Here is a 461,373-nt window from a genome sequence, read left to right on the forward strand (position 1 = left end):
TTCGGAGAGTGGAGCGGGGCGGTCGGTGGATCGGCGCGCAGGCTTTGCCGAAACGCCGATCGAGCGGATCCCGGCGAGACGCCAGCCAGGTGTCGCCGTCGCCGCCGAAAGGCCGGTGCATCCCGGGCGTCCCGGCATGGTACTTGCCGCCTGGCGAGAAGACGTGACGGGCCCGTTCCTCTTCGGCCGCCCGCCGGCCGGCACGGGCCACCGGGGCGCAACGTAGAGCGGGGCAGGCGCAGGGCCGGCGGGGCGTTACTTCGCGTAACCCTGCAACAGCTTGAGCAGGACCCCGGCTTCCTGCCGTCGCGCGTCCTGGTCCTGTTCGGCGACCACGTGTTCCTCCAGGTGCCCCCGCAGCACCTCCATCATCAGGCTGTGCATCGCGCCCTTGGCCGCGGCGATCTGTACGAGGACGTCGCCGCAGTCGGCCTCGCCTTCCAGGGCCTTCTCGAGGGCCGCCACTTGCCCGGCGATGCGCCGGACGCGGCTCAGCAGGGCTTTCCGGTTTCGGGTCACGTGCGCCATGGCCGCGGATTATATACCCTAGGGGGGTATATTCCCACGCAGGTTTTCCTATGTCCCTGGATGCCCTCGCCGAACAGCGGCGCCATACCCACGCGTTCGATTCCGGCAACGCCCTGGCCGAGCGGGGAGCCAGGCGCGCGATGTGGCTGACCATCGCGATGATGGTGGTGGAGATCGCCGGCGGCTGGTGGTTCAACTCGATGGCGGTATTGGCCGACGGCTGGCACATGAGCTCGCATGCGCTGGCGCTGGGCCTTTCCGCGTTCGCCTATGCCTGCGCCCGGCGCTACGCCCACGACCGCCGCTTTGCGTTCGGAACCTGGAAGATCGAGATCCTGGGCGGATACACCAGCGCGGTGCTGTTGCTGGTGGTGGCCGCGCTGATGGCGTTCCAGTCGATCGAGCGGCTCATGCTGCCCAGCCGCATCCACTATCCGGAGGCGATCGCCATCGCGGTGGTGGGGCTGGCGGTGAACCTGGTCTGCGCCTGGTGGCTGCGCGACCACCACGACCATGGCCATGAGCATGCCCATGAGCACGATCACCACCACGACCATCACCACGATCATCGCGGGCACGGCCACGACTTGAACCAGCGTTCGGCCTACCTGCACGTGATCGCCGATGCGGCCACGTCGGTGCTGGCCATCGTCGCGCTGCTCGGCGGCATGGTGTTCGGCGCGGCCTGGCTGGACCCGGTGATGGGATTGGTCGGAGCCGCGCTGGTGACCGTCTGGGCGTGGGGACTGCTGCGCAAGAGCGGGCGCATCCTGCTGGATGCGCAGATGGACGCGCCGGTGGTCGAGGAAATCCGCGAGGTGATCGAACAGGGCGACGTGCCCGCGCGCATCTGCGACCTGCACGTCTGGCAGGTCGGCAAGGGCAAGTACGCCTGCGTCGTCGGAATCGTCACCGACTCGGACCGCGACGCGGACGCGTTCCGCCGCGCACTGGCCATCCACGAGGAACTCGTGCACGTGACCGTCGAGATCCATCGGGTGCACCACGATGCCGCTGCCGGGGGCAGCCGGCAGGCGCCCGGTTGAACGGGAGCGGGTTACCGGCGGAGCCCGGCGAGGTGGGCCGCCGTGGCGGGATCAGGCGAACCGGGCGATGAAACCGGCCATCACGGCGGCGTAGACCAGCACCAGGCCGGTCTTGACCGGCAATTCGTACTTGCGCAGCAACTGTTGCATGTGCCTTCCCCCAAGGCATGGTCGCTGGGGAGGAGCATATCGCGGGATGTGACTTCCGTCACGTAGGAATTGTCCTACCCGGATATGGGGACGGGACTGACGGCGCGGCGGGGGGCGGAGGAGGATGCTGGCGGCGCCGGACGCGGGGCCGATGGCTACTCAACCCGCGGCCCCTTGAGTAAGGGCGCGCCGGTTCGAGTGCTGGAACACCCCCTGCACATTCCCCGAGTGCCGGAACACGGTGTTTGGCGCCCTGCCGGCTCGCCGTGACCAGTGGCTCGATGGTTGGTGCTTTCCCGTTCGGGGCCCCCCATGGGGGCGCGTTATGGATTCCGAGACGAGTGCGGAGCGGCCTTGGGCGCGTCGAGCAAAGGCATGCGCTGCGGCCGGGAGCTGGCCGCCAGGGCAATGCGTGCAGCGCAGCATCGGCCGCAAGATCGGCCGCCAGCCACATGGAACCGCGGCTGGCGATCGGCGCATCTCGTCCCGGCGTCCATGGCCGTTCCCGATACCGTCGCAGCCGAGGAAGTCATGGAATCGAAGGATCGCTACGTCGTCAGCATCGAGCCGGAGAAGGGCGCCTGGCTGGTGTGCCGGCCCCACTGGTCGCCGCTGCGCTACCTGCGCGAGCAGGGCGCGCTGGAGAACGCCGAACTGATGGCGAAGCTGCACCGGCTCACCACCGGCCAGCCCGCGGACGTGGTCCTGCGAGCGCCCGACGGCGAGCGGGTGGTGCGCCGCTACGAATGAGCCCGTCGCCGGCGCCCGCGCCGGGTGGGCGGGTGCGTCCCGGATTGGCCCCGGGAGCCAGGCTCGGCTAGATTCGGCGTTTCCCCGTTCCCGGCCAGGTCGTCAGTGAACCCAGATTCCCATGCATTGATCGACAACGACATCGTCGTCTTCGGCCTGATCGCGGCCACGCTCGGAGCGGTGTTCTGGACCGCCTCGCGCGAGCAGGGCTTCTGGAAACGCTTCTACGCATTCGTGCCGGCGTTGCTGCTGTGCTACCTGCTGCCGGGCATCTACAACACCATCGGCCTGATCGACGGGCAGACCACCCGGCTCTACAACCCGGTGGCGCGCGACGTGCTGCTGCCGGCGGCGCTGGTGCTGCTGACGCTCGCGGTCGACATCAAGGGCATCCTGCGGTTGGGGCCCAAGCTGGTGGCGATGTACCTGGGCGCCTCGCTGAGCATCATGCTCGGGGCCGTGGTGGCGTTCCAGCTGATGAAATGGCTGCACCCGTCCACGGTCGCCGGCGATACCTGGGCGGGCATGGCGGCGCTGGCCGGCAGCTGGATCGGCGGCGGCGCCAACATGCTGGCGATGCGCGAGGTGTTCAACGTGGACGCGACCACGTTCGGGCAGTTCGCGGTAGTCGATGTCGGCGTGGGCTACGTCTGGATGGCGACGTTGATCTTCCTGGCCGGGCGGGCGCAGCGTATCGATGCTCGCAGCGGCGCCGATACCCGCGCGATCGACGAGCTGAAGGCGCGCATCGCGAAGTTCCAGGCCGAGCACGAGCGCATCCCGAGCCTCACCGACCTGATGATGATCGTCGGCGTGGCATTCGGCGCGGTGGGACTGTCGCACGCGATCGCCGCACCGCTCGCCGGATGGTTCGGGCGCAACGTGGCGTGGGCGGCGCAGTTCAGCCTGGACTCGACGTTCGTCTGGGTCGTGGTATTGGCCACCAGCTGCGGCCTGGCGCTGAGCTTCACGCGGGCACGCACGCTGGAAGGCGCCGGCGCGTCGAGGATCGGCTCGCTGCTGCTGTACTTCCTGATCGCCTGCATCGGCATGCAGATGGACCTGCTGTCGCTGCTGGACCGGCCATGGCTGTTCCTGCTCGGGCTGATCTGGATCGCGGTGCACATCGTGCTGTTGTGGGGCCTGGGCCGGCTGCTGCACGTGCCGTTCTTCTATTTCGCGATCGGGTCGCAGTCGAACATCGGCGGTCCCGCCTCGGCCCCGGTGGTGGCGGCCGCATTCCATCCCGCGTTGGCACCGGTCGGGGTGCTGCTCGGTACGATGGGCTACGCGACCGGCACCTATCTGGCGTACCTGGTGGGCGTCATGCTGCGTTCCATGGCAGGGGCATGAGGGCCGGTCGAGCCGGCGGCGCGCATGTTGCTGCGCGCAAAGGCCCGGCGACGCGGCCATGCCAGAATCCGCCCATGCTCCGCCTTGCCATCGCCCTGCTGCTTGCCGCCCTGCTGCCGTGTTCGTCCGCGGCCGCAGCGCCCGTTCCCGAGACCGCCATGCGCGTGCTGATCTTCAGCAAGACCGCCACGTTCCGCCACGACTCCATTCCCACCGCGATCGCGACGGTACGGCGGCTGGCGGAGGAGCAGGGCATGCAGGCCGATGCCAGCGAGGATCCGGCGGCGTTCACCGATGCGGCCTTGGCGCGCTATCGCGTGGTGGTATTCGCCAACACCACCGGCGAGGTGCTGGATGCGGCGCAGCAGGCCGCGTTCGAGCGCTTCATCCGCGCCGGCGGCGGTTTCGTCGGCATCCACTCCGCGGCGGACACCGGCTACGAATGGCCCTGGTACGGGAAACTGGTGGCCGCCTACTTCGGCGGGCATCCGCCCGGATTGCAGGGCAGCCGGGTACAGCCCGAGCGCTATGGCCGGCCGGACGGCGAAGCCTGGCCGGTCCGCGACGAGCTGTACAACTACCGCAGCAATCCGCGCGGGCAGGTGCAGGTGCTCGCCACGATCGACGAGAAGCTGTACGAAGGCGGGACCATGGGCGCCGACCATCCCATTGCCTGGTGCCATGCCTTCGACGGTGGCCGTGCGTGGTACACGGGACTGGGGCACGATGCGGCGATCTATGCCGATCCGCATTTCCTGGCGCAGTTGCGTGGCGGATTGCGGTACGCGGCGGGCATCGCGCCGGGCTGTTGAGCGTCTGAAGGCGCCCGTTGGGAGGCTGCAGTCCTGGCAGCTCTATCGCTGTTGCCTTGCAAGAGCGGTTTCCTTCCTCGGATAGAGACATGCGCGAGTCATCGGCTCGCGCATGTCTGGACGGACCGGCCGATCGGCCGATAGGGCGCGCCCAGGTTTCCGTGCTTCGTGCTCGCATTCCGTCGTTGTCGAACACGACATGCTCAGCCATCGGCGACGACGGAGTCCGGCACGCCGCCGGAACGCGCTGCGGCGCGCATTGTTCAAGAGCCGTGTTGGCCGGGAGCAAGGGAGCCTGCGGGAATGAAAACAGGCGGCCCGGAGGCCGCCTGCCGGTGTCGTCGCCCGGGGAAGGTTCAACAGCAGCGGAAGCCGCTCTTGCCGCCGTAGCGGGCTTCCTGGCGCTCGCGGAAGAAGGTCGGGTAGTCCATGACCGGACGGTCCGGGTGCTTCTCCAGCATGTGCCGTACGTAGTTGTCGTAGTCGGGTATGCCGCAGCACAGCCGCGCGGTCTGCACCAGGCGCCGCCAGAAGCGGCGGTGCGCCTGGTACTGCCCGACCGGGACCAGGTCCGTACTCATCACAGGTCCGCCATCTGGGCCGGGGTGAGCGCGACGTACGGCGTTTCCTTGTCGGTGCGCTGCGCATTGCGCCGGGCGGCCACGATCGTCTTGATCGAGTAGATCAGCGTCGCGAACACCACGAACAGGAACAGCACGGTCAAGCCGGTATTGACGTAGGCGTTGGTGACGATCTGCTGCATCTGCGCCACGCTCTTGGCCGGGGCGGTGACCGTGCCGCTGGCGATGGCGGCCTGGAACTTGTGCGCCTGCGCCAAGAAGCCCTGTGCCGGGTTGCTGTCGAAGATCTTGATCAGCCCGGCATAGCTGGTGCAGATCAGCAGCCATACCGCCGGTACCGCGGTGACCCAGGCGTAGCGGTCGCGCTTCATCTTGAACAGTACCACCGTGCCCAGCATCAGCGCGATGCCGGCCAGCATCTGGTTGGAGATGCCGAACAGCGGCCACAGCGTCTGGATGCCGCCGAACGGATCGACCACGCCGGTGTAGAGCAGGTAGCCCCACAGCGCCACGCAGCCGGCGGTGGCGATGATGTTGGCGGTCCACGACTCGGTGCGGCGCATCGCCGGGACGAAGTTGCCGATCAGGTCCTGCAGCATGAAGCGGCCGGCGCGGGTGCCGGCATCCACCGCGGTCAGGATGAAAAGCGCCTCGAACAGGATCGCGAAGTGGTACCAGAACGCCATCATCGCGTCGCTGCCGCTGGGGATGGCCTCGTGCAGGATCTGCGCGATGCCCACCGCCAGCGTCGGCGCGCCGCCGGCGCGGTGCAGGATGGTTGGCTCGCCGATCGCCGCGGCCGTGGCTTCCAGCTGCTCGGGACTGATGGTGAAGCCCCAGGTGTTGGTGATGTAGTGCGCGGCCGAGACCGCATCGGCGCCGATCACCGCCGCCGGGCTGTTCATCGCGAAGTAGATGCCCGGCTCGATGATCGCGGCGGCCACCAGCGCCATCACCGCGACGAACGACTCCATCAGCATGCCGCCGTAGCCGATGTAGCGCATGTGGCCTTCGTTGGCGAGCAGCTTCGGCGTCGTGCCCGAGGAGATCAGCGCGTGGAAGCCGGAGACCGCGCCGCAGGCGATGGTGATGAACAGGAACGGGAAGATGCCGCCCTTCCAGACCGGGCCGTCGCCGCTGGCGGCGAACTGGGTGAGCGCCGGCATCTTCAGGTCGGGCATCACGATCAGGATGCCGATCGCCAGCGCGATGATGGTGCCGATCTTGAGGAAGGTGGACAGGTAGTCGCGCGGCGCCAGCAGCAGCCACACCGGCAGCACCGAGGCGACGAAGCCGTAGCCGATCAGCATCCAGGTGATCTGGGTGCCGGTGAAGGTGAAGGCCGGGCCCCAGGTCGGGTCGGCCGCGACCTTGCCGCCGAACCAGATCGCCGCCAGCAGCAGGATCAGGCCGACCACGGAGATCTCGCCGATCTTGCCGGGCCGGATGTAGCGCATGTAGATGCCCATCAGGATCGCGATCGGCATCGTCGCGATCACGGTGAACATGCCCCAGGGGCTTTCCGCCAGCGCCTTCACCACCACCATCGCCAGCACCGCCAGGATGATGATCATGATCAGGAAGGCGCCGAACAGCGCGATGGTGCCGGGCACCTGGCCCATTTCCTCGCGCACCAGGTCGCCGAGCGAGCGGCCGTTGCGGCGGCTGGACAGGAACAGGACCATGAAGTCCTGCACCGCGCCGGCGAAGACCACGCCGACCACCAGCCACAGCAGGCCCGGCAGGTAGCCCATCTGCGCGGCCAGCACCGGGCCGACCAGCGGGCCGGCGCCGGCGATCGCGGCGAAGTGGTGGCCGAACAGGACGTGCTTGTTGGTCGGCACGTAGTCCAGACCGTCGTTGTTGAGTACCGCGGGCGTGGCCCGGGTCGTATCGAGCTGCATCACCTTGTTGGCGACGAACAGCGCGTAGAAGCGATAGGCGATGAGATAGATCGAGACGGCGGCGACCACGATCCACAGCGCGTTGATGTGCTCGCCGCGCCGCAATGCCACCGTCCCTAGACAGAACGCGCCCACGACCGCGAGCGCGGCCCAGGCCAGCTTCGAGAAACCTTTCATGCACGTCCCTCCGGAAAGACCGGTTAAGGTTCCCCCCCTGCCGCGGGCCGGTCAATCCCGCCGGCGTGGCGGCCGCTACCACTTTGGTCGTAGGCGGCGGCGCCGGCCGCGGGCGGGAGCCTGCCTGCGCCAGCCCGGCGCTTCTGGAACAATGGGTTGCGTCGTTCGCCATTGGCGCCCGCGGCCCGGGCGCCCATATCCGCGGTTTCCAACAGGAGCGCTTCCATGAGCGACACTTCCCGCATCCCCTCCGCGAGGATCCTGCGGACCCTGCATGGCCAGCCGACCTCCGATGGCGCCGGCGTCAAGCTGACGCGCGTCATCGGCACGCCCGAGCTGCCGGACCTGGATCCGTTCCTGATGCTGGACGAGTTCGGCACCGACAGGGCCGAGGACTACATCGCCGGCTTTCCCGAGCACCCGCATCGCGGCTTCGAGACCGTGACCTACATGCTGGACGGGCGCATGCGCCACCGCGACAACCACGGCAACGAAGGCCTGCTGACGCCGGGCAGCGTGCAGTGGATGACCGCCGGGCGCGGCCTGGTGCATTCGGAAATGCCCGAGCAGGAGTCCGGGCGGATGCGCGGCTTCCAGTTGTGGGTGAACCTGCCCGCCAAGGACAAGATGACCGAGCCGAAGTACCAGGAGTTCGCCCCGGACCGCATCCCGGTGGCGACGCCGGCGGACGGCGTCGCGGTAAAGGTGATCGCCGGCCGGGTCGGGGAGGTCGCCGGCCCGATCGTGCAGCCGGCGACCGATCCGCTTTACCTGGATATCGAGCTGGCGCCCGGCGCGAGTTGGGACTACCTGCTGCCGGCCGGGCACAACGCGTTCGCCTATGCCTTCGAAGGAGGGCTGGCAGTGGGCGAGGGCGACGACGCGCGGCCGTTGGAGACGCGGCAGCTGGCCGTGCTCGGCGGCGGCGAACGCCTGCAGCTGCGCGCCGGCCAGCAGGGCGCACGCCTGATCCTGGTCGCCGGCCGGCCGCTGCGCGAGCCGGTGATGCGCTACGGGCCGTTCGTGATGAACACCCGGCAGGAATTGATGCAGGCCTTCGTGGACTTCCAGGAAGGACGCTTCTGAGACCCGCGGCCGGCACCAGCCGGTCGCCTTGCAGCGGAGAACGCATGAGCGAGACCACGATCGTCACCGCGCGCAGCGAGGCTGCGCCGTACCACGTCGTCATCGACGACGGCCGCCATTCGTGGAGCGCCGACACGGTGCCCGCCAATGGCGGCGCCGATGCCGCGCCCGATCCCGAGGCGCTGGTGCTGGGCGCGCTGGGCGCCTGCACCGCGATCACGCTGCGGATGTTCGCCGCGCGCAAGCAGTGGCCGTTGCAGGGCATCACGGTGCACCTGCGGTACGGCAAGCGCGATGCCACCGGGACCGCGATCGAGCGCAACGTCGTACTGCAGGGGGCGCTCGACGACGCGCAGCGCCAGAAGCTGCTGGAGATCGCCGAGAAATGCCCGATCCACCGGCTGCTCACCGGTGAGGTCGGCATCGCCACCACGCTGGCGCCCGCCTGACGCCGCCATCGCGGGGATCCGGTCGAACGGAGGTGGAGATGCCTGGCAGGATCAGGCCGGTCGCGCGCCGCAGGCGTTGCGGCATGCACCGGGAATAGTTCCCGGCGCATCAGCCAATCCGTGCCGGGAAGATGGCGGAGCCGATCGAGATGGACCGGCTCCAGGCCACGCTTGCGCGCGATGCGGCTCGACCCGCCGGCGGGATCTCCGCCGGCGGGTCGAGCGGGTTTCAATGTTTCCCCAGCGCCTTGTAGATCACGCCGCCGAGCGCACCGCCGATCAGCGGCGCCACCCAGAACAGCCACAGCTGGCCGATCGCGCCGCTGCCGGCGAACAGCGCCACGCCGGTGGAGCGTGCCGGGTTCACCGAGGTGTTGGTCACCGGGATGCTGATCAGGTGGATCAGCGTGAGCGCCAGGCCGATCGCGATCGGCGCGAAGCCGGTCGGCGCGTTGGCATGGGTCGAGCCCATGATCACCAGCAGGAACACCGCGGTCAGCACCACCTCGCACAGGAACGCCGCCGCCAGCGAATAGCCGCCCGGCGACAATGCGCCGTAGCCGTTGCTGGCGAATGCGCCGGCCTGGCTGCCGTCGATCGCGAAGCCGGCGCTGCCCTGCGCGATCTGCAACAGGATGAAGCCGGCGAAGATCGCACCCGCGACCTGCGCGACCACGTAGGGCACCAGGTCGGCGAGCGGGAAGCGCCCGCCGGCCCACAGCCCGAAGCTCACCGCCGGGTTGAAGTGCCCCCCCGAGATGTGGCCGAACGCATAGGCGCCGGTGAGCACGGTGAGGCCGAACGCCAGGGCCACGCCGAGGAAACCGATGCCGAGGGGATTGCCGTCGCCGCCGAACTTCGCGGCGAGTACCGCGCTGCCGCAACCGCCGAGGACCAGCCAGAACGTACCGAGGAACTCCGCCGTCAATCGTTTAGCCAGTGACATGGTCGACTCCTGAGCAAGCCCGCCCGGACTGGGCGGGATGCGCCATTCAATACTCGCGCCGCGCCAGGTTCAACAGAGGGGGCTCAGCGGCCGAGCGCCAGGCTGGCCGGTTCCAGGTCCAGGCTCTGCACCAGCGACTGCACCGAGGCCAGCTCGTCGCCGCTCGCGGCATCGATCCAGATCTGGGCATAGCGATGCTTGCCGAGCTCGGCCACGGTGATGCGGCGCGATTCCATTTCAGGCAACTGGCGCCCGCCCAGGTCGAGCCTGTACCAGTACATCGATTCGCCGCCGATCTCGCCCTTCTCGGCGCGGCGATCGCGCGACAGCACGATGCCGGGATCGCGGGTGGTGAACATCAGGCCCACCACTTGCCTGCCTTCGGCATTGGAGGCCTTGCAGGCGAGGTAGTCGCTGCCGGCCTGCTGGTTCCATTGCAGGCCCGAGGACGGTGGCAGGGTGGGACAGGCGGTTTGTTGCTGGGCCCACGCGGACGCGGACAGCAACGACAGGCCGACGAGGCGGAAAGCGGATTTCATTCAAGGTTCCCCGGACAGAAAAGGACCCCGCACATGGAGCGTGCGGCGCTCTCGTGAAGGACCCACGATGGAGGCCATCCGGCGATGCACCGTGTTGCGTCAAGCGTTGCCCGGGCCACCCTCCCCGATCGCCCGTACAGCGCCCCCCCTGGCGCACCCCCGACGTGCCCGGCCAGGCGACCAGGCCGGGCCACGATAACCAAGCCCGGCGGCCGTGACAAATCCCGCCGCGACGGTCTTGCCGCCGGCTCAGGGATAGTTCGGCGGCTTGGGGGCGGGCTGCTCGGGCAGGGGGATGAACTCCTGGTCGTCGCCCGGGATGGTACCGAAGCGGCCGTTGCGCCAGTCCTCCTTGGCCTGTTCGATGCGCTCCCTGGAGCTGGACACGAAGTTCCACCACAGGTGCCGGTGGGCATCGAGGGGCTCGCCGCCCATCAGCATGGCCTTCAGCGGGGTCTTGGCGCGCAGGCGCGCACGGCTGCCGGGTTCGGGGACCACCAGGTGGCGCGCGGGGATGTCCACGCCGTCCAGTTGCGCCTCGCCTTCGAGGATGTAGAGCGAGCGTTCGCGATGGCCGGCGTCGAGATCGACCTCCGCGTCCGGCTCCAGGTCGATCGCGACGTTGAGCGTGTCGGCGAAGACCTTCACCGGCGACTCCTCGCCATAGGCGCGGCCCGCGATCACGCGCAGCCAGGCGCCGCCGCGGCGCTGCTGCGGCAGGGTCGCGGCGGCGTGGTGATAGAACGCGGGCTCGACCTCCTCATGCTCCTTCGGCAGCGCGACCCAGGTCTGCATGCCATGCAGGCGCTGCTCGTTCCGGCGCGCCTGCTGGGGCGAGCGCTCGGAGTGGGCGATGCCGCGGCCGGCGGTCATCCAGTTCACGTCGCCGGGCTGGATCACCTGGTCGGAACCGAGCGTGTCGCGGTGCTGGATCGCGCCGGCCCACAGGAACGTCACCGTGGCCAGGCCGATGTGCGGATGCGGGCGCACGTCGATGCCGCGGCCGGGCTCGAACACCGCCGGCCCCATGTGGTCCACGAACACGAACGGGCCGACGCTGCGCATCTGCAGGGTCGGCACCGCACGGCGCACGGTGAGGCCGTCGCCCAGGTCGTGGGTGCGGGGATCGATGATCGTGGTCATGCGCGGGCTCCGGCGTGGATCGAGGCGGCAGGATGGCACGGGCAGTGGCGAGGAGGGGTCACGGCGGGGAAATGGGGTGTTCCAGCGGCGGCATGTCGCCGCGGCGCGAGGCCAGGCGGTCCGCCAGCCGGGTCGGTTCGGGCAGCCGGTAGCCGCGCAGCGTGCGCTGCGTCCAGGCCAGGGCCGAATCGAGGCCGATGCCGTGCCCGGGCGAGACGATCAGCGGATTGCAGCGCGCCTTGCTGCGCAACGCCCAGCCGACCTGCTCGCCGTGCAGCTCGATCGGGGTGTGGTCGCCGGCGGCTTCGCCCGGCGGTTCGAACCGGCCGGCGAGCGGCTTCTTGGCCACGCCCAGCGTCGGCAGCCCGGTCGCCACGCCGAAGTGCGCGGCGATGCCGAGCCGGCGCGGATGGGCGATGCCCTGGCCGTCGATGAACACCAGCTCCGGCCGCCGCGACAGTTGCGCCAGCGCCTGCAACAGCGCCGGCAGCTCGCGGAAGCTGAGCAGGCCGGGCACGTAGGGCGTCGAGGTCGGCACGCGCGCGACCTGCAGCTCGAGCGGCCGCAGCGTGCGCGCGTCCAGCAGCACCGCCGCGGCGCGGGTGGTGGCGCCGGCGTCCTCGAAGCCGACGTCGAAGCCCGCCAGCAGCAACGGGGAGGACGGGAACAGGTCGCGCAGCAGCACCTGCCGCGCCAGTTCCTTCTGCAGCGCGCGTGCGCGCTGGACGCTGCCGTCCCAGCCCGGGAACACGGATGAAGTCTCGGTCATCATGGGCCAAGCATGCACGGGACGGGGCATGCTTGGCGTGACCGGGCTCGGAACGCGTGACGCCGCTACAATCGGCGTCCTCACCCGCGTCCCGGAGATCCGTAGTGACCCGCAAACTCGTATTGCTGCGCCATGGCCAGAGCCAATGGAACCTGGAAAACCGCTTCACCGGCTGGGTGGACGTGGACCTGACCGAGCAGGGCCGCGCCGAGGCCGCCGCCGCCGGCCGCCTGATGAAGGAAGAAGGGCTGCAGTTCGACGTCGCCCACACCTCGGTGCTCAAGCGCGCGATCCATACGCTGCAGGCCGCGCTGGCCGAGCTGGACCAGGACTGGCTGCCGGTGCACAAGAGCTGGCGGCTCAACGAGCGCCACTACGGCGGCCTGCAGGGCCTGGACAAGGCCGAGACCGCCGCCAAGCACGGCGAGGAACAGGTCAAGATCTGGCGCCGTTCCTACGACATCCCGCCGCCGCCGATGGACCTGGAGGACCCGGGCCATCCCTCGCACGACCGCCGCTACGCCGGGCTGGACCGCAAGGCGCTGCCGGCCACCGAGTCGCTGGCGACCACGCTCGAGCGCGTGCTGCCGTACTGGCACGATGCGATCGCCCCGCAGCTGAAGGAAGGCAAGACGGTGCTGGTGACCGCGCACGGCAACTCGCTGCGCGCGCTTTACAAGTACCTCAACGACGTCAGCCGCGAAGAGATCCTGGAACTCAACATCCCGACCGGCATCCCGCTGCTGTTCGAACTGGACGACCAGCTGAACGTGCAGTCCTACCGTTACCTGGGCGATCCCGAGGCCGCCAAGCGCGCCGCCGAGGCCGTGGCCAACCAGGGCAAGGCGAAGTAGGCCCGCCCCGTCGCGACGCAGCAAGCCCGGCCCCGGCCGGGCCTTCCTGCGGCTACGCCGCGGCGGGCATGGGGTCGCCCGCGACGGTTCCGGGCAGTTTCGCGACCACCTTGATCTCGAACTCGAAACCGTACAGCCAGGTCACGCCGATGCCGGTCAGCGTCGGGTGCGGCGCCTCGCCCCAGTATTCGGAGGCGATCTTCCAGATCGCGTCGAACTTCGACGCCGGATCGACGATGAACACGGTCGCGTCGATCACGTCGTCGAAGCTGCAGCCGGCCGCCGCCAGGACCGCGTTGAGATTGTCGAACGCCCGCCGCACCTGCGCTTCCAGGCCCGGCTCGGGCGAACCGTCCTCGCGGCTGCCGACCTGCCCGGAGACGAACAGGAACCCGTTGGAGCGGATCGCCGGCGAATAGCGGTTGCGCTGGTAGAGCGCCTGGCGCCCGGCGGGAAAGACGACATCGCGTGTTGCCATGAAAACCTCCGATGGGGACCGTGGCGGTCCGGTGTCTCGACGATGGCGGTAGCGTAGGCGGCGGGTCCGGCCGGATAAACGCGTCGATCCGGGTATCACCGTTTGTAGAATCCAAACAGTTCCCGGGCGCCGGAGTCGTAAATGGACCGTTTCGATGCGATGCAGGCGTTCGCCCGCGTGGTGGAGACCGGCAGCTTCACCAAGGCCGCCGAGACCTTGCGCACGAGCAAGACCAGCGTGACGCAACTGGTCCAGCAGCTGGAGGCGCGGCTGCGGGTGAAACTGCTCAATCGCACCACCCGCAAGGTCAACGTCACCGCCGATGGCGCCGCCTACTACGAACGCGTGGTGCGCCTGCTTGCCGACCTGGACGATGCCGAGACCGGCCTGTCCGATGCCTCCGCCTCGCCGCGGGGCCGCTTGCGGGTGGACGTGCCCAGTCCGTTGGCCCGGATGATCCTGGTGCCGGCCTTGCCCGACTTCCATGCCCGCTATCCGGACATCCAGATCGACATGGGCGTGAGCGACCGCAGGGTGGACCTGATCGGGGAGGGCGTGGACTGCGTCGTGCGCGGCGGCGAGCTGACCGATCGATCGCTGGTGGCGCGGCGCGTGGGCGATCTGCGGCTCGGCGTCTACGCCGCGCCGGGCTACGTGGCGCGCGCGGGCCGGCCCGCGCATCCTCGCGAACTGGAGGATACCCATCATCGCATCGTGGGTTTCCTGTGGGCGCGCGCCGGCAAGGCGCTGCCGTACGCGATGCGCCGCGGCGGGGAGCGCGTCGAGGTGCGCGGGCGCTACGTGCTCGCCGTCGACGACGGCAATGCCTATCTCGAGGCCGGCCTGGCCGGCCTGGGCATCCTGTGGTTGCCGGATTACATGGCCAAGCCGCACCTGGCGCGCGCCGAGCTGGTGGCGCTGTTCGAGGACTGGCATCTGGAGCCGATGCCGCTGTACCTGGCATTCCCGCCTAACCGGCATGTCAGCGCCAAGCTGCGGGCGTTCATCGATTGGGTGGTCGAACTGATGGCACGGCATGCGCCCGTCGCCGGCCTCGAGAGCGTGCCGCGCGCCGACGATGCGCGCGGGCCGGCCTGGCGGTGCGCATCCGCCGATCCGTGCGCAGCGTGCCGTGCGCGACGTGGCGACGCGGGCTTGCCGGCTCGCACCATGACCAATGGCCGATCAGCGGGCGGCGGCGATCGCATAGGTTGGAGGGCTGCACCGGAAGCGGTGCGTTCCCGATGTCAGGCTGGAGAACCCGATGACCCTCAGCAAGCTCGCCCCACTGTCCCTGGCAGTGGCCATCGCCGTGTCGCTGTCCGCCTGCGGCAAGCCCGAGAATCCGGCAGGAAGCGCCGGCGCGGCCGGCCAGGCGCCGAAGCTCGATCTGTCCAGGATCGATGCGCCGTCCGTGGCGTTCGACGTCACCGACCTGGATCCGTCGGTATCGGCGTGCAGCGACCTCAATGGCTTCGTCAACAGCAAGTGGCTGAAGGCCAATCCGGTCCCGGCCGATCGCACCAGCTGGGGCAGCTTCGAGGTGCTGGGCGAGCGCTCGCTGGCGATCCAGCGCGCACTGGTCGAGCGGGCCGCGGCGGCCACGACGGCGGATCCGATCGAAGCCAAGCTCGGCGCGCTGTGGCGCAGCGGCATGGACGAGGCGGCGATCGACCAGGCCGGCCTGGCCCCGCTGCAACCGCAACTGCAGGCCATCGACGCGCTGGAGGACGGAGCAGCGATCGCCGCCTGGCTGCGCGACAGCTACGCGAAGGGGCAGGGCTTCCTGTTCTCGTTCGGCGGCAATGCCGACTACAAGGATTCCGGGCAGGTCATCGCCTACGCCGGCCAGGGTGGACTGGGGCTGCCCGAGAAGGGCTACTACCTCGACGCCGACAAGGCCGGCATCCGCGACGCCTACGCGGGCTACATCGCCAGGCTGCTGGAGCTGTCCGGCGCCACCACGGCGGATGCCGCGGCACAGGCCAAGGCTGTGCTCGAATTCGAGACCCGCCTGGCCAAGGCCTCGCTGTCGCGCATCGAACTGCGCGATCCGGCCAAACGCTACCATCCGGTCAGCGCGGCCGAGGCCAACCGGATCACCCCGCATTTCGACTGGAACGCCTTCTTCGACGCGCTGAAGGTGCCGGCCGCCGGCAAGTTCTCGCTGAGCCAGCCCGGTTTCTTCGCCGAGCTGGACAGGATGCTGGCCGACACGCCGGCCGATACCTGGAAGGCCTACCTGCGCTTCCACGCCCTGGACGAGGCCGCGCCGTACCTGGCCAAGCCGTTCGAGCAGGCCAACTTCGAGTTCTACGGCAAGGCGCTGCGCGGCCAGCAGGAGATGCTGCCGCGCTGGAAGCGCACTCTCCAGGCGGTCAACGACGCGATGGGCGAGGCGCTCGGCCAGCTGTACGTGCAGGCCGCGTTCCCGCCCGAGTCCAAGGTCGAGATGCAGCACCTGGTGCAGAACCTGTCCACCGCGTTGAAGGCGCGGCTGGAGAAGCTGGACTGGATGAGCGAGGCCACCCGGCAGCGCGCGCTGGAGAAGTGGGCCAGTTTCACGCCCAAGATCGGCTACCCGGACAAGTGGCGCGACTGGAGCGGACTGCAGGTCGGCGAGGGCTACCTGGCCAACATGCAGGCCGCCCGGGCGTTCAACTACCGCTGGCGCCTTGACAAGATCGGCAAGCCGGTCGACCGCACCGAGTGGGGCATGACGCCGCAGACGGTCAACGCCTACTACAACGCCACCAAGAACGAGATCGTGTTCCCGGCGGCGATCCTGCAGCCGCCGTTCTTCGACGCCAAGGCCGACCCCGCGCTGAACTACGGCGGCATCGGCGCGGTGATCGGCCACGAGATGATGCACGGCTACGACGACTCCGGCAGCCAGTTCGACGCCAAGGGCAATTTCGACAGCTGGTGGACGGACGAGGACCGCAAGCGCTTCGAGCAGCGTGCCGACCAACTGGTCGCGCAGTTCGACGGCTACGAGGCGATCCCCGGCGTGCACGTGAAGGGCAGGCTGACCCTCGGCGAGAACATCGGCGACCTGGGCGGCCTGACCGTGGCCTACGACGCGCTGCAGGTGGCGCTGAAGGAAAACCCGGAAGCCGACAAGCCCATCGACGGCTACAGCCAGGACCAGCGTTTCTTCATGAACTGGGCGACGGTGTGGCGCCGCAACTTCACCGACGGCGAGCTGCGGGTGCGCCTGAACACCGACCCGCATGCGCCGGCCAACTTCCGCGCCATCGCCGCGCCGTCGAACATGCCGGCCTACGCCGCGGCGTTCCAGTGCAAGGCGGGCGACCCGATGGTGCGCGCCGGCAAGGATCGCGTGGCGATCTGGTAAGCGCGAGGTCTCGCCGCGGGAGGGCCCGGCGCAATGCCGGGCCTCCTCTGCACACGCGGCCGTGGCGCCGGCCGTGCCTACAATCGGTCCCGTTCCTGGCATGGACCGGCGGATGAAGAAAAAACTGAAGTGGGCCGGCGCCGCGCTGCTGCTGTTCGCGCTGGCGTCGCTGGCCTCCCTGTACGGCTACGGGCGCTTCGCCGAACGCGCGCGCGGCCCCGCTTCGCAGGCGCTGCCGGTGGCGGACGATTCCCCGATCGACCGGGTGGTGGTCCCGCTCACCGCGGCGCATCCGGGGCAGGCGGGGTTCGCGCTGGTCTCGGACAACATCGAGGCCTTCGCGACCCGCGCGATGATGGCCCGCTCGGCCGGCCGTAGCCTGGACCTGCAGTACTACATCTGGCATCCGGATTTCACCGGCAACCTGCTGTACGCCGAGTTGCTGCGCGCCGCCGACCGCGGCGTGCGCGTGCGCCTGCTGCTGGACGACATGAACGTGCACGGCAGCGGCTCGGTGCTGGCCGCGCTCGACCGCCACCCGATGATCGAGGTGCGCCTGTTCAACCCGACCCGCGCGCGCGAGGGCACCCTCGTGCGCGGCGTCGAGCTGCTGCTGCGGTTCTTCAGCATCAACCGGCGCATGCACAACAAGGCCTGGATCGCCGACGGCCGCATCGCGGTGGTCGGCGGGCGCAACATCGGCGACGAATACTTCGACGCCGACAGCGAGATGAACTTCATGGATGCCGACGCCACGGTGATCGGCCCGCCGGTCGGGCAGGCGTCGGCGATCTTCGACGCCTACTGGAACAGCCGCAGCGCGATCCCGCTGGCGGCGCTGGCCGAGGCCAGCCCGGACGCGCTGGACCGCCTGCGCGCCGGGATCGACGCGGGCATGGCCTCGCCCAAGGCGCGGCCGTACCTGCAGCGGCTGCGGCAGTCGCCCAACGTGCGCGACCTGGTCCAGGGCCGCCGCGCCTTGCACTGGACGGCCCGGGCCAGCATCGTGTCGGACCCGCCGCAGAAGGCCGAGGGAGGACGGGCGCAGCCGGACTGGATGACGCCGGTGCTGGTCGACCGGATGGCCAGCGTACGACGCGAGCTGAAGCTGATCTCGCCGTACTTCGTGCCCGGCCGCGAAGGGCTGCGCTGGATCGCCGGCCTGCGCCGGCGCAATGTCGAGGTGGGCGTGCTGACCAACTCGCTCGCCGCCAACGACGTGCTCGCCGTGCACGGCGGTTACGCCGGTTACCGCGTGCCGCTGCTGCGGGAGGGCGTGGAGCTCCACGAACTCAAGCCGCGCGGCGAGCCCTCGGGAAGCCTGTTCGGTTCCAGCGGCGCCAGCCTGCATACCAAGGCCTTCGTGATCGACGGGCGCGAAGGCTTCGTCGGGTCGTTCAACCTCGACCCGCGCTCGATGAACCTCAATACCGAAATGGGGCTGCTGTTCGAGAGCCGCGAGGCCGCCGCCGAGCTGGAGGCGCTGTACCGGGCCAAGACCTCCGCTCGGCTCAGCTACCGGCTGGCGCTGGAGCATGGCGAGCTGCGCTGGCACGACGACGCGGCCTCGCCGCCGCGCACCTGGACGCGCGAGCCGGAGGCGGGCATCTGGCGAAGGATCGCGGCCCGCGCGGTCGGCTGGTTGCCGGTCGAATCGCAACTGTAGCAAGGGACGGGGATGGCTAGCATCCGCGTACACCCGGTAAGGTAGGCGGCAGCCAGGTTCCAGTCGACCTCCATGCTAATAGGCAGCAGGCGCGGTCTCCCGCCCATCAATCTCCGCCAACTGGTCCTGATCCTGTCGGGCGTGTCGGTGGTGCTGACGCTCGCCAGCGTGATGTGGGCGAGCTACAGGGTGCAAAAGGAGCTGTTGATCGACAGTACGCTGGAGGCCAACCGGGTCTATGCGCTCAAGCTGGCCGACACCACGGACTATTATCTCGACGGCGCCAAGCGCATGGTCCGGACCCATGCGCAGTCGCTGGCCGAGCACTGGGGATCGGTCGCCGAACTGAGCCGGGACATCCAGCGCATCCTGGCGGAGTACCAGGGGTTCAATTCCGTCCTGGTGGTCGATGCCGAAGGCCGGGTGGTGACGACCGCGCCGCAGGTGCTGGCACCGGGCACGCGGTTGAACTCGCTGGGCGCGCGGCTGGCGCTGCAGCATCGCGAGGTGCAGGTCAGCCCACCCTACGTGGGCGCGAGCGGGAGACTGGTGGTGGTCGTCTCCAGCCCGATCTTCGCGCAGGACGGACGCTATCTCGGCTACGTGGCGGGCTCGATCTACCTGCACGAGGACAATGCCTTGCACAGGCTGCTGGGCGAGCACTACTACAAGGACGGTTCGTACCTGTACGTGGTGGACGGCGACCGCCGGGTGATCTACCACCGCGATACCGAGCGCATCGGCGAGCGCATCGACGACAACGCGGTGGTCGACCGGGTATTGGCGGGCAAGGCCGGCAGCATGCAGGCGCCGAACAGCCGCCGCGTGCAGATGCTTGCCGGGTTCTCTCCGCTCAGGTCCGTGCATTGGGGGGTGGTGGCGCAGCGCCCGCTCGACACCACGCTGGCCCGGTTGGACGCGCTCTCGCGCCGGCTCGTGCTGTACACGCTGCCGCTGCTGCTGGTCACGCTGGGCCTGATCTGGTGGCTGTCGCGGTTGATCGCGCTGCCGCTGTGGAAGCTGGCGCGGCGCGCGCAGATCATGGAGGAAGCGGGAGCGGAGCAATCGATCCAGGGCGTGCGGGCCTGGTACTACGAGGTCGCACAGCTCAAGCGCGCGATCCTGGCCGGCCTGTCGGCGATGAGCAGCACGATCCGCCGGCTGAACACGGAATCGCTCACCGATCCGTTGACCGGCCTGCTCAATCGCCGCGGCTTGCAGGAGTTCCTGGAGCAATGGCGCGAGGCCGGGCGCGGTTTTTCGGTGATCGTGCTGGACATCGACCACTTCAAGGCGATCAACGACACCTGGGGCCACGACAGCGGCGACCGCGTGCTGTCCGCGCTCGGGGGCGTGATCGGCAAGGCGTTGCGTCCTGGCGACGTATCCTGCCGCAGCGGCGGCGAGGAGTTCACCATCCTGCTGCCGGACACGCCGCTGGAGCTGGGAACGCAGACTGCGGAGCGGCTGCGGCAACTGGTGGAAGAGACGCTGCTCGGCATGGACGTGGCGATCACCATCTCGCTCGGCGTGGCGCACTTCCCCGATACCGCGGACGAAGTGGCGGCGGTCCTCAAGCAGGCCGATCGCGCGCTCTACCAGGCCAAGGAGCAGGGACGCAATCGCACCGTGCAGGCCGGCTAGGGCCGTTGGCGCGACGGCCCTAGCCTCGCGAGGGCGAGGCCAGGGCGTCGGGAAGATGCCTCAGCCCGGCCGCAGCGTCGCCAGCAAGGCCTTGGCGGCGTTGAAGCGGTCGGCGGGCTCCGGGAGCGGGTGCTTGATGCGCAGCTTGTCCGGCCCATCCATCGCGTAGAGCCTGGGCTGTTTCTGGATCAGCTGGATCACCGCCATCGGGTCGATGTCCGGCTTGGCCTCGAACACGATGCGTCCGCCGTTCTCGCCCAGTTCCAGCTTGCGCACGCCGAGCGCGCTGGCCTGCAGCTTGAGTTCGGCGATGGCGAACAGGTGCTTGACCGGGTCGGGCAACAGCCCGAACCGATCGATCATCTCCACCTGCAGTTCGCGCAGCGCCTCGCCGTCGCGCGCGCTGGAGATGCGCTTGTACAGGGTGAGGCGGGTGTGCACGTCGGGCAGGTAGTCCTCGGGGATCAGCGCCGGCACGTGCAGCTCGACCTCGGCGCCGCGCGCTTCCTCGCCGGCGTCCAGGTCCGGCAGCTTGCCCTGCTTGATGCTGCGCACCGCGCGTTCGAGCAGCTCGGTATAGAGGCTGAAGCCGACCTCGGCCATCTGCCCGCTCTGGTCCTCGCCGAGCAGCTCGCCGGCGCCGCGGATCTCCAGGTCGTGGGTGGCCAGGGTGAAGCCCGCGCCCAGTTCGTCCATCGAGGCGATGGCTTCCAGGCGCTTCTCGGCATCGGGCGTCATCGAGCGCCGGTCGGGCACCACCAGGTAGGCGTAGGCGCGGTGGTGGGAACGACCGACACGGCCGCGCAGCTGGTGCAGCTGGGCCAGGCCGAAGCGGTCGGCGCGGTTGATGATGATGGTGTTGGCGTTGGGGATGTCGATGCCCGATTCGATGATCGTGGTCGACAACAGCACGTTGAAGCGCTGCTTCTGGAAATCCAGCATCACCTTCTCCAGCTCGCGCTCGGGCATCTGCCCGTGCGCGATGCCGATGCGGGCCTCCGGCACCAGCTCGGCCAGGTCGCGCTGCATGCGGCCGATGCTTTCCACGTCGTTGTGCAGGAAGTACAGCTGGCCGCCGCGCGAGAGCTCGCGCTGGAACGCCTCGCGCAGCAGCGCGTTGTCCCACTGGGTGATGAAGGTCTGCACCGCCAGCCGGTTCGGAGGCGGCGTGGCGATGATCGACAGGTCGCGCAGGCCGCTCATCGCCATGTTCAGCGTGCGCGGGATCGGCGTGGCGGTGAGCGTGAGCAGGTGCACGTTGGCGCGCATCGCCTTGAGCGCCTCCTTCTGGCGCACGCCGAAGCGCTGCTCCTCGTCGACGATGACCAGGCCCAGGTCCTTGAACTTCACGTCCGGCTGCAGCAGCCGGTGGGTGCCGACGATCACGTCGATGGTGCCGGCGGCCACCTTTTCCAGCTCGGCCTTGATCTCCTTGGTGCTCTTGAAGCGCGAGAGCACCTCGACCTTGAGCGGATAGTCGGCGAAGCGGTCGCGGAAATTGCGGTAGTGCTGCTCGGCCAGCAGCGTGGTCGGCACCAGCACCGCGACCTGCTTGCCGGCGCTGGCGGCGGCGAACGCGGCGCGCACCGCGACCTCGGTCTTGCCGAAGCCGACGTCGCCGCACACCACGCGGTCCATCGGCTGGCTGCTGGCGAGATCGCGCAAGGTGGCGTCGATGGCGGCGAGCTGGTCTGGGGTTTCCTCGAAGGGGAAGCCGGCCGCGAACGGCTCGTACATCGCGCGGTCCACCTGCAACGCCAGCCCGGCGCGGGCCTGGCGGCGCGCCTGGATCTCCAGCAGCTCGGCGGCCACGTCGCGGACCTTCTCGGCGGCCTTGCGCTTGGCCTTGGCCCATTGCTCGCCGCCCAGCGAGTGCAGCGGCGCGGTTTCCGGGGATGCGCCTGAGTAGCGGCTGATCAGGTGCAGCTGCGCGACCGGCACGTACAGCCGGTCGCCCTTGGCGTATTCGATCTCGAGGAATTCGCCGGGCATGCCGCCCACGTCCATCGCGATCAGTCCGCGATAGCGGCCGACGCCGTGATCCTCGTGCACGATCGGCGCGCCCTCGGTCAGCTCGCCGAGGTCGCGGATGATCGCTTCCGGCTCGCGCCCGGCGCGGCGGCTGCGGCGCGGCTGGGTGGCCCGCTCCGGGAACAGCTGGCGCTCGGTGAGCACCGCGACCTGGGGGTCGTCGAGCGCGAAGCCGTCTTCCAGCGGCGCGACGGCTATGGCGAAGCGCGGCAGCCCTTCCTGTCCTTCGGGTCGCCTTCCCCCGGGAAGAGAAGGGAGGAAGGCCGCGAAATCGGGGAGCACCGCAGGCCGCAGTTCCGCCGCCGCCAGCACTTCCAGCAAGGCCTCGCGTCGGCCGGGGGAATCGGCGGCGATCAGCACGCGCCCGGGATAGTGGGCGATGAAGGATTTCAGCGCCTGTCCGGCGGGCGCGTCCTTGGCCGCCACCGGCAGCGGCGGCAGCGGCTGGTCGCCGAGCGCGCTGGCCTTGTCGAGGTTGGCGTGCTCGGGCGGCCAGACCTCGATGCGCGGCAGCGCGTTCAGGCGCTCGCGCAGCGCGTCCGGCACCAGGTACAGCTCGGCCGGCGGCAGCAACGGGCGCTCCACGTCGTGGCGGCGCTGCTCGTAGCGGTTCTGCGCCTGGGTCCAGAACGCGTCGGCGGCGTTGGACACGCCCGGCGCCACCAGCGCCAGCACGCTCTTGTCGAGATAGTCGAACAGCGTCGCCGTGGCCGGTTCCTTCGCCGCGCGCGCCGGCTCGAAGAACAGCGGCAGGTAGTACTCGATACCGGACGGCGCCAGGCCTGCCTTGAGGTCCTGGTACAGCGCGCTGCGCCGGGTGTCGACGTCGAAGCGCTCGCGCAGGCGCGCCAGCACCCGCTCGACGCTGGCCTCGTCCATCGGCACCTCGCGGCCCGGCAGCATCTTCACCGCGTCCACCCGGTCGAGCGAACGCTGCGACTCCGGGTCGAACTCGCGGATCGAGTCGATGTCCTCGTCGAGCAGCTCGATCCGCAGCGGCGCGGTGGCGCCCATCGGGAACACGTCGAGCAGGCCGCCGCGCACGGCGAAGTCGCCCGGGTCCATCACCTGCGGCACGTTGCGGTAGCCGGCGCTTTCCAGCCGGCGCTTCTCCGCGTCCAGGTCCAGGCGCTGGCCGACCTTCAGGTCGAAGCTGCCGCCGACGATGTAGCTCAGCGGCGCCAACTGCTGCATCAGCGTCTGCACCGGCACGATCACGATGCCGCGCTTCAGCGACGGCAACCGGTGCAGCGCGCTCAGGCGCTGGCTGATGATGTCCGGGTGCGGGCTGAACTGGTCGTAGGGCAGCGTTTCCCAGTCGGGGAACGGCACGATCGGCAGCGCCCGACCGTCGCCGAGCAGCGCCTGCAGGTCCGATTCGAGCTGGTGCGCGCCCTGGTTGTCGCGCGCGACCACCAGCAGAGGACCGTCGTGCGACTCGGCGGCACGGGCGATGTACCAGGCCAGCGCGCTTGGAGAGGCAGGGGCGCGCCACCAGGCGCGGAGCTGCCCGGCACGGGGCAGCGGCGGAGCGGGGAGGGGGGAAGGAGACAGCATGACCCCCGATTTTAACGCGCTTGCCCGAGCGGAAGCCTATTCCGCGGCCCGCGCCGATCCAGGGCATGCATCGGGCCTGCTGGAGGAAAGTCCCTGCATGTCAAAAGGGACGCGGCAGCAGCCGCGGGAACAGGCAAGCGAAGCGGGCGCGAAGTTCCGCGCGGACTATGGGGGGCCAAGCCGGCCGGGCCGGGCTACGCTTCCAGCTCGAGCACCATCCGCACCAGCTCCGGCGAGTTCGGGTGCGGGTGCGGCTTGAAGCCGAGCGATTCGGCCAGCTGCAGCATCGGCACGTTGCTGCGCAGCACGTCGCCGAACACCCGGTCGAGGTACTTGCGGCGGGCCCACTTGACCAGCTTGCGCATCAATTGCCGGCCCAGTCCCTGGCCGGTGACGAAGCGGCTGACCAGGATCGTGTACTCGGCTTCGCGCGACCCGGGCAGCACGGCGGCGCGCGCGATCGCGCCGATCACGGCCTCGCCCGGCGGCAAGGTCTCGGCCGCCACCAGCACGATCTCGGTCTTGGGATTGGGATGGGTCAGGCGCTGCACCTGGTCGGAGGTGAGATCGCCCGCCGGGCGCAGCAGCCGGTCGCGGATCTCCGCCGGTTCGAGCAGGCTGAAGGCGCCCTGCAGCGGCGGGCCGTCTTCCGGGCGGATGGGGCGGAGCAGGAGCGTATGGCCATTGGGCAGGGTGAAGTTTTCATGCCATGGGGGCATGCGATTGCGGATGGCCATGTCCGGTATTCCTCAAATAAGGAAGATTCTGGCATTACCCACGGCGGCAGAATGAACGCTTCCGATGCACGCGGCGGAAGCCTGAACAGGGGCCGCGGCGCGACTGTACTCGGCCGGGGCGTGATCCGTTCGTGAACACCGGGTGAAACTCACGCCGGTTGCTTGAGCCACTCCAGGCGGGTGGAAGCGCCGGCCTCGCCGAGGTGCCGCTTGAGCACCGGCAGCGCCGGCGCGAGCACCTGGTCGAACTGCCAGGGCGGGTTGAGCAGCAGCAGGCCGCTGCCGTTGAGGCGCAGCGGCGAATCGTCCGGGCGCACCAGCAGCTCGGCCACCAGCAGCGACTTGGCGGGCAGGGCGGTGGCCTTGCGGAAGAACGGCAACAGGCTGCGGCGCTGCTTGACCGGATACCACACCGCGGCCATCGCCTGCGGCCAGCGCGCGAGGATTTCGCGCAGGCTCTCGACGATCTGGGGGTACTCGGCGTCCTGCGCTTCGTAGGGCGGGTCGATCAGCACCAGGCCGCGCCCGATCCTGGCCGCACCGGCCTTGGGCGGCAGGAAGGCGCGGACCGCGGCGTAGCCGTCGCCGGCATGCACGCGCACGCGCGGATCGTGGGCGAACAGCGCCTCCAGGGCGGCGGCTTCCTCCGGCTGCATCTCGCAGAAGGCGAACCGGTCCTGCCCGCGCGCCGCCTGTGCGGCAAGCAGCGGCGAGCCCGGATAGGCGACCAGGGCGCCCACCGGATTGTCGGCCTGCACGGCGCGCAGGTAGCGTTCCACCACCTCCGGCAGCCGGGGTTGCGCCATCAGCCGCATCACGCCGTCCTCGGCCTCGGCGGTCTTCTTGCTCTCCTCGCCGCCGAGCAGGTAGCGGCCGCGCCCGGCATGGGTGTCGAGGACGAAGAACGGGGTGTCCTTGCGCTTGAGCGCGTCGATCAGGGCGAGCAGGACAATGTGCTTGAGCACGTCGGCGTGGTTGCCGGCGTGGAAGGCGTGGCGGTAGTTCATGGGTGCCAGTGTAGAGGCTTGGGGCTTGGCTGGGTGTGGGTTTTATTGGTTGTTGGTTGGGTGAGAAGGCGGGGGCGAAGGGCCGCTGCTTGCTGGCCACTGGCTCGCGCGGCGCTGAGCGCCATCGGGCTATGCCTGACGGCCGGGGGCGAAGATCCAGGGACTTCCGCGCTATCTATCCGGTCCCTGTGGACCTACTACCGTCATTCCCGCGAAGGCGGGAGGCGCTTTCCAGCAGCCGAACGGCTGATCATCCAGGGACTTTGTTCTTGCTTTGGCTTTTCTCGCTTGAAGCAATAGCTTTCGCCTTCGGCGAGTCACTTTTCTTTGCTTGTGCACGCGCGCTGCAAGAGCAGCGCCGCACGGCGAAGCCGCCCGAAGGGCGCGGCACAGGGAATGTGCCGCGTAAAGAAAAGTAACCAAAAGAAGCGCTTCACAGCAGCCGAACGGCTGATCAAGCACACCCCGCCTGCGCGCCCGCAGCTGTGCTGCGGGTCCGCGGAGCCGGCGGGATTTTTCGACGGGGCTCGTCCGCTACGCGGCCGAGTCCGGGGCATCGCCGCGCGGTGAATGCCCGCCCGCCGGGGCGAAGCGGTGCTTCGCCTTTTTCCGGCGAGCCCTGCCCCGGCGAAAAACGGCGCACTCGTCCGCTACGCGGCCGAGTCCGGGGCATTCGCCGCGCGGCGAATGCCCGCCCGCCGGGGCGAAGCAGTGCTTCGCCTTTTTCCGGCGAGCCCATGTGCGTCGCCCTGCGGGTTTTTCCCGCCGTCTCCGCCGCTTCGGAGGGGCCCCGGTACGTCAACAGCGGAAAGCAACAGCAACGACAAAAATCATAGGCAACAGCAACAGCCTTGGCTCCGGAACTGTTCGGGCTGGTGGAGTGGTTCCGCTGTCTCCATCAAAACAATCCGGTTCCCGCCAGCAGCCACCTGGCCCCCGGTACCGCTATGCTGCGCGCCATGTCCGTTTCCGCCGCCCGTGTCCTCGTCGTGGAGGACGAGCCCGCCATCGCCGATCCGGTGCTGTATGCGCTGCGCAGCGAGGGTTACGCGGTGGAGCACGTGCCGCTGGGGCGGCAGGCGCTGGCGCGGTTGCGCGAGGCGCCCGCGGTCGATCTGGTGCTCCTGGACGTCGGCCTGCCCGACATCAGCGGTTTCGAGGTCTGCAGGGGGCTGCGCGGGTTCACCGCGGTGCCGGTGGTGTTCCTGACCGCGCGCAACGACGAGATCGACCGCGTGCTGGGGCTGGAACTGGGGGCGGACGATTACGTGGCCAAGCCGTTCTCGCCGCGCGAGCTGATGGCGCGGGTGCGTGCGCGGCTGCGCCGCCACGTGCCGGCGGCCGAGGCGGGATGGCAGCGGCACGGCGATTTCGCGATCGATCGCGAGGGATGCCGGGTCCGTTATCGCGACCGGCTGCTGCCGCTGACCCGCTACGAATACAGCCTGCTGGCGGCGCTGCTGGCGCGGCCGGGCGCCATCCTCAGCCGCGCGCAGTTGATGGACCGCGCCTGGGACAGCGACGCCGACAGCGCCGACCGCACCGTCGATACCCACGTCAAGACCCTGCGAGCCAAGCTGCGCGAGGCGGGGGCGACGGTGGACCCGATCCGCACCCATCGCGGGCTCGGCTACGCGATCGAGGCGTGACGTGCGCCTGGGCCTGAAGCTGTTCCTGGGCTTCTTCCTGATCGTCGGGGTCGCCGCGTTCTTCGTGATGCGGGTGTTCGTCAACGAGGTCAAGCCGGGCGTGCGCCAGGCGATCGAGTCCACGCTGGTCGATTCGGCCAACCTGCTGGCCGAGATGGCGGCGCCCGACCTGGCCGCCGGACGCATCCGCGACGGCGCGTTCGCACGCCAGGTGGCGCTCGCCCAGCAGCGCGATCCGCACGCGCTGGTCTGGCGCTTTCCCAAGCGAAGCATCGACTACCGGGTGACGGTGACCGACGCCCGCGGCGTGGTCGTGTTCGATTCCAGCGGCCGCGACCTCGGCCGCGACAATTCGCGCTGGAACGACGTCTACCGCACGCTGCGCGGCGAGTACGGCGCGCGTTCCAGCCCCGAGGACGCCGCGACGCGGGACAGCCCCAGCGTGATGCACGTCGCCGCGCCGATCTACGCGCCCGGCGACCGCCAGCGCCTGATCGGCGTGCTGACCGTGGCGCAGCCGAACCGCAGCATCGAGCCGTTCATCGTGGCCAGCCAGCGCAGCATCCTGCAGCGCGGCGCCTGGCTGGTCGGCATCGCCGCCTTGATCGGCGTGCTGGCGACCTGGTGGCTGTCGCGCGGCATCGGCCGGCTGCACCGGTATGCGCGGGCGGTCAGCGCCGGCGAACCGGTACCGCCGCCGCCGCCGCGCCGCGACGAGATCGGCGATCTCGGCCGGGCCCTGGAGCAGATGCGCCGCAAGCTCGAGGGCAAGGCCTACGTGGAGCAGTACGTGCAGTCGCTGACCCACGAGATGAAGAGCCCGCTGGCGGCGATCCGGGGGGCGGCCGAGCTGCTGCAGGAGCCGCTGCCCGAACCGGAGCGGCAGCGCTTCGTCGGCAACATCCGGTCGCAGGAGCGGCGGCTCACCGAGACCATCGACAAGCTGCTGGCCCTGGCCGAGGTCGAGCAGCACGGCTGGCTGCAGAAGCGTGCGCCGGTGGATGCGGGGGCGCTGCTGCGCCAGGCGGTAGAAGCCACCGCGGTGCAGGCGGCGGCACGCGCGGTGACGCTGCGGATCGACGCGGAGGAACCGTTGCCGGGCCTGGATGGCGATGCCTTCCTGCTGCGCCAGGCGCTGTGCAACCTGCTCGACAACGCGATCGCGTTCTCGCCCGCGGGCGGCGAGGTCGTCCTGGCCGCGCGGCGGGAGGCGGGCGGGCTGCGGCTGAGCGTCGAGGATGCCGGGCCGGGCGTGCCCGACTACGCGCGCGAGCGCGTGTTCGAGCGGTTCTACTCGCTGCCGCGCCCGGACGGGACGCCGCGCAGTTCCGGCCTGGGGCTGCCGTTCGTGCGCGAGGTGGCGCGGCTGCACGGCGGCGAAGCGCGGCTGGACGACCGCGCCGGCGGCGGCGCCCGGGCGGTGCTGTTCTTGCCCGTCGCGCGGACGGCCTGAACCGGCGGGACTTCACGCAGACTTCAAATTCGCCACAAACCGCGCTCACCGTGCGGCCGCAAGCTGCGGTCCTCTTCCAGGAGGATCGTCGATGAAGTCCCTCAAGTTGCTGTTGCGGTTCGCCATCGTGGGCGGACTGCTGCTGGTGTTGCTGGTCCCGTTGCTGCTGATCCGGAGCGTCATCAAGGACCGCGAGCGCTACCGCGACGAAGCCGTCCAGCGCGTGGCCCAGAGCAGCGCCGGCGAGCAGCGCTTCGTCGGACCGCTGCGCTACATCCCGTGGACGCGCGAGGTCGAGGTCAAGGTCCGCGACGACGCCGGCAATACCACCGTGCAGCGGCGCCGCGAGACCGGGCACCTGGTGCAGGCGCCGGCCCGCTTGCGGATCGAGGGCGTGCTGGTGCCTTCCGTGCGCCGCGTCGGCTTGTTCAAGGTGCCGGTGTACGTGTGGCAGGCGCAGGTGCGGGCGACGTTCGCGCCGATGCGCTACGAGCCGTCCCCCGGCCGCGTGTACGGCCAGCCCTACCTGGCGCTGGGCATCGCCGATGTGCGCGGGCTGGCCGGCGAGCCGAGCCTGGCCGTGGCCGGCCGCGCGCTGGAACTGGAGAACGGCAGCGGCGGGCTGGAGCCGACAACGCAGGGCATGCACGCGCCGCTGCCGATGCCGGGCGATGCGCGGGACGGCACGCTGCCGGCGCTGGAGGACGTCGTGCTTGACCTGCGCCTGTCCGGCACCCGCTCGCTGTCGGTAGTGCCGGCAGGCGACAGCAACCAGGTGACGTTGCGCTCGTCCTGGCCGCATCCCTCCTTCGGCGGCGAGTTCCTGCCGGTCGAGCGGCAGGTCGATGCGAACGGCTTCCGCGCGCAGTGGGCGCTGTCCTCGCTCGCCACGCGCGCGCAGGCGCAGTTGATCGAGGGCACGCGGCCGGATGCGTTGCGCGTGGACCTGTTCGATCCGGTCGATGCGTATACCCAGGCCGACCGCGCCAGCAAGTACGGCGTGCTGTTCGTGCTGCTCACCTTCGTCGGCTTCGTGCTGCTGGAATTGACCAGGCAGTTGCGCATCCATCCCGTGCAGTACCTGCTGGTCGGGCTGGCGCTGGCGATCTTCTTCCTGCTGCTGCTGAGCCTCTCCGAGGTCGTCCCGTTCTGGCAGGCCTATGGCATGTCGGCCGCGGCGTGCATCGGATTGCAGTTCTTCTACCTGGCCGGGGTGCTGCACAGCCGGTCGCTCGCGGCCGGGTTCGCGGCGCTGCTGACCGTGCTGTACGGGGTGCTGTACGGACTGCTGGTCTCCGAGGACAACGCGTTGCTGATGGGGTCGCTGCTGCTGTTCGGCATCCTGGCCGCGATCATGTGGCTGACGCGCCGGCTGGACTGGTACGAACTTGGAGCCCAGCTGCGATGAGCGCCCTGTCGGCGCACGTACGCCTGCTGCGGCGGGTCCGGCGCCTGTTGCCTACGGCGCTGGCGACGGTGGCGATGCTGGCCCCGGCCGATGCCGTGTGCTGGGAACGCTCGCCGCTGTCGCGATTGCGGTTGCGGAGCGGGGGACGCGGCGCCATCGGCCTGCGCCTGGAGCGCCGCGCCGCCGCGGCGCTTCGCGAGCGGGGCATGGGCTGGTTGCGCCGGGCTACGGCCCCTTCGCCTGGCGACACGTCGCCCTACAGCGATTGGCGCTGTTTGCGCGCGCATGGCCGGTGCGTGTTCTGGAGCGAGCGGGAGGACGCGCGCCTTGCGCTGTTGCTGGATCCCGCCGACGGATGCCTTTGGCTGTTCTGGCAGGAAGAGGGCGGGAAGGCGAGATGTCGGTGCTGCTCTTGATCGCGGTGCCAGCCTTGGCGCTCGTGGCGTTCCTGGCCTGGGTGGCGGCCCGCTCCTGGGCCGCCTTCGCCCTGCTCACGCTATTGCCGATCCTGCTGGCGTCGCTGGGTGTCGGCATGTCGTGGAGCATCGCGGACTGGCCGGCGCGACAGATCGTCCCGTCGCTCGGCCTGGAGGCCTTGCTGCTGGGGGCGGGAGCGGTGGCGATGGCCGTGCTTTCTGCGATCGCCTCGCTGCTCGGCCTGTGCATGCGCGGGCTCCGCCACTGGCGTTCGCGATCGGGATGGTTTCGCGCTCGCCCCAAGGGACGCGGCACGCCCTAGAATTCGTCGCATGTCCTCGCTGCCTGCCATCGACGTGTTGCGCGGTCCCCGGATCGCGCCTTTCCTCGACGACGTCGCGCGCCTGCGCATCGCGGTGTTCCGCGACTGGCCCTACCTGTACGAGGGCGACCTGGACTACGAGCGCGGCTACCTGGCCGCGTACGCGCGTTCCGCGGACAGCGTGTTCGTGCTGGCGCGGGACGGCGATGCGGTCGTCGGCGCCTCCACCGGCCTGCCGCTGCTCGACGACGCGCCCGCTTTCCGCCAGCCGTTCCTCGATGCCGGCCTGGATCCGGCGCAGGTGTTCTACTTCGGCGAATCCGTGCTGCTGCCCGCGTATCGCGGACGCGGGCTGGGGCATGCCTTCTTCGATGCGCGCGAGGCGCATGCGCGGCAGCTGGGGCGATTCACCGCCACCGCGTTCTGCGCCGTCGATCGCGATCCCGGCGATCCGCGCTGCCCTCCCGGGCATCGCGGCAACGAGGCGTTCTGGCACAAGCGCGGCTACGCGCGCCGGCCCGGATTGACGATGCGCCTGCACTGGGAGGAAATCGGTCGCGGCGAGGCCGAGCATGCGCTCACGTTCTGGACCCGCCCGCTGGAGCCATCCTCATGAAGGTCGCCGCCGCCAAGTATCCGGTCGGCCGTCCGGCCGCCTTCGCCGCCTTCGCCGACAAGCAGGCCGCGCTGCTGGCGCAGGCCGCGCAGGCCGGGGCACGCCTGGCCGTGCTGCCGGAGTACCTATCGCTGGAACTGGCCGCGACCTTCGGGCTGCCGGTGCTGGCCGACCTGCACGCATCGCTGGAGGCGACCCAGCGGCTGCATGCCGATTACCTCGCGCTGTTCGGGAACCTGGCAAGCCGGCTCGGTCTGCACGTGGTGGCCGGCAGCTTCCTGCTCGCGGTGGGCGAAGGGCGCTATCGCAACCGCAGCTACTGGTTCGCGCCGGACGGGCGCCACGGCTGGCAGGACAAGCTGCAGCTGACCGGTTTCGAGAAGAAGACCGGCGTGATCGAACCCGGCGATGCGCTGAAGGTGTTCGAGGCCGATGGCGTGCGCGCCGGCGTCTCGATCTGCTACGACAGCGAGTTCCCGTTGCCGGTGCGGGCGCAGGCCGAGGCCGGTGCCCGCCTGCTGGTGGTGCCCAGTTGCACCGATACCGCCGCGGGCGCGACCCGGGTGCAGGTCGGATGCCTGGCGCGCGCGCTGGAAAACCGCATGTTCGTGGCGCAGTCGGTCACGGCCGGGTTGGCCGAGTGGAGCCCCGCGCTGGACGTGAACACAGGCGAGGCCGCGCTGTATGCGCCGATGGACGTGGGCCTGCCGGCCGACGGGGTGCTGGCGCGCACCGCCGGCGAGGACGTCTGGGCGGTGGCGGAGCTCGATTTCGCCGCACTGGAGGCCAGCCGGGCGCGCGCCCAGGTGGCCAACGACCGCGACTGGCCCGGCCAGCTGCAGCCGGCGCTGCGGCATGCGCGGCTGGCCGCCTTCGGCGAATCCTAGAAACGCCGCGATACCTGCAGCGACAGCGTGCGCGGGTCGCCCAGCGCGACCGCACGTGCCAGGCCGCCGCTGAAGTAGTCGCGGTCGAACAGGTTGCGCACGTTCAGTGCGCAGCTCCATGGCCCCAGGCGATAGCCCGCGCCGGCATCGAACACGGTGTAGCCGGGGATCCGGTAGCCGTAGCTGATGCGCGCATCGGCGGCGCGCGCGCCTGCGCTGGCGTACCAGCCGTCGCCGCCGGCGTACGGGTCGTAGCGCAGCCACAGCGCCCCGCTGTGCCGCGGCACGTTGGGCAGGCGGGTGCCGACGGTGCTGGGCTGCTGGCCGCCGTCGTCGCTGATGCGCGCGTCGGTATAGGCATAGCTGGCATTGACGCTGATACCGCTGCCGAAGTCGGCGCTGAGTTCCACTTCGCCGCCGCGGCTGCGCTGCTCGCCGATCGCGATGCTGTAGCCGTCGTTGGCGGGATCGCTCTGCAGCACGTTGCGGCGGCGCAGGTCGTAGATCGCCGTGGTCAGCATGGCGCGTTCGCCCAGCGCGTACTTGACGCCCAGTTCCCATTGCTTGCCCCGTTCGGGTTCGAAGGCCGCGCCCTGGGCATCGGTGCCGGCGTTCGGCGTGAACGATGTCGCATAGCTCAGGTACGGGCGCACGCCCGGCGCGAGCTGGTACATCAACGCCGCCGAGCCGGTGGTGGCCTGGGCATCGACACTGCCGCGGCTGCCGATCAGGCGGTTCTCGGTCTCGACCCGGCTGCGGTCGTGGCGCAGGCCGAGCAGCAGCAACCAATCCTCGCCCCATTGCAGGCTGTCGCGCAGATACAGGCCGCCGGAGGTCACGATCGAAAGATTGTCGCGGCTGCGCGCGGAGGGACAGGCGATGCCGGTGTAGACCGGGTCGTACACGTCGATCGTTCCGACCTGGCAGGTTTGCTGGGAGGCCCACTCCCAAGTGCGGAAGGCGTTCAGGCCCACGATCAGTTCCTGGCGGAAAGCGGCATCGCCGAAATTGGCCGCCAGGTAGGTGTCCTGCGTCCAGGTCCTGCCGCCCCATTGCTGGCGGGTACCGGAGCGGCGCAGGGTGCGCTGGTCGGCGAGGAAGGTCTCGTTGGCGACCAGGTCGCCATCGACTTCCGATTGCTGCCAGCGCAGGCCATGATGGAGCCGCCAGTCGTTGCCGAAGCGGTGGTCGAGTTGCCAGCCGGCACGCCATTGCTCGGCGTCGTAGGGCGATTGGCCGGGCTCGCCGGTGAACAGCGTGCGCCGCAGCGGGCCATTGCGGTTGGGCAGCACCGCCCCCTGCAGCGGCAGGCCCTGCTGGCGGACGTAGCGGCGCTGCTGGTAGCTGGTCAGCAGCACGAAGTCGGTGTCTTCGCCCAGGTCCAGTGCCAGCGCCGGTGCGATGAAGCGCTCGCGCGACCAGACGTGGTCGGTCGCGTCATCACTGTTGCTTGCCAGCGCGTTGATGCGCAACGCGGTGCGCTGCTGTTCCAGGGGCAGGTTGAGATCGGCGCTGGCCTGGCGCAGGCCGTAGCTGCCGACGGTCAGCTCCGCGTGGCCGCGGGCGACCGCCAGCGGGCGCTTGCTGACCAGGTTGACCATGCCGCCGGGCTGCACCTGGCCGTACAGCAGGGACGCCGGGCCCTTGAGCACCTCGACCTGTTCCAGGCCGTACATCGGCTCGGCCACGCGGTTGCCTGCGGAGCTGCGCAGGCCATCGACGAAGACCGAGTCCGACGCGGTCTGGCCGCGGATGATGAAGTCGTCCCAGCCGCGCCGGCCGAAGGTGCCGCCGACCGCGCCGCCGGCGCTCTGCAGCGCGTCGTTGAGGCTGCGTACCTGCTGGCTGTCGAGCAGGGCGCGGCCGAGCACGTCCAGCGCCAGGGGCGTCTGCTCCAACGGCAGGTCGGACTTGGCGCTCGTCGCGGGCGCGGCGGGATGGAAGCCGTTGCCCTGGTTGCTGACCCGCACGGCCGACAGGGTGGTGGTCACTGCCTCTTCCGCCGGTGCCAGCGCCGGCACGGCAACCGAGGACAGCAGGGCACAGGCACCGAACAGGCGGCGCCGGGGCGATAGTCTGGACATGGGGGAGTGCCGGGAAACGGTGGGGGATGAGTATGATAGTGAGAATGAATCTCAATATCGACCATCCGGTGCGCCCGAGTGCGCCCGTCGACCGGGCCAGGACGGTTGCGAGGCCCCGGCAGCGCCGATGACGCTCCGGTAAAATCGAGGGATTTCCCGTCTCACGAGCGTTCCATGACCTGCCGCACCCGTTTCGCCCCCAGTCCCACCGGCTACCTGCACATCGGCGGGGCCCGCACCGCCCTGTACTGCTGGCTGGAGGCGCGCCATCGCGGCGGCGAGTTCGTGCTGCGCATCGAGGACACCGACCGCGAGCGCAGCACCCAGGCGGCGATCGACGCGATCCTGGAAGCGATGGAGTGGCTGGGCCTGGACTACGACGAGGGCCCGGTCTACCAGACCCAGCGCATCGATCGCTACAAGGAGGTGGCCGAGAAACTGCTCGCCGAGGGCAAGGCCTACTACGCCTACGAGACCCGCGAGGAACTCGATGCCATGCGCGAGGCGGCCATGGCCAGGCAGGAGAAGCCACGCTACAACGGCGCCGCGCGCGAGCTGGACCTGCCGTACCGCGACGATCCGAACCGGGTGATCCGTTTCAAGAACCCGCTCGACGGCGTGGTCGCCTTCGACGACCTGATCAAGGGCCGCATCGAGATCGCCAACAGCGAGCTGGACGACATGGTGATCTTCCGCCCGGACGGCTACCCCACCTACAACTTCGCGGTGGTGGTGGACGATTGGGACATGGGCATCACCGAGGTCATCCGCGGCGACGACCACATCAACAACACCCCGCGCCAGATCAACATCTACGAGGCGCTGGGCGCGCCGGTGCCGAAGTTCGCGCACATGCCGATGATCCTGGACGAGCAGGGCGCCAAGCTGTCCAAGCGCACCGGCGCGGCCGACGTGATGCAGTACAAGGACGCCGGCTACCTGCCGCACGCGCTGATCAACTATCTGGCCCGCCTGGGCTGGTCGCACGGCGACCAGGAACTGTTCTCGCGCCAGGAACTGATCGACCTGTTCAAGGTCGAGGACGTCAACTCCAAGGCCGCGCGCCTGGACATGGCCAAGCTGGGCTGGGTCAACCAGCACTACCTGAAGACCGACGACCCGGCGACGATCGCGCCGCAACTGGTCTACCAGTTGGAGAAGCTCGGGGTGGACGTGGCCGCCGGGCCGGCGCCGGCCGACGTGGTGGTCGCACTGCGCGAGCGCGTGCAGACGCTGAAGGAAATGGCCGAGAAGGCGGAAGTCTGGTACCGGCCGCTGCAGGCCTACGACGAGGCCGCCGTCGCCAAGCACCTCAAGGCCGGCGCGGAAGCCCCGCTGGCCAAGGCCCGCGAGCTGCTCGCCGCGCTGCCGGAATGGACCGTCGAGGCCGTGGCCGCCGCGCTGCACGACACCGCCGCCGCGCTGGAACTGGGCATGGGCAAGGTCGCCCAGCCGATGCGCGTGGCGATCACCGGTACCCAGGTCAGCCCCGACATTTCCCATACGGTCTACCTGGCCGGGCGCGAGGAGGCCTTGAAACGCATCGACGCCGCGCTTATGAAGATCGGGACGGCGGCCTGAGCCGTCCCGTTCGAGGTCACCATGCCCGCCAAGTCCGCCAAGCACAGCTGCACCGATCCCCATCACCACGTCGATAGCGCCGATGCGTTCGTCCGCGCCGTGGAGCGCGCCTGCGCCGAGCGCGGGCTGCGGCTGACCCCGATCCGCGCCAACGTGCTGCGGCTGATCGCCGATGCCGGCAAGCCGGTGAAGGCCTACGAACTGCTGGAGTGGGTGCGCGAAGGCAAGGGCGTCGGTGCCGACGCCCCGCCGACGGTGTACCGCGCGCTGGATTTCCTGATGGCCAACGGCTTCGTGCACAAGCTGGAATCGGTCAACGCCTTCGTGGCCTGCCACCACCCCAACAGCGTGCAGCATTCGGTGCCGTTCCTGATCTGCGACCGCTGCCACAGCGCGGTGGAGCTGGAGGACAAGGACGTGGTGGCCCAGCTCGACGCCCGCGCCAAGGCGCTGGGTTTCCAGCCGCAGGCGCAGACGCTGGAAGTGCACGGCCTGTGCGCGAAGTGCGCGCGGATCTGAGGGCATCTTCGCCCGCGCGGTAGCCGGGCGCCGCCGCGATCGCGGCGGCGGGAGTCAGGCGGCCGCCGCGGCCATCGCGGGGCGGCGTTCGCGGATCGGCAGGTTCGCCAGTGCCGCGCCCGCGGCCAGCGCCATGTCGGCGTACCACATCCAGGTGTAGTCGCCGAACTTCTCCAGCGCCACGCCGCCCAACCAGGCGCCGAAGAAGCCGCCGAGCTGGTGCGAGAGCAGGGTGAGGCCGAACAGCGTGCCGAGGTAGCGCGGGCCGAACAGCTTGCCGACCAGGCCCGCGGTCGGCGGGACCGTCGCCAGCCAGGTGAAGCCGAGCGCGGCGGCGAACACGTAGAAGGTCAGCGGCGTCGGCGGGGCCAGCAGGTACAGCGCGATCAGCGCGGCGCGGCCGGCGTAGATGGCGAACAGCAGCCACTTCATCCTGAAGCGCTCGCCGAGCTTGCCCGCGGCCAGGCTGCCGGCGACGTTGAACAGGCCGATCAGCGCGATGGAAGCGGCCGAGACGCTGGCCGGCAGCCCGCACAGCGCCACCTCGCCCGGCAAGTGGGTGACCAGGAAGGCGATGTGCACGCCGCAGGTGAAGAAGCCTAGGTGCAGGCACCAGTAGCTGCGGTCGCGCAGGGCCGCGCGCAGCTGCGAGCGCAGGTCGCCGCCGGGCGGCGCGGCATGCGGGGCGGCATGTGCTTGCGGCTTGCGGCGCAACGGCCATGCCAGCGGCAAGGTCAGCAGCGAAAGCGCCGCCAGGCCGATCATCGCCATCGCCCAGCCGGCGGCGCCGATCATCAGCTGCACCAGCGGCGCGAACAGGAACTGGCCGAGGGAGCCGCCGGCGTTGATGATGCCTGCGGCGAAGGAACGCTTCTCCGGCGCCAACCGGTGCGCGGTGGCGCCGATCAGTACCGAGAAGCTGCCGGCGCCGGCACCTGCCGCGGCGAGCAGCCCCAGGCTGAAGATCAGCCCCCATTCGCTCGGCATCAGCGGGGTCAGGCCGAGCCCCAGCGCCAACAGCAAGCCGCCGGCCGCCAGCACCGGCAGGGGGCCGCGCTGGTCGGCCAGCGCGCCGAACAGCGGCTGCACCGCGCCCCAGACGAACTGGCCGACCGCCAGCGCGAAGCTGATCGCGGCGATGCCGAGGCCGGTGTCGCGGTGGATCGGATCGACGAACAGGCCAGTGGTCTGGCGCGCGCCCATGGTCAGCATCAGCACCGCCGACGCCGCGGCGAGCAGGCCCCAGTGCGCGGCGCGCGCATCGCGCACGGAGGCGTTCATGGCGTTCCTCCGTCGCGCAGCGCGCGGTCGAGGCGCTTGAGCGCGTCGTGCAGGGCAGTGGTGTCCTCCCGGCCGTACAGCGCCTCGATGCGGTCCTGCGCGCGTTGCCAGTGCGGCAGCGCGCGCTTGAGCAGGCGCCGGCCGGCGGCGCTGGTGGCGATGAGCTTCTGCCGCGCGTCCTCGCCGCGGCGTTCCTCGATCCAGCCCGCGGCCAGCATTGGCCGGAGGTTGCGCGAGAGCGTGCTGCGATCCATGCCCAGGATCTCGGCCAGCGCGCCGAGCTGCCTGGGCTCGCCGGCGCGACGCAGGATGGAGTACTCGTTGAGGCTCAGGCCCGCTTCCGCCAGTTCGCGATCGTAGACCAGCGAGGTCCGGCGCGCGGCGCGGCGCAGGTAGAAGCAGGTGCAGCGGCAGGGAGCGTCGGGCATGGACGAAGGAGTCCTGGGCGGCGATGTCGCGATGATATGTGTATATGCACCTATTCGCCAGCTTCGATCCCGGACTGGCCGCCGGGCCATGGCAAGAGGCTGGCGCAGGTGGATCCGCCTCCGCGGCGTGGGACTTCGGTCCCGGCGGTTCCACCGGGACGCCGGGACCGAAGTGGCGCGGACGGGCCGCTACCAGCGGTACGCCACCGACACCTGGTATTGGCGGCCGGCGATCGGGCGGCCCATGAACACGCCGCCGGTGGCCGCGCCGGGCACGCGCACGTTGCCTTCGGTCAGGCCCAGCTCGTCGGTGACGTTGCTGCCGCTGGCGGTGAACTCCCAGTGGTCGCCCACGTGCATGCTCGCGCCGACGTCGAGCATGTGGTACGAGGGCAGGCGCTGGGTATTGGCCAGGTCGGCGAAGCGTTCGCCGATGTAGGAGTAGGTGGCGAACAGCTTGAGGTCGCCGAACGGCAGCATCCAGTAGTAGCTCGGGGTGAGCCGGAACTGGCGCTTGGGCTGGCGCATCACGCGGTTGTCGGTGTACTCGCGGTAATTGCGGTACTTGGCGTCCAGCCACACGCCGGTGCCGGCCAGCTCGAAGCCGCCGAACGGCCGGATCGCGCCCTCCACCTCCAGGCCGTAGGCGCGCGAGTCGCCGACCGTGGTGAAGTTGCTGCCGTCGGCCAGGAACGCCTGGAACGGCGAGTTCTTGAAGGTGTTGTAGAACGCGGTGAGGTACAGGTCGTAGCTGGACGCGCCCGACTTCAGGCCGAGCTCGTACTGGTCGACCTGCTGCACCTTGTCCTGACCGTCGCGCAGGTTGTCGAAGCCGGGGAACTTGACGCCGGAGTTGGCGCGGGCGAACAGGCTGTTGTGCTCGTCCAGCCGGAAGTTCAGGCCGGCCGTCCACGACAGCTCGTCGTCGTCCTGGTCGATGCGGCGCACGCCGGGCAGCGCGACCGAGGTCTCGTTGTCGTAGAGCGTGTCCGGGTTGCCGTCCAGGTCGACGGTCGCGGTGTCGTGCACGTCGCCGGTCACGCTCTGGCGCTCGTAGCGCACGCCCAGGTCCAGGCGCAGGCGCTCGTTGAGCTCCCACTCGTCGGCGACGAAGGCGGCGATGTTCTCGCCGTCGTACTTGGCGCGCAGGTTGAAGAACGAGGTGCTGGTGAAGCCCTGGCGGGTCACCTGGCGGCCGTCGTCGAGCGCCACGTCGATGCGGCGGGCATGGTTCTGCGCGGTCAGCAGCATCGTGTTGCCCAGGTACCACAGGTCGTCGGAGGAGTACTTGGCGTAATAGGCGCCCACCGTGAGGGTGTTGCCGGCGAACAGTTCGCGGCTCAGGCGCAGGTCGTTGGTGAAGGAGTTGATGCGCTTGTCCACCGACCACCAGCCGGCTTCGAGCACCTGCTGGTCCGGGCTCACCGCGCCGCCGCCGTTGGTATAGGTCGCGGTGCCGCCGGTGCCGTAGCGCGCGATGAAGTCGCCCAGGCGCAGCGGCGCATCGCCGGTGAACAGCGCGTAGGTCGGCGCGGTGCCGCTCATCACATTGAAGCGGTCGGCCACGGTCCAGCCGCCCACGTCCCAGTTCAACTCGCCGCCGAACAGGTCGATGTTGACGCCGCGGCCATCGGCCAGGTCGCGGCGCACCGTCTCCCCGCCGGGGCCCACCAGGAGGTCGACGTTGCGGAAGTCGTTGCTCAGCAGCGTGCCGGTCTGCGGGTCCAGCCCGGGGAAGCCGGACAGGTCGCGCCCGTCGTTGCGCGACAGCAGCGGGATGGCGGTGTAGAAGGCGTTGTTGTCGTCGGTGTGGCGCGCGTAGAAGGTCAGCTCGCCGGTGTCCCAGCGCTTGCTCAGCGTGGCGCTGAACTGGCCGCCCTTGTCGGCGGAGAACTGCGGGTCGCGCACGCCGTCGCTCTCGCGGAAGAAGCCGCCCACGCTGTAGTACCAGCCGTTGCCCATCGGCCCGCTGTTGAACAGGTCGATGCGGTGCAGGCCGTCGCTGCCGCCGGTGAGGCGCACGCTGCCTTCCGGTTCGTCCTGGCCCTTCTTCTGGATGAAGTTCACGGTGATGCCGGGCTGTCCGTTGGAGAAGATCGGGCTGGAACCGCCGCGCAGCACCTCCATGCGCTCGACGGTGTCGTCGGTGCGGAACAGCGTGGAGTTCTCCAGGAACGACAGCGTCGGCGGCGGGAACAGCGGCGAGCCGTCCAGTTGCATGGTCACGAACGGCGCGTCGCCCTCCGAGGGCATGCCGCGCACGAAGATGTTGGCGCCGGTACCGCCGCCGCTGGGCTCGGCCCAGACGCCGGGCACGATCTTGAGCAGGTCGGCGGTGCTCTGCGGCACCGCCTCGCGGATCTGCTCGGGCGAGGCGGTGGTGATCGAGAAGCTGGCATCGCGCTTGCGCACGCCCTGGAAGCGCGCGGTACCGCTGACCACGATCGCGTCCAGCGTGGTCGCTTCCTGGCGCGGGTCGGGCGCGGCGGCGTCCTGGGCGAGGACGGGCGGCGCGAACATGGTGGCGATCAGGACATAGGGACTTGCATGAAGTTTCATGAGGGCTCCCTGTTTTTCGGGTGGTGGCCGGCACCTGCGCGGGGGTCCGCATGGCAGGGCAGGCGGGCGTTGCCTTCAGGCACGGGGGCGTGCCGGTCGCAATTAACCACCAACCGGCGTGAAGACCGCCGTGAAATCCGCTGCGTGCCCGGCCGCGGCAAGGCGGCGGATGCAGGGGCGGGACCGGGATTCCCGCACAAAAAAGAGGCCGCCCAGGGGGCGGCCTCGTCTGCGGCGGGGAGAGGACGCCGTCAGAAGAACATGCGCACGCCGAAGGAGTAGTTGCGGCCCGGCAGCATCACGTCGTCCTTCAGGAACGAGGTGTGCACGCGCGCGTCCTGGTCGGTGAGGTTGTTGCCGTCCAGGAACACTTCCCAGGCGGTGTTCGCGCGGTCGATGTGGTAGGCCACGTGCGCATCGACCATCGTGTAGCCGGCGGTCGGGGTTTCGCCCACGGCGACCTTGTCCTGCTTGTTGACGCGGGTGGCGCCCAGCGAGGCGCGCCACGCGCTATCTTCCCAGCGCAGCTGCGCGCCGACGCGCGAGGGCGCGATGCGCGGCAGGTTGCCGCCGTCCTTCAACCGCGCGCGTACGGTGTCGCCGAACACGTGCAGGTCCCACGCGCCGCTGTCGTTGTTGGCCAGGTGGAACGTGACCTCGCCCTCGAAGCCGTGGAAGACCGCGTCGGCCTGGGTCCACTGGCGGATCGGCAGTTCCTCGCCTTCCTCGTCCCAGAACCAGGTGTCGCCGGTGTCGGCGAGGTAGATGAAGTCGTTGTAGCGGTTGTAGTAGGCCGAGACCTTCGCGTCGACCCAGTCGTTCTGGTAGCTCAGGCCCAGCTCGGCCTGGTTGGCGGCTTCCTTCTTGAGGTCCGCGTTGCCGATCTCGTAGGCGAGCGTGGCGATGTGCGGGCCGTCGGCGAACAGCTCCTCTTCGGCCGGCGCGCGCTCGGCGTGGTCGAGGTTGAGGGTCAGGCGCCAGTTGTCGTCGAAGCGGAAACCGCCGCTGAGCGACAGGCTGCCCGGCTTGAAGTCGCGCGAGATGCCGTTGTCGGCGTCGTACTTGACCCGGTCGATGCGCGCGCCGAGGTCGGCCTGGAGCGGGCCCCAGCTGTTGCGCGCCACGCCGAACACGCCGATCGAGGTGTTGTTGGTCTTCGGCACGAACGATTCCTCGCCCACCGCCTGGAAGGTGGAATCGCTGCCTTGCACGCCGACCGCGGTCTTCCAGCCGCTGGCGGCGGCGAACGACGCCTCGATGCGGCCTTCGTTGGCGCGCTTGCTGAAGACGGTGCCGACCTCGTCGCCCTCGAACTCGGTGTGCGCGTAGTCGGTATGGCCGAAGCTGTAGCGCAGGCCGCTGCCTTCGCCCCACGGGTCGTTCAGGCCGCCCTTCAGCTCGTAGCGGTCCTGCTGCAGGTGCAGCCACACGCCGCGCTCGCCCGCGGCCAGGTCGCCTGGCTCGCCGGGGTTGCCGTAGTTGTCGCGGAAGCGCGAGGCCGACACGCCGACGAAGCCCCAGTCGCCGGCCAGCGAGGCGCCGATCGAGCCGGACTTGGTATCGATGAACGAGTTGGCCTGCTTGCCTTCCGGCGTGTCGTAGTCGTTCTGGTTGCGGTAGACGCCGTCGGCGTGGATCGACAGGCCGCTGCCGTTGCCGGCGTCGATGCGGAACATGTCGGTGTTGCCGTCCTTGTCGCCGCCGTCGAAGCGCACCTCGGCGCGGCCGTTGAAGCCGTCCACCGGCGTCTCGGCGATGCGCCCGTCGACCACGTTGACCACGCCGCCGATCGCGCCGGAGCCGAACAGCAGGGTCGACGGGCCCTTCAGCACCTCGATCTGGTCGGCCAGGAACGGTTCGACCGCCGGCGAATGGTCCTGGCTGACGGTGGAGACGTCCTGCGAGGACAGCCCGTCGTTCAGCACCGCCACGCGCGGGCCGTCGAGGCCGCGCACGATCGGGCGGCCGACGCCCGGGCCGAAGTTCGAGCTCTGCACGCCGGGCAGGCCGGAAACCGTCTCGCCCAGGCTGGCGGCGCGGGCTTCGTCGAGTTTCTCGCCGGCCAGCACTTCGACCGGGCGACTCAGTTCGGCCGCGGTGTCGCGCAACGGGCTGGCGGTCACCACCACGCCGTCCAGGTCCTTCACGTGCCGGCCGGCGGCGGGCTGCGCCTCGTGCCTGGGATCGGAAGAAGGAGGCGTCTGCGGATCGTCGGCGGCGAACCCGAGGCCGGGCGCGATCAGCGCGGCGAGGGCAAGGCAGAGCGGGGTACGACGGAAGGTAGAAGGCATGGGAACATCCAGTCTGTTGTTACTGTGTATCACCGGCGGGGCAGGCCTGTATCGGCCGTGAAGCCGCGACGGTGTGCATGGGTCATGGGAAGTAGCTGGGTTAATGTTATATTATTCCAATCCATCGTTTCATCCCTGCAGGAAGTCATGCAACTGCCCGCGTCGCTCCGCCACCTGCTCGACCGCTTCGGCGCCACCGGTTCGCTGCTGTGCGCCGTGCACTGCGCGGTGCTGCCCCTGGCGCTGGCGGTGGCGCCGTCGCTGGGGCTGTCGTTCTGGCTGGGGGATACCGTGGAACGGACGATCGTGGTGTTCGTGACCCTGCTGGGGCTGTTCAGCCTGCTGCTGGGGTATCGCCGGCACCACGCCCTGCGGGCGCTGGGGTTGCTGCTGCCGGGGCTGGCGGCGCTATGGGCCGGCGTGCTGTACGACCCGCTGCACCACGCCGCCGTGCCGCACGCGGTGGTCATGACCCTGGGCGGCACTTTGGTGGCCGTGGCGCACCTGATGAACCTGCGCTTGAACCACGGCCATGTTCACGATGCCAGCTGCGCGCATTAGAACCGTCATGTTAGGCTTGCCGACCTTGCGCGAGGGGCCGGAACGGCCTGCCTCGCCGGACCCGTGTCCGCACGGGGTTTTCGTAAACACATTCAGGAGTCGATGACATGGGTAAGGGTGACCGCAAAACCGCCAAGGGCAAGCGCTACAACGCCAGCTACGGCAACGCACGCTCGCACAGCGTGAGCAAGGTGGCCGTGGGTGCCGGCGCGCCGGTCGCCAAGAAGACCGTGGTCAAGGCCGCCAAGAAGGCCGTCGCCAAGAAGACGGTCGCCAAGGCCGGCTGATCGGTCCCGCTCGAGGTACGAAAAACGCGGCGCATGCGCCGCGTTTTTTTATGCCTCGTCCGCGCCTGGCGGAGATCCCGGGGCGGGGGCCGACGCTCGCCGGCACCGCCCTCCGGGACTGGGGTCCTGAATCGCCCGGTGCCTCAACGTCCGGCCGGCGCGGCCGCGTCGCGCAGGGCCGGCAGCAGCGCCTGCGGGTCGCCGTCGTTCGGCGCGGGCCGGATGCCGACCAGGCGGGCCAGCAAGGGGTAGACGTCGACGTTGTCGAACGGCGGCAACTGCTTGCCGACGGCGAACGACGGGCCGCGCGCGATGAATACCGCCCGCATCGACGGCAGCGCCGGATCGTAGCCATGCGAGCCGCGCCCTTGCGCCTGGCCGCGGCGTTTCTCGGCCTGGGCGCGCGGCAGCGCATCCCAGCCTTCGTGCATCTGGCACACGATCGAGGGCACGCGCGGGTTGCTGCCGTAGTGCCAGCGTGCCGGCAGTTCCTGCTTGCGCCAGCAGTCGTAGCGTTCGTGGGCGCCGAGCAGACGCGCCTCGGCCTTGGCCTGCTGGCCCGGCAGCGGCTCGATGCCGACCGATTGCCCGACCGACACGACCCGGGCTTCCTCGACCGGCACCATGTCTTCCACCGCGACCACGTGGCCCGGTTCGACGCTGGCCATGCCGTGGTCGGAGACGACGATGACGTCGGTGGTGTCCAGCACGCGCTCGCGCGCCATGCCGTCGAGCAGGCGGCCGATCGCCTTGTCCACGACGGCGATGGCCTGCGCGTACTCGGGCGATTGCGGGCCGTGGTCGTGGCCGGCGTGATCGACCTGGTCGAAGTACAGGGTCATGAAGCGCGGGGCGTCCGCGCCGTCCTGGGCCAGCCAGCCGAGCACGGTATCCACGCGCGCCTCCGGCGGGACCTTTCCGTCGAAGGGCTGCCAGCGGCTCGGCTGGATGCCCTGGATCGGCGCTTCGCTGCCGGGCCAGGCCCAGGTCGCGGTACGGATGCCGGCCTTCTCCGCGCCGACCCAGATCGGCTCGCCGCCCCACCAGGCGCCATTGCCCACCGCATCGCGCTGGCTGAGCGCGAAGCGCCCCAGGGCGGCGTCGTCCATGCTGTTGTGGACGATGCCGTGATGGTCCGGCCGCAGGCCGGTGACGATGGTGTAGTGGTTGGGAAAGGTCAGCGAGGGATAGGACGGGCTCATCCAGCGCGCACGCACGCCTTCGGCGGCCATGCGCGAGAGGTTCGGCGACAGGCCGCGGTCGAGCGCGTCGGCGCGCAACCCGTCGATCGAGATCAGCAGCACCTTGCGCGGTGCCGGCGGCGCGGTGTCGGTGGAAGGAGAGCTTGCGCAGGCGGCGAGCAGCAGTGCGCAGGTCGCGGCGAGGAACGGATGCAGGGACTTCATCCCGCCAGTGTAGGCGGCCCAGGTGACTCGTCGAAGACAACCTATGGCACGGGCGTCATGCGAACAGATCGGCTTCGCGCGCGTCGGCCACGCATGCGGCGCCCTCCAGGCGCAACAGCGCCTGCTTGGTCGGGAGTCCGCCGCCGAAGCCGGTGAGCGCGCCGTCGGCGCCGATCACGCGATGGCACGGCAGCACGATCGGCAACGGATTGCGGCCGTTGGCCGCGCCCACCGCACGCGTCGCGGACGGGCGCCCGACCTGCTGCGCCAGCTGCGCGTAGCTCCAGGTTTCGCCGTACGGGATCCGCGCGAGCGTGTTCCACACCTGCAACTGGAACGGCGTGCCGACCGGCGCGAGCGGCAGTTCGAACGCGGTGCGTTCGCCGCGCAGGTAGTCGAGCAGCTGGCGCCGCGCTTCGGCGACCGGGCGGGGATCGTGCTGCCAGTGTTCGCGGTCGCGCGCTTCGTGGCGGTTGCGCGGGAACAGGATGTGATGCAGGCGGCCATCGGCATCGGCCGCCACGGTGAGCGTGCCGATCGGGCTTTCGAAGGCGTCGTAGTAGAAGGCGGTCATTGCGGTCTCCTTGGTCCTGGAGGCTATCGTCGGGTGGTCGTGCGGGAAATCCGCGGTCCGGGATCCGTCAGCGTTGCGTCGCTGCGGACCCGCTCGCGCTTTTCCCGCGCCGGGGGCGCCGCGACCCGGTGTCCGCGGGCGCGGCGGCGGAGGGTTTCGCAAGCGGCGCGAGGTGCCATAGATGCAGCACGGCATAGCTGCGCCACGGACGCCAGGCTTGCGAGCGCGCTTCGGTGGCGCGCTCGCTCAGGCGGCCGGGATGGCCGAGCACCTGCTGCAGGATCAGGTCGCCGGCCGGGAAGGCGTCGGGCTGGGCGAGCGCGCGCATGGCGATGTAGTGCGCGGTCCACGGGCCGATGCCGGGCAGGGCGGTGCAGCGCTCGACGAACTCGGCCAGGCGCTGGCCGGCGCCGAAGTGCAGCCGTCCATCGGCCACGGCCCGGGCCAGCGCGCGGATCGTCGCGGCGCGGGTGCGCGGCAGGCCGATCTGTTCCAGCGGCGCATCGGCCAACTGGTCCGGCGTGGGGAAGATCCGGTCCAGCCCGCCGGGCATGCCGCTGCGGCGGCCGCCATGCCGTTCCACCAGCCTGGCCGCCAGCGTCGCCGCGCCGGCCACGCTGACCTGCTGGCCGAGGATCGCGCGCACCGCGACCTCGAAGCCGTCCCAGCCCCCGGGCACGCGCAGGCCCGGGCGGAGGGCGATGCCCTGCGCCAGCAACGGCTCGCCGGCGAAGGTGGCGTGGACCGCCTGCAGGTCGGCGTCGAGGTCGAACATGCGGCGCACCCGGCGCACGATGTCCGGGATCGCGCGCGGATCGGTGGCGCCGATCCGCAGCAGCAATTCCGAACGCCTGGGAGCGGCGGCGACGTGGATCAGCGTCGAGGCATCGGCCGGCCCGATCACGCGCCGGTAGCCGTCCTCGTCGACCTGCTCGATGCCGGGGATGGCGCGGCGGCGCAGGAACGCCAGCATCGCGGGGAAGTCCAGCGGGGGACGATAGCCCAGCCGCAGCTCGAGCTCGCCGCCGGCGATCTCGCCGCGCTGCCGGCGCAGGGCGGAAGGCGGCATGCCGCAGCCTTCCAGGAACGCGGCGTTGAAGCGGCGCAGGCTGTTGAACCCGGCCGCGAGCGCGACCTGGGTGACCGGGAGCGCGGTCTCGGTGAGCAACTGCTTGGCCATCAACAGCCGGCGCGTGGCATGCACCTGCGCGGGCGTGGCGCCCAGTTGCTGCAGGAACTGCCGTTGCAGCTGGCGCGCGCTGAGGCCGAGCTGGCCGGCGAGGTCGTCCACCGTGCGCTCCTGCAGGTAGCCTTCGGCGATCAGCGCCAGCGCGCGCTGCACGGTTTCTTCGCCCAGGTGCTGCTGTGCCTGCGGCGACAGCTCGGGCCGGCAGCGCAGGCACGGCCGGTAGCCGGCCGCGCTGGCCGCGGCCGCGCTCGGGTAGTAGCTGACGTTGCCGGGCTTGGGCGGCGGCGCCGGGCAGACCGGCCGGCAGTAGATGCCGGTGCTCTTCACGGCGGTGAAGAACAGGCCGTCGAAGCGCGCGTCGCGCGCCAGCCTGGCGCGGTCGCATTGTCCGGGGTCGAGCGGGCGGTGCGTTTGCATGGGGCCAGTCTAGGGGCTGGCGGGGATGTCGGCTGGCCGTTTTCGGACATCGATGCCGCGGTTCAAGCCGGGTTGGTCCGGCGGGGGCCGACACGTCCTAGACTGTGGCGTTCTTCCCGCTCCCGCGCCGCACTTTCGATGCCGAAGTTCCGTTGGTCGTTCGCCCTCGTCCTGCCCGTGCTGGTGGCCTGCCGCCAGCCCGAGGCGGTGCAGGCCCCTGTCGTGGCGCAGACCACCCCGGCCGCCGATGGCGACCACATGGTGTCGGTGGACGCGCCGCCGTTGCCGGCACCCCCGCCGCGCAAGCCGGCGCGCCAGGACGACGCCTGGTCGGACGTGCAGCTCGAGGCCGGGCAGGCCTGGGTGAGCTGCGCGACCGACTACACGGCCGAGGCCGGCGACGGCCAACCGCTGGCGGCGCTGGACAAGGCCTCGATCGAGGCGGCGATGCGGCCGTGCAAGGACGCCGGGCTGGTGCGGGTGCGCTACTCCGGCAAGATCAATCCGGCCTTCGCCGAACTGATGTGGCGGCTGGCATCGGTGGCCGACGGGCTGCGCCTGCAGCGGCGCATCCTCGACCTGGACTCCAGCGGCGGGCAGGTCGAGGCGGCGATCCGCGCCGGCGACTCGATCGGCGCCTCGCACTGGACGGTCTGGGTGCGCGAAGGCTCGATCTGCCACAGCGCCTGCGTGTTCGTGCTGGCCGCCGGGGACAACCGCCTGATCGCCGGCAAGGTCGGCATCCACCGGATGATGCGGATCAGTTCCAAGGCGACCTCGCGCGCCGAGCTGCGCGACGAACTGCAGCAGGTCTACGGCAACGTCAAGGACTACCTGGAGCGCAACGGCGTGGCGGTCGCGGTGGCCGACCTGATGATGACCGTGCCCAACCGCAGCCTGCGCCTGCTCACGCCGGAGGAACTGCGCGAATACGGGCTGGACGGCACCAACGCCGTGCAGGACGACCTGGACCGCATCCGGCTGATGCGCGAGTGCGGCGACGACTTCGTCAAGCGCAAGGACGCGTTCCTGGTCGCGTTCGACCAGCAATGCAAGCGCGAGGGCGAGGAACTGGAATCGGTCAACGCCTGCGGCCAGGCGCTGAAGGAACAGTTCGGTTTCCCCGACCCGGCCTGCCCGGAGGAGAGCCCGTTGTCGGAAAACGACGCGGCGGCGCTGCTGCCGCGCCAGGCGACGGTCGAGGCGCCGAAATCCTGAAGCCGGCCGCGGCGCTTCCGAGCCGCCCTTGGGCATCGGCAGCGGGCCCAACGCGACTTGGCCGCGAGCCGGCGACATGCCCTAGACTCGCCCGGCAGATCCGGCTCCCAGGAAAGGAACGTCCCGCCATGCACCGCACCGCACTGCTGCTCGCTTCGCTCGCGTTGGCCAGCCCGCTCGCGCACGCCCAATCGGCACCGGCCGCTGCGCGTCCCGCGCCCGCGCCTCCTGCGGCGCCGGCCGCTCCCGCGCTGACGCCGGCCCAGCAGGCGCAGTTGGCCAAGCAGAACGCCGAGATGAGCCAGGCCGCGCTGAAGGCCGCGCAGATGGTGGACGCCAACCAGCTCGGCGAACTCTGGGACGGCGCCTCCGTGGTCGCCAAGAAAGCCGTGACCCGCGACGTGTTCGTGCGGCAGGTCGGCAGCGAGCGGGCCCGGCTGGGCGCGCTGGCCGGGCGTGGCGCCGCGACCGTGACGCGCGTGCAATACGGCCCGGGCGCGCAGGTCCCGGAAGGCCTGTACGTCAACGTCAGCTTCCCCACGCGCTTCGCCAATGCGCCGCAGCCGGTCCGCGAACTGGTGTCGTTCCGGCTCGACGAGGACCGGGTATGGCGCCTGTCCGGCTACAGCTTGCGCATGCCCAACTGAGGCTGGGGGCCGTCCGGCAAGGCGCCCTGGATCCGCGCTTCGCACCGCGCGGAGATCCGTGAGCGCCAAGGCCGCAGCGGCGTAGTCATGCGGACGGCGCCGGGCCTGCCGCGAGCGGGCCCGACAGGTGCTGGATCAGTTCGGTCACGCGGAAGGGCTTGGAGAAATACGTGACCGTCGCCGGGATGGGCGGCAGGTGATGCGGCGAGATCCCGGACACGAGCACGACCCTCGCCGCGGGATTGCGGTCCTTGGCCGCGTGGGCCACGTCGATCCCGCTGACCCCGTCGGGCATGGTGACGTCGGTTATCACCCAATCGAAATCCTCGGCCGCCAATTTGGACTGGGCGTCACGCCCGTTCAACGCCTGGACGACGGTATGTCCTTCTTCCTCGAGGGCTATCGACGTCACCAGGCGCACCAGGTCGTCGTCCTCAACGTACAGTATTTTCATCGGTGCCCTGCTGTCTGAGTTCGGGGATGAACATCGTCACGGTGGTCCCGGCGTCCGGGAGGCTGTCGATCTCGGCGAAGCCGCCGCTCTGGCTGGCGAAGCCGAAGACCTGGCTCAGCCCCAGTCCGCTGCCCTTGCCGACATCCTTGGTGGTGAAGAAGGGCTCCATCGCCCGCAGGCGGATCTCCTCGGGCATGCCGGGCCCGTCGTCGGCCACCGAGACGCAGACGTAGTCGCGGTCGGGGCATGCCTGCGAGTGGCGCAACCGGTCCGGGCGGGCGACGCGGGTCCTGACGACGACGTGGCCGGCCGGCGAGGCGTCGCGCGCGTTCGCGACCAGGTTCATCACTGCCGCTTCCAGTTGGGTCCGGTCGACCATGACGGGAGGCACGCGCTCGGCCAGTTCGAGGGTGCAGCGGACCGCGTCGCCGGCCGCGCGCCTGAAGAGTTCGAACGAGTTGCGGATGAGTTCGTTCACGTCGTACTGGGCCGGACGCAGGTGCTGCCCCCGCGTGAACGCGAGCAGTTGGTGGGACAGGTGGCTGCCGCGCTGGGCGGCCTCGGCCGCGGCATTGATCAGCAGCGACTTCCTCTCGTCGCGTTCCTTCTTCGCCAGCAGGTCGAGGCTGTTCACGATCACGGCCAGCACATTGTTGAAATCGTGGGCGACGCCCAGGGCGAGGCGGCCGAGAGCCTCCAGCTTCTGGGATTGCGCAAGCGCGCGCTCGGTTTCGCGGAGGCTCTTGATGGCCTCGTATTTCTCGGTGACGTCGCGGGTCACTTTCGCGAAGCCCACCAGCCTTCCGTCCTGCCATATCGGATCGATGATCACGTTCGCGCGGAACAGGCTGCCGTCCTTGCGTACCCGCCATCCCTCCGCCTTGTACCGGCCGGTCTGCCTGGCGGCCTCCAGTCCTTTCCACGGCAGCCGCCGGGCGATGTCGTCCGGCGTGTAGAAGATCGAGAAGTGCTGGCCGAGGATTTCCCTGTCGGTGTAGCCCTTGATGAGTTCGCCGCCGGGATTCCAGCTGCGGATGTAGCCCTCCGGATCCAGCATGTAGATCGCGTAGTCGGTCACCGCCTGCAACAGCAGGCGTTCGGCTTGCTCGCTGTCGCCATGCTGCTTCTGTTCGTGCATCGCGCACTCCCGTGGATCGCCGGCAAAGCCTATACGCCGCCCCGTGAGCGCGGAGTCTTGTCCCGCGGGGCCGCTCCAGGCGGAGCCATGCTTGTCGCGGCGGCGTGAACGGCCGGGTGCAGGCGGCGGGAGCGCGCCTTTTCCCGCGGGTTGATCTCGATCAAGCCCTCCTTGCGGCGCGGCGGCGTAGACTGCCCACGCGATTCGAGCGGGAGCGCGCATGAAGCATGTCGACGTGGCAGTGGTCGGGGCCGGGCCCATCGGGCTGAGCTTTGCGCGGTCGTTGGCCGGGAGTGGCCTTTCGGTGGCGCTGGTCGAACGGCAGGATCGTTCGCGCCTGGCCGATCCGGCGTTCGACGGCCGCGAGATCGCGCTCACGCATGCCTCGCGCCAGGTGATGGAGAGGCTGGGGCAATGGGCGCGCATTCCGGCCGGCGACATATCGCCGTTGCGCGATGCCCGGGTGATGAACGGTTCCTCGCCGTTCGCGCTGACGTTCGCCGCGCATGCGGGGGACGTCGGCGAGCTGGGGTGGCTGGTGCCCAACCACCTGGTCCGGCGTGCCGCCTGGGAAGCGGTGCAGGGCCAGCAAGGGCTGCATGTCCTGGACAACAGCGCGCTGGCGGCGGTGCAGGCCGCCGCAGGCGGCGTCGCGCTCGTGCTGGCCGATGGGGAGCGGCTCTCGGCGCGCCTGCTGGTCGCCTCCGACAGCCGTTTCTCCCAGGCCCGGCGCCTGCTCGGGATCGGGGCGCGCACGCGCGATTTCGGCAAGTCCATGCTGGTTTGCCGCATGCGGCACGAACGGCCCCACCACCACGCGGCCTGGGAATGGTTCGGCTACGGCCTGACCATGGCCCTGTTGCCGCTGCACGGCGACCGGGCCGGCGTGGTGCTGACGCTCCCGCCGCGGCGGGTGGAGGCGTTGATGGCGATGGACGAGGCCGCGTTCGGCGCCGCGATCACCGATTGCTTCGAGGGGCGGCTGGGCAGGATGGACCAGGAAGGCTCGCGCCATGTCTACCCGCTGGTCGCGACCTACGCGGAGCGCTTCGTCGGCGAACGTTGCGCGCTGGTCGGCGATGCGGCGGTCGGCATGCATCCGGTGACCGCGCATGGATTCAACCTGGGGCTGCAAGGCCAGGCGCGGCTGGCGAAGGCGATCGTCGAGGCGGCCGCGGCGGGGGACGACATCGCCGCGCCGGCGCTGCTGGCCGGCTACGAACGCGCGCACCGGCTGGCTACGCGCCCGCTGTACGAGGCGACCAATGCCATCGCCTCGCTGTACACCGACGATCGCCCGCCGATGCGACTGCTGCGCGACGGCGCGTTGCGCGCGGCCAGCGTGGTGGCGCCGTTCCGCAAGGCCATTGCCGCGCACCTGACCCAGCGCGCCGTCGCCTAGCAGGGGATCGCGAAGGCTTCTTGCGGGAGGGACTTCAGCCCCGAAGCCCTGCCGGCAAGGCCCTGCCGGGACTGAAGTCCCTCCCACAGGGGCCAACCATCGGCTAGGCGGCGACCACGCGGATTTCCACGTCGTCGATGCGCACGACCTGGCCGCCGCGGATCTTGGCGGTCTTGCGCAATTCCACCTCGCCGTCCACGCGCACCGCGCCGCTGGCGACGATCGCCTTGCCCTGGCCGCCGCTGTCGGCGATGCCGGCCAGCTTGAGCAACTGGTTGAGTTCGACGTATTCGCGGTCGAGTTCGAAATCGAGGGTTTGCATGGCGTCGTCGTTGGCAGCCGGGGGCGGCGATTATCCGTCTACTCGCGCTCGAATTCGCGCACTTCCTCCAGCAGCGCGCGCGCTCGGCGCAGGCTGAAGCCTGTGACGGCATCTTCCACGCGCTGGGCCAGCCGCGGCCGGCGAGGATTGCGCGACCAACGATGGAACCAGGCGGTGCCGATCCAGCCGAGCGCGCCGATCGCCAGGCTGCCCCAGATCCAGCCTGGTGCCCCGGCGGGTATCGGCATGCGCGCCAGGCCGGCCACGGCGACCACGACGATGACCCACATCACCCACCATGGCCAGCCGGCGAGCATGCCGTTGAGGGCGTAGAACCGCCGCAACCTGGCGAGCCGGTTCTCGATCTGCAGTACGGGGGCGCCGTAATCGATGCGGGACGCCAGCGCGAGGGTGATACCTGCAAAGACTGCAGTGACCACCCCGAAGGCGTGCAACGTCGCGCCCGCGACGAGGTAGCGCGGGGCGTCCGGATTGTGTCTCCAGCAGGCGATGCCGAGCAGCATCAGCGCCACGCCGAGCGCGACCTGCAGCCACTGGCCCCGGACCAGCGGGCGCAGGCTGCTGCGCAAGTGCTCGCGCTTGCGTTCGCCCAGCAATGCGTTCTGCAGCGTTTCCTGGCGTTCGAGACGCTGGCCCAGTTGCCGCCAGGTGGCCTTCAGTTCGTCCGGTTCCATGTCGGGATCCTCGGGTTCAGAGTTCGTGACGGATGCGCGCCTTCAAGCGGCCGATCTTGGTGGCGACGTTGGTTTCGCTCAGGCCGAGTACCCCGGCCATCTCCCGGTAGCTGCAGTCTTCGAGGTAGAGCAGCATCAGCGCGCGTTCCAACGGCGGCAGGGCATGGATGAAGCGATGCAGTCGCTCGACCTGCTGGGACATTTCCGGGTCGTGCGGGCGCGGATCCGGCAGATCGTGGTGCGCCTCGTTCCAGGAGTCGGCCTGGGTGCTCCGCGTGCGGCTGCGCACGTGCGAGATCGCCACGTTCAGCGCGATCCGGTACATCCAGGTCGAAAACGGCCTGGCCGCGTCGTAGGACGGCCAGGCCCGCCACAGCTGCGCCGCGATGTCCTGCATCAGGTCGTCGCGATCCTCGCGCTGCCAGGCGTAACTGCCGGCGACCTTGACCAATACGCCGCGGTGCCGCTCCAGCAGGGCGGCGAATGCCTGGCGGTGGTCGCAAGACGTCGTTGCGGGCTGTTCCATGGCGGGGGCTGGAAGGGGGGCTCGCGAGGTGATTCGCCGGCAGGGGCGGATCATCACACCTGAACGGAATCCCGGCCCCCTTTCGACAGCGGGGCCGCCAAGGCGCACAATATGCTGTCCTGCGCCCGCCCGTTCGCGGCCGGCGCCTCCCGGAGTTCCCCATGTCAGACCAATCCCCCGCGCCGCTGCGCTTCGCAGACCTCGGCCTGAGCGAGGCCGTGATGCGCGCTGTGGCCGATGTCGGCTACGAGTCGCCGTCGCCGATCCAGGCCGCCACCATCCCGGCCATGCTGGCCGGCCGGGACGTGCTCGGCCAGGCCCAGACCGGCACCGGCAAGACCGCCGCGTTCGCGCTGCCGGTGCTGTCCAACGCCGACCTGGCGCAGGCCAAGCCGCAGGCGCTGGTGCTGGCGCCCACCCGCGAGCTGGCGATCCAGGTCGCCGAGGCCTTCCAGCGCTACGCCACGGCGATCCCGGGCTTCCGCGTGCTGCCGGTCTACGGCGGCCAGCCCTATGGCCAGCAGCTGTCGGCGCTGCGCCGCGGCGTGCACGTGGTGGTCGGTACGCCGGGCCGGGTGATCGATCATCTCGAGCGCGGCACGCTGGACCTGTCCGAGCTGAAGACGCTGGTGCTCGACGAGGCCGACGAGATGCTGCGGATGGGCTTCATCGAGGACGTTGAGGCGGTGCTGAAGAAGCTGCCCGAGTCGCGCCAGGTGGCGCTGTTCTCGGCGACGATGCCGCCGCAGATCCGCCGCATCGCGCAGACCTACCTGCGCGACCCGGCGGAGGTCACCATCGCCGCCAAGACCACCACCTCGGCCAACATCCGCCAGCGCTACTGGTGGGTGAGCGGCCTGCACAAGCTCGATGCACTGACCCGCATCCTGGAGGTCGAGCCGTTCGACGCGATGATCATCTTCGCGCGCACCAAGGCCGCCACCGAGGAACTGGCCGAGAAGCTGCAGGCGCGCGGCCTGGCGGCCGCCGCCATCAACGGCGACATGCAGCAGGCCCAGCGCGAGCGCACCATCGGACAGCTCAAGGACGGCAAGCTCGACATCCTGGTCGCCACCGACGTGGCCGCGCGCGGACTGGACGTGGAGCGGATCAGCCACGTGCTGAACTACGACATCCCCTACGACACCGAGAGCTACGTGCACCGCATCGGCCGCACCGGCCGCGCCGGGCGCAGCGGCGAGGCGATCCTGTTCGTCACGCCGCGCGAGAAGGGCATGCTGCGCCAGATCGAGCGCGCCACCCGCCAGCCGATCGAGGAAATGCAGCTGCCGTCGGTGGACGCGGTCAACGACACCCGCGTGAGCAAGTTCATGGCCCGCATCAGCGATGCGCTGGCCGAAGGCGGCGACATCGAGTTCTATCGCGAGCTGCTGCAGCGCTTCGAAGGCGAGAGCAACGTGCCGGCGATCGACATCGCCGCGGCGCTCGCCAAGCTGCTGCAGGGCGATGCCCCGTTCCTGCTGGCGCCGCCGGTGCGCGGCCCGCGTCCGGAACGTAGCGACGAGCGCGCGCCACGCCGCAGCGAGCGTCCCGAGCGTAGCGAGCGCCCGGCCCGTTTCGAGCCGCGCGCCGAGCGCGCGCCGCGTACCACGGACGACCGTGCGCACGCGGCGGCCTCGCATCCGCGCGCCGAACGGCAAGGCGGCGACTTCGATTACGAGCGCGATGTCGGCAGCTTCGAGCGCCCGCGCCGCGACAAGGTGCCGCCGCGTGGCGAGCCCGAGTTCGGCATGGAGACCTATCGCATCGAGGTGGGCCATATGCACGGTGTGAAGCCGGCCAACATCGTCGGGGCCATCGCCAACGAGGCCGGGCTGGAGAGCCGCTACATCGGCCGCATCGACATCCACGACGATTATTCGATCCTGGACCTGCCGGCGGAGATGCCGCGCGAGATCCTGCAGCACCTCAAGAAGGTGTGGGTGTCCGGCCAGCAGCTGCAGATGCGGCGCGTGGACGGCGACGAGGCGCATGCGCCGTCGCGCGGGAAGCCGAAGTTCGCGCGGGCCGGCAAGCCGGGCGGCGCGGCCAAGCCGCATCGCAAGGGGCCGGGCAAGCCGAAGGGCGCGCGCCACGAATGATCGCCGCACCTTCCTCGCACGCGGGGAAGGTGCCCGGAGCGGCGCCTCCGGCACCGGGCGCCATCACGGCCTGCATCCTTGCCGCCCCGGCACGACGTCCGCGGCGCGGGCGCGGGCCGGTGGCGCGCCTGCGGGACGTCCTGGCCCGCGGGCATGGGAAGGGCCGCGTCCTGTCTTCCATGTCTTTCTTCGAGTGATCTCCATGACCACCCGCCTCAACAAGCACATCGCCGAGACCGGATTCTGCTCGCGCCGCGAGGCCGACCGCCTGATCGGCGAGCGGCGCGTCACCGTCAACGGCGTGGTGGCCGGCACGGGTGCGGTGGTGGGCGAGGGCGACGAAGTGCGGGTGGACGGCCAGCCGCTGCGCGCGCGCATGGCGAGCAAGCCCGGTGCCCGCCGCCATGTTTACATCGCGTTGAACAAGCCGGTCGGGATCACCTGCACCACCGAAAGCTCGGTGAAGGGCAACATCGTCGATTTCGTCGGGCACGAGCAGCGCATCTTCCCGATCGGGCGGCTGGACAAGGATTCGGAAGGCCTGATCCTGATGACCAGCAACGGCGACATCGTCAATGAGATCCTGAGGGCGGAGAACCGCCACCAGAAGGAATACCTGGTGGCGGTCAACAAGCCGGTCACCGACGAATTCCTGCGCGGGATGGCGCGCGGCGTGCGCATCCACGGGCAGATGACGTTGCCGTGCCGGACCGCGCGGATCGCCAAGTTCGGGTTCCGGATCGTGCTGGAGCAGGGCCTGAACCGGCAGATCCGCCTGATGTCGGCTGAGTTCGGCTATCGCGTCACGCAGTTGCGACGGACGCGTATCGACAACATCAAGCTGGGGACGTTGAAGCCGGGGCAGTGGCGGAATTTGACGGATCTGGAGTTGAGGGGCTTGTTGCCGCAGCGGCAGGATTTTTGATCGGTTGATCGGTTGATGGGGCTTTCGGGCGTTTGATCACGCTGTCCCTCCGGCCTGCGACATCTATCTACCGTCGTCCTCGAGAAGGCGACGGCCCAGCGACTTTCTCGCTATCTATCCAGTCCCCGTGATCTCACTATCGTCATCCCCGCGAAGGCGGGGATCCAGGGACTTTGCTTTTGCTTTGTTTCGAGTGGATGCAAAAACTTTCGCCTTTGGCGAGTCACTTTTCTTTGCTTGTGCACGCGCGCCGCAGGAGCGGCGCCGCACGGCGAAGCCGCCCGAAGGGCGCGGCACAAGGATGTGCCGCGTAAAGAAAAGTAACCAAAAGAAGCGCTTCACAGCAGCCGAAGCGCTTCACAACAGCCGAATGGCTGGTCATGGCTGATCAAGCACACCCCGCCTTCGCGCCCTCCGCTGGGCTACGGGTCCGCGGAGCCAATGGGATTTTCGGACGCGACCTCCTGTCGCGGCCGAAAACGGCGCACTCGTCCGCTACGCGGACGAGCCCGGGGCATTCGCCGCGCGGCGAATGCCCGCCCGCCGGGGCGAAGCAGTGCTTCGCCTTTTCCGGCGAGCCCCTGTGCGCCGCCCTTCGGGTGTTTCCCATTGTCTCCGCCGCTTCGGAGGGGCCCCGATAGATCAAAGGCGAAAAGCAAAAGCAACGGCAAAACACGAGCAACGGCAACAGCAACAGCGCTGCGTCTTCGGCCTTGGGCTGTAACGGCAGGCCATGCCATGTCTAATCGGCCAGGTTCTTCGACTCGGCCGTGCCCAGCAGTTCCGGATGCTCGATGCGGCGCCGGCGCTCCAGCAGCGGATGCAGGAACACGGCGCCGAGGATGATCGCCACGCCGAGGTAGAACAGCGGCGTCAGCTCCTTCTGCTCGCCGAGCAGCAGGGCGGCCAGCACGATCGCGTAGATCGGTTCCAGATTGGTGACCAGTTGCACCGAGTACGCGCTCAGGTGGCGCAAGGCTACCAACGCCAGCGCGAACGGCAGCAGCGTGCAGGCCAGGGCGAGCGCCAGCAGCAACGCGCCGTCGTGCAGGCCCGGCACCTCCAGCAGGTCGCCGCCGAAGGCCGGCAGCAGCAGCGGCATCAACGGGGCAAGCGCCGTCAGTACCAGCGTGCCCGCGCCGAGCTCCAGGCCGGTGACGGTCAGCGGATCGGCATGGCTGACCATGCGCTTGTTGAGCGAGCCGAACAGCGCCACCAGCAGCGCGGACACGGCTCCTACCGCGATGCCGGCGCGCATGCCGCCCGGCACGCCGCCGACCACCATCGCCACGCCCGGGAGCACCGCGATGCCGAACAGCAACTCGCTCGGCCGGAACGGTCGGTGCGCCACCCACGGCTCGATCACCGCGGTGAACACCGGCGCCAGTGCGATGCAGGTGGCGGCCACCGAGGCGTTGGCCAGCTTGATCGCGCCGTAGAAGGTCAGCCAGTGCAACGCCACCAGCGCGCCGATGCCGCAATAACCCCATGCCAGCCGCGGCGTCAGCGCGCGCAGGCCGCGCCATACCCGCGGCAACAGCGCCAGCGCGGCCACCACGATCAGCATGCGCCACCACACCAGCGGCAGCGCCGGCAGCGTGATCAGCTTGCCCAGGATGGCGGTCACGCCCCACAGCAGGACGCAAAAATGGATTTGCAGTTGCGCCTTGCGCAGGGGAGTCATCGGCATCCGGCTATTGTCGCCGAGGCGCCGGCGGCATGACCATCGCGCACGCCGCGCGGCGCGACGGCGCTCGCGTGCCGGATCAGGGAGCCAGCGCCTTCATCAGCGCCATGGCGGCCGCGGGATTGCGCTCCTTGGCGGCGCTGATGAAGTAGACGAACACCTCGCGCGGCTCGCCGGGCTCGAGCGGAGCGGCGACATGCGGCAGGTCCGGGTTGTCCTCGCCGTCGCGCCAGGCCCGGATGCGCCGTGCCCAGGCCCGCAGTTCGGCCGCGGGATAGCCGGTATCGACGTCGGACCGGCTGCGCATCAGCCGCGCATACACGAAGTCGCCGCCCAGGTCGGCGAAGGAGGGGTACTCGTCGCTGTCGGTGAACACCGTGGCCATGCCGCGCCGGCGTATCCGCTCGAGCAGCGCGGCATCCACGAAGGCCGGATCGCGGATCTCCAGGACGTGGCGCAGGCGGTGGCTGCCGGCATGGCTGGGCAGCAGGTCGAGGAACGCGTCGAAGTCGTCCTGCTGCAGCGTGCGGCCGTGCGCGAACTGCCATACCAGCGGCCCCAGCCTGTTGCCCAGTTCGGAGATGCCGCCGATGAAGTCGTCGACCTGCGCGCCCGTGCCGGCCAGCCGCCTGGCCTGGACGATGCGCTTGGGGGCCTTGGCCGAGAACACGAATCCCTCCGGCGTCTCGTCGCGCCACTTGGCGTAGGTGGCCGGCTTCTGCGTGCCGTAATAGGTGCCGTTGATCTCGATGCTGGTGAGGTGGCGGCTGGCGTATTCCAGTTCGCGCCGCTGCACGAGCCCGGGTGGATAGAACATGCCGCCACGCCAAGGTTCGTAGACCCAACCGCCGATGCCGATATGGATGCCCCCGCCGTTGGCCGGCGCTGTGTCGAAGAGTTCGTTCAACGGAATATCCCTGTCTACTGCCTGCACTTCTCGTTGCCGCGTGCCCGCGTGGCCTCCACGGGCGTGCGTCCCAATGTCGTTGCCCGGCATCCGTCCGGAGCGGTTCGGCGGCTACCTGCCACCGGTGGCGTCGCAATGCGGCGGTGGGCCGGGGACGGCGTGCCGTCATGCCTGAGCGGGGATGCTACGGCCAGCGGGGCCGGCGGTGCGTTACCGTTTTGCAAAGAGGGTCTGATTTCCGGCAAGCGGGCCGGCGGCCGCTGCCGTGCTGCACCATGATGGGGCGCGGGGCGGCCGCCCGGCTCTCGCCCCTGGCCCCACCCGGACTTTGGGCACTGCGCGCCCGGGAGGCGGGCGGCTACCATCCGGACATCCCCGCCCGAGGACGGCCTCCATGAACTGGACCACCCCCGACCTGTGCGACCGCTTCCCCGAGGTGGCCGTGGCCGAGCCGCTGTTCCGCAGCTTCGGCGGCCGGGCCGCGTTTTCGGGGCCGTTGGCGACGGTACGCTGCTTCGAGGACAACTCGCGCGTGCGCGAGCTGGCGATGACGCCGGGCGAGGGGCGGGTGCTGGTGGTGGACGGGCAGGGCTCGCTCCGGCACGCGCTGGTGGGCGACCAGATCGCGGCCAATGCCGCGGCGAACGGTTGGGCGGGCATGCTGATCCATGGCTGCGTGCGCGACGTCGAAATACTGGCCACGCTGCCGGTCGGGCTGCTCGCGCTGGCGGCCTGTCCGCGCAAGACCGACCGGCGCGGACTGGGGGATGTGGATGTACCGGTGAACTTCGCCGGGGTGGCGTTCGTGCCGGGCCATTGGCTCTATGCGGATGCCAGCGGCGTGTTGGTGTCATCGTCGCCGTTGGACCTGGCGGCGACCTGAGCGAACGAACGGGAGAATGCGGTTGAACAGAGGGTGGTGGGTGAGCGGAATGACCATGGCGCTAGCGGCGGCAGTGGCGGCACAGGCCGCGGAAACGCCGGCGGGACTGCAGGACTTCGATGCGCAGGTCGAGCGCGTGCGCCGGACCTTCGACGTACCCGGCATCGCGGTCGCGATCGTCGAGGACGGGCAGGTGGTGCTGGAGCGGGGCTACGGCGTGCGCGAGGCCGGCAAGCCCGGGGCGGTGGAGGCGACCACGCCGTTCGCGATCGCCTCCAATACCAAGGCGTTCACGGCGGCGTCGCTGTCGATCCTGGCCGACGAGGGCAAGCTCAAGCTCGACGACCGGGTGATCGACCACCTGCCGTGGTTCCGCATGTCCGATCCCTACGTCACCGGCGAGATGCGCATCCGCGACCTGCTCGCCCACCGCAGCGGGCTGAGCCTGGGCGCGGGCGACCTGCTGTTCTGGCCGACCACCGGCTACAGCACCGACGAAGTGGTGAAGCGCCTGGCGAAGGTGCCGTTGAAGGGCGGCTTCCGCGACCGGTACGCCTACGACAACATCCTCTACGCGGTGGCGCAGAAGGTGATCGAGCAGGTCTCCGGCATGTCCTATGCCGACTTCCTGCAGAAGCGCATCTTCGATCCGGTCGGCATGGGCGGCACCCGCTTCAACGCCGACCATCTCCGCCCCGGCGACGCGCCGGCGGTGGGCCATGCCAAGTACGACTTCCGCGAACTGCGCACGGTCGCGCCGCTGACCTGGTCGAACAACTCCGGTGCCGGCGGCATCTATTCCAGCGTGCACGACATGGCCAAGTGGATGAACGTGCAACTGGCCGGCGGCAAGCTGCCGGACGGCACGCCGCTGTTCAGCGCGCAGCGCCAGCGCGAGATGTGGTCGGTGATCACGCCCATCGCCATCCCGGAGCCGAGCGTGCCCGAGCTGGCGCCGGCAAGGCCGAATTTCGCCGGCTACGGCGAGGGCTGGAACCTGAGCGACTACCGCGGCCACAAGCTGGTCTGGCATACCGGCGGGTGGCCGGGCATGGTCTCGCGCCTGACCCTGGTGCCGGAGCGGAAGCTCGGCGTGATCGTGCTGACCAACCAGGAAGTCGGCGCCGCGTTCAATGCGGTGACGATGCAGGTCCTCGACGCCTATCTGGACGCGCCGAAGACCGACTGGACCGATGCCTATGCCAAGGCCGTGGCCAAGTCGCAGGAGAAGGCCGACGAGAGTTGGGACAGGCACATGGCGGCGCGCGATGCGAAGTCCAGGCCTTCGTTGCCGTTGTCCGGTTATGCCGGCACCTACCGCGACCCGTGGTACGGGGACGTGGTGGTGCGCCGGGAAGGGGAACGCCTGCGGCTGCAGTTCTCGAAGACGGCGCAGTTGCTCGGGACGCTGGAGCATTGGCAGCACGATACGTTCATCGTGCGCTGGGACGATCGCTCGCTCAATGCCGATGCGTTCGTCACCTTCGCGCTGACGCCGGATGGCAAGGTGCGCGAGGCGAGGATGGAGGCGGTGTCGCCGTTGACGGACTTCAGCTTCGATTTCCAGGATTTGGTCTTGGTGCCGGTGGAGTGACGGGGCTTAATCGATAGGGGGTGTCCTGTCATTGTTTTTGTGTAGAGGAAGCTCTTTGGCTTTGATGCCATTCCGCTGCCCCGCGGAATCTCTCTACCGTCATTCCCGCGAAGGCGGGAAGCGCTTTTCAGCAGCCGAATGGCTGATCATCCAGGGACTTTGCTTTTGGGCTCTTTGGGCCTTTGGCGATAAGGCCAAAGCTTTCGCCTTACGGCGAGTTACCTTTCTTTGCTTGTGCACGCGCGCCGCAGGAGCGGCGCCGCACGGCGGAGCCGGCCCGAAGGGCGCGGCACAAGGATGTGCCGCGTAAAGAAAGGTAACCCAAAGAAGCGCTTCACAGCAGCCGAACGGCTGATCAAACACACCCCGCTTGCGCGCCCGCAGCTGCGCTGCGGGTCCGCGGAGCCAATGGGATTTTCGGACGCGACCTCCTGTCGCGGCGAAAAACGACGCACATCCATGTGCGTCGCCCCTTCGGGGTTTTACCCGCCGTCTCCGCCGCTTCGGAGGGGCCCCGGTAAGTCAAGGTCAAAAGCGAAAAGCCAAAGCAACATCACGAGCAACAGCAACAGCAACAGCAACAGCAACAGCAACAGCAAAGGCAAAGATCGCCCGGGCCTGCATGCAAATCACACGGCCTCGCTCGCCACTTCCTCGCGTGCCAATTCAAAACCCTCGTCCAGCCAGCCTGTGATGCCGCCGATCATGAGCTTGACCGGGCGCCCCAGCATGGCCAGGCGTACCGCGGCCTTGTCCGCGCCGTTGCAGTGGGGTCCGGCGCAGTACACGACGAACAGGGTGCCGGCCGGATGATGGGCGAGCTTGCCCTGGACGATCTTGCCGTGGGGCAGGTTGATCGCCCCCGGTACGTGGCCCCGGGCATACAGCGCCGGGGCACGCACATCGAGGAGGACGAAGCCGGGGGCGCCGGATGCCATCGCTTCGTGCACGTCCCAGCAGTCCGTTTCCAGGTGCAGCTTGGCGGTGAAATGGCGCAGCGCTTCCGCGCTGGCGGCGGCGGGGACCTGCAGTACGGGGTTCGGCATGGATCGTCTCCTTGGCTGGGGCGGTGCCAGTGTGGTCCGGGCAGGGCGCCGGTTAAACTGGCAGGATTGACGGATACCGGTCATTTCCTGCCATGGCGAAGAAAACCCCGTACGTGGTCGCGCTGGCGTATCCGGACCTGTGCCTGTTCGAGTTCGGCATCGCCGCCGAGTTGTTCGGCCTGCCGCGGCCGGAGCTGGAGGTGGCCTGGTATCGCTTCGGCGTGGCCATGACCGCGGGACGGGTGCGCAGCGGGATCGGCGGCATGCGGATCGCGGCCGATGGCGGGCTGGAGCTGTTGCGCAGGGCGCATACGATCGTGGTGCCCGGCTGGAGCGGGCCGGAGGTGAAGCCTTCCGCAGCCTTGAAGTCCGCGCTGTGCCGGGCGCACGCGCGCGGCGCGAGGCTGATGTCGATCTGCTCCGGGGCGTTCCTGCTCGGCCACTGCGGTCTGCTGGACGGACGCCGGGCGACCACGCACTGGCGCTACGAGCAGCGTTTCCGCGAATGCTTCCCCGCCAGTACGCTGGTCCCCGATGCGCTCTATGTCGAGGACGGCCGGATCGTCACCTCGGCCGGCAGCGCGGCCGGGATCGACGCGGGCCTGCACCTCATCCGCAGCGACTTCGGTACCGCGATCGCCAACCGGGTGGCGCAGCGGTTGGTGATGCTGCCGCACCGCGAGGGCGGGCAGCGGCAGTTCGTGGCCAGTCCGGTGGCCAGGCGCCGCAACGATCCGTTCGATGGCGTCTTCGACTGGGCACGGCAGCGGCTGGCCGACGGCATCGCCGCCGCCGACCTGGCCCGGGCGGCGGCGATGAGCGAGCGCAATTTCTATCGCCGCTTCAAGCAGGCGATCGGCACGACGCCGGGGCAGTGGCTGCAGCAGGAACGCATACGGTCCGCGAAGGCGCTGCTGGAGGCCGGCCGGCTCGACCTGGAGCGGGTGGCGGAGGCCTGCGGCTTCGAAACGCTGGAGGCGTTCAGGGCGGCATTCAGGCGCAACGTGGGCGTGGCGCCGTCGGCGTACCGCAAGAGTTTCGGGCAGGGCGCCTGAAGCGGGTACGCGATCCGCCGTGAGGGAAAGCGTTCAGTTTGCGGGCCTCCCCGAAAGGCTGGCGGAAGGCCGGAATGGCCACACTGGAGACGTGCCGGGACCGCTTGTCCGGGCGAGCGTCTGTTTCCAGGGAGAGACTCGGGATGGTGGCTTTTGCTCGCGGCGCGCGGCGCCTGGCTTTGTTGGCCCGGGCCGGCATGCCCTTGACCTCGTGGGCCGCGCCTGCCGATCCGGATCCTGCGGCGTCGCCTGCCGCGCCCGGGAGCCTGTGGGGCGACAAGACCGAATTGACGGTCGGGATGGCGCCCGTCACCACGCCGAGCTACGACGGCGCTTTGCAGGACCGTTGGGAGCCGCTGCCGGTTGTCGGTACAACGCGGCATCCTGTTCGCCGACAGCACGCGCGGCGCGGGCCTGCAGTTCCAGACGGCTTCGGGCTTGTACCTGTCGCAGTCGATCTACTACGACTGGGACCACATGTTCACGCCGCACTGGAGCAGCGTGCTGCTTGAAGGCCGCCTGCTACCCCAGGCCGCGTCTCGCGACGATGCGCTCCGGACGTGTTGCGCACGCCGCCGTTCGCGCCGCCGGTGCGGGGCCGGGCTCGCCGCGATCGGTTCGATCCCGTTCGCTTGACCACCACATCCAATGAGCTACCCTCGGCGCCTTTGTCGATTGGGGTCTGGCGATGTTCCGGTGGTTCGAATCCTTGGTGGAGGTGTTTCCTTCGCCGGAAAACCGCACGCCACCCGGTGCGGTACGGCGTTTCTACCTGCATTACCTGCGCCCGCTGTGGCCGGTCCTGCTGGCGACGCTGGTCGCCGGCCTGCTGTTGGCGCTGGTCGAAGTGGCGATGTTCGATTTCCTCGGCCGCATCGTCGACATGGTGGCCGAGCGCCCGGGCCCGGATTTTTTCCGGCGCCATGCCGTCGAGCTGCTGTGGATGGGAGGCATCACCCTGATCGCGCGCCCGCTGCTGGTGGGCGTGCACAACCTGCTGGTCAACCAGGCGATCGTACCGGGGCTGAGCAACCGCGCGCGCTGGCTGATGCACAACTACGTGGTGCGGCAGAGCCTGTCGTTCTTCCAGAACGACTTCGCCGGCCGCATCGCCAACCGGGTGATGCAGACCGGCACCTCGCTGCGCGAGTCGGCGGTGCAGATGGTCGATGCGCTGTGGTACATCGTGGTCTACACCGGCAGCGCGCTGTACCTGTTCGCGCAGGCCGACCCGCTGCTGACCGCGCCGCTGCTGCTGTGGCTCGTCGCCTACGTGGCGCTGATGGTCCACTTCGTGCCGCGCATGAAGACCCGTGCCTGGATCGCCTCGGATGCGCGCTCCAAGGCGATGGGCCGGATCGTCGACGGCTACACCAACGTGGCGACGTTGAAGCTGTTCGCCCGGGCCGGGCGGGAGCAGGGCTACGTGCGCGAGGCGATCGACGAGCTGGCGGTCAAGCATCGCGCGCAGACCCGCGTGACCACCTCGATGGATACCTCGATCGCGATCATCAACGGCTTCCTGATCGTCGGCACCTGCGCGCTGGCGCTGTGGCTGTGGAGCCGCGGCCAGGTCAGCGTCGGCGCGATCACCGTGGCGACCGGCCTGGTGATCCGCATCCACAACATGTCCGGCTGGATCATGTGGACGATCAACGGCATCTTCGAGGACATCGGCACGGTGCAGGACGGCATGCAGACCATCTCGCGGCCGCTCACGGTGCAGGACGCGCCGGACGCGCGCGAACTGCAGGTGACGCGCGGCGAGGTGCGCTTCGAGGACATCCACTTCCATTACGGCAAGCAGGGCGGGGTGATCGCCGGGTTGGACCTGGAGGTGCGGCCGGGCGAGAAGATCGGCCTGGTCGGCCCGTCCGGCGCCGGCAAGTCGACGTTGGTCAACGTGCTGCTGCGCCTGTACGACCTGGAGAGCGGCCGCATCCTGATCGACGGGCAGGACGTGGCGCGGGTGACGCAGGAGAGCCTGCGCGCGCAGATCGGCGTGGTGACCCAGGACACCTCGCTGCTGCATCGCTCGATCCGCGACAACCTGCTGTACGGCCGGCCCGACGCCACCGAGGCGCAACTGCACGAAGCGGTGCGCAAGGCCCGCGCCGACAGCTTCATCGAGACGCTGGTGGACGGCGAGGGCCGGCGCGGCTACGAGGCGCACGTGGGCGAGCGCGGCGTGAAGTTGTCGGGCGGCCAGCGCCAGCGCATCGCGATCGCGCGGGTGCTGCTGAAGGACGCCCCGGTCCTGGTGCTGGACGAGGCCACCTCGGCGCTGGATTCGGAGGTCGAGGCCGCCATCCAGGACAGCCTCGACGAGCTGATGGCCGGCAAGACGGTGATCGCGATCGCGCACCGGCTCTCGACCATCGCGCGCATGGACAGGCTGGTGGTGATGGACCGCGGCGCGATCGTCGAGACCGGCACGCACGCCGAACTGGTCGCGCGCGGCGGGCTGTATGCGCGGCTGTGGGCGCGCCAGACCGGCGGGTTCGTGGCGGCGGAGGCCTGAGGCAACGCACCGCCGCGGTGCGCGTCGGCCCGCCCGGCAGGTTCCGTATCCGGGCGGCCCGCTACGGGGCCCGTCCCTTGGCGCTGGCTTCCGCCAGGCGTTCAAGGTAGGCGCAGAACATGTCCGCCATCGCGTCGGCGTAGGCGGCGATCTCCTCCGGCCGGCGCGGGCTTTCGGAGAACTGCTTGCCGGCGCCGCTGAGGGTATCGGTGATCAAGCCGCCGGCCCGCGCGCGGGTCGGCGCGTCGGCCCTGGGCAGCGCTTCGCGCATGAAATCGGCGAAGGCGCGTTCGCCCGCCTCGCGCGCCTGGCGCGCCTCGGGCGCGTGCCGGTAGAACGGCGCGGCATCGCCGAGCGCGACGCGCATGTCCGCTTCCTCGCACTCGGAGCGCACGAACGCATGCACCAGGGCGCGCAAGCGCCCGGCCGGCGGCTGCGCGCGATCGGCCATCAGGCGGGCCAGCAGGTTGCTGGTGTGGCGCCATTCGTCGCTCTGCAGGCGGAACAGGATCGCCGCCTTGTTGGGGAAGTACTGGTACAGCGAGCCGATGCTGACGCCGGCCTTCTCGGCGACCCGAGCGGTGGTGAAACGGGTGGCGCCTTCGGCGGCCAAAACCTGAGCGGCCGCCTGCAGGATCGCCGCCACCAGTTCGTTGGAACGCGCCTGTTTGGGCTGTTTGCGCTGGGAAATACGGGGCGCGTGCGGTGCGCTCATGGCCAGTCCCGGAATGCGATTAGAAAACGCGAATGATTGCTCGCATTCTAGTCCGGCGCGACGTGCACCTTCATTCCTTTCGGAGATTCACCAATGAACACCCCGGTTTTCCCCCTCCTGGCGCCGCTGCTGGACCGCCTGTTCGCCGAGGACGCCGCCGCCTCGCCCGTGGACAGCCCGGCCGTGGCCGCATTGTCCGCGGACGAGCAAGCGCGCCTGATGCGCAGCAAGACCGACTACCTGGATTTCTACGGCCGGTTGAAGGATCTGCCGCTGGCGGTCTCGCGGCGGACCGGCACGTTGCTGTACATGCTGGCCCGCAGTTGCCGGGCGCGCAGCATCGTCGAGTTCGGCACCTCCATCGGCATCTCCACGTTGCACCTGGCCGCCGCCTTGCGCGACAACGGAGGCGGCCGGCTGGTCACCAGCGAGTTCGAGCCGTCCAAGCTGGCGCGCGCACGCGCCAACCTCGAAGCGGGCGGCCTGCTGGACCTGGTGGAGATCCGTGCCGGCGACGCATTGCAGACCCTGGCTGCGGATCCGCCGGAGACGATCGACCTGTTGCTGCTGGATGGCGCCAAGGCCTTGTACCCGGAGGTGCTGGCGCTCCTGGAGCCGCGGTTGCGCCCGGGTGCGCTGGTGGTCGCCGACAACGCCGACTACAGCCCCGAGTACCTGGCGCGGGTGCGTTCGCCGGAAGCCGGCTACTTGTCGCTGGCGTTCGACGAGGACGTGGAACTGTCGATGCGGCTGGGCTGAGGCGGACTTCCATGCGCCGCATCGGAGAGCGATGGCGGCGCACGGAGGCGGTCAGTCCGAGCCGGGGCCGCCACCGCCCGGTGGCGGCCCGCCGCGGCCTCAGAAGCGGTAGGTCGCCGTGCCCACCATGTTGCGGGTGTTGCCGCTGAAGCAATCGCCGAAGTTGCGGCACGGCGCGAAGTATTCTCTATTCGCAGTGGCATGGCGGCCACGCAGGCGCGGAGCGGGCTGGCCGATCGCCGCCTCAAGCGGCGGTGCGGGCCTGCGGCCGCACCGCGCTCGGCGGCACGCCGATGATGCGCTTGAAGGCGCGGCTGAAGGACGCCTCGCTGTCGTAGCCCAGGCGCCCGGCGGCTACCGCCACGCGCATGCCTTCCTGCTCGATCCAGCGGCGTGCGCGGAACATCTTGACCTTGGCGACGTAGCGCGCCGGGCTCTCGCCGACGGTGCGCGTGAACGATTCGGCGAAGCGCGAGCGCGAGGCGCCCATCAGGTCGGCGAGCTCGGCGACGCTCCAATCGCGCTCCGGTTCGGCATGCACGGCCGCGATCACCTTGCCGATCTTGGGGCAGTGCACCGCCGCGATCCAGCCGCTGGCGTCGCTGCAGGCGCATTCCACCCAGGCGCGGATGATGCTGGCGGCGAGCACGTCGGCCATGCGCGCGAGGATGCCGCAGGCGCCGATGCGGTCCAGCGACGCCTCGCGCTCCATCGCTTCCAGCAGCACAGGCACGGCCGGGTCGCGCTTGAGCAGGTCGCCGGCCAGCATCTGCTCCGGCATCATCGCCAGCAGCGGGTGCAGCGGGTCCAGGTTGAAGCGCATCGCCCCGCAGAACAGTACGTCCGGCGGCGGAGGCTCGGCCTTGCCGTCGCCGCCGGTGCCGTCGCAACCGCGCTTGCAGACGAGGTAGACGTCGTCGCACACCGGCGTGCGCGCGCAACTGCCGATCTCCACCGTGGGCACGTCCGGCGCGCTGGCCAGCACGTGCGCGCTGCCGCGCGGCAGCAACACCGCGTCGCCGGCCTGCAGCCGCTTCCATTCCGCGCCCTCCACGCGCAACCATGCGCCGCCGCGTGCGACGAAATGGAAGCGCGCATCGCGCTGCGCCGGAAACGCCAGCGACCACGGCGCCTGCAATTCGCAGCGGCCGTACTCCACGCCGTCCAGGCGCAGGCCCAGCAACACCTGGGTCAGCATGTCCGGGGGCGTCTGGGCCGAGGCGATCGGGGAGGGTTGGGAGGATTGGACAAGCATTAGGGGTTTTCCGGCATGGAAACGCCAGAATCATACGCCTAATCTGCCGGTCCCTTCACTTCCCGGTCCCCCACCGTGATCCCCGACACCCGTTCCGACCCCGCCTCCGGCCCTGTTCAGCCCGACGCTCCCGCCGCCGCCAACTGGTGGGCGGTGGGCGCCATGACGTTGGGCGTGTTCGGCCTGGTCACCGCGGAATTCCTGCCGGCCAGCCTGTTGACCGCGATGGCGGCCGACCTGGCGGTCAGCGAAGGCGCGGCCGGGCAGAGCGTCACCGCGACCGCCCTGGTGGCCGCGGTGGCCGCCCCGGCATTGCCGCTGCTGACCCGGCGCCTGGACCGCCGCCAGGTGATGTTCGGCCTCACGCTGCTGTTGCTGTTGTCGAATGTCCTGGCGGTGATGGCGCACACCCTGTCCACGCTGCTGGTGGCGCGCGTCGTGCTGGGCGTGGCGCTGGGCGGCTTCTGGGCGATGGCCGCGCCGCTGGCGATGCGCCTGGTGCCGGAGTCGCTGTTCCCGCGCGCGATGTCGCTGATCCTCACCGGCGTCTCGGTCGCCACGGTCTGCGCGGCCCCGGTAGGCGCGTGGATGGGGGACACCTGGGGCTGGCGCAGCGCCTTCATGGCGGCCGGCGCGGTCTCGCTGCTGACCCTGCTGGCGCAACTGCTCAGCCTGCCGGCGCTCAAGCCGCGCGCGCAGTCGGACCTGCAGGTGCTCGGGCACCTGCTGGCGCGGCCCGGCATCCGCGTGGTGCTGCTGGCGGTGCTGCTGGTGATCTCGGGCCACTTCGCCGGCTTCACCTACGTGCGCCCGTTGATGGAGAACGTCAGCCACCTGTCGCTGAGCGCGATCTCGGCGGTGCTGCTGGCCTACGGCATCGGCGGCTTCTTCGGCAACCTGTTCGGCGGCTACCTGGCGGGGCGCAGCGAGCGCCTGGCGATCATGTTCGGCAGCGTGACCATCGCCTTGCTGGCCGCCAGCCTGCTGGTGCGCGGCGAGTCGGCGCTGGTGGCCGCGGTGGCGATCACCTTGTGGGGCTTCGCCTTCGCCGCATTCCCGGTCGGTTTCCAGATCTGGATCGTGCGCGCCGCGCCGGACCAGGCCGAAGGCGCCAGTGGCCTGCTGGTGGCGGCCTTCCAGGTGGCCATCGCCAGCGGTGCGGTGGGTGGCGGCGTCCTCGTGGACCACATGGGGGCGCTCGGGGCGCCGCTGTTCGCGCTGGTCACCATGGTGCTGGGCGCGATGCTGACCTGGCACCGCGGTCCGCGCATCGGCCAGGAACCGGCCGGCGAAGCGGCTTGAAGCACACGATGGAGAACCCGATGCAAAGCACGTCTCCCGTGGCGGGATCGCCGGTCAACCGCCGCATCGTCCTCGCCGCGCGGCCGCAGGGCCTGCCGAGCGCCCGGGATTTCCGCCTCGAGCAGGTGCCCGTGCCGTCGCCGGAGGAGGGCGAGGTGCTGCTGCGCACGCACTATCTCTCGCTCGATCCGTACATGCGCAACCTGATGGACGAGATCGGGCCCGGCTATGCGCCGCCGCTGGCGCTGGGCGAGGTGATGGTCGGCGGCACCGTCAGCCGCGTGGTCGAATCGCGCCATCCCGGCTTCGAGGCGGGCCAGCTCGTGCTGGCGCAGGCCGGCTGGCAGGACTATGCGCTGTCCGACGGAACCGGCCTGGAACGCCTGGGCGACATGGAGCGGCCGTCGCTGGCATTGGGCGCGCTTGGCATGCCCGGTTTCACCGCCTACGTCGGCCTGCTCGACATAGGGCAGCCGCGGCCGGGCGACACCGTGGTGGTGGCCGCGGCCACCGGCGCGGTCGGGGCGATGGTCGGGCAGATCGCCCGCCTGAAGGGCCTGCGCGTGGTCGGCATCGCCGGCGGTGCCGACAAATGCCGGCATGCGGTGGAGACGCTCGGCTTCGATGCCTGCGTGGACCGCTACGACGAGGACTTCGCGCAGCGGCTCGCCGCGGCCTGCCCGTCGGGGATCGACGTGTACTTCGAGAACGTCGGCGGCGCGGTGCTGGAGGCGGTGCTGCCGCTGCTGAACATCGGCGCGCGCGTGCCGGTGTGCGGTTTCATCGCCCACTACAACGCGGCCGGCGAGGCGCCGGGGCCGGACAGGTCGGCCAGGCTGCTGGCGACCGTGCTGAGCAAGCGCGTGCGCATGGAGGGTTTCATCATCCTCGACCACTACGCCACGCGCCACGCCGAGTTCCGCCGCGAGGCGGAAGCCTGGATCGCGGCCGGCCTCATCCATCCGACCGAGGACATCGTCGATGGCCTGGAGCAGGCGCCTGCGGCGTTCGCCGGGCTGCTCCAGGGGCGCAACTTCGGCAAGCTCGTCGTGCGGGTGGCCTAGAGCCTGGATTCCAGGAAGTGCCCGGCCCGGCCGGGCACTTCCGTTGCCGGTCACTCGATCGGCTGGTCCAGCATCAGCTCGCGCACGAAGCGCACCGGCGGCGCGCCGTACGACAGCACCTGGTCGTGGTAGGCCTTGAGGTCGAACTTGTCGCCCAGCTTCTCCTGCACCGCCTTGCGCATGTCCAGGTGTTCCTGCACGCCGACGAAGTAGGTCGGCAGCTGCGCCGAGGACAACTGCGCGCGCACCCATTTGCCGGCCGCCTCGCTCTCCTGCTGGAACGCGTCGTGGGTCATCAGGTGCATCGCCTGCTCGCGGCTCCAGCCGTCCACGTGCACGCCCTGGTCGAGGATCGCGTTGGCGATGGTGCGCAGGTAGAACTTCAGCTGCACCAGGTGGAACAGCGGGTCGTTGTCCAGGTAACCCTGCTCCTGCATCATCCGCTCGGTGTAGACCGCCCAGCCCTCGGCGAACATGCCCGAGCGCAGCACGCCGCGCAGCGTCGAGGGGAACTTGGCCGAGTGCCAGCCTTCCAGATAGTGGCCGGGGATACCTTCGTGGATCGACAGCAGGTGGATCATCCGCGAGTTGTACTCGCGCAGGAACGAATCGACCTGCGCCTGCGACCAGTCGTCCGGGATCGGCGAGATCGCGTAGAAGGTCTTCAGGTTCTTGTCGAGCGGGCCGGGCGAGTCGCAGTAGGCGACCGCGACGCCGCGCTGGAACTCCGGCATCAGGATCACGTCCACCGGCGCGTCCGGCAGCGTCACCAGGTCGTGCGCGCGCACGAAGTCGGTGGCCGACTTCAGCGAGGCCTTGGCGTCCTCGACCACCTTGTCGCGCGCCGGGCGCTCGGCGTAGGCCAGCTCCAGCGCGGCCTCGATGGCCTTCTGCTGCTGCTCGTCGCTGGGCGCGTCCGGCAGGGCCGGGGCGCCGGGCTTGTCCTTCAGCACGGTGCGGGCGATCCCGTACATCTCCTCGCGCACGCGCTTGAGTTCGGACTCGGCGCGCTGCTTGATGTCGGCGCGCGAGAGCGAGGACAGCAGCGCGAACTTCAGCTTCTGGTCGTACTTCTCCGCGCCGATGCGGAAATCGCCCTTGGCGTTCGGCACCAGGGTCTTGTCCAGCCATTCCTGCTGCTCGGCGACCGCCTTCTTCAGCGTCTCGATCGCGGCGCGGGTGCGTTCGGCATCGGCCGGCGCCAGTTCGCCCAGGTGCGGGGTGATGAAGGCGTCGACGATGGAGAGGATGCCCTTGTTCTGCTTGGCGACGGTCTCGGCGTGGATCTTCGGCACGCGCGCCGGGTCCAGGTTCTCGCGGGCCTGGGCGAAGACCTGCGGGATCTTCTCCATGCGCTCGGTGGCGGACTTGATGCGCTCGGGCAGCGGCGCGAACTCGCGCGCCATCAGGCCGTAGATCGCGCTGCCGGCCAGGCCGTTGTAGAGCTGCGGGTCCCAGGCCCAGCTCTGCAGCGTCTCGGTGCCCCAGATGTCCGACTGCAGCTGGTTGCGCAGGATCGCCGCATCGACCTGGTTCTCGCGCGAGAGCCTGGCGACGTCGATCGCGTCCAGCTCGGCCAGCAGGGCCTTGCCGGCGTCCAGGCTCTTCTGCCGGCCGGCCGCGCTGAGGTCGTCGATCTGCGTGTCGAAGCGATGGTCGCCGATCTGGGTGGCGTTGACCGGCGAGAGCTGCATCCAGGTGTCGAGCGCCTTCTTCGACAGCTCGGCGAAGCGGGCGTCCACGGCCGGGTCGGCGGCCGGGCTGGCCGTGGCGCTGGCGGCGGAGGACGAGGCGGACGACGGGGATTCGGCCTGCTGGCAGCCGGCGAGGGCGGCGAGCAGGGCGGCGGCGAGCAGATGCTTGCGCATGGGATGACCTTGGGTGGACGAAACCCCCAGCATACGGCGCCCGCCGCCCGGGCACCCCTGCCGTTGGATGGGGCCAGGTCCATCGGGCCGGCTCGTCGCGTCCCGTCCCACGGGCCGTCGCTCGCTCTAAACTGGCGCTTTCCAAGGGAGGGTACGCACATGAAGTACGCAGGCAGCTGTCATTGCGGGGCGGTCGCGTTCGACCTGGAGGCCGAGCCGGCCATCGCCGAGGTCTACGACTGCAATTGCTCCATGTGCAGGCGCCGCGGCGGCCTGCTGTGGTTCGGTCCGCACGCATCGTTGTCCCTGCACGGCGATCCGGCCGGGCTGGCCACCTACCGGTTCAACCACCATCACATCGATCACCACCATTGCACCGTATGCGGCATCGCGCCTTTCAGCGAGGGCACCGATCCCCGCACCGGCGAGCGGATGGTGGCGGTGAACGTGCGTTGCCTGCCGGAGGTGGACCTGTCCACGCTGAAGGTGGTGCCGATCGACGGAGCGCGCCTGTGACCCTGCGCATGCTCGGCCTCGCCGCCGCGGCGCTGGTCGCGGTGGGCTGCAGCCGCCAGGGCGGCGAAGGTGCCGCGGCGGAGAGCTTTGCCGCCATCGCGCCAGCGGCGCCGGCGGCCTCGGCCAAGATGCTGCAGGCGCCCGAAGGGACCTTCCTCGCCTACGAGACGGACGTGCAGGTGCGCGTGCCGGCGGCGGAGATCCCCAAGCGCATCGATGCGGTGCAGCAGGCCTGCCAGCAGGCGCGCTTCGGCGATTGCGCGGTGCTGTCGGTGTCGCAGCAGGGCGGGCCCTACGCGAGCGGCGACATCGAGCTGCGGATCGCGCCGGCGGGGGTCGAACCGATCCTGAAGCTGGCCGGAGAGGGCGGCGAACTGGCCTCGCGCAGCACCCGCGCGGAGGACCTGGCCCAGCAGGCCGCCGACAACCGGATGACGCAGGAGCGGTTGCAGAAGGAGCATGCGCGCCTGCTCGAATTCCAGCAGCGCAGCGACCTGAAGGTGGCCGACCTGCTCGCGATCTCGCAGCGGCTGGCCGAGATCGAGGCCTCCGCGGAAGCGGCGCAGCGCGAGGCGGCGCAGCAGCGCCGTCGTATCGATACGCAGAAGGTCACGATCGCTTATCGCGCCACCGGCGGGGAGCAGGGACGCAGCGAGATCGGCGAGGCGTTCGCGGAAAGCGGCCGGATCTTCGCGGGGAGCGTGGCGTTCCTGGTGCGTGCGGTGGCGGGATTGGCGCCGGTCGCGATCGTGGTGGTGGTGTTGTTGGCGGTGTTGCACGGGTGGTGGCGCAGGCGGCGCAAGCGCGGCGCGTGACAGATTGGCCATGTGGATGGGAGGTTTGCGCTTCCCGTGGAGCCCATCCCATCCACGTGGTTCTCGCTATTGCCGGCCGGTAAAGGGTGGCGTGAGGTCCTCTTCTCGGGGCGAAGACGTGTGGCCCGCGAGCCACTGGCTCGCACGCGCCTGAGCGTCCAGCGCGCGAAGCGAGGTACTCCGAAGGAGCGGATGAGGGTACGAGTGAGGCCTTGGGATCCTTGCCATCGCCATTCCCGCGAACGCAGGAGTGCTTTCAGCAGCCAAAGTGCTTCATGACAGCCGAATGTGGCTGGTCATGGCTGATCATCCCGGGATTTTCTCGCCATCCATCCGGCCCCCATTATCCATCTATCGTCATCCCCGCGAAGGCGGGGATCCAGGGACGTTGCTCTTGGCTTTGGGGCCTTCAATCAAGGCAAAAGCTTTCGCCTTCGGTCAGTCACTTTTCTTCGCTTGTGCACGCGCGCCGCAGGAGCGGCGCCGCCCGGCGAATGCCCGCCCGCTGGGGACGAAGCGGTGCTTCGCCTTTTCCGGCGAGCCCTGCCGCGGCGAAAAACGACGTGCAGCCATGCACGTCGCCCTTCGGGTTTTTCCGCCGGCTCCGCCGCTTCGGAGGGGCCGCGCCGCAGTGACGCTCGCAGTCCATACAAGGTTGGCGCACGCCGCGCGAGGAGGGGCTACCCCGATCCAATGCGAGATCACGGGCAACAGCAACAACTGCTATTGCCTCAGCCTTCGTCCTCTTCGAACTCCACGAACACGTCCAGTTCTCGCGCCAGCTCTTCAACCGCATCGCGCACTTTCTGCGCAGTGGCGTCGTTGCCGGCTTCCACTTCGATCTCGTGGGTGCCGGGGCCTTCGTCGTCGGGCAGTCCGGCCGAACTGGAGTCGTCGTCGTCCAGGTGGGACATCAGATCGTCCACTTCCTCGACGTGCTCGATGCCGTCCAGGCTCAGCAACAGGTTGCCGATGGCGCGGGCGTCGTCTTCGCTGCCGGTGATCCGAAGGCGTAGTGTCGGCATGGTCGTCACTCCGTGGTGAGGGACGACCAGCCTAGGCAGGCCGCGGGCAACGCGGGGTGATGGCGCGCGGATGCGGGGCATTCCGGCGTGTCGATGTCACGCGCCTGGGCCCGCGCGGGCCGGGCGCCTGCGTTCGCGCGTCCGTCCGCTGCCGGTGGCCGGCAATCCCGCCAGGTCGGCCGGCAAGGCCGGCATCGGCGTGCGTTCGTCGCCGGCCTCGCGCTTGAGCCAGTCGATGAACAGCGCCGCGGCCGGGCTCGGTGCGCGGTGCGTGGGGTAGACGATGTAATACGAGGGCCGGGCGCGCAGGACCGGTCCCGGCAGGCGTACCAGCTCATGGCGCTGCAGGTACGGCTGGGCGATGTGCTTGCGCGCCAGCGCCGCGCCGATGCCGTACACGGCCGCGCGCATCACGTCGGTGCTGTCGTTGAAGCTGTGCATCGGCGGCAGCTCCAGGCCGTGCACGCCCGCGGCGCGGAACCAGTCGCGCCAGCCCTGCGGCGACAGGTCGGTGAGCAGCGTCAGCGCCGCCACGTCGCGCGCGCCGCGCAGCCCGGCGACCTGGGGCAGGGCGGGCGAGGCCACCGGGAACAGTTCCTCGTCCATCAGGTGATGGGCGGTGAGTCCCGGCCAGGCGCCTTCGCCATAGCGGATGCCCAGGTCCGGGCCGCCTTCCTCGAAGCGCGAGAATGCGCTGTCGGTCTGCACCTCGAGGCGGATATGCGGGTGCGCCTGGCAGAAGCGCGGCAGCCGCGGCAGCAGCCAGCAGTACGACAGCGAGCGCAGCGTGGTGATGCGCAGCGGCGCGGCGTCCGGGCGCGGATGCAGGTTGCCGGCCACCGCGGCGATGTCGTTGAGCGCGGCGCTGGCGGCGTCGGCCAGTTGCCGGCCCTCGGGAGTGAGCTTGACGCCGCGCGCGTGGCGTTGGAACAGCGTCGTGCCGAGCAGCGTTTCCAGCTTACGCACGTGATGGCTGACCGCGCTGGCGGTGAGGTGCAGTTCTTCGGCGGCATGCGCGAAGTTCTGGTGGCGGGCCGCCGCGGCGAACACGCCGAGCGCAGGCAGCAGGGTCGGGCGGAGCTTCATCGAGACGTGAGTGAGATTTGTGGCTCGCCGCGATACTACTCGCTTGTGGCCGGCGGGTCCGAGGCGGATGCTCGCATCCTCTCCCACCGGGTTCCTGCCATGCGTGCCGTGTCGTCCGCCGTCGTGCCTTGTCCTTCCGCAGTGCCTGCCAAGGCGGTGTCGCCATGAGCGGCGCGCAGGGCGAGGCGGTGGCGGCGCCGCTGGCGGCGAGCCGCGATTGGCGGACGCCGGTCGAGCTGCTGTTCCTCGGCGTGGTCTGGGGCTGTTCGTTCCTGTTCATGCGTGTGGCGGCGCCGGCGTTCGGGCCGTTCGCGCTGGTCGAGCTGCGGTTGACGCTGGGCGCGCTGGTGCTGCTGCCGTTCCTGTGGCTGGCGCGCCAGCGCTTCCCGCTGCGGCGCTGGCCGGTGCTGGCCGGGATCGGCGTGCTCAACTCGGTGCTGCCGTTCCTGCTGTTCGCCTGGGGAGCCGAGCGCGCGCCGGCGGCGATCGGGGCGATCTGCAATGCGATGACGGTGCTGTTCACCGCCCTGGTGGCGTTCCTGTTCTTCGGCGAGAAGATCGGCGCGCGCCGCGCCGGCGCCTTGCTGGTCGGCTTCGCCGGGGTGGTCGTGCTGGCCACCGGCAAGGCGGGCGGCCTGAGCGTCGGCCCGGCCGCGCTGGCCGGTGCGACAGCGTCGCTGCTGTACGGGATCGGCTACAACCTGGTGAAGCGGCACATGGCGGACCTGCCGCCGGCCGCGTCGGCCGCGGCCACGCTGAGCGCGAGCGCGCTGTTGCTGTCGCCGCTGGCCTGGTCGCACTGGCCGGAAGCGGCGGTCCCGGCGCGCGCCTGGGCGTGCGCGGTGGCGCTCGGCGTGGTCTGCACCGGCCTGGCGTACCTGCTGTACTACCGCCTGATCCATCGCATCGGCCCGGCCCGCGCTTCGACCGTGACCTACCTGATCCCGGTGTTCGGCGCGCTGTTGGCCTGGTTGATCCTCGACGAGCCGCTGACCTGGACGATGCTGCTGGCCGGCGTGCTGATCCTGGGCAGCGTGGCGGTCAGCCAGCGCGCGCGTTGAGCCGGACGAGAGGCCGGGCAGTCGCATGGAAAGGCAGTTCGCATACAAGGCGTGGGCCAACGCGGAGATACTCGACGCGCTCGCGCGGATCGATGCCTCGAGATATCCGGAGCAACGCAAGCTCGCCATCCGCCTGGTCAACCATACCCATGTGGTGGACCGTATCTTCGCCGCGCACCTGAGCGGTGCACGGCATGGCTTCCAGGACACGAACACCCCGGAGACGCCCACGGTCGAACGACTGCGCGAGCAGGTCGCCGAGTCCGACGCCTGGTACCGGGATTACGTCGGCAGGCTCGACAGGCAGTCGCTGCACGAATCCATCGCCTTCATCTTCACCGACGGCGACAGCGGCACCATGACGCGCGAGGAGATCCTGTTCCATGTCCTGGCGCATGGGACCTACCACCGCGGCAATGTCGGCATGGTGCTGGCCGAATGCGGCATCGACCGCCCCCGCGACTCGTTCACCCGCTTCCTGCATGCGACCGAGCCGGGTCGCCGCCGCGCGAGGGATTAAGATCCGCGCTTGTTTCTCCAGCTCGTTTCTCCAACGGGCCGCTTGTCCTCGGGGCTGCAAGCGCATTTCTCCCGCTCGCGAGAGAAGGTGGCGCAAAGCGCCGGATGAGGGCCTTTGGCCGGTGCACATTCCCCCATCCGCCCTGCGGGCACCTTCCCCCGCAAGCGGGAGAAGGGAAAGCCGGTGTTTCTCCGGCTCGTTTCTCGATCTGGCCGCTTTGCCACCCGGCTGCAAGCGCACTTCCTTCTCCCGCTCGCGGGAGGAGGTGGCGCAAAGCGCCGGATGAGGGCCTTTGGCCGGTGCACATTCCCCCATCCGCCCTGCGGGCACCTTCCGCCGCAAGCGGGAGAAGGGAAAGCCGGTGTTTCTCCGGCTCGTTTCTCGAGCTGGCCGCTTTGCCACCCGGCTGCAAGCGCACTTCCTTCTCCCGCTCGCGGGAGGAGGTGGCGCAAAGCGCCGGATGAGGCCGCTTTGGCCGGTGCACATTCCCCCATCCGCCCTGCGGGCACCTTCCCCCGCAGGCGGGAGAAGGGAAAAGCCGGTGTTTCTCCGGCTCGTTTCTCCAACGGGCCGCTTGCCCTCGGGGCTGCAGGCGCATTTCCTTCTCCCGCTCGCGGGAGAAGGTGGCGCAAAGCGCCGGATGAGGGCCACTTTGGCCGGTGCACATTCCCCCATCCGCCCTGCGGGCACCTTCCCCCGCAAACGGGAGAAGGGAAAAGCCGGTGTTTCTCCGGCTCGTTTCTCCAACGGGCCGCTTGCCCTCGGGGCTGCAGGCGCATTTCCTTCTCCCGCTCGCGGGAGAAGGTGGCGCAAAGCGCCGCATGAGGGCCGCTTTGGCCGGTGCACATTCCCCCATCCACCCCCGGCACCTTCCCCCGCAAGCGGGAGAAGGGAAAAGCCGGGTTCCCGGTCGATCGGTATCTCTGCGCGATCAACCTTTCGTTGGCGCACGCACCGGGACCGGGACGTTGCACAGGTCGATGTGCCCGGCCGGACGCTTGTAGAAGTCGTCGACGCGGTTGCGGCGCGCCTCGGTCGCGTCGCGGAAGGTCTGGCTGTCGGTGCGCAGCACCTGCAGGGGCGTGCGCTCGGTTTCGGGCACCTCGCTGGCCAAGCGGATCGCGCGGATCGGCGTGCGCTGCGCGGGATCCTCGTAGAAGCCCATCGGCGGCGGGCCGCGCCGGATCGTGCTGAGCAGTTCCATGCCCTGGACCACGCGCCCGACCACGGTGATGTTGTCGTCGAGCTGGCGCGGCGACTGGCCGATCACCACGTAAAGTTCGGCGCCGATGCTGCTGTCGTCGGCGTTGTTGCGGCCGGCGCCCAGCATGCCGTAGCAGTGCGCCAGCCAGGCGGTGCCCTTCTTCGGGTCGCGCGCGGCGGGAAAGCCGGCGACGAAGCCCACCTCCGGCGCCCAGCCGTCGCTGTCGGGCAGGCGGTCGAAGGCCAGCCCGGCGGCGGGACGATGGAACTCGGCGGGCAGGTGGGTCCTGGCGCTGCCCAGCGACTTGGCCTTGCCGGGTTCTTCCCCGTCCGGATCGCCGAACTGCACGACGAAGTTGTCCTGCGCGCGATAGATGCTCAGCCCATCCCAGAAGCGCTCGTGCGCCAGCGTGCGGATGTTGGCGACATGCTCCGGCGCGAACTCCGGCGCCAGCTCGATGATCACCCGCCCGGCGTCCAGTTCCATGTACAGCGTGCGCGCCGGATCCAGCGTGCGCCAGGCCGAAGCGGGCGAGGCGTCGAGGATCTGCTGGGCGCTGCGATAGGGCGTGGCGGCATCGGCGCAGGTACAGGCGAGCAGGGCGGCGCAGGCCAGGGCAAGGCGGGTGGCGGGCATCGGCGTATCCAGGACGGGATCGGCCGATTGTGAGCGAGCCGCGGGCTGCGGTACAGCGAAGTCCGGCTTCCGGACCGGCTGGCACGCGCGGGATGGATCGCGCGGGATGGATTGCAGGAGTGGTTCCTGTGGGTGCGGCTTTTGTGGGAGCGGCTTCAGCCGCGATGGGGCTTTACCGGTAAAGCCCCATCGCGGCTGAAGCCGCTCCCACAAGAAGCAGGAGCCTGGCGCTCTAGGTTCGCGCAGGTTTGCGTTTGACGTACAACTGCTTGCGCACGCGCGCGACCACGTCGCCCTGGGCGTCGGTCACCTCGTTCTCGAACCAGCGCAGGTACTTCTCGCCGCCGGCGGTGGCGGCGCGGATCTCTTCCAGCAACGCATCGTCCAGCCGGAACTCGGCCAGGACCGTGCCGCGCCCGGGCTTGACGAACTCGATGGTCCCGGCCTTGTCCCAGACGTAGTAGTCGCGGCCGACGTTGTGCATCACCAGCAGCATCCAGAACGGGTCGGTCATCGCGAACAGGCTGCCGCCGAAGTGGGTACGCACGTAGTTGCGGTTCCACGGGCGCATGCGCAGCTCGACCCGGGCATGGCGATAGTCCTCGGCCAGGGTGGTCACGTGGATGCCGGTGAACAGGAACGGCGGCCACAGGTTGAGACCGAATCTGAGCAACCCTGCCTTCATGCGCAGCTCCATGGATCGCAAAAGACGGAGCTTACCATTCGCATGGGTATGGTGGTCAGGGGCGCGCGCTGGCGGCGTAGCCGTCGCGCCCCCCTTCCTTGGCCCGGTACAAGGCCGCGTCGGCCTGGGCGAAGAAGCCCTGGGTGCTCTGGTCGGGGTTCCCGGGGACCGCGCTGTGCACTCCGAGCGTCACGGTGATGGCGGGCGGATGCCGCGGATCGGCGGCGTGCAGTTCATGGACATGGGCGAGCAGGTGCTCGGCGCACTGGCAGGCCTTTTCCCGCGGCGTCTCCGGCAACAGCAGGGCGAACTCGTCGCCGCCCAGGCGTGCGGCCAGGTCGCGCGCGCGCCGGGCATGCGCGCGCGCGGCCCCGGCGATGCCGCGCAATACCAGGTCGCCGGTCGGGTGGCCGAGCCGGTCGTTGACCTGCTTGAAGTGATCGACGTCGATGAGGATCAGGGCCAGCGGTTTCCCGCTTCGACGGGCGGCCTCGAATTCGCGGGCGAACGCGGTTTCGAAGCCGCGGCGGTTGGCGAGCCCGGTCAGCGGGTCGCGTTCGGCCAGGGTCCGCCAGTGGTGCAGGTGGATGCCGAGCCATGCCGCGAAGACCGCGGCCGTGGTGATCATGGCCGGTGCGATCGCGGTCCCGCGTTCGGCGCCCAGCAGCAGGAGCAGGCCGGCCAGGGCGATGCCGCCGAGGGCGACGACCGGGGCAGCCACCCAGCCGCGCCGGCGTTGCGCAGGCAGGGTGGCGACCCAGGCGCCCGCGGCGGCCAGGAACGCCGCCAGCAGCATCCGCAGCGTGGGAGGCAGTGGAGTGACTGCCTTGGACTGCAGCAGCATCGAGGCGACATTGGCCTGGACTTCCGCCCCGCTCATCCAGGTCTGCTGCGACATGGGGGTCAGGAACCGCGGGCCGAGGCCGCTGGCGGTCACGCCGACGATGACGTTGCGGCCGCGCAACAGGTTCGAAGGCACCCGGCCTTCGATCACGTCGATGTAGGAAAACGTGGGAAAGGTGCCGGGAGGGCCGGCATAGCGGATGCCTGCATAGGCGTCGCGGTGCCAGCGATAGGCGGTGCCATCGCCCGGGATGTTCGAGCGCAGCCCGGGAGGCGGCGGCTCGACTCCGGCCAGGGCGGCGCCGAGCGCGGGCCAGTGGGCATCGCCGAGCCCCGCGCGCAGGTACACGCCCCGGGTCACGCCGTCGGCGTCGCGCTCCAGGTCGGTATGCCCGAAACAATGGGTGCCGGCCGCAACGGTGGGCGTGGGCAGCAGTTCCTGCGGCGGGAGGGCCGCGTCCATGCTAGGGATCACCGGCAGACAGATGCGCCCGTTGCGGGCGATCGCCGCGCCCAGCGTGCGGTCGTCGTCCGGGGCGCGGCTGTCGGGCTCGCTGAACACGAGATCCAGTGCCACCGCATTGGCGCCGGCCGCGCTCAGCTGGTCCACCAGGCGCGCGTGCACCGCGCGCGGCCAAGGCCAGCTTCCCAGCGCCTGCAGGCTGCGGTCGTCGATCGCGATGATCGCCAGTCTCGGATCGGGCGGCACCGGCCAGTTGCGCACCGCCATGTCCTGGATCTGCCTGTCCTGCCGCCACGACAACCCGGACCAGGACAGCGCGCCGGCGACCAGCGTGGCGGCGGCGACCAGCGTCCAGCGCAAGCGCGACATCGCTACAACGCCAAGAGCAACAGCAAGCTGCCGCCGGCGATGCCGTAGCAGGTGTAGCAGCGCAGCGCGATCTGCTGCGGCTCGGAGAACGGTGCGGCGTAGCCATCGTCGTCGAGGGTCTGCACGCGCACGTACCAGGTGCCACCCCATGGCCGCTTCAGGCTGACCTGCGGCTGGTCGACCACTTCGTCCAGCTTTGGCCGCGCGAAATCCGGCTTGCGGGCGAGCTGCACGCGATAGCGCTGGCCCGGGGCGCCGGCCTGCCAGCGCAAGGTCAGGCGTCCCTTTTCGTTCTCAGGCGCCAGCCCCGGGTCGACCGGGGCGTCGCTGACCTGCAAGGCCAAGGGCTGGCCGAACGGCCCCAGGTGGCCTTCCGCGGCGCGCGAGGCCACGCGCCAGTAATAGTTGCCGGGCGGCAACGGTTGCGGCGCGCGCGCGCGCACGCCCTTGACGTCCTGTTCGAACACCAGGTCGGCGAAGGCTTCATCGTGCGCGACCTGCAGCCGCGTCGCGGCGGCGTCCGGATGGCGGGTCCATTCGAAGCGCGGTTGCGGCTGGTGGACTTGCGCGTCGGCGAGCGGGGCGATGGTCAGGGGCGGCGTCGGGGTGGCCGCCACGTCGAGCGCGTGGACGGCGTCCTCGCCCTCGATGCCGTAATCGGTGATGGCGCGGACCAGCAACCGGTATTGGCCCGGTTCCAGCCCGTCGAGCTGCAACGAAGGCTGCGTGGTCTCGCGGGCATAGCGCAACACCTGCGGGCGCTCGGCTTCGACCGCCTCGATGCGGTATCCGCTGGCGCCCGGCACCGGTGCCCAGGCCAGCCGGAACGGCGGCGTGTCCAGCCGGCTCGCGGCGGCGTCGAAGACCGGGGCCGGCAGCAGCGGTTCCTGCTGCGGCGCGCTCGCAGCCCCCTGCCGCGCGGCCTGCCCGGGGCGCAGCAGGCGCTGGGCCTTGCCGCTCTCGACCTGCACCACGCCATGCAGCACCTCGGTCGCGCCACGCCCGTCGTCCGCACCCGCGGCGACGCGGAAACGGGTACCGCGCACGCTGCTGCTGCCATTGGGCGTATCGATGATGTATCGCGAGGCGGGGCCGCGGGCCGGGGCGACCTCGTTGAGGAGCCGCCCGGTCTCCAGGCGCACCTCGGTGTCGACCATGCCCGTGGCGCCGTACCGGCTCATCCGGTCGAACCGCACGCGAGTGCTCTCGCGCAGCTGCATCTGCGAACCGTCGGCGAACTCGACGGTGGCGCTGGCATCGGGGCCGGTTTGCAACTGCGCCCCGATCTGCAACGGCATGCCGGTCGTGGCCGGCAGCACGACGTGCCCGGTCAGCACCTGGACGCCGCCGCGTACCGCGATCAGCCGCGCCGGCGCCGGTTGCACCCGCAGCCATGGGATCGGGAAGCGCAGGGTACGGCCGGGCGGCAGCGCGTACGGGTCGGCGACCGCATTGAAGCTGCCCAGGCGCTGCCAGGGGACGTCCGGCTTGAGGTAGCGCGCGCTGAGGTCCCACAGCGTGTCTCCCGGGCGCACGCGGTAGTTCCAGTCCGCGGCCTGGACCGGCATCGACATCGCAAGAAGACAGAGCAAAAGGCAGCGGACCGCTTGGCTCCACGGGAAACGCGACTGGCGGCGGGAGAGCAAAGACAAAGGCGGCACAGTTTCCTCGAAGACGCAGGACCGCAGGCCGGTGGGAAGCGCGTCGGCTTCGTGCCGTCCTTTAGCCGTGGGGTGGAGCAACCGCGGTCGATTCCGCGTTCAATAATGTGACGCAGTGCGCCCAATTATGCGGCATATCCCGGTATCCCCGCATATCCCGCCCCCGGGACCCTCCCCGCCGGGGAGGGCTGGACGACGCCGGCTCAGAACAGCAGCGAGGACATCTTCCGCCGGTAACGGCCCACCAGGTCCTCGTCTTCGATCACCCGGAATGCGTCGATCAGCGCCTTGCGAGGCAGCCCGTCGTCGAAACCGCGGTCCTGGCGCAGCATTTCCAGGAACTGTTCCAGGGCCGCTTCGTCCTGGCCGTCCAGCAACAGGCGCACGCCGAGCAGGTGGCGCGCGCGCAGGTCGGCGCCGTTCGCCGAAATGGCGGCCTGCAGCGCATCGGCGGGCGGAGCGTCCTTCAGGACCCCGGCAAAGCCCAGGCGCGCCTTGGCGCGCAGGGCCCGGTCATCGGTGGCGAGATTGGCAGGCAACGCATCGATCAGCTGGCCGGCCTCGGCGGTGTCGCCGGTCTTCAGCAACGCGAGCGCCAGGTCGAGCTTGAGCTCCTCCTTGTCGGGGGCGGCGGCGATCGCCTCGCGCAGCCGCGCGACTTCGGCATGCGGATCGAGCGGAGCTTCCGGCACCGCCGCTTCGTCGCCAGCTTCGGCCGGGACGATCCCGTGCTGGGCGAGGAATTCGCGCAGCTGGCCTTCCGGCAGCGCGCCGGGGAAGCCATCGACCAACTGGCCGCCCTTGACCAGGAACACGGTCGGCACCGAACGGATCTGGAAGGCCGCGGCGATCTGCTGCTCCTTGTCCACGTCGACCTTGGCCAGTTCGAAAGCGCCGCGATACTCGGCCGCCAGCTTCTCCAGGATCGGCCCCAGCGTCTTGCACGGGCCGCACCAGGTGGCCCAGAAGTCCACCAGCACCGGCACCTGCAGCGATTTTTGCAGGACCTCGGTCTCGAAGGTCTCGGTCGTGGCGTCGAATACGTAGGGCGTGTCGGACATGGGGCTCGTTTCGGTAGCGGCGAAATCCGCTTTATGGTGGCGAAAGCCCCCCGACTCAAGCCATGGCCCGCTTACCCCTCGCCGTTGCCGGCCCGCGGGGCAGTGCGCGGAGGCGCGATGGATGCCAAAACATGGATTCCAGCGCGCCCGGCGCCACCTTCCCCTGGAGGTGGCAGGGCATGCGTGCACGGGGCGCGGCGGGCGCAGGGTAGGGCCGCTCCGCCCTGCGAAGCGGCCCCTGGATCCTATGGCGTGTCCGCCGCTGCCGGCGTCGGGCTCGGTGCCGGCGGCGTGTTGACCGGCGGCAACTCCAGGTCGGGCTTGACCTGCTGCGCCTGCAGCGCCTGGATGCGCTGGTTGATCGCCTCCAACTGCGAATTGCTGGCACGCAGCTCGCTGCTCAGCGATACCGCCTGCTGCTTGTTGGCCTCGATCGACGCGCTGACCTGCATCGCCTGCTGGCGCTGCTGTTCGATTTCCTGCTGCATGCCCTGCAGGCGCCGCTCGTTGAGCGAGACCATGCGCTCGGTATAGCGCTTGCCGGCTTCCAGGCGGATCGTGTCGATGTAGACCTGGGCCAGCTGCTGGGTCTGGTCGGCGAAGGTGCGATAGAGCTGCTCGGCGTTCTCGACCGAATCGGTGCGGATGACGCGCCAGAACTCCTTGTCGTGGAACAGCGCCACGTAGTAGTGCAGCGAATCGGCGTGGAACAGCAGGCTGGCGCCGTAGTTGCCGTTATAAGTGGTGCGCAACTCGGTCAGTTGCTGGGCGTCCATCAGCCGGCGCAGTTCGGCCGCGGTATTGCCGACGGTGCTCTCCGGGGGCGGGGCCGGAGCCGTCGTGGCCGGTGGCGGCGCTACGCTGCGCTGTTGCCCACGGGCGGCGGAGGCAATGGGCGTGCAAGCGGTGGTGACCAGCAAGGTGAGGGCAAGCCAGCCGGCCGCGATATAAGTACGATGCGTCATCCCCTTTGATTCCTGCATGTCGAGCCTGGACGGGTCCCCGTGTGCGACTGCACGTCGCCGGGCGAGTCTAGCATGGGCTGAATGCCGGCCGAGGGTGGCAGGAAGCCTGTCAGTGAACAAGTTGAGCGGAATGGCATTGGATGGATTGGACGTGGACGTCGGTACGGCCCAGTTCCAGGCCGAGGACGCTGGCGAGCACATTGCTGAGCAATCCACCGAGGGCATTCAACAGGGGGCGCAGGACACTGTCCACCACCGGCCGCAGCAGCAGGCAGACCACGCCGCCGCAGCTACCGGCGCCGCTGGACGGGTTGTAGCTGCCCAGGTTGTCGAGTCCATCGGGTTTGGTTTGCAGGTAATTGGCCAGATTGTTCCGGACGCAGTTGTTGTAGGCCAGCAGTTGGGTCAGCAAGCCGTCACAAGCGGTCAGGCCGAGCAGGTCGAGTACCGACCCCAGCAAGCTGCCGCCGATCTGGGTGGAATTCAGGAATCCCTGCCAGACGTCTCCCTTTGCTTTCCAGCAAATAAGCAGGTTGCAGGTGGGAATATCCGTCTCCCACGTGCCCAGCGCTCCCAGATCGTTGATCCCGTTCCTCAGCGCGGGAATGACGTTCGCTGCGTTGTAACGGCCGCTCGGATCCTTGGTCGCTTCGAGGTACTGCGTCGCGATCGTCGACGCGGTGCTGCTATCGCTCGAACTCGGGCTCAACAAGTCGCCCAGCAGGTTCAGGAGCGCGTTGACAAGATTCGCGACCGTATCGCCGATCAGTAATCTGTTGGGCTCGGTCGACCCCGTTTCGCCTTCGTCGACGGTCAGGCTCTGGCGATCGGCAAGCGCGGGGAGCTTGATCTGGCTGTTGAGAAGAGGGCGGGAGAACAGCGTGAGCAGTTGTTCGTTCTGCAAGCCGGTGGCGCACATGTCGCGGGTGGATGTCCAGTCCACCGTAGCCTTGCCAACGCAGACGTTGGCTATGGCGGAAACCACGTCGAAGGTGGCGTTCTTCGGTGTGCTGGTGCAGTCGATCGCCGAGGCCGTGGCGTAACCGTCGATCACGTCGATGTAGATAGGGAGCTTCAGTCGAGTGCCCAACAGCTTGAACACCGACGAAAGCAGGGCAGTCAGGTTGTTGGTGTCGATGTCGACGAACAGCCGCACTTGTGCGTTGTAGGCGGTTGTGCCGACAGGGCCTACGCCGATGGAGGGCGGTTCGACGATGCTGGATTTCACGGTGACGCCGGAACCGAGCACCTGCAGGTCGCCGATGGCGACGGCGTGTCCCGAGCCGGCGATGCTCACTGCGCCGCCGATCAGGTCCAGGGCGTTGAGCTGTATGTCCAGGCCGGCGGCCGGGTCGGTGATCGGCCCGATGATGCTGGCGAACAGGCCTGGCGTGGATTCACTGGAGCCGAGCTTGATCTCCACCTTGTCCAGCTCGGCGGACGCCAGCTTCTGCTGCAGCAGGCTCAGGTCAACGCCGAGCAGGCCTTGCTGGGACGCCAGTTGCGCCATGATCTCGAGCAGTTTCCCTACGCTGATGCTGGTGCCCCGAAGCAGTGCGTTATAACCGCCGACGGTAAGGTCGGTGCCGACGCCTATGCCCAGTGCTTCGAGTAGTCCGCGTGGCGTGATCTGAAGATTGGCCAATCCCTGGTAGCCAAGGACCGTGGTGTTGTCGATATCGACGCCGACCAGCTTGAGGACTTGCTGCAAGGGCGCCTGGCCGTTCACATTCAGGAGTTGCGATCCGACGGTGAAAGCCACTTGCGGAGACGATCGCCAAGCCACGGCGCTAGCCGAGATCGTTGGCAGCGACTCGATCTGGTGGAAGAACGGGACGGGGCTGCGCTGCGCAACGACCTTGACCGCGTTCACCGGGGTGGCGGACGTAGCGCTGACGAAGTGGTCGTCGCCAGGATTGCTCGGATTCCAGTAACCGCACTGGATAGCCAGTGTGCCGGCGAAACTGTTGTCGTTCACCGCGTTTCCGCGTGCGGCCGCGTTGTCGCTATTGGACGCGTTGCACTGGTCCAGCCGGCCAGCGCCCGCCAGCGCTGCAAGATCGGCGACCTTCTGCAGGTCGCGCTTGGTCCAATAGAGATAACCGACCTCCACCAGCCCCAGCATCGCGACCAGCGACAGCATCAGCAGCAGGATGGTGACCGCGGCGGCGCCTCGCTGCCCCTCGATCGCGCGCGGACCGCTTGGCGATGTGGACGACGATGGCCGGATCGAGGTGGACATGGCGGCTTACTGGGTTTGGTTGTTGTCGCGGACGGTCTGTTCGAAGCGCTCGGGGATCGGGTAGTCGAAGCTGTCCAGGTAGCGCTTGTAGCTGCGGCTGGCCTGGTCGCCGAGGATCGGGAGCGAGCGGCCGGCGTAGGTGCCTTCGGCCTGCAACCGCAGCAGGGCGCGGGTGGCATCGCCGATCTCGTGTCGCGCCGGATGCGTGGAGGCGGCCACCGGAGCCGGAGGCGCGGCATCGGCGAACGGCGAGGTTTGCGGCGGCAGTGGCGTGGCAGGGCCGGCATCGGGCGCCCGCAGCGGCTCCGTGGTCGTGGTGGCTGCCGCCGTCGCGGGCGTTTCGGGCAGGGTATCGGTCAGCCGGCGCTGTTGCTGCTGGGCCCCGGCACCGCAGGCGAACAGGGCCAGGATGACGGCGATCGGCAGGCGCCAGGAGTTCGGTGCGGTCACGGGGTGGTCTCCGAAGAGGGGGAATTGGGACTGCCGAAGCGTTCGAGCATCGAAGGCGGTGCGACGATGCCCGGGCGTGGCGGCGCGGCCGTGGCGGGTACGGAAGAGGGCGGGGTACTGGCGACACCGGGCGCCGCGCCGGGGGCCGGCCGTGGCCGGGCGTTGCGGAGGTTGCCGGCCAGGCGATAGACCTCGTTGCGGGTGGCATCCGGCAAGGTGGCCTGGCGCATGATCGCCTCGGCCTGGGATGCCTGCCCGTGCAGCAACATCCACAGCGCCAGGTTGGCTGCGGCGCGCGGATCGCCCGGGGCCAGTTCCGCGGCTTGCGCCAATGGTGCTCGGGCCTCCTCGGCCTGGCCGTTGCGCAGGCGGTTGAATCCCAGGTCGCCCAGGTAGTCGACGTTGAGCGGATCCAGTTCCACTGCCTTCGCCAAGGCGAACTCGGCATCGCCGCTGCGCTCCTGGGTCGCCGCGATCAGGCCCAGCCCATGCCAGGCGGCGGCGGCTTCCGGACCCTTGAGCAGGCCTCGGTAGATCTCGGCGGCTTCGTCGCCGCGGCCGGTGCGGCGCAGTGCCTCGGCTTGCAGCGAGCGCAGGACCGGCGTGTCGGGGAAACGCTTGCGGTAGGCGTCGATGTGCGCAAGCGATGCGTAGTAGGCACCCTCGCGCTGCATCCGCCGGATCAGCTCGAGATACATGCCGCGATCGTCCTGCGGCGATGGCTCGGACAAGGTCTCGGCAGCCACGGGCGGGCGCATGTAGCCGCCGTGCGCGCAGGCAGCCAGCAGGCAAGCCGTGGCAGGCAGGAGTATTTTCTTCATGTTCCCACCTTGCCGATGACGTTGGCCAGGACAAGCAGGGCAGGGCCGCCCAGCACGAGCATCAGGGCCGGCAGCAGGGTCAACATCATGACCATGGTCATCTTCACCGACAGCTTGCCTACCTTCTCCTTGAGTTGCATGCGGCGCTGCTCGCGCAGGCGCATGCCGAACTGGCGCAAGGGTTCCTGCATGGCGCCGCCATGCTGGTGCACTTGCACCAGCATCTGCACCAGGCTGTGCAGGTCCTCGTTGCCGAACGATTCGCCGATGCGGCGCAACGATTGCGCCCGGCTGCGGCCACGCGTGTAGGCGGTATTGGCCTCGTTCAATTCTCTGCCGAGCAATGGCAGCGCGCCGCGCAGCTTGTCGCCGAGCATCTGCAGGCTCTGGTCGACGCTGAAGCCCACGCCCTGCAGTAGCCGCAACAGGTCGATCAACAGCGGCAGTTCGTCGCTGGCGCGCTTGCGCAGGCGTGCAGCCCAGCTCCGTAGCACCAGCTTGGGCAACAGTACGCCGGCTGCGAGGGCGGCCAACGCCACGATGAATGCACGGATGCCGGAGGGTTGCAGGAAAAGCAGCGCCAACAGCAGGAACAGGAAGGCGAGCAGCAGGCGCAGCCCAAGGAAGGCCGCCATGCCGTTGCGGGTGTTCCAGCCGACCTGTTCCAGCAACAGGCGGTCTTCCGGCGCCAGCAACCACGCATGCAGTCGGCTGCCCTCCAGGCGCTGGCCGAGCAAGGTCACCTTGTCGAGCAGGCGCTGGACAGGAGTGCGCGACGCGCTATCTGCCTGCGCCTGCTCGCGCTGGCCTTGCAGCGCCTGCTGCAGGGCGCGTTCGGCCTGTTCCGCGCGGCGGCCGCGCAACAGCAGGTCGATGGCGAACAGCAGCAGCGCCAGGGCGAACAGGAACACGGCGGTGGCGAGCAGGTTCATGGACTCTCCGTGGCCATCGATGTCATAGCGACTTCGCCATGCGGTACAGCAGGAACGCCCCGAGCACCTCGAGCCCCAGCGCGCCGAGCAGCAGCTTGTGGCCGAAGGACTGCGCCAGCATGGGCTGGAAGAACGCAGGGCTGAACAAGGCCATCAACAGCGCGCAAATGGGCGGCAGCAAGCCGATCACCCAGGCCGACATGCGGGTTTCGGACGTGGTGGCGGTCAATTCCTGCTGCACCTGCTCGAGATCGCGCAGGAAGTCGCTCATGCGCTGCAGGATCTGGTCGCTGCGGCCGCCGATGCGCAGGCTGGTACCCAGTACCACGGCCAGCGTCTCGATCTCAGGCAGGCGATAGGGGCGTGCGGCGTGTTGCAGGGCGCGGTCGAGGTCCAGGCCGCCACGCGTGTAGACCAACGCGTTGTCCAGCAACGGGCGCAACGGGGGCACCACCTGCGCCGTGGCGGTCTGGAACGCCATGGACAGGCTGTTGCCCACGCCAGCCAGGCGCACCATGTTCTCGAGGAAGTCGGGCAACTGGCGCAGCAGTTGCTTGCGCTGGCGCTCGATGCGCCGCCGGATCCACAGGGCTGCCACCAGGGCGTACAGCACCAGCGCAAGCATGGCGAAGCCCAGCGAATGCAGGCGCAGCCAGGTCAGCAGGGCCAGGACCAGGCCGGGCACGGCCAACAATACGAGGGTGGAGATGCTGTCGCGCAAGTTGGCGCGCCGCAGGAGGGCGCGCCATGCCGGCAAGGCCTGTTGTGGTGCGAGCGCGCCGGGGCGTGGGGGCGCCGCCATGCCCGGAGCGGTGGCGGTGCCCTGCGGCTGGACGTTGCCGAGCCGGTTTTCCACGTGGCTGGCCGCCGCGCGCTGGCGCTGCCGGGCCGTGGTGTTCCACCACAGCTCGATACCGCCGGCGAGGCACAGCAGGGCGACGCTCAGCAGTACCAGGGCCGCGGTCACTGGAAGTCCTCCGTCGCGGCATTGCGCAGGAACTGGCGGAACGGCTCCAGCTTGTGGCAATGCGGATGGAAGCCGAGCCCGACCCAGCGGTCGCGCTCGACGTTGTTGGCGTCGTACCAGTTCTCGTGGCGGAACAGTTCCTGGGTGGTGATCAGGTTGTCGGTCACGCCGGTGACCTCGGTGATCGACACGATCACGCGCCGGCCACCGCCCAGGCGCGCGATCTGCACGATGAAGTCCACCGCGCTGGCGATCTGGCGGCGCAGGCTTTCCTCGCTGCCCTGGAAGCCGGCGAAACCCGCCAGCATTTCCATGCGGTAGAGGCAATCGCGCGGCGAGTTGGCATGGATGGTGGCCATCGAGCCGTCGTGGCCGGTGTTCATGGCCTGCAGCATTTCCAGCACCTCGGCGCCGCGTACCTCGCCGACCACGATGCGGTCCGGGCGCATGCGCAAGCTGTTGCGCACCAGGTCGCGGATGCTGACCGCGCCGCTGCCGTCAGGACCGCCGAGCCGGCTCTCCAGGCGCACCACGTGCGGATGGTTGAGCGACAGTTCGGCGGTGTCCTCGATGGTGACCACCCGCTCGTCGTGCGGGATGAAGCTGGCGAGCGCGTTGAGCAGCGAGGTCTTGCCGGAACTGGTGCCGCCGGAGATCAGGATGTTGCACCGGCCCAGGACCATGGCATTGAACAGCGCATGCATGGGCTTGTCGAAGGTGCCCTTGGCGAGCAGTTCGTCCGGCGTGAACGGATCCTTGCGGAACTTGCGGATCGACACCATCGGCCCGTCCACGGCCAAGGGCGGGATGATCGCGTTGAGGCGGCCGCCGTTGGGCAGGCGCGCGTCGACCATCGGATTGGATTCGTCCAGGCGCCGGCCCAGCGGGGCCAGGATGCGGCGCAGGATCCGCAACAGGTGGCGATCGTCGCTGAAGCGTTGCTGCGCGCGCCTCAGCACGCCGCCCTGGGAGATATGGACGTCCTTGTAGCTGTTGATGAGGATGTCCTCGATCGTCGGATCGAGCAGGAGATCCTCCAGGGGCCCGAAGCCGGTCAGCTCCTTGTGCAGGGCCGTGGCGACCTGCTCCATTTCCTGCTCGTTGACCGGGATGCGCCACTCCTGCACGAAGCTCGCGGTATGCGAGCGCACGTACTTGGCGATGGTGTCCGGCGCCCAGGCATCGATATCGATGCGTTCGTCCTCGATGCGATTGAGCAGGTGCTCGTGCGCGGCCGACAGCACGCCCTGGAACTGCTCGGACTGTTCGAACGGCTGCGGCTCGGCGGGAGCGGCGACCGCTACCGTCGCACCACCGGAATTGAGCACGGTTACTTTGTTTTCCATAGATTGCCACTCAGGCCGCGAACGAGGCGTTGATGAAGGCCGACCGGCTGTGCCGGCACTGCGGCGGGATCGAGCCGGCGCACCAACGGCGCGAGGGCCCGGATGTAAGGGTCGTTGGGCGCTTGTTCGGAGAGCAGTTTGCCTTCGGCCGCGCAGGCGTGCAGGGCGCGAGCACGATCCGGCAAGGTGGCCAGCAGCGACAGCCCGAAGCGCGCGGCGAGCTGGGGCGCGCTGATGCCGTGGCTGTCGTCGTAGCGATTGACCAGCAACTGCAGGCGCTCGTTGCGGAGCCCTCGCTGTTCCAGTTCCTTGAGGAGGTGGTCGAGCGAAACCAGGGCGCCGATGCTCTGGTCGGTGAGCAGCCAGGTCTCGGCGGCGGCGTGCAGCAGCCCGCTGGGCAGTTGCTGCGGTGCCAACCCGCCGAGGTCGCACAGCACCAGGCCAAACACGCTGCGCAGGCGGTCCAGCAGCATGCTGGGGTCATGGGCCGGCGGCTGGATGCCGGTGGGATGACCCAGCAGCGCCAGCCCGCTCGCGTGGTGGGCAAGCGCCGTGCGCGCCAGGGTGGCGTCGATCCTGCCGAGATTGCGCAGGGCGTCTTCGTAGTGGAAGGTGACGTCGGTATTGAGGTAAAGCGCGGCATCGCCGCTGGGAATGCCCAGGTCGAGCAGGAGGCGGCGCGCCTCCGCGCTTTCGTTGTCGCCGGGAGCATCCGCCGGTCGTTGCAGCAACACGCTCAGTTGGGTGGCAAGGGTGGTGGTGCCGACACCGGGCCGGCTGCCCAGCAGCACGACCAGCCGGCCCTTGGGCTGCGGTACCGGCGCCGGCTCGGCCGCGACCGGCACGCGTGCCGTGGCCGGTTGCGCCAGTACCCGTTTCAGGGTCGTCTGGATTTCCTCGGCGGGGCTCTCGATGTCGATGAAATCGCTCACGCCCGCGCGCAATGCGGCGAGGACGGTCGGCGCATGGTCGGCATTGGCGAGGCCGACCGCCACCACCGGCAGGGCTGGCATCAACGAGCGCAGTTGGACGGTGAGTTCCGACGAGTAGTTGGCGTTGGTATTGGAATAGTCCAGGAGCACCAGGCGCCAGCTTGCCTGCTGTGCCGCCAGCATCGCCGGGGCGATGTCGCGGCTGTCTTCCCACTGGAGGTCGCCGAAGCCGGCCAGCTTCGCGGCCAGGCGCGCGCTATAGCGATTGTCGGGGGCGTACAGCAGCACGCGCACCGCCTGACCGGCTGCGCTGCGGACCTGCTGCATGGCCGTTACCTTCGACATGGGCGGATGGGGTTCCTCGCTACTCAACGGGAAAAACCTGGCAATTGGTCGGACCCGGCCGGGTGCGTCAGCCACGCCCCCCAGACCGGCATGTTGGGTTTGGATTCGCGTTCGCCCGGCAGCGGCAGTTCGGCGCCGCGCGCGATCGGACGCACCAGCCGCGGCGTCACCACGATCACCAGTTCCTTGTCCTGCCGGCTGTAGTTCAGATTGCGGAAGAAGGAGCCGATGATCGGCAGGTCGCCCAACAGCGGAATCTTGTTGACCGTAGAAGTGAGATTGCTGCTGACCAGACCGCCGATCACGAAGCTCTCGCCATCGCCCAGCTCGACCGTGGTGTCCGCGCGGCGGGTGGTGATTGAAGGCACTTGGATGCCGTTGTAGGTGACGCCGTTGCTGTAGTTGAGGTCGCTGGCTTCCGGGGCGACCTTCAGGGCGATGCGGTCGGCCGAAAGTACGGTAGGCGTCACCGTGAGACCGATGCCGAACGGCTTGAAGGTCACCGTCGTGGTGCCAAGCCCCTGCGGCTCCAGGATCGGCAACTCGCCGCCGGCCAGGAAGCTGGCGCTCTGGCCCGATAGCGCGACCAGCGTCGGTTCCGCCAGCACCCGCGCCATGCCGTTGCTCTGCAACAGGTCGATATTGGCTTCCCAGCCATGCGTCAGCGAGCTGGCCACCAGGTTGAACGCCGACGACAGTGCATTGCCGCTGCCCCCGGTGCCGCCACTGCTGGAATTGCCGCTCGGCGAGGTGATGCCATAGCTGAAGCCGCCGTTGGTGTTCTTGAAGTTGATGCCGATCTGGCGCAGCACGCTCTTGTTGAACTCGACGACCTTCACCTCGACCTGGACGACGCCGCCGGTGGCGACGGTGGAGACGTCGCTGATCGCTCCCTTCTCGCCCGCCGAAGCCTGGGCGGCCTTGTAGGCCCGCTGGTGCGAGAGCACCGAGTCGGTATCGCCCTGGAGCAGGGAGCTATCGCCGGCCAGGGTAAGTCCCGGGCCGCGGCCATCGAGCAGCTCTTGCTGCACCGGGCTGCGCACGGCCACCTGGATGCGCTGAGGACTGCCGTTGCCGCGCTGCCAGAGCAGCAGGGTGGTCTGCCCCGGTTGCTTGCCCACCAGCAGCACCTGCTGCTTGTTCTTCAGGGTCACGAGGTCGGCCACGGCGGGATCGGCGATGGCGATGCGTTCCAGGTTGGCGGGCAGGTTCCAGGGACGCTGCTCATGCGTCTGCAGTACCAGTTCGGTGCCCGTGCCCTCGTTGCCGGCGGCACCGGTGCAGGCCAGCGCGAGCATGGCTGCCAAGGGCCAACGGCGGAGGATGGAACGCATGCGGCGGGATCGTTCGCTCATGTGGGCACCGGATCAGGGAGAAGAAAGCGTGCCGCTCTGGCCGCCACGGATGATTTCGAGAGAGGGGCCGGCGGGCCGGCGGATGCTGCGCTGCTGCGGAGCCGCCACGCGAGTCGGAGACGCGGTGTTGCGACCGGCCAGCGCCGCGCCGTCGATGCCCGCGAACGCAGTGTTCTCCGGCGTCGAGGCGGTCTCGCGCAGGCTCGGATCCAGGTCCAGGCGCGGCGTGAGCACGTTGCGCGGGCGTGGGAACAGGCTTTCGTCGGGCCGGCCGGGGTCGGAGGGATGGCGCAAGGCGAGGAACAGCTTGCCGCTTTGCGCACCGAGCAGCAGCCGGTTCGCCTCTTCGACCGGGACGGCCAGCACCGCGCTGCGCGGTTGTGCGGCCCGTGCCTGGCTTCCGGAGGTGCCGCCGCCGCTGCGGCTGGCGATGCTGGCCGCCCGGCTGCCTTCCGGGGGCTGGGAGGCGCCGGATCCCGCATCGTCCGTGGACGGTGGAATGGAATCGATGTCCTGGGTACCGTAGCCAAGTACCCGCAGGTGCGAAAGCAGCAGGCGCGACTGGCTCTCATCGCCTTCCTGTTGCTGCAGGCCACGCTGCTTGTCCTTGAGGCTGAGGAAGACGTCGACGTAGTCGCCCGGGACGATGCGATTGCCGACGCCGGCCAGTTCGTCCACGGGCACCGCCAGCGCGCGCTCGCCCGGCTGCAGGTTGAGGGCCAGGCCCTCCGCCAACTGGTTGCTCGTCAGCGGCGTGCCGCTGCCGATCGCCACGGCCGGCACCTTGCCGATCAGCGGCGCGGCATTGGCGAATCCGCCCGGCGGCAATGCCGCCAGCGGCGCCATGCGCAGGTCGCCCGTGGTGATCGGTACGCCGGCGGGAAGATCACGCGCCGCCACCACCACCGCGACCTCGCCGCGCAGCGTGGACGTCGTCGTGGCGACCGGCGCGGCCGGCTTCGGCTTGCGCAAGCCCATCGCGATCGCGACGACCAGCAACAGGCCGGCGAGGGTGACCTGAGTATGGAACTTGTAGCCAATCAGGCAGTGAGTCCGGGGTTGATGGTATCGGGTTTCGACCAGTTCCGGCGAACGCTCGCCGGGGGTTTGTAACCATGGGCGCTGTGCGGCCGCTGCTCGTTGTAGAACTGCCGCCAGCGTTCGATCAGTACCTTCGCCTCGGCGCGGCTGCGGAACCATTCGCGGTTCAGCAGCTCGTCCCGCAGCTTGCCGTTGAAGCTCTCGACGAAGCCGTTCTGCCACGGGCTGCCCGGCGCGATGAACGCCGGGCCGATCGCCGCGTCGCGCAGCCAGCGCATCACCTTGGCTGCGGTGAACTCGGCGCCGTTGTCGGAGCGGACAAAGGCCGGCTTGCCGTAGAGCCGCATCAACCGCGACAGGGTCAGGATCACGTCCTGCGCCCGCAGGCTGGCCCCGACCTCGATGGCCAGGCACTCCCGGGTGTATTCGTCGATCACGCACAGCATCTTCAAGGCGCGCCCGTCGACCATCTGGTCGTGGACGAAGTCGTAGCTCCAGACGGCATTCGGGCGAACCGCGCCCGGAAGGCGGATATCGTTGCCGGATCGGCGGCGACGCGGCCGGCGGCGGGGAATGTTCAAGCCCAGCCGACGCCACAGGCGCCGCACCCGGGCCTCGCCCAGGTCCAGCCAGGCCGCCATCCGGCGATACCCGAACCGCGGCACCTTCGGCGACGCGGCCAGCAAGCGCTCGGCCACCGCCTGGTCCTTGGCGGCCTGGCGCGGGGCGTAGCTGGCGATGCGGCGGCTCAAACCCAGGTAATGCAGGGCCTTCCGCTGCGAGATCCCCCGACGGACCAGCACCTGGACCGTGTCGCGTCGTTCCGACGGGGTCGTCATTTTTTTCGGACGATCTCCTTCATCCCGTCGATGACCAGCATCTGCTCGGCCACCAGCCGCTTGAGCCGGGCGTTCTCGGACTCCAGGTCTTTGAGCCGGCGGGCGTCGGGTACATCCAGGCCGCCGAACTTGTTGCGCCAGCGGAAAAAGGTCTGCTCGGTCAGGTTGTGTTTCTTGCACAGCGCCTTGATCGACATGGCGCCGACCTCGGCCTCACGCAGGATGCCGATGATCTGTTCGTCGGTGAATCGCTTCTTCATGGAGCTCTCCTTGCCTGTTAAGGGTAGAGAACTCACCAGCCAACTGGCTACACGATCCGTCTCAGGTCAAGGGCGACCAACAGCAAGGCAACGGTCCTGGTCACTTTCTGCATCGCCGGTTCTCCTTGTTGCGAATTTGAATAATCAGTTGCCCATGTCGAGCTGGGCCACGGCGGAGCTGGTCAAATCGCCTACCGTCCAGCCGTAGAGCGCCACGGTGCCGGGCAGGAAGGGATGGTTCTCGTAATCGTAGGAAACGGTGACCCGCATGCACTGAAGCCCGGCGGTTCCCGTGCACGCCACGGACTCGACGGCGATGGGGGCGGCACTGGCGCTGCTGCAGTTGGGGGTCTGCCGGGAGAAATCGAGCAGCCATTGCATGGACCGGCTCGCGGCCGTGCAAGCGGCCTGGCGGCGCTCGGGAAGCGTGCCATAGCGCAGCGAGGCTCGCGCGCCTTCGGCTGCGGCAAGCGACAGCGTCTGCTTGGCGGCGAAGATCATCACGCCGGTAAAGGTCAGCATGAGCAGCGGAACGATCCCTAGAATTAGCATCAACGAAAATTCAATAGTGACGACGCCTGCGGCGTTTCGTCGACGCTGCATTTCATGGGGCTTCGTTGATTTTTTATGGGTTAACCCAGGCATTTGTGAGTTTATCCATGGAAAAAATCATCGCGGAGAATGCGAGATAGGCGGCGTAGGGTATGCCCTTCCTGCCTTGGCGCGCCTCCATCATGCGGCGATGCAGCGGTGCCTCATCCAGCCTGCGCTGTGAATATTCAATGGTTGTGCGTAATGGTACCGGTAGAAATTCCACTAGACGTGGGACTGATAAAACTACAACTGCGTGTAATCCAGCCAAAAGACTCGCGCCGATCCAGATAGGTAGCATCGGCTGATAGCCCAGGAGAAAGCCCAGCGTGCCGAAGAACTTAACGTCACCGGCTCCCATCAATCCGAATGCGTAGAAAGGTAGCAGCACCAGCCCACATAACAGCCCGACAAGAGCTTGGAGAGGGCTGGGGCTGCCGTTTTGCAGGCCGATGGCGATCGCCCCGGTCAGTAATGCTGCAAGCAGCACACCATTCGATACGCGCCTTGAATACAAGTCGCTGAGGGCAACCTGCACGCAAAGTAGGCAGAGAATGGTGGTCGTCATCTGGAAAATTAGCCTGGTTAAGGCGTGGTGCCGGTGGTTCCGGAGGCGATGTCATTGAGCCTGGTGAAGAGGGTTTTGAAAAAATCAGCTAGCTCATCTCTTGCAACAGTGACGAGCACTCCTGCAACTACAGCAGCGAGAAGCCCATACTCCAAAGCCGTAACGCCATCTTCCTCACGCAGAAAACGCTTGATCGAGCTAACCATGGTGGATCTCCTTGTCAGTGGTCGGGTTCGCCTGCGTGACAGGCAACACCCGGGGGGAATCGGTATCGATTGATACCGAATGGTTGCTTGGCGAAATGAATGGGCGAGGTGAGGCGAGTGGCGAGGCCCGACCCACCTGCGCGGGACTAACTGTCTGGTCTCATGGCATTCCCCTGCTTATGCCGAAACGTAGGGCTTCGCCCCGTTAGCATCGATACTCAGGCAAAAATCCGCATGCAAATGCGCAAAAACGGCAAATCGACGCTTCCCAACGTGATTTTCATCGCAATGGACATCATCAGTGGACCGGTGTGAAGATTTCTTCACGCGGCGTTCGCACGCGAATTACATAGTAGCATCCGGGACAAGCCGGGCACGAATTCACGGAGATGATTCGGCCCCCGGCTTCGGCTGGAGCAAGACCGCGAGCGTGCCGCCCTCGATGGGGCGAGGGCGCGCTTCGGGCAACACAAAGAGGACCTGGGGATTGTTATGGAAGGTGCCGGCGACAGGCCAAGAGCGTTCGACCTCGTCGGATTGGGGGGATTGCTGCGGGTCTGCGAGATCGAACTGGTGCTCCTGGACGGGAACGGGCCGAATGCGACCGTGACCAGCCACGTCCACGACGAGGCGCTGTTCTGCACGATCAAGACGGAGTTCGCCGCGCGCGGACGTTTCATGCTGCCGTTGGATTGGTGCCTGCTCGGCTATATCCATCGCACCGACGATGCGATGAGCTGGTGCCATGGCGCGATGATGGCGACGGGCAGCGTGGTGACGCTGATGCCCGATGGCGTGAGCGAGTTCGCGCTCAGCGCCAACAGCTGGGTGACGCTGGTGATGGTGCCGGTCAAGCGGCTGCGCCAGAAGTTCAACGAGCTGCACCTGGGCGACCGCCCCGGCCATTCGCTGGCGCTGCTCAACCCGGGGCCGTCGAACCCGCTGCGGCGCTACTACGCGGAACTGCAGCAACGCCTGGTCGAGGGGCCTGCATCGATGGCCGACCTCCGGCTGGACGACGTGCTGGACCAGCACCTGCGCGGGATCCTGGCGACCAGTCCGCTCGATCGCGCGGTCAAGGGCAAGGGGCGGCGCGGGCATTACCTGATCCTGCGCAAGGCCGAGGACTTCATGCGCATGAACCTCCGCCAGAACATCTACATGAACGAGATCTGCGCGGCGGCCGGCGTCAGCGAGCGGGCCCTGCGCTACGCCTTCGACGACATGCTCGGCATCTCGCCCAACCGCTATCTGTCCATGCTCCGCCTCTGCACGGCCTGCCGCAGCCTTTCGTCGGCCGACGCGGGCAGGAAATCGGTGAAGGCCATCGCGCTGAGCTGCGGGCTCTGGGACCTCTCCCGCTTCGCCGAGAACTATCGCCGCGTGTTCGGGGAACTGCCGCGCGAGACGCTGATGCGGCAGTCGGGCAGTGCCGAGTACGCGTAATGCACGTATTCGGCATCTTCCGGTGCCGGGACCGACGGGGAAACCGGCCGCTGCCGTAAATGTGCATTGGCGTGCCGGATTTCGCCAACGACTTGCCGTATTGGCTTCTTTGCCTGCCGAAACGGAGTAAGAACGCGGCGCGCGAAAATCTGTAATGGCTCCTACAACGCCGGCATCGGGTGGATGCCGCGGAATACAGGGAGCAAGCATATGAATCGCATCTACCGGCTGGTGTGGAATCACCGCCTGAACGCTTTCGTCGTCGGCTCCGAGCTGGCGTCCGCAAGGGGCAAGAAGAGCAGCGCCGACCGGCAGCTGCAGACGCTGTTGGCCTCGCCGCTGGCTTTCGGCCTGGCCTTGTTCGCCGCGGGGTGGCATGGACAGGCCTTCGCTGCCGATCCGCGCATGGACGAACTGCTGGACCTCGCCGGCAAGTACGCCACCCCGGCGCCGGTGCTGACGCTGCCGGAGCCCGGGACCTCGTCCGCGGGCGCCGCCGTCGTCTCCGCCGCAAACACGCTTTCCACTTCAACGCGTTCCACGGCGCTGTCCGTGTCGTCGGCTGTCACGCCCCTGCGGTCGGCGGCACGGACAACGTCTCTTGCTTCCGCGCCTGTGCGCAGCGCTTCGAGCGCAGCGAAGGCGAGCATCCGGGCCGCCGTGCCCGCGACGCTGGGCCTGGTCGATGCCGCTGGCGGCCTCGTCGCGGGTTCCGCGCCGGCGAGCGGCGCCAGCCTGCAGGAGCCGATCGCACAGATCGTCGCGCATGTGCAGGACAGCATCGCGCTGAAGGATGGCAGCCAGCTCGTTGGCGCCCCCGGCGATGGCCCGCTGGTCGGCCGCGACAATCCGATCGGACCGGTGAAGGACGTGGTGGCGACCACCGCGAGCCTGGTCGAGAACGGCCATGGCGGCAAGTTGCCGACCTCGCTCGGTGGCGCGCTGACCGAGGTGGTCGGAAAGACCGGCAAGCTGGTCTCCGGCACCGGCCAGGTGCTCGACAAGACGCTGAAGGGCGTGACCGGTTCGACGTCTCTGGGTGGTGTCGTCAGTGGTGCCACCCAGAACGTCGAAACGGGCTTGAACGCGACGACTTCGTCGCTGGTGGCGGGCAACGTGCCGGGCGTGGTGGATCGCGTCAGCGACACCGCGCAGTCGCTGGTGACCACCACGACCAAGGGCCTGGATGCGGTGCTGACCGGCACGGCCGGCGGCACGGTGGGCCTGGGCAAGGTGGGCACGGCGGTGAACGGCGTGGTCAACGGCGTGACCGATGCCGCCAGCAGCGTGCTGGCGGGCACCGCCGGCGGCAACAATCCGGTCGGCCAGGTCGTGGACAAGGTGGTTGGCGGCGTCGTGGGCAAGGTCGGCGATACGGTCTCCGGCGTGCTTGCGGCGGGAAGCGCGCACGACGTGCTGACGACCGTGGCGGACCTGACCAAGGGTGGCGGCACGCTGCCGGTTTCGCTCGGCGAGGTAGTGACCGATGTGGCCGGGAAGACCGGCAAGCTGGTCTCCGGCACCGGCCAGGTGCTCGACAAGGCGCTGACAGGCGTGACCGGTTCGACGGCCCTGGGTGGTGTCGTCAGTGGTGCCACCCAGAACGTCGAAACGGGCTTGAACGCGACGACCTCGTCGCTGGTGGCGGGCAACGTGCCGGGCGTGGTGGATCGCGTGAGCGACACCGCGCAGTCGCTGGTGACCACCACGACCAAGGGCCTGGATGCGGTGCTGACCGGCACGACCGGCGGGACGGTGGGCCTGGGCAAGGTGGGCACGGCGGTGAACGGCGTGGTCAACGGCGTGACCGATGCCGCCAGCAGCGTGCTGGCGGGCACCGCCGGTGGCAACAATCCGGTCGGCCAGGTCGTGGACAAGGTGGTCGGCGGCACCGTGAGCACGGTGGGCAACACCGTCGCCGGCGTCCTGGGCGCGAAGAACGGGCAGGACGTGGCGAAGGTAGTGGCGGACACCGGCAGCGACGCGAAGTCGCTGGTGACGACGACGGCCGGCGCCACCAGCAGCTTGTTGTCGAGCATCGGCAGCGGCGGCCAGCCGGGCGGCAACGTCCTGGCCCAGACCCTCAGCGGCGTGCTGAAGGGCACCGTGGACGCGCTGGGCAAGACCACGGCGGGCCTGCTGGATGCGACCAAGCTGGGCGACACCACCGGGAAGGTGGTCGATGGCGTCGCCGCGGTGGTCGATGGCGCCGGCAAGGTGGTGGGCGCGACGGTCGAGAAGGTCACCGGCTCGGAAGCGCTGGCCGACACCGTCACCGGTACCACGTCGGCGCTGGGCAGCGGGCTGAAGGACACGGTGTCGAACCTGAAGGAAGGCGACCTGGTCGGTGTCGTCGATAGCGCCGGCAAGACCGTCGGCAATTCCGGCAGCACCCTCGTATCCGGCGTCACCAAGACGGTGGACCAGTTGACCGGCTCCAACTCCGGCATCGCCGGCGTCGGCAGCACGCTCGCCGGTGCGGTGAGCAGCGTCGGCAACGGGCTGGGCAGCACGGTGGGCAACCTGCTCGACCTGGGCACGTCGTCGCCTGGCGGCGGGACCATCAATGCGGCACCGCCGGTGCCGGCGCAGACCGGCAGCCCGGGCCTGATCATCGGCACCGGCGGCTTCACCGGCTCGTTGAACCAGCTGCTGAGCCCGACCCTGAGCAGCCTGCTCGGTGGCGATGGCTACGTGCGCAACGGCGATCTGGCCATCAACAGCGCCAACGTGGTGCAGACCTATTCCAGCGTGAGCGTGCTCGGTATCCCGGTGGTCAACCTGACCCCGGTCGGGCAGCTGCTGAACGGCCTGGGCGGCGCCACCACCGGCGGCAACTCGCACATGACGCTGATCGGCGGCGTCACCTCCGACAGCTACATCTACAACATCAACAACGGCGATCCGAACGGTCTGCTCGGGCTCATCCTGCCCGACCAGGCGCCGGCCTGGGCCAGCAAGTGCCTGAACGTGCTGGGCGTGGTGGAAGCCGATTGCTGGGCGATCAACGCCGCGCAGGACTACCAGGTGCTGATCGGCGACGGCGCCTATGCCAACGGTTCCAAGGAAGTGGTGATCGGCACCAATGCCCGCCACGAACTGGCCAAGCAGGATGCCAACGTGGCCTTCCCGGGTGCGGGCACCAACGACCCGAACAATCCCACCGGCGTGCCGACGGCCGACTACGATGCGCGGCAGGGCCACTCGGTGGTGATCGGCGACAGCGCCAAGGGCACCGCCAACGCGCAGACGCTGATCGGCGCCGGCGCGAAGTCGGACAAGGCCAATACCGTGGCGTTGGGCTACCAGTCCAACGCCGATCGCGGCGGCATGGACAACTACACCGCGGTCGGCCTGAGCACGCCGCAGACCTCGATCGGCGAAGTGGCGGTGGGCTCCGCCGGGCGCGAGCGGCAGATCACGCATGTCGCCGCCGGCAGCCAGGACACCGACGCGGTCAACGTCGCCCAGTTGAAGGGCGCGGTGATCCAGGCCAACGAACTCGCGGTGACCTACGACACCGATGCTTCGGGCAACCCGGACTACACCCGCGTGACGCTGGGCAAGGGAAGCGCCCCGAACGGGACGCTGCTCGACAACGTCGCCGCGGGCTCGGTCGCCGCCAACAGCCGCCAGGCGATCAACGGCAGCCAGCTGTACCAGACCAATGTGCAGCTGGCGGACTTCCTCGGTGCCGGTACGCAATACGATTCCGCCACCGGCACCTGGACCGCGCCGCAGTTCCAGATCACTTCGGTCGCCACGGACGGCACCACCAATGTTGCGACCTATGGCGACGTCGGCTCGGCGTTCGAAGCGGTGGATGGCTCGCTGACCAACGTCAACCAGCGCATCACCAATATCGACAACACCACCAAGTACCTGTCGGTGTCCTCGACGGCGGCCGCGGCCTCGGCCACGGGCGCGGAGGCCGTGGCGGTCGGCCCGCAGGCGGTCGCCAGCGCGGCCGGCAGCGTGGCGCTGGGTGCGGGCGCGGTGGCGGATCGTGCCAACGCGGTCTCGGTCGGGGCGGCGGGCGCCGAGCGCCAGATCGTCAACGTGGCCGATGCCACCGCGGACCACGACGCGGTCAACCTCAAGCAGCTGAACAGCGCGATCGACAATAGCAACGCGTTCGCGGTCACCTACGACAAGGATGCCGCGGGCAACCCGGACTACACCCGCGTCACGCTGGGTTCGGCCGGTTCCGGCAGCGCCACCGTGATCGGCAACCTGGCCGCCGGCGTGGTGTCGGCCGACAGCAAGGAGGCCATCAACGGCGCCCAGATGTTCGCGCTGGCGCAGGGCACCGCGCTGCACCTCGGCGGCGGTTCCACCGTGGGCCCCGACGGCGTGCCGACCGCGCCGCTGTACGTCATCAACAACATCGGCGCCGACGGCACGGTCACCACCGGCAACTACAACAACGTCGGCAGCGCGCTGGATGCGATCAGCCAGTCCCTGGCGAACGTGAGCTCCAACGACACCGATGCGCTGGCCGTGCACTACGATGCCGACGCCAACGGCGCCGCGACCAACAAGGTGACGCTGAAGGGCGACAACAGCGGTGCGGCGGTGACGATCGCCAACCTGGCGAACGGCGCGGTGGCCGCCGACAGCAAGGAAGCGATCAACGGCAGCCAGCTGTACCAGACCAATGCGCAGCTGGCCACCTTCCTGGGCGCCGGCACGCAGTACGATCCGGCCACCGGCACCTGGACGGCGCCGCAGTTCCAGATCACCTCGATCACCAGCACGGGCGGCACCAGCACTTCGAGCTACGGCAATGTCGGCGACGCGTTCGAAGCGGTGGACGGTTCGCTGAACAACCTCAACCAGCGCATCGACAACATCAATACGGGCGGCAGCAAGTTCGTGTCGGTGAACTCGACCAAGGATGCGGCCTCGGCGACCGGTACGGATGCGATCGCGATCGGCCCCGTGGCCGTCGCAAGCGGTGCCGGCAGCGTGGCGCTGGGCGATGCGGCCTCGGCCACGGCCGCGGGCAGCGTGGCGCTGGGTTCCGGGTCGGTGGCGAGCCGCGCCAATACGGTCTCGGTGGGCAGCGCCGGCGCCGAGCGCCAGATCACCAACGTCGCCGCCGGTACCGAAGACACCGATGCGGTCAACGTCGCCCAGCTGAAGGACTCGATCGGCAAGGCGCAGGCGGGCGTGGTCCGCTACGACACCAACAGCGACGGCAGCATCGACTACAGCCGCGTGACCCTGGGCGCCCCCGCCAATGCCTCCGGCGACGTGGCCGCCGCGGCGGCTGCTCCCGTGACCATCTCCAACGTGGCCGATGGCGCGGTGACCGCCGACAGCAGCGATGCGATCAACGGCAGCCAGCTGCACGAGACCAACACCAAGGTGGCGCAGTACCTCGGCGCGGGCGCGCAGTACAACAACGGCACCTGGACCGGACCGCAGTACCAGATCACCTCGGTGGGCAGCAACGGCAACACCACCCAGGCGAGCTATGGCGACGTGGGGTCGGCGTTCGCGGCCATGGACAGCTCGCTGGTGAACGTCAACCAGCGCATCAACAACATCCAGGTCTCCGGCAACGAATACGTGTCGATCAACTCGTCCAAGGCCGCGGCCGCGGCGACGGGCGCCGACTCGGTGGCGATCGGCGGCGCGTCCACCGCCAGCGGCACCGGCAGCGTCGCGTTGGGCGACGCGGCGGCGGCCAGCGCGGCCAACAGCGTGGCCCTGGGTGCCGGCTCGGTGGCCAACCGCGCCAATACGGTCTCGGTCGGCAGCGCGGGCGCGGAGCGCCAGATCGCCAACGTCGCCGCCGGTACCGCGGCCACCGACGCGGTCAACGTGGCCCAGTTGGAGGCGTCGCAAGCCGGCTCGGTGCGCTACGACACCAACAGCGACGGCAGCGTCAACTACAGCAGCGTGACGATGGGCCGGGGCACCAACACGGTGACCCTGCACAACATCGCCGCGGGTACTGCCGATACCGATGCGGTCAACGTCGGGCAGCTCAATGCCGGCCTCGTCAACGCGATGGACTGGTCGAAGGACTACACCGACCGGCAGATCAAGCGTCTCGACAACCGCGCATCGGCAGGCGTCGCTTCGGCGATGGCCATGGCCGGCCTGCCGCAGCCCACCGAGGCGGGCCGCAGCATGGCGTCGATCGGCGCCAGCTCCTTCGGCGGCGAATCGGGCATCGCGATCGGCCTGTCGGGCGTCTCCGAGGGCGGGCGCTGGGTCTACAAGGCCAGCGGCTCGACCAACAGCCGCGGACAGGGTGGTGTTTCGGTGAGTGCCGGCATCCAGTGGTGATGCCGGTTGACCAGGCGCAATACGCAGGAGGGGCGAAGTCATGCAGACGATGATGAAGATGGTGGTGTTGGGCCTGGCGTCGGCAGCGGCGCTGGGACTGGCGGGATGCAGGAGCGTGGCCGGCGATGGATTCCCGGATCCGGAGCGCGCCTATCCGCGCGGGGGCACGTTCGTCAACATCGACGACCTGCGCCAGTACGCACCGGGGATGAACAAGGACCAGGTCCAGGCCTTGCTGGGACCGCCGCAGTTCAACGAAGGAATGTGGGGCGTCCGCGAATGGAACTACCTGTTCAACCTGCGCCGCAGCGTGGGAGCCGAGCCGGTGCGTTGCCAGTTCCGGATCGAGTTCGACTCGAAGGGCGTGGCCCAGAACCAGCACTGGAAGCCGGAGGCGTGCAGCGCATTGCTTGAGCCTCCGGCGGTGGCGGCTCCGGCGGCACCGCCGCCGCCGCCTCCGGCACCGGTGCGATTACAGACCGATGCGCTGTTCGATTTCGACAGCGCCACGCTCAAGCCGGCTGGGCAGGAGCGGTTGCGGCAGCTGGTGCGGGAAGCCGGCGACCTGGAGGCGGTACGCGACGTCCTGGTGGTCGGCTATACCGATCGCATCGGCAGCGACGCGTACAACCTAAAGCTCTCGCAGCGCCGTGCGCAGGCCGTGCGCGACTTCCTGGTCGGGCAGGGACTGCCCGCCAGCGCGGTACGCGCCGAAGGTCGCGGCGAGGCCGATCCGGTGGCCGAATGCCCGCCCGGCAGCAGCCGGGCGGTGATCGAGTGCCTGGCGCCGAACCGCCGGGTGGAGATCACGGGCATCACCGTGCCGGCCAAGAGCGGCTGAGACACCCGGTCCGTAGGGCGGCGCCAGCCGCGATGGAGCTTGTCCTTTGGAAGGCCAGTATCCCAGTACTGGCCTTCCGCGTGAAAGTCCCATCGTGGCTGGCGCCGCTTCCACAGGGGTGGCCGAACTTGGGGTCCCGCCTGTGGAAGGGCGGATGACAGCCGCTGACATTCGCCTCTTCTGGCGGATTCACCTCGGTCGCCGCAGCGGCGAGAATGGTCGCCTGGGCCGACGCGACATGCACCGCATCGGGTGGTGCAAGTGGCGGCCCCGGGAGATGCCGAGTGTCGAATGTCGTGAAGTGGGGGCGCTGGGCCGCGGCCCTGGTGCCGGTGAGCCTGGTCGTGGCGGTCGCCGGATTCGGTGCCGCGTTGCCCGGCTATTCGCAATGGCGGCATCCGGTCGCGCTGCTGGGCGCCACCGGCATTCCCCATGCTTCGGCTTTCTGCGTGCTGGGCTTCGTGCTGCCCGGCCTGCTGGCGTTCGCGGCGGTGCCGGGCCTGTTGGCGGGCAGCCGCGACAAGCTGCAACGCATCGGCCTGCAACTGACGATGCTGTCGGGCATCGCCTTCTGCGGACTGGGCCTGTTCCCGCTGGATCCTACCGACCTGGACGGCCGCTCCAGCCAGTTCCATGCCACCGCCTGGCTGCTGTGGGCGCTGGCGTTCGTCCCGGGCGCCGGGATGCTGGGCCTGTGGCTGCGGCAGCAGCCCGGCGGCCGGCTGCCGGGCGCGCTCTGCCTGGCAGCGGCCGCGGCGTTGGCGCTGTTGTCGTTCCTGCCGCCCGGCCCCTGGCTGCCGGCCCCGCTGGCGCAGCGCCTGGCATTCCTGGCCTGGGCGCTGTGGTGGCCGCTGGCCAGCTGGACCTGGCCGCGGGCACGGGGCACCGCCCTGTAACAAGGGGAGCGGCGTTCCCCGGTGCCGCCGGGTGGAGCGGCCTGCTGCGCTGCGGTACCCTTTGCGGCTTTGCGCCGTCCCGCGTCCCGACCGCCTTCCATGTCCTCCGCCGAAACCACCGCCTACGACCCGCAGCAGGTCGAATCCTCCGCCCAGTCGTTCTGGGAGTCCACCAAGGCCTTCGAGGTCAAGGAGGATTCGGACAAGCCCAAGTACTACTGCCTGTCGATGCTGCCGTACCCGTCCGGCGCGCTGCACATGGGCCACGTGCGCAACTACACCATCGGCGACGTGATCAGCCGCTACAAGCGCATGACCGGGCACAACGTGCTGCAGCCGATGGGCTGGGACGCGTTCGGCCTGCCGGCCGAGAACGCCGCGATCAAGAACCGGACCGCGCCGGCGGCGTGGACCTACAAGAACATCGACCACATGCGCAGCCAGCTCAAGTCGCTGGGCTACGCCATCGACTGGTCGCGCGAGTTCGCCACCTGCCGCCCCGAGTACTACGTGCACGAACAGCGCATGTTCACCCGGTTGATGCGCAAGGGCCTGGCCTACCGGCGCAACGCGGTGGTGAACTGGGACCCGGTCGACCAGACCGTGCTGGCCAACGAGCAGGTCATCGACGGCCGCGGCTGGCGCTCGGGCGCGCTGGTGGAAAAGCGCGAGATCCCGCAGTGGTTCCTGCGCATCACCGACTATGCCCAGGAACTGCTGGACGGCCTGGACCAGCTGGAAGGCTGGCCGGAATCGGTCAAGACCATGCAGCGCAACTGGATCGGCCGCTCCGAGGGCCTGGAGATCCAGTTCGACGTGCTCGACGCCCGGGGCCAGCCGCTGGATCCGCTGCGCGTGTTCACCACGCGTCCGGACACGCTGATGGGCGTGACCTTCGTGTCCATCGCCGGCGAGCACCCGCTGGCGCTGAAGGCGGCCGCGGGCAATCCTGCGCTGGCCGCGTTCCTGGACGAGCTGAAGAAGGGCGGCGTCTCCGAGGCCGAGCTGGAAACCCAGGAAAAGCGCGGCATGGACACCGGCCTGAAGGCGGTGCACCCGGTCACCGGGGAGCAGGTGCCGATCTGGGTCGCCAATTTCGTGCTGATGGGCTACGGCACCGGTGCGGTCATGGCCGTGCCGGGCCATGACGAGCGCGACCACGCCTTCGCCAACAAGTACGCGCTGCCGATCCGCCAGGTCATCGCGCTCAAGGATGCCCGCAACGACGACGAGCGCACCTGGGAGCCGACCCGCTGGCGCGACTGGTACGGCGACAAGACCCGCGACATCGAACTGATCAATTCCGCCGAGTTCGACGGCCTGGACTACCAGGGCGCGTTCGAGGCCCTGGCCGAGCGCTTCGAGCGCCAGGGCCGCGGCCAGCGCCGGGTCAACTACCGCCTGCGCGACTGGGGCGTGAGCCGCCAGCGCTACTGGGGCTGCCCGATCCCGGTGATCTACTGCGATAGCTGCGGTGCCGTGCCGGTGCCGGAGGACCAGCTGCCGGTGGTGCTGCCGGAGAACGTGGAGTTCAGCGGCACCGGCTCGCCGATCAAGGCCGACCCGGAATGGCGCAAGACCACCTGCCCGGAATGCGGCAAGCCGGCCGAGCGCGAGACCGACACCTTCGACACCTTCATGGAGTCGAGCTGGTACTACGCGCGCTACACCTCGCCGGGCGCCAAGGACATGGTCGACAAGCGCGGCAACTACTGGCTGCCGGTGGACCAGTACATCGGCGGCATCGAGCACGCGATCCTGCACCTGATGTACTTCCGCTTCTACCACAAGCTGATGCGCGACGCGCGGCTGGTGGACAGCGACGAGCCGGCCACCAACCTGCTGACCCAGGGCATGGTGATCGCCGAGACCTTCTATCGCCAGAACGACGATGGGTCCAAGGACTGGATCAACCCGGCCGACGTGGAGGTGCAGCGCGACGACAAGGCGCGCGTGGTCGGCGCGATCCTCAAGTCCGATGGCCAGCCGGTGCTGATCGGCGGCACCGAGAAGATGTCCAAGTCGAAGAACAACGGCGTGGACCCGCAGGCGATGGTCGACAAGTACGGCGCCGACACGGTGCGCCTGTTCTCGATGTTCGCCGCGCCGCCGGAGCAGTCGCTGGAGTGGAATGAGGCCGGCGTGGACGGCATGGCGCGCTTCCTGCGCCGGTTGTGGGCGCAGGTGCACAGGCACGTCGCCGACGGCGCGGCCCCGGCGCTGGACGCCGCGGCGCTGGACGCCGGGCAGAAGGCGATGCGCCGCAAGACCCACGAGACCATCGGCAAGGTCGGCGACGACTATGGCCGCCGCTACAGCTTCAACACCGCGATCGCCGCGGTGATGGAGCTGTCCAATGCCCTGGCCAAGTTCGAGGACGCCAGCGCGCAGGGCCGCGCCGTGCGCCAGGAAGCGCTGGAAGCGATGGTGCTGCTGCTCAACCCGATCACCCCGCATGCCAGCCATGCCTTGTGGCAGGCCCTGGGCCATGCCGAAACGTTGCTGGAGGACGTGCCGTTCCCCGCGGTGGACGAGTCCGCCCTGGTGCGCGATGCGCTGACCCTGGCGGTGCAGGTCAACGGCAAGCTGCGCGGGACCATCGACGTGCCGGCCGATGCGCCGAAGGACCAGATCGAGGCGCTGGCGAAGGCCGAGCCGAACGCCGCCAAGTTCCTGGAAGGCCTGACGATCCGCAAGGTGATCATCGTGCCGGGCAAGATCGTCAACATCGTTGCGGCATAGCCGCAGCGATGTTCATGCCGTCGGATGGAGCCTGACGGCTGCGCCATGCACTTCCATCCCCATCCGTGCTACGCGCGGATAGCCCCAACTTGGAGGCGTACCGGCTTCGTCGCGCATTTCCTGGCCGTCGTCCCCGCGCGAGCGGGGGGGGGCAGCGGCTTCCGCATGCTGCCTATCCTAGGAGCGGCGTCAGCCGCGAAAGGGCTTCCATGCGGAGCCCCGGCGCAGATGCCTTGCCCGAATCCCGAATCCCGAATCCCGAATCCCGAATCCCGGCTTTTCGCGGCTCAAGCCCCACCTGCGCCCCGTCGCATGCGTTGCCGCGCGGGCGAAAACCTTGTCTCAAGCGGCGTTCACGCGGTTTCGGGCAGGCTGTGGCGCTGCTTCCAGTTGCCGCTTCCGGCCCGCTCATCCAGACTGTGCCCATGATCCGATCCTTCATCGTCCTCGTCCTGGTCGCCGGGCTGACCGCCTGCGGTTTCCATCTGCGCAGCAGGCTGGCCCTGCCGCCCGACGTGCCGGCGGTGAAGGTGACTTCGGTGGCGCCCTACAGCGAACTGGTCAAGCTGCTCAAGCGCAGCCTGACCGCCTCCGGCGCGACCATCGCCGACGAGGACGCCAAGACCGGCTTCGCCCAACTGAACGTGCTGTCCGAGCGCTGGGGCGACCTGCCGATCGCGATCGACGCCGAGGGCCGCGCCCAGGAGTACAGCCTGCGCTATGCCGCGATCTTCACCCTGCTGGCGCCGGACGGCTCGGTGATCGTGCCGCAGCAGGTGATCGAGATGTCGCGCGACTACGTGTCGCCGCCGACCGACGCCACCGGTACCGCGACCGAGCGCGAGATCCTGGCCGACGAGCTGCGCCGCGACATGTCCGCCTCGATCCTGCGCCGCATCGACAGCGTGGTGCGCGCCCGCACCAAGAACGGGTTGCCGCTGAGCTCCGGCGCCGTCCCAGCCGGCGGATCCGGCACGACCCCGGCCGAACCGGCCAAGTGAGCGCGCGCCAGCCGATGCTGGCGCATTCAGCCGAAACTCCATGGAACTGCGTCCGGAACAGCTAGCCAATCCGTCGGGCTCGCAGCCGTTGCAACCCGTCTATCTCGTGGCCGGGCCCGAGACCCTGCGCGTGCTCGAAGCGGCCGATGCGATCCGCGCGCGCGCGCGCGCCGAGGGGATCGGCGAACGCGAGGTGTTCGACGCCGAAGGCCGCGACTTCGACTGGAACCAGCTCGATTCCTGCTTCAACGCGCCCAGCCTGTTCAGTGCGCGCAGGCTGGTCGAACTGCGCCTGCCCAGCGGCAAGCCGGGCAAGGAGGGCGCCGAGGTCATCGCCAACTTCTGCGCCAATCCTCCGCCGGACGTGGTGCTGCTGATCACCGCCAACGAGTGGAGCAAGGCGCACCACGGCAAGTGGGCGGACGCCATCGCGCGCATCGGCACGATCGCGGTCGCGTGGGCGATCAAGCCGCACGAGCTTTCCGACTGGATCGAGCGCCGCCTGCGCAGCAAGGGCTTGCGCGCCGATGCCGAGGCCGTGCAACGGTTGGGCGAGCGCGTGGAAGGCAACCTGCTTGCCGCCGCGCAGGAGATCGACAAGCTGGCGTTGCTGGCGCAGGGCGAGACGCTCGACGCCGCGGCGATGGAGTCGCTGGTCGCCGACGCGGCGCGCTACGACGTGTTCCGGCTCGCCGAGACGATGTTGTCCGGCCAGCCGAACGCGGTGATCCGCATGCTGGCGGGCCTGCGTGCCGAGGGCGAGGCCGCCGCGGCGCTGATGCCGATCCTGATCAAGGAATTGATGCGCACGGCGGCCCTGGCCAAGGTGCAGGCGCGCGGCGGCAACCTGGCCGCCGAAATGAAGGGGCAGGGTATCTGGGAGTCGCGCCAGGCCCCGTTCAAGCGGGCGCTGCAGCGCCATGCCGATCCCCGGCGCTGGGAGCGCTTCGTCGCCGAGGCCGGCAAGGTGGACCGGATCGCCAAGGGACGCGGCGATGGCGACGTGTGGGTCGCGCTGGAACGCCTGCTGGTGGCCGTGGCCGAGGCGCGCGCGGTGCGGTTGCTGGCATGAAGGCCGGCCCCGAACTCCACCTCTACTACGGCGGCACGTTCGACCCGGTCCATCAAGGGCACCTGGCCATTGCGCGCGCCGCGCGCGACGAACTCGGCGTGCCCGTGAACGTGGTCCCCGCGGCCGACCCGCCGCATCGCGCGCCGCCCGGAGCCGATGCCGCGCAGCGCGCGCGCATGCTGGAACTCGCCCTGGCCGGCGAGCACGGGCTGATCCTCGACCGGCGCGAGCTCGAACGGGCGGCGCGGACGGATCGTCCCTCCTATACGGTGGACACGCTGGCGGAACTGCGGACGGAACTGGGCCCCCGGGTCCCGATCGCCTGGTTGCTCGGGGCCGACAGCCTGGTATCCCTGGCCGACTGGCACCGCTGGCAGGAGCTGTCGGGCCTGGCGCACCTGGTCGTGGCCGAGCGTCCAGGCGCCTCGCTGGAAACCCAGATGCCGGACGCCGTGCGCGCCCACCTGGATGGCTGCTGGGCCGAGGACGCGGCGGAACTGTCGAGCCTGCCTGCCGGCCGGGCCTGGCGACTGCGCCAGCCGCTGCACCCCGGATCGGCCAGCGAGGTCCGCGACCGCATCGCCTCCGGCGAGCCCTGGCGCGATCTGGTGCCGGCCCCGGTCGCACGCTACATCGACGACCACCGGCTGTACCGTGGCGCCGGTGCCTGAACGCGGCAGGGCGGCCAGTTGCCTATAATTCGCTCCATCCCATCGAGTCATTCGCCTTTGACCAGTCAAGCCCAAGTCATCAAGACCTCCCTTCCCAACCCGCCGCCGCCGCTGCCGGTGCTGCTGGCCACCGTCCGCGACGCCGTCGAGGAGCTCAAGGCCAAGGACGTGGTGGAGATCGACGTGCGCGGCAAGTCCAGCGTCGCCGACTACCTGGTGATCGCTTCGGGCACCTCCACCCGCCACGTCAAGGCGATCGCCGACGAGGTGGTGAAGTTCGCCAAGAAGCTCGACGTGATGCCGCTGGGCGTGGAAGGCGAGCGCGAGGCCGAATGGGTGCTGGTCGATCTGGGCGACGTGATCGTCCACGTGATGCTGCCGCGCGTGCGCGAGTTCTATGCGCTGGAACGGCTGTGGACGGTCGGCGACCAGCCGCCGTCGGACGAGGACGGCGCCGACGATTGATCGTCGCGTCGTTGTCCAGGCGTGGCGGAGTAGGAAATGACCGGAGCCACCCCAAAGAAATCATCGATCCAGGTACGGCTCGCCGAAGGGAGCGACAGCTACGCGGCCTCCGCGGTGCGCAGGCGCTTCGATGGATTGGTGAGCCGGCTGGAGAGCTGCCGGGCCTCGTTGCAGGCCTGGAACGAAGCGCTGCCGCGTTGGCGCGAGCGCTATCACGAGCAGCTCGAACCCTTGTTCCGGCAACGCGACGACCTCGATTGCGAAAAGCTGGATCTGCTCGATCGGGCCCACGCCACCTACAAGCTCGGCAAGACCGACCGTGGCTTCCTGTCCGAATTGATCTGCGCGCTGGCCGGCCCGTTGATCGAACAGGGGCACGTGCGCCTCAAGCCGTTGTACGATCGCCACAGCGCGGTCGGTTACGACGAGAGGGGCGAGGCATCCAGGCAACTGGCCAAGGAACTGCTGGGGGCGCATCTTGGCCTCGCTCCCGACGAACTGGATGAACTCGCTTCGGCCGAGGGGCTGTTCGAGAAGCTGCGCGAGCGCGAGCGGGCCCAGCAGGCGCACGCGCGGGAGCGCCAGGAGCGCGCCCGGGCGCGCAAGGCGCGGAGCAAGGGCAAGCCGGATCCGGCCGAGCCACCGAACCTGCCGCCGGCGCGGGAGCTTTATCGGAAGCTGGCGACGGCGCTGCACCCGGATCGCGAAGCCGATCCGTCCGAACGTGCGCGCAAGACCGAGCTGATGCAGCGCCTCAACCAGGCCTACAAGGCCGGAAACCTGCTGGCGCTGATCGAATTGCAACTGGAGATCGGCCAGTTGCTGCCGGAACAGTTGCGCCGGATGGACGATGCGCGGATATGCGACTACAACCGGGAACTGGATCGCCAGTTGAAGGAAATCGAATCCGAGTTGTTGCAGGTGGAGGAAGGATTCCGCGCCGAGTACGGCCTGACGGGCGGCCGCCGGCTGGACCCTGCCAAGCTCAATGCGTTGATGGCCGGGATCAAGCGCGACCTGGGCGAGGATATCCTCGACACCGAGGCCGAACTCCGGGCATTGCAGACGCAAGCCGAATTCAAGCGCTGGCTCAAAGGCCAGCGCGAGCGGGCCGAATGGGACGCGCAGGCCTTCGGCGGCCTGGGCTCGCCATCGTGATGGGCCGGGAGCATCCGCACGCATGAAAGCCCGGTTGATCGCCACCGGCGAACGCGCGCCCTCATGGGTGGCGCAGGGATTCTCCGAGTACCAGAAGCGGCTCTCGCACTGGCTGCCGCTGGAACTGGTCGAGATCGAACCGGGCCTGCGCGGCAAGGGCCGCGATCCGCAACGGGCGATCGAGGACGAGGGGCGCCGGGTACTGGCGGCGTTGCCGAAGAACCCGCACGTGGTCGCGCTGGATGTGCCGGGACGGCAGCTCAGCTCGGAGCAGCTGGCGCAGCGCCTGGAACATTGGCGCGGGCAGGGGCGCGACCTGGCGTTCCTGATCGGCGGTCCCGAAGGTCATGCCCCTGAAGTCAAGGCCGCCGCCGCCGAACTGTGGTCGCTGGGGCCATTGACCTTGCCGCACATGCTGGTGCGCCTGGTGGTCGCCGAGCAGTTGTACCGGGCCGCGGCGATGCTGGCCAACCACCCGTACCACCGGGGGTGAAGCCCCGATGGTACGGGTGGTGCTAGGGGCATCCTATCCCCGCGCCTTGGGCGCGCCCCCTTAGCAAAGGGGGATCCACACCATGAAGAGGGCCGGGGTTTTTGTAGGAGCGGCTTCAGCCGCGATGGGGCTTTCCCGGGAAAGCCCCATCGCGGCTGAAGCCGCTCCCACGGTTTGTGGATGTCTGAAGCAAGAACGTTCTAGTCCAGCGAGAACGCGATCGGCACCAGGCCGTAGGCCTGGATCGCCTGTCCATCCTGGATCGCCGGCTTGAAACGCCACTGCCGCAGCACCTGGGTACGCGCGGCCTGGTCGAGCACGCGGTGGCCGCTGCTGGATTCGATCGTCACTTGCAGCGGTTTGCCATCCACGTCCACGAGCACGCGCAGCATGACCGTGCCGGTCAACCGGTCCTGGAGCGCGACACGCGGATAGGGCGGTGGCGGAGCGGCCAGGTACTGCAATTGGATGCCCGGGACCGGCGGGGCGAGGGCGGTGGGCGCCGTTGTCTCGGCGATTGGCGCTGCATCGGCTTCCATGGCCGCCACGTCCGGGACGGGCGCATCCATCGTCGGTTGCACCGAGGGGATGTCGAGGGCAACCGGCTGCGTGCGGGGCGCGGGAGCGGTGCGGGGCTGCTCGGGTTGCACCTGCCGCGGCGGCGGAGGTGGGGTCGGAATGAGCTCGGGAAGCTGCCAGCGTACCTGGATGCGTTCCGGCGGCGCGGCGGCAGGGTGGTAGGACAGCGGGGCGAGGAGCAGCGCGAGCGCCAGCACGTGCAAGGCGATGGCGGCACTGAAGGCGAGGACGCGGGAGGGATCGATGCCGGGAAAGCGCGGCGCGGAGTGCGTGCGAACCATGATTCCACCTCCTGGAAGGACCTGCGGAAAGGAAGCAGCGGTAGCGCCCTGCGGATCCTGCAGGGCAATTCCATCATGGTGCGCGGCCAGGGCCGATGGGCAGGGGCGTGCCCATCGTCGTTTGGCTGGCGTTGGGGATCGATTGCCGGGATCGGGGGTGTACCAGCCGGTTCGAGAAAATCCGATTGCTTAGTAACTGTCCCTGCCCCAGGTCGTTCCGGCCGTACGCCGCTGAACAACGGGGCGCCCTGTCCCGGTAGGGCGCCCCCGGACGGATTACTTGCCCAGTTCGAACGTCACGTCCAGGTTGACCGACAGGCTGGTTTCGCCGGGGGACACCGGCGGGGTGGCGGCATCGGCCGCCATCGCCTGCATCCGCATCATCGGCATCGGGCGCACGCCGCCGCCGCGACCCTCGGAGATGCTGACGATGCGGCGCACTCGCAGGCCGAGCGACTTGGCATAGGTCTCGGCGCGCGCCTGGGCCTGTTTCAGGGCGGCGATGCGGGCTTCGTCGTAGACCGGCTCCGGCTTGTCGATCTCGAAGCTGGGGCCGTTGATCTGGTTGGCGCCCTGCGCGGCCAGCACTTCCAGCACCTTGCCCAGGCGGGTCAGGTCGCGGACCTTGAGGTTGACGGTGTTGCTGGCCTGGTAGCCGGTGATGCGCGGGTTCTCGCCTTCCTTGTAGGTGTACTGGGGATAGAGCGTGATGCCGCTGGTCTGCACGTCCTTCTCGGCGATGCCGGCGCCGCGGATCGCCTGCATGACCTTTTCCATCTGCTGGGCGTTCTGGCGCATCGCGGTGTCGCCGTCGGGCGCCTGGGTCACGACGCCGGCCGAAAGCGAGGCCACGTCCGGCACGCGCTTGGCCTCGGCCTCGGAGGCGATGTTCAGCAGGGTGCCATCGGCCGGGATGGCATAGGGGGCCACGGTCTGGGCATGGGCGGTCATGGCAACTCCGGTGGCGAGGCTCAGGGCGAGCAGGAGCGGGGTCGAACGAAGGGTGGTGCGCATAGACGTCTCCTTGGTTAGCGCGTGTCATGGATTCCGGGATGGGACGCGTGGGCCTTCAGCGGCGCCGGTTCCGTGCCGCAGACGGTCCACCCTGCGGGACATGCTTCCCCAGGCCGCTTCGCGTCCGCCCCAACTCCATGACGCTCATATGCGGGCAGTGAGCGTGGCGGCAAGCGGATGAACCGGCTGTGAGCCGCGCCGGGCCAAGCATGCGCCATCCGGCGCGCGACGGCTCCGGTTATGCTTGCCGGATGCTCTATCTCGCTTCGCGCTCTCCCCGACGAAAAGAACTGCTGGCGCGCCTGGGCGTCGCGTTCGAGACCCTGGACCTGGACGTGCCGGAGCTGCGCGGCGAGGGCGAGCCGCCGGCCGGCTACGTGCGCCGCGTGGCGCTGGAAAAGGCCCGGGCGGGATTGGCCCAGGTGGGCGGGCGCGACCCGCAGGCGGTGGTGCTCGGGTCGGATACCGAGGTGGTGCTGGGCGACAGGGTGTTCGGCAAGCCGGTGGACCGGGCCGACGCGATCGCCATGCTGCAGGCCCTGTCCGGCCGCACCCACGAGGTGATCACGGCGGTCGCGCTGGTCGCCGGGCAGCGCGAGCCTGCCCTGGCCGAGGTGGTCTCGCGGGTCACCTTCGCAGGGATGACGGCCCGGCAGATCGAGGCTTATGTCGATACCGGCGAGCCGATGGGCAAGGCCGGGGCCTATGCGATCCAGGGCGGCGGCGAGCGCTTCGTGGTCCGGCTCGAGGGCAGCTTTTCCGCGGTGATGGGCCTGCCGCTCCACCATACTTCGCAGCTGCTGGCTGCCTTCGGGGGGCATTGAGTGTCCGAGGAAATCCTGGTCAACGTCACCCCGCGCGAGACCCGCGTGGCGGTGATCGAGAACGGCATGCTGCAGGAGCTGCACATCGAGCGCGGCTGGCGCCGCGGGGTGGTCGGCAACATCTACAAGGGCAAGGTCCAGCGGGTGATGCCGGGCATGCAGGCCGCCTTCGTCGAGGTCGGGCTGGAGCGCGCCGCGTTCCTGCACGCCAACGACGTGGTGCGGCCCGCCCCGGCCGCGGCCAGCGTGGTCGACACGGAGGAAACCCCGATGCCGCCCCCGCCGCCGGCCTCCGTGCCGATCGTCGAGCTGCTGCGCGACGGCCAGGACGTGGTGGTGCAGGTGGTCAAGGACCCGATCGGCACCAAGGGCGCGCGCCTGACCACCCAGATCAGCATCCCTTCGCGCTACCTGGTGCTGCTGCCGCAATCCAAGGTGGTGGGCGTATCGGCGCGGATCGAGGACGAGGCCGAGCGCGCGCGCCTGAAGGCCATCGTCACCGAGCTGGCGGCCAGCCATGGCGGCTACGGCTACATCATCCGCACCAATGCCGAGGGCCAGCCGGCCGAGGCGCTGGCCGAGGACATCGCCTACCTGTCGCGGGTCTGGAACGTGGTCGAGCGGCGCGGCCGCGAAGCGCCGCCGTGCAGCATGATCTACGAGGACCTGAGCCTGCCGCTGCGCGCGGTGCGCGACCTGATCCGCAAGGACGTGGACAAGGTCAAGGTGGACTCGCAGGAGACCTTCGCCAAGCTGCAGGCGTTCGTCGCCAAGTACATGCCGGTGCTGGCCGAGCGGATCGAGCTGTACACCGGCGACCGGCCGATCTTCGACCTGTACGGGGTCGAGGACGAGATCGGCCGGGCCCTGGACAAGCAGGTGCCGCTCAAGTCCGGCGGCTACCTGGTGATCGACCAGACCGAGGCGATGACCACGGTGGACGTCAACACCGGCTCGTTCGTCGGCCAGCGCAACCTCGAGGAGACGGTGTTCCGCACCAACCTGGAGGCGGCGCAGGCAGTGGCGCGCCAGCTGCGGCTGCGCAACCTCGGCGGCATCATCATCATCGACTTCATCGACATGGACGATCCCGAGCACCGCCGCCAGGTGCTGCGCACGCTGGAGAAGTCGCTGGCGCGCGACCACGCCAAGACCACCGTCTACGACTTCTCGCCGCTGGGGCTGGTCGAGATGACCCGCAAGCGCACCGTCGAGAGCCTGGAGCGGCAGTTGTCCGAGCCGTGCCCGGAGTGCGCCGGGCGCGGTTCGATCAAGACCGCCGAGACGGTCACCTACGAGATCTTCCGCGAGATCACCCGCCAGGTGCGCCAGTTCGACGCGGCCCGGCTGCTGGTGATCGCCTCGCCCAAGGTGGTGGCGCGGATCACCGACGAGGAGTCGGCGGCCGTGGCCGAGCTGGAGGAGTTCCTCGGCAAGACGATCAGCTTCCAGGCCGACGAGCAGTACCTGCAGGAGCAGTACGACGTGGTGCTGTTGTGAGGCGGGGATCGGGGTTGGGAGATTCGGGATTCGCGACGGCGGTTTTCACGCGGCCCGGGCAAGCTGTGTTGCATCGCGATTCCGGTGCATGCAGGCATGCTTTCTCCCATCCCGGATCCCCCATCCCGAATCCCGGCTCCTAGATGCCCACTCCGCTGCGCCGCCGACTTCGCCTGACCCGCCGCTACGCGATCTACGCCTGTGCGATCGCGGTGGTGGCGATCGCGCTGGTGGTCGGCGCGGCCAGCCAGTTGCTGCCGCTGGCGGAGCAGCATCCGCAGCGGATTGCCGCCTGGCTGAGCGAACGCGTGGGCAAGCCGGTGCATTTCGACCGGCTCGATACCCGCTGGACCCGGCGCGGCCCGTTGCTGCAGCTGAAGGGGCTGCGGATGGGGGCGGGCGAGGGCGTACGCATCGGCGATGCCGATGTGCTGGTGGCGATGTACACGGGGCTGTTGCCGGGGCGCTCGTTGACCGAGCTGCGCCTGCGCGGCCCGGTGCTGACCCTGTTGCGCGCCGACGACGGCACCTGGTCGGTGCAGGGATTGCCGAGCGACGGGCGCGGCGATGCGCTGGATTCGCTGCGCCGGCTCGGCGAGCTGCAGATAATCGGGGCGCGGATGCAGGTGCATGCGCCGTCGCTGGGCCTCGACGTGGCGCTGCCGCGGATCGACCTGCGCCTGCGCGTCAACGGCTCGCGCCTGCAGGCCGGCAGCCGCGCCTGGATCGATCCGCAGCGGGCGCCGCTGCAGGCGGTGGTCGACTTCGACCGGAACCGCGGCGACGGCACCGCCTACCTGGAAGCCGAGCCGGCCGACCTCGGGGCGTGGGCGCCGCTGCTGCGCGTGGCCGGGGTGCAGGCGCGCGGGGGGCGCGGCGAACTGCACGTGTGGGCCCAACTGCGCGAGCACTGCATCGCCTCGGTCAGCGTCGATGCCGACCTGCGTTCGCTGTTGCTGGAAGGCGCTCCCCTGCCGGGGCAGCGCAAGCCGCCGGCGCTGGCATGGGAGCGCTTGCAGGCCCGGGCGCGCTGGACGTCCGGGACGGAGGGATGGCGGCTGGATGTGCCGATGCTGCGGGTCAGGAGCGGCGGCAAGGTACAGGCGATGGACGGGGTGGCGCTGGCCGGCGGCAAGCGGTTCGCGGCGGCGGCCGGGGCCGTGGATGCCTCTCCCGCGATCGCCGCGCTGGCCTTGAGCGATCGGCTCGGTCCCCGCCTGCGCCAGTGGCTGGCCGGCGCGCGCCCGCAGCTGCGCCTTTCCGAATTGACGCTATCGGGCACCCAGGGGGGGGCGCTGCGGGCCCAGGGACGGCTGGCCGAGCTGGCGTTCTCGCCGGTGGGCGACGCGCCCGGGTTGAGCGGGCTGCAAGGCCGTTTCGACGGCGACGCGCAGGGCGTGGTGTTGCAGTTCGAGCCGCAGGCGTTGCTGCGTTTCGATTGGCCGACCGGGTTCGGCGTGGTACACGAACTGCACCTGGCCGGGCGCGTGGTCGGCTGGCGCGAAGGCGAGGGCTGGAAGATCGAGACCCCGGCGCTGCGCGTGCAGGCGCCGGACTATGCGGCCGACGTGCGCGGCGGGATGTGGTTCCAGAACGACGGCAGCCGGCCGCGCATCGACCTGGCCGCCAAGCTGGACGATGCGCCGGTGCCGGTGGCGAAGAAGTTCTGGATCCATTCCAGGATGAGCAAGGCGGCGACCGGCTGGCTGGATGCCGCATTGGCCGGCGGCACGCTCAGCGGCGGCATCGGCCTGGCCAGCGGCGACCTGGACGATTGGCCGTTCGACCAGCACGACGGGCGTTTCGAGGCCACCGGCCACATCCGCGATGGCCAGATCCGGTTCCAGCACGACTGGCCGCCGATGGAGAAACTCGACGGCGACATCGCCTTCATCGCTAACGGTTTCTCCCTGCGCGGCACCGGCGAACTGGCCGGCGTGGCGGTCTCCGGGATCGAAGCGGGCATTCCTGACTTCAAGACCAACGAGCTGTACGTGCGCGCCAGCAGCCGCAGCGACGCGGCGACGATGCTGGAGATGCTGCGCCGCAGCCCGCTGCAGAAGAGCTACGGCGACACCTTGAAGAACCTCAGCGCGTCCGGTCCCGCCACCGCCACGTTCGACATGCTGCTGCCGCTGCGCAACGACAACGGCCAGGGGCACCTGCGCGGCAACGTCGGCCTGGAAGGCATCAAGCTGGGCGACAAGCGCTGGGACCTGGCGTTCGAGGGCGTGCGCGGCAGCGCCGGCTACAGCGACCGCGGCTTCGACGCCGAGAACCTGGCGGTGGTGCATCGCGGTCGCCCGGGCCAGCTCTCGCTGCGCGCGGGCGATGCGGTGAAGGATCCGCAGCAGGCGTTCCAGGCCGATTTCTCCGCCGCGCTCGATGCGAAGGAACTGTTCGATCGCGCGCCGCAGATGGAATGGCTGCACCCCTATGTGCACGGTACCTCGCAGTGGCGGATCGGCGTGGACCTGCCCAAGGTCGAGCCCGGCGCGCCCGAGGAACCGACCCACCTGACCCTGGACTCGGACCTGATCGGCACCACGCTCGACCTGCCCGCGCCCCTGGACAAGCGGCCGGACAAGCCGTTGGCGACCCACGTCGACGTGGCCTTGCCGTTCGGTACCGGCGACGTCGACGTAGCATTCGGCAAGCTCGTGGCATTGAAGGCGTCCAGCCGCGGCGACCAGACCGGCGTGCGGGTGGTGATGGGCAGCGACCGCGTGCAGGAGCGGCCGCCGGCGAAGGGCCTGGTGGTCAATGGGCGCACCCCGTCGCTGGATGCGATGGACTGGATCGCGCTGACCCGGTCGGGGGCTTCCGATCCCAAGCAGGCCGATGCGATGCCGCTGCAGCAGATCGACGTGCAGGCCGACCGGTTGCTGATGCTCGGCGGCGTGTTCCCGAATACGCGGCTGCAGTTGCGCCCGGTCCGCGATGCGGTCGCGGTGACCCTGGACGGACCGTCGCTGGCGGGCCAGATCAACGTGCCCAATGCCGACGGCGCGGTGGTGCGCGGCCAGCTGCAGGCCGTGCACTGGCAGCCGGCTGCGCCGGTCGAGCCGGCGCCGGCGCAGCCGCAGGCGGCGCCGACGGCGGTGCCCGCGCCGCTCGCCGACAACCTGCCGGAACCGGCGCGCAAGGCGGTCGCCGATTTCGACCCGGCCACGATCCCGCCGCTGGCGCTGGACATCGCCGATCTGCAGTTCGGCAAGCTGGCGCTGGGCAGCGCCACGCTGCGCACGCGCCGGCTCACCGACGGCATGCAGGTGGACCAGCTGCAGCTGCGTTCGGACAAGCAGAAGATCGCCGTCACCGGCGCCTGGCGCGGCAAGGGCGAGTCGGCGACGACCCGGGTGTCGGCGCGGGCCGACAGCGAGAACCTCGGCCAGCTCATGCAGGCGCTGACCTTCGGCGGCCAGCTGCGCGGAGGCGAGGGCCAGATCGAACTCAACGTGGGCTGGAACGGCGCGCCGACCGCGTTCCAGCTGGCCTCGCTGCAGGGCAACCTCAAGGTCGACGCGCGCAACGGCCAGTTGCTCGAAGTGGAGCCCGGCGCCGGGCGCGTGCTCGGCCTGCTCAGCCTGGCGAAGCTGCCGCGGCGCTTGATGCTCGATTTCCGCGACTTCTTCTCCAAGGGCCTGGCGTTCAACCGGGCCAGCGGCGAGGTGCTGTTCGGCGATGGCCTGGCCAAGGCCGACGGCATCCGCATCGAAGGGCCGGCGGTGGACATCGACATGCGCGGCCAGGCCGACCTGCGCCAGCAGACGTTCGACCAGACGGTCGATGTCTATCCCAAGTCCGGCAACCTGCTGGCGGTGGTCGGCGCGGTCGCCGGCGGACCGGTCGGCGCCGCGGTCGGCGCGGCCGCCAATGCGGTGCTCGGCAAGCCGCTGGGCGAGATCGGCGCGAAGACCTACCACGTGTCGGGGCCGTGGAAGGACCCGAAGGTCGAGGTCGTGGACCGCCAGGAAGCGCGCAAGGACCGCCAGGCCGACCGCGCGGAGAAGGCCCGCCTGGATTGAAGCGCGATGCGCCGGGCGCGCAGGCGCGGGACGCGTGCGCGTTCGGTCCTGGCCCGGTCCTTCGCCGGGGCGTTCTTCTTCATCCGGCTGCCCGCCTTCGCCCGATAGGCAGCCCATATCGGCAGCCGGCTTGTATGCGCCGGCCGCGGGCCCCATCCTGTCCGGATGACCGACAACGCACTCTCCCTGGCCGAATCGCGGCTACTGCTTCCCGCCGGGCTCGACGCCGGCCAACTCGACCGTGCCTTCGGCACCCTGCTCGGGCCGGGCATCGACTTCGGCGACCTGTATTTCCAGCACTCCCGGCGCGAGAGCTGGAGCGTGGAGGACGGCATCGTCAAGGACGGCGCCCATTCGATCGAGCAGGGCGTCGGCGTGCGCGCGATCGCCGGCGAGAAGACCGGCTTCGCCTATTCCGACGACATCCACCGCGATGCCCTGCTGGAGGCGGCGAACTCCGCGCGCGCGATCTCGCGCGAGGGCGGCGCGGCCAGTTCGCGTTCGCTGGTGCGCGGCGATGCGCGCGCGCTGTATCCGGCGGTAGACCCGGTCGATGCGATGGAGAACGCCGCCAAGATCGAGGTGCTGCGCCGGCTCGACAAGTTCCTGCGCGCGGCCGATCCGCGCGTGCAGCAGGTGATGGTGAGCCTGAGCGGCGGCGTGGACACCGTGCTGGTCGCGCGCAGCGACGGCGTGCTCGCCGCCGACGTGCGCCCGCTGGTACGGCTCAACGTGCAGGTGATCGTCGAGCAGGACGGCCGCCGGGAGTCCGGCTATGCCGGCGGCGGCGGTCGCTACGGCTACGAGGAACTGTTCGCCGAAGGCCGTCCGGAAGCGTTCGCGCGCGAGGCGCTGCGGCAGGCGCTGGTCAACCTGGAGGCGATTCCCGCGCCGGCCGGGGTGATGCCGGTGGTGCTGGGCGCGGGCTGGCCGGGCGTGCTGCTGCACGAGGCGGTCGGTCACGGCCTGGAAGGCGACTTCAACCGCAAGGGCACCAGCGTGTACGCCGGCCGCATCGGCCAGCGCGTGGCGTCGCCCGGCGTGACCATCGTCGACGACAGCACGCTCGACGGCCGCCGCGGTTCGCTCAACATCGACGACGAGGGCACGCCGACCCAGTGCACCACGCTGATCGAGGACGGCGTGCTGGTCGGCTACATGCAGGACACGCTCAACGCCCGCCTGATGGGCATGAAGCCCACGGGCAACGGCCGCCGCGAATCGTTCGCGCACCTGACCATGCCGCGCATGACCAATACCTACATGCTGGCCGGCCGGCATACCCAGGAAGAGATGATCCGCTCGGTGAAGAAAGGCCTGTACGCCGTCAACTTCGGCGGCGGGCAGGTCGACATCACCAGCGGCAAGTACGTGTTCTCGGCGACCGAGGCCTACCTGATCGAGGACGGCAGGGTCACCGCGCCGGTGAAGGGCGCCACGCTGATCGGCAACGGCCCGGAGACGATGCAGAAGGTGCGCATGGTCGGCAACGACCTGGCCCTGGACGAGGGCGTGGGCGTATGCGGCAAGGACGGCCAGAGCGTGCCGGTCGGCGTCGGCCAGCCCTCGCTGTTGATCGAGGGACTGACCGTGGGCGGTACGCAGGCGTGAGCGCGCCGGCCGGGACCGGGAGCCCGCGACCGGGGCCCCGGGAAAAGCGGGCGCCGGCCGGGCCTTTGCGCTTACTCGGCTTCCGGCTCCCGGCTCCCGGGGCCCGCCGCCACCAGCATCAGCTCGCGAAGGACCTGGTAGATCTCGCGGAACGCGCGCGGCGGCTTGTTGCGGGCGCGTTCTTCGGCGGCATTGCGCACCAGCTGGCGCAGGTGCTGGCGGTCGGCGGCCGGGTATTCGTCGAGCAGCGCGGCCAGGGCGGTGTCGCCTTCCTCGATGAGCCGTTCGCGCCAGGCCTCGATGCGATGCATCACCGCCACTTCGCGGCGCGAGGTCTCGCTGTTGGCATCGAGCGCGTCGCGGATGGCTTCCAGCACCTCGTCGTCCTCGCGGCGCATCTGCTTGGCCAGGTAGGCCAGCTGGCGCTTGTGCGCGATGTGCGAGGTGATCCGCTTGGCTTCGGCGATGTGCGGAAGCAAGTCCTCCGGGATCGGCAGGCGCGCCAGCTGGGCCGGCGTCAGCGCCACCAGCTTTTCGCCGAGCGCGAGCACCTCCAGCGCTTCGCGGCGCTTCTGCCCGCGGCTGGCGTCAAGGAATTCGCCGGTTTCTTCGTCGCGTCCGCGCATCGGTCTGCCACTCACTAGACTTCAAGAAATTAGACAGTCCGGCCGGATGGCCGGGTTTTTTCGCGAAGGATTCGCCCAGCAAGGATAAAGCATTGAACGCGATCACCCCTGAAACCCGCATCGACGACGACAGCACGGCGCGCCTGGACGCGCTGGCCGACATCTCGCAGCGCCTGCTCGCCCGCGCCCGCGAACTCGGCGCCAGCCAGGCCGAGGTGACCTGCAGCGAGGAACGCGGCCTGGACGTGAACGTGCGGATGGGCGAGGTCGAGACGGTCGAGTCCACCCGCGACCGCGGCGTCGCCATCACCGTGTATTTCGGCCAGCGCAAGGGCAGCGCCAGCACCGCCGACCTGCAGGCCGCCAGCCTGGAGGCCACGGTCGCCCAGGCCTGCGCGATCGCCCGCTATACCGAGGATGATCCGGCCGCCGGGCTGGCCGAGGCGGAGTCGATGGCCACCGAATTCCCGGACTTCGACGGCTGGCACCCGTGGGCGATCGACGCCCAGCAGGCGGTGGACATCGCCCTGGCCTGCGAGGCCGCCGGGCGCGATGCCGACGCCCGGATCAGCAATTCGGACGGGGCGTCGTTCGGCAGCAGCCGGAGCCTGTCGGTGTATGCCAACTCGCACGGCTTCATCGGCCGCGAACGCGATACCCATCACTCGATCGGCTGCGCGCTGATCGCCGGCGAGGGCGATGGCATGCAGCGCGACGGTTGGTATACCAGCGCACTGGCCCGCGAGGACCTGTGGAGCCCGGCCGAGGTCGGCCGGCGCGCGGCCGAGCGCACCGTGGCCCGCCTGCAGCCGCGTTCCGTGCCGACCGGCGAGTATCCGGTGCTGTTCGCGCCGGAGGTGGCCCGGTCGCTGGTCGGGCACCTGCTCGGGGCGATTTCCGGCGGCGCGCTGTACCGCAAGGCCAGCTTCCTGGTGGGCAGCGCCGGGACCCGGCTGTTCCCGGAGTGGCTGTCGATCGAGGAGCGCCCGCACCTGCGCCGCGGCCTGCGCTCGACCGCGTTCGACAGCGAAGGCGTGGCGACCCAGGCCGCCTCGCCGCTGGTGACCGACGGCATATTGCAGCGCTATGTGCTGGGCAGCTACTCGGCCCGCAAGCTGGGCCTGCGCAGCACCGCCAACGCCGGCGGCGTGCACAATCTGCTGGTTTCGGCGAATGCCGGCGACCTGGCCTCGATCATCGCCGATCTGCCGCGCGGCCTGCTGGTCACCGAGCTGATGGGGCAGGGCGTCAACAGCGTGACCGGCGACTATTCGCGCGGTGCCGGCGGCTTCTGGATCGAGAACGGCGCGATCGCCTACCCGGTGGACGGCATCACCATCGCCGGCAACCTGCGCGGCATGTTCCATGGCATCGAGGCGGTGGGCAGCGACATCGACGTGCGCTCGCACATCCATGTCGGTTCGGTGCTGGTCGGCAGGATGACCGTAGCCGGCGACCGGTGAGGTCCGCCGCTCGTCCGCATCTTCTTGACGGGGCTCGGGCGACTGCCGACAGTGGCGTTCCGGCAACCGCCGATCAACCCCATCGAGACTAGGGAAGGAAGCAGATGAGCGAGTTCGAGAACCTCACCACCCCGCCGCCGCCGGTATCCGGCGTGCCCTCGGCGGAAGAAAAGCAATGGGCGCTGTTCGCGCACATCTCCGCGTTGACCGGCCTGTTCACCGGCGGCATCGGCTCGATCGTCGGCCCGCTGGTGATCTGGCTGATCAAGAAGGACACCATGCCGTTCGTGGACGACCAGGGCAAGGAAGCGCTGAACTTCAACATCACCGTGCTGATCGCGGTGGTCGCGCTGACCATCGTCGGTACCGTGCTGATGGTGATCCTGATCGGTTTCCTGTTCTACCTCTTGGCGGGCGTGGTCGGCATCGCCTGGCTGGTGCTGACGATCGTGGCCACGATCAAGGCCAGCAACGGCGAGAGCTACCGCTATCCGCTGACGCTGCGCCTGGTCAAGTAACCGATCCGCGCATCGGCAGGCAGGAACCCGGCTGCGGCCGGGTTCCTGCGTTCCGGGCGGCGGCATGCCTCCCGCGAAAGGACGCCGGCAAAGGCATTCGAATCCGGCAGCGACAGCCCGGCGTCGCCGGCGAACGCCCGACCTAGTGATTGCGCTCGACCGCCATGCGCGCCAGCGCCAGCAGCGGGCCGGCGGAGTCCCCGTAGGCTGCGAGCTGCGCATGCATCTGCCCGGCCAGCATCGACAGGCGCTGCTTGGCGCCGTCCATGCCGAGCAGGGCCGGGAACGTGGACTTGTTCTGCGCGACATCCTTGCCGGCGGTCTTGCCGAGCTGCTCGGAGCTGGATTCGACGTCGAGGATGTCGTCGCGGACCTGGAAGGCCAGGCCGAGGCCGCTGGCGAACGCGTCCAGCCTCCCTAGATCGGTTGCGCTGGCGCCGGCGCCCAGGGCGCCCATCCGCACCGCGGCGCGGATCAGCGCGCCGGTCTTCAACGCGTGCATGCGCTCGAGCTGCGGCAGCGACTGCTGCTGCCCGGTGGCGTCGATGTCGAGCGCCTGTCCCCCGCACATGCCGGCCGCGCCGGATGCGTTCGCGAGGGTCTGCAGCCAGTCCACCCTGAGCCCCGCATCCACGGGCGCACGGGCCAGCACGTCGAAGGCGAGGGTCTGCAGGGCGTCGCCGGCGAGGATCGCGGTGGCCTCGTCGAAGGCCACGTGCACGGTGGGCCGGCCGCGGCGCAGATCGTCGTCGTCCATGGCCGGCAGGTCGTCGTGGACCAGCGAATAGGCATGCACCAGTTCGACGGCGCAGGCGGCGGCGTCGAGCCTGGACGATTCGGCCTGCAGCAGCGTGCCGGTCGCGTACACCAGCAACGGACGCATGCGCTTGCCGCCACCGAGCACGGCATGCCGCATCGCCTCGTGCAGGCGGTGCGGGGCGAGCGACGGATCGGGCAGGCAGGCTTCCAGGCAGGCCTCGATATGCGCCTGCCAGCGTGCGAACAGCTCGGCGGCCACGTCTAGGTGCCGTCGCCGGGCGGATCGAACGGTTCCGCGGCCTCGGGCCGGGCCGGATCGCTGAGCAGGCGCACGCGCAGTTCCGCCTGCTCCAGCGCCTGCTGGCACTGCCGGTACAGGCCGATGCCGCGTTCGTAGGCGCTCAGCGATTCTTCCAGGCTCAGGTCGCCGGCTTCCATCTTCTCGACCAGTTGCTCCAGTTCCTCGAGCGACTGCTCGAAGCGGGCCACCGGCGAGGTCTCGTTGGGGGACTTCTTGGGCATCCCGAAAGTGTGCGGGCCACGGCCGGGCGGGTCAATTCGGGAAGATAGGAGCGGGCGCGCGGGGATCCCGTGGGAGCGACTTCAGTCGCGATGGGGTTTTCTCATTTGAACCCTGCACAGGGATGTGCAGGCTGTTGCAGAGGGATCTGCACGTAAGCGCCATCGCGGCTGAAGCCGCTCCCACAAGGTGCGCTGCATGGATCATTCCGGCGGTTGCCACGCCAGCCGCGCCGCCCGAGCATCCAGCCAGGCGCGCAGACGCGCCGAGACGATGCCGTCGCCGGCGGCCAGCAAGGTATCGCCATCGAACAGCAAGGGCATCGCCAGGCGCTGCCATGGTGGCAGGTCCGCCTCCTGCAGCAGGTGCTTCAGCGCATGCGAATGCGCGCGGCCCGGCAGCAGGATGCGCTCGCCGCCGCGCCGGGCGCGGACCTGCAGCGGATGCTCGAAACGTGGCGACGCGGGGCCGAGCAGCGCAAGCGTCCCGCCGTCGGGCAGGGACAGCGGCAAGGCGCCGTCCCAGTCGGCTCGCCAATCCGGCGGCCATGCGCGTGCGGGGCGGAGCAGGTACAGGCGCTGGCGCCAGCGCCGGATCTCGACGTCGCGCCAGGCGAAGCGCATCTGGCGATCGGGACCGGCATGGGCGAGTTCGGCTTCCAGCGCCGCCACGCCCTGGGCCGGCAGTGCGGGGGCGTGCCGACCGGCCACCCAGCGCCGCAGCAGGCGGGCGCGCAGCGGGGAGGGCTGCGCGCGCAAGCCCTCGAGGTCGAGCGCGCCCTGCGCGTCGAGCAGGCCCGCCAGCGCCGCGGCCTCGCCAGCGGCGAGCAGGCCGGCGGCCTCGCCGCTCAGCATGGCGCTGCGCGCCAGCGCCGCCGACGCGTGCGGCCAGCGCTCGCGCAGCAACGGCAGGACGCGATGGCGCAGGAAATTGCGGTCGTGTTCCAGGCGCTCGTTGCCGGGATCGTCGATCCAGGCCAGCCGGCGTTCGCGCGCATAGGCGAGCAGGTCCTGGCGCGGCACCTCGAGCAGCGGCCGCCACAGCGTGCCGGCGGCGAACGGACGTTGCGCGGCCATCGCCGCCAGCCCGTCCGGCCCGGAGGCGCGCAGCGCGCGCAACAGGAAGGTCTCGGCCTGGTCGTCGAGGTGATGGGCCAAGGCAAGCCACTGGCCAGGCGCCAGGTGCTCGGCGAAGGCGGCATGGCGGGCATGCCGGGCCGCGGCTTCCAGCCCTTCGCTGGCGTCGCGCGGCACCTGCACGCGCGCGATCCGCAGCGGCACCCCGAGCGCGTCGCAGGCCGACTGGCAGTGCCGGCTCCAGGCATCGGCTTCCGGGTGCAGGCCGTGATGGACGTGCAGGGCCGCCAGGCCGCGCGCGCGCTGGACGGGCGAGGAGGCCAGCCAGTGCAGCAGCACGGTGGAATCCAGCCCGCCGCTGTAGCCGACCAGCAGCGGCGCGTCGATGTCGGCAGGGGCGGGGAAGGCGGCCAGGACGATGGGCGGCAAACGAAAACGGCGGCCAGTATGGCCGCCGTTCCGATCCGGTCCAAGGCCCGGCGCCGCCTAGCCGGCAGCCGGGCGCCGCAGCTTCATTGCGCGCCGGCCTGGCGCTCGAACTGCCTGGGCTGCGGCAGCTCCACCGGCACGCCGTTGCCGTCGCAGGTGCCGGCCGAGCACAGGCGCTGGCGCAGCCGGGGCGTGGCCTGCACGATCACGTGGTAGATCACGTTCTCTTCCAGCGTGCCGCGGAAGGCGCTGCTGCCCGGGCCGGTGGCCCAGATGCCGACGTCCTCGCCGCCATGGGTCTCGGCGCTGGTCGGCACCAGCGCTTCCTGCATGTAGTCGGGCGCTTCGGTGTCGACGTGGGTCAGGTCGGGGCGGCCCTGGACCGGCTCGACGCTGCTCGGCGAGTGCGGGAACTTCTTGGGGCCGGCGGGCTGGGCGTTGCTGGCGCCGGTATAGCCGGGGCCGTTGGCGTAGCTGAGCGTGGTGTAGGGCAGGCCCAGCTGGTCGCGCGCGTACTGGGTACGGTCGCCGTCCTCGCCGCCGGTGCCGCGCACCTTGCCGAGGATCGGGTTGCCGCGCACCGGGTAGCCGACGAAGTTCAGGGTGTGGGCGTGGTCGGCGGTGACGACGATCAACGTGTCCTCCGGCGCGGTCTCCACGGCGGTGCGGACCGCTTCGGACAGGGCGATGGTCTCGTCGAGCGCGCGGTAGGCGTTGCCGGCGTGGTTGGCATGGTCGATGCGCCCGCCTTCCACCATCAGCACGAAACCGTTGGGATCGTGCGCCAGCGACTGGATCGCGGTACGGGTCATTTCGGCCAGGCTCGGTTCGCCGTCGGGGCCGCGCTTGCGGTCGTGGTCGTACTGCATGTGGTCCGGCTCGAACAGGCCCAGCAGGGCCGGTGCGCCGGCCGCGGCCTGCAGCTGTTGCTCGTTCCAGACATAGGCGCCCTGCGGGTGCGCCTGCTTCCACTCGCCGACCAGGTCGCGGCCGTCCAGGCGCAGGCCGACGCGGTCGTCGTACTCGGGATCGCGCTGCTCGACCGTGGTGAACTGGCCGCGGCCGCCGCCGAGCACGACCAGCGGGCCGCGCCCGTAGCGGGAGGCCGACAGCAGCTGCTGGGCGATGTCGCGACAGCCGGCGGCGACGGCCTGCTCGGGCAGGTCGGTATCGCTTTCCCAGTTGCGCTCCGGCGAGTGCGCGTAGGTGGCCGCGGGCGTGGCATGGGTGATGCGGGTGGTGGTGACGATGCCGGTGGCCATGCCGGCGCTGTCCGCCAGCGCCAGCCAGCTCAGCAGGCCCTTGCCGAGGCTGTCCGTGCAGTCGCTGCGGTTGCCGGCGCTGACGCCGATCGCGCCCATGTGGGTCTTCACGCCGGTGGTGATCGCGGTCATCGTGCCGGCCGAGTCGGGCGTCTGCGAGTCGGTGTTGTAGGTCTTGCTCAGCGCGGTCGCCGGGAAGCGCTCCCACGACAGCAGGTTTTCCTCGCCGGGGCTGCCCTTGCGCTGGCCGTCCAGGATGCGCGCGGCGGCCACCGTGGTCAGGCTCATGCCGTCGCCGAGGAACAGGATCACGTTGCGGGCCTTGCCGGCCATGGCCCCGTTGGCGGCCGCCTTGGCCGCGCCGCTGCGGTACCACCAGGCCGGCGTCTCGCCCTGCGGGTGCGCCACGGCGGGGACATCGACGGCCAGGCCGGCCGGCGGCGCGCTCGGGGCGGAGGCGGGCTGCGTGGCGCAGGCCGCCAGCAGCAGGGTGTAGAGCGTGGCAAGGAGCGGGGTGCGGCGGGACATGAGGCGCGGTTTCTCGCGGCAGGGTGAAGCCTTCATTATGACCGGATGACAAAGTCATGCCGATGACATGCCGCTGTTCCAGCCGTGGCGTCGCGGCGGGCGGTGGCATGAGCTAATGTGCGTTTCTTCCTCCTCCCGCTTGGCGATCTGACGACATGAAACTGGTCTCGGCCTGGTTGCGCATCCCGTTCTGGCAGCGCGTGGTGGGCGGCTTCGTGCTCGGCGCCCTGGCCGGTTGGCTGATGGGGCCGGCGGCGGAGACCTGGTTCGGGCCGCTCGGCGACCTGTACGTCACCCTGATCAAGATGATCGCGGTGCCGCTGGTGTTCTTCGCGGTGATCAACGCGATCTCGGCGCTGCACGGGCAGAAGTCGGTGGCCGCGCTGGGCGGGCGCACGTTCCTGTGGTTCATCGTGACCGCGGCGCTGGCGGTCTGCGTGGGCCTGGCGGTGGGCACGATCATGCAACCGGGCGCCGGCCACTTCGGGCTGAGCGTGGACTCGGCCTGGAAGCCGCGCGACGTGCCCAGCCCGATCAAGGTGCTGCTGGACGTGGTGCCGGCCAACCCGTTCTACGCGCTGACCGGCATCGGCACCCGCACCAACGCCGCCGGCGAGACCGTGCTGGCGGCCGGGCGCGGTTCGATCCTGCCGGTGATCTTCTTCGCCGCGCTGCTGGGCTTCGCGATGGTCAAGCTCGGCGAGCGCGTGGCCGAGGCGCGCAAGCTGGCCGGGCAGATGAGCGAGATCATGATCCAGGTCACCCGGTTCGTGCTGGAGGTGACCCCGCTCGGCACGTTCGGCCTGATCGCCGGGCTGGTCGGCGCCTACGGCTTCGAGAAACTGCTGCCGCTTGGCAACTTCGTGATGGCGCTGTACATCGCCTGCGCCATCCACATCGTGGTGGTGTACGGCTCGCTGCTGCTGGTGCATGGGTTGAACCCGTGGAAGTTCTTTCGCGGCGCCGCGCCGGGCATGCAGGTGGCCTTCGTCAGTTCGTCGAGCTTCGCGGCGATGCCGGTGGCGATGCGCTCGATCACCCACAACCTGGGCGTCAACAAGGACTACGCCGCGTTCGCGGTGCCGCTCGGCGCCAGCATCAAGATGGACGGCTGCGGCGCGATCTACCCGGCGCTGTGCGCGGTGTTCATCGCGCAGTACACCGGCGTGCCGCTGACCGCCGACCAGTACTTCGTGGTGCTGATCGCCTCGGTGCTCGGCAGCTTCGGCACCGCCGGCGTGCCGGGCACGGCGGTGGTGATGGCGACCGTGGTACTGAGCGCGGCGAACCTGCCGCTGGAAGTGATCGGCTACCTGTACGCGATCGACCGCATCCTCGACATGATGCGCACGATGACCAACGTCACCGGCCAGATGCTGGTGCCGGTACTGGTGGCCAAGGAGACCGGCCTGCTCGACCGCCAAGCCTACGACGTGGCATCGACCAACGTCGGGGTCGAGGACGCGACCTGATTCCCGGCCGGAAACGGCGGGCTGGAAAGAAAACCCGCGCGGTCGCCCGCGCGGGTTTTCCATTGCCAGACATCACCAGCTGGCGCGCAGCACGGCCGAGTAGCGTCGGTCGTTCTCGAACCAGGCGCGCGTGTACAAGGTCTCGTCCACGTAGCCGTCGCGGTTGTACTTGCGGGGCCCCATCAGCAGCTTGGTGATGCTGTTGGTCAGGTTGTTGGCCTGCACGCCGATCTGGACGTGGTCGTTGATGCGGTAGAAGAACGAGCCGTCCAACTGGCCGTAGTCGTCGTTCCAGACCGGCAGGCGGATGATCGCGTCGCTGCTGGTCAGCAGGTAGCGCGAGCGCCAGTTGTAGGCCAGGCGCAGCGACACCGGGCCCTTCTCGTAGATGCCGACCAGGTTGTAGGAACGCTTGGAAAGCCCTTCCAGGGGCAAGTCCACCGGCGCGGTGCGCAGGTCGGTCTCGTACGGGTTCACGACCGCGTTGGTGCCGCCCTTGCTGTCCACGTAGGTGAAGTTGGCCTGCACGCCGAAACCGGGCAGGAAATCGTAGAACTGCGAGTAGCCGATCTCGAAGCCGCGGATCTTGCCCTTGTCCAGGTTGCGGGTGCGGGTGATCTGGTACTCGTTGCCGAACAGGACCTCGGTCCCGGTGCCGCTCGCGAAGTAACCTTTCACGTCCTTGTAGAAGAAGGTGGCGTACACGCTGTTGGCCGGGCCGAAATACCACTCCAGCGCGGTGTCGAACTGGTTGGCGCGCATCGGCTTGAGTTCCGGGTTGCCGCCGCTGCCGCTGTAGCTCAGGTCGGCTTCGCCGCACAGTTCGGTGCGCAGCCCGTCGCTGAGCGCGCGCTGGCACGCCGAGGCGCTGGCCTGCAGGGGCAGCCACGGCTGCATCAGGCGGAACTCCGGCCGGGCGATGGCCTTGGACGCGGCGAAGCGCCATTGCAGGCCATGGTCGAAGCGCGCGCGCAGGTTCAGGCTGGGCAGCACGTCGGTGTAGGAACTGCGGGCGTCGGTACTGAAGATCTGGCCGGCGAACTTCTGCAGCACCTCCGGCGTCACCACGTCGGCCCAGCTCTGCATGTCCGGCATTTGCCCGCCGCCGGTGGTGCTGACGCTGGTCTTGACCACGCGCACGCCGATGTTGCCGTCCACCGGCACGTCCAGCGCATCGTTGCCGAAGTAAAGCGCCAGGTAGCCGGCCTGGGTGCGTTCGTCCTGCTTGTTGACGTTGCCCGGCCCGTAGTCGAGCGGCCGCCATTTCGCGTTCGGGATCTGCGCCAGCGTCGCGGCGACCCGGTCGATGTCGACCATGCCGTTGGCGGCCGACCAGAACCGGGTCGGCACGTTGGCCTTGCCGCCGAAGAAGTCGCCCATCGAGTACAGCACCGAGTCGCTCGGGTAGAACAGGTCCAGCCAGGCCACGTCGGGGCGGGCGGGGTCGGGGCTTTCGGTCTTGTTCCAGTCGTCGCTGATCACGCCCCAGTTCCAGCCGGTGGCGTAGCTGGTGTAGCTGCGGTCGGCCACGCGCGCGCCGAAGCGGACGAAGCGCAGCCAGTCGCTGTCGCGGAAGTTGTACTCGAAATCGACGCGGCCGGCACGTTCGTCGCCCTCGTTGTCGGCGATGTGGTCCATCGCCGAACGCCAGAAGTAGCGGTTCTTGTCGAGCGCGGTGCTCGGGTCGCCGAGCGTCACCGAGGGGTATTTCCCGCTCAGGTCCAGGGTCAACTCCTCCAGCAGGGTGGTGGTGTGCAACGAGAAGTCGACCTGGTCGCTCTCGGCCTTGACGTACTGGAAATCGCCGCGGACCACGAAGTCGTCGGTGATGAAGTGCTGGAAGCCGGCCGACCAGTCGGTGGTCTTCGAGGTCTGCTGGTTCAGGCGATGGCCGCTGATGAACTGGATGCCGGGTCCCTGGTACAGGCCCGGCTCGGCATCGCCGGGCTGGCCGCGCCAGCCGCCCTGGCGCAGGGTGCCGCTGACGAAGCGGCCGTTGGCGTCGTAGACGAACTGCGTGCCCGGCATCGGGATCACGTTGTTGGTGCGGTCGGCCAAGCCGTCGGTGTACCACGGGTTGTAGTGGTCCGGGTCGCCGTTCCAGTTCAGTTCGTTCTTCTGCGAGGCGCCGCCGAATTCCATGAAGTGCTCGCGCCAGGTCAGGTCGTACTTGGAGGTGATGAACTGCGTGTAGACCTCGGTGTCCTGGTTCGGCCTCCACTGGAAGGCGAAGGCGCCGCCCTGGCGCTTGCGCTCGAAATCGGTGCGGCGCCAGTTGACGCCGCCGGGGACGAAGACCTGGTCGAAGTCGGTGCCGGCCAGCAGCGATTCGCGTTGGGACTCGGCCGATTGCCAGCTGCCCTGTTCCCAGTCGTAGACGTAGTCGCTGTCGCCTCCCTCGGGTTGTTCGGCCGGCTTGCGGCCGCGCCTATCGAAGGGCATGACCTGGATACCGTCGGACTGCGTGGCCATCTCCGAATACGAGGCGTTGGCGAGGAAGCCGATTTCGCCGATGCCGGTCTGCCAGCGGTCGCTGAACAGGAACGAGGCCGAGGGCTTGCCCTTGCGCGCCTTGTCGCCGCGGTTGTAGTCCACGCTGCCGGCGATCTTGCGCCCGGCTTCGTCGAACGGCTTGCGCGTGCGCAGGTTGATCGTGCCGCCCAGGCCGCCTTCGATGATCTCGGCCGAGGGATTCTTGTACACGTCCACGCCGGCCATCAGTTCGGCGGGCACTTCCTCGAAGCTGATGCCGCGACCGCCGTTGGCGCTGAACACGTCGCGGCCGTTGAGTTCGCCGCGCACGAAGGTCAGGCCGCGGATCATCACGCCGCTGCCCTCGGCCGAGAAGTGGTCGGTGTCGTCGCGCGCGGCGAAACCGGTTACGGTGACGCCGCTGATGCGCTTGAGCGACTCGGTGACGCTGCGGTCGGGCAGGGCGCCGATGTCCTCGGAAGTGACCGAGTCGATGATCTGCTCGGCGTCCTGCTTGATGTCCTGGGCACGGATCATGGCGCCGCGTACCCCTTTCACCACCACGGCGTCGAGTTCCTTCACTGCGGCCGGGGCGGCATTCCCGGATTCTGCGGCCTGTTGGGCATGCAGCATGCCGCTGGCCAGCGCGCACGCCACGCCGACGGCGAGCGTGCGATGGCCGGGGATGGAGCGGTTGGAAAAAAGAGTGGCGCGCGCGAGGACGCCACGGCCAGCGGTACGGACCGGTCGATTCAACTTCACGATTCCCCCTCCCAGAGATATCGATTCCATGTTGTCGGCAAGCGCTTCCCGGCCTCCCGGACCGAGGGCATGCCGAATTCAGGTTAGCGCTAACAACAAAGGCATTGCAAAGCCATGACAAGCCACTGATTCATAAGGGCAATATCATGCTGCGCTGCGGAAACCAGGGCGCCGCGAGGGATGCGCGGTAGCCGGCGGACCGGCAAAACGAGAAAGGCCGCGACGAGCGCGGCCTATCCGAGAACGCCAGCGGATCGGAAGGATCACATCGCGACGCGGCGCGCCTGCATGAACTTCTGGCTCCAGTAACCGCTGGCGAGCGAGTCGATCTGCACGTCCTTGCCGCGGCTGGGCGCGTGCAGGAAACGGCCTTCGCCGACGTAGATGCCGACGTGGTCGATGCGGCCGCGCTTGCCGAAGAACACCAGGTCGCCGGCATTGAGCGCGTTGCGGTCCTTGATGATCTCGCCGCTGCCGTCGTGGGCCATCTCGCGCGAGACGCGCGGCAGTTCGATGCCGAGGGCGGTCTTGAACACGTAGCCGACCAGGCCGCTGCAGTCGAAGCCGTCCGGCGAGGTGCCGCCCCAGCGGTACGGAGTGCCCAGCAGGGTCATGGCGCGCTTGAGGATGACCTGGACCTTGCTGTCGTTGACCGCGGCTTCGGCGGCGGCGACGGCGCTCTGCGAGACGTCGTAGTTGGCGAGCAGGCGGCTCAGATCGCCGGCGAACATCGCCGAGCGGTCCATCAGCGGAATGGTGTCGTTGCCGGCCAGATGCGGCAGCAGCGCGGCGAGGGTGGCAGTGGCGGCGGCATCGGCGCGGCTGCGGGCCGGTGCGGGGGTCTTGGCGGCGGAAGAGGGGGGAGCCGGTTCGGCGGCGGGGCCGGGGACATCGGCGATCTGCGGCGGGGTGGATTGCGCCAGGGCCGGAAGGGAGGCCATGCAAAGCGCGGCACTGCAAAGCAAGCGGAGCGGATGGGACAGGCGGCGAGGGGCGGCGAAGCCGGGTTTGAGCTGGTCGTCGGTCGTCACGCGTGGGTCACATTGCGGCAGGCGATGCGCGATGATGCCCCGGTGAAGGTGGCGTGATGTTCAAAAAAAGTTAAATTTCCGTTGGGTTAAATGTGACGCAGTTCGCTTTTCAGGGCAAAACCCGTTTTGCGCCCGTGTAGTGATCCCGCCAGTAATACCCGTCGAGGTAATCCAGCCGGACCGTGCCGCCGGTGCTCGGCGCATGCACGAACCGGCCCTCGCCGACGTAGATCCCGACGTGGGACACGTTGCCGCGCGTGCCGAAGAACACCAGGTCGCCGGCCGCCAGCCGGTCCTGCGCGATCTTCGGCCCCTGGACGGCGGCCAGTTCGCCGGAACTGCGCGGCAACCGCAGGTCCAGCACGTCGCGATATACGTAGGCGACCAGCCCGCTGCAGTCGAAGCCGGTTTCCGGCGTGTTGCCACCGTAGCGGTAAGGCGTGCCCACCAGGCCCAGGGCCCGCATCAGCACGTTGTTGGCGGCGGCCGGATTGGCGGGGGCCACTTGCGGCCAGCTGCGATGCGAGGGCGGTGGGCCGGCCTGCTTGACCGGGGCGCTGCCGCAACCGGCCAGCAGCAGGAGCGAGAGGCTGGCCAGCCATGGCAGGAGCCGTGGCGGACGCATCGGGACGGCTGGCTTGTTGTGCATCGAGCCGGGATAATGCGCGGTTTGAGATGCCGCCATGATGGCGGCGCCCCCGGCGGCCGACAAGCCGTCCCCCTCGTCTGCCACCGGGCAGCCCATTCCAGAGTCAGGCATGAAGATCGAAAAAGACCGCGTCGTGCGCTTCCATTACACCGTTTCCGAGGTCGGCCAGGAGCCGATCGAGAGCTCCAAGGATCGCGAGCCGCTGGCGATCCTGATCGGCCACGGCAACATCATCCCGGGCCTGGAGAACGCGATGATGGACAAGGAAGCCGGCGAGAGCTTCGGCGTCGACGTGCCGGCGGCCGATGCCTACGGCGAGCGCCGCGATGGCCTGACCCAGCGCATCCCCAAGAAGCATTTCGGCAACACCAAGCTGGCGCCGGGCCAGCAGGTGGTGCTGCAGACCAACTTCGGTCCGCGCGCGGTCACCGTGCAGAAGGTCGGCCTGAGCGTGGTCGACGTCGACCTGAACCACCCGATGGCGGGCAAGGACCTGCATTTCGACGTGGAGATCGTCGAGGTGCGCGAGGCCAGTGCCGAGGAAGTCGAGCACGGCCACGTGCACGGCGACGGTGGCCACCACCACTGAGTCATGTGTGAGTCCCTCTCCTGTTGGTTGAGAGAGGGGTTGGGGTGAGGGTACTGGGGCGAAGCTTCGTCCGTACCCTCATCCGGCGCTTCGCGCCCGGCCCGGCGTAGCGCGCCGGGCGTTCAGGCGTATGCGAGCCAGCGGCTCGCAAGCAATACGCCTTCATCCCGAAGGAAGAAGGGAATAACGGCCTATTCCAATGACGCCCACCTCCTTCCAGCCCGTCGCCCCCGGCGAACGCATCGCCCTGCTGGACGTGCTGCGCGGGTTCGCGCTGCTGGGCATCCTGCTGATGAACATCGAGGCGTTCGTCGGCCCGCTCAATGCGGCGCTGACCGGCGTCGATCCTGCGTTGGCCGGCGCCGATCGCTGGGCCGATGCGCTGGTCTACGTCCTGGTGCAGGGCAAGTTCTACACGCTGTTCTCGCTGCTGTTCGGCATGGGATTCGCGGTGATGGCGCAGCGCGCCGGGCAGGCTGGGCGCCCGTTCGCGGGGTTCTACGTGCGCCGCAGCCTGGGCCTGCTGGCGATCGGCCTGCTGCACGCGCTGCTGGTCTGGTCCGGCGACGTGCTGGTGAGCTATGCGCTGCTAGCGATGCTGTTGCTGGCGGTGCGGTCGATGCCGACGTCCTGGCTGCCGGTCGCCGCGATCGTCGTCTACCTGTGCGCCCCGGCCATGGTGATGGCCTATGGCGCGCTCGGCTCGCTGATGCAAGCGGATCCTTCCAGCGCGGCGGAATGGCAGCGCACGATGGCGCGGATCGGCCAGGACGCGGCGGCGGCGGTGGACGCGCAGCGGGCGGTGTACGGCGCGGGCCGCTATGCGCAGGCGGTGCTGCAACGCCTGCACGATCTCGGCGAAACGCTGCGCGGGTTGACGATCAACGGCCCGGCCATGTTCGGCATGTTCCTGCTGGGGGGCTGGTTCGTGCGCTCCGGCGCGATCCAGGCGCCGGAGCGGTTCGCGCGGTTGTTCGCGGCGCTGCGCTGGGGAGCGTGGCCGCTGGGGCTGGCGGCCATGCTGGCCAGTCTCGCATTGGAGCCGTACATGGACCCGGGCCGGCTCGACCTGCGCCTGTCGAGCGCGTTCGCGCTGTCCTCGGTGGCCGGTCTGCTGATGTGCCTGGGTTACCTCGCCTGGGTGGCGCGCTGGCGCGGCGCGCTGGCGTGGCTCGCTCCCGCCGGGCGCATGGCATTGAGCAACTACGTGCTGCAGTCGCTGCTGTGCACCTGGATCTTCTACGGCTACGGCCTGGGCTACTTCGAACGATTGCCGCGCGCCTGGCAGCTGCCGTTCGCGACCGGGCTGTTCCTGCTGCAGGTGGCGGCGAGCGCATGGTGGCTGCGCCGGTTCCGTTTCGGTCCGCTGGAATGGGCATGGCGCGCCTTCACCTACCTGCAGCGGCCACCGCTGCGGCGATAGGGCCGGCGCGCCGGCGGCGCCCCGGATGACGGGATGCGGAAGCCGGGAGCGCTACGATGTCCCGCAATCCGGAAACAGGAAGGAGCAGCCGATGTCGATCGGGGCGGGAGGCAAGTGATGGGGGCAGCATTCGATTACGACGTGATCGTGCTGGGCGGCGGTTCCGGCGGCCTGGCCGCGGCGTTCCGCGCCGCCCGCCATGGGGCGAGCGTGGCGATGCTCGAGCCCGGGCTGCTGGGAGGCACCTGCGTCAACGTCGGCTGCGTCCCGAAAAAGGCGATGTGGCTGGCCGCCGACCTGGCGAACCGGCTCGACCAGGCGCGTGCGCTCGGCTTCCGGATCGGGCCGAGGCCGGCGCTGGCGTGGGACACCCTGGTCGAGCACCGGCAGGCCTACATCGCCAACATCCATGCCAGCTACCGCAAGCGGCTCGACGAGAACCGCATCGCGGTGGTGCCGCGGCGCGGGCGGTTGCGCGATGCGCATACGGTGGTGTGCAGCGATGGCGTGGCGATCAGCGGACGGCACATCGTCATCGCCACCGGCGCGCATGCGGCCCGCCCGTCGTTCGAGGGTGCCGGGCTGGGCAGCATTTCCGACGACTTCTTCAAGCTGAGCGCGGCACCCGGACGGGTCGCCGTGGTCGGGGGCGGCTACATCGCGGTGGAACTGGCGGGCTTGCTGCAGGCGCTGGGCAGCCAGGTGGAAATGTTCGTCCAGGGGCGCCAGCTGCTGGCGCGTTTCGATGCCGAGCTGGCGGCGCAGCTGGCCGAGAGCCTGCGCCAGCAGGGCGTGCACGTGCACTTCGAGTATCGCGTCCGCCGGATCGAACAGGCCGGCGGCGGGTTGCGCGTGCTGGGGACCGGCGATACCCGGGATGCCGCGTTCGACCAGGTCTTCCTGGCCATCGGGCGCCGCCCCAATACCCAGGACATGGGCCTGGAGGACGTGGGCGTGCGGCTCGGGGAAAAAGGCGAGGTGGTGGTCGATGCCTGGCAGACCAGTTCGGTGCCCAACATCCATGCGGTGGGCGACGTCGCCGGCAAGGTCGGCTTGACCCCGGTCGCGATCGCCGCCGCGCGCAGGCTGATGGACCGGTTGTTCGGCGGCGATGCCGAGGCCCGGCTCGACTACGAGAACGTGCCGACCGTGGTGTTCTCGCATCCGCCGCTGGGCATGGTGGGCATGGGCGAGGAGGAGGCGCGCGAGCGCTACGGCGACGCGGTGAGCGTCTTCCGCAGCCGTTTCCGGCCGATGTTGAACGCCTTGTCGGATTCGCCGCACGGCAGCCTGTTCAAGGTGGTATGCCTCGGCGAGGAGCGGCGCGTGATCGGCGTCCACCTGCTCGGCGAGGCCGCCGACGAGATCCTGCAGGGCTTTGCGGTGGCGCTGAAGATGGGCGCGACGCTGCAGGACTTCGAGGACACGGTGGCGATCCACCCGACCTCGGCCGAAGAAGTGGTGTTGATCCGATGACGCGCGCGGCCGCACGCAAGCCCGCGCCCGGCGCGCGCAAGAAGGCGGTGGCGAAGGGCGCGGCGATGACGCCGGAGCAGGCGCGGGCCCGCATACTCGCGGCGATCCGGGCGATCCCGCGCGGCCAGGTGGCCGGCTACGGCGAGGTCGCCGCCCGCGCCGGCTTGCCCGGGCGCGCACGGCTGGTGGCGCGGGTGCTGGCCGGCAACGACGATCCGGACCTGCCGTGGCATCGCGTGCTGCGCTCGGACGGCCGCATCGCGATGCCGGAAGGCTCGCGCGGCTGGAGGGAGCAGAGCCAGCGCCTGCGCAGCGAGGGCGTGGCGGTCGAGCGCGGGCGCGTGAAGCGCGAGAGGACGCGCGACGACGACCTGGATGCGGCGCTGTGGGGACCGCCGTCATAGGGACTTCTTCGCAGGACCGCTCCGCCTGCCGCCATCCGGCAGCCTGGCCGGAGTTTCCCGTGGGAGCGACTTCAGTCGCGACAGGGCTTTACCGGTAAAGTCGCTGCCGCGACTGGAATCGCTCCCGCAACCCGCGCGCTATCGCAGCGGGATCTCTCTCATTCGCCGCCCATCCGTACTTCGACCCCGGGAACGCCTTCGTGCAATTCGCCGACCACCGCGGCCTGCGCGAACCCGGCATCGCGGAACACGTCGAGCACTTCGTCCGCCGCTTCCGGGGCGCAGGCCAGCAACAACCCGCCACTGGTCTGCGGATCGGTGAGCAGCGACTGCCACGGCGCGGGCAGGTCGGCCGCCAACGCGACTTCGGCGCCGTACGATTGCCAATTGCGGTTCGACGCCCCCGTCACGCAGCCTTGCGCCAGCAGTGCCCGTGCCTGGCGCAGCAAGGGCAGGCGGGTCGCGTCCACGCGCGCCTTGGTCCCGCTGGCGCGGCACATTTCCAGCAGGTGGCCGAGCAGGCCGAAGCCGGTCACGTCGGTCATCGCGTGCACGCCCTCCTGGCGGGCGAGGCGGGTACCGGGCCGGTTGAGGCGGGAGGCGGTGGCCAGCATCTCGCGGTAGCCGTCGGCGTCGAGCAGGTCTTTCTTCAATGCCGCGGAGTAGACGCCCACGCCGAGCGGCTTGCCGAGTACCAGCAGGTCGCCCGCGCGCGCGCCGCCGTTGCGCTTGAGGTGCGCGGGATCGATCATGCCGATCGCCGCCAGTCCGTAGATGGGTTCGACCGAATCGATGCTGTGGCCGCCCGCGACCACGATGCCGGCGTCGGCGCATGCGGCCTCGCCGCCGCGCAGGATCTCGCGGATCTGCGCGTGCGGCAGGGTGTTGATCGGCATGCCGACGATCGCCAGCGCGAACAGCGGCGTCGCGCCCATGGCGTACAGGTCGGACAGCGCGTTGGCGGCGGCGATCCGGCCGAAGTCGAACGGATCGTCCACGATCGGCATGAAGAAGTCGGTGGTCGCCACCACCGCCTGGCGGTCGTCGAGGCGATACACCGCCGCGTCGTCGGAGGTTTCGCGCCCCACCAGCAGGTCGGCCGGCGCGGGCAGCGCAGGCATGCCGCGCAGCAGCTCCGACAGCACGCCCGGTGCGATCTTGCATCCGCATCCGCCGCCATGGGCGAGCGAGGTCAGGCGCGGTTGCGCGTTCCCGGCAGGGGCTTGCGAAGCGGGCGGCGAAAGCGTGGCCATGCATTGCGTCCCTGGATCAGGAGCGGCCCCGGTGCGGGCTCGCATCCTGCGCGGAATGGCGGAAGGCAGCAGGAGTCGAACCTACCAGGAAGCGATCGACGCCCCCTACTGGGTTTGAAGCCCAGCCGCATGCCCGGATGCGCATGCCTCCCGAATCGAGCGGCGACCCGCGGCCTTCGCACTGGAGCGCCGACTGCATCATGGCGCGGCATTCCATTGCATGTCGTTGCGCAGGCGGTGGCTGTCGCCGACGCGGCGAGTGTAGCCGACGCGATCGAAGAACTCCAAAATCTGGATGCTGCGCTTGCGCCCGAGGCCGATGGCATCGCGGAAGAGCGCGGCTTCGACCGCGCCGTGGGTCCTGGCCAGTGCGCCCAGCGTGCCTGCCAGCTCGGCGATGCGCTGCGGGTGGTAGAACAGGTCGGACACCACCTGGAACACCTCGCCGCGCGCGGCCGCGTGCCTCAGCGTGGCGCGTACGAGTTCCTCGTCCGCGCCGGTCTGCGCGGCGAGCGTGCGCACCCAGGGCGGATCGAAGCCGCCGGCGGACAGCAGCGGCAGCAGCTCAGGCAACAGTGCCCGTTCGCGTTCCGGCAACGGCGTGTCGTGGCCGGGCAGGTGCCACCAGGCGCCGTTGCGCTGGATCCGCCCGTTCGCCTGCAATTCGTGCAGGAGCGCCTGCCACAGGGCCGGGGCCAGCCCGGGCAGGGTGCTGCGCTGCAGACGCCCGCTGTCGACGCCCGGTTCGTCCGGCCGCCGCTGGTGCCAGGTGCGCAGGGATTCCAGCACCTGGTCGCAGAGCGCCTGCCAATGCGTCAGGAGGATCGCGTGGCCATCGTCGCGGCCTTCGACATGCCGCGCATCGGCCGGCAGGACGATGCGCTGGGCCGGCAGGCGGCAATGGCGCGCGAGCGCGGCCATGGACAGGCCGAGCGGCGATTGCCGCAACAAGGCTTCGATGCCGTCGCCCGCCGCCAACCGTTCCAGCGCCGCCAGCCAGGCGAGCCGGGCCGGGCTACGGCGCCGGCGCTGCGGCGGATCGGTGTCGAGCACCACGCCGCCGCCGAGAGTGGCCGTCGCGCCGGCGTTGCGCACGATGAAGCGGTCGCCGGTCATCGCGCACACGGGCGCGTCGAACACCAGTTGCACGAGCATGCTGCGCGTTCCGCCGGGCGATGCCTGGCCGCCGTCGAGTACCACGGCATGCGCCAGCCGATGCATCGTGCCCCAGTGCACGTGCAGCGGGGTCCAGTCGCGCAGGGGCGGCGCATCGGCGTCCAGGTGCAGGCGCACGTCCACGCGCGGGCTGGGAAGGAAGGCGCGCGGATCGGCGATCCAGTCGCCGCGCGATATCGCATCGCGCCCGATCGATGCCAGGTTGAGCGCGCAACGTTGTCCGGCCTCGGCGGCGGCGGCGGCACGGTTCTGCGCATGGATGCTGCGGATGCGCACGGCGATGCCTTGCGGCATCAGGCGCAGGTTGGCGCCGACCTCGGCGCGGCCGCCATGCACGGGGCCGGCCACCATGGTGCCGTGTCCCGGCAGCGTGAACACGCGGTCGATCGGCAGCCGGAACAGTTCCTCGTGCGCGGAGGCGCCGTGCCTGCCGGCCGCGCCGGCGGCTTGCGCATGCAGGTACGCACGCAGCGCGGCGATGCCGGCGTCGGCCGGAGCGGTGCTGTCGCAGGCGAAGCTCGGCGCATCCCGCAACGGCGTGCCGGCCAGCAGGGCAGCGACCTGCGCCTGCACTTCGGCCAACCGCGCCGCGTCCACCCGGTCGATCTTGGTGAGCGCGATCGCGCCGCGTTCCACGCCCAGCCACGCGAGGATCGCGAGGTGCTCGCGGGTCTGCGGCATCACGCCATCGTCGGCGGCGATGACCAACAGCGCGAAATCGATGCCGGTGGCGCCGGCGACCATCGTGTGCACGAAACGCTCGTGGCCGGGCACGTCGACGAACCCGAGCATCTCGCCGGCGGCGGCGTCGCCCTCGAGCGGCACGTAGGCGTAGCCGAGTTCGATGGAGATGCCGCGCGCCTTCTCTTCCTTCAGGCGGTCGGTGTCGATGCCGGTGAGCGCGCGGACCAGGCGGGTCTTGCCGTGGTCGATATGGCCGGCCGTGCCGACGATCATCCGCGCAGCTCGTGGAGTTGCGCGAGGAACGCGGCTTCGTCCCCGGGTTCCAGGCAGCGCAGGTCCAGCCACAGCGCATCGTCGGCGACGCGGCCCAACACGGGGCGCGGCAATGCGCGCAGGCGCGTGGCCAGGCGGTCCAGGCCGCCGCGCTTCGCGCCGGCCGGCTGGATCCGGAAGCCGGCGCTGGGCAGGCGTGCTTCGGGCTGCGCGCCGCTGCCGACCTGGCTGTGCGGCGATGCCGGTTCGACGCTGTAGGCCGGCGCCAGCGCCTGCTGCAGCGGCGCGAGCAGGCGCTGCGCCTGCTCGCGCATCGCTTCGGGCGGGCGGGCGAGCGCGCGCAGGGTCGGCAGGCGCCGCGCCAGCAGTTCCGGCTCGCGGTACAGGGCGAGCACCGCTTCGAGCGCGGCCAGCCCCATCTTGTCCATGCGCAGGGCGCGCTTGAGCGGATTGCGGTTGATGCGCGCGATCAGGTCGGCGCGACCGGCCAGGATGCCGGCCTGAGGGCCGCCGAGCAGCTTGTCGCCGCTGAAGGCCACCAGGTCGGCGCCAGCGGCCAGGGTTTCCTGCACGGTGGGTTCGTGCGGCAGGTCCCATGCTTCCAGACCGCACAGGCTGCCGCTGCCCAGGTCGACGGCCAGCGGCAGCGCATGCCGGCGTGCCAGTTCCGCCAACTGCGGGACCTCGACCTTGGCGGTGAAACCGGTGATGGCGTAATTGCTCGCATGCACCTGCATCAGCAACGCGGTGCGCGGGCCGATCGCGTTGGCGTAGTCGCCCGGGTGCGTGCGGTTGGTGGTGCCGACTTCCACCAGCCGCGCGCCGGCGCTGCGCATCACGTCGGGGATGCGGAAGGCGCCGCCGATCTCGACCAGTTCGCCGCGCGAGACCACCACTTCGCGACGGTTGGCGAGCGTGTTGAGCATCAGCAGGACCGCCGCCGCATTGTTGTTGACCACGCAGGCGGCTTCCGCGCCGGTGAGTTCGCGTACCAGGGCCTGGACGTGCGCATCGCGTTCGCCGCGACGGCCGCGATCGAGGTCGAACTCCAGGTCGACCGGCGACGCCATCGCCCGCACCACCGCTTGCACTGCGGTTTCCGGCAGCAGGGCGCGGCCGAGATTGGTGTGCAGCACGGTGCCGGTCAGGTTGAATACCGGTTGCAGCCGCTGGCGGTCCTCCTGGCGGATCGCGTCTTCGAGCGCCATCGCCACGGCCGCGTCCTGCAAGGCGTCGTCCAGCGCATCGCGCGAAAGTCCGCCCAGCGCGATGCGCTCGCGCAGGGCTTGCAGGCGGATCCGCAGCAGCCGGGCGATGCGCGAGCGGCCATGCCGTTCCAGCAGGGGCGCGAGTTGCGCGCTGCGCAGCAAGCGGTCGAGCGAGGGCAGGGCGTCGGCCGATGCCGGTTCGGCACGCTGCATCGGCTCAATCCCCATCCGCCTGCCACAGCAAGGGGTTCTGGCTGGCGCGCTCGTAGCCCTGTTCGCCCAGCAGCAGGTCCAGCGCCAGCGTGCCGAGATCGTCGGCGACCGGCTCCACCTGCGGGTCCTTCTCCAGGTACAGGATCTTGCGATACCCGTGGCAGCGTTCGCAGGTCTCGGCGCGCACGGCGGCGTCCTTGGCCGTATCGGCAGGATCATCGATGCCGGCCAGCGAGGGGTAGGCGATGTCCTTGCCCGCGGCGCCGCAGCGGCTGCACTGCACGCGTACGTAGTGCCATTGGCAGGCGCACAGCGCACAGTACAGGTAACGGTAGGATGCATGGGGAGCCTGCGCATGCACGAGGCTGGCGACCGGCGCGGTGCCGCACAGCGGGCACAAGCCGGGGGCATCCGCCATCGGGGCAAGCTCGCCGGTCCCGTAGGCCAGGCCCAACGCGACCCAGTACACCTGCAGGGCCGCCATCACGAAGGGGGCAGTGCCGGCTTCTACCGGGGGAGCGCCCGGCACGTCGAGCAAGGCATCGGCCTGGGCCTCGATCCAGGCATCCTGGGCGGCGGCCAGCTGCTCCAGGATCGCCTTCGCCTGCGCCGGGAAGGCTTCATGCCCGGCGCAGTGGGCGCACAACTCGCGCAGGAGCGTGCGCCAATATCCGTCGCGCGCGAGGCTGGCGGCATGCAGCGGCGGCATGCCGGCACCGGCGGCGCCGTTGCGCCGCTGCGACGCGGCGGCGGCCTGCAGGCCGGCGAGCCGTTCGGGCGCGATCCGCGCAAGCGCGGCGTGCTGCGCATCGACCAGCGCGGCGAGCAGTTGCAGGTAGCCGGAGATCGGGCTGGCGGAGGCCAGGACGCGCAGTCGGTCGGCGCGCGCCGCGAACAGGCGATCGCGGTCGGCGAGGATGATGCGGGGAATATCGCGCTGCGCGAGCGTTTCGATCTGGCCGGGTTCGAGGATGCGTTGGGCCATGGCGATGCCGGTGGGCTAGCTGCCCGGTATCGTCGCCGTTGTCGGTGGTCGAGTCCAGTGTGGTGCGGCGACGGGTGCGTTCCGGAGCTGGGAACGCTGGAGTGCCTTTGTGGGAGGGACTTCAGTCCCGGCGGGCTTCATTGGCCCATTGTCGGGACTGAAGTCCCTCCCGCAGAAAAATGCCTGATCCAGGCCAGGATGCTTTGCCGAATCCCGAATCCCGAATCCGGCTACTCCTTCGGCCGCTGCCCGCTCAACACCTGGCGGAACCACGCTCGATGGTGCTTGTGGGCCCAGCCGTAGCTGACCTTGCCGCGGGTCATGGCCTTGACCGAACCCTTCACCCAGATCGCCGCGTAGATGTGCACCACGATCGCGCAGACCAGGACCAGGCCGAACAAGGCATGCACGACGACCGAGAAGCGGATCACGCCGATCGGGAAGTAATGGCTGAAGTAGGCGCGCCAGATCACCAGTCCCGACAGCAGCAGCGCCAGCAGGCAGCCGACGATGCTCCAGAACAGCAGCTTCTGGCCGGCATTGAAGCGGCCCACCGGCGGCAGCTTGTCGTCCTCGTTGCGCAGCACGTGGCGCATGCCGCGCAACCAGCTCCGGTCGTCGCGGTCGAGCAGGTTGTCGCGCCACATGCGCGCGGCCAGCAAGGCGAACGCGACCACCATGACCAGGCCGATGAAGGGATGCAGGATCCGCGTCCACGGGCCGCCGCCGAACAGCGCGCTCAGCGGGAACAGGGCCGGGTGGAACAGGGCCAGTCCGGACAGCGCGACCAGCACGAAGCTGATCGCGACGATCCAGTGGTTGATCCGGGTCGGGGCCCGGTAGCGGACGATCTCGTTGTCGCCAGGCGCATGGCTCATGGCCGTTCCTCCTCGTTGGCGGTCCCGGCGCGGATCTTCTCCGCCTCGCGCTCGGCGGCCTTCTCTTCGTCCTCGTCGACGGTGTTCGGGCCGACGCCGATGTAGTGCAGGAAGCCGGCGAACGCGGTGGCGGCGATCGCGAACAGGCCCAGCGGCTTGGCCGCGCCCTTCCACAGCGACACCATCGGGCTGATGTGCGGGTCCTTGGGCAGGTCGCTGTACAGCTGCGGCTGGTCGGCATGCTGCAGCACGTACATCACGTGGGTGCCGCCGACGCCGGCCGGATCGTACAGGCCGGCGTTCTGGTAGCCGCGCGACTTCAGGTCCTCGATGCGCTCGGCGGCGTGCTGGGTCATCGCCTCCTTGCTGCCGAAGGTGATCGCGCCGGTCGGGCAGGTCTTGACGCAGGCCGGTTCCATCCCGACCGCGACCCGGTCCGAGCACAGCGTGCACTTGTAGGCCTTCTTGTCCTTCTTCGAGATGCGCGGCACGTCGAACGGGCAGCCGGTGACGCAGTAGCCGCAGCCGATGCAGTTCTCCTCGTGGAAATCGACGATGCCGTTGGCGTACTGCACGATCGCGCCGGGCGAAGGGCAGGCCTTCAGGCAGCCGGGGTCGGAGCAGTGCATGCATCCGTCCTTGCGGATCAGCCATTCCAGGTTGCCGTTGGCGTCCTCGTACTCGTCGAACTTCATCACCGTCCACGACTGGTCGCTCAGGTCGGGCGGGTTGTCGTAGCTGCCGGTGCAGTTGCCCACCTCGTCGCGCAGGTCGTTCCACTCCATGCAGGCGACCTGGCAGGCCTTGCAGCCGATGCACTTGCTGACGTCGATCAGCTTGGCGACCTGGCCGGTGTGCGCGCCACGCGCCTCCGGCGAGGGCGTGGTGGTGGCCGAGCGGCGGATGATGTCCAGCGATTGCAGTGACATGGTTCGTCTCCTACGCCTTCTCGACCTTGACCAGGATGCACTTGGACTCGGGCGTCTGCGAGTTGCCGTCGCCGATCGCGTTGGTCAGCGCGTTGGCGATGTAGCCGGGCTTGGCCGCGCCGAGGAAGCCCCAGTGGATCGGCACGCCGACCTGGTGCACGGTCCTGCCGTCGATCTGCAGGGCCTTGATGCGCTTGGTCACCATCGCCACCGCCTCGATGTGCCCGCGCTTGGAACTGACGCGGACGCGGCTGCCGTTGGCGATGCCCAGTTCGTCGGCCAACGCCGTGCCGATCTCCACGAACTGCTCGGGCTGGATGATCGCGTTGAGCCTGCCGTGCTTGGTCCAGAAGTGGAAATGCTCGGTGAGGCGGTAGGTGGTCGCCACGTGCGGGAACTCGTCCGGCGAGCCGATCTGGGCGCGGTCGCTGGCGAACACGCGCGCGGCCGGGTTGTTCAGCGCCAGCGGCTGTGCCGGGCTCAGCGGGTTCTTCGCCAGCGGCGTGTCGAACGGTTCGTAGTGCTCGGGGAACGGACCTTCGGCCATGCCGCCCTTGGCGAAGAAGCGGGCGATGCCTTCCGGGTTCATGATGAACGGGCCCATGCCGTTGGCCGGGTCTTCGTCGGCCTTGTAGTCCGGCACGTCCACGCCGCTCCAGCTCTTGCCGTTCCAGGCGATCAGCGTGCGCTTCGGATTGAAGGGCTTGCCGGCCGGGTCGCAGGACGCGCGGTTGTACATCACGCGCCGGTTGGCCGGCCACGCCCAGGCCCAGCCGATGGTGTTGCCGATGCCGGAAGGATCGCTGTTGTCGCGCTGCGCCATCATGTTGCCGGTCGGACCCCAGGCGCCCACGTAGATCCAGCAGCCGCACGCGGTGCTGCCGTCGTCGCGCAGTTCGCCGAAGGCGGCCAGCTGCTCGCCGGCCTTGCGTACCAGCTTGGTCGGGTCCTTGGGGTCGTACACGTCCGCCAGCGCCTTGCCGTTGTACTCCATCGCCAGTTCCTCCGGCGTCGGCAGCTCCGGGTTGGCGTACTTCCAGGCCAGGTCGCGCACCGGGTCCCACCAGGCGCCGCCTTCCTTCTCGTACAGGGCCTTGATGCGGTGGAACAGCTCGGACATGATCTCGATGTCGCTGCGCGCCTCGCCCGGCGGCTTGGCGCCCTTCCAGTGCCACTGCAGCCAGCGCGAGGAGTTGACCACCGCGCCGTTCTCCTCGGCGAAGGACGTGGTGGGCAGGCGGAACACCTCGGTCTGGATCTTGCCCGGGTCCACGTCGTTCAGCGCGCCGTGGTTCTGCCAGAACGCGATGGTCTCGGTCTCCAGCGGGTCCATGCTGACCATGAACTTCAGCTTGGAGAACGCGCTGATCAGCTTGCCCTTGTTCGGCGCGGAGGCCAGCGGGTTGAAGCCCTGGCAGATGTAGCCGTTCATCTTGCCCTGGTCCATCAGCTCGTAGGCCTGCAGCATGTCGTACGGCTTGTCGAGCTTGGGCAGGTAGTCGAAGCACCAGTCGTTGTCGGCGGTGGCCGCGTCGCCCCACCACGACTTCATCAGGCTGACGTGGAACTTGGGATAGTTCTGCCAGAACGACATCTGGTTGGGTCGCAGCGGCTTCTGCGTGCGCTTGGCGATGTAGGCCTGGTAATCCTGCTCGTCCTGCTTCGGCAGGGTGAGATAGCCCGGCAGCAGGTCGGACATCAACCCGATGTCGGTCAGGCCCTGGATGTTGGAGTGCCCGCGCAGCGCGTTCATGCCGCCGCCGGCCACGCCGATGTTGCCCAGCAGCAGCTGCACCATGGTGCCGGCGCGGACGTTCTGCGCGCCGACCGAATGCTGCGTCCAGCCCAGCGCGTACAGGATCGTCATCGCCCGGTCCTTGCTGGCGGTGGAGGCGATCATGTCCCAGATTTGCCGGATCTTGTCGGCGGGCGTGCCGCAGATGCGCTCGACCATCTCCACGGTGTAGCGCGCGTAATGCTGCTTGAGCAGGTTGTAGACGCAACGCGGGTCCTTCAGCGTCGGGTCGGTGCGGACGTAGCCGTCGTCGCCGTACGCGTAGTCCCAGCTGGAACGGTCGTAGCTGCGGGTCTGCTCGTTGTAGCCCGAGTACAGGCCGTCCTTGAAGGCGAACTCGTCCTTCACCAGGAACGGCATGTCGGTGTAGTTCAGCACGTACTCGTGCTGGATCCGGTCCTCGGCGAGCAGGTAGTTGATCAATCCGCCCAGGAACACGATGTCGGTGCCGGTGCGGATCGGCGCGTACACGTCGGCTACCGCGGCCGAGCGGTTGAAGCGCGGGTCGACCACGATCAGGCGCGCCTTGTTGTGCGCCTTGGCCTCGGTCACCCATTTGAAGCCGCACGGGTGCGCCTCGGCGGCGTTGCCGCCCATGATCAGGATCAGGTCGGCATTCTTGATGTCGACCCAGTGATTCGTCATCGCACCTCGGCCAAGCGTCGGGGCAAGACCTGCCACCGTCGGGCCGTGTCAGACACGCGCCTGGTTGTCGAACGCGAGCATCCCGAGGGAACGGACGACCTTGTGGGTCAGCACGGCGGTTTCGTTGCTGGTCGCCGAGGCGGCCAGCATGCCGGTGGTCAGCCAGCGGTTGACCGTCTGGCCGGCCTCGTTCTTCTGCACGAAGTTGGCGTCGCGGTCGGCCTTCATCAGCCGCGCGATGCGGTCCAGCGCGTCGTCCCAGGACAGCCGCTGCCACTTGTCCGAACCCGGCGCGCGGTATTCGGGATAGAGCAGGCGCGACTTGCTGTGGATGATGTCGACCAGGCCGGCGCCCTTCGGGCACAGCGTGCCGCGGTTGACCGGGTGGTCGGGGTCGCCCTCGATGTGGAAGATGCTCGCTTCCGCGTTCTTGGCGCCGTCGCCCAGCCCGTACATCAGGATGCCGCAGGCGACCGAGCAATAGGTGCAGGTGTTGCGGGTCTCGGTCGCGCGGGCCAGCTTGTACTGGCGCACCTCCGCGAGCGCTACCCCGGGCGCGAAGCCCATCAGAGCCAGGCTGGAACCCACCAGGGTCGTCCCGGTGACTTTCAGGAACTGGCGGCGACTCAACGTGGTCATGCCGTTCTCCTCCCCGCCTTCATGAAGACGCCAGAAGGGCAGTGCCGCTTCGTGGCATCGCTGCTCGCCGAAGCCGTCCGCTCCCGTGGCTGTGGATGCCACGCGGACGGCCCCGGCCCACCGGCGCCTTATAGCACACCCATGTAAGCGCGGCGTTGCGCCGGCGCGGCCTGGGCCGGCCGCGCCGGGCCCCATGGCGGCCAAAGCGCTTGCCGCGGAGACAGGGGCAGGCGGTGGCAGCCGTTATGATGTGGCGCAGTTTCCACGGATGCCGCCATGTTCCCCCGACTGCCCACCGTCACCAAAGCGTTGCTGATCGCCAACGGCCTGCTGTTCCTGCTGCAATGGGCATTGGGGGACGGCACGTTCGCGCCGCTGATGCTGTGGCCGGTGGGCGAGGCCGGTTTCGACCCGTTCTCGCCCGGGCAGAACTTCCAGGTCTGGCAGCTGCTGACCTACGGCTTCCTGCACGGCAGCTTCTCGCACCTGTTCTTCAACATGCTGGCGCTTTTCATGTTCGGCGCCCCGTTGGAACAGACCTGGGGCGAGAAGCGCTTCCTGGCCTATTACCTGGTCTGCGTGGCCGGTGCCGGCCTGTGCCAGCTGCTGGTGGGCTGGCTGGCCGGCAGCGACATGCCGGTGCTGGGCGCGTCCGGCGGCGTGTTCGGCTTGCTGCTGGCCTACGGCATGCTGTTCCCGAACCAGCGGGTGATGCTGCTGTTCCCGCCGATCCCGATGAAGGCTCGTACTTTCGTGATCGTGTTCGGCGCGATCGAGTTGTTGTTGGGCTTCACCGGCTGGCAACCGGGCGTGGCGCACTTCGCGCACCTGGGCGGCATGCTGTTCGGCTGGCTGCTGATCCGCTACTGGCGGGGCCAGCCGCCCTTCGGCGGCAAGCGCAAGCCACCGATGCGGATCGTCCGCTAGACACCAATAAATAAAGAAGGGGCGCGATTCCGCGCCCCTTCTTGCTTGCCCGTCCCGGACCGGTCAGCGCCAGATCCGGACCTGGTCGGCCTCCGCGCGCTGCATCGGCTGGCCCGGCTTGCAGCCGAAGGCCGCGCCGAACTCCGGCAGGTTCGACAGCGGGCCGTTGGTGCGCCACTTGCCGGGCGCGCGCACTTCCGCGGTGGCGCGCTGCACCGCCTCGTTCGGGGACAGCTGCTGTGCCCAAAGCCCGGCCCAGGCATTGAAGAACGCCTGCTTGCTGGCCTGGGTGGCCTGCGGCTGGGCCTTGGCGAAGGCCTGCCAGGCCAGCTCGACGCCGGCCTGGTCGGCCAGGTTCTCCTCGGCGGTCAATGTGCCGTTGACCTTGGTATTGGGAACGCCCGGATAAGGGTAGGCGCCGTACTGCGCGGCGACCTTCTGCGTCAGCAGGGTCCAGGCGGTCTTCTCGGCCGGGCTCCACCAGCTGCGCAGCTGGCCCTGCGCATCGACCAACGCGCCCTTGGCATCGATCGCGCGGGTGATCTCGTGCGCGGCGAGCGCGCCGAACGCACCGTACTGGGCGGCCGGGTCGCCGCCCTGCGCGAACACCGGCGCCTGCAGCACCGCGGCGGTGACGATCAGGCGGTTCTGCGCGATGTCGTAGGCGATCGCCGGCTGCTGCGGCAGCACGTCCCAGCGACGGTCGGCGTTGCCCTTGCCGATCCGCTTCATTTCCTCGCGATGGCGCCAGGTGGAGGCGATCAGCATGTTGCCGCCGAAGCTGCCGCGGCCCATCGGCTGCACGCTGTAGTCGAGGTCGCGGCGGGGCGCGCCGATCTCGATCTTCATCGCGTCGAGCTTGGCCTTGGCCTCGGCCACGACTTCCGGATTGCCCCAGCCGGTGCGTTCGATCGCCGCGATCTGGGCCTCGCGGACCTGGTCGACGATGACGGCGGCCTGGCGGCGCGTGTCCGCGCCGAGGTAGCGGGCGACGTACTCGCGGCCGAGCATCGGGCCGGCCGCGACGTTGATCGCGTCCAGCACCTGCTGCCAGCGCGGCGGCGGCAGCACGTCGCCGCGCAGCAGGCGCCCGCGGAACTGGAACTCGGTGTCGCGGAAGCCCTTGGACAGGTACGGCGCCATCGCATCGCCCACGCGCCAGCGCAGGTAGGCCTTCCACTGGTCCGGCTTGAGGCTGGCGATCAGGCCGTCGAGCTGCTTGAAGTAGCCCGGGTCGGCCATCGACACCAGGTCGTCCTGCACGCCCTGGGCTTTCAGGAAATCGGCCAGCTGCAGGTTCTTGAACTGCTTGGCGACGTCCTTGGTCGCCAGCGGCGCGTAGTTGTTGAAGGGGTTGTTGATGTCGGCGACCGGCTTGCCGGCCTTGGCCAGCAGCGTCTCGATCTGGATCACCGCGGCCGAGTCGGCGTCGAGGCGGTTGGCGGCGGTGCCGGTCAGCGCCAGGATCTGCTTGACGTAGGCGCGGTAGCGGCCCATCAGCGCGGTGGTATCGGCATCGGTGCGGGTGTAGAACGCGGGATCGGGCAGGCCGGTGCCGCCCTGCATGAAGTAGCCGATGTGACGGTCCAGGGCCTTCAGGTCCACGTCGGGACCGAAGTTGAACGCCACCGGGATGCCGACCTGGTGCAGCGCGGCGATCGCCGCCGGTATTTCCTTGGCCTTCTTGATCGCGTCGATACGCGAGAGCAGCGGGGCGATCGGCCTGGAGCCATCGGCCTCGACCGCCGCTTCGTCCAGGCCGCTGGCCCAGAAGTCGCCGAGCAGCTTCTGCACGTCGTTCTGCGGCGCCTTCATCGCGGCGTCGAGCAGGTCGCGCTGCTGCTGCAGCGCATGCTCGGCGAGTTGGCCGAGCGCGGTGGTCGCGCCGGTCTGCGGCAGCGGGTTGGCCTTCAGCCAGGCGGCGTTGGCGGCGTCGTAGAAATCGGTGCAGGCCGGCGGCACGGCCGGGGCCTTGGGAGTCTTCTTGCGGGCGGCTTCGGCATGGGGCGCGGCCAGCAGGGCGGTCAGGCTGAAGCCGAGGGCGAGGGCAAGCGGACGAAGGGTGGGCATCGAAATGGATCCAGCCAGTTGGAAGTCGGCGGAGTTTAACAAGGCCGGCAAGCGTGCTGTCAGGGGATTGACGATCCGGCATGGGCCAAGCAAAAAAGAAGGCCCGGCAATGCCGGGCCTCCATGGATCGCACCTACGCGGGCGGTTTACCAGATGACCACCTGCTGGTCGCCCTGGCGCACCATCTTGTCGCCCGGCTTGCACGAGAACGCCGCCGCGAACGCCGGCATGTTCGACGGCGCGCCGATCGCGCGGAAGTTGGCCGGGGCGTGCGGGTCGGTCTTCAGGCGCACGGCCAGTTCGTCCGGGGTGAAGTTGCGACGCCATACCGTGGCCCAGTTCAGGAAGAAGCGCTGGTCGCGGGTGATGCCGTCGGTCTTCGGGTCTTCCTGGCCGGCGGTCGCCGCCTTCATCGCGTCGTAGGCGGTGTTCAGGCCGCCCAGGTCGGCGATGTTCTCGCCCAGCGTCAGCTTGCCGCTGACGTTGCCCTTGTCGGTCTTGTAGCCGTCGAACTGCTTGACCAGCCTGTCGGTCCGGGCCGCGAAGCCCTTGGCGTCGGCCGGCGTCCACCAGTTCTCGAAGTTGCCGGTCGGTCCGAAGCGGCTGCCCTGGTCGTCGTAGCCATGGGTCATCTCATGGCCGATCACCGCGCCGATGCCGCCGTAGTTCATCTCCACCGGGGCGTTCGGGTCGAAGAACGGCGGCTGCAGGATCGCGGCCGGGAACACGATCTCGTTCTGCAGCGGGTTGTAGTAGGCATTGATCGTCTGCGGCGTCATGCCCCATTCGGTCTTGTCGACCGGCTTGCCGATCTTGGACAGGTTCCACTTGTAGTTGAACTCCTGGGCCGCCTGGAGGTTGCCCAGGTAGCTGTCGCGGTTGGTCTGCAGGCCGTCCCACGAGCGCCACTTGTCCGGGTAGCCGATCTTCGGGGTGAAGCTGTTCCACTTGGCGATGGCCTTTTCCTTGGTCTCCGGGCTCATCCAGTCCAGCTTCTCGATGCGGGCCTTCAGCGCGGTGCGCAGGTTGCCGACCAGCTCCTCCATCTTGGCCTTGGAATCGGCCGGGAACGCGACCTGCACGTACAGCTGGCCCAGCGCCTCGCCGACCTGGCCGTTGACCGCGGCCAGCACGCGCTTCCAGCGCGGCTTGATCTCCTTCTGGCCGCGCATTTCCTTGTTGTAGAAGGCGAAGTTCTCCTCGACGAACGGCTGGCTCAGGTACGGCGACGCGCTGTCGACCGCATGGAAGCGCAAGTAGGCGCGCCACACCGCCGGATCGGTGTCGGCGATCATCTTGCTCACTTCCTCGTGGAAGGCCGGGATCGCCAGCGAGAACATCTGGGGCACTTCCACGCCCTGCGACTTGAAGAACTCGGTCCACGACCAGTTCGGGGTCAGCTTGTCGGCGTCGGCGGGGCTGACCGGGTTGTAGAACAGCGAAGCATCGCGCGAGAGCTCGGTGCTGGTCTTGGAGACCTTGGCCAGGCGGGTCTCGAACGCGACCACCTGCTTGGCCTGCTCGGCGGCATCGGCCGCCGGCGTGCCGGACAGCTCCAGCACCTTGGCGATGTGCGCCTGGTAGGCGTCCAGCTTCGGCTTGTTCTCGGCCTTGGTGTAGTACTCCGGATCCGGCAGGCCCAGGCCGCCCTGCGCGGCATAGGCGATGTTCATGCTGGAGTTCTTGAAGTCGGCCTCGGCGCCGAACGAGAACAGCCCGTTCCGTCCCTTGGCGGCGCTGGTGCGCAGGTAATCGACCAGCTTGGCCTGGTCGGTGACGCCGTCGATGGCGGCGAGTTCGGGCTTCAGCGGCTCGATGCCCTGGGCGTTGATCTTGGCCTCGTCCATGCCGGTGGCCCAGATGTCGCCGACCAGCTTCTCCACGCCGGTGGCGTTCTTGTCGGCGGCGGCCTGCTCGACCAGCTGGTGCTGGACCGCGTTGGAACGCTCGTCGAGCATCTCGAACGCGCCCCAGCTGGTGCGGTCGCCCGGCACCGGATTGGCGGCCAGGAACTTGGCGTTGGCGTAGGCGTTGAGGTCGGTGCAGGCGTTCGCGTTCGGGTCGATGTCGCTCGGCTTGAACTGGTTGAACGGCGGCAGCTTGGACTCGTCGAGGGTCAGTTTCTTCGGCGCGGCTTCGCTTTCGCTGGCCGGCGCGGCGGCGCTGGGGGCTTCCTCGGGCTTCTTGCAGCCGCTCAGCGCGGCGGCGACGGCGAGGGACAGCGTCAGCAGATGAGGTTTGCGGAAGGTCACGTAGGGCTCCGGAATCGGGCATGGACAAGGAAGCCCCGTCGCCGGGGCGTGGCCGGCATTCTGAACCTCTGCGCGACGGTAGTCAGTGTCGAAGGTCATGGCCGGCTGGGGCCGGACATCCGCCGTCTCCGGGGAAGAGCAGGACCGACGTGGCGACGCGCCGGCCAGGCATGCCTGGCCAATCCGGGGAATCGGACCCCGCCAGCGCATGCTATACAGGCCGGCATGGGCACCCGACGCGACCCGTACGACACGATCATCATCGGCGCCGGCCACAACGGGCTGGTGTGCGCCGCCTACCTCGCCAAGGCCGGCCGCAAGGTGCTGGTGCTCGAACGGCGCGACGTGGTGGGCGGGGCCGCGGTCACCGAGGAGTTCCATCCCGGCTTCCGCAACTCGGTCGCCTCCTACACCGTCTCGCTGTTGCAGCCGAAGGTGATCGAGGACCTGGAACTGCCGCGGCACGGCCTCAGGGTGGTGCCGCGCCGGATCAACAACTTCCTGCCGCTGCAGGACGGATATCTGTTGGCCGGGGCCGGACGGACCGCGGCCGAAGTCGCGAAGTTCTCCGCCCGCGATGCCGAACGGCTGCCGGCCTACGAGGCGCGCCTGGAACAACTGGCCGACGTGCTGCGCGCGCTGGCCTTGCAGCCGCCGCCCAACGTCACCGACGGCGGGTGGTGGCAGGCGCTGCCCCAGCTCTGGCGAGCCGGCCAGCTCGGGCGAAGGCTGCATGCGCTGTCGCCGGCCCTGCGCCAGGAACTGCTCGACCTGTTCACGATCTCGGCGGCCGAGTACCTGGACCGCTGGTTCGAAAGCGCACCGATCAAGGCGCTGTTCGGCTTCGACGGCATCGTCGGCAACTACGCCAGCCCGTACGCGCCGGGCACCGCCTACGTCTTGCTGCACCACGTGTTCGGCGAGAGCAACGGCGTCAAGGGGGCGTGGGGGCACGCGATCGGCGGCATGGGGGCGATCACCCGGGCGATGGCCGCCTGCTGTCGCGAACGCGGCGTGGACATCCGTACCGGACGTGGCGTCGCACGCGTGCTGGTCGAAGGGGGACGAGCGGTCGGCGTGACGACGCTCGACGGCGAATCGCTGCGCGCCGACTGCGTGGTTGCCAACGTCAACCCCAAGCTGCTGTACGAACGGTTGATCGATCCCGCGCACGTGCCGGCCGCGACGCGCGAGCGCATGGCGAACTGGCGCTGCGGCTCCGGCACCTTCCGGATGAACGTGGCATTGTCCCGGCTGCCGGACTTCCGCGTCCTGCCGGGCGAGGGCGACCACCTGACCGCCGGCATCATCATCGCCCCGAGCCTGGACTACATGGACAAGGCCTGGCGCGACGCGCGCGACCACGGCTGGTCGCGCGAGCCGATCGTCGAGATGCTGATCCCGAGCACGCTGGACGACTCGCTGGCACTCCCGGGGAAGCACGTGGCGAGCCTGTTCTGCCAGCATGCCGCGCCGGTACTGCCGGAAGGACGCAGCTGGGACGACCACCGCGAGGAAGTCGCCGACCTGATGATCGCGACGGTGGAGCGGCACGCCCCCGGCTTCGCCGCCTCGGTCCTGGGGCGCCAGGTCCTGAGCCCGCTCGACCTCGAGCGCGAGTTCGGCCTGGTCGGCGGCGACATCTTCCACGGCGCGCTGAGCCTGAACCAACTGTTCTCCGCAAGACCGATGCTGGGCCAGGCCGATTACCGCGGCGCGATCCCCGGGCTCTATCTATGCGGGTCGGGCACGCACCCGGGAGGCGGCGTCACCGGGGCGCCTGGGCACAATGCGGCGAGGGTCGTGCTACAGAGGCCTTGGTGAGGAAGACGGTTGTTTCCAGTTGAATACAAAAGGGGGCGGCCAGTGGCCGCCCCCCTTTGCTGTTCCAGAAGGAATCAGAACTTGTACTGCACTCGGGCAAAGATCGTTCGCCCATACCAATCGTACTGCGATGCATATAGCGGTGCATTGCCATAGCGGGTGCCAACGCCGGTCGAGATCAGATCCGGTTCCTTGTCGAACAGGTTGCGGACACCGACCATGATGCCCCAATCGCCTGGTTCGTAAGCGATGGATATGTTGTGCAGGAACTGCCAACCAGCCTTGATGTCCCGGGTCGCGCCTTGGTATCCCTGATAGGTGAAAGTACGATTCAGGTCGCGATTTTCAGTCGAACTGACATAGGTGGTCTGATAGCTGAAGGTCCAGTCGTTACGCTTCAGGTCCGCTGCCAACAGGCCAACAGTCTTGGGACGGCCGATGTAGCCAATCTGGTTGTCGGTGGCGAGCCCGCTTTCTGACGAACTGTCGAACAGGCGAGTGAGATCCTCGATGGTATAGGTGACCTGCGCCTCCAGCGACAGCTTGCCGAACGAGAAGTCGTTGTCGTAGTTCAACTGCAAGTCATAGCCACGAGTGCGCTCGCGATTGATGTTGATGTACTTGTTGTAGATGGTGGTAATCGCATTCGGCGCGCTCGGATCGTTCGGACTGTTGCGAACGAACTGATCACAGAATGCATTTGGGTAGACCGCCGAGCCATAGCAGCCGTTGATGATGTCGTACTCATCCAGTTGGCTGATCTCGCCACGGATGTCGTAGTCGAAATAATCCACGGCGACGCTCAAATTGGCGAATTCCGGGGTCCATACCAGGCCCAATGTTCTGGCCTTGGACGTTTCAGGCTTCAGATCGCCCTTGCCGCCGCGGGAATAAACCGTAGCGGTGGCGCCAGTGCCTGCATAATTTGCAGGAATGCCGGCTGCATTGCAGTTAGCCTGGAGGAATGTGTTGCTGCTTTCCCCCCACAATACGCAGGGATCGATTTCCGTCTGTTGGCGATAGCCAGTCTGGTCGCCCAAGTAAAGCTCATAAAGGCCTGGTGCACGATATGAAGTGCCAACGCTACCGCGCAGACGCAGGGACGGAATGATCTGCCAGTTCAGGCCGGCCTTCCAGACATTGTCGGAGTCTTCCACCGAGTTGTATTTGAAAGCACGGCCGGACAGGTTGACCGACAGCGATTCGAAGCCCGGCTTGCCCTTGATGAGCGGAATATCGAGTTCGGCGAAAGCCTCACGAACGTTGTCGGTTCCCTTCGTGGCTTGGGCGGAGCTATAGCCCCAGATATCGCCGATCTTGGTCAGTTCGTCGGGTTCATCATCGATCTTGGAATGCCGGTACTCCACGCCGAACGCCGCGCCGACATCGCCTGCAGGCAGGGTGAACAGGTTGCCGGTAATCAATCCGTTGACGATCGCCTGGTCGTAAACCGTATTGCCTTTGGTCATGACTCCAACGGCATTCACCAGCTCGTTCATGCGCTCGCCGCTGAGAAAGCCAGGATCGAAGTAGTTGAGTGGCGGATCGGTTTCGACATACGAAAGATCGCCCGTGCGCGAAGTCTGGATGTCGTTGTGTTCGTAGTCACCGTCGGATCGTGAGTAGCTGGCATTGACCTCCCAGCTCCAGCTATCGCTCCACTTGAATGCGCCATCGAACTTGGTGCTGCCATAGAAGTAGTCTACGGTGATCTTCTGATCATCCGGATACGGCATGATCGGTTCGTAGTAATTGTCGTCGGCTTCGTTGTACACGACGGGGAAGAACTGCCGATATCCGTGGGTCTTCGTCTCACGACGGTTGTACAGCCACTGGGTCTTCCAGTTGAAACTGTCGAAGCTGAAGTCGCTGGCGCCGTACAGGCTGATGCGTTCACGCTGGTCGATGACTTGAGCACTGTCCCAGAAGGGGAAGTTCAAGACGTCTTCGTAGTAGGCCTGTGGCGAATTCGCATAGGTTCTGCTGGGGTAAGGGCGTGGACGATAGCCGGGGAACGGTCCCACGGTGCTGCCGTCCGGAGAGGGCACGTAGCGAGTGCTGGGGTTGAAGTAGTCAATAATGGTATTGGCATAGAGGTTGCCCGATGAGCATCCTCCCAGCTTGGTATCGCCAATGATCGAACGATCCTCACGATCAATTCGCTGGCCGTCCTTGCCCCAGACCCTGTCTTCAGCGCATCGCAGGAAGTCGCGATCGCCAAACTTGAGGGCATTCAACCTATCCCACTGCACCGCTCCGACGATGCTGCCATTGTTGAAGTCCTTTCCGGCAGCGAACGATGCCGAGAACTGTTCGCCGCCACCATGCTGCGGGACGCTCATGGTGTAGTCCATGATCGGCTTGTCGATACTCTTGCGAGTGATCAGGTTGACTGCACCCGCGACCGCGTCGGAGCCGTAAATCGAGGATGATCCGTCCTTGACGATCTCGATGCGTTGCAAGATGACCTTGGGAATGACGTTGAGGTCGAATGCGCCAACCTGTCCGCGAGTACCGGCAGGGCCGGGCCTTTGGCCATCCAAGAGGATCAGGGTGCGATTCGCCCCCAAGCCGCGCAGCGAAACGGTTTGCACGCCGGTACCGCCTTCGACGACGAAACCGCCGAATTGGTTGTTGAGCTGGGTGGAGCCAGCGGCGACGGCAGAGGTCTGCAGGAAGTCAGCAACGTCGAACTTGCCTGCGGCGATGCTCTTGTCGACGGAAATCACTTGCACCGGCGACGTGGTCTCATACTCCGGACGCTTCAGGAGCGAGCCGGTGACGGTAACGGCATCAAGGTCCTTGGCCTGGCGTGACTCCGCTCCTTGGGCGGGCTTGGGAGTGGTGTTCTTTGCTTCATCCGTTTGATCCTGGGCCATGACCGGTGCTGCCTGTAAGGCTGCGACGACGGCGATGGCCAAAGGTAAGCGTTGCAATCCGTGTCGAACGGACATGGTGCCTCTCTCCTGAATAGGGCTAAACGAGAAACCGGCGTTATGCTCCGGTTAAGCGAATCTACTTCGGTGAGGTTGCTAATGCAACATTCATGTTGCATATGAACAAACCCGGCATCGGGCCCGATACCGGGTTCGGCCTACAAACCGCCAGGGCCGCAGTCGTTCTTGAGATAGCTCTCGATCAATCCCAGGGTTTCGCGCTGCTGCCGTGGGTACCACGGCATGCTATGGGGCATGTCGGAGATCAGGGTGAACTTGGCGGGAACAGTGTTCTTGACGGCCTCGTAGAAGTCCTTGGCATGGAACGATGGCGTGCGGACATCCCGGTCGCCCACGAACAGCAGGATCGGCAAGGTCGCATTGGCCGTATTCTGCATTGGGTCCATGCCCTTGACGGTCTGGCCTTGCAGGATGCGCTGGAGGCGGTTGTCGCTCCAGGCAGTTCCAAGCCGCCCAAGATTGGTCACCGGAGCGCCGGCAATCGCGCACTGGTAAGGGGATGGCTTGCGAACGGCTGCTGCAGCGGCGGCAAAACCGCCGTAGGAATAACCAAAGATGGCAATTCTGTCTTTTGCGGCGATCTTCTGTGAAACCAGCCATTCCGCGCCGTCATCATTGTCGTCGGACATCTTCTTGCCCCATTCCCGATCGCCAGCGATCCACAGGTCACGGCCCAGGTTCGTCGATCCACGATACTGGGGACGAAGCACTGCATAACCACGCGATGTGAGCAGGGGAACCCAGCCGCTAGCATCCCAGCCCATGTAGTCGCGCGCCCATGGGCCACCATGAGGATTGATGATGGCGGGGACAGGAGGATCACCTTGCTTCCAGCCTGCAGGAAGATCCAGGATGGCAGGTATCTTCCGGCCGTCTCGGGCCGTATAGGTGACCCAACGTTGCTCGCCGGTCTGGCCGTCCCTTAGCCACGGCCGTTCGCTGCCCAACTCGACGACATTCTTTTTTCCGACGAGAATGTGGTAGCTGGCCGGCTTCCCAGAGCTCATCGTGCTGAACAGGATTTTCGAAAAGTCATCCGTGTAGTTGACGATCGATACTTGCTGCCCTGGGTACGCTTGCTTGAGCCCGGCCTGAATCGAGTTAAGGGCGGGGTCGACATAGATGGTTTGACGACTGGGACCATCGATCACGAATCCGACGACTTTGTTGAAATTGCTGGGTTGGGAGCCGAACACCAGGCTGTCAATGGAGAAATCCGGGTTCGCTACCGCGGGCTCGGAGTCGAACTTGCGCAGCTTGGGGTCGTAAAGGTAGGCCTGCACCTTGTCGGAGAAAAGGTCGGTCAATACGTAGAGCTTGCCGGTTGCGTCGTCGATTCCTTCTATCTGGACCGTACGCCGATCGGCCAACTTGGTACTCAGCGCATCGTGCGCCTCGAACTGCCCGCTCTCGGAGTTGAGAATGAGCAGTTTCTGGAGATAGTTATCGGCTCCGATGGGCTCGATCTCCGTCTTGGCCAGTACCTTCCCCGTGCGCGGATCGAAAAGAGAGGGCGTGCTGCGTGCATTGCCCCGGAACAACAGCTCGGTTTGTTTGGTGCTCAGGTTGTAGAGATAGTAGTTGGCGCTGAAGGTCAGCTCATTGAGCTGCTGGATGATCACTCGCTCCGGGTCGAGCGGGAGGCGATGCACTAACGATGCGGTGCCGGCAATCTCTAGACAGCGTTGGGTCTGTTCACTCACCCCGATCTTCCGGGTGTTGTCGGCAAAGGCCTCTTCGAACTTCTTCTGATCATCGCCAGTGAGGTAGGCTTTGACCACGAACGTCTTGGTGGCGCCAGAGACACTGCCTTCGCCGCAGCCTCCCAATTGCCCGGTCCACTCCTGGCGCCCGAGAACAAGAATCTTATCGGCCTTGAGTGCTCCGGCGGCGATGAACTTCATCCGATCGCCGGAGGGCGTCACGACTTTGGGGCCATTAGAAAGCTTGTCCATGTCCCATGTAGCCAACGCCGTCTCGTCATTGTTGTTTGGAGACGGGATGACAGCTACGAGATGCTTGCCGTCCGGGCTCATCGAAACGGACTGGATGGCGGGCAGTCGTGCCAGGTCTTCTATCGCGATGGGTTCTGCGGCTTGCGCTCCGGCGGTCGCAAGCAGCGAGGACACGCCGATTACGATGATCCGAAGGCGAGCTGAAAACAGGTCATGCTTGATCACTCGAAACTCCCTTTAATTTAAGACGTACACACCTCCTTCGGGTCACCGGAGGCAATATGAATGATGCCTGAAAATTATCGAGTTGAAATCTATGCCAGAAGTTGGCCCAGAGCGCATTGCCGGCTGTTCGATATGCAGGTTTAATTCGATCGTGGCGAGATGTTGCGGGCCTGTGCCTCGGAGTGAGGAACTCAATAGCGTTTCGTGCTGAAGCGCCGTTCTGGCAGCATGTCGAGCGTCGGGGAAGGTTGGGAAAGTCGCGAGCTTGCTGGACAATGTCCGCATGAAGACATTCGCCCATCGGCCGCAAGGCGGCCTGTCCCCCCATCCCCGCATCCGCAATGTCATTGCCGTCGGTTCCGGCAAGGGCGGGGTGGGGAAATCCACCACGGCCGTCAATCTGGCGCTTGCCTTGCACCAACTTGGTGCAAAGGTCGGGGTGCTCGATGCGGACATCTACGGGCCCAGCGTGCCGGCGATGCTGGGGCTGAGCGGGCGTCCGGAAAGCCCCGACAACAAGTCGATCGAGCCGTTACGGGCGTTCGGGGTCGAGGCGATGTCGATCGGGCTGCTGATCGACCCGGACACGCCGATGATCTGGCGCGGGCCGATGGCGACCTCGGCGCTGACCCAGTTGTTCAACGACACGCTGTGGGGCGACCTGGACTACCTGCTGATCGACCTGCCGCCGGGCACCGGCGACATCCAGTTGACCCTGTCGCAGAAGATCCCGGTGGCCGGCGCGGTCATCGTCACCACGCCGCAGGACATCGCGACGCTGGATGCGCGCAAGGCGCTGAAGATGTTCGAGAAGGTCGAGGTCGCCGTGCTCGGCATCGTCGAGAACATGGCGGTGCACGTGTGCTCGAACTGCGGGCACGAGGAACACTTGTTCGGCGAGGGCGGCGGCCAGCGCATGGCCGGGCAGTACGGGGTGCCGCTGCTGGGTTCGTTGCCGCTTGACATCGGCATCCGCGAGCGCGGCGACGAAGGGCGGCCGATCGTGGTGGCCGACCCCGGGTCGGCGGCGGCCAAGGCGTACCTGGCGGCGGCGGAACGGTTGGCCGAGGAGCTGGGCAAGCGGCCCCGCGCGGCGATCCCGATCGTGTCCTCGCTGGCCTGAGCCCGTTCGCGGGAGGGCGGCCGAAGTCGCTCCCCCGGGGCACTCATGGGTAGAATTGCCGACCCCCACGGGCATCAGGATTCCGCATGAGCATCAAGAGCGACCGTTGGATCAGGCGCATGGCCGAACAGCACGGCATGATCGAGCCGTTCGAGCCGGGCCAGATCAAGCAGGACGCCGCCGGGCAGCGCATCGTCAGCTACGGCACGTCCAGCTACGGCTACGACGTGCGCTGCTCGCGCGAATTCAAGGTTTTCACCAACATCAACTCGACGATCGTCGACCCGAAGCAGTTCGACCCGAAGAGCTTCGTCGACGTGATCGGCGACGAGTGCATCATCCCGCCGAACAGCTTCGCGCTGGCGCGCACGGTGGAGTACTTCCGCATCCCGCGCGACGTGCTGGTGGTATGTCTCGGCAAGAGCACCTACGCGCGCTGCGGCATCATCGTCAACGTCACGCCACTGGAGCCGGAGTGGGAAGGCCACGTGACGCTGGAGTTCAGCAACACCACGCCGCTGCCGGCGCGCATCTACGCCAACGAGGGCGTGGCGCAGATGCTGTTCTTCCAGTCCGATGCCGACGACGTCTGCGAGACCTCGTACCGGGACCGCGGCGGCAAGTACCAGGGCCAGACCGGGGTCACGCTGCCGCGGACCTGAGTCGCGGCCGGCGGATCAGGCGCCGGCGCTCTTCCCTTCGAAGCGGCGCGTCAACTGGCCGATCCCGGCCAGGATCAGCAGGGCCGGCCACCAGGTGGCGACCAGGTGGCGGGCGTCGAGGTCGGCCAGGCCGAGATTGTCGAGCAGGAACAGGGTGCCCAGGCAGATCAGGACCAGGGCGGGGATCAGGCGGCGAGGCATGGCGGGCGTCCTTGTTGGCGTGGCGCCATGCTGCGTCCGGGCCGGCGCCGGATCAGGTGCCGGAAGTCAGCTCTTCCGGGTGCCGGTGGTCAGCCCCAGACACTGCGGGGCCGCCGGGGGGGCGCCGAGCTACTTGCCCTTGCCGAACAGCATGCCGATGCCGACCGCCACCAGGATCGCCGGCCACCAGGTGGTGATCAGCTTGCCGATGCTCAGGTTGGTCCAGCCGAGGTTGTTGGCCAGGAACAGCAGGCCGACCACGATCAGGATCAGGGCGGCGACGATGTTCGATCTCATGCAGGTGACGGTCCGGAAGGGCCGCCTATCGTAGCCGCTGTGCCCATGCGCTGGCACGCTCGGCCAGCGCCTCGGGAGCGAAGCGCTGGGCGGGGCCGCTGCCCCAGACCGGCCCCGGCCAGGCGGGGTCGCCTTCGCGGCGGCCCACCAGGTGCACGTGCAGTTGCCGCACGATGTTGCCGAGCGCGCCGATGTTGAGCTTGCCGACGCCTGGCTCCGCGCGCAGCAGGTGCGAGAGCTGGTTGATCTCGGCCAGCAACAGGCGCTGCTGGCCGCCGTCCAGGTCGATCCACTCGCTGGCGCCTGCGACGCGGGGCACCAGGACCAGCCAGGGGAAGCGCATGTCGTCCATCAGCCGGACCTGCGACAGCGGGCCGTCGGCGACGAACGCGCTGTCGGCGGCCAGGCGCGCATCGAGCTGGAAACCGCTCATGCCAGGTGCTCGGCGAAGAAGCGCAGTGTCCGTTCGCGTGCGAGGCGGGCACTCTCCGGCTCGTGGGCGTGGCCGCCGTCGCGGTTGAAGGCGTGGTCGGCCGGATAGGTGAAGACTTCCATCCGCGGCAGCTTGTCGCGATGCCGCTGCACCGCTTCCGGCGGAATGCTCTTGTCCTTCTCGCCGAAGTGGAACATCACCGGCGCCTTCGGGGTTTCGTCGAGGAACTGCGTGTTGCGGGCGCCGTAGTAGCTCACCGAGGGCAGGCCCAGGCGGATGGCCGCCAGCAGCGCGATGGTGCCGCCCCAGCAATAGCCCACCGTACCCACGGGACCGGCGGGAGCCAGCGCCATCGCCGCGGCCTTCACCACGTCGACCGCCTTGTCGAAGCCGATCTGGCCGACCAGTTCCAGCCCGCGCTTGACGCCTTCGTTGTCGTACGGCAGTTGCAGGTCCTTCTCGACCAGGTCGAAGAAGGACGGCGCCAGCACTTCGTAGCCTTGCGCGGCGAAGTCCTCGGCGACCCGGCGGATGTGATCGGTGGTGCCGAAGATCTCCTGGATCACGACCAGGCCGCCGCGCGGCGCTGCGGCGGGCGTGGCATGCCAGGCCGAGACCTGGCCATGGGGCGTGTCGAGGGTGGTCCAGTGGGCCATGAGCGTTCTCCTGACGGGGGAAGCGGGGATTATCGCGCCGTGGGATGTCGCGGGAGTGTTTCCGGCCGTCGTCCATCGTCCCGGCGACGGTTGCGTGCGAGCCCGGACTGCGCGGCATTCAGGCCGGCCTGCGGCGGCCGGCTATAATCCGCCGGCTCAGGCCCCAGGCCGCATCCCACCCAGGCCCCCCTCGTTTCCCATGTCCTTGTCGAACCCCAAAGTCGGCTTCGTCAGCCTTGGCTGCCCGAAGGCGCTAGTCGATTCCGAACGCATCCTCACCCAGCTGCGGGTCGAGGGCTACGACATCGTGCCGTCCTACGATGCCGCCGACGTGGTGGTGGTCAACACCTGCGGTTTCATCGACTCGGCCGTGGCCGAATCGCTCGACGCGATCGGCGAGGCGATGAACGAGAACGGCAAGGTGATCGTCACCGGCTGCCTGGGCAAGCGCAGCGAACTGATCCGGGAACAGTACCCGGACGTGCTGGCGGTATCCGGCCCGCAGGACTACGACAGCGTGATGCAGGCCGTGCATGCCGCGCTGCCGCCGCGGCACGATCCGTTCGTGGACCTGGTGCCGGACTACGGCGTCAAGCTGACCCCGCGCCACTACGCCTACCTGAAGATCTCCGAGGGCTGCAACCATCGCTGCAGCTTCTGCATCATCCCGTCGATGCGCGGCGACCTGGTGTCGCGGCCGGTCGACGAAGTGCTGCGCGAGGCCGAGCGGCTGGTGCGCGGCGGCGTGCGCGAGCTGCTGGTGGTGTCGCAGGACACCTCCGCCTATGGCGTGGACCGCAAGTACGCGCCGGGTACCTGGCAGGGCCGCGAGTACGCCACGCGGATGAAGGCGCTGTGCGAGGGCCTGTCCGAACTGGATGCCTGGACCCGCCTGCACTACGTGTACCCGTACCCGCACGTGGACGACGTGGTGCCGCTGATGGCCGAAGGAAAGATCCTGCCGTACCTGGACATCCCGTTCCAGCACGCCAGCCCGCGCATCCTCAAGCTGATGAAGCGCCCGGGCGCGGTCGACAAGACCCTGGAGCGCGTGCTGCGCTGGCGCGAGCTGTGCCCGGACATCACGGTGCGTTCGACCTTCATCGTCGGTTTCCCGGGCGAGACCGAGGCCGAGTTCGAGGCGCTGCTGGATTTCCTCGACGCGGCCCAGCTCGACCGCGTCGGCGCGTTCGCCTATTCGCCTGTGGAAGGCGCGGCGGCCAACGACCTGCCCGACCCGGTGCCGGAGCCGGTGAAGCAGGAACGCCTGGCGCGCTTCATGGAAAAGCAGGCGGCGATCTCCGCGGCCAAGCTGGAAGCCAAGATCGGCAGCGTGCAGCAGTGCCTGGTCGATGCGATCGAGGACGGCGTCGCGGTGGCGCGTTCGAAGGCGGACGCGCCGGAGATCGATGGCCTGGTGCACATCCAGAACGCCGGGGAGGCGAAGCTGCGGGTCGGCCAGTTCGTCCAGGTGGAGATCACCGACAGCGACGAGCATGATCTGTTCGGCGAAGCCTTGCCGGCGCAGAACGCGGGCTTGGGCGGGCCGCGCGCGCTGGACCTGCGGGTCGTCTGAACGCCGCTGTGGGAGGGGCTCCGGTCCCGGCGAGGCTCTACCGGTAGAGCCTCGCCGGGACCGGAGCCCCACAATCGTTCAATCCGCGTATTCCACCGCCAGCACCGCGAAGCGATGCCGGCCGCCCGGCAGCTGGACCTCGAACTCGTCGTCGATGCGCTTCTTCAGCAGCGCGCGCGCCAGCGGCGAGTCGATGCTGATCCAGCCGCGGGCCGCATCGGTCTCGTCCGGACCGACGATCCGGTAGCGCACGACCTCGCCGCTGTCGGCGTCCTCCAACTCCACCGTCGCGCCGAAGAATACCGCCTCCGGATCGGACGGCACGGTGTCCACCACGCGCAGGCTTTCCAGGCGTTTGCTCAGGTAGCGCACGCGCCGGTCGATCTCGCCGAGCTGCTTCTTGCGATAGGTGTACTCGGCATTCTCGGAGCGGTCGCCTTCGGCCGCCGCCGCGGCCAGGGCCTTGACCACCTCAGGCCGCCGCACCCGCCACAGCTCGTCCAGCTCCGCCTTCAGCCGCGCGTGGCCTCCGGGGGTGATCAGGGCGGTGCTTTTCTCTGCGGGGGGACGCCAGCGGCTCATGCTTTGCGGGAGGGGGCCAGGTACGGGCGCACGATGCTAGCGCCTGCCGGCTTGCGTGTCCCGCGGCGATCGCCGAAGCTGCGCGGCCATCGATACATGGAGTGTCGCGATGTTCATCCTGCCCCTGCACAAGCCGCTGGACCGGGAGACCTTCCCGTGGATCACGATGCTGCTGGTGCTGGCGAACGTGCTGGTGTTCTTCGGCCTGCAAGCCGGGGACGATGCGGCGTTCGCGCGGGCACGGGCGTACTACCTCGAATCCGGCCTGGGCCGCTACGAACTGCCGGCCTACGAGCGCTACCTGCAGCAGGCCGGGCGCGGCGACGCACTGGCGGAGTTGCGCCGGCAGCCGGAGCCGCTGCGGTTCGCCTACGTGGCGGCCGGCACGGTCAACGATCCGGCGTTCCAGCGCGCCCTGGCCGCGGGAGGCCTGTTCGAGGACGCGGGCCAGGAGTCGGCCTGGGAGCCGTTGCGCCGGCGCTACGACGCATTGCTCGGCGAGGTGTTCACGCTGCGCCACAACCTGCGCAGTTCGGAATGGTCGCCCTGGCGCATGCTGGCCGCGGCGTTCCTGCATGGCGGGGTGATGCACCTGGTCGGCAACATGTTGTTCCTGGTCGCGCTGGGCCTGCTGCTGGAAGGCGCGATCGGCCCGCTGCGGCTGCTGGCGGTGTACGTGCTGGGGGCGTTCGGCGCGAGTGCGGCGAGCCTGCTGTGGCGCTGGGGGCAGCCGGGCGGCGGGCTGGGCGCGTCGGGCGCGATCGCGGCCCTGATGGGAGCGTTCTGCGTGGTGTGGGGGCGGCGCCCGGTGCGCTTCTTCTACTGGTTCGGCGTGGTGTTCGACTACGCGCGCGCACCGGCGATCGTGCTGCTGCCGCTATGGTTGGGATGGGAGCTGTACAACCTGCTTTTCGGCGGCGAGAAGGGCATCGGCTTCGATGCACATGCCGGTGGCCTGGTGACCGGGGCGTTGCTGGGCGGCGTGCTGGTGCTGACGCGGCAGACCCGGCCGGACTTCATGCACGACGCCGGCGAAGCCGGAACCGGCGACGATCGCTGGGAACGCGCGCAGCGGCACCTGGGCAGGATGGAGAACCTCGAGGCCGAGCGCTTGCTGGCCGACCTGGCCGCCGAGCAGCCGCAGCGCTTCGACGTGGCGCTGGCGCGCTGCCGGGTGGCGCGCAATGCGGGCCAGCGCAGCGCATTGCGCGATCGCGCATTGGAACTGCTGGCATTGACGGCGACGGACGCGGAGCAGGCCCGGGCGCAGCGCGCCATCCTGCAGGAGCTGCCGCCGGGAGCGTTGCCCGCCCGGCAGTTGCTGTCGCTGGCGCGCCGCTGGAGCGAGCTGGGCTTGCTCGCCGAAGCGGAAGCGCTGCTGCAGTCCGCCGGCCAGGCGGATGCGTCGCGCGAATGGGTGGCGCAGGCGTGGCTGTCGCTGGCGATGCGCCATGCCGAGCAGAACGCGCCGGAGGGGCAGCGGCGCATCCTGGGCCTGGTGGCCGAACGCTATGCCGACCAGCCGCAGGCGGCGAAGGCGCGCTTCCTGCTCGACAACCTGTAACCGCCGCGCCGCGCCGGGGCGGCGGGGGCGTCATGGGCGTGCCGCCGCGATATCCGTCCCCGACAGCGCCTTCAGCGCCGCCTGCAGCTTGCGTCGCTGTTCCTCGTCCTCGCTGGCCGCCAGCCCTTGCTGCAGCAGCGCGCGGGCATCGTCGTCGCGGCCGAAGCGCTCGGCCAGCAGCATCGCGGCATCCAGCGACCATTGCGGCGCCTGCGGCGAGCGTGGCCAGGTCTTCAGCATCGCCGAGAGGATGTCGCTGGCGAGCTGGTACTGGCCGGCCAGGCGCGCGCGCTCGGCCAGCAGCGCCGCCTGGGCGTCCTGCGCCGGGACGAAATCCGGTTGTTGGTCGAGCATCTCCCGCATCAGCGCGAGCGCGCGCCGTTCCTGGCGCTCGTCGACCAGGCGCGAGACGTAATGGCGGGCGTGTTCGCGCAGTTCGTCCCGGCGCGCGCCCTGCCGGAGCAAGCGATGGTAGAGCTCGTGCACCGGCAGGCCCACGGCGCGGCTGCGCACGGCGGCGCGCAGCGTCTCCAGCGCGGCTTCGGGGTGGCCGTCGCGGACCTGCCCCTCGGCCTCGTCGAGCAGGGGCCGGTCCGGGTCATGCCGGTCCGGTGCGTCCAGCGCGTCGGGCTCGAAGCCCAGCACCTCGTGATACTGGTAGACCAGGTAGCCCATCAGGTGGAAGGTGGCGAACAGGCCCCAGATCGAGACCACGGTGATCGCCAGGTCGTCCAAGACCGGGGGCAGGTAGCGGTGCAGCCAGCGGTTGGCGGTGAAGGCGCTGCCCTGGATCACGAACAGCAGGCCGAATGCGGCCAGGTAGGGCCAGCCGATGCGCGTGGCCAGGCCCAGCGATACCGCCGGATTGAGCGCCCTGCGCAACGAGCCGTCCAGCGCCAGCGAGATCACGCATCCCGGCTGCAGCAGCGCGGCGAGCAGCAACGCCACCCCGGTCAGGGCAGGGCTGCGGGTGAGCAGCGCCACGGCCGCCACCGCGGCGACCATCAGGATCATCAGCAGGATCAGCCGCAGCACCGTTCCGTCGCCGACGTCGAAGCCGTGCTGGGGCGACTCCAGGTGCCCGTTGGCGGTGTGGCGCAGGATCTCGAAGGCGTACTTGTAGATCGCCAGCCAGGTGGCGATGGCGATGATCCAGCCCACGCCCGGCAATATCCCCAGCAGGCTGCACAGGGTCAACGCGACCAGCGTCCATAGCGCCGAGCCCTGCAGCGGATACAAGGCGATGGCGCGGGTGCGGGTCCAGAACGGTGCGGGTGCGGCGCTGTGGCCGGACCGTGCCCGCGTCCGGTAACGACGGTCTTCCATGACATTCCCCTGAGTGTCGATGGCGGATTTTGGTGGGAACGGCAGCGGCGGTGCAATCGGGTCGGTGGCATGGCCTGCCGTGGCGCCCGAGGCTCCCGCGGGCGCATTCGTGCGCTGCCCGCGCGGGGGGATTCCGCTCCCGCGCGATATGCCGATGTTCGAGTGGCCGTGCCCGGGTTCCTTTCCCCACCCGGCATGCAGGAGGGCCGGGTGGAGCGACGGCGCGCTAGCGCTTGCCCCCGAAAATGCCGCCGAGGATGCCGCGCACGATCTGCTGGCCGAGCTTGCTGCCGACCGTGCGGGTGGTCTGCTTGGCCATGGTTTCCAGCAGGCCCTGGCGGCGCTTGGTGCCGAACACCACGTCCTTGACCGCCTGGCCCCAGTCGTTGCCGGCTTGCGCCTCGTCCTGCTCGCGGGTGCGGGCGGGCGGGACGCCGGCCTTCGCGGATTGCTCGCCGGCGCGCTTGGCCAGCATCTCGGCGGCCGATTCGCGATTGACCGCGGTGTCGTACTTGCCGCCGACCGGGCTGGTGGCGCGGACCTGGGCGCGCTCGGCGTCGGTGATCGCGCCCATCCGGCAGCGCGGCGGGGCGACCAGGGTCTGCTGCACCGGCATCGGCACGCCCTTGTCCTGCAGCGTGGACACGAGCGCTTCGCCGGTGCCCAGGCTGGAGATGGTCGTGGCGACGTCCAGCTTGGGGTTGGCGACGAAGGTCTCCGCGGCGGTCTTCACCGCCTTCTGGTCGCGCGGCGTGTAGGCGCGCAGCGCGTGCTGCACGCGGTTGCCGAGCTGGCCGAGGATGTTGTCCGGCACGTCGTCGGGGAACTGCGAGCAGAAGTACACGCCCACGCCCTTGGAGCGGATCAGCCGCACCACCTGTTCGATGCGCTGCACCAGCGCCGGCGGCGCGTCGTCGAACAGCAGGTGGGCCTCGTCGAACACGAACACCAGCTTGGGCTTGTCCAGGTCGCCAACCTCTGGCAGCCGCTCGAACAGCTCCGACAGCAGCCACAGCAGGAAGGTCGAGTACAGGCGCGGCTTGAGGATCAGCTGCGCGGCGGCGAGGATGCCGATCACGCCGCGGCCGTCCGGGGCCGTGCGCATGATGTCGGCCAGGTCCAGCGCGGGTTCGCCGAAGAAGCCCTCGCCGCCGTCCTGCGACAGCCGCAACAGCGCGCGCTGGATCGCCGAGGCCGACTGCGCGCCGATCAGGCCGTACTCGGTGGAGACTTCCTTGCGTTCCTCGACCACCAGGTTGAGCAGGGCGCGCAGGTCGTCCAGGTCGAGCAGGAGCAGGCCGCGGTCGTCGGCGAGCTTGAACACGATGTCGAGCACGCCGGCCTGGGTGTCGTTGAGTTCCAGGATGCGCGCCAGCAGGGTCGGGCCCATCTCGCTGACGGTGGTGCGCACCGGATGGCCGAGCTGGCCGTACAGGTCCCAGAACACCACCGGGCTGGCGCCGGGCGCGTAGTCGGCCACGCCGATGTCCTTCGCGCGCTGCAGCAGCTTGTCGTTGCCATCGCCGGGCGTGGCCAGGCCGGCCACGTCGCCCTTCACGTCGGCCATGAACACCGGCACGCCGATCCGCGAGAAACCTTCGGCCAGGGTCATCAGGGTGACGGTCTTGCCGGTGCCGGTGGCGCCGGCCACCAGGCCATGGCGGTTGCCGAAGCGGGGATTCAGGACGACCTGGATGTCGTCGGTGATGCCTTTGCCGAGCAGGATCGGGTCCATGGCGGTCTGCGGATGGGAGGTGACCGGATTCTAACGGCGGACTGTCCTCCCGGCGCCAGTCGCCTTGCTCCGGCGCACGGCCGGCGGCTACCCTGCGGGCCTTTCCGTCGCGCCCGCCCACGATGCCGCTTTCCCGATTCGCGCCGCCCCTCCGGTCGACCCTGGCCGTCGCCCTCCTGATGTCGTTGTTGCCCGCCGCGCACGCGGCCTCGCGCGAGGAGAAGATCGCCGCGCTCGACCAGCGCATGGCCGCGGCCGAGAAGCGCTACCGCGACGGCATGGTGCTGGTGAACAACTCCGACCCGAGGGGGCAGGCGGAGACCGACGCCGCGCTGGAGGACATGGAGGACGTCATCGATGCCTGCCTCAAGCTGCGCGGTTGCCAGGTCAACACGATGCTGGCCGGCTACAAGCGCCTGCTGAAGGCCAACGTCGATGCCGAGGCGGCGGCCAGCGACGAGGAGGGCGACGAGTTGCTCGAGGCCGATCCGGACCACATCGGCCCGCTCGCCGCGGACGTGCCCGAGGCGGCGCGCGCCGCCGACCTGCTCAACGACCACCGCCATGCCTTCGACGACATGGTCCAGTACAACGCCGCGGTGCAGGCCGGCATCCGGCGCTGGCTGACCGACCTGCGGCCGGCGCTGCTGACCAGCTACGAGAACTACGAGAACCTGCGCGCGATCATGTGGCCGGAATGGCAGAAGCGCGGCCTGCCCGAAGCGCTGCTGTTCGGCATCATGGCCAAGGAGTCCAACGGCCGCGTGCACGCCAGCTCGCGCGCCGGCGCGGCCGGGTTGATGCAGTTCATGCCGGCGACCGCGGCGCGCTTCGGCCTGGGGCCGGACGGCACCGGCTTCGATACCCGCTTCGATGCGCGCAGCGCCGCCGAGGCCAGCGCGAGCTACATCAACGAGCGCCTGGCCGAACTCAACCGCAGCGTCGAGCTGGCGCTGGCCGCCTACAACGGCGGCGAGGGCCGCGCGGCGCGCGTGTTCGCCCAGACGGGCGGGCGCAACTTCTGGGACCAGTCGGTTTACGAGCAGTTCCCGGCCGAGACCAAGGACTACGTGCCGATGGTGATCGCCGCCGCATGGATCTTCCTGCATCCGCGCCAGTACGGGGTGGAATTCCCCAAGATCAACGCGCAGCCGGCCACGCTGCGGCTGGCCAAGTCGACCACGATCTACGAGTTGACCATCTGCCTGGGCAGCGCCGGTACCCGCGACGGCTACATGCGCGTGCTGCGCAACCTCAACCCGCGCTACGAGGCGGACGGCTGGATCCCGGCGGGCACGCTGATCAATGCCAACACGCGCATCGTCGGGCTGTACAACAGGTACTGCGTGAGCGGCCCGCGCGCCGACCTGGCGCGGACCCTGATCACCGCCGACCTGAACGCGGCGATCGTGCGCCCCGCGCCGAACAGCTATACCGGCAGCGTCGCGGTGGGCGATGCCTCCCCGATCGCCGCCGGCGTGCCGACCACGGTGGCCACCGGCCGGCCGGAGCCGGCCAAGCCGAAAGCGAAGCAGGCGCGCAGCTACAAGGTCGCCAAGGGCGACACGCTGGGCCGCATCGCGCAGAAGTACCAGTGCGAGCTGAAGGAGCTTGCCCGCGCCAACGGGCTCAAGGCGCCGGCCTATGCGATCAAGCCGGGGCAGACGATCAAGCTGCAGGGTTGCGACAAGTAGGCCGCGGGCAAGTAGTGCCCCTCTCTTCCGCGCCGCTGGCGTGGGTGGGAAATGGGGTGGGACGGGCCGAGGGTACGGGGGCGACGCCCCCAGCCTTGTTTAAATCCCATGAGGCTTCGCCCGAACCCCCATCCGCCCCCTGCGGGCCCTTCTCCCGAGGGGAGAAGGGGGCACCGGACAACACGCCTTCATCCCTGGAGGGATAAGGAAAAACTCAGTCCCGCCGCGCCAGCGCCTGCCCGAGCTTCACCGGACTCTCCGCTTGCAACCCCGGGGCGAACGCGGCCACCCCGGGCGGCAACAGCACGATCACCGTGGAGCCGTAGTTGAACCGCGCCATCTCGGCGAACCGCTCCAGCACGATGCCCTTGCCGCGCCAGTCCTTGCGGGTGATGCGGTCGCCATAGGCGGGGATTTCCACGCCGCTCCACACCGTTTCCACCCCGGACACCAGCAGCGCGCCGACCATTACCTGCACCATCGGCCCGAAGTCGGTGTCGAAGTGGCAGACCAGCCGCTCGTTGCGGGCGAACAGCCTCGGCACGTTGCGCACCGCGTCCGGGCCGACGCTGAACAGGCGGCCGGGCACATGCACGGTCTCGCGCAGCGTGCCGGTCCACGGCATGTGCACGCGGTGGTAGTCGCGCGGTGACAGGTAGACGGTGGCGAACAGGCCGTCGTTGAACGGCGTGGCGGCGGCCTCGTCGCCGAGCAGTTCGGCGGCGGTGAAGGATTGCCCCTTGGCCTGGAAGATGCGGCCGGCCTGGATCGGGCCGAGCTGGCTGATGCGGCCGTCGGCCGGCATCAGCAGGGTGCGCGGGTCCGGGTCGGCCTGGCGCGCGCCGGGTTTCAGCGGACGGGTGAAGAACGCATTGAAGCTGGGATAGGCGCGGGCATCGGGCTCGGCGGCCTCGGCGAGGTTGACACCGAACTTGGCCACTACGGTGTCGATCAGGCGCTGCTTGATCGCGGGATGGGTCGAATACGCCAGCCGGCGCGCCAGCGACGACAGCAGGCGGTGCGGCAGGGCGTAGGTCAGGGTGGTAATGGAGCGTGTCATGCACTTTTTCATGAGATGCGTTGGTCGTCAGCGGTGCGGAGCGTGTGTTGCGTGGGGCAGTCTCGGCTGGCGGCCAAGGCAAGCCGCGCGGCGCTGGCTCCGTGCCGCTGACGACCAACCCTCCGGGAAGTCCCTTGGGACGCGCCGATCCTGCGTTGCGCGCCTTGGCTCGCCGCGCCCCAAGGGACTTCGCACTCATGAAAGAGTGCATGACACGCTTTACAACTCAAGGGGCGGTTTCCTGGGTCAGCTTGGTGAAGTCGGCGGCGATCGCCTGCGGGTCGAGCGGGGGGCGGATCAGGCCGGCGAGGCGGCCTTCCGGGTCGAGCACGGCGATGCCGGCCGAATGGTCCATGCTGTAGTCGTTCGGGTTCTCGTCGAAGTGCTTGCCCGGCACCTTCTGGAACACGAAGCCGAGCGCGGTGGCGAAGCGCTCCAGCGAGGGCGTGTCGGCGGTGGCGGCGAGGGTGTCCTTGTGGAAGGCATGGGCGTACTCGCCCAGCCTCGCCGGCGGGTCGCGGTCGGGGTCGACCGAGACGAAGAGCACGCGCGGGCGCAGCGAGTCGGGGATCGATTCCCACTGCTTCTGCGCGATCGCCAGGTCGGCCAGCGTGGTCGGGCACACGTCCGGGCAGAACGTGAAGCCGAGGAACACCAGCGTCCAATGGCCCTTGAGCTCGCCCGGGACCAGCTGGGTGCCGTCGGACTGGCGCAGGCTGAAGTCGGGCAGGGTGCGCGGCTGCGGGTAGAAGGTCACGGTGCGGGTGTCCGGCCACGGCGCGGGCTTGCCGCCGCCCAGCAGCTTCTGCCCGAGCAGCAGGCCCAGCCCGGCGGCCAGCGCCACCACCAGCACGATCAAGGTATTCCGGTTGAACATGGACGTTTCCGATGCAACAGACGCTCAATCATACCGGCGGGAACCCTATAATCGGGGGCCGACCTGACCCAGCTGTTGCCATGACTGCCGCCGCGGCCGACGAACTGCACACGATCATCGACCTGATCCGCTACGGCGCCAGCCGTTTCAACGAAGCCGGCCTGACCTTCGGCCACAGCTACGACAACGCGCTGGACGAGGCCACCCAGCTGGTCCTGCACGCGCTGCACCTGCCGCACGACCTCGGCCCGGCCTACGGCCAGGCGCGCCTGCTGCGCGCCGAGAAGGACGCGGTGCTGGCGCTGTTCCAGCGCCGCATCGACGAGCGCGTGCCGGCCGCCTACCTGACCGGCGAGGCCTGGTTCGCCGGGTTGAGCTTCAAGAGCGACGCGCGCGCGCTGGTGCCGCGCTCGCCGATCGCCGAGCTGATCGAGGCCGGCTTCGAGCCCTGGCTGGCCGGGCGCGACGTGCACCGCGCGCTCGACCTGTGCACCGGCTCGGGCTGCATCGCCATCGCCATGGGCCACTACAACCCGAACTGGGACGTGGACGGCGTGGACATCAGCGACGACGCGCTGGCGCTGGCGGCCGAGAACAAGGAGCGCCTGCTCGCGCACAACGTCACGCTGCTCAAGTCCGACCTGTTCGACGGGCTGACCGGCCGCCACTACGACCTGATCGTCACCAACCCGCCCTACGTCACCAACGCCGAGACCGACGCCCTGCCGAAGGAGTATTCCTACGAGCCGGAGCTGGGCCTGCGCGCCGGCGAGGACGGCCTGGACCTGGTGCTGAAGATCCTGCGCGACGCCCCGCTGCACCTGAGCGAGGATGGCCTGCTGATCTGCGAGGTCGGCGATTCCGAGCAGCACCTGGTCAAGCTGCTGCCGGAGGTCGATTTCGCCTGGATCGAGTTCAAGGTCGGGCAGATGGGCATCTTCGCGGTGGAGTGCCGCGAGCTGATCCGCCACAACGCCCGCATCGCGGAGCTGGCCGCGCAGCGATGAGCTCCAATTCGTTCGGCAAGCTGTTCACCGTCACGACCTTCGGCGAATCGCACGGGCCGGCGATCGGCTGCGTCATCGACGGCTGCCCGCCGGGCCTGGCGATCGCCGCCGAGGAGTTCGCCCACGACCTGCAGCGGCGCGCCACCGGCAAGACCCGCCACACCTCGGCGCGGCGCGAGGCCGACGAGGTCGAGATCCTGTCCGGCGTTTACGAAGGCGTCACCACCGGCACGCCGATCGCGCTGTTGATCCGCAACACCGACCAGCGCAGCAAGGACTACGCCACCATCGCCGCGCAGTTCCGCCCCGGCCATGCCGACTACAGCTACTGGCAGAAGTACGGCATCCGCGATCCGCGCGGCGGCGGCCGCAGCTCCGCGCGCGAGACCACGATGCGGGTGGCCGCCGGCGTCGTCGCGAAGAAGTGGCTGAAGCAGCGCCACGGCGTGAGCGTGCGCGGCTACCTGTCGCAACTGGGCGAGATCAGGCCCGAGGGCTTCGACTGGAGCGCGGTCGAGGACAATCCGTTCTTCTGGCCGCACGCCGCGCAGGTGCCGGCGCTGGAGGCCTACATGGACGCGCTGCGCAAGTCCGGCGACTCGGTCGGCGCGCGCGTGGACGTGGTCGCCGATGGCGTGCCGCCCGGTTGGGGCGAGCCGATCTACGGCAAGCTCGACGGCGAACTGGCCGCGGCGCTGATGAGCATCAACGCGGTCAAGGGCGTGGAGATCGGCGACGGTTTCGCCAGCGCGGCGCAGAAGGGCACCGAGCATCGCGACCTGATCACGCCGCAGGGTTTTCTCAGCAACCATGCCGGCGGCATCCTCGGCGGCATCTCCACCGGCCAGCAGGTCGTCGCCTCGATAGCGCTCAAGCCCACCTCCAGCCTGCGCCTGCCGGGCCGGACCGTGGACGTGGACGGCAACCCGGTCGAGGTGGTCACCACCGGCCGCCACGATCCCTGCGTCGGCATCCGCGCCACCCCGATCGCCGAGGCGATGGTCGCGCTGGTGCTGATGGACCAGGCGCTGCGCCATCGCGCCCAATGCGGCGACGTCGGCGAGGTCGCGCCGCGCATCCCGGGGAGCGTCGATGGCTGAGTCGCGGCCACGCGTGTGGGTCAGCCAGCCGCTGTTCGACGACGTCGTCGCGCAGCTGGGCGAGCATTTCGATCTGGCCACCACCGCGGACGTGACCGCGTATTCGCCGCAGGAACTGGCGGCGAAGCTGGCGCCTTTGGACGGCGCGCTGGTGACGCTCAACGAGCGCATCGGCGAGGCCGAGATCGCCGGCGCGCCGAGGCTGCGCGCGATCGCCAACGTCGGCGTCGGCTACAACAACCTGGACATCGCCGCGCTCAGCGCGGCCGGCATCGTGGCGACCAACACGCCCGACGTGCTGACCGAGACCACCGCCGACCTGGGCTTCGCCCTGCTGATGGCGGCGGCGCGGCGCATCACCGAATCCGAGCGCTGGCTGCGCGACGGGCAGTGGGGGCAGTGGTCGTTCAAGACCATGCTCGGCGCCGACGTGCACGGCGCCACGCTGGGCATCCTCGGCATGGGCCGGATCGGCCAGGGCATCGCGCGCCGCGGCCACCACGGCTTCGGCATGAAGGTGCTGTACCACAACCGCTCGCGGCTGCCGGAAGGCGTCGAGCGCGAGGTCGGCGCGCGCTACGTCGGCTTCGACGCGCTGTTGGCGCAGGCCGACCACCTGGTGCTGGTGTTGCCGTACAGCGCCGCCTCGCACCACGTCATCGACGCGGCCGCGCTGGCGAAGATGAAGCCGACCGCGACGCTGGTCAACGTCGCCCGTGGCGGCCTGGTCGACGAGTTGGCACTGGCCGACGCGCTGGCCAACGGCCGCCTGGCGGCGGCCGGGCTCGACGTCTACGAGGGCGAACCGCAGGTGCGCCCGGAGTTGCTGGCGCTGCGCAACGTGGTGCTCACGCCGCACATCGGCAGCGCCTCGCTGGCCACGCGCCGGGCGATGGTGCAGCTGGCGGTGGACAACCTGGTCGCGGCGCTGGGCGTCGGTCCCGATGCCGGCCACCCGCCGTGCGCGATCAACCTCGACGCGGCCAAGGCGGCCGGCGGCACCGCGGGCGCGGGCAAAACCGGCGAGAAACGATAGGGAACCTCCGCGGCCGTATCCGGAGGTTCCCCGAACCCGTTGGTGCGATTCCCTCGCAAGAGCGCGGCACATCCATGTGCCGTTATCAAACTTCGTTTCCTATCCAAAGGTCCGCAATGAACAACCCTGCCCGTCGTTTCACCGTCGCGGTCGTGGGCGCCACCGGCGCCGTCGGCGAAACCATGCTGTCCATCCTGGCCGAGCGCGATTTCCCGGTCGGCAAGCTGATCCCGCTGGCCTCGGCCCGTTCGGCCGGCAGCCAGATCGAGTACAAGGGCGAGAAGGTCGACGTGCTCGACCTGGAGACCTTCGACCCGGCCGGCGTGGACATCGCGCTGTTCTCGGCCGGCGGCGGCGTCTCCAAGGAGTACGCGCCGAAGTTCGCCGCCGCTGGTGCGGTGGTGATCGACAATTCCTCCACCTTCCGCTACGACGACGACGTGCCGCTGGTGGTCTCCGAGGTCAACCCGCACGCGCTCAAGAACCGTCCGCGCGGCATCGTCGCCAATCCGAACTGCTCGACCATGCAGCTGATGCCGGTGCTGGGCCCGATCCACAAGGAATACGGCATCGAGCGCATCAACGTGGCCACCTACCAGTCGGTGTCCGGCGGCGGCCGCTCGGGCCTGGAGGAGCTGGGCAAGCAGACCGCGCAACTGCTCGCGTTCCAGGACATCGAGCCGAAGAAGTTCCAGGTGCAGATCGCCTTCAACCTGATCCCGCACATCGACGAGTTCCAGCCCAACGGCTACACCAAGGAAGAGATGAAGCTGGTCTGGGAGACGCAGAAGATCCTGGAGGACAAGAACATCCTGGTGAACCCGACCGCGGTGCGCGTGCCGGTGTTCTACGGCCACTCCGAGGCGGTGAACATCGAGACCAGGAAGAAGATCACCCCGGAACAGGCGCGCGAGCTGCTGCGCCGTTCGCCGGGCGTGGAGGTAGTGGACGAGCAGAAGGCCGGCGGCTATCCGACCCCGGTGACCCATGCCTCCGGCAAGGACCCGGTGTTCGTCGGCCGCATCCGCGAGGACTTCTCGCATCCGCGCGGCCTGAACCTGTGGGTGGTGGCCGACAACATCCGCAAGGGCGCCGCGCTCAACGCGGTGCAGCTCGCCGAACTGGTCGCGCAGGAAGGCTGAAGCCCGGCCGGCGATGCGGTGCCGGCCATCGACGCCCCTCTCCCGTCGGAGAGGGGTTGCGGCGAGAGAGCGGGCTAAAGCCGTGTCGAGGGAACTGGAAACCATCGCATCGAAGAAGGCATCGTGGCCCGCCCGGTCGGGAAACGATCCGGGCTCCGCGATGGATTCCCGGGCCGATGCGCGGCGACGCGTTCTTCCATGTCGCCATCGGGGGGCCTTGCGGCGCGGTTGCGCCCGACCCACGGCCTTGGGGGCGGTATCCAGGCGTGTGCGAGCCGAGAGGAAGAAGGAACGCGGCCACCCGATGCCGATCGGCACCGCGCGCGCCACGCGCAGTATTCGGATCAGGGGCTTGCGGCTATATTGGCGCCCATGAAACGTAGCGGCAGGGGCGCATTGCGCCCGTTACAAGGTCTGGGTGCATTGGTCCTGGCGCTTTGCAGCGGCGCGGCGGCGGCGCTGGGCCTGGGCGACATCCGGGTGCTGTCCGGGCCGGGGCAGCCGCTGGTCGCCGAGATCCCGGTGATCTCCAACGAGCCGGGCGAGCTGGAGAGCGCGCGCGTCGCGCTGGCCTCGCCGGAGACTTTCGAGCGGGTCGGGTTGGAACGCCCCACGGGATTGGTCAACGACCTGCAGTTCCAGTTCACGCAGGATGCGCGCGGTCGCGCGGTGATCCGGGTCACCAGCAGCGTGCCGGTCGAGCAGAAGGCGATCGGTTTCCTGATCGAGGTGGATTGGGGCAGCGGCCGGCTGGTGCGCGAGTATTCCGCGTTGGTCGACGCGCCCAATGCCGCCACCGCGATCGCCGAGCCGGCGATCGAGGCGCCCCAGGCGGGCAACAGCGACGCGATCGTGCGCGAGTCGGCGCCGGCTGCCGCGCCATCGGCGGATGCGGCAGCCGCCGCACCGGCCGCGGCGCCAGCCGCACCGGCAGCCAGGCCCCAGCGTCCGCCGCCGGCCGCACCGGTATCCCCCGTGGCGCCGGGCGAGAACCTGGCCCCGGTGCGGCGCGGCCAGACGTTGTCGCAGATCGCCATGCAGTTGAACCGCGGCGCCGGCTATTCGCTCGACCAGACCATGCTGGCGCTGCTGCGGGCCAATCCGGAGGCCTTCATCGGCGGCAACATCAACCGGCTCAAGCAGGGCGCGGTGCTGCGCACGCCGCGGCAGGACGAGCTGGCGCAGATCGGCGCCTCGGAGGCCCGGGCGATCGTGCGCGAACAGGCCGCGCAGTGGCGGCAGGCGCGCGCGCCGATTCCGCAGCCCGCGGAAGCGGGCGCGACGCCGCGGGCGGCGAGCGCCGCGCCGGCCGCGGCGACCGGCGCGCGGCTGGAGATCGCGCCGGCCGTCGCCAGCGACGGCAACAAGGCAGGTACGACCACCGGCACCGGAGCCGGCGGCGAAGGGGACAGGCTCGTGAACGAACAACTGCAGCAGGCGAGGGAAGACGTCGCCACCCGCGATGCCGAGATCCAGGAGCTGCGCACGCGCGTGGCGGAGCTGGAAAAGCTGCAACAGCAGCAGGCCAGGCTGATCGCGATGAAGGATACGGACCTGGCCGCGGCGCAGCAGCGCCTGGCCCAGCAACGGCCTGCGGACGGGTCCGGCGGTTTCCCGATGTGGTTGTGGGGCGGCGTGGTGCTGGTGCTCGCGGGCATCGCCGCATGGCTGGCTTCGCGGCGGCGCAAGCCGTCGCCGTTCGCCGCGCCGCCGCGCCGCTTCGACGGCGCGGCGTTCGGCGCGACGACGACCGCGCCGGCCGCCGTGCAGGACGAGCCGGTGATCGGCGAGCGCGAATTCGACCACGACGTGGAGATCGAGGAAGCGTCCCTGCGCGCGGACGAGCGCATCGCGAGGAGCGAAGAGCCCGAAGCGCCCGTCGCGGAGGCGCCGCAACCGCTCGAAGAGCGTCCGCTGCCGGCCGCGTGGGGGCCGACCTGGCATGCTCCGGAGGCGCCCTCGATCGCCCCGTTGAATCCGGCCCCGGCCGGCCGCGACAGGCTGGAGCTGGCGGTGGCCTATCTGGACCTGGGCGACAAGGAAACCGCGCGCAGCCTGCTGCTGGAGGTGGCGGCGAGCGGGGACCCGGACGCGCGTGCCGAGGCGTCCGCCTTGCTCAGCCGGATCGGCTGAAGCCACGTCCTCCGCGGGGCGGCGAAAGCCGCGCAGGGCTTCGACGAACGGCTCGCTCGGCAAGGCTCCGCCGCCTCGTGCGTGGCGGTTCGAACGCAAGGTTCCATCGTGTCCGTGTCGCTGCCGCGGCGGCAATCGTTCCGGCAAGTGCGGCCAAGATCCAATCAGTAGAGGTTCCGATGCGCTACGCCATGGGCGTGGAATACGACGGCAGCGAGTTCCTGGGCTGGCAACAGCTCGGCGAGCATGGCGGCCCCAGCGTGCAGGCGACCTTGCAGGAGGCGCTGTCGTCGGTCGCCGCCGCGCCGGTGCAGGTGGTCTGCGCGGGGCGTACCGACGCGGGCGTGCACGGCGAATGCCAGGTGGTGCACTTCGACAGCGAAGCGAAGCGCGAGCCGCGCGGCTGGATGCTGGGCACGACCGCGCGCCTGCCGGTTTCGGTGGCGGTGCGCTGGTGCGTGCCGGTGGCGGACGACTTCAACGCCCGCTTTTCGGCGCGGGCGCGCCGCTACCGCTATCGCCTGCTCAACCGCCAGGTGCGCCCGGCGCTGCACCGGCAGACCCTGAGCTGGGAACGCCGGCCGCTGGACGCGGCGGCGATGCACGATGCCGCGCAGGCATTGCTGGGCGAGAACGACTTCAGCGCGTTCCGCAGCGTGCAGTGCCAGGCGCTGCACGCGCGCCGCGAGTTGCAATGGATCGACGTGCGCCGCGATGGCGACCTGGTCGAGATCGGCGTGCAGGCCAATGCATTCCTTCATCACATGGTGCGCAATATCGTCGGTTCGCTGATTCTGGTCGGAGCCGGAGAAAGGCCGGTGGAGTGGATCGCGGAACTGCTCGCCGGGCGCGACCGCACCCTCGCGGGCCCGACCGCCCCCCCGCAGGGCCTGGTCTTCGTCGGGCCGCTGTATCCGGCAGAATGGCGCCTGCCACCCGAGGTCACCCTATGAGCCGAACCTTCTACCGTACCCGCATCAAGTTCTGTGGCATGACCCGGGCGGGCGACATCCGCCTGGCCGGCGAGCTGGGCGTGGATGCGGTGGGCTTCATCTTCGCGCACGGCAGCTCGCGCCGGGTCGCGCCGACCGAGGCGCGCGCGATGCGCCAGGCAATCGCGCCGATGGTCGACGTGGTGGCGCTGTTCCGCAACAACCCGAAGGAGGAAGTGCGCGAGGTGCTGCGCACGGTGCGGCCGACCCTGCTGCAGTTCCACGGCGAGGAAGACGACGCGTTCTGCCGCAGTTTCAACCTGCCGTACCTGAAGGCGGTGCCGATGGGCGGCAGCGAGGAGGTCAGCGCGCGCGGCCTGCAGTTGGCGCACCCGAACGCGTCCGGCTTCCTGTTCGACAGCCATGCGCCGGGCGCCAGCGGCGGCAGCGGCCTGACCTTCGACTGGGCGCGCCTGCCGACCGGGCTGCACCGGCCGTTCCTGCTCGCCGGCGGCATCACCCCGGACAACGTGTTCGACGCGATCGTCGCGACGCTGCCCTGGGGCGTGGACGTGTCCAGCGGCATCGAGCTGTCGCCGGGCATCAAGGACGGCGACAAGATGCGCCGCTTCGTCGAGGAAGTGCGGCGCGCGGACTGCCACGAACTGGGGTGATCCCTTTCGCGGCGGAGCGGCTCCGGAGCGGCGGCCGCTCCCGATGGCCGGAGGGCGCGGGTCAGCGCTCCAGTTCCTCGCGGAACCATTGGGCCAGCCGCTCCACGCGCGGGTCCGGGTTGCGACGCAGCCGACACAGCGCCCAGCGCGCCGGCGTCTCCACGAAGCCCCAGGGGGCGATCAGCCGGCCGGTCGCGAGGTCTTCGCTGACCAGCGGCTGCGGCGCGATCGCGATGCCAAGGCCGGCCACGGCCGCTTCCAGCAGATAAAGCAGGTGTTCGAACTCGCTGCCGTGGCGCAGCGCAGCGGCCTCCATTCCATGCGCGGCAGCCCAGTCGGGCCAGGCCTGCGGGCGCGACCGCGTATGCAGCAGCGGGTAGTCGAGCAGGCGCTGCGGCGCGCTGCCGACAAGCCGGGCGACGTCCGGATGGTGCGGGCTCAGGACCGGGCCGATCCGTTCCGGCCCAAGGTCGGATACCTGCCACTCGGATGGCCACGGGGGCGCCGCCAGCAACAGCATCGCGTCGAGCCCAGGCAGGTGCGGTTCGGGCGCCTGTTCGCGTGCCGACAGGTGCAACCGGACCGCCGGCAAGGCCTGCTCCAGCCGGCCCAGGCGCGGGATCAGCCAGCGTGCCAGCAGGCTGCCCGAGCACCCCAGGACCAAGGGCGTCTCGGCCGGCAGGCGGCGCAATTGGGTCCAGGCGTCGCCCAGCTGGGCGAAGGCTTCGCTGGCGGCTTCGCGCAGGCGCTCGCCCGCCGGGGTCAGGGCCAGGCCTCGCCCGGCCTTGGCGAACAGGGCGGTGCCCAGGGCCTGCTCCAGGGTGCGGACGTGCCGGCTGACCGCCCCGTGGGTGACGTGCAGTTCATCGGCGGCCCGGCTGACGCTGCCCAGCCGGGCCGCGGCCTCGAAGGCGCGAAGGGCGGCAAGCGGGGGCAGGGGAGAGGTCATGATGTGTGAGTATAGATCACGCATCGTGCGTAATCGTCGATTTTTCCGGGGTGCCCAGGCGCGCTAGAGTGGCGTCCAAACCACTGTTCCCGCGTTCCGCGGGATGGAATCTCCCCGATGTCAGCCTCTCCCATTCGTGATTTCCACGCCTTCCCCGACGCGGCCGGCCATTTCGGCCGCTACGGCGGCCGTTTCGTCGCCGAGACCCTGATCGGTCCGCTGGAAGAGTTGGCCGCCGCCTACGACGAGGCACGCCGGGATCCGGCCTTCATCGCCGCCTACGACAAGGACCTCAAGCACTACGTCGGCCGGCCCAGTCCGATCTATCACGCCGAGCGGCTGAGCCGCGAGGTCGGCGGGGCGCAGATCCTGCTCAAGCGCGAGGACCTGAACCACACCGGCGCGCACAAGATCAACAACACCATCGGCCAGGCGCTGCTGGCCGCGCGCATGGGCAAGAAGCGGATCATCGCCGAGACCGGCGCCGGCCAGCACGGCGTGGCCAGCGCCACGGTGGCGGCGCGGCTGGGCCTGGAGTGCGTGGTCTACATGGGCGCCACCGACATCGAGCGGCAGAAGATCAACGTCTTCCGGATGAAGCTGCTCGGCGCGACCGTGGTGCCGGTGAACTCCGGCTCGGCCACGCTCAAGGACGCGCTGAACGAGGCGATGCGCGACTGGGTGACCAACGTGCAGGACACCTTCTACATCATCGGCACCGTGGCCGGGCCCGATCCGTACCCGCGCATGGTGCGCGATTTCAACGCCATCGTCGGGCGCGAGGCGCGCGCGCAGATGCTGGAGGACTATGGCCGCCTGCCGGATGCGATCGCCGCTTGCGTCGGCGGCGGCAGCAATGCGATCGGGCTGTTCCACGCCTTCCTCAACGATGCCTCGGTGAAGATCTACGGCGCCGAGGCGGCCGGCGACGGCATCGGCACGGGCCGGCATGCGGCCTCGATCGCGGCCGGCCGGCCCGGCGTGCTGCACGGCAACCGCACCTACGTGATCTGCGACGACGATGGCCAGATCATCGAGACCCATTCGGTCTCGGCCGGCCTGGACTATCCCGGCGTCGGCCCCGAGCACGCGTTCCTGGCCGACAGCGGCCGCGCCAGCTACGTCGGCATCACCGACGACGAGGCGCTGGCCGCGTTCCACCTGCTGGCGCATACCGAGGGCATCCTGGCCGCGCTCGAATCGAGCCACGCCGTCGCGCAGGCGATCAAGCTCGCCCGCGACCTACCCAAGGACGCGCTGGTGCTGTGCAACCTGTCCGGCCGCGGCGACAAGGACGTGCACACCATCGCCGCGCGCGAAGGCATCGTGTTCTGAACCTTTCTCTCTTCTCCCGTTCGGGAGAAGAGCTTGCCCCGCGAAGGCGGGGATGGCGCGAAGCGGCGGACGAGGGCAGCAGGCGGAGCCTTGCATGCCCGAGTTCGCGAGGCTTCGCCCGTACCCTCACCCCGACCCCTCTCCCGATCGGAGAGGGGCTTACAGGCAGCCCGTCCATGAGCCGTATCGCAGAGAAGTTCTCCCAGCTTCAGTCCCAGGGCCGCAAGGCGCTGATCCCCTTCGTCACCGCCGGCGATCCCTCGCTGGAGGCGACTGTGCCGCTGATGCACGCGCTGGTGCGTGCCGGCGCCGACGTGCTCGAGCTCGGCGTGCCGTTCTCCGATCCGATGGCCGACGGCCCGACCATCCAGCGCAGCTCCGAGCGCGCGCTGGCGCGCGGCGCCGGCCTGGCCTACGTGCTGGAGGCGGTGCACGAGTTCCGCCGCGAGGACGCTTCCACCCCCGTGGTGCTGATGGGCTACCTCAACCCGATCGAGATCCACGGCACGGAGCGCTTCGCCGAGGAGGCGGTCAAGGCGGGCGTCGACGGCGTGCTGCTGGTCGACCTGCCGCCGGAAGAGGCCGCCGAGACCCGCGCGATCTTCACTGCCGCCGGGCTGGACCTGATCGTGCTGGCCGCACCGACCACGACCGACGCCCGCCTGGCGACCCTGTGCGATACCGCGCAGGGCTATCTCTACTACGTCAGCTTCGCCGGCGTGACCGGCGCGGACCGGCTCGATACGCGCTCGGCCGGCGATCGCCTGCGGCGGATCCGCGAGCGCGCGAAGGTGCCGGTGGTGGCCGGCTTCGGCATCAAGGACGCGGCCAGCGCCGCGGCGATGGCGGTCGACGCCGACGGCGTGGTGGTCGGCAGCGCGCTGGTGGCGGCGCTGGCCGAGGCCGGCGATACCGCGACGGCCCGCCAGCGCGCCGAGGCCTTCCTGGCGCCGTTGCGGGCCGCGCTGGACGCCGGCTGAGCGGTCCGCCGGCGCAGCGTCCGGCGAGACCCGCGGGCAAGCGGGCGCAACCCATCCTGCAGCGCAGGCCCGGCGGGGGCGGCGCTCCATTCGGTGCCGTCCTGCACCCCAATGGGGCGCCGAGTTAGACTGTCGCCCCTCTGCGGTCCCCCGGGGCCGCCCTGCATGGATTTTTCATACCGCATGAGCTGGCTCAGCAAATTGATGCCCTCCGGCATCCGCACCGACAACACCCAGAGCAAGAAGCGCAGCGTTCCCGAGGGCCTGTGGGAAAAGTGCAGCAACTGCGGCGCGGCACTGTACCGGCCCGAGCTGGAGGAGAACCTCGAGGTCTGCCCGAAGTGCGGCCACCACATGCCGATCCGCGCGCGCGCGCGCCTGGCGGCGCTGTTCGATCCGGACAGCACCACCGAGATCGCCGCCGGGCTCAGCCCGACCGACGTGCTCAAGTTCAAGGACCAGAAGAAGTACGTCGACCGCATCAAGGCCACCCAGAAGAGCACCGGCGAGTACGACGCGCTGGTGGCGATGCGCGGCCTGCTCAAGGGGCGCCCGCTGGTGGCCGCGTCGTTCGACTTCGCCTACATGGGCGGCTCGATGGGATCGGTGGTCGGCGAGCGCTTCGCGCGGGCGGCCGAGGTCGCGCTCGAAGCCGGCTGCCCGTACGTCTGCTTCTCCGCCAGCGGTGGCGCGCGCATGCAGGAAGGCCTGTTCTCGCTGATGCAGATGGCCAAGACCTCCGCCGCGCTGGGCCGCCTGCGCGAGGCCGGCCTGCCGTACATCTCGGTGCTGACCCATCCGACCACCGGCGGCGTGTCGGCCTCGTTCGCGATGCTGGGCGACATCAACATCGCCGAGCCGCAGGCCCTGATCGGCTTTGCCGGCCCGCGCGTGATCGAGCAGACCGTGCGCGAGAAGCTGCCGGAAGGCTTCCAGCGTTCCGAATTCCTGCTCGAGCACGGCGCCATCGACCAGATCTGCGACCGCCGCGAACTGCGCGACCGCCTCGCCGACCTGACCGCGCTGATGATGCGCCAGCCGATGCCGCAGGAGAGCGCGGCATGAGGCCGGGAAGCGCGGGGGCCGGAAGGGCCGATTGCCGTTCCGTTTCCCGCCTGCAGGGGCGGCGGGGCGGCTCCTGCCCTCAGCGGGTCCCGGCTTTCCCATGAGCGCCCGCAAGTACTTCGGCACCGACGGCATCCGCGGCCGGGTCGGGCAGGGGCCGATCTCGGCCGATTTCGTGCTGCGCCTGGGCAATGCGCTCGGCCGCGTGCTCGGGCAGAAGCGCGCCGGCGGCAAGCGGCCGATGGTGCTGATCGGCAAGGACACGCGCATTTCCGGCTACATGTTCGAGGCCGCGCTGGAGGCCGGGCTGGTCGCCGCCGGCGCCGACGTGCAGCTGATCGGGCCGATGCCGACCCCGGCGGTGGCGTTCCTGACGAACACCTTGCAGGCCGATGCCGGCATCGTCATCAGCGCCTCGCACAATCCGCACTACGACAACGGCATCAAGTTCTTCTCCGCCGACGGCGAGAAGCTCGACGACGCCACCGAGGCGGCGATCGAGGCCGCGCTGGACGAGCCGTTCTTCACCGTCGAGTCCGAAGGCCTCGGCAAGGCCGCGCGCGCGCGCGACGCGATCGGGCGCTACATCGAGTTCTGCAAGGCCAGCGTGCCGCGCGGCTTCGACTTGCGCGGCATCCGCATGGTGCTCGATTGCGCGCACGGGGCCACCTACCACATCGCGCCGATGCTGTTCCGCGAACTGGGCGCCGAGGTGACCGTGATCGGCGCCGCGCCCGATGGGCTGAACATCAACGCCGGCGTGGGCTCGACCCACATCGACAACCTCGCCCTCAAGGTGCGCGAGGTCGGCGCCGATCTCGGCATCGCCTTCGACGGCGACGGCGACCGCGTGCTGATGGCCGACGACCAGGGCAACCCGGTCGACGGCGACGACCTGCTGTACGTGCTGGCGCGCGCCTGGCAGGCCAGCGGCCGCCTGAAGGGCGCGGTGGTCGGCACGCTGATGACCAACTACGGCCTGGAGAAGGCCCTGGCCGGCCTGGACATCCCGTTCAAGCGGGTCAACGTCGGCGACCGCTACGTGCACCAGGCGCTGGTCGAAGGGCAGGGCGTGCTGGGCGGCGAGACCTCCGGCCACGTGCTGTGCCTGGACCGCGCCACCACCGGCGACGGCATCGTCAGCGCGCTGCAGGTGCTGGAGGTGCTGCGCCGCGACGGCGTCTCGCTGCGCCAGGCGTTGTCGGGCCTGCAGAAGGTGCCGCAGAAAACCGTCAACGTCCGCCTCGAGGGCGCCAATGCCGAGGCGGCCGTCGCCGATGCCGGCGTGCAGCACGCGCTGCAGCAGGCGCAGGCGGCGGTGCAGGGGCGTGGCCGCGCGTTCCTGCGCCCGTCCGGCACCGAGCCGGTGGTGCGGGTCACCGTCGAGGCCGGCGACGAAGCGTTGATGCAGTCCACGCTCGACCGCCTCTCGGCCGCGGTGCGCCAGGCCGCGGCGGCCTGAACCATTCCCCGCCAGGCCGCCCATGCGCGCCGGCCACCTTCCTGGAGTCAAGACGATGAGTTCCCGCATTCCCACCCTCGACATCACCCGCTTCGAAAGCGACCGCGACGCCTTCGTCGCGGAGTTGGGCGCCGCGTACCGCGAATGGGGCTTCGCCGGCATCCGCAACCACGGCATCCCGCAGGCCGAGATCGATCGCGCCTACGAGGCGTTCAAGGCGTTCTTCGCGCTGCCGGAGGACGTCAAGAAGAAGTACCACGTGCCGGGCGGCGGCGGCGCGCGCGGCTACACCGCGTTCGGCGTCGAAACGGCCAAGGACTCCAAGCACTTCGACCTGAAGGAGTTCTGGCACATCGGGCGCGAGATCCCGGACGACTCCAAGTACCGCGACGTGATGCCGCCGAACCTGTGGCCGGTCGAGGTCCCGGGCTTCCGCGAGGCCGGCTACGGCCTGTACCAGGCGCTGGACAAGCTCGGCTCCAAGGTGCTGTCGGCCCTGGCCCTGCACATCGGGCTGCCGGCGGACTACTTCGCCGACAAGACCGACAACGGCAATTCGATCCTGCGCCCGATCCACTACCCGCCGATCACCGCCGACGACATCCCGAACGTGCGCGCCGGCGCGCACGAGGACATCAACCTGATCACCCTGCTGGTCGGGGCCAGCGCCGCCGGCCTGGAAGTGAAGTCCAAGCAGGGCGAGTGGGTGCCGTTCACCTCGGACGCGGACACCATCGTGGTCAACATCGGCGACATGCTGCAGCGCCTGACCAACCACGTGTACCCGTCCACCACCCACCGCGTGGTGAACCCGCCGGGCGAGGAGGCGCGCAAGCCGCGCTATTCGGTGCCGTTCTTCCTGCACCCGAACCCGGATTTCCTGATCGACGTGCTGCCCTCGACGATCACCCCGGACAACCCCAAGCGCTACCCGGAGCCGATCACCGCGCAGGGGTACCTGGAGGAGCGCCTGCGCGAGATCAAGCTCAAGTAGCGCCGGGCGGCGCCCGGCGGGCTCGGGATCCACGTCGCACGGGGTTCCTCGGCGCCGGGAGGGCGGGTCCGGCGGCAGGCGACCAGGGACAAGGGCCGGTCAATCGACCGGCCCTTGTCGTGTCCGGCATGTCCCGTCGCTGTCCATCCATAACCTGACGGAAGCGGTCGATAGATTATCCTTATACCTTTGGCATGTTCCCGAGGAGTCTCGATGTCCAAGCGCCGCAAGATCGTCGCCGGTAACTGGAAGTTGCACGGCACGCGCACCTTCGCCCACGAGCTGGTCCGCGAAGTCGCCGCCGGCCTGCCGATCGAGGGCGTGGAGGTGATCATCCTGCCGCCGCTGCCTTACCTGGGCGACCTGATCGAGGACTTCGAGGGCCGCCCAATCGGCTTCGGCGCCCAGAACGTCAGCAGCAACGAGGTCGGCGCCTATACCGGCGAGGTCTCCGCGGCGATGCTGGTGGATGTCGGCGCGACCTACGGGCTGGTCGGGCATTCCGAGCGGCGCGAGCACTACCACGAGGACAGCGAGCTGGTCGCGCGCAAGTTCCGGGCCGCGCTCAACGCGGGGCTTGTGCCGATCGTCTGCGTCGGCGAATCGCTGCAGCAGCGCGAGGCCGGGCAGGCCGAGGCGGTGATCGCCGCGCAGCTGGGCCCGGTGCTGGAGCTGGTCGGGGCCGAGGGGATCGGCCGGGGCATGGTCGCCTACGAGCCGATCTGGGCCATCGGCACCGGCCGCAGCGCCAGCCCGGAGCAGGCGCAGGGGATGCACGCCTTCATTCGTGGCGAAGTGCGCCGGCACGATGCTAGAATCGCCGATTCGTTGCCGATCCTGTATGGCGGCAGCGTGAAGCCCGACAACGCCGCCGTGCTGTTCTCGCAGCCGGACATCGATGGCGGGCTGGTGGGCGGAGCATCGCTGGTCGCCGGGGATTTCCTGGCCATCGCGCGGGCGGCCGCGAACAGATAAGCCAATAGGTCTCGTCCGGGACGGATTCGAAATGTTGATGTTGATCCTCAATGTGGTCTACGTGCTGGTGGCGATCGCGATGATCGCGCTGATCCTGATGCAGCGCGGCGCGGGCGCGGCCGCCGGTTCGGGTTTCGGCGCCGGCGCTTCCGGTACCGTGTTCGGCGCGCGGGGTGCATCGAATTTCCTGTCCAAGTCCACCAAGTGGCTGGCCGTGGTGTTCTTCGGCATCAGCCTGTTCATGGCGTGGTACGCCAGCCATGGTTCGCGCCCGGCCGACCAGGGCCTGGGCGTGATGTCGCAGGCCGCGACGCCGGTCCCGGCCGCGCCCGCCGGCGAGATGACCCAGCCGCTGCCCCAGGCCCCGGCGGCCGCCGCTCCCGCCCAGCAGCCCCAGCAGGCGCCGGCGAAGAGTGAAGAAAACGCTTCAGAACCATCACAAAAACACTGAAGCCGGTTACAATACGCTGCGCACTTGAGTACGGGTGCGCAACGTAAGCCCAGGTGGCGGAATTGGTAGACGCACTACCTTGAGGTGGTAGCGACGCAAGTCGTAGGGGTTCGAGTCCCCTCTTGGGCACCATGTTTGGCTGCGAGTCCTGTGCGTGTCGGTGATGCCGGCACGCGGGGGTTCGTTTATCCCCCATGCCCGCATGCGGTTGGTGCGGGCAGAGGCAAGAGAGAAAAGCCGTGCTGGCCGAATATTTGCCGAGTCTGCTGTTCCTGGTCGTCGCCACCGGTATCGGCATCGCCCTGATGCTGATCGGTAGTTTCCTCGGCCCCCGCCGTCCCGACGCGCAGAAGCTTTCGCCGTACGAGTGCGGTTTCGAGGCCTTCGAAGACGCGCGCATGAAGTTCGACGTGCGCTACTACCTGATCGCGATCCAGTTCATCGTCTTCGACCTGGAAATCATCTTCATCGTGCCCTGGACCCAGGTGTTCATGGATATCGGCCCGCGTTCGCTGGTCACCATGGGCCTGTTCGTCGGCATGCTTTTCCTTGGCTTTATCTACGTGTGGAAGAAGGGAGCGCTGGAATGGGAGTGATTCAGACCCTCGATCGTCTGATGACCAATCCGATCCCCGAGGGTCGGGTCGACGACATCCTGCGCCCGGAAGGCGAGAACCCGCTGCTCGAGAAGGGCTACGTGACCACCAGCGTCGACGCGCTGCTGAACTGGGCGCGCACCGGCTCGATGTGGCCGATGACCTTCGGCCTGGCCTGCTGCGCGGTGGAGATGATGCACGCCGGCGCGGCGCGCCTGGACCTGGACCGCTACGGCGTGGTGTTCCGCCCGTCGCCGCGTCAGTCCGACGTGATGATCGTGGCCGGCACGCTGGTCAACAAGATGGCCCCGGCACTGCGCAAGGTGTACGACCAGATGCCCGATCCCAAGTGGGTGATCTCGATGGGCAGCTGCGCCAACGGCGGCGGCTACTACCACTACTCGTATTCCGTGGTGCGCGGCTGCGACCGCATCGTGCCGGTCGACGTCTACGTGCCGGGCTGCCCGCCGACGGCCGAGGCGCTGGTCTACGGCATCCTCCAGCTGCAGAAGAAGATCTGGCGAACCCAGACCATCGCGCGCTGACCCCTCTACCTTAAAGAGAGCAGCCAAGCCCCCATGGCAGAGCAAGCATCCTCCTTCACCGACCGACTCAGTGCGCGCTTCGCCGGCGCCCGGGTCACCGTGGTCGAACCGCGCGGCGAAGTGACGCTGGAAGTGCCTGCGGCCGACTGGCATGCCACCTGCCTGGCGCTGCGCGACGAGTTCGGTTTCGAGCAGCTGTCCGACCTGTGCGGCGTCGACTATCTCGGCTACGGCAGCGACGAGTGGGATACCAGCGACGTGTCGTCGCAGGGATTCAGCCGCGGCGTCGAGGGCAAGGCCGTCGGCCGCTTCGCCTGGGGCGAGTTCCCCTCGCGCGAGACGGCCGAGGGCGTGCAGCCCGACGTGCTGCCGGCGCAGCGTTTCGCCGTCGTCGCGCAGCTGCGCTCCTACCAGCACAACCTGATGCTGCGCGTGCGCTGCTACGCGCCGAACGACGAGTTGCCGGTGGTGGCCTCGGTCACCGACGTCTGGCCGGGCGTGAACTGGTTCGAGCGCGAGGCGTTCGACCTGTACGGCATCGTCTTCTCCGGCCATCCGGACCTGCGCCGCATCCTCACCGACTACGGCTTCGTCGGCCACCCGTTCCGCAAGGACTTCCCGCTGATCGGCAACGTCGAGGTGCGCTACGACGAAGAGAAGAAGCGCGTGATCTACGAGCCGGTGACCTCGGTCGAGCCGCGCGTGAACGTGCCGCGCGTGATCCGCGACGACGCGCGCTACCAGACCGCGGCCGGCGAGTCCGCACAGACGGAGGCCGCCAAGTGAGCGAGTTCCACCAGGCCCACCAGGGCTTCGCGACGCCTGCGCAGAGCAAGCAGGAAATCCGCAACTACACGATGAACTTCGGTCCGCAGCACCCCGCCGCGCACGGCGTGCTGCGCCTGATCCTGGAAATGGACGGCGAGACCGTGGTCCGCGCCGACCCGCACATCGGCCTGCTGCACCGCGGTACCGAGAAGCTGGCCGAGACCAAGCCGTTCAACCAGTCGATCGGCTACATGGACCGGCTGGACTACGTGTCGATGATGTGCAACGAGCACGCCTACGTGCGCGCGATCGAGACCCTGATGGGCATCGAGGCGCCGGAGCGCGCGCAGTACATCCGCACGATGTTCGACGAGATCACCCGCATCCTGAACCACCTGATGTGGGTCGGGTCGAACGCGCTCGACCTGGGCGCGATGGCGGTGATGCTCTACGCGTTCCGCGAGCGCGAGGAGCTGATGGACGTCTACGAGGCGGTCAGCGGCGCGCGCATGCACGCCACCTACTACCGTCCGGGCGGCGTCTACCGCGACCTGCCGGACCGCATGCCGAAGTACAAGGAGTCGCGCTGGCACAAGGGCAATGCGCTGAAGAAGCTCAATGCCGCCCGCGAAGGCTCGATGCTGGACTTCCTGGAGAACTTCACCAACGAGTTCCCCAAGCGCGTCGACGAGTACGAGACGCTGCTGACCGACAATCGCATCTGGAAGCAGCGCACCGTCGGCGTCGGCGTGGTCGAGCCCGAGCTGGCCAAGGCCTGGGGCATGACCGGCGTGATGCTGCGCGGCTCGGGCATCGCCTGGGACCTGCGCAAGAAGCAGCCGTACGCCAAGTACGACGCGGTCGATTTCGACATCCCGCTCGGCACCCAGGGCGATTGCTACGACCGCTACCTCTGCCGCGTGGCCGAGATGCGCGAGTCCAACCGCATCATCAAGCAGTGCGTCCAGTGGCTGAAGGCCAACCCAGGCCCGGTCATGGTCAAGAACTTCAAGGTCGCTCCGCCCGCGCGCGAGGACATGAAGGACGACATGGAAGCGCTGATCCACCACTTCAAGCTGTTCAGCGAAGGCTATTGCGTGCCGGCCGGCGAGACCTACTGCGCCGTGGAAGCCCCGAAGGGCGAGTTCGGCTGCTACCTGGTCTCCGACGGCGCCAACAAGCCGTTCCGCGTGCACCTGCGCGCGCCGGGCTTCGTGCACCTGTCGTCGATGGACGCGGTGGTGCGCGGCTACATGCTGGCCGATGTGGTGGCGATGATCGGTACTTACGATTTGGTTTTCGGTGAGGTCGACCGATGAAGGCGACGGGTAATTTCGAGGCGGCGCGCGACGTCGATCCGATGGTGGTGCTCAGCGACAAGACGCGGGCGCACATCGACCACTGGCTCGCCAAGTTCCCGCCGGACCGCAAGCGTTCGGCGGTGCTGCAGGGCCTGCATGCCGCGCAGGAGCAGAACCAGGGCTGGCTGACCGACGAGCTGATCGCCGGCGTCGCCAAGTACCTGGACATCCCGCCGGTGTGGGCCTACGAGGTCGCCAGCTTCTACTCGATGTTCGAGACCGAGAAGGTCGGCCGCAACAACGTCGCCTTCTGCACCAACATCAGCTGCTGGCTCAACGGCGCCGAGGAACTGGTCGCGCATGCCGAGAAGAAGCTCGGTTGCAAGCTGGGCCAGTCCACCGCCGACGGGCGCGTCTACCTCAAGCGCGAAGAAGAATGCCTGGCCGGCTGCGCCGGTGCGCCGATGATGGTCATCAACGGCCATTACCACGAGCGCCTGACCAAGCAGAAGGTCGACGAGCTGCTGGACGGGCTGGAGTAACGGCATGGCACATCACCACGAATCCCATGGGCCGGTCGGCCCGGCGCCGCAGCCGTACCAGGTGGTCTACACCACGCTGCACTACGACACCCCGTGGTCGTACGAGAACTACCTGAAGACCGGCGGCTACGCCGCGCTGCGCAAGATCCTCGAGGAGAAGATCCCGCCGGCCGACGTGATCGAGATGGTCAAGCAGTCCGGCCTGCGCGGCCGCGGCGGCGCGGGCTTCCCGACCGGGCTGAAGTGGTCCTTCATGCCCAAGGGCGACATGCAGAAGTACATCCTGTGCAACTCGGACGAGTCCGAGCCGGGTACCTGCAAGGACCGCGACATCCTGCGCTACAACCCGCACTCGGTGGTGGAGGGCATGGCGATCGCCTGCTACGCCACCGGTTCGACCGTGGGCTACAACTACCTGCGCGGCGAGTTCCACCACGAGCCGTTCGAGCACTTCGAGCAGGCCCTGGCCGATGCCTACAAGCACGGCTGGCTGGGCAAGAACGTGCTGGGCTCGGGCGTGGACATCGACATCTACGGCGCGCTCGGCGCCGGCGCCTACATCTGCGGCGAGGAAACCGCGCTGATGGAGTCACTGGAAGGCAAGAAGGGCCAGCCGCGCTACAAGCCGCCGTTCCCGGCCAACTTCGGCCTGTACGGCAAGCCCTCGACGATCAACAACACCGAGACCTACGCCTCTGTGCCGGCGATCATCCGCAACGGCCCGGAGTGGTTCAAGGGCCTGAGCAAGACCGCCAACGGCGGCCCCAAGATCTTCTCGGTCTCCGGCTGCGTGCAGAAGGGCGGCAACTTCGAGGTGCCGCTGGGCACGACCTTCGACGAGCTGCTGGAGATGGCCGGCGGCCTGCGTCCGGGCCGCAAGCTGAAGGGGGCGATCCCGGGCGGCGTGTCGATGCCGGTGCTGAAGGCCGAGCAGCTCAAGGGCCTGCAGATGGACTACGACACCCTGCGCGCGCTCGGCACCGGCCTGGGTTCCGGCGCGATCGTGGTGCTCGACGACAGCGTCTGCTGCGTCAAGTTCGCCTGCCGCATCAGCCAGTTCTTCCACAAGGAATCGTGCGGCCAGTGCACGCCGTGCCGCGAAGGCACCGGCTGGATGCACCGGGTGCTGGAGCGCATCGTCGCCGGCAAGGCCACGATGGAAGACCTGCACCAGCTGCGTGCCGTGGCCGGCCAGATCGAGGGCCACACGATCTGCGCCTTCGGCGAGGCCGCGGCCTGGCCGATCCAGGGTTTCCTGCGCCAGTTCTGGGACGAATTCGAGTACTACATCGTCAACGGTCATTCGATGGTTGACGGCAAGAAGGTGGAGGCTGCTGCCGCATGAGCGCGCAACCGGTAAATCCAAACGTGCCGCCGGATCACGTCACCATCGAGATCGATGGGCAGAGCCTGGTCGTGCCGAAGGGCTCGATGATCATCCAGGCCGCCGACAAGGCCGGGATCCCGATCCCGCGCTTCTGCTACCACGACAAGCTGGCGATCGCGGCCAACTGCCGCATGTGCCTGGTCGACGTGGAGAAGTCGCCGAAGCCGTCGCCGGCGTGCGCGACGCCGGTGATGGACGGCATGAAGGTCTTCACCCGCAGCGACAAGGCGCTGAAGTACCAGCGCTCGGTGATGGAGTTCCTGCTGATCAACCACCCGCTGGACTGCCCGATCTGCGACCAGGGCGGCGAGTGCGAGCTGCAGGACGTCTCGCTCGGCTACGGCCGCTCGGTCAGCCGCTTCAACGAGCGCAAGCGCGTGGTCCCCGACGAGGACCTGGGCCCGCTGGTCGCCACCGAGATGACCCGCTGCATCCAGTGCACGCGCTGCGTGCGCTTCACCGCGGAAGTGGCCGGCACCTACGAGCTGGGCGGCATGTACCGCGGCGAGAACCTGCAGATCGGCACCTACGACGGCAAGCCGCTGACCACCGAGCTGTCCGGCAACGTGATCGACGTCTGCCCGGTCGGCGCGCTGACCAACAAGGTGTTCCAGTTCCGCGCCCGTCCGTGGGAGCTGCAGGCGCGCGAATCCCTGGGCTACCACGACGCGATGGGCTCGAACCTGTTCCTGCACGTGCGCCGCGGCGAAGTGCTGCGCGCGGTGCCGCGCGACAACGAAGCCGTCAACGAGTGCTGGTTGTCCGACCGCGACCGCTATTCGCACCAGGGGCTGTACAGCGCCGACCGCGCGCTCAAGCCGCTGAAGAAGGTCAACGGCGAATGGCAGGAAGTGAGCTGGGCCGAAGGCCTGGCCGCGGCCACCGAGATCCTCAAGGCCCACCGCGGCGACGCGCTCGGCGTGCTGGCGCACCCGGCCACCTCCAACGAGGAGGGCGCGCTGCTGGCCCGCCTGGCCGAGGGCCTGGGCACCGGCAACCTGGACCATCGCATCTACAACCGCGACTTCTCCGACGCCGCCATCGCCCAGCCGTTCGCGATGCCGCTGGCCGAGATCGAGCAGGCCGACGTGATCGTCCTGGTCGGCAGCAACGTCCGCCACGAGCTGCCGCTGCTGCATGCCCGCCTGCGCAAGGCGCAGACCAAGCACGGCGCCAGGATCCACTCGGTCAATCCGGTCGACTTCGACTTCGCCTTCGCGCAGGCCGGCAAGAAGATCGTGGCCCCCTCGGGCTACGCCGCCGCGCTGGAAGACGGCGCGCTACGCGATGCGGTCAAGGCCGGCACGCGTGCGGTGGTGATCGTCGGCGGGCTGGTCGAGAACCATCCGCAGGCCGCCACGCTGCGCAAGGCCGTGGCCGACTTCGCCGCCGCGACCGGCGCCGCGCTGTGCCGCATCCCGCAAGGCCCGAACAGCCTCGGCCTGGGCGCCCAGGGCGTGCTGCCGACCGGCCTCGACGCCTCGGCCATGCTGGCCCAGCCGCGCCAGGCCTACGTGATCTACGGCATCGAGCCCGGCCTGGACTTCGCCGACACCGCGGCTGCGCGCAAGGCGCTGGCCGGTGCCAAGGTGGTGGCGTTCAGCCAGTTCGCCTGCGCCTCGACCCGCGACGTGGCCGACGTGATCCTGCCGATCGGCGCGTTGCCGGAAATCGAGGGCACCCTGGTCAACCTCGACGGCCGTGCGCAAACCACGCGTGCCGCCGGCAAGCTGCCGGGCGAGGCCCGCGAGGGCTGGCGCGTGCTGCGTGCGCTCGGCGGCGAGCTGGGCCTGGCCGGTTTCGATTTCACCGACCTGGCCGGCCTGCGTGCAGGCATGCAGCAGCGCGACGTGGCGCCGAAGGCCTCGGCCCAGCCGTCCGTGGCGGGCGAGGGCCTGGAAGTGGCGGCGACGGCGGCGATCTACCGCACCGATGCCGTGGTGCGCCGCGCCCAGGCGCTGCAGTCGCATCCGCTGAACGTGGCGCCGCATGTCGCCCTGCATCCCGACGAGGCCGCGCGGCTGCAGGTGCGGGAAGGGCAGGTGGTCAAGGTCGGCACCGCCACCGGGCATGCCACCTTGCCGGTCGTCGTCGACGCGCGCGTGGCGGCCGGGACGGTCTGGATTGAGTCGGGCCACGGCGCTACCGCGCCGATCGGCGCCGGTCGCGTAACGGTGGTGGCTGCATGAACGAGATGCTGTTGAACGCGGTGGACCCGCTGCACCAGTGGTTCCTGGGACTGGGCACCATCGGCGCGATCCTGTGGATCGTGCTGAAGATCCTGCTGATCGCCGTGCCGGTGATCATCGCGGTCGCCTTCTACGTGGTCTGGGAGCGCAAGCTGATCGGCTGGATGCACGTGCGCCACGGGCCGATGTACGTCGGCATGGGCATCTTCCAGGCCTTCGCGGACGTCTTCAAGCTGTTGTTCAAGGAAGTCATCCAGCCGAGCAGCGCGCACAAGGCGCTGTACGTGATCGCCCCGCTGATCGTGCTCGCGCCGGCGTTCGCGGCCTGGTCGGTGGTGCCGTTCGACGCGAAGGTGGTGCTGTCCAACGCCAACGTCGGCCTGCTGTACCTGCTGGCGATGACCTCGCTGGGCGTGTACGGCATCATCCTCGCCGGCTGGGCCTCGAACTCGAAGTACGCCTTCCTCGGCGCGATGCGCTCGGCCGCGCAGGTGGTCAGCTACGAGATCGCGATGGGCTTCGCCCTGGTCGGCGTGATGATCGCCGCGCAGAGCGCGAACCTGAGCGAGATCGTGATGGCGCAAGCCGGCAGTTCCGGCTTCCTCGACTGGTTCCTGATCCCGCTGCTGCCGCTGTTCGTTGTGTACTGGGTGTCCGGCGTGGCCGAGACCAATCGCGCGCCGTTCGACGTGGTGGAAGGCGAATCGGAAATCGTGGCCGGCCACATGGTCGAGTACTCCGGCGGCGCGTTCGCGCTGTTCTTCCTGGCCGAGTACGCCAACATGATCCTGGTCAGCTTCCTGATCTCGATCTTCTTCCTCGGCGGCTGGTTGAGCCCGATCCAGGGCTGGGTCGCGGCGGACGTGTCGCCGTGGGTCAACTGGATCTGGACCGGCGGCTGGCCGTGGCTGCTGCTGAAGGTGCTGTTCTTCGCCAGCGCGTACATCTGGTTCCGCGCCAGCTTCCCGCGCTACCGCTACGACCAGATCATGCGCCTGGGCTGGAAGGTGTTCATTCCGTTGACCATCGTGTGGATCGCGGTCACGGCGCTGATGGTGTTCTACGGCGTGATCCAGAAGGGCGTTTGATTTCGATGAACAAGATCACCCACTACTTCAAGAGCCTGCTGCTCCTCGAGCTGATCGGCGGCCTGTGGCTGACGCTGAAGTACACCTTCAAGCCGAAGTACACCGTGCTGTACCCGATGGAGAAGTTCCCGCAGTCGCCGCGCTTCCGCGGCCTGCACGCGCTGCGCCGCTATCCGAACGGCGAGGAGCGCTGCATCGCCTGCAAGCTGTGCGAGGCGGTGTGCCCGGCGCTGGCGATCACCATCGACTCGGCCAAGCGCGAGGACGGCACCCGCCGCACCACGCGCTACGACATCGACCTGTTCAAGTGCATCTTCTGCGGCTTCTGCGAGGAGAGCTGCCCGGTCGACTCGATCGTGGAGACCCACATTCTCGAGTACCACTTCGAGAAGCGTGGCGAGAACATCGTTTCCAAGCCGCAGCTGCTGGCGCTGGGTGATCGGCTCGAGGCCGAGATCGCCGAGCGCCGCGCCGCCGACGCCGCCTTCCGCTGAGGTCATGATGGACTGGGTCAATATCGCTTTCTGGGCCTTCTCCGCCATCGCGGTCGTCGCCGCGGGCGCGGTGATCAGCGTGCGCAACCCCGTGTACGCCGTGCTGTGCCTGATCCTGACGTTCTTCTCCATCGCCTGCGTGTGGCTGCTGGTCGGCGCCGAGTTCCTGGGCGTCACGCTGGTGCTGGTCTACGTCGGCGCGGTGATGGTGCTGTTCCTGTTCGTGGTGATGATGCTGGACATCGACACCAGCCGCCTGCGCGAGGGCTGGGTGAAGTACCTGCCGGTCGGCGCGGTCGTGGCGGTGGCGATGCTCGTGCAGATGATCACCCTGATCGGGGTCAAGGCGCGTTCGGCCACGCCGCTGCCGGCCGACAACGCCGCCGCCCAGGCCGCCGACGTGTCCAACCTGAAGTGGCTGGCGCACAGCCTGTTCACCGAGTTCCTGCTGCCGTTCGAGTTCGCCGCCGTCATCCTGACCGTGGCGGTGATCGCCGCGGTGATGCTGACCCTGCGCAAGCGCGAGGGCGTGAAGACCCAGGACGCCAGTGCGCAGACCCGGGTGAAGGCCGGCGACCGCCTGCGCATGGTCAAGATGCCCGTCGAGAAGAAGCCGGCCGCGTCGTCCGGTTCCAATGCCGAAGCACAGGAGGCTAAGTCGTGATCACCCTGGGCCACCTGCTCGCGCTGGGCGCGGTGCTGTTCTGCATCAGCCTGGCCGGCATCTTCCTGAACCGCAAGAACATCATCGTGCTGTTGATGTCGATCGAGCTGCTGCTGCTGTCGGTCAACATCAATTTCATCGCCTTCTCCCGCCAGATGGGCGATCCAGCCGGCCAGTTGTTCGTGTTCTTCATCCTGACCGTGGCGGCCGCCGAGGCCGCGATCGGTCTGGCGATCCTGACCACCCTGTTCCGTACCCGCCGCACGATCAATGTGGCCGAAGTCGATTCGCTGAAGGGCTGAGCCGTAGATGGAAATCACTCTCTCCAAGAATCTGCTGATCGCCGTGGTGCTTGCGCCGCTGCTGGGCAGCATCATCGCGGGCCTGCTGGGCCGGCAGGTGGGGCGCAAGGGCGCGCAGCTCGTCACCATCCTCGGCGTCGCCGTCAGCTGCGCGCTGTCGTGCTGGACGCTGTACCAGCTGGTCGGGCAGGGCGCGGTGCCGTTCAACCAGAACGTCTACACCTTCTTCGAGGTCGGCAACTACTCCGCCCACGTCGGCTTCATGGTCGACCGCCTGACCGCGATGATGATGGTCGTGGTGACCTTCGTGTCGCTGCTGGTGCACGTGTACACCATCGGCTACATGGCCGACGACCCGGGTTACCAGCGCTTCTTCAGCTACATCTCGCTGTTCACCTTCTCGATGCTCACCCTGGTGATGAGCAACAACTTCCTGCAGCTGTTCTTCGGCTGGGAAGCGGTGGGCCTGGTGTCGTACCTGCTGATCGGCTTCTGGTTCAAGCGCCCGACCGCGGTGTTCGCCAACATGAAGGCGTTCCTGGTCAACCGCGTCGGCGACTTCGGCTTCATCCTCGGCATCGCCGGCGTGCTGCTGTGGTTCGGCTCGCTGGACTACTCGGTGGTGTTCGCCAACGCGCCGCTGCTGGCCGGCGCCCAGGTGCAGCTGTTCGAGGGCCATACCTGGAGCGTGATGACCCTGATCTGCATCTGCCTGTTCATCGGCGCGATGGGCAAGTCGGCGCAGGTCCCGCTGCACGTGTGGCTGCCGGACTCGATGGAAGGCCCGACCCCGATCTCGGCGCTGATCCACGCCGCGACGATGGTGACCGCCGGCATCTTCATGGTCGCGCGCATGTCGCCGCTGTTCGAGCTATCGCAGGCCGCGCTGGACTTCGTGCTGTTCGTCGGCGCCACCACCGCGTTCTTCACCGGCCTGATCGGCATCGTGCAGAACGACATCAAGCGCGTGGTCGCGTACTCGACCCTGTCGCAGCTGGGCTACATGACCGTGGCGCTGGGCGTGTCGGCGTACTCGGCGGCGGTGTTCCACCTGATGACCCATGCCTTCTTCAAGGCGCTGCTGTTCCTCGCCGCCGGTTCGGTGATCATCGGCATGCACCACGAGCAGGACATGCGCAAGATGGGCGGCCTGCGCAAGTACATGCCCATCACCTACATCACCAGCGTGATCGGCACGCTGGCGCTGGTGGGCACGCCGTTCTTCTCGGGTTTCTACTCGAAGGACACCATCATCGAGGCGGCCGCCCATCACGCCCACGAGGCGCACAGCTGGGTGGCGAACTACGGCTACTGGGCGGTGCTCGGCGGCGTGCTGGTGACCAGCTTCTACAGCTTCCGCCTGCTGTTCCTGACCTTCCACGGCAAGGAGCGCTTCCGCGACGCGCATGACGACCATGCGCATGGCCATGGCGCCCACGCCCACGACGACCACCACGCCCACGACGATCATGGCCACCACGGCGCCCACGAGCCGCACGAGTCGCCCTGGGTGGTGACCCTGCCGCTGGTCCTGCTGGCGATCCCGTCGATCGCGGTCGGCTTCTTCTCGATCGGCCCGATGCTGTTCGGCACCGACTGGGCCGGCCACCACGCCGCCGAGGCGATCAAGGGCCAGGCCGTGTCGTTCTTCACCGGCATCGTCGACTTCTACGATCCGGCGCGCGACACGGTCGGCGCGCTGGCCGAGGAGTTCCACGGCCCGGTCGCCTTCGCCCTGCATGGCCTGACCGCGTGGCCGTTCTTCCTGACGGTGGCCGGCTTCCTGCTGGCGGCGCTGATGTACCTGTGGAAGCCGGAGCTGGCCGCCAGGGCGCGCGAGGCCTTCTCGCTGCCGGTGCGCATCCTCGAGAACAAGTACGGCTTCGACAAGCTCTGGATCGGCGGTTTCGCCGGCGGCGGCGTCAAGCTGGGCAAGGTCTCGCGCGCCATCGACACCTACGTCGTGGACGGCGCCGCGGTGAACGGCTCGGCGCGCCTGGTCGACCTGGCGGCGAACCTGCTGCGCCGCACGCAATCCGGTTTCCTCTACCACTACGCCTTCGCGATGATCATCGGTCTGATCGCTCTGCTGGCGGTACTGATGCATTACTGGCGTTGACCTGTACGGAATAAGAAGACGTGTCGAACTGGCCCTTACTGTCTGTCCTGATCTGGCTGCCGATCGTCGGCGGTGCCCTGATCCTCGCACTGCGCAATGCGCAGGCCGCCCGCTGGGCGTCGCTGCTGGTCGCCGTGGTGACGTTCCTGCTCAGCCTGCCGTTGCTGAGCGGATACGACACCGGCAACGACGCCCTGCAGTTCGTCGAGCAGCACGCGTGGATCCCGGCCTACGACATCGGCTACAACCTGGGCGTGGACGGGATCGCGGTGGCGCTGATCCTGCTGACCACGCTGGTGACGGTGCTGGCGCTGATCGGCGCGTGGAGCGCGATCGAGAAGCGGGTCAACCAGTACGTGGCCGCGTTCCTGATCCTGGAAGGCGTGACCGTGGGCATCTTCGCGGCGACCGACGCGATGCTGTTCTACGTGTTCTTCGAGGCGATGCTGATCCCGATGTTCCTGATCATCGGCGTCTGGGGCGGCCCGCGCCGCATCTACGCGGCGATCAAGTTCTTCCTGTACACCTTCCTCGGCTCGGTGCTGATGCTGGTGGCGCTGATCTACCTGTACCTGAAGGGCGGCAGCTTCCAGCTGCACGACCTCTACGCGCTGCAGCTGACCGCCAGGGAGCAGACCTGGATATTCTTCGCGTTCCTGATCGCCTTCGCGGTCAAGGTGCCGATGTTCCCGGTGCATACCTGGCTGCCCGACGCGCACGTGGAGGCGCCGACCGCCGGTTCGGTGATCCTGGCCGCGATCGCGCTGAAGATCGGCGGCTACGGCTTCCTGCGCTTCAACCTGCCGATCGTGCCGGACGCCAGCCACGAATGGGCCTGGCTGGTGATCGCGCTGTCGCTGGTCGCGGTGATCTACGTCGGCCTGGTCGCGCTGGTGCAGGACGACATGAAGAAGCTGGTGGCGTACTCGTCGGTCGCGCACATGGGCTTCGTCACCCTGGGCACGTTCATCGCCTTCACCCTGGTGCGCGACTACGGCAGCGTCGATGCCGCGCGCCTGGGCCTGCAGGGCGCGATGGTGCAGATGATCTCGCACGGCTTCGTGTCCGGCGCGATGTTCTCCTGCATCGGCGTGCTGTACGACCGCATGCATACCCGCCGCATCGCCGACTACGGCGGCGTGGTCAACGTGATGCCGTGGTTCGCCACCTTCGCCATGCTGTTCTTCATGGCCAACGCGGGCCTGCCGGGCACCAGCGGCTTCGTCGGCGAGTTCATGGTGATCCTGGCCAGCTTCCAGAAGCACCCGTTCGTCGCCTTCGGCGCGGCGACCACGCTGGTGATCACCGCCGCCTACACGCTGTGGCTGTACAAGCGCGTGTTCTTCGGCGAGGTGGCCAATGCCCACGTCGCCGAGTTGAAGGACATCAACGGCCGCGAGGCGTTCGTGCTCGGCGTGTTCGCCGCCGGCGTGCTGGCCCTGGGCCTGTATCCGAAGCCGCTGACCGATCTGATGGAGCCGTCGATCGCCAAGCTCGCCACGCAGATCGCCGCGAGCAAGCTCTGAACGGCCGTTGCAAGACTTGATTCCAGGATTTGATGATGACCACGCCAACGCCCTTGTCGTTGACCACCGCTGATCTGGCACCCCTGGCCCCCGAGCTGGTGCTCGTCGCCGGCGCCTTCGCGCTGCTGATGATCGACCTGTTCGTGAGCCAGCGGCACAAGGCGGTCACGCACGTGATCTCGGTGGCCATCCTGGCCATCGTGTTGGCCATGCTGGCCACCGGTACCGGGGGGCAGGGGGAGGTCTTCCACGGCATGTTCGTGCGCGATACCGCCGCGGACGTGATGAAGGCGGTGATCGTGCTGGTCAGCGGCCTGACCCTCGTCTACGGCTGGAGCTACCTGCGCGAGCGCAACCTGTTCCAGGGCGAGATACCGGTGCTGGTGCTGTTCGCCACCTCGGGCATGATGATCCTGGTCTCGGCCGGCAGCCTGCTGATGGTGTACCTGGGCCTGGAGCTGCTGGCGCTGTGCTCCTACGCGCTGGTCGCCTCCAACCGCGACAACGCGCTGGCGACCGAGGCGGCGATGAAGTACATCGTGCTGGGCTCGCTGGCCTCGGGCCTGCTGCTGTACGGCATGTCGCTGATCTACGGAGCCACCGGCACGCTGAGCCTGGCCGGCATCCACGAGGCGATCGACGGTTCGTCCGAGAAGACCCTGCTGCTGACCGGCACGATCTTCATGATCGCCGGCGTGGCCTTCAAGCTCGGCGCCGCGCCGTTCCACATGTGGCTGCCGGACGTCTACCAGGGCGCGCCGGCGCCGATCGCGCTGTTCATCAGCTCGGCGCCGAAGCTGGCGGCGTTCGGCATGGCCTACCGGCTGCTCGAGGTGGGCGTCGGCCCGCTGTCGCAGCAGTGGCACCTGCTGATCGGCGGCCTGGCGGCGGCGTCGCTGGTGATCGGCAACCTGATGGCGATCGCGCAGAGCAACCTCAAGCGCATGCTGGCGTACTCGACCGTTTCGCACATCGGCTTCCTGCTGATGGGCGTGGCCGGCGGGGACGAGCGCGGCTACGCGGCGGCGATGTTCTATGCGGTGAGCTACGCGATCATGTCCACCGCGTCCTTCGGCGCGATCATCGCGCTGTCGCGCAGCGGCTTCGAGGCCGAGAACATCGACGACTTCAAGGGGCTGAACGCGCGCAACCCGTGGATGGCCGGCCTGGTGCTCTGCATCATGGCGTCGCTGGCCGGCATCCCGCCGTTCCTGGGCTTCTGGACCAAGCTGGCGGTGCTCGGCGCGGCGGTGCACGGCGACATGCTGTGGCTGGCGATCCTGGGCGTGATCTGCGCCGTGATCGGTGCCTACTACTACCTGCGCGTGATCAAGGTCATGTACTTCGACGAGCCGGTCGGCGAGCCGCTCCCGGCCAACAACGACCGCGTGCTGGGAATCGTGCTGGGCGTCAATTCGCTGGCCCTGCTGGCGCTGGGCCTGGCCTGGAACCCCATCATGGTGTGGTGCCAGCGCGCCTTCGCCGGGCTGGCCTGATCGGCCGTTCTGCGCCCGCGGCCTCCGTTCGCATGGAGGCCGCGGCGACGGATTGGGTTGTTCGTATTCCTTAATCGGAATACAGCGGTTATCATTGACCGCCTCGATGGACGCGCTTCGGCCGATCATCGATCGAGTGAACAGGGCTTGCAATGTTTCCCCGGTTCCCTCATAATTCCGCTTCTGCTGCGGGGTGGAGCAGTCTGGCAGCTCGTCGGGCTCATAACCCGAAGGTCGCAGGTTCAAATCCTGCCCCCGCTACCAAGTTTCGGTTCGTTGCCTTTGCGGCGAATGTCCTTGGAATCGCAAAGACGCTTGTTCCCGTCTTTGCGCCAACCCTCCGAGGTTGGATTTTTTCGCGCAAGGGGCCCACTGGGCCCCTTGTTGTTTCCGGGGCTCATGTTTTTCCGGGGCCTCGCTAGTCAGACTGGATCAGGTGGCTGTGAGCGACAAGGCAACCGAAATCGCGAATATGCTGGCTCCCACGGTGCAGGCCCTGGGGCTCGAGCTGCTGGGCGCGGAATACCTCCCCGCGCCCGGCAGCGCGACCTTGCGCCTGTACATCGACGTTCCGTTGGCGGAGCAGCCCGAGCGGGTGGTGAACATCGACGACTGCGAGCGGGTGAGCCGCGAGGTTTCGGCGCAGTTGGACGTGGAAGACCCGATCAGCGGCAACTACACGCTGGAAGTGTCCTCGCCGGGCGTCGACCGCCCGCTGTTCACGCTGGACCAGTTCGCCCGCCATGTCGGCGAATCGGCGAAGGTCGGCCTGAAGCTGCCGCAGGACAACCGCAGGCGCCTGCAGGGGACGATCGTCCGCGTCGAGGCGGCGGCCGGCCAGGTCGTCTTCGACGTCGACGGTAGCGAGATGGCGGTCGCTTTCGACAACATCGACAAGGCGCGGATCGTCCCCGACTGGGTCGCTCTGGGGCTGGCGCCGCAGAAACCGAACAAGCCGGGCCCGAAGAAGGCGGGCCAGGCCAAGAAGAAACCATCCAACGAGTCGGCGGCCGGCAAGCCGCGCGCGGAGTGATCAGATGAGCAAGGAACTTTTGCTGGTAGTGGACGCGGTCGCCAACGAGAAGGGCGTCCCGCGTGAAGTCATCTTCGAGGCGATCGAGGCGGCGCTGGCGTCGGCGGCGAAGAAGCGCTACGTGGACCAGGACGTGCTCACGCGCGTGAGCATCGACCAGAAGGATGGCAGCTACGAGACCTTCCGCCGGTGGGAAGTGGTGGCCGACGACGTGGTGATGGAGTCGCCCGACCGGCAGATCCGCCTGATGGACGCGATCGATGAGGCCGATGGCGTCGAGGTCGGCGACTACATCGAGGAGCAGATCGAGAACCCGGACTTCGGGCGCATCGCCGCGCAGGCCGCCAAGCAGGTGATCGTGCAGCGCGTGCGCGAGGCCGAGCGCCAGCAGGTCGTAGACGCCTGGAAGGACCGCGTGGGCGAGCTGGTCACCGGCGTGGTCAAGCGCGTGGAGCGCGGCAACATCTACGTCGACCTGGGCGGCAACGCCGAAGCCTTCATCCCCAAGGACAAGGGCATCCCGCGCGACGTGCTGCGCGCCGGCGACCGCGTGCGCGGCTACCTGGCCGAGGTGCGCTCCGAGCCGCGCGGCCCGCAGCTGTTCATCAGCCGCGCCGCTCCCGAATTCATGATCGAGCTGTTCAAGCTCGAGGTGCCGGAAGTCGGCCAGGGGCTGGTCGAGATCAAGGCCTGCGCGCGCGATCCGGGCGACCGCGCCAAGATCGCCGTGATCGCGCACGACAACCGCACCGATCCGATCGGCGCCTGCATCGGCATGCGCGGCTCGCGCGTCCAGGCGGTCTCCAACGAGCTCAACGGCGAGCGCGTGGACATCGTGCTGTGGAACGAGAACCCGGCCAACTTCGTCATCAACGCGATGGCGCCGGCGGAGGTGCAGTCGATCATCGTCGACGAAGAGAAGCATTCGATGGACCTGGCCGTGGCCGAGGACCGGCTGGCCCAGGCGATCGGCAAGGGCGGCCAGAACGTGCGCCTCGCCAGCCGCCTGACCGGCTGGCAGCTCAACGTGATGACCGCCGACCAGGTCGCCGCCAAGTCGGAAGCCGAGCAGGCGGCCGCGCGCCAGCTGTTCATGGACAAGCTGGAGGTCGACGAGGAGATCGCCGGCATCCTGGTGTCCGAGGGCTTCAACACGGTCGAGGAAATCGCCTACGTCCCGGTCGGCGAGCTGCTGGCGGTGGAGGGCTTCGACGAGGACATCGTCGAGGAGCTGCGCGCCCGCGCCCGCGACGCGCTGCTCAATGCCGCGCTGGCCGAGGAGGAAGGGCTGGACGAGCAGCAGCCGGCCGACGACCTGCTGGCGCTGGAAGGCATGGACGAGGCCACCGCCTTCGCCCTGGCCGCGCACGGCGTGCGCACCAGCGAGGACCTGTCGGACCTGGCCGCCGACGAGATCGTCGAGTTCGGGATCGAGGGCATGACCGCCAAGCGCGCCGCCGCGCTGATCCTGGCCGCCCGTGCCGAGGAGATCGCCCGCCTGGAGCGCGGCGAATGAGCCGGCGATGAACCGCGCCCTGACCCCTTCAGGGCTTAGAATCTGCGTTTCCCTTGCGATGGGCGAGGGGGCGCCCACCAGAGCATAGGATCCGAATGTCGCAGCAAACCACCATCCGCAAGCTTGCCGAACTGGTCAACACGCCGGTCGAGAAGCTGCTGGAGCAACTGGCCGAGGCCGGCATGAAGTTCAGCGGTCCCGACCAGGTCGTGACCAGCACCGAGAAGATGAAGCTGTTGGGCTTCCTGCGTCGCATGCACGGCAAGTCCGAGGCTTCGGCCGAGGCCGTGGGCGAGGCGCCCAAGAAGATCACGCTCAACCGCCGCAAGCTGCAGGAGGTGACCGTCAACGCCGGTCGCAGCAAGACGACGGTGAACGTGGAAGTGCGCCAGAAGCGCACCTACGTCAAGGCCGCCGAGAACGAGGCGGCGCCGCGGGCCTCCGCCGGCCCGGTGGACGACGAGCGCGCCGAGATCCTGCGCAAGCTCGAGGAGTCCCGCCAGCGCAACCTGGCCGAGCAGCAGCGCCTGGCCGAGATCGACCGCCAGCGTGCCGAGGAACTCGAGCGCAAGCGCAAGGAAGAAGAAGCCGAGCGCGAGCGCCAGGAGGCCGAGCGGCGCGCCGTCGAGGCCGCGGCAGCGGCCGAAGCCGCGCCGGCCGGTGCCGACGGCACCGATGACGAGGCGCCTGCGCCGCGTGCCGCGCGCACCGCGCCGGCCGCGCGTCCGGCCGCGCCTGCGCCGCGTTCCGCGCCGCGCAGCGACGATCGCGGTGCCCCCCGGCACAAGAGCCGCGGTTCGCACGCGATGGTAGCCGGCGTGGACGACGACGATACGACCAAGCGTTTCGCCGGACAGTTGCACCTGTCGGCGGCCGACCGGGCGCGTCGTTCCAGCTCCAATACCCGCGGTCGTCCGGGCAAGGCGTCGCAGGGCTCGCGCCGCGGCAACGAGCCCTCGCGCAGCGGCGGCGGCAGCCATGGATTCGAGCGCCCGACCGCCCCGGTGGTGCGCGAGGTCGCCATCGGCGACACCATCACCGTGGCCGACCTGGCGCAGAAGCTGGCGCTGAAGGGCGGCGACGTGGTGAAGGCGCTGTTCAAGATGGGCGTGATGGCCACCATCACCCAGAGCATCGACCACGACACCGCGGTGCTGGTCACCGAGGAACTGGGCCACAAGGCCACGCGCGCCGACAGCGCCGACTTCGAGGACGCGCTGCTGGCGCATGCCGAGGAAGTGCAGGGCGAGACCTCGCCGCGTCCGCCGGTGGTCACCATCATGGGCCACGTCGACCACGGCAAGACCTCGCTGCTGGACTACATCCGCCGTACCAAGATCGCCTCGGGCGAGGCCGGCGGCATCACCCAGCACATCGGCGCCTATCACGTCGAGACCCCGAAGGGCGTCATCAGCTTCCTGGACACCCCCGGCCACGCCGCGTTCACCTCGATGCGTGCCCGCGGCGCCAAGATCACCGACATCGTGGTGCTGGTGGTCGCGGCCGACGACGGCGTGATGCCGCAGACCAAGGAAGCGGTGCAGCACGCGAAGGCGGCCGGCGTGCCGCTGATCGTGGCGGTGAACAAGATCGACAAGTCCGACGCCGACCCGCTGCGCGTGAAGAACGAGCTGCTGGCCGAGGACGTGGTGGCCGAGGAGTTCGGCGGCGACACCCAGTTCGTCGAGGTCTCGGCCAAGACCGGCCAGGGCATCGACAACCTGCTCGACGCCATCAGCCTGCAGGCCGAGGTGCTCGAACTGAAGGCCGTGGCCGAAGGCCGCGCCAGCGGCACGGTGATCGAATCCTCGCTGGACAAGGGACGCGGCCCGGTCGCGACGGTGCTGGTGCAGCAGGGCCGCCTGAAGAAGGGCGACTACCTGGTGTGCGGCATCCAGTACGGCCGCGTGCGTGCGCTGTTCGACGAGACCGGCAAGCAGCCCGAGTTCGCCGGGCCGTCGATCCCGGTGCAGGTGCTCGGCCTGTCCGGCGTGCCGGATGCCGGCGACGACTTCGTGGTCGTCGACGACGAGCGCCTGGCCAAGGACGTCGCGCAGCAGCGCGAGGCCAAGCGCCGCGAGTCGCGGCTGGTGGCCTCGGCGGGCAACCGCATGGAGGACATCCTGGCGCAGATGGGCAAGGGCGAGGGCCAGCAAGTCCTCAACCTGGTCATCAAGGCCGACGTGCAGGGCTCGGTGGAGGCGCTCAAGCAGGCGCTGGTGGCGCTGTCCAACGACGACATCCGCATCAACGTGATCCACGCGGGCGTCGGCGGCATCACCGAGTCGGACGCCAACTCGGCGGTCGCGGCCAAGGCCACGGTGATCGGCTTCAACGTCCGCGCCGACGCGTCGGCGCGCAAGATCATCGAGTCCAACGGCGTGGACCTGCGCTACTTCTCGATCATCTATGACGTGATCGACCAGGTGAAGCAGGTGGCTTCCGGCCTGTTGGGCGTGGAGATCCGCGAGGAGATCATCGGCATCGCCGAGGTCCGCGACGTGTTCCGCAGCTCCAAGTTCGGCGCGGTCGCCGGCTGCATGGTGGTCGAGGGCGTGGTCAAGCGGAGCAAGCCGATCCGCGTGCTGCGCGACAATACCGTGGTGTTCGAGGGCGAGCTGGAATCGCTGCGTCGCTTCAAGGACAACGTCGACGAGGTGCGCAACGGTACCGAGTGCGGCATCGGCGTGAAGGCCTACAACGACGTCAAGGTAGGCGACCAGATCGAGTGCTTCGAGCGCATCGAAGTGGCGCGGACGCTGTGAGGCCGTGATTCGGGATTCGGGATTCGTGATTCGCAAAGGCGGAACACGTTCCCCGATCCCGCCACTGCTTGGCGAATGACAAATCACGAATCACGAATCACATGCCCACCAAATCCTTCCACCGTACCGACCGGGTCTCTGCGCAGATGCGCCGGGACCTGGGCACGATCGTGCACGCCGCCGTGCGCGAGCACGGGTTGCCTTCGGTCAGCGTTTCCGACGTCGAGGTGAGCCGCGACCTGGCGCATGCCAAGGTGTTCGTCACCGCGCTGCAGCCGGAGCGCTCGGCCGAGGCGGTCAAGGGCCTGAAGGAACTGGCCCGCGAATTGCGGACCCAGTTGGCGCGCGCGATGAAGCTGCGCCACGTGCCGGAACTGCACTTCCAGTACGACGATTCGGTGGACCGCGGCGAGCGCATCGGCAACCTGCTGCGCGATCTGCCGAAGGCCGACGAAGAATAAGCCGTCCCGGCTGTGGCGCCCGGTTGCCAGCCGGGTAGGCCCGTCGGGACCGGGGCCCGCCCGCAACGGCAGGCCCGGCTTCGCACCGCACTCGATCCTGAATGACCTCGAAGAAGATTTCCTTCCGTCGCCTGGACGGCATCCTCTTGCTCGACAAGCCGGCAGGCATGAGCTCCAACGGGGCGTTGCAGGCCGCACGCCGGCTGTTGCGGGCCGAGAAGGGCGGGCACACTGGCAGCCTGGACCCGCTCGCGACCGGCCTGTTGCCGTTGTGCTTCGGCGAGGCGACCAAGATCGCCGGGTTGCTGCTCGGCTCGGCCAAGGCCTACGAGGCCGGGGTGGTCCTGGGCGCCACCACCGATACCGACGACGCCGACGGCGTGGTGCTGCGCGAGCGACCGGTGCCGGCCCTGGACATGGCTTCGGTGCGTGCGGCCCTGCAGCCGCTGACCGGACGCATCCGGCAGCGCGCGCCGATCTATTCCGCGCTCAAGCAGGGCGGCGAACCGCTGTACGCCCGGGCGCGACGCGGCGAGGCCATCCAGGCGCCGGTGCGCGAGGTCGAGGTGCAAGCGATCGAGGTCCTGGAGCTGGCCGCCGGGCGCCTGCGCCTGCGGGTGACCTGCGGCTCCGGGACGTACATCCGCAGTCTGGCCCGGGACCTGGGCGAGGCCCTGGGATGCGGGGCGCATATCGCCACGCTGCGGCGCCTGTGGGTGGAGCCGTTCCGGGAGCCCGGGATGGTCACGCTGGAAGCCCTGGAAGCGGCCCCGGAGGCCGGGCGCGAGGCGATGCTGTTGCCGCTGGCGGACGGACTGGCCGGGTTCCCGCGGCTGGAGCTCGACGGCGAGCAGGCGCGCCGCTTCCGCATGGGCCAGCGCCTGCGCGATGTGGCCTTTCCGCAGGGGCAGGTCGCGGTGTTCGGGCCCGACGGGGCGGCGAGCGGCCTCGGCCACGTGGACGGTTCAGGTTTGTTGTCGCCGCAGCGGCTGTTCAACCCCTGAATCCGGCCCGGATCCAGCCCGCGCCAAGCCCGCGCCAAGCCCGCGCCTTGTTCCGGGAAGTCGCCAACGTTACAATTTCGTGCGCCTTTCTGGCGCATTCCGGCGCCAAGGGCGCATATCACCAGCAAACGGCGAGTCGGGCGGTGCGCAATCGTGCGTTCCTGCCGGCCACGCATCTACGAGAAAACTACCATGTCGATCGACACCCAGAAGGTCATTGAAGACAACAAGCGCAGCGCGCAGGACACCGGTTCGCCGGAAGTGCAGGTCGCGCTGCTGACGGCCCGCATCGAGCTGCTGACCGAGCACTTCAAGACCCACAAGAAGGATCACCACAGCCGTCGCGGCCTGCTGCAGATGGTCAACCGCCGTCGCAGCCTGCTGGACTACCTGAAGAAGAAGGACGGCGAGCGCTACAAGGCCCTGATCGAGAAACTCGGCCTGCGCCGCTGATCACCCTAATCCGCCGCGGCGCAGCGATGCGCCGCGGCTTCGTTTTGGTTCTTCGCTGAACTTCCGGCCGGGATCGCCCGGCAGCCGTCCACGGCAAGGGCCGCGGCCGGTCCATCCGCAGAAAAGCATTCATTCCCCAAGGAAACCCTCGTGGCAAAAATCACCAAAACCTTCCAGTACGGTAAACATACCGTCACCCTGGAAACGGGCGAGATCGCCCGCCAAGCCAGCGGTGCCGTCATCGTCAACATGGACGAGACCGTGCTGCTGGTCACCGCCGTCGCCGCCAAGAGCGCGCGCGAAGGCCAGGACTTCTTCCCGCTGACCGTCGACTACGTGGAGAAGTTCTATGCCGGCGGCCGCATCCCCGGCGGCTTCTTCAAGCGCGAGGGACGCCCGACCGAGAAGGAGACCCTGGTTTCCCGCCTGATCGACCGCCCGATCCGCCCGCTGTTCCCGGAGGAGTACAAGAACGAAGTGCAGATCATCGCCCAGGTGATCTCGCTCAATCCGGAAGTGGACGGCGACATCCCGGCGATGATCGGCGCCTCGGCCGCGCTGGCGCTGGCCGGCACGCCGTTCAAGGGCCCGATCGGTGCCGCCAAGGTCGGCTACAAGGACGGCCAGTACATCCTCAACCCGACCACCACCGAGCTGCAGACCTCGCAGCTGGAGCTGGTCGTCGCCGGCACCTCCAACGCGGTGCTGATGGTCGAATCCGAAGCGCAGCTGCTGAGCGAGGAAGTGATGCTCGGCGCGGTGACGTTCGGCCACCGCGAGATGCAGAAGGTCATCAACGCGATCAACGAGCTGACCGTCGAGGCCGGCACCAAGCCGAGCGACTGGATCGCCCCGCCGAAGAACGAGGCGCTGATCTCGGCCCTGAAGGAAGCGGTCGGCACCAAGCTGGCCGAAGCCTTCCAGATCCGCGACAAGCTGCAGCGCCGCGACGCGATCGCCGCGATCAAGAAGGACGTGACCGAGCAGCTGGCCGGCCGCGTCGAGGCCGAGGGCTGGAGCCCGGCCGAGCTGTCGAAGGAATTCGGCGAGCTGGAATACCGCACCATGCGCGACGCGGTGCTGGACACCAAGATCCGCATCGACGGCCGCGACCTGACCACCGTCCGCCCGATCGCCGTCAAGGCCGGCGTGCTGCCGCGCACCCACGGCTCGGCGCTGTTCACCCGCGGCGAGACCCAGGCGATCGTGGTCACCACGCTGGGCACCGCGCGCGACGGCCAGATCATCGACGCGATCAGCGGCGAGTACAAAGAGAACTTCCTGTTCCACTACAACTTCCCGCCGTTCTCGGTGGGCGAGACCGGCCGTTTCGGCGCGCCGAAGCGCCGTGAGATCGGCCACGGCCGCCTGGCCAAGCGCGGCGTGCTGGCGGTGATGCCGAGCCTGGAGGACTTCCCGTACACGATCCGCGTGGTCTCGGAGATCACCGAGTCGAACGGCTCCTCGTCGATGGCCTCGGTGTGCGGCTCCTCGCTGGCGCTGATGGACGCCGGCGTGCCGGTGAAGGCGCCGGTCGCGGGCATCGCGATGGGCCTGGTGAAGGAAGGCGACCGCTACGTCGTGCTGAGCGACATCCTGGGCGACGAGGACCACCTCGGCGACATGGACTTCAAGGTCGCCGGCACTGCCGAGGGCGTGTCCGCGCTGCAGATGGACATCAAGATCGATGGCATCACCGAGGAGATCATGAAGGTGGCGCTGGCCCAGGCCAAGCAGGGCCGCCTGCACATCCTCGGCGAGATGAGCAAGGCGCTGACCGCGCCGCGCGCCGAGCTGTCGGACTACGCGCCGCGCCTGCTGACCATCAAGATCCACCCGGACAAGATCCGCGAGGTGATCGGCAAGGGCGGCTCGACGATCCAGGCGATCACCAAGGACACCGGCACCCAGATCGACATCCAGGACGACGGCACCATCGTCATCGCGTCGGTCAACAACGCCGCCGCGCAGGAAGCCAAGCGCCGCATCGAGCAGATCACCTCGGACGTCGAGCCGGGCCGCATCTACGAAGGCAAGGTCGCCAAGATCATGGACTTCGGTGCGTTCGTCACGATCCTGCCGGGCAAGGACGGCCTGGTGCACGTCTCGCAGATCTCCAGCGAGCGCGTCGAGAAGGTCAGCGACAAGCTGAAGGAAGGCGACGTGGTGAAGGTCAAGGTGCTGGAAGTCGACAAGCAGGGCCGTATCCGCCTGTCGATCAAGGCCGTCGAGGAAGAGGGCGCCGGCGAGTAATCGCGGCGATCCTGGCACTCGGGAAAAGCGGGCTCCGGCCCGCTTTTTCTTTGTCCCATGCAAGCCTTGAGTAGGAATGTCTTTCGTGGGAGCGGCTTCAGCCGCGCTGGTGCTTTCCCATTCAAACCCCTGCACAAGGATGTGCAGGCTTTTGCAGAGGGACCTGCATGAAAGCCCCATCGCGGCTGAAGCCGCTCCCACGAAAAGTCGCTGCTAGGGGTTTTCAGGGTTTTGCGGATTCGGGGGATTCTGCCGCTCCTGCCTGGTGGCCGGCCGTGGTGGCACCACGCGCGGGAATCCCGGTGGCATCGCGGTGGGGGCGGATGCGGGAATGGACTGCGACGGGACGACCGGCAGGCTGGCAGGCGCCGCCAGCGCGGCGTCCTCGCGCAGCTTCAGCAGCGCGGCCCAGTCCCGGCGGTTGAAGTCGCACAGTTCCTCGCGGGCGGGCGTGCATTCCAGGCCGGCGCCCTGGGTGTCCTCGTCGCTGCCGCCGTTGCCGTCGATGGGCGCGGGCAGGACCAGGTGGCCGGCGCGGTCCAGCGGCAGCTTGCGCATCATCACCGTGTTGAGCACGTTGCCGCCGATCAGGTACAGCGTGCGATCGCCGCCGACATTGGCGGCCACGACGATGTCGCAATGCGATTTCCAATGCACGGTGCCGCCGCGGGCGAGTTCCGCGTTCAGGCCGGCGAAGCCCAGCGAGCGGTCGCGTCCGCGCAGCAGGCACAGCAGGTCGCCGGGCGCGGGTTTCTCGATGCCGGGGTCGGTCAATCGATAGGGGCTGCCGCCGTCGTTGCGGTAGGCGGCGCGGATGTAGTCGATGTGGCGCGGGGAGCGCAGGAAACCCGCCACGCCGGCCTGCGTCATCACCCACGATACGAAGGCCGCCGACCACGGATTGTCGCTGATGAAGGCGCGGCAATCGCTGGCGGTGTAGCGCGAACCGTCCAGCGCCGCGCAGCCGGGGGCGCCTTCGATGCCGCCCATCGCCGCCAGCGTGCCGCTGTCGCGCCAGTAGCCGGCCACGCGCTGCCAGGCGACCACGCCGTGGTCGGCAAGGTAGCCGCTTTCCGCTTCGGTGATGGACAGGCTCGCCACGCGTCCGCGCAGGTCGATGAACGGACGCATCCACAGGCGATGCTCGTTGCATGCGGTGCGGACGATGGCGATGGCGGCCTGCCCGAGACCGTAGCGCGGCGGCAGGTCGCAGACTTCCGCGGCGGCGGCCGGAGCCGCCAGGCCGGCCAGCGACAGGCACAGCCAGGACAGGCGGGTACGAGCCATCGAGGATCCTTCCGGAGGGAGAGAGAGGATGCCGGGAGGCTGCCAAAGACCACCGCGAACGGGTCGTGAAAGCGCCTGTCGCCGTTCCGGCGAAGTCGTGGGCTCCTACGGTGCGGGCTTGCGGGATGCCCCGCCGCCGTCCGCGGTCGCTCCGGGCGGATGGCCGGTCAGCCCGGCGGCGGACCGAGCTTGAGCGAGAGGTCGACGGCCTGCACGTGCTTGGTCAGCCCGCCGATCGAGATGAAATCCACGCCGTCCTCGGCGATGGCGCGCACGCCGGCCAGGTCGACGCTGCCGGAGACTTCCAGCGGTATGCGGCGCCCGGACGGGGCCGAAGCGACGATGCGCACGGCCTCGCGCCGCATCGCGGCGTCGAAGTCGTCGATCAGGATCCTGTCGCAGCCGGCCTGCAGCGCTTCGCGCAACTCGTCCAGCGTCTCGACCTCGACGATCAGCGGCAACGCCGGCTGCTGCGCGCGCGCGGCCCGGATCGCCGCGCCGATCGAACCGGCGGCGCGGATGTGGTTTTCCTTCAGCATCACCGCATCGAACAGGCCGATCCGGTGGTTGAGGCCGCCGCCGCACCGCACCGCGTACTTCTGCGCCATGCGCAGGCCGGGCAGGGTCTTGCGGGTGTCGAGGATGCGCGCGCCGGTGCCGGACACCGCGGCGACATAGCGTGCGGTCGTGGTGGCGGTGGCCGACAGGGTCTGCAGGAAGTTCAGCGAGGTGCGCTCGGCGCTGACCAGGCTGCGGCTGCGGCCCTGCAGGGTCGCCAGCACGGTGCCGGCGGCGACCGGCTGGCCCTCCTCGACGCGCCAGTCGATGCGCACCTGCGGGTCCAGCGACCGGTGGCAGGCATCGAACCAGGGGCGCCCGGCGATCACCGCGTCCTGCTTGCACAACAGGTAGGCGCGATCCTCGGCATCCGGCAGCAACGCGGCGGTGACGTCGCCGCTGCCCATGTCCTCGGCCAACGCCCGGGCGACGTCGGATTGCACCGTCAACGGATCGGGGGCGATCACGGCCTGCATCGCGATGCGCCTTACTTTTCGGGAAAATCGGCCACCTGGGCGGTGGCGATGGCTTCCTCGGCCAGCAGCACCGGGATGCCGTCGTCGACCCGGAACACCTGCTTGCGGTCGCGGGTGACCAGCGCCTCGCGCAACGGCTGCTCCTGGCGGCTGCCGTCGGCGCGCTGGACGCCACCGGCGGCGATCGCGCGATTGAGTGCCTCCAGCCCTTTCGCGTCCAGCAGCGAAAGCGGCTGGCGGGTGTCGGGCGAGCACAGCAGGTCGAGCAGTTTGCGGTCCATGGGGCTTGTTCGGGTCTTCGTCTTGCGCGGAAGACGGCTAGAATACGTCTTTAAGGCAGGGCAGGGCCATGACCTCGAACCAAACCACGCCGCTGGTCGGCATCGTGATGGGGTCCCGATCCGACTGGGACACCATGCAACACGCGGCACAGAAGCTCGACATGCTCGGTGTGCCCTACGAAGTGAAAGTGGTTTCGGCGCATCGCACGCCGGACGTGCTGTTCTCCTACGCCGAACAGGCGGCCGGGCGCGGCCTGCGCGCGATCGTCGCCGGCGCCGGCGGCGCGGCGCACCTGCCGGGCATGCTGGCGGCCAAGACCGCGGTGCCGGTGCTGGGCGTGCCGGTCCAGTCCAAGGCGCTGAACGGGATGGACTCGCTGCTGTCGATCGTGCAGATGCCGGCCGGCATCCCGGTGGCGACGTTCGCGATCGGCAATGCCGGCGCGGCCAACGCGGGGCTGTTCGCCGCGGCGCTGCTGGCGCCGGAGCACCCGGCGATCGGCGCGGCGCTGGCGCAGTTCCGCCAGCGCCAGACCGACGACGTGATGGCGGCGGACGATCCCCGGCAATGACCACGGTCGGCATCCTGGGAGGCGGGCAGCTGGCCCGCATGATGGTCTTGGCGGGAGCGCCGTTGGGATTGCGGTTCGCGGTGTTCGACCCGGCGACCGACGCGTGCGCGGGCCAGGTCGCTCCGCTGCAGGTGGGAGGATTCGAGGACGAATCCGCGCTGGCCGAGTTCGCCGCGCAGGTCGACGTGGTGACCTTCGACTTCGAGAACGTGCCGGCGCGCAGCGCGCAGTGGCTGGCCGATCGCGTGCCGGTGTTCCCGAATCCCGGTGCGCTGGCGGTCGCCCAGGACCGGCTCAGCGAGAAGAGCCTGTTCCGCGAACTGGGCATCCCCGTCCCGGACTTCGCCGCGGTCGACGACCGGGCGGGCCTGGATGCGGCGCTGGCGCGCATCGGCACGCCGTGCATCCTCAAGACCCGGCGGCTCGGCTACGACGGCAAGGGCCAGTTCCGGATCAAGTCCCCGGCCGACGCCGATGCGGCCTGGGCCGCGCTGGGCGAGCAGGCGGGCAAGGTCGGCCTGATCGCCGAGGCGTTCGTGCCGTTCCAGCGCGAGGTCAGCGTGGTCGTGGTGCGCGGCCGCGACGGCGAGTTCCGCGCCTGGCCGCTGACCGAGAACTGGCATGTCGATGGCGTGCTGTCCGCGAGCCTGGCGCCGGCGCCGGTCGACGCGGGCATGCAGCAACGGGCCGAGGCGCATGCGCGCAAGTTGGCCGGGAAGCTGGATTACGTGGGCGTGTTCGCGCTGGAGCTGTTCGTGCGCGACGGCGAACTGCTGGCCAACGAGATGGCACCGCGCGTGCACAACTCCGGGCATTGGAGCATCGAGGGAGCGGAGACGTCGCAGTTCGAGAACCACGTGCGCGCGGTGCTCGGCCTGCCCTTGGGCAGCACCGCGATGCGCGGCCATGCCTGCATGCTCAACTGGCTGGGCGAGATGCCGCCGGCCGTGCCGTTCCTGGCCGTGCCCGGCGGGCACTGGCACGATTACGGCAAGCAGCCGCGCGCCGGGCGCAAGGTGGGACATGCGACCCTGCGCGCCGATGATGCCCGGGCGTTGCGGGCAGCGTTGGCGCAGGCGGGCGATGCGCTGGGGCGCCAGGCACAGGTGGCGCCGGTGCTGGAGCGATTGGCGCAGGAGTGATCCTGCGGCCCGGCGCGAGCCGCGCCGGGCTTGCCGCCCCAAGCCGCGCATGGGCGCGTGGGTTTTCGCAGGAGGTGCATCGGCGCCCCGCGGCGGCTTGCGTCGCGCCCGCGGGACGCGGGCTCATTGCAGCCGGCTGGCGACGAAGTCCCAGTTGACGACTTTCCAGAACGCTTTCAGGTAGGCGGCGCGCGCGTTCTGGTGGTCCAGGTAATAGGCGTGTTCCCAGACGTCGCAGGCAAGCAGCGGCGTATCGCTGCCGGTTAGCGGCGTGCCGGCATGGGGCGTGCTCGCCACGGCCAGGAGGCCGTCCGGGCGCTGCACCAGCCATACCCAGCCCGAACCGAACAGCGCCAGCGCGGCGCGATCGAATTCCTGGCGCAGTTGCGTGACGCCGCCGAAGGACTGGGCGATCTTCTCGGCGAGCGCGCCGGTGGGATCGCCGCCGCCGCGCGCGCGCATGCATTGCCAATAGAAGCCGTGGTTCCAGACCTGCGCGGCGGTGTCGAACAGGCTGCCCTGGGCGCGCCGGACGATTTCCTCCAGCGCAAGATCGGCGAACTCCGTGCCTTCGATCCGCGCGTTGAGCTCCTCCACGTAGTTCCGATGGTGCTGGCCGTGATGGCTGTCCAGCGTCGCGGCCGACAGGTGCGGCTCGAGGGCGGAGCGGGAATAGGGCAGGGGAGGCAGTTCGATCGGCATGAAGGCGTTTTTTCCTGGTCGGCCCGCGGTTGAACGCGTTGGGGCTTACAATGGGCGGCAATGCGGAAGTCTATCCGACCCGGATGGCCGGGCTTCCGCCCAGCAAGGAGAATCCCATGGCGGTGATCGAGCGGATCCAGGCCGAAGTCGAGCGGTATCCCATCGTGCTGTTCATGAAGGGCACGCCGCAGTATCCGATGTGCGGGTTCTCAAGCCGGGCCGTGCAGGCGCTGCTGGCCGCCGGCGCCGAGCAACTGCACACGGTCAACGTGCTCGAGGAGCCCGAGATTCGGGCCAACCTGCCGCGCTTCTCCAACTGGCCGACCTTCCCGCAGCTGTTCATCCACGGGGAACTGATCGGCGGTTGCGACATCACGCTGGAGCTGTTCGAGTCCGGCGAACTCAAGCGCATCGTCAGCGAGGCCTACCAGCCGTGAGCCAGGAGCAGGCAACCTCCCTGCCAGCGGCGGCGTTGGCGGGGCGCGTGGTGTTGGTCACGGGGGCCGCGGGCGGCCTCGGCGCGGCGGCGGCGCGCGCGTGCGCGGCGGCGGGCGCGACCGTGGTGCTGCTCGGACGGCAGGTGCGCAAGCTCGAGCGCGTCTACGATGCCGTGGCGGCGGCAGGGCCGGAGCCGCTGCTGTATCCGATGGACCTGGCCGGCGCCAGCCCGGACGACCATGCCGAGCTGGCCGCGCGGATCGGGGCCGAGCTCGGCCGCCTGGACGGCGTGCTGCATTGCGCGGCCGATTTCCCCGGCCTGACGCCGCTGGAGAACACGGATCCCGCGATGCTGGCGCGTTCGCTGCATGTCGGCCTGACCGCACGGCTGTGGTTGTCGCAGGCTTGCCTGCCGCTGCTGCGCCAGCGCCAGGACGCGGCGCTGGTGTTCGTGGTCGACGACCCGGCCCGGGTGGGCCAGGCGTACTGGGGGGCATACGGCGCCGCGCAGCATGCGCAGCGCGGCCTGGTATCGAGCCTGCACCAGGAGACCGCCGCCGGGCCCGTGCGGGTCTGCGGCCTGCAGCCGGGGCCGATGCGCACGCCGTTGCGCGCGCGCGCGTTCCAGCACCAGGACGACCATGCGGCCGTGGATCCAGGGCATTACGCGGATGCCTGCGTCGCCTTGCTCTCCGCGTCGGGCATCGCGCACCGCGGCACTGTCTGGAGTCCTTCGGCATGACCATTCTTTCCGCCGCACTGCTGTTGTTCCTGATCCTGGACCCGCTCGGCAACGTCCCGGTGTTCCTCAGCGTGCTCAAGCCGCTGCCGCCGCGGCGCCAGCGCATCGTGCTGGCGCGCGAGCTGCTGATCGCGCTGGTGGTGCTGATGGGGTTCCTGTGGGGCGGCAAGTACGCGCTGGAGCTGATGCACCTGCGCCAGGAGTCGGTGGCGATCGCCGGCGGCATCGTGCTGTTCCTGATCGGCATCCGGATGATCTTCCCGCGCCCGGAGGGGCTGATGGGCGAGATCCCCGACGGCGAGCCGTTCATCGTGCCGCTGGCGATCCCGCTGGTGGCCGGTCCTTCCGGCATGGCCGCCGTGATGCTGATGGGCAGCAACGAGCCGGCACGCCTGCCGGAGTTCAGCCTGTCGCTGCTGCTGGCATGGGGCGCGACCGCGGCGATCCTGTTCTGCTCGCCCTTGCTCTACAAGCTGCTGGGCCACCGCGCCCTGACCGCGCTGGAGCGCCTGATGGGCATGTTGCTGGTGGCGATCTCGGTGCAGATGTTCCTCGACGGCATCGGTACCTATCTCAAGTTGCCGGTGAACATCTGATCGCTACGCGATCTTTGTGACAACTTGATGGCGAGCGAGGACATTTTCCTTGCTCGTCCTTGCCGGCGTGTGTCTGGCTTGCAATACGCCCCGGCATATGGCGGCGACATGTGCTGCTTAACGTGATCGTCACGTTTCGAGCGCCCTCCCTCTTCGGTGGATCGACCGGACGCCGGCATGCCGGCGGCGGGAGGGGCGCGCTTGTCGCATTCCTTCAGCCCAGAGGTCCTCCATGAAATCACGCCAGCCGTCCTCCCTGTCGGTGCTCGCCGTCGCCCTGGCCAGTGCGCTCGCCAGCCACGCGCAAGCGCAGAGCAACGACACCGAGCAACAGCAGAGTTCCCGCGTCACTGCGTCCAGCACGTCCAACACCACCTCGGCGTACGACACCAAGCGCGTGCAGGAACTCGACAAGGTCAGCGTCACCGGCAACAAGAACGCCTACGTGCTAGGCGGCGGCAACATGACCGTGCAGACCGCCAGCAAGGCGATCTCCACCGTGACGCGCGAGTCGATCTCGCAGGCATCCGGCGGCAGCAACTTCACCCAGGTGATCGACGCCATCCCCGGCGTGGATGCTTCCACCAGCGACGTGACCGGCCTGAACAACGGCAACTACAGCCTGCGCGGCTTCGATTCCTCGGCGATCGGCATCACCGTCAACGGCGCGCCGGTCACCGACAGCGGCAGCTACTCGGTCTACGCCACCGAGTACGGCGATGCCGAGAACTACAACGACATCACGGTGATGCAGGGCACGCCGAACGTGGACCAGCCGGAGATGGGCGCCACCGGCGGCCAGATCGCCTGGTCGACGGTCGATCCGACCCACGATTTCGGCGTCGACTTCAACCAGGGCTTCGGCAGCAACGACTATCGCCGCAGCTTCATCCGGGTGAACACCGGCGATACCGGCCCGGTGCGCTCGTGGGTCTCCTTCTCCCGCAACACCGCGGACAAGTGGAAGGGCAAGGGCACGATGGACGTCAACAAGATCGACGGCAAGAGCCTGTGGGAGATCAGCCCCGGCAACTCGATCAGCGCCTCGTTCCAGTACAACCGCCAGTCCAACTACTCCTACCAGACCGGCAGCAAGGCCCAGCTCGCCAACGATTACGAGTACGACTACGCGGACGACTGGGGCACGGGATCGACCTCCTACTACAAACTGCGCCGCAACCCCTACAAGAGCCTGCTGGCCAGCCTCGATGGCGAGTTCACCCTGAGCGACAGCCTGCGCCTGTCGGTGGTGCCGTACGTGTGGTGGGGCCAGGGCGGCGGCTCCAGCGCCACCACGATCCGCCCTTCGACCAGCAGCGCCAACGTCTACGGTCGCTCCGGCAGCGTCGCCGACGCCAGCGATTACGCCTACACCTATTCGTACTCCAGCACGGTGCGCCCGGGCATCGTGGCCAAGTTCTTCCAGGACATCGGCCTGGACCACAATCTGGTATACGGGTTGTGGTTCGACCGCTCGCGCAAGAGCCAGAACAGCAGCAGCGTCGCCGTCGACCAGTCCACCGGCGAACCCTGCGACGTGTGGGCCGATACCGACAGTTGCTTCATCACCTATCCGGACGGTTCGGTGCAGCAGAGCTATCGCACCTACACCGTGACGAACGTGCAGAAGTACTTCGTCCAGGACAACTGGACGCCGACCGACGATTGGGCGCTCAACCTGGGCCTGTCGTGGATCCATGCCACCCGCAAGGGCCACAACTACCAGTGGCCGGGTTCCACCCAGGAGATCGGCGTGGAGTTCGACAACAGCTACAGCAAGCTGCTGCCGGCCTTCGGCGTGAAGTACTCGCCGGACAGCCGCAACCAGTTCTTCTACGGCGTGGCCAAGACCTTCCGCGTGCCGGCGACCAACTCGATCACCTTGAACATGTCCGCCGACCAGGCGATCCCGGAACCGGAGTCGGCCTGGACGAACGACATCGGCTGGCGCTTCTACGGCGACCGCCTCGCCGTCTCGTCGATGCTCTACCAGAGCAACTACGAGAACAAGCAGATGAGCAGCTACGACCAGAACACGGCGCTGACCACCTACGTATCGATCCCGAAGGTGCGCATGCGCGGCTTCAACACCGAAGCCAGCTACGCGTTCACCGACAGCCTGAAGCTGTATGGCTCCTACACCTATACCCAGGCCAAGATCCTGAGCGATACGCTGGCGGTGGGCACTTCCAGCGGCGTCTACGAGTACGCCGTCGGCGGCAAGCAGTTGGCCAACACCCCGAAGAACATCGCCAACCTGCGCCTGAGCTACAACTACGGCAACTTCTGGGCCACCTTGAAGGGACGCTATTCCGGCTCCCGCTACGGCGACTACATGAACACCGAACGGGTCGGCGGCTACACCACCTTCGGCATCGACACCGGCTATACGTTCAACGATTGGGCCTGGCTGAAGAAGCCCTCGATCAAGCTCAACCTGTACAACCTGACCGACAAGCGCGCGATCACCTGGGCCAATACCACACAGGTGCTCGCCGCCTCCGGCGCCAGCGAGTACCCGGACGTGGCGCCTACCGGCACCCCGTACTACTCGGTGCTGGAATCGCGCGCCTTCGCGGTGACCTTCGGCGCTTCGTTCTGACCTGATCCAGGCGTTCCACCGAAGCGAGTCCATGCAGGGAGGCCGGCGCCGAGCGCCGGCCTTTTTTTTGCGCCTGTGTTCCCGGCACCCCGGGCTCCCCAACGCCCGGGGTTGTCATTTTTCTTTCAAGTTCGCGGTTCCGGACGGCTTCCCCCGACGACGGACGAGCATGGGACTTTCTTTTTTCTGAATGAATTCAGGTTGATGTGCCATACGCTGGCGCCTGCGGACCGGACCCGCATCACGGCCGAGGTGGCGGATGCATCGCACTGCGAAGAGCGCTTGCCGGCGGGTGCGTTCCGGATGTTCTGTCCGCAACAAATGTCCTGATGCGCTAAAAATGTCATGGCACGGTCACAATCCGTGGATACCGTGTTAACCTGTTGTTAACCGTTGCGGCTGCAACCGGCCGCCCGGTCAGGGAACCCCAGAGCACAACACATTCAGGTCCATCCATCTCTTCCAGTGGATGGATCAGCACGTCTTTTTTCGTCCGCCAAATCCGCATCGAGGCTACCGACAATGACTGACCACCGCCGTCTCCGCATGTCCAAGCTCACGCTTGGTCTCGTGGCTGCGCTCGCCGCCGCTCCCGTCTTCGCGCAGAGCACCTCCGCCGGTGTCGGCGGCCAGGTGACCACCACCAGCGGCCAGCCGGTTGCCGGTGCCGAGGTGACGATCACCCACGTGGAGTCGGGCACGGTCAGCCGCGCGACGACGGATGCCGCCGGCCGCTACAACGCGCGCGGCCTGCGCGTCGGTGGCCCGTACACCATCACCATCACCAAGCCCGGCGAAGGCACCAAGACCGAGGATGGCGTTTATCTGGCCCTCAATCAGATTAGTACGGTCAATGCGCAGCTGACTGGCGACGTGACCACCTTGGGTACCGTGACCGCAACCGCGATCGCGGGTGGTTCGGAAGTGTTCAGTGCCAACAAGATGGGGGCGGGTACCTCGATAGACCAACAGAAGATCGAAGCGCTGCCTTCGATCAATGGCAATATCCAGGACTACATGCGCCTCGATCCGCGCGTGGCCTTCGTCGATCGCGCTTCGGGCACCATATCTGCCGGTGGCCAGAATCCACGCTACAACTCGATCAGCATCGATGGCGTCTCGGCCAGCGATACCTTCGGTCTGGAAGGCAACAACATGACCACCCGTCGCCAGCCGGTATCGATGGAGGCCATCGAGGCGATCGACATCAACCTGTCCAACTATGACGTCAGCATCGCCAGCGCCGTGGGTGCGACGGTCAATGCCGTAACCAAGTCGGGTACCAACGAGTTCCATGGATCTATCTATGGCAACTACCGGGACGGCGACTGGTTCGGCGACAACCCGGATGGCACGCCATTCAACGGCTTCACCAAGGAGAAGACGTACGGCGCGACCTTTGGCGGCCCGATCGTCAAGGACAAGCTGTTCTTCTTCGCCAACTACGAAAAGTTCGAGCAGAAGGCTCCGGGCGCCGACCTGAGCAGCACGGCTTATGGCAAGCCCAATGCGTTGATCACCGATTCGGTGATCCAGCAGGCTCAGGATATCGCCCGTAACACTTGGGGCATCGACGCTGGCGGCCTGTCCAGCGACGGCAATACCGACCTCGAAGAGTACGCGCTGAAGCTGGACTGGAACATCAACGACAATCATCGTGCCAGCCTCCGTTACAGCAAGTTGGAGCAGAACAAGCTCCGGATCAACGGCATGAGCACCAGCAGCCAGGTATCGCTGAGCTCTTACTGGTACGAACACGAGAAGACCGTCGAGAGTTACGTCGGCCAGCTTTTCAGCGACTGGACCGATAATTTCTCCACCGAGTTCAAGGTGTCCTATCGCGATTACTCGGCGATCCGCGTCGTGCCGACGACTGCCCCGAGCATTGCGATTTATATGGGAGGCGACGAAGCTACTCCGTCCGGAGACGTGCTGTACTTCGGTACCGAGACCAACTCCCAGAACAATATCCTCGAAACCAAGACTTGGAACTACTACGCCGCGGGTACTTGGACGCTGGGTGACCATGACCTGAAGTTCGGCGTCGATTACAGCGACAACGACGTCTACAACTACTATGGCGCCAATTCCTGGGGCGTTTACCGCTTCTATGGCCTGGAGAACTTCCGTCTTGGCAAGTGGAGCCAATACGACCTCAGCGCCGAAACTTCGCCGGGTTCGATCGCCGCAGACTACAAGAACAAGAACCTTGGCCTGTTTGTGCAGGATACCTGGTACGTCAACAGCAACCTGACGCTGACCCTTGGCCTGCGCGCCGATCGCCCCGATACCTCCCCGGCGCCGGCCTACAATGCTGCGGCCTCAGAAAAATTCGGTTACGACAATAGCAAGATCTTTGATGGCGACTTCCTGATCCAGCCGCGCTTCGGCTTCAATTACACCTTCGATACCGATCGCCCCACCCAGCTGCGCGGCGGCGTCGGCTTGTTCCAGGGCGATGCACCGCAGGTTTGGATCGGCAACAGCTACGCAACCACCGGCCTCAACTACACTTCGTACATCAACTACTTGGTATCCAGCAGCCCGTCGAACCAGACGTGGACCACGCTGCCGTTCAGTCCCGATGGTTTGGCCCAGAACGTGCCGACGGTCGCAGGTTCGGCGACCCAGAACGTCAACTTCGTGGCCAAGGATTTCAAGTTGCCGTCCGTATGGAAGGCCAACTTGGCATTCGATCACGAACTGCCGTGGTACGGCATCGTCGGTTCGGCCGAGTTCCTGATCACCAAGGTCAAGAACGGCTTGTTCTACAAGAGCTTGAACATCGGCAATGTGGCCGCCCCGGGTGAGGATCCGAGTCCGACCTTCTATGGTCCGGATGGCCGAGCCCTGTATTGGAACCCGAACAAGCGCAATACCGGCGTTTGGCAATCGGGTGATGCGCGTGCCGGGCGTGACCGCAACTACAACAACGTATTCCTGATCGACAACACCGATAAGGGCGAGAGCCGTCAATTCACGGTGTCGTTGACCAAGCCGTTCAGCGAGACGAGCGATTGGTCATGGACCTTGGGTTACACGTACACCGACGCGACCGAAGTGGGCCCGCTTACCAGCTCCACCGCCAGCTCGGGCTTCGGCTACCAGTATGGCTTCAATACCAACGACAATGTTGCCACGACCTCGCGCTACGAGATCAAGGATCGGGTCTCGGGCTCGCTGAACTGGAAGCACAAGTTCTTCGGCGATTACGAGACCCGCGTGGGCTTGGTATACGAAGGCCGCAGTGGCCGTCCGTTCAGCTACATCTTCAACGGCGATGCCAATGGCGACAGCCGTACCCTGAACGACCTGTTCTATGTCCCGTCGGGTCCTGGCGATGTGCTGTTCGGAACCATTGGCAACAACGGTTCGTTCACGCCGAATGCCGCGTTGGAGAAGCAGTTCTTCGACTGGCTTGCCCAGCATCCGCAACTGGCCAAGTATGCTGGCACCTACGCGCCGGCCAACGGCTTCCGTACCGGCTGGGTCAATACCTTCGACGTGCGTATCACTCAGCAATTGCCTGGTTTCGCCAAGGGGCACAAGTCGGAACTGTGGCTGGATATCCAGAACGTCGGCAACCTTCTGAACAAGAAATGGGGCCGCATCATGGATTACGGCTTCTATGCCGATGCCCGTGTTGCCAACCTGCAAGGTATCTACAACGGGAAGTACGTGTACAACACCCTGTACACCGATGCGCCGACCGCCGCCAACTCCGACGCGGACGGTTTCAACATCGGCGTCTCGCAGTGGTCCATGCAGTTGGGCTTCCGCTACGAGTTCTGATCCTTCGCGGTATATACTGCAGTCCATGGAACGGCCGGGGCGACCCGGCCGTTTCCTTTTGGATGGGGGAGTGCGTTACATTCCCGCGGCTGCAGACAGGAGCACACGATGGAAACAGGCAATACGGCACCGAGGGCGTTGCCGGTGGTGGACGCGCGGATCTATCCGCGGGGCGGTCTGGACGTGCTGTCGCGGGCGGAGGTCGCCCGGTTGCGCGACGCCTCCAGCGGCGGCATGCACGAGCTGCTGCGCCGCTGCGCGTTGGCGGTGCTGACCAGCGGCAGCGCCTCGGACGATCCGCGGGCGGCCCGCGACCTGTACCCGGACTTCGACATCCAGGTCGCGCAGCGCGACCGGGGCATCCGCCTGGAATTGACGAACGCCCCGGCCATGGCCTTCGTGGACGGCGAGATCATCAACGGCGTGGCCGAACTGCTGTTCGCCGTGGTGAGGGACCTGGCCTACATGGCGATCGAGCTGGGCCCGGAATCCACGGCCGACCTCGAATCCAGCGAGGGCATCACCAACGCGGTGTTCGGCCTGCTGCGCAACGCCCGCATGCTCCAGCCCTCCGATCCCAACCTGGTGGTCTGCTGGGGCGGACACTCGATCTCGCGCGACGAATACCTTTACACCAAGCAGGTGGGTTACGAGCTGGGCCTGCGCGGCCTGGACATCTGCACCGGCTGCGGCCCGGGCGCAATGAAGGGGCCGATGAAGGGCGCGACCATCGCCCATGCCAAGCAGCGCCGCACCAGCACGCGCTACATCGGCATCACCGAGCCCGGCATCATCGCCGCGGAGTCGCCGAACCCGATCGTCAACCACCTGGTGATCATGCCGGACATCGAGAAGCGGCTCGAAGCCTTCGTGCGCCTGGGGCACGGCATCATCGTGTTCCCGGGCGGCGTGGGGACGGCCGAGGAGATCCTGTACCTGCTCGGCATCCTGCTGCGCGAGGAGAACCGCGACCTGCCTTTCCCGCTGGTCTTGAGCGGGCCGACCATCGCCGCGCCGTACTTCGAGCAGATCGATCGATTCATCCGCCTCACGCTCGGCAACGAGGCCGCGTCGCGCTACGAGATCGTGATCGGCGATCCGGTGATGGTGGCCCGGAAGATGGCGGAGGGCATCCAGCGCGTGCGCGAGTATCGCAAGGACCAAAAGGACTCCTTCTACTTCAACTGGTCCGTCGACATCCCGCTGGAATACCAACGTCCGTTCGTGCCAAGCCACGAGGCGATGGCGGCACTGGACCTGCACCACGGGCGCCCGGCCCATGCGCTGGCCGCCGACCTGCGCCGCGCCTTCTCCGGCATCGTCGCCGGCAACGTCAAGGAAGACGGCATGCGCCGGATCGAGGCCTTCGGCCCGTTCGAGATCAACGGCGACCAAGACATCATGCAGGCGCTGGACGGCCTGCTGCGCGCCTTCGTCGAGCAGCGCCGGATGAAGATCTCGGGCGAGTACCACCCCTGCTACAGGGTGGTGACCTGAGTCGGTATCACTCGGCATGTGATGGGCGTCAAATCGTTGACGCCCATCCCGCCTGAACGACCGTTCGTCCCCGGGGATCTTGCCGCTTCGGCGGCGCTTTGTCAGGCTTTGCCCAACACGCTGGGGAGCGTTCTTCGATGTCACCTCGTCGGATTGGCGGCTTCACGCTGGTGGAGCTGATGGTCACCGTTGCCGTGCTGGCGATCCTGTCGGCGATCGCGTATCCGAGCTTCCAAGGGGTGATCCGTTCCAATCGCGTGGCCACCACGACCAACGAGTTGATCGCCTCGGTATCCCTGGCCAGAGCCGAGGCCGTGCGCAACAACCGCGGGAGCAGCATCTGCGCCAGCGCCTCCGGTCTGGGCTGCGACGGCAACTGGGCCGATGGATGGATCGTCTTCTCGGACAGGAATGGCAACGGCACAGTGGACGCGGACGAGGCCGTGCTGCGGTATTCGCAAGGACGCAGCGACATGCTGGTCAGCGGTCCGGCCAACTTCGTCCATTTTGATTCCCGCGGCCGCCGCACCAGTACCGAGGCCGATGCGGGCTCGCTGGCAGTGCAGCCTGCCGAATGCGGTGGAGGCGAGTATCGGCGGGAACTGGCGATCTCGCCGACGGGCCAGGTGCGAAAGGATGGGGGACTGGTTGCATGTCATTGAGTACCGGATCCATGAGAAGAAGCAGGGGCGGGCAAGAAGGCTTCACCCTGATCGAGGTGATGATCGCGGTACTGGTACTGGGAGTCGGCCTGCTGGGCTTTGCGCTGCTGCAAGTCAACAGCCTCAGGATGTCGCAGAGCGCGAACTATCGTACCCAGGCCACCAATCTTGCGACCGAACTGCTCGACCAGATGCGCAGCAATCGATTGAGTGCGGCCGCCTTCGCGGCCCAGGCAACGTTCGCCAAGGGGAGTCGCAGCGGCAACCCGTGTGCCCCTGCCACGGGAAGCCAGAATGTCTCGGCGATGGCGGAACTTTGGAAGTGCCAAGTGGTGCGAGCACTGGGAGACAATGCAGGCGCGACCGTGACCTACCAGGGAAATGTCGTCCAGGTGACATTGGTCTGGGGCGAGCGTACGCAGGCCGGCGACGATCCGGAGGAAACCAGCTTCGAAGTAAGGAGCAGGTTATGAGATTGGTGGCCTACAGGACGGTGAAGGGAATGTCACTGGTCGAGCTGATGGTGGCGCTGGTGATCGGCAGCATCCTGATGCTGGGGGTCGTGCAGATATTCGGCGCCTCCCGGACCGCATATCAGCTCAGCGAAGGCATGGCCAGGACGCAGGAGAACGCACGCTTCGCCATCGATTACCTGCAGCGGGACCTGCGCATGGCCGGGCACTGGGGGTGCGTCAACGACCAGTCCCACCTGCAAAGCGCAGGCGCGATGGCGTCGCATTTCCCCAGCGGCAACGATCCGCTGAACTTCGCCGTCTCGATCCAGGCCTATGAAGCGACCGGTACTGCGCCGGGAGACGCGGTGACCTTGGGCGCGGCTGCCTCCGGATGGTCGCCTGCCTTGCCGGGGACGATTTCCGGGCTCAATCCGTTGCCTGGCAGCGACATCCTCGTATTGCGCTATCTGTCGAACCAGGGAGCGCCGGTGAATGCCATCACTATGTCCGGCTCGAGCACCTCCTTCACCGTTCCGGTGGAGCGCTGGAGCGCCTTGACGGGCGACGGCGTGAGCGCGCCGCGCCTGTTTGGCATCGCGGATTGCAGCTTCGTCGACATTTTTCCGGCCAGTGCGGTGTCAGCCGGGGCAGGCATGGTCACGACCGGTTCGGCCATCGACCGCTACACCGCCCAGCCGTCTGGCCAAACCGTGCTTTACCGGGCCGACTCCGTGGTCTACTACATCGGCGCAGGGGCGAGCGGCGAGCCGGCATTGCGTCGTGCACGCCATGACGGTACCGCCTATGTCAGCGAGGAGCTGGTGGAAGGGGTGGAGAGCATGCAGTTGGTCTTCGGGCGCGACCGCGTGACCGACCTGACCACGAAGCCGCCCAGTGGCTACATCGACGACTATGGCACGGCGGAAGACATCGGCGCGAACGCCGATCAATGGCGCCGGGTGGGAAGCGTCCAGGTCGGCCTCGTCATGCGGAGCCCGGAGCCTGCGGCAGCCCCCCAGCCTACGGAGGAAGGTCTTCGTGTGCGCGCGCTTGGCGTGCGCTTCGATCCGTCGGCCAACGGCGATGGCCGGGTGCGCGCCAGCTACGAGACCACGGTCGCGCTGCGCAACCGCCTCTACGGCAACTGAGGTGTCCATGGACAGGCAAATCTCCCGTTCGCACGGGCCCAAGGCAGAGCGGCAATCGGGTGCGGTGCTCTACGTTGCCTTGATCATACTGATCCTGCTTGCGCTGCTTGGCGTTGTGGGCATGCAGGTCACGGGGTTGCAGGAGAAGATGGCTTCCAATTATCGCGCCGCCAATCTGGCGTTCCAGAATGCCGAGGCACAGGCGAGGAACGTCGAATGCGGCGTCGAAGATCTGGTGAACCGGACCAGCACCGTCGGTTGTCCTGCGGTTTCGAACGTAAAGGTCTGCGATGAACCGTTCGACGCAGTCGGCTGGGCAGCCTCGCTCACGTACAGCGATGGCGACCAGACCAATGTGCGCCTGATTGGCCCCTGCATTTCGGGCAATTCTAGCTTCGCCATGGGGAAGCCGATCAACGAGGACGCCAACCCGATCTACCAGATCACCGCCTACAGCACCAACGACGGTGCCAATGGCTCGGCCGATTCGGCCGTGGACACCATTTTCAGACCTTGAGGTCGACATGACGTTCCGCAGAAAGAGACTGGCCGCATTGGCGATCGTGTTGGCGGCGCTCGCCAGTTATGGCCTGTTCAACGCCTTTTCCATCCAGGGACAGGGAGAGTTGGCGCAGTCGCCGCTCAACATAGACGCACCGAAAACGCCTGCATTCATCATGGCGGTGGACGACTCGAACTCGATGACGTTCGAGCGCATCTTTCCTGGAGGCGATGGACGGCTACAGTGGAACTCGGGGAACGCGAGCTTCTTCCAGAGTGCCGGGGTTTTCTACAACGTAGGGGCGGGATGCTCGAACAACTCCCCCGACTGCTTGCTGTATCTGTTCCCCCATAGCGGCTACAACGCCTCCTACAGCCCCGGCAGGGCCATTCCTCCGTTGGATGCTTTCGGCTTTGCGCGTTCGCCGGCCTATAACAAGGGTTACTTCGATCCCAATGTCGTCTACCAGCCTTGGCTCAATCCGGACGGGAAAACGCGCTGGAGCAATGCCGATCCCGAGAATGCCAGGGCGGATCCGCGCGATCCTGCGGTCTACGGAAGCAGCTTTGCCCGGGCGTACAACGTCGTTTACAACCTCAAGGCCAATCGCGCCAACACAACGGAGACATTTTCCCTGCTCAATGGCATGAGCATTCCCGATCTGGCGGGGCGCGGAATGAAGTACTACTCGAACAGCCAGTGGCGAACGAGCGCGCGCAGCATCACCAGCAATACCTCGATCGCGTTCGATTACTTTCCCGCCACCTTCTATCTTCCGGAAAACCAGGCCGCGCCGGCGGGATACAAGACCGGTGACGAATATCGCCCGATCGTGAGGAATGCCTGCGGCCCGGGCTGCAACCTGCGCCGTTATGAGATCAAGCCGGACAACTACGACAGCGGCTACAACGATGCGATCCAGAACTTTGCGAATTGGTTCCAGTACCACCGCAACAGATTGCTGGCCATGGTCGGCTCGATGACGGAGTCGATGGCGGCGGTCGACAACATGAGGGTGGGCTACTTCACCATCAACAATCGGGTGAAGGTCGACATGCGCGACATCCGGGATCCCAGCGGCAAGTCGGCGCTGTACGACCAGATGCTGAGGCTGCAGGCCGGAGGATTGATCACTTCCGGGAGCGGCGGCACGCCCAACCGCAGTGCCGTGGCCCACCTGGGCAGCCAATTCAGCCGTGCGGAGGAGGACGGAAGCGCGCCGATATTGAATGCCTGCCAGAAGAATGCCGGCATGTTGTTCACCGACGGCATCACCAATGCCAGCGACAAGGTAAGCGGCTATGGCAATGCCGATGGAGGCCTGGGGTCACCGTTTGCCGACAACTACGGAGACACCATCGCGGACATCGCCGCCAGCTACTACAACGGAGCCAATGTGCCGCTGCGCACCGGCGATGCCTTCCCCCGCGGACTGGTGAAGGTGCCGAAACAATGCGCGGAACTGGATCGGGATTCCCCGGATTGGAAGCGCTTGGACTGCCAGGCAAACCTGCACATGAATTTCTACGGCATCGTGCTGGGGGCCGGGGGGCGCATCTACGGCGCCAACGAAGCCGCCACGAAAGATCCGTATGCCAATCCGCCGCTGTGGAATACCTTACCGAATCCTTCCAGCGTCGATGATGGAACGGCCGTGGACGAGATATGGCATGGCACGATCAATACACGTGGCGAATTCGTCAATGCGCAGACTCCGGCCGAAGTGACCGCCGCCATGCGCCGCATCCTTTCCCTGAGCGGAGAAGGGAACTCGCCGTCTGGGAGTTTGTCGCTGACCGGTTCGCGCATCGGAACGGGTTCCTTCTCGGTGACTCCTTCCTACGAAGCCACGAACAACGGTACCGACTGGTACAGCAAGCTGACCGCCCAGTCCATCGCCACCAACGTGATCACGGGCGAGGTCAAGTACACCACCTTGTGGGAGGCCAGTGCCAAGCTGCCGGACGCAGCCAACCGCAATATCTATTACGGCGGCGCCGACGGCACGGCGCGGGAATTCTCCTCCACTACGATCGGGCTTGCGGATCTTTGCAGCAACACGGCCAATGGCATGTCGCGCTGCAACGGCAGGATCAATGATCTCGGTATCGACGCGGCGCAGGCGATTGCCTACCTGCGCGGCGACCAGTCGTTGGAGAGTTCCGAGTCTACGCCACTGCGCAAGCGTACGACCCGCTTGGGCGACATCGTCAACTCCACCCCAGTCATCTCCGCACCTACCGACGACTTCGGGTATCGCTCGATCTACAACGCGGCCCTCAATCGCTACGATGCCTATGGCTACGCGGCCTACATGACGGCGAAGAAGGACCGCAAGCCGATAGTCTACGTGGGCGCCAACGATGGAATGCTGCACGCATTCGACGGCAAGACCGGGGCGGAGCTATTCGCCTATGTGCCCCAAGCAGTGCTAGGGCACATGGGCAACCTGTTGTTCCCCTACAAGGAGGAGGACAAGGACTACCAGGTGTTCCAGCACCGCTATTACGTTGATGGCCCAGTTGCGGTGGCGGATGTGGCAAGCAGTGCCGGTAACTGGAGGACAGTGCTGGTCGGCACTACCGGTGCGGGAGCCAAGGGGGCATTTGCGCTGGATGTCACGAGGCCTGACAGCTTCGATGCCGGCGACGTCTTGTGGGACATCAACGGCAACAGCAGCGATGCGATCGTCGCCAGCAACATCGGACATGTCCTCGGTCGCCCCGTCATCGTGCCGGTCAAGAACGCCAACGGCAGCGCCAGCTGGAAAGCGATCTTCGGCAACGGATACGGCAGCGCCAACGGCCGGGCGGCGTTGTTCGTGGTCGACATCAGGACCGGCAAGGCGACGGTGATCCAGGCGATCGAGTCGGGAGTGGCGGGTAGCAACGGACTGGGAAACATCGTCGTGGTGGATCGCTGGAGCGGCGATGGCCTCACCAGGCAAACGCGCGATGGCTTCGCCGACACGGTGTACGCGGCCGATCAGAACGGCGCCATCTGGAAGTTCGACCTGCGCCAGGTGCCGGCGAATCCGTCGAACAGCTCGACCCTTGCCGCGGTCACAGTGCCCCTGTTCGTGGCCAGGGATTCCCAGAACAACCGTCAACCCATCCTTGGAGGAATACAGGCAGCCGCTGGCCCAGCAGGCGGCGTCATGGTCTATTTCGGAACGGGTGCCTTTTCGTTCGTGAACGACGAGAACGATGTCTCGAAACAGACTCTGTATGCCGTGCTCGACCGCGGGGACGGCCGTACGCTTGGTCGCGCCGATCTGCAGGTCCAGACGGTCGTCGCAGCGGATGATGGTTCTCGCACGATGGTCGCCAACGCGATGGGAGTCGGCAAGCGCGGCTGGTACATCGACCTGCCGGGCCGAGGGGAGCGCTTCGTCGGTTATCCGGAGATCGCCAACGGCATCGTGTTCTTCCCGACCTACGAACTGGGAGTGGTTTCTTCCTGCGGTCCCAGTGGCACCAACTGGCTGTATGGGCTCAATGCTTTGACCGGCGCGCCCGCGCTGTCGGGATTGCGCATCGGATCGTTGAGCGGAGCCGCTTATGGGAGCGGTACTGCCGGGATAGGATTGCGAACGGATGGCTCGGCGCCGGTGAAGGATGTCGCGGTAATGAGCACATCGCGCTTGACGCCGCTGTCGGAAGGCGCAACGGAAAGCGAGCTCGCCAAGGCGCTCGAGATGCAGTGCTCCATGGTGGTCCAAGCTTCGGGGGCCGAAGCGGGCTATATGCCACGTGCGTGCGGCCGCCAGTCGTGGCGCCAAGTCAAATGAGGAACGGGACATGGATCTGAACGGAACCAGACAGAAGGCTGCGGGTTTTACGCTGATCGAGCTGATGATCGTGGTAGCCGTGGTGGCGATCCTGGCCGCGGTCGCCTACCCGTCATACCAGGAGTATGTGCGCAAGGCGCGGAGAGGGCAGGCCAAGGCGGACTTGGTGGAGTACGCACAGCGCGCCGAGCGGTACCATACCGTCAACAACACCTACGTGGGCTTCACGCTCCCTTCGCTGCAGTCGCCGCGCGAAGCGGGTGCCACAGCCCGGTACACGTTGGCCCTCAACCCGGCGCCGACCCAGTCCACGTTCACCATCGTCGCCACCGCGACCGGCGCCCAGGCGACGGACAAGTGCGGCAATCTGTCCTTGGACCAGGCGGGCAGGAAGGGCAACAGCCAGGGCAGCCTTGCCGACTGTTGGTAGCCTCGAAAAAATTTTTTGAGGAAAGGCTTGCTCCAGCCGGAATGATCTCGTTACAATGCGCGCCCCCGCCCGAATAGCTCAGCCGGTTAGAGCACTTGACTGTTAATCAGGGGGTCGTTGGTTCGAGTCCAACTTCGGGCGCCATATCCTGCAAAGGGCTGCGAGAGATCGCAGCCCTTTGTTTTTTTGGCTTCACCGGCCGCAGGGCAGGTTGCCTGTGGGGCGGGAGGTGCGGACGCGGCCGAGGTTGTTCACGACGATTTCGGCCATGAAGCGTTCATCCGAGCAGACCCGCACGCTCAGGTTTGTGCCCGCACTGCGGCCGTCCGGCAGGAAGCGGATGAGGCGGCGGCCCGGGCTCGAGAGCAGGCGCGTCGCGCCTGAGGCCGGCCGGTTCTCCCACCTGAGCACGGACGCGGCGTCGGCGGGCTGGGGTGTCCTGCCGGGATCGCGGTACATGATCCAGCCGCGGCTCCAGTCGGTGCCCTCCGTACAGCGGAGCCCGTCCGCGGAAGGACACACGGTGGTGGGGGTGCGATGGCTGATGGCCGCGCTGCGGGCGCTGGCGAACTGGGCGCTGAGCAGGTGCGTGGCGGTACGGGCCCGTTGCCGTTCGAGCGTGGCCTTGAAGGCGGGGATCCCGATGGCGACCAGGATGGCCAGCACGGCCATGGCCATCATGGATTCGATCAGCGTGAAGCCGGTGTCTCTGCCTGGCATTGCGACTGCTTCCCTGCGGTCCCGGTGCAGTGTCGGGGGCAGGGGCGCCGGCATGAATCGGTGAAGCAGTCCGGCGGGGGTAGGACTTCTGCCCACGAGGGCGTCGGCGAACGATGGCTATACTGGTCAATCGTCCAGAGCGGCACCCCCTTGCCATGAGCGACCGTTTCCAGTTGGTATCCCCCTATTCGCCCGCGGGCGACCAGCCCGCGGCGATCGAGAAGCTGGCCGCCAATTTCGAGGCCGGGCTGGCCAAGCAGGTACTGCTGGGCGTGACCGGCTCGGGCAAGACCTACACCATCGCCAACGTGGTGCAGCAGATCCAGAAGCCGACGCTGGTGATGGCGCCGAACAAGACGCTGGCGGCGCAGCTGTACGGCGAGTTCAAGGCGTTCTTCCCGCACAACGCGGTGGAGTATTTCGTCAGCTACTACGACTACTACCAGCCGGAGGCCTACGTGCCTTCGTCGGACACCTACATCGAGAAGGACAGCTCGATCAACGAGCACATCGAGCAGATGCGGCTGGCGGCGACCAAGACGCTGCTGTCGCGCCGCGACGCGCTGGTGGTGGCGACGGTGTCGGCGATCTACGGCCTGGGCGCGCCGGAGGATTACCTCTCGCTGCGGTTGATCCTGTCGGTCGGCGAGCACATCGACCAGCGCCAGCTGATCCGGCACCTGACCGACCTGCAGTACACGCGCAACGAGTTCGAACTGACCCGCGGCGCGTTCCGCGTGCGCGGGGAGGTGGTGGACGTGTTCCCGGCGGAGTCCGACACCGAGGCGCTGCGCATCGAGCTGTTCGACGGCGACATCGAGAACCTGACCCTGTTCGATCCGCTGACCGGCGAGACGCTGCGCAAGCTGCAGCGCTACACGGTGTATCCGAAGACCCACTACGCGACCACGCGCGAGCGCACGCTCAGCGCGATCGACACCATCAAGGCGGAACTGAAGGAGCGCCTGGAGCAGCTCTACGCGCAGAACAAGCTGGTCGAGGCGCAGCGGCTGGCCCAGCGCACCCAGTTCGACCTGGAGATGATGGCCGAGGTGGGGTACTGCAACGGCATCGAGAACTATTCCCGGCACCTCACCGGCAAGGCGCCGGGCGAGCCGCCGCCGACGCTGTTCGACTACCTGCCGCCGGACGCGCTGCTGGTGATCGACGAATCGCACGTGACCATCCCGCAGATCGGCGCGATGTACAAGGGCGACCGCTCGCGCAAGGAGACGCTGGTGGAGTTCGGCTTCCGGTTGCCCTCGGCGCTGGACAACCGGCCGCTGCGCTTCGAGGAATGGGAGGCGCGTTCGCCGCGCAGCATCTACGTCTCGGCGACGCCGGGGCCGTACGAGTTGCGCGAGGGCGGGGACGAGATCACCGAACTGGTGGTCCGCCCGACCGGCCTCGTCGATCCGGAAGTGGAGATCCGGCCGGTCGCGACCCAGGTCGACGACCTGATGAGCGAGTGCAACGAGCGGATCAAGCTGGGCGACCGCGTGCTGGTCACCACGCTGACCAAGCGCATGGCCGAGAACCTGACCGAGTACCTCGGCGAGCACGGTATCCGCGTGCGCTACCTGCACTCGGACATCGATACGGTCGAGCGCGTGGAGATCATCCGCGACCTGCGCCTGGGCAAGTTCGACGTGCTGGTGGGCATCAATCTGCTGCGCGAGGGCCTGGACATGCCGGAGGTGTCGCTGGTGGCGATCCTGGATGCCGACAAGGAGGGCTTCCTGCGCTCCACCGGGTCGCTGATCCAGACCATCGGCCGTGCCGCGCGCAACCTGCGCGGCAAGGCGATCCTGTACGCGGACAAGGTCACCCGGTCGATGCAGGCGGCGATCGACGAAACCGACCGCCGCCGGCAGAAGCAGATCGAGTACAACGCCGAGCACGGCATCGTGCCCAAGTCGGTGGCGCGGCCGATCGCGGACATCCTGGAAGGCGCCCGGGACGAGGGGGCGGCGACCGGCAAGGGCAAGTCCAAGACGCGCCGGGCCGCGGAGGAACCCGCGGATTACCGCGCCCTGGGGCCGGCCGAGGCCGCCGCCCGGATCAAGGCGCTGGAGCAGCAGATGTACCAGCATGCCCGCGACCTGGAGTTCGAGGAGGCGGCCCGGATCCGCGACCAGATCCATCGCCTGAAAGAAGCCAGCCTGGGCTGAGGCGCCACGATCGGCCGGAATTTTCGTGTGGCTATTGTGAAGTGCCCGGGAGCTGGGCTAGAATGCGCGCCCCTGCAGAGAGCAACTCACTGCAGATGACGGGCGGTTAGCTCAGCGGTAGAGCACTACCTTGACATGGTAGGGGTCACAGGTTCGAACCCTGTACCGCCCACCACTCCGGACCAGGCAATACAAGGTTCCGGGTGGCTTCACGATCATCGATGCGATCTCCGCTGACCCCAAGGTGACCCTAGTCGATCGGGGTAAGCGCGGTTGCGTATCGATCGTTTCCTGCCGATCCGCGCGTGGCGAACGCAGTCGCGCTCCCGTCGCCTGCCATCACGCGGGCTTGCCGGCACGTGGACGCGGAATTACGCCCACGGATGCTGCGATGGCCCTGTCGAGTTCCCGAGCAGAGGTCATCATGCCGCGCATTTCGATAGGCATCCCGTTCGGCCATGCGCTCCGTGCGTGCGGACATGGCGCCTGCCGGGCCGGCCGCGGGCGCCCGTCGCCGAGGGGCGGCGCATGAGCCGGCGCAATCCCGGTCCGGAGCCGACGCCGCCGGATACCGAGCCGGTGTCGGAGAACGTCGATTCGCGTGGCCGTCCGCGGGATCCGGAACGGGTCGATGTCAACGATGAGTGGGAGCTGCGCTACTGGGCCCGGGAGCTCGGCTTGACGGAAGACCAGTTGCGCACGGCGGTGCGCGAGCTCGGCGACCTGGTCACGCGCCTGCGCCAGTACACGCCGCCGCACTGAAAGGCAGGCTCCCGGCCCTATCCGATGCCGGTCCGCCGGCATGACCGAAGCGATGTCGGGGCGTTCATGGAGCTGCCCGCCTATCTTCTCTATCTCGCCTGGATCGCGGCCGGCCTGGGCGATTTCGCCCTGCATCGCCGCAGCGATCTGCCGCATACGTCCGGCCTGGCCGAATCCCGCCTGCACCTGGCGCAGCTTTGCGTGGTCGGGTCCGGCGTGCTTGCCTGGTGGGCACTGGAGGCCACGTCGACCGCCTGGGGCGTGCTGGCCCTGGCCGCGCTTGCGCATGCCGTGCTCGGCTATGCCGATACATGCACGGCGTACGGCAAGCGGGTTCTCTCGCCGTTGGAGCAGCACGTGCACAGCGTGCTCGATATCGCACCGTGGATCCTGTTGGGTTGGGCGGCGCTCGGCGTGGACTGGCACGATGGGTGGCTGCGCTTGGAGCCGCGTGCGCCTGGAGTCCTGCTGGCCCTGCTGGCCCCCGCGCTCCTGCCGGTGACGGCGGCATCCTGGGAGTTCGCCCAGGCCTGGCGCGTGGCGAAACGGTGAAAGCAGGCGCTGCGCCTCCGGGCTTCCTGGACGTCATATCGATGGGGTCCGGTGCAGGGTAAGGCTTCATTCCCAAGGGAAGACGCCCATGCCGCACCACAAAGACCCGGCCAGCCCGGCGCCGGACGAGCAAAAGCGCCGCGAGCAGCGGCTCCAGGACAAGCAACGCCAGCAACCGCAGGATCCACGCGAGCAACGCGAAGGAAATCCCGAGCAGCGGCAGATCCGTTGAGCTTCCGCCGGGCCGCGATGTCAGCCGTCGTCGCGGTCCGGCTCGGGCTTTTCCTCGGTGCTGGCATAGGTGCCGTGCTGGCCGAAGTTCGGTTGGGTGCGTCCATCGCGCTCGGGATGGCCTTCCGGTTCGCCTTCGCCCAGGCGGCCGCCGCGGCCGTGTCCGCGAGGGTGGAAGCCTTCCGGCGAGCGGCTTTCAGGGAGGGGCGCCGACGGCGGTTCGCGACGCGGATCGTTCGTTGCCGGAGAGCGTGGTTGGGGCTTGCGGGAAGACGTCATGGGGAACTCCAGTGATTCTTCATGTCGATCCGGTCGATCCGGACATGGGGACGTGGTTGCGCGGTGAATCCCGGCAAAGGCGTGCCGGGAATCTTGATCCGGGCATGGCGTGCGGTGCGATGTCATGCCGGCCAAGGAGGTGGTTATGGATCGAGCGACAGTGCAGGTGGTCGATGAGGAAATGGCGCATTGGCAACAGGAGCACCGGAAAGGCGAACTGGGGTATTGCGAATTCGACCGGGTGCCGGCGAGGGTGGTGCGTGCCGCCTGCACGCAGTACCTGAGCGACCCAGGCCGGGACGAGCGCGAAGCGCTGCATGCGGTGTACGCCATCCTGGCGTTGCCGGAGGGATCGATGGACGCGGCGCTGGCCGCCTGGCTGGCGCCGCGCTGCCTGCGGCGCCTGCGCAGCCGGCGGCCATGACGGACGATGCCCTGTCGCCGTCCGGCGGTCCTGGCCTTGGATCCACCGGTCAACGCTTGGCCGTCACGCCTTCCGCCGCCTCGCGTTGGAGGAAGCGCTTGACCAGGCCGGTGTGGTGCTCCAGCAGCCAGTCCGCCATGGCTTGCTCCTCGGCCAGGATGTTCTCGCAGACGGTGGCGATCTCGCCATGGCCGGCCTCGCGGGCGGCCACGATCAGCGCGCGATAGGAGGCGACCTCCATGTTCTCGAAGGCGTAGCTGATCCCGACGCCCTTGACCACTTCGTCGCTCATCATGGCGTTGCCGGTGGCGTGCACCTGCGCCATCAGGCTGGCGAACAGGCTTTTCGCGGTGGGCAGCGATCCGCCGAGGCGTTCGATGCAACCGCCGATGCGATCGGCCTGCAGGCGGGTTTCCTCGACGTGGCGTTCGACGCGTTGGCGCAAGTCGGGGTAGTTCTCGAGCCGGCCCGCAAACGCCTTCATCATCGTCTCGGCTTCCTGCTCCATCGCATAGGCGTCCTGCAGCCATTGCAGAAGGCGTTTCTCGTAATCGGTGCTCATCGCGTGGGTCCTCGGCTGGAAGTCCGGGATACCGTGGCGTGGCCGGGGTGGATGGAGCGTCGCCGGACGGCGGTCGTCGGCAGGCCTTTTCACGCCTCGGGCACGATGCCGCACGGCGAAGCGGGACGTTCCGGATCGACCATGGCGCGGCGCGTGGATCCCGGTCCGAGCGCTTCGCCGCGCCGCGCGGCGAAGGCATGAATACGTATGCGGACAGGCATCCTGAAACCGGCTCGACGCTAAGCTAGCGGGGTTTTCAAGGCGCCGTCCCGCGGGCGCCTCAGCCCGGAGGGGGGCGCTCGATGTCGCAGACTCCATGGTGGCGCGGAGCCGTCATCTACCAGATCTATCCACGCAGTTATCTCGATACCAACGGCGATGGCGTCGGCGATCTTCCCGGCATCATCGAGCGGCTGGACTATGTCGCTTCGCTGGGCGTGGACGCGATCTGGGTCTCGCCGTTCTTCAAGTCGCCGATGGCCGATTTCGGCTACGACATCGCCGATTACCGCGATGTCGATCCGCTGTTCGGCACGCTCGACGATTTCGACAGGCTGTTGGCCAAGGCGCACGCGCTCGGCCTGAAGGTGATGATCGACCAGGTGTTCAGCCATACCTCGGCCGACCATGCCTGGTTCCGCGAAAGCCGCGAGGACCGCAGCAATCCCAAGGCGGACTGGTACGTGTGGGCGGACGCGCGCGAGGACGGCATGCCTCCCAACAACTGGCTGTCGATCTTCGGCGGCGTGGCCTGGCAGTGGGAGCCGCGACGGCGCCAGTACTACCTGCACAACTTCCTGGCGTCGCAGCCGGACCTGAACTTCCATAATCCGGAAGTGCAGCAGGCCACGCTGGACTACGTGAAGTTCTGGCTGGACCGGGGCGTGGATGGGTTCCGGCTGGACTCGATCAACTTCTGCTTCCACGATCCCGCGCTGCGCGACAACCCGGCCAAGCCGATGGAGCTGCGGTTGGGGCGGGGCTTCAGCCCCGACAATCCGTACGCGTTCCAGTACCACTACTACAACAACACCCAGCCGGAGAACCTCGGGTTCCTCGAGCGCTTGCGCGGGTTGCTGGACCGGTACCCGGGTACGGTGACGCTCGGCGAGATTTCCTCGGAGGATTCGCTGGCGACCACCGCCGAGTACACCGCGCCGGGGCGCCTGCACATGGGCTACAGCTTCGAGCTGCTGGTGGACGATTTCAGCGTTTCCTACATCCGCGGGACGGTGGAGCGCCTGGAAGCGACGATGCGCGATGGCTGGCCGTGCTGGGCGATCTCCAACCACGACGTGCAGCGCGCGGTGACCCGTTGGGGCGGGAAGCCGGCGCGGCCCGAACTGGCGAAGATGCTGGTCGCGATGCTGTGCTCGCTGCGCGGCTCGGTCTGCGTGTACCAGGGCGAGGAACTCGGCCTGGGCGAGGCGGAAGTGCCGTTCGAGGCGCTGCAGGATCCCTACGGCATCACCTTCTGGCCCAACTTCAAGGGGCGCGACGGTTGCCGCACGCCGATGCCGTGGCGGGACGAGCCGCTCGCGGGCTTCACCACCGGCAAGCCGTGGCTGCCGATCGCGGCCGAGCACCGGACGCATGCGGTACAGGTGCAGGAGCCGGACCCGGGCTCGGTCCTGAACGCGTTCCGTGCGTTCCTGGCCTGGCGCAAGACCCAGCCTGCCTTGGTGGTCGGGGCAATCGAGTTCGTGGATGCGCCGGAACCGGTGCTGATGTTCCGGCGCGAGCTGCAGGACGAGACGCTCCTGGTGGCCTTCAATCTCTCGCCCGAGGCCGCAGTCGCGCCGCTGCCGGTGGGACGCTGGGAGCGGCTCGACGCGCCGGGGCCGGCGAGCGGAGAAGTGCGCGGCGAAGGATTGGCGTTACCCGGTTATTCGGCGTTCTTCGCCAGGCAGGCCTGAGGCCGGACGAACATCGCTGCACGAAGAAGGCCACGGATGTGCTCCGTGGCCTTTTGCTTTGACGCCGTTTGCGTTCGTTGTGGACGATTCCGCCGACACGGCAGCGGGGCTTGTCGCAGGAGGGACTTCAGTCCGACGCTTTGCGGTAGAGCCCGTCGGGACTGAAGTCCCTCCTGCGACAAGCAGGGGCCGTCGCGGTGGTGCTCGAAGCGGGGCGTCCAAAAAAAGCCCGCCGTGGTGAGCGGCGGGCCGTGCATGCATCCAGGCTGGAGGATCAGAAGCGGTAGTTCGCGCCCAGCAGGTAGGTGCGGCCGTACTCGTAGTACTTGTTGACGCGCTCGTTGAGCGAGTCGTTGTTGGAGCGGAACGGCTCGTTCTCCAGGTTGTTGACCTGCAGCAGCAGCGACAGGTTGGCCAGCCGGCCGCTCTGGAAGGTGTAGCCGAGCTGCAGATCGGTCACGGTTTCCTTGCCGAACATCACCTGCTCGCGGTCGCCGCCGTAGCCCTGCACCTCGCCCAGGAACTGCGAGCGGTGGCGGCTGCTGATGCGGGCCGAGAACCCGTGGCGCTCGTAGTAGGCGGTGATGCTGGAGACGTACTTGGAAAGGCCCGGCAGCGGCTGGGTGGTGCCCGGGCCGTCGGGGTGGATCTCGCTGGTGGTGTCGGAGTAGTTGGCGACGATGCCGAAGCCTTCCAGCGGCGACCACAGGATGTCCAGCGGCACCGACAATGCCAGCTCGTAGCCGCGGATCTTGCCGCCTTCGCCGTTGACCGGCTGGGTGTATTCGCCGATCGTGCTGGACGAGTACGAGGCCAGGGTCTCGGCCGAGATCGGCAGCTGGCTGAAGTCGTACTGGACGGTCTGGCTGTAGATGTAGGTCTTCAGGTCCTTGAAGAAGTACGCCGCGCTGAAATATCCCTTGTCGCCGGCGAAATACTTCTCGTAGGACAGGTCGTAGGCATCGGCGAGCCAGGGCTTGAGGTTCGGGTTGCCGCCGCTGCCGGTCCATTTCTGCTTGGTCTGGTCGTAGCTGAAGACCGCGTTGCCCGCCATCTGGTCCATGCGCGGGCGCGCCATCTGCCGCGAAGCGCCCAGCCGCAGCACCTGTTCGTGCGGGAAGCCGAACGACAGGTTCATGCTCGGCAGGTAGTTGGTGTAGGAGGTGCCCTGGGTATTGCTGTCCCCCAGCGCCACGCCGTCGAAGGTGGCGACGCCCTCCGATTCCTGGTCGACGTTGACCGCCTGGATGCCGACGTTGCCCTTGACCGACACCGGCCCGAGGTCTCCGTCGAGGTTGAGCTGCGCGTAGGCGGTGGCTACTTGCTCGTCGACCTGCCAGTTCTTGTTGCTGATGTCCGGGTCGTCCTTGCCGACCAGGTAGTAGACGCCGTCATTGAGCATCCCCAGCACGTCAAGGCGCAGCACCCGGCTGATGCCGGCGAAGTTGAAGTCGGTGCCCTTGACGTACGGGGTCGGCACGGCCATTTCGACGTTGTCGGTGCAGGCCGCGGTGGTGCACAGGGTGTACTCGGTGGAGGCGCGGCTCTTGCTCCGGTCGGTGAGGTTGGCGCCGAACTGCAGGTTGCTGATGAAGCCGCTGTCGAAGCTGCGCGACAGGTCCAGGCGCACGGCCGAGAGGGTGTCCTTGACCTGGAAATACTTCAGGTAGCCGGCCTGGGCGCGCGCGCCGCCCCAACTGCCCGGGTCGTAGAAGGTCAGGTTCGAGGCGTCGCCGTAGTCCGCGCCGAGGTAGCTGTCGTACCAGCCATTGCTGTTGTAGGTGAAGGTGCCGCTGTCGCTGGCATCGCCGGCCAGGCCGGCATAGCTTTCGAGCAGGGTCTCGTCGCGCTTGGCGCGCGAATAGCTGACGTCGGCGGTGGCGGTCCAGTGGTCGTTGATCGAGACCTTGTTGTTCCAGCCGACCGAGATCAGCTTGTCGTCGGTCTCGTTGTAGTCGTTGCGCACGACCACCGGAGAGATGTTGCTCCACTGCGAGGACACCGTGGTGCCGTTCTGGTACTCGGCGCTTTCCAGGGTGGAGCCGCTGCCGTAGGCCAGGCCGTACTGCAGGCCCCACTTGGATTCCTTGCGCTTGAACTCAGAATAGAACAGGTCGAGCGTGGACTCGAAGCGGTCGTTCGGCTTGAACTGCACGGTGGCCATCACGCCGTCGCGCTTGTTGTCGATCTCCGAGCGGTAGGCATTGCCGCCGCCGATGATGCCGTTGCTGTAGCCCCAGGACTCGTACTGCTTGCTCTGGCCGGGGCTGTCCATATGCGCCAGCCCGAGCACCACGCCCCAGGTGTCGTCGGCGAACTGGTCGATGTAGGAGGCGCTGAGGCGGTTGCCGTAGTCCTTCAGGTCGCCAAGGCGGTTCATGTCGCCGCGGACGTTGATCGCGACGGCGCGCTCGCCGTAGTCGAGCGGGCGCACCGTCTTCATGTTCACCGTGCCCGACAGGCCCTGGCCGACCAGCTCGGCGCTGGTGGTCTTGTGCACCACCACCTGGCTCATGAGCTCGGACGGATACTGGTCGAACTCCACGCCGCGGTTGTTGCCGAAGCTAACCTGCTCGCGGCCGTTGAGTAGCGCGGTCGAGAAGTCGCCGGCGAAGCCGCGGATGTTGATCTCCTGCGGGCGGCCGCCGTAGCGCTGCGCGGTCAGGCCGGGCAGGCGCGCGAGCGAGTCGGCGATGCTGGCGTCGGGCAGCTTGCCGATGTCCTCGGCCGAGATCGCCTCGACGATGGTGTTCTCGGCCTGCTTAGTGATGATCGAGGCCTCGATCGCACGGCGGATGCCGGTGACGGTGACCGAGTCGAGCTGCTTGATGGCGCCGTCGGCGGGCGGGTTGGCGGCTTCTTCGGCCTTGGCCTGCTGCTCGGACGCGGTGGTGTCGGCAGACGTGGTGGCGGACTGGGCCATGGCCAGCGTCGGCGTCAGGGCGACGGCCAGCGCGATGCTCAGCGCGCTGCGCTTGTGGTTCAACATTTTCCCCTCCCAGGCAATGTTGTGATGTCGAGTTGTGCGTCCGGGTGATTGTCTGGACGTGGGTTGCACGCAGCGGAATGGTCCGTTCGCGACTGGCACGTATGGTAGACAGCGGCATACCTCGCGCGTCCTTCTTGCATACGTATTCAATGGCCGCAGCCAGGGTGGAATCGATTTCACGAGGCACCATGGCGCCGCCGCGGGCGGAAGGGCATCGGTCCCGGGCGAGGCTGGATCGCAGGAAGGGAGGAAACATGCGGACCATGAACAAGCTGGCGTGCCTGGCCGGCATGTGGCTGTCCGGCGCGGCCGTGGCGGCCGCGCCCACGGAGCCGGCACGCGACTGGCGCGATCAGGTCATCTATTTCGCGATGATCGATCGCTTCGACAACGGCGATCCAGGCAACGACGACCAGGGCGGCGGCGAATACGATCCGGCTGATCTGCGCCGCTTCAGCGGCGGCGATCTCGCCGGGCTGGCGCGGCGGCTCGACTACATCCAGGACCTGGGCGCGACCGCGTTGTGGATCACCCCGCCGGTAGCCAACCAGTGGTGGAACGCGCGTGCGCAGTACGGCGGCTACCACGGCTACTGGGCGCAGGACTTCACCCGGGTCGATCCGCACTTCGGCGACCTCGCGGCCTATCGCGCGCTGGCCGACGGCCTGCACGCGCGCGGCATGCGGCTGGTGCAGGACATCGTGGTCAACCACACCGCCGACCATTTCTCGTGCACCGCCCCCGGCCGTTGCGTGCGCCACGACGCCACGCGGGTGCGGCCGGCACCGCTGCAGCACAACGATCCGCGCGATCCGCGCGACCGCGCCCGCGGCATCTACCACTGGACGCCGGACATCGCCGATTTCGGCGAGCGCCGCCAGGAGCTGGGCTACCAGCTGGCCGGCCTCGACGACCTCAATACCGAGAACCCCGAGGTGCGCCGCGCGCTGCGCCGCATCTACGGCGACTGGATCGGGCAGGTGGGGGTGGATGCGTTCCGCGTCGACACCGCGTTCTACGTGCCCGAGCGCTACTTCCGTGATTTCCTCTACAGCGACGACCCGCAGGCGCCGGGCATTCTGCGGCTGCGGCCGTTCGCAGGCGGCGCCGGCTTCCACGTGTTCGGCGAGGGCTTCGGCATCGACCGCGCGTTCGACGACACCCAGGCGCGGCGGATCGAGGCGTACACGCGCGACGCCGACGGCCCGTTGCTGCCGGGCATGCTCAACTTCCCGCTGTACGGCACGCTCGGCGAGGTATTTGCGCGCGGCCGGCCGGCCGCCGAGCTGGGCTGGCGCATCGAGGACATGCTGCGCGTGCATGCCGATCCGTGGCTGATGCCGACGTTCGTGGACAACCACGACGTCGAGCGGTTCCTGGCCGGAGGTAGCGAAGCGGCGTTGCGGCAGGCGCTGCTGGCAATCATGACGCTGCCCGGCATCCCGGTGATCTACTACGGCACCGAGCAGGGCTTCCGCGGCCAGCGCGACGCGATGTTCGCCGCCGGCTACGGCGCGGGCGGGCGCGACCACTTCGACCGCGACGCACCGCTCTACCGCTACCTGCAGCGCGCCATCGCGCTTCGCCGCGGGAACCGGGTGTTCTCGCGTGGGACGCCGCGCGTGCTGCGCGCCGAGGCGGCGGCGCCGGGCGCGCTGGTCTACCGGATGGACGCCGCGGACCAGAGCGCGCTGGTCGTGTTCAACACCGCGGACCGGCCGGTGCTACTGGACGGACTGCAGACCGGTCTGGCGGCGGGAACCCGGCTCGATGCGCTGTTCTCGATCGACGGCGAGGCGCCGGCGCAGCGCATTGGTGCGGGCGGGCGCCTGGACCTGGTGCTGCCGCCGCGTGCGGGCTGGGTGTGGCGTGCGACGCCGGCCAGCGGCGGCATCCCGCGCGCTCCGGATGCGATGACGATCACGATGCCTGGCGATCCGGACCAGGTGGGTGACTTCGAGGTGCGCGGCGTCGCGCCGGGCGCCGGTCCGGTGCGGCTGGTGATCGACGGCGACCTCGGCCGCGCCCAGGTCGCGCAGGCCGGCGACGACGGCTGCTGGTCGCTGCGGCTGCGCACCGACGCGCTGGTCGATCCGCAGGCAGGGCACCGGCTGGTCGCCTGGCAACCGGCGACCGGCGCGATGTCGGCGCCAGCGACGTTCCGGGTGGCGCGCGAGTGGCGGCTGCTGGCGCAGCAGGACGATCCCGAGGGCGACGACGCCGGGCCGGACGGGCGCTACCGCTATCCCGCCGATCCGGGCTGGAGCCGCGAGCGGCCCGGCGACCTGCGCCGCGTGCGGGCGCTGACCAGCGGCGGTTCGCTGCGGCTGGAACTGGAGACGCACAGCGTGGTCTCGGAATGGAACGCGCCGAACGGCTTCGACCACGTCGCCTTCACCGTCTACCTCGGCCTGCCGGGACGATCGGGCGCGACGCTGATGCCGCTGCAGAACGCGACGCTGCCCGACGGCCTGCACTGGAACTACCGGCTGCGCATCGGCGGCTGGGCCAACGCGCTGACCGGCGCCGACGGCGCCGCTGCCGATCATGAAGGCACGCCGGTGTCGCCCGGGGCGCAACTGGAGGTGGACAGGGCCGCGCGCCGCATCACGATCACGCTGCCGGCCGATGCGCTGGGCGATCCCGACGACCTGCGCGGCGCGACGGTGTACGTGACGACCTGGGACTACGACGGCGGATACCGCGAGCTCACCCCGGGAGGCGGCAGCGCGAGTTTCGGCGGTGCCGACGGCAGGGTGGCGCCGCGCGTGCTGGATGCGGCGTTGCTGAGGCTGCGGCCGGACTGAGAGAGGTCAACAAAACGCGTCATCTCCGCCGCAAGCGCACTGCTGTTCGGGGAAAATCTGCTCGTCGCCCCAGCGTGGGCGGGGGGCAGTGACTTTGCCGTGATCGGCACGAGAGTCCCTGGATCCCCGCCTGCGCGGGGATGACGAACTTGAAGCCCGCGCTAGCGCGCCGGCCCCAGCGGCACGAACCGGATCGCCTCGCCGCCGCCCGGCGCCAGTTTCAACTCCAACCGGTCCGCGCTGCCCACCTCGCGCGTTTCGCGCACGAATGCGAACGGGTTGCTGCGGTAGTCGGCGGTGTCGCCGTCGCGGTAGATCTCGGCGCGGTAGCGAACGCCCGGCTCGAGGAAGGAGAGATCGATCGGCAATACGCGGCCATGTTCGTCGGTGATGCTGCCGACGAACCAGTCGCGGCTATGGCGATCCTTGCGCGCGATCGTCACGTAGTCGCCGACCTCGCCGTTGAGCACGCGCGTATCGTCCCAGTCCACGGCGACGTCCTCGATGAAGCGGAACGCCTCGCGGTGCCGTTCGTAATGTTCCGGCAGGTCGGCGGCCATCTGGATCGGGCTGTAGATGGTCACGTACAGCGCCAGTTGGCGGGCGAGGGTGCTGGGGATCGGCTGGCCGCCGCGTCCCTTCAGGCTGAGGATGCCGGGGGTGTAGTCCATCGGCCCGGACAGCAGCCGCGTGAACACCAGGTCGACCTCGTGCGCGGGAGGATTGGGTGGTTGCCCCCAGGCGTTGTACTCCATGCCGCGCGCGCCCTCGCGCGAGAGCCAATTCGGATAGGTCCGGCGCAGGCCGGTGTCCTTGATCGGTTCGTGCGCATTGACCGACAGGTGCCGCCTGGCCGCTTCCTGCACCACCTTCAGGTGGTGGCGCGCCATGAACTGCCCGTCGTGCCACTCGCGCCACAGCGGGCCGCCGGCCGGGTTGCGCCGGTCGACCTGGCCGTCGTCGCAGACGTAGCCGGTCTTGAAGGTGTCCACGCCGAGCCGCGCGTACAGGTCGAGCGCGGCATCGAGCTGGTCCTCGTAGTGCTCGATGGCGCACCCGGTCTCGTGGTGGCCGATCAGGTGCACGCCTTTCTTCGCGGCGTAGGCGCTCAAGGCCTCGATGTCGAAATCCGGCGTGGGCCGGGTGAAGTCGAAGGCATAACCGTTGCCGACCCAGTCGCCATCCCAGCCCGGATTCCAGCCTTCCACCAGCACCCCGCGGAAACCATGGGCGGCCGCGAAGTCGATGTAGCGCTTGGTGTTGGCGGTGGTGGCGGCATGCCTGGGGCCGGTGGCCCAACTCTGCTGGTCGAGGTGCATCGACCACCACACGCCGACGTACTTGGCCGGATGCACCCAGCCCACGTCGCCCAGCACATTGGGTTCGTTGAGGTTGAGGATCAGGTCGGACTCGACCAGCCCGCCCGCGCGGTCGGCGATCTGCAGGGTGCGCCAGGGCGTATCGAACGGAAGGGCGCGCCGCACCTTCCAGCCTTCCGCGGACGGCGAGAGCTGCGCACGCAGGCGCTGGCCTTCGGTGCGGCGCAGCCACATGCCGGCGTAATCGACCAGCGCCGCCTCGTGGATGGCCACGTGCAGGCCGTTGCGGCTGCGCAGGGTGAGCGGCGTGTGCGCCAGCGGCACTTCGTCCAGCGGCGTGCGCCGGTACAGGTATTCGTAGTGGATGGGTTCGCCCGCCGGGATCCACCAGGCGGTGGATTCGGGGGCGATCGCGAATTCGGTCAGTTCGTCGTCGATGACCGCTTCGCGCATGGAGGCCTGCTCGGGGAAGCGGTAGCGGAAGCCAAGGCCGTCGTCGTAGACGCGGAATTCCACGTCCAGGCGCCTTTTCAGCCCGCCGCGCTCGGCCAGCCGCACCGTGAGCGCGTTGTAGCGGTTGCGCACGTAGCGGCGTTCGCCCCAGGGTTGCTCCCAGGTCTCGTCGTGGTTGGACGCGGACTGGTCCAGCAGCACGAAGTCGCGGTCCAGGCGGCCATTGCGCAGCTGGAAGCCGAGCTGCGAGGGCGCCACCACCGTTTCGCCGAAGCGCTCCACCGTATAGCTGGGGCGTCCGCCGTCCAGCTGCAGCGACACGCGCAGCACGTGCCCGGGGGATTCGACGCTGGCGACCGTGGCGGGCTCGGCCTGCGCCGCGAGGGCGAACACGGTCAGGAGGATTGCCGACAGCATTCTTGCCGTCATCCCCGCGAAAGCGCACTGCTGTCCGGGGAAAGTCCGCTCGTCGCCCCCGCGCAGGCGGGGGCCCAGTGACTTTGCCGTGATCGGCGCGGAAGTCACTGGATCCCCGCCTCCGCGGGGATGACGAGCGTTATCGGTTGTCCTACGGCAATGAAAAACGCGGCGATGCGGCGTCAGCGGCATGTCCCCTCCCAAGGCGGCCGGTGGCGTGGATGTGCCGGGAATATAGCGGCGCGACGCCGGTCTCCATCCGGGGATTCGATGAATACGTATGCAGCTGCGCATCGTCCCGCCGCCCGCGTCTACCATGTCGCACGGTGCCTCGGGAGGGGCCGTACGACCATCGCGCCGCGGTGCGGTGGAACACAACGGGCAAAGAGGGAGGGAGGCCAGCCGGCGCGTGCCGGTGCGCCGCTTCGATGCTGAAGATGACAGGTCTGGCCATCGCCCTGGCGATGATGGCAAGTGCATCCGTGCAGGCCGCGGATGTGGAATGGAACGGGCTCGGGGCCCAGGCCACCGCATTGCCGGACGGCGGCTTCGTGCTGGCCACGCCGCAAGGCGAGCGGCGCATCGCGGCGCAACCGATGCGCAGCGAGACCGGCAGTGCCATGTTCGACGCGCTGTTCGCGCTGGCCCAGCAGGAGCTCGAGGCGGATCGGGTCGATGCGATCCGCGATCCCGCGTTCGACGAGGGCAAGCCGGTGGCATGCCGCTGCTTCGAGACCGGCGAGCGCTGGCCCTACGTGTGGACGCGGGACGTCAGCTATGCCACCGACCTGGCGCTGGCGCGGCTCGATCCGGAACGCGCGCGCGCATCGCTGCGGTTCAAGCTGTCCAGGGCGCGCGGCGAGCATGCCCCGGCCGGATTGTTCGTGGCGCAGGACACCGGCTCCGGCGGCAGTTGGCCGGTCAGCACCGACCGGGTGGTGTGGTTCCTCGCCGCCGAGGACCTGCTCGACGATCCCGCCTTCGCCGGCGAGGTCTGGCAGGCGCTGCAGGGCACGCTGGCCCAGGACCGCGAGTACGCGTTCGATCAGCGCATCGGGCTGTACCGCGGCGAGACCTCGTTCCTGGATTGGCGCGAGCAGACCTATCCGGGCTGGACCGCCTCCGACGTGCGCTTCATCGGCGAATCCTTCGCGCTGTCCACCAACGTGCTGCACTATCGCGCGCTGCGGCTGGGCGAGCGGTTGGCGAAGGCGCATGGCGACGCCGCGGCCGCGGGGCGCTACGGGCAGTGGGCCGGGGCGCTGCGCCGCGCGATCGACGTGCGCTTCTGGCGCGAGGAGCGCGGCCAGTACATGAGCTACATCGGCACGGCCGCGCATCCGGTGCCGTTCGAGAAGTACGACCTGCTGGGCCTGTCGCTGGGCATCGTGTCGGATGCGTTGCCGCGCGAGCGCGCCGCCGCCGCGCTCGCGCGCTACCCGGCCACCGCGGTCGGCAGCCCGGTGGTGTGGCCGCAGGAGCGCGAGCAGCCGATCTACCACAATCGCGCGCTGTGGCCGTTCGTGAGCGCCTATTCGCTGCGCGCCGCGCGCCGGCTTGAGGATGCGCCGCGCATCGCGATGGAGATCGAATCGTTGCTGCGCGGCACGGCGCTGGCCGGCTCCAACATGGAGAACTACGAAATGCTCAGCCAGGCCGTCCACGTGGACGAAGGCCGGCTGAGCGGGCCGGTGGTGAACTCGCCGCGCCAGTTGTGGTCGGTGGCCGGCTACCTGTCGATGGTGATCGAAGGCGTGTTCGGCGTCGAAGCCGAGGGCAGCGTGGCGCCGAAGCTGCCGGCACGGCTGGTGCCGCTGCTGTTCGGCGAGCGCGACCGGATCGTGTTGCGGATGGACGGGCGGCGCTGGACGCTGCTGCGGCCGGCGCGGGACGCCGGCGACCTGCTGGTGGCCGGCCGGCTGGACCGGCGCGGCGACGAGACGATCGTGCACCTGGTCGGCGCACGGTCCCGGAATGCCGCGCCTCCCCCCCTGGCTGAGGCCCATTTCGCTCCCGAAACGCCGGCCGAGCCGCGGCTGCAGGCGGATGGCGCGGACTGGCGCGTGCAGGTCCCGGCCGACGCCACGCTGTACCTCGATGGCCGGCCATATCGCGGCGATGCCGCTGCCTTGCGCCTGCCGCGCGAGGGCATCGCGCACTGCCTGAGCCTGACCAGGCGCGATGCGCATTGGGAGTCGCTGCACGGTCCCACCGTCTGCACGGGCGCACAGGCCACGCTGGCGGGCGACCGGGCCTGGACCTGGCTGGCGCCCGCCGCCGGCCGCTACCGGGCATCGCTGCGCTATCGCAACGGCAACGGGCCGATCAACACCGGCGTGACCGCCGCGGTGAAACGGCTGGTCCTGCGCTGCGAAGGGCAGCCTCCGCAACGGCATGCCGTGGTGATGCCGCACAGCGTCGGCGAGCAGGATTCCACCCATGCCGTGTTCGATGTCCCCACCGCGGGACGTTGCGGGTTCGCGCTGGAGGAGGGCTTCAACATGAGCGGCCTGGAGCATTTCGCGCACTACACCGGAGGCGCGGGAGGGCGCTCGGGCGTGCTCAATGCCGCCGACGTCGTGGCGCTGCAACTGGTACGCGTCGGCGCGGACGGAGCGGCGGACCAATGAACCGCAAGCCGACCCTGTCGTTCTGGCAGATATGGAACATGTGCTTCGGCTTCCTGGGCATCCAGTTCGGCTTCGCGCTGCAGAACGCCAACGCCAGCCGCATCTTCCAGACCCTGGGCGCCAACATCGACGACGTGCCGGGATTGTGGATCGCCGCGCCGCTCACGGGCCTGCTGGTGCAGCCAATCATCGGCCACCTGTCCGACCGCACCTGGAACCGCTTCGGCCGGCGCCGGCCGTACTTCATGATCGGCGCGGTGTTCACCACGCTGGCGCTGCTGGTGATGCCCAACTCGCCGGCGCTGTGGATCGCGGCCGGCACGCTGTGGGTGCTCGACGCCTCGATCAACATCTCGATGGAGCCGTTCCGCGCCTTCGTCGGCGACCAGCTCGCGCCGGCGCAGCGCCCGACCGGTTATGCCATGCAGAGCTTCTTCATCGGCGTCGGCGCGGTCGTGGCGAGCTTCCTGCCCTGGCTGTTGGCCAAGTGGGGCGTCGCCAATACCGCGGCGCCGGGCGAGATGCCGGATACCGTGCGCTACGCCTTCTACCTCGGCGGCGCGGTGCTGTTCCTGTCGATCGCCTGGACGGTGCTCACCACCCGCGAGTATTCGCCGCAACAACTGGCTGCGTTCGACGACGCCGTGCCGCCGGAGGCGGCGGGAGAAGCGCGGCCTGCCGGCCTGCCGTCGTCCGCGGCGGGCGCCGGCTGGGTGGGCGCCGGCCTGGCGCTGGCGGCCGCGATCGCCTGGCGCGAGGGCGACCGCATGCTCTACGTGCTGGCCGGGCTGCTGGCCGGCTACGGCCTGCTGCTGCTGGCGGCGCGGTGGATCCGTCGCGACCGCATGCTGGTCTCGATCGTGCACGACCTGGGCCGGATGCCGCAGGCGATGCGACGGCTGGCCTGGGTGCAGTTCTTCTCCTGGTTCGCGCTGTTCGCGATGTGGATCTACACCACCGCCGCGGTGACCCAGGTGCACTTCGGCGCGACCGATCCCGGTTCGGCCGCCTACAACGACGGCGCCAACTGGGTCGGCGTGCTGTTCGGCGCCTACAACGGCTTTGCCGCGGTGGCCGCGCTGGTGATCCCGTGGATGGTCCGCGCGATGGGCCTGCGCTGGAGCCACCTGGTGAACCTCGCGCTCGGCGCGGCAGGCCTGTACTCGCTGCTGCTGATCCGCGATCCGCAATGGCTGCTGCTGTCGATGGTCGGCGTCGGCTTCGCCTGGGCCTCGATCCTGTCGCTGCCGTACGCGCTGCTGTCCGATTGCGTGCCCGCCGCCAAGATGGGCGTGTACATGGGCATCTTCAACTTCTTCATCGTGATCCCGCAGCTGGTCGCGGCCAGCGCGCTCGGCTTCGTGCTGAGGCATTGGCTGGGCGGCCAGCCGATCCAGGCCCTGGCGATCGGCGCGGCCAGCCTGGTGGTGGCGGGAATCTGCGTTCTGCGCGTGCCGGTCGTCGGGGAGAAAGCATGAGATCGAACAGGTGGGTGGCCATGGCGACGCTCGCCGCGCTGGCGGGGGCGGCCGGCGCGCAGCAGCGCGCGGTCTACTACGGCACCCTGGAGCCGTTCGCCGCCAACGCGGTGTACTTCGTGGTCACCGACCGCTTCGTCAACGGCGATCCGTCCAACGACCACCGCGACCAGGGCGGGCGCCACCGCACCTTCGACATCCCGGTGCGCTGCCCCGACGGCATCGACGGCAACATCGGCTACCTCGGCGGCGACTTCAAGGGCGTGGTCGACAACGCGCGCTACATCCGCGACCTCGGCTTCGGCGCGGTCTGGATCACCCCGATCGTCGACAACCCGGACGAACCGTTCAGCGGCGGCAAGCCGGTCGGCTGCAGCAGCACGCTCAGCGACCAGGGCAAGACCGGCTACCACGGCTACTGGGGCGTCAACTTCTACAAGCTGGACGAGCACCTGCCCAGCCCGGGGCTGGACTTCGCCGGCTTCACCCGCGCCATGCACGCGCAGGGATTGAAGGTGGTGCTCGACATCGTCGGCAACCACGGCTCGCCGGCGTTCACGATGACCCGCAAGCAGGCCGGCTACGGGCAGGTCTTCGACCGCGACGGCAAGCTGCTGGCCGACCACCAGAACCTGCCGCCGCGGCAGCTCGATCCCAAGCACAATCCGCTGCACGCGTTCTACAACGACATCGGCCCGGTCGATCCCAAGGACGGCTCGATCTTCGACGGCAACCTCGCCGAGCTGGCCGATTTCGACCAGGACAACCCGGCGGTGCTGGACTATCTCGCCGGCGCCTACCTGCAATGGCTGGGGCAGGGCGCCGACGCGTTCCGCATCGACACCATCGGCTGGATGCCCGATGCGTTCTGGCACCGGTTCAGCGCGCGCATCCGGGCCGAAAAGCCGGGCTTCTTCATGTTCGGCGAGGCCTTCGACTACGACCCCGCCTCGATCGCCCGCCACACCTGGACCCGCAATGCCGGGGTCAGCGTGCTGGACTTCCCGCTGCGCGGCGCGTTGTCGGACGTGTTCGGCCGCAAGCGGGCCGGCTTCGAACGGCTGGCCGACGCGCTGTTCCTGCAGGACGGCCCGTATCGCAATCCGTACGAACTGATGACCTTCTACGACAACCACGACATGGCGCGCCTGGATGCCGACGACCACGGCTTCATCGACGCGCACAACTGGCTGTTCACGGCGCGCGGCATCCCGGTGATCTACTACGGCTCGGAGACCGGCTTCATGCGCGGCCGCGCCGAGCATGCCGGCAACCGCGCCTACTTCGGCCAGGAGCACGTCGACATCGCCCCGCAGAGCCCGATCTTCGCGCCCTTGCGGCGGATCGCCCGCCTGCGCGAAACCACGCCCGCGCTGCAGCGCGGCCTGCAGGTCGACGTGGCGCTGCGGGGCGACCAGGCCGCCTTCTACCGGGTCTACCAGCACGGCGGCCAGGCCCAGACCGCGCTGGTGCTGCTCAACAAGGGCGATGCGCCGCACCGCTTCCGGGTCGACCGTTACCTGCAGGCGGGGCGTTGGCGCGACGCGCTGGACGGCAGCGCGGTCGAGGCCGGCCGGAGCTTGGAAGCCGAGGTGGCGCCGCACGACGTCAAGGTGTTCGTGCTGGATGCCGCGGTGACCGAGCCGGCACTGGTCCGGCAGCTGGACCTGCAGATGCAGGCCCAGGCCGAGCGCGACCGGCGCGATGCGCGGTAGCCGCCGCGAACCGGCGCGCGCGGGCTAGCTAGCCGGCCTGCGACGAATCGCGCAGCACCAGCCGGGTCGGAATGGTGCGATTCTCCGCGGGTTCGCCCCGGATCAGCGCGATCAGGCTCTCCACCAGCAGTGCGCCGGCCTGCTTGGTGTCCTGCTGCACGGTGGACAGGGCCGGCGCCATCGCGCCGGCGATCGGGATGTCGTCGAACCCGGTCACCGCGACGTCCTGCGGCACGCGCAGGCCCCGCTCGCGCAGCGCCCGCATCGCCCCGATCGCGATCAGGTCGCTGGCGGCGCAGATCGCATCGAACGGCACGCCCCGCGCCAGCAGCTCCGCGGCCGCCTCGTAGCCGGACTGCTCGGTGGTGATCGCATCGGCCTGCAGCGCGGCATCCGCCGACAGCCCGGCGCTTTCCAACGCCTCGCGATAGCCGCGCCAGCGCTCGAAGAATTCCGGGTAGTGGTTCGAGGCATGGCCGAGGAAGGCGATCCGGCGGCGGCCGCGCTCGATCAGGTGGCAGGTGATGTCCAGCCCGCCCTGGAAGTTGTCGCTGCCGATCGAGATGCCGGGCTGGTCGGGCAGGGCGGCGCCCCAGCGCACGAAGTGCGTGCCCTGTTCGACCAGTTGCTGCAGCCGGTGCCGGGCCTCCAGGTAGTCGCCGTAGCCGAGCAGGATCAGCCCGTCGGCCTTGTGGCTGTCCTCGTAATCGGCGTGCCAGTCGGTGGACAGCTGCTGGAACGACACCAGCAGGTCGTAGCCGCGCATCGCGCAGGCGCGGGTGATCGAGCCCAGCATCGAGTGGAAGAACGGGTTGATCAGCGAATCGTCCGGGGTCGGGTCCTCGAAGAACAGCAACGCCAGGGTCCCGGCATTGCGCAGGCGCAGGCTGGAGGCGTTCTTGTCGACCTTGTAGTTCAGCTGCCGGGCGATCTCCAGGATCCGCTTGCGGGTCTCCGGGTTGACCATCGGGCTGCCGCGCAGCGCCCGCGACACTGTCGGCTGGGAAACCCCGGCCAGGTAAGCGATGTCGAGCGAGGTGGGCTTGCCCTTGATGGTCATGGCGGCCGAAGGCACGGAACGGGTCAGGCATCATGCCACGTCGCGCACCGCCGCCGGGATTGGTTTACCATTGCCGGGATCACTCTCCTGTACGGACAAGGTGGCCCGCGGAAACGCCGGCCGAGCGTGCGACATGAGCACTACCACCGCCCACCGCTGACCCATGCCGCAGGCCCCGCACAGGCGCCTTCCGGCGCCTTTTTTTGTGGGTCCCTGAACAGAGCTGCGCCTTCGCGCGGCTTTCCGAACGCAACCCCGCCGGCCCCGGCCAGGCATCGAGTTCTTCCCCGCCATGATCACCATCACGCTCCCCGACGGCAGCCGCCGCGAATTCGAAGGTCCCGTTTCCGTCATGCAGGTCGCCCAGTCGATCGGCGCCGGCCTGGCCAAGGCCACCATCGCCGGCTCGGTGGACGGCGTGCTGGTCGATGCCAGCGACGTCATCGACCACGACGCCAGCCTGCGCATCATCACCGCCAAGGACGAGGAGGGCGTGGAGATCATCCGCCACTCCTGCGCGCACCTGGTCGGGCACGCGGTCAAGCAGCTGTACCCCGAGGTGAAGATGGTGATCGGCCCGGTCATCGCCGAGGGCTTCTACTACGACATCTACTCCGAGCGCCCGTTCACGCCGGAAGACCTGGCCGCGATCGAGAAGCGCATGGCCGAGCTGATCGCCCAGGACTACGACGTGGTCAAGAAGATGACCCCGCGCGCCGAGGTGGTCGAGATCTTCAAGGCGCGCGGCGAGGACTACAAGCTGCGCCTGATCGAGGACATGCCCGAGGACGTCAAGGCGATGGGCATGTACTACCACCAGGAATACGTGGACATGTGCCGCGGCCCACACGTGCCGAACACGCGCTTCCTGAAGGCGTTCAAGCTGACCCGCATCTCCGGCGCCTACTGGCGCGGCGACGCGCAGAACGAGCAACTGCAGCGCATCTACGGCACCGCCTGGGCCGACAAGAAGCAGCTCGACGCCTACATCCAGCGCATCGAGGAAGCCGAGAAGCGCGACCACCGCAAGATCGGCAAGGCCCAGGACCTGTTCCACCTGCAGGAGGAAGGCCCGGGCCTGGTGTTCTGGCATCCCAAGGGCTGGGCGATCTGGCAGGTGGTCGAGCAGTACATGCGCCGGGTCTACCGCGAGAGCGGCTACGGCGAGGTGCGTTGCCCGCAGATCCTGGACGTGTCGCTGTGGCAGAAGTCCGGCCACTGGGACAACTACCAGGAGAACATGTTCTTCACCGAGTCGGAGAAGCGCACCTACGCGGTCAAGCCGATGAACTGCCCGGGCCACGTCCAGGTGTTCAACCAGGGCCTGCACAGCTACCGCGACCTGCCGATCCGCTACGGCGAGTTCGGCGCCTGCCACCGCAACGAGCCGTCCGGCGCGCTGCACGGCATCCTGCGCGTGCGCGGCTTCACCCAGGACGACGGCCACATCTTCTGCACCGAGGAGCAGATCGAGGCCGAGGTCACCGCGTTCCACCAGCAGGCGCTGAAGGTCTATTCCGACTTCGGCTTCGACGACATCCAGATCAAGATCGCGCTGCGCCCGGAAAAGCGCCTGGGCGACGATGCGACCTGGGACAAGGCCGAGGCCGCGCTGCGCTCGGCGTTGAGCCGCAACGGCGTGAGCTGGCAGGAACTGCCGGGCGAGGGCGCCTTCTACGGCCCGAAGATCGAGTACCACCTGAAGGACGCGATCGGCCGGACCTGGCAGCTGGGCACGGTGCAGGTCGATTTCATGATGCCGCAGCGCCTCGGAGCTGAATACGTCGACGAAAACAGCCAGAAGAGGCATCCGGTGATGCTGCACCGGGCCATCGTCGGCTCGATGGAGCGGTTCATCGGCATCCTGATCGAGCACCATGCCGGTGCGTTCCCGGCCTGGCTGGCCCCGGTGCAGGCGGTGGTGGCCAATATCACCGACGCGCAGGCCGAATACGTCGAGTCGGTCCGGAAAACCCTTGCAAATCAAGGCTTCCGGGTCGAGGCCGATTTGCGGAACGAGAAGATCGGCTATAAGATTCGCGAGCATACGCTGCAACGCGTGCCATACCTGCTGGTGGTCGGCGACCGCGAGAAGGAAAATGGCGCGGTCGCTGTGCGGACGCGGTCGGGCGAGGACCTGGGGACGATGTCGGTCTCCGCCTTCATCGAGCGCCTACGGGCAGAGCAGGCAGCCTAAGCCAACCCCGGCCGGTCTGGATGATCCGGAAGTGCCGGTTCGATTCCCCTGGGAGATTGCAACAATCAGTACCCCTGACAACAAACAGAACCGCAGGAACCATGAAATCCGTGTGCCGCGCGTGCGCGTGATCGGCAGCAACGGCGAAATGGTCGGCGTGTTGTCGCGCGACGAAGCGCTGTCGATGGCCGAGGACGAAGGCCTCGACCTGGTCGAGATCCAGCCGCAGGCCGATCCGCCGGTCTGCAAGATCATGGATTTCGGCAAGTTCAAGTTCGAGCAGCAGAAAAAGGCCAACGAGGCCAAGAAGAAGACCAAGCAGGTCGAGATCAAGGAGCTCAAGTTCCGTCCGGTCACGGACGAGGGCGACTACCAGATCAAGCTGCGCAACATGCGCCGCTTCCTGGAGGAGGGCGACAAGGTCAAGGTCAACATCCGCTTCCGTGGCCGCGAGATGAGCCACCAGGAGCTGGGCCGCGAGATGGCGGCGCGGATCGAGGCCGACCTGGGCGACGAGATCGTCATCGAGTCGCGCCCGCGCCTGGAAGGGCGCCAGATGGTCATGATGATCGCCCCCAAGAAGAAGTCTTGAGGGCGCGCCCCCGGCCGGTGCCCGCACGTCCCGTGCGGGGATCCGGCGGGGCGGGACCCGCGCGGCCGCCCGTGCCCCCGCACCGGGGCGCCGGCGCCAATGCGCTGATTTGCAAGACATTCCGCAATCTGGCATGATAGGCGGCTCCGATTCGTCGGGGTGCCGCGCGAGCGGTACAGGACCGGCTCCGTTCCCTTGGGGAACAGGGGCTTACAAGCAGGCCGGGGCAAGGACGGAAAGCGTGGCAAGGCCACCGCCCTCGTCAGTGACATACACCATCAAGGACATAGCAATGCCCAAGATCAAGACCAACCGGGCGGCGGCCAAGCGTTTCCGCAAGACCGCCTCCGGCAAGTACAAGGCCGGCCACGCCAACCGTAGCCACATCCTCACCAAGAAGGCGACCAAGCGGAAGCGCAACCTGCGTCAGACGAACCACGTCCGCGCAGAAGACGCAGGCCGTCTGGACCGCATGCTTCCCTACCTCTGAGGACTGAACAATGGCACGAGTCAAGCGTGGCGTGCAGGCGCGCCGCCGTCACAAGAAGATCCTGACCCTGGCGAAGGGCTACTACAACGCCCGCCGCAAGGTCTTCCGCGTCGCCAAGCAGGCGGTCATCAAGGCGCAGCAGTACGCCTACATCGGCCGCAAGCAGAAGAAGCGCAATTTCCGCTCGCTGTGGATCACCCGCATCAACGCGGCCGCCCGCATCAACGGCCTGAGCTACAGCCGTTTCATGAACGGCCTGCAGAAGGCCGGCATCACCCTGGACCGCAAGGTGCTGGCGGACATCGCCGTGCACGACGCGGCCGGTTTTGCCGCGCTGGCTGAGAAGGCGAAGGGCGCGCTGGCGGCTTGAGTGCGAGTCCCCTCGCGGGAACCCGCGCCTCCGTGCGCGGGCTCTTGCTAGGGAAACATCGCCGAAATCCGGGGGAAGGGCGCGAGCCCTTCCCCTTTTTCTTTGAGGCAAACGGATGCCGGAATCCATGAGCGACATCGAGACCCTGGGCAGTCAGGCGCTGGCGGACATCGCCGCCGCGCAGAATCCCGAGCAGTTGGAGGCGCTGCGCGTCGCGCTGCTGGGCAAGAGCGGCAGCATCACCGCGCAGCTCAAGCAGCTGGGCGCGCTGCCGGCCGAGCAGCGCAAGGCCGCCGGCGAGGCGATCAACGTGGTCCGCGATGCCGTCTCGACCGCGCTCGGCGAGCGCCGCGCGGTGCTGGAGGACGCCGCGCTGGATGCGCGCCTGGCCGGCGAGCGGATCGACGTGACCCTGCCGGGCCGGCGCGGCGAGCGCGGCGGCCTGCACCCGGTCACCCGCACGCTGGAGCGCATCGCCGAGATCTTCGGGCGGCTCGGCTACGAGCTGGCCGACGGCCCAGAGATCGAGGACGACTGGCACAACTTCGAGGCGCTGAATTTCCCGCCGCACCATCCTGCGCGGGCGATGCACGACACCTTCTACTTCGGCGACGGCCGCCTGCTGCGCACCCACACCTCCGGCGTGCAGGTGCGCTACATGGACGCGCACCGGCCGCCGCTGCGGATGATCGCCGCCGGCAAGGTCTACCGCAGCGACAGCGACCAGACCCATTCGCCGATGTTCCACCAGATCGAAGGCCTGCTGGTCGACGAGCATTCGACCTTCGCGGACCTGAAGGGCACGCTGTCGGAGTTCGTGCGCGCGTTCTTCGAGCGCGACTTCGAGATGCGCTTCCGTCCCAGCTATTTCCCGTTCGTCGAGCCGGGCGCCGAGGTGGACATCGCCTGGCAGCAGCCGGACGGCAGCACGCGCTGGCTGGAGGTGCTCGGCTGCGGCATGGTGCACCCGAACGTGCTGAAGAACTGCGGCATAGACCCGGAGCGCTACACCGGCTTCGCGTTCGGCTTGGGCGTGGAGCGCTTCGCGATGCTGCGCTATGGCGTCAACGACCTGCGCGCGTTCTTCGAGAACGACGTGAGGTTCCTGCGCCAGTTCGCCTGAATCACGTCCGGGACTCGGGACGGGGCTCGGACTCGCAGAAGCGCTACTGCTGCTGCCGGTCCGCGAGCCAGCCCCTCCGAGTCCCGGGTCCCCAGTCCCGAGTCCCGGAAAGACCATGAAATTCTCCGAAAATTGGTTGCGCAGCCATGTCCCGACCAGCGCCTCGCGCGATGAACTGAGCGCGGTGTTGACCGCCATCGGCCTGGAGGTCGAAGAGGTCGCCGCGCTCGGCGAGGGCCTGCAGCAGGTGGTGGTGGCGCGCATCGTCGAGGCGGTCCGCCACCCGGAAGCCGACCGGCTTCAGGTCTGCAAGGTCGATGCTGGGCAGGGCGAGCCGTTGCAGATCGTCTGCGGTGCGCCGAACGCGCGCGCTGGGCTGGTCGCGCCGCTGGCGCTGGTGGGCGCCCAGGTCGGCGAGCTGAAGATCAAGCCGGCCAAGCTGCGCGGCGTGGAGTCCAACGGCATGCTGTGCTCGGCCAGGGAACTGGGCCTGGACAGCGACGGGTCGGGCCTGTTCGAGTTGCCGGACGACGCGCCGGTCGGCCAGCCGCTGGCCGAGTACCTGGGGCTGCCCGACGCCAGCATCGAGATCAAGCTCACCCCGAACCGCGCCGACTGCTTCAGCGTGCGCGGCATTGCCTACGACGTGGCGGCAGCCACCGGCAGCACCGTCAATCCCTTGCAGGCCGAACCGGTGCCCGCGCAGAGCGACAGCCGCCTGGAGGTCGAACTCCAGGCGGGCGCGCGCGTGCCGCGCTTCGTCGGCCGCGCCATCGATGGCGTCGATGCCGGCCGGCCGACGCCGCTGTGGATGGCCGAGCGCCTGCGTCGCGCGGGCCTGCGCCCGATCAGTTTCCTGGTCGACGTCACCCAGTACGTGATGCTGGAACTGGGCCAGCCGATGCATGCCTTCGACCGCGACACCTTGCAGGGTCCGGTGGTGGTGCGTCCCGCGCGCGCCGGGGAAACCGTCAAGCTGCTCGACGAGCGCACCGTCAGCCTGGACGAGGAGTTCCTCGTCGTGGCCGACAGCCAGGGCGGGGCCGGCGCACGCGCCGTCGCGCTGGGCGGCATCATGGGCGGCGCGGATACCCGCGTCACCACCGCCACCACCCGCGTTTTCCTGGAGGCGGCGCACTGGGTTCCCTCGGCGATCATCGGCCGCAGCCGCCGCCTGGGGCTGCATACCGACGCGGGGCACCGCTTCGAGCGCGGCGTGGACCCGCAGTTGCCGCGCATGGCGATCGAGTACGCCACCCGGCTGATCCTGGACGTGGCCGGCGGCGTGCCGGGGCCGGTGGTCGAGGCCGTGCGCGAGCAGGACCTGGCCAGGCCGCAGCCGATCGGCCTGCGCCGCGCGCGCATCGCGCGCGTGCTGGGGATCGCCATCGAGGACGCCGAGGTGGAGCGCATTCTGCGCGCCCTGGGCATGCAGGTGGCCGCCTCCGCCGATGGCTGGCAGGTGACTGCGCCGGGCCGCCGCTTCGACATCGCGATCGAGGAAGACCTGATCGAGGAACTGGCGCGCATCCACGGCTACGGCAATATCCCGACCACGCTGCCCGGGGGCGCCGCGCGCGTCGCGATGCCGACCGAGACGCGGGTGGACGAGTGGAACGCGCGCCGCCAGCTGGTCGCGCGCGATCTGCAGGAGACCATCAACTACGCCTTCGTCGATGCCGGCTTGCTCGGACACTGGCAGCTCGAGGCCGATACCGTCCCGCTCGCCAATCCGCTGTCGGCCGAGCTGGCGGTGATGCGGCCGCAGCTGCTGCCGGGCCTGGTGGCGGCGCTGGGCCGCAATGCCGCCCGCCAGCTGGGCCGGGTGCGCCTGTTCGAGCTGGGCAAGGTGTTCTCGCGCGCGGCCGAGGCCGGTGCCGCGCCGGTGGAGCGCCTGTGCGTGGCGGCAGCGGTCTGCGGCGATGCCCAGGCCCTGCAATGGGGCGAGCCGGCGCGCAAGGTAGATTTCCACGACCTGAAGGGCGACCTGGAATCGCTGGCCGCGGCGTCCGGCGCCCAGCTTGAGTACCGCCGCTCGGACCGCCCGTTCGGCCATCCGGGCCGTTCCGCCGACGTCTACCGCGACGGCGAGCGCATCGGCTGGATCGGCCAGTTGCATCCGCGCCTGGCGCGGGCGCTGGACCTGGACATGGACGTGTTCGGTTTCGAGCTGGAGTTCGAGGCCCTGGCGCGGCGCGCGCTGCCGCGGGCGGCCGAACTGTCGCGCTATCCCTCGGTGCGCCGCGACCTGGCCTTCCTGGTGCCGGAGGCGGTGGACTGGTCCGCCCTGGAGGCCACGGTGCGCGGGACGGTCGGGCCGCTGCTGCGCGAGGTCCAGCTGTTCGACCGCTACGTCGGCACGGGGGTCGAGCCGGGCTTCAAGAGTCTGGCTATGGGCTTGATTTTGCAGGATAACTCGCGCACTCTGACCGACCGAGACGTGGATGCCGTCGTGAACGAGGTGGTGACCGTCATCGAGCGCGAGCACCGCGCCCGGATCCGTGGTTGAGGCGGTAGGCTGGGGGATGTGATGGCATTGACGAAAGCGGAAATGGCAGAACGGTTGTTCGACGAGGTCGGTCTGAACAAGCGCGAAGCCAAGGAGTTCGTGGACGCGTTCTTCGACGTGTTGCGCGACGCGCTGGAGCAGGGGCGGCAGGTGAAGCTGTCCGGTTTCGGCAACTTCGACCTGCGTCGCAAGAACCAGAGGCCCGGTCGCAATCCCAAGACCGGCGAGGAGATTCCGATTTCCGCCCGCACGGTGGTCACCTTCCGTCCGGGCCAGAAGCTCAAGGAGCGGGTGGAGGCATATGCTGGATCCGGGCAGTAACCGCGAACTTCCGCCGATTCCGGCCAAGCGCTACTTCACCATCGGCGAGGTCAGCGAGCTGTGCGACGTCAAGCCGCACGTGCTGCGCTACTGGGAGACCGAGTTCCCGAGCCTGGAACCGGTCAAGCGTCGCGGAAACCGCCGCTACTACCAGCGCCACGACGTGCTGATGGTGCGCCAGATCCGCAGCCTGCTCTACGAACAGGGCTACACCATCGGCGGCGCGCGCCTGCGCCTGGAAGGCGAGGGCGCCCGCCAGGAATCCGCGCTGAGCAACCAGATCATCCGGCAGGTGCGGATGGAGCTCGAGGAAGTCCTGCAGCTGTTGCGGCGTTGAACGTGCCGGGCGAGCTAGGAAAAGCCTTCACAAAGCCGCTATAATCGCCAGCCCGCCGAGAAGCGGGACACCTTCCGGGGTATAGCGCAGCCTGGTAGCGCACCAGTCTGGGGGACTGGTGGTCGTCGGTTCGAATCCGGCTACCCCGACCAAACCATCGAAGCGGCGGCCTGCATCGTGCAGGCCGCCGTTTTCGTTTGGCGGTCGGGCGCGCAACCGCATGCGCAGTTCTCCCGCGCGGGGGCGTCGGCTCCGCACCGATGCGCGTTCCATCGGCCGAGTTGCGCAACGCGCCCTCGCCATCGGCATGGATTGAGACATGCCGCGCACATTGCCCATGACCGGATGCGCGGCCGTCCGCGACGCGCGGATCAATGCAGCGAAGTGCGCAAAACGTCGCAGCTTCATGTGGTGAATACGTGAATGTGTGATCGCGGTCGTTCGATGCGCACAGCTTTCGCCACGCTTTCTTCGCATGGATATTCATGCGGCGTGAAGGCCTTGGGAACGAACTTGAACCCTGCCTACAACGCGCGTCAAAAAATCGACGCGAGAGCATTGCAGGACATCTTTTCTGTGCCATAGTGCGGCGCAACACGTAGCTCCGTTGTTGGTTCCGGCCGGGAGTGCCGGAATCGGAAATCCTCCGTAGACACCCGTTTCGACTGGCGCACCGGCGTCGGCCGAAGGGTGCCGGAGTTCCCGAACCCCACCCAACAAAGGCGGATAGACGCGACGCATGAAGACACCGATCGGAAGACCCGGACAAGGCGCGTGCCTGGCCCTGATCTGCTCGATACTCCTGGGCGCATGCAGCACGACCTCGCACATGGCGAGCCAGCTGCCGGAGCCCGATCCGCTCGCGCTGTCGACGGTGCAGCCCGAGTACCGGTTGGCCCCTGGCGACCTGCTGCTGGTGAAGGTGTTCCAGGTCGACGACCTGGAGCGCACGGTGCGCGTGGACAACCAGGGCCACATCACGCTGCCGCTGATCGGCGAGGTGCAGGCGTCCGGCGTGGGCGTGGTGGAACTGGAGAAGCAGATCGCCGATCGCTATCGCACGGGCTACCTGCAGGACCCGCAGGTCTCGGTCTTCGTGCAGGAAGCCAACGGGCGCCGCGTCACCGTGACCGGCGCGGTGGACGAGCCGGGCATCTATCCCGTCGTCGGTTCCAACCTCACGCTGCAGCAGGCGCTGTCGCAGGCCAAGGGCGTGAGCAGCGTGGCGAGCCGGCGCAACATCATCGTGTTCCGCACCGTGCAGGGCCAGAAGATGGTCGCGCGGTTCGACCTGACCGACATCGAGGAGGGCAAGGCGCCCGATCCGGAGATCTACGGCGGCGACATCGTGGTCGTCTATCGCTCCGACGCGCGGCTGTTGTTGCGCACCGTGCTCGAGCTGACTCCCTTCGTCATGGTGTGGCGCGCCTACCGATGAGCATCCATCCCGAACATCGTTCCGTGCCGCATGGGCACCTGCAACCGGCTGACATGGGCCTGCGCGACTACTGGCAGGCGCTCTACGGCCAGCGCTGGCTGATCGTGCTGATCACCGTGGCGATCGTGGCGCTGGTGGCGCTGGCGACGTTCCTGCTGACCCCGAGCTATCGCGCGAGCAGCACGCTGCAGATCGAGCGCGACACGCTCAACGTGGTCAACGTCGAAAGCCTGATGCCGGTGGAGTCGCCGCAGGACAAGGACTTCTACCAGACCCAGTACCAGCTGCTGCAGAGCCGCTCGCTCGCGCGCGCGGTCATCCGCGAGGCGAAGCTCGATCAGGAGCCGGCCTTCAAGCCGCTGGTCGACGAGGCCGTGGACAAGGTGCAGTCGGCCAGGCGCGAACGCGGCGGGGAACTGGTGAGCCGGCAGAGCATCGCCGAGCGCGTGCTGACCCCGGTGCTGCTGGCCGGGCTGGACATCGAGCCGGTGCTGAACTCGCGGCTGGTCTACATCAACTTCGATTCGCCCGATCCGGCGCTGGCTGCCAAGATCGCCAACGCCTATGCGCGCGTGTTCATCGTCAGCAACCAGGAACGGCGGCTGCGCGCGTCCGCGTTCGCGACCAAGTACCTGTCCGAGCGGCTGGAGCAGTTGCGCGGCAAGGTCGAGGAGTCGGAGAAGAACCTGGTCGATTACTCGAGCCAGGAGAAGATCGTGTCCGTCGGCGAGGACAAGCCGTCGTTGCCGGCGCAGAACCTTACCGAGCTGAATGCGATGCTCGCTTCGGCGCAGGACGCGCGGATCAAGGCGGAAGCGGCCTGGCGGCAGGCCGCGGCCGGTGACGGCATGAGCCTGCCGCAGACGATCGCCAACCCGCTGATCCAGACCCTGCGCGCCGAACAGGCCAAGATCGACGCGGAGTACCAGCAGAAGCTGGCGACCTTCAAGCCGCAGTATCCGGAGATGCAGCGGCTGCAGTCGCAGCGCGACGAGCTGCAGCGCCAGATCAACCGCGAGGTGCTGAACATCCGCGGTTCGCTCAAGGCGGCCTACGACGCCGCGAGCCGGCAGGAGCAATTGCTCGAAAGCCGGATCGCCAGCCTCAAGGGCGACGAGCTGGACCTGCAGTCGCGCAGCATCCGCTACAACATGCTCAAGCGCGAGGCCGATACCAACCGGCAGCTCTACGATGCCTTGCTGCAGCGCTACAAGGAGATCGGCGTGGCCGGGAACATCGGCAGCAACAACGTCTCGATCGTCGACGTGGCCGACGTTCCCAGTAAGCCTTCCTCGCCGAAGTGGCCGCTGAACCTGGCGATCGGGTTCATCTTCGGCGCATTCATCGCGGTGGCTTTCGCGTTGCTCCGGTATTTCCTGCGCGAGGAACAGCGGTGACGTCGATGAACGCAGCGCCGCGAGGTACAGCTTCGGTAACAGGAACTGACGATGATGAAGTGCGATCCGGCGAGAAGAGGAGGCATTCCATTACCCTGCGAGTCCGCGTGTTGAACGTTTGATCTGTTGATTGTCGAAGGGCTGTCGCATGGCCTGGGGTCGGTGTTAGGGGCGCCGCAGCGGTGTGCGACAGACGAATCGAGACCCGGTAAACCGGCGTGTCCCCCTGCATGCCGGCCGACGGGTTTGGAGGACCACCCCATGCTCTTGGCAGACCTCAGTAGTGCGACCTACACGTCTTCGTCGCGACGTCTCCTCTCGAAATACTCGGCGGCGGCCGACCTGGCCTTGCGAGTGCTCGATCTCGCCGTCGTCGTCGCCTCCGGCCTGGCGGCGTACCGCGTGCTCTACGGTACCTGGGTGCCGGCGGCCGCCTATCGCGTGGCGATCGGCACCACCTTGCTGTACGCGGTGATCTGCTTCGCGATGTTCCCGTTGTACCGGAGCTGGCGCGGTCGCGGCCTGCGCAAGGAGCTGCTGGTGCTCGGCGCGGCGTTCGCCGGCATCTTCGCGCTGTTCTCCGTGCATGCGCTCATCGTCCAGTTCGGCCAGACCGTGTCGCGGCTCTGGATCGGACTGTGGTTCGCCGGCGGGCTGGCCGTGCTGGTGCTGGCGCGCACCGGCCTGCGCACGTTCCTGAACCACCTGCGCGCGCGCGGCATGGACGTGCAGCGCGTCGTCGTGGTCGGGTTGCGCCACCCGGTGCTGAAGATCCATCGCTACCTGGACCGCAACCCATGGGTCGGCATGAACGTGGTGGGCTATTTCACCAGCCGCTACGACCTGGCGCTGCCGGAAGATCGCTCCGCGATCCCGTGCCTCGGCGCGCCGGACGAACTGGTGGCCTATCTCGACCAGAACCGCGTGGAGCAGGTCTGGATCTCGCTGCCGCTGGGCGAGCGCGACAGGATCAAGCAGTTGCTCGAGAAGCTCGAGCGCTACCCGATCAACGTCAAGCTGGTGCCGGACCTGTTCGACTTCGGCATGCTCAACCAGTCGGCCGAGCAGATCGGCACGGTGCCGGTGATCAACCTGCGCCAGGGCGGCGTGGACCGCGACAACTACTTCGTGGTGGCCAAGGCCCTGCAGGACAAGATCGTGGCGGTGCTGGCGCTGATGCTGCTGTGGCCGCTGATGCTGGCGATCGCGGTCGGCGTGAAGCTGAGCTCGCCCGGCCCGGTGTTCTTCCGCCAGCGCCGCAACGGCCTGGGCGGGCGCGAGTTCCACATGATGAAGTTCCGCTCGATGCGCGTGCATGACGACAGCGGCCCGCAGATCGTGCAGGCCACGCGCAACGACCCGCGCATCACCCGCTTCGGCGCCTTCCTGCGCAGGACCAGCCTGGACGAGCTGCCGCAGATCTTCAACGTGCTGGGCGGCAGCATGTCGATCGTCGGGCCGCGCCCGCACGCGGCCCAGCACAATACCCATTACGAGAAGCTGATCCACCGCTACATGCAGCGCCACTACGTCAAGCCGGGCATCACCGGCTGGGCGCAGGTGAACGGCTTCCGCGGCGAGACCCCCGACCTGCGGACGATGAAGAAGCGCATCCAGTACGACCTGGACTACATCCGCCGTTGGTCGCTGTGGCTGGACATCCGCATCATCGTGCTGACCGCGGTACGCGTGCTCGGCCAGAAGAACGCCTACTGACGGCCATGGAGAAAGGGCACCCCGCCAGCGTCCCGCCAGGACCGCCGCGACCGCCGGAAACCCCGGTGGCCGCGGCGGAGACCGCGCGGCTGCGGCGCACGCGCTGGATGAACTTCGGCATCGAGGTGCTGATGTTGCTGGCCGTGGGCTACAACATCGTGCTGGCGGTGATCAACGCGAAGGTGTTCACGGTCCGGCCGGCGATGACGTATGCCGTCGAGTTCCTGATCTACGCGGCCTGCTTCGCGATCGGGATCTGGTCGCTGGAGCGCAGGCGGCTGGCGCTGGTGGTGAGCGGGCTCGGACTGGTGGTGGCGTTGATGCTGGTGCGGTTCCTGTTCTCCTGGCAGGTGGATCCCAAGTTCTTCCGCGACGCGCTGATCGCCTTCGCCTTCCTCGTCCTGGGCGCGTCGTACCGCGGCTCCCTGCCCAAGCTGTTCCTGCGCATGACCGTGGTGGTGGCGCTGGTGGCCCTGTTCGAGCTCGCCACGCCGGACGTGTACGGGGACGTCGTCAACCCGAAGAGCTACTTCGTCAACGCCCGCGGCGCCAGCGCCGAGGGTTTCTGGAACCAGGACAGCAATCTCTACGTCAGCGCCACGCGGCCGGGCGAGCGCAACTTCCTGCCGGGTTCCAACCTGCCGCGCGCCTCTTCGGTGTTCGTCGAGCCGGTGACGATGGGCAACTACATCATCTTCTTCGCGGCGATCGTGCTGGCGTTCGCGCGCTGGTTCAAGCCGCCGGCACTGCTGTTGTCGATCGGATTGATCGGCTTTCTGATCGTCGCCTCGGACGGACGGCTCGCCGCCGGCACCTGCGTGCTGATGCTGCTGCTGGCGCCGTTCCTGTTGCGGCTCGACCAGCGCCTGGCGTTCCTGCTGTTCTTCCTGGTGCTGGCCGGAGGATGGCTGCTGGTCTGGGTCTCGGGCATCACCGCGTACGAGGACACCACGCTCGGCCGGATCTTCTTCACCGTCGATTCCATCAACCATCTCCCGTTCGCGACGTGGATGGGATTGGATCCCGGGGCGGCGTACCGCTACTTCGACAGCGGCATCTCCTACTTCATCGCATCGCAGTCGGTGGTCGGCGTGCTGGCGTTCCTGCTGGCCTATTCCTTCCTGCTGACGCTGCCCACGCGCGAGGGGCAACTGTTCAAGAACCTGGCGATCTTCGCCTTCGCGCTGAGCCTGCTGGTGTCCAACGGCTATTTCTCGATCAAGACGTCGGCGCTGTGGTGGTTTGCCTGCGGCTGCCTGTGGCAGATGCAGGCCATGCCGGCGGCGAGCGCCATGCGGGCGGACAGGGCCGTACGCTCGCCCACGTCCATCGCCGGAGGGAAGGATCACGTTCCGGCGGGAGCGCTGCCATGAGCGGCGTGCTGCGGGTGGGGAACGCGGTCCTCCCGGCACACCGTGCGGCGACGCCCGTGCGCGTGCGCGACCTCAGGATGGACGCCGCCAAGGCCCTGGCCATCGTGCTGGTGGTGCTCGGCCACGCCAAGGGCATACCGCAGGCATTCACGATCCTGGTCTACAGCTTCCACGTGCCGCTGTTCTTCTTCGTCTCCGGCTGGGTGGGGGAGGGACATGGGTCGGCGCGCGCGGGCTGGAAGGCGTGGAAGAAGCTCGCCCGCACGCTGCTGGTGCCGTACGTGTGCTTCTTCGCGCTGGGCTACGCGTACTGGCTGCTGACCCGCAACATCGGCGAGAAGGCCGCACGCTGGGGCGACCGGCCTTGGTGGGAGCCGCTGCAGGGATTGGTGAGCGGCATCGGGCCCGAGTTGTACGTGCAGCCGGCGTTGTGGTTCCTGCCGGCCCTGTTCGTCACGACGCTGGCCTATCTTTACCTGCGGCGGCGCGTCCTGCCGGGGTGGATGGCGCTGGGCGCCGGCGTGGTGTCGTGGCTGTGGATCGGTTGGTTCCCGGGACTGGGGCTGCGGCTCCCGTTCGCGCTGGACGTGCTGCCGGTGGCGCTCTTCTTCTTCTCCGCGGGCGCCCTGTGCTCGTATGCGGGCTGGCTGCTGCCGCGCACTCCGGCCGGCAACCTGGTGGGCCTGGTGGTGCTGGGCCTGCCCTGGCTGGTATTGGCCTGGCGCAACGGGCGGGTGGACATCAACCAGTTGGAGTTCGGGTACTCCCGCATCGTGTTCCTGGTCGCGGCCCTGCTGGGCACGGCGATGACGCTGTGCGCCGCGCAGCTGCTGGCGCGGTGGCGCTGGGTGCAGTGGATCGGCCGCAACACGTTGCTGGTGCTGTGCACGCATCTGCTGGTGTTCTTCGTGCTTTCCGGGGTGGCTTCGCTGCTGGGTGGCTTCGGCCCCGGCGGTCCGGGGCCGGCCTGGGCATTGTTCGTGTCGGTCGTGGCATTGCTCGCCTGCGTGCCCATGCGCGCGGTGCTGATGCGGTGGGCGCCGTGGTCGCTGGGGGCCAGGCCGGCCGCCGCGGGTACGGCCGCCTGATCCGTTCGTTCTGGAGGAGAGAGAAGGCCTGATGAAAGTCGTGCACGTGGTCCGCCAGTTCCATCCTTCCATCGGTGGCATGGAAGAGGTGGTGCTCAACATCGCGCGCCAGCATCGCGCGGTGGCGGACGACGACGTGCGCGTGGTGACGCTGGACCGGCTGTTCACCGCGCCGGCGACGACGCTGGCGCGCGAGGCGCACTACGAGGACCTGCCGGTGACGAGGATCCCCTATCGCGGATCCACGCGTTACCCGCTGGCGCCCTCGGTGCTGGCGGCGCTGGGGGCCGCCGACCTGGTGCACGTGCATGGCATCGATTTCTTCTACGACTTCCTCGCCGTGTCGCGGCCACTGCACGGCAAGCCGATGGTGGTCTCGACCCATGGCGGCTTCTTCCATACCGGCTATGCGTCCAGGCTCAAGAAGGTGTGGTTCAACACGCTGACGCGCGCTTCCGCGCTGGCCTATCGCCGGGTGATCGCGACCAGCGAGAACGACGGCGACATGTTCTCGCGCGTGGTGGCCCCGGCGCGGCTGCGCGTGATCGAGAACGGCGTGGACGTGGGCAAGTACGCCGGGCAGGGGGCGCAGGTCCCCGGCCGCACCCTGATCTACTTCGGGCGCTGGTCGGTCAACAAGGGCCTGATGGAAACGCTGGACCTGCTGAAGGCGCTGATCGCGCTCGATCCGGCCTGGCGGCTGATCGTGGCCGGCCGCGAGTACGACTTCAGCGAGGCCGACATCCGCGCGGCCATCGCGACCCGCGGGTTGGCCGCGCATGTCGATCTGCACGTTTCGCCGAGCCAGGAGCAGTTGCGCCTGCTGATGCGCCAGGCGCAGCTGTTCGTCTGCCTGTCGCGGCACGAGGGATTCGGGATCGCGGCGGTCGAGGCGATGAGCGCGGGACTGATTCCCGTGCTGAGCGACATTCCCCCGTTCGCGCGGCTTTCGGGTGAGTCGGGGCAGGGCATCCTGGTCGATCGCGACGACCCGATCGGGGCGGCCGTGCGCGTGGAGCGGCTGGCGCTGGAGCTGGAGCTGGAGCGAGATTTCGGCCGGCGCCGCGAAGCCGCCATGGCCTACGTCGAGCGCTACGACTGGCGGCATGTCGTGGGGCGCTACCTCGACGAGTACCGGAGCGCGCTCGGCCAGCGGCACCCGCAGGAGGCGCTGCGATGAATGCCATGACGATGGCGCGCGAAGCGACGCTTCCCGAGATCACCGTGCTGTTCTCCACCGAGCAGCCGGGGGAGAAGACCAATCCGTACCTGACCCAGCTCTACGCTGCCCTGCCGGAGCGGGTGACGCCGCGGTTCTTCTCGATGCGCGACGCGCTGATGTCGCGCTACGACGTGTTGCACCTGCACTGGCCCGAGTACCTGCTGCGCCATCCGACCCGCCTGGGCACCCTGGCCAAGCAGTGCGCGGTCGCGCTGCTGCTGCTGCGCCTGAAGCTGGGCGGCACGCCGATCGTGCGTACCCTGCACAACGTCGCCCCGCACGAGGACCATGGCGCGATCGAGCGCGCGTTGCTCGGGTGGATGGACCGCATGACCCGGCGCTGGATCCGCATCAATGCCGCCACGCCGGTGCGGCCGCCTTTCACCGACACGATCCTGCACGGGCATTACCGCGACTGGTTCGCGCGCATGCCCCAGGCCGCGAGCGTGCCGGGCAGGCTGCTCCACTTCGGGCTGATCCGCCCCTACAAGGGCGTGGAGGCGCTGCTGGATGCGATGGGCGACGTCGGCCGGGCCGGGGTTTCGCTGCGCATCGTCGGCAACCCCGCCACGCCGCAGATGCGCGAGCGCGTGGAGCGGGCCTGCGCGGAGGACGATCGCATCAGCGCGCTGCTCGCCTACGTGGAGGAGCCGGTGCTGGCCAGGGAGGTCAGCCAGGCCGAGCTGGTGGTGCTGCCGTACCGCCAGATGCACAACAGCGGCACGTTGCTGCTGGCGCTGTCGCTGGCGCGGCCGGTCCTCGCGCCGTGGAGCGAATCCAACGCCGCGCTCGCCGAGGAGGTCGGCCCGGGCTGGGTATTCCTGTACGAGGGCGATTTCGAGCCCGCGTTGCTGGAATCCACGCTGGACAAGGTGCGCGGCACGCCACGCGGCAGCGCTCCCGATCTTTCGCAGCGGGACTGGCCGAGGATCGGCCGGCTGCATTACCGCACCTATCTGGAGGCGCTGGGCCTGGACGGGGACGCCGCGCAATGAGTACGGAGGCTTCGACGATGGCACCACCCACTCCGCCACGAAGCCTGGCCTCGCGTGCCGCCGGCGGCGCGGCCGTGACGATGGCCGGGCAGGCGGCCAAGATGGCGGTGCAGTTCGGCGGGATCGTGCTGTTGGCGCGATTGCTGACGCCGCACGACTACGGCCTGATGGCCATGGTCACCGCGATCGTCGGCGTGGCCGAGATCCTGCGCGACTTCGGCCTGTCCTCGGCCGCGATCCAGGCCCGCCACGTCAGCCGCGAGCAGCGCGACAACCTGTTCTGGATCAACAGCGGCATCGGCCTGGTGCTGTCGGTCGCGGTGTTCGCGTCGGCGCATGCGATCGCCTCCTTCTACGCCGAACCGGCGCTGGTGACGATCTCGCAGGCGCTGGCGGTGACCTTCCTGCTGAACGGCATGACCACGCAGTACCGCGCCCACCTCAGCCGCGGGCTCAGGTTCGGGCAAGTGGCGCTGAGCGACGTCGGGGCGCAGGTCGCGGGCCTGGCCGCCGGCGTCGCCGCCGCGCTGCTGGGCTGGGGCTATTGGGCGCTGGTGCTGCAGCAGGTCGTGCAGGCGTTCGTGAACCTGGCCATCGCCGCGGCCTGTTCGCGCTGGCTGCCGCGCGGCTACCGGCGCGATGCGGCGATGGGCGGCTTTCTCAGCTTCGGCTGGAACCTGATGGCCGCGCAGCTGCTCGGCTACGCCAGCCGCAACGTCGGCCAGGTGATCATCGGCGCCCGCACCGGGGCCGAGGCGCTCGGCCTGTACAACCGCGCGTTCCAGCTGCTGATGATGCCGCTCAACCAGATCAATGCGCCGGCCACGACGGTGGCGCTGCCGGTGCTGTCGCAGTTGCAGGACGAGCGCGAGCGCTTCGGTGCGTTCCTGGTGCGCGGGCAGACGGTGATGGTGCACCTGATCGTGGCGCTGTTCGCGTTCGCATGCGCCCAGGCGCTGCCGCTGATCGTGCTGGTGCTCGGCGAGCAGTGGCGCGACGCGGTGCCGTTGTTCCAGGTACTGACGCTGGGCGGCATCTTCCAGGCCGCGGCCTACGCGGCCTACTGGGTGTTCCTCGCCAAGGGCCTGATGCGGCAGCAACTGGTCTATTCGGTGGTGTCGAGGGTACTGCTGATCGCCTGCATCCTGGTCGGCTCCTGGTGGGGCGTGATGGGCGTGGCGGCAAGCTACTCGATCGGCCTGTTGCTGCTGTGGCCGCTGTCGCTGGTCTGGATCGGGCGGATATCCGACGCCCCCGCCGCGGCGCTGTTCAACAACGGCTTGCGCGCGTTGGCCGGCTACGGTGCGGCGGCCGCGCTCTCCTGGTACGTGTCGTGGAGGATCGGCGGGCCGCTCTGGCAGGTGCTGGGGATCGGCTGCGCGGCGATGGCGCTGGGATGCGTCGCCGTGTTCCTGGCCTGGCCGGCCTTCCGCCGCGACGTGATGGCCATCGTCGACATCCGCAAGCTGATGCGGGAAGGAGGAGCACGCCGATGAATGCCGCCGCTCGTCTCCAGCCCGTGGGAGTCCAACCATGAACGCGATCCGCACCGACGGCGTCCCGAGCCCGCGGCGCCCGCGCTATCTCGTGCTTTCCGCGCACGACTACCGCACGCCGCGCCGCGCCAACATCCACTTCATCGCCGACGAACTCGCGCGCCGTGGCAAGACCCGGTTCTTCTCGCTGCGCTACAGCCTGCTGTCGCGGATGAAGGGCGATGCGCGGCTGCCCCTGGACGACACCGCCAACCGCGTCGTCGAGCACAACGGGGTGGAGTGCTACCTGTGGCGCACCGCGGTCCATCCGTTCAACACGCGCCGGCCCTGGCTGCGCCCGGTCGAGGACGCCATGTTCCGTTGGTACGCCTCGCATCCGCCCCGCGCCTTGGTGGACTGGATCAGGGACTCGGACGTGATCGTGTTCGAGAGCGGCTATGCGATCGCCTTCATCGAGCTGGCCAAGCGGCTCAATCCGAACGCCCGCCTGGTGTATCGCGCTTCCGACGGGCTCAGCACGATCAACGTGGCGTCGTGGATCGAACGGACCTTCGACCGGGTCGCGCCGGCGATGGACGTGATCGCGCTGGTGTCGCCGGCGATGGCGGCGGAGATTTCCAGCCGCGACAACGTGTTCCACGTCGGGCACGGCGTCGACCACGACCTGGACAGCCTGGGCGACCCGTCGCCCTACGGAGAGGGCACGCATGCCGTGTCGGTGGGCTCGATGCTGTTCGATCCCGGCTTCTTCGTCGTGGCGGGCCGGGCTTTCCCGGAGGTCACCTTCCACGTGATCGGTTCCGGCATGGGGCGGCACCCGGACTACGGCGACAACATCGTGGTCTACGGCGAGATGAAGCACGCCGAGACGATCCGCTATATCAAGCACGCGCGCTTCGGCATCGCGCCCTATGCCTCCGAGCAGGTGCCGGACTACCTCGCCGACAGTTCGATGAAGCTGTTGCAGTACGACTTCTTCGGCCTGCCGGCGGTGTGCCCGCATCGCGTGGTCGGCGGCTACCGCGCGCGCTTCGGCTACACGCCCGGCGACGCGGACTCGGTGGTCGCCGCGATCGGCAAGGCGCTGGAGGCGCCGCGCGTGCGCTACCGGCAATGCCTGAGCTGGGCGGAGACGACCGATCGCGTGCTCGATCCTGCCGCCTATCCCGAAACCCGTCTCGTGCAGGCCGCTCCGACGGCCAGCGGCGATGGCCTGCGAACGGCGCCCGCCTGACCGGCGGCCTCCTCCTCCTCCCCCCCGTCAGAAAGAAACCCGATGCCGAACCCGTTGTTGCAGAAATGGCTGGACCGTGCCGAGCGCCAGGCGCTGTTCTGGTGGCAGCCCAAGAGCGGCCGCATCAACATGGGCGATTACCTGTCCAAGGTGATCGTGTCCAGCGTGCTGGCGCTGCAGGACAAGGTGCTGATCGAGAAGCGCCAGACCGGGAACAAGCTGGTCGCGATCGGCTCGGTGCTGCATTTCGCCAATACCGGCGACACCGTCTGGGGCAGCGGCATCAACGGCAAGATCCCGGCCGAGCGCAATGCCTTCGGCATGCTCGACGTGCGCGCGGTGCGCGGGCCGAAGACGCGCGAGTTCCTGCTGGCGCGCGGCATCCCGGTCCCCGAGGTCTACGGCGATCCGGGCCTGCTGATGCCGAAGTTCTTTCCCGCCGATGCGCTCGGCCCGCCCGAACCGCGCCGCTTCGTGGTCGTGCCGCATTTCAACGAGCCGCGCGAGAAGTACGCGGCCTGGTCCGAGCACCTGGTGTTCCCGGAAGGCAAGCCGGCCGCGTTCGCGGCGCGGCTGCAAGGCGCGGAGCTGGTCGTGAGCAGCTCGCTGCACGGGCTGATCCTGGCCGAGGCCTACGGCATCCCGGCGGTCTACCTGGACTGGGGCAACGGCGAGGACCGCTTCAAGTACGACGACTACTACCTCGGCACGGGAAGGCCGGGTTGGCACGCCGGCGCCAGCGTGGAGGAATGCCTCCAGCTCGGCGGCAATGGTGCATTCGACCTGTCGCGGCTGCAGGCGCAGCTGCTGGCGGCGTTCCCGTACGACCTGTGGTGACTCCATGAACATCGAAACGTCCACTGCAAAAAAGAACCGCCGTAGCCGCGGCTCCCGCGCGCCGGTCCAGGGCGGATGCCGCCCCGGTCCGGCGTGCTGCCAAGCCCGGACGACGGTACGCCTTCACCACAGCCAGGATGGCCCCCCCACGCCCGGAAGGATCGAGTGCCATGCCTAAGACCCTGCTCCATCGCATGCTCGAAAGTGCCGAGCGCCGTGCATTGTTCTGGTGGCAGCCGCGTAACGGGGAAGTCAACGTCGGCGCCCATCTGTCGAAGGTCATCGTCAGCTCCATGCTGGCGCTGCGGGGGAAAGAGCTGATCAACAAGCGCGACCCGACCCGCCGCCTGCTGGCGACGGGATCGATCCTGCATTTCGCGCGCCAGGGCGACACGATCTGGGGGAGCAGCGGCGACAGCCGGGTCGTTTCGGAAATCGACGGCATAACGTATCTGGACGTGCGCGCGGTGCTCGGCCCGCGCACGCGCGAGCTGCTGCTCAAGTGCGGCATCCGGGCGCCGGAGGTCTACGGCGATCCCGGCCTGCTGATGCCGCGCTTCTTCCCGGCCGACGCGCTCGGTCCGCGCCAGCGCCGGCCCTACGTGGTCGTGCCGCATTTCAACGAGCCGCCGGCGAAGTACAAGGCCTACGCGGAGCACCTGGTGTTCCCGAACGTCAAGACGATCACCTTCGTGCGCAAGCTGCTGGGCGCGGAACTGGTCATCAGCAGTTCGTTGCACGGCCTCGTGCTGGCCGAGGCCTACGGTATCCCCGCCGTGTACCTGGATTGGGGCAATGGCGACGACCGCCTGAAGTACGACGACTACTACCTGGGCACCGGGCGTCCGCAATGGCACCTGGGCCGCTCGGTGGAAGAGTGCCTGGCGTTGGGAGGGAACGCCTCGTTCGACCTGGCCGCCGCGCAGGAGCGGTTGCTGGATTCGTTTCCCTATGACCTATGGTGACCCCAATGACTGACAAGTACCGTGGAAATCGTGCATCGACGATGAGCGGCGACATGCCGGTCGCCCGTGGCCGGTTCGAGGTCGGCGAACTCGTGCCCCTGGGCGGCTTTCCCGTGTTGTCCACCACCCAGGAGGCGTTCGCGGAAGACCTGTTCCGCGCGATGGAACGGCGGCAGCGCCGCCGGATCTGCTTCGCCAACACCAACTTCGTGGTGAAGTGCCAATCGCTGCGCGGGCGGATGACCGGGCCTTCCTGGCGCATCGTCAACGATGGCATCGGCATGGACCTGGGGGCGCTGCTGATCCATGGCCGCCGCTTCGCCCAGAACCTCAACGGCACCGACCTGATCCCCTACCTGTGCAAGCGCTCGCCGCGTCCGCTCAGGTTCTTCCTGCTCGGTTCCGGCGCAGGCATCGCCTTCGAGGCCGCCGACCTGCTGCGGGGCATGGGCCAGGACGTGGTCGGCACCTGCGACGGCTATCGCGAGTTCCAGGCCGGCGAGGAGAGCCTGGTCGACCGCATCAACGCCAGCGATGCCGACGTGCTGCTGGTCGCGTTCGGCAACCCGCTCCAGGAACGCTGGATCGTCGAGCACGGCGCGCAGCTGCGCACGCCGCTGGTGTTCGGCGTGGGCGCGCTGCTGGACTTCCTGTCCGGCAACGCCCAGCGCGCCCCGGCCTGGGTGCGGCGCGTGCGCGGCGAGTGGCTGTTCCGCCTGTTCAACGAACCGAAGCGGCTGATCAAGCGCTACAGCTGGGACCTGCTGCTGTTCTTCGCCGTCTGCCTGCGCTCCGGCAAGCGGGTGTCGCGCAAGATGCAGACCAAAGCGTGATGCGGCTGCGGGAGCCGGAACGCCGGGGCCCGCCATGGGGCCTGGGGCGGGCTGCGCCGCCGCGCAGGCCCCCGAAGTCCACGGCACGCTCTAAGATCGGGCAATGGACGACATCGCCGCGGAACTCATCGAGCGCTTCGACCTGCAGCCGCATCCGGAAGGCGGGCACTACCGGCGCATCCACGAGTCGAGGGTGCGCAATGGAGCGCGTCCGGCCGTCACCGGCATCCGCTTCCTGCTGGCGCGTGGCGAGGCGAGCCGTTGGCATCGCGTCGACGGCGACGAGTGCTGGCACTGGCAGCAGGGCGGCGTGCTGGAGTTGCTGACGCTCGATGCGCACGGCGGTGCGGTGCGGCGGCAACGGCTGGGCCCCTACGGCGGCGGCGTCGAGCCGATGCGCGTGGTGCCGGCCGGCGTGTGGCAGGCGGCGCGTCCGTTGGGCGATTTCGCCTTGGTGGCGTGCACGGTGTCGCCGGGATTCGCCTGGGAAGGGTTCGCGTTGATGGCGCCGGACGATCCGCTCGCGACGCCATTGCGCCGGGCGGGCGTGTGGTTCGACTGAGCCGGGCAACGATTCGCTAACGCCGCCCGCCGGGGAATCGGCTAGCTTTCCCGGCCGGAATCGCCATGGATCGCGCCGGGGGAGGGCGCAAGCGGCATGAAGCAGGGACTGGGCATCGCGTTGTGGTTGGCGGCATTCGCCGCAGGGGCGCAGGCCGCGGAGCCGCCTCCCGTGCCGGCGCGCGAGGCCGCCATCGTCGACCTGGACGCGATGGTGGTGCGGGGCGTGCAGCCCGGTCCCGGCCTGTGGAAAGTCAGCAAGGGCGAGCACGTGCTGTGGATCCTGGGCACGGTGTCGCCGCTGCCGAGCGATATCGAATGGAAGCCGGACGAAGTCGAGTCCGCCATCGCGCAATCGCAGCAGGTGCTGCTTTCGCCCGCGTTGGCGTTCGACGCCGACGTCGGGTTCTTCGGCAGGCTGGCGCTGGCGCCTTCGGCGCTGAAGGCGATGAAGAACGAGGACGGCGCCGAGCTGCGCGACGTCCTGCCGCCGGATCTCTACGCGCGCTGGCAGGTGCAGAAGCAGCACTATCTCGGGCGCGACCGTGGCGTGGAGAGGAAGCGGCCGATGGTCGCGGCCGGGGAGCTGTACGAGGCGGCGGCGAAGAAATCGGGTCTCGGCCGCAAGCTGCTGGTCGGGCCGGTGGTGGAGCGGGCCGCCAAGGCGGCCGGCATCAAGCCTACCCCGACCCGGCTGGTGCTGAAGATCGAGGACCCCAGGGCGGCCATCAAGGAATTCCGCGCAGGCGGCATGGACGACGTGGAATGCTTCCGCAGCGTGCTGACGGCGGTCGAGCGCGACCTGCCGACCATGGTCGAACGCGCCAACGCATGGGCGATGGGCGACATCGAGGCCTTGCGCCGCCTGCCGCGCGAGGACCCGCGCGGCGTGTGCACGCGCGCCCTGTCGCAATCGGGCTTCGCCAGGGGCCGGGGATACGGCGATCTCAACGAGAAGCTGGCGCAGCACTGGCTGGCATTGGCCGAGGCCGCGCTGCAGAAGAACGGGAGCACCTTCGCCTTGCTGCCGATCAGCGAATTGCTCGCGCCGCAGGGCTACCTGGCCCGGCTGCAGGAGCGCGGCTACGTCGTGGAAGCGCCCTGACCAGTCGATGGCGGTCCGGGCTGGCCGCCGGGTCTGCCGGCTTTCCCGATGCGATCCCCGCTCGTCATTCCCGCTTTCGCGGGAACCACGGATAGAGCGCATGCGAGGTCATAACGGCCGGCCCAGCGTGCCGGCGCCATGCGACAGAAGCCGGCCCCTCGATCAACCTGCCGCGCTGAGCGGGCCGTTGGCCACCGCGAGCGCGGGCCAGCGCTTGAGCACCGAGGCGCGAATGCCGGCCGCATCGATGCCGGCCTCGGCCAGCAGGTCCTCGCGGCTGGCGTGGTGCTGGAAGGCGTCCGGCAGGCCCAGGTGCAGCACCGGCAGCAGCACGCCTTCGGCATTGAGCAGTTCGGACACGCCGGAACCCGCACCGCCGGCGACCACGTTGTCCTCGACGGTGACGAAGCCCTCGTGCGTCTTCGCCAGCTCCAGCACCAGCGCGCGGTCGAGCGGGCGGACGAAGCGCATGTTGACCACGGTGAGGCCGAGCTCGCGGCCCACCTGCTCGGCGGCGGCGACGGTCGCGCCGAACGCCAGCAGCGCCACGCGCGAACCGGATGCGCGCAGCTGCGCCTTGCCGATCGGCAGGGTCGAGAGATCGCTGCCGGGCGCGACGCCCGGACCGGTGCCGCGCGGGTAGCGCACCGCGGCCGGACCCTTGTATTCCAGGCCGGTGGTGAGCATCTGCCGGCACTCGGCCTCGTCGGCGGGCGCCATCACCACCATGTTCGGCACGCAGCGCAGGAAGCTCAGGTCGAGGTTGCCCGCGTGCGTGGCTCCGTCCGGGCCGACCACGCCGCCGCGGTCGATCGCGAACAGCACGTCCAGCTTCTGGATCGCCACGTCGTGCACCAGCTGGTCGTAGGCGCGCTGCAGGAAGGTCGAGTAGATCGCCACGACCGGCTTCGCGCCCTGGGTCGCCATGCCGGCCGCCAGCGTCACCGCGTGCTGCTCGGCGATCGCCACGTCGAAATAGCGCTCCGGGTATTCCTTGCTGAAGCGGACCAGGCCCGAGCCCTCGCGCATCGCCGGGGTGATGCCCAGCAAGCGCGGCTCGGCCTTGGCGGCATCGCACAGCCAGTCGCCGAACACGTCGGTATAGGTCGGCTTCTTCGCCCCGCCCTTGGCGACCAGGCCCTTCTCGGGATCGAACGGGCCGACCGCGTGGTAGCCGATCTGGTCGCCCTCGGCCAGCTCGTAGCCCTTGCCCTTGGTGGTGATCACGTGCAGCAGCTTGGGCCCCTTCAGGCCCTTGAGCGTCTTCAGCGTGGACAGCAGCGCCGGCAGGTCGTGGCCGTCGATCGGGCCGGTGTAGTGGAAGCCCATTTCCTCGAACAGCGTGGACGGCACGAACATGCCTTTCCAGTGTTCCTCCCAGCGCTTGACGAAGCGCGCGGTCGAGCTGTTCTTCTTGTCGCCGAGGATCTTCTTGCCGCCCTCGCGGATCGCGTTGAGGGTGCGGCTGCCGCTCATGCGGCCGAGCATCTTGGTCAACCCGCCGACCGCCTCGGAGATCGACATGCGGTTGTCGTTGAGGATCACCAGCAGGTTCGGCTCGGGGTCCATGCCGCCGGCGTGGTTGAGCGCCTCGTAGGCCATGCCGGCGGTCATCGCGCCGTCGCCGATCACCGCCACCACCTTGCGCTCGTCGCCGCGCTGCTGCGCCGCGATCGCCATGCCCAGGGCCGCCGAGATCGAGGTCGAGGAGTGGCCGACGCCGAAGGTGTCGTACTCGCTCTCCTCGCGCTTGGGGAACGGCGCCACGCCGTCCTTCTGCTTGACCGTGTGGATGCTGTCGCGGCGCCCGGTGAGGATCTTGTGCGGGTAGGTCTGGTGGCCCACGTCCCAGACCAACTGGTCCACCGGGGTCTGGTACAGGTAGTGCAGGGCGACGGTCAGCTCGATCACCCCCAGCCCGGCGGCGAAATGCCCGCCGCTGCGGCCGACCGACTCGATCAGGTAGGCCCGCAACTCGTCGGCCACGGCGGGGAGCTCGGCCTCCTCGAACCTGCGCAGGTCGTCGGGGGTCTGGATGCGCGCCAGGCGCGGATAGCGGGTGGAATCGATCATCGTCTTGGCTTTCAGCTGAAGCGGCATTTTCGCCCCCCGGGTCGGGGTGGGGCAAGCAAACCGGTTCAGGTGCCAGCGCGGGGTGACGCGCGGGAAAACGCCGCGTGAAGCGAGGCCCGTCCCGCCGGGATTCCGGCGCAACCTCAGCCGAGCCGGCGCAGCGCCTGGCGGGGCAGCTGCGCCTTCAGGAAGGCCATCTGGTCGGCCAGGATGTTGCGGTTGGAGAGGATCAGGTGCTCGATCCAGCTGGGCCGGTAAGGCACCGCGAGCAGCGGCATGTTGGCCTGCTGCGGGGTACGGTTGGCCTTGCGCGAATTGCAGTGGAAGCAGGCGGTGACCACGTTCTCCCAGGTGTCCTTGCCGCCCTTGGAGATCGGCATCACGTGGTCGCGAGTCAGGTGCGGGCGGCTGAAGTGCTGGCCGCAATACAGGCACAGCTGCGAATCGCGGGCGAACAGCGCGGTGTTGGTCAGCGACGGGGTCGGGTCGAGCGCGCGCGCATGGGCGTGGCCGCGGGCCGCGATGATCGGGTGGAGTTCGAGCACGCTGCGCTCGCCGGTCGCGCGCGAGATGCCGCCGTGGATCTGCAGGCAGGGCTCGCCGAGGGTCCAGGACACCGCGTCGCGGGCGTACAGGCAGGCGGCGTCCTGCCAGTTGATCCAGTCCAGCACCCGGCCATGCGCGTCGAGCGACAGGAATCGCATCGAGCCGACGGGGCGGGAAAGGGAAGGGAAGTCCGCCGGAGCGGAAAGGACCGGCGCTGCGCAGGCTCCGGTGTCGATCAGATCACGCGAGGTAGTGTCTGTCTCCATCGGGAAGACAGCTTATACCCCATTGTTGACAATTTGTGTATGGCTGTTCAGGGGGGAAGGTCGGGGCTCGGGTTTGGGACTCGGCAGAGCGACAGGCCTGCTTAGAGCCGGGTTTGTTGTGGGAGGGACTTCAGTCCCGACAGGGCCTTGCCGCCGACTGTCGGGACTGAAGTCCCTCCCACAGAAGAGGGGAGGCAGGAAATCCGCGCAAAGCATCAGGTCGCTTGACGACCGGACCCGGGCAAAGATGCTTTTCCCGAATCCCGAATCCCGAATCCCGAATCCCGAATCCCCGCTCAGCCGAACAGCGCCTCGTCCAGTGCCATCAGCGGCTTGGCCCCGGCGCGGATGTTGGCGGCATGGGTCAGGGTGCGTGGCAGGATGCGGGCGTAGTAGAAGCGCGCGGTTTCCAGCTTGGCGCGCTTGAAGCCCTCGTCGTGCGCCGAGGCGTTGGCGGCGGCGACGCTGCGCGCCCACCAATAGGCCAGCACCACGTAGCCGGAATAGAACAGGTAGTCGTAGCTGGCCGCACCGATCTCCTCCGGATCCTTCGCGGCGCGTTCCAGGACGTCGCGGGTCAGCATCGCCCATTCGCTGGCCTTGTCGCGCAGCGGCTTGATGAACTCCGTCAGGGCCGCGTCGCCTTCGCATGCGCGCGCGAACTCCTCGACCTCGGCCAGGAACAGCTTCAGCCCGGCGGCCTGGGTGGAGGCGGTCTTGCGACCCATCAGGTCCAGGGCCTGGATGCCGGTGGTGCCTTCGTACAGCGTGGTGATGCGCGCGTCGCGCGCCAACTGCTCCATGCCGTGTTCGCGGATGTAGCCGTGCCCGCCGAAGCACTGCAACGCGTGGTAGGTGTTCTCGATGGCCCATTCGGTCTGGCAGGCCTTCGAGATCGGGGTCAGGAAGCTCACCAGCGTGTCGGCGCGCTCGCGCTCGGCCGGATCCTGCGAGCGGTGGGCGACGTCGATCAGCGTGGCGGCGTGCAGCGCGAGCAGGCGGCTGCCCTCCGTCAGCGACTTGATCGTCAGCAGCATGCGGCGCACGTCCGGCTGCACGACGATCGGGTCGGCCGGCTTGTCCGGGAACCTGGCGCCGGCCAGCGAGCGCGACTGCAGGCGCTCGCGCGCGTAGCGCAGCGCGTTCTGGTAGGCGCGCTCGGACAGGCCGATGCCTTGCAGGCCCACCCCCAGGCGCGCGGTGTTCATCATGGTGAACATCGCCTGCAGGCCCTTGTGCGGCTGGCCGACCAGCCAACCCTGGGCACCGTCGAAGTTCATCACGCAGGTGACCGAACCCTTGATGCCCATCTTGTGCTCGATCGAGCCGCAGTGCAGCGCGTTGCGCTCGCCGACGGCACCGTCGCGGCCGACCTTGAACTTCGGGGTGACGAACAAGGAAATGCCCTTGGCGCCCGGGGGCGCGTCGGGCAGCTTGGCGAGCACCAGGTGGACGATGTTGTCGGTCAGGTCGTGCTCGCCGGCGGTGATGAAGATCTTGGTGCCGGTGATCGCGTAGCTGCCGTCGGCGTTCGGTTCGGCGCGCGTCTTCAGCAGGCCCAGGTCGGTGCCGCAGTGCGGCTCGGTCAGACACATCGTGCCGGTCCAGCGGCCCTCGATCAGTGGCTTGAGGAAGACTTCCTGCTGCCATGCCTCGCCGTGCTGCTTCAACGCCTCGACCGCGCCGTGCGAGAGCAGCGGGAAGTTGCCCCAGGCCAGGTTGGCGGCGTTGACCATCTCGTTGAGCGGGATGCCCAGCGTATGCGGCAGTCCTTGGCCCCCGAGTTCCGGCGCCGCGGTCAGGCCGGTCCAGCCGCCCTCGACGAACTGCTCGTAGGCCTGCTTGAACCCCGGCGGCGTGGTGACCTCGTGCGTGGCCTTGTCGAAGGCGCAGCCGATCTCGTCGCCCACGCCGTTGAGCGGCGCCAGCACGGTGCCGGCGAAGCGCGCGGCTTCCTCGAGCACGGCATCGACGATGTCGCGGCTGGCCTCGGCATGGCCCAGGCGGGAGAACAAGGCTTCGACGCCGAGCACGTCGTACAGGGCGAAGCGCAGGTCGGCAAGCGGTGCGGAATAGCTGCTCATGGTGTTCCCGGAGTTCGCGTGCCCGTGGCCCGGGCGTGGATGGTTCAGCGCAGGACGCCGTCCAGTCCCGGTGCGGGGCTGAGCGTGTTGCGCGCATCGACGTCGAATTCGCGCTGCTTCTTCTCCTCGGGCGTGGCCCAGACCTTGCCCTTCAGTTCGTAGGGCAGCGAGCGCCGCCCGGCGAGCACGTCGGCGACGGCGAGCTTGGCGAACGAGGAGGGTTGCAGGGCGACCTGCACGACATCAGCGGTTTCCGGGCCGATCGAAATGCCGATGGCCTGGTCGATCTTGCCCGCGCTCTGGTCGGAGAGCAGGACATCGAGGGAAACCCGCTCGAAGCGCATCGGGATGCTGCTGTAGTTCTGCAGGCGCAGGTCCAGCGACCAGCTGCCGTCGGCCCGGACGGTGAGCTGCTGGATACTGGCGGTGGGCTCGGACACCCGCCGCACCATGCCGCCGCCGCAGCCAGCCAATGCCAGCGCGACCACTACCAGGATCAAGCTTCGGTAAAAACGCATGCCGCATGCCCCTCGATGGCTGAGAAACGGCCTCAAGGATACTACGGCGTATGGGGCGGGCGCCGTGGCGGCGGTGCGCTCAGTCCAAGGGAGCGGCCACGACCAGGTCCGACAGGTCGTAGCCCATGCGGACGGCCTCGTCCTTGAGCTGCTCCAGCTGCACGCGCGACATCCGCGGCGAGCGCGAGAGGATCCACAGGTATTTGCGGTCCGGCTCGCCGACCACGGCCCACCGGTAGTCCGGATCCAACACCAGCACCCAATAGTCGGCCCACACGAACGGTACCCAACCCAGCCAGTCCGGGGCGAAGCGCACCTGGAGCCGAGCAGGGTGCCCAGGCACCCGGCGCGCCACGCCTTGCGCTTCGATCTGCGTTCCATCGTGCGTGACGCATGCGTTGCGCACGCCGATCAGGCCATCGTCGCGCAAGGTGTACTGTGCGGTGATATCGCGGCTGCACTTCTTCTGGAACGAGACCGGCAGGTGTGCGATCTCGTGCCATTGGCCTGCATAGCGCGAGATGTCGAGTCGCTCCACCGCGACGACCGGTTCGGCGGCGATGGCGGCAGGCGCGAAGGCGAGCAGGCTGGAGAGCAGCAGCGGACGAAGACGCATCGGCACACTCCGATCGGATGCCGCGACGCTAGGCGAAGCGATCTTCGTCTCGCGTGAACGAAAGGGCGGGCCGCCGGCTTGTCGATGGTGCCCGGATACGAAAAAAGCGCCTTCCGGCGCTTCTTCGATCATGGTGGCCGGGGAGGGAATCGAACCCCCGACACGGGGATTTTCAATCCCCTGCTCTACCAACTGAGCTACCCGGCCACTTCGCCGCAATGCAGTGCCTGCGTTGCGAGGACGCGCATCATAACGACCGTCCGCGGATAGGGCAAGCCTTTGTTGCGGATTTGCTTCGATGAAGGGGGGCGAGGGTTCTCGCGCCTGCTTGTTCCACGATCTCCCGGGTATCGACGCGTGGTGGAACGCAAGGCCCTGCGGGCCACCGATGGATCTGGCCTTGATTCCGCGATGAGGATGACGGGCCGTTGGCTTTCCTGGCCGCACCGATGCGGCGGTGCATACGCCGCTCGTCGTTCAGGTCGCGGGCGCGACCGTTTGCGGGCTCGGGTTGGCCTGGGGCAGAGGATGCCGGCTGCTCGGGCAGGCGCGGCCGAGGACCTGGGAGAACGTCGCCAGGGCCTCGACGATGGCGGGCTCTTCGTCCGGGTAGGTGGTCAACAGCAGCTCGTGCGCCCGCTGGTAGGCCATGTTGAACAGCCGCGGATCCCCGGCTGTGGCGGCCTGGAGCAGGGCATAGGCCTGCGAGTAGGCGTGTTGGCGGGCGGATTCCGGTTCCATGAGTCGGACTTTAAGGATGCTGGTCTCACCAGCTGAGACGGCAGTGGTTGGTAGGGGGCTAGAGCGTGTTATGAACTTTGATCCGGCTCGGCTATCGTAAGCGGATGAAGCCGCCACGCCCGTATCCGACCGACGTCACCGATGAAGAGTGGGCGTTCGCCGCGCCCTACCTGACGCTGATGGACCCGCAAGCACGGCAGCGCAAGTACGAGCTGCGCTTGATGTTCAACGCGTTGCGCTGGATGGCCCGGGCCGGCGCGCCCTGGCGCTTGATTCCCCATGAGTTTCCGCCGTGGGAAGCGGTCTACCAGCAGACCCAGCGCTGGCTGCAGGCGGGCTGCTTCGAGGCCATGGTCAACGACCTGCGTTCGGTCTTGCGGGTAGCGCAAGGCAAGCAAGGGCAGCCCAGCGCCGTGATCCTGGATGGCCGCACGCTGCAGTCCACGTGCGAGAGCGGTCCGCGGGCCGGCTACGATGGCTACAAGCGCAAGAAGGGCAGCAAGGTGCACATGGCGGTGGACACGCTCGGCCACCTGCTGGCGGTGCAGGTCACGCCGGCCAACGCGCAGGAGCGGGCCCAGGTGCGATCGCTGGCGCAGGAAATCCAGCATGTCACCGGCGAAACGGTGAAGCTCGCCTTCGTCGATCAGGGTTACACCGGCAAAGACCCGGCCGAAGCCGCGTAGGAGGAAGGCATCGAACTGCACGTGGTGAAGCTGCCGGAGGCCAAGAAGGGCTTTGTGCTGCTGCCACGCCGCTGGGTCGTGGAACGCAGCTTCGGCTGGATCAACCGCTTCCGCCGCTTGGCCCGTGACTACGAACGCCTGCCTGAAACCCTCGCAGGACTCCACTTCGTCGTCTTCACCATCCTCATGCTCAGTAATGCCGCTTCGATACTTCAAAGTTCATAACACGCTCTAGCCGCGCGGTAATTTGTTAAAAGATGCAATAGGGCATTCTGAAGGATCGCGCCATGAAAGGTCTGCTCAGTGCGGTGGTTGTGGCCACGTTGCTGGCGGGTTGCGCGACGGGGCGCCTCGGCGACGACGAGCGGTTGTCGCTGTACCGGGCGCATGCGGGCGCGCCGGTCAAGGACTTCCAGTACTTCGGCAGCCTCAACGGCTGGACCAACCTGGGCGATACCGCGTTGGCGGTATGGACCAGGCCCGGGACGGCGTACCTGCTGGAATTGGCGGGCCGCTGCAACGACCTGGACTTCGCGCCGGCGATCTCGATCACCAACATGATGGGGCGCGTATCGGCGCGCTTCGACGACGTGATCGTGTTGGGCGGGCCGCGCGGGATCCGCATTCCCTGCCGGATCCAGGCCATCCGCCCGTTGGACGTGAAGGCGCTGAAGACGTCCGAAAAGGAACTGCGCGAAGCCAAGGTCGAGGAACGCGCCCGGCCGCAGGACGGCGACGGCCGCTGAGGCCGCCGCCGGCGTGGGTCATTCCGCGCCGGGGGCCACGTAGCCTGCCGGCTTCTCGGCGTCGCGCGCGAACAGGAATTTCTGCAGCTGTTCTTCGAGGAAGGCGCGATGCTTGGGATCGCGCGGGGACAGCCGGTTCTCGTTGATCAGCATGGTCTGGTGGGCAAGCCATGCGGCCCAGCCGGCCTTGCCGATCTGCTCGAACACGCGCTTGCCCAGTTCGCCGGGATACGGGACGAAGTCCAGGCCTTCGGTTTCGCGTTGTTCGTAGTGGCAGAAGACGGTACGGGGCATCGGAGGTCCTCGCGGGCGGCCTAGAGGCCGTCGAGCAGTTTGCGGATCGGGGCGGGCAGGCCGAGCGCGACGAGGTCGGCGCGCGCCACCCAGCGCTGGTCGCCATTGTCGCGCACCCCGCCGCGCAGGGCGACCTTGCGCAGGCGCAGCGGTTGCAGGTGCAGGCGGTAGTGGCTGAAGGTGTGGACGATCGTGGGCAGCGCCTCGGCGGCGTCGTAGTCGCCCTCGATCTCGCGGGCGAACCAGTCGCGCAGTTCGGCGTCGGTATCGGCCTGCGGCAGCGTCCACAACGAAGCCCATATGCCGGTCGGCGGGCGGCGCTGCAGCAGCAGCTCGCCGGCGGCGTTTTCCAGCAGCAGGGCGGTCGCTTCGCGTTCCGGCAATGGCTTGCCCGGCTTGGGCGTGGGCAGCGCGTCCACCAGGCCTTCGCGGCGCGCGCTGCAGTCGTCCTGCAGCGGGCACACCACGCACGCCGGCTTGGCGCGGGTGCACAGGGTGGCGCCGAAATCCATCTGGGCCTGGGTGTAGTCGGCCATGCGGCCTTCCGGCACCTCGGCGACATGGTCGCCAGCGAACGACCACAGCGTTTTCTCCACCGCGGGCAGGCCCGGCCAGCCGGCGATGCCGTGGTAGCGGGCCAGCACGCGCTTGACGTTGCCGTCGAGGATCGGGAAACGGTCGTTCCAGGCCTGCGCGAGGATCGCGCCGGCGGTGCTGCGGCCGATGCCGGGCAGGGCGTGCAAGGCGTCGAAGTCGCGCGGCAGGTCGCCGCCGTGGTGCGCCACGCAGGCCTTGGCCGCCGCATGCAGGTTGCGGGCGCGGGCGTAGTAGCCCAGGCCGGCCCAGTGCGCCATCACCTCGTCGGTGGAGGCGGCGGCGAGGTCGGGCAGGGTCGGGAAGCGCTCGACGAAACGCAGGAAGTACGGGATCACCGTGGCGACCTGGGTCTGCTGCAGCATGATTTCCGACAGCCAGACCCGGTATGGCGTGCGCGGATGCTGCCAGGGCAGGTCGTGGCGGCCGTGCTGGTCGAACCAGGCGAGCAGGCGGGGGGCGTAGGGGATGGGCTGGCTCATGCTGTCGGTGGCTGGAGTTCCTTTTCCTTGCGGGAGAAGGTGCCTTGCGGGGAGATGAGGGTACGGGCGGAACCGCGCCGCAGGAATACGGCCGATGGATGATGGACGCGTCGCCGCGCGTCAGCCAAGGCGAACCATCGCGTCGCGGTAGCGCTGCCTTGGCTGCGGAGGTTTCGCCCGTAGCCTCAACCCAACCCCGCTCCTCACTCTGGTCTGCGCTTGCGGCGCGGGCGTTCCAGAGCACGCGCGCCAATGGCGCGCAAACCGTGCTCTGTCACCCCGGCGGGATAGGGGACTTGGATGCTTAGGTGCCCAGGGCTTCAGGGAGCAGGGCATCCACGAAGGCTTCCGGATCGAACACGCGCAGGTCCTCGGGGCGCTCGCCGATGCCGGCGAAACGGATCGGGATCCCGAACTCGCGGGCGAGCGCGAACACCACGCCGCCCTTGGCGGTGCCGTCGAGCTTGGTCACGACCAGGCCGGTGACGTTGACCGCGGCATGGAACTGGCGCAGCTGCGAGAGCGCGTTCTGGCCGGTGGTGCCGTCGATCACCATCAGCACCTCGTGCGGCGCTGCCGGATCCAGCTTGCCGAGCACGCGGCGGATCTTGCCCAGCTCGTTCATGAGGCCGGTCTGGGTGTGCAGGCGGCCGGCGGTGTCGGCGATCAGCACCTGGGTGCCGCGCGCCTTGGCGGCCTGCAGTGCGTCGTAGGCCACCGACGCGGCATCAGCGTTCTGGCCTTGCGCCACCACGGCCACGCCGTTGCGCTGGCCCCAGGCCTGCAGTTGGGCGACCGCGGCGGCGCGGAAGGTGTCGCCCGCGGCCAGCATCAGGCTGTGGCCTTCGTCCTTGAAGCGCTTGGCGAGCTTGCCGATGGTGGTGGTCTTGCCGACGCCGTTGACGCCGACGGTCAGCACCACGAAGGGCTTGGCGTCGCGGTCGATGACCAAGGGCCTGGCGACCGGTTGCAGCAGCGCGACCAGGTCCGCGCGCAGCGCCGCCAGCAAGGCGTTGGCGTCGGCGAATTCGCGCGCCTTCATGCGCTTGCGCAGGTCCTCGACCAACGCGGTGGTGGCGGGCACGCCGACGTCGGCGGTGATCAGCGCGGTCTCGATCTCGTCCAGGAGATCGTCGTCCAGGCGCGGGTTGCGCGAGAACAGGCCGCCGAAGCTGCGGGCGAAGGCGCTGTTGCGCAGGCGCTCGCGCCAGCCCGGCTTGCCGGCCGGGGCGGCGGGCGCGGCGTTGGCCGGCACCAGGGCGTCGTCGGCCTGCACCGGGGGCGCAGGCGTGGCCACCGGGTCGGGAATCGCGGCGATCGGGACCGGTACGGGCTGCGCGACGGGGGCCACAGGCTGCGGGGCGTCCTGCGGGGTTTCCAGCGGCAGTGCGGCGATCGGCGGGGCCTCGCCGGCGACCGCCGGAGGGGCGTCGGCACGGGCTTCGACCGGGGGCGTCGCCGGCGGCTCGGCGGCAGGCGGTTCAGGGGCGGGGGGCTCGGACGCGGACGGAGCCTGCGGGAACGCGGCAGCCAGGTCTTCGTTGCTGTAGTGCGCGGTCCGCGGTTGGTCGCCAGCGGCGTCCTGGGGCTTCTTGCGGCGGAAAAAGCTGAGCATCGGACAGGGGGACTTGAACAGGCCGACATGCTACCACCGGGGCCGGCACCGGCCGTGATCCGGCTCCGGCACGGCGTCCGGGGGCGGGCCCGCCGCCGGAGCCGGCAACTGCGAAGAAACCGGCGGATTCGGCGGTTTTGCGCATCCGGGCCGCGCGGCGCCCGGCTACAGCTGCCCCTTCAGGGTGCGGTAATCGCGCGGCGTCATGCCGACGGTGGCCTTGAACTGGCGGGCGAACGCGCTCTGGTCGGCGAACCCGCACTGCTGTCCGATCGCGGCGATGCTGTCGTCGCCGTGCAGCAGGCGCATCGCCGCCTCGATGCGCAGCTTGGTCAGCAGCTGCTGCGGGGTGACCTGGAACACGCGGCGGAAATGCCGCTCCAGCTGCGCCACCGACAGGCTGGCGAGGTCGGCCAGGGTCTGCACGCGCACGTTGTCGCCGAAGTTGGCCTGCATGTATTCCATCACCCGGTTGAGGCGCTCGTAGGCGCTGTGCTTGCTGTCGGGCTGGCCGAGGTCGCGCGAGACGCCGATGATGCCGACCACCTCGTCGCCTTCGATCAGCGGGCGCTTGAAGGTGAGCGCCCAGCCCGGCATGCGGTTGGGGTACAGGTGCATCTCCAGCTGGTTGTCGATCAGTTCGCCGCAGAGCACGCGGCGGTCCTGCATGATGTAGCTGCCGCCCAGCGCCACCGGGAACACTTCCAGCGGCAGGCGCCCGATGACTTCGCTGCGCTGCTTGCGCCCGAGCCGGCGCACCAGGGTGAGGTTGCAATGGGTGTAGCGGCCTTCCCGATCCTTGACGAAGAACACCACGTCCGGCAGCGCGTCGAACAACGTCTGCATTTCGAGGGCGGGCAGGTTGAGGTCCATCGTGTTCTCTGGCGTGATGCGGGTGCGAAGATGAGGCGCCGGTCACGGCCGGCCAACCGATGCTAGCGCAAACCACGGTTGCCGACGCATTGCCGCGTTGTGCGGATTTCCGCATTGCGGGCCGGCATTCTCCGCTAGTCGCCATCGCGCTCCGGATGTGAGCATGGCGGCATGCACACCATCGACGTGATCGACTCCCATACCGCCGGCGAACCGACCCGGGTCGTGCTCGCCGGATTCCCTGACCTGGGCGACGGCGACCTGGCCGGCTGCCGCGAGCGTTTCCGTGCCGAGTTCGACCATTGGCGCAGCGCGATCGCCTGCGAGCCGCGCGGCTCGGACACGATGGTCGGCGCGCTGCTGCTGCCGGCCCGCGACCCCCGCGCCTGCACCGGGGTGGTCTTCTTCAACAACGTCGGCTACCTGGGCATGTGCGGCCACGGCACGATCGGCGTGGTGCGCACGCTGCAGCACCTGGGCCGGCTCCAGCCGGGCCGGCATTTCGTCGAGACGCCGGTGGGCACGGTCGGCGTGGACCTGGACGCGGACGGACGGGTGTCCATCGACAACGTCGAGAGCTACCGGCACGCACAGGACGTGGCGGTGCAGGTGCCTGGCCATGGCGAGGTGCGCGGCGACATCGCCTGGGGCGGCAACTGGTTCTACATCACCGAGCAGTCGCCGTACGTGCTCGACCTGGCGCACCAGCGCGAACTGACCGCCTACACCGAGGCGATCCGGCAGGCGCTGGAGGCAGCCGGCATCACCGGCGCGGACGGCGGCGAGATCGACCACATCGAGGTCAACGGCCCCGCGCCCGACGGCAGCGGGGAGGCGCGCAACTTCGTACTGTGCCCGGGCCTGGCCTACGACCGCTCGCCGTGCGGTACCGGTACCAGCGCCAAGCTGGCCTGCCTGGCCGCCGACGGCAAGCTGGCCGAGGGCGAGGTCTGGATCCAGCAGGGCATCCTCGGCAGCGTGTTCGAGGGCAGCTATCGCCGCGGCGAGCGCGGCGTGCTGCCGCGCATCGCCGGGACCGCCCACGTCACCGCGCGTTCGCAGTTGCTGGTCGATCCGGCCGACCCGTTCGCCTGGGGCATCCGCGTCGGATGAGCCGCTACGACCTCATCGTCGTCGGCGCCGGCATCGTCGGCGCGGCCTGCGCCGAGGCGGCGGCGGGCGAGGGCCTGCGCGTGGCCATCGTCGAGCCGGGCCCGGTCGGTGGCGGCGCCACCGCGGCGGCGATGGGGCATCTGGTGGCGATGGACGACGATCCGGCCGAACTGGCGCTTTCGGCCTACTCGCTGCGGCTGTGGGAGCGTTACGCGGACCTGCCGGAGGCCGAGTTCAGCCGCTGCGGCACGCTGTGGGTGGCGCGCGACGAGCGCGAGCTGTCGGCGGTGCCGGCCAAGATCGCGCGGCTCGCCGCGGCGGGCCTGGAGGCCGAGCGGGTGGATGCGCGCCGGCTCTACGAACTGGAACCGTGGCTGGTACCCGGCCTGGCCGGCGGCATGCGCGTGCCCGGCGAGGCGGTGGTGTATCCGCCGCGGATGGCGCGGCACCTGGTCGCGGTGGCGCAACGCGCCGGTGCCGTGCTGTACCACGGCCTGCGCGTGGATGCGCTGCTCGACGACGGCGTGCGCCTGGACGATGGCACGCAGCTGTCCGGGCCGGTGCTGGTCGCGACCGGCACCGAGCTGCCGCGGCTGCTGCCGGAACTGCCGCTGCGCCCGCGCAAGGGCCAGCTCGCGATCACCGATCGCCATCCCGGCCTGGTCCGCCACCAACTGCTGGAACTGGGCTACGCCGATTCCGCGCATGGCGACGCCGACAGCAGCGTGGCCTTCAACGTGCAGCCGCGTCCGACCGGGCAGATCCTGATTGGTTCCTCGCGCGAGTTCGGCGCGACCGACCGCGAGGTCTCGCTGCCGCTGCTGCGGCAGATGCTGCAGCGCGCCTTCGCGTTCCTGCCGGTGCTGCGCGAACTGCAGGCGATCCGGATCTGGACCGGGCTGCGCCCGGCCACGCCGGATGGGCGGCCGTACCTGGGCAAAGTGCCGGATCGCCGCGATGTCTGGGTGGCCGCCGGCCACGAGGGACTCGGCGTGACCACCGCGCTGGGCAGTGCGCGCCTGATCGTGGACGCCCTGCTCGGGCGCGCGCCGGCGATCGATCCGGCGCCGTACCTGCCGTCGCGCGCGTTGCCAGGAGCCGCGGCATGAGCGGCACGTTGCGCCTGGAAGTCGACGGCCGGCCGGTGGACGTGCCGGCCGGCGCCAGCGTGGCCGCGGCGGTGGCGGCGCTCGGCGTGCCGTTCCGGCGCTCGCGCGAAGGCCAGCCGCGCGCACCGTTGTGCGGCATGGGCGTGTGCTTCGAATGCCGCGTGCGCATCGACGGCGTGGCGCAGCTGCGGGCGTGCATGACGCCGGCGCGGGAAGGCATGCAGGTGCGCACCGATGGCTGATCCGGTCCGCCATTACGACGTGCTGGTGGTCGGCGCAGGCCCGGCCGGGCTTGCGGCCGCGCGCGCCGCGGCCTCGCATGGCGCGCGCGTCGGGGTGGTCGATGCGCAGCCGCACGCGGGAGGGCAGGTGTGGCGGCACGACGTCGAGCGGGGCGTGCCGGCGATGGCGCGCCGCGCGCTGGAGGCGTTGTCCGGTCCCGGCATCGAATGGTTGCCGGGCACCCAGGTGGTGCTGGCGCAGCCGGGGTGGCTGCTGGCCGAGGGCGCGCATGGCGCGCTGCGATTGAACTACCGCGCGCTGGTGCTGGCGACCGGCGCGCGCGAACTGCTGCTGCCGTTCCCGGGCTGGACCTTGCCGGGCGTGACCGGCGCAGGCGGTGCGCAGGCGCTGGCCAAGCAGGGCTGGCAGTTGCGCCGCAAGCGCGTGCTGGTGGCCGGCAGCGGGCCGCTGCTGCTGGCGTCGGCGGCGACGCTGCAGGCGCATGGCGCGCGCGTGCTCGGCATCCACGAACAGGCGCCGGCGCATGCGTTGCGCGATTTCGCGCTGCGGCTGCCGCGCTGGCCCGGCAAGGCGCTGCAGGCGCTGGCATTGCGCGCGCGCCTGGCCGGCGTGCCTTACCGCAGCGGGAGCGTGGTGGTCGCCGCCCATGGCGACGACGCGCTGCGCGAGGTCGAGATCGAAGGTCCGCGCGGGCGCGAGCGCATCGCCTGCGACCAACTGGCGGTCGGCTATGGGCTGGTGCCCAACACCGAACTGGCGGCATTGCTGGGCTGCAGGCTCGAAACGGCCGGGAGGCATGCGCGCGTGGCGACCGACGAGGCGCTGCGCACCAGCGTGGACGGCGTGTTCGCCGCCGGCGAGGCGCTCGGCATCGGCGGCCGCGATTGCGCGCTGGTCGAGGGCGAGATCGCCGGGCACATGGCCGCGGGCGCGGAATCCGCCGCGCGGGCGCTCAAGCCGCGACGCGACCACGCGCGTGCCTTCGCCGCGTTGCTGGACGACGCCTTCGCGCTCGACCCGCGCGTGCATGCGCTGGCCGAGCCGGAGACCCTGGTGTGCCGCTGCGAGGACGTGCCGCTGGGCGCGGTGCGCGACATCGCCGACGCGCGCGACGCCAAGCTCGCATCGCGCTGCGGCATGGGCGCCTGCCAGGGCCGCATCTGCGGCACCGCGCTGGCGGAACTGGGCGTCAACCGGCCCGGCACCTCTTCCGATGGCGGCCGCCGGCCGCCGCTGTTCCCGGTCCGCCTCGCGGCGCTGGCCGATCCCTTCACCAACGATCCGCAAGAGACGACATCATGAGCAACGCTTCCTTCTGGAAGGGCGTCCTGCCCGCCATCACCACCCCGTTCAACGCCGACGGCAGCGTCGACCACGCATTCCTCGCCAAGCACGCCAACCAGCTGGTCGATGCCGGTTGCACCGCGATCGTGCCGCTGGGTTCGCTCGGCGAAGCGGCGACGCTGTCCTTCGACGAGAAGGTGGCGATCATCCAGACGCTGGTCAAGGCGGTCGGCGATCGCGTGCCGGTCGTGCCGGGCATCGCCTCGCTGTCCACCGCCGAGGCGGTCAGGCTGGCGCAGGCGGCCAAGGCGGCCGGCGCGCGCGGCCTGATGGTGCTGCCGGTGTACGTCTACTCGTCGGACTGGCACGAGGCCAAGGCGTACGCGCGCGCGGTGCTGGGCGCGACCGACCTGCCGTGCATCCTCTACAACAACCCGGTGGCCTACCGCACCGACATCCTGCCTTCGCAGATCGCCGAGCTGGCGGCCGAGTTCCCGAACCTGCAGGCGGTCAAGGAGTCCTCGGGCGAGGTGCGCCGCTTCGCCGCGATCAAGGAGCTGCTGGGCGACCGCCTGGTGCTGCTGGTCGGCATGGACGATGCGATCGTCGAAGGCCTGTCGATGGGCGCCGAAGGCTGGATCGCCGGCCTGGTCAACGCCTATCCGGTCGAGTCGGTGAAGTTGTTCGAGCTCGCCCGCGACGGCGGCTACAAGGCCGCGGCCGGGCTGTACAACTGGTTCCTGCCGCTGCTGCGCCTGGACACCGTGCCCAAGTTCGTGCAGCTGATCAAGCTGGTGCAGGCCAAGGTCGGCATGGGCAGCGAGACCGTGCGCGCGCCGCGCCTGGCGATCGAGGGCGCCGAGCGCGAAGCGGTGCTGAAGGTGATCGACCACGCGATCGCGACGGCTCCGAAGCCGTGAAGCCTGAAACCTCTCTCCCTCCGGGGTGACAGGGCGCGGTTTGCGCGCCACTGGCGCGCGCGCTCCGGAACGCCGCAAGCGCGGGCCGGGGCGCGGAGCGGGGGAGGGTACGAGGGCGAAGCCTCTGAGCATGTTCGACTACACGAGGCTTCGGCCGTACCCTCATCCGCCCCTTCGGGGCACCTTCTCCCGACGGGAGAAGGGAATGACGCAACGAGGTCCATAGCAATGAACGAAACGATCCAACCCATCCTGCTTGCCGGCCGCTGGCAACCCAGCCTCGAAGCGAAAGGCAGCTTCCGAGCCGCCGACCCGACCACGGGCGAGGCGATCGGCCCGGCCTTCCCAATCAGCGGCGCCGCCGACGTGGAAGCCGCCGTCGCCGCGGCCAGCGCCATCGCGGCCGAACTGGCCGCCGCACCGGTGGAGAAGATCGCCGCATTCCTCGAGGCCTACGCCGACGCGCTCGACGCCGATGCCGACGAACTGGTCGCATTGGCGCACGTCGAAACCGCATTGCCGGCGCCCACGCGCCTGCGCGGCAACGAACTGCCGCGCACCAGCGGGCAGCTGCGCCAGGCCGCCAAGGCGGTGCGCGAACACGCCTGGACGCAGCCGGTGATCGATACCGCCGCCGGCTTGCGCGCGCACCTGGCGCCGCTGGCCAAGCCGGTGGTGGTGTTCGGCCCCAACAACTTCCCGTTCGCCTTCAACGCGATCGCCGGCAGCGACTTCGCCTCGGCGATCGCCGCGCGCAACCCGGTGATCGCCAAGGCGCACCCGCTGCATCCGGCCACCAGCCAGCGCATGGCGCAGCTGGCGCACCGGGCCCTGCTCGCCAGCGGCTTGCCGGCCGCGGCGGTGCAGATGCTCCATCACCTCGACAACGCCGCCGGGCTGAAGCTGGCCGGCGACGCGCGGATCGGCGCGATCGGCTTCACCGGCAGCCGTGGCGGCGGGCTGGCGCTGAAGGCGGCCGCCGACGCCGCCGGCATCCCGTTCTACGCCGAGCTGTCCAGCGTCAATCCGGTGTTCATGCTGCCCGGTGCGCTGGCCGAACGGGGCGAGGCGCTGGCGATGGAGTTCTTCGCCTCGTGCACGCTCGGCAGCGGGCAGTTCTGCACCAATCCCGGCGTGGTGGTGGTGCCGCGCGGCAGCGAGGGCGATGCCTTCGTCGCCAAGGCCGCCGCGCATTTCGCCGGGGCGTCGCCGATGGTGCTGTTCTCGCGTTCCGGCGTGGAACACGTGGCGCAGGGCGTGGATACGCTGCGCAAGGCCGGTGCCGAGGTGCTGGCGGTGGCGCCGGACCGGGGCGAGGCCGGGTTCCGCTATCCGCCGACGCTGCTGTCGGTGGATGCGGCCGATTTCCTGGCGCGTCCGCGCGAGCTGCAGACCGAGGCGTTCGGCCCGGTCAGCCTGCTGGTGCGGGCGCGCGACACCGACGAGATGGTGGCGGTGGCGCGCGCGTTCGAAGGCAACCTGACCGGCACGCTGTACCGCGCGGCCGATGGCTCGGACGACGCGGCCTGGCGCGCGATCGCGCCGGTGCTGCGGGTCCGCGTGGGCCGCCTGATCAACAGCAAGATGCCCACCGGCGTGGCGGTCAGCGCGGCGCAGAACCACGGCGGGCCGTTCCCGAGCACGGGGCACCCGGGCTTCACCGCGGTCGGCATGCCCGGCGCGATCCGGCGTTTCGCCGCGCTGCACAGCTACGACGCGGTGCCCGATGCGCTGCTGCCGGTGGAACTGCGCGACGCCAACCCGGGCGGCGTGCAGCGTCTGGTCGACGGGCGGTGGACCACCGCCGACGTCGGGACGCCGGCATGAGCGCGCAGGTCGGCCACCTGACGCTCGCCGAGGCGCAGGCGCAACTGCAGCCGTGGGCGCAGCGGGCGCCTGCGATCTCCGGCGCGGAGTACCAGCAGCGGATCGAACGCGCGCGCATGCTGCTGCGCACGCTCGGCGCCGACGCGTTGCTGGTCGGTGCCGGCACCTCGCTGCGCTACTTCGCCGGCGTGCCGTGGGGCGCGAGCGAGCGCCTGGTCGCGCTGCTGGTCACGCTGGAGGGCGATCCGCTGCTGGTCTGCCCGGCGTTCGAGGAAGGCTCGCTCGATGCGGTGCTGAAGATTCCCGCGCGCAAGCGCCTGTGGGAAGAGCACGAGGACCCGCACGCGCTGGTGGCGCAGGCGATGGCCGAGCGCGGCGCGCGCACGCTGGCGCTGGATCCGGGCGCCGCGTTCGCGATCCATACCGGCCTGCGCGCGCACCTCGATCCGCGATCGATCGTCGATGCCGCGCCGGTGATCGACGGTTGCCGGCTGTGCAAGTCGCCGGCCGAGCTGGCATTGATGCAGCAGGCCTGCGACATGACCCTGCACGTGCAGCGGCTGGCGGCGGGCATCGCCCGCGAGGGCATCGGCACCGACGAACTGGTGCGCTTCATCGACACGGCGCATCGTGCGCTCGGCGCCGACAACGGCTCGACCTTCTGCATCGTCCAGTACGGCCACGCCACCGCGTTCCCGCACGGCATCCCCGGCGTGCAGCACCTGCGCGAGGGCGAACTGGTGCTGATCGACACCGGCTGCACCGTGCAGGGCTACCACTCCGACATCACCCGCACCTGGATCTTCGGCACGCCCGACGACGAGCAGCGCCGGATCTGGGAGCTGGAGAAGGCGGCGCAGGCCGCGGCGTTCGCCGCGATCCGGCCCGGCGTGGCCTGCGAGGACGTGGACAATGCCGCGCGCAAGGTATTGGAAGCGGCCGGGCTCGGCCCGGACTACCGCCTGCCGGGATTGCCGCATCGCACCGGGCACGGTTGCGGCCTGGCCATCCACGAGGCGCCGTACCTCGTGCGCGGCAACCGCACCGCGTTGCAACCGGGCATGTGCGCCAGCAACGAGCCGATGATCGTGGTGCCGGGGCGGTTCGGGGTACGGCTGGAGGACCATTTCCATGTCACCGGGGACGGCGCGCAGTGGTTCACCCCGCCGTCGGTGGCGATCGACCGGCCGTTCGCGTGATGGTGATGGAACAACGGCCCTCATCCGGCGCTCCGCGCCACCTTCTCCCGCAGGCGGGAGGAGGGATGGGAGGGCAGGGCTTCTCGGATGTCGCCCTCTCCCGCCTGCGGGAGAAGACGCCCGGAGGGCGGACGAGGGCACCTTCAAAAACGCTATCCCGACTTCCTGGAGAGACCGCATGCCACTGATTCGATCCGTCGCTGTTCCGCTGCTCGCCGCGGCCTTGCTCTCGGCCTGCGGCGCTTCCCAGCCCCCGGCCGCGCCGAAGGCGGATCCGGCCAGCGCCGGCACCGCTCCCGAACAGGCGGCCCAGGCTTTCGACAAGCTCCTCGACGAGCAATGGCAGTACCAGCTCGAACATAGCCCGGAGTTCGCCAGCATCATCGGCGACAAGCGCTACAACGACCGCTGGAGCGATTATTCGCTGGCCGCGGTGGCGGCCGACCGCAGGGCCACGGCCGACTTCCTGCGGCGCTTCAAGGCGGTGGACGCCGCCGGCCTGGACGAACAGCGCCGGCTGAGCCAGCAGATGATGCTGCGCCAGCTGCAGGACCGGCTCGATTCGATCGACCTGAAGAACCACGAGATGTTGCTGGAACCGGTCGGCGGCATCCAGCTGGCATTGGCCGGCTATGGCGATGCGTTCCCGTTCGAGGAGGCCAAGGACTACCAGGACTGGATCAAGCGCCTGCAGGCGGTGCCGGCGCTGGTCGACCAGGTGATCGAGGCCTCGCGCCAGGGCGCGAAGGACGGCCTGGTGCAACCGCGCTACCTGCTGGAGAAGTTGCCCGGGCAGATCCGCAAGATCGCCGCGGCCAAGGGCGCCGACAGCCCGTTCGCCTCGCCGCTGAAGAAGCTCGAAAAGGCCGTGCCCGATCCCGCGCATTGCGATGAACTGCGCAAGCAGGTGATCGCCGCGATCGACCAGCAGGTGCGTCCGGCCTACGAGAAGCTGGCCGCGTTCGTGCAGGACGAGTACGCGGCGCAGGGGCGCGAGCATGAAGGGCTGTGGTCGCTGCCGGACGGCGACAAGCGCTATGCGTTCGCGGTCCGCACCCAGACCACCAGCGACAAGACCCCCGAACAGATCCACCAGATCGGCCTGCAGGAAGTGGCGCGGATCGAGGGCGAGATGACCGCGATCGCGACCTCGCTGGGCTACGAGGACCTGGCGAGCTTCCGCAAGGCGGTGGCGAGCGACAGGAAGCACTTCGCCAAGAGCAGCGGGCAGATCCTCGATCTCTATCGCGGCTACATCGCCGGGATGGAACCCGAGCTGCCCAGGCTGTTCGGCCGCCTGCCGAAGACGCCGCTGGAAGTGCGCGCGATGCCGGCGTACCGGCGCGAGGCGCCGGGCGCCGAGTACTGGCAGAGCAATCCCGAGGGCACCAAGCCGGCGATCGTGATGGTCAACGCCAACGATGCCACCGAGCGCACCCTGATCAACATCGAGACCACCGCCTACCACGAAGGCGTGCCCGGCCACCACCTGCAGATCTCGCTGTCGCAGACCCTGCCGCTGCCGCCGTTCCGCCAGCAGGCCGGCTACAACGCCTTCATCGAGGGTTGGGCGCTGTATGCCGAGCGGCTGGGCAAGGAGGTCGGCTTCTTCAAGGACCCGTACAGCGACTATGGCCGGTTGTGCGGCGAATTGCTGCGCGCCAACCGGCTGGTGCTCGACACTGGCGTGCACTACAAGCGCTGGACGCGCCAGCAGATGGTGGATTTCTTCCACGCGCATCCGTCCGACGACGAGCCGAGCATCCAGGCCGAGACCGACCGCTACATCGTCTGGCCGGGCCAGGCACTGGGCTACAAGATCGGCCAGCTGGAGATCCTGGCGCTGCGCGCCAAGGCCGAGAAGGAACTGGGCGACAGGTTCGACATCCGCGCCTTCCACGACGCCATCCTCGGCGGCGGCGCGATGCCGCTGGACCTGCTGGATGCGCGCATCGACGCCTGGATCGAGCAGACCAAGCGCGCGCCGGCCGCATCGGCCGGCGGGTCCGGAAGCGAGGGGAAAGCATGAGCCGGCTGCACGCACTGCCTGCCGCCCTGTTCGTCGCGATCGCCGTGGCAGGGACTTCGGTCCCGGCCGCGGTCCGGGCAGAGCCGACCGGGGCCGAAGCCGCTGCCACGGAGGCCGCCACCCAGCGCTTCAAGGCCCTGTACCAGCGCGAGTGGGCGTGGCGGCAGCAGCAGTTCGCCGGTGCCGACGACGAGGACGGGCAGGGCGCGCCGGCCGACCACCTGCCCAGGGTCGATCCGGCCACGCAGCAGGTGCGCACGGCGTACTGGCAGCAGGTGATGAAGGAACTGGACGCGATTCCCCAGGACCAGCTGCCGCAGGCCGAGCAGGTCAACTACCAGGTCTACCGGCAGCAGATCGCGGTGTTCCTCGACCAGCAGCGCTTCCGCGCGTGGGAGATGCCGTTCAACAGCGACACCGCGTTCTGGAGCAACCTCGGCTTCACCGCGCGCGGCAGCTTCCACAGTGCGGAAGACTACCGCCGCTATCTCGGCCAGCTGGCCGACATCCCGCGCTACTTCGACGAGCAGATCGCCAACATGCGGGCCGGCCTGGCGCGCGGCTTCAGCCAGCCGCGGGTGACGCTGGACGGGCGCGACCAGTCGATCGCGGATGTGGCCCGGGCGACGGGCGAGGCCAACCTGTTCTACACGCCGTTCAAGCGGATGCCGGCGGCGATCCCGGCGGCCAAACAGGCCGAACTGCGCGGCCGGGCGCTGGCGGCGATCTCCTCCAGCGTGATCCCCGCCTATTCCAAGCTGCTGCGCTTCATGCGCGAGGAATACCTGCCCAAGGCGCGCACCACGCTGGCCGGCGAGGCGTTGCCGGACGGCAAGGAGTACTACCGCGCGCAGATCCGCGAATTCACCACGCTCGACCTCGACCCCGGGCAGATCCACGCGCTCGGATTGAAGGAAGTGGCGCGCCTGCGCAAGGAGATGGACGAGACCATCGCGGCCAGCGGCTTCGAGGCGCCGGCCGGCGAGCAGACGTTCCCGGCGTTCCTGCACTTCCTGCGCACCGATCCGCGGTTCTACCCCAAGAGCGCCGAGGAACTGCTCAAGGAGGCGGCGTGGATCGCCAAGAAGGTGGACGCCAAGGTCGGCGACTACATCGGGCGCCTGCCGCGCCGGCGCTTCGCGATCGAGCCGGTGCCGGCCGATCTGGCGCCGTTCTACACCGGCGGCCGCGGCGGCCCGGGCATCTACCTGGTCAATACCTACGACCTGCCGTCGCGCCCGCTCTACAACCTGCCGGCGCTCACGCTGCACGAGTCCTCGCCCGGGCATGCGCTGCAGATGCCGCTCGCGGCGGAGGACGCCACGCTGCCCGACTTCCGCCGCTACAGCTACATCTCCGCCTATGGCGAGGGCTGGGCGCTGTATTCGGAGTACCTGGGGCAGGAGATGGGCATGTACACCACGCCCTACGAGCGCTTCGGCTATCTCACCTACCAGATGTGGCGGGCCTGCCGGCTGGTGATCGACACCGGCATCCACCACGGCGGCTGGACGCGCGAGCAGGCCATCGCCTACCTGCGCGACAATACCGCGCTGAGCGAGCACGAGGTGACCACCGAGGTCGACCGCTACATCGCCTGGCCGGGGCAGGCGCTGTCGTACTACCTCGGCGAACTGAAGATCCTCGAACTGCGCCGCAAGGCCGAGACGGCGCTGGGCGAGAAGTTCGACATCCGCGCCTTCCACGACGCCGTGCTGCAGACCGGTTCGGTGCCGCTGCCGGTACTGGAGGCGCAGGTCGATCGGTTCATCGCGGATGGCGGCAAGTCGCCGTGGGCGGACAAGAACAAGTCCCAGGATGCTGCACTGTAGGAGCGGCTGAAGCCGCTCCCACGGGGTGGTCATGCCGGTTGTACCTTTTCCAGGGGAGATCCATGGCTGCACAAGGCAAGTTCCACAAGAGTCTGAGCCTGACCGACCTGACCTTCATCGGGCTGGGCTCGATCTTCGGTTCCGGCTGGCTGTTCGCCGCCAGTCATGTCTCGGCGATCGCCGGCCCGGCCGGCATCCTGTCCTGGGTGATCGGCGGCATCGCGGTGCTGCTGCTCGGGCTGGTGTACTGCGAACTCGGTGCCGCCTTGCCGCGCGCGGGCGGGGTGGTGCGCTATCCGGAGTACTCGCACGGCGCGCTGCTCGGCTCGCTGATGGGCTTCATCACCCTGATCGCGTTCTCCAGCCTGATCGCGATCGAGGTCGAGGCCTGCCGCCAGTACGCCGCGGCCTGGTTCCCGTCGCTGAGCCAGCCCGGCAGCACCCATCCGAGCCTGTCCGGCTGGCTGCTGCAGTTCGCGCTGCTGGTGCTGTTCTTCGGGCTCAACTACTTCAGCGTGAAGACCTTCGCGCTGGCCAACAACATCGTCAGCGTGTTCAAGTTCGTGGTGCCGGTACTGGTGATCGTGCTGCTGCTGGCGCACTTCGACACCGGCAACCTGCACGTGCACGGTTTCGCGCCGTTCGGCGCGGCCGGCGTGGAGGCGGCGATCTCCGCCGGCGGCATCATCTTCGCCTACCTTGGGTTGACCCCGATCGTCTCGGTCGCCAGCGAGGTGCGCGAGCCGCAGCGCACGATCCCGATCGCGCTGATCCTGTCGGTGGCGTTGTCCACGGTGATCTACGTGCTGTTGCAGCTGGCCTTCCTGGGCGGCATTCCCGCCGACCATCTCGCCGATGGCTGGAGCGGCATCGACCGGACGTTCTCGCTGCCGTACCGCGACATCGCGCTGGCGCTGGGCATGGGCTGGCTGGCGGCGCTGGTGGTCTGCGACGCGGTGGTGTCGCCGAGCGGCACCGGCAACATCTACATGAACGCCACGCCGCGCGTGGTGTACGGCTGGGCGCGCAGCGGCGGGTTCCTGCCGGTGCTGACCCGGATCGACGCGAAGTCGGGCATCCCGCGTCCGGCGCTATGGCTGAGCTTCGCCCTGTCGGTGTTCTGGACGTTGCCGTTCCCGTCGTGGGAGACGCTGATCAACGTGGTCTCGGCGGCGCTGGTGCTCAGCTACGCGGTCGCGCCGGTGACCGTGGCGGCGCTGCGGCGCAGCGCGCCGGCGCTGGCGCGACCGTTCCGGGTGATCGCGTTCGGCGTGATCGGGCCGCTCTCGTTCGTGATCGCCGCCTTGATCGTCTACTGGTCGACCTGGAAGACCTTGTCGTGGCTGCTGGGACTGCAGGTGCTGGCGTTCGCGGCCTACGTGGCGTACCGGCTGCCGTCGCGCGAGGCCCGGCCGCGCCTGCTGCGCCAGGTGCGCGGCTCGTCGTGGCTGATCGGGTTCTACGTGCTGGTGATGGCCGTGTCGTACCTGGGCACCTTCGGCGGCATCGGCGCGATCGCGCACCCGTGGGACACGCTGGCGGTGGCGGCCATCGCGCTCGGCGTCTACCACTGGGGCGCGCGGACCGGCTTGCGCAGCGACGAGCTGGCGCTGGAAGAGGACGACGGGGAATAGTTTCTGCATTTGCTGGAGCGGCTTCAGGCGAGCCCCCATCGCGGCCGATGGCCCCAGGCCACGTAGACCTGCTCCCGCAGGAGCATGATCGGAGATGTCGGGAAAGCCCATGAGAAGCGTCTTTGCTGCATTGCTGCTGGGCTGGCTGGGTATGGCCCATGCCGGCCCTGCGCTGGCCGACTACACGCGCTCGCTGGGTCTGCGTGAAGCCTGGAGCGGCCTGACCCGCGATGTCGCGTTCCCGGCGCAGTGGCGCGACGACGGGCGTTTCTACTACCGCAAGACGGTCGAAGGCGGCTTCGCCTTCGTGCTCGGCGATCCGGGCGGCGATGCGATGCAACCGGCGTTCGATGCGGCACGGTTGGCGCGGGCGCTGTCGGAAGCCAGCGGCCACGCCTATGCGCCGTCGCAGTTGCCGTTCGACCGCTTCGACTACGTCGCGGCTGGCGGCGACCCCCATGGCGCGATCCGTTTCGATATCGGTTATGCACCGTGGCGCTGCAGCCTGGCCGACTATGCCTGCGCGCCCGTGCAGGACAAGACGCGGCCGCGCGCCTTCGGCGTGGTGCGCGACCTGCGCGTGCCGGCCGACGACACGCCGCGCCGCTCGCCGGACGGGCGATGGGAGGCGTATGTCGATGGCCTTGGCGTGGCGCTGCGCCGCGTTGCGGATGGCCAGGTGCGGCGGCTCTCGAATGGCGGCTCCTGTGCGAATCCCTCGCAGGAGCCGCATACGTCCGTGTGCGCGGATTCTTCCTGTGCGAGTCCCTCGCAGGAGCGGCGCACATCCCTGTGCGCGGATTCTTTCTACGATCCGGAAAGCATCGCCTGGGCGCCGGATTCGCGGCATTTCGCGTTGTACCAAGTCAAGCCCGGCTATCCGCGGTTGGTGACGCGGGTGGAGTCCTCGCCCTCGAACCAGTTGCAACCGATCGTGCGTACCCAGCTGTACCCCAAGCCGGGCGATGCGGTCGACATCGAGCGGCCGGTGCTGTTCGGCGTGGACGGCACGCGGCGCGAGATCGATGATGCGCTGTTCGCCAACCCGTATTCGCTGTCGCCGATCCAGTGGCGCCGGGACGGTGCCAGTTTCAGCATCCAGTACGTGCAGCGCGGCTTCCAGCGGGTGCGCGTGATCGCGGTGGACGCCGCCAGCGGCAAGGCGCGTGCAGCGGTCGAGGAGGATGCGAAGACCTTCGTGCATGCCGACCGGACCTTCGCCCACGAGGTCGACGGCCTGGGCAAGGAGATCGTCTGGATCTCCGAACGCGACGGCTGGCGCCATCTGTACTTGATCGATGGCAACCGCGGGCGCGTGAAGCGGGCGATCACCCACGGCGACTGGGTGGTGCGCGAAGTGCTGAGGGTGGACGACCGTCAGCGCCGGATCTGGTTCTTGGCCAGCGGCATGGACGCGGGCAAGGATCCGTACCATCGCCAGCTGTTCGCGGTCGATTTCGACGGATCGCACCTGGACCGGCTGACGCAGGCCGATGCCGACCACGACGTGGCGATCTCCGGCGACGGCCAATGGTACGTGGATGTGTACTCGCGTCCTGACCTGGCGCCGGTCGCCGAACTGCGTCGCATCGACGGCATGCTGGTGCGGACGCTGGAGCGCGGCGACATCTCGCGCCTGCTCGCGGCCGGCTGGAAGCCGCCGCAGAGCTTCGTCGCCAAGGGCCGCGACGGCAGGACCGACATCTGGGGCATGGTGGTGCGGCCGCGCGATTACGATCCCGCGAAGAAGTACCCGGTGATCGAGAACATCTACGCCGGCCCGCACGATTCGTTCGTGCCGAAGACGTTCTGGCCTTTCGGCTACCACTCCGGCGGGGACAAGCAGATCGGCATGCAGGCGCTGGCCGACCTGGGCTTCATCGTGGTGATGATCGACGGCATGGGCACCGCCAACCGTTCCAAGGCCTTCCACGACGTGGCCTGGAAGAACCTGGGCGACTCGGGCTTCCCCGACCGCATCGCCTGGCACAGGGCGCTGGCGGCGCGGGACCCGTCCTACGACATCGCGCGCGTCGGCATCTACGGCGCTTCGGCGGGCGGGCAGAGCACGCTGGGCGCGCTGGAGCGGCACCCGGACTTCTACAAGGCCGGCGTGGCGATGGCCGGCTGCTACGACAACCGCATGGACAAGATCAGCTGGAACGAGCAGTGGATGGGCTGGCCGGTGGACGACGGCTACGCGCGCGCCTCCGGCGTGGTCAACGCCGGCAAGCTGCGCGGAGACCTGTTGCTGGTCGTCGGTGAGCAGGACAGCAACGTCGATCCGGCCTCGACCGCGCAGGTGGTCGGTGCGTTGATCGCCGCGGGCAAGGATTTCGAGCTGCTGAACGTGCCGGGCGGCGAGCACGCGGTGGGCCGCTCCAGCGGGCCGGTCGACTATGTCACACGCCGCATGTACGACTTCTTCGTGCGCCATCTGCAAGGCGCGCAGACACCCCACTGGAATTCGCTCGAGGAAAGCCCGCAATGAAGCCCGTCATCAGGAATACGGCAGGGACCCCAGTCCCGGCGCTTGCCCGGCAGATCCCGTCGGGGCTGAAGTCCCTCCCACAACGGATCTTGCCGGTTTTGCTGCTGCTGTTGCCGCTGCTGGCATGGGCCGAGGAGATCCCGCGTTACGTCACCGAGAACGGCCGCCATGCGCTCTACGTGGACGGCGCGCCCTACCTGGTCCTCGCCGCGCAACTGCACAACTCCAGCGCCTGGCCGGCGGTATTGCCCAAGGCGATGGACGAGGCCAAGGCGCTGAACGTCAACACCATCGAGGCGCCGGTGTACTGGGAACAGTTCGAGCCCGAGCCCGGCCGCTACGACACCGCCAACGTGGATGCGTTGATCGCACAGGCGCGCAAGCGCGGGGTGCGACTGGCGCTGCTGTGGTTCGGCACCTGGAAGAACGGCCAGATGCACTACGTGCCGGAATGGATCAAGCGCGACGATGCGACCTATCCACGCATGCGCGATGCGGACGGCGAACCGATCGACGTGCTGTCGCCGCATGCGCCGGCCAGCCTGGAAGCCGACGCGCGCGCGTTCGCCGCGTTGATGCGCCACCTGCGCAAGGTGGACGGCGGCAAGCGCACGGTGATCCTGGTGCAGGTCGAGAACGAGCCTGGTGCGATCGGCAGCGTGCGCGACCATGGCCCGCTGGGCGAGGCCGCGTTCGCACGGCCGGTGCCGGCGCAGATCGCGGCGAAGCTCGGCAAGCCGGCCGGTACCTGGCGGCAACTGTTCGGCAGCGAGGCGGCCGAGGCGTTCAACGCCTACAGCACCGCCGCCTACATCGAGCAGGTGGCCGCCGCCGGCAAGCGCGAGTACCCATTGCCGATGTACGTGAACACCTGGCTGCGCTACAAGGGCAAGCGTTATCCGGGACTGGACTATCCGTCCGGCGGCGCCACGGTCAACGTGTTCGAACTGTGGCGCGCGGCCACGCCGTCGATCGATTTCGTCGGTACCGACCTGTACACCAGCGATTACAACGAGTTCACCAAGGTCGTCGGCCAGTACGCCCGCCCGGACAATCCGGCCTGGATCTCCGAAACGGGATTCGAGGCCGCGACCGCGCCCTTCCTGTTCCACGTGCTGGGGCAGGGCGGGATCGGTTTCTCGGTGTTCGGTGTCGACGGCAATGCCGACAGCGAGGACAACCGCGCGGCGATCGCCGCGCATGCGGCCAGCTTCGGCCAGTTGGCGCCGATCGACCGCCTGCTGGCCATGGCCAATGCCGAAGGCCGGTTGCAGGCGGTCACCGAGCAGCCGGGCCAGCCGCAACGGACACTGGTTTTCGACGACTGGCAGGTCAAGGTGTCGTTCGGTGCGCCGTATTGGGGCGATGCACCGCCGATCCTGCCGGGCAATGCCGATCACGGCGGGCGCCTGCTGGTGGTGCGGCTCGGGGAGGGCGAGTTCCTGGTGACCGGCTTCGCCGCGCGTGCCGAGTTCTCGCGGGTGGCCGCCGATGGCCGGCGCGGGCAGGTGTTGCGGGTGGAGCAGGGCCGGTATGTGGATGGGCGCTGGCAGTTCGAGAGGGTGCTCAATGGGGACCAGACCGACTACGGGCTCAATTTCCGTGCGTCCGATCCGCCGGTGTTGCGGGTCAGGGTGGGGGTCTAAGGGGATCCGACCGGGCTATGCCGGTATTGCCTGGGTGGTGGTTTCCTTCTCCCGTTCACGGGAGAAGGCGCCAGAAGGGCGGATGAGGGGCTTCGGCTTTTCCGCTTTTGCTCCAGGAGCAAAGGTTTCGGTCCCTTGGGCGAGCCACTGCTGCGTCGCCGCGAATGGGCTCCGCTAAGTCAAGGGCGAAAAACCGAGCCGCGCGCGACAGCCGCGGCCATTCCCGCTCATGAATGCCGACATGTCCCGGCATCCCGGTCCGGGTAAGGCATGAGGTGCCGCGGCTTGTGCCGAAAGCCGCATGGGGGCCGTCGTCCTGCAACAAGACAGCCGAGGCCACGGGCCGCAAGATCGAAGCGGCATGGCGGGAGCCATGGGAACCGGAAAAGCAGGCGAGGGCCGGATTCTGGCGGTATTCCAAGGGGCTGGACGGGAATATGCCGGGATACGCGTGCAGCGGGGATGGCGCCGCGACGCGCTGGCGACGATGGCGTCGGGTCGCGTTGGTTATGCGATTTGCCGCGCTGCCGCAGTTCCGGAGCTTGCGCCCGCGCGGCGGTCTGGTTGAAGAACACTTCGGCGCGCGACGTTCGCGCCGGGGCCTGGGAGGGCCAGGATGGATGCTTCGGCGAATCCGGCGGCACCGGAGACGACAGCTCGGCTGCCGCTGTACGAAAAAGTGGGCTATGGCCTGGGCGATGCCGGCGGCACCGTCGTTACCTGCCTGATCATGAGCTTCCTGAATTTCTACTACACCGATGTCGCCGGCCTGGCGCCGGCGGCGGTGGGGGCGATGTTCCTGGTGGTGCGCGTGCTCGATGCGGTGGCGGACCCGTTGATGGGCATGCTGGCCGACCGCACCCGCAGCCGCTGGGGACGCTACCGGCCCTGGCAGCTGTGGATGGCGCTGCCGGTCGGCGCGGCCGGGGTGTTGGCGTTCAGCGTGCCGGGGCTGGGCGAAACCGGCCGGCTGGCCTGGGCCTGCGCTACCTACTTCCTGCTGTCGCTGGGGTACACCGCGGTCAACGTGCCGTACTGCGCGATGATCAACGCCATCACCACCTCGCGCCGGGAAATACTGGCTTTCCAGTCCTGGCGCTTCACCTTGTGCGGAGTCGCATCGCTGCTGGTCTCGGTGGGCCTGCCTTGGCTGGTGCAGGCGCTGGGCCGCGGCGACGCCAGGCGCGGCTACAGCCTGGGCGTGGCGGTGGTCTGCGCGCTGGCGGTGGCGATGCTCCTGGCCTGCTTCGCCAGCGTGCGCGAGCGCGTGCCGCTGCCGCGCGAACGCGCCGGGCTGCGCGGGCGGTTGGCGACCGTGCTGGGCAACGACCAGTTGCGCCTGACCATGCTGATGTCGTTCCTGTTGATCAACGTGATGAACCTGCGCGGCGGCGGCTATCTGTACTTCGCGACCTACGTGCTCGGCGGCGGCACGCGCTATGCCTCGATGTTCCTCGGACTGGTCGCGCTCGCGGCGATCGCCGGCGCGATGCTGGCCGCGCCGCTGGCGCGCGGGCGCGACACCCTGCGCCTGTACATCGGCATCAACCTGTTGCTGGCGGCGATGTCGCTGGCGATGTGGTACCTGCCGGCCGGGCCATCCTGGCAGGGGCTTTGGCTGGGCGTGGTGTTCGCCAACGGCACCGTCCTGGGGCTGACCTTGCCGCTGCATTTCGCGCTGCTGGCGTATGCCGACGATTACGGCGCATGGAAGTCGGGGCAACGCAATTCGGGCCTCAACTTCGCCCTCAACCTGCTGGCGATCAAGCTGTCGTGGGCGGCCAGCGCCGGGATCATCGCGGCGGTGCTGTACCTGGTCGCCTACCAGCCCAACGTGCCGCAGAGCGCATTGTCGCGCCAGGGCATCACCGCATTGGAAACACTGATCCCGGCCGCGCTGCATCTGCTGCTGGCACTGGCTGCGCGCTTCTGCACGCTGGACGAGCCGTGCATGCGCCGCGTCGCCGCGGACCTGGACCGGCGGACCGCCGCCTGAGCCGCTCGCTGCATCCCACCCCCTTTCGCCGAATCGAACGCACAGGAAATACCGCATGCCCGGCATCCAGGACCCCCAGCTGAAACAGATCGCATTGACCGCGCCGTTCTGGAGCGGCTACCAGGCGCTGGTGCGCGACGTGGTGGTGCCTTACCAATGGCTGGCGCTCAACGACCGCGTCCCGGATGCGGAACCGAGCCACGCCATCGCCAATTTCCGCATCGCCGCCGGGCGCGAGCAGGGCGATTTCCGCGGCATGATCTTCCAGGACAGCGACGTGGCCAAGTGGCTGGAGGCGGTCGCCTACCTGCTGGCGCAGCAGCGCGACCCTGCGTTGGAGCGCACCGCCGACGAGGTGATCGACCTGGTCGCCGCCGCCCAGCAGCCGGACGGGTATCTCAATACCTACTTCACCCTGAAGGCGCCGGCCGAGCGTTGGAGCAACCTGGCCGAATGCCACGAGCTGTACTGCGCCGGGCATCTGTTCGAGGCCGGCGTGGCGTATTTCCAGGCCACCGGCAAGCGCACGCTGCTGGAGGTGTGCTGCCGGTTCGCCGACCATATCGATGCGGTGTTCGGCACCGGGCCGGGCAAGCTGCAGGGCTACCCCGGGCATCCGGAGGTCGAGCTTGCGTTGCTGCGCCTGTACGAAGCCACGGGCGAGGAACGCTATCGCGCATTGGCGCGCTACTTCATCGACCAGCGCGGCAGCCGGCCGCACTGGTACGACATCGAGCACGAAAGGCGCGGCGGCGTCTCGTACTGGAACAACCATGGCAAGGACTGGATGGTGCGCAACAAGGCCTACAGCCAGGCGCACCTGCCGCTGGTCGAACAGCAGCACGCCACCGGCCATGCGGTGCGCTTCGTCTACCTGCTGGCCGGCGCGGCGCACCTGGCGCGGCTGGACGGCGACGCCGCCAAGCGCGAGGCCTGCCTGCGCCTGTGGCACGACATGAGCGCGCGGCAGATGTACGTGACGGGCGGCATCGGCGCGCAGGGTTGGGGGGAATCCTTCACCAGCGCGTACGACCTGCCCAACGACAGCGCCTATGCGGAAAGCTGCGCCGGCGTGGGGCTGATGATGTTCGCAAAGCGCATGCTGCAGATGGAGGGCGAGGCCGGCTACGCCGACGCGATGGAGCGGGCGTTGTACAACGTGGTGCTGGCAGGCATGTCGCTGGACGGGAAGGCGTTCTTCTACGTCAATCCGCTGGAGACGGTGCCGCGCGCGATGGCGGCCAACCACGCCTACGACCACGTGAGGCCGACGCGCCAGCGCTGGTTCGGCTGCGCCTGCTGCCCGCCCAACATCGCCCGCCTGATCGCTTCGCTGGGACACTACGTCTACACCAGCCGCGCCGAGGCGCTGCACGTGGACCTGTACGTCGGCGGCGAGGCGTGGTTCGAACGCGACGGCGTCCGCTTCGGCCTGCGCCAGCGCACCGACTATCCCTGGGACGGGCGCGTCGAGATCGAGGTCCTGGCCGAGCAGGCCTTCTCCACCGCGCTGGCGTTGCGCCTGCCGGACTGGTGCGGGCAGCCGCGGTTGCAGCTCAACGACGAGGACGTGCCGCTGCAGGTGCGCAAGGGCTACGCCTGGCTGGAGCGCGAATGGCGGCCCGGCGATCGCCTGCGGCTGGAGCTGCCGATGCCGGTGCGGCGGATCGGCGCGCACCCGCGCCTGCGCCAGGCGGCCGGCAAGGTCGCCCTGCAGCGCGGACCGCTGGTCTATTGCCTGGAGGAGGCCGACAACGGCGCCGACCTGCACCAGCTGGCGCTGCCGGCTGACGCGGCGCTGGTGCCGGTCGCCGGCGATGGCGTGTTCGCGGGCATGACGCTGGTCGAGGCCGATGGCCTGCGGCGCGAGCCGCAGGGGCGGGAAGCGCTGTACCGCTATGACCCGCCGCCCGCACGGGCGCGATCGCAGCGATTGCGGTTCGTGCCTTACTTCGCCTGGGCCAACCGCGGCGAGGGCGAAATGCGGGTGTGGCTGGACGCGGGTTGAGCGGACCGCGAACGGCGGTTTTTCGAACGGCCAGGTCGCCGGGCGGCGCCGGCCCGATCTTTTCGAGAGGAGCGTGACAAGTGGACCGGAGACAGTTCTTGCGTGGAGGCGTCGGCGTCACTGCCGGGACCATGGTGTGGGGATGGCAAATGCCGGCGATCGCCGGCGCAGCGGAGGGGGTGGCATCGCCGGCGCTCTCGCCGCCGCGCGACCCATTGCCCGAGTATGCGAAGTTGCTCGAGTTCGACCACCGGGGCCGGCGCTGGAGCGTGCACGAGGACCTGCGCACGCCGCAGGGTTCGCTGGTGCTGGCCTGCGCCGAGGGCGTGCTCGACCTGGGCAAGCGCACCGAGGCGGTGTGGGGCAGCGACCGGCCGCCGTATTTCGGCATGAAGCTGGCCGAAGTGGCCATGGCCGAGGCCGACCTGCTCGCCGACCGATTGCTGCGCGACGGCGACCCACGCGAGGACGAGGTACGCGACGCCGCACCGCCGCCGGCCTCGCGCCTGGATCCTAAGGACTACAACGGCCGCCTGCCGTGGACCACCTTCGTCGGCACCGTGCAGGGCAACGACGCCATGCAGGTCTATCCGGACGGGCGCACCCGCACCTACCGGGCGATCCAGTACTTCCCCGAGCTGGGCGAGGCCGGCAAGATCGCCCGCCGCGAGGAGGGCCTGCTCGGCGGCTGGCTCCCGGCGGTGCACAAGGTGGTGCCGGCCGGCGAGGGCCGCTGGTACGACCTGATCGTGTTCGCCGACGTGAATGCGCACGACCGCTTCGTCGTGCAGACCTGGCACCGCGCGGTGCTGGTCGAGAACGGCAAGGCGGCCAGGACCGTCTACGGCTACAGCTATCCGGAGTACCCGCCGCGCCGCAACGGCGCCAGCGCCGAGGACTTCTACCGCGGCCTGCTCGATTTCGCCGGCTATTGGCAGGCGCGCGTCGCCGATGCCGCCGAGGCGCAGTTGCCCGACCCGAGCTGGGCCGACATGGCGCGCTTCGCCTTCGCGCGTGAACTGGTGGTACGCCCGGCCGGGGTCTATCCCAAGTACGGCGCGGTCGACCGCGACTACTACGGCAACGAGTACGACGGCTTCCAGGACACCTTCACCAGCTCGCTGTACGCCAACCTGGAGTGGGGCCGCTTCGCCCAGGCCGCGGCGGTGCTCGACAACTACCTGTCCGAGTACACCCAGGCCGATGGCATGATCAACATGCGCGGCCCGGAGACCGGCCAGTTCGGCCTCACGCTATCGCTGCTGGCGCGTTACCTGCGCTATACCGGCGACGCCGCGCTGCTGCGCAAGCATCGCGGCAAGATCGCCGCCACCGCGCAGATCCTGGCCGAACTGCACGATGCCGCGCTGGCGCTGCCGAAGAACGACCGCGGCCATGGACTGATCCATGGCTGGAACGAGTCCGATGCCTGCCTGTATCCCGATCCGTCGCTGTGGTGGAAACCGTACTTCGCCAACAGCGCGTTGGCGATCCGCGGCTGGGAAGACATCGCCGCGGTATGGACCTCGCTCGGCGGCAGCGGCACCGAGGCCGCGCAGTGGCGCGCGCGCGCGAAGCGGCTGCGCGAGCGCCTGCTGCAGAGCATCCGCGCCAACGTGCGCCGGGACCTGTCGCCGCCGTACATCGGCCCGCTGCCGGGCGCCACGCAGACCTTCCGCGAGGCGATGTCGCAGGAGGACCCGAGCAAGAGCGAGCAGCTCTGGTCGCACCGCGTCTATGCCGAACTTCTGCAGGCCGACGTGCTGCCGGAAGACCTCGCCAACCTGGTGATCGATTGCCTGCGCGGCCACGGAGGCACCACGCTCGGCATCGTTTCCAACATCTGGAAGCCGACGCCGGAAGGGCGCGACATCCTCGGCTTCATTTCCTACGGCTACGCGCAGCAGCTATTGCGCCTGGACAGGATCGAGGAATACCTGTTGTTCCTGTACGCGCATCGCTACCAGGCGCATACGCGCGGCAGCTGGACCGCCGGCGAGGTGGCCGGCATCACCGGTGGCATGCCGCTGTTCTGCATGCCGGCGCAGATGACCGTGCCGCTGCTGTTGCGCTGGATGCTGGCGTTCGACCAGGACGACGCGCTGTACCTGGCGCGCGCGCTGCCGCGCGACTGGCTCGCCAGCGGCAGGCCGGTCGCGCTGCGCGGCGCGCCGACGCCATGGGGGCGCGCCAGCCTGCACCTGCAGGCCGATCCGGCACGGGGCACGATCGAAGGACGCGTCGAACTGCCGGAACGCGCGCTGTCGCGGGCTTGGCTCAGCCTGCGGGTGCCGGCGGGCAAGCGCCTGGTCGAAGTGAGCGTCGATGGCCGTCCTGCCGTTCCCGCCGGTCCGCAGCGCGATCGCGTTGCGTTGCCGGTGAAGGCGGGCGGCAGCGTGATGGTACGGGCGCGATATGCCTGAATCCGTATGCGCCGGATCCGGATTTGATATCGCATGACCGAGGCGGATCCCGTATTCGGCTCTTGGATATCCATGGATATCCAAGAGCCGGGCCGCCGGGAAATCCTCCCGCCGTTCGACGGCATGGCGGGAAGATCCGCGGGACGCCGAACCCGCTGCGGAAAGTGCGGATTTCCGCATCCTTCTTCGCTATTTGCGTCAAGACGTTTGCGCTGTCGTTACCGGAACATGAATTCCACGTGGGGGAAGGCGTGAGGGTTCCCAGGCACGCACCACGGGCGCGGTAATTCGCCGATCCACGCCGCGTCGCCGTTCCGAAGTTCCGTTGCACATCGACCATCCCGCTTCCGGCGCCATGCGCCGGGACGGGGTCGTTCGGCCCGAATTCCAGCGTTCCCTTAGCCAGAATCGCCAGAGGAATCCTCCGATGTCGCCCAGTTCCGCTGTTCCCGTCCCGCACGTCGCCGCGTCCCGCGCCGCAAGGCATTCGTGTCCATTGACGCTGGCGATCCTGCTGGCGATGAGTGCGGCCGCGCCCGCGGCGCACGCGCAGGAGGCCGGCGACGACCGGCCGCAGGACAACAAGAAGGCCAAGCAGCTCGACACGGTGACCGTGACCGGCTCGCACATCCGCCGCGTCGACATGGAGACCGCGAGCCCGGTGGTCACGATCGACCGCCAACGCATCGAGGACAGCGGCAAGGCGACGGTCGGCGACATGCTGCAGAGCCTGCCGGTGATGTCCGGGATCCAGACCAACACTTCGATCAACAGCGGTTTCAGCCATGGCCGCGCGTTGGTCTCGCTGCGCGGGCTGGGGCCGGAACGCACCCTCGTGCTGCTCAATGGCCATCGCATGACCGGCCCGGCCAGCAGCGTCGCCGCCGCGCCCGGCGTGGACGTGAATTCGATCCCCGCGGCGATGGTCGACCACATCGAGGTGCTGACCGCCGGCGCTTCGGCGATCTACGGTTCCGATGCGATCGGCGGTGTGGTCAACATCATCCTCAAGAACGGCTACGACGGCGGGGCGATCGAGGCCGACTACGGCATCAGCGGCCATGGCGACGCGGCCCGCCGCAACTTCGCGGTGGAATGGGGCAAGACCTGGAGCCGCGGCAGCGTGATGCTGGCGCTGAGCCACAACTCGCAGAACGCGCTCTACAACCGCGACCGCGGCTTCGCGAAGAGCCAGCTCAGCTACAACAACGGCGTGATCGGCGACATGACGGGCAGCAATACCCGTGCCGTGCTGAGCGACGGAACGCGGCTGACGCCGAACTACGACGTGGGCGCCGGCGCCCTGACCGCCGCGGACTACCATGCGTTCGGCACCGATTCGCGCGACCGCTACAACTACTACGATTCCCAGTACATGATCACGCCGGGGGACCGCACCAACTTCTCGATGCGCGCCACCTGGGACATCACCGACGGCATCCAGGCCTATGCCGACCTGCTGTGGACGCACAGCAAGACCACCTCGCACCTGCAGCCCTATGGCATCAGCGCGGCCGGGCTGGGCGCCGACGTCGCCGGCAATCCATACAATCCGTTCGGTTCGGACCTCAGCGACTACATCCTTCGCACGCCGGTCTTCAGCCGCAAGTACGTCTCGTCGATGGCGCAGACCAACGCCGTCGCCGGCCTGCGCGGCAGCTTCGGCGATTCGAGCTGGCAGTGGGACGCCAGCGTCGGCTACGCCAGCTACAAGGACAAGCTGGTGCGCTACGGCTTTGCGGTCACCTCCGAGCTGGTCGACGTGCTCGAAACCGGGAACGTCTTCAACCCGAACGACCCGGACACCCTTGCCGCGCTCCGGTCGACCCTGCTGCCGGTGGACCTGAAGGACGAGAGCACCTCGAAGAACATCAACCTGGCCACCAATGGCACGCTGTTCGCGCTCCCGGCCGGCGAAGTGAAGGCCGCCTTCGGACTGGAATACCGCAGGAACGATTTCCACCAGGGCACGCAGAGTTCGGTCGCGATGGCCGATGCGTACGGCGCCTGCGACTACATGGACGGCTGCATCATGAAGCAAGGACACGCCGAGACCCTGAAGGAAGCCTATGCCGAGCTGCTGGTGCCGATCCTGTCGGACCTGCCGCTGGCGCATTCGCTGAGCCTGGACATCGGCAGCCGCCTGTCCGACTACAGCGCCTGGGGCCGTACCACCAACAGTTCGCTGGCGCTGGAATGGCGCCCGGTCTCCGACCTGCTGGTGCGTGCCACGGCCGCCGAAGTGTTCCGCGCGCCGGCGCTGGGCGACTTGTACGGTTCGCCCTACCAGGGCATCAACGATGCAGGAAGCTACTACGATCCATGCGAGCACTACACCGGCGGCGCCGGTGCCGGCGGCTGCCAGAACGTGCCGGCGGACGGCAGCTTCGTCAACACCGGCACGATGACCGTGATCGTCACCGGCGACGCCAACGCCGGATTCGACCTCAAGCCGGAATCCGGCCATTCCTACGACGTGGGATTGGTGTACGACCCGGATTGGTTGCCGGGCTTCTCGGTGAGCTTCGATGCCTGGAAGGTCAAGCTGGAGAACATGATCAGCGGCACCGGCTACGAGCAGGTGCTCGATCGCTGCTACCAGGGCGAAGCTGCCTACTGCGCGCTGGTGACGCGCAGCGCGACGGGTCAGTTGCTCAGCGTGACCGTGCCGTACTCGGTGAACCTCGACAAGGTCGAAATCCGCGGCTACGACTTCGCCACCAAGTACCAGCTGGAGACCGATCGCTGGGGCCGTTTCCAGCTCGGCCTGGATGCGACGCTGATGTCGAAGTACCTGGTCGGCGACGACGGCCACAACTACGTCGGCGAGACCTCCAGCTACGGCAACCTGCCGCGCCTGAAGGCCAACCTCAACCTGGGCTGGGACTATGGCGACTGGCATGCCGCCTGGACGATGCGCTACATCGGTTCCAGCGTGGTCGGCAGTGCTTACGAGGGCTACTGCAACAATACCGACGCGAGCGGCAATTGCGTTTACTTCGACGTGCCTGCCTACGTCTACAACGACCTGACCGTCAATCGCAAGTTCAAGTCGCTCGGCCTGACCGCGACGATCGGCGTGGACAATGCCTTCGACAAGAAACCGCCGATCTATTACGGGTATTACTCCAACGCTTCCAACACCGACGCCTGGACCTACAACACGATCGGCCGCTATTTCTGGGGCAAGGTGAGGTGGGAGTTCTGATCCGAGCGTCGAGGGAGCTCGTCATCGCCGCGAAAGCGGGGATCCAAGGACATTGCTGGTCAAAGCCAAAATCCCTGGATCCCCGCCTTCGCGGGGACGACGGGTTGAGGTGGCGGTTCCACGAGGCTGCATGAATATCTACGTTTCCGTCCCGCGTTGTCGGGCCCCACGATGGCGATGCCTGCTCCTGGCCTGGCTGGCACTGATGCCGGCCGCATTCGCAGCATCCGCCGGCGAGCCAGCGCCGGCGCATCCCAATGCCGCCATCGGCGAGCCGCGTTTCCTCGGCGATGCGCATCCGGTACCGGAGACCGGCGTGGACTTCGTCCCGGGCGGCCACCTGCAGCGCGTGTTCGCGGCCGATCTCGCAGCCGGCGCCGGCAGTGCGCCCGGGCGCGACTTCTGGATCGACCGGATGCTGGCGCGCGCAGGCGAGGGCGGTGGCCACGGGGATACCAACAACTGGCTGTTCACGCGCGGCCGTGCCGCCTATCTGTACACGCACAAGCCGGAGGAGCCTGGCTTCGTCGGCGATGTGGCGTACTGGCACAAAACCGGACACGACGCGTTGTTTCGCGTGCAGGTCGAGCAGGATGGAAAGACGCTGGCGCTGAAGGAGGTCGCGCCGCAGCGGCGGCAAACGCCCAGCTACTTCTCCACGGTGTTCGAGGATGCCGCCGCGGGTGTGCGATTGCACCTGGTGAAGTTCATCACCCAGCAGAACGTGGCGGTGGCCGAGGTCACGCTGTCGGCGCTGGACGGGCGTGCGCACGCGCTGACGCTGCGCGCGATCTCTCCGATGGCGGTACACGCCGATGATGTCGAGTTGACCGGCGCATTCCAGGCGCGCAACGACGTCACTACCGTATTCCCACGCTTCTCCGGCGATGGCTTCACGGTGGCCGACGGCGCGCTGGCACGGCCAGTGCGGGTGCCGGCAGAAGGCGGGAGCGCCACGTTCAAGCTGCAACTCGGCCTGACCACGCGCGAGCTTCCTTCCTCGCTGGCCGAGTATCGACGGATCGCCGCGCAGTCGCCGCAACAGGCGTATCGGGAGCACGTGCTCGCCTACAACCGCTGGTGGGCCGACAACATCCCGTACCTCGACACCCCCGAGGACAACATCGACAAGACGTTGTTCTATCGCTGGTGGTTGCTGCGTTTCAATTTCCTCGACGCCGCGGTGCCGGGCAACGACTACCAGTTCCCGGTGGCGATCGAGGGCGTGCTCGGCTACGACAACGCCATCGTGCTGACGACCTGCATGTTCCTGGACGACCTGAAGTACCTGCGCGATCCGGTCTATGCCTACGGGAGCTGGATCGGGGCGGGCGAGGTCGCGGGTGGCGGCAAGTACGTCGACAACCCCGGCTCGCCGCAGAATTGGTCCAACTCCTACGCGCAGTACATCACCGCCGCGGCCTGGCGCGCCTACCAGGTGCACGGCGGGCCTGCGGCGCTCGCGGGCAAGCTGGCCGGCTACGGCCGCGGCGACGTGCTCGGCCTGCTGAAGGCCTACGACCGCAACGGCAACGGCCTGATCGAATACGACTGGGCGGCGATGACCGGCAACGATGCCGACGCGGTGTCGTTCGACTGGGCCAAACGGCATGGACAGGCGCGCATGGATCGTGCCGAGAGCGCCTATGTCTGGGCCAATGCCAAGGCGGCGGCCGAGGCGGCGCGGCTGGCCGGCGATGCCGACGTCGCGCGGCAGATGGAACAGGTGGCGGCGCGCATCCGCGCCTCGGTGCTGGCGGTGCTGTGGCAGGACCGCAGCAGTGCGGCCGACTCGATGGGCCTGCACGGCGACCTGCTCAAGCACCGCCAGGCCAGCGGGCCGGAACTGCCGGTGGATTGGAAGGAGACCAACAACTATTTCCCGTTCGCGGTCGGGCTGATGCCCAAGCGAGGCGATGCCGACTACGACCCCAAGTACGTGCGCGCGCTGCGCCTGTTCGCCGATGCCGACCAGTACCCGGTGTTCCCGTTCTACACCGCGAACCAGGCCGACAAGCATGCGCGGGGCGAGGAAGGCAGCAACAATTTCTCGGTGATCAACTCCACCGTGATGTTCCGCCTGCTGGCTTCGGCGCTGCGCGACTATCCGAGCCCGTACCTGGATGCAGGGTGGTATCGCAAGCTGCTGTACTGGAACGCCTGGGCGCACTACATCGACGGCGACAACCGCTACCCGGACCAGAACGAGTTCTGGGCCAAGGGCAGCGCCGCCGATGGCGGCAGCATCGGTTATCGCTCGTGGATTCATCACACCCAGCTCGGCGCCACCAACTTCACCGTGATCGAGGACGCGATGGGCCTGCGCCCACGCAGCGACGCCAGGATCGAGCTGGATCCAATCGACATCGGCTGGGACCACTTCGCCGCCGACGGCATCCGTTACCGCGACCACGATCTGTCCATCGTCTGGGACCGCGATGGACGCCATTACCAGGGCAAGGTGCCGCAAGGCTATTCGCTGTATCTGGATGGCCGGCGGGCGTTCACGGTGGACCGGCTGGCGCACGTGCTCTACGACCCGGCCAACGGCCGTGTCGAGCCGGTCGCGGATGCGCGCGGCCAAGTCGCGGCGACGGTGCTGCACGCCGGGCGCGCCACGCTGGCGCGCCCGGAACAGGTACGCATCGAGACCGGCACGCGCACTGCCGAGGTGCTGGCCGATGCCGGCATCGAGGTCGCCCCGGCGCTGGCCGGCGCACGCAACCTGGCGCGCGACGCGACGGTCTCGGCCAGCTTCGCCACGGCCGGGTTCGAGGCGAAGGGCGCGGTCGATGGCAGCACCGCGAACGAGCCGTTCTGGGGCACCGCCGGTTCGCCCGATGCCAGCGATTGGATCGAGCTGGACTTCGCCCGGCCGCAAACGCTGGACACGCTGCTGCTGTACTTCTACCGGAGTTCCTCGGCGGAAGGCGAGCAGCATGGCTTTCCGTCCGGCACCCGCGCCGGCTATGCGCCGCCCTGGATGTACACATTGCAGTACCTCGACGGCGGCACCTGGAAGGACGTACCCGGGCAAGTGCGCGACCCCTCGATCGCGCAGGGCAACCGCAACCGGCTGCGTTTTCCTGCGATCGGCGCCGCCCGGTTCCGGGTGAAGGTCTTCCATGCCGGCACGCTCCGCACCGGGATCAAGGAAATCCAGGCATACGCGACCGGTATGCCGGCGCCGAAAGCGGTGGCGAACCGGGCACCGCAGGTCGTGGCATGGCAGGAGGATCGCGCGTCGGCATCGGGGGCGTTGCGGTTGTCCGGCCGGGTCGGCGACGACGCCTTGCCGCAGGGGCGATTGGCGTTGCATTGGAGCAGGCTGAGCGGGCCGCGGGATGGCGAGGCGATCTTCGAGGATGCCGGCGCTACCGATACCTTCGTGCGCTTCACCGCAGCCGGCGACTACGTGCTGCGGTTGACCGCAAGCGACGGGGCGTTGCAATCGCATGCCGACGTGCGCGTGAGCGCTGCGGCGAAGGCGTCGGGGCAGGGTATCCAGGTGCAGGGCGATGCCGTGGCCAGTGCCGAGTTCACCGCGTCCCATCATCGCGTGCAGGCGCTCAACGACGGCGAGGTGCCGGTACCGGGCAGCACGCCGAGCGGCGACCGGCGCTGGGGCAGCTGGGGCCGGCAGCAACCGGCGACGGTGTGGCTGCAATACCAGTGGCGGCAACCGGTGCGGATCTCGGCCAGCACGCTGTACTTCTGGGACGACCAGCCCGGGGGCGGCGTGGCCGAACCCCGCGGCTGGAAGCTGCAATACCTGCGCGACGGACGCTGGCTCGACATCGCCGCCGATTATCCGCTCGCGGGCAACGGCGCACCCAGCCACGCGCGCTTCGCCCCGGTGACGACCTGCGCATTGCGCGCGGTGATCGCGACTGCACCCGACGGTGCCGGCTACAAGGCCCTGGGCGTGGACGAATGGCAGGTGTTCGCCGATCTGCCGGAACGGCTGGAGCCGATCGACGTGCGTACCGGCATCGGCCAAGCGCCGCGGTTGCCGGAGAGGATCGCGGCCTGGTATGCCGATGGCGGCAGTGCCGAGGTCGGCGTGAGCTGGCCGCAGATCGATCCCGCCAGGCTGGCGAGCGATGGACGCATCGACCTGCATGGCCTGGCCGAAGGCGGCGTGCCCGCGACCGCCACGGTCTGGGTGCGCGCCAGCGAGCCGGGGCAGGTCAATACCGTCGATGCTCCACCGGAGGTGTGGGTAGCGCCTGGCCAGGTGCCGGCGCTGCCCGCGTTCGCCACCGTGCAGTACAACGACGGCTCGCGGGAACGGCGCGCGGTGCGCTGGCGTTCTGCGCCCGGAACCGCGCCCGCGGCGGGTACGACGCTCACGGTCGAGGGCGAAGTCGACGGGCGCGGCGCAACCGGCACGCTGCCGCTGCAGGTCGTGGTGCGCACGCGGGAGGGACGACCGTGATGGCAGGATCGAAGATTCTTCGACTTCTCTCCAGCCGTCAGCCCCGCGAAAGCGTTCGTTGGCGATTGCGAGCGCGTCCATGGATCTACGATCCCCGGCCGTCGCGCATAGCGCTCCGGCGTTCGAACGGGTGCGAGCCAGTGGCTCGCAAGCAACCCGTCCTCACCCCAGCTTTCGCGGGAATGACGCGTTGGATGGTCGTGATGGCGTGCATGATCGCTATGCCCAACGCAACGGCTGGCATCACTCCGCGCGTCGTGCAGGCGCACGGCAATCCGATCCTGGCCGATGGCGATTACTACTCGGCCGATCCCGCGCCGCTGGTTGCCGGTGGCAAGCTTTACATCCTCGCCGGCCGCGACGAGGCACCACCGGAAGTCAACGACTTCGTCATGAAGGAATGGCAGATGCTGGTCACCGACGACGTGGCCGGCGGGCGTTGGCAACACTATCCGGGGATGCTGCGCCCGGAGCAGGTGTTCGCATGGGCCGCTCCGGGCCGGGCCTACGCCGGCCAGATCGTGCAGGGGCCGGACCGGCGCTATTACCTCTATGCGCCGGTGGAAGAGCGCGATTCCACCAATCCCGACCGGTTCGCGATCGGCGTGGCGGTGGCCGACACGCCAGTGGGGCCATGGCGGGATGCGCATCCACAAGGGCCGATCGTTTCCCAGTCGGTGCCCGAGAAGAACGACATCCAGAACATCGACCCGACCGTGATGGTCGACGACGACGGCCAGGTCTACCTGTACTGGGGCACCTTCGGCCGGCTGCGCGGCGTCGAGCTGGAACGCGACATGCTTACGCCCAAGGGCGCGGAGTTCGCGGTGTCCACGCTGGACGGCTTCTTCGAGGCACCCTGGCTGTTCAAGCGCGGCGGCACCTATTACCTGGCCTATGCCGGCAACGAGGCAGGGCCCGATTCGCCCTGCACGCCGGCGATCTACCACGCGTGCATCGCCTACGGCACCGCACCCACGCCGCGCGGGCCGTGGACCTACCGCGGCGTGATCCTGGGCCCGGTGTCCTCGACCACCTCGCATCCGGGCGTGATCCTCTACAAGGGCCAGTGGTACCTCGTCTACCACACGGCCGACGCACGGGGCGGCGGGCATTTCCGCCGCAGCGTGGCGATCGACCGGATCGACTGGGACGATGCGGCCACGCCAGCGCGGATGCGGCCGGTGCGCCAGGCCCGTCCGCCGCGACCTGCACCGAAGCCGCAGCGCAATCTCGCGCCGGCCGCGTTCGCCAGCGCGTCCAACAGCCCGGGCGTGCCGGTCCAGTACTGGATCGCCGCGCTCAACGACGGCATCGCCCGTGCCGCGCCGTTGCCGCCGGACATGTGGAGCAACTGGACGCCGCGGCCACCGGCGCGTGCATGGATCCAGTACGCCTGGGACCTGCCGGTGACGCTGGATGGCAGCACGATCGTGTTCTTCGCCGACCAGCCGGCCGGCGCCACGACCGGCATCGCGCCGCCGCGCGCCTGGCACCTGGAATATCGCCACGAGGGCCGCTGGCTGCCGGTGCGGCACGCCAGCGGTTACGGCACCCGGCCCGGCATGCCCCAGCACGTGCGCTTCGCTCCGGTGACCACGCGCTGCCTGCGCGCGGTGTTCGATACATCCGGCGACGGCGACGCCCACGCCGCGGTGGCGGTGCAGGAGTGGATGGCCCTGTCGGTGCGGCCGCAATGGCTGCCGAAAACCGCGACCGCGGGCGCCGCGCACTGCGACGGACCTTGAGGCCTTGCCGGATTTCGTGCGGATTTCCGCATCGATGCCCGCGGGCCGGGTCAAGACGCGCGACGCACAGGGCGCGATAGTCGGGACTTGCGTGCCGTCGCGTCGACGGTGCCGATTCGCCGCTCTTGCGGTGCAGCAAGCCCGTGCCTTCCCCCGCAGACGCCAAGGGTACCGGGATCTTCGTTGCGCGGACCGGCGACTTCCACCTGATCGGTCCCGCGCCGATCGCCGCCAGGAGAGAAACCCCGCATGCGTTCTTCCGTTCCTTCCGTACCCGCGTCCGACACGCCTTGTCTGCAGGCCGCCCACGTCCACGCCGCGGCCGCCGGCATCGACGATCCGGCGCGCCGCCGCTTCCTGCAATGGAGCGCGCTGGCGGTCGCCGCCGGCTTCCTGCGCTTTCCCCTGGAGGCGGCCGCAACGGAGGCCGGCAAGGTGCAGGCGGTGCCGCTCGGGAACGTCCGGCTCAAGCCTTCGCTGTTCCTGGATTCGGTATTGACCAACCGCCGCTACCTGTTCGAGCTGGAACCGGATCGCCTGCTGTGCAACTTCCTCAAGTACGCCGGATTGCCGCCGAAGGGCGAGAGCTATGGCGGCTGGGAGGGCGACACCATCTCCGGGCACACCCTGGGCCATTACCTGAGCGCGCTGTCCAAGCTGCACGCGCAGACCGGCGACGCCGACGCCAGGCAACGCATCGACTACATCGTCGCCGAGCTGGCGCGCGCGCAGGCGGCCGACAAGGACGGCTACGTCGGCGGCTTCACCCGCAAGAACGACAAGGGCGGGATCGAGGGCGGCAAGCAGGTGATGGAGGAGGTGCGGCGCGGCATCATCAAGGGCAGCAAGTTCAACCTCAACGGCAGCTGGTCGCCGTTGTACACCCAGCACAAGCTGTTCGCCGGCCTGCTCGATGCGCACGCGCTGGCGGGCAACCGGCAGGCGCTGGAGGTGCTGGTGCCGATGGCGGGCTATTTCGCCGGGGTGTTCGACGCGCTCGACCATGCGCAGATGCAGCAGTTGCTGGACACCGAGTTCGGCGGGCTCAACGAGTCCTACATCGAGCTGGGCGCGCGCACCGGCGATCCGCGCTGGACCGCCGTGGGCAAGCGCCTGCGCCACGAGAAGGTGGTCGACCCCGCCATCGCCGGCCGCGATGCGCTGCCGCACATCCATGCCAATACCCAGATCCCCAAGTTCATCGGCGAGGCGCGCCAGTTCGAGGTAGCCGGCGACGCCGATTCGGCGGCCGCCGCGCGCTTCTTCTGGGAAACGGTGACCGCGCACTACAGCTACGTGATCGGCGGCAACGCCGACCGCGAGTACTTCCAGCAACCGGACACCATCGCCGCGTTCCTGACCGAGCAGACCTGCGAGCACTGCAACAGCTACAACATGCTCAAGCTCACCCGGCACCTGTACCAGTGGACGCCGCAGGCGCGCTACTTCGACTACTACGAGCGCACCCTGCACAACCACACGATGGCGGCGCAGCACCCGGGCACCGGCATGTTCACCTACATGACCCCGATGATCGCCGGCGGGCGCCGCGAGTTCTCCGACAAGTTCGATTCGTTCTGGTGCTGCGTCGGCACCGGCATGGAGGCGCACGCGCAGTTCGGCGACTCGATCTTCTGGCACGACGCGCAATCGCTGTACGTCAACCTCTACATTCCCTCGGCGCTGGACTGGCCGGAGCGCGATCTCGCCCTCGACCTGGACAGCGGGCTGCCGGTCGACGGGAAGGTGCGCTTGCGGGTCGCGCGCATCGGCGAGAAGACGCCGCGCCGGTGGTGCCTGCGCGTGCCGGCCTGGTGCGAGGGGCGCTACGCGCTGCGCATCAACGGCGTTCCCCGGAAGGCGCAGGCCGGGGAGGGCTACATCGTCCTGGAGCGCGCCTGGAAGGCGGGGGACACGATCGACTTGGAATTCGCCATGCCATTGCGGCTGGAACCGGCGCCGGGCGATCCGGACACGGTGGTGGTGATGCGCGGTGCGCTGGCGCTGGCGGCCGACCTCGGCCCCGCCGGCGAACCCTACGATGCGCCGGATCCGGCGCTGGTGGCCGACGCCTCGCCGCTCTCGGGCTTCGCCGAGCGTCCTGCGCCGGCGACCTACCTGGCCAGCACCACGCGCCCGGAGGGACTCACGTTCGTGCCGTTCTATTCGCAATACGAGCGTCGCAGCGCGCTCTATTTCAAGCGCATGGATTCCGCGCGATGGGCGCGCGAGTCGGAGCGGCGGCTGGAGCAGAAGGCCGCCTTCGAAGCCATGCAGGCCAGCGCCGTCGATTCGATCCGGTTCGGCGACGAGGCGTCGGAGAAAGCGCACGGGCTGACCAGCGATACCTCCTTCGGCGGCGAGTATCGCCGGCAGAAGTGCCGCGACGTGCGCGGCAAGGGTTTCGTCGAGTTCGAGATGAAGGGCAGCGACCGCCCGTTGGCGCTGCGCCTGCGCTTCTGGGGCAGCGACAAGGGCCGCTTCAACATCCTGGTCAACGGCACGCTCGCGGTGGAAGTGCAGGTCGAGCGCGGCCAGGTGATCGACTTCGTCGACCGCGACTATCCCTTGCCCATCGCGCTCACCCGCGATGCGAAGACGTTGAAGTTCAGGTTCGAGCCGCAGCACGGCGATACCGCCGGGCCGCTGTTCGGCGGTTGGCTGGTGCATGCCTGATGGGACGGCCGGCGACGCGGAATGGTTGCAGGCGTATCGGCTTGCGGCCGGCGGCGGCGCGACGCGCGGAAATCATGCCGTTTTCCGCAGCCATGGACGAAAAATGCGACAAGACGCCATGTCGGACTACAGGCACATTGTTACCGACTGATTAACGCAAGACCCGACGCCGTTGCCTGGCACGGCGTCGAAGGTTGCCCCGCTTTTCGTTGAACCTGCGTTCCAGCGCGGGATCCGGCGGTCCTGGCACGGGTGCGCTGCCCCCGTCGCGCATGACGCCTGCGCCCGGCTGCATTCCATCTTCCGATTCGCCGGCCGCGCCGGCGTGGCCTCGCTTTGCCCGAAAAACGCTGCACATCACCTCCGAGGAGTCCGCTGCATGTCGTTGCATCCGTCAAATCCCGCCCCGATGTCCCGCCCGCCCATCGCCCCCGGCACCGCCGCGCGCCGGCTCAGCCTCGCGATCACTTCCGTGCTCGCCTCCGCGGTGGCGGCGCCGGCGTTCGCCCAGGATGCGGCGCCCTCGGGCGGCGATGCCACCCAGACCCTGGACAGCGTGGTCGTGACCGGCTCGCGCCTGCGCCGCGTCGACACCGAGACCGCCAACCCGGTGGTCACCGTCAGCGCCGAGCAGATCGCGGCCACCGGCAAGGCCACGGTCGGCGACCTGCTGCAGGAACTGCCCTCGATCGCCGGCAACGCGACCAACCCGTACACCAACAACGGCGGCGGCACCGGCGCCTCCACCGTGTCGCTGCGCGGCCTGGGCGACAAGCGCACGCTGGTGCTGGTCAACGGCATCCGCCTGGCCTACAACGACGTCAACGCGATCCCGGCCAGCATGATCGAGCGCGTCGAGGTGCTCAGCGATGGCGCCTCGGCCGTGTACGGCTCGGACGCGATCGGCGGCGTGGTCAACTTCATCCTGCGCGAGAAGTTCGAGGGCGTGCAGTTCAGCAGCGACTTCGGCACCAGCTGGAAGAGCGACGGCAACCGCCGCAACTTCGCGCTGACCGCCGGCAAGGCCTGGGACCGCGGCAGCCTCGTGGCCGGCGTCTCCTACCACGACATCGATCCGGTCTCGGCCGGCGCGCGCGGCTACTCCAAGGACGCGCTGTACCTGATCGACGGGCAGTCGGTGAAGCAGGGGTCCTCGGCCACGCCGACCGGTTCGATCAACTTCAACGACGGTTCCGACGCCTCCAAGGCCCTGGCCGCCCGCCACGGCTGCTCGCGCGTGACGCTCGACGGCGGCGTGAGCGGCACCCCCGGCCAGGGCGACTTCCATTGCTACAGCGCCACCGCCGATTCGTACAACTACCAGCCGTTCAACCTGCTGCAGACGCCGCAGAAGCGCACCAATGCGTTCGTGCTCGGCAGCTACCGGCTCACCGACAACGTCGAGGCCTACGTCAACACCTGGTTCAGCAAGACCGAATCGGCCTCGGTGATCGCCCCGATCCCGATCTTCGCCAACGGCGACAACTTCCTGGTGTCCGCCGACAGCTACTACAACCCGTTCGGCGTGAACTTCGGGACCGACCGCGCCACGGGCACCTCGTACAACGATTTCAACACGCGCATCACCTCGCTCGGCAACCGCCGCTACCAGTACGACACCTACAACTTCCAGGCCACGGCGGGATTGCGCGGCGGCTTCGGCGAGAGCTCCTGGCGCTGGGAAACCGCGCTGAACTACGGGCGGGTCAGGCAGAAGTCGACCAACTACGGCTTCCTCGATTACGCCAAGTTCAACCAGGCGGTCGGGCCCTCGTTCATGGACAGCGACGGCACGGTCAAGTGCGGCAGCGCGGGCAACGTCATCGCCGGCTGCACGCCGATCAACGTCTTCAACATCAACGATCCGTCCAACACCGCCGCGCTGGAATCGATGGTGGTCGACCCGGTGGTCACCAGCATCTACACGGTCAAGCAGTTCGAGGCCAATGCCAACGGCGACCTGTTCGACCTGCCGGCCGGCACCGCCAGCCTCGCCGCCGGACTGTCGTATCGCAAGGAAGAGACCACCACCCATGCCGATCCGCTGTGGACCGCCGACGAGAACGGCCTGTGCGGGGTGATCGAGTACTGCGGCTCGGTTCTGAACGGCGGCTTCAACGTCAAGGAGGCCTACGCCGAGGCGCTGTTCCCGCTGCTGAAGGACCTGCCCGGCGTCAGCTCGCTCAACGTCACCATCGGCACGCGCTTCTCCGACTACAGCTCGGTGGGCAGCAAGACCAACAGCAAGCTCTCGATCGAGTACCGGCCGGTGGAGGACCTGCTGCTGCGCGGCACCGTCTCGCAGGTGTTCCGCGCGCCCAACATCAGCGAACTGTACGCGGGCGTGGCCGGCGACGCGGCCACCGCCAACGATCCGTGCAACGGCTACACCGGCGGCCACGAGGCGGCCTGCGCCAACGTGCCCACCGACGGCAGCTACCAGCAGGCCGACGGCCAGGTTTCCGGCAAGGCGTCGGGCGCGGCCGTGGCCGGCTACCAGCTCAAGCCGGAGACCGGCAAGTCCTACGACGTCGGCTTCGTCTACGATCCGCACTGGATCGAAGGGTTGTCGCTGAGCGCGGACTGGTGGCGCATCGACCTGGAGGACACCATCACCACGGTGTCGGCGCAGACCGTGCTCAACCAGTGCTACGCCAACTCGGCCAGCGCGTTCTGCGCGCTGATCCATCGCAACGGCAATGGCACGATCAACTACATCGCCGAGCCGACCGTCAACCTCGGCAAGCTCTGGGCGCGCGGCATCGACTTCAACCTGACCTACCGGCTGCCGGAAAGCGCGTGGGGCCGCTTCACCGCCGGCCTCACCGGCACCTACCTGACCCGCTACGACATCCTGCCCGACACCACCGACCCGAGCACGGTGACGATCCACAACGTCGGCAAGTACACGTATTCCTACGGCAACTTCCCGCGCTGGCGCGGCCTGGCGACGCTGGGCTGGAACCTGGGCGACTGGAGCGCGAGCTGGCGCGTGCGCTACGTCGGCAAGACCCAGATCGGCAGCAGCGACCTGGAGCAGAGCTTGTCCGCCGATTCCGGCGCGCCGGGCGTGGTGCGCGAGATCGGCAGCTACGTCTACCACAACCTGCAGGCCGGCTACGATTTCACGCCGTGGCACCTGCGCTTCGAGGTCGGCGTGGACAACATCACCAACAAGCAGCCGCCGCTGTACTACGCCAACAACGTCAACAACGCCAACACCGACGTGGCGACCTACGACCTGCTGGGCCGCTACTACTGGGGCCGGGTGACCGTGAAGTTCTGAGTGAGGCCGGGACCCGGGACTCGGAAAAGCAGTTTCCCGCGACCGGTTCGGTCGCGGGCTTCCCTGGCAGGCCGCGAGAACGCGGCCTGCTTTTTTTTGAACCCTCAGTCCGGCTCTTACACCGTCAACTGCAACAACAGCTTGTTGAGCCGGCGCACGTAGCCGGCCGGGTCCTTCAGGCTGTCGCCGGCGGCGAGCGCGGCCTGGTCCAGCAGCACCCGGCTGAAGTCGGCGAAGCGGTCCATGTCCTGCTCGGCGTCGAGTTTCTCGATCAGCGGGTGGGTCGGGTTGAACTCGAACACCGGCTTGCTCTCCGGCACCTTCTGGCCGCTGGCCTCCAGGATCTGGCGCATCTGCAGGCCCAGGTCGCCCTGGCCGATGGCGAGGATCGCCGGGGAGTCGGTCAGGCGATGGGAGACGCGCACCTCGGCCACCTCGTCGCCGAGCGCGGCCTTGATCCGGCTGGCCAGGCCTTCCTTGGTCCTGGCGACTTCCTCCTGCGCCTTCTTTTCCTCCTCCGAGTCCAGGCTGCCCAGGTCGAGGTCGCCGCGCGCCACGTCCACGAACGACTTGCCGTCGAACTCGGTCAGGTAGCCCATCAGCCACTCGTCGATGCGGTCGGTCAGCAGCAGCACCTCGATGCCCTTCTTGCGGAACACCTCCAGGTGCGGGCTGTCCTTGATCTGCGCGTGGCTCTCGCCGGTCAGGTAGTACAGCTTGTCCTGGCCTTCCTTCATGCGCGCCACGTAGTCGGCCAGCGACACGCTCTGCTCGCCGCCGGCGTCGTGCGTGGACGCGAAGCGCAGCAGGCCGGCGATCTTCTCGCGGTTGCCGTAGTCCTCGGCCGGGCCTTCCTTCAGCACCTGGCCGAAGTTGCGCCAGAACGTGGCGTAGTCCTCAGGCTTGTCCTTGGCCAGCTTCTCCAGCATGTCCAGGGCGCGCTTGGTCAGCGCGGACTTCATCGAGTCGACCACCGGGCCGGACTGCAGGATCTCGCGCGAGACGTTGAGCGAGAGGTCGGCCGAGTCCACCACGCCCTTGACGAAGCGCAGGTACAGCGGCAGGAACTGCTCGGCCTGGTCCATGATGAAGACGCGCTGCACGTACAGCTTCAGGCCCTTGGCGGCGTCGCGGTGGTACAGGTCGAACGGCGCGCGGCCCGGCACGTACAGCAGCGAGGTGTACTCGAGCTTGCCCTCGACCTTGTTGTGGCTCCACGCCAGCGGGTTGGCGACGTCGTGGGCGATGTGCTTGTAGAACTCCTGGTATTCCTCGTCCTTGATCTCGGACTTGGGGCGGGTCCACAGCGCGCTGGCCTTGTTGACCGCCTCCCATTCCGGCTCGGCCGGCTTGTCCTCGCCGTAGTGCTCCTTGAGCATCTCGATCGGCAGGCCGATGTGGTCGGAATACTTCTTGAGGATGCCGCGCAGCTTCCAGCCGTCGGCGAAGCCTTCCTCGCCGTCCTTCAGGTGCAGCACGATGCGGGTGCCGCGCTGCGGCTTGTCGATCGTGGCGACCTCGAAATCGCCTTCGCCCTTGCTCGACCAGTGCACGCCCTCGGCGGCCGGCAGGCCGGCGCGGCGGCTGTACACGTCGACCTGGTCGGCGACGATGAACGCGCTGTAGAAACCGACGCCGAACTGGCCGATCAGGTTGGCGTCCTTCTTCTGGTCGCCGGACAGGTTCTTGAGGAACTCGCCGGTGCCGGACTTGGCGATGGTGCCGAGGTGGGCGACGGCCTCCTCGCGGCTCATGCCGATGCCGTTGTCGTCGATGGTGACGGTCCTGGCGTCCTTGTCGAACTCGACGCGGATGCGCAGGGCGGGGTCTTCCTCCAGTAGCGCCGGCGCCTTGAGCGCCTCGAAGCGCAGCTTGTCGGCCGCGTCGGCGGCATTGGAGACCAGTTCGCGCAGGAAGATCTCCTTGTTGGAGTAAAGCGAATGGATCATCAGCTGCAGCAGCTGCTTGACCTCGGTCTGGAAGCCCAGCGTCTCTTTGTGCGTCTCAACGGTCATCGTCGTCTTGCTCCGTGGTGGCCTGGGCCGCGTGGCGGCCGATGGGCCCGGGGTATGGGTTGGACGGGCGATTTCAAGGCAAGGCGCCCGTTCGGCCCGCCGATTGCGGGAGGACTCCGGTCCCGGCGGGCCTCGCCGGGAAAGCCCGCCGGGACCGGAGTCCCTCCCGCGGTCCACCGTGTGGCCGCGGTGGAGCCCCTTTCGCAAGCGCTATCATGCCGGCCGCTCTCCGTCGCCTGTCCGCATGTCCCGACCACCACGCCCGTCGCCGCGCCCCGCCCATGGCGGAGCGGGCCAGATCCGCATCATCGGAGGACGCTGGCGCAATACGCGCCTGCAGGTCCCGGACCTGCCCGGATTGCGCCCAACCGGCGAGCGGGTGCGCGAGACCCTGTTCAACTGGCTGATGCCGAAGATCGCGGGTGCGCGGGTGCTCGACCTGTTCGCCGGCAGCGGCGCGCTCGGGCTGGAGGCGGTTTCGCGCGGGGCCGCCTCGGCGGTGCTGGTCGAACGCGATCCCGGCCTCGCCGCGCAACTGCGCCAGCAGGTCGCCAGGCTGGATGCCGGGACGCAGGTGCAGGTCGTGCAGGCCGATGCCCTGGCATGGCTGCGCCAGCCGGGGCAGGGGGACTTCGACGTCGCCTTCGTCGACCCGCCTTTCGCCGCGGGGCTCTGGGACGCGGTGCTGGAATCGCTGCCGGCGCGGCTGGCCGGCAGCGCCTGGCTGTACCTGGAGTCGCCGCAGGACGCCCATCCGCGCCCGCCCGCCGACTGGCACCCGCACCGCGAGGGGACGACCCGCGAGGTGCGCTATGCGCTGTACCGGCGGGCCGCTGGTACACTGCGCGACGACCTGAATCCGACCGCAGACGCATGACCGTGGCCAATAGCCGCATTGCCGTTTACCCGGGCACCTTCGATCCGATCACCAACGGCCACATCGACCTGGTGAGCCGCGCCGCGCCGCTGTTCGAGAAGATCGTGGTGGGCGTGGCGCAGAGCCCGTCCAAGGGGCCCGCGCTGCCGCTGGAGCAGCGCGTCGAACTGGCCCGCGGCGCGCTGGCCCGCCATGCCAACGTCGAGGTGCGCGGTTTCGACACCCTGCTGGCGCACTTCGTGCGCGACGTCGGCGCCGGGGTGCTGCTGCGCGGCCTGCGCGCGGTGTCGGACTTCGAGTACGAGTTCCAGATGGCGAGCATGAACCGCCACCTGATCCCCGAGGTGGAAACGCTGTTCCTGACCCCGGCCGAGCAGTATAGCTTCATCTCGTCCTCGCTGGTGCGCGAGATCGCCCGGCTCGGTGGCGACGTCTCCGGCTTCGTGCCGGCCTCTGTCGTCGAGGCCCTGCGCCGGGTCCGCGAAGCGCGCGGCCAGGCCTGACCCAAAACACATCATCACACGTCCTACAGAGGGAGGAGTTCCATGAAGACCACCATGCGCGCCCTGGCGCTCGCGACGATGACCACGCTGGCCCTGGCGGCCTGCAAGAAGGAAGAGGCCCCGGCCCCGGTCGCCGAGGTCCAGGCCCTGAAGGCCCCCGCCAAGGACGACAACGCCGGCTGGAAGCAATACCTGCAGGCCGAGGTCGGCCAGAACCTGGGCACCATCACCAACAGCCCGTTCCTGTACTACCTGCCGCCGGAGTCGGATGCCGAGTTCCAGGGCAGCTACGAGCGCCAGCTGGAGAGCGTGAAGACCGCGCTGAGCCGTGGCGTGCAGCCGGGCAACATGCTGGCGTTCGGTTCGTCGGCCTCGGCCAAGATGGCGGACCTGATCGAAGCCTCGTTCAAGGACGTGCAGGCCGACTCGATGAAGGGCGTGCGCGTGCTGTTCATCGGCGAGGCGGCCGACAACGAGCGCGTGCAGGCCGTGGTGAAGCCGACCGGCGCGGAATACGTGTTCGTCGAAGCGAAGTGATGCCGGGCGGCGGGCTTCGGCCCGCCCGTCCACGACGCGGAGGCGCCGTGCTTCCGCCGCCGGTGCGACCGGCGGCCGGGGCGGGCGCCTCCCGCCTTTTGTGGGAGCGGCTGAAGCCGCTCCCACAAAAGGCGCTCCACGAAGGCCGTCCCCCGGCGAAGCCGGCATCGCAAAAGCCGGCCGCAGCGTTCCATGCGGGGCCGGACCTGCCTGTCCGATCCCGGTAATATGGCCGGGTTGGTGCCGAATTCCCCTAAATGTCCCTGAAGATCAACGAGCTCTGCGTCAATTGCGACGTCTGCGAGCCGGCCTGCCCGAACCACGCCATTTCGATGGGCGAGACGATCTACGTGATCGATCCCGCGCGCTGCACGGAATGCGTCGGCCACTTCGACGAGCCGCAGTGCGTCGTGGTGTGCCCGGTGGAGTGCATCGATCCCGACCCGGACATCCCGGAAACGCACGACCAGCTGCTCGCCAAGCTGCTGCGGCTGCAGCAGGAGCATCCCGAACTGTACGAACAGGAGCCCCCCGCCTCATGAGAACGTTCGCCCGCCATGTCCTGCTGCTGGGCCTGATGCTGTCGCCGGTCGCCTGGGCCGGGACCGCCCCTGCCGCCGGCACCGCGGCGCATCCGCCGGGCGCGGCCGTGGCCAGCGGGCACCGGCTCGCCACCGAGGCGGGCCTGCAGATCCTGCGCGAAGGCGGCAACGCGTTCGACGCGGCCGTGGCGGTGTCCTCGACGCTGAGCGTGGTCGAGCCGATCAGTTCCGGCCTGGGCGGCGGCGGCTTCTTCCTGCTGCACGATGCCAAGACCGGGCAGGACGTGATGCTGGACGCGCGCGAGACCGCGCCGGAGTCGGCCACGCCCGACCGGTTCCTGGACAAGGACGGCAAGCTCGACCCGAACAAGTCGATCAACGGCCCGTGGTCGGCCGGCATTCCGGGCCTGCCGGCGGCCCTGGTCGAACTGGCGACGAAGCACGGCCGCCTGCCGCTGAAGCAGTCGCTGGCGCCGGCGATCCGCATCGCCACCGAGGGCTTCCCGGTTTACGCGCGCATGGCCAGGGGCTACGCGCAGCGGCGCGAGGTGATGGAGCGCTACCCCGGCACGCGCGAGGTGTACCTGCGCAACGGCAAGCCGATCGCCGAGGGCGACATCTTCAAGCAGCCCGAACTGGCGCGCACGCTGGCGTTGCTGGGCGAGAAGGGCTTCGACGGCTTCTACAAGGGCGAGACCGCCAGGAAGCTGATCGCCGGCGTCAACCAGGCCGGCGGCAAGTGGACCGCCGCGGAACTGGCCGCCTACCGGGTCAAGCAGCGCACGCCGATCCAGTTCGACTACAAGGGCTGGAAGATCACCACCGCGCCGCCGCCGTCCTCGGGCGGCATCGCGCTGGCGTCGATGCTGCAGATCCTGGAGGGCTACGACCTCAAGGCGATGGACCCGGCGCATCGCACCCACCTGGTCGTCGAGGCGATGCGCCGCGCCTATCGCGATCGCACCTTCTTCCTGGGCGATCCGGATTTCACCGCGATCCCGCAGCGCGTGCTGCTGAGCAAGGACTACGCGCTTGGCCTGCGCTCGACGATCAACCCGGAGAAGGCCACGCCCAGCGACCTGCTGTCGGGCAATCCGACGCCCCTGGAGGACGACGAGACCACGCATTTCTCGATCATCGACGACGAGGGCAACCTGGTCGGCGCGACCCAGACGGTGAACCTGCTGTACGGGTCCGGCCTGATCCCGAAGGGCACCGGGGTGCTGCTCAACGACGAGATGGACGACTTCGCGCTCAAGCCGGGCACGCCGAACGCCTTCGGCGTGATGGGCTACGAGGCCAACGCGCCCAGGCCAGGCAAGCGCCCGCTCAGCTCGATGACGCCGACTTTCATGCGCAACGCCGACAAGACCGTGGTGCTGGGCACGCCGGGCGGCAGCCGCATCATCACGATGGTGCTGCTGGGCATCCTCGGCTACGACGACGGCCTGACCCCGCAGCAGGTCGCGGCGCTGCCGCGCTACCACCACCAGTGGCTGCCCGACGTGATCGAGGCCGAGAGCGGCACCTTCGACGAGGCTACGGTCAAGGGCCTGCAGGCGATGGGCCACGCGCTCAAGCTGCCGGGCGACACCGCCGCCGGCGGGCGCGGCTCCAGCCACGTCTGGGGCAATCTGCAGACGGTGGAATGGGACAGGCGCAGCAACACCCTGGCCGGCGGCAGCGATCCGCGCAACGAGGTCGGGGCGGCCGAGGTGCAGTTGGACAAGTGAGGGAGCCGGAACCCCAGGAGCAGGAAGCCGGAAAAGGCTGCTCCGGGGCCGTTGCGGGAGGGACTTCAGTCCCGACAGCTGGCCGGTAAAGCCTGTCGGGACTGAAGTCCCTCCCACAGGAAAGCAAGAAGCAGCAAGAAGCGGCAGGTCGCTTGACCGCCTGGCCCAAGCAAGGATGCTTTCCCCAATCCCCAATCCCCAATCCCCAATCCCGAATCCCGAATCCCGAATCCCCAGCCTGCTTCCAAATCCTTAACGCCGAATCCCCGATGATTTGCAAATGAAACTTTGGTCGATACGGGGCAATACCCAGAAGCTGGATGGCGGTGCGATGTTCGGGAACGCGCCGCGCGCGATGTGGGAAAAGTGGGCCGTGCCGGACGAGGCCAATCGCATCGAACTGGCTTGCCGCGCCTTGCTGGCCAGTCCGCTGGCGGGCAAGACCGTGCTGTTCGAGACCGGTGTCGGCGCGTTCTTCGAGCCCAGGCTGCGCGAGCGCTACGGCATCCAGGAAGAGAACCACGTGCTGATCGAATCGCTGCGCGAGGCGGGGTTCGAGCACGAGGACATCGACGTGGTGGTGCTCAGCCACCTGCACTTCGACCATGCCGGCGGCTTGCTCGCGCCGTGGGCCGAGGGGCGCGCGCCGGAACTGCTGTTCCCCAATGCGACCTACCTGGTCGGCGCCGCGCACTGGGAACGCGCCAGGCATCCGCATCCGCGCGACCGCGCCAGCTTCATTCCCGAACTGCAGGACCTGCTCGAAGCGAGCGGGCGGCTGGAGATCGTCGATGGCCCGCATTCGCGCGTGCTCGGCGAGGCGGTGCGCTTCAGCTTCAGCGATGGGCATACGCCGGGGCTGATGCTGTCGGAGATCGTCGGGCCCGAACAGGTGCAGGGGCGGGCGCACGGTGGCGTGGCGTTCTGCGCGGACCTGATTCCCGGCCGCTCGTGGGTGCACTTGCCGATCACGATGGGCTACGACCGCAATGCGGAGCTGCTGATCGACGAGAAGCGCGAGTTCCTGGAAGACAAGCTCGCGCGCAACGTGCACCTGTTCTTCACCCACGATCCGTCGTGCGCGCTGGCCCAGGTGGTGCGCGACGACAAGGGGCGTTTCTCCACGGCGCACGAGGTCCAGGAACTGCGCGCCCGGCCGCTGGCGGCCTAGCCGGCGCGGCTATTCGGCCGCGCGCGCCGCCTATAACCGGCACGATCTTGCTGGCCGGCAGGGGCGGCGGCAGTATCGGCGCATGAACCGGATCGCTTTCCTCGCGCTCGTCGCCTGCTGCATGCCGTGGAGTGCCCAGTCGTCCGAAGCCGGGTCTCCGGCGGCGGCGCCCATCCATCTCGACCAGCTGGGTTTCCTGCCGGGATCGCACAAGCTCGCGGTGGTCGGACGGCCGGCGGGATCCGCGGCGGCCGCCTCTGCCTTCAGCGTCGAGGATGCGCGAGGGCGCGTCGTCCTGCGCGGGACGCTGTCGCCGCCGCTCGAATGGGCGCCGGCAGGACAGGCGGCGCAGGTGGCCGACCTCAGCGCCCTGGACAAGCCCGGCCGCTACCGGGTGCGGGTCGAGGGCCTGCCTCCGTCCGATCCGTTCCCGGTGGCGGCGGAGGCCTACGTGCCGCTCGCCCGGGCCGCGTTGAAGGCCTTCTATTTCAATCGCGCCAGCACCGATCTTCCGCAGCGCTACGCGGGGCGTTTCGCGCGCGCTGCCGGCCATCCCGATACCGACGTGCGGATACACGCGTCCGCGGCCTCGGCGGCGCGGCCCGAGGGCAGTTCCATCTCCGCGCCCAAGGGCTGGTACGACGCCGGCGACTACAACAAGTACGTGGTCAATTCGGGCATCAGCACCTATACGCTGCTGGCCGCCTACGAACACTATCCGCAGTTCTTCCGGACGCTCGAGGCGGGCATCCCGGACGACGCGCCGGGCGTGCCCGACATCCTGCAGGAGGCGTGGTGGAACCTGCAGTGGATGCTGGCGATGCAGGACCCGGCCGATGGCGGGGTGTACCACAAGCTGACCACGCTGCGGTTCGAGGGCAACGTGATGCCCGAGCAGGCGCGCGCGCAGCGCTACGTGGTGATGAAAGGCACCGCGGCCACGCTCGATTTCGCCGCGGTGATGGCTGCCGCGAGCCGGATCTACGCCCCGTTCGAGAAGCAATACCCAGGCCAGGCCGCGCGCATGCTGGACGCCGCACGCAAGGCCTGGGCCTGGGCGCAACGGCACCCCGACACGGTCTACAGGCAGCCGCCGGACGTGCATACCGGCGGCTACGACGATGCCGAGCTGGACGACGAACTCGCCTGGGCCGCGGCCGAGCTGTACGTCGCCACGGGCGAGGACGGTTTCTACGATGCGTTCGCCGCGCGCGACGTGCCGGCCAGCGTGCCGTCGTGGGGCAACGTCGCCGGGCTGGCGTGGACGACGCTGGCGCAGCATCGCGAGCGGCTGACGGCACGCGCCGATCGCGAACGCATCGTCCGCGAGGTCGACGGGCTGGCCGCGAGGTTGTCCGCGCGGTGGCGGCAGTCGCCGTGGCGAATCGCGATGAGCGAGGACGACTTCCGCTGGGGCAGCAACGCGATCGCGCTGAACCAGGCGATGATGCTGTTACAGGGCTACCGGCTATCCGGCCAGCGCGATTACCTGGATGCGGCGCAGTCGCAGCTCGACTACGTGCTGGGGCGCAATCCGCTGGGCCTGTCGTTCGTCACCGGCATCGGCCTGCGCTCGCCGATGCACATCCATCATCGCGTTTCCGAGGCCGACGGCATCGCCGATCCGGTCCCGGGCTGGTTGGCCGGCGGGCCGCAGCCGGGGCAACAGGACGCGGCGGGCTGCAAGGCGGCCTATCCGTCCAGCCTGCCGGCGCTGTCGTACCTGGACGACGCGTGCAGCTATGCCAGCAACGAGGTGGCGATCAACTGGAACGCGCCGCTGGTGTACGTCAGCGCGGCGATCCAGGTGTTGACGCGTTGAGAGACGGGACCTGGGGCCCGGGACTCGGCAAGGCGCCGAGCCTGCCCCGGGTCTAGCGCCGTTGTGGACGGACTTCAGTCCCGACGGGCCTTGCCGGGAGAGCCAGGACTCGGGGCCGGGACCCAGCCCGGCGAAGCGACGAGCCTGCCCGGACCGGATGCCGTTGTGGGAGGGACTTCAGTCCCGACAGGGCTTTCCGGCCCCCTGTCGGGACTGAAGTCCCTCCTGCGAAAAAGCAAAAAGCCGCGAAAAATCCGCAAATCGCCTGATGGAGCCAAGCGCGGGCAAAGATGTTTTTCCCGGGCCTGCCGCTTCACTCCACCCGCGTACCGAAGATGCGGTCGCCCGCGTCGCCCAGGCCGGGCAGGATGTAGCCCTTCTCGTTGAGGCGCTCGTCGATGGCGGCGGTGTAGACCTCCACGTCCGGATGCGCGGCTTCCAGGGCCTTCAGGCCCTCCGGCGCCGCGACCAGGAAGATGCCCTTGATGCGGCGGGCGCCGGCGCGCTTGAGCATGTCGATGGTGGCGATCAGGGTGCCGCCGGTAGCCAGCATCGGGTCCAGGATCAGGGCGTCGCGCTCGGTCAGGCGGCCGGTCAGGCGCTCGAAGTAGGGCACCGGCTGCAAGGTTTCCTCGTCGCGCTGCAGGCCGACCACGCTGACGCGCGCGGCGGGGATCAGCGCCAGCACGCCCGGCAGCATGCCGAGGCCGGCGCGCAGGATCGGCACCAGGGTGATCTTGGCGCCGGCGATGCGCTGCACCTGGACCGGCCCGGCCCAGCCTTGCTGGGTGTGCGCTTCGGTGTCGAGGTCGGCGGTGGCCTCGTAGGCCAGCAGCGTGCCCAGCTCGGTCACCAGCTCGCGGAAGCCCTTGGTGCTCAGTTCCGCATCGCGCAGCAGGCCGATCTTGTGCTTCACGAGGGGATGGCGGACTTCGACGATCTTCATGGGGTTGTCTGGCGTGGGGGTGCGCACAGTGTGCCGCAGGCGCGCCGCCTGCCGCCAGCTGTCACCCGGGTGTCATCTCGGTGTGCCGCCGGGTGCCGAAAACGCCTCCTTTGTCGGAGCGGCGTCGGAACGGCGTTAAAAACACGTCGGAATGTCACTGGCATGAAACCTGTCGGAAATACGTTGCCTGACCATCTTTTGTGAATCCGTCACAAGAGCAGCGCACATCCACGTGCGCGGGTCCTTTCTTTTACCGACATGGGGAATCCGGCAGTGCACACCAAGCATCCATTGTTCGTGGCGATCGCCCTCGGCCTGGCCGCGGCGGCCTCCGCCTCCACCGCGCAGGCCGCCACCGGGGCGGCGAGCGCCGCCGTGGACCTGGACCGCGTCGAGGTCCGGCCGCAGCTGGAGGCGCAGGCGCGCGCGGTGGACCTCAAGCGCGAGTCCGATGCGATCCTGGACGCGGTGTCGGCGGACGAGGTCGGCGACTATCCCGACCAGAACGTCGCCGAGTCGCTGCAACGCCTGCCGGGCGTCAGCGTCACCCGCGACCAGGGCGAAGGCCGTTTCGTGGTGGTGCGCGGCCTGGACGCGGCGCTCAACAGCGTCAGCGTCGACGGCATCGAGATCGGCACGCCCGAGAGCGACAACCGCGCCGCGCCGATGGACGTGATCCCGTCCGAGTCGACCGAGCGCCTGAAGGTGGTCAAGTCGCCGACGCCGGACATGCCGGGCGACTCCATCGGCGGCGCGATCCAGGTCGAGTCGGCCTCGGCGTTCGACCGCGACGGCCGCAGCATCCGCGCCAAGGTCGAGGCCAACCACCAGCAGCTCAGCGACAAGACCAGCCCCAAGGCCTCGTTCAACTACAGCGACCTGTTCGCCGACGATACCTTCGGCATTGCGCTGGGCCTGAACTACCAGGACCGCGAGTTCCAGTCCGACAACACCGAGGGCGAGTACGACGAGATCGACAACGGCGACCTGGTCATGGTCGAGCAGCAGCGCCGCAAGTACTACATCGACCGCAAGCGCATCGGCGCCAACCTCAACCTCGACTGGCGCCCGGACGCGGACAACCGCTATTACCTGCGCACGCTGTTCAGCAGCTTCGAGGATGCCGAAACCCGCCAGAACACGGTGATCTCGTTCGAGCCGGACGACATCGAGGCCAACGGCGACGGCACCTATTCGGCGCCGGTCGACAAGCTCTCCAAGCGGGTGCGCTACCGCACCAAGAAGCAGGACACGCTGGCGGCGAGCTTCGGCGGCGAGCATCGCCTGAGCGGCGCGGTGGTGGATTACCAGGCCGGCTACACCAAGACCCGCGAGCGCGTGAACGACGAGAAGGAAGCGCGCTTCAAGTACGACGGCGACGACCTGGATGCGGACATCGACCAGACCGGGCGGATGCCGGCCATCGGCCTGTCCAGCGACGAATGGGTGTCCAACGACGGCTACAAGTTCGACAAGTTCGTGGTCGCGCCGGGCCGCACCGACGACGACGAGTACAGCGCCAAGGTCAACGTTCGCTTCGACGACGACAACGCCAGCTACAAGTTCGGCCTGCTCGGGCGCTGGCGCGACCGCGACGTGGACAAGAACGAGGCCGAGCTGTCGGAAGGGCCCAAGATCGACCTGGCCGACTGGACCGTGGCGCCGCCGTCGCACCGCGGCAACAGCCTCGGGCAGGCGCTCAGTTCCTCGGCGATGCGCCGCTACTGGGCGCAGTCCGGCGGCCTGTACAGCGCCGACGACGGCGACGTCGGCAGCAATGCGGTGAGCGCGCTGTCGGAGGACTACACCTCGCGCGAGGACATCCTGGCCGCCTATGCGATGGGGACCTGGGACATCGGCGCGCTGCGCGTGATCGCCGGCGTGCGCGTGGAGAACACCCGCTTCAACGCGACCGGCTACCAGATCGACGTGGCCGAGGACGGCGAATCGTTCGCGGTAAGCCCGCTCGAGGCCAGCGCCAGCTACACCAACGTGCTGCCGGGCCTGCACCTGCGCTGGAACGGCGGCGACGACTGGGCGCTGCGCGCGGCGGTCAACAAGACCGTGTCGCGGCCCGGCTTCGGCCAGATCGCGCCGCACGCGGCGATCAACAACGACGACGAGGAAGTGTCGCTGGGCAACCCGAACCTCGATCCGTACGAGTCGACCAACGCCGACCTATCGTTCGAGAAGTACATCGGCAAGAGCGGCATCGTCTCGCTGGGCCTGTTCCACAAGTCGATCGACGGCTACATCGTCGATACCGTCGTGGACAACGATCCGGCCTATGCCGGCTACGACGTGAGCATGGCCATCAACGGCAAGAGCGCCAAGGTGTACGGCGCGGAGTTCAACTGGCAGCAGCAGTTCGACTTCCTGCCGGAAGGCTGGAACGGGTTCCTGGCCGGCGCCAGCGGTACCTGGCTGCACACCGACTTCGACCCGGGCCTGGAAGGCCGCGAGGACGAGGACTTCACCCTGCCGCGCGCTTCCAAGAACGTCTATACCGCGTTCCTGGGCTACGAGAAGAACGGCTTCTCGGCACGCGCCTCGGCGGTGTACCGCAGCGAGTACCTGGACGAACTGGGCAAGGCCCGCGACTACGATATCTACGTGGCGCCCAACACCCAGCTCGACTTCAGCCTCAGCTACCAGGTCACCGACAACGTGCAGCTCTACTTCGACGCCTCCAACCTGCTCGACAAGCCGCTGGAACGCTACCAGGGCACGCGCTCGCACACGCAGCAGTACGAGGAATACGGCCGCACCTACGCGGTCGGCCTGCGGGTGAAGCTGTGATGGCGGCCGCTGCGATGCTGCGGCTGGGAACGCTTGCGCTGGCCTGCGGGCTGGTCGTCGCCTGCAAGGCGCCGACGCCCGGGCCGGCGCAAGCGGCGACCGCCGCGACGGCCGGCGACCGCGAGCCGGACGAGGCGGCCGGGAAGGATCCGTTGCTCGGCGAGGCCAAGGTCCCGCACCAGGTGGTGGCCGAGGCCTTCGTCACCGCGTCCGCGCCGGCCGACAACCTCGACTCGCCGGCCAGCTGGACAGCGCCGGACGGCAAGCGCTGGGTCATCACGACCGCCAAGAAGAGCGGCGAACTGGTGGTGTTCGACGGCGACAGCGGCGAACGCCTGCGCACCGTCGGCGGCAAGGGCGGCGCGGCGGGACAGCTGGACCGGCCCAACGGCGTGGCCGTGGTCGGCGACCGCGTGCTGGTGGTCGAGCGCGACAACCACCGCGTGCAGATGTTCTCGCTGCCGGACTTCGCCTCGGTGCTGACTTTCGGCGCCGACGACCTGGCCAAGCCCTATGGCCTGTGGGCGCGCGAGAAGGAGGGCGGCATCGAGGTTGTCGTCAGCGACAACTACATGCTGGGCGCCGACGAGAAGACCGTGCCGCCGCTGGCGGACCTCGGCCGCCGCTTCCGGCGCTACCAGTTGATGCCCGAGGGCAGGGGCTGGAAGGCCGCGCTGGTGCAGACCTTCGGCGACACCGGCGAAGCCGGCGCGATCCGCATTGCCGAATCGGTGTTCGGCGACCCCGCGCACGACCGGCTGCTGCTGGCCGAAGAGGACGTGGCGACCGGCACCCGGCTGCGCGAGTACGGGCTGGCCGACGGCAAGTACCGCGGTCGCGACATCGGCGCCGGCCTGTACAAGGCGCAGGCCGAGGGCATCGCCCTGCAGGCCTGCTCAGACGGCAGCGGCTACTGGATCGGCACCGACCAATTCAAGGACCGCAGCGTCTTCCACGTGTTCGACCGGCAGACGCTGGCGCACGTGGGCGCCTTCGCCGGCAAGGTCACCGCCAATACCGACGGCGTGTGGATGGACATGCGGGGCGATGCGCGCTTCCCGCAGGGCGTGTTCTACGCCGTGCACGACGACCAGGCGGTAGCGGCCTTCGACTGGCGCGACGTGGCCAAGGCGTTGAAGCTCAGGACCTGCGCGCAATGAGGCCGGTGCGCCAGGGAGGATGGGCGCGGTGGCTGCTGGCGCTGGTGCCGGTGCTCGGCCACGCCGCGCCGGCGGCCGAGCCGAACACGCAGGTGCCGCCGGGAAGCCGCCACTATGCCGCCAGCGGCTTTCCCGACCGCATCGTCGCATCGCCGGCGCAGGACGCCGCGCACGGCTTCGCGGTGATGTGGCGCACCGACGCGTCGGTGGACCGGCCGCAGCTGGAGCTCGTGCCGGCCGGCGATTCGCCGGACCTCGGCACGCCGCGCCGGATCGCCGCCACCACGGTCGGACTGCAGAGCGAGAACGGCGTGTCGCACCACCACCGCGCCGACGTGGACGGACTGCAACCGGACACGCTGTACGCCTACCGCGTGCAGGGCAACGGCACCTGGGGGCCGTGGGAACACTTCCGCACCGCCGCCAGCGCCGAGGCGCCGCTGACGCTGCTGTACTTCGGCGATACCCAGAACAAGAACCTGAGCCTGGTCTCGCGGGTGATCCGGCAGGCCTGGCGCAGCGCGCCGGACGCGCGGCTGGCGCTGTTCGCCGGCGACCTGGTCAGCGGCGGCGACGGAGTGGACGACAGCGAGTGGGGCGAGTGGTTCGAGGCCGGGCGCTGGCTGCTGGAAGGCACCGCGGTCGCGCCGGCCCCGGGCAACCACGAGTACCACGAGGAGTTCGAGGACACGCCGCAGGAGCGGCGCGTGCTCGGCGGGCACTGGCCGGTGGCGTTCGCCCTGCCGCGCAACGGGCCGGCGGAAACGCAGCACACCAGCTACTGGTTCGACTACCAGGGCGTGCGCATCGCGGTGCTCGACGGCACGTCGGCGCTCGATCTCGGCACCGGCGCGGCGCAGGCCGCCTGGCTGGACAAGGTGCTGGCCGGCAATCCGCTGCCGTGGTCGATCGTGCTGATCCACCAGCCGTTCTACTCGCCGCGCGCCGAGCGCGACAACGCCAGGCTGGTGGAGCAGGTATTGCCGGTGATCCGCAGGCACAAGGTCGACCTGGTGCTGCAGGGGCACGACCATACCTATGGCCGCCGCAGCGACGAGGGCAGCACGTCCACGCCGGTGTTCATCGTTTCGGTGGCCGGGCCCAAGCAGTACCGGTTGTCGGATTTCGCGCGCCGCACGATGAAGCCGGTGGGCGAGGACACCCAGCTCTACCAGGTGTTGCGCATCGATCCGCAGCGGCTGGCCTACGAGTCGCGGACCGCGACGGGGCGGCTCTACGATGCGTTCGAGCTGGTCCGCGAGGGCGCGGACAAACGCCTGGTCGAGCGCGAGGAAGGCCGCATCGCGCCGCGCGATTGTGCGCGGCCGGTTTCGCCGAAGGGGCGGGCGGATCGGTGTTGGGAGTGAGTGGGGACGGTGTGGACTGCCCTGATCTGATTCTTTCCGCAGGAGGATTTCGGCACCGACGAGCTTTGCTGGTTTGCTGGCGGTGCTCGATAGTGAATAACGGAGCTGCTTTCCCTGCTCCCGTTTACGGGAGAAGGTGCCCGAAGGGCGGATGAGGGTGGCTTTGGCTTCTCTTTTTTTGAAAGCAATAGCCAAAGTTTTCGCCTTGCGGCGAGTCACTTTTCTTTGCTTGTGCACGCGCGCCGCAGGAGCGGCGCCGCACGGCGAAGCCGGCCCGAAGGGCGCGGCACAAGGATGTGCCGCGTAAAGAAAAGTAACCAAAAGAAGCGCTTCACAGCAGCCGAACGGCTGATCAAGCACACCCCGCCTTCGCGCCCGCAGCTGCGCTGCGGGTTCGCGGTGCCGGCGGGATTTTTCGATGCGACATCCTGTCGCGGCGAAAAACGACGTGCTCGTCCGCTACGCGGCCGAGTCCGGGGCATTCGCCGCGCGGCGAATGCCCGCCCGCCGGGGCGAAGCAGTGCTTCGCCTCTTCCGGCGAGCCCATGCACGTCGCCCTTCGGGTTTTTCCCGCCGTCTCCGCCGCTTCGGAGGGGCGCGCCGCAAGGAAAATGGGGGGGCAGCAAAGATTGGCGCGCCGCCGCGCGAGGAGGTATTACCCTGCGCTGGGCAAATCACGAGCAACAGCAACAGCATCGGGACTGAAGTCCCTCCCAGAGGTGAACAGCAATAGAGGCCGAGAGAAGCCATGAGCACATCCCATGTTTTGCGCCCGCTGTTGCTGGCCCTGGCGCTCGCCGCGCCTGCCGCATTGGCAGGTGACTTCATCCGCCATCCGTTCCTGGCCGCGCAGCCCAAGGCCGCGCCGGAAGAGGCCAACCTGGCGGTGGAAATCCCCGCCGGCAGCTTCACCAAGTACGAGATCAACGAGGAAGGGCTGGTCTACGTCGATCGCTTCCAGTCGATGCCGGTGGCGTATCCGGCCAACTACGGGTCGATGCCGCGCACCCTGGCCGGGGACGGCGATCCGCTCGATGCGCTGGTGCTGACCCGCGAGCCGCTGCATCCGGGCGTGCTGATCCGCTTCCGCCCGATCGGCGTGCTGCGCATGATCGACAAGGGCGAGCGCGACGAGAAGATCGTCGGCGTGCCGACCGACAAGGTGGACCCGACCTATGCCGGCATCCGCGATCTGTCCGACCTGCCGAAGGTCGAGCGCGACCGCATCGAGGCGTTCTTCCGCGTCTACAAGGACCTGCCGGAAGGGCGCAACCCGGTCGAGCTGCGCGGCTTCGGCGACGCGGCGGAGGCCAAGGCGCTGGTCGCCGAGGCGATGCGGCGCTTCGAGGCGGCCGAGCCCGCACGCTGAGCCGCGGGTCGCCCGCTGCCTACGCGCCCAACGGGCGTTCCAGGAAATCCCGCAGCAGGCCGGCCAGCGCCCCTGGCTGTTCCTCGGGAACGTAGTGGCCGCAGTCGGCGATGGTCGCCGCTTCCACGTGCTCGAAGCAGGCGCGCAAGGGCGCGGCCATGTCGCGGATCGAGCCCTGGTCGGCACTGATCGCCAGCAGCGGCACGGCCAACTTGCCGGCGCGGGCGCGCTCGCGGTTCTGTTCGGCCGAACGCCCGGCGGCGCGGTAATAGCCCAGGCCGGCGCGCAGCGCGCCCATGCCGGCGAAGCCGCGCAGGTACTCGTCGATGTCCGCGGCGGAAAACGTGCCGGGATCGGCGGCCTTGCGCTTCAGGAACCACTCCAGATAGAGCCGTTCGCGCCCGGCCAGCAGCGCTTCGGGCAGGTCGGGCAGGGCATGGAAGGCGAAATGCCAGGTCTTCCAGGCGACTTCGGGCGCGCTCGGCAGCGCGTCCGGCAAGGTGGCGCCCGGAATGCCGGCATCGATCAACGCCAGCCGTTCCACGTCGGCGGCGAACATCCCCGCATAGGCATAGGCGACCCAGGCGCCGACGTCGTGGCCGACGACGGCGTGGCGCCCCCAGCCGAGCTTGCGCACCAGGGCGTGCAGTGCGTTCGCCAGGGCCGCGGTGTCGTAGCCCTCCAGCGGCCGGTCCGAGTCCCCCTGGCCGGGCAGGTCCGGCGCGAGCAGGCGATGATGCGGCGCGAGCAGCGGCAGCACGTGCCGCCACGCGTACCAGCTCTCCGGGAAGCCGGCCAGCAGCAGCAACGGCGGCGCGTCGGCGCGGCCGCCTTCGACGTAGTGCAGGCGCAGGCCGTCGACCAGCGCATGGCGATGGACGAAGCCCTCGGGGGTATGGGGATGGGAAGGTTGCGCGGACATGGGGATCTCCATTTTAGGAAACGTTAGTTTCCAAATTAGGCGAAAAATCAGTCGAGGATCTTCAGCGCCAGCCCGCGCAGGGCATCGCCGTGCAGCGAGTGTCCGGCCTTGCCGAGTACGCGCAGGCCGAGCAGGAACGCCAGCAGGGCCTGGGCCGCGTGGCCGGGAACGAGTCGCGAGGGAACCGAGCCATCGGCCTGGCCCTGGCGGACCAGCTCTTCCAGCTGCGCCTGGTTGCGCCGCAGCGCGTCGGCGACGATGGCCTGCATGGAGGTGTCCAGCGTGCGCGCCTCGGCGGCGCTGCCGGCGACCAGGCAGCCACGCAGGCCTTCGATCCCCTGCGAGAATTCCAGGTAGAAGTCGATCGTGGCCGCGATCCGCTCGCGGCCGCTGCGGCGGGTTTCGAGCCGTTGCCGCAAATCCGCGGCGCGCGCCTGGACATAGCGCTCGAAGGCTTCCAGGAACAGCGCGCGCTTGTCGCCGTAGGCCTTGTAGATGCTGCCGGTGGTCAATCCCATCGCCTGCCCGAGCAAGGCGATCGAGGCGCCGCCGTAGCCGCGCTCGCGGAAGACCTCGAGCGCGCGTTCCAGCGCCAGCTCGGCGTCGAACTCGCGCGGACGGCCGGGCAGGCGGGTGGAAGCGGCGGCAGGCATGCCCGGCATATTAGGAAATGATCGTTTTCCAATCAAGCCGCTCCGGAGCGATGCCGGGCCGGCGCGGCCCGGTGCGTCCGCGCGGGTCAGGCCGCGGCGGCCTGCTCGCGCCGCGGTCCCTCGCGCAGGGCGCGGCCGATCATGCCGACCAGCAGGTCGAGCTCGGCGTCGTCCATCGCGAAGTGCGGGGTGAACCGCAGCGAGTTCTCGCCGCCGTGGATGACGTTGACGCCGTGGCGGCGCAGCCATTCCTCGGTCGAATCGGCGCCGTAGCACTTGAACTGCGGCGACAGCTCGCAGGAGAACAGCAGGCCGGTGCCCTGGACCTTGGTGATCAGCCCGCCCAGCTCGCTCTTGAGCTGCTCCAGCTTGCGCACGGCCGCCTCGCCGCGCTCGCGGATGTTGGCGCGCACCTGCGGCGTGAGCAGGCCGAGCGTGGCGCAGGCCACGTCGAGCGCGCGCGGGTTGGTGGTCATGGTGTTGCCGTAGGTGCCCTTGCGATAGACCTGCGCGGTGGCCTCGGTGACCGCGAGCACCGAGAGTGGGTACTGCGCGGCGTTGAGGGCCTTGGAGTAGGTCTCCATGTCCGGCGCTTCCAACTGCTCGAAGCCGGGATAGTCCACCACCGACAGCACGCCATGCGCGCGCAGCCCGGCCTGGATCGAGTCGACCAGCAGCAGGCTGCCGTGGGCGCGGGTCAACTCGCGCGCGGCGGCGTAGAACGCTGGCGGCAGCGCACGGCCGGGGTCGCCTTCGCCCATCACCGGCTCCAGGAACACCGCCTCGATGAACCAATGGTTGCGGTCGGCGTCGGCGAAGGCCTTGCGCAGCGCCTCCACGTCGTACGGGGCGATCACGAGCAGGGAATCCTCGCCGCGATAGCTGGCGAGGTACTGCAGGTAGGTCTTGCGGCTGGAGTGCGAGTACAGCCCGGGCCGGTCGGTGCGGCCGTGGAAGCTGCCCTTGACCACCAGCCGCTTGATCGTGGCGCCGGCGTGGCGTGCGCCCGGGTCGGTCTGCAGCTTGGCGTTGGTATCGACGATGCGCGCGGCCAGGCCCACCGCTTCCGAGCCGGAGTTGAGGCACATGAAGCGCGCGTACGGGCAGCCGCCGGCGCGGGTCTGGCCGATCTCGCGGCGCAGCACCGCATCGAAGCGCCGCTGCGACAGGCTCGGCGTCATCACGTTGGCCATGACCTGCGGGCGCGCCATCGCCTCCAGCACCGCCTCCGGGGTATGGCCGAAGCCGAGCATGCCGTAGCCGCCGGCGTCGTAGAGGACGGCGCCCTTCAAGGTCACCACCCAGGGGCCGCGCGCCGCCAGGGCGATGTACGGGGTCACGCAGTCGTCGGCGTAGAAGTTGACGAAGCCGCCCTGGACCGCCTCGATCTGGCGCCGTTCGTCCAGGTCCAGCAGGTCGGCGAACTCGTCCTTCAGGCGGGCGTACTCGGCGGCGGCCGCCTCCAGGGCCTGGCGCAGCGCCGGGTGCGAGGCGGCCAGGCGTTCGACCGTGGCGTCGTCCAGGCCATCGGTGAGGCGGCTGCCGGCGTGGGCGCGCAACGGGGCGAGGGTGTCGATCAGGGACATGCGGCTCTCCGGGTTGTGGCGGATTTCGGTTTCCCCGGACGCGCGCCGGATGGGCGGGTTCGACGAGGGACTTGTCTAATGTAGAGGGAGGGACTCGTCGTTTGGCAGCTATGATCCGTGCATAATCCCGGAATGTTTCGTCGTTTCGACGAAGGAGTTTGGCAAAAATGAAACTCACGGCAGCCGACGAAGCCTTGCTTGCCCTGCTGCGCGAGGACGCCCGCGCCTCCACCGCGCAGATTGCGCGCCGGCTCGGGGTGTCGCGCACCACGGTGCAGAGCCGGATCGAGAAGCTGGAGCGCCAGGGCACCATCCGCGGCTACACCGTGCGGGTGGACGACGCGGTGGAGCAGGCCTACATCCGCGCCCACATCATGATCACCGTGCTGCCCAAGCACATGCCGCAGGTGGTGAAGGCGCTGCAGGCCATCCCCGAGGTACGCGAACTGCACTCGGTCAGCGGCCCGTTCGACCTGGTGGCGCTCGGCGCGGCACCGACCGTGAGCGAAATGGACGTGCTGACCGACCGCATCGGTGCGCTCGATGGCGTGGAGCGCACCACGTCGGCGATCGTGCTGTCGACCAAGTTCGCGCGGTGAGTGGGGCCGGGTCTCGGAGGACACGGAGCCCGGAACACGGGGGAACGGGGGCACGGAAAGCCTGTTCCGGCGGGAGGCCCGCTGTGGGAGGGGCTTCAGTACCGGCCCACTGCCGGGACTGAAGTCCCTCCTGCAGGAATCCATGTCGCCTGGCAAGCGACCGGGACCGAAGCGCTTACCCGAGTCCCCGGTCCCGGCTCCCGAGCCCCGGCCGCTACAATGCCACCCCCGAAAGCTCCCTGCCCCTTGCGTTGAAGAAGTCCGATTTCCGCTACGAACTGCCCGAAGAACTGATCGCCCAGGCCCCATTGGCCGAGCGCTCCGCCAGCCGGTTGCTGGTGGTTCCGCCGGCGCCGGCCGCGCTGGACGACCGCCACGTGCGCGATCTGCCGGAGCTGCTGAATCCCGGCGACCTGCTGATCTTCAACGACACCCGGGTGATCCCGGCCCGGCTGTTCGGCCACAAGGCCAGCGGCGGGCGGGTCGAGATCCTGATCGAGCGCCTGCTCGGCGCGCAGCAGGCGCGGGCGCAGATCGGCGCGAGCAAGTCGCCCAAGGCCGGCAGCCGGATCGCGCTCGATGCCGGCGGCGAGGCCGAGGTGCTGGGCCGCGACGGCGAGTTCTACGTGCTGCGCTTCGAGGTGGCGGAGCCGCTGGAACAGTGGCTGTTGCACGCCGGGCGCCTGCCGCTGCCGCCGTACATCCGCCGCGAACCCGGCCTGGACGACCGCGAGCGCTACCAGACCGTGTTCGCCCGGGAGGTCGGCGCGGTGGCCGCGCCGACCGCGGGCCTGCATTTCGACGAGCCGCTGCTGGAACGCCTGCGCGAGCGCGGCGTCGAGTTCGGCCACGTCACCCTGCACGTCGGTGCCGGCACGTTCCAGCCGGTGCGGGTGGAATCGCTCGACCAGCACGTCATGCACCGCGAATGGCTCAACGTCGGCGCCGAGGTGGTGGAGCAGGTGCGCCGCACCCGCGCCCGCGGCGGGCGGGTGATCGCGGTGGGCACGACCGTGGTGCGCTCGCTGGAGAGCGCGATGCGCGATGGCGAGCTGCAGCCGTTCGCCGGCGAGACCCAGATCTTCATCATCCCGGGCTATCGCATCCGCAGCGTCGATGCGATGGTGACCAACTTCCACCTGCCCGAGAGCACGCTGTTGATGATGGTCTCGGCCTTCGCCGGCCGCGAACGCATCTTCGAGGCCTACCGCCACGCGGTCGAGCAGCGCTACCGCTTCTTCAGCTATGGCGACGCGATGCTGCTGTGGGGTGGGGATTCGGGATCGGGGATTCGGGATTCGTAGAAGCGATTCCGATCCCCCGCCTTTGCGAATCCCCAATCCCGAATCCCCAATTCCGGCCTTCCAATGTCCCGACTCCAGTTCCAACTCCAGGCCACCGACGGCAACGCCCGGCGCGGCCAACTGACGTTCCCGCGCGGCACCGTGCAGACCCCGGCCTTCATGCCGGTCGGCACCTACGGCTCGGTCAAGGGCGTGCTGCCCGGGCAGCTGCGCGAGCTGGGCGCCGAGATCATCCTCGGCAACACCTTCCACCTGTACCTGCGCCCGGGTTTGGACGTGATCGGCGACCACGGCGGGCTGCACGGCTTCTGCAAGTGGGACGGCCCGATCCTCACCGACTCCGGCGGGTTCCAGGTGTTCTCGCTGGCGCACCGGCGCAAGATCACCGAGGAAGGCGTCACCTTCGCCGCCCCGACCGACGGCTCCCGGGTGTTCCTGGGCCCGGAGGAGAGCATGCGGATCCAGAAGGTGCTGGACTCGGACATCGTGATGATCTTCGACGAATGCACGCCGTACCCGGCCACGGAGGAGGTCGCGCGGCGCTCGATGGAGTTGAGCCTGCGCTGGGCCAAGCGGTCCCGGCAGGCCCACGATGCGCTCGGCAACGACGCGGCGCTGTTCGGCATCGTCCAGGGTGGCGTCCATGCCGGGCTGCGCAGCCGGTCGGCCGAGGGCTTGCAGGCGATCGGTTTCGACGGCTACGCGATCGGCGGGCTGGCGGTGGGCGAGCCCGAGCACGAGCGCAACGCGATGCTCGACCACATGCATCCGATCCTGCCGGCCGACCGGCCGCGCTACCTCATGGGCGTGGGGCGGCCCGAGGACCTGGTCGAGGGCGTGGCGCGGGGCGTGGACATGTTCGACTGCGTGATGCCCACCCGCAACGCCCGCAACGGCCATTACTTCACCTCGTTCGGCACCGTGCGCATCCGCAACGCCCGCTACGAGCGCGACCAGGACCCGATCGAGCCCGGCTGTGGCTGCTACGCATGCCGCACCGGCTACACCCGCAGCTACCTGCGCCACCTGGACCGCTGCAACGAGATGCTGGCGCCGATGCTCGGCACCCTGCACAACCTCTGGTACTACGAGAAGCTGATGGCCGACATGCGCGCGGCGATCGCGGCGGGAACCTTTGCCGAGTTCCGGCGGTCCTTCTATGCGGCCAGAGGAGCGGTGACGCCGTCGCTCGGGGGGGAATGACCGGTCGTCGTCCCCGCGAGCGGGGACCCAGCGACTTGGGGCTTTGCCGCGGCAGGGCACTGGATCCCCGCGGGACGATGGCCGGGGCCCTCAAGCTGTCTCCCCGGCAGGGATACGCGGGTCCCGAGAGGGCTTGCATAAACCCATGGCATACTTCGCGGCTGACCTCCGCCCCGGCGGGGACCACAACGGCCGGCACGCCCCCGGGCAGGCCGGCAACCAACGATAGGAAGCAACCTGATGAACCTGCTCGATTTCCTGATCCCCGCCGCCCAGGCGCAGACCGCTGGTGGTGCGCCGGCCCAGGGCTCCATGGGGCTCACCACGCTGCTGTTCCCGATCATCCTGATCGCGGTGATGTACTTCCTGATGATCCGCCCGCAGATGAAGCGGCAGAAGGAGCACAAGGCCATGCTGGACAAGCTGTCCCGCGGCGACGAAGTCATCACCAACGGCGGCATCGCCGGCATCGTCAGCGATATCGGCGACAACTTCGTCACCGTCGAGGTGGCCGACAACGTGCGCGTGCGCGTGCAGAAGGGCGCCATCGGCCACGTGCTGCCGAAGGGCACGCTGAAGTCCGCCAACTGATCGATCCTCACCCAACGCTAGGCGCGGCGCCGGGAAGGCGCCGCGCGGGACCGTCGCAATGCTCGAATTTCCCCGCTGGAAATATTTCCTGATCCTGGTCGTGCTGGTGCTGAGCACGCTGTACGCGCTGCCCAACGTCTACCAGAAGGACCCGTCCGTGCAGATCACCGCCAACCGCGGCGGGCAGATCGACGATGCGTTGCGCGAGCGCGTGAGCGCCGACCTGGCCGCGGCCGGCATCGCGCCGAAGTCCGTGGCCAAGGAAGGCGACAGCCTGATCGTGCGGCTGCCGTCGCTGGAGGCGCAGACCCGCGCCAACGACGTGCTGCGGCAGAAGACCGGCGAGAACTACACGGTCGCGCTCAACCTGGCCTCGACCGTGCCGGACTGGCTGGCCAGGCTGGGCGGCAAGCCCATGGTGCTCGGCCTGGACCTGGTCGGCGGCGTGCACTTCGCGCTGCAGGTCGACCAGAAGGCCGCGCTGGACAAGCGCCTGGACGGCTTCGCCGAGGACATCCGCACCACGCTGCGCGATGCCCGCATCGTCTACCGCAGCGTCGACCGCCGTGCCGACAACAGCATCCAGGTGCAACTGGGCGAGGGCGCCGACGCGGACGCCGCGCGCGCCGCGCTGGCCAAGGCGCAGCCGACCCTGAACTACGCGGTCTCCGGCAACGCCATCGCGGTGACCGTGCCGCAGGCGGAGCTGCAGCAGATCGCCAGCGGCGCGATCGAGCAGAACCTGACCACGCTGCGCAACCGCGTCAACGAGCTGGGCGTGGCCGAGCCGATCATCCAGCGCCAGGGCGAGGACCGCATCGTGGTCGAGCTGCCTGGCGTGCAGGACACCGCCGAGGCCAAGCGCCTGATCGGCGCCACCGCCACGCTGGAGTTCCGCGGCGTGGTCGATGGCAACGCCGAGGACGCGGTGCGCACCGGCAACATCCCGCCGGAAGCCAAGGTCTACCGCCTGCGCGACAGCGGCGCGCCGGTGCTGCTGAGCAAGCGCGTGCTGGTCTCGGGCGACCAGATGGTCAACGCGACCGTCGGTACCGACCAGAACGGCCTGCCGGCGGTCAGCGTCACCCTCAACAACTTCGCCGGCCAGCGCATGTTCGACTACACCAGCGCCAACGTCGGCAAGCTGATGTCGGTGGTCTACATCGAGCGCATCCCGACCGTGACGATGGTCGACGGCAAGGAAGTGCGCAGCGTCCGGGTCAAGGAAGAGGCGCTGGCGCCGACCCGCATCGCCGGCGTGTTCGGCAAGAACTTCCAGACCACCGGCCTGGAGAAGACCGAGGCCGAGAACCTGGCCAAGCTGCTGCGCGCCGGCTCGCTGGCCGCGCCGATGGATTTCGTCGAGGAATACGTGATCGGCCCGAGCCTGGGCGCGGAGAACGTCGAGCGCGGCATCCAGGCGGTGGTGTTCTCGTTCCTGTTCACGCTGGTGTTCTTCACCGTCTACTACCGCGTGTTCGGCGCGATCACCTCGGTGGCGCTGCTGTTCAACCTGCTGATCGTGGTCTCGGTGATGTCGCTGTTCGGCGCGACGATGACGCTGCCGGGCTTCGCCGGCCTGGCGCTGTCGGTGGGCCTGTCGGTGGACGCGAACGTGCTGATCAACGAGCGCATCCGCGAGGAACTGCGACACGGCATGCCGCCCAAGTCGGCGATCGTGGCCGGCTACGACAAGGCCGGAGGCACCATCCTCGACGCCAACCTGACCGGCCTGATCGTCGGCGTGGCGCTGTACGCGTTCGGCACCGGTCCGCTGAAGGGCTTCGCGCTGACCATGATCATCGGCATCTTCGCCTCGATGTTCACCGCGATCACCGTGTCGCGCGCGCTGGCGACGCTGATCTACAGCCGTCGCAAGAAGCTCAAGACCGTTGCTATCTGATGCGAGTGCATCGCAAGCGCCCGCCCTTCAACGCGAGTCCCTCGCAGAAGCCCGCGCATCCGTGCGCGGACTTTTAAAACGGAAGAACATGGCATGAAATTGTTCCCGCTCCACCTCATCCCGAACGACACCAAGATCGACTTCATGCGCCACCGCAAGCCGGTGCTGGTGCTGATGCTGGTGCTGCTGGCGGCGTCGATCGCGATCATCGGCATGAAGGGCTTCAACTACGCGCTGGAGTTCACCGGCGGTACCGTGGTGCGCACCCACTTCGACAAGCCGGTCGACGTCGACGCCGTCCGCGAGAAGCTGGCCGCGGCCGGCTTCGAGGGCGCGCAGGCGCAGAGCGTCGGCGGCGGCAACGACGTGATGGTCCGCCTGCAGCCGCACGGCGAGCACAACAACGCCGACGACGCCTCGCGCCAGGTCGCCGAGCAGGTCCGCCAGGCCGTCTCCAGCCCCGACAACCCGGCCACGGTGCAGCCGGGCGAGTTCGTCGGCCCGCAGGTCGGCAAGGACCTGGCGATGAACGGCGTCTATGCGACGATCTTCATGCTGGTGGGCTTCCTGATCTACATCGCGTTCCGCTTCGAGTGGAAGTTCGCGGTGGTGGCGAGCCTGACCGCGTTCTTCGACCTGATCCTGACCATCGCCTACATGTCGCTGCTCGGCCGCGAGTTCGACCTGACCGTGCTGGCCGGCCTGCTGTCGGTGATGGGCTTCGCGATCAACGACATCATCGTGGTGTTCGACCGCGTCCGCGAGAACTTCCGCAGCCTGCGCGTGGAGCCGCTGGAAGTGCTGAACCGCTCGATCAACCAGACCCTGTCGCGCACGATCATCACCGCGGTGATGTTCTTCCTGTCGGCGCTGGCGCTGTACCTGTACGGCGGTTCGTCGATGGAAGGCCTGGCCGAGACCCACATGGTCGGTGCGGTGATCGTGGTGGTGTCCTCGGTGATCGTGGCGGTGCCGCTGCTGTCGATCGGGCCGTTCGCGGTCAGCAAGCAGGACCTGCTGCCGAAGGCCAAGGACGTGGAGGCGCTGGCGCGCCGGCCTTGATCGGCGCTGGCGTTCGGCCGCGCAACGAAACGCGAAAGCCGCGCCCGAAAGGGCGCGGCTTTTTTTCGTGGCAACCGGGGAAGCCTTGCAGGAGGGACTTCAGTCCGACCGGCTTCGCCGGCGTTTGTCCGGCTGGCGGGGCTTTCTCCTCTCGCGCTTGCGAGCCCCATGCGGTGCTCCCGGGCGGGGCATCCGCTGGCTCCGCCGTTGCGAACGAGGACGCGCAACGGCGGAGCCCGGAGGCCAGGGAGCCGGGCGCGCCGCCATGCGGAGAGATCCTCTGCGGCGGCGGGAGCATCATCTGCCCGCCACGGCGCGGCCCTACAGGCTCCAATCGATCCGCATGCCCGCGATCAGCGCGTTCGGCAGGTCGTGCAGGCGCGCGGGTTCGTCGAACTGGTCCGGGTGCACGATGTAGTGCAGGTTCGGCGCGATCCGCAGCTTCGGCGTGACCTGGATGCCGTAGCTCAGTTCCATCATGACCTGGCTGTCGTGCGGGGTGCCGCTGCCGCCGGCCGCGGCACGGGCCAGGCGCTGGTCTTCCAGCGCGATGCCGCTGTACTTCTGCCGTGTCACGACGAAGGCGATGTTGTCCTGCGGGCGACTGGCGAAGGTGCCTTTCTGCACCAGCCCGGCTTGCAGGAACCAGTCTTCGATCAACTGGCCGGAGGTGCCTTTCAGTACCGCGCCGAACACGGTCAGGCCGCGCCCGTCGCCATCGCCGGTGAGCTGCTGCTCGAAGCGCGCGAACGCGCCGGAGCGGCCGTGGCGGCTGGCGTAGTCGAGGCCGCTGAGGCGCGCCGGCATGCCGTTGGCGTCACGCAGCGGATCGTCGTAGCTCGAGTTGTCCTGCCAGCCGCCGATCTCGTACTTGGCCTTCAGCCGGGCCGAGGCGGGGCTGCGCCAGCCGATGGCGTAGGGCACGATCCAGCCGGTGGCCTGGTTCGTGCTCCACTTCAGGCCGTGCTGGCCGTCCTCGGCCTGGCTGGGGTCGACCTGGTAGGCGCCGACATGCACGTAGACGTCCGGCGTGACCCAGGCGGTGGCGTCCGCCATCCAGCTCGACACCGGCCACCAGGTGAAGTTGCTGGTGCGGAACACGTAGGTCGGGTTGCCGCACGCGGAATTGCCCTGGAAGTACTGGCACAGCTCCGAGCCGAGGAAGTGGATGTTGGCGACGCTGCGTCCGGCCTCCAGCACCAATCGCTCGCCGAACAGTTTCTGCTCCAGCGTCAGGTTGGCCAGGCGCGTGCCCTGGCCGCCGTAGATCTCCTGTACCGAAGTGCTGTTGCCGGTGCTGCTCCTGGCCAGGTTGGTGCCATGGCGGTTGATGCCGTAGGCCTTGAGCGTGGCGCCGCGCCAGCCGAAGGCGGCATCGAGGTCGACGTCGGCGCCGAACATCAGCTGGCCGGCATAGGCGCTGCCGCTCTTCTTGCCGCCGTCGAGCGTGGCCGCCGCTTCGCCGGTGTAGGAAAGCTTGGGAGTGAAGACGTCGTCCGCATGGGCCAGCGGCGCGAGCGCCCATGCGGTCGCGATCGCCAGCAGGCGCGGGGTGGAAGGGATGGGCATGGCGGGAGACTCCAGGGTGGGGCGGTGGTCGGGCGCTTGGTCGATGCGGGAGGCCTCGTTCCCGCGTGGGCGGAGATCCGGCGGCTGGCTGGAATCGGGCGCGGGTCGCCGGATCCCCGCTTGCACGGGGACGGAGGCGGGCGCTGCCTCGGCCGGGAGGGGCCGGGAATGTCAGGTCGAGTTCGCGATGGGCTTCTTCAGCACGCGCAAGGCGACGGCGGTGACGGCGACGCCGGCCAGCAGCGCCAGCAGGTAGATGCCCAGGTGCGTGACCGCGTTCGGGATCGGCAGCACGAACACGCCGCCGTGCGGCACCTTGAGCTCGACGCCCGCCGCCATCGAGATCGCGCCGGCGACCGCGGAGCCGAGCACCAGCGCAGGGATCGTGCGCAGCGGATCGCGCGCGGCGTAGGGGATCGCGCCTTCGGTCACGAACGCCAGCCCGAGCACGCCGGCGGCACCGGCGGTGCCGCGTTCCTCGCGGGTGAAGCGGTTGCGGAACAGCCAGGTCGCCAGCGCGATGCCCAACGGCGGGGTCATGCCGCCGATCATCGTCGCCGCCATCGGCGTGTAGACCTGGCTGGAGATCAGTGCGGTGGAGAACGCATAGGAGGCCTTGTTGACCGGCCCGCCCATGTCCACCGCCATCATCCCGCCCAGCAGCAGGCCGAGCAGGATCGCGCTGCTGCCCTGCATGCCGCGCAGCCAGCCGGTCAGCCAGGCCAGCAGTTCGGCCACCGGCGTGCCGATCACGTACATCATCAGCAGGCCGACCAGCAGCGTGCCGAGCACCGGCAGGATCAGTACCGGCTTGAGGCCCTCCAGGCTGCGCGGCAGGCGCAGCGTGCGGTTGATCCAGTGCACGCCGTAGCCGGCGATGAAGCCGGCCAGGATGCCGCCGATGAAGCCGGCGCCCATGTTGGCCGCGACCAACCCGCCGATCATGCCCGGCGCGATGCCGGGGCGGTCGGCGATGGAGTAGGCGATGTAGCCGGCCAGCGCCGGCACCATCAGGGTGAAGCCGGCCTTGGCGCCGATCTGGAACAGCGACCAGGCCAGCGTGCCCTTGTGCGCGTCGTCGAAGGCGTAGATGCCGCCGAGCGCGAACGCCAGCGCGATCAGCAGGCCGCCGGCGGTGACGAACGGCAGCATGAACGACACGCCGGTCATCAGGTGCTTGTACGGGCCGGCGGCCTGGGTCTTCTCGGGGGCAGCCTTGGCGCCTGCGGCGCCGGCATGCACGCTGGCCTCGGCCAGCGCCTTGCGGATCAGGTTCTGGCCGTCGTTGATCGCCGGCTTGGTGCCGCTGCGGTACAGGCGCTTGCCGGCGAAGCGCGACAGGTCCACCTCGCGATCGGCGGCGACCAGCACCAGGTCGGCGTCGCGGATCTCGGCCTCGCTCAGCGCATCCTGCGCGCCGACCGAACCCTGGGTCTCGACCCGGATCGCATGGCCCAGCGCCTGCGCGGCCTGCTGCAATCCTTCGGCGGCCATGAAGGTGTGCGCGATGCCGGTCGGGCAGGAGGTGACCGCGACGATGCGCTTGCCCGCGGCCGGTACCGTGGCGGCGGACGCGAGCGGCGCCAGCGCGGCGGCCGGATCGTCCAGCACCGCGCCCAGGCCGGCGCGGACGAGCGCGGCGTCGCCGAAGCGCGCGAGGTCCGCGTCGCCATCGCCGACCACCAGCACCTGTGCGGCGGCGCGCGCCTGCGCGTCCGCAAGCGCGCCGGTCACGCCGTGGTCGCTGCGGATCTCGATGGCCAGCTCGAGCCCGCGCTGGCGCGCGGCGCGGCGCAGCGCTTCGGCGGCGAGGACCGCCTCGATGCCGCGTTCGCCGGCGGCGATGACCACGATGGAAGCTTGCATGGATGACTCCTGGGATTCTCTTGTTCTGCTCTTGCGCTTGTCTTGCCCTTGTGGGAGCGGCTTCAGCCGCGATGGGCTTTACCGGTAAAGCCCATCGCGGCTGAAGCCGCTCCCACGGATGTTTTCACTGCGGCTCGATCAACACTTCGCCGGCCCACGCACGTACCTGCGCCGGGTCCACCCGGCGCGCATCGCCGCTTTCCAGCCGGCTCATCGAGAAAGCGGTCGCCAGCCGCGCGCAGGCCTGCAGGTCGAACGCGGGCTCGAGCAGCGCCGCGGCGATGCCGGCGACCATCGCGTCGCCCGCGCCGACCGTGCTGCCCGCGGCAAGCCGCGGCGGGCGCGCGATCGCCGCGCCGTCGCGATCGACGAACAGCGCGCCTTCGGCCCCCATCGAAATCGCCACCAGCGCGATGCCGCGCTCGACCAGGGCACGGGCGGCATCCAGCCATGCCGCGCGGTCGGGCAGCGACGTGCCGGCCAAGGCTTCCAGTTCGTGCCGATTGGGCTTGATCGCATAGGGCAGGGCGCCGCCGGCTGCGTCCAGCGCGCTGGCGAGCGCATCGCCGCTGGTGTCCAGCAGCACGCGCGCGCCGGCCTGGGCGGCGCGCGCCTGCAACCGGGCCCACGCATCGGCCGGTAGGCCGGACGGCAGGCTGCCGGACAGCACCACCGGCATGCCAGGCGCCAGCAGCGCGTCCAACCGCTCGCGCACCGCGTCCAGTTCGCCGTCGCCCAGCACCAGGCCGGGCAGGTTGACGTCGGTGGTCTCGCCGCCGGCGTCGTCGACGAGCTTGATATTGGTGCGGGTCTGGCCCGGCACGCGCAGGCAGCCGTCGGCGATGCCGCGCTGGGCGAACAGCGCGCGGAATGCGCCGTCGTTGTCGGCGCCGAGCACGCCCAGCGCGGCGGTGGGGATGCCCCAGTCGGCCAGGCAGGCGGCGACGTTGACGCCCTTGCCGCCGGCGTCGTCGCGCGCGCTGCGGGCGCGGTGCACGTGGCCGGGGTGCAGCCGGTCCAGCCGCACGGTCTGGTCGATCGCCGGATTGAGGGTGACGGTGACCGCGCGCGCGCTCATGCGGTGCCTCCCTCGAGCGCGCGCACCTGCTCGGCGGTCTCGCAATCCAGGGCCTTGCCGGCCAGCGCCTGCAGGTCGGCGAGCGCCGCGCCGCGCAGGCGCGCCTTCACCGCCGGGATGTCGTTCGGCGTCATCGACAGTTCGTCCACGCCCAGGCCCGCCAGCAGCGCCGCGCCGAACGGATCGCCGGCCAGGCCGCCGCAGACGCCGACCCAGCGGCCATGCGCGCGCGCGCCTTCCACGGTGGCGCGGATCGCGCGCAGCACCGCCGGGTGCAGGCTGTCGGCTTCCGCCGCCAGCTCCGGGTTCTGGCGGTCGATCGCCAGCACGTACTGGGTCAGGTCGTTGGTGCCGATCGAGAAGAAGTCGGCGTGGCGCGCGAGCACGTCGGCCTGCGCGGCGGCGGCCGGCACCTCGATCATGATGCCGACCGGCACCTGCGGGGCGTCGAGCCCGGCGCGGATGCGCTCGCAGATGCCGCGCAGCGCGACGAGTTCCGGCACCGAGGTGATCATCGGGAACATGATCGACAGCCGCGCGCCGTCCTTCGCCGCGCGATACAGCGCGCGCAGCTGCGGCTCCAGCAGGTCGGGCCGGCGCAGCAGCAGGCGGGCGCCGCGCACGCCGAGGAACGGGTTTTCCTCGCGCGGCAGCTCCAGGTGCGCGACCTGCTTGTCGCCGCCGATGTCGAGCGCGCGCACGATCAGCGGGCGGCCGTCCAGCGCCTGCGCCATCGCGCGGTAGGTCTGGTATTGCTCGTCCTCGCCCGGCGTGCTGCCGCGTTCGAGGAACAGGAACTCGGTGCGCATCAGGCCCACGCCTTCGGCGCCTTGCTCCAGCGCCAGCGGCACCTGGTCGGGCAGGTTGACGTTGGCGCCGATGTCGACGCGGTGGCCGTCGGTGGTCTGCGCCGGCTGCGCGCGCTGGGCCGCCTCGCGCTCGCGGACCTGTTGCTGTGCGGCGATCCACGCGCGTGCGGAGGCGAGGTCGGTTTCGGTCGGCGACAGGTACAGGCGGCCGCTGTTGCCGTCGATGATCGCGGGCGTGCCGTTGGCGATCGCGAGCAGTTCGCCGCCGCCCGCGACCAGCGCCGGCAGGCCGAGCGTGCGCGAGAGGATCGCGGTGTGCGAGGTCGGCCCGCCCTGCGCGGTGGCCAGGCCGAGCACGCGGTCCGTGTCGAGGTTGGCGGTGTCGGACGGCGACAGGTCGGTGGCCAGCAGGATGCAAGGGTGTTCCGGCAGGTCGGCCAGTCCGCCGCCGGCCGCGGCCGGGTCGAGTTGGCCCAGTACGCGGCGGCCGACGTCGCGCAGGTCGGCCGCGCGCCCGGCCAGCACCGGATTGCCCAGTGCGGCCAGCCCGGAGGCGATCTGCTCGACCGCCTGGTGCCAGGACCAGGCCACGCCGTGGCCTTCGACCATCAGTTGGCAGGTGCGGGTGATCAGGTCGGTGTCGTTGAGCAGTTCGGCCTGGGCCTTGAAGATCGCCGCGTCGGACGCGCCGAGCCGGCGCTGGGTGTCGTCCTGCAGGGCGGCCAGTTGCTGGCGGGTACGGTCGAGCGCGTCCTGCAGGCGCGCGCCGCCCTCGCCAAGCGGTTGCGGCCGGTCGGCAATCTCGGCGTTCGTGCCGGCGAGCACGTGCACGGGGCCGATCGCCAGGCCCGGGCTGGCGCCGATGCCGACGATCGCCGGCTGCGCCTCGGGCGGGTGCCAACCGGCGACCGGGGCGGCCTTGCGCTGGGCGGCGCGCTCCGCGTCGGCCTGCTCCTGCGCGACCAGGCCATCCATGACCTTGCGCAGGGCGGCCAGCAGCGCCGGCGCATCGGCGCCCTCGGCCGAGACCACGACCGGGTCGCCATGGCGCAGTCCCAGTTGCAGCAGCGCCACCAGGCTCTTGGCGTCGGCGGCCTGGTCGCCGGCGCGCACCTGTACGCGTGCGGAGAAGCCGCGTGCGGTCTCGGCCCAGCGCGTGGCGGGGCGGGCGTGCAGGCCGCTGGGGTAGGCGACGGTCCACTCGAAGCACTCGGCGAGGTCCGTCGCCGGCGCCGCGGCCGCCGCGGGAGCGGCATCGCCGGACAACGCCGCGACGATCTCGCCCGCGTCCGTGGTGGCGAACAGGCGCTGCAGCGTCGCATCGTCCTGGATCAACCGGGTGAGGCGGCGCAGCAGCGTGATGTGGGTGTCCGACTGGGCCGCGATGCCCACCACCAGCCGGGTGGTCTGGCCGGGGTTCCATTCCACGCCCTCCGGCAGCTGCAGCACCGCGATGCCGTCGCGGTGCACTAGGTGGCGGTCCTCGCCCAGGCCGTGCGGAATGGCCACGCCGTGGCCGAGGAAGGTGTTCGCCAGTTGCTCGCGCCGGCCCATGCTGGCCTCGTAGCCGGGCGCGACGCAGCCGGCGGCGACCAGCATCTGCGCGGCCTGGGCGATGGCATCGGCCTTGTCGCGGGCGCGTGCGGCGAGGCGGACCAGTTCCCGGCTGACGGGTTCGGAGGAGGGCAGGGACGGCACGGACGGACTCCAAGCGTATTCGTGCGGTGTATTGGGAACGTTCCCAATCGAGAATTCAATGTGCAGTGCACAAAATGCCATTGGTTATTTGGCGTTAGCATGCCGGTGGCCGGCATTTCGGCCGGGATGTGGGATATTTTCCGGGAACGTTTCCAGTGAGCATCAGCATCAACGACGTGGCCCGCGTGGCCGGCGTCTCCAAGTCCACGGTCTCGCGCGTGATCGGCGGCGGGCCGGTCAGCGAGGAAGTGCGCGCCCGGGTCGAGGCGGCGATCCGCCAGACCGGCTATCGCCTCAACCTGCAGGCGCGGCGGTTGCGTTCGCGCCAGAGCGGCATCGTCGGGCTGATCGTGGCCGACATCCGCAATCCGTTCTTCACCGCGCTGATCCGGGCGGTGGAGGAGGTGGCCTACCGCGAGGGCCTGCGCGTCACCTTGTGCAATACCGACGAGGATCCCGAGCGCGAGGCGCTCTACCTGCAGCTGATGCAGGAGGAGCGGATCAGCGGGCTGATCTTCGCGCCGACCCGGACCACGGTCGGGCGCCTGGACCGGCTGCCGCTGGACTATCCGACCGTACTGGTGGACCGCGCCGCGCCCGGCGGCCCGCACGACAGCGTGGTGCTCGACAACCCGGCCGCGATGGCCGGGCTGGTCGAGCACCTGGTCGAACGCGGCTATCGCCGCATCGGCGGGCTGTTCGGCAGTACCAGCACCACCGCCGCCGAGCGCCGCGACGGCTACCTGGCGGCGATGCGCACGCACGGGCTGGAGCCGGACTACCGGGAAATCGAGCCGACCGCCGAGGCGGCCATCGCCACGACCGGAAGGTGGCTGGCCGATCCGGCGCGTCCGGAGGCGATCGTCGCCAGCAACAGCCTGCTGCTGATGGGCGCGCTGAAGGCGGTACGCGCCGCGGGACTGGCGATCCCGCGCGAACTGGCGCTGGCGGGTTTCGACAACGAGCGCTGGACCGACCTGGTCGAGCCGGGCATCACCGTGGTCGAGCAGCCGGTCGAGGACATGGGGCGGGCCGCGATGTCGTTGTTGCTGGAACGCATGCGCACGCCGCAGTTGCCGGTGCGCCGGCTGGTGATGACCGGCCGCTGCGTGGTGCGCGGGTCGACCGCGTCGCGCTGAACGCGCCGGCCGCATGGCGCTGGTTTCCGGCCACATGGCGCCGGTTTTTGTGGGAGCGGCTTCAGCCGCGATGAGGCTTCACCGATAAAGCCTCATCGCGGCTGAAGCCGCTCCCACAGAGGCCGCTCCCGCGCACCCTCCATCTTCGCGGCGGCGCCGAAACCGGCGCCGCAAACAAGAAGCCCCGGCATGGCCGGGGCTTCTTGCGCGCGCGGAGCGGACGGATCAGCGATCCGGCCGCGCCTCGGCGGCTTCCTTGCGGGCTTCGATGAACTCCTTCGATTGCTCGTCCAGCTTGTCGCCCAGCATGCGCCGCACCGTCACGAAGAACAGCGGGATGAAGATCACGCCGAGCACGGTGGCGAACAGCATGCCGCCGATCACGCCGGTACCGATCGAGTGGCGCGCGTTGGCGCCGGCACCGGTGGAGATCGCCAGCGGCAGCACGCCCAGGATGAACGCGAACGAGGTCATCAGGATCGGGCGGAAGCGCAGGTGCGCCGCCTCGATCGCCGCCTCGCGCAGGGTCTTGCCCGCCGCACGCTGCTCGACCGCGAACTCCACGATCAGGATCGCGTTCTTGGCCGCCAGGCCGATCACCGTGATCATGCCGATCTTGAAGTACAGGTCGTTCGGCAGGCCGCGCAGCAGCGAGAACGCCACCGCGCCGAGCACGCCGATCGGCACCACCAGCAGCACCGCGACCGGGATCGACCAGCTCTCGTACAGCGCCGCCAGGCAGAGGAACACCACCACCACCGACAGCACCAGCAGCAGCGTGGCCGCGTTGCCGGCGATGATTTCCTGGTAGGACATGCCGCTCCAGTCGAAGCCGAAGCCCGGCGGCAGGTCGTTGGTGACGATGTCCTCCATCGCCTGCATCGCCTGGCCGGAGCTGCGCCCCGGCGCGGCGTTGCCGACGATGTTGACCGCCGAGTAGCCGTTGTAGCGGGTCAGCGAGGGCGAGGCGTAGATCCACTCGGCCTTGACCACGTTGCTCAGCGGGATCATCGACGCCTGGCCGTCGGCATCGGTGGCGGAGCTGCTGGGCACGTAGAAGCTGCGCAGCGATTCCGGCCCGGTGCGGTAGGCCTCGTCGGCGCGCACGTTCACGCGCTTGATGCGGCCTTCGTAGAAGAAGTCGTTGACGTACGTCGGCGCCAGCATCAGCTGGATGGCGCTGTAGATGTCGCTGACCGAAAGGCCCATCGCCTGCGCGGCGACGCGATCGACGTGCAGTTGCAGCTGCGGCGAGTTCTCCAGGCCGTTCGGGCGCACGCCCACCAGCGTGTCCTGCCGCTGCGCGGCCTGGCCGAGCAGGATGTTGCGCGCCTGGGTCAACGCGTCATGCCCTGCGCCGGAACGGTCCTGCAGCCACATGTCGAAGCCGCCGAACTGGCCCAGGCCCTGCACGGTCGGCAGGTTGACCGCGAAGATCTGCGCGCCCTTGATCCCGTAGAACATCCCGTTCAACTGCTGGATGAGCTGCTCGGCGGTGATCTTGCGCTCGTCCCAGGGCTTGAGCCGGATGAACGCCATGCCGACGTTCTCGCCGGAGCCCAGGAAGCTGAAGCCGGCCACCTGCAGCATGCCTTCCACCGCGTCCTGCTGCTGCAGGATGCCGCGCATCTGCGCGAACACCTCGTTGGTGCGGGTCTTGGTCGCGCCCGGCGGCAACTGCACGATCGCCAGCGCGAAGCCCTGGTCTTCCTCGGGCAGGAAGCTGCCGGGCATGCGCGTGAACAGGAAGCCGCACAGCGCCACCAGCACCACGAACAGCACCATCCAGCGCGGCGCGCGGTTGAGCGTGTTGCCCACCACCCGCACGTAGCGGTTGGACACCTTGTCGTAGTACTTGTCGAAGGTGCGGAACACCCAGTTCTTCTTCTGGCCGTGCGTGGACTTGAGGAAGGCCGCGCACAGCGCCGGGGTGAAGCTCAGCGCCAGGAACGCCGAGAACGCCATCGACATCGCGATCGTCAGCGCGAACTGCTTGTAGATCGCGCCGGCCGCGCCGGGCTGCATCGCCGAGGGGATGAACACCGCCGCCAGCACCACGGTGATCGCCACCACCGCGCCGGTGATCTGCGTCATCGCCTTGACCGTGGCGGCCCGCGGCGACAGGTGCTCCTCGGTCATGATGCGCTCGACGTTCTCGATCACCACGATCGCGTCGTCGACCACGATGCCGATCGCCAGCACCATCGCGAACAGGGTCAGCTGGTTGATGGTGAAGCCGATCACCCACATGCCCAGGAAGGTGCCGAGCAGCGCCACCGGGATCACCAGGGTCGGGATGATGGTGGCGCGGAAGTTCTGCAGGAACACCAGCATCACCAGGAACACCAGCACGATGGCCTCGGCCAGGGTCTTGACCACTTCCTCGATCGAGATCTTCACGAACGAGGTGCTGTCGTAGGGCACGAACCAGCTCACGCCCTGCGGGAAGCTGGCCTGCAGCTCGTTCATCTTGGCCTCGACGGCCGCGGCCACGTTCAGCGCGTTGGCCCCCGGCAGCAGCTGGATCGCGAACGCGCCCATGGGCTGGCCGTTGTACTGCGTGTCAACGCCGTAGCTGTTCGCGCCCAGCGAGACGCGGCCGACGTCCTTCAGGCGCACGGTGGCGCCGTTGGCGTCGCTGCGCAGGATGATGTTCTCGAACTCCTCGGGCGAGGAGAACCGGCCTTCGGCCGAGACGGTCGCGGTGAAGCCCTGGCCGTCGGGTGCCGGGTCGGCGCCGACCGAGCCGGCGGCGAACTGCACGTTCTGGGCGCCGATGGCGCTGTAGACCTGGCTGGCCGACAGGTGGTAGCCCTGCAGCTTCTCCGGGTTGAGCCAGATGTTCATGGCGTACTCGGCGCCGAACTGCTGGGTGCTGCCCACGCCGGGCACGCGCGATATCTGCTCAAGCACGCGCGCGCCGACGATGTCGTTGAGGTCGTCGCGCGTGATCGAGGGATTGTCCGAGCGCAGGCCGACCACCATCAGGAAGCCGGCATTGGCCTTGGCCACCACCACGCCCTGCTGGGTGACCTCGGTCGGCAGGCGCGGCGTGGCCAGCGAGACCTTGTTCTGCACCTGCACCTGGGCGATGTCCGGGTTGGTGCCGGTCTCGAAGGTCAGCGTGATCGAGGCCTGGCCGTTGGAGGACGAGGACGAGTTGAAGTACAGCAGGTGGTCGATGCCGGTCAGCTGCTGCTCGATCACCTGGGTGACCGACTTCTCGGTGGTCTCGGCGCTGGCGCCGGGGTAGGTCGCGGTGACGGTGACCTGCGGCGGCGCGATCGAGGGGTACGACTCGACGCCGAGGTTGAGGATCGCGATCACGCCGCTGAGCGAGATCAGGATCGCCACCACCCAGGCGAAGACCGGATGGTCGATGAAGAATTTTGGCATGGCGGGATCCTGTTACTTCTTCTCGGACGGAGCGGCGGCCTGGCCCTGGCCCTGCTGGCCCTGGCCTGGCTGGCCTTGGCCGGGAGCCTGGCCGTTCTGGCCGCCCTTGGCGTTCGGGTTGTACGGCACCGCCTTGGCGGGCTGTCCTTCCTTGGCCTTCTGCAGGCCTTCGACGATGACCTGGTCGCCGGTGGCGAGGCCGCCGGTCACCACCCACTGGCCCTGCTGCTGGCTGTCGATGGTCACGTTCTTGCGCGCGACCTTGCCGTCCTTGCCGACCACCAGCGCATAGGCGCCGGCCGCATCGCGCTGGATCGCCGCCTGCGGGACCAGGTAGGCGTTGTTGCGCTGGCCCAGGTTGGCCTTGAACGATACGAACGCGCCCGGCAGCAGCGCATGCTCGGGGTTGGGCAGCGTCGCGCGCAGCGACACCGAGCCGGTGCTCGGGTCGACCGTGACCGAGGAGAAGTCCAGCGTGCCGCTGTGCGGATAGGTGCTGCCGTCGCCGAGCAGGACGTCGATGGTGGACTTGCCGTCGCCGCTCAGCTGCAGGCTGCCCTGGTTCTGCGCGGCGCGCAGCTGCGACAGCTCCTCGCTGTTCATCGAGAAATTGACGTACAGCGGGTCGATCTGGTCGATGGTGGTCAGCAAGGTCACGTCGCCCTGGCCGACCAGCGCGCCCTCGGTGACCTGCTGCTTGCCGGCGCGGCCCCCGATCGGCGCGGTGACGCTGGCGTAGCCGAGGTTGATGCGGGCTGTCTGCACCGCGGCGCGGGCCTGCTGCACGGCCGCGGACGAGCTGCGCTCGGTCGCCTCGGCGGCATCCAGGTCGGACTGCGAGACGTACTGCTGCGGGATCAGGCGGCGGGCACGGTCGGCGGCGGCCTTGGCGTTGAAGTAGGTCGCCTCGGCCGAGGCCAGCTCGCCCTGCGCCTGCGACAGCGAGGCCTGCAGCGGCGCCGGGTCGATCTGGAACAGCACCTGGCCTTCCTTGACGTCGGTGCCTTCGGTGTACAGGCGCTTCTGCAGGACGCCCGCCACGCGGGCGCGCACGTCGGCCGAGCGGTAGGCGGACAGGCGGCCCACCAGCTCGCGCTGCAGCGGCAGGGTCTGCGGCTGGGCGTTGACCACGCTGACCTCCGGCGGGGGCGGCATCTGCTGTTCCTGCTTGCCGCAGGCGGCGACGGCCGCCGAGATGGCGCAGGCCAGGGCTAGGGTGCGGAGCGGGGCAATCATCGGGAGAAACTCCGTTTACAGGTTTGAATGGGGAAAATCGCTGGCGGAGAAGGTGCGCAGGAAGCTGTCTACCGCGAATTCAGCCCATCGCTGCCGCTCCCTGGCGGTAGCGCGATGGGGCATGTGGAAACGCCGGCGTTCGAAATCCAGGCCGACGATCATGCCGAGAAGTAGCTCGGCCATGAAGTGCGGATCGTCATGACTGCTCAACTGGCCGCGGTCCATGGCCGCCCGCAGCCAGTCGGCCAGGCGGTGCTGCAGCCCGGCCACGCCGTCGCGGTAGATCCGCCGGGCCTGTTCCGGGAAACGGGACGATTCCGCCTCGATCAGCTGGCTGATGCGGATCGTCTCGGGGCGGTTGAGCTGGTCCAGGTGCTCCCGGGCGAAGGCCAGCAGGCCGGCGCGCAGGTCGGGGCCGTCGGCGACCAGGTGCGCCGTGATCAGGTCGGTGTACTCCTGCATCACCTGCCGCAGGAGGTTCTGCTTGCTGCCGTAGCGCGCGTACAGGGTCTGCTTGGCGCAGCCGGCGCGTGCCGCCACCGCGTCCATGCTCAGCCGCATGCCCTGTTCGGCCAGCAGCGCGTGGACCGCCTCGCGGACCCGGCGGTCGCGCTCGTCGGAGGGCAGGTGGAGGGCGGTGGAGGCGGTCATCGCGTGGACTATACCGTCCAGTTTAGTTTTTCAGAAGCCCTTGACGCTGCTGGATGTTCGTGCGCCGCGCGGCCGGGCCGGCGGCGGCGGGCCCGGCTTTGCGGATCATGGCGGCAACGAAGCGCGCCGAGTGTGCGAAAACGGCGGCGAACGCCGCGTGAGCCCCGCGTCGACGCGCCCGGCGCCGCTTGAACGCCATCGCAACGCACGGGCGCGTTTGCGCTGTGCAGCAAGGCAGCGTCATGGCGCATCGCTACAATTCTCCGCTTTATATCCTCGGCATCCGCCAGCTTCGTCATGAAACCCAAGAAAGCCGCTTCGAAATCGACCCAAGCTTCTTCCACAAGGACGACCCGCAAGAAAGCCCAGTCGCCGTCCGGTACCGGAACCCAGGCCTTCAGCCTGGAGCCCATCTTCGAAGCGCTGCGCAAGCGCTATCCCGCCTCCAGGCAGGCCGAGGCGCTGGCGTTCGCCGCCGATTTCTACCGGCGCATGCAGGAGGACGAGTATCCGCACCACGGCGCCGAGGAATGGGCCGCGCTGGCGGCGGACACGCTGGAGTTCGCGCGGGCGCGCAAGGCCGAGACGGCCAGCATCCGCGTCTTCAACCCGACCCGCAAGGCCAACGGCTGGGAATCGCCGCACACCGTATTGCAGATCGCCAACGACGACATGCCGTTCCTGGTCGACACGGTCAGCATGACCCTGGCCGAGCTCGGCGTCGGCGTGCACGTGCTCGGCCACCCGGTGCTGCGCTTCACCCGCGACCGCGCCGGCAAGCTCACCGCGATCGGCGAGGGCAAGTCCGAGTCGCTGATGGTGCTGGAGATCGATCGCCAGCCGGCCGACGAGATGAAGCGCATCGAGGACGCCGTGCGCGCCGCGCTGGCCGAGGTGCGCCAGGTGGTCAAGGACTGGAGCGCGATGCGCGAGAAGATGGTCGCGCTGGCCGACGACCTGAGCACGCGCCGGCTGCCGGTCGACGACACCGCCCGCCGCGAGGCGCAGGAGTTCCTGCGCTGGGCCGCGGCGGACCACTTCACCTTCTTCGGCTACCGCGAGTACCGGGTCGAGAAGCAGGGCGGCAGCGAGATGCTGGTGGCCGAGGAGAAGAGCGGGCTGGGCCTGCTGCGCGGCCGCGACAAGTCGCCGGCGCGCCCGGTCGCCACGCTCGCCGCGCACGGCATCAACGCCAGCACCGGCTTCCGCGACGGCGTGATCCTGACCAAGACCAACGCCCGTTCGCGCATCCACCGCAACGGCTACATGGACTACATCGGCGTGCTGGAATTCGACGCCAAGGGCCGCATCGTCGCCGAACAGCGCTTCCTGGGCATGTTCACCTCCGGCGCGTACAACCGCCGCCCGTGGGAGATCCCGCTGGTGCGCCAGCGCTACGAGTACGTGATGGCCAAGTCCGGCCTGTCGCCGACCAGCCACAGCGGCAAGGCCCTGCGCCACATCCTGGAGACCCTGCCGCGCGAGGAGCTGTTCCAGTCCAACGAGGAAGAGCTGTTCGCCACCGCGATGGGCATCCTCGGCCTGCAGGAGCGGGTGCGCAGCCGCCTGTTCCTGCGCCGCGACAAGTACGGCCGCTTCATCTCCACGCTGGTCTACATCCCGCGCGACCGCTTCAACACCGACGTGCGCCTGCGCATCGAGGCGCTGCTGAAGGACGCGCTGCACGGCGAGCACGTCGATTCCAGCGTGGTGCTGGGCGAGTCGCCGCTGGCCCAGTTGCACCTGATCGTGCGGCCGAAGAGCGGCGAGGCGCTGGAGTTCGACACCAGCGACCTGGAGAAGCGCTTGGCGCACCTGCTGCGCAACTGGCAGGACGACCTGCGCGAGACCCTGGTCGCGCGCCACGGCGAGGGCGAGGGCCTGCGCCTGGCCGCGCGCTACGGCCGCGCGCTGCCGGCCGGCTACATCGAGGACTCCTCCGCCGAGGCCGCGGCCACCGACGTCGAGCACCTGGCCTCGCTGGCCGGCCCCGACGACCTGCACCTGAGCCTGCAGGCGGTGCAGCGCCCGAACATGTCCGGGCTGCGCCTGAAGCTGTACCGCCAGCTCGACGACATCCCGCTGTCCGACGCGCTGCCGATGATGGAGAACCTCGGCCTGCGGGTGATCTCCGAGCGCCCCTACCGGCTGCAGGTCGACGACGCGCCGGTCTACATCCAGGACTTCGAGGTCGAGTCCACCGCGGGCGCGATCGACGCCGCGAGCGTGGACGCCGCCTTCGGCGAGGCCTTCTCGCGGGTCTGGCACGGCGATGCCGAGAACGATGCGTTCAACCGCCTGATCCTGGCCGCCGGCCTGCACTGGCGGCAGGTCGCGCTGCTGCGCGGCTACTGCAAGTACCTGCTGCAGACCGGCGTGCCGTTCTCGCAGAGCTACGTGGAGGCCACCTTCGCGCACTATCCGTTGCTGGCGCGGCTGCTGGTCGAGCTGTTCGAAGCCCGCTTCGACCCGGCCACCGGCAACGAGAGCAAGACCCAGATCGCCGAGGGCCAGGCCCGCTTCCGCAGCCAGCTCGAAGCGCTGGCCGGGGGCGACGAGGCCACGCTGAAGGCGCTGGAACCGGTGATCGCCGCCCGCGGCAGCGACCGCCAGGCGCAGATGGACGCCACCCGCGCCGCGTTGCTCAAGTTGATGGACCGCGTCTCCAGCCTCGACGAGGACCGCATCCTGCGCAGCTTCATCGGCGTGATCGACGCGACCCTGCGCACCAGCTACTACCAGACCGGCAAGGACGGCCAGGTCGGCCACTGCATCAGCTTCAAGTTCGACTCGGCGCTGGTCCCCGACCTGCCCAAACCGCGCCCGTACCGCGAGATCTTCGTCTACGGCCCGCGCGTAGAAGGCGTGCACCTGCGCTTCGGCGCGGTCGCGCGCGGCGGCCTGCGCTGGTCGGACCGCCGCGAGGACTTCCGCACCGAGGTGCTGGGCCTGGTCAAGGCGCAGATGGTGAAGAACACCGTGATCGTGCCGGTCGGCGCCAAGGGCGGCTTCTTCGTCAAGCGCCCGCCGGTCGGCGGCGACCGCGATGCGGTGCAGGCCGAGGGCATCGCCTGCTACAAGCTGTTCATCCAGGGCCTGCTCGACATCACCGACAACATCGTCGGCGGAAAGATCGTGCCGCCGCCGCAGGTGGTGCGCCACGACCAGGACGACCCGTACCTGGTGGTCGCCGCCGACAAGGGCACCGCGACCTTCTCCGACATCGCCAACGGCCTGGCGCTGGAACACGGCTTCTGGCTGGGCGACGCGTTCGCCTCGGGCGGTTCGGTCGGCTACGACCACAAGGGCATGGGCATCACCGCGCGCGGCGCCTGGGAATCGGTCAAGCGCCACTTCCGCGCGCTCGGCCGCGATTGCCAGAGCCAGGACTTCACCTGCGTCGGCATCGGCGACATGTCCGGCGACGTGTTCGGCAACGGCATGCTGCTGTCGCGGCACATCCGCCTGGTGGCCGCGTTCGACCACCGCCACATCTTCCTCGACCCCAACCCGGACGCGGCCGCCTCGTTCGCCGAGCGCGAGCGCCTGTTCAAGCTGCCGCGCTCCAGCTGGGCCGACTACGACGCCAAGCTGATCAGCAAGGGCGGCGGCGTCCACGCGCGCACGCTCAAGTCGATCGAGATCACCCCGCAGGTGCGCGAGGCGCTGGGGCTCGACGCCTCGGTCAAGAGCCTGTCGCCCAACGAACTGATGAGCGCCATCCTGAAGGCGCCGGTGGACCTGTTCTGGAACGGCGGCATCGGCACCTACGTCAAGGCGTCGAGCGAGACCCATGCCGACGTCGGCGACCGCGCCAACAACGCGCTGCGCGTCAACGGCGGCGAGCTGCGCTGCAAGATCGTGGGCGAGGGCGGCAACCTGGGCCTGACCCAGCTCGGCCGCATCGAGGCCGCGCAGAACGGCGTGCTGCTCAACACCGACTTCATCGACAACTCGGCCGGCGTGGACACCTCCGACCACGAGGTGAACATCAAGATCCTGCTCAACGACGTGGTGCAGGCCAAGAAGCTGAGCTTCGAGGCGCGCAACAAGCTGCTGGCCTCGATGACCGACGAGGTCGCCGAGCTGGTGCTGTGGGACAACATCCGCCAGAACCAGGCGCTGAGCCTGATGGAGCGGATGAGCGTCAAGCGCCTGGGCTCCAAGCAGCACTTCATCCGCACGCTGGAGAAGCAGGGCCTGCTCGATCGCCAGATCGAGTTCCTGCCGAGCGACGCCGAGCTGTCGGCGCGCAAGGCGCGCGGCCTGGGCCTGACCCGTCCGGAGCTGGCGGTGCTGCTGTCGTACTCCAAGCTGGTCGCGTTCCAGCAGCTGCTGGAATCGGACATCCCCGAGGACCCGTACCTGTCCAAGGAACTGCAGCGCTACTTCCCGCAGCCGCTGCAGAAGAAGTACGCCGACGCGATGGAGCGGCACCGCCTGAAGCGCGAGATCATCGCCACAGCGGTGACCAACACGACGATCAACCGCATGGGTGCGACCTTCCTGATGCGGATGCAGGAGGACACCGGCCGCAGCATCGCCGAGGTGGCCAAGGCCTACACGATCAGCCGCGAGACGCTGGACGCGCGCGCGCTGTGGACCCAGATCGACGCGCTCGACGGCAAGGTGCCCGAGTCGGTGCAGATCGATGCGCTGGAGGTGATCTGGAAGCTGCAGCGCTCGTTCGTGCGCTGGCTGCTGTTCCGCCCGGGCGCGATGCCGGCGATCACCGCGGCGGTGGAGCGCTACCACGGTCCGTTCAACGACATCCGCGTGGCTTCCGGCGTGCTGCCGGACGCGCAGCGCCCGCAGTACGAGGCGCTGGTCCAGCAGTGGCAGGACAAGGGCCTGCCGGCGGCGCTGGCGCAGCAGCTGTCGGAGCTGCAGTTCCTGGAGCCGGCCTTCGACATCATCGAGCTGGCGCGGACCCGCAAGCTCAAGCCGGTGGAAGTGTCGAAGGTGCACTTCCGCCTGGGCGACGCGCTGCGGCTGCCGTGGTTGTTCGAGCAGATCGACGCGCTGGAAGTGAACGGGCGCTGGCATGCGGTGGCGCGGGGCGTGCTGCGCGACGAGCTGGCCGCGCACCATCGCACGCTGGCCGGGCAGGTGCTGTCGATGCCGGGCGGCACGGCCGAGGAAAAGGTGGCGCAGTGGATTTCCCGCGACGACACCAGCCTGCGCTTCACCCTGTCGATGCTGCAGGAGCTGGCCGAGCAGAAGACGCTGGACTACCCGACGGTGTCGGTGGCCGTGCAGCGCCTGGGCCAGTTGGCGGCGCACGGGGTGTAGCGGGCACGGGGTGTAGCCCCGTGGTCGGGCCCGCGTTGCGGGCCCGACCCAAAAGTCCGCCTTGCGGACTTTTGGCACCGCACTCGGGCTGGCCTATCCCCCGCGCCTGTCGGCGCGCCCCCCTTAACAGAAGGGGGGCTTTGCTCCAGATGCAATGCATGGTGCCAATGCAGTGCCTTCGGGGCCTCTGCATTCGACTATCTTCATCCCCGCGCAGGCGGGGGATCCAGGGACTTTCGGGCCGATTGCGGCAAAGTCACTGGGCCTCCCGCCTACGCGGGAGCGACGGTCGAAGTTTGCCTGGGCAGCCGTGCGTGCGGGCGGGCATCGGAAATGTCATGCCGGTGCGGCAATGGCGCCGGCTTCCGCCTTGTGGACGGGTGGGGAGCTACGGGCCGCCAGGCATGGCGGTTATGATCGGCGCATGAGCTCCGTTCCCCCCACCGGGATCTCCCGGATCTGTTTCCTGGCCAGCAATGCGCCGCCGGCGCAGCAAGCGCGCGGGCAGCTGGTGGCGCGCTATGGCGATCATTCCGCCGAAGAGGCCGACGTGCTGTGCGCGCTCGGCGGCGACGGCTTCATGCTGCAGACGCTGCACCGGCACGGCGCCGCCGGCAAGCCGGTGTTCGGCATGAAGCTGGGCTCGATCGGCTTCCTGATGAACCAGTACCGCGAGGACGACCTGTTCGAACGCCTGCAGCGCGCCGAACCGGCCAACCTGCGGCCGCTGGAGATGCTGGCGCAGACCGAGTCGGGCACCACCACCGGTTCGCTGGCCTACAACGAGGTTTCGTTGTTGCGGCAGACCCGGCAGGCGGCGCACCTGAGCGTGGACCTCAACGGCCAGACCCGCATCGACGAGCTGATCGGCGACGGCGTGCTGGTGTCCACGCCGGCCGGCAGCAGCGCCTACAACTATTCCGCGCACGGCCCGATCCTGCCCCTGGGCTCGCATACCCTGGCGCTGACGCCGATCGCGCCGTACCGGCCGCGGCGCTGGCGCGGGGCCATCCTCAAGGCCGATACCGAAGTGCGCTTCCGCGTGCTCGATCCCTACAAGCGCCCGGTCAGCGTCACCGCCGACTCGCACGAGACCCGCGACGTGGTGGAGGTGGTGATCCGCGAATCCCGCGAGCACCGGGTGACCTTGTTGTTCGACCCGGAACACAATCTGGAAGAGCGCATCTTCAGCGAGCAGTTCGTGGTGTGAGGCCGGGAGCCGGGAGCCGGCAAAGCGGCAAGCCTGCCTCGGGCCGAGTGCCGATGTGGGATGGCTCCAGTCCCGACAGAAGGCCGGTGAAGCCGTCGGGACTGAAGTCCCTCCCACAAAAAGCCGCGAGAAAGCTTCGGATCGCTTGACAGCCGAACCCGGGCAAAGATGCTTTTCCCGAATCCCGAATCCCGAATCCCGAATCCCGAATCCCGAATCTCGAATCCCGAATCCCGAATCCCGAATCCCGAATCCCGAATCCCGAATCCCGAATCCATGCCCGACAACACTCCACGCCTGCTGACGGTCGCCGTCACTTCACGCGCGCTATTCGACCTGGAAGAGGGGCACGCCTTGTTCGAGCGCGAGGGCGTGGAAGCCTATGCGGCCTACCAGCGTGCGCACGAGGACGACGTGCTCGCGCCCGGCGTCGCCTTCCCGGTGGTGCGCAAGCTGCTGGCGCTCAACGAGGGCGCGCCGCCGGACACGCCGCGGGTCGAGGTGATCCTGCTGTCGCGCAACTCCGCCGACACCGGCCTGCGCATCTTCAACTCGATCCAGCACTACGGGCTGGGCATCGTGCGCGCGACCTTCACCTCCGGCGAGGCGACCTGGCCCTACGTCAAGCCGTTCGGCACCGACCTGTTCCTGTCGGCCAACCCGGATTCGGTCCGGCGCGCGCTGTCGCACGGCATCGCGGCAGCGACGATCCTGCCGCGCAGCCCGGGCGAGCAGGCCGCTGCCGCCGAGGCGATCGTGGACAAGGACAATGCGCGCCTGCCGACCCAGCTGCGCATCGCCTTCGACGGCGATGCGGTGATCTTCGGCGACGAGAGCGAGCGGATCTCGCGCGAGCAGGGCGTGGAGGCGTTCGGCCGGCACGAGCAGCAACGCGCGCGCGAGCCGCTCAGCGGCGGACCGTTCCGCAACTTCCTGTCGGCGCTGCATGCGCTGCAGGCGGCGTTCCCGGCCGGCGAGGCCGCGCCGATCCGCACCGCGCTGGTCACCGCGCGCTCGGCGCCGGCGCACGAGCGGGTGATCCGGACCTTGCGCGAATGGGGCGTGCGCCTGGACGAGGCGCTGTTCCTGGGCGGGCGCCACAAGGGGCCGTTCCTGGAGGCGTTCGGCGCGGACATCTTCTTCGACGATTCGCAGCACAACATCGACAGTGCCCGCCAGCACCAGCGCGTGGCGGCCGGGCACGTGCCGCACGGCGTCGCCAATGACCCGCCGAAGTGAGCGCCGCGCACCCGGCGCGCCCTACGTGCGCCGGGGCTGGCGCTACGTCGAGCTGCAGTTCCGCGGCGAGGTGACCCAGACCCGGATGCTGCGCTGGTGCCCGTACTGGCTGCAGGTGGGCTATACCCGCACGATGCTGGCGGCGCTGCTGTCGAACCCGCATCCGGCGAACATCGGCATCGTCGGCCTCGGGGGCGGCGCCCAGGCCAAGTTCTGCTATCGCCATCTCCCGCGCAGCCGCATCGAGGCGGTCGAGAGCGACGCGGACGTGCTGGCGCTGCGCGATGCATTCCACGTGCCGCCCGACGATGCGCGTTTCTCGGTCGAGCAGGGGGATGGCGCGGCATGGTTGCGCTCGCGCGCCGGCCGCTACGACCTGCTGCTGGTGGACGCCTACGACGTGGACGGCATCCCGCCGGCACTGTCGACGCAGGCGTTCTACGAACGCTGCGCCGCCGCGCTCGTTCCCGGCGGGACCATGGCGACCAACCTGTACGCCACCGATGTGCGCGCGCACGTCAATCGCATGCGCCGCGCGTTCGACGGGCATGTCTGCGTGCTCGACGAGCCCGGCATGGAGAACAAGGTCGCCTTCGCCTGGCGCGGCGGGCCACCGGCCGTCGATGCGGAGACGGCGTTGCGCGCGTTGCCGTGGCTGGCCCGCCGGCAACTGGCGGCGCCGATGCGGCGGCTGGAGCGGAAGCTGCAACGGCGTTGCTGAGGCGCTGTCCCGCCGGCGCCTCGGTGCCTGGCAGTGGAGGGGAGGGCAACCGCCGGAGGGAGATCAGGGGGCGCCGGCCCGGTCGTCCTGCCAGACCTGGCCGGCCTCCAGCGCCAGGAAGCGCGACTGCGCGATGCCGCGCCGCGCCAGCTCGGCTTCCAGCAACTCCTTCGGTTCCATCCGGCCTTCGTCGGTCAGCTGGAAGGTCCCCCAATGCACGCCGAGCGCCTGCGTGGCGCCGCAGTCGAGCATGGCCTGCACCGCCTCGGCCGCGTCCATGTGCTGCGGGCGCATGAACCAGCGCGGTTCGTAGGCGCCGATCGGCAACAGCGCCAGGTCCGGGGCGCCCAGCCGTTCGCGCAGCTGGCGGAACGGCCAGCCGTTGCCGTAGCCGGTATCGCCGGCGACGTAGCAGCCGTATCCACCCCCGCGCAGGTGGAAGCCGCCCCACAGCGCCATGCGCCGGTCCGAGATACCGCGCGAGGACCAGTGCAAGGCCGGCGTCACGGTTATCTCGATCGGCCCCAGCTGGCACGACTGCCACCAGTCCAGCGCGGTCGCCGGCATGTCGGGCAGCGTGCGTGCGACCAGCGCGTCGTTGCCCAGCGGCGCGATCAACCGCGGCCGGTGTCCGCGGTGCAGCCGCCGCAGGGTGTGCAGGTCGAGATGGTCGTAGTGGTTGTGGGTGATCAGCACCGCATCGATGGGCGGCAGGTCGCCGAAGGCGATGCCCGGCGGCGCGAACCGGCGCGGGCCGAACCACTGCAACGGGCTGGCGCGCCCGGACCAGACCGGATCGACCAGCAGGTTGAGCCCGGCCACCTGGATCAGGACGCTGGCATGGCCGACCATGGTCACGGTCAGCGCATCCACGCGCGGCCGCGGCATGGCGGTCGCGATCGCCGCCAACGGCCGGCCCCAGCGCACGCGTTTGCCGGTCAGTTGCCAGCGCAGCAGGTCGCGCGGGCCGTGGTCGGTGGAAGGGTGGTCGGGGTTGAAGAAGCGCAGCCCGTCGAAGTGGTCGCTGGCCAGGCCGGTGTAGTAGGGGTTTCGGGTCACGGGGGTAGCGGCAGCACGATGTTGGTCAGTTTCCAGCGCAGGCCGTCGCGGCCGAGCACGAACACCACCGGCGTGCCGGCCTCGGTATGCATGGTGGCGGAGAACCGGGAAATGGAATCGAAGCGCCCTTCGTAGCGCGCCAGCGGCCGGTCGGGCCTGGGCGCGGCATAGGTGTCGCCGCCGACGGTGTCGCCGGTGGCGCGCTTCCACAGGGTGCGTCCTTGCAGCAGCGCGCCGATCCCGGCGGGCGTCGCCACGGCGTCCACGCCCGCGCCGGCGGCGCCGCCGGCGGCGCGCAGCGCGAACGCCCCGAGCAGGCTCGACTGCAGGCCCGGCCCGGCCTGGCGTACCAGGTAATCGTCGACCTGCGCCTTGAGGTTGGCGCGCAATGCCGGGAAATCCACGTGGCGCCCGAGGGCGGCCGTATCCTGGCGCTCGATCGCCTGGCCGATGGCACGGATGGCCAGGTAGGGCCCGGCGACGACGTAGCCCAGCAACGCGCAGAACACCAGGCACGGCGGGAGCCACCACCATCGCTTCATCGGCTGTTTCCTGCTCCGGAACCGGTGCAGCATACGCACGGCGCATGAACGCGCCAACAGGAACGATCGTGCCGCGCCGGCGGCCGGGGAGAGAAACGAGTGAAGAAGCTTGCAACGTGCCTGTTGGGCCTGGCATGGCTCCTGGCCGCGGGGCGTTCGGGGGCGGACGAGACTGCCACGGTCGGGGTCGTCGATTCCGACATCGCGCTGTTCTGGCAGGTCTACGACCGGGTCCGGGCCGAGCCCGAGCGCGACCGGCAACTGCAGTTGCTGCAGCACGGCTACCTGGACCGGGGCTCGCCGGGCCTGGCCGCGTTCGCGCAGGCCAAGGGCTACGATGCCGCCGCCTACGTCGACGCGATCCGCGCCTATCCGCGCTACTGGGATTCGATCCGCCCGCGCACCGGGCTGGTCGCGCCGGTGGTCGGCCGGGTCGAGCGGCACCTGCGACGGTTGCGGCAGGTCTACCCCGGCTTGCGCGATGCGTCCATCTACCTGGAGGTCGGCGCGCTGCGTTCGGCCGGCACCACCCTGGACGACAAGGTGTTGATCGGCGTGGAACTGGCCGCCGGCGACGGCACCGTCGATACTTCGCAGATGCCGGAGCGGCTGCAGCGCTTCTTCGCCGGTTATTTCGCCAGCCGTCCGCTGGACAACCTGGACCTGCTGCTGGTCCACGAGGCGGTGCACACGCAGCAGCGCGGCGCGCGCGGCAGCCTGCTCGCCCAGGCCGTGTACGAGGGCGTGGCCGATTTCGTCGCCGAGCAGGTGACCGGACGGCTGCCCGAACTGGATTACGTCCGCTACGGGCCGGCCCACGATGCGGCGATCCGCGCGGCATTCCGGAAGGACATGGCCGGCAACGACTACAGCGGGTGGCTCTACAACGACGCCGACAACCCGTTCGGGACGCGCGATCTCGGCTACTACGTCGGCTACGCGATCTGCGCGGGCTATTACCGGGCCAGTGCGGACCGGGCCGCGGCGATCCGCACGATGATCGAACTGGACCTTGCCGATGCCGCGGCGGTGCAACGCTTCGTCGATGCCTCCGGCTACTTCGGCCGCGACGCGGGGCGGTAACCGGCCCGGCGTCGGTTCAGAACTCCAGGTCCAGCGCCGCGCACAGGTAGTCGACGAACGGGCCGAGCGTCGCCAGGTCGGCGGCGACGGTCTGGCGCAGGCGCGGGCCGGTCATCGTGGCGTCGTCGAGCGGGCGCCACATCACCCAGTTGCGCTGCTTGAGGTCGTCCAGGAACTCGAAGTCGGCCGGGAAGCCGCGCGGCGGCCGCACCATCTTCTCTTCCTGCGCCAGTTCGAACTTGCGCCGCAGTTTCGGAGCGTGCGCGGCTGCCTTCCAACTGCCCGGGTTGTCGAAGATGAACTGCCGGATGCGGCGCTGCACTTCCGGCTCGGGGTGCCAGATGCCGGCGCCGACGAAGCTCTCGCCCGGCTGCAGGTGCAGGTAGAACGAGGGCGCCGGCACCTCGCGGCGGCGGGCGTGGAACAGGCGCGCGCCCTGCCAGCTCTTGTAGGGCGACTTGTCGTTGGAGAAGCGCGCATCGCGGTAGATGCGGAACAGCGAGCCGCCCTGGCTGCGCGGGTCGGCGCGGAAGTGCTCGCTGACCCCGGCCAGCGCCGGCTGCAGGTCGGTCAGCAGGCGCAGGAACGGCTGGCGCACGTGTTCCTCGTACTGCGCCTTGTGCGCGTTGAACCAGGTCTTGTCGTTGTGGCGGGCCAGGCCGCGCAGGAACTTGAAACTGGCATCGGTGAAGTAGGTCGTCATAGCGAACGCTGCAGGTCGTGGCCCCAGGCCGCCAACTGGTCGAGCAGTGCCAGCTTGGCGGCATCGTGGGCGTGGGCGAGGCGCAGATCGGCGATCTGCGCCCAGAACTGGTCGAAACTGGTTTCTGACAGGCCGCTGTCGGCCATCAGGCGGTGGCGGCGGTAATCGTCCCAGCGCGCCTGCTGGTCGAACGACAGCGTCTGCGGCCAGTTGCGCGCCTGGTAGCGGAACAGCAACTCGGGCATGCGTTCGTCGCGGAAGCGCGATGCCAGCGCCGGCAGGTCGGCCGGCGCGCTGGCGCGCACCAGGGGCATCAGGCGGCGGTCGCCTTCCGCCAGGAAGCCGTCGTACAGCGAGGCGTCCACGTCCCCGGGCGGGACCGCGCGCTCGGTGCCGAATACCCTGCGCACCTTCTCGGCCAGTTCGGGCCCGGCCTGGCGCAGGCGCGCGGCCTTGGCTTCCACGGCGGCCGGATCGATGCACAGGCGGTCGAAGTCCGGCGCGCGCAGGTGGTTCCAGGCCACCAGCGCCGGCACCTTGTTGGTATGGACCTCCTTGAGGGCGATGCGTTGCTCGCCTTCGGGCAGGTCGGCCGCCGGCGTGTACAGGCGATCGGCGATCTCCTCGGGCGACATCCGCAGCAGCGGCTCGATCTCGCCGTCCAGGTCGAACACGATCACGCGGCTGTCGATGCGCGGGTGCCTGGCCAGCGGCAGCACCGGCGCGGCGCACATGCGCGCGGCCGGGTAGCGCTGGGAGACGTGCAGTACCGGCGTGGGCGCGATCACGTCGAGCAGGCCGGAGGCGTAGCGCTTGTCGCGCAGGCGCAGCGCGTATTCCCACATGCGCGGCTGGTGGCGCTTGAACAGGCGCGCCATGCCGATCGTGGCGAACACGTCCGACAGGGCCTCGTGCGCGTCGCCCTCGCGTACGCCGTTGGCCTCGGCCAGGTGCTCGAGCTTGAACGAGGTCGCGCCGTCGTCCCGCTTGGGCCAGGCGATGCCTTCCGGGCGCAGCGCATGCAGCAGGCGCAGCATGTCGAGCAGGTCCCAGCGCGAGTTGCCGCCGCGCCATTCGCGCTCGTAGGGATCGTAGAAGTTGCGGAACAGGCCGTGGCGGACGAACTCGTCGTCGAAGCGCAGCGTGTTGTAGCCGAGCGTGCAGGTCTCCGGGCGCGCCATCAGCTCGACGATGCGCGCGAACGCCTCGGCCTCGTTGATGCCTTCGAGCCGCGCCCGCTGCGGCGCGATGCCGGTGACCAGCGTGGCATGGGGCGAGGGCAGCAAGTCGTCGGCTGGCCGCACGAAGAAGCTGACCGGTTCCTCGACCACGTTGAGTTCGGCATCGGTGCGCACGGCGGCGAACTGCGCGATGCGGGTCTTGCGCGGATCCTGGCCGAAGGTTTCGAGGTCGTAGAAGAGAAAGCTGGCGGGCATGCAGGGACGATCGGGGAGGGCGCGGCCATTCTACGGCGGCTTTGGTGGATGTCCCTACGGGGTGCGGCTTGCCCATCGTCGCGCCTCTCCCATCGGGGCGAGAGGGCACGGCTTGCGTGCCGCTGGCGTGGGCCGGGGCGTGGCGATGCGTTCTTCGATGCGATGGCTGCCGAGCCCTCGCGGCGCGGCTTCGCCCGTACCCTCATCGGCGCTTCGCGCCTTCTCCCGGAAGGAGAAAGGGAGAAGCCTTCCCATGCCGCAGGCATTGCGCCATACGCCGGGCATCCAGGCGTGTGCGAGCCAGGGGCTCGCAAGCCACGCGTCTAGGCCGCGGGAGGAGAAGGCCGGGCGCTCAATGCGCGCCCTCCAGCGGCGCCAATCGCGCGTGCACGGTCCTTTCCAGCGCGGTCCAGTCGATCCGCGACAGGTCGCGATGCCCGCGCGTGGCCTCGACCAGGATGTCCCGCTGGATTTCGCTGCGCTGCAACGCCGTCGCATACGGCGTGCGCAGGAACGTCACCATCGTGTAGTGCGGCACGAAGCGCGTCGGCCAGCGAGCCTGCAGTTCGCGTTCGAGTTCGCGCTGGAGCAGGAAGTCCGCATCGTCGACGCGGTCGCGCATCTCGACGTAGTTCTCCAGCGCCATTCGCTGGATCGCCTGCGCGTTCGGCTTGCGCTCGCGTTCGAAGGCGGCGAAGGCCCGTTCGATGTCGTCGTGCGCGCACAGCATGTCGGCCAGGGCCACGCAGTCCTCGAACGCGCAGTTCATTCCCTGGCCGTGGAACGGCACCATCGCGTGCGCGGCGTCGCCGACCAGCGCGGCGCGGCCGCCGAGGTGCCAGCGGTCCAGGTAGAGGGTGCCGAGCAGGCCCGGCGGATGTTCTTCCCAGTCCTGCTTCAGGCGCGGGATCAGCGGCAAGGCGTCCGGGAACTCGCGCGCGAACAGCGCAAGCGCCTCGTCGCCGGTGCGGGTGGTGGCGAAACTCGGCTCGCCCTCGTTGGGCAGGAACAGCGTGACGGTGAAGGTGCCGCCATCGTTGGGCAGGGCGATGCACATGTAGTGGCCGCGCGGCCAGATGTGCAACGCATTGCGCTCGATCCGGAACCCTCCGTCCTCGGCCGGGGGGATCTCGAGCTCCTTGTAGGAGTGGTCGAGGAACTCGGTCCGCTCGCCGAGCGGGCTCTTGCGGTTCATCGCCGCGCGCAGCGCCGAACCCGCGCCGTCGGCGCCGACCAGGGTCCGGAAATGGATGTCGTGCGGTTGGTCGTCGCGGTCGTCGATGAAACGCGCGTAGCCGGCGTCGAAATCGACGGTGTGCAGGCGCCGGTAGAAGTGGATCCGCGCGCCGGCCTGTTCGGCCAGTTCCAGCAGCACCAGGTTGAGGTCGGCGCGATGGATCGACCAGATCACCTCGCTGTCGTCGCGGCCGTAGCGCTGCAACTGCGCGGCGGCGCCGGCCGGGTGCACCATGCGCCCGCGCATCATCACCGCGCGCGCCATCACCGCGTCCTCGGCGCCGGCCTGGCGCAACGCATGGCGCCCGCGTTCGGCGAGCGCGAGGTTGATCGACCGGCCCGATTCGTATCCCTTCACGCGCGGGTCGCCGCGTCGTTCGTAGACGGTGACGTCCCAGCCGCGCCGGGAAAGAAGGATCGCCAGCAGCGAGCCGGCGAGGCCGGCGCCGACCAGGGTGAGGGAGCGTTGCGTGACGTTCAACGGAGCATCCAGAAGAGGAAGAATCCTGTGGGAGGGACTTCAGTCCCGACGGGCTTTACCGGTAAAACCCGTCGGGACTGAAGTCCCTCCCACAGATGAGGTCTAGTGCCGGCCTGCCCAGCGCTCCACTTCCTCGACGAAGTGGTGCAGGTCGGCGAAGCGGTTGTACATCGGCACCGGGGAGATGCGGATCACGTCCGGCTCGCGCCAGTCGCCGAGCACGCCGGCCGATTGCAGGTACTCGAACAGCGAGCGCCCGCGCTCGCGGCCGCCGATCACGCGCAGGGACAGCTGGCAGCCCCGCCGCGTCGGTTCGGACGGCGTGACGATCTGCAGCACCTGGGACAGGCGCGCGTGGATCAGCGCTTCCAGCAACCCGGTGAGCTGCTCGGACTTGCGCCGCAGCGCGGGCATGCCGGCCTGGTCGAACAAGGCGAGCGAGGCGCGCAGCGGCGCGATCGCCAGGATCGGCGGGTTGCTCAGCTGCCAGCCTTCCGCGCCGGGCGTGGGCACGAACTCCGGCGCCATCCGGAAGCGGGTCTGCTTCTCGTGGCCCCACCAGCCGGCGAAGCGGGGCAGGCCGGCGCGCGCGTGGCGCTCGTGCACGAAGCACCCGGCGACCGCGCCGGGGCCGGCATTGAGGTATTTGTAGTGGCACCACACCGCGAAATCGGCGCCGTCCTCGTGCAGCGACAACGACAGGTTGCCGACCGCGTGGGCCAGGTCGAAGCCCACGGCCGCGCCTTGGGCGCGCGCGAGCCGGACGATCTGCGCCAGGTCGAACGCCTGCCCGGTGCGGTACTGCACGCCCGGCCACAGCACCAGCGCGAGCCGCGGGCCATGCTCGGCGATGGCGCGTTCGATCGCCGCCATCGAGATGGTGCCGTCGGGCTCGTCGGCGTCCACCTCGATCAGGTCGGTGGCCGGGTCGAAGCCGTGGAAGCGGATCTGCGACTCCACGGCATGCCGGTCCGACGGGAACGCGCCGGCCTCGATCAGGATCGCCGGCCGTTCCGGGGTCGGGCGATAGAAGCTGACCATCATCAGGTGCAGGTTGACGCTCAGCGAGTTCATCGCCACCACTTCGACCGGCTTGGCGCCGACCAGCCGCGCCAGCGGTCCGGTGACCAGCTCCTGGTAGGTCATCCATTGCGCCTGCCCGGTGAAGTGGCCTTCCACGGCCAGCGTGCCCCAGTGGTCGAGCACTTCCTGGATCATCGCCTTGGCGCCGCGCGGCTGCAGGCCCAGCGAGTTGCCGACGAAGTAGGTCTGTTCGCCGTCGCCGTGGCGCGGGAACAGGAACTCCCCGCGCAGGTGGCGAAGCGGATCTTCCGCGTCGAGCGCGAGGGCGTGGGTGCGAGAGAGCGGTTCGGTCATGGGCTGGGCGGTGCAGGAACAGGCCCGCAGTGTATCGCCGTGGGAAGGTTTCCAGTCCCGACGGGGCTTCCCCGGGAAAGCCCCGTCGTTACCGAAGTCCCTTCCACGGGAGCGTTCGTGTCCGTCGCTATGCCCGATGGCGCGCCGGGACCGGGTGCACCTCGCCGCACGCGCCGCAGGTGCGCAGCGCCTCGGAGCCATAGAAGCGCTCGAACACCGGCGGGAAGTCGGCCTCGATGTTCTTCAGCGGGAAGTACTCCTCGTACAGCTTGTGGTTGCACTTCCCGCAGAACCACATCAGTCCGTCCTGTTCGTGCGGCAGGCGCCTGCGTTCGACCACCAGCCCGACCGAGTCGGGCATGCGCTGCGGCGAATGCGGCACCTTCGGAGGCAGCAGGAAGATCTCGCCGGCGCGGATCGGGATGTCGCGGACCCGGCCGTCCTCCTGCACCTTCAGCACCATCTCGCCTTCCAGCTGGTAGAACCACTCGGGGCCTTCGTCGTAGTGGTAGTCGGTGCGCGCGTTGGGCCCGCCGACGACCATGACGATGAAGTCGTCCTGCTGGATGCACTTGTTGCCGACCGGGGGCTTGAGCAGGTGCCGGTGCTCCTCGATCCAGGCCTGCAGGTTGATGGGCGAGGGCAGCATGGCGGCTCCGGTCGGTGAGGGGTCAGCGTTCTTCGCGATCGGCCTGGATGCGCGCCAGCGCAGCCTGGTAGCGCTCGTCGAGTTCTTCCGGCCGGGCGACGTCCATGCCCAGGTCGTGCACCCGGCCGTCGCGCAGGCTGTAGACCCAGCCGTGCACGGCCAGCGCCTGGCCGCGGTTCCATGCGTCCTGCACGACCGTGGTGCGGGCGACGTGCACGACCTGCTCGAGCACGTTCAGCTCGCACAGGCGCGCATGCTGCATCGACAGCTCCCCGGCGTCGTGCAGGCAGCCGGCATGCTTGTCGGCGACGTCGGTGACGTGGCGGATCCAGTTGTCGACGAGGCCGAGCCGCTGCTGGGTCAGGCTGGCGTAGACGCCGCCGCAGCCGTAGTGGCCGACCACCAGGATGTGCTTGACCTTGAGCACGTCGACCGCGAACTGGATCGTGGACAGGCAGTTCAGGTCGGTGTGCACGACCACGTTGGCGACGTTGCGGTGCACGAACACCTCGCCCGGCGCCATGTCGATGATCTGGTTGGCCGGCACGCGCGAATCGGAGCAGCCGATCCACAGGTATTCGGGCTTCTGCTGCTTGGAAAGCCGCGCGAAGAACTCCGGGTCCTCGCGATGGATCCGTTCGGACCATTCGCGGTTGTTTTCGAGCAATTGGGTCAGTGAACTCATCGGGGGATGCTCCAGTAGCCGCGAGGCGGCTGGAAGGGAATGGATCAGCCTGGCGAAGCCTCGCGGCGCGGGCGCCAGCGTTGCATCCAGGCGGCGGTGTCGCGGGCGTCCTGCGCCGGCTGGCGCCCCAGCGCCTCGATCACCGCATCGGCATTGGCTTGCGGATGGTTCTGGCTCAGCTTCAGCTTGAGCTCGATCGAGGCCGCCTCGAAACGGAAGCCGACGATGCCGCGCAGCTGGCGCACGTGCTCGGGACGGTCGATCTCGAACCGCCAGTCGCTGCCGATGCCGGATTCGAAGGCATCGCCGAGGCGCGTCACCAGGTCCGCCAGCAGGGCCTCGTCGCGGTAGGGCAGCAGCCGGCCCTTCAGGTGGGCGACCGCGTAGTTCCAGGTCGGTACGCGCGCGGCGGCTTCCTTGTCGGGGTACCAGCCCGGCGAGACGTAGGCGTGCGGGCCGTGCGCGGTCGCCAACGCCTCGCCTTCGTGCACGGCCTGCGGGTTGGGGCGCGCCCAATGGCCTTCCAGCACCACGGCGTCGCCGTCGCGCGCATACAGCACGGGCAGGTGGCTGACCTGCGGCAGCAGGCCCTCGCCCGGCGTGACCAGCGTGACGAAGGGATCGCGCGCGAACAGGTCGTCCAGCGCGGTCAGGTCGGTGCCGGCGAAGGCGCGGGGCGTGTACATCTCAAGCGCGATGCCCGAGGGTGACCGTCATCAGGCCGCGCAGCTCCTCGTCGCTGCCGGCGCTGGGCGGGGCGATCTCGCCCAGCGAGAAGCCGCGCGCCAGCGCGTCCTCCTCGTCGAGGCCGTCGAAGGCCACGAACTCGGCGTCGAACAGGGCCGCGCGCGCGCTGTCCTCGCTGTCGTAGACCAGTACCTTGCCGTCGCTGTCGAGCACTTCGGCGGTACCGGCGTCCTTCACCCGTAGCCGTGCCCAGATCAGCAGCCGGCCGAGCGTGGCCAGCCACCACTGATCGTATGCGCGGTTGGATTCGTTCATTGCATCACCTTGGACAGCAGGGCCAGCAGGGCGGCCATGCCCAATCCGGCGAAAATGGTCAGCAGCGCCAGCCAGGCCGGCGTGGCCAGGCCCGACAGGCTGCCGTCGCGCTCGCTGCGGTAGCGGCGTTCGAGCAGCCAGCGCAGCGCCGCCGGGTTGAGGAAGGCGCCCTGGCCGAACGCCTCGGCCAGCGCCGGATGGCGGTCGCGGACGTGCACCAGGGTCAGCGGCCAGAAGATCACGAACGCGCAGAAGCCGGCCACCGCGACGCCGACGAAGCAAAGGGCGAAGAACAGGGTCATGCGTGCATCGCTCCCAGCAGGCGCGGGGCGAACGCCCCCAGCACCAGGGCGGCGGCGGTGATCCACAGCGGCTTGAGCGCATGGGTCACGGCCGTGCGCGCCTCGGCGGTCTCCCACCACGAGCCGCCGCCGTGGCGCGAGGCCATCCGCTGCAGCTTGGCGGCACGGACGATGGCGACGATGGCCGCCACCATCGCCACTACGTAGAGCGCCAACTGCACCGTCACCGCCAGTTGCAGCATGGCCTAGGGCCCGCCGACGCCGCCGGGACGGGGCACGGCGGCCCGGAGGGCCGCGCCTGGGCAGGCATGGTGCCACGTCGTCACTGGGTCTTTCGTCGACATAAGCTTCCTCGTTCTCCCTTGCCCCGCGCGCGTCCAGGCACGGCGCGACGTGTCGCTAGAACTCCGCGCTGCCCGGCGCGCGCGGGTACGGGATCGCGTCGCGGATGTTGGACAGGCCGCAGACGTAGACCACCAGGCGCTCGAAGCCCAGGCCGAAGCCGGCATGCGGCACCGAGCCGTAGCGGCGGAAGTCGCGGTACCACTGGTAGTGCTCCGGATCCAGGCCGAACTGCGCCATGCGCGCGTCCAGCACGTCCAGGCGCTCCTCGCGCTGGCTGCCGCCGATGATCTCGCCGATCCCGGGCGCCAGCACGTCCATCGCCGCGACGGTCTTGCCATCGTCGTTCAGGCGCATGTAGAAGGCCTTGATGTGCTCGGGGTAGTTGGTCACCACCACCGGCCGGCCGACGTGTTCCTCGGTCAGCCAGCGCTCGTGCTCGGTCTGCAGGTCCAGGCCCCATTCGACCGGGAAGTCGAACTTCTTGCCGGACTTCTGCAGCAGCGCGATCGCGTCGGTGTACTCGATCCGCTCGAACGGCGAGTTGATGAAGTTCTCCAGCTTGCTGACCGCGGTCTTGTCCACGCGCTCGGCGATGAAGGCCAGGTCGTCGGCGCGCTCGTCCAGCACCGCCTTGAACAGGTACTTGAGGAACTGCTCGGCCACGCGCGCGTCCTCGGCCAGGTCGGCGAAGGCGATCTCCGGCTCGATCATCCAGAACTCGGCCAGGTGGCGGGTGGTGTGGCTGTTCTCGGCGCGGAAGGTCGGGCCGAAGGTGTAGACCTTGCTCAGCGACAGGGCGTAGGCCTCGACGTTGAGCTGGCCGGAGACGGTCAGGAAGGTCTCCTTGCCGAAGAAGTCGCGGCTGAAGTCGACCTCGCCCTTGTCGGTGCGCGGCAGGTTGACCAGGTCCAGCGTGGAGACGCGGAACATCTGCCCGGCGCCCTCGGCGTCGGAGGTGGTGATGATCGGCGTGGAGATCCAGAGGTAGCCGTTCTCGTGGAAGAAGCGGTGCACCGCCTGCGCCAGGCAGTTGCGGATGCGGGCGACCGCGCCGAACAGGTTGGTGCGCGGGCGCAGGTGCGCGACCTCGCGCAGGAACTCCAGCGAGTGCGCCTTGGGCTGGATCGGGTAGGTCTCCGGGTCCTCGACCCAGCCGACCACCTCGATCGACTGCGCCTGGATCTCGAACGCCTGGCCCTGGCCCTGCGAGGCGACCAGCGTCCCGGTGGCGATCACCGAGCAGCCGGCGGTGAGCTTCTTCACTTCCGACTCGTAATTGGGCAGGTCGGACGGGGCGACCACCTGGATCGCGGCGAAGCAGGAGCCGTCGCTGACATTGACGAAGCTCAGGCCCGCCTTGGAATCACGCCGGGTACGCACCCAGCCACGGACCGTCACTTCGCCGCCGGCCGGGATCTTCCCGGCAAGCGCATGTTCAACGCTGACCACCGTCATGATTGTTCCTTTGCCACGGCAAACCGCTATAGGGGCCGCCCAGTTTAAAGGCGGAGCGGAGCGGGCGCGAGATACCTGAACGGGTGGGTTGAACCCGGGCCGATGCGTCCCATCTTTGTCGAGGCGATCGCGGCAGGCGTCGGATCCGCCGGATTTCCCGGCGAGCCTCGCCCTGCCGGCCGCCTCGTATAATCGTCAAGTCCGTCCGGAGTGGAACCCATGGCCGTCACCCTCACCCCCGTCGCCCTCGAGCGCGTACGCCGCTTCACCCAGCAGACCCCCGGCGCGCTGGGCCTGCGCTTCGGCGTGACCCGTACCGGGTGTTCGGGCTGGGGCCACGTCACCGACCTGGCGCGCGAGCAGCGCGAGGACGACACGGTGTTCGAGCAGGACGGCGTGCGCATCTACGTCGACGCGCAGAGCCTGCCGCTGGTGGACGGTACCCGCATCGACTTCGGCAAGCACGGGCTGAGCGAGACCTTCACCTTCCAGAATCCCAACGCCACCGCCGAGTGCGGCTGCGGGGAGAGCTTCACGACGGACGCCTCGCACGCGGCGTGATGGCCGCGTCCATCGCGTGCCCGGCCGGCCGCCCCGGGGCGGGCGGTTGCGGGCGCCTGCGCGAACTGCCATAATTTCGAGCTTCCTGCCCGCGACCCGGGCGGGATTTCCTTGCTCCACCGGCCGCTTGGCGGATCCCGGGGGGCTGTCCGGCCCGCGTGGCCACATCCGAAAGGTAACGAACTAACATGAGTCGTCATTACGAAATCGTGTTCCTGGTCCATCCGGACCAGAGCGAACAGGTCCCGGCCATGATCGAGCGCTACAAGAGCTTGGTCGAGAACGGCAACGGCAAGATCCACCGCCTGGAAGACTGGGGCCGCCGCCAGCTGGCCTACCCGATCCAGAACCTGGTGAAGGCGCACTACGTGCTGATGAACATCGAAGCCGACCAGGCCGTGCTGAACGAGCTGGTCGAAAGCTTCCGCTTCAACGACGCCGTGCTGCGCAACCTGGTCATCAAGCGCGATGGCCCGGACACCGAGCAGTCGCTGATCATGAAGAGCAAGGACGAGAAGGGCGACAAGCCCGAGCGTGGCGAGCGTCGTCGTCGTGACGACGAAGAGGGCGACAGCAATGCCGCCGCCGACAACGACGGCGACAACGCCGAAGCCGCCTAAGGAGCACACCCATGTCCAAGTTCTTCCGCCGCCGCAAGTTCTGCAAGTTCACCGCCGAGGGCGTCAAGGAGATCGACTACAAGGATCTCAACACCCTGCGCCAGTACCTGACCGAGAACGGCAAGATCGTGCCGAGCCGCGTCACCGGCACCAAGTCGAAGTACCAGCGCCAGCTGGCCACGGCCGTCAAGCGCGCCCGCTTCCTGGCCCTGATCCCGTACACCGACAACCACGACGTTTGATCCGAGTCCCTCGGAAGAGCCCGCACATCCGTGTGCGGGTTTTCAACAGGAAAGCATCCTCCGATGACTTTTCTGGCGTCTTTCCCGTCCTATTCGGACAGCAAGCGTTGCGGCGGCCGCGTGCCGCCGCTAACGAATAACGGAGCATTACGATGGAACTGATTCTTCTGCAGAAGGTGACCAACCTCGGCAACCTGGGCGACAAGGTCAGCGTGAAGCCGGGCTACGGCCGCAACTACCTGGTGCCGCAGGGCAAGGCCGTGCCGGCCACCGAGGCCAACGTCGCCGCGTTCGAGGCCAAGCGTGCCGAGTACGAGGCCAAGGCCAAGGCCAGCCACGACGAGGCCCAGGCCCGTGCCGCCAAGTTCGAGGGCGCGAGCGTGACCATCGCCGCGCACGCCTCGACCGAAGGCAAGCTGTACGGCTCGGTGGGTCCGCGCGACATCGCCGAGGCCTTCACCGCCGCCGGCCTGCCGCTGTCCAAGAGCGAGGTCATCCAGGGCGAGGGCGCGTTCCGCCAGATCGGCGAGTACGACGTGCTCCTGCACCTGCATGCCGACGTCGAGGTCACGGTCAAGGTCGTGGTCGAGGCCGACGTCTGATCCGCCTGGCGGATCGATCGCTGTAAACCGAGACGGGCGCCCCTTGGGCGCCCGTCTTCTTTTGGCGCTGCCCATCTTCCTCGCGGGAGGGGCTTTCGTCCCGGCGCCAGGCCGGTAGGGCCCGCCGGGGGCGGAGTCCCTCCGCACAATCGCCGGCCAATGCCAACGGCGCCCATCATGAGGCGGTGGCGGCCGGTCGGGGCGTCGGCGCCCAGACCGCATTGCCCCGGGGCGTATCCACCCGGTAGTCCGAATAGTGCCGGTCGAGGATGTCCCGGCCCAGCGCGCGTGCGGCGTCCAGCGGCCGGCGCGGGTCGTGCGCGACTTCGCCGCGGGCATTGCCCACGCCGTGCACGAAGCCGGCGAATTGCGAATGGGTGTAGCGCGCATATTCCTGCAACTGGTGCACGATGCCCTGCGCCACGCCGGGGTAGCTTTCCTCCGAGGCGACCACCAGGCCCAGGCGCTTGCCGGTCATGCGGCGCTTGACCTCCTCCGACTGCGGATGCGAGGCGACGTAGTAGGCGAACGAGCGATCGAAGAACGCCTTGGTCTGCGCCGACATGCCGTACCAGTAGACCGGCGTGCAGAACACCACGCCGGCCGCGGGCAGGAAGTGCTCGAGGAACAGCTCGCCGTAGCGATCGGCCGCGGGAGGTGCCTGCCGGATATCGGTCAGCAGGCCGGCGATGTAGTCGTCGGCGAAACGGATGCTGGCGTCGAGGCCGGCTTCCGAAGCGCCCTCGGCGACCGCCTGGGCCATCAGGGCGCTGTTGCCGTCGCGGCGCGGGCTGCCGACGAGGATCAGTAAGCGTTTATCTGGATGAGCTTGATTCATTTGTCGTCCTGCTTGGGATGGCGATGGAGGCGTTGATTCTTCAGCTTGGACGAGGTTCGCGACAAACGATGGTTTTTCACCGATGATGAATTGAATTCATCCATGGGAGATGACCCCTGTGTTCGCTTCGCTGCCGCTGTCCGGGTTGCGCGCGTTCGAGGCGGCCGCGCGCTGGCTCAGCTTCAAGCGCGCCGCGGCCGAGCTGTCGGTGACGCCGACCGCCGTCTCGCACCAGATCCGCAATCTCGAGCGCACCCTCGGCTTCGCCCTGTTCGAACGACGTCCGCGCGGATTGGCCCTCACGGCCAAGGGCGCGCAATTGTTCGAAGGCGTGCATGGCGCCCTGCAGGAGGTGGCCTGGACGCTGGAGCGGCTCAGGCCGGAGCCGGACGCCGGCACGGTCACGCTGACCACGACGCACTCCTTCGCCGCTGTGGCTGGTGCCCAGGCTCGGGCGCTTCTACGAGGCGCATCCGCGCTACCAGGTGCTGCTGGAGACCGGACCGGAGGTGCTCGACCTGCAAAGGAACGCCGGCGTGGACCTCGCCATCCGCTACGGCGGCGGCCCCTATCCCGGGCTGCGCGAACTGGCGGTCCTTGCCGAGCGGTTCGGCGTGTACGGCGCGCCGGCGCAGGTGGCGGGGGCGACGCTGCAGGTGCCCAGGCGCATCACCGTCCGCTGGCGGGACTCGCGCCTGTACGAGGAGGCCTGGCAACGCTGGTGCGCCGCCGCCGGCGAGGCGTGGCCGGAGGAGGAGCCGCGGGTCTACGACGAGGAGAGCTATGCGCTGCAGGCCGCGATGGCGGGCCAGGGGCTGGTCATGGCCAGCTCGCTCATGGTCGCCGAGGCCGTGGCGAACGGCCTGCTGTGCGCGTACCGGCCGGAAATCGCGGTGCCCGGCGGCAGCTACGCCGTGCTCTGCGTCCCGGGCCGGGAGCGGCGCCCGGCCGTGGCGGCGTTCCTGGAGTGGATGGCGGGCCAGGTCGCCGCGCCGGCATGAACGGGCGAGGCCGATCCGGGGCGAACCGCCCCCCGGCCCGGCGGCGTCGCCCTACAGCCGGCTATACTCATCCCCGACTGCCGTTTCGCGATCCGGGTCTCCTTGAAGATCATGGGTTTACGAACGGATTCCTTCCGGAATACTGAGGTGCCGCCGCGACCGGCCTGGCACTGGAAATCTCCCGCCCAATGCGCCTGTCCACGATCAAGCTGTCCGGTTTCAAGTCGTTCGTCGATCCGACCACGCTGCACCTGCCGACCAACATGACCGGCATCGTTGGTCCGAACGGCTGCGGCAAGTCGAACATCATCGATGCGGTGCGCTGGGTGATGGGCGAAAGCTCGGCCAGCCGCCTGCGCGGCGACTCGCTGACCGACGTGATCTTCTCCGGCTCCTCGGCGCGCAAGCCGGTGGCGCAGGCGACGGTGGAGCTGATCTTCGACAATTCCGACCACGCGATCAGCGGCGAGTACGCCTCGTTCAACGAGATCTCGGTCAAGCGCACGGTCAGCCGCGACGGCACCAGCGCCTACTACCTCAACGGCACCAAGTGCCGCCGCCGCGACATCACCGACCTGTTCCTCGGCACCGGCCTGGGCCCGCGCAGCTACTCGATCATCGAGCAGGGCATGATCAGCCAGATCATCGAGGCGCGCCCGGAAGACCTGCGCATGTACCTGGAAGAGGCCGCCGGCATCTCCAAGTACAAGGAGCGGCGCAAGGAGACCGAGAACCGCATCCGCCACACGCGCGAGAACCTGGATCGCCTCAACGACCTGCGCGAGGAAATCACCAAGCAGCTGGCGCACCTGCAGCGCCAGGCCAAGCAGGCCGAGCAGTACCAGGCGCTGCAGGAGGAGCGCCGGGTCAAGGACGCCGAATGGAAGGCGCTGCAGTACCGCAACCTGGACGGGCGCCTGCAGGGACTGCGCGAGAAGCTGTCGCAGGAGGAGACCCGCCTGCAGCAGCTGATCGCCGAGCAGCGCGAGGCCGAGGCCCGCATCGAGACCGGCCGCGTGCGCCGCGAGGAAGCGGCCGAGGCGATGGCCAGGGCGCAGGCCGATGTCTACCAGGTGGGCAGCACGCTGGCCCGCATCGAGCAGCAGATCCAGCACCAGCGCGAGCTGTCGCAGCGCCTGCACAAGGCGCGCGACGAGGCGCAGAGCCAGCTGCAGGAGCTGATCCAGCACATCAGCAGCGATTCGGCGAAGCTGGCGGTGCTGCAGGAGGCGGTGGCGCAGGCCGAGCCGAAGCTGGAGCAGTTGCGCGAGGAGAACGAGTTCAAGCAGGAGGCGCTGCGCGAGGCCGAGGCGCGGCTGGCCGACTGGCAGCAGCGCTGGGAAAGCCACAACCGCGACACCGGCGAGGCCTCGCGCGCCGGCGAGGTGGAACGCACCCGCGTCGACTACCTCGACAAGCAGGCGATGGAAGCCGAGCGCCGGCGCGAGGCCCTGGTCAGCGAGCGGGCGGGCCTGGACCTGGAGGCTCTGAACGAGGCCTTCGAGGAACTGCAGCTCCAGCACGAGACGCAGCGCACCGCGCTGGACGGCCTCACCGAGCAGGTCGAGGAGCGCAAGGAAGCGGTGACGGCGCTGCAGGAACAGCAGCGCACCAGCCAGGCCGAGCTGGCCGACGTGCGCAAGCAGGCGCAAGCCGCGCGCGGCCGCCTCTCGTCGCTGGAAACCCTGCAGCAGGCCGCGCTGGGCCAGGAGCAGGGCGCGGCGGTGGCATGGCTCAAGGCGCGCGGGCTGGATTCGGCCGCGCGCGTCGGCGAGCGCATCACGGTCGAGTCGGGCTGGGAGAACGCGGTCGAAAGCGCGCTCGGGCAGTTGATCGAAGGCGTGCTGGTCGACGACCCGGGCGCGCTGGTCGATGCGCTGGGCGAGCTGGGCGAGGGTCGCATCGCGCTGGTCGCCGACCAGGCGGGCGAAGGCGAGTTCGCGCCGACCTCGCTGGCCGCCAAGGTGCGCGGACCGCTGGCGATCCGACGCCTGCTGGCGCGCCTGCACGGCGCCGACGACCTGGCCGCCGCGCGCGCGCTGCAGGGCCGGCTGGGCGAGGGCGATTCGGTGATCACCCGCAACGGCGAACGCCTGGGCGACGGCTGGGTGCGCGTGTCGAGCTCCGGCGCGGCCAAGCAGGGCGCGCTGCTGCGCGAGCGCGAGATCCAGGAGCTGCGCGCGCAGATCGAGACGCTGCAGGAGCGCGAGGCCGAGCTGGAGCGGCGGCTCTCGAGCTTCCGCGACCAGTTGCTCGCGGCCGAGCAGCAGCGCGAGGAAGCCCAGCGCCAGCTGTACGTGGCGCATCGCAGCGCCTCCGAGCTGGCCGGTCGCTTGCAGAGCCACCAGGGCAAGGTCGAGGCCGCGCGCAACCGGATCGAGCGGATCGAGAGCGAACTGGCGCACCTGGTGGAAACGCTGGATGCCAGCCGCGAGCAGGCGCGCGAGGCGCGCGCCAAGCTGGAGGACGCGGTCGAGCGCATGGGCGACCTGGAAAGCGCGCGCCAGGCGCTGGAGGCCGAGCGCCGCCAGCTCACCGAAGCGCGCGACCAGGCCCGCGACGCCGCGCGCAGCGTGCGCGACGCCTCGCACGCGCTGGCGCTGACGCTGGAGTCGCAGCGCACCCAGATCGCCTCGCTGAGCCAGACCCTGGAGCGCATGGGCAACCAGCGTGGCCAGCTCGACACCCGCCTGGAGGACCTGATCGCCCAGCTCAGCGAGGGCGACTCGCCGGTGGTGGAGCTGGAGCAGCAGCACCAGGCCGCGCTCAGCGAGCGGGTGCGCACCGAGCGCGTGCTGGCCGAGGCGCGCTCGCAGTTGGAAGGCATCGACGGCGAACTGCGCGGCCTGGAGCAGACCCGCCAGCAGCGCGACGAGCAGGCGCTGGCGCAGCGCGAACGGATCTCCCAGCGCAAGCTCGACCAGCAGGCGCTGGTGCTCAGCGCCGAACAGTTGCAGGCCGAGGTGGAGAAGGCCGGCTTCGTGCTGCAGGACGTGGTCAATGGCTTGCCCGACGGCGCCGACATCGGCGAGTGGGAACAGAACGTGGCGCAGATCGATGCGCGCATGCGCCGGCTGGAGCCGGTCAACCTGGCGGCGATCCACGAGTACGGCGAGGCCGCGCAGCGCGCCGAGTACCTGGAGGCGCAGAACGTCGACCTGACCACCGCGCTGGAGACGTTGGAGGAGGCGATCCGCAAGATCGACCGCGAGACCCGCGGACGCTTCAAGGACACGTTCGACCGCGTCAACGCCGGCGTGCAGGCGCTGTACCCGCGGCTGTTCGGCGGCGGCCACGCCTATCTGGAACTGACCGGCGAGGACCTGCTCGATACCGGCGTATCGATCATGGCGCGCCCGCCGGGCAAGCGCGTATCGAACATCTCGCTGCTGTCCGGCGGCGAGAAGGCGATGACCGCGGTGGCGCTGGTGTTCGCGATCTTCCAGCTCAACCCGGCGCCGTTCTGCCTGCTCGACGAGGTCGACGCGCCGCTGGACGAGGCCAACGTCGGCCGCCTGGCCAACATGGTCAAGGAGATGAGCGAGAAGGTGCAGTTCCTGTTCGTCAGCCACAACAAGGCGACGATGGAGGCGGCCTACCAGCTGTCCGGCGTGACCATGCGCGAGCCCGGGGTGAGCCGCCTGGTCAGCGTGGACCTGGAAGAGGCCGCGCGTTTGGCCGGCGCGGCCTGACGTGCCATGCTTTTGGCGAGTCCCTCGCAGGAGCACGGCACCTCCATGGGCCGGGATCTTATTTTCAATCTTCGGAGGCAAGCCGAATGTCTGACGTGGCCATGATCCGGATCGGCATCCTGGCCGCCGGCCTGCTGCTGATTGCCGCCATCTTCCTGTTCGGCCGGCCCAAGAAGCCGCCGCAAGGCCGCCGCGTGGAATCCGGCGACAACGCCGCGCGCGAGCGGCGCGAGCCGGTGCTGGGCGAGGGCGAGGCGGCGCCGGCGGACGGCGACTACAGCGGCGAGGCGGTCTCGCAGCCGGAGCTGGGGCTGGAGCCGGCCGAACCGGACACCTCCGAGCTCGGCAAGCGGCCGAGCCAGGATTTCGACAAGATCGTCTCGCTCTACGTCGCGGCCAAGGCCGGGCAGGTGCTGCGCGGCGAGGACATCGTGGTGGCGGCCGAGAAGACCGGGCTGGTGTTCGGCCACATGAACGTGTTCCACCGCCTGATCGAGGGCCACCCCGAGCGCGGGCCGATCTTCAGCATGGCGAGCATCCTCAAGCCGGGCAGCTTCGACATGGCCAACATCCGCGAGATGCAGACGCCGGCGATCGCGTTCTTCCTGACCCTGCCGGCGCCGATGACCGCGCTGGACGCCTGGGAGAAGATGCTGCCGACCGTGCAGCGCATGGCCGAGCTGCTCGACGGCGTGGTGCTGGACGACAGCCGCAACGCGCTCGGCCGCCAGCGCATCGCGCACATCCGCGACGACCTGCGCGCCTACGACCGCCAGCACCAGGCGCCGCCGCTGACCAAGTCGCCGCGCTGGTAGCGGCGGCCGGCCGGCGATCCCGGCGCGTCAGCGGCGCACCGCCAGGAACGCCTCGCGGAACCTGAGCATCTCCGCCTCGGTGCCGACGGTGATGCGCACGCACTCCGGCCATACCGGCCAGCTGCGGCCGACCAGCACGCCTTGCCGCTGCATCGCCTGCGCGAACGCCTTGCCGTCGCGCTTGACATCGACCATGAAGCAGTTGGACTGCGAGGGCAGGCAGGCGTAGCCCTGTTCCTCCAGCCAGGCGATGGTGGCCTGGCGGATGCGGGCGTTCTCCGCGCGGCGCTGCGGCACCAGCTGCGGATCGCGCAGGCTGGCCATGCCGGCGGCCATCGCGGTCACCGCCAACGGGTTGCCGCCGAGTCTTTCCAGGCGTTCGAGCAGGACCGGCGCGGCCATCGCCGCGCCCAGCCGCAGGCCGGCCATGCCGTACAGCTTGGAGAACGTGCGCAGCACCACCAGGTCCTGGCGCTCGCGCACCAGTGGCGCCACCGAGGCTTCCTCGCTGTAGTGGATGTAGGCCTCGTCCACCAGCAGCACCGCGGAAGCGGGCTTGTTCGCCAGCAGCCACTCGATGTCCGCGCGCGGGGTGATCGAGCCGGTCGGATTGTTGGGGTTGCAGAGATAGATCAGCCCGGCGTCGCGCGCGGCCCCGGCCATCGCCCGCACGTCGTGGGCGCCGTCGGCGCGCAGGGGCACGCGATGCACCGGGGCGCCCTGGGCCGCGGCGACCTCGGCCACCGCCTCGAAGGTCGGGTCGGCCACCACCACGCCGGCCTTGGCAGAGGTGAACAGCGCGCCGCAGCGATTGAGCGGGTCGCTGGACCCCGGGTACAGGGCGAGGTGGTCCGCGGGCAACCGCTCGATCTCGGCCATCTGCCCGGCCAGCTCCCGGGCCATGTCGAACAGGTAGCGTCCGGAGCGGGCCACGATCCGGGTGGCGGCGTCCTGCGCCGCCGGCGCGGGGCCGAGCGGGCATTCGTTGAAGTTCAGGTAGACCGGGCCGGCGGCCGGGGCGGGAGCGATCGCCGGCATCCGGGTCGCACGTGCGGCCGCCTCGCCGGCACCGAGCGCGGAGACGGCCAGGCCGGAAGAGGCCAGTTGCAGGAACGAGCGGCGCGAGACGGGCTGGGACACGGAAGGCTCCTTGGAGATTCGTGCAATCTTAAATCCGTCCAGGTTTTCCGGAGGCGCGGCTTTTCGTGGGAGCGGCTTCAGCCGCGATGAGGCTTTCCCATCTGAACCCCTGCACATGAATGTGCGGGCTGTTGCAGAGGGAGCTGCACGAAGCCGAACGCCCCATCGCGGCTGAAGCTGCTCCCACAAAAAAAGCGCCTGTGGATTACGGGGGGCGCATGACCGCATGTCGCCTTCGCGCCATGCCCGATAGAATCGCCGCCCCAGAGCAATGCCGCGAGAGCGCATGACCGCCATCCCGGATCCCGCCCGGCGCGCCGAAGAGCTGCGGCGCCGCATCGACGAGGCCAACTACCGCTACCACGTGCTCGACGAGTCGCCGATCCCGGACGTCGAGTACGACCGGATGCTGCGCGAGCTGGACGAGCTGGAGGCCGCGCATCCGGAGCTGGCCACGCCCGATTCGCCGACCCAGCGCGTCGGGCATGCCGCGTCCTCGAAGTTCGCCGAGGTGCGCCACGCCATCCCGATGCTGTCGCTCGGCAACGCCTTCAGCGACGAGGAGGTGGAGGAATTCGTGCGGCGCATCGTCGAGCGGCTCGACGTGGCGCAACCGGCGTTCTCGGCCGAGCCCAAGCTGGACGGGCTGGCGATCAGCCTGCGCTACGAGCAGGGCGAGTTCGTGCAGGGCGCCACGCGCGGCGACGGCGCCACCGGCGAGGACGTGACCGCCAACCTGCGCACGGTGCGCGCGATCCCGCTGAGGCTGCGCGGCGAAGGCTGGCCGCGGGTGCTGGAGGTGCGCGGCGAGGTCTACATGCCGCGCGCCGACTTCGAGAAGTACAACGAGCAGGCGCGCCTGCACGGAGGCAAGGTGCTGGCGAACCCGCGCAACGGCGCGGCCGGTTCGCTGCGCCAGCTGGACCCGAGGATCACCGCGCAGCGGCCGCTGAGCTTCTACGCCTACGGCGTGGGCGAGGTGCAGGACGGCGAGCTGCCGGCCACGCACTCGGCGATCCTGGCGCGCCTGCGCGACTGGGGTTTCCCGGTCAGCGGCCTGGTCGAGGTCGTGCGCGGCAGCGACGGGCTGCTGGATTACTACCGCCGGATCGGCGCGGCCCGCGACGGGCTGCCGTTCGACATCGACGGGGTGGTCTACAAGCTGGACGACCTGGCCGGCCAGCGCGAGATGGGCTTCGTCTCGCGCGCGCCGCGCTGGGCGATCGCGCACAAGTTCCCGGCGCAGGAGCAGACCACCACGGTCGAGGCGATCGAGATCCAGATCGGCCGTACCGGCGCGGCCACGCCGGTGGCGCGGCTGGCACCGGTGCAGGTGGCCGGCGTGGTCGTCACCAACGCGACGCTGCACAACGCCGACCAGATCGCGCGGCTGGACGTGCGCGTGGGCGACACGGTGATCGTGCGCCGCGCCGGCGACGTCATCCCCGAAGTGGTCAGCGTGATCGCCGAACGCAGGCCCGGCGGCACCGTGCCGTGGCAGATGCCGCCGGCCTGCCCGGTCTGCGGCTCGGAGATCGTGCGCGAGGAAGGCGCCGCGGTCTGGCGCTGTTCCGGCGAACTGACCTGCCCGGCGCAGCGCAAGGAGGCGATCCGCCATTTCGTCTCGCGCCGCGCGATGGACGTGGACGGCCTGGGCGAGAAGTTCATCGAGGTGCTGGTCGATGCCGGCGTGGTGCAGGGCGTGGCCGACCTGTACCTGCTGACGCGCGACCAGTTGCTGCTGCTGAAGCTGGCGCTGGACGCGGAATCGGCGGAAAGCCTGGCGACGCAACTGATGCCGCACCTGCCGCGCGAGGGCAGCGGGGACAGCCTCAATGCGGTGGTGAAGCTCGGCACGGCCGAGGACTGGCGCCTGCGGGTGCTGGCCTTGCCGCTGCGACTGGAGTGGAACCCGAAGAAGATCGCCACCAAGTGGGCCGAGAACCTGGTCGCGGCGATCGATCGCTCGCGCGACACCACGCTGGAGCGCTTCCTGTTCGCGCTCGGCATCGAGCACGTCGGCGAGAGCACCGCCAAGGCGCTCTCGCAATGGTTCGGCGACCTGGAACTGGTCCGGCGCATGCCGTGGCCGCTGTTCAAGCGGGTGCCGGACATCGGCGGCGAGGTCGCGCGCGCGCTCGGGCATTTCTTCGACCAGCCGGGCAACCAGCAGGCGATCGACGACCTGCTGGCGCGCGGCGTGCGCATCGGCGACACGCACCCGCCGTCGCCCAGGCTGCGCGGCGAACTGGCGCTGGCGACGCTGCTGGTGGACCTGGAGATCCCGAAGATCACCAGGTTGCGCGCCGAGCAGTTGGCCGGCGCGTTCGACTCGGCGGCGCGCCTGCTCGACGAGGACGAGCACAACTACGTGGCCGCCGGGTTGCCGGCCGAGGCCGCCCAGTCGCTGGCAGGCTGGCTGGAGGACCCGGCCAACGCGGCGCTGCTGGCCGCGGCCGACGCCATGCGGACCCGGCTGCTCGAGCGATTGCCGGAGACCGCCGAGATCCAGGCCGGCCCGCTCGACGGCCAGACCGTGGTGCTGACCGGCACGCTGGCCGCGCTGACCCGCGACGGCGCGCGCGAGCGGCTGGAAGCGCTCGGCGCCAAGGTCGCCGGCAGCGTGTCGAAGAAGACCGCGTTCGTGGTGGCGGGCGAGGAGGCCGGCTCCAAGCTCGACAAGGCGCAGGCGCTGGGCGTGGAGATCTGGGACGAGGCGCGGCTGCTGGCGTTCTTGCGGCAGCACGGAGGAGAGGGACCATGACGGCGACGGAACTGGGCTGGCGCGTGGCGGTCCCCGCAGACGAGGACGCATTGCTGGCGATGATGCGCGCGTTCTACGTCGAGGACGCTATCGAATTCCATCCGGAACGTGCATGGCGCGGCCTGCGCACGCTGTTGCACGAGCCGCACCGGGGCGAAGCGCTGCTGTGGCTGGCGCCGGACGGCACGGCCGTCGGCTACGCGATCCTGACGCTGTGCTTCAGCGTGGAGATGGGCGGCCGCTACGCCCTGCTCGACGAGCTCTACCTGGGACCGGCCGCGCGCGGCCGCGGCTGGGGGCGCCAGGCGGTCGCCCTGTTCGAGGCGCGGGTGCGCGCGCTCGGCCTGGACATGGTGCGAATGGAGGTCAATCGCCATAACGCCGCCGCCAGGCGGCTCTACCTCGGCCTGGGCTACCGCGACGACCAGCGCGACCAGTTGAGCCGGCGCCTGCCGGCCGCGGAGGCCTGATGTCCCTGCTCGACAAGCTGCGCCTGCGCGCGCGCCTCAACGCGGCGATCCGCGCGTTCTTCGCCGAGCGCGGCGTGCTGGAGGTGGAAACCCCGGTGATGTCCGAGGCCGGCAACACCGAGCCGAACATCGAGAGCTTCTCGACCCGTTTCACCGGCCACGTCGATGCCGGCTTGCCGCTGCGCTGGCTGCGCACCTCGCCCGAATACCCGCTCAAGCGCCTGCTCGCCGCCGGCGTCGGCGATTGCTACGAGCTGGGCCGCGTGTTCCGCAACGGCGAGGCAGGCGGCCGCCACAATCCCGAGTTCACCATGCTGGAGTGGTACCGCGTCGGCTGGGACGACCGCCGGCTGGCCGAGGAGACCATCGCGCTGGTGCGGCAGGCGTTGGCGCTGGTGGGACGCGAGGCGTCGGTGCAGGTCACCACGTACCGGCAGCTGTTCCTCGATGCGCTCGGCCTGGATCCGTTGGTGGCGGCCGAAGACGCATTGCGCGGCGCGCTCGGCGAGGTCGGCGTCGACCCGCAAGGCCTGGTGCGCGACGACTGGCTCGACCTGCTGATGACGCATCGGATCCAGCCGTATTTTCCGACCGACCGCATCACGGTGGTGCACGACTGGCCCGCCAGCCAGTGCGCGCTGGCCAGGATCCGCGAGCCGGCCACGGGCGATCCTCCGGTGGCCGAGCGCTTCGAGCTGTACTTGGGAGTTCACGAAATCGCCAACGGCTACCACGAGTTGAACGATGCCGCCGAGCAGCGCCGGCGCTTCGAGCGCGACAACCGGGTGCGCGCCAGGCGCAACCTGCCGCAGTTGCCGCTGGACGAGCGGCTGCTGCAGGCGCTGCCGGACCTGCCGGACTGCGCCGGCGTCGCCGTCGGCGTGGATCGCCTGCTGATGGCGATGCGCGCCACGCCGCGCATCGCCGACGTGCTGGCGTTCGAGTTCGCGCGGGCATAACGGAAACGCAACCCGGCGCGTATTGCTTTCTTCACGGCGATGATGCTTTGATCGTTGCGCCAAGGAAGGTGCGTCCGGATCATTCATGTTGTCAGGGGGAGTCGCGGGATGAAGCGGTTCATCGTTCTTTGCGGCGTGCTCGGCTTGTCGTGGTGGCCCCAAGCCGCGTTCGCAGGGGACGGAGACCTCCCGGTGCAAGTCCGTTGCGAATCGCGCGGCATGGAGCGGCGGCACTGCCCGATCGACACGGCCAATGGCGTGCAGTTGGTACGCCAGCTGTCGGAGAGCACCTGCATCCGGGGCAGCGAATGGGACGTCGAACCAAACGGCGGCGGCATCTGGGTCGCGCTCGGATGCCGGGCGGAATTCCGTTCCATCCGGTCGCAAGGCGACGCGCTGACCCGGCGCGTGGTGCGCTGCGAGTCCAACGGGCCGCAGACCAGCTGCCCGGTCATGCTGCGCGGCGCGCCGGTGCGGCTGTTGCGGCAGCGCTCGGCGTGGCCCTGCAAGGAAGGCCGCACCTGGGGCACGCGCCGCAACGAGATCTGGGTATCGCGGGGCTGCGACGGCGAGTTCGAGATCGGGGCCGAGGACGGGTCCGGTTTCGTCGACGTGCCGCGCCGGGTGACCTGCGAGTCCAAGAACCGGATCCGGCGCATGTGCGGCGTTTCGGTCGAGCGTGGCGTGCGGCTGGGCCGGCAGATCTCGGGCACGGCCTGCGTGCAGGACAAGAACTGGGGCTGGAGCCGCGACGGGATCTGGGTCGACGGCGGCTGCCGGGCGGAGTTCATCGTCGATTGAAGGCCGGGACCGGGTTCCGGCACCGGGAACTCGGTAAAGCGGGGCTCGCTTCGGCATGATGGCTGTTGTGGGAGGGACTTCAGTCCCGACAGCAGGCCAGTAAGGCCTGTCGGGACTGAAGTCCCTCCCACAACGACACGCGACCCGAAGCAGGCTTGTCGCTTTTCCGAGCCTCCGCTCCCGGAACCCCGGTCGCGGCTTCGGCCTACAATGGCGCGATGACGACCGAATCCCACATCGATTACGCCCGCTACGACCATATCCGCCCGATCCTCTGGACCGGCGACGCGCTCGAACTGCTCGACCAGCGCAAGCTGCCGTTCGTGGTGGAGCACGTGCAGTGCCACACCAGCGACGAGGTCGCGCAGGCGATCCATGCGCTCACCGTGCGCGGCGCGCCGGCGATCGGCATCGCCGCGGCCTGGGGCGTGGTGCTGGCCGCGCGCGCGATCGACGCCGGCGACGGCGCCGAGGCGTTGCAGAAGCTGGAACCGGCGCTGCAGCGGCTCAATGCCGCGCGGCCGACCGCGGTCAACCTGGGCTGGGCGCTGGCGCGGATGCGCCGCGCGCTGCAGGAGGCGAGGGCGGACTGGCGCGACGTGGTGACCGCCGAGGCCCAGGCCATCGCCGACGAGGACCTGGCCGCCAACCGCCGCATGGGCATCCTCGGCGCCGGCCTGATCGCGCCCGGCAGCGGCGTGCTGACCCACTGCAACACCGGCTCGCTGGCGACCGCCGGTTTCGGCACCGCGCTGGGCGTGATCCGCGCCGGCGTGGCGCAGCAGCGCATCGGCCGGGTGTTCGCCGGCGAGACCCGGCCCTGGCTGCAGGGCGCGCGGCTGACCGTGTGGGAGCTGCAGCAGGACGGCATCGACGCCACCCTGATCGCCGACTCGGCCGCCTCGCACCTGATGAAGACCGGCGCGGTGCAATGGGTGATCGTCGGCGCCGACCGGATCTGCGCCAACGGCGACACCGCCAACAAGATCGGCACCTACCAGCTGGCGATCGCCGCGCGCCACCACGGCGTCCGGTTCATGGTGGTGGCGCCGTCCTCGACGGTCGACATGGGCACCGCCAGCGGCGACCTGATCGAGATCGAGCAGCGCGACCCGGGCGAGCTGTTCGGCGTCGGCGGCGTGCGCACTGTGGCCGAGGGCATCAACGCCTGGAACCCGGTCTTCGACGTGACCCCGGGCGAGCTGATCGATGCGATCGTGACCGAGCGCGGGGTGATCGAGCGACCGGATGCGGCCGCGATGCGGGCGGCGTTCGGTTGAGCCCGGGATCCGGGAAGCCATCGTTGCCCGGGCCGGGCTGTCAAGCGCCCCGACTTTTTTGCAGGCCTTTGCGGGAGGGACTTCGGTCCCGACGGCAGGCCGGTAAAGCCCGTCGGGACCCAAGTCTTTCCCACAACCGTCTTCGGCCCGAAGCAGGCTTGCCGCTGTTCCGGTGCCCCGGTGCCGGAACCCGGGGGCGGCCCATCCGGCCCCGGTCCCGAAAATCCTGCAAGTGCTTGTTTCTGGCTGGCAAAACGCCAGCATCGATAGGCCTGCCGTGGTAGAATCGGTCGCTTGAATCGACCGGCGGATTGGACGCCTTCGCGCCCTGGTGCGCGAGGTCCTCCCGATCCGCCGCAAAACCAGACTACGGAACCCGAATGGCAGAAACCGCCAAGGAAATCATCCAGGTCAACCTGGAAGACGAGATGCGCAAGAGCTACCTCGATTACGCCATGAGCGTGATCGTGGGGCGCGCACTCCCTGATGCCCGCGACGGGCTCAAGCCGGTGCACCGGCGCGTGCTGTACGCGATGAACGAACTGGGCGCGCACAGCAACAAGGCCTACTTCAAGTCGGCGCGTATCGTCGGCGACGTCATCGGTAAGTACCACCCGCACGGCGACGCCTCGGTGTACGACACGCTGGTGCGCATGGCCCAGCCGTTCTCGTTGCGCTACATGCTGGTCGACGGCCAGGGCAACTTCGGCTCGATCGACGGCGACTCCGCCGCGGCGATGCGTTACACCGAGTCGCGCATGGCGCGCCTCAGCCACGAGCTGATGGCCGACATCGACAAGGAAACCGTCGATTTCCAGCCCAACTACGACGAGAAGGAACTGGAGCCGACGGTCATGCCGACCCGGTTCCCGAACCTGCTGGTCAACGGTTCGGCCGGCATCGCGGTGGGCATGGCGACCAACATCCCGCCGCACAACCTGACCGAGTCGATCAACGCCTGCATCGCGCTGATCGACAACCCGGAACTGGATGTCGACGGCCTGATGGAGTACATCCCGGGCCCGGATTTCCCGACCGCCGGCATCATCAACGGTACCGCGGGCATCGTCGCCGGCTACCGGACCGGCCGCGGCCGCGTGCGCATCCGCGCCAAGGCGGAGATCGAGGTGGCCGACAACGGCCGCGAGGCGATCGCCGTCACCGAGATCCCGTACCAGGTCAACAAGGCGCGCCTGATCGAGAAGATCGCCGAGCTGGTCAAGGAAAAGAAGATCGAGGGCATCAGCGAGCTGCGCGACGAGTCCGACAAGGACGGCATGCGCATCTACATCGAGGTCAAGCGCGGGGAGTCGGCCGAGGTCGTGCTGAACAACCTGTACCAGCAGACCCAGATGGAGTCGGTGTTCGGCATCAACATGGTCGCGCTGGTCGATGGCCGGCCCAAGCTGATGAACCTCAAGGAAATGCTGGAGGCGTTCATCCGCCACCGCCGCGAGGTGGTCACCCGCCGCACCATCTTCGAACTGCGCAAGGCGCGCGCCCGCGCCCACATCCTGGAAGGCCTGACGGTCGCGCTCGCCAACATCGACGAGATGATCGAGCTGATCCGGACCTCGGCCAACCCGCAGGAAGCCAAGGAACGCATGTTGGCGCGGACCTGGCAGCCCGGCCTGGTCGGCGCGCTGCTCGGCGCGGCCGGCGCCGAGGCGTCCCGCCCGGAGGACCTGCCGAAGGGCGTCGGCCTGATCGACGGCCTCTACCAGCTGACCGAGGTCCAGGCGCAGCAGATCCTGGAAATGCGCCTGCACCGCCTGACCGGCCTGGAGCAGGACAAGCTCACCGAGGAATACAAGCAACTGCTGGAAACCATCGCCGGGCTGATCCGCATCCTGGAAGACCCGGACGTGCTGCGGCAGGTGATCCGCGACGAACTAGTCAACGTGCGCGAGGAGTACGGCGACGAGCGCCGCACCGAGATCCGCCACAGCGAGGAAGACCTGGACATCCTCGACCTGATCGCGCCGGAAGACGTGGTGGTCACGCTCTCGCATGCCGGCTACGCCAAGCGCCAGCCGGTGTCGGCGTACCGCGCGCAGAAGCGTGGCGGCCGCGGCCGCAGCGCGGCGGCGACCAAGGAAGAGGATTTCATCGAACAGCTGTGGCTGGTCAACACCCACGACACGCTGTTGACCTTCACCAGCAGCGGCAAGGTGTTCTGGCTGCCGGTGCACCAGTTGCCGGAGGCCGGCTCGAACGCGCGCGGGCGCCCGATCATCAACTGGATCCCGCTGGAACCGGGCGAGAAGGTGCAGGCGGTGCTGCCGGTGCGCGAGTATGCCGAGGGCCGGTACGTGTTCTTCGCGACCCGCAACGGCACGGTGAAGAAGACGCCGCTCAGCGAGTTCGCGTTCCGCCTGGCGCGCGGCAAGATCGCGATCAACCTCGACGAAGGCGATGCGCTGGTCGGCGTGGCGCTGACCGACGGCACCCGCGACGTGCTGCTGTTCGCCTCCAACGGCAAGACCGTGCGCTTCGGCGAGGAAACCGTGCGCTCGATGGGGCGTACCGCCACCGGCGTGCGCGGCATCAAGCTGGCCAAGGGCGAGGAAGTGGTGAGCCTGATCGCGGCCGAGCCTGCCGGCGGTGCCGAGGACGAGGGCGACGACATCGAGGAGAGCGTGGACAGCGGCGAGGCGGAGGTCGTGGAGACCGGCGCCGAGAAGGCCGGTGTCGCCTACATCCTCACCGCCACCGAGAACGGCTACGGCAAGCGCACGCCGCTGGCCGATTACCCGCGCAAGGGCCGCGGCACGCAGGGCGTGATCGGCATCCAGACCACCGAGCGCAACGGCAAGCTGGTCGCGGCGGTGCTGCTGGGCGCCAGCGACGAAGTGCTGCTGATCTCCGACGGCGGCACGCTGGTGCGTACGCGCGGCGCCGAGATCTCGCGCGTCGGCCGCAACACCCAGGGCGTGACGCTGATCCGGCTCGGCAAGGGCGAGAAGCTGCAGGCGGTGGAACGCCTGGATGCCTCGCTCGCCGATGCCGACGAGCCGGGCGAGGAGGTCGCGATGCCCGCCGCCAGCGAGGAGAACGCGCCGCCGCAGGCATGAGGGCGGGCGTGGCATGACCGATGAGAACGCCGGCGCAAGCCGGCGTTCTTCTTTCCAGGCCGTGGCCAGCGGCCTCCTTTCGCGTTGCCTGCACACGGCAGGGCTCGCCGGATGGCGCGAGGGCGTCTTCACCCCGGCGCGCGAAAGAACGCAGGACGTTCACAAACGCATTGCCACCCTGTGCGCGCCCGGCGGCGGCATGCCGTCGGCGATGTCGCATCGAGGAGGACAGACGCATGGCCGTTGACTACCGTGCCCGCCGCACAGGGCACTGGACGCTGGTGCTGCTCGGCATCGCGATCGGATTGCTGGGGCTGGTGTTGCTCGCCGGCGGGATCTGGCTGGCCGCGCTCGGCGGCTCCTGGTACTACCTGCTGGCCGGCGTCGGCATGTCGGTGGCGGGCGTGCAGCTGGTGCGCGGCCGCAACTCGGGTGCCTGGTGGTTCGCGGCGGTGTTCGTCGGCACCTTGCTGTGGACCTGGTGGGAATCGGGGGCCAGCTACTGGCGCTGGGTGCCGCGCCTGGGATTGGTGACGGTGCTCGCGCTGGTGCTGGCGCTGCTGTCGCCCCGGCTGGAGCGGCCCGCTTCGCGCGCGCTCTCGCGTGGCTTGGCAGGCGTGCTGGCGGCGATCTTCGTGGTGGCGTTCGCATTGGCGTTCGTGCCGCACGGCGTGACCGGGCCGGAAGGCCGGTTCCCGGAACCGCAGCCGCGGGCTTCGGCGCCTTCGCCGAACCCGCAAGGCGCGCCGGCGGGATTCGTGCAGCCCTCGGACCAGCCGGCCGACGGCGACTGGACGGCCTACGGCCGCAGCAACGCGGCCGAACGCTTCAGCCCGCTCGGCCAGATCACGCTCGACAACGTGGGCCGGCTGCAACGGGCCTGGGAGTTCCGCACCGGCGACCTGCCGGAGCGCCGCTGGGGCGCGGAGACGACGCCGCTGAAGGTCGGCGACAGCCTGTACCTGTGCACCGCGCGCAACCAGCTGATCGCCCTCGATGCGCGCACCGGCAAGCAGCGCTGGCGCTTCGACCCGAAGGTGGCGGACGAGTCGATCCCGTACACCGCCGCCTGCCGCGGCGTGGCCTACTACGAAGTGCCTCCCGCCGGCACCGACGCCGATGCGGCCGCGGCCGCCGCGCCGGGTGCCGTGCCCGAAGCCCGCGGCGCCAATGCGGACGATCCGGTGCCGCGGGTGCAGCCGGCGCCGGTGGCCGAGGAGGCCGCCGGCCAGGCCTGCCGCAAGCGCATCATCGAAGGCACGCTGGACGCGCGCCTGATCGCCGTCGACGCGGAGACCGGCAGGCCCTGCCAGGGTTTCGGCGACAACGGCCAGGTCGACATCACCGTCGGCATGGGCGACACCCCGCCGGGCTACGTGTCGATCACCTCGCCGCCGGCGATCGTGCGCGGCGTGATCGTCACCGGGCACCAGGTGCTGGACGGACAGCGCCGCTACGCGCCATCGGGCGTGATCCAGGGCTACGATGCGGTGACCGGCAAGCTGCGCTGGGCCTGGGACATGCTCAATCCCGATCGGAGCGGCCTGCCGCCGGAGGGCGAGACCTACGCGCGCGGCACCCCGAACATGTGGACCACCGCCACCGGCGACAACGAACTGGGGCTGGTGTACCTGCCGATGGGCAATTCGGCGGCGGACTACTGGAGCGGGCTGCGCACGCCCATCGAGAACCGCTATGCCACCTCGGTGGTGGCGCTGGACGTGGCCACCGGCAAGCCGGCCTGGCATTTCCAGGCCGTGCGCAACGACGTATGGGACTACGACTTCGGCTCGCAGGCGAGCCTGGTCGACTATCCGACCGGCAACGGCACGGTCCCGGCGTTGCTGGTGCCGAGCAAGCAGGGCGACATGTACATCCTCGATCGCCGCACCGGCAAGCTGCTGACCCCGGCCGAGGAGCGCAAGGTGCCGCAGGGCGGCGTGGAACCGGAGCAGCGCTCGCCCACGCAGTTGTTCTCGCTGTACCACACGCTGCGCAAGCCCGACCTCACCGAGCGCGACATGTGGGGCATCACGCCGATCGACCAGCTGGTATGCCGGATCCAGTTCCGCAAGGCGAGCTACCAGGGCTTCTATACGCCGCCCGAGGCCGACCGCCATTCGATCGAATACCCCGGCTACAACGGCGGTTCCGACTGGGGCAGCGTGGCGGTGGATCCGACCCGGCGCGTGATCGTCGCCAACTACAACGACATGCCCAACTACAACATCCTGGTGCCGCGCGCGAAGGCCGACGAACTGGGCTGGGCGCCGCGCGAGGACGTGCGCGGCGACATGGGCGGCGCGGAGGGCGCGGGCGACCCGCAGGCCGGCACGCCGTACGCGGTCAACGTCAACGCCGGCTGGCGCCTGCCGTTCACCAAGCTGCTGTGCAAGCAGCCGCCGTACGGCGGCATCCGCGCGATCGACCTGCAGACCGGCAAGACCCTGTGGGACCGCCCGTTCGGCGAGGCCCGCAGCAACGGTCCGTTCGGCATCCGCTCCGGCCTGCCGATCCAGATCGGCACGCCCAACAACGGCGGCCCGGTGGTCACCGCCAGCGGCCTGGTGTTCATCGCCGCCGCCACCGACGACCTGATCCGCGCGATCGACCTGAGGACCGGCGAGACCGTGTGGCGCGACAAGCTGCCCGCGGGCGGGCAAGCCACCCCGATGGTCTACGAGGTCGATGGGCGCGAGTACCTGGTGATCGTCGCGGCCGGCCATCACTTCATGGAGACCCGGCCCGGCGACTACGTGATCGCCTACGCGTTGCCCCAGGGCTGAGCCTGCGGGGAGGACCGGGCTGGACCGGTCCCCGGTGCACCTGCCGCGGCGCATCCGCGGCAGGCGATCCTTGCCGCGGCGCTTTTGGCCGTCCGCTTCCGTCTAGCTTGGGAGGATCGCGACGGGAACCATCGCATGAACGGGCACGGCAACGAGGACGGGGGGGCGAGGGTCGCTCCGCGCATCGAGGCATCGATGCGGCAATGGGCGAGGTCGCTGTCGCGACGTGTGCGCCTATGGGCAGCAGGCTTGCTGGCGGTGGGAGCGCTGGCTGCCCAGGCGGAGGAGGCCGTGCCCGCGAGCTGGATCGACTATGCGGCAACGACCGGGAACGCCCTGCAGGCCAGATTGAGCGAAGGCGGCGGCGACCTGGTCACGCGCCTGCATGCCTGGCTGGAGACACGGCAGGCGCGAAGCGCCACGCCGTTGCCGGTGGTGGTGCGCTTGTGGATCTCCCCGCGCGGCACGGTGGAGCGCAGCGAATTCGGCAGCCTGGGCGACGTCCAGGCCGATGCCGACCTGCGCGCGATCCTGGCGGCGAGCCCGCTTCCCGAGCCGCCGCCCGAGGACATGCCGCAGCCGCTGGTGATGCAGTTGACCCTGCAGCCCAACCCGGATTTCGACGCGGACGCCGCCCCCGGCGGCTGACGCTCACGCCCGGCGGCGCGCGATCACGGTTTGCGGATCGCCGGCGGCAGCACCGGCGGTGCCGGTGGCGGGCGCTGCGGCAACGTGGACTTGCCGAAGGTATTGCCCATCCGCTGGCGCGTGGCTTCCGGATTGGCCAGCCCCAGCGCGGTCGAAGGACGCCTTGCGATCTCCTCCGAACGCAACTGCGCGGGCGACCGCGCGGCGTCGCCCGTGGAGGGCATGAGCAAGCCGCTCAGGCAGTCGTAGTCCCGCACCCGTTCGCCGTTGACCTCGATGTCGATGCAATGCCGATCCGGGATCTTCCCTGTCTTGCCGTGGCCAGGATCCTGCCGTGCCTGCGCGATGCCGCAGGTGGCGGGGACCAGCAACGCGATCAGCATGAGGCGGCGCATCGTCGTGGATGAGTGATGGGCGGTGAGCGCGATCGCGCCGGAAGCAGGCAGCGCGATGCTATGCCGAAAATGAAGGGCGGGAAAGTGCGTACCTTCAAACGTCGTGGACTCGGGGCAGCCGCACGTCGCCACCGCAAGCGGAAGCATCATGCCATTGGCTCGCGGGATGAATCCCGGCGTTGTAATCACTCGGAAACGTGCGCCTGCTACCGGCTCCGGGTGGGCACGACGGCGCAAAAAATGTGTGCGGTTTCGGATAACTGAATCCGTCCTAAGTAAGGACGCGGCACAACCTCCACCGGTTGCCTGCCGACCATCGTTTTCGTTATCCGGATAACTGCCTGATGTCCGTAAAAAAGATAAGGCCGGCCGCCTCGGCGCTGGCTACCGGCCTGATGCTGGCGATGTGCTCGGCCGCGGTCCATGCCCAACAGGCGGAAGCGCCCGCGTCCGCGCCTTCCGGCGAAGGGAGCGGCACGGACACGCGCAAGGTCACCATCAACGAGTACATCGTGCGCGGCAACAGCGTGCTCGACGCACGCTCGATCGAGCGCGCCGTCACCCCGTACCTCGGCCCGGGCCGGACCCTGGAAGACGTGGAAGCCGCGCGCGCCGCACTGCAGGCGGCCTACCAGGAGCGCGGCTACCAATCGGTCTACGTCGATCTGCCCGAGCAGCAGGTCACCGGTGGCGTGGTCTTCCTGCAGGTGACCGAGACCAGGCTGGGGCAGGTCGAGGTCGTGGGCGCCAAGCACAACGATCCGGAAGCGCTGCGCGAGCGCGTGCCGTCGCTGCGCGCCGGCGAGGTCCCGGATTTCAACCGCGCCCAGCAGGAGCTGACCCGGCTGAACCGTACCGCCAAGCGGCAGGTGATCCCGCTGGTGAAGCAGGGCGGGCAGGCCGGCACGATGGACGTGCAGCTGAAGGTCGAGGACGAATCGCCCTGGCGCTTCAGCGCGTCGGTCAACAACGACCACAGCGCCGACACCTCCGCGCTGCGCTCGGTGGTGAGCGTCGGCAACGACAACCTGTGGCAGAAGGAACACGTGGCCTCGCTGACCTTCTTCGCCGCGCCGGAGGACCTGGACGAAGCCAAGGTGTGGTCGGGCTCCTATGCGCTGCCGCTGGGCAGCCCGGACTGGACGCTGGAGTTCTCCGGCTACACCTCCGACAGCGACGTGCTGACCGAAGGCAACACCAACGTCACCGGCCGCGGCCACGAATTGGGCGTGAAGCTCAGCCGCACCCTGGCCATGTCCGGGGCCTGGTGGCACCAGTTCTCCGTGGGCGTGGCGTTCAAGGACCGCAAGGAAGGGGTCGGCATGCTCGACCAGGAAACCCAGTACGTGCCCCTGAAGTACGCGCCGATCACGGTGGGCTACAGCGGCTTCATGCAGGGCGAGAAGAACCAGCTCGGCACCGGCCTGCAGGTCGTGTTCGGCACCCGCAACTTCCTCGGCTACGGCAGCGATGCGGACGCGTTCGACTGGGCGCGCTACAGGGCCGACCCGAGCTTCGTCGCGGTGAAGGCCGATCTCAACGACACGCTGACCCTGGAAAGCGGAGCGCAGTGGTATGCGCGCCTGTCCGCGCAGGTGAGCGACATCCCGCTGGTGTCGGGCGAGCAGTTCGCCGCCGGCGGCATGTACACCGTGCGCGGCTATCGCTCGGCCGAGGCGCTGGGCGACTACGGCGCGATCGGCTCGATCGAATGGCGCACCCGGCCGCTGGGATTGTGGGGCCTGCAGGACTGGCGCCTGTACGCCTACCTCGACGGCGCCTGGCTCAAGCTGCGCGATCCCTTGCCCGAGCAGGACGACGAGTTCTCGCTGGGCTCGATCGGCATCGGCAGCAACTTCCGGCTCTACGACCGCGTCAACGTCCGCCTCGACTACGGCTATCCGCTGACCGACGGCCCGACCACGACCAAGGGCGCGCACCGGCTGCATTTCAGCGTCGGCACCAGCTTCTGATTCCCGACTTCCACGCTCTATCTGGAGAACTCCGTCCATGCAACGTCTCTTGACCGCACTGTTGCTCCTGCTGGGTATCGCGATGTCCGGCGCGGCCAGCGCAGACACCTCGTGGTGGCAATCCGACTGGAAATACCGCAAGCCGATCACGCTCGATGCGGGCAGCGCGGGGCTGGCCGCCGGCGCCGGGAGGATGCCGGTGCTGGTGCGCCTGCATGCCGGCAACTTCGCCTTCGACGGCGTCGCGCCGGACGGCAGCGACATCCGCTTCGTCGGGGCCGACGGCCGCACCGTGTTGAACCACCAGATCGAGCAGTTCGACCCGGGCCTGGGCATGGCGCTGATCTGGGTCGACGTGCCGGCGGTCGGGCCGGGCCCGGCGCAGACGATCTGGATGTACTACGGCAACGACAAGGCGCCGGCCGGCGGCAGCGGCCAGCAGGCGTTCGACCCGGACTACAGCGCGGTCTACCACTTCGCCGAGCAGGAGGGCGCGGCGCGCGACACCACGGCCTATGCCAACAACGCGCGCAACGCGCTGCCGCGCGCCGATGGCGTGGCCATCGGCCGCGGCCTGAAGCTGGGCGGCGAGGCGATGGTGGTGCCGGCTTCGCCGTCGCTGGCGATCGCCGAAGGCGGCGCGTTCACGTTCTCGGCCTGGATCAAGCCCGAGCAACTGGCGCCCAACCAGGTGATCTACGCGCGCCGCGACGGGGCGGGTTCGCTGCGGGTGGGGCTGGACAACGGCACGCCGTTCGTCGAGGTGAACGGGGCGCGCGCCGCGGCGGGCAGCGCGCTCGCCGCCGGACAGCCTGCGGCGCTGGCGCTGGCCGCCGGCAACGGCCAGGTGCTGCTGTACGTCGGCGGCCGCGAGGCGGCGCGCCTGCCCGCCGCGTTGCCTGCGCTCAATACCGACACCTACATCGGCGGCGATGCCCCGGCGCCGGCGGCCGCCGACGGCGCCAGCGCCAGCGTGCCGGCCGCTCCGTTCGCGGGCGCGATCGACGAGGTGCGCATTTCCAAGGTGGCGCGCCCGGCGGCCCTCATCCAGGCCGATGCGCTGTCGCAGGGCGGCGATTCGCGGCTGCTCGCGTTCGGCGAGGACGAGCAGTCGGCGGGCGTGAGCCATTTCGGCTTCATCCTCAAGTCGATGCCGGTGGACGCCTGGGTCGTGGTGGTCGTGCTGTTCCTGATGTTCCTGGTCTCGTGGGCGATCATGATCGCCAAGAGCCGGTATTTCGGCAGCGTGGACAAGGCCAACGAAGCCTTCACCGAGCAGTACCGCAGGGTCTCCGGCGACTCCATCACGCGCTTGAACGACATGGCCGGCGCCGGCCGGATCAGCCCGGAGATCCTGCAGCGCTCGACGCTGTGGAAGCTGTACCGGATCGCGATCGAGGAAGTGAAGGGGCGGCAGGCGCATACCGGCAGCCTGCGGCTGTCCGATTCGGCGATCGGCGCGATCCGCGCTTCGCTGGACGCGGAAGTGATCCGCGAGACCGAGCGCATGGCCAAGCGCATGAACTGGCTTTCGACGACGATCGAGGGCGCGCCCTATGTCGGCCTGTTCGGCACGGTCATCGGCATCATGCTGGTGTTCGCGGTGGCGGCGATGGCCGGCGCGGTCGACATCAACTCGGTGGCGCCCGGCATGGCGGCGGCGCTGTTGTGCACCGCCGCCGGCCTGGGCGTCGCGATCCCGGCCTTGTTCGGCTACAACTGGCTGTCGGCCCGCTCGGAGTCGATCTCGGCGGACATGGCGGTGTTCGTGGACGAATTCGCCGCGCGGCTGGCGGAAGAGTCCGAGGACGGCACGCTCGGCGCCGTCGCGCCTTCGGCCCAGGCCTGAGGACGCGCCATGGCCAAGCGGGCATTCGGCATCAAGAAGCGCGAGAAGGGCATCAACGTGACGCCTTTCGTCGACGTGCTGCTGGTGGTCCTGGTGATCTTCATCCTGACCAGCAACGCGACGATACCGGGGCTGGAGGTGAACCTGCCCAAGGCCAGCTTCAGCACGCCGCTGGAGAAACCCAAGACCAAGGCGATCACCATCGACAACGCCGGGCAGGTGTTCCTGGACGCGTACCCGGTCACGTTGCCCGAGCTGGAGGACCGGCTGCGCCAGGAGAAGGCGGTCAATGCCGATTTCCCGGTGATCGTGCGCGGCGACGCGCAGGTGCAGTACGCGCGCGTGGTGGAAGTGCTGGACCTGCTGCGGCGGATCGAGCTGAGCCAGGTCGGGTTGGTCACCGGCAAGCCGCAAGGGTGACCGGGCGTGAATTCCGAATCCTCCAACCCGACGGGATCGCCGCGCAGGCCGGCCGGATGGTGGCGGCCGGCGGCGGGCATGGTCCTGCTGCTGGCCGCGCTGGGGGCGCTGCTCTGGTATCTGCTGTTCAAGGACACGGCGACCACCAAGCGCCAGGTGCCCGACATGCCGATGCTGGCGTTGCCGCCGCCACCGCCCCCGCCGCCGGAACCCGAACCGGAGCCCGAGCCGGAACCGAAGCCGGAAGAGACCATGCCGGAACCGGAGCCGCTGGAAGAGGTGCCCAAGCCCACCGAGGAGGCGCCGACGCCGGATACCTCCGATCCGGTGACGATGGACGCCGATGCGCAGGCCGGCAGCGACAGCTTCGGCATCCAGAAGGGCAGCGGCGGCGGCTCCGTCGGCGCGGGCCCCGGCGGCGCCGGCAACGCGAGCTACGGGCGCTACCTGGGCTACGCGTTGCAGCAGGCCATCGCGCGCGACGAGCGCGTGCGCCGGCTGGCGTTCCAGTTGCAGCTCGATGTCTGGCTCGAATCCGACGGCACGATCAGCCGGGTCGAGCTGGTGCGCGGCAGCGGCAACCAGGAGGCCGACCAGGCCGTGCTCGAGGCCTTGCGCAACTACGGGAAGGTCGACGAGCGGCCGCCCGCGTCGCTGCCGTTCCCCGCGCGCGTGCTGGTGCAGGGGCGCCGCCCGGCCGGATGAACCGCGGCATCTCCGCCTTCCGATGAATTTCCTCTTGCGAGAACACCCGATGAAAAGTGCAGGACTCCACACGATCCCCGGTCCTATCAAGCGCACCGCGCTGGTGGCAGCGCTCGGACTGGCGCTGGCGGCAGGCAACGTCCAGGCGCAGCAGGCGGCCGGGCACGAAAGCACGATGGTCAAGCTGATCCGCAGCCTCATCGACAGCGGCGCGCTCAAGCCCGAGGCCGGCCAGCTGCTGCTGCAGGAAGCCCAGCGCGAGGAGCGTGCGCAGGCCCCGGCGGCGGCCGCAGCGGTGCAGGCGCAGCCGGGCGACGTGCGCGTGCCGTACATCCCGCAGACCGTGCGCGACGAGATCCGCGAGGAAGTGAAGGCCGAGGTGCTGGCGCAGGCCAAGGACGAGCGCTGGGCCGCGCCGGACGCCGTGCCGGAATGGACCCAGCGCATCCGCGTGCAGGGCGACGTGCGCGTGCGCAACGAGTCGCGCCTGTACTCCGACCGCAACAGCGTCATCGAGGTCGATTGGCCGGCGATCAACAACGGCTCCGGCTACGACGTCAATTCCAATACCAACCTGCGGTTGCCGCCGCTGCGCAATACGCGCCAGGACCGCAACAACTCCTGGCGCATCCGCGGCCGCATCGGCATCGCCGCCGACCTGGGCGGCAATACCGAGGCCGGCATCCGCCTAGCCACCGGCAACGACAACGGGCCGGTCTCGACCACGCAGACGCTGGGCGGCGGACTGGACAAGAAGGACGCCTGGATCGACCAGGTGTGGCTCGCCTGGAAGCCGGTGGACTGGCTGCGCGTGGTCGGCGGACGTTTCGACAATCCGTACTGGTCCACCGAGACGCTGTTCTCCAACGACCTGAACTTCGACGGCATCGCGTTCCAGTACGCCGACAAGTTCGCCGGCGACGATCTCTCGCTGTTCGCGACCTTGGGCATGACCCCGCTGGAGTACTCCTCCGACGGCTTCCCCAGCACCAGCACGAACAAGCAGAAGAGCCGCGACAAGTGGCTCAACGGCTTGCAGGTGGGCGCGGAATGGGCGTTCTCGGACGCGCATCGCCTGCGCGGCGCGCTGGCCTACTACGACTTCCGCCGCGTCAACGGCCGCCTGTCCGAGCCCTGCGCGCTGTACGCGGGCGCCGACTACTGCAGCACCGACTGGACGCGCCCGGCGTTCATGCAGAAGGGCAACACGCTGATGCTGTTGCGCAACATCGCGCTGGATCCCGCCGATCCGGCCAATACGCCGCAGCCGCAGTACGTGGGCCTGGCCTCCGAGTTCGAGCTGCTCGACGTCAACCTGCGCTACACGCTGCCGGCGTTCGGCGGCTACGGCCTGCAGCTGGACGGCAACTGGATCAAGAACCTGGCCTACGATCCCAGGCAGATGTGGGAACGGGCGCAGGGCGGCATCGTCACCAATCTCGCCGCGGCCCCCGACGGCCAGCCGTCGTCGGCCGACATCAAGAGCGGCGACACGGCCTACCAGTTCCAGGCGACCTTCGGCGTGCTGCAGCCGGGCGCCATCGGCGACTGGAACGCCTGGCTCGGCTATCGCCGGGTCGATCCGGACGCGGTGGTCGATGCGTTCAACGATTCCGATTTCCACCTGGGCGGCACCAATGCCAAGGGCTACTACCTGGGCGCTTCGTACCTGTTCGGCAAGCGCGTCTGGGTGACCGGCAGCTGGTTCGCGGCCAAGGAAGTGTTCGGCCCGCCGCTGTCGATCGACGTGTTCCAGCTGGAGGTCAATGCCAAGTTCTAAAAGGGGGCGCGTGGCCGGCGTTGAAGGCCGATCGATATGCAGGGAGAAACATCGATGCGCACGCAAGAGAGAGTCATCAGCCTCAGGCGCCTGGCGAGCAAGCTGGGCGAGATCCTGATGTCGGGCGACCGTCCCATGGTGGTGACCCGGGACGGCATCCCGGTCGCGTTCTTCATCCCCGCGCGGGTGTGGAAGGCGCAGGAGGATTCGGAGCTGTCGCGGCAACTCGTGCAACTGGTGCTGGATCGCGCCGGCCTGCCGAGGGATGAAGTGCAAAAATCCATCGAGGCCGTCCAGCCCAGGAAACGCCGCCTGCTCAAGATGGCGCTGGCGGACGGCCACGGAGCCGGTCGCCCGTGACCGCTCCGGAAAACACATCGGAAACGGAGTAGGGATGAACGATCTCGCAAAAGCAGGAACCGGTACGGAAGCAGGGAACGCGGCGCCGCAGGCCGCGGAAACGAGCGAACGCCACGCCCAGGCCGCGCCGCTGTTCTACCGGCGGCCGGAACTGTTGAACGCCGCGATCCACGGAGCATGGCGGATCCGGCCCGCGGGCGTGGATTTCGCGGCCGGCGCGAACTCGGTACCGGTCATGGCCGGCGAGTTCGCCGCGGCCGCGCGCCACTATCCGCTGGTCTTCGCCGGCGCCGAGCGCATGCCGGTGGCCGTGCTCGGGCTGGAGCGGAGCAACCGGTTCGTCAAGGACGGCGCATGGCAGGCCGGCGCGTACGTGCCGGCCTACGTGCGACGCTATCCGTTCGTGTTCGCGCAGATGAACGAGGGCGACTACGCGCTGGCGATCGACGCCGAGTCCGCGATGGTGGTCAAGGACGGAAGCGAGGGGGCGCCGCTGTTCGAGGACGGCAAGCCTGCCGCGATCACCCAGCAAGCCTTGCAGTTCTGCGACGCGTTCACCCGCGAGAGCGCCGCCACGCAGGCGTTCGTCGGCGCATTGGAGCAGAACGGCCTGTTGCTCGAGCGTACCGCCAGCATCGCCTCGCCGCAGGGCGGCCGGACCACGCTGACGGGATTCTCGGTGGTGTCGGCCGAAGCGTTCGAGAAACTGCCCGAGCAGGTCGTCGTCGAATGGCACCGCAAGGGATGGCTGGCGTTGGTGAACGCGCACCTGCTCTCGCTGGCCGGCTTTGCCGACCTGCTGCCGGACTGACGATCCCGCCTCGTTTCCGATGATTCGCGTATTGCCAGGAGATTTGCCGAAATGAAGAAGATCAGCCTCTGGATGGCCTTGGCGCTGCCGGCCGCGGCATCGCTGCCCTTGCCGGGCCTGGCCCAGGAAAGCGCCACCTCGCTGGGCGGCAGCGCGGTGCCCGGTGTATGCCTGTTGAGTCGCGAGGCGGTGTTCGCCAATGCCAAGGTCGGCAAGAGCACCAACGAGAAGCTGCAGCAGTTCACCCGGACCGCGCAGACGGAGATCGGCGGCGAGCAGGCCGCGCTCGACCAGGAGATGGAGCGCCTGGGCCTGCGCCGGCCGGGCTTGCAGGAATCGCAGTTGAACGAACAGCAGCGCGCCGCGATGCAGAAATTCAACGCGCTGCGCCAGAAGGCCGCCGAGCGGGGCCGCCAGATCGAGGCCACGCGGCTCAAGGCGATGCAGCGCATCTCCGACGAGGCGCAGCCGGTCATCGCGCAGGTCTATGCCAGTCACAAGTGCGGTTTGCTGCTGGACCGCGGCAGCGTACTGGGCGGCAACCTGAGCAACGACCTGACCGCGGAGGTGGTCGCTGGGCTGGATGCGAAGATCGCCGCGCTGCCCATCGCACTGGAACCCGTGCCGGCCGCGGCAGGCGATACCAGATAGTCATGTGGCTGGGGTAAGATCGCCGGAACTGCCCTGGAGAGCTGTCTTCAGCGAGAAAGTATGTTCATGCGGGACTTCCAGAAGGCCTACCGAAAAGCGCGCGGCTGGGGATGCTCGTCCCCGGTCGCATTGGGCGCTGCGATCCGTTACGCCATCACCGGAGACAGCGGCCGGTTCACGCCGCGGAAGGGCTTCCAGAGCTATCGCATCGTCAGGGAGCGCAAGGAAGGGCCCGATTCCACGTCCTAGTTGATTGCTGCCTGCCGATCTTCGGTCCGGTGGATGGGGACTGAGCCCTCGTGCTGTTCCTTGTGGGAGGGACTCCAGTCCCGACGGGCCTTACCGGCGCTGTCTGATCAGGCGATGCAGGCTTCCTTCCGCTTCGGGAGAAGGTGCCCGAGGGCGGGCGGGGGTACGGGCGGAGCCTCATGGTCTTCATGGTCGTCGCTCCCGCGAAGGCGGGAATCGGGGACGTCGCTTCGGCTTTTTGCTTCTTGTTTCAGAAGCAAGGGCTTTCGCCCCAAGAAGGCACGCCCCCGGGTCTCCGCGCCTTGTGCGCCACGCGCTCCGGGGCCGTCGCGGATAGGGCCGCGGTGAATCAAAGACGGAAAGCGCAAGCAACGGCAAGATCACGGGCGACAGCAACCGCCTGGCGTTGTTCATGGGCGTCGGCGTGGCCCTGGGCAGCATGAACAGGTTCCGGGAACGCCATCGCGATATTCCCGAGGTAGGAATGTCGCAAAAGTGCAACCTGGGCTTGCTAGGTTGTCGACGAGGAGCGGGGGTACCGCCATTGCCGGCGGTGGTCGCCCGGCCATCCGATGGATGTCGAGTGTGGGGCCTGGGGTTGCGATGCGATGCAACGCCAGGCGTTCCACGAGGTGAATGTGGTCAGGACGTACGTTGCGCAAGCTTGCATGGGCTCGCTGGTCCTGGCGTGCGGGTTGGCTTGCGCGAATACGTCCGGGGCAACGGGAGGGCAGTCGACAGGGGGGGATGTTGTGGCCGTGTCCGGGGCGGATGCCGAGGGCACCGTGGAGTTCGATATCCAGGCTTTGCCGTTGCAGGTGGCGCTGGAGCGCTACAGCAGCTTGACCGGATGGTCGGTCCTCTACCAGGGCGCGTTGGCGCAAGGGAGGACTTCCAGGGCGGTCAAGGGGCGGTTCACCCCGGATGCGGGGCTGCGCATGCTGATCGACGGAACCGGGCTGATGCCCCGGCATTCCGGACCGGATCGGGTCGTGCTGCTGCCCACGGCGTCGGTGCCGGTGCGCAGCGTTGCGCCCGCCCGGACGCCTCCGGCGTACATCGCCTACTACGGCAGCGCGCAAGCGAACCTGCGCCGCAGGTTCTGCCAGGACGCGCGGCTCGCTCCCGGCGACTACCGGGCGGCGATCCAACTGGACATCGGCGGCGACGGCCGCCCGCGGCGCGTGAAGCTGCTCGACACCACCCGCGACCCCTCGCTCGATGCGGCCCTCGTGGAGACGATTTCGGCAACGGCATTCGAGGCCCCACCGGCCGGCATGCCGCAGCCGTTGACCTTGTTGATATTGCCAAAGACGGTCGCGCGTTCGGCGGATTGCCCCGGTGGGCGGAACGCGGCGCCTGTCACGGAGGAGGAAGCGGCTCATGGCTGACGGCATGGCGGACACGGCGGACCTCAGGGACTATCTCCTCGGGGCCTACGACGACCTGAGGGGACGGCTGGCGCGCCGCCTGGGATGCACGGAGCAGGCGAGCGACGCCCTGCAGGACGTCTGGCTGCGCCTGGCCACCCGCCCCGAGCAACGCGGCCTGGAAGCGGTGCGCAACCCGCGCGCCTACCTGCTGCGGATGGCCTTCAACGTGATGGTCGACCGGCAGCGGGCGGACAGCCGGCTGCTCAATGCCGAGGAAATCGATTCGCTGCTGAACCTGGCCGACCCCAATCCCGGCCCGGCCCAGTCGACCGAGGAGCGCCTCGAACTGGAGGCGCTGGCCGGCATCATCGAGCGCATGCCGGCGCGCCGCCGGCAGATCCTGCTCTCCGTGCGCGTGGAGGGCATGCAGCAGCGCGACGTGGCCGAGCGCCTCGGGGTGTCGCTGCGCCTGGTGCAGCGGGAGCTCAAGGCCGCCCAGGAATACATCGCGGCCCGCCTCGGCATTTAGATTTCGTGCGTATTGCACGCGCTCGATCCGTCTACAGTTAGGCGAGACATCGAGCGAACAGGTGGCCCCGGCGTGCCCGGGCGCCGCAGAAGAACCCCATGAACCCATCGGACGAGCGGATCCGTACCGTCAGCCCCCTCGAGCGGGAGGCCTATGCCTGGATCGCCCTGCTTACCTCGGGCCAGGCCACGGCGGCCGACGCCGATGCCCTGAAGGCCTGGTGCGCCATCAGCGAGGAGCACCGGGCGGCGTTCGCCAAGGCGCAACGGCTCTGGCGGCAGATCGGCAGCGCCGGCCAGGACGTGGCCAACTGGAAGCCGCTGGCGGCGCCGGGAGCGGCTCGCGGAAGGGGCGGGCCGCTGTTGCGGCGGCGGGCGTTCATCGGTGGCGCGCTGGCCGCGCCGGCCGCCCTGGTGGCGCTCGCGGCATGGCGTCCGCCGCTGGGGCTGTGGCCATCGCTGGACGAACTGCGCGCCGACTACCGCACGTCCACCGGCGAGCGCCGGCAGGTGCAGCTCGCGGGCCGGGCGGTGGTCGAGATGGACGCCCAGACCAGCCTGCGCGTCGCCGACGGGCCCGTGCAGGCCATGGAACTGGTCGCCGGGCGCGCCGGCGTCCGGTTGTCGGGCGCGCGTCCTTTCACCATCCGTGCGGGCAACGGCTGCGTGGTGCTCGACAGCGACGGCGCGCGCGTGGATGTCTGGCGCAGCGGCGAACGGGTCCAGGTGAGTTGCCTGGCCGGCACGGCGCGCGTCGAGCATGCAGGGCCGCACGTGCTGAACCTGCAGGCACGCCAGCAGGTGGCGTATACGCGCGATGCGATCGGCGGGCTGGTGGCGGTCGACCCGGCGGACGTGGCGGCGTGGCAGCAGGGCGTGCTGGTGTTCCGCCAGGCCGCGCTCGCGCAGGTCGTCGATGAGCTCAACCGCTATCGACCGGGCCGCGTGGTGATCCTCGACGACCAGGTCGCCCGCCAGCCGGTCAGCGGGCGGTTCAGCGTCGACGATCCGGATGCGGTGATCGAACAGCTGCGGCTGGCATTGAACCTGGACGTGCACGCCTATCCCGGCGGCGTCGTTCTGCTGGCGTGAAGGCGCGCGGGACGAACGCCCTCGTTCGTCTTCGCCGCGCGGGATACGTCTCCAATGGATGGCACGTTCCAGTGCGGGCATGGTGTCGCCGCCGAAACCGCCGGCGCGGGCCGCTGCGGTTGCGAAGCGCCGGATAAGGAGGTACCGGTAGTGCGAAAGTCGGAAGTGAGCGCCGTCGATCTCAGGCGCAGCCTGTCGGCGTTCCTGGATTCGGCCTGGCGCGAGCCCTTGCTGGTGACGCGCTACGGCATGCCGTGGGTGTGGATCCTTTCGGACGCGACATGGCGGCAGCAGCACCAGCACCTGCGTTTCTCGCAGGAAGACCACCCGCTGGTGCCGGTGCGCAAGCACGTCGACGAGGTGCTGGAGCAGGAAGTCGCCCTGATGAGGCGCCTGTTCCGTACCAGTCCGCTCGGCACGACGCCCGAGCCGCTGTTCCGCGCCTTGGTCCTGCAGGCGATCTATTCGTTCGGCAGCGTGGCGCTCCTGCACGAGCAGATCGTCCACAACCGCCTGTTCGGCTGGTTCGTCGGCTTCGACAGCGTGCTGCTGGAAAGCTGGAAGCCCGCGCAGTTGGCCGACGGCCTGCGCAACGTGCTCGACGACGAAGGAGCCGTCGATCTGGTGGGACTGTTGCTGCAGGAGCTTCCGATTGGTGACGTGCTGCGCAGTTCCGGTCTCGCGATGGAGGCCGATGCGATGAAGCACTGGCGTTCGCGGCTTCCCTGGTGATGCCGGCGGCGGCGTCGCCGCGTCGTTGCGTGTCGCTCGCGGCCGGCGCGATCCGTCTTCATGGGGAGGGGCCCGGCCGGCGATGGCGGGCCCCATGCCATCACATGGGGCGCAGCGCGTATGGACGAGTTTCCCAGAGTCACGATGCTGGAGATGGATCGCTCGCTGACGCGGATACTGAAGTCGGCCCAGCGCGTTCCCGTTTCGGTATGCCGCTACGGCAAGCCCTGGGTGTGGATCGTCTCGCACGAGACCTGGTTGAACACGGTCCGCGGAGCGAGCCCGGTTCCCGAGCGGCATCCGCTGGCGGCGTTGCGCGCGCATCTCGACGCGCGCATGCAGGAGAACGCCGCATCGCTGCACGCGCTCGCGGGCCAGCAGCAGGGCGATGCGGACGTCGCCGCACGGCTGCGCGCGTTGATCCTGCAGCGCGTCTACGGCATCGAGAGCGCTCGATTCCTGCAGGAGCAGCTCCGCCACAACGCGTTGTTCGAGGGATTCGTCGGCCTGGAGCAGGCCGAGGTGGACCGGCCCGGCTTCGTGGGCGAACTGGCGCGCCTGTCCCGCCATCCCGATGCATGGGCGCTGATCGAGCTCTTGCTCGCGCGCGCGCCGCTGGAGCGGTTCGTCTCCGAACTCGGGCTGGTGCATGCCATCCACATGGAGATCGCGACGCCCCGCGCGCTGCGCGAGGAAGCACCGGAAGGCGGCCGCCGCGCCGAGGTCAGGGCGGCATGAACGCGCCACGATCCGTGCGCGCCTTTCGCGGCCGCGTTCGCAGCGCGTTTTCCAAACCTTTTTTTACCGTTCTGACACACGCACCTGCAAGGATCGCCGAGCGGGTTTTTCTGGCGCACCGAGGACAGTGAGATGGATATCGTCCGTACCAGCATTCCCATGGGCCCCGGCGCGCCGCGGCAACGCGGCTTCAGCCTGATCGAGATCATGGTGGTGGTCGTCATCATCGGCATCCTGGCGGCGCTGATCGTGCCCCGGTTGATGGACCGGCCCGACCAGGCGCGCGCCACGGCGGCGCGCCAGGACATCGCCGCGCTGATGCAGGCGCTCAAGCTGTATCGCCTGGACAACGGCCGCTATCCCACCAAAGAGCAGGGCCTGCAGGCGCTGGTGAACCCGCCGGCCGGCGGTGCGCAGCCTTACCTGGAACGCTTGCCGCCGGACCCCTGGGGCCATCCGTACCAATACTCGAACCCGGGCCAGAACGGCGAGATCGACGTGTTCTCGCTCGGTGCCGATGGCAAGGCCGGCGGGGAGAAGGCGGATGCGGACATCGGTTCCTGGCAGTTGTGATGCGTCGCCTGTCGGTGCAATGACGCCCGGTTCGCGCGCATGCCGCGGGCCGCGTGCCGGCCAGCGCGGCATGGCGGTCGTCGCCGCGCTGATCGTGGTCGCGCTCGTGGCGGTAATCGCCGCCGGCGTGGCGGTGCGGCAGGCCGCGTTCATGCGCATGGTGCAGGGCGACCAGTCGCGGGTACGGGCGCAGTGGCTGGCGCGCGACGGCGTGGCGCAGGCCATGGCCGTGCTGCGCGAGGACGCGGCGCGCAACCCGTTGACGCGGCTGGATGGCGAGTGGGCCAGGCCGCTGCGCGCGGTGCGTCCGACCGATCGCGCCACCGGCGAGGTGGTGCTGCGGATCGAGGACGAGCAGGGCAAGTTCAACCTGCGCAATCTCCTGCGCACGGGAAAAGTGGATGCCGACGAGGTGGCGGCCTTCCTGCGCCTGTGCAGGGAGCTGGGCGTGAAGCAGGACGTCGCGGACCGGATCGTCGGCCGGGTGGTCGCCAGCGTGCCCTTGCAACGCCCGCATGGCGGCGAGGACGCAGGCGATGCCGCGGATCCAGCAGACGTGCCGGTCGCTCTGACCGTGGCGCGGCAACCGCTGCCGCGCACGCTCGACGACCTCGGCACGCTTGCGGGCGTGGACGCGGGCGTGCTGGCGCGGCTGCGCCCGTATGTCACCGTGTTGCCGGAGAACACCTGGATCAACGGCAACACCGCCAGTGCGGAAGTGATCGGCGCCGGCGTTCCCGGGCTGACGCCGGAACGCGCACGCGAAGTGCTGCAGGAACGCGACCGCGGGCGCTGGTTCGTCAACCGCAGCGATTTCGTCAACCGCCTGCGCCTGCGCGACCTGCCGGTGGACGAGTTGCGCGTGACCATCGTGAGCCAGTGGTTCCAGGTATCGGGCACGGTGGCGGTGGATGGCGCGCAGGTGCCGGTACAGGCGCTGGTGCGCCGGAGCGTCCGTGCCGGGCGCGAACCCCAGCTCGTCTGGCTGCGGATGGGCGCATGAGCCGCCGCGCCGCATTGCGCCTGGCATTGCCGCCACTGGCGGCGCTGGCGCCCGGTTCGCGGGTGTGCGGCGCACTGCGCGGCCGCGATGGCAGCTGGGCCGAGGGAGCGTGGTCCTTGGCCGAAGCCGGGCAGCGCTGGCCCGGCGGCCGCGTGCAGGCCGTGCTGCATGCGGACGACCTGATCCTCGTGCGCATCGCCGTGCCGCCCTTGACCGGCGCGCGCCTGCGCGCGGCGGTGCGTAGCGAAGTCGAAGCGCTGATGCTGGACGATCCCGGCGAGGTCGCTTTGGCGCATGGCCCGCGCGGCAGCGACGGGCGCGTATCGGTGGCGTGGGTGTCGCGCACGGCGCTGGCGCGCGCCGCCGGCGTGTTCGCCTCGTGCGGGCTGGTGCTGGACCGGCTCTATCCCACGCCGTTCTTCCTGCCTGCCGCCGGCGACGGGTGGACCGCGCAAAAGGTGGACGCCGGGGTCGTGGTGCGCTGTGGCGAGGACATGGGCTTCGTGCAGCCGGCCGAGGCGATGGACGATGCGACGCTGTCGGTGTTGGTGGCGGCCGTCGAGCGCGAGGCCCCAGCCACCCTGGACTGGATCGGAGCGCCGCCACAGGGCTTGCCCGGGCGCGTTCCGATGCCGGTCCGGTCCATGCCGGCCGGACAGGCATGGTCCGGCCATGCACCCGACTGGTCGCTGCCGGTGCCGGCCACCGCGGCCGTGGCTTCGCCCGGGCGCTGGCGCAAGCCGCTGCTCTGGTGCGCGGCCGCGCTCGTGGTCGGCCTGGGCGGATTGAACCTGTATGCCGCGCGCCTGGCGATGGAAGGCGAGCGGCTGCGCGCGCAGATGGCGCAACAGGTCATGCAGGCGTTCCCTTCGCTGCCGAGCGTGATCGATCCGCTGCAGCAGGCGCGCCGGCAGGTCGCGGCCGAACGCGCCGGCGCCGCCGCAGGCACGACCTTCGCCGCGCTGGCCACGGCGAGCGCCACCGCATTGCCGTTCCTCGCCGGGCAGGTGCAGGAGCTCCGCTACACCCCGGGGCAATTCGTGCTGCGGTCCGTGGAAAGAAGCGATCCCGGTGCACCCAAGGCGACGGAGCCCCCACCCTGGGCGTCGGCGGCGCAGGCGGCCGGCATGCAGGTCGAAGCGACGGACGATGGATGGCGCATTCGCCAGGGCGCGGACGCGTCGCCGGCGCCTGCCGAGGGCAACGAGCCCGGAGGCCAGGCATGAAGTTGCTGCCGGCACTGCATGGAGCGAATGGCGCAGGGCGATCTTCCCTGCGCGATGCGATCGCCCCGTTGCGAACCTACTGGCGCGGCCTGGCCAAGCGGGAGCAGCGGATGCTGCTGGCCGGCGGCCTTGCGGTGGCGCTGGTGACCACGTGGTGGGTGTTGGTCGAGCCGGCGCTGAAGTCGATCGCGTACTGGCAGGAGGAACTGCCGCGGCTGCGCTCCCAGGCCACGGCCCTGGATGGCGTGTTGAAGGAGCGGCAAGTCGCCGTGGACGCGCCTGCGATGCCGGACGCGATCCGGCGCAGCCTCGACGCGAGCGGGCTCGCGGGGCATTACGAACTGGCTCCTTCGCGGGGGCAGGCCGGTTCGCCGATGGCATGGGAGCTGAAGTTCTCGCAGGCGCCGGCCGGGGCGCTGGTCGGTTGGCTGCTGGCGGAACCGCCGCGACTGGCCGCGGCGTTGGCCGACGTGGAACTGGCCCGTGCCGGGACCTCCAACAACGATGGACAAGGCGCGGTGCTCTCCGGGCGGGTTCGCCTGGGCATGGTACCGGCAGGGGAATCGCGGTGATGCGTGGATGGAAGTGGGGCGGGGCGGTCGCGTTGAGCCTGTTCGTCGCGGTCGCATCTTCGGTCGTGGCCAAGGAGCCGGTGGAAGAGATCGACGACCAGGTGCGGCTGAACCTGGTGGATACCGACATCGGCGCGGTGCTGCGCCTGGCGGCGCGCTTCACCGGGCGCCAGTTCCTGATCGATCCGCGCGTGAAGGGGCAGCTGACGCTGGTGTCGGACGGTTCCGTCTCCTACGACAAGGCCTACGAACTGCTGCTGGGCGCGCTGCGCCTGCAGGGCTATACGGTGGTGGACGTGGACGGCGTCAGCCGCGTGCTGCCGCAGGCCGACGCCAAGCTGCACGGCGGCCCGGTCGGAAGCGCGAAGGGGCCCGGCGGCGAGATCGTCACCCGCACGTTCCAGCTGAACTACGAGAACGCCGCCAACTTGGTGCCGGTGCTGCGGCCGATGATCGCGCCGGACAATCCCATCACCGCCTATCCCGGCAACAACACGCTGGTCATCACCGATTACGCGGACAACCTCGACCGGATCGCGCGGGTCATCGCCAGCATCGACACGCCGGTATCGCTGGATACCGAGGTGGTCAAGCTGCGCCATGGCATCGCCGTGGACGTGGCGGCGCTGGCCGCGCAACTGCTCGACTCGCAGCAGGGCAACGATCCGACCCAACGCATCCTGGTGGTGGCCGACCCGCGTTCCAACAGTGTGGTGGTGCGCGCGAGCAGCCCGGCGCGCACGCGCCTGGCGCGCGAGTTGATCGGCAAGCTGGACGAGGCCCAGACCGACCCCGGCAACCTGCAGGTGGTGTACCTGCGCAACGCACAGGCGGTGCACCTGGCCGGCGTGCTGCGCGGCCTGCTGACCGGCCAGAGCGACGCACCGGCCGCCGGCACCGATCCGGTACGCGAAGCGCTGGGCGCCAACGGCGCCATCTCGGGCAACAGCGGTTCCGGGTCGTCCAGCGCCAACGCCACCAACAACGGCAACGCCGGCAACACGGGCAGCGGCCTGCGCGGCGGCACGCAACCCTCGACCACCGCGAGCGGCGCCACGCCGTCGGGAACCGGCCAGACCGACACCGCGTTCTCCGCCGGCGGCGTCACCGTGCAGGCGGACGCCACCACCAACACGCTGATCATCTCCGCGCCGGAGCCGATGTACCGCAGCCTGCGCAAGGTGATCGACCAGCTCGACCAGCGCCGTGCGCAGGTACTGGTCGAGAGCCTGATCGTGGAGGTCACCGAGAACGACACCGGCCGGCTCGGCATCCAGTGGCTGACCGGCAACGGCCGCACCTTCGGCGGCGCCAACTTCGGCGGCAGCGGGATCAACAAGAACGGCGCCACCACGATCGACGTGCTGCCGGAAGGCTTCAACATCGGCGTGCTCGACGGCACCATCAGGCTGCCGGGCATCGGCGAGGTGCTGAACCTGAAGGTGCTCGCCAACGCGCTGCAGAGCCGCAACGGCGCCAACATCCTGTCCACGCCCAACCTGATGACGCTCGACAACGAACCGGCCAGCATCATGGTCGGGCAGACGGTGCCCTTCGTCACCGGCCGCTACGTCACCAACAGCGGCGACGGCAGCAGCAATCCGTTCCAGACCATCGAGCGCGAGGACGTGGGCCTCAAGCTCAACATCCGCCCGCAGATCTCCGAGGGCGGCACGGTCAAGCTGGACATCTACCAGGAGGTCAGCAGCATCGACCAGCAACTGTCCAGCGACAGCGGCGTCGTCACCAACAAGCGCGCGCTGGATACCAGCGTGCTGCTGGACGACGGGCAGATCATGGTGCTGGGCGGGTTGCTGCAGGACAACGTCAGCAGCGGCCGCGACGCGGTGCCGGGGCTGGGCCGCCTGCCATTGCTGGGGGGACTGTTCCGCAGCGAGAACCGCAACCGGGTCAAGACCAACCTGATGATTTTCCTGCGCCCGCACGTGGTGCGCGATACCCAGGCGGGACGCAGCCTCACGCTGGACCGCTACGAGTTCATGCGCCAGGTGCAAGGACGCGCGCAGCCGGGCAAGCATTGGCTGCTGCCGGAAATGCAGGCGCCCTTGCTGCCGCCCTCGGGCGTCCCCGTCGCGGCGGCGCACGACCTGCGTGCGCAGCCCCGCGCGACGGGCGCGTTGGCCACGGCGGCGACCGCGAGTGGCGAACCGGCGCCGCAGGTCACCGGCGACCTGCAGGCGCTGTATGGCGCGGACGGCGCCATGCAGGTCGTGCAGTTCGCATCCGCGCCCGATCGCGAACAGGCCGACCGGATCGCACGGCAGGCCCAGGCCGGCGGCGTGCAGGCCTATGCGGCGGCGGCGCCCGATGGCCGGCGCTACTGGTTGCGTACGCAGGTCGCGCGCGATCCCGCCAGGCTGGATGCCACCGTGGCGCTGTTGCGGCGCATGGGTTACCGGCCCGAGCTGGTCATGGAGCCCTGAACCATGGAACCGGAGCTGACGGCGCGTCCTGCCCCCGGGCTCGTGCCGGCCGAAGGCGCGGGCGAGGGCGCTATCGCCGCCGCACCGGCGTTGCAGATGCTGCCCTACGCCTGGGCGAAGGCGCAGCGCGCCTTGCTGCGTTCCACCGCCGGCGGCCCGGAACTGCTCGTCGGTGCCGCGACCTCGGGCTGGGCCATCGCCGAGGTGCGGCGCAGGGTGGGAACCTTGCGCACGCTGCGGATCGACGATGCCGAACTGGAGCGGCTCATCGCCGCCGCGTACGCCGATGCCGGCGACGCCGCCTCGGTGGTGGTGGCGGCCGAGAACGAGGCCGACCTCGACCGCCTGATGCAGGACATCCCGGAGATCACCGACCTGCTCGAAGCGCAGGACGACGCACCGGTGATCCGCATGATCAACGCGCTGCTGGCGCAGGCCGCGCGCGACGGCGCCAGCGACCTGCACATCGAACCGTTCGAGACCCGCTCGGTGGTGCGCTATCGCGTGGACGGCACCTTGCGCGAGGTGGTGCATCCGCGCAAGGCGCTGCATGCGGCCTTGATCTCGCGCATCAAGATCATGGCGCACCTGGACATCGCCGAGAAACGCCTGCCGCAGGACGGGCGGATCACGCTGCGGGTCGGCGGGCGCCCGATCGACGTGCGCGTCTCCACCGTGCCGACCGGCCATGGCGAGCGCGCGGTGCTGCGCCTGCTCGAGAAGGACGCCGGCCGCCTGCAGCTGGAGCGCCTGGGCATGGCGTCGGAGACGCTGGCGCGCTTCACTTCGCTGATCCGGCAGCCGCACGGCATCGTGCTGGTCACCGGCCCGACCGGCAGCGGCAAGACCACCACGCTCTACGCCGCGCTGGGCCAGCTGGATACGGCGACGACCAACGTGCTCACCGCCGAGGACCCGATCGAGTACGACTTCCCCGGCATCGGCCAGATCCAGGTCAACGCACGCATCGGCATGACCTTCGCGGCCGCGCTGCGCGCGATCCTGCGCCAGGACCCGGACACGATCATGATCGGCGAGATCCGCGACCTGGAGACGGCGCAGATCGCGGTGCAGTCCTCGCTGACCGGCCACAGCGTGCTGGCGTCGCTGCACACCAACGACGCCGTCTCGGCGGTCACCCGCCTGACCGACATGGGCGTGGAGCCGTTCCTGCTGGCGTCCTCGCTGCTGGGCGTGCTGGCGCAGCGCCTGGTCCGGCGGCTGTGCCCGGATTGCAAGCGGCCGGAGCTGCTCGCGGACGGCCGCACCGTCCATCGCGCGGTGGGTTGCGCGGCCTGCGGCCATACCGGCTATCGCGGCCGTACCGGCATCCACGAGCTGTTCGTGGTGGACGACGAGGTGCGGCGCCTGATCCACGAAGGCCGCGGCGAGCAGGCCCTGCGCGCCGCGGCGATGCAGGCCGGGATGCGCAGCATGCGCGAGGACGGGGCGCGCTGGATCGCGGCCGGCATCACCTCGCCGGAAGAGATCCTGCGGGTGACCGGCGACGGCTGAACGGAGGCGGGGGAAGGACATGCCGACATTCCAGTACGAAGCCGCCGACGCGACCGGCAGGATCGAGCGCGGCGCGATCGAGGCCGACGGGCAGCGCGCCGCGCGCGCGCGCCTGCGCGAGCGCGGCCTCACCGCGCTCAGCGTGGCCGAGGCACGCGCGCGCAATGTCGGCACCGGAATGCTCGGGCCGCGCCTGTCCAGCAGCGAACTGGCCTGGGCCACGCGCCAGCTGGCCAGCCTGCTGGCCGCGCGCCTGCCGCTGGAGGCGGCGCTGACCGCGACCCTGGAGCAGGCCGGGCGCCGGCACCTGGTCCAGGTGCTGACCGCCGTGCGCGCGGAGGTGCGCGCCGGCCAGCGCCTGGCCGATGCGCTGGCGATGCAGCCGCGCGATTTCCCCGGGATCTATCGCGCCCTGATCGGCGCCGGCGAGGACTCCGGCGACATGGCGCGGGTGATGGAGCGGCTGGCCGACTACATCGAGGAGCGCAACGCCCTGCAGGCCAAGGTCACGACCGCCTTCGTCTACCCCGCGGTGGTCACGCTGGTCTCGGTCGGCATCGTCGTCTTCCTGCTCAGCTACGTGGTGCCGCAGGTCGCCACCGCCTTCACCCAGGCCCGGCAGGCGTTGCCGCTGCTGACGCGCGCGATGCTGGCCGCGAGCGCCTTCGTGCGGGAGTGGGGCTGGGCGGCGCTGTTGGCCATGGCCGCCATGGTAGGTGCGTGGCGGTTCTCGCTGCGCGCGCCGTCCCGGCGGCTGGCCTGGGATGGCGTGTTGCTGCGGATGCCGCTGCTCGGGAAGTTCGTGCTCGGCGTGAACACAGCACGCTTCGCCTCCACCCTGGCGATCCTCGTGGATGCGGGCGTGCCGCTGCTGCGCGCGCTGGACGCCGCGCGGCAGACGCTCGGCAACGAGCGCCTGCGTGCCTGCGTAGCGGACGCCACCGCGCGCGTGCGCGAGGGCGTGCCGCTGGGCGCGGCCCTGCAGGCGCAGGCGATCTTCCCGCCGGTATTGACCCACCTGACCGCCAGCGGCGAGAAGACCGGTGCGCTCGCGCCCATGCTCGATCGCGCCGCACAGACGGTCTCGCGCGAGATCGAACGGCGCGCCATGGCGTTCACCTCGCTGCTGGAACCGCTGATGATCCTCGGCATGGGCGGCGTGGTGCTGTTGATCGTGCTGGCCGTGCTGTTGCCGATCATGGAAATGAACCAGCTCGTCCAATGAGGTCCGCGCTGCGGGCACGACGAGCGCCGTCGCGCGTCTGCATGCGCGAACGCGCGGACCAGGGACTCGGTGCAACGCCGTCGTTCCCGCGAAGGTTGGAACCCAGCGACTTCTGCTCCTGGAAAGCCAGGACATCGGGTTCCGCCTCGCCGGGACGACAAGGGACATCAACCAGCGCTGCGCCCTCGGCAATCCTGGCGATGCTTGCGTATCCCGCTCTCGCCCAGCGCTGAGTCCAACAAGTACGCGCGTCATATTTTCCCGGAAATTTCCAGACATTCTTTAGCCGAACCGTCATGTGCATGCACGGCGGAATGAGCGTTTTCGCTGGTGTTCGAGAGGTTGATGCTTCCAGGCCATGTCGCCGGGCATGGATTTTCGAAAAAGGAATCGAGAGTTCCAAACAACGCGGCCGCACTCCAAACAATTTTTTGCCTTGCTGTCATCCGGGCGGCCGAGCATGGGCCCGTCGTCGACAGAGCATGTCGGGAGGAGATCGGCGACGGGGCAACCCTTTTTCCTCTCTCACGCGGTTTCGACTTTCACGTAGAACCAATCGGAGATGATCATGTTCAAGCACAACAAGCGGATGGCCGCCGCGCTGGCCCTGGGCCTGCTGTCGGTGGCGGGCGTCGCCTCGGCTCAGGTCACCGTGCAGGGTGGCGGCGCTTCGCTGCCGGCCGACCTGTACAAGGGCCAGTCGGACAGCATCCTGCCGTCCAACTTCACCTATGCGGTGACCGGCAGCGGCACCGGCAAGTCGGCGTTCCTGACCAACAACATCACGCTGTTTGTCCCGAACGGGACCGGTGGCGTGCACTTCGCCGGCAGCGACTCGGTGCTCAGCGCAACCGAGCTCAGCACCTACAACCAGCAGTACAACAGCCAGGACGGCAGCGCCGCCACCATCGCCAACTACGGCAACCTGGTCCAGATCCCGTCCGTGGCCACCTCGGTCACCGTCCCGTTCAACAAGGCCGGCAGCGCCCTGGACCTGAGCGTGACGGCGATCTGCGGCATCTTCTCCGGCAAATTCACCAACTGGAGCCAGGTGCCGAACTCCGGCCGTACCGGCGACATCACGGTGGTCTACCGTGGCGAGAGCAGCGGCACCAGCGAGCTGTTCACCCGCTTCCTGACGGCGGCCTGCTCCGCTTCGGATGTTTCTGGTACCGCGCTCAAGTCTAAGACCTATCCGGATGGTGTCACGGTCGGTCCTGGCTTCACTGTGCAGTCGACCTTCCGCAACCTGTTCGTCAACAATACCGCGCCGTCCAACTTCATCTTCTCGTCGACCGCTGGCGGGACGGCCGTCTACAACCTGGTCTACGCGGGCGACGGCCGCATCGGCTACGTCGGCCCCGACGTGATCCCGGACGTCACCGACGCGACCAAGGTCGCCAAGGTCAAGGGCTTCTCGCCGAACGAAGTGAACGTGCAGGCCACGCTCGACACCGTTGCTCCGCCGACCGGCGCCGCCGCGGCCGATCCGGCCAACTGGGTCCCGACCTTCGGCAACCCGTCCGCGGGGTATCCGATCGCCGGCTACACCAACTTCATCATTGGCCAGTGCTATGCCAATTCGACGGTGGCCAGCAATCTGTTGACCTTCCTGCGTCGCCACTACGGTTCGACCATCAACAACGATAACGCCATTCGTAACCATGGCTTCATCCCGCTGACCGCGACCTGGAAGAGCGCCATCCGTGCCCGTTTCACCGACGCGGGTGCTGCCCAGCTGATCGGCGACACCGCCAACGGCTGCGCTGGCGTCCCGGGCCGTCCGCTCTGATCGCACTAGCAGGACGTCGCTAATCGGGCCAGGGATGGCCTGTCATCCAGCCGGCAGTGGCCATCGGTCGCTGCTGGCTTTCTTGTGCAAGAAGGCAACGGAAACGGAGATGCACGGGAGGCCTCGGGCGTGTCGTTTTTGGGCCGATCGATACGTCAAGTAAGGATGACGTGAAGCGCCGTGCCGACGCGGCACCGATGCCCTTGCGTCGCCCCGAATGCGTGGATCAGCCAAGGTATCTCGAAAGATGAACGAGTCGAAGACGGTATGCCGTGCCGGCAAGAGCAAGGGCGTCAACCTGCCTGCGGGCGATGGCCGGCCGAGGTCGCTCCGCTTCAACCGGCTCTCCCATTCGATCGCGGCGCTGCTGCTGGTGGGCGGGGTGGCGGGCAGCGTCGCCGCGCAGCAGGCATTCAGCCCGGCCTGGTTCGCCAACAAGGGCGCGATACAGGGCAACGCGGCGGCCACCGGGTTGCTGCCCAACGGCCTGCCGGCCAATACGCTCACCGCGCCGCAGCAGCAGTCGCAGGCCGCGCGCGAGCAGCTCCAGCAGTCGATCGCCAATCTCAATACCGCCGCCCAGGCCATCGCACTGCAGCAGGCGCTGCAGCAACAGGCCCGGCAGGCGGCCTTGGTGCGTTCCTCGGACATCCCCAACGGCCTGGGCGAGGGCGGCCTCAAGATCGACGACGACGCGTTGACCAAGGGCTGGCTCAACGCCAACGCGCCGACCCAGTCCACCCAGGACGGGCGCGTGGTCGTGAACATCGGGCAGACCGCGGACAAGGCCATCCTGAACTGGGAGACCTTCAACGTCGGCCGCAACACCACGGTGAATTTCGACCAGCAGGCCGGCTGGGCGGTGCTCAACCGGGTGAACGATCCGTTTGCGCGTCCGTCGCAGATCCAGGGCCGGATCACCGGCAATGGCACGGTGTTCCTGCTCAACCGCAACGGCATCCTGTTCGACGGCTCCTCGCAGGTGAACGTGCGCAACCTGGTGGCCGCCGCAGCGACGATGACCGACGCCCAATTCAGCGGTGGCGGCCTGTACGGGGCCGGCAACACGCCGAGCTTCACCGACGCGGGCGGCGCGATCGCCGTGGAGCAGGGCGCGCTGATCCGGACCGCGGCGCCCGCCAAGTCCACCGATGGCGGGGGCTACGTGCTGTTGCTGGGAACGGAGGTCGCCAATGCCGGCGAGATCGCCACCCCCAAGGGCCAGGCGACGCTGGCGGCGGGCGACAGCTTCGTCATCCGCAAGGGCGTGGGCACGTCGGGCAACACCGCCTCGACCACGCGCGGCAACGAGGTGGCCGTGCTGCGCAATGCCGATGGCGTGGATGCGGCCGGCGAACCACTGCCGAATCCCTCCGGCACGGTACGCAATACCGGCCTGATCCAGGCGCGCGAGGGCGACGTGACCCTGGCCGGCCATGACGTGCGCCAGGACGGCGTGGCGATGGCCTCCACCACGGTCAACAACCGCGGCACCGTGCACCTGTTGAACTCGCGCAGCGATGCCAGCGGGCGGGTCGCGCTGGGCGAGGGCGCGGTGACCGCGGTGCTGGTCGAGGACGACGGCAAGACCACCGCGCTGGACGGCCAGCGCGATGCGCTGATCGAGGAATCGACCAAGCAGGATCTGTTGCGCCAACAGAGCAGCAGCGGCGCGTTCGACAACCTGTCGCGCCTGTCCGACCGCCGCGACCAGTCGCGCGTGGAGATCGTCTCCGGCGGCGATGTCGCCTTCGAACGCGACAGCCTGACCCTGGCGACCGGCGGCCAGATCGCGGTCGAGGCGCAAAGCCGCGCCTTCGTCGCCGACCGGGCGCAGCTCGACGTGGCCGGCGCGGTGGGCGTGCAGGTGGCGATGGACAGCAACGCCATCAAGCTCAACGTGCAGGGCAACGAAATGCGCGATTCGCCGCTCAATCGCGACGGTGGGTTGCTGAGCAGCACGGTATGGGTGGACACGCGCGACCTGGTCTATGTGCCGGCCGGTACCGGCGGCTACGAATCCGGGCGCTGGTACACGCCCGACGGCCTGCTGGAAGTGGGCGGCTACCTAGGCAACCAGGGGCATCGCATCGGCGAGTGGGCGGCGCAGGGCGGCACCATCACGCTCGGCGGCAACGAGGTGATCACCCAGGCCGGCTCGACCGTGAACATCGCCGGCGGCACGCTGGACGTGCAGAGCGGCTACATCAACCAGACCTGGCTCCGCACCCAGGACGGCCAGGTCCACGCCCTGGGCAAGGGGCCGAGCAATGCGGTGTACGCGGGCCTGTACACCGGCTACACGCTCGACCATGCCCGCTGGGGCGTGAAGGAAGACTTCTACAGCCCGATCCTGGCCCCGCAGCGGCGATTGGAGAACGGCTATACGGTCGGGCGCGATGCCGGTCGATTGGTCATCAGCGCGCCGACCGCGGTGCTGGAAGGCGATATCGTCGCCGACGTGTTCAACGGTGGGCAGCAGACCGGCGCCCGTGCCGATGGCGCCACCGATGGCTACAAGCTGGGGCAGAACACGGTGGCCAGGGCCGGCTCGCTGGTCCTGGGGCGCTACGGCCTGGACACGAGCGCGCCGAACGGCTTGTTCGACGTGAACGTGAAGATCGGCCAGGTGGACGATGTCGCGTCCGCGCTGGCGGCCACCGATGCGCTCGCCGAGGACCGCATCGGGACGGCCTGGCTGGACGCGGACCGGCTCAACCGGAGCGGTTTGGGCGGGATCGAACTGAAGACGCGCGACAGCATCGGCATCGAGCGCGATCTGATCCTGGCCGATGGAGGTTCGGTCGCGTTGGTGGCGCCGACCATCGACATCGGCGCCGGTATCACCGCGCGCAGCGGCAGCATCTCGGCCACCAACTATTTCGCCGGCGGCACCGGCCAGGGTGCCGAAGAATTGCTGTCCGACAGCGGCGGCTCCGCTTCCATCGCGCTGGGCGAACACGCCACGCTGGACGTGCGCGGTCTGTGGGTCAACGACACTATCGGGCCATCGCGCCCCGGCGCGCTCGCACGTATCGACGGCGGCACCGTGTCGCTGTCTTCGTATGCAGACCTCACGCTGGCCGCAGGAAGCCGCATCGACGTCTCTTCCGGGGCGGCCCTGCTGGCAGGCAACAAACTGCGCGGGGGACGTGGTGGCGATGTCAGCCTCAGTCCTGCCGCTCGCGCCGGTTTTGTGCCGCTCGACAGCACCTTGGCGCTGGATGGCGAGATCGCCGGTTATGGCGTCAAGGGCGGCGGCACGCTCAAGATCGAAACCGCGTCCGCGATCGCCATCGGCGGGACGCCGTCGGGCACCGATGGCATCGCGCTGTCCACGGATCTGTTCCAGTCCGGCTTCTCGCAGTACGACATCAACGGCTATGGCGGCTTGACGGTCACCGAGGGTACCGCACTCGACGTGGCCATGCCGGTCTATCGACTGGGGGCCAGCGGTACGCGCGGGCCGACGGGGACCGATCCGGCGGAGGTGCTCGAACGCTGGACTCCACCCGTCTACCTGGAGGACCCGGCCAAGGGGGCAATGACCCAGCGGGGCGGCGCGAGCCTGAAGCTGGGCACCGGCAACCATGCCACGCTCAATGGCACCCTCGACATCGGCAAGGGCGCCGTCGTCACGGTCGATCCCGGCGAGACCATCGAGCTCAGCGGCCGCAAGCAGATCACCATCGACGGTGCGCTCAATGCGTGGGGCGGGCGCATCGCGATCACCGATCCGGGTATGGGGAATACCGGCGCGGGCTATGCTTCCGCGCCGCATGACACTTCTGTCTGGATCGGCGACGAGGCGGTGCTGGACGTCGCCGGACGCAGCCATGTCGCCCTCGACGCCAACGGCCGGCGCTACGGCGTGGTCCAGGACGGCGGCTCCATCGAGGTGGGTGGCGCGCTGGACTGGGAAGATACGCAGAATAATCCCAATCGTCCGTCCGATCGTTTCCTGGTCATTCGCCCAGGTGCGGTACTGGATGCTTCCGGCACCAGTGCGATGTTGAATATTCCAGCCGCAAGCATGGGAGGCATCACGCGGTCGCGTACCATCGCCAGTGATGGTGGTTCGATCATTCTGCGCTCGGCCAACGGTCTTTATCTCGATGGCACGATGCGTGCAGCATCCGGCGGCGAGGGTGCGTCCGGTGGCACGCTGGGCATCGCGTTCACCGGGGCTTGGTGGTACGGCACGCCGGACCCGGCCGTGCAGGTCGCGCGCCAACTGGTGCTGTCCCAGCAGCAGGGCGAGAGTGTGCTTGCCGCGAATCTGCGGCCTGGCGAGTCAGATTCCGGGTTGGTCTACGGTCATGCGGAACTTGGGGTCAACCGCATCAAGAATGGCGGTTTCGATCACCTGTCGCTGGCGTCTTCGTTGGCGGTGGATGGGGATGTCTCACTGGCGCTCGGTGGCAGTATTCGCCTTCATGGTGATGTGAGCATGACGGAGGCTTCGCCGGAGGGTTCCGTGCTGTCGGTCAAGGCGCCTTATGTGCGCTTTGCGCAGGCCGAATGGAACAGGATTGAAGGGAACAACGTCATCAGCCCTGTCATTGGGACCATAAGAAGTGGCCAGGACGATCGCCTGTGGGTCGAGGCCGATCTTGTCGACCTGCGCGATACGGTCAATTTTGCCGGCTTCGATGATGTCGCTTTGACCAGCCGCGGTGACATCCGTTTGTTGAACAGCTTCCAACAGGCTCCCATCAGCCAAACCTGGCCAACCCAGCTTCTCGCGCCATCCAGTCTGACTCTTACCGCAGCGCAGATCTATCCGGCCATGAATGCGAGGGCTCGCATCGCGGTCGGGTTACAGCCGGAAAACGTTGGTACTGGGCAGATCAACATCGTCAATCCCGACGGCCGGTTGAGCATCCGCTCCATTGCTGGTTCGCTACCTGACGTTCCCTATTCGGCATTCGGCGCGCTTTCCCTGGCGGCTGCCCAGATCGACCAAGGCGGCGTGGTGCGTGCGCCGCTCGGCAGCATCCTGATCGGGGCGAACGCAGACATGGGCTCGGGAACGTTCAGTTCGCGGGTGGACTTCCTGCCCGGCAGCCTCACGTCGGTCAGCGCCGCAGGGCTGGTGATGCCTTATGGCGGTACCGTGGATGGGATCGTTTATCAGTACGATGGCAACGAGCTCACCTTGGATGCAGTGAGCGACCGGAACGAGAATGACATCAAGCGCGGCATTTCCCTGCGCGGCGAGGCGATCGAAGTACAAGACGGAGCCGTACTGGATTTGTCCGGTGGCGGCGAACTGACGGGGGCAGGTTTCGTCAGCGGACGTGGTGGTTCGGTGGACGTGCTGCGTACTGCATTGGCCAACGCAGGCCCTGCCTACGGTTTCAGCGGATCGGACAATGCGGTCTATGCCATCGTTCCAAGTTTTGCCGGCAGCTATGCGCCAGTATCGCCCGATGCAGGAGCGGGCAACCCGGCGATTGGCCAGCAATTGACGATACCGGAAGGCGTCCCCGGCTTGCCGGCAGGCACTTATACGCTGATGCCGTCAACCTATGCGTTGTTGCCTGGCGCGTTCCGCGTCGAGATCGGCGGGCCCAGTCAAAACGGATTGGCCGGGGTGACCGGAACCGGGACGGGTTCCTACGTCGTGGGTGGCGTGCTCGGGTTGGCCAACACTGGCACTCGCGATGCGCTGCCGAGCCAAGTCGTCCTGACACCTGCGGACACGGTGCGCACCCAGTCCTCCTACAACGAGATCAGCTACAACGCCTTCGTGCTGGCCGATGCCAAGCGGCGGGGCGTAACCCGTGGCATGTTGACCAGCGACGCCAAGACGCTAGACCTCAATCTGGCCAGTGGTGCTGGGCTGGGCGATACGCCTGCGCTCACTTTTGATGGCGAAGCGCGCTTCGCACCGAAGACTGGCAGCGAAGGTTTTGGTGGCAGCTTGTTGGTGCGCACGTCCTCGAATTCGCGCATTGAGATCCTGGCCGACGGCCAGGCGCCAGTGAGCATGGACGGCGTGGCGCTTTATGCCAGCGATCTCAATGCCTTCGGCGCTTCGCGAATGATGGTGGGGGGACTGCCCTATCTGAACGGCGGATACGGCGGCAATCTGGTGCAATTCATCGACGGCGCCCACGACGTGACGTTGCGATCGGGAGCCGTGTTGTCCGCTCCCGAGGTTTTCCTCGTTGCCGGTGGTGGTGTATCCGGCAATATTCTCGTGGAGCAGGGTGCTTCGATCGCCACGCTCGGTCGCGGCAGACCGTCCTACGACTCCAGCGATGGTTTCCTTTTCGCGCCTGCAAGCCAGTCTGTGCTCGCGGTATCCAATGGCTGGATCAATCTGCTCGCTCCCACTTTGACCGGCAGCACGCCGATCGATATCGGCGGCTGCGCCTCGATCTGCTCCGGCAACACCACGCTTTACACGGAAGGCACGATCGCGGTTTCGACCAATGAGGCCTTCACGCTGCGCGACAACCTGAGTTACGGCGCGCGCAACCTGGTGTTCGGCGTTTCCGCGGTCAATCTCGGTTCGACCCAGGCCTTGAGCGAAGCCGCCGCCGCCGGCCATCTGCCGCCCGGCATGTCGCTCAACCAGGACGTGTTGTCCGGCCTGCTCAATGGCAACACCGCCACCGGCACGCCCGCGCTGGAGACCTTGGTGCTCAACGCGCGCGAATCCTTCAACCTGTTCGGCTCGGTCGAGCTCAATACCCTGGCTGCCGGCTCGGGTAGATCCTCGGTCCAGCGGTTGGTGTTCGGTACGCCGGCCATCTATGGCTACGGCTCGGCGAACGACACCGCCACGATCACCGCAGGCGAGTTCATCTGGTCGGGCGCGGTGGCCGCCGATGCCAATCCGCTGCCCGGCGTCGCGACGCCCGCTGCGCCAGGCGCGGCGATGCGCGACCTGCTCGGCGACGGAAGCCTGGATATCAAGGCCGACCGCATCCTGCTCGGCTACGCCCCCAACACCCAGCCGGCGCCTTTGGTATCCGCCGACCGGCTCGCGCTTGGCTTCGGTTCGGTCAACCTGAGCGCCCGCGAGGCGATCACGTCCAGCGGCAAGGGTTCGCTGGCGGTGTACCACCGGCAAGGCGATTACGTCGCCGGCGAGGGCTGGCAGTACAGCGGTGGCGACCTGACCCTCAACAGCCCGCTGGTGACGGGCGAGTCCGGCTCTGCGCTGCGGGTGTCCGCGGGCAATGCGATCGCGTTGACCGGCGCCGGAACCACCGCGGGCAACGACGCGCTCGGCGGCGAACTGCAGCTGTCGGCCCGGACCATCGATATCGATACCACGGTCGCGCTGGCTTCCGGCAAGCTGGGCCTGGACGCGGCCGGCGACATCCACCTGGGCGACAACGCGCGGATCGACCTGTCCGGTCGTGAAGTCCGGATGTTCGACGTCAAGAAGTACAGCTGGGGTGGCGATCTCGCCATGGCCAGTGCCGGTGGCGATATCGTTGCATCGGCCGGTTCGGTGATCGACCTGTCGGCCGAGCACAACCGCGCCGGTGCCATGACGGTCACGGCGCTGGGCGAGGGTGCGGGACGGGTCGACCTGGCGGGCACGATCCTGGGTTCGGCCAGCGGCCAGCACGATGTGGGCGGTACCGTGGTGCCCTATGACGCGGCCCAGCTGACGTTGCGTGCGCAGACGCTGGCCGATTTCGCCGGGCTCAATACGCGCCTGAACGAGGGCGGGCTGTTCGGTGCGCGGCGCTTCCAGATCAAGCAGGGCGATCTGGTGGTCGGCGACGGCGTCAAGGCGCGCGAGGTGCAGATCGTGCTCGATGGCGGCGATCTCACCGTCAACGGTACGATCGATGCGTCCGGTTATCAGGTCGGCGCGATCCGTCTTGCCGCGATGGGCGATTTGACCATCAACGGCTTGCTGGATGCGCATGCCACCGGTCTGCGCGTGGACAGCTACGGCAAGATCATCGACAGCCCCAACCGCGCCGTCATCGATCTCACCAGCCGCGAGGGCACGCTGACGCTGGCCGACAATGCGGCGATCGACCTGCGCGCCGGCACGGCCGTGCCGGTGGGCAAGGCCGCCGGACAGAACGACGGCGTGGCACGCGGCACGCTCGATCTCAACGCTGCGCGCGTGGGCACAGACGACGTGGCGATCCAGGTATCTGGTCCGCTCGACGTGCGCGGTGCCAAGATGGTCGCGGTGAACGCGTTCCGCAGTTACGACGATGCGCCGCTGGCCGAGCTGCCCGACGTCTCCGGCTCGCGGCCGCAACTCATCACGCAGGGCTATCTGGACCGGATCGATCTCGACAGCCAATCGTTCATCGACGCCGCGCTGGGCAATGCCGCCCTGAGTGGCCGGCTTGCCAATCTGGGCGACCATCACCTGCGCCCCGGCGTGGAAATCGTCAGCAACGCCACGACCAATCCGACCGGCAACCTCACGGTATCCGGCGATCTGGACCTGTCCGGCTACCGTTACGGGCCGCAGGCGAATCGTGCCGATCCGGCGTTGCGCGGTTTCGGCGAGCCCGGCGTGCTGGTCCTGCGTGCGGCGGGCGACCTCAACATCCACGGCAGCATCAATGATGGCTTCGCGCCACCGCCGGACAACCCCGACGAGAAGGGCGCCGGTTGGGTGTTGAGCGAGACGCGCGACAACATGGGCGCCGGCAAGACGCCGTTCGGCGGCGATATCGTCATCCCGATCGACGGCGTGGTGCTGGACACGGGAACGCAGTTCCCGGCCGGCGCCACGCTCAACTACGACATTCCGGTGCGGGCAGCGACATTGCCCGGCGGCACCACGCTGCCGGTCGCGGTGACGTTGACCGGCACGTTGACGTTGGCGGCCGGTCAGGTGCTGGCCGCGGACGTCGTCACGGCCGACGGCACGCATCTCAAGGCGGGCACGGTGTTGCCGGAGGCGCTGACCCTGACGGCCGGCGCGCAGCTCGGTGCAGGCACCCATCTGCGCGACAGCGCGGCGGTGGCCGCCTTTACCTGGCCGCGCGGCGTGCCGTTGCCGATGGCGTTCTCCACCAGCGGGCGGATCACGCTGGCGCGAGGATCGTTGATTCCTTCCATGACCAAGGTCGAGTTGGTGAACGACGAACCGGTCAACCTGTGGCCGGTAGACGCGGACGGGCACCAGAACCGTCGCAATTGGGCGCTGGCGGAAATGTTGCCGGAAGGCACGACGTCGTGGGACTTGACCGCGGTGGCCGGCGCCGATCTAAGTTCGGCGGATGTGCGGGCGCTCAACGTGGCCAGCAAGGGCGATATCGTGCTGGCGGATACGCATTATGGGATCAATGGAAAGACGACGATAACGACGATCGTCACGGGAGTGCGTGTCCTCAGCGCGGCCGGCTCAAGGGATCTTTTCGGCGACGAATCCATGGCAGGAAAATCCGAAGAGGAGGTGGTCGAATTACTCACTGGAAGCAAAGGAACCTTCCTGGATGCATTCGGTATCTCCTTCGAGGACTACTGCGCCGCGGGCGACTTCTGCGCTGCTGGAGGAAAGAGCGTTCTCAGCGCGGCAGGCTCAAAGGATCTCATTGGTGACGAATCCTTGGTTGGCAAGACCGAGGAAGAGGTCGTGGAGTTTCTTACGGGAAGCAAAGGAACCTTCCTGGATGCGTTTGGTCTTTCCTTTGCCGACTATTGCGCCGCTGGTGACTTCTGCTCGATCCAGGGAGGCGAAACGGAAATCATAAAAACATATGCATTTTCCCCGGATTACCCTCTCTATAGCGTATTCCGAACGGGTGCTGGCGATCTGAGCCTTTTGGCTGGTCGTGATGTGCGAATGATGTCTGTATTCGGCATCTATACCGCAGGAACGCAGGCCTCGCTGCCCGGTGGCGAGGCTGCCAACGCAGCCTTCGACCTGCCGCGCGGCACGCGTGCGGGCACGACGTCCATCCTGGGCGATGTGGACGAGAGCATGGATTACTCCGCCGCGTTGGCTGCCTACCGCGCCTGGTATCCGGACCAGGGCGGCAATGTACTGGTGTCCGCCGGGCGCGACGTGGTGGGCGACAGCTGGGGATCAAGCGCTTCGAGCGATCCCACCGGCACGGAGGGTGCGGCCCTCTATGCCAGCGGTGCGGTGGGCAACTGGCTATGGCGCCAGGGGAGCGGAAGTACCGCGGGCATGGACGGCATCGCCACCAGCTGGTGGATCAACTTCGGTACCTACGTGAATGCTTCGACCGCAACAAAGGCCACGCCGCGGTTGGTGGGATTCACCGGTATCGGTGCATTGGGTGGTGGCAACGTCCAGATCGATGCGGGCCGGGACGCCGGCGTGGTCGAGGCGCGTGGCGACAGCGTGTATACGACCGGCGGTTACCGGGCGGCTCGTTCGCAGGGACTGGTGGCCGCAGTCGGCTCCACCGGTCGGGTGGTGGGCGACGAGCTGGTGCTGACCGGCGGTGGCGACCTGTCGATCAAGGCCGGCGGCGCTTTCAATGCGGATCTGCGGGCGACATCGCAGGAAAGCCAGAACGCGGTCCAGAACCAGAATATGGATCTCAATGGCGTACTGACCAATCTGCGCGGAGCCCTGGTGCTGCAGAGCGGAATGCTGGGTGGGCTCACTACAGGTTACAGCGGTAGTGGTGGCGGGATCCGGGCGGACGATCCCTTCACTCCCGCCGGGGGCGTCGCCATGGGTGGGCCAGTGCTGGTATTGGGTGACGCGGCGGCCAATATCGATACACGTGGTGACTTGGTGTTGGGAGGCGCCAGCGATCCCGGTCGCGTTGCCGTTCCGAATACCTCGCCTTGGACCTGGAACGGCGTCGATCGTGCGGGGCAAGGGCTGGGATGGTTCTCGCTCTGGACCAGGAATACCGCCATCAATCTGTTCTCGGCTGGCGGCGATCTAACACCGACCCTGTTGCCCTCTGCGAGCATGCGCGGAAGCAACGTAGAAGCCGAATGGACAGGGCCAAGTGGTAGGCAGTACTTGCTTTATCCGTCGATCTTCTCGGCAGTGGCTGCGGGTGGCGATATCAAGCTCGGGCGAGGCGCTTATTTGGATACGAATCCGACTTTCGAGAGCCCTACGGATAGCATGCTGCTATTGGCACCCTCGACGAATGGTGAGTTGGAACTGCTGGCTGGCAACGCCATCTATGCCATCGGCCATACCTATTCGATCGGCACATCCGGTGCGGATGCCGTACTCCCGTCGCCATTCGCGCCTGCCTTCGCAGGCTACGGCAGTGATATGACGCGCCCTCTTACGTCGAACCTGTCCGTCGACGGCTTTAATCATGGGCCCGAGAGCTACGCTCCCTTGTTCGCCTTCGGGCCGAACACGACCGTCAACACTGCATTGCATGCAGGCAACCCGACGCCCACGCGCATCTATGCGGTCAATGGCGACATCGTCGGCGTGAATTCCGGTGCGATCCGGACCGCGGCGGACCTGCGCAATACGTTGAGGGGCGAGCGAACGATCACCACGTGGTACGAAGCCGGCGCGCCGGTGTGGATGCGGGCCGGGCGCGACATCCTGGGGGCCGATCTGCTGGCGGTGCACAGCAACGGCACCGACACCTCGCTGGTCGAGGCCGGGCGCGACATCGTCCATGCCGGGGTGCAGGTAGCCGGGCCCGGTTCGCTGGAGATCAGCGCCGGGCGCACGATCCTGATGGAAGACCGGGCCAGCGTGACCTCGATCGGTCCGATCGTGGCCGGGGATACGCGGCCTGGCGCCTCGGTCGCGATGATGGCCGGCATGGACGGGGTGGACTGGACCGCGCTGCGCGAGCGTTATCTCGATCCGGCCAATCTCGCCGACCCGGGCCTGCCGCTGGCCGACCAGCCCGGCAAGGTCGCCAAGACCTACGAGGAAGATCTGGCGAAGTGGCTGTCCGAGCGCTTCGGTTTCTCGGGTTCCACGGAGCAGACGCTGGCCTACTTCGACGGGCTCGCGCCCGAGCAGCAGCGCATCTTCCTGCGCGAGGTGTACTACAGCGAACTGCGCGAAGGCGGGCGCGAATACAACGATCCCGACAGCCGCCGCTACGGTTCCTACCTGCGCGGCCGCAACATGATCGCGACGCTGTTCCCGGACCAGGACGCGGGCGGGCAGAAGATCGAGCGCAGCGGCGACATCGTCATGTACGGCGGCTCGGGCGTGCACACCAACTTCGGCGGCAACATCGAGATGATGGCGCCCGGGGGCCAGATCGTGGTCGGCGTGCAGGGCGAGCCGCCGCCGGCCAGCGCCGGCGTGATGACGCAGGGCCAGGGCGACATCCGGCTGTTCAGCGAGCAATCGCTGCTGCTCGGCCTGTCGCGGATCATGACCACCTTCGGCGGCGACATCCTCGCCTGGTCGGAAGAGGGCGACATCAACGCCGGCCGCGGCGCGAGGACCACGGTGCTGTACACGCCGCCGCGGCGTACCTACGACCAGTGGGGCAACGTGGCGCTGGCGCCGCAGGTGCCGTCGTCCGGCGCGGGCATCGCCACGCTCAACCCGATCCCGGAAGTGGCGCCGGGCGACGTGGACCTGATCGCGCCGCTGGGCACGATCGACGCGGGCGAGGCGGGCATCCGCGTGTCGGGCAACGTGAACCTGGCGGCGCTGCAGGTGCTCAACGCGCAGAACATCCAGGTGCAGGGCGAATCCACCGGCCTGCCGGTGATGGCGTCGGTGAACGTGTCGGCGCTGACCTCGGCCACGGCCGCGGCCGGCAGCGCAGTGCAGGCCGCGCAGGACATGGTCAAGCAGCAGACCCGCCAGGCGCGCCCGTCGGTGATCCAGGTGCAGGTGCTGGGCTTCGGCGACCGGACCAGCAGCGTGGACAAGCCGCGTGGCCAATCGCAGCAGCATGCGTCCTACGATCCCGGCAGCGCCTTCCAGTTCCTGGGCAGCGGCCAATTGAGCGAGGAACAGGCGGCGCGGCTCACGGACGCCGAGCGGCGCAACCTGGGACGGTACTGAGGTCGAGGGCAGGGACGTGCCGGACGGCGTTCTCGCTGCCCGGCGACACGGATGTCCTGGAAAAGCTCCGCCGCATGGCGGAGCTTTCTTGCAGGAGCGCCCCAAGCCGCGATGGCTTCCCCATCGGGAAACCACGGATACGCGCCCGTACGACGCCATCCCCGCGCTGGCGGGGATCGAGCGCCCTTTGCGGTCGCCGGGAGCGCGTTCATGCCACGCGGCCGCGCCATTCCTGGGATGCCGGTTCTAGAGCAGCAATACCCGCCGATAGACCGCATTGCCGCGCTCGTCGCGCTGGCCGAGCGTCACTTCCAGTCCGGTCGCTTGCCTGGCCGGTGTACTGGACGGCAGCCGCTGCCAGCCGTGGTCGGGCTCCCAGGCGCGGATTTCGAAATCGGATACGCCTTCCAGTACTGCCACCGCCTCGGCGCT

Annotated in this window: 362 protein-coding genes, 7 tRNA genes and 3 pseudogenes (1 of these 372 cut by a window edge); 238 read left to right on the forward strand and 134 right to left on the reverse strand. The window is 68.9% G+C overall.

Going from position 1 to position 461,373, the window contains the following annotated elements:
• Positions 1 to 255: 255 nt before the first annotated feature.
• The gene (locus M3M27_RS06810; RefSeq protein WP_434027553.1) at positions 256 to 528 is read right to left on the reverse strand and encodes a metal/formaldehyde-sensitive transcriptional repressor; all 273 of its coding nucleotides are present in this window, start codon (positions 526 to 528) and stop codon (positions 256 to 258) included.
• A gap of 50 nt (positions 529 to 578) precedes the next feature.
• Here M3M27_RS06810 and dmeF point away from each other — a divergent pair, with 50 nt between their 5' ends.
• The 4 genes from dmeF to M3M27_RS06830 all read left to right on the forward strand — a co-directional run bounded on the left by dmeF (position 579) and on the right by M3M27_RS06830 (position 4,639).
• On the forward strand, positions 579 to 1,574 hold the full coding sequence (gene dmeF, locus M3M27_RS06815; RefSeq protein WP_140718996.1) for a CDF family Co(II)/Ni(II) efflux transporter DmeF: 996 nt from the start codon (positions 579 to 581) through the stop codon (positions 1,572 to 1,574).
• A gap of 681 nt (positions 1,575 to 2,255) precedes the next feature.
• Entirely contained in the window at positions 2,256 to 2,474 is a 219-nt protein-coding gene (locus tag M3M27_RS06820; protein WP_140718995.1) for a hypothetical protein, read from the forward strand.
• A gap of 105 nt (positions 2,475 to 2,579) precedes the next feature.
• Positions 2,580 to 3,827, forward strand: coding sequence for a DUF819 domain-containing protein (locus M3M27_RS06825; protein ID WP_434027554.1), 1,248 nt, complete (start codon positions 2,580 to 2,582; stop codon positions 3,825 to 3,827).
• A gap of 74 nt (positions 3,828 to 3,901) precedes the next feature.
• Positions 3,902 to 4,639: a ThuA domain-containing protein gene (locus tag M3M27_RS06830; protein ID WP_434027555.1), complete on the forward strand. Its 738-nt coding sequence runs from the start codon at positions 3,902 to 3,904 to the stop codon at positions 4,637 to 4,639.
• Positions 4,640 to 4,995: 356 nt separating this feature from the next.
• Here M3M27_RS06830 and M3M27_RS06835 read toward each other — a convergent pair whose 3' ends face one another.
• Both M3M27_RS06835 and M3M27_RS06840 read right to left on the reverse strand, forming a co-directional pair.
• Positions 4,996 to 5,220: a YbdD/YjiX family protein gene (locus tag M3M27_RS06835; RefSeq protein ID WP_140718990.1), complete on the reverse strand. Its 225-nt coding sequence runs from the start codon at positions 5,218 to 5,220 to the stop codon at positions 4,996 to 4,998.
• Positions 5,220 to 7,301, reverse strand: a complete 2,082-nt coding sequence (locus tag M3M27_RS06840) for a carbon starvation CstA family protein (RefSeq protein WP_140718989.1) — start codon at positions 7,299 to 7,301, stop codon at positions 5,220 to 5,222. The genes M3M27_RS06835 and M3M27_RS06840 overlap by 1 nt, the downstream gene beginning before the upstream one ends.
• A gap of 225 nt (positions 7,302 to 7,526) precedes the next feature.
• Between M3M27_RS06840 and M3M27_RS06845 the strand changes: the two genes are divergently transcribed.
• Positions 7,527 to 8,387, forward strand: a complete 861-nt coding sequence (locus M3M27_RS06845) for a pirin family protein (protein ID WP_140718988.1) — start codon at positions 7,527 to 7,529, stop codon at positions 8,385 to 8,387.
• A 44-nt stretch (positions 8,388 to 8,431) separates the two neighbouring features.
• The gene (locus M3M27_RS06850; RefSeq protein ID WP_140718987.1) at positions 8,432 to 8,836 is read left to right on the forward strand and encodes an OsmC family protein; all 405 of its coding nucleotides are present in this window, start codon (positions 8,432 to 8,434) and stop codon (positions 8,834 to 8,836) included.
• 229 nt (positions 8,837 to 9,065) lie between these two features.
• Here the strand turns inward: M3M27_RS06850 and aqpZ are convergent, their stop codons facing one another.
• The 4 genes from aqpZ to nfi form a co-directional block, all read right to left on the reverse strand.
• The gene (aqpZ, locus tag M3M27_RS06855) at positions 9,066 to 9,782 is read right to left on the reverse strand and encodes an aquaporin Z (protein WP_140718986.1); all 717 of its coding nucleotides are present in this window, start codon (positions 9,780 to 9,782) and stop codon (positions 9,066 to 9,068) included.
• Positions 9,783 to 9,865: 83 nt separating this feature from the next.
• Complete coding sequence (locus M3M27_RS06860; RefSeq protein ID WP_140718985.1) at positions 9,866 to 10,321, reverse strand: hypothetical protein; 456 nt, start codon at positions 10,319 to 10,321, stop codon at positions 9,866 to 9,868.
• Positions 10,322 to 10,570: 249 nt separating this feature from the next.
• The gene (locus M3M27_RS06865) at positions 10,571 to 11,464 is read right to left on the reverse strand and encodes a pirin family protein (protein WP_140718984.1); all 894 of its coding nucleotides are present in this window, start codon (positions 11,462 to 11,464) and stop codon (positions 10,571 to 10,573) included.
• 58 nt (positions 11,465 to 11,522) lie between these two features.
• The gene (gene nfi, locus M3M27_RS06870; RefSeq protein ID WP_434027556.1) at positions 11,523 to 12,233 is read right to left on the reverse strand and encodes a deoxyribonuclease V; all 711 of its coding nucleotides are present in this window, start codon (positions 12,231 to 12,233) and stop codon (positions 11,523 to 11,525) included.
• Positions 12,234 to 12,337: 104 nt separating this feature from the next.
• Here nfi and gpmA point away from each other — a divergent pair, with 104 nt between their 5' ends.
• Complete coding sequence (gene gpmA, locus M3M27_RS06875) at positions 12,338 to 13,087, forward strand: 2,3-diphosphoglycerate-dependent phosphoglycerate mutase (RefSeq protein ID WP_140718982.1); 750 nt, start codon at positions 12,338 to 12,340, stop codon at positions 13,085 to 13,087.
• A 52-nt stretch (positions 13,088 to 13,139) separates the two neighbouring features.
• Here the strand turns inward: gpmA and M3M27_RS06880 are convergent, their stop codons facing one another.
• A complete protein-coding gene (locus M3M27_RS06880; protein ID WP_140718981.1) occupies positions 13,140 to 13,565 on the reverse strand; it encodes a RidA family protein in 426 nt (141 codons plus the stop codon).
• Positions 13,566 to 13,706: 141 nt separating this feature from the next.
• Here M3M27_RS06880 and M3M27_RS06885 point away from each other — a divergent pair.
• The 4 genes and pseudogenes from M3M27_RS06885 to M3M27_RS06900 form a co-directional block, all read left to right on the forward strand.
• A pseudogene (locus M3M27_RS06885) lies at positions 13,707 to 14,612 on the forward strand (LysR substrate-binding domain-containing protein); the annotation flags it as partial.
• A 217-nt stretch (positions 14,613 to 14,829) separates the two neighbouring features.
• Positions 14,830 to 16,923, forward strand: a complete 2,094-nt coding sequence (locus M3M27_RS06890; RefSeq protein ID WP_140718979.1) for a M13 family metallopeptidase — start codon at positions 14,830 to 14,832, stop codon at positions 16,921 to 16,923.
• Positions 16,924 to 17,035: 112 nt separating this feature from the next.
• Positions 17,036 to 18,589 carry a phospholipase D family protein gene (locus tag M3M27_RS06895; protein ID WP_434027557.1) on the forward strand — a complete coding sequence of 518 codons (1,554 nt, stop codon included), beginning with the start codon at positions 17,036 to 17,038 and terminating at the stop codon, positions 18,587 to 18,589.
• Between the two features lie 72 nt (positions 18,590 to 18,661).
• Positions 18,662 to 20,233: a GGDEF domain-containing protein gene (locus M3M27_RS06900; RefSeq protein ID WP_140718977.1), complete on the forward strand. Its 1,572-nt coding sequence runs from the start codon at positions 18,662 to 18,664 to the stop codon at positions 20,231 to 20,233.
• Positions 20,234 to 20,293: 60 nt separating this feature from the next.
• Here the strand turns inward: M3M27_RS06900 and mfd are convergent, their stop codons facing one another.
• From mfd to M3M27_RS06915, 3 genes are all read right to left on the reverse strand, one after another.
• A complete protein-coding gene (gene mfd / locus M3M27_RS06905) occupies positions 20,294 to 23,821 on the reverse strand; it encodes a transcription-repair coupling factor (protein ID WP_434027558.1) in 3,528 nt (1,175 codons plus the stop codon).
• 194 nt (positions 23,822 to 24,015) lie between these two features.
• Entirely contained in the window at positions 24,016 to 24,558 is a 543-nt protein-coding gene (locus tag M3M27_RS06910; protein WP_140718975.1) for a GNAT family N-acetyltransferase, read from the reverse strand.
• A gap of 149 nt (positions 24,559 to 24,707) precedes the next feature.
• Positions 24,708 to 25,565: a 23S rRNA (adenine(2030)-N(6))-methyltransferase RlmJ gene (locus M3M27_RS06915; RefSeq protein ID WP_434027559.1), complete on the reverse strand. Its 858-nt coding sequence runs from the start codon at positions 25,563 to 25,565 to the stop codon at positions 24,708 to 24,710.
• A gap of 947 nt (positions 25,566 to 26,512) precedes the next feature.
• On the opposite strand from M3M27_RS06915, the gene creB reads away from it, so the two are divergent.
• The 7 genes from creB to M3M27_RS06950 all read left to right on the forward strand — a co-directional run bounded on the left by creB (position 26,513) and on the right by M3M27_RS06950 (position 32,317).
• The gene (gene creB, locus M3M27_RS06920; RefSeq protein ID WP_434027560.1) at positions 26,513 to 27,214 is read left to right on the forward strand and encodes a two-component system response regulator CreB; all 702 of its coding nucleotides are present in this window, start codon (positions 26,513 to 26,515) and stop codon (positions 27,212 to 27,214) included.
• Between the two features lies 1 nt (position 27,215).
• The gene (gene creC / locus M3M27_RS06925) at positions 27,216 to 28,667 is read left to right on the forward strand and encodes a two-component system sensor histidine kinase CreC (protein WP_434027561.1); all 1,452 of its coding nucleotides are present in this window, start codon (positions 27,216 to 27,218) and stop codon (positions 28,665 to 28,667) included.
• A 91-nt stretch (positions 28,668 to 28,758) separates the two neighbouring features.
• Positions 28,759 to 30,075 (forward strand): cell envelope integrity protein CreD, encoded by a 1,317-nt coding sequence (gene creD / locus M3M27_RS06930; RefSeq protein ID WP_434027562.1) that lies wholly within the window; start codon positions 28,759 to 28,761, stop codon positions 30,073 to 30,075.
• The gene (locus tag M3M27_RS06935) at positions 30,072 to 30,491 is read left to right on the forward strand and encodes a hypothetical protein (RefSeq protein WP_434027563.1); all 420 of its coding nucleotides are present in this window, start codon (positions 30,072 to 30,074) and stop codon (positions 30,489 to 30,491) included. The genes creD and M3M27_RS06935 overlap by 4 nt, the downstream gene beginning before the upstream one ends.
• Positions 30,473 to 30,814, forward strand: coding sequence for a hypothetical protein (locus tag M3M27_RS06940; RefSeq protein ID WP_434027564.1), 342 nt, complete (start codon positions 30,473 to 30,475; stop codon positions 30,812 to 30,814). Before M3M27_RS06935 ends, M3M27_RS06940 begins: the two co-directional genes overlap by 19 nt.
• 10 nt (positions 30,815 to 30,824) lie before the next feature.
• Entirely contained in the window at positions 30,825 to 31,430 is a 606-nt protein-coding gene (locus M3M27_RS06945; RefSeq protein WP_434027565.1) for a GNAT family N-acetyltransferase, read from the forward strand.
• Positions 31,427 to 32,317 carry a carbon-nitrogen hydrolase family protein gene (locus M3M27_RS06950; RefSeq protein WP_434027566.1) on the forward strand — a complete coding sequence of 297 codons (891 nt, stop codon included), beginning with the start codon at positions 31,427 to 31,429 and terminating at the stop codon, positions 32,315 to 32,317. The genes M3M27_RS06945 and M3M27_RS06950 overlap by 4 nt, the downstream gene beginning before the upstream one ends.
• Here the strand turns inward: M3M27_RS06950 and M3M27_RS06955 are convergent.
• A complete protein-coding gene (locus M3M27_RS06955; protein WP_434027567.1) occupies positions 32,314 to 34,401 on the reverse strand; it encodes a TonB-dependent siderophore receptor in 2,088 nt (695 codons plus the stop codon). The two genes, M3M27_RS06950 and M3M27_RS06955, sit on opposite strands and share 4 nt — an antisense overlap.
• Positions 34,402 to 34,575: 174 nt before the next feature.
• Here M3M27_RS06955 and gltX point away from each other — a divergent pair, with 174 nt between their 5' ends.
• A complete protein-coding gene (gltX, locus tag M3M27_RS06960; protein ID WP_140718965.1) occupies positions 34,576 to 35,982 on the forward strand; it encodes a glutamate--tRNA ligase in 1,407 nt (468 codons plus the stop codon).
• Positions 35,983 to 36,003: 21 nt separating this feature from the next.
• Positions 36,004 to 36,501, forward strand: coding sequence for a transcriptional repressor (locus M3M27_RS06965; protein ID WP_140718964.1), 498 nt, complete (start codon positions 36,004 to 36,006; stop codon positions 36,499 to 36,501).
• A 54-nt stretch (positions 36,502 to 36,555) separates the two neighbouring features.
• Here the strand turns inward: M3M27_RS06965 and M3M27_RS06970 are convergent, their stop codons facing one another.
• The 4 genes from M3M27_RS06970 to M3M27_RS06985 all read right to left on the reverse strand — a co-directional run bounded on the left by M3M27_RS06970 (position 36,556) and on the right by M3M27_RS06985 (position 43,060).
• On the reverse strand, positions 36,556 to 37,782 hold the full coding sequence (locus M3M27_RS06970; RefSeq protein ID WP_434027568.1) for an MFS transporter: 1,227 nt from the start codon (positions 37,780 to 37,782) through the stop codon (positions 36,556 to 36,558).
• Positions 37,779 to 38,210 carry a MarR family winged helix-turn-helix transcriptional regulator gene (locus M3M27_RS06975; RefSeq protein WP_140718962.1) on the reverse strand — a complete coding sequence of 144 codons (432 nt, stop codon included), beginning with the start codon at positions 38,208 to 38,210 and terminating at the stop codon, positions 37,779 to 37,781. Before M3M27_RS06975 ends, M3M27_RS06970 begins: the two co-directional genes overlap by 4 nt.
• 189 nt (positions 38,211 to 38,399) lie before the next feature.
• Positions 38,400 to 40,730: a TonB-dependent receptor gene (locus M3M27_RS06980; protein ID WP_434027973.1), complete on the reverse strand. Its 2,331-nt coding sequence runs from the start codon at positions 40,728 to 40,730 to the stop codon at positions 38,400 to 38,402.
• Positions 40,731 to 41,020: 290 nt separating this feature from the next.
• Entirely contained in the window at positions 41,021 to 43,060 is a 2,040-nt protein-coding gene (locus M3M27_RS06985) for a TonB-dependent receptor (RefSeq protein WP_434027569.1), read from the reverse strand.
• Between the two features lie 147 nt (positions 43,061 to 43,207).
• Here M3M27_RS06985 and M3M27_RS06990 point away from each other — a divergent pair, with 147 nt between their 5' ends.
• Both M3M27_RS06990 and M3M27_RS06995 read left to right on the forward strand, forming a co-directional pair.
• Positions 43,208 to 43,621 (forward strand): MerC domain-containing protein, encoded by a 414-nt coding sequence (locus M3M27_RS06990; RefSeq protein WP_140718959.1) that lies wholly within the window; start codon positions 43,208 to 43,210, stop codon positions 43,619 to 43,621.
• 107 nt (positions 43,622 to 43,728) lie between these two features.
• Positions 43,729 to 43,908, forward strand: coding sequence for a 30S ribosomal protein THX (locus tag M3M27_RS06995; protein WP_140718958.1), 180 nt, complete (start codon positions 43,729 to 43,731; stop codon positions 43,906 to 43,908).
• A 143-nt stretch (positions 43,909 to 44,051) separates the two neighbouring features.
• Here the strand turns inward: M3M27_RS06995 and M3M27_RS07000 are convergent, their stop codons facing one another.
• The 3 genes from M3M27_RS07000 to M3M27_RS07010 form a co-directional block, all read right to left on the reverse strand.
• A complete protein-coding gene (locus M3M27_RS07000) occupies positions 44,052 to 45,314 on the reverse strand; it encodes an ectonucleotide pyrophosphatase/phosphodiesterase (RefSeq protein WP_434027570.1) in 1,263 nt (420 codons plus the stop codon).
• 55 nt (positions 45,315 to 45,369) lie between these two features.
• Positions 45,370 to 45,888 carry a methylated-DNA--[protein]-cysteine S-methyltransferase gene (locus tag M3M27_RS07005; RefSeq protein WP_140718956.1) on the reverse strand — a complete coding sequence of 173 codons (519 nt, stop codon included), beginning with the start codon at positions 45,886 to 45,888 and terminating at the stop codon, positions 45,370 to 45,372.
• A gap of 67 nt (positions 45,889 to 45,955) precedes the next feature.
• The gene (locus tag M3M27_RS07010; protein WP_434027571.1) at positions 45,956 to 47,494 is read right to left on the reverse strand and encodes an AlkA N-terminal domain-containing protein; all 1,539 of its coding nucleotides are present in this window, start codon (positions 47,492 to 47,494) and stop codon (positions 45,956 to 45,958) included.
• Between the two features lie 138 nt (positions 47,495 to 47,632).
• Here M3M27_RS07010 and M3M27_RS07015 point away from each other — a divergent pair, with 138 nt between their 5' ends.
• Together M3M27_RS07015 and M3M27_RS07020 are read left to right on the forward strand one after the other, a co-directional pair.
• Positions 47,633 to 48,712 carry a hypothetical protein gene (locus M3M27_RS07015; protein WP_140718954.1) on the forward strand — a complete coding sequence of 360 codons (1,080 nt, stop codon included), beginning with the start codon at positions 47,633 to 47,635 and terminating at the stop codon, positions 48,710 to 48,712.
• 128 nt (positions 48,713 to 48,840) lie between these two features.
• Positions 48,841 to 49,359 carry a DUF4019 domain-containing protein gene (locus M3M27_RS07020; protein ID WP_434027572.1) on the forward strand — a complete coding sequence of 173 codons (519 nt, stop codon included), beginning with the start codon at positions 48,841 to 48,843 and terminating at the stop codon, positions 49,357 to 49,359.
• Between the two features lie 85 nt (positions 49,360 to 49,444).
• Here the strand turns inward: M3M27_RS07020 and M3M27_RS07025 are convergent, their stop codons facing one another.
• Complete coding sequence (locus M3M27_RS07025; RefSeq protein WP_434027573.1) at positions 49,445 to 49,813, reverse strand: response regulator; 369 nt, start codon at positions 49,811 to 49,813, stop codon at positions 49,445 to 49,447.
• Positions 49,794 to 50,951, reverse strand: coding sequence for a two-component system sensor histidine kinase NtrB (locus tag M3M27_RS07030; protein WP_434027574.1), 1,158 nt, complete (start codon positions 50,949 to 50,951; stop codon positions 49,794 to 49,796). Before M3M27_RS07030 ends, M3M27_RS07025 begins: the two co-directional genes overlap by 20 nt.
• A gap of 220 nt (positions 50,952 to 51,171) precedes the next feature.
• On the opposite strand from M3M27_RS07030, the gene ubiM reads away from it, so the two are divergent.
• Entirely contained in the window at positions 51,172 to 52,353 is a 1,182-nt protein-coding gene (gene ubiM, locus M3M27_RS07035; protein WP_434027575.1) for a 5-demethoxyubiquinol-8 5-hydroxylase UbiM, read from the forward strand.
• Between the two features lie 103 nt (positions 52,354 to 52,456).
• Here ubiM and M3M27_RS07040 read toward each other — a convergent pair whose 3' ends face one another.
• From M3M27_RS07040 to M3M27_RS07050, 3 genes are read right to left on the reverse strand one after another with little or no spacing between them, the layout of a single operon-like run.
• On the reverse strand, positions 52,457 to 52,675 hold the full coding sequence (locus M3M27_RS07040) for an RNA-binding S4 domain-containing protein (RefSeq protein ID WP_140718950.1): 219 nt from the start codon (positions 52,673 to 52,675) through the stop codon (positions 52,457 to 52,459).
• 38 nt (positions 52,676 to 52,713) lie between these two features.
• Complete coding sequence (locus M3M27_RS07045; protein ID WP_434027576.1) at positions 52,714 to 53,370, reverse strand: serine/threonine protein kinase; 657 nt, start codon at positions 53,368 to 53,370, stop codon at positions 52,714 to 52,716.
• A gap of 16 nt (positions 53,371 to 53,386) precedes the next feature.
• A complete protein-coding gene (locus tag M3M27_RS07050; RefSeq protein WP_434027577.1) occupies positions 53,387 to 53,896 on the reverse strand; it encodes an RNA polymerase sigma factor in 510 nt (169 codons plus the stop codon).
• A gap of 161 nt (positions 53,897 to 54,057) precedes the next feature.
• Between M3M27_RS07050 and M3M27_RS07055 the strand changes: the two genes are divergently transcribed.
• Together M3M27_RS07055 and M3M27_RS07060 are read left to right on the forward strand one after the other, a co-directional pair.
• Positions 54,058 to 55,998, forward strand: coding sequence for a DEAD/DEAH box helicase (locus tag M3M27_RS07055; RefSeq protein WP_434027578.1), 1,941 nt, complete (start codon positions 54,058 to 54,060; stop codon positions 55,996 to 55,998).
• Between the two features lie 202 nt (positions 55,999 to 56,200).
• Positions 56,201 to 56,923, forward strand: a complete 723-nt coding sequence (locus M3M27_RS07060) for a pseudouridine synthase (RefSeq protein ID WP_140718946.1) — start codon at positions 56,201 to 56,203, stop codon at positions 56,921 to 56,923.
• 742 nt (positions 56,924 to 57,665) lie between these two features.
• Here M3M27_RS07060 and M3M27_RS07065 read toward each other — a convergent pair.
• Both M3M27_RS07065 and M3M27_RS07070 read right to left on the reverse strand, forming a co-directional pair.
• On the reverse strand, positions 57,666 to 58,613 hold the full coding sequence (locus M3M27_RS07065; RefSeq protein ID WP_434027579.1) for a DMT family transporter: 948 nt from the start codon (positions 58,611 to 58,613) through the stop codon (positions 57,666 to 57,668).
• 76 nt (positions 58,614 to 58,689) lie between these two features.
• Complete coding sequence (locus tag M3M27_RS07070; RefSeq protein ID WP_434027580.1) at positions 58,690 to 59,517, reverse strand: DUF72 domain-containing protein; 828 nt, start codon at positions 59,515 to 59,517, stop codon at positions 58,690 to 58,692.
• A gap of 394 nt (positions 59,518 to 59,911) precedes the next feature.
• On the opposite strand from M3M27_RS07070, the gene rraA reads away from it, so the two are divergent.
• Positions 59,912 to 60,400 (forward strand): ribonuclease E activity regulator RraA, encoded by a 489-nt coding sequence (rraA, locus tag M3M27_RS07075; RefSeq protein ID WP_140718943.1) that lies wholly within the window; start codon positions 59,912 to 59,914, stop codon positions 60,398 to 60,400.
• Positions 60,342 to 61,994, forward strand: a complete 1,653-nt coding sequence (locus tag M3M27_RS07080; protein WP_434027581.1) for a serine hydrolase — start codon at positions 60,342 to 60,344, stop codon at positions 61,992 to 61,994. The genes rraA and M3M27_RS07080 overlap by 59 nt, the downstream gene beginning before the upstream one ends.
• A 629-nt stretch (positions 61,995 to 62,623) precedes the next feature.
• On the opposite strand, the gene M3M27_RS07085 is transcribed toward M3M27_RS07080, so the two are convergent.
• The gene (locus tag M3M27_RS07085) at positions 62,624 to 63,040 is read right to left on the reverse strand and encodes a rhodanese-like domain-containing protein (RefSeq protein ID WP_434027582.1); all 417 of its coding nucleotides are present in this window, start codon (positions 63,038 to 63,040) and stop codon (positions 62,624 to 62,626) included.
• A gap of 92 nt (positions 63,041 to 63,132) precedes the next feature.
• Between M3M27_RS07085 and ftrA the strand changes: the two genes are divergently transcribed.
• The 3 genes from ftrA (at position 63,133) to M3M27_RS07100 (ending at position 66,616) form a co-directional block, all read left to right on the forward strand.
• Positions 63,133 to 64,095: a transcriptional regulator FtrA gene (gene ftrA / locus M3M27_RS07090; protein ID WP_434027583.1), complete on the forward strand. Its 963-nt coding sequence runs from the start codon at positions 63,133 to 63,135 to the stop codon at positions 64,093 to 64,095.
• 363 nt (positions 64,096 to 64,458) lie between these two features.
• Positions 64,459 to 64,731, forward strand: a complete 273-nt coding sequence (locus M3M27_RS07095) for a hypothetical protein (protein ID WP_434027584.1) — start codon at positions 64,459 to 64,461, stop codon at positions 64,729 to 64,731.
• 52 nt (positions 64,732 to 64,783) lie between these two features.
• Positions 64,784 to 66,616 (forward strand): ABC transporter ATP-binding protein, encoded by a 1,833-nt coding sequence (locus M3M27_RS07100; RefSeq protein WP_434027585.1) that lies wholly within the window; start codon positions 64,784 to 64,786, stop codon positions 66,614 to 66,616.
• A 61-nt stretch (positions 66,617 to 66,677) separates the two neighbouring features.
• Here M3M27_RS07100 and M3M27_RS07105 read toward each other — a convergent pair whose 3' ends face one another.
• On the reverse strand, positions 66,678 to 67,331 hold the full coding sequence (locus M3M27_RS07105) for a TetR family transcriptional regulator (protein ID WP_434027586.1): 654 nt from the start codon (positions 67,329 to 67,331) through the stop codon (positions 66,678 to 66,680).
• Between the two features lie 93 nt (positions 67,332 to 67,424).
• Here M3M27_RS07105 and M3M27_RS07110 point away from each other — a divergent pair, with 93 nt between their 5' ends.
• The gene (locus M3M27_RS07110) at positions 67,425 to 68,090 is read left to right on the forward strand and encodes an O-methyltransferase (RefSeq protein WP_140718936.1); all 666 of its coding nucleotides are present in this window, start codon (positions 67,425 to 67,427) and stop codon (positions 68,088 to 68,090) included.
• Positions 68,091 to 68,334: 244 nt separating this feature from the next.
• On the opposite strand, the gene M3M27_RS07115 is transcribed toward M3M27_RS07110, so the two are convergent.
• Positions 68,335 to 69,345: an AraC family transcriptional regulator gene (locus M3M27_RS07115; protein WP_434027587.1), complete on the reverse strand. Its 1,011-nt coding sequence runs from the start codon at positions 69,343 to 69,345 to the stop codon at positions 68,335 to 68,337.
• A gap of 75 nt (positions 69,346 to 69,420) precedes the next feature.
• On the opposite strand from M3M27_RS07115, the gene M3M27_RS07120 reads away from it, so the two are divergent.
• The gene (locus M3M27_RS07120; protein WP_434027588.1) at positions 69,421 to 70,647 is read left to right on the forward strand and encodes an MFS transporter; all 1,227 of its coding nucleotides are present in this window, start codon (positions 69,421 to 69,423) and stop codon (positions 70,645 to 70,647) included.
• A 20-nt stretch (positions 70,648 to 70,667) separates the two neighbouring features.
• Positions 70,668 to 71,711 (forward strand): NADP-dependent oxidoreductase, encoded by a 1,044-nt coding sequence (locus M3M27_RS07125; RefSeq protein WP_434027589.1) that lies wholly within the window; start codon positions 70,668 to 70,670, stop codon positions 71,709 to 71,711.
• Between the two features lie 50 nt (positions 71,712 to 71,761).
• Here the strand turns inward: M3M27_RS07125 and M3M27_RS07130 are convergent, their stop codons facing one another.
• The gene (locus M3M27_RS07130) at positions 71,762 to 73,579 is read right to left on the reverse strand and encodes a DUF885 domain-containing protein (RefSeq protein WP_434027590.1); all 1,818 of its coding nucleotides are present in this window, start codon (positions 73,577 to 73,579) and stop codon (positions 71,762 to 71,764) included.
• A 159-nt stretch (positions 73,580 to 73,738) separates the two neighbouring features.
• On the opposite strand from M3M27_RS07130, the gene M3M27_RS07135 reads away from it, so the two are divergent.
• Positions 73,739 to 74,095, forward strand: a complete 357-nt coding sequence (locus tag M3M27_RS07135; RefSeq protein WP_140718931.1) for a GFA family protein — start codon at positions 73,739 to 73,741, stop codon at positions 74,093 to 74,095.
• An 8-nt stretch (positions 74,096 to 74,103) separates the two neighbouring features.
• A complete protein-coding gene (locus tag M3M27_RS07140) occupies positions 74,104 to 74,910 on the forward strand; it encodes a DUF4349 domain-containing protein (protein ID WP_434027974.1) in 807 nt (268 codons plus the stop codon).
• Positions 74,911 to 75,641: 731 nt separating this feature from the next.
• Here M3M27_RS07140 and M3M27_RS07145 read toward each other — a convergent pair.
• On the reverse strand, positions 75,642 to 75,935 hold the full coding sequence (locus M3M27_RS07145) for a hypothetical protein (protein ID WP_140718930.1): 294 nt from the start codon (positions 75,933 to 75,935) through the stop codon (positions 75,642 to 75,644).
• Between the two features lie 96 nt (positions 75,936 to 76,031).
• Positions 76,032 to 77,021, reverse strand: coding sequence for a LysR substrate-binding domain-containing protein (locus M3M27_RS07150; protein ID WP_434027591.1), 990 nt, complete (start codon positions 77,019 to 77,021; stop codon positions 76,032 to 76,034).
• A 164-nt stretch (positions 77,022 to 77,185) separates the two neighbouring features.
• Here M3M27_RS07150 and M3M27_RS07155 point away from each other — a divergent pair, with 164 nt between their 5' ends.
• Both M3M27_RS07155 and M3M27_RS07160 read left to right on the forward strand, forming a co-directional pair.
• Positions 77,186 to 78,082, forward strand: coding sequence for a DMT family transporter (locus tag M3M27_RS07155; RefSeq protein WP_434027592.1), 897 nt, complete (start codon positions 77,186 to 77,188; stop codon positions 78,080 to 78,082).
• Between the two features lie 25 nt (positions 78,083 to 78,107).
• Positions 78,108 to 78,602: a DinB family protein gene (locus M3M27_RS07160; RefSeq protein ID WP_140718927.1), complete on the forward strand. Its 495-nt coding sequence runs from the start codon at positions 78,108 to 78,110 to the stop codon at positions 78,600 to 78,602.
• A gap of 931 nt (positions 78,603 to 79,533) precedes the next feature.
• On the opposite strand, the gene M3M27_RS07165 is transcribed toward M3M27_RS07160, so the two are convergent.
• The 19 genes from M3M27_RS07165 to M3M27_RS07255 all read right to left on the reverse strand — a co-directional run bounded on the left by M3M27_RS07165 (position 79,534) and on the right by M3M27_RS07255 (position 99,384).
• Positions 79,534 to 80,442 (reverse strand): peptidylprolyl isomerase, encoded by a 909-nt coding sequence (locus M3M27_RS07165; protein WP_140718926.1) that lies wholly within the window; start codon positions 80,440 to 80,442, stop codon positions 79,534 to 79,536.
• A gap of 232 nt (positions 80,443 to 80,674) precedes the next feature.
• Entirely contained in the window at positions 80,675 to 81,127 is a 453-nt protein-coding gene (locus M3M27_RS07170; RefSeq protein WP_434027594.1) for a DUF4442 domain-containing protein, read from the reverse strand.
• Between the two features lie 55 nt (positions 81,128 to 81,182).
• The gene (locus tag M3M27_RS07175; RefSeq protein WP_434027595.1) at positions 81,183 to 82,802 is read right to left on the reverse strand and encodes a CHASE2 domain-containing protein; all 1,620 of its coding nucleotides are present in this window, start codon (positions 82,800 to 82,802) and stop codon (positions 81,183 to 81,185) included.
• Positions 82,803 to 82,804: 2 nt separating this feature from the next.
• Positions 82,805 to 84,376 (reverse strand): FecR family protein, encoded by a 1,572-nt coding sequence (locus M3M27_RS07180; protein ID WP_140718924.1) that lies wholly within the window; start codon positions 84,374 to 84,376, stop codon positions 82,805 to 82,807.
• Positions 84,377 to 84,666: 290 nt separating this feature from the next.
• A complete protein-coding gene (trxA, locus tag M3M27_RS07185) occupies positions 84,667 to 85,524 on the reverse strand; it encodes a thioredoxin (RefSeq protein ID WP_140718923.1) in 858 nt (285 codons plus the stop codon).
• A 245-nt stretch (positions 85,525 to 85,769) separates the two neighbouring features.
• Positions 85,770 to 86,507, reverse strand: a complete 738-nt coding sequence (locus M3M27_RS07190) for a DUF2968 domain-containing protein (protein WP_434027596.1) — start codon at positions 86,505 to 86,507, stop codon at positions 85,770 to 85,772.
• A gap of 91 nt (positions 86,508 to 86,598) precedes the next feature.
• Positions 86,599 to 88,731, reverse strand: coding sequence for a TadG family pilus assembly protein (locus M3M27_RS07195; protein WP_434027597.1), 2,133 nt, complete (start codon positions 88,729 to 88,731; stop codon positions 86,599 to 86,601).
• 6 nt (positions 88,732 to 88,737) lie between these two features.
• Entirely contained in the window at positions 88,738 to 89,181 is a 444-nt protein-coding gene (locus M3M27_RS07200) for a DUF3613 domain-containing protein (RefSeq protein WP_434027598.1), read from the reverse strand.
• Entirely contained in the window at positions 89,178 to 90,002 is an 825-nt protein-coding gene (locus tag M3M27_RS07205) for a tetratricopeptide repeat protein (RefSeq protein ID WP_434027600.1), read from the reverse strand. Before M3M27_RS07205 ends, M3M27_RS07200 begins: the two co-directional genes overlap by 4 nt.
• The gene (locus M3M27_RS07210; RefSeq protein ID WP_434027602.1) at positions 89,999 to 90,934 is read right to left on the reverse strand and encodes a type II secretion system F family protein; all 936 of its coding nucleotides are present in this window, start codon (positions 90,932 to 90,934) and stop codon (positions 89,999 to 90,001) included. Before M3M27_RS07210 ends, M3M27_RS07205 begins: the two co-directional genes overlap by 4 nt.
• Positions 90,935 to 90,956: 22 nt before the next feature.
• A complete protein-coding gene (locus tag M3M27_RS07215) occupies positions 90,957 to 91,901 on the reverse strand; it encodes a type II secretion system F family protein (RefSeq protein ID WP_434027603.1) in 945 nt (314 codons plus the stop codon).
• A complete protein-coding gene (locus tag M3M27_RS07220; RefSeq protein ID WP_140718916.1) occupies positions 91,898 to 93,247 on the reverse strand; it encodes a CpaF family protein in 1,350 nt (449 codons plus the stop codon). Before M3M27_RS07220 ends, M3M27_RS07215 begins: the two co-directional genes overlap by 4 nt.
• Positions 93,232 to 94,506: an AAA family ATPase gene (locus M3M27_RS07225; RefSeq protein WP_434027604.1), complete on the reverse strand. Its 1,275-nt coding sequence runs from the start codon at positions 94,504 to 94,506 to the stop codon at positions 93,232 to 93,234. Before M3M27_RS07225 ends, M3M27_RS07220 begins: the two co-directional genes overlap by 16 nt.
• Before the next feature lie 41 nt (positions 94,507 to 94,547).
• On the reverse strand, positions 94,548 to 95,879 hold the full coding sequence (locus tag M3M27_RS07230; RefSeq protein ID WP_434027605.1) for a type II and III secretion system protein family protein: 1,332 nt from the start codon (positions 95,877 to 95,879) through the stop codon (positions 94,548 to 94,550).
• Positions 95,880 to 95,891: 12 nt separating this feature from the next.
• A complete protein-coding gene (gene cpaB / locus M3M27_RS07235) occupies positions 95,892 to 96,878 on the reverse strand; it encodes a Flp pilus assembly protein CpaB (protein WP_434027606.1) in 987 nt (328 codons plus the stop codon).
• 41 nt (positions 96,879 to 96,919) lie between these two features.
• A protein-coding gene (locus M3M27_RS07240; protein ID WP_151023642.1) for an IS3 family transposase occupies positions 96,920 to 98,019 on the reverse strand; the annotation gives its coding sequence in 2 pieces (ribosomal slippage) (positions 96,920 to 97,770 and positions 97,770 to 98,019; 1,101 coding nt in all).
• A gap of 144 nt (positions 98,020 to 98,163) precedes the next feature.
• The gene (locus M3M27_RS07245; protein ID WP_434027607.1) at positions 98,164 to 98,622 is read right to left on the reverse strand and encodes a TadE/TadG family type IV pilus assembly protein; all 459 of its coding nucleotides are present in this window, start codon (positions 98,620 to 98,622) and stop codon (positions 98,164 to 98,166) included.
• A gap of 22 nt (positions 98,623 to 98,644) precedes the next feature.
• On the reverse strand, positions 98,645 to 99,178 hold the full coding sequence (locus M3M27_RS07250; protein WP_434027608.1) for an A24 family peptidase: 534 nt from the start codon (positions 99,176 to 99,178) through the stop codon (positions 98,645 to 98,647).
• Between the two features lie 17 nt (positions 99,179 to 99,195).
• Positions 99,196 to 99,384: a Flp family type IVb pilin gene (locus tag M3M27_RS07255; protein ID WP_434027609.1), complete on the reverse strand. Its 189-nt coding sequence runs from the start codon at positions 99,382 to 99,384 to the stop codon at positions 99,196 to 99,198.
• Positions 99,385 to 99,990: 606 nt separating this feature from the next.
• Here M3M27_RS07255 and M3M27_RS07260 point away from each other — a divergent pair.
• From M3M27_RS07260 to rlmH, 11 genes are all read left to right on the forward strand, one after another.
• Positions 99,991 to 100,830 (forward strand): helix-turn-helix domain-containing protein, encoded by an 840-nt coding sequence (locus tag M3M27_RS07260; protein ID WP_434027610.1) that lies wholly within the window; start codon positions 99,991 to 99,993, stop codon positions 100,828 to 100,830.
• Between the two features lie 210 nt (positions 100,831 to 101,040).
• Positions 101,041 to 107,130, forward strand: coding sequence for an ESPR-type extended signal peptide-containing protein (locus tag M3M27_RS07265; protein ID WP_434027611.1), 6,090 nt, complete (start codon positions 101,041 to 101,043; stop codon positions 107,128 to 107,130).
• Positions 107,131 to 107,170: 40 nt separating this feature from the next.
• Positions 107,171 to 107,971, forward strand: a complete 801-nt coding sequence (locus tag M3M27_RS07270) for an OmpA family protein (RefSeq protein ID WP_434027612.1) — start codon at positions 107,171 to 107,173, stop codon at positions 107,969 to 107,971.
• A 284-nt stretch (positions 107,972 to 108,255) separates the two neighbouring features.
• Complete coding sequence (locus tag M3M27_RS07275) at positions 108,256 to 108,867, forward strand: DUF998 domain-containing protein (protein ID WP_434027613.1); 612 nt, start codon at positions 108,256 to 108,258, stop codon at positions 108,865 to 108,867.
• Between the two features lie 99 nt (positions 108,868 to 108,966).
• On the forward strand, positions 108,967 to 111,609 hold the full coding sequence (gene leuS / locus M3M27_RS07280; RefSeq protein WP_434027614.1) for a leucine--tRNA ligase: 2,643 nt from the start codon (positions 108,967 to 108,969) through the stop codon (positions 111,607 to 111,609).
• A 425-nt stretch (positions 111,610 to 112,034) separates the two neighbouring features.
• Positions 112,035 to 112,610 (forward strand): LPS assembly lipoprotein LptE, encoded by a 576-nt coding sequence (gene lptE / locus M3M27_RS07285; protein WP_434027615.1) that lies wholly within the window; start codon positions 112,035 to 112,037, stop codon positions 112,608 to 112,610.
• Between the two features lie 40 nt (positions 112,611 to 112,650).
• Positions 112,651 to 113,682 carry a DNA polymerase III subunit delta gene (gene holA / locus M3M27_RS07290; protein WP_434027616.1) on the forward strand — a complete coding sequence of 344 codons (1,032 nt, stop codon included), beginning with the start codon at positions 112,651 to 112,653 and terminating at the stop codon, positions 113,680 to 113,682.
• Positions 113,679 to 114,353, forward strand: a complete 675-nt coding sequence (gene nadD / locus M3M27_RS07295; RefSeq protein WP_434027617.1) for a nicotinate-nucleotide adenylyltransferase — start codon at positions 113,679 to 113,681, stop codon at positions 114,351 to 114,353. The genes holA and nadD overlap by 4 nt, the downstream gene beginning before the upstream one ends.
• A gap of 57 nt (positions 114,354 to 114,410) precedes the next feature.
• Positions 114,411 to 114,818, forward strand: coding sequence for a ribosome silencing factor (rsfS, locus tag M3M27_RS07300; RefSeq protein WP_140718903.1), 408 nt, complete (start codon positions 114,411 to 114,413; stop codon positions 114,816 to 114,818).
• Between the two features lie 36 nt (positions 114,819 to 114,854).
• On the forward strand, positions 114,855 to 115,976 hold the full coding sequence (locus M3M27_RS07305) for a J domain-containing protein (protein WP_434027618.1): 1,122 nt from the start codon (positions 114,855 to 114,857) through the stop codon (positions 115,974 to 115,976).
• Positions 115,977 to 115,998: 22 nt separating this feature from the next.
• Positions 115,999 to 116,469 carry a 23S rRNA (pseudouridine(1915)-N(3))-methyltransferase RlmH gene (gene rlmH / locus M3M27_RS07310; protein WP_140718901.1) on the forward strand — a complete coding sequence of 157 codons (471 nt, stop codon included), beginning with the start codon at positions 115,999 to 116,001 and terminating at the stop codon, positions 116,467 to 116,469.
• 200 nt (positions 116,470 to 116,669) lie between these two features.
• On the opposite strand, the gene M3M27_RS07315 is transcribed toward rlmH, so the two are convergent.
• Together M3M27_RS07315 and M3M27_RS07320 are read right to left on the reverse strand one after the other, a co-directional pair.
• Positions 116,670 to 117,329, reverse strand: coding sequence for an energy transducer TonB (locus M3M27_RS07315; RefSeq protein ID WP_434027619.1), 660 nt, complete (start codon positions 117,327 to 117,329; stop codon positions 116,670 to 116,672).
• Positions 117,330 to 117,605: 276 nt separating this feature from the next.
• Positions 117,606 to 118,343, reverse strand: coding sequence for an SIMPL domain-containing protein (locus tag M3M27_RS07320; protein WP_434027620.1), 738 nt, complete (start codon positions 118,341 to 118,343; stop codon positions 117,606 to 117,608).
• Between the two features lie 251 nt (positions 118,344 to 118,594).
• On the opposite strand from M3M27_RS07320, the gene M3M27_RS07325 reads away from it, so the two are divergent.
• The 4 genes from M3M27_RS07325 (at position 118,595) to tldD (ending at position 126,306) form a co-directional block, all read left to right on the forward strand.
• Positions 118,595 to 119,167, forward strand: a complete 573-nt coding sequence (locus tag M3M27_RS07325; protein WP_434027621.1) for a Maf-like protein — start codon at positions 118,595 to 118,597, stop codon at positions 119,165 to 119,167.
• Positions 119,168 to 120,667 carry a ribonuclease G gene (gene rng, locus M3M27_RS07330; protein ID WP_434027622.1) on the forward strand — a complete coding sequence of 500 codons (1,500 nt, stop codon included), beginning with the start codon at positions 119,168 to 119,170 and terminating at the stop codon, positions 120,665 to 120,667.
• A gap of 143 nt (positions 120,668 to 120,810) precedes the next feature.
• Positions 120,811 to 124,695 (forward strand): YhdP family protein, encoded by a 3,885-nt coding sequence (locus tag M3M27_RS07335; RefSeq protein WP_434027623.1) that lies wholly within the window; start codon positions 120,811 to 120,813, stop codon positions 124,693 to 124,695.
• A 165-nt stretch (positions 124,696 to 124,860) separates the two neighbouring features.
• Positions 124,861 to 126,306, forward strand: coding sequence for a metalloprotease TldD (gene tldD, locus M3M27_RS07340; protein ID WP_434027624.1), 1,446 nt, complete (start codon positions 124,861 to 124,863; stop codon positions 126,304 to 126,306).
• 71 nt (positions 126,307 to 126,377) lie between these two features.
• Here tldD and yjgA read toward each other — a convergent pair whose 3' ends face one another.
• Positions 126,378 to 126,932 carry a ribosome biogenesis factor YjgA gene (gene yjgA, locus M3M27_RS07345; RefSeq protein ID WP_434027625.1) on the reverse strand — a complete coding sequence of 185 codons (555 nt, stop codon included), beginning with the start codon at positions 126,930 to 126,932 and terminating at the stop codon, positions 126,378 to 126,380.
• A 92-nt stretch (positions 126,933 to 127,024) separates the two neighbouring features.
• Between yjgA and pmbA the strand changes: the two genes are divergently transcribed.
• Both pmbA and M3M27_RS07355 read left to right on the forward strand, forming a co-directional pair.
• Entirely contained in the window at positions 127,025 to 128,395 is a 1,371-nt protein-coding gene (gene pmbA / locus M3M27_RS07350; protein ID WP_434027626.1) for a metalloprotease PmbA, read from the forward strand.
• Between the two features lie 104 nt (positions 128,396 to 128,499).
• The gene (locus tag M3M27_RS07355) at positions 128,500 to 128,913 is read left to right on the forward strand and encodes a DUF4870 domain-containing protein (RefSeq protein ID WP_434027627.1); all 414 of its coding nucleotides are present in this window, start codon (positions 128,500 to 128,502) and stop codon (positions 128,911 to 128,913) included.
• A 142-nt stretch (positions 128,914 to 129,055) separates the two neighbouring features.
• Here M3M27_RS07355 and M3M27_RS07360 read toward each other — a convergent pair whose 3' ends face one another.
• The 4 genes from M3M27_RS07360 to M3M27_RS07375 all read right to left on the reverse strand — a co-directional run bounded on the left by M3M27_RS07360 (position 129,056) and on the right by M3M27_RS07375 (position 133,487).
• Positions 129,056 to 129,931, reverse strand: coding sequence for a polyprenyl synthetase family protein (locus M3M27_RS07360; RefSeq protein ID WP_434027628.1), 876 nt, complete (start codon positions 129,929 to 129,931; stop codon positions 129,056 to 129,058).
• A 2-nt stretch (positions 129,932 to 129,933) separates the two neighbouring features.
• Positions 129,934 to 130,194, reverse strand: a complete 261-nt coding sequence (locus M3M27_RS07365; RefSeq protein WP_140718889.1) for an exodeoxyribonuclease VII small subunit — start codon at positions 130,192 to 130,194, stop codon at positions 129,934 to 129,936.
• A gap of 201 nt (positions 130,195 to 130,395) precedes the next feature.
• The gene (tilS, locus tag M3M27_RS07370; RefSeq protein WP_434027975.1) at positions 130,396 to 131,688 is read right to left on the reverse strand and encodes a tRNA lysidine(34) synthetase TilS; all 1,293 of its coding nucleotides are present in this window, start codon (positions 131,686 to 131,688) and stop codon (positions 130,396 to 130,398) included.
• A 92-nt stretch (positions 131,689 to 131,780) separates the two neighbouring features.
• Complete coding sequence (locus M3M27_RS07375; RefSeq protein ID WP_434027629.1) at positions 131,781 to 133,487, reverse strand: alkaline phosphatase; 1,707 nt, start codon at positions 133,485 to 133,487, stop codon at positions 131,781 to 131,783.
• 155 nt (positions 133,488 to 133,642) lie between these two features.
• On the opposite strand from M3M27_RS07375, the gene M3M27_RS07380 reads away from it, so the two are divergent.
• The gene (locus M3M27_RS07380; protein WP_140718887.1) at positions 133,643 to 134,959 is read left to right on the forward strand and encodes a dicarboxylate/amino acid:cation symporter; all 1,317 of its coding nucleotides are present in this window, start codon (positions 133,643 to 133,645) and stop codon (positions 134,957 to 134,959) included.
• A gap of 72 nt (positions 134,960 to 135,031) precedes the next feature.
• Here M3M27_RS07380 and M3M27_RS07385 read toward each other — a convergent pair whose 3' ends face one another.
• The 3 genes from M3M27_RS07385 to M3M27_RS07395 all read right to left on the reverse strand — a co-directional run bounded on the left by M3M27_RS07385 (position 135,032) and on the right by M3M27_RS07395 (position 139,909).
• Positions 135,032 to 138,064, reverse strand: coding sequence for a TonB-dependent receptor (locus tag M3M27_RS07385; RefSeq protein ID WP_434027976.1), 3,033 nt, complete (start codon positions 138,062 to 138,064; stop codon positions 135,032 to 135,034).
• 392 nt (positions 138,065 to 138,456) lie between these two features.
• The gene (locus M3M27_RS07390) at positions 138,457 to 139,224 is read right to left on the reverse strand and encodes a C40 family peptidase (RefSeq protein WP_434027631.1); all 768 of its coding nucleotides are present in this window, start codon (positions 139,222 to 139,224) and stop codon (positions 138,457 to 138,459) included.
• A 109-nt stretch (positions 139,225 to 139,333) separates the two neighbouring features.
• Complete coding sequence (locus M3M27_RS07395; protein ID WP_434027632.1) at positions 139,334 to 139,909, reverse strand: C40 family peptidase; 576 nt, start codon at positions 139,907 to 139,909, stop codon at positions 139,334 to 139,336.
• A 73-nt stretch (positions 139,910 to 139,982) separates the two neighbouring features.
• Between M3M27_RS07395 and M3M27_RS07400 the strand changes: the two genes are divergently transcribed.
• The 4 genes from M3M27_RS07400 (at position 139,983) to M3M27_RS07415 (ending at position 143,765) form a co-directional block, all read left to right on the forward strand.
• Positions 139,983 to 140,462 (forward strand): FKBP-type peptidyl-prolyl cis-trans isomerase, encoded by a 480-nt coding sequence (locus M3M27_RS07400; RefSeq protein WP_140718883.1) that lies wholly within the window; start codon positions 139,983 to 139,985, stop codon positions 140,460 to 140,462.
• A 199-nt stretch (positions 140,463 to 140,661) separates the two neighbouring features.
• On the forward strand, positions 140,662 to 141,885 hold the full coding sequence (locus tag M3M27_RS07405) for a DUF418 domain-containing protein (protein WP_434027633.1): 1,224 nt from the start codon (positions 140,662 to 140,664) through the stop codon (positions 141,883 to 141,885).
• 117 nt (positions 141,886 to 142,002) lie between these two features.
• A complete protein-coding gene (gene gorA / locus M3M27_RS07410; RefSeq protein WP_434027634.1) occupies positions 142,003 to 143,361 on the forward strand; it encodes a glutathione-disulfide reductase in 1,359 nt (452 codons plus the stop codon).
• A gap of 65 nt (positions 143,362 to 143,426) precedes the next feature.
• Complete coding sequence (locus tag M3M27_RS07415) at positions 143,427 to 143,765, forward strand: MGMT family protein (RefSeq protein WP_434027977.1); 339 nt, start codon at positions 143,427 to 143,429, stop codon at positions 143,763 to 143,765.
• 158 nt (positions 143,766 to 143,923) lie between these two features.
• On the opposite strand, the gene selD is transcribed toward M3M27_RS07415, so the two are convergent.
• The 8 genes from selD to fdnG all read right to left on the reverse strand — a co-directional run bounded on the left by selD (position 143,924) and on the right by fdnG (position 154,443).
• On the reverse strand, positions 143,924 to 145,018 hold the full coding sequence (gene selD / locus M3M27_RS07420; protein ID WP_434027635.1) for a selenide, water dikinase SelD: 1,095 nt from the start codon (positions 145,016 to 145,018) through the stop codon (positions 143,924 to 143,926).
• 56 nt (positions 145,019 to 145,074) lie between these two features.
• Positions 145,075 to 145,170, reverse strand: a tRNA-Sec gene (locus M3M27_RS07425).
• A 46-nt stretch (positions 145,171 to 145,216) separates the two neighbouring features.
• Positions 145,217 to 147,151 carry a selenocysteine-specific translation elongation factor gene (gene selB, locus M3M27_RS07430; RefSeq protein ID WP_434027636.1) on the reverse strand — a complete coding sequence of 645 codons (1,935 nt, stop codon included), beginning with the start codon at positions 147,149 to 147,151 and terminating at the stop codon, positions 145,217 to 145,219.
• Positions 147,148 to 148,572 carry an L-seryl-tRNA(Sec) selenium transferase gene (gene selA / locus M3M27_RS07435; protein ID WP_434027637.1) on the reverse strand — a complete coding sequence of 475 codons (1,425 nt, stop codon included), beginning with the start codon at positions 148,570 to 148,572 and terminating at the stop codon, positions 147,148 to 147,150. The genes selB and selA overlap by 4 nt, the downstream gene beginning before the upstream one ends.
• A gap of 4 nt (positions 148,573 to 148,576) precedes the next feature.
• On the reverse strand, positions 148,577 to 149,557 hold the full coding sequence (gene fdhE / locus M3M27_RS07440; RefSeq protein WP_434027638.1) for a formate dehydrogenase accessory protein FdhE: 981 nt from the start codon (positions 149,555 to 149,557) through the stop codon (positions 148,577 to 148,579).
• Positions 149,558 to 149,787: 230 nt separating this feature from the next.
• On the reverse strand, positions 149,788 to 150,435 hold the full coding sequence (locus M3M27_RS07445) for a formate dehydrogenase subunit gamma (protein ID WP_434027639.1): 648 nt from the start codon (positions 150,433 to 150,435) through the stop codon (positions 149,788 to 149,790).
• Positions 150,432 to 151,364, reverse strand: a complete 933-nt coding sequence (gene fdxH, locus M3M27_RS07450; RefSeq protein ID WP_140718874.1) for a formate dehydrogenase subunit beta — start codon at positions 151,362 to 151,364, stop codon at positions 150,432 to 150,434. Before fdxH ends, M3M27_RS07445 begins: the two co-directional genes overlap by 4 nt.
• A gap of 10 nt (positions 151,365 to 151,374) precedes the next feature.
• A complete protein-coding gene (gene fdnG, locus M3M27_RS07455) occupies positions 151,375 to 154,443 on the reverse strand; it encodes a formate dehydrogenase-N subunit alpha (protein WP_434027640.1) in 3,069 nt (1,022 codons plus the stop codon).
• A gap of 276 nt (positions 154,444 to 154,719) precedes the next feature.
• On the opposite strand from fdnG, the gene M3M27_RS07460 reads away from it, so the two are divergent.
• Positions 154,720 to 155,370, forward strand: coding sequence for a rhomboid family intramembrane serine protease (locus tag M3M27_RS07460; protein WP_140718872.1), 651 nt, complete (start codon positions 154,720 to 154,722; stop codon positions 155,368 to 155,370).
• 63 nt (positions 155,371 to 155,433) lie between these two features.
• Here the strand turns inward: M3M27_RS07460 and M3M27_RS07465 are convergent, their stop codons facing one another.
• Both M3M27_RS07465 and M3M27_RS07470 read right to left on the reverse strand, forming a co-directional pair.
• Positions 155,434 to 157,440, reverse strand: a complete 2,007-nt coding sequence (locus M3M27_RS07465; protein ID WP_434027641.1) for a M13 family metallopeptidase — start codon at positions 157,438 to 157,440, stop codon at positions 155,434 to 155,436.
• A 146-nt stretch (positions 157,441 to 157,586) separates the two neighbouring features.
• Positions 157,587 to 159,668 (reverse strand): M13 family metallopeptidase, encoded by a 2,082-nt coding sequence (locus M3M27_RS07470; RefSeq protein ID WP_434027978.1) that lies wholly within the window; start codon positions 159,666 to 159,668, stop codon positions 157,587 to 157,589.
• A gap of 249 nt (positions 159,669 to 159,917) precedes the next feature.
• On the opposite strand from M3M27_RS07470, the gene M3M27_RS07475 reads away from it, so the two are divergent.
• Positions 159,918 to 161,516, forward strand: coding sequence for a phytoene desaturase family protein (locus M3M27_RS07475; protein ID WP_434027642.1), 1,599 nt, complete (start codon positions 159,918 to 159,920; stop codon positions 161,514 to 161,516).
• Between the two features lie 74 nt (positions 161,517 to 161,590).
• Here the strand turns inward: M3M27_RS07475 and M3M27_RS07480 are convergent, their stop codons facing one another.
• Together M3M27_RS07480 and M3M27_RS07485 are read right to left on the reverse strand one after the other, a co-directional pair.
• Positions 161,591 to 164,470, reverse strand: coding sequence for a TonB-dependent receptor domain-containing protein (locus M3M27_RS07480; protein ID WP_434027644.1), 2,880 nt, complete (start codon positions 164,468 to 164,470; stop codon positions 161,591 to 161,593).
• 140 nt (positions 164,471 to 164,610) lie between these two features.
• Positions 164,611 to 166,653: an alpha/beta hydrolase family protein gene (locus M3M27_RS07485; protein ID WP_434027645.1), complete on the reverse strand. Its 2,043-nt coding sequence runs from the start codon at positions 166,651 to 166,653 to the stop codon at positions 164,611 to 164,613.
• A gap of 283 nt (positions 166,654 to 166,936) precedes the next feature.
• Here M3M27_RS07485 and apbC point away from each other — a divergent pair, with 283 nt between their 5' ends.
• Together apbC and dcd are read left to right on the forward strand one after the other, a co-directional pair.
• Positions 166,937 to 167,776 (forward strand): iron-sulfur cluster carrier protein ApbC, encoded by an 840-nt coding sequence (gene apbC, locus M3M27_RS07490; RefSeq protein ID WP_434027646.1) that lies wholly within the window; start codon positions 166,937 to 166,939, stop codon positions 167,774 to 167,776.
• Between the two features lie 86 nt (positions 167,777 to 167,862).
• Positions 167,863 to 168,438 carry a dCTP deaminase gene (dcd, locus tag M3M27_RS07495; RefSeq protein ID WP_140718865.1) on the forward strand — a complete coding sequence of 192 codons (576 nt, stop codon included), beginning with the start codon at positions 167,863 to 167,865 and terminating at the stop codon, positions 168,436 to 168,438.
• 15 nt (positions 168,439 to 168,453) lie between these two features.
• Here the strand turns inward: dcd and M3M27_RS07500 are convergent, their stop codons facing one another.
• From M3M27_RS07500 to M3M27_RS07515, 4 genes are all read right to left on the reverse strand, one after another.
• Positions 168,454 to 168,639, reverse strand: coding sequence for a LiaI-LiaF-like domain-containing protein (locus tag M3M27_RS07500; protein WP_434027647.1), 186 nt, complete (start codon positions 168,637 to 168,639; stop codon positions 168,454 to 168,456).
• A 129-nt stretch (positions 168,640 to 168,768) separates the two neighbouring features.
• Positions 168,769 to 168,936 (reverse strand): LiaI-LiaF-like domain-containing protein, encoded by a 168-nt coding sequence (locus tag M3M27_RS07505; RefSeq protein ID WP_140718863.1) that lies wholly within the window; start codon positions 168,934 to 168,936, stop codon positions 168,769 to 168,771.
• Positions 168,937 to 168,961: 25 nt separating this feature from the next.
• The gene (locus tag M3M27_RS07510; protein ID WP_434027648.1) at positions 168,962 to 169,369 is read right to left on the reverse strand and encodes an HIT family protein; all 408 of its coding nucleotides are present in this window, start codon (positions 169,367 to 169,369) and stop codon (positions 168,962 to 168,964) included.
• Positions 169,366 to 170,025, reverse strand: coding sequence for a dienelactone hydrolase family protein (locus M3M27_RS07515; RefSeq protein WP_434027649.1), 660 nt, complete (start codon positions 170,023 to 170,025; stop codon positions 169,366 to 169,368). The genes M3M27_RS07510 and M3M27_RS07515 overlap by 4 nt, the downstream gene beginning before the upstream one ends.
• Before the next feature lie 199 nt (positions 170,026 to 170,224).
• Here M3M27_RS07515 and rimO point away from each other — a divergent pair, with 199 nt between their 5' ends.
• Entirely contained in the window at positions 170,225 to 171,601 is a 1,377-nt protein-coding gene (gene rimO, locus M3M27_RS07520) for a 30S ribosomal protein S12 methylthiotransferase RimO (RefSeq protein ID WP_434027650.1), read from the forward strand.
• A 78-nt stretch (positions 171,602 to 171,679) separates the two neighbouring features.
• Here the strand turns inward: rimO and greB are convergent, their stop codons facing one another.
• Entirely contained in the window at positions 171,680 to 172,183 is a 504-nt protein-coding gene (gene greB / locus M3M27_RS07525) for a transcription elongation factor GreB (RefSeq protein ID WP_140718859.1), read from the reverse strand.
• Between the two features lie 109 nt (positions 172,184 to 172,292).
• Here greB and M3M27_RS07530 point away from each other — a divergent pair, with 109 nt between their 5' ends.
• On the forward strand, positions 172,293 to 173,747 hold the full coding sequence (locus tag M3M27_RS07530) for a rhomboid family intramembrane serine protease (protein ID WP_434027651.1): 1,455 nt from the start codon (positions 172,293 to 172,295) through the stop codon (positions 173,745 to 173,747).
• A 30-nt stretch (positions 173,748 to 173,777) separates the two neighbouring features.
• Here M3M27_RS07530 and M3M27_RS07535 read toward each other — a convergent pair whose 3' ends face one another.
• On the reverse strand, positions 173,778 to 175,073 hold the full coding sequence (locus M3M27_RS07535) for a hypothetical protein (RefSeq protein ID WP_434027652.1): 1,296 nt from the start codon (positions 175,071 to 175,073) through the stop codon (positions 173,778 to 173,780).
• Between the two features lie 226 nt (positions 175,074 to 175,299).
• Complete coding sequence (locus M3M27_RS07540) at positions 175,300 to 176,808, reverse strand: helicase HerA-like domain-containing protein (protein WP_434027653.1); 1,509 nt, start codon at positions 176,806 to 176,808, stop codon at positions 175,300 to 175,302.
• Positions 176,809 to 176,930: 122 nt separating this feature from the next.
• Here M3M27_RS07540 and M3M27_RS07545 point away from each other — a divergent pair, with 122 nt between their 5' ends.
• Positions 176,931 to 178,502 (forward strand): transglycosylase SLT domain-containing protein, encoded by a 1,572-nt coding sequence (locus M3M27_RS07545; protein ID WP_434027654.1) that lies wholly within the window; start codon positions 176,931 to 176,933, stop codon positions 178,500 to 178,502.
• A gap of 214 nt (positions 178,503 to 178,716) precedes the next feature.
• On the opposite strand, the gene asd is transcribed toward M3M27_RS07545, so the two are convergent.
• Both asd and M3M27_RS07555 read right to left on the reverse strand, forming a co-directional pair.
• Positions 178,717 to 179,562, reverse strand: coding sequence for an archaetidylserine decarboxylase (gene asd / locus M3M27_RS07550; protein ID WP_140718854.1), 846 nt, complete (start codon positions 179,560 to 179,562; stop codon positions 178,717 to 178,719).
• 226 nt (positions 179,563 to 179,788) lie between these two features.
• Entirely contained in the window at positions 179,789 to 180,439 is a 651-nt protein-coding gene (locus M3M27_RS07555; RefSeq protein WP_140718853.1) for an SCO family protein, read from the reverse strand.
• A gap of 80 nt (positions 180,440 to 180,519) precedes the next feature.
• Here M3M27_RS07555 and prmB point away from each other — a divergent pair, with 80 nt between their 5' ends.
• The 7 genes from prmB to M3M27_RS07590 all read left to right on the forward strand — a co-directional run bounded on the left by prmB (position 180,520) and on the right by M3M27_RS07590 (position 188,463).
• Positions 180,520 to 181,446, forward strand: coding sequence for a 50S ribosomal protein L3 N(5)-glutamine methyltransferase (gene prmB, locus M3M27_RS07560; protein WP_140718852.1), 927 nt, complete (start codon positions 180,520 to 180,522; stop codon positions 181,444 to 181,446).
• Positions 181,443 to 182,546, forward strand: coding sequence for a chorismate synthase (gene aroC / locus M3M27_RS07565; RefSeq protein WP_434027656.1), 1,104 nt, complete (start codon positions 181,443 to 181,445; stop codon positions 182,544 to 182,546). Before prmB ends, aroC begins: the two co-directional genes overlap by 4 nt.
• Positions 182,539 to 183,582 (forward strand): 2-hydroxyacid dehydrogenase, encoded by a 1,044-nt coding sequence (locus M3M27_RS07570; RefSeq protein WP_434027657.1) that lies wholly within the window; start codon positions 182,539 to 182,541, stop codon positions 183,580 to 183,582. Before aroC ends, M3M27_RS07570 begins: the two co-directional genes overlap by 8 nt.
• A gap of 116 nt (positions 183,583 to 183,698) precedes the next feature.
• On the forward strand, positions 183,699 to 184,724 hold the full coding sequence (locus M3M27_RS07575; protein ID WP_140718849.1) for an aspartate-semialdehyde dehydrogenase: 1,026 nt from the start codon (positions 183,699 to 183,701) through the stop codon (positions 184,722 to 184,724).
• A gap of 372 nt (positions 184,725 to 185,096) precedes the next feature.
• Positions 185,097 to 186,857, forward strand: a complete 1,761-nt coding sequence (locus M3M27_RS07580) for a type IV pilus assembly protein FimV (protein ID WP_434027658.1) — start codon at positions 185,097 to 185,099, stop codon at positions 186,855 to 186,857.
• Between the two features lie 179 nt (positions 186,858 to 187,036).
• Positions 187,037 to 187,810: a tRNA pseudouridine(38-40) synthase TruA gene (gene truA, locus M3M27_RS07585; RefSeq protein WP_140718847.1), complete on the forward strand. Its 774-nt coding sequence runs from the start codon at positions 187,037 to 187,039 to the stop codon at positions 187,808 to 187,810.
• Entirely contained in the window at positions 187,807 to 188,463 is a 657-nt protein-coding gene (locus M3M27_RS07590) for a phosphoribosylanthranilate isomerase (protein ID WP_140718846.1), read from the forward strand. The genes truA and M3M27_RS07590 overlap by 4 nt, the downstream gene beginning before the upstream one ends.
• Before the next feature lie 61 nt (positions 188,464 to 188,524).
• On the opposite strand, the gene M3M27_RS07595 is transcribed toward M3M27_RS07590, so the two are convergent.
• A complete protein-coding gene (locus M3M27_RS07595) occupies positions 188,525 to 189,412 on the reverse strand; it encodes a LysR family transcriptional regulator (protein WP_434027659.1) in 888 nt (295 codons plus the stop codon).
• A 117-nt stretch (positions 189,413 to 189,529) separates the two neighbouring features.
• Here M3M27_RS07595 and trpB point away from each other — a divergent pair, with 117 nt between their 5' ends.
• The 30 genes from trpB (at position 189,530) to pnp (ending at position 221,176) form a co-directional block, all read left to right on the forward strand.
• A complete protein-coding gene (gene trpB / locus M3M27_RS07600; RefSeq protein WP_140718844.1) occupies positions 189,530 to 190,747 on the forward strand; it encodes a tryptophan synthase subunit beta in 1,218 nt (405 codons plus the stop codon).
• Between the two features lie 176 nt (positions 190,748 to 190,923).
• Positions 190,924 to 191,727: a tryptophan synthase subunit alpha gene (trpA, locus tag M3M27_RS07605; RefSeq protein WP_140718843.1), complete on the forward strand. Its 804-nt coding sequence runs from the start codon at positions 190,924 to 190,926 to the stop codon at positions 191,725 to 191,727.
• Positions 191,728 to 191,910: 183 nt separating this feature from the next.
• Positions 191,911 to 192,792 (forward strand): acetyl-CoA carboxylase, carboxyltransferase subunit beta, encoded by an 882-nt coding sequence (gene accD / locus M3M27_RS07610; RefSeq protein WP_140718842.1) that lies wholly within the window; start codon positions 191,911 to 191,913, stop codon positions 192,790 to 192,792.
• A gap of 100 nt (positions 192,793 to 192,892) precedes the next feature.
• Positions 192,893 to 194,254, forward strand: a complete 1,362-nt coding sequence (glmM, locus tag M3M27_RS07615) for a phosphoglucosamine mutase (protein ID WP_434027660.1) — start codon at positions 192,893 to 192,895, stop codon at positions 194,252 to 194,254.
• 55 nt (positions 194,255 to 194,309) lie between these two features.
• Complete coding sequence (locus M3M27_RS07620; RefSeq protein ID WP_434027661.1) at positions 194,310 to 195,248, forward strand: isopenicillin N synthase family dioxygenase; 939 nt, start codon at positions 194,310 to 194,312, stop codon at positions 195,246 to 195,248.
• A gap of 213 nt (positions 195,249 to 195,461) precedes the next feature.
• Complete coding sequence (tpiA, locus tag M3M27_RS07625; RefSeq protein WP_434027662.1) at positions 195,462 to 196,223, forward strand: triose-phosphate isomerase; 762 nt, start codon at positions 195,462 to 195,464, stop codon at positions 196,221 to 196,223.
• Between the two features lie 31 nt (positions 196,224 to 196,254).
• A complete protein-coding gene (gene secG, locus M3M27_RS07630) occupies positions 196,255 to 196,674 on the forward strand; it encodes a preprotein translocase subunit SecG (protein ID WP_434027663.1) in 420 nt (139 codons plus the stop codon).
• Between the two features lie 47 nt (positions 196,675 to 196,721).
• Positions 196,722 to 196,806 (forward strand) — tRNA-Leu (locus tag M3M27_RS07635).
• A 107-nt stretch (positions 196,807 to 196,913) separates the two neighbouring features.
• Positions 196,914 to 197,270: an NADH-quinone oxidoreductase subunit A gene (locus M3M27_RS07640; RefSeq protein WP_140718837.1), complete on the forward strand. Its 357-nt coding sequence runs from the start codon at positions 196,914 to 196,916 to the stop codon at positions 197,268 to 197,270.
• Positions 197,261 to 197,815, forward strand: coding sequence for a NuoB/complex I 20 kDa subunit family protein (locus M3M27_RS07645; RefSeq protein ID WP_010343006.1), 555 nt, complete (start codon positions 197,261 to 197,263; stop codon positions 197,813 to 197,815). Before M3M27_RS07640 ends, M3M27_RS07645 begins: the two co-directional genes overlap by 10 nt.
• 33 nt (positions 197,816 to 197,848) lie before the next feature.
• The gene (locus tag M3M27_RS07650) at positions 197,849 to 198,601 is read left to right on the forward strand and encodes an NADH-quinone oxidoreductase subunit C (protein ID WP_140718836.1); all 753 of its coding nucleotides are present in this window, start codon (positions 197,849 to 197,851) and stop codon (positions 198,599 to 198,601) included.
• On the forward strand, positions 198,598 to 199,902 hold the full coding sequence (locus tag M3M27_RS07655) for an NADH-quinone oxidoreductase subunit D (protein ID WP_140718835.1): 1,305 nt from the start codon (positions 198,598 to 198,600) through the stop codon (positions 199,900 to 199,902). The genes M3M27_RS07650 and M3M27_RS07655 overlap by 4 nt, the downstream gene beginning before the upstream one ends.
• On the forward strand, positions 199,899 to 200,426 hold the full coding sequence (nuoE, locus tag M3M27_RS07660; protein ID WP_140718834.1) for an NADH-quinone oxidoreductase subunit NuoE: 528 nt from the start codon (positions 199,899 to 199,901) through the stop codon (positions 200,424 to 200,426). The genes M3M27_RS07655 and nuoE overlap by 4 nt, the downstream gene beginning before the upstream one ends.
• A gap of 4 nt (positions 200,427 to 200,430) precedes the next feature.
• A complete protein-coding gene (nuoF, locus tag M3M27_RS07665) occupies positions 200,431 to 201,771 on the forward strand; it encodes an NADH-quinone oxidoreductase subunit NuoF (RefSeq protein ID WP_434027664.1) in 1,341 nt (446 codons plus the stop codon).
• Positions 201,768 to 204,002: an NADH-quinone oxidoreductase subunit NuoG gene (gene nuoG / locus M3M27_RS07670; protein ID WP_140718832.1), complete on the forward strand. Its 2,235-nt coding sequence runs from the start codon at positions 201,768 to 201,770 to the stop codon at positions 204,000 to 204,002. The genes nuoF and nuoG overlap by 4 nt, the downstream gene beginning before the upstream one ends.
• Complete coding sequence (gene nuoH, locus M3M27_RS07675; protein WP_140718831.1) at positions 203,999 to 205,090, forward strand: NADH-quinone oxidoreductase subunit NuoH; 1,092 nt, start codon at positions 203,999 to 204,001, stop codon at positions 205,088 to 205,090. Before nuoG ends, nuoH begins: the two co-directional genes overlap by 4 nt.
• 5 nt (positions 205,091 to 205,095) lie before the next feature.
• Entirely contained in the window at positions 205,096 to 205,584 is a 489-nt protein-coding gene (gene nuoI / locus M3M27_RS07680) for an NADH-quinone oxidoreductase subunit NuoI (RefSeq protein ID WP_140718830.1), read from the forward strand.
• Positions 205,585 to 205,588: 4 nt separating this feature from the next.
• Positions 205,589 to 206,248, forward strand: a complete 660-nt coding sequence (locus M3M27_RS07685; protein ID WP_434027665.1) for an NADH-quinone oxidoreductase subunit J — start codon at positions 205,589 to 205,591, stop codon at positions 206,246 to 206,248.
• On the forward strand, positions 206,245 to 206,550 hold the full coding sequence (nuoK, locus tag M3M27_RS07690) for an NADH-quinone oxidoreductase subunit NuoK (RefSeq protein WP_140718828.1): 306 nt from the start codon (positions 206,245 to 206,247) through the stop codon (positions 206,548 to 206,550). The genes M3M27_RS07685 and nuoK overlap by 4 nt, the downstream gene beginning before the upstream one ends.
• A gap of 7 nt (positions 206,551 to 206,557) precedes the next feature.
• The gene (nuoL, locus tag M3M27_RS07695; protein WP_434027666.1) at positions 206,558 to 208,669 is read left to right on the forward strand and encodes an NADH-quinone oxidoreductase subunit L; all 2,112 of its coding nucleotides are present in this window, start codon (positions 206,558 to 206,560) and stop codon (positions 208,667 to 208,669) included.
• Positions 208,670 to 208,689: 20 nt separating this feature from the next.
• The gene (locus M3M27_RS07700; RefSeq protein WP_140718826.1) at positions 208,690 to 210,195 is read left to right on the forward strand and encodes an NADH-quinone oxidoreductase subunit M; all 1,506 of its coding nucleotides are present in this window, start codon (positions 208,690 to 208,692) and stop codon (positions 210,193 to 210,195) included.
• A gap of 35 nt (positions 210,196 to 210,230) precedes the next feature.
• Positions 210,231 to 211,691 (forward strand): NADH-quinone oxidoreductase subunit NuoN, encoded by a 1,461-nt coding sequence (gene nuoN, locus M3M27_RS07705; protein WP_434027667.1) that lies wholly within the window; start codon positions 210,231 to 210,233, stop codon positions 211,689 to 211,691.
• A 187-nt stretch (positions 211,692 to 211,878) separates the two neighbouring features.
• Positions 211,879 to 211,955, forward strand: a tRNA-Met gene (locus M3M27_RS07710).
• A gap of 178 nt (positions 211,956 to 212,133) precedes the next feature.
• Positions 212,134 to 212,724 (forward strand): ribosome maturation factor RimP, encoded by a 591-nt coding sequence (gene rimP / locus M3M27_RS07715; protein ID WP_140718824.1) that lies wholly within the window; start codon positions 212,134 to 212,136, stop codon positions 212,722 to 212,724.
• 4 nt (positions 212,725 to 212,728) lie between these two features.
• Complete coding sequence (gene nusA / locus M3M27_RS07720) at positions 212,729 to 214,240, forward strand: transcription termination factor NusA (protein WP_140718823.1); 1,512 nt, start codon at positions 212,729 to 212,731, stop codon at positions 214,238 to 214,240.
• 95 nt (positions 214,241 to 214,335) lie between these two features.
• Positions 214,336 to 217,005, forward strand: coding sequence for a translation initiation factor IF-2 (infB, locus tag M3M27_RS07725; protein ID WP_434027668.1), 2,670 nt, complete (start codon positions 214,336 to 214,338; stop codon positions 217,003 to 217,005).
• A gap of 101 nt (positions 217,006 to 217,106) precedes the next feature.
• Positions 217,107 to 217,466: a 30S ribosome-binding factor RbfA gene (gene rbfA / locus M3M27_RS07730; RefSeq protein ID WP_434027669.1), complete on the forward strand. Its 360-nt coding sequence runs from the start codon at positions 217,107 to 217,109 to the stop codon at positions 217,464 to 217,466.
• Between the two features lie 101 nt (positions 217,467 to 217,567).
• Entirely contained in the window at positions 217,568 to 218,470 is a 903-nt protein-coding gene (gene truB, locus M3M27_RS07735) for a tRNA pseudouridine(55) synthase TruB (RefSeq protein WP_434027670.1), read from the forward strand.
• Between the two features lie 192 nt (positions 218,471 to 218,662).
• Positions 218,663 to 218,923, forward strand: a complete 261-nt coding sequence (rpsO, locus tag M3M27_RS07740; RefSeq protein WP_140718819.1) for a 30S ribosomal protein S15 — start codon at positions 218,663 to 218,665, stop codon at positions 218,921 to 218,923.
• A gap of 150 nt (positions 218,924 to 219,073) precedes the next feature.
• Positions 219,074 to 221,176, forward strand: coding sequence for a polyribonucleotide nucleotidyltransferase (gene pnp, locus M3M27_RS07745; protein WP_434027671.1), 2,103 nt, complete (start codon positions 219,074 to 219,076; stop codon positions 221,174 to 221,176).
• Positions 221,177 to 221,389: 213 nt separating this feature from the next.
• On the opposite strand, the gene M3M27_RS07750 is transcribed toward pnp, so the two are convergent.
• The 3 genes from M3M27_RS07750 to M3M27_RS07760 all read right to left on the reverse strand — a co-directional run bounded on the left by M3M27_RS07750 (position 221,390) and on the right by M3M27_RS07760 (position 223,778).
• Positions 221,390 to 222,463 carry a DUF2272 domain-containing protein gene (locus M3M27_RS07750; protein ID WP_434027672.1) on the reverse strand — a complete coding sequence of 358 codons (1,074 nt, stop codon included), beginning with the start codon at positions 222,461 to 222,463 and terminating at the stop codon, positions 221,390 to 221,392.
• A 167-nt stretch (positions 222,464 to 222,630) separates the two neighbouring features.
• Positions 222,631 to 223,497: a carboxylating nicotinate-nucleotide diphosphorylase gene (nadC, locus tag M3M27_RS07755; RefSeq protein ID WP_434027674.1), complete on the reverse strand. Its 867-nt coding sequence runs from the start codon at positions 223,495 to 223,497 to the stop codon at positions 222,631 to 222,633.
• Between the two features lie 11 nt (positions 223,498 to 223,508).
• Positions 223,509 to 223,778, reverse strand: coding sequence for a Trm112 family protein (locus tag M3M27_RS07760; protein WP_140718815.1), 270 nt, complete (start codon positions 223,776 to 223,778; stop codon positions 223,509 to 223,511).
• Positions 223,779 to 223,846: 68 nt separating this feature from the next.
• Between M3M27_RS07760 and purE the strand changes: the two genes are divergently transcribed.
• Complete coding sequence (gene purE / locus M3M27_RS07765) at positions 223,847 to 224,350, forward strand: 5-(carboxyamino)imidazole ribonucleotide mutase (RefSeq protein ID WP_434027675.1); 504 nt, start codon at positions 223,847 to 223,849, stop codon at positions 224,348 to 224,350.
• On the forward strand, positions 224,347 to 225,492 hold the full coding sequence (locus tag M3M27_RS07770; protein ID WP_434027676.1) for a 5-(carboxyamino)imidazole ribonucleotide synthase: 1,146 nt from the start codon (positions 224,347 to 224,349) through the stop codon (positions 225,490 to 225,492). Before purE ends, M3M27_RS07770 begins: the two co-directional genes overlap by 4 nt.
• Before the next feature lie 123 nt (positions 225,493 to 225,615).
• On the opposite strand, the gene M3M27_RS07775 is transcribed toward M3M27_RS07770, so the two are convergent.
• A complete protein-coding gene (locus M3M27_RS07775) occupies positions 225,616 to 226,194 on the reverse strand; it encodes a superoxide dismutase (RefSeq protein WP_434027677.1) in 579 nt (192 codons plus the stop codon).
• Positions 226,195 to 226,310: 116 nt separating this feature from the next.
• On the opposite strand from M3M27_RS07775, the gene grxD reads away from it, so the two are divergent.
• From grxD to M3M27_RS07840, 13 genes are all read left to right on the forward strand, one after another.
• Positions 226,311 to 226,631, forward strand: a complete 321-nt coding sequence (grxD, locus tag M3M27_RS07780) for a Grx4 family monothiol glutaredoxin (RefSeq protein WP_140718811.1) — start codon at positions 226,311 to 226,313, stop codon at positions 226,629 to 226,631.
• Positions 226,628 to 227,374 (forward strand): SDR family NAD(P)-dependent oxidoreductase, encoded by a 747-nt coding sequence (locus M3M27_RS07785; protein ID WP_434027678.1) that lies wholly within the window; start codon positions 226,628 to 226,630, stop codon positions 227,372 to 227,374. The genes grxD and M3M27_RS07785 overlap by 4 nt, the downstream gene beginning before the upstream one ends.
• A complete protein-coding gene (locus M3M27_RS07790; RefSeq protein WP_140718809.1) occupies positions 227,371 to 227,970 on the forward strand; it encodes a YhgN family NAAT transporter in 600 nt (199 codons plus the stop codon). Before M3M27_RS07785 ends, M3M27_RS07790 begins: the two co-directional genes overlap by 4 nt.
• A 232-nt stretch (positions 227,971 to 228,202) precedes the next feature.
• On the forward strand, positions 228,203 to 230,572 hold the full coding sequence (locus M3M27_RS07795; RefSeq protein ID WP_434027679.1) for a TonB-dependent receptor: 2,370 nt from the start codon (positions 228,203 to 228,205) through the stop codon (positions 230,570 to 230,572).
• 546 nt (positions 230,573 to 231,118) lie between these two features.
• Positions 231,119 to 234,364, forward strand: a complete 3,246-nt coding sequence (locus M3M27_RS07800) for a TonB-dependent receptor (RefSeq protein WP_434027680.1) — start codon at positions 231,119 to 231,121, stop codon at positions 234,362 to 234,364.
• 108 nt (positions 234,365 to 234,472) lie between these two features.
• Positions 234,473 to 235,861: a nucleotide 5'-monophosphate nucleosidase PpnN gene (gene ppnN, locus M3M27_RS07805; protein WP_140718806.1), complete on the forward strand. Its 1,389-nt coding sequence runs from the start codon at positions 234,473 to 234,475 to the stop codon at positions 235,859 to 235,861.
• 137 nt (positions 235,862 to 235,998) lie between these two features.
• Positions 235,999 to 236,523, forward strand: a complete 525-nt coding sequence (locus tag M3M27_RS07810; protein WP_434027681.1) for a GspH/FimT family pseudopilin — start codon at positions 235,999 to 236,001, stop codon at positions 236,521 to 236,523.
• The gene (gene pilV, locus M3M27_RS07815) at positions 236,514 to 236,996 is read left to right on the forward strand and encodes a type IV pilus modification protein PilV (RefSeq protein ID WP_434027682.1); all 483 of its coding nucleotides are present in this window, start codon (positions 236,514 to 236,516) and stop codon (positions 236,994 to 236,996) included. Before M3M27_RS07810 ends, pilV begins: the two co-directional genes overlap by 10 nt.
• Positions 236,993 to 238,126 carry a PilW family protein gene (locus tag M3M27_RS07820; protein ID WP_434027683.1) on the forward strand — a complete coding sequence of 378 codons (1,134 nt, stop codon included), beginning with the start codon at positions 236,993 to 236,995 and terminating at the stop codon, positions 238,124 to 238,126. Before pilV ends, M3M27_RS07820 begins: the two co-directional genes overlap by 4 nt.
• A 7-nt stretch (positions 238,127 to 238,133) precedes the next feature.
• The gene (locus M3M27_RS07825) at positions 238,134 to 238,643 is read left to right on the forward strand and encodes a pilus assembly PilX family protein (protein ID WP_434027684.1); all 510 of its coding nucleotides are present in this window, start codon (positions 238,134 to 238,136) and stop codon (positions 238,641 to 238,643) included.
• A gap of 7 nt (positions 238,644 to 238,650) precedes the next feature.
• Positions 238,651 to 242,418: a pilus assembly protein gene (locus M3M27_RS07830; RefSeq protein WP_434027685.1), complete on the forward strand. Its 3,768-nt coding sequence runs from the start codon at positions 238,651 to 238,653 to the stop codon at positions 242,416 to 242,418.
• Between the two features lie 10 nt (positions 242,419 to 242,428).
• Complete coding sequence (locus M3M27_RS07835; RefSeq protein WP_434027686.1) at positions 242,429 to 242,848, forward strand: type IV pilin protein; 420 nt, start codon at positions 242,429 to 242,431, stop codon at positions 242,846 to 242,848.
• 67 nt (positions 242,849 to 242,915) lie between these two features.
• Positions 242,916 to 242,992 (forward strand) — tRNA-Asn (locus tag M3M27_RS07840).
• A gap of 48 nt (positions 242,993 to 243,040) precedes the next feature.
• On the opposite strand, the gene M3M27_RS07845 is transcribed toward M3M27_RS07840, so the two are convergent.
• The gene (locus tag M3M27_RS07845; protein ID WP_434027687.1) at positions 243,041 to 243,568 is read right to left on the reverse strand and encodes a GspH/FimT family pseudopilin; all 528 of its coding nucleotides are present in this window, start codon (positions 243,566 to 243,568) and stop codon (positions 243,041 to 243,043) included.
• Positions 243,569 to 243,723: 155 nt separating this feature from the next.
• Between M3M27_RS07845 and uvrB the strand changes: the two genes are divergently transcribed.
• From uvrB to M3M27_RS07870, 5 genes are all read left to right on the forward strand, one after another.
• On the forward strand, positions 243,724 to 245,739 hold the full coding sequence (gene uvrB, locus M3M27_RS07850; protein ID WP_140718799.1) for an excinuclease ABC subunit UvrB: 2,016 nt from the start codon (positions 243,724 to 243,726) through the stop codon (positions 245,737 to 245,739).
• 100 nt (positions 245,740 to 245,839) lie between these two features.
• Positions 245,840 to 245,914 (forward strand) — tRNA-Val (locus M3M27_RS07855).
• Between the two features lie 353 nt (positions 245,915 to 246,267).
• The gene (locus tag M3M27_RS07860; RefSeq protein ID WP_140718798.1) at positions 246,268 to 246,501 is read left to right on the forward strand and encodes a DUF3606 domain-containing protein; all 234 of its coding nucleotides are present in this window, start codon (positions 246,268 to 246,270) and stop codon (positions 246,499 to 246,501) included.
• A 66-nt stretch (positions 246,502 to 246,567) separates the two neighbouring features.
• The gene (locus M3M27_RS07865; RefSeq protein WP_434027688.1) at positions 246,568 to 247,053 is read left to right on the forward strand and encodes a hypothetical protein; all 486 of its coding nucleotides are present in this window, start codon (positions 246,568 to 246,570) and stop codon (positions 247,051 to 247,053) included.
• Positions 247,054 to 247,141: 88 nt separating this feature from the next.
• A complete protein-coding gene (locus tag M3M27_RS07870) occupies positions 247,142 to 247,285 on the forward strand; it encodes a hypothetical protein (protein WP_434027689.1) in 144 nt (47 codons plus the stop codon).
• 20 nt (positions 247,286 to 247,305) lie between these two features.
• Here M3M27_RS07870 and M3M27_RS07875 read toward each other — a convergent pair whose 3' ends face one another.
• On the reverse strand, positions 247,306 to 247,563 hold the full coding sequence (locus tag M3M27_RS07875; protein WP_434027691.1) for a hypothetical protein: 258 nt from the start codon (positions 247,561 to 247,563) through the stop codon (positions 247,306 to 247,308).
• 145 nt (positions 247,564 to 247,708) lie between these two features.
• Between M3M27_RS07875 and M3M27_RS07880 the strand changes: the two genes are divergently transcribed.
• Entirely contained in the window at positions 247,709 to 247,987 is a 279-nt protein-coding gene (locus M3M27_RS07880; protein WP_434027692.1) for a hypothetical protein, read from the forward strand.
• A gap of 49 nt (positions 247,988 to 248,036) precedes the next feature.
• On the opposite strand, the gene M3M27_RS07885 is transcribed toward M3M27_RS07880, so the two are convergent.
• Positions 248,037 to 248,549 (reverse strand): ferritin-like domain-containing protein, encoded by a 513-nt coding sequence (locus M3M27_RS07885; RefSeq protein ID WP_140718794.1) that lies wholly within the window; start codon positions 248,547 to 248,549, stop codon positions 248,037 to 248,039.
• A gap of 302 nt (positions 248,550 to 248,851) precedes the next feature.
• Here M3M27_RS07885 and M3M27_RS07890 point away from each other — a divergent pair, with 302 nt between their 5' ends.
• Positions 248,852 to 250,465: an alpha-glucosidase family protein gene (locus M3M27_RS07890; protein WP_434027693.1), complete on the forward strand. Its 1,614-nt coding sequence runs from the start codon at positions 248,852 to 248,854 to the stop codon at positions 250,463 to 250,465.
• Positions 250,466 to 250,739: 274 nt separating this feature from the next.
• Here M3M27_RS07890 and M3M27_RS07895 read toward each other — a convergent pair whose 3' ends face one another.
• A complete protein-coding gene (locus tag M3M27_RS07895) occupies positions 250,740 to 253,454 on the reverse strand; it encodes a TonB-dependent receptor (protein WP_434027694.1) in 2,715 nt (904 codons plus the stop codon).
• A 263-nt stretch (positions 253,455 to 253,717) separates the two neighbouring features.
• On the opposite strand from M3M27_RS07895, the gene M3M27_RS07900 reads away from it, so the two are divergent.
• A complete protein-coding gene (locus M3M27_RS07900; RefSeq protein ID WP_434027695.1) occupies positions 253,718 to 256,261 on the forward strand; it encodes an alpha-amylase family glycosyl hydrolase in 2,544 nt (847 codons plus the stop codon).
• Between the two features lie 161 nt (positions 256,262 to 256,422).
• Here M3M27_RS07900 and M3M27_RS07905 read toward each other — a convergent pair whose 3' ends face one another.
• Positions 256,423 to 258,450 carry a glycoside hydrolase family 97 protein gene (locus M3M27_RS07905; protein WP_434027696.1) on the reverse strand — a complete coding sequence of 676 codons (2,028 nt, stop codon included), beginning with the start codon at positions 258,448 to 258,450 and terminating at the stop codon, positions 256,423 to 256,425.
• Between the two features lie 428 nt (positions 258,451 to 258,878).
• Between M3M27_RS07905 and M3M27_RS07910 the strand changes: the two genes are divergently transcribed.
• Genes M3M27_RS07910 through M3M27_RS07920 form a run of 3 tightly spaced genes read left to right on the forward strand, consistent with a single transcriptional unit; the run spans position 258,879 to position 264,273 of the window.
• Positions 258,879 to 261,080 (forward strand): Six-hairpin glycosidase-like protein, encoded by a 2,202-nt coding sequence (locus M3M27_RS07910; RefSeq protein ID WP_434027697.1) that lies wholly within the window; start codon positions 258,879 to 258,881, stop codon positions 261,078 to 261,080.
• A complete protein-coding gene (locus M3M27_RS07915; protein WP_140718789.1) occupies positions 261,077 to 262,558 on the forward strand; it encodes an MFS transporter in 1,482 nt (493 codons plus the stop codon). Before M3M27_RS07910 ends, M3M27_RS07915 begins: the two co-directional genes overlap by 4 nt.
• Positions 262,555 to 264,273, forward strand: coding sequence for an alpha-amylase family glycosyl hydrolase (locus M3M27_RS07920; protein ID WP_434027698.1), 1,719 nt, complete (start codon positions 262,555 to 262,557; stop codon positions 264,271 to 264,273). The genes M3M27_RS07915 and M3M27_RS07920 overlap by 4 nt, the downstream gene beginning before the upstream one ends.
• Before the next feature lie 28 nt (positions 264,274 to 264,301).
• Here M3M27_RS07920 and M3M27_RS07925 read toward each other — a convergent pair whose 3' ends face one another.
• Positions 264,302 to 265,333 (reverse strand): LacI family DNA-binding transcriptional regulator, encoded by a 1,032-nt coding sequence (locus M3M27_RS07925; protein ID WP_140719910.1) that lies wholly within the window; start codon positions 265,331 to 265,333, stop codon positions 264,302 to 264,304.
• 292 nt (positions 265,334 to 265,625) lie between these two features.
• Here M3M27_RS07925 and thrS point away from each other — a divergent pair, with 292 nt between their 5' ends.
• The 23 genes from thrS (at position 265,626) to M3M27_RS08040 (ending at position 289,532) form a co-directional block, all read left to right on the forward strand.
• The gene (thrS, locus tag M3M27_RS07930) at positions 265,626 to 267,530 is read left to right on the forward strand and encodes a threonine--tRNA ligase (RefSeq protein ID WP_434027699.1); all 1,905 of its coding nucleotides are present in this window, start codon (positions 265,626 to 265,628) and stop codon (positions 267,528 to 267,530) included.
• A gap of 64 nt (positions 267,531 to 267,594) precedes the next feature.
• Positions 267,595 to 268,122 carry a translation initiation factor IF-3 gene (gene infC / locus M3M27_RS07935; RefSeq protein ID WP_140719907.1) on the forward strand — a complete coding sequence of 176 codons (528 nt, stop codon included), beginning with the start codon at positions 267,595 to 267,597 and terminating at the stop codon, positions 268,120 to 268,122.
• A gap of 292 nt (positions 268,123 to 268,414) precedes the next feature.
• The gene (rpmI, locus tag M3M27_RS07940; RefSeq protein ID WP_010342861.1) at positions 268,415 to 268,612 is read left to right on the forward strand and encodes a 50S ribosomal protein L35; all 198 of its coding nucleotides are present in this window, start codon (positions 268,415 to 268,417) and stop codon (positions 268,610 to 268,612) included.
• Positions 268,613 to 268,622: 10 nt separating this feature from the next.
• Positions 268,623 to 268,982: a 50S ribosomal protein L20 gene (gene rplT / locus M3M27_RS07945; RefSeq protein WP_140718786.1), complete on the forward strand. Its 360-nt coding sequence runs from the start codon at positions 268,623 to 268,625 to the stop codon at positions 268,980 to 268,982.
• Positions 268,983 to 269,109: 127 nt separating this feature from the next.
• Positions 269,110 to 270,105 (forward strand): phenylalanine--tRNA ligase subunit alpha, encoded by a 996-nt coding sequence (gene pheS, locus M3M27_RS07950; protein ID WP_140718785.1) that lies wholly within the window; start codon positions 269,110 to 269,112, stop codon positions 270,103 to 270,105.
• Positions 270,106 to 270,220: 115 nt separating this feature from the next.
• Positions 270,221 to 272,614, forward strand: coding sequence for a phenylalanine--tRNA ligase subunit beta (gene pheT / locus M3M27_RS07955; protein WP_434027700.1), 2,394 nt, complete (start codon positions 270,221 to 270,223; stop codon positions 272,612 to 272,614).
• Between the two features lie 21 nt (positions 272,615 to 272,635).
• Positions 272,636 to 272,935: an integration host factor subunit alpha gene (locus M3M27_RS07960; RefSeq protein WP_002811076.1), complete on the forward strand. Its 300-nt coding sequence runs from the start codon at positions 272,636 to 272,638 to the stop codon at positions 272,933 to 272,935.
• Positions 272,916 to 273,272 carry a MerR family transcriptional regulator gene (locus M3M27_RS07965; protein ID WP_140718783.1) on the forward strand — a complete coding sequence of 119 codons (357 nt, stop codon included), beginning with the start codon at positions 272,916 to 272,918 and terminating at the stop codon, positions 273,270 to 273,272. The genes M3M27_RS07960 and M3M27_RS07965 overlap by 20 nt, the downstream gene beginning before the upstream one ends.
• 75 nt (positions 273,273 to 273,347) lie before the next feature.
• Positions 273,348 to 273,424: transfer RNA gene (locus M3M27_RS07970), tRNA-Pro, on the forward strand.
• A 587-nt stretch (positions 273,425 to 274,011) separates the two neighbouring features.
• Entirely contained in the window at positions 274,012 to 274,710 is a 699-nt protein-coding gene (locus M3M27_RS07975) for a polysaccharide biosynthesis/export family protein (protein ID WP_434027701.1), read from the forward strand.
• Positions 274,692 to 276,107, forward strand: coding sequence for a GumC family protein (locus tag M3M27_RS07980; protein WP_434027702.1), 1,416 nt, complete (start codon positions 274,692 to 274,694; stop codon positions 276,105 to 276,107). The genes M3M27_RS07975 and M3M27_RS07980 overlap by 19 nt, the downstream gene beginning before the upstream one ends.
• A 261-nt stretch (positions 276,108 to 276,368) precedes the next feature.
• Positions 276,369 to 277,823: an undecaprenyl-phosphate glucose phosphotransferase gene (locus tag M3M27_RS07985; RefSeq protein WP_434027703.1), complete on the forward strand. Its 1,455-nt coding sequence runs from the start codon at positions 276,369 to 276,371 to the stop codon at positions 277,821 to 277,823.
• A gap of 107 nt (positions 277,824 to 277,930) precedes the next feature.
• The gene (locus M3M27_RS07990; protein ID WP_434027979.1) at positions 277,931 to 279,196 is read left to right on the forward strand and encodes a polysaccharide biosynthesis protein GumE; all 1,266 of its coding nucleotides are present in this window, start codon (positions 277,931 to 277,933) and stop codon (positions 279,194 to 279,196) included.
• Entirely contained in the window at positions 279,193 to 280,284 is a 1,092-nt protein-coding gene (locus tag M3M27_RS07995) for an acyltransferase family protein (protein WP_434027704.1), read from the forward strand. The genes M3M27_RS07990 and M3M27_RS07995 overlap by 4 nt, the downstream gene beginning before the upstream one ends.
• Positions 280,285 to 280,315: 31 nt before the next feature.
• A complete protein-coding gene (locus M3M27_RS08000) occupies positions 280,316 to 281,464 on the forward strand; it encodes a glycosyltransferase family 4 protein (protein WP_434027705.1) in 1,149 nt (382 codons plus the stop codon).
• 11 nt (positions 281,465 to 281,475) lie between these two features.
• Positions 281,476 to 282,501, forward strand: coding sequence for a glycosyltransferase (locus M3M27_RS08005; RefSeq protein WP_434027980.1), 1,026 nt, complete (start codon positions 281,476 to 281,478; stop codon positions 282,499 to 282,501).
• On the forward strand, positions 282,498 to 283,997 hold the full coding sequence (locus M3M27_RS08010; protein ID WP_434027706.1) for a lipopolysaccharide biosynthesis protein: 1,500 nt from the start codon (positions 282,498 to 282,500) through the stop codon (positions 283,995 to 283,997). The genes M3M27_RS08005 and M3M27_RS08010 overlap by 4 nt, the downstream gene beginning before the upstream one ends.
• A gap of 37 nt (positions 283,998 to 284,034) precedes the next feature.
• Complete coding sequence (locus M3M27_RS08015) at positions 284,035 to 285,231, forward strand: GumK N-terminal domain-containing glycosyltransferase (RefSeq protein WP_140718777.1); 1,197 nt, start codon at positions 284,035 to 284,037, stop codon at positions 285,229 to 285,231.
• A gap of 42 nt (positions 285,232 to 285,273) precedes the next feature.
• Positions 285,274 to 286,068 (forward strand): polysaccharide pyruvyl transferase family protein, encoded by a 795-nt coding sequence (locus tag M3M27_RS08020; protein WP_434027707.1) that lies wholly within the window; start codon positions 285,274 to 285,276, stop codon positions 286,066 to 286,068.
• Positions 286,069 to 286,238: 170 nt separating this feature from the next.
• Positions 286,239 to 287,033, forward strand: coding sequence for a polysaccharide pyruvyl transferase family protein (locus M3M27_RS08025; RefSeq protein ID WP_140718775.1), 795 nt, complete (start codon positions 286,239 to 286,241; stop codon positions 287,031 to 287,033).
• Positions 287,034 to 287,074: 41 nt separating this feature from the next.
• A complete protein-coding gene (locus M3M27_RS08030; RefSeq protein WP_434027981.1) occupies positions 287,075 to 287,866 on the forward strand; it encodes a WecB/TagA/CpsF family glycosyltransferase in 792 nt (263 codons plus the stop codon).
• Positions 287,867 to 287,969: 103 nt separating this feature from the next.
• Positions 287,970 to 288,428: a cupin domain-containing protein gene (locus M3M27_RS08035; protein WP_434027708.1), complete on the forward strand. Its 459-nt coding sequence runs from the start codon at positions 287,970 to 287,972 to the stop codon at positions 288,426 to 288,428.
• Between the two features lie 96 nt (positions 288,429 to 288,524).
• On the forward strand, positions 288,525 to 289,532 hold the full coding sequence (locus tag M3M27_RS08040; protein ID WP_434027709.1) for a TraB/GumN family protein: 1,008 nt from the start codon (positions 288,525 to 288,527) through the stop codon (positions 289,530 to 289,532).
• A 162-nt stretch (positions 289,533 to 289,694) separates the two neighbouring features.
• On the opposite strand, the gene dxs is transcribed toward M3M27_RS08040, so the two are convergent.
• The 7 genes from dxs to M3M27_RS08075 all read right to left on the reverse strand — a co-directional run bounded on the left by dxs (position 289,695) and on the right by M3M27_RS08075 (position 296,376).
• Positions 289,695 to 291,605, reverse strand: a complete 1,911-nt coding sequence (dxs, locus tag M3M27_RS08045) for a 1-deoxy-D-xylulose-5-phosphate synthase (RefSeq protein WP_434027710.1) — start codon at positions 291,603 to 291,605, stop codon at positions 289,695 to 289,697.
• Positions 291,606 to 291,748: 143 nt separating this feature from the next.
• Positions 291,749 to 292,309, reverse strand: coding sequence for an HNH endonuclease (locus M3M27_RS08050; RefSeq protein ID WP_218569414.1), 561 nt, complete (start codon positions 292,307 to 292,309; stop codon positions 291,749 to 291,751).
• Between the two features lie 404 nt (positions 292,310 to 292,713).
• On the reverse strand, positions 292,714 to 294,501 hold the full coding sequence (locus M3M27_RS08055; protein WP_434027711.1) for an acyl-CoA dehydrogenase C-terminal domain-containing protein: 1,788 nt from the start codon (positions 294,499 to 294,501) through the stop codon (positions 292,714 to 292,716).
• A 44-nt stretch (positions 294,502 to 294,545) separates the two neighbouring features.
• A complete protein-coding gene (locus M3M27_RS08060; protein ID WP_140718770.1) occupies positions 294,546 to 295,019 on the reverse strand; it encodes an LEA type 2 family protein in 474 nt (157 codons plus the stop codon).
• Positions 295,020 to 295,098: 79 nt separating this feature from the next.
• The gene (locus tag M3M27_RS08065) at positions 295,099 to 295,635 is read right to left on the reverse strand and encodes a lipocalin family protein (RefSeq protein ID WP_434027712.1); all 537 of its coding nucleotides are present in this window, start codon (positions 295,633 to 295,635) and stop codon (positions 295,099 to 295,101) included.
• A gap of 131 nt (positions 295,636 to 295,766) precedes the next feature.
• Positions 295,767 to 295,842 (reverse strand) — tRNA-Phe (locus tag M3M27_RS08070).
• Between the two features lie 270 nt (positions 295,843 to 296,112).
• Positions 296,113 to 296,376, reverse strand: coding sequence for a hypothetical protein (locus M3M27_RS08075; RefSeq protein WP_140718768.1), 264 nt, complete (start codon positions 296,374 to 296,376; stop codon positions 296,113 to 296,115).
• Positions 296,377 to 296,480: 104 nt separating this feature from the next.
• Between M3M27_RS08075 and M3M27_RS08080 the strand changes: the two are divergent.
• Both M3M27_RS08080 and M3M27_RS08085 read left to right on the forward strand, forming a co-directional pair.
• Positions 296,481 to 297,287: pseudogene (locus M3M27_RS08080) on the forward strand (IS5 family transposase).
• 62 nt (positions 297,288 to 297,349) lie between these two features.
• Positions 297,350 to 297,808, forward strand: a complete 459-nt coding sequence (locus M3M27_RS08085; protein ID WP_434027713.1) for a DUF6491 family protein — start codon at positions 297,350 to 297,352, stop codon at positions 297,806 to 297,808.
• An 18-nt stretch (positions 297,809 to 297,826) separates the two neighbouring features.
• Here the strand turns inward: M3M27_RS08085 and M3M27_RS08090 are convergent, their stop codons facing one another.
• The 4 genes from M3M27_RS08090 to M3M27_RS08105 all read right to left on the reverse strand — a co-directional run bounded on the left by M3M27_RS08090 (position 297,827) and on the right by M3M27_RS08105 (position 301,666).
• Positions 297,827 to 298,102, reverse strand: a complete 276-nt coding sequence (locus tag M3M27_RS08090; RefSeq protein WP_140718765.1) for an oxidative damage protection protein — start codon at positions 298,100 to 298,102, stop codon at positions 297,827 to 297,829.
• A 20-nt stretch (positions 298,103 to 298,122) separates the two neighbouring features.
• Complete coding sequence (gene mutY / locus M3M27_RS08095) at positions 298,123 to 299,178, reverse strand: A/G-specific adenine glycosylase (protein WP_434027714.1); 1,056 nt, start codon at positions 299,176 to 299,178, stop codon at positions 298,123 to 298,125.
• Between the two features lie 304 nt (positions 299,179 to 299,482).
• Positions 299,483 to 300,793 carry a signal recognition particle-docking protein FtsY gene (gene ftsY / locus M3M27_RS08100; protein ID WP_434027715.1) on the reverse strand — a complete coding sequence of 437 codons (1,311 nt, stop codon included), beginning with the start codon at positions 300,791 to 300,793 and terminating at the stop codon, positions 299,483 to 299,485.
• Between the two features lie 165 nt (positions 300,794 to 300,958).
• Positions 300,959 to 301,666, reverse strand: coding sequence for an AraC family transcriptional regulator (locus M3M27_RS08105; protein ID WP_177497495.1), 708 nt, complete (start codon positions 301,664 to 301,666; stop codon positions 300,959 to 300,961).
• Between the two features lie 171 nt (positions 301,667 to 301,837).
• On the opposite strand from M3M27_RS08105, the gene M3M27_RS08110 reads away from it, so the two are divergent.
• The 20 genes from M3M27_RS08110 (at position 301,838) to M3M27_RS08205 (ending at position 340,776) form a co-directional block, all read left to right on the forward strand.
• Positions 301,838 to 302,779 (forward strand): proline racemase family protein, encoded by a 942-nt coding sequence (locus M3M27_RS08110; protein ID WP_434027716.1) that lies wholly within the window; start codon positions 301,838 to 301,840, stop codon positions 302,777 to 302,779.
• Positions 302,776 to 303,888 (forward strand): NAD(P)/FAD-dependent oxidoreductase, encoded by a 1,113-nt coding sequence (locus M3M27_RS08115; protein WP_434027717.1) that lies wholly within the window; start codon positions 302,776 to 302,778, stop codon positions 303,886 to 303,888. The genes M3M27_RS08110 and M3M27_RS08115 overlap by 4 nt, the downstream gene beginning before the upstream one ends.
• Entirely contained in the window at positions 303,885 to 304,130 is a 246-nt protein-coding gene (locus M3M27_RS08120; RefSeq protein WP_140718759.1) for a 2Fe-2S iron-sulfur cluster-binding protein, read from the forward strand. The genes M3M27_RS08115 and M3M27_RS08120 overlap by 4 nt, the downstream gene beginning before the upstream one ends.
• Positions 304,123 to 305,433, forward strand: a complete 1,311-nt coding sequence (locus tag M3M27_RS08125; protein WP_434027718.1) for an FAD-dependent oxidoreductase — start codon at positions 304,123 to 304,125, stop codon at positions 305,431 to 305,433. The genes M3M27_RS08120 and M3M27_RS08125 overlap by 8 nt, the downstream gene beginning before the upstream one ends.
• Complete coding sequence (locus tag M3M27_RS08130) at positions 305,430 to 306,335, forward strand: dihydrodipicolinate synthase family protein (protein WP_434027719.1); 906 nt, start codon at positions 305,430 to 305,432, stop codon at positions 306,333 to 306,335. The genes M3M27_RS08125 and M3M27_RS08130 overlap by 4 nt, the downstream gene beginning before the upstream one ends.
• Positions 306,336 to 306,563: 228 nt before the next feature.
• Positions 306,564 to 308,162 carry an aldehyde dehydrogenase family protein gene (locus M3M27_RS08135; protein WP_434027720.1) on the forward strand — a complete coding sequence of 533 codons (1,599 nt, stop codon included), beginning with the start codon at positions 306,564 to 306,566 and terminating at the stop codon, positions 308,160 to 308,162.
• The gene (locus tag M3M27_RS08140; protein WP_434027721.1) at positions 308,159 to 309,361 is read left to right on the forward strand and encodes a M24 family metallopeptidase; all 1,203 of its coding nucleotides are present in this window, start codon (positions 308,159 to 308,161) and stop codon (positions 309,359 to 309,361) included. The genes M3M27_RS08135 and M3M27_RS08140 overlap by 4 nt, the downstream gene beginning before the upstream one ends.
• A gap of 178 nt (positions 309,362 to 309,539) precedes the next feature.
• Positions 309,540 to 311,390, forward strand: coding sequence for a DUF885 domain-containing protein (locus tag M3M27_RS08145; RefSeq protein ID WP_434027722.1), 1,851 nt, complete (start codon positions 309,540 to 309,542; stop codon positions 311,388 to 311,390).
• A complete protein-coding gene (locus M3M27_RS08150; protein WP_434027723.1) occupies positions 311,387 to 313,222 on the forward strand; it encodes a DUF885 domain-containing protein in 1,836 nt (611 codons plus the stop codon). Before M3M27_RS08145 ends, M3M27_RS08150 begins: the two co-directional genes overlap by 4 nt.
• A gap of 62 nt (positions 313,223 to 313,284) precedes the next feature.
• The gene (locus M3M27_RS08155) at positions 313,285 to 314,856 is read left to right on the forward strand and encodes an APC family permease (protein ID WP_434027725.1); all 1,572 of its coding nucleotides are present in this window, start codon (positions 313,285 to 313,287) and stop codon (positions 314,854 to 314,856) included.
• Positions 314,857 to 314,965: 109 nt separating this feature from the next.
• The gene (locus M3M27_RS08160; RefSeq protein ID WP_434027726.1) at positions 314,966 to 317,347 is read left to right on the forward strand and encodes a DPP IV N-terminal domain-containing protein; all 2,382 of its coding nucleotides are present in this window, start codon (positions 314,966 to 314,968) and stop codon (positions 317,345 to 317,347) included.
• 89 nt (positions 317,348 to 317,436) lie between these two features.
• Positions 317,437 to 318,993, forward strand: a complete 1,557-nt coding sequence (locus M3M27_RS08165) for a DUF5597 domain-containing protein (RefSeq protein ID WP_218569411.1) — start codon at positions 317,437 to 317,439, stop codon at positions 318,991 to 318,993.
• A gap of 616 nt (positions 318,994 to 319,609) precedes the next feature.
• Positions 319,610 to 320,989, forward strand: coding sequence for an MFS transporter (locus M3M27_RS08170; RefSeq protein ID WP_434027727.1), 1,380 nt, complete (start codon positions 319,610 to 319,612; stop codon positions 320,987 to 320,989).
• 55 nt (positions 320,990 to 321,044) lie between these two features.
• Positions 321,045 to 322,997: a glycoside hydrolase family 127 protein gene (locus tag M3M27_RS08175; RefSeq protein WP_434027728.1), complete on the forward strand. Its 1,953-nt coding sequence runs from the start codon at positions 321,045 to 321,047 to the stop codon at positions 322,995 to 322,997.
• Between the two features lie 80 nt (positions 322,998 to 323,077).
• Positions 323,078 to 325,420, forward strand: coding sequence for a Tat pathway signal protein (locus M3M27_RS08180; RefSeq protein ID WP_434027729.1), 2,343 nt, complete (start codon positions 323,078 to 323,080; stop codon positions 325,418 to 325,420).
• Between the two features lie 427 nt (positions 325,421 to 325,847).
• Entirely contained in the window at positions 325,848 to 328,628 is a 2,781-nt protein-coding gene (locus M3M27_RS08185; protein WP_434027730.1) for a TonB-dependent receptor, read from the forward strand.
• Between the two features lie 130 nt (positions 328,629 to 328,758).
• On the forward strand, positions 328,759 to 333,066 hold the full coding sequence (locus M3M27_RS08190; protein WP_434027732.1) for an Ig-like domain-containing protein: 4,308 nt from the start codon (positions 328,759 to 328,761) through the stop codon (positions 333,064 to 333,066).
• A gap of 182 nt (positions 333,067 to 333,248) precedes the next feature.
• The gene (locus M3M27_RS08195; RefSeq protein WP_434027733.1) at positions 333,249 to 334,814 is read left to right on the forward strand and encodes a family 43 glycosylhydrolase; all 1,566 of its coding nucleotides are present in this window, start codon (positions 333,249 to 333,251) and stop codon (positions 334,812 to 334,814) included.
• Between the two features lie 249 nt (positions 334,815 to 335,063).
• Complete coding sequence (locus tag M3M27_RS08200) at positions 335,064 to 337,490, forward strand: beta-L-arabinofuranosidase domain-containing protein (RefSeq protein WP_434027734.1); 2,427 nt, start codon at positions 335,064 to 335,066, stop codon at positions 337,488 to 337,490.
• A gap of 409 nt (positions 337,491 to 337,899) precedes the next feature.
• Positions 337,900 to 340,776, forward strand: a complete 2,877-nt coding sequence (locus tag M3M27_RS08205) for a TonB-dependent receptor (protein ID WP_140718742.1) — start codon at positions 337,900 to 337,902, stop codon at positions 340,774 to 340,776.
• Between the two features lie 116 nt (positions 340,777 to 340,892).
• Here the strand turns inward: M3M27_RS08205 and htpG are convergent, their stop codons facing one another.
• Entirely contained in the window at positions 340,893 to 342,791 is a 1,899-nt protein-coding gene (htpG, locus tag M3M27_RS08210; protein ID WP_434027735.1) for a molecular chaperone HtpG, read from the reverse strand.
• 244 nt (positions 342,792 to 343,035) lie between these two features.
• Here htpG and rsmD point away from each other — a divergent pair, with 244 nt between their 5' ends.
• The 7 genes from rsmD to M3M27_RS08245 all read left to right on the forward strand — a co-directional run bounded on the left by rsmD (position 343,036) and on the right by M3M27_RS08245 (position 349,976).
• Entirely contained in the window at positions 343,036 to 343,668 is a 633-nt protein-coding gene (gene rsmD, locus M3M27_RS08215; RefSeq protein WP_434027736.1) for a 16S rRNA (guanine(966)-N(2))-methyltransferase RsmD, read from the forward strand.
• A complete protein-coding gene (coaD, locus tag M3M27_RS08220) occupies positions 343,665 to 344,171 on the forward strand; it encodes a pantetheine-phosphate adenylyltransferase (RefSeq protein ID WP_140718739.1) in 507 nt (168 codons plus the stop codon). Before rsmD ends, coaD begins: the two co-directional genes overlap by 4 nt.
• 42 nt (positions 344,172 to 344,213) lie before the next feature.
• Entirely contained in the window at positions 344,214 to 344,708 is a 495-nt protein-coding gene (locus M3M27_RS08225) for a hypothetical protein (protein WP_177497491.1), read from the forward strand.
• Between the two features lie 257 nt (positions 344,709 to 344,965).
• A complete protein-coding gene (locus M3M27_RS08230; RefSeq protein ID WP_140718738.1) occupies positions 344,966 to 345,250 on the forward strand; it encodes a YfhL family 4Fe-4S dicluster ferredoxin in 285 nt (94 codons plus the stop codon).
• The gene (gene ggt / locus M3M27_RS08235; protein ID WP_434027737.1) at positions 345,247 to 346,983 is read left to right on the forward strand and encodes a gamma-glutamyltransferase; all 1,737 of its coding nucleotides are present in this window, start codon (positions 345,247 to 345,249) and stop codon (positions 346,981 to 346,983) included. The genes M3M27_RS08230 and ggt overlap by 4 nt, the downstream gene beginning before the upstream one ends.
• 280 nt (positions 346,984 to 347,263) lie before the next feature.
• Positions 347,264 to 348,154 (forward strand): MBL fold metallo-hydrolase, encoded by an 891-nt coding sequence (locus M3M27_RS08240; RefSeq protein ID WP_140718736.1) that lies wholly within the window; start codon positions 347,264 to 347,266, stop codon positions 348,152 to 348,154.
• Between the two features lie 121 nt (positions 348,155 to 348,275).
• The gene (locus tag M3M27_RS08245) at positions 348,276 to 349,976 is read left to right on the forward strand and encodes a glycoside hydrolase family 9 protein (protein WP_434027982.1); all 1,701 of its coding nucleotides are present in this window, start codon (positions 348,276 to 348,278) and stop codon (positions 349,974 to 349,976) included.
• Between the two features lie 313 nt (positions 349,977 to 350,289).
• On the opposite strand, the gene upp is transcribed toward M3M27_RS08245, so the two are convergent.
• Positions 350,290 to 350,922: a uracil phosphoribosyltransferase gene (gene upp / locus M3M27_RS08250; protein ID WP_140718734.1), complete on the reverse strand. Its 633-nt coding sequence runs from the start codon at positions 350,920 to 350,922 to the stop codon at positions 350,290 to 350,292.
• A gap of 273 nt (positions 350,923 to 351,195) precedes the next feature.
• Here upp and M3M27_RS08255 point away from each other — a divergent pair, with 273 nt between their 5' ends.
• The 4 genes from M3M27_RS08255 to M3M27_RS08270 all read left to right on the forward strand — a co-directional run bounded on the left by M3M27_RS08255 (position 351,196) and on the right by M3M27_RS08270 (position 357,617).
• Entirely contained in the window at positions 351,196 to 353,721 is a 2,526-nt protein-coding gene (locus M3M27_RS08255; RefSeq protein ID WP_434027738.1) for a TonB-dependent receptor, read from the forward strand.
• Complete coding sequence (locus tag M3M27_RS08260) at positions 353,721 to 354,881, forward strand: phytase (RefSeq protein WP_434027739.1); 1,161 nt, start codon at positions 353,721 to 353,723, stop codon at positions 354,879 to 354,881. The genes M3M27_RS08255 and M3M27_RS08260 overlap by 1 nt, the downstream gene beginning before the upstream one ends.
• The gene (locus M3M27_RS08265) at positions 354,878 to 356,248 is read left to right on the forward strand and encodes a metallophosphoesterase (RefSeq protein WP_434027740.1); all 1,371 of its coding nucleotides are present in this window, start codon (positions 354,878 to 354,880) and stop codon (positions 356,246 to 356,248) included. Before M3M27_RS08260 ends, M3M27_RS08265 begins: the two co-directional genes overlap by 4 nt.
• A 748-nt stretch (positions 356,249 to 356,996) precedes the next feature.
• Positions 356,997 to 357,617 carry an inorganic diphosphatase gene (locus M3M27_RS08270; protein ID WP_434027741.1) on the forward strand — a complete coding sequence of 207 codons (621 nt, stop codon included), beginning with the start codon at positions 356,997 to 356,999 and terminating at the stop codon, positions 357,615 to 357,617.
• Positions 357,618 to 357,636: 19 nt separating this feature from the next.
• On the opposite strand, the gene M3M27_RS08275 is transcribed toward M3M27_RS08270, so the two are convergent.
• The 3 genes from M3M27_RS08275 to M3M27_RS08285 all read right to left on the reverse strand — a co-directional run bounded on the left by M3M27_RS08275 (position 357,637) and on the right by M3M27_RS08285 (position 360,778).
• On the reverse strand, positions 357,637 to 358,539 hold the full coding sequence (locus M3M27_RS08275) for an alpha/beta fold hydrolase (protein ID WP_218569406.1): 903 nt from the start codon (positions 358,537 to 358,539) through the stop codon (positions 357,637 to 357,639).
• Positions 358,540 to 358,586: 47 nt separating this feature from the next.
• On the reverse strand, positions 358,587 to 359,192 hold the full coding sequence (locus M3M27_RS08280; protein WP_434027742.1) for a TetR/AcrR family transcriptional regulator: 606 nt from the start codon (positions 359,190 to 359,192) through the stop codon (positions 358,587 to 358,589).
• Between the two features lie 86 nt (positions 359,193 to 359,278).
• Complete coding sequence (locus M3M27_RS08285) at positions 359,279 to 360,778, reverse strand: aminotransferase class III-fold pyridoxal phosphate-dependent enzyme (RefSeq protein WP_434027743.1); 1,500 nt, start codon at positions 360,776 to 360,778, stop codon at positions 359,279 to 359,281.
• 167 nt (positions 360,779 to 360,945) lie between these two features.
• Here M3M27_RS08285 and M3M27_RS08290 point away from each other — a divergent pair, with 167 nt between their 5' ends.
• The 6 genes from M3M27_RS08290 (at position 360,946) to secF (ending at position 367,440) form a co-directional block, all read left to right on the forward strand.
• Entirely contained in the window at positions 360,946 to 361,377 is a 432-nt protein-coding gene (locus tag M3M27_RS08290) for an Lrp/AsnC family transcriptional regulator (RefSeq protein ID WP_140718727.1), read from the forward strand.
• Positions 361,378 to 361,628: 251 nt separating this feature from the next.
• Positions 361,629 to 362,681 carry a tRNA preQ1(34) S-adenosylmethionine ribosyltransferase-isomerase QueA gene (gene queA / locus M3M27_RS08295; protein WP_140718726.1) on the forward strand — a complete coding sequence of 351 codons (1,053 nt, stop codon included), beginning with the start codon at positions 361,629 to 361,631 and terminating at the stop codon, positions 362,679 to 362,681.
• A gap of 63 nt (positions 362,682 to 362,744) precedes the next feature.
• Positions 362,745 to 363,884, forward strand: coding sequence for a tRNA guanosine(34) transglycosylase Tgt (tgt, locus tag M3M27_RS08300; RefSeq protein WP_140718725.1), 1,140 nt, complete (start codon positions 362,745 to 362,747; stop codon positions 363,882 to 363,884).
• A gap of 240 nt (positions 363,885 to 364,124) precedes the next feature.
• Positions 364,125 to 364,475: a preprotein translocase subunit YajC gene (gene yajC, locus M3M27_RS08305; RefSeq protein WP_140718724.1), complete on the forward strand. Its 351-nt coding sequence runs from the start codon at positions 364,125 to 364,127 to the stop codon at positions 364,473 to 364,475.
• 58 nt (positions 364,476 to 364,533) lie between these two features.
• Entirely contained in the window at positions 364,534 to 366,378 is a 1,845-nt protein-coding gene (gene secD / locus M3M27_RS08310; RefSeq protein WP_140718723.1) for a protein translocase subunit SecD, read from the forward strand.
• A 93-nt stretch (positions 366,379 to 366,471) separates the two neighbouring features.
• Positions 366,472 to 367,440 carry a protein translocase subunit SecF gene (secF, locus tag M3M27_RS08315; protein ID WP_140718722.1) on the forward strand — a complete coding sequence of 323 codons (969 nt, stop codon included), beginning with the start codon at positions 366,472 to 366,474 and terminating at the stop codon, positions 367,438 to 367,440.
• A 321-nt stretch (positions 367,441 to 367,761) separates the two neighbouring features.
• On the opposite strand, the gene M3M27_RS08320 is transcribed toward secF, so the two are convergent.
• From M3M27_RS08320 to ptsP, 4 genes are all read right to left on the reverse strand, one after another.
• Complete coding sequence (locus M3M27_RS08320; RefSeq protein WP_434027744.1) at positions 367,762 to 369,009, reverse strand: carbohydrate porin; 1,248 nt, start codon at positions 369,007 to 369,009, stop codon at positions 367,762 to 367,764.
• A gap of 171 nt (positions 369,010 to 369,180) precedes the next feature.
• Positions 369,181 to 370,875, reverse strand: a complete 1,695-nt coding sequence (locus M3M27_RS08325; protein ID WP_434027745.1) for a PTS fructose transporter subunit IIC — start codon at positions 370,873 to 370,875, stop codon at positions 369,181 to 369,183.
• Positions 370,876 to 370,999: 124 nt separating this feature from the next.
• A complete protein-coding gene (gene pfkB / locus M3M27_RS08330; protein WP_434027746.1) occupies positions 371,000 to 371,953 on the reverse strand; it encodes a 1-phosphofructokinase in 954 nt (317 codons plus the stop codon).
• On the reverse strand, positions 371,950 to 374,460 hold the full coding sequence (ptsP, locus tag M3M27_RS08335; protein WP_434027747.1) for a phosphoenolpyruvate--protein phosphotransferase: 2,511 nt from the start codon (positions 374,458 to 374,460) through the stop codon (positions 371,950 to 371,952). The genes pfkB and ptsP overlap by 4 nt, the downstream gene beginning before the upstream one ends.
• A 155-nt stretch (positions 374,461 to 374,615) precedes the next feature.
• Between ptsP and M3M27_RS08340 the strand changes: the two genes are divergently transcribed.
• A complete protein-coding gene (locus tag M3M27_RS08340) occupies positions 374,616 to 375,599 on the forward strand; it encodes a LacI family DNA-binding transcriptional regulator (RefSeq protein ID WP_434027748.1) in 984 nt (327 codons plus the stop codon).
• A 225-nt stretch (positions 375,600 to 375,824) separates the two neighbouring features.
• Here the strand turns inward: M3M27_RS08340 and M3M27_RS08345 are convergent, their stop codons facing one another.
• From M3M27_RS08345 to M3M27_RS08360, 4 genes are read right to left on the reverse strand one after another with little or no spacing between them, the layout of a single operon-like run.
• Positions 375,825 to 378,995: a multidrug efflux RND transporter permease subunit gene (locus tag M3M27_RS08345; RefSeq protein ID WP_434027749.1), complete on the reverse strand. Its 3,171-nt coding sequence runs from the start codon at positions 378,993 to 378,995 to the stop codon at positions 375,825 to 375,827.
• 12 nt (positions 378,996 to 379,007) lie between these two features.
• Positions 379,008 to 380,231 (reverse strand): efflux RND transporter periplasmic adaptor subunit, encoded by a 1,224-nt coding sequence (locus tag M3M27_RS08350; protein ID WP_434027750.1) that lies wholly within the window; start codon positions 380,229 to 380,231, stop codon positions 379,008 to 379,010.
• A 15-nt stretch (positions 380,232 to 380,246) separates the two neighbouring features.
• A complete protein-coding gene (locus M3M27_RS08355; protein WP_434027751.1) occupies positions 380,247 to 380,882 on the reverse strand; it encodes a TetR/AcrR family transcriptional regulator in 636 nt (211 codons plus the stop codon).
• A gap of 22 nt (positions 380,883 to 380,904) precedes the next feature.
• Positions 380,905 to 381,081: a hypothetical protein gene (locus M3M27_RS08360; protein WP_434027752.1), complete on the reverse strand. Its 177-nt coding sequence runs from the start codon at positions 381,079 to 381,081 to the stop codon at positions 380,905 to 380,907.
• Between the two features lie 98 nt (positions 381,082 to 381,179).
• Between M3M27_RS08360 and M3M27_RS08365 the strand changes: the two genes are divergently transcribed.
• The 4 genes from M3M27_RS08365 (at position 381,180) to M3M27_RS08380 (ending at position 389,344) form a co-directional block, all read left to right on the forward strand.
• Positions 381,180 to 386,174: an NAD-glutamate dehydrogenase gene (locus M3M27_RS08365; protein ID WP_434027753.1), complete on the forward strand. Its 4,995-nt coding sequence runs from the start codon at positions 381,180 to 381,182 to the stop codon at positions 386,172 to 386,174.
• 424 nt (positions 386,175 to 386,598) lie between these two features.
• Entirely contained in the window at positions 386,599 to 387,384 is a 786-nt protein-coding gene (locus M3M27_RS08370) for an NAD kinase (RefSeq protein ID WP_140718712.1), read from the forward strand.
• 276 nt (positions 387,385 to 387,660) lie between these two features.
• Positions 387,661 to 388,623: a 5'-nucleotidase gene (locus tag M3M27_RS08375; protein WP_140718711.1), complete on the forward strand. Its 963-nt coding sequence runs from the start codon at positions 387,661 to 387,663 to the stop codon at positions 388,621 to 388,623.
• Positions 388,607 to 389,344 (forward strand): transferase, encoded by a 738-nt coding sequence (locus M3M27_RS08380; RefSeq protein WP_434027754.1) that lies wholly within the window; start codon positions 388,607 to 388,609, stop codon positions 389,342 to 389,344. Before M3M27_RS08375 ends, M3M27_RS08380 begins: the two co-directional genes overlap by 17 nt.
• A 63-nt stretch (positions 389,345 to 389,407) precedes the next feature.
• Here M3M27_RS08380 and M3M27_RS08385 read toward each other — a convergent pair whose 3' ends face one another.
• Together M3M27_RS08385 and M3M27_RS08390 are read right to left on the reverse strand one after the other, a co-directional pair.
• Complete coding sequence (locus tag M3M27_RS08385) at positions 389,408 to 390,403, reverse strand: MBL fold metallo-hydrolase (RefSeq protein ID WP_434027755.1); 996 nt, start codon at positions 390,401 to 390,403, stop codon at positions 389,408 to 389,410.
• Complete coding sequence (locus tag M3M27_RS08390) at positions 390,400 to 390,945, reverse strand: DUF2939 domain-containing protein (protein ID WP_434027756.1); 546 nt, start codon at positions 390,943 to 390,945, stop codon at positions 390,400 to 390,402. Before M3M27_RS08390 ends, M3M27_RS08385 begins: the two co-directional genes overlap by 4 nt.
• Before the next feature lie 99 nt (positions 390,946 to 391,044).
• Here M3M27_RS08390 and M3M27_RS08395 point away from each other — a divergent pair, with 99 nt between their 5' ends.
• Positions 391,045 to 392,028: a hypothetical protein gene (locus M3M27_RS08395; protein WP_140718707.1), complete on the forward strand. Its 984-nt coding sequence runs from the start codon at positions 391,045 to 391,047 to the stop codon at positions 392,026 to 392,028.
• Between the two features lie 16 nt (positions 392,029 to 392,044).
• Here M3M27_RS08395 and M3M27_RS08400 read toward each other — a convergent pair whose 3' ends face one another.
• The 11 genes from M3M27_RS08400 to asnS all read right to left on the reverse strand — a co-directional run bounded on the left by M3M27_RS08400 (position 392,045) and on the right by asnS (position 401,699).
• Entirely contained in the window at positions 392,045 to 392,731 is a 687-nt protein-coding gene (locus M3M27_RS08400; protein ID WP_434027757.1) for a DUF2461 domain-containing protein, read from the reverse strand.
• Complete coding sequence (gene sbcB / locus M3M27_RS08405; RefSeq protein WP_434027758.1) at positions 392,728 to 394,167, reverse strand: exodeoxyribonuclease I; 1,440 nt, start codon at positions 394,165 to 394,167, stop codon at positions 392,728 to 392,730. Before sbcB ends, M3M27_RS08400 begins: the two co-directional genes overlap by 4 nt.
• A gap of 352 nt (positions 394,168 to 394,519) precedes the next feature.
• The gene (locus M3M27_RS08410; RefSeq protein WP_434027759.1) at positions 394,520 to 395,884 is read right to left on the reverse strand and encodes an FAD-dependent oxidoreductase; all 1,365 of its coding nucleotides are present in this window, start codon (positions 395,882 to 395,884) and stop codon (positions 394,520 to 394,522) included.
• A 102-nt stretch (positions 395,885 to 395,986) separates the two neighbouring features.
• Entirely contained in the window at positions 395,987 to 397,261 is a 1,275-nt protein-coding gene (gene kynU / locus M3M27_RS08415) for a kynureninase (RefSeq protein ID WP_434027760.1), read from the reverse strand.
• A gap of 127 nt (positions 397,262 to 397,388) precedes the next feature.
• Positions 397,389 to 397,910, reverse strand: a complete 522-nt coding sequence (locus tag M3M27_RS08420; RefSeq protein WP_140718702.1) for a 3-hydroxyanthranilate 3,4-dioxygenase — start codon at positions 397,908 to 397,910, stop codon at positions 397,389 to 397,391.
• Between the two features lie 22 nt (positions 397,911 to 397,932).
• A complete protein-coding gene (gene can / locus M3M27_RS08425; protein ID WP_140718701.1) occupies positions 397,933 to 398,595 on the reverse strand; it encodes a carbonate dehydratase in 663 nt (220 codons plus the stop codon).
• A 44-nt stretch (positions 398,596 to 398,639) separates the two neighbouring features.
• On the reverse strand, positions 398,640 to 399,281 hold the full coding sequence (locus M3M27_RS08430) for an FMN-binding negative transcriptional regulator (RefSeq protein ID WP_434027761.1): 642 nt from the start codon (positions 399,279 to 399,281) through the stop codon (positions 398,640 to 398,642).
• A 1-nt stretch (position 399,282) separates the two neighbouring features.
• Complete coding sequence (locus M3M27_RS08435) at positions 399,283 to 399,597, reverse strand: hypothetical protein (protein WP_140718699.1); 315 nt, start codon at positions 399,595 to 399,597, stop codon at positions 399,283 to 399,285.
• Positions 399,594 to 399,899 carry a hypothetical protein gene (locus M3M27_RS08440; RefSeq protein ID WP_434027762.1) on the reverse strand — a complete coding sequence of 102 codons (306 nt, stop codon included), beginning with the start codon at positions 399,897 to 399,899 and terminating at the stop codon, positions 399,594 to 399,596. The genes M3M27_RS08435 and M3M27_RS08440 overlap by 4 nt, the downstream gene beginning before the upstream one ends.
• Positions 399,896 to 400,141, reverse strand: a complete 246-nt coding sequence (locus M3M27_RS08445) for a hypothetical protein (protein ID WP_140718697.1) — start codon at positions 400,139 to 400,141, stop codon at positions 399,896 to 399,898. Before M3M27_RS08445 ends, M3M27_RS08440 begins: the two co-directional genes overlap by 4 nt.
• Positions 400,142 to 400,298: 157 nt before the next feature.
• Positions 400,299 to 401,699, reverse strand: coding sequence for an asparagine--tRNA ligase (asnS, locus tag M3M27_RS08450; RefSeq protein ID WP_140718696.1), 1,401 nt, complete (start codon positions 401,697 to 401,699; stop codon positions 400,299 to 400,301).
• 219 nt (positions 401,700 to 401,918) lie between these two features.
• Between asnS and M3M27_RS08455 the strand changes: the two genes are divergently transcribed.
• The 4 genes from M3M27_RS08455 (at position 401,919) to rplI (ending at position 403,724) form a co-directional block, all read left to right on the forward strand.
• Positions 401,919 to 402,260 (forward strand): HesB/IscA family protein, encoded by a 342-nt coding sequence (locus M3M27_RS08455; protein ID WP_140718695.1) that lies wholly within the window; start codon positions 401,919 to 401,921, stop codon positions 402,258 to 402,260.
• A 188-nt stretch (positions 402,261 to 402,448) separates the two neighbouring features.
• On the forward strand, positions 402,449 to 402,880 hold the full coding sequence (gene rpsF / locus M3M27_RS08460) for a 30S ribosomal protein S6 (protein ID WP_140718694.1): 432 nt from the start codon (positions 402,449 to 402,451) through the stop codon (positions 402,878 to 402,880).
• Between the two features lie 11 nt (positions 402,881 to 402,891).
• Positions 402,892 to 403,122: a 30S ribosomal protein S18 gene (gene rpsR, locus M3M27_RS08465; protein ID WP_002804494.1), complete on the forward strand. Its 231-nt coding sequence runs from the start codon at positions 402,892 to 402,894 to the stop codon at positions 403,120 to 403,122.
• Positions 403,123 to 403,274: 152 nt separating this feature from the next.
• On the forward strand, positions 403,275 to 403,724 hold the full coding sequence (rplI, locus tag M3M27_RS08470; protein WP_434027763.1) for a 50S ribosomal protein L9: 450 nt from the start codon (positions 403,275 to 403,277) through the stop codon (positions 403,722 to 403,724).
• A 175-nt stretch (positions 403,725 to 403,899) separates the two neighbouring features.
• Here the strand turns inward: rplI and M3M27_RS08475 are convergent, their stop codons facing one another.
• Positions 403,900 to 404,562, reverse strand: coding sequence for a flavodoxin family protein (locus M3M27_RS08475; RefSeq protein WP_140718692.1), 663 nt, complete (start codon positions 404,560 to 404,562; stop codon positions 403,900 to 403,902).
• Between the two features lie 109 nt (positions 404,563 to 404,671).
• Here M3M27_RS08475 and M3M27_RS08480 point away from each other — a divergent pair.
• The 4 genes and pseudogenes from M3M27_RS08480 to zipA all read left to right on the forward strand — a co-directional run.
• A pseudogene (locus tag M3M27_RS08480) lies at positions 404,672 to 404,863 on the forward strand (LysR family transcriptional regulator); the annotation flags it as partial.
• 139 nt (positions 404,864 to 405,002) lie between these two features.
• A complete protein-coding gene (locus M3M27_RS08485) occupies positions 405,003 to 405,563 on the forward strand; it encodes a LysR substrate-binding domain-containing protein (RefSeq protein WP_434027764.1) in 561 nt (186 codons plus the stop codon).
• A 188-nt stretch (positions 405,564 to 405,751) separates the two neighbouring features.
• Complete coding sequence (smc, locus tag M3M27_RS08490; RefSeq protein ID WP_434027765.1) at positions 405,752 to 409,255, forward strand: chromosome segregation protein SMC; 3,504 nt, start codon at positions 405,752 to 405,754, stop codon at positions 409,253 to 409,255.
• Positions 409,256 to 409,341: 86 nt separating this feature from the next.
• Entirely contained in the window at positions 409,342 to 410,070 is a 729-nt protein-coding gene (gene zipA / locus M3M27_RS08495; RefSeq protein ID WP_434027766.1) for a cell division protein ZipA, read from the forward strand.
• Positions 410,071 to 410,097: 27 nt separating this feature from the next.
• Here zipA and M3M27_RS08500 read toward each other — a convergent pair whose 3' ends face one another.
• A complete protein-coding gene (locus M3M27_RS08500) occupies positions 410,098 to 411,210 on the reverse strand; it encodes a pyridoxal phosphate-dependent aminotransferase (protein ID WP_434027767.1) in 1,113 nt (370 codons plus the stop codon).
• Between the two features lie 286 nt (positions 411,211 to 411,496).
• On the opposite strand from M3M27_RS08500, the gene ligA reads away from it, so the two are divergent.
• The 9 genes from ligA (at position 411,497) to M3M27_RS08545 (ending at position 423,992) form a co-directional block, all read left to right on the forward strand.
• Positions 411,497 to 413,974, forward strand: coding sequence for an NAD-dependent DNA ligase LigA (gene ligA, locus M3M27_RS08505; protein WP_434027768.1), 2,478 nt, complete (start codon positions 411,497 to 411,499; stop codon positions 413,972 to 413,974).
• Entirely contained in the window at positions 413,971 to 414,444 is a 474-nt protein-coding gene (locus M3M27_RS08510; protein WP_434027769.1) for an N-acetyltransferase family protein, read from the forward strand. The genes ligA and M3M27_RS08510 overlap by 4 nt, the downstream gene beginning before the upstream one ends.
• Positions 414,444 to 415,403, forward strand: a complete 960-nt coding sequence (gene epmA, locus M3M27_RS08515; RefSeq protein ID WP_434027770.1) for an EF-P lysine aminoacylase EpmA — start codon at positions 414,444 to 414,446, stop codon at positions 415,401 to 415,403. Before M3M27_RS08510 ends, epmA begins: the two co-directional genes overlap by 1 nt.
• 108 nt (positions 415,404 to 415,511) lie before the next feature.
• Complete coding sequence (locus tag M3M27_RS08520) at positions 415,512 to 416,204, forward strand: DUF3011 domain-containing protein (protein WP_434027771.1); 693 nt, start codon at positions 415,512 to 415,514, stop codon at positions 416,202 to 416,204.
• A 218-nt stretch (positions 416,205 to 416,422) separates the two neighbouring features.
• Positions 416,423 to 417,484, forward strand: coding sequence for an S-methyl-5-thioribose-1-phosphate isomerase (mtnA, locus tag M3M27_RS08525; protein ID WP_434027772.1), 1,062 nt, complete (start codon positions 416,423 to 416,425; stop codon positions 417,482 to 417,484).
• Between the two features lie 380 nt (positions 417,485 to 417,864).
• Positions 417,865 to 420,558, forward strand: a complete 2,694-nt coding sequence (gene gyrA / locus M3M27_RS08530; RefSeq protein ID WP_434027774.1) for a DNA gyrase subunit A — start codon at positions 417,865 to 417,867, stop codon at positions 420,556 to 420,558.
• A 13-nt stretch (positions 420,559 to 420,571) separates the two neighbouring features.
• Entirely contained in the window at positions 420,572 to 420,805 is a 234-nt protein-coding gene (locus M3M27_RS08535) for a hypothetical protein (RefSeq protein ID WP_140718681.1), read from the forward strand.
• A complete protein-coding gene (locus tag M3M27_RS08540; RefSeq protein ID WP_434027775.1) occupies positions 420,795 to 423,344 on the forward strand; it encodes a membrane-bound PQQ-dependent dehydrogenase, glucose/quinate/shikimate family in 2,550 nt (849 codons plus the stop codon). Before M3M27_RS08535 ends, M3M27_RS08540 begins: the two co-directional genes overlap by 11 nt.
• Before the next feature lie 135 nt (positions 423,345 to 423,479).
• Positions 423,480 to 423,992 carry a TonB C-terminal domain-containing protein gene (locus M3M27_RS08545; RefSeq protein ID WP_434027776.1) on the forward strand — a complete coding sequence of 171 codons (513 nt, stop codon included), beginning with the start codon at positions 423,480 to 423,482 and terminating at the stop codon, positions 423,990 to 423,992.
• Between the two features lie 23 nt (positions 423,993 to 424,015).
• Here M3M27_RS08545 and M3M27_RS08550 read toward each other — a convergent pair whose 3' ends face one another.
• Entirely contained in the window at positions 424,016 to 424,537 is a 522-nt protein-coding gene (locus M3M27_RS08550; RefSeq protein WP_434027777.1) for a hypothetical protein, read from the reverse strand.
• Positions 424,538 to 424,731: 194 nt separating this feature from the next.
• Between M3M27_RS08550 and M3M27_RS08555 the strand changes: the two genes are divergently transcribed.
• From M3M27_RS08555 to M3M27_RS08660, 22 genes are all read left to right on the forward strand, one after another.
• On the forward strand, positions 424,732 to 426,360 hold the full coding sequence (locus tag M3M27_RS08555) for a ShlB/FhaC/HecB family hemolysin secretion/activation protein (RefSeq protein WP_434027778.1): 1,629 nt from the start codon (positions 424,732 to 424,734) through the stop codon (positions 426,358 to 426,360).
• A 37-nt stretch (positions 426,361 to 426,397) separates the two neighbouring features.
• Entirely contained in the window at positions 426,398 to 428,209 is a 1,812-nt protein-coding gene (locus tag M3M27_RS08560; protein ID WP_434027779.1) for a DUF2341 domain-containing protein, read from the forward strand.
• A 9-nt stretch (positions 428,210 to 428,218) separates the two neighbouring features.
• On the forward strand, positions 428,219 to 428,629 hold the full coding sequence (locus M3M27_RS08565) for an ExbD/TolR family protein (RefSeq protein ID WP_434027780.1): 411 nt from the start codon (positions 428,219 to 428,221) through the stop codon (positions 428,627 to 428,629).
• Between the two features lie 6 nt (positions 428,630 to 428,635).
• Entirely contained in the window at positions 428,636 to 429,334 is a 699-nt protein-coding gene (locus M3M27_RS08570) for a TonB family protein (RefSeq protein WP_434027781.1), read from the forward strand.
• Positions 429,335 to 429,383: 49 nt separating this feature from the next.
• Positions 429,384 to 431,114: a putative porin gene (locus M3M27_RS08575; protein WP_434027782.1), complete on the forward strand. Its 1,731-nt coding sequence runs from the start codon at positions 429,384 to 429,386 to the stop codon at positions 431,112 to 431,114.
• A 54-nt stretch (positions 431,115 to 431,168) separates the two neighbouring features.
• The gene (locus M3M27_RS08580; RefSeq protein WP_434027783.1) at positions 431,169 to 431,474 is read left to right on the forward strand and encodes a hypothetical protein; all 306 of its coding nucleotides are present in this window, start codon (positions 431,169 to 431,171) and stop codon (positions 431,472 to 431,474) included.
• Positions 431,475 to 431,508: 34 nt separating this feature from the next.
• Positions 431,509 to 432,285, forward strand: a complete 777-nt coding sequence (locus tag M3M27_RS08585; protein ID WP_140718673.1) for a SapC family protein — start codon at positions 431,509 to 431,511, stop codon at positions 432,283 to 432,285.
• Positions 432,286 to 432,336: 51 nt separating this feature from the next.
• Positions 432,337 to 432,936 (forward strand): OmpH family outer membrane protein, encoded by a 600-nt coding sequence (locus M3M27_RS08590; protein ID WP_434027784.1) that lies wholly within the window; start codon positions 432,337 to 432,339, stop codon positions 432,934 to 432,936.
• Positions 432,937 to 433,970: 1,034 nt separating this feature from the next.
• Positions 433,971 to 434,576, forward strand: coding sequence for a TonB-dependent outer membrane receptor (locus M3M27_RS08595; RefSeq protein WP_434027785.1), 606 nt, complete (start codon positions 433,971 to 433,973; stop codon positions 434,574 to 434,576).
• A complete protein-coding gene (locus tag M3M27_RS08600; RefSeq protein WP_140718670.1) occupies positions 434,569 to 435,087 on the forward strand; it encodes an RNA polymerase sigma factor in 519 nt (172 codons plus the stop codon). Before M3M27_RS08595 ends, M3M27_RS08600 begins: the two co-directional genes overlap by 8 nt.
• Before the next feature lie 98 nt (positions 435,088 to 435,185).
• Positions 435,186 to 436,178, forward strand: a complete 993-nt coding sequence (locus M3M27_RS08605; protein ID WP_434027786.1) for a FecR family protein — start codon at positions 435,186 to 435,188, stop codon at positions 436,176 to 436,178.
• 165 nt (positions 436,179 to 436,343) lie between these two features.
• Positions 436,344 to 436,910 carry a transposase gene (locus M3M27_RS08610; RefSeq protein WP_140718668.1) on the forward strand — a complete coding sequence of 189 codons (567 nt, stop codon included), beginning with the start codon at positions 436,344 to 436,346 and terminating at the stop codon, positions 436,908 to 436,910.
• A gap of 153 nt (positions 436,911 to 437,063) precedes the next feature.
• Complete coding sequence (locus M3M27_RS08615; RefSeq protein WP_434027787.1) at positions 437,064 to 437,648, forward strand: transposase; 585 nt, start codon at positions 437,064 to 437,066, stop codon at positions 437,646 to 437,648.
• Between the two features lie 132 nt (positions 437,649 to 437,780).
• The gene (gene gspG / locus M3M27_RS08620) at positions 437,781 to 438,221 is read left to right on the forward strand and encodes a type II secretion system major pseudopilin GspG (protein WP_434027788.1); all 441 of its coding nucleotides are present in this window, start codon (positions 437,781 to 437,783) and stop codon (positions 438,219 to 438,221) included.
• Positions 438,222 to 438,291: 70 nt separating this feature from the next.
• Positions 438,292 to 439,224 (forward strand): type II secretion system minor pseudopilin GspK, encoded by a 933-nt coding sequence (gene gspK / locus M3M27_RS08625; RefSeq protein ID WP_434027789.1) that lies wholly within the window; start codon positions 438,292 to 438,294, stop codon positions 439,222 to 439,224.
• Positions 439,221 to 440,450, forward strand: coding sequence for a type II secretion system protein GspL (gene gspL, locus M3M27_RS08630; RefSeq protein ID WP_434027791.1), 1,230 nt, complete (start codon positions 439,221 to 439,223; stop codon positions 440,448 to 440,450). The genes gspK and gspL overlap by 4 nt, the downstream gene beginning before the upstream one ends.
• Entirely contained in the window at positions 440,447 to 441,022 is a 576-nt protein-coding gene (gene gspM, locus M3M27_RS08635) for a type II secretion system protein GspM (RefSeq protein ID WP_434027792.1), read from the forward strand. The genes gspL and gspM overlap by 4 nt, the downstream gene beginning before the upstream one ends.
• The gene (gspD, locus tag M3M27_RS08640) at positions 441,022 to 443,466 is read left to right on the forward strand and encodes a type II secretion system secretin GspD (protein WP_434027793.1); all 2,445 of its coding nucleotides are present in this window, start codon (positions 441,022 to 441,024) and stop codon (positions 443,464 to 443,466) included. The genes gspM and gspD overlap by 1 nt, the downstream gene beginning before the upstream one ends.
• Positions 443,467 to 443,562: 96 nt before the next feature.
• Entirely contained in the window at positions 443,563 to 444,981 is a 1,419-nt protein-coding gene (gene gspE, locus M3M27_RS08645; protein WP_434027983.1) for a type II secretion system ATPase GspE, read from the forward strand.
• A 19-nt stretch (positions 444,982 to 445,000) separates the two neighbouring features.
• Positions 445,001 to 446,206, forward strand: coding sequence for a type II secretion system inner membrane protein GspF (gspF, locus tag M3M27_RS08650; protein ID WP_434027794.1), 1,206 nt, complete (start codon positions 445,001 to 445,003; stop codon positions 446,204 to 446,206).
• A 568-nt stretch (positions 446,207 to 446,774) separates the two neighbouring features.
• Complete coding sequence (locus tag M3M27_RS08655; protein WP_434027795.1) at positions 446,775 to 447,998, forward strand: substrate-binding domain-containing protein; 1,224 nt, start codon at positions 446,775 to 446,777, stop codon at positions 447,996 to 447,998.
• 247 nt (positions 447,999 to 448,245) lie between these two features.
• Positions 448,246 to 460,941, forward strand: coding sequence for a filamentous haemagglutinin family protein (locus M3M27_RS08660; RefSeq protein ID WP_434027796.1), 12,696 nt, complete (start codon positions 448,246 to 448,248; stop codon positions 460,939 to 460,941).
• A gap of 246 nt (positions 460,942 to 461,187) precedes the next feature.
• Here the strand turns inward: M3M27_RS08660 and M3M27_RS08665 are convergent, their stop codons facing one another.
• Positions 461,188 to 461,373, reverse strand: the end of a protein-coding gene (locus M3M27_RS08665) for a prepilin-type N-terminal cleavage/methylation domain-containing protein (protein WP_434027797.1). Its footprint extends 462 nt past the window's final position; only the last 186 of its 648 coding nucleotides appear in the window; the start codon falls outside the window, past its right edge — the gene reads right to left on this strand; the stop codon is at positions 461,188 to 461,190.

The organism is Xanthomonas boreopolis (assembly GCF_046529185.1).
Lineage (GTDB): Bacteria > Pseudomonadota > Gammaproteobacteria > Xanthomonadales > Xanthomonadaceae > Pseudomonas_S > Pseudomonas_S boreopolis.

Bases quoted from the DNA above. Each gene is read 5' to 3' on its own strand.
- fdxH (WP_140718874.1), bottom strand. From the start codon at position 151,364: ATGTCACTGCAATCGCTGGACATCATCCGCCGCTCGGCCACCACCACG.
- nfi (WP_434027556.1), bottom strand. From the start codon at position 12,233: ATGACCGAGACTTCATCCGTGTTCCCGGGCTGGGACGGCAGCGTCCAG.
- mutY (WP_434027714.1), bottom strand. From the start codon at position 299,178: ATGAGCCAGCCCATCCCCTACGCCCCCCGCCTGCTCGCCTGGTTCGAC.
- M3M27_RS08195 (WP_434027733.1), top strand. From the start codon at position 333,249: ATGACGCGTTGGATGGTCGTGATGGCGTGCATGATCGCTATGCCCAAC.
- M3M27_RS08390 (WP_434027756.1), bottom strand. From the start codon at position 390,945: ATGAAGCGATGGTGGTGGCTCCCGCCGTGCCTGGTGTTCTGCGCGTTG.
- M3M27_RS07990 (WP_434027979.1), top strand. From the start codon at position 277,931: ATGAACTTCGGCATCGAGGTGCTGATGTTGCTGGCCGTGGGCTACAAC.
- M3M27_RS08510 (WP_434027769.1), top strand. From the start codon at position 413,971: ATGACGGCGACGGAACTGGGCTGGCGCGTGGCGGTCCCCGCAGACGAG.
- greB (WP_140718859.1), bottom strand. From the start codon at position 172,183: ATGAGCCGCTGGCGTCCCCCCGCAGAGAAAAGCACCGCCCTGATCACC.
- M3M27_RS06990 (WP_140718959.1), top strand. From the start codon at position 43,208: ATGCAACTGCCCGCGTCGCTCCGCCACCTGCTCGACCGCTTCGGCGCC.
- yjgA (WP_434027625.1), bottom strand. From the start codon at position 126,932: ATGCGCGGACGCGACGAAGAAACCGGCGAATTCCTTGACGCCAGCCGC.
- M3M27_RS08290 (WP_140718727.1), top strand. From the start codon at position 360,946: ATGAAACTCACGGCAGCCGACGAAGCCTTGCTTGCCCTGCTGCGCGAG.
- M3M27_RS08150 (WP_434027723.1), top strand. From the start codon at position 311,387: ATGAGCCGGCTGCACGCACTGCCTGCCGCCCTGTTCGTCGCGATCGCC.
- M3M27_RS07355 (WP_434027627.1), top strand. From the start codon at position 128,500: ATGAGCGAGTTCGAGAACCTCACCACCCCGCCGCCGCCGGTATCCGGC.
- uvrB (WP_140718799.1), top strand. From the start codon at position 243,724: ATGAGCGACCGTTTCCAGTTGGTATCCCCCTATTCGCCCGCGGGCGAC.
- M3M27_RS08345 (WP_434027749.1), bottom strand. From the start codon at position 378,995: ATGCCAAAATTCTTCATCGACCATCCGGTCTTCGCCTGGGTGGTGGCG.
- prmB (WP_140718852.1), top strand. From the start codon at position 180,520: ATGACTGCCGCCGCGGCCGACGAACTGCACACGATCATCGACCTGATC.
- M3M27_RS07085 (WP_434027582.1), bottom strand. From the start codon at position 63,040: ATGCCGAACCCCGTACTGCAGGTCCCCGCCGCCGCCAGCGCGGAAGCG.
- ftsY (WP_434027715.1), bottom strand. From the start codon at position 300,793: ATGCTCAGCTTTTTCCGCCGCAAGAAGCCCCAGGACGCCGCTGGCGAC.
- M3M27_RS07750 (WP_434027672.1), bottom strand. From the start codon at position 222,463: ATGGCTCGTACCCGCCTGTCCTGGCTGTGCCTGTCGCTGGCCGGCCTG.
- M3M27_RS08240 (WP_140718736.1), top strand. From the start codon at position 347,264: ATGAAACTTTGGTCGATACGGGGCAATACCCAGAAGCTGGATGGCGGT.
- M3M27_RS08085 (WP_434027713.1), top strand. From the start codon at position 297,350: ATGAAAGGTCTGCTCAGTGCGGTGGTTGTGGCCACGTTGCTGGCGGGT.
- M3M27_RS08275 (WP_218569406.1), bottom strand. From the start codon at position 358,539: ATGTCCGCGCAACCTTCCCATCCCCATACCCCCGAGGGCTTCGTCCAT.
- M3M27_RS08475 (WP_140718692.1), bottom strand. From the start codon at position 404,562: ATGAATCAAGCTCATCCAGATAAACGCTTACTGATCCTCGTCGGCAGC.
- M3M27_RS08580 (WP_434027783.1), top strand. From the start codon at position 431,169: ATGCGCACGCAAGAGAGAGTCATCAGCCTCAGGCGCCTGGCGAGCAAG.
- M3M27_RS07555 (WP_140718853.1), bottom strand. From the start codon at position 180,439: ATGTTCAACCGGAATACCTTGATCGTGCTGGTGGTGGCGCTGGCCGCC.
- M3M27_RS08660 (WP_434027796.1), top strand. From the start codon at position 448,246: ATGAACGAGTCGAAGACGGTATGCCGTGCCGGCAAGAGCAAGGGCGTC.
- tpiA (WP_434027662.1), top strand. From the start codon at position 195,462: ATGTCCAAGCGCCGCAAGATCGTCGCCGGTAACTGGAAGTTGCACGGC.
- gspM (WP_434027792.1), top strand. From the start codon at position 440,447: ATGAAGTTGCTGCCGGCACTGCATGGAGCGAATGGCGCAGGGCGATCT.
- M3M27_RS07265 (WP_434027611.1), top strand. From the start codon at position 101,041: ATGAATCGCATCTACCGGCTGGTGTGGAATCACCGCCTGAACGCTTTC.
- M3M27_RS08285 (WP_434027743.1), bottom strand. From the start codon at position 360,778: ATGTCCCTGATCGACACCCTCGCCCCGTTGCGCGCCCACGCCGGCAGC.
- M3M27_RS08320 (WP_434027744.1), bottom strand. From the start codon at position 369,009: ATGCCCATCCCTTCCACCCCGCGCCTGCTGGCGATCGCGACCGCATGG.
- M3M27_RS07180 (WP_140718924.1), bottom strand. From the start codon at position 84,376: ATGTCGATGCCGGTCCAGGCCGCGGACTGGAACTACCGCGTGCGCCCG.
- M3M27_RS08565 (WP_434027780.1), top strand. From the start codon at position 428,219: ATGGCCAAGCGGGCATTCGGCATCAAGAAGCGCGAGAAGGGCATCAAC.
- M3M27_RS07165 (WP_140718926.1), bottom strand. From the start codon at position 80,442: ATGCCCGCCACCCGCCTTGCCCTGGCCTGCGCCGCCCTGCTCGCCTGT.
- M3M27_RS08535 (WP_140718681.1), top strand. From the start codon at position 420,572: ATGACCGATGAGAACGCCGGCGCAAGCCGGCGTTCTTCTTTCCAGGCC.
- M3M27_RS08365 (WP_434027753.1), top strand. From the start codon at position 381,180: ATGAAACCCAAGAAAGCCGCTTCGAAATCGACCCAAGCTTCTTCCACA.
- M3M27_RS08400 (WP_434027757.1), bottom strand. From the start codon at position 392,731: ATGACGACCTACTTCACCGATGCCAGTTTCAAGTTCCTGCGCGGCCTG.
- creD (WP_434027562.1), top strand. From the start codon at position 28,759: ATGAAGTCCCTCAAGTTGCTGTTGCGGTTCGCCATCGTGGGCGGACTG.
- grxD (WP_140718811.1), top strand. From the start codon at position 226,311: ATGGCGGTGATCGAGCGGATCCAGGCCGAAGTCGAGCGGTATCCCATC.
- M3M27_RS08110 (WP_434027716.1), top strand. From the start codon at position 301,838: ATGCACACCATCGACGTGATCGACTCCCATACCGCCGGCGAACCGACC.
- ppnN (WP_140718806.1), top strand. From the start codon at position 234,473: ATGGAAACAGGCAATACGGCACCGAGGGCGTTGCCGGTGGTGGACGCG.
- M3M27_RS08130 (WP_434027719.1), top strand. From the start codon at position 305,430: ATGAGCAACGCTTCCTTCTGGAAGGGCGTCCTGCCCGCCATCACCACC.
- M3M27_RS07910 (WP_434027697.1), top strand. From the start codon at position 258,879: ATGCTGAAGATGACAGGTCTGGCCATCGCCCTGGCGATGATGGCAAGT.
- M3M27_RS07890 (WP_434027693.1), top strand. From the start codon at position 248,852: ATGTCGCAGACTCCATGGTGGCGCGGAGCCGTCATCTACCAGATCTAT.
- zipA (WP_434027766.1), top strand. From the start codon at position 409,342: ATGTCTGACGTGGCCATGATCCGGATCGGCATCCTGGCCGCCGGCCTG.
- M3M27_RS08075 (WP_140718768.1), bottom strand. From the start codon at position 296,376: ATGGAACCGGAATCCGCCCGCCAACACGCCTACTCGCAGGCCTATGCC.
- M3M27_RS08145 (WP_434027722.1), top strand. From the start codon at position 309,540: ATGCCACTGATTCGATCCGTCGCTGTTCCGCTGCTCGCCGCGGCCTTG.
- M3M27_RS08375 (WP_140718711.1), top strand. From the start codon at position 387,661: ATGCCCGACAACACTCCACGCCTGCTGACGGTCGCCGTCACTTCACGC.
- nuoF (WP_434027664.1), top strand. From the start codon at position 200,431: ATGGCACATCACCACGAATCCCATGGGCCGGTCGGCCCGGCGCCGCAG.
- can (WP_140718701.1), bottom strand. From the start codon at position 398,595: ATGAGTTCACTGACCCAATTGCTCGAAAACAACCGCGAATGGTCCGAA.
- M3M27_RS07210 (WP_434027602.1), bottom strand. From the start codon at position 90,934: ATGAACCTGCTCGCCACCGCCGTGTTCCTGTTCGCCCTGGCGCTGCTG.
- M3M27_RS07965 (WP_140718783.1), top strand. From the start codon at position 272,916: ATGCTGGATCCGGGCAGTAACCGCGAACTTCCGCCGATTCCGGCCAAG.
- M3M27_RS08230 (WP_140718738.1), top strand. From the start codon at position 344,966: ATGTCCCTGAAGATCAACGAGCTCTGCGTCAATTGCGACGTCTGCGAG.
- M3M27_RS07900 (WP_434027695.1), top strand. From the start codon at position 253,718: ATGAACAAGCTGGCGTGCCTGGCCGGCATGTGGCTGTCCGGCGCGGCC.
- M3M27_RS07920 (WP_434027698.1), top strand. From the start codon at position 262,555: ATGAGATCGAACAGGTGGGTGGCCATGGCGACGCTCGCCGCGCTGGCG.
- M3M27_RS07645 (WP_010343006.1), top strand. From the start codon at position 197,261: ATGGGAGTGATTCAGACCCTCGATCGTCTGATGACCAATCCGATCCCC.
- gspK (WP_434027789.1), top strand. From the start codon at position 438,292: ATGGCGGTCGTCGCCGCGCTGATCGTGGTCGCGCTCGTGGCGGTAATC.
- M3M27_RS07885 (WP_140718794.1), bottom strand. From the start codon at position 248,549: ATGAGCACCGATTACGAGAAACGCCTTCTGCAATGGCTGCAGGACGCC.
- M3M27_RS07110 (WP_140718936.1), top strand. From the start codon at position 67,425: ATGAACACCCCGGTTTTCCCCCTCCTGGCGCCGCTGCTGGACCGCCTG.
- M3M27_RS08615 (WP_434027787.1), top strand. From the start codon at position 437,064: ATGGATCGCTCGCTGACGCGGATACTGAAGTCGGCCCAGCGCGTTCCC.
- M3M27_RS07150 (WP_434027591.1), bottom strand. From the start codon at position 77,021: ATGAAGCTCCGCCCGACCCTGCTGCCTGCGCTCGGCGTGTTCGCCGCG.
- smc (WP_434027765.1), top strand. From the start codon at position 405,752: ATGCGCCTGTCCACGATCAAGCTGTCCGGTTTCAAGTCGTTCGTCGAT.
- rplT (WP_140718786.1), top strand. From the start codon at position 268,623: ATGGCACGAGTCAAGCGTGGCGTGCAGGCGCGCCGCCGTCACAAGAAG.
- htpG (WP_434027735.1), bottom strand. From the start codon at position 342,791: ATGACCGTTGAGACGCACAAAGAGACGCTGGGCTTCCAGACCGAGGTC.
- dmeF (WP_140718996.1), top strand. From the start codon at position 579: ATGTCCCTGGATGCCCTCGCCGAACAGCGGCGCCATACCCACGCGTTC.
- M3M27_RS06820 (WP_140718995.1), top strand. From the start codon at position 2,256: ATGGAATCGAAGGATCGCTACGTCGTCAGCATCGAGCCGGAGAAGGGC.
- M3M27_RS07105 (WP_434027586.1), bottom strand. From the start codon at position 67,331: ATGAGCGCACCGCACGCGCCCCGTATTTCCCAGCGCAAACAGCCCAAA.
- M3M27_RS08590 (WP_434027784.1), top strand. From the start codon at position 432,337: ATGAAGAAGATCAGCCTCTGGATGGCCTTGGCGCTGCCGGCCGCGGCA.
- M3M27_RS07385 (WP_434027976.1), bottom strand. From the start codon at position 138,064: ATGCTGCATGCCCAACAGGCCGCAGAATCCGGGAATGCCGCCCCGGCC.
- M3M27_RS07050 (WP_434027577.1), bottom strand. From the start codon at position 53,896: ATGGAACAGCCCGCAACGACGTCTTGCGACCACCGCCAGGCATTCGCC.
- M3M27_RS07255 (WP_434027609.1), bottom strand. From the start codon at position 99,384: ATGGTTAGCTCGATCAAGCGTTTTCTGCGTGAGGAAGATGGCGTTACG.
- thrS (WP_434027699.1), top strand. From the start codon at position 265,626: ATGATCACCATCACGCTCCCCGACGGCAGCCGCCGCGAATTCGAAGGT.
- M3M27_RS08225 (WP_177497491.1), top strand. From the start codon at position 344,214: ATGAAGACCACCATGCGCGCCCTGGCGCTCGCGACGATGACCACGCTG.
- M3M27_RS08140 (WP_434027721.1), top strand. From the start codon at position 308,159: ATGAGCGCGCAGGTCGGCCACCTGACGCTCGCCGAGGCGCAGGCGCAA.
- nuoI (WP_140718830.1), top strand. From the start codon at position 205,096: ATGAACAAGATCACCCACTACTTCAAGAGCCTGCTGCTCCTCGAGCTG.
- M3M27_RS07010 (WP_434027571.1), bottom strand. From the start codon at position 47,494: ATGCAAACGCACCGCCCGCTCGACCCCGGACAATGCGACCGCGCCAGG.
- M3M27_RS07460 (WP_140718872.1), top strand. From the start codon at position 154,720: ATGTTCCCCCGACTGCCCACCGTCACCAAAGCGTTGCTGATCGCCAAC.
- M3M27_RS07775 (WP_434027677.1), bottom strand. From the start codon at position 226,194: ATGCCGATCGAACTGCCTCCCCTGCCCTATTCCCGCTCCGCCCTCGAG.
- leuS (WP_434027614.1), top strand. From the start codon at position 108,967: ATGTCCTCCGCCGAAACCACCGCCTACGACCCGCAGCAGGTCGAATCC.
- M3M27_RS07595 (WP_434027659.1), bottom strand. From the start codon at position 189,412: ATGACCTCTCCCCTGCCCCCGCTTGCCGCCCTTCGCGCCTTCGAGGCC.
- gspF (WP_434027794.1), top strand. From the start codon at position 445,001: ATGCCGACATTCCAGTACGAAGCCGCCGACGCGACCGGCAGGATCGAG.
- M3M27_RS07905 (WP_434027696.1), bottom strand. From the start codon at position 258,450: ATGCTGTCGGCAATCCTCCTGACCGTGTTCGCCCTCGCGGCGCAGGCC.
- M3M27_RS07140 (WP_434027974.1), top strand. From the start codon at position 74,104: ATGCTCGGCCTCGCCGCCGCGGCGCTGGTCGCGGTGGGCTGCAGCCGC.
- secF (WP_140718722.1), top strand. From the start codon at position 366,472: ATGAAATTGTTCCCGCTCCACCTCATCCCGAACGACACCAAGATCGAC.
- M3M27_RS07810 (WP_434027681.1), top strand. From the start codon at position 235,999: ATGTCACCTCGTCGGATTGGCGGCTTCACGCTGGTGGAGCTGATGGTC.
- M3M27_RS07065 (WP_434027579.1), bottom strand. From the start codon at position 58,613: ATGCCGATGACTCCCCTGCGCAAGGCGCAACTGCAAATCCATTTTTGC.
- M3M27_RS07515 (WP_434027649.1), bottom strand. From the start codon at position 170,025: ATGGCCCACTGGACCACCCTCGACACGCCCCATGGCCAGGTCTCGGCC.
- gspD (WP_434027793.1), top strand. From the start codon at position 441,022: ATGCGTGGATGGAAGTGGGGCGGGGCGGTCGCGTTGAGCCTGTTCGTC.
- M3M27_RS08355 (WP_434027751.1), bottom strand. From the start codon at position 380,882: ATGACCGCCTCCACCGCCCTCCACCTGCCCTCCGACGAGCGCGACCGC.
- M3M27_RS08185 (WP_434027730.1), top strand. From the start codon at position 325,848: ATGTCGCCCAGTTCCGCTGTTCCCGTCCCGCACGTCGCCGCGTCCCGC.
- asnS (WP_140718696.1), bottom strand. From the start codon at position 401,699: ATGACGGTGGTCAGCGTTGAACATGCGCTTGCCGGGAAGATCCCGGCC.
- M3M27_RS08560 (WP_434027779.1), top strand. From the start codon at position 426,398: ATGCAACGTCTCTTGACCGCACTGTTGCTCCTGCTGGGTATCGCGATG.
- M3M27_RS07510 (WP_434027648.1), bottom strand. From the start codon at position 169,369: ATGAGCGGTTTCCAGCTCGATGCGCGCCTGGCCGCCGACAGCGCGTTC.
- M3M27_RS08135 (WP_434027720.1), top strand. From the start codon at position 306,564: ATGAACGAAACGATCCAACCCATCCTGCTTGCCGGCCGCTGGCAACCC.
- M3M27_RS07230 (WP_434027605.1), bottom strand. From the start codon at position 95,879: ATGAGCGAACGATCCCGCCGCATGCGTTCCATCCTCCGCCGTTGGCCC.
- M3M27_RS08555 (WP_434027778.1), top strand. From the start codon at position 424,732: ATGTCCGTAAAAAAGATAAGGCCGGCCGCCTCGGCGCTGGCTACCGGC.
- M3M27_RS07250 (WP_434027608.1), bottom strand. From the start codon at position 99,178: ATGACGACCACCATTCTCTGCCTACTTTGCGTGCAGGTTGCCCTCAGC.
- nuoE (WP_140718834.1), top strand. From the start codon at position 199,899: ATGAAGGCGACGGGTAATTTCGAGGCGGCGCGCGACGTCGATCCGATG.
- M3M27_RS08380 (WP_434027754.1), top strand. From the start codon at position 388,607: ATGACCCGCCGAAGTGAGCGCCGCGCACCCGGCGCGCCCTACGTGCGC.
- M3M27_RS07030 (WP_434027574.1), bottom strand. From the start codon at position 50,951: ATGCACGAACAGAAGCAGCATGGCGACAGCGAGCAAGCCGAACGCCTG.
- M3M27_RS07005 (WP_140718956.1), bottom strand. From the start codon at position 45,888: ATGACCGCCTTCTACTACGACGCCTTCGAAAGCCCGATCGGCACGCTC.
- M3M27_RS08265 (WP_434027740.1), top strand. From the start codon at position 354,878: ATGAGGCCGGTGCGCCAGGGAGGATGGGCGCGGTGGCTGCTGGCGCTG.
- M3M27_RS07505 (WP_140718863.1), bottom strand. From the start codon at position 168,936: ATGAGATCGAACATCGTCGCCGCCCTGATCCTGATCGTGGTCGGCCTG.
- M3M27_RS06830 (WP_434027555.1), top strand. From the start codon at position 3,902: ATGCTCCGCCTTGCCATCGCCCTGCTGCTTGCCGCCCTGCTGCCGTGT.
- infB (WP_434027668.1), top strand. From the start codon at position 214,336: ATGTCGCAGCAAACCACCATCCGCAAGCTTGCCGAACTGGTCAACACG.
- M3M27_RS07570 (WP_434027657.1), top strand. From the start codon at position 182,539: ATGGCTGAGTCGCGGCCACGCGTGTGGGTCAGCCAGCCGCTGTTCGAC.
- M3M27_RS06890 (WP_140718979.1), top strand. From the start codon at position 14,830: ATGACCCTCAGCAAGCTCGCCCCACTGTCCCTGGCAGTGGCCATCGCC.
- tldD (WP_434027624.1), top strand. From the start codon at position 124,861: ATGACCGACAACGCACTCTCCCTGGCCGAATCGCGGCTACTGCTTCCC.
- secD (WP_140718723.1), top strand. From the start codon at position 364,534: ATGCTCGAATTTCCCCGCTGGAAATATTTCCTGATCCTGGTCGTGCTG.
- nuoN (WP_434027667.1), top strand. From the start codon at position 210,231: ATGACCACGCCAACGCCCTTGTCGTTGACCACCGCTGATCTGGCACCC.
- M3M27_RS08600 (WP_140718670.1), top strand. From the start codon at position 434,569: ATGGCTGACGGCATGGCGGACACGGCGGACCTCAGGGACTATCTCCTC.
- M3M27_RS06955 (WP_434027567.1), bottom strand. From the start codon at position 34,401: ATGTCCAGACTATCGCCCCGGCGCCGCCTGTTCGGTGCCTGTGCCCTG.
- M3M27_RS07175 (WP_434027595.1), bottom strand. From the start codon at position 82,802: ATGTCGCGCTTGCGCTGGACGCTGGTCGCCGCCGCCACGCTGGTCGCC.
- M3M27_RS08120 (WP_140718759.1), top strand. From the start codon at position 303,885: ATGAGCGGCACGTTGCGCCTGGAAGTCGACGGCCGGCCGGTGGACGTG.
- pfkB (WP_434027746.1), bottom strand. From the start codon at position 371,953: ATGAGCGCGCGCGCGGTCACCGTCACCCTCAATCCGGCGATCGACCAG.
- M3M27_RS07245 (WP_434027607.1), bottom strand. From the start codon at position 98,622: ATGCAGCGTCGACGAAACGCCGCAGGCGTCGTCACTATTGAATTTTCG.
- M3M27_RS07790 (WP_140718809.1), top strand. From the start codon at position 227,371: ATGACCATTCTTTCCGCCGCACTGCTGTTGTTCCTGATCCTGGACCCG.
- nadD (WP_434027617.1), top strand. From the start codon at position 113,679: ATGAAGGCCGGCCCCGAACTCCACCTCTACTACGGCGGCACGTTCGAC.
- M3M27_RS08260 (WP_434027739.1), top strand. From the start codon at position 353,721: ATGGCGGCCGCTGCGATGCTGCGGCTGGGAACGCTTGCGCTGGCCTGC.
- selB (WP_434027636.1), bottom strand. From the start codon at position 147,151: ATGATCGTCGGCACGGCCGGCCATATCGACCACGGCAAGACCCGCCTG.
- M3M27_RS08420 (WP_140718702.1), bottom strand. From the start codon at position 397,910: ATGCTGCCCTCGCCCATCAACCTGCAGGCCTGGATCGAGGAGCACCGG.
- M3M27_RS07320 (WP_434027620.1), bottom strand. From the start codon at position 118,343: ATGCGCACCACCCTTCGTTCGACCCCGCTCCTGCTCGCCCTGAGCCTC.
- trpA (WP_140718843.1), top strand. From the start codon at position 190,924: ATGAGCCGTATCGCAGAGAAGTTCTCCCAGCTTCAGTCCCAGGGCCGC.
- selD (WP_434027635.1), bottom strand. From the start codon at position 145,018: ATGGCCACGCTTTCGCCGCCCGCTTCGCAAGCCCCTGCCGGGAACGCG.
- M3M27_RS08025 (WP_140718775.1), top strand. From the start codon at position 286,239: ATGCCTAAGACCCTGCTCCATCGCATGCTCGAAAGTGCCGAGCGCCGT.
- M3M27_RS08015 (WP_140718777.1), top strand. From the start codon at position 284,035: ATGAACGCGATCCGCACCGACGGCGTCCCGAGCCCGCGGCGCCCGCGC.
- mtnA (WP_434027772.1), top strand. From the start codon at position 416,423: ATGACGACCGAATCCCACATCGATTACGCCCGCTACGACCATATCCGC.
- M3M27_RS07375 (WP_434027629.1), bottom strand. From the start codon at position 133,487: ATGTCCCGCCGCACCCCGCTCCTTGCCACGCTCTACACCCTGCTGCTG.
- fdhE (WP_434027638.1), bottom strand. From the start codon at position 149,557: ATGGCCCAACGCATCCTCGAACCCGGCCAGATCGAAACGCTCGCGCAG.
- M3M27_RS08360 (WP_434027752.1), bottom strand. From the start codon at position 381,081: ATGGCGTTCAAGCGGCGCCGGGCGCGTCGACGCGGGGCTCACGCGGCG.
- M3M27_RS07055 (WP_434027578.1), top strand. From the start codon at position 54,058: ATGTCAGACCAATCCCCCGCGCCGCTGCGCTTCGCAGACCTCGGCCTG.
- pheS (WP_140718785.1), top strand. From the start codon at position 269,110: ATGAGCGACATCGAGACCCTGGGCAGTCAGGCGCTGGCGGACATCGCC.
- M3M27_RS06915 (WP_434027559.1), bottom strand. From the start codon at position 25,565: ATGAACTACCGCCACGCCTTCCACGCCGGCAACCACGCCGACGTGCTC.
- M3M27_RS08435 (WP_140718699.1), bottom strand. From the start codon at position 399,597: ATGAACGAATCCAACCGCGCATACGATCAGTGGTGGCTGGCCACGCTC.
- trxA (WP_140718923.1), bottom strand. From the start codon at position 85,524: ATGTCCGACACGCCCTACGTATTCGACGCCACGACCGAGACCTTCGAG.
- M3M27_RS08655 (WP_434027795.1), top strand. From the start codon at position 446,775: ATGTTCAAGCACAACAAGCGGATGGCCGCCGCGCTGGCCCTGGGCCTG.
- M3M27_RS08520 (WP_434027771.1), top strand. From the start codon at position 415,512: ATGAAGCGGTTCATCGTTCTTTGCGGCGTGCTCGGCTTGTCGTGGTGG.
- M3M27_RS07880 (WP_434027692.1), top strand. From the start codon at position 247,709: ATGGATCGAGCGACAGTGCAGGTGGTCGATGAGGAAATGGCGCATTGG.
- epmA (WP_434027770.1), top strand. From the start codon at position 414,444: ATGTCCCTGCTCGACAAGCTGCGCCTGCGCGCGCGCCTCAACGCGGCG.
- M3M27_RS07580 (WP_434027658.1), top strand. From the start codon at position 185,097: ATGAAACGTAGCGGCAGGGGCGCATTGCGCCCGTTACAAGGTCTGGGT.
- M3M27_RS07060 (WP_140718946.1), top strand. From the start codon at position 56,201: ATGACCACCCGCCTCAACAAGCACATCGCCGAGACCGGATTCTGCTCG.
- M3M27_RS07895 (WP_434027694.1), bottom strand. From the start codon at position 253,454: ATGTTGAACCACAAGCGCAGCGCGCTGAGCATCGCGCTGGCCGTCGCC.
- M3M27_RS08105 (WP_177497495.1), bottom strand. From the start codon at position 301,666: ATGGACCTCAACCTGCCCGCCCTCGAAATGCAGACGTTGTTCGACGCG.
- M3M27_RS07620 (WP_434027661.1), top strand. From the start codon at position 194,310: ATGAGTTCCCGCATTCCCACCCTCGACATCACCCGCTTCGAAAGCGAC.
- M3M27_RS07040 (WP_140718950.1), bottom strand. From the start codon at position 52,675: ATGCAAACCCTCGATTTCGAACTCGACCGCGAATACGTCGAACTCAAC.
- M3M27_RS08005 (WP_434027980.1), top strand. From the start codon at position 281,476: ATGGCGCGCGAAGCGACGCTTCCCGAGATCACCGTGCTGTTCTCCACC.
- rpsF (WP_140718694.1), top strand. From the start codon at position 402,449: ATGAGTCGTCATTACGAAATCGTGTTCCTGGTCCATCCGGACCAGAGC.
- M3M27_RS07830 (WP_434027685.1), top strand. From the start codon at position 238,651: ATGACGTTCCGCAGAAAGAGACTGGCCGCATTGGCGATCGTGTTGGCG.
- M3M27_RS07975 (WP_434027701.1), top strand. From the start codon at position 274,012: ATGAAGACACCGATCGGAAGACCCGGACAAGGCGCGTGCCTGGCCCTG.
- dcd (WP_140718865.1), top strand. From the start codon at position 167,863: ATGAGCATCAAGAGCGACCGTTGGATCAGGCGCATGGCCGAACAGCAC.
- sbcB (WP_434027758.1), bottom strand. From the start codon at position 394,167: ATGCCCGCCAGCTTTCTCTTCTACGACCTCGAAACCTTCGGCCAGGAT.
- M3M27_RS07145 (WP_140718930.1), bottom strand. From the start codon at position 75,935: ATGCCGACACTACGCCTTCGGATCACCGGCAGCGAAGACGACGCCCGC.
- M3M27_RS07125 (WP_434027589.1), top strand. From the start codon at position 70,668: ATGCAAAGCACGTCTCCCGTGGCGGGATCGCCGGTCAACCGCCGCATC.
- truA (WP_140718847.1), top strand. From the start codon at position 187,037: ATGCGCTACGCCATGGGCGTGGAATACGACGGCAGCGAGTTCCTGGGC.
- M3M27_RS07800 (WP_434027680.1), top strand. From the start codon at position 231,119: ATGTCCAAGCTCACGCTTGGTCTCGTGGCTGCGCTCGCCGCCGCTCCC.
- M3M27_RS07845 (WP_434027687.1), bottom strand. From the start codon at position 243,568: ATGCCAGGCAGAGACACCGGCTTCACGCTGATCGAATCCATGATGGCC.
- creB (WP_434027560.1), top strand. From the start codon at position 26,513: ATGCTGCGCGCCATGTCCGTTTCCGCCGCCCGTGTCCTCGTCGTGGAG.
- rpsO (WP_140718819.1), top strand. From the start codon at position 218,663: ATGTCGATCGACACCCAGAAGGTCATTGAAGACAACAAGCGCAGCGCG.
- yajC (WP_140718724.1), top strand. From the start codon at position 364,125: ATGAACCTGCTCGATTTCCTGATCCCCGCCGCCCAGGCGCAGACCGCT.
- M3M27_RS07130 (WP_434027590.1), bottom strand. From the start codon at position 73,579: ATGCGCAAGCATCTGCTCGCCGCCGCCCTGCTCGCCGCCCTCGCCGGC.
- M3M27_RS07380 (WP_140718887.1), top strand. From the start codon at position 133,643: ATGAAACTGGTCTCGGCCTGGTTGCGCATCCCGTTCTGGCAGCGCGTG.
- M3M27_RS07160 (WP_140718927.1), top strand. From the start codon at position 78,108: ATGGAAAGGCAGTTCGCATACAAGGCGTGGGCCAACGCGGAGATACTC.
- gltX (WP_140718965.1), top strand. From the start codon at position 34,576: ATGACCTGCCGCACCCGTTTCGCCCCCAGTCCCACCGGCTACCTGCAC.
- M3M27_RS08605 (WP_434027786.1), top strand. From the start codon at position 435,186: ATGAACCCATCGGACGAGCGGATCCGTACCGTCAGCCCCCTCGAGCGG.
- mfd (WP_434027558.1), bottom strand. From the start codon at position 23,821: ATGCTGTCTCCTTCCCCCCTCCCCGCTCCGCCGCTGCCCCGTGCCGGG.
- M3M27_RS08445 (WP_140718697.1), bottom strand. From the start codon at position 400,141: ATGCTGCAACTGGCGGTGACGGTGCAGTTGGCGCTCTACGTAGTGGCG.
- M3M27_RS07865 (WP_434027688.1), top strand. From the start codon at position 246,568: ATGGAGCTGCCCGCCTATCTTCTCTATCTCGCCTGGATCGCGGCCGGC.
- M3M27_RS07925 (WP_140719910.1), bottom strand. From the start codon at position 265,333: ATGACCATCAAGGGCAAGCCCACCTCGCTCGACATCGCTTACCTGGCC.
- accD (WP_140718842.1), top strand. From the start codon at position 191,911: ATGAGCTGGCTCAGCAAATTGATGCCCTCCGGCATCCGCACCGACAAC.
- rpmI (WP_010342861.1), top strand. From the start codon at position 268,415: ATGCCCAAGATCAAGACCAACCGGGCGGCGGCCAAGCGTTTCCGCAAG.
- M3M27_RS06845 (WP_140718988.1), top strand. From the start codon at position 7,527: ATGAGCGACACTTCCCGCATCCCCTCCGCGAGGATCCTGCGGACCCTG.
- M3M27_RS06850 (WP_140718987.1), top strand. From the start codon at position 8,432: ATGAGCGAGACCACGATCGTCACCGCGCGCAGCGAGGCTGCGCCGTAC.
- M3M27_RS07820 (WP_434027683.1), top strand. From the start codon at position 236,993: ATGAGATTGGTGGCCTACAGGACGGTGAAGGGAATGTCACTGGTCGAG.
- ggt (WP_434027737.1), top strand. From the start codon at position 345,247: ATGAGAACGTTCGCCCGCCATGTCCTGCTGCTGGGCCTGATGCTGTCG.
- ftrA (WP_434027583.1), top strand. From the start codon at position 63,133: ATGGCGAAGAAAACCCCGTACGTGGTCGCGCTGGCGTATCCGGACCTG.
- M3M27_RS07170 (WP_434027594.1), bottom strand. From the start codon at position 81,127: ATGAAGGCAGGGTTGCTCAGATTCGGTCTCAACCTGTGGCCGCCGTTC.
- M3M27_RS08545 (WP_434027776.1), top strand. From the start codon at position 423,480: ATGAACGGGCACGGCAACGAGGACGGGGGGGCGAGGGTCGCTCCGCGC.
- M3M27_RS07530 (WP_434027651.1), top strand. From the start codon at position 172,293: ATGTTCATCCTGCCCCTGCACAAGCCGCTGGACCGGGAGACCTTCCCG.
- dxs (WP_434027710.1), bottom strand. From the start codon at position 291,605: ATGATCGATTCCACCCGCTATCCGCGCCTGGCGCGCATCCAGACCCCC.
- M3M27_RS06935 (WP_434027563.1), top strand. From the start codon at position 30,072: ATGAGCGCCCTGTCGGCGCACGTACGCCTGCTGCGGCGGGTCCGGCGC.
- M3M27_RS08090 (WP_140718765.1), bottom strand. From the start codon at position 298,102: ATGCCCCGTACCGTCTTCTGCCACTACGAACAACGCGAAACCGAAGGC.
- rbfA (WP_434027669.1), top strand. From the start codon at position 217,107: ATGCCCACCAAATCCTTCCACCGTACCGACCGGGTCTCTGCGCAGATG.
- M3M27_RS08160 (WP_434027726.1), top strand. From the start codon at position 314,966: ATGAGAAGCGTCTTTGCTGCATTGCTGCTGGGCTGGCTGGGTATGGCC.
- gspL (WP_434027791.1), top strand. From the start codon at position 439,221: ATGAGCCGCCGCGCCGCATTGCGCCTGGCATTGCCGCCACTGGCGGCG.
- M3M27_RS08125 (WP_434027718.1), top strand. From the start codon at position 304,123: ATGGCTGATCCGGTCCGCCATTACGACGTGCTGGTGGTCGGCGCAGGC.
- M3M27_RS08000 (WP_434027705.1), top strand. From the start codon at position 280,316: ATGAAAGTCGTGCACGTGGTCCGCCAGTTCCATCCTTCCATCGGTGGC.
- M3M27_RS07270 (WP_434027612.1), top strand. From the start codon at position 107,171: ATGCAGACGATGATGAAGATGGTGGTGTTGGGCCTGGCGTCGGCAGCG.
- M3M27_RS07545 (WP_434027654.1), top strand. From the start codon at position 176,931: ATGCCGCTTTCCCGATTCGCGCCGCCCCTCCGGTCGACCCTGGCCGTC.
- M3M27_RS06865 (WP_140718984.1), bottom strand. From the start codon at position 11,464: ATGACCACGATCATCGATCCCCGCACCCACGACCTGGGCGACGGCCTC.
- M3M27_RS08060 (WP_140718770.1), bottom strand. From the start codon at position 295,019: ATGCGTTTTTACCGAAGCTTGATCCTGGTAGTGGTCGCGCTGGCATTG.
- M3M27_RS07100 (WP_434027585.1), top strand. From the start codon at position 64,784: ATGTTCCGGTGGTTCGAATCCTTGGTGGAGGTGTTTCCTTCGCCGGAA.
- rplI (WP_434027763.1), top strand. From the start codon at position 403,275: ATGGAACTGATTCTTCTGCAGAAGGTGACCAACCTCGGCAACCTGGGC.
- M3M27_RS06940 (WP_434027564.1), top strand. From the start codon at position 30,473: ATGTCGGTGCTGCTCTTGATCGCGGTGCCAGCCTTGGCGCTCGTGGCG.
- M3M27_RS07915 (WP_140718789.1), top strand. From the start codon at position 261,077: ATGAACCGCAAGCCGACCCTGTCGTTCTGGCAGATATGGAACATGTGC.
- M3M27_RS08550 (WP_434027777.1), bottom strand. From the start codon at position 424,537: ATGATGCTTCCGCTTGCGGTGGCGACGTGCGGCTGCCCCGAGTCCACG.
- M3M27_RS08350 (WP_434027750.1), bottom strand. From the start codon at position 380,231: ATGATTGCCCCGCTCCGCACCCTAGCCCTGGCCTGCGCCATCTCGGCG.
- aroC (WP_434027656.1), top strand. From the start codon at position 181,443: ATGAGCTCCAATTCGTTCGGCAAGCTGTTCACCGTCACGACCTTCGGC.
- M3M27_RS06980 (WP_434027973.1), bottom strand. From the start codon at position 40,730: ATGTTCGCGCCGCCCGTCCTCGCCCAGGACGCCGCCGCGCCCGACCCG.
- M3M27_RS07115 (WP_434027587.1), bottom strand. From the start codon at position 69,345: ATGCTTGTCCAATCCTCCCAACCCTCCCCGATCGCCTCGGCCCAGACG.
- M3M27_RS07445 (WP_434027639.1), bottom strand. From the start codon at position 150,435: ATGAGCCATGCGCCTGGCGACAACGAGATCGTCCGCTACCGGGCCCCG.
- selA (WP_434027637.1), bottom strand. From the start codon at position 148,572: ATGCAGCGTGCCGAACCGGCATCGGCCGACGCCCTGCCCTCGCTCGAC.
- M3M27_RS07875 (WP_434027691.1), bottom strand. From the start codon at position 247,563: ATGACGTCTTCCCGCAAGCCCCAACCACGCTCTCCGGCAACGAACGAT.
- M3M27_RS07405 (WP_434027633.1), top strand. From the start codon at position 140,662: ATGACGCCCACCTCCTTCCAGCCCGTCGCCCCCGGCGAACGCATCGCC.
- trpB (WP_140718844.1), top strand. From the start codon at position 189,530: ATGTCAGCCTCTCCCATTCGTGATTTCCACGCCTTCCCCGACGCGGCC.
- kynU (WP_434027760.1), bottom strand. From the start codon at position 397,261: ATGACCGAACCGCTCTCTCGCACCCACGCCCTCGCGCTCGACGCGGAA.
- coaD (WP_140718739.1), top strand. From the start codon at position 343,665: ATGACCGTGGCCAATAGCCGCATTGCCGTTTACCCGGGCACCTTCGAT.
- M3M27_RS07795 (WP_434027679.1), top strand. From the start codon at position 228,203: ATGAAATCACGCCAGCCGTCCTCCCTGTCGGTGCTCGCCGTCGCCCTG.
- M3M27_RS06900 (WP_140718977.1), top strand. From the start codon at position 18,662: ATGCTAATAGGCAGCAGGCGCGGTCTCCCGCCCATCAATCTCCGCCAA.
- M3M27_RS07190 (WP_434027596.1), bottom strand. From the start codon at position 86,507: ATGCAGGAATCAAAGGGGATGACGCATCGTACTTATATCGCGGCCGGC.
- M3M27_RS07155 (WP_434027592.1), top strand. From the start codon at position 77,186: ATGAGCGGCGCGCAGGGCGAGGCGGTGGCGGCGCCGCTGGCGGCGAGC.
- M3M27_RS06965 (WP_140718964.1), top strand. From the start codon at position 36,004: ATGCCCGCCAAGTCCGCCAAGCACAGCTGCACCGATCCCCATCACCAC.
- M3M27_RS08020 (WP_434027707.1), top strand. From the start codon at position 285,274: ATGCCGAACCCGTTGTTGCAGAAATGGCTGGACCGTGCCGAGCGCCAG.
- truB (WP_434027670.1), top strand. From the start codon at position 217,568: ATGACCTCGAAGAAGATTTCCTTCCGTCGCCTGGACGGCATCCTCTTG.
- M3M27_RS08175 (WP_434027728.1), top strand. From the start codon at position 321,045: ATGCCCGGCATCCAGGACCCCCAGCTGAAACAGATCGCATTGACCGCG.
- M3M27_RS07860 (WP_140718798.1), top strand. From the start codon at position 246,268: ATGAGCCGGCGCAATCCCGGTCCGGAGCCGACGCCGCCGGATACCGAG.
- M3M27_RS07465 (WP_434027641.1), bottom strand. From the start codon at position 157,440: ATGCCCACCCTTCGTCCGCTTGCCCTCGCCCTCGGCTTCAGCCTGACC.
- M3M27_RS06880 (WP_140718981.1), bottom strand. From the start codon at position 13,565: ATGGCAACACGCGATGTCGTCTTTCCCGCCGGGCGCCAGGCGCTCTAC.
- M3M27_RS07985 (WP_434027703.1), top strand. From the start codon at position 276,369: ATGCTCTTGGCAGACCTCAGTAGTGCGACCTACACGTCTTCGTCGCGA.
- M3M27_RS07220 (WP_140718916.1), bottom strand. From the start codon at position 93,247: ATGGAAAACAAAGTAACCGTGCTCAATTCCGGTGGTGCGACGGTAGCG.
- M3M27_RS07325 (WP_434027621.1), top strand. From the start codon at position 118,595: ATGCTCTATCTCGCTTCGCGCTCTCCCCGACGAAAAGAACTGCTGGCG.
- nuoH (WP_140718831.1), top strand. From the start codon at position 203,999: ATGAACGAGATGCTGTTGAACGCGGTGGACCCGCTGCACCAGTGGTTC.
- M3M27_RS08190 (WP_434027732.1), top strand. From the start codon at position 328,759: ATGAATATCTACGTTTCCGTCCCGCGTTGTCGGGCCCCACGATGGCGA.
- M3M27_RS07575 (WP_140718849.1), top strand. From the start codon at position 183,699: ATGAACAACCCTGCCCGTCGTTTCACCGTCGCGGTCGTGGGCGCCACC.
- M3M27_RS06985 (WP_434027569.1), bottom strand. From the start codon at position 43,060: ATGCCTTCTACCTTCCGTCGTACCCCGCTCTGCCTTGCCCTCGCCGCG.
- M3M27_RS07475 (WP_434027642.1), top strand. From the start codon at position 159,918: ATGGGCACCCGACGCGACCCGTACGACACGATCATCATCGGCGCCGGC.
- M3M27_RS08035 (WP_434027708.1), top strand. From the start codon at position 287,970: ATGGACGACATCGCCGCGGAACTCATCGAGCGCTTCGACCTGCAGCCG.
- M3M27_RS07480 (WP_434027644.1), bottom strand. From the start codon at position 164,470: ATGTCCGTTCGACACGGATTGCAACGCTTACCTTTGGCCATCGCCGTC.
- M3M27_RS07305 (WP_434027618.1), top strand. From the start codon at position 114,855: ATGACCGGAGCCACCCCAAAGAAATCATCGATCCAGGTACGGCTCGCC.
- nuoG (WP_140718832.1), top strand. From the start codon at position 201,768: ATGAGCGCGCAACCGGTAAATCCAAACGTGCCGCCGGATCACGTCACC.
- rraA (WP_140718943.1), top strand. From the start codon at position 59,912: ATGAACTGGACCACCCCCGACCTGTGCGACCGCTTCCCCGAGGTGGCC.
- M3M27_RS06950 (WP_434027566.1), top strand. From the start codon at position 31,427: ATGAAGGTCGCCGCCGCCAAGTATCCGGTCGGCCGTCCGGCCGCCTTC.
- ubiM (WP_434027575.1), top strand. From the start codon at position 51,172: ATGAAGCATGTCGACGTGGCAGTGGTCGGGGCCGGGCCCATCGGGCTG.
- M3M27_RS08115 (WP_434027717.1), top strand. From the start codon at position 302,776: ATGAGCCGCTACGACCTCATCGTCGTCGGCGCCGGCATCGTCGGCGCG.
- M3M27_RS06970 (WP_434027568.1), bottom strand. From the start codon at position 37,782: ATGAACGCCTCCGTGCGCGATGCGCGCGCCGCGCACTGGGGCCTGCTC.
- M3M27_RS07080 (WP_434027581.1), top strand. From the start codon at position 60,342: ATGCGGATGCCAGCGGCGTGTTGGTGTCATCGTCGCCGTTGGACCTGG.
- nusA (WP_140718823.1), top strand. From the start codon at position 212,729: ATGAGCAAGGAACTTTTGCTGGTAGTGGACGCGGTCGCCAACGAGAAG.
- M3M27_RS07760 (WP_140718815.1), bottom strand. From the start codon at position 223,778: ATGGACCGCAAACTGCTCGACCTGCTGTGCTCGCCCGACACCCGCCAG.
- M3M27_RS08245 (WP_434027982.1), top strand. From the start codon at position 348,276: ATGCCGTGGAGTGCCCAGTCGTCCGAAGCCGGGTCTCCGGCGGCGGCG.
- M3M27_RS08370 (WP_140718712.1), top strand. From the start codon at position 386,599: ATGAGCTCCGTTCCCCCCACCGGGATCTCCCGGATCTGTTTCCTGGCC.
- M3M27_RS07535 (WP_434027652.1), bottom strand. From the start codon at position 175,073: ATGGAAGACCGTCGTTACCGGACGCGGGCACGGTCCGGCCACAGCGCC.
- ligA (WP_434027768.1), top strand. From the start codon at position 411,497: ATGACCGCCATCCCGGATCCCGCCCGGCGCGCCGAAGAGCTGCGGCGC.
- secG (WP_434027663.1), top strand. From the start codon at position 196,255: ATGTTGATGTTGATCCTCAATGTGGTCTACGTGCTGGTGGCGATCGCG.
- M3M27_RS08455 (WP_140718695.1), top strand. From the start codon at position 401,919: ATGGCCGTCACCCTCACCCCCGTCGCCCTCGAGCGCGTACGCCGCTTC.
- M3M27_RS08205 (WP_140718742.1), top strand. From the start codon at position 337,900: ATGTCCCGCCCGCCCATCGCCCCCGGCACCGCCGCGCGCCGGCTCAGC.
- aqpZ (WP_140718986.1), bottom strand. From the start codon at position 9,782: ATGTCACTGGCTAAACGATTGACGGCGGAGTTCCTCGGTACGTTCTGG.
- M3M27_RS08440 (WP_434027762.1), bottom strand. From the start codon at position 399,899: ATGACCCTGTTCTTCGCCCTTTGCTTCGTCGGCGTCGCGGTGGCCGGC.
- M3M27_RS07365 (WP_140718889.1), bottom strand. From the start codon at position 130,194: ATGCCCAAGAAGTCCCCCAACGAGACCTCGCCGGTGGCCCGCTTCGAG.
- M3M27_RS07540 (WP_434027653.1), bottom strand. From the start codon at position 176,808: ATGGACCCGATCCTGCTCGGCAAAGGCATCACCGACGACATCCAGGTC.
- gspE (WP_434027983.1), top strand. From the start codon at position 443,563: ATGCTGCCCTACGCCTGGGCGAAGGCGCAGCGCGCCTTGCTGCGTTCC.
- M3M27_RS07995 (WP_434027704.1), top strand. From the start codon at position 279,193: ATGAGCGGCGTGCTGCGGGTGGGGAACGCGGTCCTCCCGGCACACCGT.
- glmM (WP_434027660.1), top strand. From the start codon at position 192,893: ATGAGCGCCCGCAAGTACTTCGGCACCGACGGCATCCGCGGCCGGGTC.
- M3M27_RS07500 (WP_434027647.1), bottom strand. From the start codon at position 168,639: ATGCCTCGCCGCCTGATCCCCGCCCTGGTCCTGATCTGCCTGGGCACC.
- M3M27_RS07870 (WP_434027689.1), top strand. From the start codon at position 247,142: ATGCCGCACCACAAAGACCCGGCCAGCCCGGCGCCGGACGAGCAAAAG.
- M3M27_RS08200 (WP_434027734.1), top strand. From the start codon at position 335,064: ATGCGTTCTTCCGTTCCTTCCGTACCCGCGTCCGACACGCCTTGTCTG.
- M3M27_RS08010 (WP_434027706.1), top strand. From the start codon at position 282,498: ATGAGTACGGAGGCTTCGACGATGGCACCACCCACTCCGCCACGAAGC.
- M3M27_RS07225 (WP_434027604.1), bottom strand. From the start codon at position 94,506: ATGCAGCAGGTCCGCAGCGCAGCCGGTCAGGCGGTGCGCGTGCTGCTG.
- M3M27_RS07650 (WP_140718836.1), top strand. From the start codon at position 197,849: ATGGCAGAGCAAGCATCCTCCTTCACCGACCGACTCAGTGCGCGCTTC.
- M3M27_RS08050 (WP_218569414.1), bottom strand. From the start codon at position 292,309: ATGCGATTCCTGTCGCTCGACGCGCATGGCCGGGTGCTGGACTGGATC.
- M3M27_RS08170 (WP_434027727.1), top strand. From the start codon at position 319,610: ATGGATGCTTCGGCGAATCCGGCGGCACCGGAGACGACAGCTCGGCTG.
- M3M27_RS08325 (WP_434027745.1), bottom strand. From the start codon at position 370,875: ATGCAAGCTTCCATCGTGGTCATCGCCGCCGGCGAACGCGGCATCGAG.
- M3M27_RS07835 (WP_434027686.1), top strand. From the start codon at position 242,429: ATGGATCTGAACGGAACCAGACAGAAGGCTGCGGGTTTTACGCTGATC.
- M3M27_RS07825 (WP_434027684.1), top strand. From the start codon at position 238,134: ATGGACAGGCAAATCTCCCGTTCGCACGGGCCCAAGGCAGAGCGGCAA.
- M3M27_RS07960 (WP_002811076.1), top strand. From the start codon at position 272,636: ATGGCATTGACGAAAGCGGAAATGGCAGAACGGTTGTTCGACGAGGTC.
- gyrA (WP_434027774.1), top strand. From the start codon at position 417,865: ATGGCAGAAACCGCCAAGGAAATCATCCAGGTCAACCTGGAAGACGAG.
- gspG (WP_434027788.1), top strand. From the start codon at position 437,781: ATGGATATCGTCCGTACCAGCATTCCCATGGGCCCCGGCGCGCCGCGG.
- M3M27_RS08280 (WP_434027742.1), bottom strand. From the start codon at position 359,192: ATGCCTGCCGCCGCTTCCACCCGCCTGCCCGGCCGTCCGCGCGAGTTC.
- M3M27_RS07415 (WP_434027977.1), top strand. From the start codon at position 143,427: ATGACGCCGGAGCAGGCGCGGGCCCGCATACTCGCGGCGATCCGGGCG.
- M3M27_RS07335 (WP_434027623.1), top strand. From the start codon at position 120,811: ATGCCCACTCCGCTGCGCCGCCGACTTCGCCTGACCCGCCGCTACGCG.
- rimO (WP_434027650.1), top strand. From the start codon at position 170,225: ATGTCCTTGTCGAACCCCAAAGTCGGCTTCGTCAGCCTTGGCTGCCCG.
- M3M27_RS07400 (WP_140718883.1), top strand. From the start codon at position 139,983: ATGAAGATCGAAAAAGACCGCGTCGTGCGCTTCCATTACACCGTTTCC.
- nuoL (WP_434027666.1), top strand. From the start codon at position 206,558: ATGGAAATCACTCTCTCCAAGAATCTGCTGATCGCCGTGGTGCTTGCG.
- M3M27_RS08430 (WP_434027761.1), bottom strand. From the start codon at position 399,281: ATGTACACGCCCCGCGCCTTCGCCGGCACCGACCTGACCGCGCTGGAC.
- asd (WP_140718854.1), bottom strand. From the start codon at position 179,562: ATGACACGCTCCATTACCACCCTGACCTACGCCCTGCCGCACCGCCTG.
- lptE (WP_434027615.1), top strand. From the start codon at position 112,035: ATGATCCGATCCTTCATCGTCCTCGTCCTGGTCGCCGGGCTGACCGCC.
- M3M27_RS07045 (WP_434027576.1), bottom strand. From the start codon at position 53,370: ATGGAACCGGACGAACTGAAGGCCACCTGGCGGCAACTGGGCCAGCGT.
- M3M27_RS08575 (WP_434027782.1), top strand. From the start codon at position 429,384: ATGAAAAGTGCAGGACTCCACACGATCCCCGGTCCTATCAAGCGCACC.
- apbC (WP_434027646.1), top strand. From the start codon at position 166,937: ATGAAGACATTCGCCCATCGGCCGCAAGGCGGCCTGTCCCCCCATCCC.
- gorA (WP_434027634.1), top strand. From the start codon at position 142,003: ATGGGGGCAGCATTCGATTACGACGTGATCGTGCTGGGCGGCGGTTCC.
- rlmH (WP_140718901.1), top strand. From the start codon at position 115,999: ATGAAAGCCCGGTTGATCGCCACCGGCGAACGCGCGCCCTCATGGGTG.
- rsmD (WP_434027736.1), top strand. From the start codon at position 343,036: ATGTCCCGACCACCACGCCCGTCGCCGCGCCCCGCCCATGGCGGAGCG.
- M3M27_RS06895 (WP_434027557.1), top strand. From the start codon at position 17,036: ATGAAGAAAAAACTGAAGTGGGCCGGCGCCGCGCTGCTGCTGTTCGCG.
- M3M27_RS06975 (WP_140718962.1), bottom strand. From the start codon at position 38,210: ATGCCCGACGCTCCCTGCCGCTGCACCTGCTTCTACCTGCGCCGCGCC.
- tgt (WP_140718725.1), top strand. From the start codon at position 362,745: ATGTCCCGACTCCAGTTCCAACTCCAGGCCACCGACGGCAACGCCCGG.
- M3M27_RS06995 (WP_140718958.1), top strand. From the start codon at position 43,729: ATGGGTAAGGGTGACCGCAAAACCGCCAAGGGCAAGCGCTACAACGCC.
- M3M27_RS07000 (WP_434027570.1), bottom strand. From the start codon at position 45,314: ATGAAGTCCCTGCATCCGTTCCTCGCCGCGACCTGCGCACTGCTGCTC.
- M3M27_RS06860 (WP_140718985.1), bottom strand. From the start codon at position 10,321: ATGAAATCCGCTTTCCGCCTCGTCGGCCTGTCGTTGCTGTCCGCGTCC.
- M3M27_RS07590 (WP_140718846.1), top strand. From the start codon at position 187,807: ATGAGCCGAACCTTCTACCGTACCCGCATCAAGTTCTGTGGCATGACC.
- M3M27_RS07315 (WP_434027619.1), bottom strand. From the start codon at position 117,329: ATGGTTCGCACGCACTCCGCGCCGCGCTTTCCCGGCATCGATCCCTCC.
- M3M27_RS08030 (WP_434027981.1), top strand. From the start codon at position 287,075: ATGAGCGGCGACATGCCGGTCGCCCGTGGCCGGTTCGAGGTCGGCGAA.
- M3M27_RS08055 (WP_434027711.1), bottom strand. From the start codon at position 294,501: ATGAGCAGCTATTCCGCACCGCTTGCCGACCTGCGCTTCGCCCTGTAC.
- M3M27_RS08155 (WP_434027725.1), top strand. From the start codon at position 313,285: ATGGCTGCACAAGGCAAGTTCCACAAGAGTCTGAGCCTGACCGACCTG.
- M3M27_RS07685 (WP_434027665.1), top strand. From the start codon at position 205,589: ATGATGGACTGGGTCAATATCGCTTTCTGGGCCTTCTCCGCCATCGCG.
- M3M27_RS07020 (WP_434027572.1), top strand. From the start codon at position 48,841: ATGCACCGCACCGCACTGCTGCTCGCTTCGCTCGCGTTGGCCAGCCCG.
- M3M27_RS07015 (WP_140718954.1), top strand. From the start codon at position 47,633: ATGCCGAAGTTCCGTTGGTCGTTCGCCCTCGTCCTGCCCGTGCTGGTG.
- M3M27_RS06810 (WP_434027553.1), bottom strand. From the start codon at position 528: ATGGCGCACGTGACCCGAAACCGGAAAGCCCTGCTGAGCCGCGTCCGG.
- M3M27_RS06910 (WP_140718975.1), bottom strand. From the start codon at position 24,558: ATGGCCATCCGCAATCGCATGCCCCCATGGCATGAAAACTTCACCCTG.
- M3M27_RS07205 (WP_434027600.1), bottom strand. From the start codon at position 90,002: ATGAAGAAAATACTCCTGCCTGCCACGGCTTGCCTGCTGGCTGCCTGC.
- M3M27_RS08270 (WP_434027741.1), top strand. From the start codon at position 356,997: ATGAGCACATCCCATGTTTTGCGCCCGCTGTTGCTGGCCCTGGCGCTC.
- M3M27_RS07025 (WP_434027573.1), bottom strand. From the start codon at position 49,813: ATGAAAATACTGTACGTTGAGGACGACGACCTGGTGCGCCTGGTGACG.
- M3M27_RS07195 (WP_434027597.1), bottom strand. From the start codon at position 88,731: ATGTCCACCTCGATCCGGCCATCGTCGTCCACATCGCCAAGCGGTCCG.
- M3M27_RS06835 (WP_140718990.1), bottom strand. From the start codon at position 5,220: ATGAGTACGGACCTGGTCCCGGTCGGGCAGTACCAGGCGCACCGCCGC.
- M3M27_RS07770 (WP_434027676.1), top strand. From the start codon at position 224,347: ATGACCACGGTCGGCATCCTGGGAGGCGGGCAGCTGGCCCGCATGATG.
- purE (WP_434027675.1), top strand. From the start codon at position 223,847: ATGACCTCGAACCAAACCACGCCGCTGGTCGGCATCGTGATGGGGTCC.
- M3M27_RS08585 (WP_140718673.1), top strand. From the start codon at position 431,509: ATGAACGATCTCGCAAAAGCAGGAACCGGTACGGAAGCAGGGAACGCG.
- M3M27_RS06945 (WP_434027565.1), top strand. From the start codon at position 30,825: ATGTCCTCGCTGCCTGCCATCGACGTGTTGCGCGGTCCCCGGATCGCG.
- M3M27_RS07395 (WP_434027632.1), bottom strand. From the start codon at position 139,909: ATGGCGGCATCTCAAACCGCGCATTATCCCGGCTCGATGCACAACAAG.
- M3M27_RS06840 (WP_140718989.1), bottom strand. From the start codon at position 7,301: ATGAAAGGTTTCTCGAAGCTGGCCTGGGCCGCGCTCGCGGTCGTGGGC.
- rpsR (WP_002804494.1), top strand. From the start codon at position 402,892: ATGTCCAAGTTCTTCCGCCGCCGCAAGTTCTGCAAGTTCACCGCCGAG.
- holA (WP_434027616.1), top strand. From the start codon at position 112,651: ATGGAACTGCGTCCGGAACAGCTAGCCAATCCGTCGGGCTCGCAGCCG.
- nadC (WP_434027674.1), bottom strand. From the start codon at position 223,497: ATGCAGGCCGTGATCGCCCCCGATCCGTTGACGGTGCAATCCGACGTC.
- M3M27_RS08540 (WP_434027775.1), top strand. From the start codon at position 420,795: ATGGCCGTTGACTACCGTGCCCGCCGCACAGGGCACTGGACGCTGGTG.
- M3M27_RS07135 (WP_140718931.1), top strand. From the start codon at position 73,739: ATGAAGTACGCAGGCAGCTGTCATTGCGGGGCGGTCGCGTTCGACCTG.
- upp (WP_140718734.1), bottom strand. From the start codon at position 350,922: ATGAAGATCGTCGAAGTCCGCCATCCCCTCGTGAAGCACAAGATCGGC.
- M3M27_RS08040 (WP_434027709.1), top strand. From the start codon at position 288,525: ATGAAGCAGGGACTGGGCATCGCGTTGTGGTTGGCGGCATTCGCCGCA.
- pilV (WP_434027682.1), top strand. From the start codon at position 236,514: ATGTCATTGAGTACCGGATCCATGAGAAGAAGCAGGGGCGGGCAAGAA.
- M3M27_RS08065 (WP_434027712.1), bottom strand. From the start codon at position 295,635: ATGCGTCTTCGTCCGCTGCTGCTCTCCAGCCTGCTCGCCTTCGCGCCT.
- pheT (WP_434027700.1), top strand. From the start codon at position 270,221: ATGAAATTCTCCGAAAATTGGTTGCGCAGCCATGTCCCGACCAGCGCC.